At 69.7% G+C, this 461373-nt stretch carries 421 protein-coding genes, 5 tRNA genes, 2 pseudogenes and 2 riboswitches (2 of these 430 only partly in view); of the genes and pseudogenes, 259 read left to right on the top strand and 169 right to left on the bottom strand.

The genetic code is table 11. The annotated features are described in order from the left end of the window. Positions 1–948, top strand: the final stretch of a protein-coding gene (locus tag PP359_RS07650; RefSeq protein ID WP_499250253.1) for a right-handed parallel beta-helix repeat-containing protein. Its footprint begins 1662 nt before the window's first position; the window shows 948 of its 2610 coding nt (coding positions 1663–2610); the start codon falls outside the window, past its left edge; its stop codon occupies positions 946–948. Between the two features lie 22 nt (positions 949–970). Here PP359_RS07650 and PP359_RS07645 read toward each other — a convergent pair whose 3' ends face one another. The 7 genes from PP359_RS07645 to PP359_RS07615 are packed head-to-tail and all read right to left on the bottom strand — an operon-like array spanning position 971 to position 12328. Beyond that, the gene (locus PP359_RS07645; RefSeq protein WP_499250252.1) at positions 971–5683 is read right to left on the bottom strand and encodes a PKD domain-containing protein; all 4713 of its coding nucleotides are present in this window, start codon (positions 5681–5683) and stop codon (positions 971–973) included. A gap of 51 nt (positions 5684–5734) precedes the next feature. Further along, complete coding sequence (locus PP359_RS07640) at positions 5735–6403, bottom strand: hypothetical protein (RefSeq protein WP_499250251.1); 669 nt, start codon at positions 6401–6403, stop codon at positions 5735–5737. Next, entirely contained in the window at positions 6400–7638 is a 1239-nt protein-coding gene (locus PP359_RS07635) for a glycosyltransferase (RefSeq protein WP_499250250.1), read from the bottom strand. Before PP359_RS07635 ends, PP359_RS07640 begins: the two co-directional genes overlap by 4 nt. Position 7639: 1 nt before the next feature. Beyond that, a complete protein-coding gene (locus PP359_RS07630; RefSeq protein ID WP_499250249.1) occupies positions 7640–8536 on the bottom strand; it encodes a hypothetical protein in 897 nt (298 codons plus the stop codon). Beyond that, positions 8533–9657, bottom strand: a complete 1125-nt coding sequence (locus PP359_RS07625; protein ID WP_051039568.1) for a Gfo/Idh/MocA family protein — start codon at positions 9655–9657, stop codon at positions 8533–8535. Before PP359_RS07625 ends, PP359_RS07630 begins: the two co-directional genes overlap by 4 nt. Continuing rightward, positions 9654–10802, bottom strand: coding sequence for a DUF1972 domain-containing protein (locus PP359_RS07620; RefSeq protein WP_294979148.1), 1149 nt, complete (start codon positions 10800–10802; stop codon positions 9654–9656). Before PP359_RS07620 ends, PP359_RS07625 begins: the two co-directional genes overlap by 4 nt. After that, on the bottom strand, positions 10802–12328 hold the full coding sequence (locus tag PP359_RS07615) for a sugar transferase (protein WP_499250248.1): 1527 nt from the start codon (positions 12326–12328) through the stop codon (positions 10802–10804). The genes PP359_RS07620 and PP359_RS07615 overlap by 1 nt, the downstream gene beginning before the upstream one ends. Positions 12329–12674: 346 nt before the next feature. On the opposite strand from PP359_RS07615, the gene PP359_RS07610 reads away from it, so the two are divergent. Continuing rightward, on the top strand, positions 12675–13958 hold the full coding sequence (locus tag PP359_RS07610) for an MFS transporter (protein ID WP_499250247.1): 1284 nt from the start codon (positions 12675–12677) through the stop codon (positions 13956–13958). Then, positions 13955–16819 carry an alpha-L-rhamnosidase gene (locus PP359_RS07605; RefSeq protein WP_499250246.1) on the top strand — a complete coding sequence of 955 codons (2865 nt, stop codon included), beginning with the start codon at positions 13955–13957 and terminating at the stop codon, positions 16817–16819. Before PP359_RS07610 ends, PP359_RS07605 begins: the two co-directional genes overlap by 4 nt. Here PP359_RS07605 and PP359_RS07600 read toward each other — a convergent pair. From PP359_RS07600 to PP359_RS07580, 5 genes are all read right to left on the bottom strand, one after another. Further along, entirely contained in the window at positions 16816–18237 is a 1422-nt protein-coding gene (locus PP359_RS07600) for a carboxylesterase/lipase family protein (RefSeq protein ID WP_499250245.1), read from the bottom strand. The genes PP359_RS07605 and PP359_RS07600 overlap by 4 nt on opposite strands. A 67-nt stretch (positions 18238–18304) precedes the next feature. Further along, complete coding sequence (locus PP359_RS07595) at positions 18305–18892, bottom strand: MarR family winged helix-turn-helix transcriptional regulator (protein ID WP_499250244.1); 588 nt, start codon at positions 18890–18892, stop codon at positions 18305–18307. A gap of 19 nt (positions 18893–18911) precedes the next feature. Beyond that, positions 18912–19466, bottom strand: coding sequence for a hypothetical protein (locus PP359_RS07590; protein ID WP_499250243.1), 555 nt, complete (start codon positions 19464–19466; stop codon positions 18912–18914). Beyond that, positions 19463–20035 carry a hypothetical protein gene (locus PP359_RS07585; protein ID WP_499250242.1) on the bottom strand — a complete coding sequence of 191 codons (573 nt, stop codon included), beginning with the start codon at positions 20033–20035 and terminating at the stop codon, positions 19463–19465. Before PP359_RS07585 ends, PP359_RS07590 begins: the two co-directional genes overlap by 4 nt. 80 nt (positions 20036–20115) lie before the next feature. Continuing rightward, a complete protein-coding gene (locus PP359_RS07580; protein WP_499250241.1) occupies positions 20116–20910 on the bottom strand; it encodes a CPBP family intramembrane glutamic endopeptidase in 795 nt (264 codons plus the stop codon). Between the two features lie 201 nt (positions 20911–21111). On the opposite strand from PP359_RS07580, the gene PP359_RS07575 reads away from it, so the two are divergent. Then, positions 21112–21906: a MarR family winged helix-turn-helix transcriptional regulator gene (locus PP359_RS07575; RefSeq protein WP_499250240.1), complete on the top strand. Its 795-nt coding sequence runs from the start codon at positions 21112–21114 to the stop codon at positions 21904–21906. 31 nt (positions 21907–21937) lie between these two features. Here PP359_RS07575 and PP359_RS07570 read toward each other — a convergent pair whose 3' ends face one another. Then, complete coding sequence (locus PP359_RS07570; protein ID WP_499250239.1) at positions 21938–22534, bottom strand: class I SAM-dependent methyltransferase; 597 nt, start codon at positions 22532–22534, stop codon at positions 21938–21940. A 54-nt stretch (positions 22535–22588) separates the two neighbouring features. On the opposite strand from PP359_RS07570, the gene PP359_RS07565 reads away from it, so the two are divergent. The 8 genes from PP359_RS07565 to PP359_RS07530 all read left to right on the top strand — a co-directional run bounded on the left by PP359_RS07565 (position 22589) and on the right by PP359_RS07530 (position 28623). Further along, the gene (locus PP359_RS07565) at positions 22589–23029 is read left to right on the top strand and encodes a hypothetical protein (protein ID WP_499250238.1); all 441 of its coding nucleotides are present in this window, start codon (positions 22589–22591) and stop codon (positions 23027–23029) included. Positions 23030–23056: 27 nt separating this feature from the next. Beyond that, positions 23057–23476 (top strand): DUF4279 domain-containing protein, encoded by a 420-nt coding sequence (locus PP359_RS07560; protein WP_499250237.1) that lies wholly within the window; start codon positions 23057–23059, stop codon positions 23474–23476. A gap of 793 nt (positions 23477–24269) precedes the next feature. Then, positions 24270–24677: a MarR family winged helix-turn-helix transcriptional regulator gene (locus tag PP359_RS07555; RefSeq protein WP_499250236.1), complete on the top strand. Its 408-nt coding sequence runs from the start codon at positions 24270–24272 to the stop codon at positions 24675–24677. Positions 24678–24715: 38 nt separating this feature from the next. Further along, positions 24716–25108: a tautomerase family protein gene (locus PP359_RS07550; RefSeq protein WP_499250235.1), complete on the top strand. Its 393-nt coding sequence runs from the start codon at positions 24716–24718 to the stop codon at positions 25106–25108. 24 nt (positions 25109–25132) lie between these two features. Next, positions 25133–25990, top strand: coding sequence for a fumarylacetoacetate hydrolase family protein (locus PP359_RS07545; protein WP_499250234.1), 858 nt, complete (start codon positions 25133–25135; stop codon positions 25988–25990). Next, positions 25987–26376, top strand: coding sequence for a RidA family protein (locus tag PP359_RS07540; RefSeq protein WP_499250233.1), 390 nt, complete (start codon positions 25987–25989; stop codon positions 26374–26376). The genes PP359_RS07545 and PP359_RS07540 overlap by 4 nt, the downstream gene beginning before the upstream one ends. Then, positions 26366–27331 carry a serine/threonine dehydratase gene (locus tag PP359_RS07535; RefSeq protein WP_499250232.1) on the top strand — a complete coding sequence of 322 codons (966 nt, stop codon included), beginning with the start codon at positions 26366–26368 and terminating at the stop codon, positions 27329–27331. The genes PP359_RS07540 and PP359_RS07535 overlap by 11 nt, the downstream gene beginning before the upstream one ends. Before the next feature lie 68 nt (positions 27332–27399). Next, positions 27400–28623 (top strand): MFS transporter, encoded by a 1224-nt coding sequence (locus PP359_RS07530; RefSeq protein ID WP_499250231.1) that lies wholly within the window; start codon positions 27400–27402, stop codon positions 28621–28623. Between the two features lie 539 nt (positions 28624–29162). Here PP359_RS07530 and PP359_RS07525 read toward each other — a convergent pair. From PP359_RS07525 to PP359_RS07515, 3 genes are all read right to left on the bottom strand, one after another. Next, positions 29163–29235: transfer RNA gene (locus PP359_RS07525), tRNA-Phe, on the bottom strand. 82 nt (positions 29236–29317) lie between these two features. Then, positions 29318–29391 (bottom strand) — tRNA-Asp (locus PP359_RS07520). 27 nt (positions 29392–29418) lie between these two features. After that, a tRNA-Glu gene (locus PP359_RS07515) sits at positions 29419–29491 on the bottom strand. Between the two features lie 352 nt (positions 29492–29843). Here PP359_RS07515 and PP359_RS07510 point away from each other — a divergent pair. After that, entirely contained in the window at positions 29844–31160 is a 1317-nt protein-coding gene (locus tag PP359_RS07510) for a peptidoglycan DD-metalloendopeptidase family protein (protein WP_499250230.1), read from the top strand. A gap of 66 nt (positions 31161–31226) precedes the next feature. Here the strand turns inward: PP359_RS07510 and PP359_RS07505 are convergent, their stop codons facing one another. Then, positions 31227–31760, bottom strand: a complete 534-nt coding sequence (locus PP359_RS07505; RefSeq protein WP_121189797.1) for an inorganic diphosphatase — start codon at positions 31758–31760, stop codon at positions 31227–31229. A 181-nt stretch (positions 31761–31941) separates the two neighbouring features. On the opposite strand from PP359_RS07505, the gene tilS reads away from it, so the two are divergent. From tilS to lysS, 12 genes are all read left to right on the top strand, one after another. Then, a complete protein-coding gene (gene tilS / locus PP359_RS07500) occupies positions 31942–32931 on the top strand; it encodes a tRNA lysidine(34) synthetase TilS (RefSeq protein ID WP_499250229.1) in 990 nt (329 codons plus the stop codon). Between the two features lie 32 nt (positions 32932–32963). Beyond that, positions 32964–33515: a hypoxanthine phosphoribosyltransferase gene (gene hpt, locus PP359_RS07495; protein ID WP_112932321.1), complete on the top strand. Its 552-nt coding sequence runs from the start codon at positions 32964–32966 to the stop codon at positions 33513–33515. Between the two features lie 125 nt (positions 33516–33640). Next, a complete protein-coding gene (gene ftsH, locus PP359_RS07490) occupies positions 33641–35650 on the top strand; it encodes an ATP-dependent zinc metalloprotease FtsH (RefSeq protein ID WP_036319004.1) in 2010 nt (669 codons plus the stop codon). 9 nt (positions 35651–35659) lie between these two features. Beyond that, positions 35660–36250 (top strand): GTP cyclohydrolase I, encoded by a 591-nt coding sequence (gene folE / locus PP359_RS07485; RefSeq protein ID WP_499250228.1) that lies wholly within the window; start codon positions 35660–35662, stop codon positions 36248–36250. Continuing rightward, complete coding sequence (folP, locus tag PP359_RS07480) at positions 36247–37071, top strand: dihydropteroate synthase (protein WP_499250227.1); 825 nt, start codon at positions 36247–36249, stop codon at positions 37069–37071. The genes folE and folP overlap by 4 nt, the downstream gene beginning before the upstream one ends. Then, positions 37068–37442, top strand: coding sequence for a dihydroneopterin aldolase (gene folB, locus PP359_RS07475; RefSeq protein WP_499250226.1), 375 nt, complete (start codon positions 37068–37070; stop codon positions 37440–37442). Before folP ends, folB begins: the two co-directional genes overlap by 4 nt. Then, the gene (gene folK, locus PP359_RS07470; protein ID WP_499250225.1) at positions 37439–38032 is read left to right on the top strand and encodes a 2-amino-4-hydroxy-6-hydroxymethyldihydropteridine diphosphokinase; all 594 of its coding nucleotides are present in this window, start codon (positions 37439–37441) and stop codon (positions 38030–38032) included. Before folB ends, folK begins: the two co-directional genes overlap by 4 nt. Continuing rightward, positions 38029–38523, top strand: coding sequence for a DUF3180 domain-containing protein (locus tag PP359_RS07465; protein WP_499250224.1), 495 nt, complete (start codon positions 38029–38031; stop codon positions 38521–38523). Before folK ends, PP359_RS07465 begins: the two co-directional genes overlap by 4 nt. A gap of 64 nt (positions 38524–38587) precedes the next feature. Continuing rightward, complete coding sequence (locus tag PP359_RS07460; RefSeq protein WP_499250223.1) at positions 38588–39115, top strand: PH domain-containing protein; 528 nt, start codon at positions 38588–38590, stop codon at positions 39113–39115. After that, positions 39112–40719 (top strand): PH domain-containing protein, encoded by a 1608-nt coding sequence (locus PP359_RS07455; protein WP_294943322.1) that lies wholly within the window; start codon positions 39112–39114, stop codon positions 40717–40719. The genes PP359_RS07460 and PP359_RS07455 overlap by 4 nt, the downstream gene beginning before the upstream one ends. Further along, entirely contained in the window at positions 40716–41417 is a 702-nt protein-coding gene (locus PP359_RS07450; protein WP_499250222.1) for a DUF2520 domain-containing protein, read from the top strand. Before PP359_RS07455 ends, PP359_RS07450 begins: the two co-directional genes overlap by 4 nt. 80 nt (positions 41418–41497) lie before the next feature. After that, positions 41498–43048: a lysine--tRNA ligase gene (gene lysS, locus PP359_RS07445; RefSeq protein WP_499250221.1), complete on the top strand. Its 1551-nt coding sequence runs from the start codon at positions 41498–41500 to the stop codon at positions 43046–43048. Positions 43049–43099: 51 nt separating this feature from the next. Here the strand turns inward: lysS and PP359_RS07440 are convergent, their stop codons facing one another. Next, the gene (locus tag PP359_RS07440; RefSeq protein ID WP_499250220.1) at positions 43100–43864 is read right to left on the bottom strand and encodes an IclR family transcriptional regulator; all 765 of its coding nucleotides are present in this window, start codon (positions 43862–43864) and stop codon (positions 43100–43102) included. A gap of 184 nt (positions 43865–44048) precedes the next feature. Here PP359_RS07440 and dhaK point away from each other — a divergent pair, with 184 nt between their 5' ends. Genes dhaK through PP359_RS07425 form a run of 3 tightly spaced genes read left to right on the top strand, consistent with a single transcriptional unit; the run spans position 44049 to position 46451 of the window. After that, complete coding sequence (gene dhaK, locus PP359_RS07435) at positions 44049–45041, top strand: dihydroxyacetone kinase subunit DhaK (protein ID WP_112932330.1); 993 nt, start codon at positions 44049–44051, stop codon at positions 45039–45041. Between the two features lies 1 nt (position 45042). Further along, positions 45043–45705, top strand: coding sequence for a dihydroxyacetone kinase subunit DhaL (dhaL, locus tag PP359_RS07430; RefSeq protein WP_112932331.1), 663 nt, complete (start codon positions 45043–45045; stop codon positions 45703–45705). After that, positions 45702–46451, top strand: coding sequence for an HPr family phosphocarrier protein (locus tag PP359_RS07425; protein WP_499250219.1), 750 nt, complete (start codon positions 45702–45704; stop codon positions 46449–46451). The genes dhaL and PP359_RS07425 overlap by 4 nt, the downstream gene beginning before the upstream one ends. Before the next feature lie 3 nt (positions 46452–46454). Here PP359_RS07425 and PP359_RS07420 read toward each other — a convergent pair whose 3' ends face one another. Beyond that, a complete protein-coding gene (locus PP359_RS07420; RefSeq protein WP_112932333.1) occupies positions 46455–47588 on the bottom strand; it encodes a DUF4192 family protein in 1134 nt (377 codons plus the stop codon). 135 nt (positions 47589–47723) lie between these two features. Here PP359_RS07420 and PP359_RS07415 point away from each other — a divergent pair, with 135 nt between their 5' ends. The 4 genes from PP359_RS07415 to PP359_RS07400 all read left to right on the top strand — a co-directional run bounded on the left by PP359_RS07415 (position 47724) and on the right by PP359_RS07400 (position 52979). Then, entirely contained in the window at positions 47724–47936 is a 213-nt protein-coding gene (locus PP359_RS07415) for a hypothetical protein (protein ID WP_036286013.1), read from the top strand. Positions 47937–47986: 50 nt separating this feature from the next. Next, on the top strand, positions 47987–49447 hold the full coding sequence (gene cls, locus PP359_RS07410; RefSeq protein ID WP_036286015.1) for a cardiolipin synthase: 1461 nt from the start codon (positions 47987–47989) through the stop codon (positions 49445–49447). A gap of 85 nt (positions 49448–49532) precedes the next feature. Beyond that, the gene (locus tag PP359_RS07405; RefSeq protein WP_499250218.1) at positions 49533–50240 is read left to right on the top strand and encodes a hypothetical protein; all 708 of its coding nucleotides are present in this window, start codon (positions 49533–49535) and stop codon (positions 50238–50240) included. 213 nt (positions 50241–50453) lie between these two features. After that, complete coding sequence (locus tag PP359_RS07400; protein ID WP_112932336.1) at positions 50454–52979, top strand: ATP-dependent Clp protease ATP-binding subunit; 2526 nt, start codon at positions 50454–50456, stop codon at positions 52977–52979. Between the two features lie 87 nt (positions 52980–53066). Here the strand turns inward: PP359_RS07400 and PP359_RS07395 are convergent, their stop codons facing one another. From PP359_RS07395 to PP359_RS07385, 3 genes are read right to left on the bottom strand one after another with little or no spacing between them, the layout of a single operon-like run. Then, positions 53067–53810 carry a gamma-glutamyl-gamma-aminobutyrate hydrolase family protein gene (locus tag PP359_RS07395; protein ID WP_499250217.1) on the bottom strand — a complete coding sequence of 248 codons (744 nt, stop codon included), beginning with the start codon at positions 53808–53810 and terminating at the stop codon, positions 53067–53069. Next, the gene (locus tag PP359_RS07390) at positions 53807–54733 is read right to left on the bottom strand and encodes a transglutaminase family protein (RefSeq protein WP_244295565.1); all 927 of its coding nucleotides are present in this window, start codon (positions 54731–54733) and stop codon (positions 53807–53809) included. Before PP359_RS07390 ends, PP359_RS07395 begins: the two co-directional genes overlap by 4 nt. Further along, the gene (locus PP359_RS07385) at positions 54733–57261 is read right to left on the bottom strand and encodes a circularly permuted type 2 ATP-grasp protein (protein WP_499250216.1); all 2529 of its coding nucleotides are present in this window, start codon (positions 57259–57261) and stop codon (positions 54733–54735) included. The genes PP359_RS07390 and PP359_RS07385 overlap by 1 nt, the downstream gene beginning before the upstream one ends. Before the next feature lie 47 nt (positions 57262–57308). Here PP359_RS07385 and PP359_RS07380 point away from each other — a divergent pair, with 47 nt between their 5' ends. The 3 genes from PP359_RS07380 to PP359_RS07370 all read left to right on the top strand — a co-directional run bounded on the left by PP359_RS07380 (position 57309) and on the right by PP359_RS07370 (position 59313). After that, entirely contained in the window at positions 57309–57842 is a 534-nt protein-coding gene (locus PP359_RS07380; RefSeq protein ID WP_005050645.1) for an amino-acid N-acetyltransferase, read from the top strand. 51 nt (positions 57843–57893) lie between these two features. Further along, positions 57894–58577, top strand: coding sequence for a hypothetical protein (locus PP359_RS07375; RefSeq protein WP_499250215.1), 684 nt, complete (start codon positions 57894–57896; stop codon positions 58575–58577). 328 nt (positions 58578–58905) lie between these two features. Continuing rightward, a complete protein-coding gene (locus PP359_RS07370) occupies positions 58906–59313 on the top strand; it encodes a hypothetical protein (RefSeq protein ID WP_039412839.1) in 408 nt (135 codons plus the stop codon). Between the two features lie 12 nt (positions 59314–59325). Here PP359_RS07370 and radA read toward each other — a convergent pair whose 3' ends face one another. Then, complete coding sequence (radA, locus tag PP359_RS07365) at positions 59326–60681, bottom strand: DNA repair protein RadA (protein WP_112932342.1); 1356 nt, start codon at positions 60679–60681, stop codon at positions 59326–59328. Positions 60682–60741: 60 nt separating this feature from the next. Beyond that, positions 60742–61695 (bottom strand): L-lactate dehydrogenase, encoded by a 954-nt coding sequence (locus PP359_RS07360; RefSeq protein WP_016463670.1) that lies wholly within the window; start codon positions 61693–61695, stop codon positions 60742–60744. Positions 61696–61809: 114 nt separating this feature from the next. Here PP359_RS07360 and PP359_RS07355 point away from each other — a divergent pair, with 114 nt between their 5' ends. Continuing rightward, positions 61810–62514, top strand: coding sequence for a DUF899 domain-containing protein (locus tag PP359_RS07355; protein ID WP_499250214.1), 705 nt, complete (start codon positions 61810–61812; stop codon positions 62512–62514). Here PP359_RS07355 and PP359_RS07350 read toward each other — a convergent pair. Further along, on the bottom strand, positions 62484–63911 hold the full coding sequence (locus tag PP359_RS07350; protein ID WP_499250213.1) for an MFS transporter: 1428 nt from the start codon (positions 63909–63911) through the stop codon (positions 62484–62486). The two genes, PP359_RS07355 and PP359_RS07350, sit on opposite strands and share 31 nt — an antisense overlap. A gap of 122 nt (positions 63912–64033) precedes the next feature. On the opposite strand from PP359_RS07350, the gene PP359_RS07345 reads away from it, so the two are divergent. The 10 genes from PP359_RS07345 (at position 64034) to PP359_RS07300 (ending at position 76477) form a co-directional block, all read left to right on the top strand. Next, positions 64034–64124: transfer RNA gene (locus PP359_RS07345), tRNA-Ser, on the top strand. A gap of 154 nt (positions 64125–64278) precedes the next feature. Continuing rightward, the gene (locus PP359_RS07340; protein WP_499250212.1) at positions 64279–64890 is read left to right on the top strand and encodes a DNA methyltransferase family protein; all 612 of its coding nucleotides are present in this window, start codon (positions 64279–64281) and stop codon (positions 64888–64890) included. Beyond that, positions 64887–66575 (top strand): Eco57I restriction-modification methylase domain-containing protein, encoded by a 1689-nt coding sequence (locus tag PP359_RS07335; protein ID WP_499250211.1) that lies wholly within the window; start codon positions 64887–64889, stop codon positions 66573–66575. The genes PP359_RS07340 and PP359_RS07335 overlap by 4 nt, the downstream gene beginning before the upstream one ends. After that, positions 66572–68770 carry a DUF4357 domain-containing protein gene (locus PP359_RS07330; RefSeq protein WP_499250210.1) on the top strand — a complete coding sequence of 733 codons (2199 nt, stop codon included), beginning with the start codon at positions 66572–66574 and terminating at the stop codon, positions 68768–68770. The genes PP359_RS07335 and PP359_RS07330 overlap by 4 nt, the downstream gene beginning before the upstream one ends. Next, the gene (locus PP359_RS07325; protein ID WP_499250209.1) at positions 68767–71199 is read left to right on the top strand and encodes a restriction endonuclease; all 2433 of its coding nucleotides are present in this window, start codon (positions 68767–68769) and stop codon (positions 71197–71199) included. Before PP359_RS07330 ends, PP359_RS07325 begins: the two co-directional genes overlap by 4 nt. A 165-nt stretch (positions 71200–71364) precedes the next feature. Further along, positions 71365–72645, top strand: coding sequence for a hypothetical protein (locus PP359_RS07320; RefSeq protein WP_499250208.1), 1281 nt, complete (start codon positions 71365–71367; stop codon positions 72643–72645). A gap of 322 nt (positions 72646–72967) precedes the next feature. Next, on the top strand, positions 72968–74083 hold the full coding sequence (locus tag PP359_RS07315; protein WP_499250207.1) for a helix-turn-helix domain-containing protein: 1116 nt from the start codon (positions 72968–72970) through the stop codon (positions 74081–74083). Further along, entirely contained in the window at positions 74080–74619 is a 540-nt protein-coding gene (locus PP359_RS07310; protein WP_499250206.1) for a PIN domain-containing protein, read from the top strand. The genes PP359_RS07315 and PP359_RS07310 overlap by 4 nt, the downstream gene beginning before the upstream one ends. A 50-nt stretch (positions 74620–74669) precedes the next feature. After that, the gene (locus PP359_RS07305) at positions 74670–75269 is read left to right on the top strand and encodes a hypothetical protein (RefSeq protein ID WP_499250205.1); all 600 of its coding nucleotides are present in this window, start codon (positions 74670–74672) and stop codon (positions 75267–75269) included. 8 nt (positions 75270–75277) lie between these two features. After that, the gene (locus PP359_RS07300; RefSeq protein ID WP_499250204.1) at positions 75278–76477 is read left to right on the top strand and encodes a helix-turn-helix domain-containing protein; all 1200 of its coding nucleotides are present in this window, start codon (positions 75278–75280) and stop codon (positions 76475–76477) included. Positions 76478–76706: 229 nt separating this feature from the next. Here PP359_RS07300 and PP359_RS07295 read toward each other — a convergent pair whose 3' ends face one another. Next, positions 76707–77072 (bottom strand): hypothetical protein, encoded by a 366-nt coding sequence (locus PP359_RS07295; protein ID WP_433720219.1) that lies wholly within the window; start codon positions 77070–77072, stop codon positions 76707–76709. 102 nt (positions 77073–77174) lie between these two features. Between PP359_RS07295 and PP359_RS07290 the strand changes: the two genes are divergently transcribed. The 4 genes from PP359_RS07290 (at position 77175) to PP359_RS07275 (ending at position 82027) form a co-directional block, all read left to right on the top strand. Further along, positions 77175–77594, top strand: coding sequence for an SRPBCC family protein (locus PP359_RS07290; RefSeq protein ID WP_036287065.1), 420 nt, complete (start codon positions 77175–77177; stop codon positions 77592–77594). Positions 77595–77637: 43 nt separating this feature from the next. Next, positions 77638–78081, top strand: coding sequence for a MarR family winged helix-turn-helix transcriptional regulator (locus PP359_RS07285; RefSeq protein ID WP_112932345.1), 444 nt, complete (start codon positions 77638–77640; stop codon positions 78079–78081). 173 nt (positions 78082–78254) lie between these two features. Next, positions 78255–80483, top strand: coding sequence for a glycosyltransferase family 2 protein (locus PP359_RS07280; protein ID WP_433720221.1), 2229 nt, complete (start codon positions 78255–78257; stop codon positions 80481–80483). Next, positions 80480–82027, top strand: a complete 1548-nt coding sequence (locus tag PP359_RS07275) for a carbohydrate-binding protein (RefSeq protein ID WP_499250203.1) — start codon at positions 80480–80482, stop codon at positions 82025–82027. The genes PP359_RS07280 and PP359_RS07275 overlap by 4 nt, the downstream gene beginning before the upstream one ends. On the opposite strand, the gene PP359_RS07270 is transcribed toward PP359_RS07275, so the two are convergent. The 8 genes from PP359_RS07270 to PP359_RS07235 form a co-directional block, all read right to left on the bottom strand. Further along, positions 81994–84138 carry a sensor histidine kinase gene (locus tag PP359_RS07270; protein WP_433720225.1) on the bottom strand — a complete coding sequence of 715 codons (2145 nt, stop codon included), beginning with the start codon at positions 84136–84138 and terminating at the stop codon, positions 81994–81996. The genes PP359_RS07275 and PP359_RS07270 overlap by 34 nt on opposite strands. Next, positions 84131–84919: a LuxR C-terminal-related transcriptional regulator gene (locus tag PP359_RS07265; RefSeq protein WP_378793775.1), complete on the bottom strand. Its 789-nt coding sequence runs from the start codon at positions 84917–84919 to the stop codon at positions 84131–84133. The genes PP359_RS07270 and PP359_RS07265 overlap by 8 nt, the downstream gene beginning before the upstream one ends. After that, a complete protein-coding gene (locus tag PP359_RS07260) occupies positions 84916–86145 on the bottom strand; it encodes a Dyp-type peroxidase (protein WP_433720229.1) in 1230 nt (409 codons plus the stop codon). The genes PP359_RS07265 and PP359_RS07260 overlap by 4 nt, the downstream gene beginning before the upstream one ends. Continuing rightward, positions 86145–86738 carry a copper chaperone PCu(A)C domain-containing protein gene (locus tag PP359_RS07255; RefSeq protein WP_433720231.1) on the bottom strand — a complete coding sequence of 198 codons (594 nt, stop codon included), beginning with the start codon at positions 86736–86738 and terminating at the stop codon, positions 86145–86147. Before PP359_RS07255 ends, PP359_RS07260 begins: the two co-directional genes overlap by 1 nt. Next, positions 86735–87331, bottom strand: a complete 597-nt coding sequence (locus PP359_RS07250; RefSeq protein ID WP_433720233.1) for a copper resistance CopC family protein — start codon at positions 87329–87331, stop codon at positions 86735–86737. The genes PP359_RS07255 and PP359_RS07250 overlap by 4 nt, the downstream gene beginning before the upstream one ends. 108 nt (positions 87332–87439) lie before the next feature. Continuing rightward, positions 87440–88072 (bottom strand): hypothetical protein, encoded by a 633-nt coding sequence (locus tag PP359_RS07245; protein ID WP_433720235.1) that lies wholly within the window; start codon positions 88070–88072, stop codon positions 87440–87442. Between the two features lie 41 nt (positions 88073–88113). Beyond that, the gene (locus PP359_RS07240; RefSeq protein WP_433720237.1) at positions 88114–89685 is read right to left on the bottom strand and encodes an amino acid permease; all 1572 of its coding nucleotides are present in this window, start codon (positions 89683–89685) and stop codon (positions 88114–88116) included. Positions 89686–89748: 63 nt separating this feature from the next. Continuing rightward, positions 89749–90684, bottom strand: coding sequence for a LysR family transcriptional regulator (locus tag PP359_RS07235; RefSeq protein ID WP_499250202.1), 936 nt, complete (start codon positions 90682–90684; stop codon positions 89749–89751). Between the two features lie 119 nt (positions 90685–90803). Here PP359_RS07235 and PP359_RS07230 point away from each other — a divergent pair, with 119 nt between their 5' ends. From PP359_RS07230 to PP359_RS07195, 8 genes are all read left to right on the top strand, one after another. Further along, positions 90804–91523 carry an SDR family NAD(P)-dependent oxidoreductase gene (locus PP359_RS07230; RefSeq protein WP_433720239.1) on the top strand — a complete coding sequence of 240 codons (720 nt, stop codon included), beginning with the start codon at positions 90804–90806 and terminating at the stop codon, positions 91521–91523. Further along, the gene (locus tag PP359_RS07225; protein WP_112932353.1) at positions 91520–92233 is read left to right on the top strand and encodes an SDR family NAD(P)-dependent oxidoreductase; all 714 of its coding nucleotides are present in this window, start codon (positions 91520–91522) and stop codon (positions 92231–92233) included. Before PP359_RS07230 ends, PP359_RS07225 begins: the two co-directional genes overlap by 4 nt. A gap of 51 nt (positions 92234–92284) precedes the next feature. Beyond that, positions 92285–93157 carry a substrate-binding periplasmic protein gene (locus tag PP359_RS07220; protein WP_295014911.1) on the top strand — a complete coding sequence of 291 codons (873 nt, stop codon included), beginning with the start codon at positions 92285–92287 and terminating at the stop codon, positions 93155–93157. Between the two features lie 90 nt (positions 93158–93247). Further along, positions 93248–94033: an amino acid ABC transporter ATP-binding protein gene (locus tag PP359_RS07215; RefSeq protein WP_433720242.1), complete on the top strand. Its 786-nt coding sequence runs from the start codon at positions 93248–93250 to the stop codon at positions 94031–94033. 1 nt (position 94034) lies between these two features. Beyond that, complete coding sequence (locus PP359_RS07210; RefSeq protein ID WP_295777792.1) at positions 94035–94697, top strand: amino acid ABC transporter permease; 663 nt, start codon at positions 94035–94037, stop codon at positions 94695–94697. Then, entirely contained in the window at positions 94694–95341 is a 648-nt protein-coding gene (locus PP359_RS07205) for an amino acid ABC transporter permease (protein ID WP_499250201.1), read from the top strand. Before PP359_RS07210 ends, PP359_RS07205 begins: the two co-directional genes overlap by 4 nt. Further along, the gene (locus tag PP359_RS07200) at positions 95338–96171 is read left to right on the top strand and encodes an aspartate/glutamate racemase family protein (protein WP_499250200.1); all 834 of its coding nucleotides are present in this window, start codon (positions 95338–95340) and stop codon (positions 96169–96171) included. Before PP359_RS07205 ends, PP359_RS07200 begins: the two co-directional genes overlap by 4 nt. Beyond that, a complete protein-coding gene (locus PP359_RS07195; protein WP_112932357.1) occupies positions 96168–97463 on the top strand; it encodes a flavin-containing monooxygenase in 1296 nt (431 codons plus the stop codon). Before PP359_RS07200 ends, PP359_RS07195 begins: the two co-directional genes overlap by 4 nt. Before the next feature lie 18 nt (positions 97464–97481). Here PP359_RS07195 and PP359_RS07190 read toward each other — a convergent pair whose 3' ends face one another. Both PP359_RS07190 and PP359_RS07185 read right to left on the bottom strand, forming a co-directional pair. Further along, positions 97482–98372 (bottom strand): aldo/keto reductase, encoded by an 891-nt coding sequence (locus PP359_RS07190; RefSeq protein WP_036318417.1) that lies wholly within the window; start codon positions 98370–98372, stop codon positions 97482–97484. Positions 98373–98473: 101 nt separating this feature from the next. Next, the gene (locus PP359_RS07185; RefSeq protein ID WP_499250199.1) at positions 98474–99652 is read right to left on the bottom strand and encodes a GAF domain-containing sensor histidine kinase; all 1179 of its coding nucleotides are present in this window, start codon (positions 99650–99652) and stop codon (positions 98474–98476) included. A 74-nt stretch (positions 99653–99726) separates the two neighbouring features. Between PP359_RS07185 and PP359_RS07180 the strand changes: the two genes are divergently transcribed. Together PP359_RS07180 and PP359_RS07175 are read left to right on the top strand one after the other, a co-directional pair. Next, positions 99727–100266 (top strand): YaeQ family protein, encoded by a 540-nt coding sequence (locus tag PP359_RS07180; protein ID WP_499250198.1) that lies wholly within the window; start codon positions 99727–99729, stop codon positions 100264–100266. A 217-nt stretch (positions 100267–100483) separates the two neighbouring features. Next, entirely contained in the window at positions 100484–101203 is a 720-nt protein-coding gene (locus PP359_RS07175) for a VIT1/CCC1 transporter family protein (protein ID WP_036318420.1), read from the top strand. Between the two features lie 270 nt (positions 101204–101473). On the opposite strand, the gene PP359_RS07170 is transcribed toward PP359_RS07175, so the two are convergent. After that, positions 101474–101677 carry a hypothetical protein gene (locus PP359_RS07170; protein ID WP_295777808.1) on the bottom strand — a complete coding sequence of 68 codons (204 nt, stop codon included), beginning with the start codon at positions 101675–101677 and terminating at the stop codon, positions 101474–101476. On the opposite strand from PP359_RS07170, the pseudogene PP359_RS07165 reads away from it, so the two are divergent. After that, positions 101649–101939 (top strand): annotated as a pseudogene (locus PP359_RS07165) (tocopherol cyclase family protein); the annotation flags it as partial. The gene PP359_RS07170 and the pseudogene PP359_RS07165 sit on opposite strands and share 29 nt — an antisense overlap. A 187-nt stretch (positions 101940–102126) precedes the next feature. Next, positions 102127–102261, top strand: a complete 135-nt coding sequence (locus tag PP359_RS07160; protein WP_499250197.1) for a hypothetical protein — start codon at positions 102127–102129, stop codon at positions 102259–102261. Positions 102262–102407: 146 nt separating this feature from the next. On the opposite strand, the gene PP359_RS07155 is transcribed toward PP359_RS07160, so the two are convergent. Both PP359_RS07155 and PP359_RS07150 read right to left on the bottom strand, forming a co-directional pair. Further along, positions 102408–103418, bottom strand: coding sequence for an NADP-dependent oxidoreductase (locus PP359_RS07155; protein ID WP_499250196.1), 1011 nt, complete (start codon positions 103416–103418; stop codon positions 102408–102410). 62 nt (positions 103419–103480) lie between these two features. Continuing rightward, positions 103481–103867, bottom strand: a complete 387-nt coding sequence (locus PP359_RS07150) for a DUF1304 domain-containing protein (RefSeq protein WP_036318423.1) — start codon at positions 103865–103867, stop codon at positions 103481–103483. 75 nt (positions 103868–103942) lie between these two features. On the opposite strand from PP359_RS07150, the gene PP359_RS07145 reads away from it, so the two are divergent. The 6 genes from PP359_RS07145 (at position 103943) to PP359_RS07120 (ending at position 110460) form a co-directional block, all read left to right on the top strand. Then, positions 103943–104536, top strand: coding sequence for a TetR/AcrR family transcriptional regulator (locus PP359_RS07145; protein WP_036318424.1), 594 nt, complete (start codon positions 103943–103945; stop codon positions 104534–104536). 218 nt (positions 104537–104754) lie between these two features. Further along, positions 104755–106305 carry an APC family permease gene (locus PP359_RS07140; protein ID WP_036318425.1) on the top strand — a complete coding sequence of 517 codons (1551 nt, stop codon included), beginning with the start codon at positions 104755–104757 and terminating at the stop codon, positions 106303–106305. Between the two features lie 47 nt (positions 106306–106352). Then, entirely contained in the window at positions 106353–107579 is a 1227-nt protein-coding gene (locus tag PP359_RS07135) for a saccharopine dehydrogenase family protein (protein WP_295777824.1), read from the top strand. Between the two features lie 25 nt (positions 107580–107604). Beyond that, positions 107605–108300, top strand: a complete 696-nt coding sequence (locus PP359_RS07130; protein ID WP_295777827.1) for an SDR family oxidoreductase — start codon at positions 107605–107607, stop codon at positions 108298–108300. Beyond that, entirely contained in the window at positions 108297–108788 is a 492-nt protein-coding gene (locus tag PP359_RS07125) for a hypothetical protein (RefSeq protein ID WP_499250195.1), read from the top strand. Before PP359_RS07130 ends, PP359_RS07125 begins: the two co-directional genes overlap by 4 nt. Positions 108789–108945: 157 nt before the next feature. Then, entirely contained in the window at positions 108946–110460 is a 1515-nt protein-coding gene (locus tag PP359_RS07120; protein WP_499250194.1) for an alpha-N-arabinofuranosidase, read from the top strand. Between the two features lie 73 nt (positions 110461–110533). Here PP359_RS07120 and PP359_RS07115 read toward each other — a convergent pair whose 3' ends face one another. The 4 genes from PP359_RS07115 to PP359_RS07100 are packed head-to-tail and all read right to left on the bottom strand — an operon-like array spanning position 110534 to position 116097. Continuing rightward, a complete protein-coding gene (locus tag PP359_RS07115; protein ID WP_499250193.1) occupies positions 110534–112867 on the bottom strand; it encodes a beta-xylosidase/alpha-l-arabinosidase in 2334 nt (777 codons plus the stop codon). Positions 112868–112872: 5 nt separating this feature from the next. Further along, the gene (locus PP359_RS07110; RefSeq protein WP_135948617.1) at positions 112873–113781 is read right to left on the bottom strand and encodes a carbohydrate ABC transporter permease; all 909 of its coding nucleotides are present in this window, start codon (positions 113779–113781) and stop codon (positions 112873–112875) included. Then, the gene (locus PP359_RS07105; RefSeq protein WP_499250192.1) at positions 113778–114800 is read right to left on the bottom strand and encodes a carbohydrate ABC transporter permease; all 1023 of its coding nucleotides are present in this window, start codon (positions 114798–114800) and stop codon (positions 113778–113780) included. Before PP359_RS07105 ends, PP359_RS07110 begins: the two co-directional genes overlap by 4 nt. A 7-nt stretch (positions 114801–114807) precedes the next feature. Beyond that, positions 114808–116097, bottom strand: coding sequence for an ABC transporter substrate-binding protein (locus tag PP359_RS07100; protein WP_036318432.1), 1290 nt, complete (start codon positions 116095–116097; stop codon positions 114808–114810). Positions 116098–116266: 169 nt separating this feature from the next. Here PP359_RS07100 and PP359_RS07095 point away from each other — a divergent pair, with 169 nt between their 5' ends. Continuing rightward, a complete protein-coding gene (locus PP359_RS07095) occupies positions 116267–117265 on the top strand; it encodes a LacI family DNA-binding transcriptional regulator (RefSeq protein ID WP_036318433.1) in 999 nt (332 codons plus the stop codon). Positions 117266–117283: 18 nt separating this feature from the next. Here the strand turns inward: PP359_RS07095 and PP359_RS07090 are convergent, their stop codons facing one another. Continuing rightward, complete coding sequence (locus PP359_RS07090; protein WP_433720267.1) at positions 117284–118480, bottom strand: ROK family transcriptional regulator; 1197 nt, start codon at positions 118478–118480, stop codon at positions 117284–117286. Between the two features lie 112 nt (positions 118481–118592). Between PP359_RS07090 and xylA the strand changes: the two genes are divergently transcribed. From xylA to PP359_RS07015, 15 genes are all read left to right on the top strand, one after another. Next, a complete protein-coding gene (gene xylA / locus PP359_RS07085) occupies positions 118593–119780 on the top strand; it encodes a xylose isomerase (RefSeq protein ID WP_347418307.1) in 1188 nt (395 codons plus the stop codon). Positions 119781–119912: 132 nt separating this feature from the next. Next, entirely contained in the window at positions 119913–121211 is a 1299-nt protein-coding gene (gene xylB, locus PP359_RS07080; RefSeq protein ID WP_347418308.1) for a xylulokinase, read from the top strand. Positions 121212–121482: 271 nt separating this feature from the next. Then, positions 121483–123693, top strand: coding sequence for a glycogen debranching protein GlgX (glgX, locus tag PP359_RS07075; protein WP_295777858.1), 2211 nt, complete (start codon positions 121483–121485; stop codon positions 123691–123693). 2 nt (positions 123694–123695) lie between these two features. Further along, positions 123696–126092, top strand: coding sequence for a malto-oligosyltrehalose synthase (treY, locus tag PP359_RS07070; protein WP_499250191.1), 2397 nt, complete (start codon positions 123696–123698; stop codon positions 126090–126092). 251 nt (positions 126093–126343) lie between these two features. After that, on the top strand, positions 126344–127996 hold the full coding sequence (locus PP359_RS07065; protein WP_499250190.1) for a TIGR04028 family ABC transporter substrate-binding protein: 1653 nt from the start codon (positions 126344–126346) through the stop codon (positions 127994–127996). Positions 127997–128016: 20 nt separating this feature from the next. After that, positions 128017–129069, top strand: a complete 1053-nt coding sequence (locus tag PP359_RS07060; RefSeq protein ID WP_039416744.1) for an ABC transporter permease — start codon at positions 128017–128019, stop codon at positions 129067–129069. Continuing rightward, on the top strand, positions 129066–129956 hold the full coding sequence (locus PP359_RS07055) for an ABC transporter permease (protein ID WP_499250189.1): 891 nt from the start codon (positions 129066–129068) through the stop codon (positions 129954–129956). The genes PP359_RS07060 and PP359_RS07055 overlap by 4 nt, the downstream gene beginning before the upstream one ends. Further along, positions 129953–131650: a dipeptide ABC transporter ATP-binding protein gene (locus tag PP359_RS07050; protein ID WP_499250188.1), complete on the top strand. Its 1698-nt coding sequence runs from the start codon at positions 129953–129955 to the stop codon at positions 131648–131650. The genes PP359_RS07055 and PP359_RS07050 overlap by 4 nt, the downstream gene beginning before the upstream one ends. Beyond that, positions 131647–132720, top strand: a complete 1074-nt coding sequence (locus PP359_RS07045; RefSeq protein ID WP_036317391.1) for a putative FMN-dependent luciferase-like monooxygenase — start codon at positions 131647–131649, stop codon at positions 132718–132720. The genes PP359_RS07050 and PP359_RS07045 overlap by 4 nt, the downstream gene beginning before the upstream one ends. Then, on the top strand, positions 132717–133361 hold the full coding sequence (locus PP359_RS07040) for a CMD domain protein (RefSeq protein WP_499250187.1): 645 nt from the start codon (positions 132717–132719) through the stop codon (positions 133359–133361). The genes PP359_RS07045 and PP359_RS07040 overlap by 4 nt, the downstream gene beginning before the upstream one ends. A gap of 1 nt (position 133362) precedes the next feature. Next, on the top strand, positions 133363–133986 hold the full coding sequence (locus PP359_RS07035; protein ID WP_295817298.1) for an alkylhydroperoxidase domain protein: 624 nt from the start codon (positions 133363–133365) through the stop codon (positions 133984–133986). Positions 133987–134006: 20 nt separating this feature from the next. Beyond that, positions 134007–134654 carry a VOC family protein gene (locus tag PP359_RS07030; RefSeq protein WP_036317384.1) on the top strand — a complete coding sequence of 216 codons (648 nt, stop codon included), beginning with the start codon at positions 134007–134009 and terminating at the stop codon, positions 134652–134654. Further along, positions 134651–135868 carry an amidohydrolase gene (locus tag PP359_RS07025; protein ID WP_499250186.1) on the top strand — a complete coding sequence of 406 codons (1218 nt, stop codon included), beginning with the start codon at positions 134651–134653 and terminating at the stop codon, positions 135866–135868. The genes PP359_RS07030 and PP359_RS07025 overlap by 4 nt, the downstream gene beginning before the upstream one ends. 63 nt (positions 135869–135931) lie before the next feature. Continuing rightward, positions 135932–137674, top strand: a complete 1743-nt coding sequence (gene treZ / locus PP359_RS07020) for a malto-oligosyltrehalose trehalohydrolase (protein ID WP_433720284.1) — start codon at positions 135932–135934, stop codon at positions 137672–137674. 65 nt (positions 137675–137739) lie between these two features. Then, positions 137740–138555: a TspO-related membrane protein gene (locus PP359_RS07015; RefSeq protein ID WP_499250185.1), complete on the top strand. Its 816-nt coding sequence runs from the start codon at positions 137740–137742 to the stop codon at positions 138553–138555. A gap of 20 nt (positions 138556–138575) precedes the next feature. Here the strand turns inward: PP359_RS07015 and PP359_RS07010 are convergent, their stop codons facing one another. Genes PP359_RS07010 through PP359_RS07000 form a run of 3 tightly spaced genes read right to left on the bottom strand, consistent with a single transcriptional unit; the run spans position 138576 to position 140582 of the window. Further along, complete coding sequence (locus PP359_RS07010) at positions 138576–139301, bottom strand: glutamine amidotransferase-related protein (protein ID WP_499250184.1); 726 nt, start codon at positions 139299–139301, stop codon at positions 138576–138578. A 50-nt stretch (positions 139302–139351) separates the two neighbouring features. Beyond that, positions 139352–140140 (bottom strand): substrate-binding domain-containing protein, encoded by a 789-nt coding sequence (locus tag PP359_RS07005; protein ID WP_499250183.1) that lies wholly within the window; start codon positions 140138–140140, stop codon positions 139352–139354. Between the two features lie 34 nt (positions 140141–140174). Continuing rightward, entirely contained in the window at positions 140175–140582 is a 408-nt protein-coding gene (locus PP359_RS07000; RefSeq protein WP_005050582.1) for a UDP-3-O-(3-hydroxymyristoyl)glucosamine N-acyltransferase, read from the bottom strand. Positions 140583–140680: 98 nt separating this feature from the next. Here PP359_RS07000 and PP359_RS06995 point away from each other — a divergent pair, with 98 nt between their 5' ends. Further along, positions 140681–141334 carry a YitT family protein gene (locus tag PP359_RS06995; protein ID WP_499250182.1) on the top strand — a complete coding sequence of 218 codons (654 nt, stop codon included), beginning with the start codon at positions 140681–140683 and terminating at the stop codon, positions 141332–141334. Positions 141335–141547: 213 nt separating this feature from the next. Here the strand turns inward: PP359_RS06995 and PP359_RS06990 are convergent, their stop codons facing one another. From PP359_RS06990 to PP359_RS06975, 4 genes are all read right to left on the bottom strand, one after another. Then, positions 141548–142321 (bottom strand): DNA-formamidopyrimidine glycosylase family protein, encoded by a 774-nt coding sequence (locus PP359_RS06990; RefSeq protein WP_112932384.1) that lies wholly within the window; start codon positions 142319–142321, stop codon positions 141548–141550. Between the two features lie 33 nt (positions 142322–142354). After that, positions 142355–147196, bottom strand: a complete 4842-nt coding sequence (locus PP359_RS06985) for an ATP-dependent helicase (protein ID WP_499250181.1) — start codon at positions 147194–147196, stop codon at positions 142355–142357. A gap of 104 nt (positions 147197–147300) precedes the next feature. Further along, positions 147301–148974, bottom strand: coding sequence for an ABC-F family ATP-binding cassette domain-containing protein (locus PP359_RS06980; protein WP_499250180.1), 1674 nt, complete (start codon positions 148972–148974; stop codon positions 147301–147303). A 265-nt stretch (positions 148975–149239) separates the two neighbouring features. Further along, positions 149240–149893, bottom strand: coding sequence for an alpha/beta hydrolase (locus tag PP359_RS06975; RefSeq protein ID WP_039416722.1), 654 nt, complete (start codon positions 149891–149893; stop codon positions 149240–149242). A gap of 94 nt (positions 149894–149987) precedes the next feature. On the opposite strand from PP359_RS06975, the gene PP359_RS06970 reads away from it, so the two are divergent. From PP359_RS06970 to PP359_RS06955, 4 genes are all read left to right on the top strand, one after another. Beyond that, on the top strand, positions 149988–150656 hold the full coding sequence (locus PP359_RS06970) for an NUDIX hydrolase family protein (protein WP_378793833.1): 669 nt from the start codon (positions 149988–149990) through the stop codon (positions 150654–150656). A gap of 33 nt (positions 150657–150689) precedes the next feature. Then, a complete protein-coding gene (locus PP359_RS06965) occupies positions 150690–151511 on the top strand; it encodes an AlbA family DNA-binding domain-containing protein (protein ID WP_378793835.1) in 822 nt (273 codons plus the stop codon). A gap of 110 nt (positions 151512–151621) precedes the next feature. Further along, positions 151622–152884 carry a hypothetical protein gene (locus PP359_RS06960; RefSeq protein WP_499250179.1) on the top strand — a complete coding sequence of 421 codons (1263 nt, stop codon included), beginning with the start codon at positions 151622–151624 and terminating at the stop codon, positions 152882–152884. A 42-nt stretch (positions 152885–152926) separates the two neighbouring features. After that, entirely contained in the window at positions 152927–154864 is a 1938-nt protein-coding gene (locus tag PP359_RS06955; RefSeq protein WP_499250178.1) for a M3 family metallopeptidase, read from the top strand. 21 nt (positions 154865–154885) lie between these two features. Here PP359_RS06955 and PP359_RS06950 read toward each other — a convergent pair whose 3' ends face one another. From PP359_RS06950 to PP359_RS06940, 3 genes are read right to left on the bottom strand one after another with little or no spacing between them, the layout of a single operon-like run. Then, positions 154886–155947 carry a threonine aldolase family protein gene (locus tag PP359_RS06950; RefSeq protein WP_499250177.1) on the bottom strand — a complete coding sequence of 354 codons (1062 nt, stop codon included), beginning with the start codon at positions 155945–155947 and terminating at the stop codon, positions 154886–154888. Positions 155948–155958: 11 nt separating this feature from the next. After that, on the bottom strand, positions 155959–156621 hold the full coding sequence (locus PP359_RS06945) for an SDR family NAD(P)-dependent oxidoreductase (RefSeq protein ID WP_499250176.1): 663 nt from the start codon (positions 156619–156621) through the stop codon (positions 155959–155961). A 4-nt stretch (positions 156622–156625) separates the two neighbouring features. Next, positions 156626–158080, bottom strand: coding sequence for a DUF6421 family protein (locus PP359_RS06940; RefSeq protein ID WP_499250175.1), 1455 nt, complete (start codon positions 158078–158080; stop codon positions 156626–156628). Between the two features lie 71 nt (positions 158081–158151). Here PP359_RS06940 and PP359_RS06935 point away from each other — a divergent pair, with 71 nt between their 5' ends. The 5 genes from PP359_RS06935 (at position 158152) to PP359_RS06915 (ending at position 162936) form a co-directional block, all read left to right on the top strand. Continuing rightward, entirely contained in the window at positions 158152–158607 is a 456-nt protein-coding gene (locus tag PP359_RS06935; protein WP_081767941.1) for an Lrp/AsnC family transcriptional regulator, read from the top strand. A 75-nt stretch (positions 158608–158682) separates the two neighbouring features. Then, entirely contained in the window at positions 158683–159966 is a 1284-nt protein-coding gene (locus tag PP359_RS06930; RefSeq protein WP_499250174.1) for a sensor histidine kinase, read from the top strand. After that, on the top strand, positions 159963–160619 hold the full coding sequence (locus PP359_RS06925) for a response regulator (protein ID WP_036316733.1): 657 nt from the start codon (positions 159963–159965) through the stop codon (positions 160617–160619). The genes PP359_RS06930 and PP359_RS06925 overlap by 4 nt, the downstream gene beginning before the upstream one ends. 92 nt (positions 160620–160711) lie before the next feature. Further along, complete coding sequence (locus tag PP359_RS06920; RefSeq protein ID WP_036316731.1) at positions 160712–161473, top strand: ABC transporter ATP-binding protein; 762 nt, start codon at positions 160712–160714, stop codon at positions 161471–161473. Beyond that, positions 161470–162936 carry an FtsX-like permease family protein gene (locus PP359_RS06915; RefSeq protein WP_499250173.1) on the top strand — a complete coding sequence of 489 codons (1467 nt, stop codon included), beginning with the start codon at positions 161470–161472 and terminating at the stop codon, positions 162934–162936. Before PP359_RS06920 ends, PP359_RS06915 begins: the two co-directional genes overlap by 4 nt. A gap of 87 nt (positions 162937–163023) precedes the next feature. Here the strand turns inward: PP359_RS06915 and PP359_RS06910 are convergent, their stop codons facing one another. Continuing rightward, the gene (locus tag PP359_RS06910; RefSeq protein ID WP_499250172.1) at positions 163024–163554 is read right to left on the bottom strand and encodes a hypothetical protein; all 531 of its coding nucleotides are present in this window, start codon (positions 163552–163554) and stop codon (positions 163024–163026) included. Between the two features lie 39 nt (positions 163555–163593). On the opposite strand from PP359_RS06910, the gene PP359_RS06905 reads away from it, so the two are divergent. Then, a complete protein-coding gene (locus tag PP359_RS06905; RefSeq protein ID WP_499250171.1) occupies positions 163594–164235 on the top strand; it encodes a 2-phosphosulfolactate phosphatase in 642 nt (213 codons plus the stop codon). 28 nt (positions 164236–164263) lie between these two features. On the opposite strand, the gene PP359_RS06900 is transcribed toward PP359_RS06905, so the two are convergent. From PP359_RS06900 to PP359_RS06890, 3 genes are all read right to left on the bottom strand, one after another. Further along, positions 164264–164773 (bottom strand): SprT-like domain-containing protein, encoded by a 510-nt coding sequence (locus tag PP359_RS06900; RefSeq protein WP_499250170.1) that lies wholly within the window; start codon positions 164771–164773, stop codon positions 164264–164266. Between the two features lie 29 nt (positions 164774–164802). Further along, on the bottom strand, positions 164803–165327 hold the full coding sequence (locus tag PP359_RS06895) for a tetratricopeptide repeat protein (RefSeq protein WP_036316723.1): 525 nt from the start codon (positions 165325–165327) through the stop codon (positions 164803–164805). A gap of 106 nt (positions 165328–165433) precedes the next feature. Next, complete coding sequence (locus PP359_RS06890) at positions 165434–166297, bottom strand: spermidine synthase (protein WP_499250169.1); 864 nt, start codon at positions 166295–166297, stop codon at positions 165434–165436. 187 nt (positions 166298–166484) lie between these two features. On the opposite strand from PP359_RS06890, the gene PP359_RS06885 reads away from it, so the two are divergent. The 5 genes from PP359_RS06885 to PP359_RS06865 all read left to right on the top strand — a co-directional run bounded on the left by PP359_RS06885 (position 166485) and on the right by PP359_RS06865 (position 177316). Further along, a complete protein-coding gene (locus tag PP359_RS06885; RefSeq protein WP_499250168.1) occupies positions 166485–167240 on the top strand; it encodes a 5-oxoprolinase subunit PxpA in 756 nt (251 codons plus the stop codon). Next, positions 167234–168856, top strand: a complete 1623-nt coding sequence (locus PP359_RS06880) for a 5-oxoprolinase subunit B/C family protein (RefSeq protein ID WP_499250167.1) — start codon at positions 167234–167236, stop codon at positions 168854–168856. Before PP359_RS06885 ends, PP359_RS06880 begins: the two co-directional genes overlap by 7 nt. A gap of 245 nt (positions 168857–169101) precedes the next feature. Next, positions 169102–172602: a DNA-directed RNA polymerase subunit beta gene (rpoB, locus tag PP359_RS06875; RefSeq protein ID WP_039413142.1), complete on the top strand. Its 3501-nt coding sequence runs from the start codon at positions 169102–169104 to the stop codon at positions 172600–172602. A gap of 44 nt (positions 172603–172646) precedes the next feature. Continuing rightward, positions 172647–176522 (top strand): DNA-directed RNA polymerase subunit beta', encoded by a 3876-nt coding sequence (gene rpoC / locus PP359_RS06870; RefSeq protein WP_036320759.1) that lies wholly within the window; start codon positions 172647–172649, stop codon positions 176520–176522. A gap of 179 nt (positions 176523–176701) precedes the next feature. After that, entirely contained in the window at positions 176702–177316 is a 615-nt protein-coding gene (locus PP359_RS06865; RefSeq protein WP_499250166.1) for a hypothetical protein, read from the top strand. Positions 177317–177322: 6 nt separating this feature from the next. Here PP359_RS06865 and PP359_RS06860 read toward each other — a convergent pair whose 3' ends face one another. After that, on the bottom strand, positions 177323–177940 hold the full coding sequence (locus PP359_RS06860) for a TetR/AcrR family transcriptional regulator (RefSeq protein ID WP_051039635.1): 618 nt from the start codon (positions 177938–177940) through the stop codon (positions 177323–177325). A gap of 146 nt (positions 177941–178086) precedes the next feature. On the opposite strand from PP359_RS06860, the gene PP359_RS06855 reads away from it, so the two are divergent. Continuing rightward, positions 178087–179169: a zinc-binding dehydrogenase gene (locus PP359_RS06855; protein WP_499250165.1), complete on the top strand. Its 1083-nt coding sequence runs from the start codon at positions 178087–178089 to the stop codon at positions 179167–179169. Between the two features lie 36 nt (positions 179170–179205). Here PP359_RS06855 and PP359_RS06850 read toward each other — a convergent pair whose 3' ends face one another. Then, entirely contained in the window at positions 179206–179859 is a 654-nt protein-coding gene (locus PP359_RS06850; RefSeq protein ID WP_499250164.1) for a hypothetical protein, read from the bottom strand. 127 nt (positions 179860–179986) lie between these two features. On the opposite strand from PP359_RS06850, the gene PP359_RS06845 reads away from it, so the two are divergent. The 46 genes from PP359_RS06845 to PP359_RS06620 all read left to right on the top strand — a co-directional run bounded on the left by PP359_RS06845 (position 179987) and on the right by PP359_RS06620 (position 221017). Then, positions 179987–180955 carry a hypothetical protein gene (locus tag PP359_RS06845; protein WP_499250163.1) on the top strand — a complete coding sequence of 323 codons (969 nt, stop codon included), beginning with the start codon at positions 179987–179989 and terminating at the stop codon, positions 180953–180955. Next, a complete protein-coding gene (locus tag PP359_RS06840) occupies positions 180955–181440 on the top strand; it encodes a DUF6121 family protein (RefSeq protein WP_036320747.1) in 486 nt (161 codons plus the stop codon). The genes PP359_RS06845 and PP359_RS06840 overlap by 1 nt, the downstream gene beginning before the upstream one ends. A gap of 52 nt (positions 181441–181492) precedes the next feature. Then, a complete protein-coding gene (locus PP359_RS06835) occupies positions 181493–182158 on the top strand; it encodes a hypothetical protein (protein WP_036320745.1) in 666 nt (221 codons plus the stop codon). Positions 182159–182286: 128 nt separating this feature from the next. Then, a complete protein-coding gene (locus PP359_RS06830; protein ID WP_499250162.1) occupies positions 182287–183432 on the top strand; it encodes a serine/threonine-protein kinase in 1146 nt (381 codons plus the stop codon). After that, positions 183432–189377 (top strand): Ig-like domain-containing protein, encoded by a 5946-nt coding sequence (locus tag PP359_RS06825; RefSeq protein WP_499250161.1) that lies wholly within the window; start codon positions 183432–183434, stop codon positions 189375–189377. Before PP359_RS06830 ends, PP359_RS06825 begins: the two co-directional genes overlap by 1 nt. A 15-nt stretch (positions 189378–189392) precedes the next feature. Continuing rightward, a complete protein-coding gene (locus PP359_RS06820; RefSeq protein ID WP_039413168.1) occupies positions 189393–190358 on the top strand; it encodes an AAA family ATPase in 966 nt (321 codons plus the stop codon). 23 nt (positions 190359–190381) lie between these two features. After that, on the top strand, positions 190382–191731 hold the full coding sequence (locus PP359_RS06815) for a DUF58 domain-containing protein (protein WP_294945205.1): 1350 nt from the start codon (positions 190382–190384) through the stop codon (positions 191729–191731). After that, the gene (locus tag PP359_RS06810) at positions 191728–194169 is read left to right on the top strand and encodes a transglutaminase-like domain-containing protein (RefSeq protein ID WP_294945208.1); all 2442 of its coding nucleotides are present in this window, start codon (positions 191728–191730) and stop codon (positions 194167–194169) included. The genes PP359_RS06815 and PP359_RS06810 overlap by 4 nt, the downstream gene beginning before the upstream one ends. After that, on the top strand, positions 194166–195917 hold the full coding sequence (locus PP359_RS06805) for an FHA domain-containing protein (RefSeq protein ID WP_294945211.1): 1752 nt from the start codon (positions 194166–194168) through the stop codon (positions 195915–195917). Before PP359_RS06810 ends, PP359_RS06805 begins: the two co-directional genes overlap by 4 nt. Positions 195918–196208: 291 nt before the next feature. Further along, a complete protein-coding gene (gene rpsL, locus PP359_RS06800) occupies positions 196209–196577 on the top strand; it encodes a 30S ribosomal protein S12 (protein WP_036318318.1) in 369 nt (122 codons plus the stop codon). Between the two features lie 5 nt (positions 196578–196582). Next, positions 196583–197053 (top strand): 30S ribosomal protein S7, encoded by a 471-nt coding sequence (rpsG, locus tag PP359_RS06795; RefSeq protein WP_005050524.1) that lies wholly within the window; start codon positions 196583–196585, stop codon positions 197051–197053. A 117-nt stretch (positions 197054–197170) separates the two neighbouring features. Continuing rightward, on the top strand, positions 197171–199285 hold the full coding sequence (gene fusA / locus PP359_RS06790) for an elongation factor G (protein ID WP_005050523.1): 2115 nt from the start codon (positions 197171–197173) through the stop codon (positions 199283–199285). Positions 199286–199451: 166 nt separating this feature from the next. Continuing rightward, positions 199452–200645: an elongation factor Tu gene (gene tuf, locus PP359_RS06785; RefSeq protein ID WP_005050522.1), complete on the top strand. Its 1194-nt coding sequence runs from the start codon at positions 199452–199454 to the stop codon at positions 200643–200645. Between the two features lie 152 nt (positions 200646–200797). Next, on the top strand, positions 200798–201010 hold the full coding sequence (locus PP359_RS06780) for an Rv0909 family putative TA system antitoxin (protein ID WP_036318327.1): 213 nt from the start codon (positions 200798–200800) through the stop codon (positions 201008–201010). Between the two features lie 936 nt (positions 201011–201946). Beyond that, entirely contained in the window at positions 201947–202255 is a 309-nt protein-coding gene (gene rpsJ / locus PP359_RS06775) for a 30S ribosomal protein S10 (RefSeq protein ID WP_005050520.1), read from the top strand. 10 nt (positions 202256–202265) lie between these two features. Beyond that, a complete protein-coding gene (gene rplC, locus PP359_RS06770; RefSeq protein ID WP_005050519.1) occupies positions 202266–202925 on the top strand; it encodes a 50S ribosomal protein L3 in 660 nt (219 codons plus the stop codon). Between the two features lie 2 nt (positions 202926–202927). Next, a complete protein-coding gene (gene rplD, locus PP359_RS06765; protein WP_036318319.1) occupies positions 202928–203590 on the top strand; it encodes a 50S ribosomal protein L4 in 663 nt (220 codons plus the stop codon). After that, a complete protein-coding gene (gene rplW, locus PP359_RS06760; protein WP_036318320.1) occupies positions 203587–203889 on the top strand; it encodes a 50S ribosomal protein L23 in 303 nt (100 codons plus the stop codon). Before rplD ends, rplW begins: the two co-directional genes overlap by 4 nt. Before the next feature lie 24 nt (positions 203890–203913). Continuing rightward, positions 203914–204753 (top strand): 50S ribosomal protein L2, encoded by an 840-nt coding sequence (gene rplB / locus PP359_RS06755; protein WP_036318321.1) that lies wholly within the window; start codon positions 203914–203916, stop codon positions 204751–204753. Positions 204754–204765: 12 nt separating this feature from the next. Further along, on the top strand, positions 204766–205047 hold the full coding sequence (rpsS, locus tag PP359_RS06750; protein ID WP_005050512.1) for a 30S ribosomal protein S19: 282 nt from the start codon (positions 204766–204768) through the stop codon (positions 205045–205047). A gap of 39 nt (positions 205048–205086) precedes the next feature. Then, positions 205087–205485 carry a 50S ribosomal protein L22 gene (gene rplV / locus PP359_RS06745; RefSeq protein WP_016463574.1) on the top strand — a complete coding sequence of 133 codons (399 nt, stop codon included), beginning with the start codon at positions 205087–205089 and terminating at the stop codon, positions 205483–205485. Continuing rightward, on the top strand, positions 205485–206246 hold the full coding sequence (gene rpsC / locus PP359_RS06740; RefSeq protein WP_016463573.1) for a 30S ribosomal protein S3: 762 nt from the start codon (positions 205485–205487) through the stop codon (positions 206244–206246). The genes rplV and rpsC overlap by 1 nt, the downstream gene beginning before the upstream one ends. Next, complete coding sequence (gene rplP / locus PP359_RS06735; protein ID WP_016463572.1) at positions 206246–206665, top strand: 50S ribosomal protein L16; 420 nt, start codon at positions 206246–206248, stop codon at positions 206663–206665. The genes rpsC and rplP overlap by 1 nt, the downstream gene beginning before the upstream one ends. After that, the gene (rpmC, locus tag PP359_RS06730) at positions 206665–206979 is read left to right on the top strand and encodes a 50S ribosomal protein L29 (RefSeq protein WP_005050508.1); all 315 of its coding nucleotides are present in this window, start codon (positions 206665–206667) and stop codon (positions 206977–206979) included. Before rplP ends, rpmC begins: the two co-directional genes overlap by 1 nt. After that, positions 206979–207344, top strand: coding sequence for a 30S ribosomal protein S17 (rpsQ, locus tag PP359_RS06725; protein ID WP_036284607.1), 366 nt, complete (start codon positions 206979–206981; stop codon positions 207342–207344). Before rpmC ends, rpsQ begins: the two co-directional genes overlap by 1 nt. Before the next feature lie 3 nt (positions 207345–207347). Further along, positions 207348–207716: a 50S ribosomal protein L14 gene (gene rplN, locus PP359_RS06720; RefSeq protein ID WP_005050506.1), complete on the top strand. Its 369-nt coding sequence runs from the start codon at positions 207348–207350 to the stop codon at positions 207714–207716. A gap of 5 nt (positions 207717–207721) precedes the next feature. After that, the gene (rplX, locus tag PP359_RS06715; protein ID WP_005050505.1) at positions 207722–208081 is read left to right on the top strand and encodes a 50S ribosomal protein L24; all 360 of its coding nucleotides are present in this window, start codon (positions 207722–207724) and stop codon (positions 208079–208081) included. Positions 208082–208083: 2 nt separating this feature from the next. Next, positions 208084–208674, top strand: a complete 591-nt coding sequence (gene rplE / locus PP359_RS06710; RefSeq protein WP_016463569.1) for a 50S ribosomal protein L5 — start codon at positions 208084–208086, stop codon at positions 208672–208674. 87 nt (positions 208675–208761) lie between these two features. Next, positions 208762–209160 (top strand): 30S ribosomal protein S8, encoded by a 399-nt coding sequence (gene rpsH / locus PP359_RS06705; RefSeq protein ID WP_005050503.1) that lies wholly within the window; start codon positions 208762–208764, stop codon positions 209158–209160. Between the two features lie 6 nt (positions 209161–209166). Then, positions 209167–209703, top strand: a complete 537-nt coding sequence (rplF, locus tag PP359_RS06700) for a 50S ribosomal protein L6 (protein WP_036318323.1) — start codon at positions 209167–209169, stop codon at positions 209701–209703. Between the two features lie 2 nt (positions 209704–209705). Then, positions 209706–210065, top strand: a complete 360-nt coding sequence (rplR, locus tag PP359_RS06695) for a 50S ribosomal protein L18 (protein WP_005050501.1) — start codon at positions 209706–209708, stop codon at positions 210063–210065. Between the two features lie 32 nt (positions 210066–210097). Next, positions 210098–210742 carry a 30S ribosomal protein S5 gene (gene rpsE / locus PP359_RS06690; protein ID WP_269429743.1) on the top strand — a complete coding sequence of 215 codons (645 nt, stop codon included), beginning with the start codon at positions 210098–210100 and terminating at the stop codon, positions 210740–210742. Then, positions 210742–210927 carry a 50S ribosomal protein L30 gene (gene rpmD, locus PP359_RS06685; protein ID WP_023954062.1) on the top strand — a complete coding sequence of 62 codons (186 nt, stop codon included), beginning with the start codon at positions 210742–210744 and terminating at the stop codon, positions 210925–210927. The genes rpsE and rpmD overlap by 1 nt, the downstream gene beginning before the upstream one ends. Beyond that, positions 210927–211514, top strand: a complete 588-nt coding sequence (rplO, locus tag PP359_RS06680) for a 50S ribosomal protein L15 (RefSeq protein ID WP_005050498.1) — start codon at positions 210927–210929, stop codon at positions 211512–211514. The genes rpmD and rplO overlap by 1 nt, the downstream gene beginning before the upstream one ends. 109 nt (positions 211515–211623) lie before the next feature. Beyond that, positions 211624–212961, top strand: a complete 1338-nt coding sequence (gene secY, locus PP359_RS06675; RefSeq protein ID WP_036284611.1) for a preprotein translocase subunit SecY — start codon at positions 211624–211626, stop codon at positions 212959–212961. Further along, on the top strand, positions 212958–213548 hold the full coding sequence (locus PP359_RS06670; RefSeq protein WP_112932412.1) for an adenylate kinase: 591 nt from the start codon (positions 212958–212960) through the stop codon (positions 213546–213548). The genes secY and PP359_RS06670 overlap by 4 nt, the downstream gene beginning before the upstream one ends. After that, positions 213548–214378, top strand: a complete 831-nt coding sequence (gene map / locus PP359_RS06665; protein ID WP_039413202.1) for a type I methionyl aminopeptidase — start codon at positions 213548–213550, stop codon at positions 214376–214378. Before PP359_RS06670 ends, map begins: the two co-directional genes overlap by 1 nt. 289 nt (positions 214379–214667) lie before the next feature. Beyond that, positions 214668–215465, top strand: a complete 798-nt coding sequence (locus PP359_RS06660; RefSeq protein ID WP_499250160.1) for a hypothetical protein — start codon at positions 214668–214670, stop codon at positions 215463–215465. A gap of 198 nt (positions 215466–215663) precedes the next feature. Next, entirely contained in the window at positions 215664–216350 is a 687-nt protein-coding gene (locus PP359_RS06655) for a DsbA family protein (protein WP_112932415.1), read from the top strand. Between the two features lie 159 nt (positions 216351–216509). Further along, positions 216510–216731: a translation initiation factor IF-1 gene (gene infA, locus PP359_RS06650; RefSeq protein WP_005050493.1), complete on the top strand. Its 222-nt coding sequence runs from the start codon at positions 216510–216512 to the stop codon at positions 216729–216731. 73 nt (positions 216732–216804) lie between these two features. Further along, the gene (gene rpmJ / locus PP359_RS06645; RefSeq protein WP_005050492.1) at positions 216805–216921 is read left to right on the top strand and encodes a 50S ribosomal protein L36; all 117 of its coding nucleotides are present in this window, start codon (positions 216805–216807) and stop codon (positions 216919–216921) included. A 299-nt stretch (positions 216922–217220) separates the two neighbouring features. Beyond that, on the top strand, positions 217221–217601 hold the full coding sequence (gene rpsM / locus PP359_RS06640) for a 30S ribosomal protein S13 (RefSeq protein ID WP_036320304.1): 381 nt from the start codon (positions 217221–217223) through the stop codon (positions 217599–217601). A 36-nt stretch (positions 217602–217637) separates the two neighbouring features. Beyond that, complete coding sequence (gene rpsK / locus PP359_RS06635) at positions 217638–218036, top strand: 30S ribosomal protein S11 (RefSeq protein WP_005050490.1); 399 nt, start codon at positions 217638–217640, stop codon at positions 218034–218036. Between the two features lie 120 nt (positions 218037–218156). Then, on the top strand, positions 218157–219146 hold the full coding sequence (locus PP359_RS06630; RefSeq protein ID WP_005050489.1) for a DNA-directed RNA polymerase subunit alpha: 990 nt from the start codon (positions 218157–218159) through the stop codon (positions 219144–219146). A gap of 83 nt (positions 219147–219229) precedes the next feature. After that, positions 219230–219817 carry a 50S ribosomal protein L17 gene (rplQ, locus tag PP359_RS06625; RefSeq protein WP_499250159.1) on the top strand — a complete coding sequence of 196 codons (588 nt, stop codon included), beginning with the start codon at positions 219230–219232 and terminating at the stop codon, positions 219815–219817. Between the two features lie 114 nt (positions 219818–219931). Further along, positions 219932–221017, top strand: a complete 1086-nt coding sequence (locus PP359_RS06620) for a GNAT family N-acetyltransferase (RefSeq protein ID WP_499250158.1) — start codon at positions 219932–219934, stop codon at positions 221015–221017. A gap of 37 nt (positions 221018–221054) precedes the next feature. Here the strand turns inward: PP359_RS06620 and PP359_RS06615 are convergent, their stop codons facing one another. Further along, on the bottom strand, positions 221055–223007 hold the full coding sequence (locus tag PP359_RS06615; protein WP_499250157.1) for an acyltransferase family protein: 1953 nt from the start codon (positions 223005–223007) through the stop codon (positions 221055–221057). A 197-nt stretch (positions 223008–223204) separates the two neighbouring features. On the opposite strand from PP359_RS06615, the gene PP359_RS06610 reads away from it, so the two are divergent. The 5 genes from PP359_RS06610 to PP359_RS06590 all read left to right on the top strand — a co-directional run bounded on the left by PP359_RS06610 (position 223205) and on the right by PP359_RS06590 (position 227031). Then, entirely contained in the window at positions 223205–224101 is an 897-nt protein-coding gene (locus tag PP359_RS06610; RefSeq protein WP_061683047.1) for a carbohydrate kinase family protein, read from the top strand. A 42-nt stretch (positions 224102–224143) separates the two neighbouring features. Beyond that, positions 224144–224455, top strand: coding sequence for a putative quinol monooxygenase (locus PP359_RS06605; protein WP_039413227.1), 312 nt, complete (start codon positions 224144–224146; stop codon positions 224453–224455). Next, positions 224452–225327, top strand: a complete 876-nt coding sequence (gene truA, locus PP359_RS06600) for a tRNA pseudouridine(38-40) synthase TruA (protein ID WP_499250156.1) — start codon at positions 224452–224454, stop codon at positions 225325–225327. Before PP359_RS06605 ends, truA begins: the two co-directional genes overlap by 4 nt. A 77-nt stretch (positions 225328–225404) precedes the next feature. Further along, a complete protein-coding gene (locus PP359_RS06595; protein WP_036320341.1) occupies positions 225405–226094 on the top strand; it encodes an endonuclease/exonuclease/phosphatase family protein in 690 nt (229 codons plus the stop codon). Positions 226095–226179: 85 nt separating this feature from the next. Further along, a complete protein-coding gene (locus PP359_RS06590; RefSeq protein WP_061683048.1) occupies positions 226180–227031 on the top strand; it encodes a universal stress protein in 852 nt (283 codons plus the stop codon). Between the two features lie 79 nt (positions 227032–227110). Here PP359_RS06590 and PP359_RS06585 read toward each other — a convergent pair whose 3' ends face one another. After that, the gene (locus PP359_RS06585) at positions 227111–227623 is read right to left on the bottom strand and encodes an LPXTG cell wall anchor domain-containing protein (RefSeq protein WP_135948573.1); all 513 of its coding nucleotides are present in this window, start codon (positions 227621–227623) and stop codon (positions 227111–227113) included. Positions 227624–227828: 205 nt separating this feature from the next. Between PP359_RS06585 and PP359_RS06580 the strand changes: the two genes are divergently transcribed. The 3 genes from PP359_RS06580 to PP359_RS06570 all read left to right on the top strand — a co-directional run bounded on the left by PP359_RS06580 (position 227829) and on the right by PP359_RS06570 (position 230836). Next, complete coding sequence (locus PP359_RS06580; RefSeq protein ID WP_135948572.1) at positions 227829–228449, top strand: hypothetical protein; 621 nt, start codon at positions 227829–227831, stop codon at positions 228447–228449. 89 nt (positions 228450–228538) lie between these two features. Next, positions 228539–229270: a fructose 1,6-bisphosphatase gene (locus tag PP359_RS06575; protein ID WP_112932423.1), complete on the top strand. Its 732-nt coding sequence runs from the start codon at positions 228539–228541 to the stop codon at positions 229268–229270. 30 nt (positions 229271–229300) lie between these two features. Beyond that, positions 229301–230836, top strand: a complete 1536-nt coding sequence (locus PP359_RS06570) for a glycosyltransferase family 2 protein (protein ID WP_036318668.1) — start codon at positions 229301–229303, stop codon at positions 230834–230836. Positions 230837–230888: 52 nt separating this feature from the next. On the opposite strand, the gene PP359_RS06565 is transcribed toward PP359_RS06570, so the two are convergent. From PP359_RS06565 to PP359_RS06535, 7 genes are all read right to left on the bottom strand, one after another. Continuing rightward, complete coding sequence (locus tag PP359_RS06565; protein WP_476151242.1) at positions 230889–232019, bottom strand: response regulator transcription factor; 1131 nt, start codon at positions 232017–232019, stop codon at positions 230889–230891. Positions 232020–232128: 109 nt separating this feature from the next. After that, positions 232129–233160, bottom strand: a complete 1032-nt coding sequence (locus PP359_RS06560) for a glycoside hydrolase family 6 protein (protein WP_499250155.1) — start codon at positions 233158–233160, stop codon at positions 232129–232131. 38 nt (positions 233161–233198) lie between these two features. Beyond that, positions 233199–233768, bottom strand: coding sequence for a cell wall protein (locus PP359_RS06555; RefSeq protein WP_208656979.1), 570 nt, complete (start codon positions 233766–233768; stop codon positions 233199–233201). Positions 233769–233833: 65 nt separating this feature from the next. After that, positions 233834–235624 carry a DUF4012 domain-containing protein gene (locus tag PP359_RS06550; protein WP_499250154.1) on the bottom strand — a complete coding sequence of 597 codons (1791 nt, stop codon included), beginning with the start codon at positions 235622–235624 and terminating at the stop codon, positions 233834–233836. A gap of 23 nt (positions 235625–235647) precedes the next feature. Beyond that, positions 235648–236757 carry a diguanylate cyclase gene (locus tag PP359_RS06545; RefSeq protein WP_112932427.1) on the bottom strand — a complete coding sequence of 370 codons (1110 nt, stop codon included), beginning with the start codon at positions 236755–236757 and terminating at the stop codon, positions 235648–235650. Continuing rightward, complete coding sequence (locus tag PP359_RS06540; RefSeq protein WP_499250153.1) at positions 236754–238409, bottom strand: sensor histidine kinase; 1656 nt, start codon at positions 238407–238409, stop codon at positions 236754–236756. Before PP359_RS06540 ends, PP359_RS06545 begins: the two co-directional genes overlap by 4 nt. A 19-nt stretch (positions 238410–238428) precedes the next feature. Continuing rightward, entirely contained in the window at positions 238429–240099 is a 1671-nt protein-coding gene (locus PP359_RS06535) for a sensor histidine kinase (protein WP_433720370.1), read from the bottom strand. A gap of 62 nt (positions 240100–240161) precedes the next feature. Here PP359_RS06535 and PP359_RS06530 point away from each other — a divergent pair, with 62 nt between their 5' ends. After that, positions 240162–240542: a response regulator transcription factor gene (locus tag PP359_RS06530; RefSeq protein WP_347418350.1), complete on the top strand. Its 381-nt coding sequence runs from the start codon at positions 240162–240164 to the stop codon at positions 240540–240542. Positions 240543–240553: 11 nt separating this feature from the next. Here PP359_RS06530 and PP359_RS06525 read toward each other — a convergent pair whose 3' ends face one another. The 4 genes from PP359_RS06525 to PP359_RS06510 form a co-directional block, all read right to left on the bottom strand. Then, a complete protein-coding gene (locus PP359_RS06525; RefSeq protein WP_112932430.1) occupies positions 240554–241489 on the bottom strand; it encodes a hypothetical protein in 936 nt (311 codons plus the stop codon). 3 nt (positions 241490–241492) lie between these two features. After that, on the bottom strand, positions 241493–243010 hold the full coding sequence (locus PP359_RS06520) for a tyrosine-protein kinase domain-containing protein (protein ID WP_036289527.1): 1518 nt from the start codon (positions 243008–243010) through the stop codon (positions 241493–241495). Between the two features lie 225 nt (positions 243011–243235). Continuing rightward, positions 243236–244621, bottom strand: a complete 1386-nt coding sequence (locus PP359_RS06515; protein ID WP_499250152.1) for an HNH endonuclease — start codon at positions 244619–244621, stop codon at positions 243236–243238. Between the two features lie 162 nt (positions 244622–244783). Beyond that, positions 244784–245383, bottom strand: coding sequence for an arsenate reductase/protein-tyrosine-phosphatase family protein (locus PP359_RS06510; protein WP_499250151.1), 600 nt, complete (start codon positions 245381–245383; stop codon positions 244784–244786). Between the two features lie 70 nt (positions 245384–245453). Here PP359_RS06510 and PP359_RS06505 point away from each other — a divergent pair, with 70 nt between their 5' ends. The 6 genes from PP359_RS06505 to PP359_RS06480 all read left to right on the top strand — a co-directional run bounded on the left by PP359_RS06505 (position 245454) and on the right by PP359_RS06480 (position 253087). After that, positions 245454–246311 (top strand): CPBP family intramembrane glutamic endopeptidase, encoded by an 858-nt coding sequence (locus PP359_RS06505; RefSeq protein ID WP_499250150.1) that lies wholly within the window; start codon positions 245454–245456, stop codon positions 246309–246311. A gap of 179 nt (positions 246312–246490) precedes the next feature. After that, entirely contained in the window at positions 246491–248068 is a 1578-nt protein-coding gene (locus PP359_RS06500; protein WP_499250149.1) for a sugar transferase, read from the top strand. A 49-nt stretch (positions 248069–248117) separates the two neighbouring features. Then, positions 248118–248978, top strand: coding sequence for a hypothetical protein (locus PP359_RS06495; RefSeq protein WP_499250148.1), 861 nt, complete (start codon positions 248118–248120; stop codon positions 248976–248978). Continuing rightward, positions 248978–250270: an O-antigen ligase family protein gene (locus tag PP359_RS06490; protein WP_499250147.1), complete on the top strand. Its 1293-nt coding sequence runs from the start codon at positions 248978–248980 to the stop codon at positions 250268–250270. The genes PP359_RS06495 and PP359_RS06490 overlap by 1 nt, the downstream gene beginning before the upstream one ends. Then, positions 250164–251030, top strand: a complete 867-nt coding sequence (locus PP359_RS06485; RefSeq protein WP_499250146.1) for an alpha-1,2-fucosyltransferase — start codon at positions 250164–250166, stop codon at positions 251028–251030. The genes PP359_RS06490 and PP359_RS06485 overlap by 107 nt, the downstream gene beginning before the upstream one ends. 1331 nt (positions 251031–252361) lie before the next feature. Then, positions 252362–253087 carry an SGNH/GDSL hydrolase family protein gene (locus PP359_RS06480; protein ID WP_499250145.1) on the top strand — a complete coding sequence of 242 codons (726 nt, stop codon included), beginning with the start codon at positions 252362–252364 and terminating at the stop codon, positions 253085–253087. A gap of 59 nt (positions 253088–253146) precedes the next feature. Here PP359_RS06480 and PP359_RS06475 read toward each other — a convergent pair. The 4 genes and pseudogenes from PP359_RS06475 to PP359_RS06460 form a co-directional block, all read right to left on the bottom strand. Beyond that, positions 253147–253314: pseudogene (locus tag PP359_RS06475) on the bottom strand (DapH/DapD/GlmU-related protein); the annotation flags it as partial. Positions 253315–253694: 380 nt separating this feature from the next. Next, positions 253695–254285, bottom strand: a complete 591-nt coding sequence (locus PP359_RS06470; protein ID WP_499250144.1) for a glycosyltransferase — start codon at positions 254283–254285, stop codon at positions 253695–253697. A 512-nt stretch (positions 254286–254797) separates the two neighbouring features. Next, positions 254798–254989, bottom strand: a complete 192-nt coding sequence (locus tag PP359_RS06465; protein WP_499250814.1) for an LbetaH domain-containing protein — start codon at positions 254987–254989, stop codon at positions 254798–254800. A gap of 453 nt (positions 254990–255442) precedes the next feature. Continuing rightward, positions 255443–256708 (bottom strand): glycosyltransferase family 4 protein, encoded by a 1266-nt coding sequence (locus tag PP359_RS06460; protein ID WP_488249360.1) that lies wholly within the window; start codon positions 256706–256708, stop codon positions 255443–255445. Positions 256709–256902: 194 nt separating this feature from the next. Here PP359_RS06460 and gmd point away from each other — a divergent pair, with 194 nt between their 5' ends. From gmd to PP359_RS06445, 3 genes are read left to right on the top strand one after another with little or no spacing between them, the layout of a single operon-like run. Then, on the top strand, positions 256903–257931 hold the full coding sequence (gene gmd, locus PP359_RS06455) for a GDP-mannose 4,6-dehydratase (RefSeq protein ID WP_295820590.1): 1029 nt from the start codon (positions 256903–256905) through the stop codon (positions 257929–257931). 58 nt (positions 257932–257989) lie between these two features. Continuing rightward, positions 257990–258970 carry a GDP-L-fucose synthase family protein gene (locus PP359_RS06450; protein WP_204948153.1) on the top strand — a complete coding sequence of 327 codons (981 nt, stop codon included), beginning with the start codon at positions 257990–257992 and terminating at the stop codon, positions 258968–258970. A gap of 4 nt (positions 258971–258974) precedes the next feature. Continuing rightward, complete coding sequence (locus PP359_RS06445) at positions 258975–259256, top strand: Dabb family protein (protein WP_499250143.1); 282 nt, start codon at positions 258975–258977, stop codon at positions 259254–259256. A gap of 8 nt (positions 259257–259264) precedes the next feature. Here PP359_RS06445 and PP359_RS06440 read toward each other — a convergent pair whose 3' ends face one another. Beyond that, positions 259265–259759: a DUF4916 domain-containing protein gene (locus tag PP359_RS06440; RefSeq protein WP_499250142.1), complete on the bottom strand. Its 495-nt coding sequence runs from the start codon at positions 259757–259759 to the stop codon at positions 259265–259267. 109 nt (positions 259760–259868) lie between these two features. Between PP359_RS06440 and PP359_RS06435 the strand changes: the two genes are divergently transcribed. The 3 genes from PP359_RS06435 to PP359_RS06425 all read left to right on the top strand — a co-directional run bounded on the left by PP359_RS06435 (position 259869) and on the right by PP359_RS06425 (position 262642). Continuing rightward, positions 259869–261179 carry a UDP-glucose dehydrogenase family protein gene (locus PP359_RS06435; RefSeq protein WP_499250141.1) on the top strand — a complete coding sequence of 437 codons (1311 nt, stop codon included), beginning with the start codon at positions 259869–259871 and terminating at the stop codon, positions 261177–261179. Between the two features lie 23 nt (positions 261180–261202). Continuing rightward, complete coding sequence (locus PP359_RS06430) at positions 261203–261721, top strand: hypothetical protein (protein ID WP_499250140.1); 519 nt, start codon at positions 261203–261205, stop codon at positions 261719–261721. 111 nt (positions 261722–261832) lie between these two features. After that, entirely contained in the window at positions 261833–262642 is an 810-nt protein-coding gene (locus PP359_RS06425; protein ID WP_499250139.1) for a G5 domain-containing protein, read from the top strand. Here PP359_RS06425 and PP359_RS06420 read toward each other — a convergent pair. Beyond that, the gene (locus tag PP359_RS06420; RefSeq protein WP_499250138.1) at positions 262597–263646 is read right to left on the bottom strand and encodes a nuclease-related domain-containing protein; all 1050 of its coding nucleotides are present in this window, start codon (positions 263644–263646) and stop codon (positions 262597–262599) included. The genes PP359_RS06425 and PP359_RS06420 overlap by 46 nt on opposite strands. A gap of 151 nt (positions 263647–263797) precedes the next feature. Here PP359_RS06420 and PP359_RS06415 point away from each other — a divergent pair, with 151 nt between their 5' ends. Next, positions 263798–265108, top strand: a complete 1311-nt coding sequence (locus tag PP359_RS06415; protein ID WP_499250137.1) for an HNH endonuclease signature motif containing protein — start codon at positions 263798–263800, stop codon at positions 265106–265108. A gap of 89 nt (positions 265109–265197) precedes the next feature. Here the strand turns inward: PP359_RS06415 and PP359_RS06410 are convergent, their stop codons facing one another. After that, on the bottom strand, positions 265198–265602 hold the full coding sequence (locus tag PP359_RS06410) for a DUF4406 domain-containing protein (RefSeq protein ID WP_239498529.1): 405 nt from the start codon (positions 265600–265602) through the stop codon (positions 265198–265200). Between the two features lie 46 nt (positions 265603–265648). Here PP359_RS06410 and PP359_RS06405 point away from each other — a divergent pair, with 46 nt between their 5' ends. After that, on the top strand, positions 265649–266404 hold the full coding sequence (locus tag PP359_RS06405) for a DeoR/GlpR family DNA-binding transcription regulator (protein ID WP_112932447.1): 756 nt from the start codon (positions 265649–265651) through the stop codon (positions 266402–266404). Position 266405: 1 nt separating this feature from the next. Here the strand turns inward: PP359_RS06405 and PP359_RS06400 are convergent, their stop codons facing one another. After that, positions 266406–267506, bottom strand: a complete 1101-nt coding sequence (locus PP359_RS06400; protein ID WP_499250136.1) for a sensor histidine kinase — start codon at positions 267504–267506, stop codon at positions 266406–266408. 272 nt (positions 267507–267778) lie between these two features. On the opposite strand from PP359_RS06400, the gene PP359_RS06395 reads away from it, so the two are divergent. Continuing rightward, positions 267779–268456: a response regulator transcription factor gene (locus tag PP359_RS06395; RefSeq protein ID WP_204359830.1), complete on the top strand. Its 678-nt coding sequence runs from the start codon at positions 267779–267781 to the stop codon at positions 268454–268456. Then, positions 268453–269661 (top strand): sensor histidine kinase, encoded by a 1209-nt coding sequence (locus PP359_RS06390; protein ID WP_499250135.1) that lies wholly within the window; start codon positions 268453–268455, stop codon positions 269659–269661. The genes PP359_RS06395 and PP359_RS06390 overlap by 4 nt, the downstream gene beginning before the upstream one ends. Here the strand turns inward: PP359_RS06390 and PP359_RS06385 are convergent. Beyond that, on the bottom strand, positions 269570–270436 hold the full coding sequence (locus PP359_RS06385) for a CPBP family intramembrane glutamic endopeptidase (RefSeq protein ID WP_499250134.1): 867 nt from the start codon (positions 270434–270436) through the stop codon (positions 269570–269572). The two genes, PP359_RS06390 and PP359_RS06385, sit on opposite strands and share 92 nt — an antisense overlap. Before the next feature lie 324 nt (positions 270437–270760). Here PP359_RS06385 and PP359_RS06380 point away from each other — a divergent pair, with 324 nt between their 5' ends. After that, positions 270761–271018 carry a hypothetical protein gene (locus PP359_RS06380; protein WP_112932452.1) on the top strand — a complete coding sequence of 86 codons (258 nt, stop codon included), beginning with the start codon at positions 270761–270763 and terminating at the stop codon, positions 271016–271018. Beyond that, positions 271015–271710 (top strand): response regulator transcription factor, encoded by a 696-nt coding sequence (locus PP359_RS06375; RefSeq protein ID WP_036318294.1) that lies wholly within the window; start codon positions 271015–271017, stop codon positions 271708–271710. Before PP359_RS06380 ends, PP359_RS06375 begins: the two co-directional genes overlap by 4 nt. Positions 271711–271859: 149 nt before the next feature. Here PP359_RS06375 and PP359_RS06370 read toward each other — a convergent pair whose 3' ends face one another. Next, positions 271860–272231 (bottom strand): VanZ family protein, encoded by a 372-nt coding sequence (locus PP359_RS06370; RefSeq protein ID WP_499250133.1) that lies wholly within the window; start codon positions 272229–272231, stop codon positions 271860–271862. A gap of 242 nt (positions 272232–272473) precedes the next feature. Here PP359_RS06370 and PP359_RS06365 point away from each other — a divergent pair, with 242 nt between their 5' ends. From PP359_RS06365 to glmM, 5 genes are all read left to right on the top strand, one after another. Next, entirely contained in the window at positions 272474–274171 is a 1698-nt protein-coding gene (locus PP359_RS06365) for a sensor histidine kinase (RefSeq protein ID WP_499250132.1), read from the top strand. Positions 274172–274298: 127 nt separating this feature from the next. Beyond that, positions 274299–275228 carry a UTP--glucose-1-phosphate uridylyltransferase gene (locus tag PP359_RS06360; protein ID WP_294946201.1) on the top strand — a complete coding sequence of 310 codons (930 nt, stop codon included), beginning with the start codon at positions 274299–274301 and terminating at the stop codon, positions 275226–275228. 400 nt (positions 275229–275628) lie between these two features. Beyond that, entirely contained in the window at positions 275629–276075 is a 447-nt protein-coding gene (gene rplM / locus PP359_RS06355) for a 50S ribosomal protein L13 (RefSeq protein ID WP_005050409.1), read from the top strand. A 27-nt stretch (positions 276076–276102) separates the two neighbouring features. Then, positions 276103–276600 carry a 30S ribosomal protein S9 gene (rpsI, locus tag PP359_RS06350; protein WP_005050408.1) on the top strand — a complete coding sequence of 166 codons (498 nt, stop codon included), beginning with the start codon at positions 276103–276105 and terminating at the stop codon, positions 276598–276600. 6 nt (positions 276601–276606) lie between these two features. Beyond that, complete coding sequence (gene glmM, locus PP359_RS06345) at positions 276607–277950, top strand: phosphoglucosamine mutase (protein ID WP_036318298.1); 1344 nt, start codon at positions 276607–276609, stop codon at positions 277948–277950. Positions 277951–278185: 235 nt separating this feature from the next. Here the strand turns inward: glmM and PP359_RS06340 are convergent, their stop codons facing one another. Next, positions 278186–279127, bottom strand: coding sequence for a Ppx/GppA phosphatase family protein (locus tag PP359_RS06340; RefSeq protein WP_135948544.1), 942 nt, complete (start codon positions 279125–279127; stop codon positions 278186–278188). A gap of 33 nt (positions 279128–279160) precedes the next feature. On the opposite strand from PP359_RS06340, the gene coaA reads away from it, so the two are divergent. The 9 genes from coaA (at position 279161) to PP359_RS06295 (ending at position 286940) form a co-directional block, all read left to right on the top strand. After that, complete coding sequence (gene coaA / locus PP359_RS06335) at positions 279161–280105, top strand: type I pantothenate kinase (RefSeq protein ID WP_005050402.1); 945 nt, start codon at positions 279161–279163, stop codon at positions 280103–280105. 70 nt (positions 280106–280175) lie between these two features. Beyond that, entirely contained in the window at positions 280176–282026 is a 1851-nt protein-coding gene (glmS, locus tag PP359_RS06330) for a glutamine--fructose-6-phosphate transaminase (isomerizing) (RefSeq protein ID WP_499250131.1), read from the top strand. 52 nt (positions 282027–282078) lie between these two features. Beyond that, positions 282079–282441: a holo-ACP synthase gene (locus tag PP359_RS06325; RefSeq protein ID WP_036318303.1), complete on the top strand. Its 363-nt coding sequence runs from the start codon at positions 282079–282081 to the stop codon at positions 282439–282441. Beyond that, on the top strand, positions 282438–283562 hold the full coding sequence (gene alr, locus PP359_RS06320; RefSeq protein ID WP_294979621.1) for an alanine racemase: 1125 nt from the start codon (positions 282438–282440) through the stop codon (positions 283560–283562). The genes PP359_RS06325 and alr overlap by 4 nt, the downstream gene beginning before the upstream one ends. Positions 283563–283656: 94 nt before the next feature. Continuing rightward, positions 283657–284160 (top strand): tRNA (adenosine(37)-N6)-threonylcarbamoyltransferase complex ATPase subunit type 1 TsaE, encoded by a 504-nt coding sequence (gene tsaE / locus PP359_RS06315; protein WP_039413335.1) that lies wholly within the window; start codon positions 283657–283659, stop codon positions 284158–284160. 38 nt (positions 284161–284198) lie between these two features. Further along, the gene (tsaB, locus tag PP359_RS06310) at positions 284199–284891 is read left to right on the top strand and encodes a tRNA (adenosine(37)-N6)-threonylcarbamoyltransferase complex dimerization subunit type 1 TsaB (protein ID WP_294981699.1); all 693 of its coding nucleotides are present in this window, start codon (positions 284199–284201) and stop codon (positions 284889–284891) included. After that, positions 284888–285385, top strand: a complete 498-nt coding sequence (rimI, locus tag PP359_RS06305; RefSeq protein WP_294981697.1) for a ribosomal protein S18-alanine N-acetyltransferase — start codon at positions 284888–284890, stop codon at positions 285383–285385. The genes tsaB and rimI overlap by 4 nt, the downstream gene beginning before the upstream one ends. Continuing rightward, on the top strand, positions 285382–286449 hold the full coding sequence (tsaD, locus tag PP359_RS06300) for a tRNA (adenosine(37)-N6)-threonylcarbamoyltransferase complex transferase subunit TsaD (RefSeq protein WP_039413420.1): 1068 nt from the start codon (positions 285382–285384) through the stop codon (positions 286447–286449). Before rimI ends, tsaD begins: the two co-directional genes overlap by 4 nt. Further along, positions 286446–286940 (top strand): hypothetical protein, encoded by a 495-nt coding sequence (locus PP359_RS06295; RefSeq protein ID WP_112932462.1) that lies wholly within the window; start codon positions 286446–286448, stop codon positions 286938–286940. The genes tsaD and PP359_RS06295 overlap by 4 nt, the downstream gene beginning before the upstream one ends. Before the next feature lie 25 nt (positions 286941–286965). Here the strand turns inward: PP359_RS06295 and PP359_RS06290 are convergent, their stop codons facing one another. After that, complete coding sequence (locus PP359_RS06290; protein WP_112932463.1) at positions 286966–288159, bottom strand: class I SAM-dependent methyltransferase; 1194 nt, start codon at positions 288157–288159, stop codon at positions 286966–286968. 23 nt (positions 288160–288182) lie between these two features. Further along, a complete protein-coding gene (locus tag PP359_RS06285; protein WP_294981693.1) occupies positions 288183–289475 on the bottom strand; it encodes an extracellular catalytic domain type 1 short-chain-length polyhydroxyalkanoate depolymerase in 1293 nt (430 codons plus the stop codon). A 242-nt stretch (positions 289476–289717) separates the two neighbouring features. Between PP359_RS06285 and groES the strand changes: the two genes are divergently transcribed. From groES to PP359_RS06270, 3 genes are all read left to right on the top strand, one after another. Beyond that, complete coding sequence (groES, locus tag PP359_RS06280) at positions 289718–290014, top strand: co-chaperone GroES (protein WP_005050391.1); 297 nt, start codon at positions 289718–289720, stop codon at positions 290012–290014. 141 nt (positions 290015–290155) lie between these two features. Continuing rightward, on the top strand, positions 290156–291088 hold the full coding sequence (gene rarD / locus PP359_RS06275) for an EamA family transporter RarD (protein ID WP_499250130.1): 933 nt from the start codon (positions 290156–290158) through the stop codon (positions 291086–291088). Positions 291089–291258: 170 nt separating this feature from the next. After that, positions 291259–292593 carry an ABC transporter substrate-binding protein gene (locus tag PP359_RS06270; protein ID WP_499250129.1) on the top strand — a complete coding sequence of 445 codons (1335 nt, stop codon included), beginning with the start codon at positions 291259–291261 and terminating at the stop codon, positions 292591–292593. Positions 292594–292864: 271 nt separating this feature from the next. Here PP359_RS06270 and PP359_RS06265 read toward each other — a convergent pair whose 3' ends face one another. The 4 genes from PP359_RS06265 to PP359_RS06250 are packed head-to-tail and all read right to left on the bottom strand — an operon-like array spanning position 292865 to position 296999. Continuing rightward, entirely contained in the window at positions 292865–293650 is a 786-nt protein-coding gene (locus tag PP359_RS06265) for an ABC transporter ATP-binding protein (RefSeq protein WP_005050387.1), read from the bottom strand. Further along, a complete protein-coding gene (locus PP359_RS06260) occupies positions 293647–294660 on the bottom strand; it encodes an ABC transporter ATP-binding protein (RefSeq protein WP_112932467.1) in 1014 nt (337 codons plus the stop codon). Before PP359_RS06260 ends, PP359_RS06265 begins: the two co-directional genes overlap by 4 nt. Beyond that, complete coding sequence (locus PP359_RS06255) at positions 294653–295648, bottom strand: branched-chain amino acid ABC transporter permease (RefSeq protein WP_036322111.1); 996 nt, start codon at positions 295646–295648, stop codon at positions 294653–294655. The genes PP359_RS06260 and PP359_RS06255 overlap by 8 nt, the downstream gene beginning before the upstream one ends. A gap of 10 nt (positions 295649–295658) precedes the next feature. Continuing rightward, the gene (locus tag PP359_RS06250; RefSeq protein WP_112932468.1) at positions 295659–296999 is read right to left on the bottom strand and encodes a branched-chain amino acid ABC transporter permease; all 1341 of its coding nucleotides are present in this window, start codon (positions 296997–296999) and stop codon (positions 295659–295661) included. A 361-nt stretch (positions 297000–297360) separates the two neighbouring features. On the opposite strand from PP359_RS06250, the gene guaB reads away from it, so the two are divergent. Further along, positions 297361–298863 (top strand): IMP dehydrogenase, encoded by a 1503-nt coding sequence (gene guaB, locus PP359_RS06245; RefSeq protein ID WP_039413362.1) that lies wholly within the window; start codon positions 297361–297363, stop codon positions 298861–298863. Between the two features lie 223 nt (positions 298864–299086). Then, positions 299087–300775 carry an ABC-F family ATP-binding cassette domain-containing protein gene (locus PP359_RS06240; RefSeq protein ID WP_295820660.1) on the top strand — a complete coding sequence of 563 codons (1689 nt, stop codon included), beginning with the start codon at positions 299087–299089 and terminating at the stop codon, positions 300773–300775. Between the two features lie 21 nt (positions 300776–300796). Here PP359_RS06240 and PP359_RS06235 read toward each other — a convergent pair whose 3' ends face one another. Then, a complete protein-coding gene (locus PP359_RS06235) occupies positions 300797–301909 on the bottom strand; it encodes an FAD-dependent oxidoreductase (RefSeq protein WP_499250128.1) in 1113 nt (370 codons plus the stop codon). An 86-nt stretch (positions 301910–301995) separates the two neighbouring features. On the opposite strand from PP359_RS06235, the gene PP359_RS06230 reads away from it, so the two are divergent. Genes PP359_RS06230 through guaA form a run of 4 tightly spaced genes read left to right on the top strand, consistent with a single transcriptional unit; the run spans position 301996 to position 305999 of the window. Further along, positions 301996–303117, top strand: a complete 1122-nt coding sequence (locus PP359_RS06230) for a GuaB3 family IMP dehydrogenase-related protein (RefSeq protein ID WP_016463524.1) — start codon at positions 301996–301998, stop codon at positions 303115–303117. After that, entirely contained in the window at positions 303114–303938 is an 825-nt protein-coding gene (locus tag PP359_RS06225) for an SURF1 family protein (protein WP_112932471.1), read from the top strand. The genes PP359_RS06230 and PP359_RS06225 overlap by 4 nt, the downstream gene beginning before the upstream one ends. Positions 303939–303948: 10 nt before the next feature. Then, positions 303949–304419 carry a DUF3817 domain-containing protein gene (locus PP359_RS06220; protein ID WP_036318291.1) on the top strand — a complete coding sequence of 157 codons (471 nt, stop codon included), beginning with the start codon at positions 303949–303951 and terminating at the stop codon, positions 304417–304419. Next, positions 304416–305999: a glutamine-hydrolyzing GMP synthase gene (gene guaA, locus PP359_RS06215; protein WP_112932472.1), complete on the top strand. Its 1584-nt coding sequence runs from the start codon at positions 304416–304418 to the stop codon at positions 305997–305999. Before PP359_RS06220 ends, guaA begins: the two co-directional genes overlap by 4 nt. Before the next feature lie 66 nt (positions 306000–306065). Here the strand turns inward: guaA and PP359_RS06210 are convergent, their stop codons facing one another. Continuing rightward, a complete protein-coding gene (locus PP359_RS06210; RefSeq protein ID WP_036318290.1) occupies positions 306066–306983 on the bottom strand; it encodes a Bax inhibitor-1/YccA family protein in 918 nt (305 codons plus the stop codon). Between the two features lie 152 nt (positions 306984–307135). Here PP359_RS06210 and PP359_RS06205 point away from each other — a divergent pair, with 152 nt between their 5' ends. The 4 genes from PP359_RS06205 (at position 307136) to PP359_RS06190 (ending at position 313470) form a co-directional block, all read left to right on the top strand. After that, on the top strand, positions 307136–308128 hold the full coding sequence (locus PP359_RS06205) for a glycerophosphodiester phosphodiesterase family protein (protein ID WP_499250127.1): 993 nt from the start codon (positions 307136–307138) through the stop codon (positions 308126–308128). Between the two features lie 76 nt (positions 308129–308204). Further along, complete coding sequence (locus PP359_RS06200) at positions 308205–309137, top strand: ABC transporter ATP-binding protein (RefSeq protein ID WP_499250126.1); 933 nt, start codon at positions 308205–308207, stop codon at positions 309135–309137. After that, entirely contained in the window at positions 309134–310219 is a 1086-nt protein-coding gene (locus PP359_RS06195) for an ABC transporter permease (protein WP_499250125.1), read from the top strand. The genes PP359_RS06200 and PP359_RS06195 overlap by 4 nt, the downstream gene beginning before the upstream one ends. A gap of 128 nt (positions 310220–310347) precedes the next feature. Then, entirely contained in the window at positions 310348–313470 is a 3123-nt protein-coding gene (locus PP359_RS06190; RefSeq protein ID WP_499250124.1) for a S8 family peptidase, read from the top strand. Between the two features lie 93 nt (positions 313471–313563). On the opposite strand, the gene PP359_RS06185 is transcribed toward PP359_RS06190, so the two are convergent. The 5 genes from PP359_RS06185 to PP359_RS06165 all read right to left on the bottom strand — a co-directional run bounded on the left by PP359_RS06185 (position 313564) and on the right by PP359_RS06165 (position 316659). Continuing rightward, positions 313564–313977, bottom strand: a complete 414-nt coding sequence (locus tag PP359_RS06185; protein ID WP_499250123.1) for a DUF8738 domain-containing protein — start codon at positions 313975–313977, stop codon at positions 313564–313566. 98 nt (positions 313978–314075) lie between these two features. Beyond that, positions 314076–314148: transfer RNA gene (locus PP359_RS06180), tRNA-Met, on the bottom strand. Between the two features lie 110 nt (positions 314149–314258). Further along, on the bottom strand, positions 314259–314657 hold the full coding sequence (locus PP359_RS06175; protein WP_016463491.1) for a YccF domain-containing protein: 399 nt from the start codon (positions 314655–314657) through the stop codon (positions 314259–314261). 26 nt (positions 314658–314683) lie between these two features. Then, entirely contained in the window at positions 314684–315010 is a 327-nt protein-coding gene (locus PP359_RS06170; protein WP_162722453.1) for a hypothetical protein, read from the bottom strand. Further along, on the bottom strand, positions 315007–316659 hold the full coding sequence (locus PP359_RS06165) for a PspC domain-containing protein (protein ID WP_499250122.1): 1653 nt from the start codon (positions 316657–316659) through the stop codon (positions 315007–315009). Before PP359_RS06165 ends, PP359_RS06170 begins: the two co-directional genes overlap by 4 nt. Before the next feature lie 115 nt (positions 316660–316774). On the opposite strand from PP359_RS06165, the gene PP359_RS06160 reads away from it, so the two are divergent. The 7 genes from PP359_RS06160 (at position 316775) to PP359_RS06130 (ending at position 323915) form a co-directional block, all read left to right on the top strand. Continuing rightward, positions 316775–317734: a PspC domain-containing protein gene (locus PP359_RS06160; RefSeq protein WP_499250121.1), complete on the top strand. Its 960-nt coding sequence runs from the start codon at positions 316775–316777 to the stop codon at positions 317732–317734. Continuing rightward, entirely contained in the window at positions 317728–317985 is a 258-nt protein-coding gene (locus PP359_RS06155; protein ID WP_499250120.1) for a hypothetical protein, read from the top strand. Before PP359_RS06160 ends, PP359_RS06155 begins: the two co-directional genes overlap by 7 nt. Then, positions 317978–318637: a LuxR C-terminal-related transcriptional regulator gene (locus PP359_RS06150; RefSeq protein WP_112932481.1), complete on the top strand. Its 660-nt coding sequence runs from the start codon at positions 317978–317980 to the stop codon at positions 318635–318637. Before PP359_RS06155 ends, PP359_RS06150 begins: the two co-directional genes overlap by 8 nt. A gap of 59 nt (positions 318638–318696) precedes the next feature. Next, on the top strand, positions 318697–321120 hold the full coding sequence (locus tag PP359_RS06145; RefSeq protein WP_499250119.1) for an ATP-dependent helicase: 2424 nt from the start codon (positions 318697–318699) through the stop codon (positions 321118–321120). Positions 321121–321248: 128 nt separating this feature from the next. Further along, the gene (locus PP359_RS06140; RefSeq protein WP_295774319.1) at positions 321249–322259 is read left to right on the top strand and encodes an SseB family protein; all 1011 of its coding nucleotides are present in this window, start codon (positions 321249–321251) and stop codon (positions 322257–322259) included. Between the two features lie 185 nt (positions 322260–322444). Next, positions 322445–323455 (top strand): non-homologous end-joining DNA ligase, encoded by a 1011-nt coding sequence (ligD, locus tag PP359_RS06135; RefSeq protein ID WP_499250118.1) that lies wholly within the window; start codon positions 322445–322447, stop codon positions 323453–323455. A 115-nt stretch (positions 323456–323570) separates the two neighbouring features. Next, entirely contained in the window at positions 323571–323915 is a 345-nt protein-coding gene (locus PP359_RS06130) for a hypothetical protein (protein WP_499250117.1), read from the top strand. 23 nt (positions 323916–323938) lie between these two features. On the opposite strand, the gene PP359_RS06125 is transcribed toward PP359_RS06130, so the two are convergent. The 3 genes from PP359_RS06125 to PP359_RS06115 form a co-directional block, all read right to left on the bottom strand. Then, positions 323939–325102, bottom strand: coding sequence for a hypothetical protein (locus PP359_RS06125; RefSeq protein WP_499250116.1), 1164 nt, complete (start codon positions 325100–325102; stop codon positions 323939–323941). Between the two features lie 121 nt (positions 325103–325223). Beyond that, entirely contained in the window at positions 325224–327209 is a 1986-nt protein-coding gene (locus PP359_RS06120) for a purple acid phosphatase family protein (RefSeq protein WP_499250115.1), read from the bottom strand. A gap of 162 nt (positions 327210–327371) precedes the next feature. Further along, complete coding sequence (locus PP359_RS06115) at positions 327372–328598, bottom strand: HupE/UreJ family protein (RefSeq protein WP_294979363.1); 1227 nt, start codon at positions 328596–328598, stop codon at positions 327372–327374. A 111-nt stretch (positions 328599–328709) separates the two neighbouring features. On the opposite strand from PP359_RS06115, the gene PP359_RS06110 reads away from it, so the two are divergent. Beyond that, complete coding sequence (locus tag PP359_RS06110; protein WP_294979366.1) at positions 328710–329378, top strand: hypothetical protein; 669 nt, start codon at positions 328710–328712, stop codon at positions 329376–329378. A gap of 9 nt (positions 329379–329387) precedes the next feature. On the opposite strand, the gene PP359_RS06105 is transcribed toward PP359_RS06110, so the two are convergent. The 3 genes from PP359_RS06105 to PP359_RS06095 form a co-directional block, all read right to left on the bottom strand. Beyond that, positions 329388–330551 (bottom strand): AI-2E family transporter, encoded by a 1164-nt coding sequence (locus tag PP359_RS06105; RefSeq protein ID WP_039414235.1) that lies wholly within the window; start codon positions 330549–330551, stop codon positions 329388–329390. Positions 330552–330587: 36 nt separating this feature from the next. Further along, positions 330588–331910 (bottom strand): threonine/serine exporter family protein, encoded by a 1323-nt coding sequence (locus PP359_RS06100; protein ID WP_135948516.1) that lies wholly within the window; start codon positions 331908–331910, stop codon positions 330588–330590. 264 nt (positions 331911–332174) lie between these two features. Further along, positions 332175–333221, bottom strand: a complete 1047-nt coding sequence (locus tag PP359_RS06095) for an ATP-dependent DNA ligase (RefSeq protein ID WP_499250114.1) — start codon at positions 333219–333221, stop codon at positions 332175–332177. A gap of 153 nt (positions 333222–333374) precedes the next feature. Between PP359_RS06095 and PP359_RS06090 the strand changes: the two genes are divergently transcribed. Further along, a complete protein-coding gene (locus tag PP359_RS06090) occupies positions 333375–335102 on the top strand; it encodes an acyl-CoA dehydrogenase family protein (protein ID WP_499250113.1) in 1728 nt (575 codons plus the stop codon). A gap of 64 nt (positions 335103–335166) precedes the next feature. Here the strand turns inward: PP359_RS06090 and PP359_RS06085 are convergent, their stop codons facing one another. After that, positions 335167–335841 (bottom strand): TetR/AcrR family transcriptional regulator, encoded by a 675-nt coding sequence (locus tag PP359_RS06085; protein WP_036316337.1) that lies wholly within the window; start codon positions 335839–335841, stop codon positions 335167–335169. Between the two features lie 185 nt (positions 335842–336026). Between PP359_RS06085 and sucC the strand changes: the two genes are divergently transcribed. After that, positions 336027–337193: an ADP-forming succinate--CoA ligase subunit beta gene (gene sucC / locus PP359_RS06080; RefSeq protein WP_036316339.1), complete on the top strand. Its 1167-nt coding sequence runs from the start codon at positions 336027–336029 to the stop codon at positions 337191–337193. A gap of 26 nt (positions 337194–337219) precedes the next feature. After that, positions 337220–338122 carry a succinate--CoA ligase subunit alpha gene (gene sucD / locus PP359_RS06075; protein ID WP_039414217.1) on the top strand — a complete coding sequence of 301 codons (903 nt, stop codon included), beginning with the start codon at positions 337220–337222 and terminating at the stop codon, positions 338120–338122. Positions 338123–338275: 153 nt separating this feature from the next. Here sucD and PP359_RS06070 read toward each other — a convergent pair whose 3' ends face one another. Further along, positions 338276–339730 (bottom strand): NCS2 family permease, encoded by a 1455-nt coding sequence (locus tag PP359_RS06070; protein ID WP_112932494.1) that lies wholly within the window; start codon positions 339728–339730, stop codon positions 338276–338278. 95 nt (positions 339731–339825) lie between these two features. On the opposite strand from PP359_RS06070, the gene PP359_RS06065 reads away from it, so the two are divergent. The 9 genes from PP359_RS06065 to PP359_RS06025 all read left to right on the top strand — a co-directional run bounded on the left by PP359_RS06065 (position 339826) and on the right by PP359_RS06025 (position 353125). Then, entirely contained in the window at positions 339826–341082 is a 1257-nt protein-coding gene (locus PP359_RS06065; protein WP_499250112.1) for a cell division protein PerM, read from the top strand. 4 nt (positions 341083–341086) lie between these two features. Further along, complete coding sequence (purN, locus tag PP359_RS06060) at positions 341087–341692, top strand: phosphoribosylglycinamide formyltransferase (protein ID WP_036316345.1); 606 nt, start codon at positions 341087–341089, stop codon at positions 341690–341692. 33 nt (positions 341693–341725) lie between these two features. Next, complete coding sequence (gene purH / locus PP359_RS06055; protein WP_294980489.1) at positions 341726–343336, top strand: bifunctional phosphoribosylaminoimidazolecarboxamide formyltransferase/IMP cyclohydrolase; 1611 nt, start codon at positions 341726–341728, stop codon at positions 343334–343336. Between the two features lie 67 nt (positions 343337–343403). After that, complete coding sequence (locus PP359_RS06050; protein ID WP_112932497.1) at positions 343404–345542, top strand: adenylate/guanylate cyclase domain-containing protein; 2139 nt, start codon at positions 343404–343406, stop codon at positions 345540–345542. Then, the gene (locus tag PP359_RS06045) at positions 345539–346954 is read left to right on the top strand and encodes a mechanosensitive ion channel domain-containing protein (RefSeq protein ID WP_499250111.1); all 1416 of its coding nucleotides are present in this window, start codon (positions 345539–345541) and stop codon (positions 346952–346954) included. The genes PP359_RS06050 and PP359_RS06045 overlap by 4 nt, the downstream gene beginning before the upstream one ends. A 101-nt stretch (positions 346955–347055) precedes the next feature. Continuing rightward, positions 347056–348588: a DNA-3-methyladenine glycosylase 2 family protein gene (locus PP359_RS06040; protein ID WP_499250110.1), complete on the top strand. Its 1533-nt coding sequence runs from the start codon at positions 347056–347058 to the stop codon at positions 348586–348588. After that, a complete protein-coding gene (locus tag PP359_RS06035; protein WP_499250109.1) occupies positions 348585–349079 on the top strand; it encodes a methylated-DNA--[protein]-cysteine S-methyltransferase in 495 nt (164 codons plus the stop codon). Before PP359_RS06040 ends, PP359_RS06035 begins: the two co-directional genes overlap by 4 nt. 366 nt (positions 349080–349445) lie before the next feature. Continuing rightward, the gene (locus PP359_RS06030) at positions 349446–351311 is read left to right on the top strand and encodes an ABC transporter ATP-binding protein (protein ID WP_499250108.1); all 1866 of its coding nucleotides are present in this window, start codon (positions 349446–349448) and stop codon (positions 351309–351311) included. Further along, entirely contained in the window at positions 351308–353125 is a 1818-nt protein-coding gene (locus tag PP359_RS06025) for an ABC transporter ATP-binding protein (RefSeq protein ID WP_499250107.1), read from the top strand. The genes PP359_RS06030 and PP359_RS06025 overlap by 4 nt, the downstream gene beginning before the upstream one ends. A gap of 142 nt (positions 353126–353267) precedes the next feature. On the opposite strand, the gene PP359_RS06020 is transcribed toward PP359_RS06025, so the two are convergent. From PP359_RS06020 to PP359_RS05990, 7 genes are all read right to left on the bottom strand, one after another. Next, a complete protein-coding gene (locus PP359_RS06020; RefSeq protein ID WP_499250106.1) occupies positions 353268–354119 on the bottom strand; it encodes an endonuclease domain-containing protein in 852 nt (283 codons plus the stop codon). A 212-nt stretch (positions 354120–354331) separates the two neighbouring features. Then, on the bottom strand, positions 354332–356566 hold the full coding sequence (gene yicI, locus PP359_RS06015) for an alpha-xylosidase (protein ID WP_499250105.1): 2235 nt from the start codon (positions 356564–356566) through the stop codon (positions 354332–354334). Beyond that, positions 356566–357468 carry a carbohydrate ABC transporter permease gene (locus tag PP359_RS06010; RefSeq protein ID WP_476151164.1) on the bottom strand — a complete coding sequence of 301 codons (903 nt, stop codon included), beginning with the start codon at positions 357466–357468 and terminating at the stop codon, positions 356566–356568. Before PP359_RS06010 ends, yicI begins: the two co-directional genes overlap by 1 nt. Continuing rightward, complete coding sequence (locus PP359_RS06005; RefSeq protein WP_135948503.1) at positions 357468–358430, bottom strand: carbohydrate ABC transporter permease; 963 nt, start codon at positions 358428–358430, stop codon at positions 357468–357470. The genes PP359_RS06010 and PP359_RS06005 overlap by 1 nt, the downstream gene beginning before the upstream one ends. A gap of 65 nt (positions 358431–358495) precedes the next feature. Beyond that, positions 358496–359815 carry an ABC transporter substrate-binding protein gene (locus tag PP359_RS06000; RefSeq protein WP_499250104.1) on the bottom strand — a complete coding sequence of 440 codons (1320 nt, stop codon included), beginning with the start codon at positions 359813–359815 and terminating at the stop codon, positions 358496–358498. Positions 359816–359960: 145 nt separating this feature from the next. Continuing rightward, the gene (locus PP359_RS05995; RefSeq protein ID WP_294980515.1) at positions 359961–360977 is read right to left on the bottom strand and encodes a LacI family DNA-binding transcriptional regulator; all 1017 of its coding nucleotides are present in this window, start codon (positions 360975–360977) and stop codon (positions 359961–359963) included. A gap of 144 nt (positions 360978–361121) precedes the next feature. Further along, entirely contained in the window at positions 361122–361574 is a 453-nt protein-coding gene (locus PP359_RS05990; protein ID WP_036318311.1) for a GNAT family N-acetyltransferase, read from the bottom strand. Between the two features lie 209 nt (positions 361575–361783). Here PP359_RS05990 and PP359_RS05985 point away from each other — a divergent pair, with 209 nt between their 5' ends. Further along, positions 361784–364000 carry an NADP-dependent isocitrate dehydrogenase gene (locus PP359_RS05985; RefSeq protein WP_499250103.1) on the top strand — a complete coding sequence of 739 codons (2217 nt, stop codon included), beginning with the start codon at positions 361784–361786 and terminating at the stop codon, positions 363998–364000. Between the two features lie 88 nt (positions 364001–364088). Here the strand turns inward: PP359_RS05985 and PP359_RS05980 are convergent, their stop codons facing one another. Both PP359_RS05980 and PP359_RS05975 read right to left on the bottom strand, forming a co-directional pair. Then, the gene (locus tag PP359_RS05980; RefSeq protein ID WP_499250102.1) at positions 364089–365597 is read right to left on the bottom strand and encodes a L,D-transpeptidase family protein; all 1509 of its coding nucleotides are present in this window, start codon (positions 365595–365597) and stop codon (positions 364089–364091) included. A 106-nt stretch (positions 365598–365703) separates the two neighbouring features. Next, positions 365704–366153, bottom strand: coding sequence for a hypothetical protein (locus PP359_RS05975; protein WP_499250101.1), 450 nt, complete (start codon positions 366151–366153; stop codon positions 365704–365706). A gap of 111 nt (positions 366154–366264) precedes the next feature. Between PP359_RS05975 and PP359_RS05970 the strand changes: the two genes are divergently transcribed. The 7 genes from PP359_RS05970 to PP359_RS05940 all read left to right on the top strand — a co-directional run bounded on the left by PP359_RS05970 (position 366265) and on the right by PP359_RS05940 (position 373123). Then, positions 366265–367440 (top strand): ROK family transcriptional regulator, encoded by a 1176-nt coding sequence (locus tag PP359_RS05970; protein ID WP_499250100.1) that lies wholly within the window; start codon positions 366265–366267, stop codon positions 367438–367440. 58 nt (positions 367441–367498) lie between these two features. Beyond that, entirely contained in the window at positions 367499–368776 is a 1278-nt protein-coding gene (locus PP359_RS05965) for an extracellular solute-binding protein (protein ID WP_036317935.1), read from the top strand. A gap of 135 nt (positions 368777–368911) precedes the next feature. Beyond that, complete coding sequence (locus tag PP359_RS05960; protein ID WP_499250099.1) at positions 368912–369838, top strand: carbohydrate ABC transporter permease; 927 nt, start codon at positions 368912–368914, stop codon at positions 369836–369838. Further along, positions 369838–370677: a carbohydrate ABC transporter permease gene (locus PP359_RS05955; RefSeq protein ID WP_036317939.1), complete on the top strand. Its 840-nt coding sequence runs from the start codon at positions 369838–369840 to the stop codon at positions 370675–370677. The genes PP359_RS05960 and PP359_RS05955 overlap by 1 nt, the downstream gene beginning before the upstream one ends. Continuing rightward, complete coding sequence (locus PP359_RS05950) at positions 370677–371633, top strand: ROK family protein (RefSeq protein ID WP_499250098.1); 957 nt, start codon at positions 370677–370679, stop codon at positions 371631–371633. The genes PP359_RS05955 and PP359_RS05950 overlap by 1 nt, the downstream gene beginning before the upstream one ends. Then, the gene (locus PP359_RS05945; protein ID WP_499250097.1) at positions 371626–372405 is read left to right on the top strand and encodes a glucosamine-6-phosphate deaminase; all 780 of its coding nucleotides are present in this window, start codon (positions 371626–371628) and stop codon (positions 372403–372405) included. Before PP359_RS05950 ends, PP359_RS05945 begins: the two co-directional genes overlap by 8 nt. 82 nt (positions 372406–372487) lie before the next feature. Beyond that, complete coding sequence (locus PP359_RS05940; RefSeq protein ID WP_499250096.1) at positions 372488–373123, top strand: hypothetical protein; 636 nt, start codon at positions 372488–372490, stop codon at positions 373121–373123. Between the two features lie 10 nt (positions 373124–373133). Here PP359_RS05940 and PP359_RS05935 read toward each other — a convergent pair whose 3' ends face one another. The 5 genes from PP359_RS05935 to PP359_RS05915 form a co-directional block, all read right to left on the bottom strand. Beyond that, a complete protein-coding gene (locus PP359_RS05935; protein ID WP_499250095.1) occupies positions 373134–374495 on the bottom strand; it encodes an FAD-binding oxidoreductase in 1362 nt (453 codons plus the stop codon). Positions 374496–374508: 13 nt separating this feature from the next. Continuing rightward, on the bottom strand, positions 374509–374931 hold the full coding sequence (locus PP359_RS05930; RefSeq protein WP_499250094.1) for a YrdB family protein: 423 nt from the start codon (positions 374929–374931) through the stop codon (positions 374509–374511). 41 nt (positions 374932–374972) lie between these two features. Beyond that, positions 374973–376715, bottom strand: a complete 1743-nt coding sequence (locus tag PP359_RS05925) for a sigma-70 family RNA polymerase sigma factor (protein ID WP_499250093.1) — start codon at positions 376713–376715, stop codon at positions 374973–374975. Positions 376716–377135: 420 nt separating this feature from the next. Further along, complete coding sequence (nagA, locus tag PP359_RS05920) at positions 377136–378272, bottom strand: N-acetylglucosamine-6-phosphate deacetylase (protein WP_499250092.1); 1137 nt, start codon at positions 378270–378272, stop codon at positions 377136–377138. Next, on the bottom strand, positions 378269–379843 hold the full coding sequence (locus PP359_RS05915; RefSeq protein WP_499250091.1) for a beta-N-acetylhexosaminidase: 1575 nt from the start codon (positions 379841–379843) through the stop codon (positions 378269–378271). Before PP359_RS05915 ends, nagA begins: the two co-directional genes overlap by 4 nt. Positions 379844–379966: 123 nt before the next feature. Further along, positions 379967–380050, top strand: a riboswitch (ZMP/ZTP riboswitch). 66 nt (positions 380051–380116) lie between these two features. On the opposite strand from PP359_RS05915, the gene glyA reads away from it, so the two are divergent. Together glyA and PP359_RS05905 are read left to right on the top strand one after the other, a co-directional pair. Continuing rightward, positions 380117–381391 (top strand): serine hydroxymethyltransferase, encoded by a 1275-nt coding sequence (gene glyA / locus PP359_RS05910; RefSeq protein WP_499250090.1) that lies wholly within the window; start codon positions 380117–380119, stop codon positions 381389–381391. A 120-nt stretch (positions 381392–381511) separates the two neighbouring features. Then, positions 381512–382396 carry a bifunctional methylenetetrahydrofolate dehydrogenase/methenyltetrahydrofolate cyclohydrolase gene (locus PP359_RS05905; protein ID WP_112932522.1) on the top strand — a complete coding sequence of 295 codons (885 nt, stop codon included), beginning with the start codon at positions 381512–381514 and terminating at the stop codon, positions 382394–382396. Between the two features lie 51 nt (positions 382397–382447). Here the strand turns inward: PP359_RS05905 and PP359_RS05900 are convergent, their stop codons facing one another. After that, a complete protein-coding gene (locus PP359_RS05900) occupies positions 382448–383281 on the bottom strand; it encodes a cytochrome c oxidase assembly protein (RefSeq protein ID WP_499250089.1) in 834 nt (277 codons plus the stop codon). A gap of 123 nt (positions 383282–383404) precedes the next feature. Here PP359_RS05900 and PP359_RS05895 point away from each other — a divergent pair, with 123 nt between their 5' ends. Beyond that, a complete protein-coding gene (locus PP359_RS05895) occupies positions 383405–384340 on the top strand; it encodes a DMT family transporter (RefSeq protein ID WP_499250088.1) in 936 nt (311 codons plus the stop codon). Continuing rightward, positions 384321–384977, top strand: a complete 657-nt coding sequence (locus PP359_RS05890; RefSeq protein WP_499250087.1) for a GntR family transcriptional regulator — start codon at positions 384321–384323, stop codon at positions 384975–384977. Before PP359_RS05895 ends, PP359_RS05890 begins: the two co-directional genes overlap by 20 nt. 126 nt (positions 384978–385103) lie before the next feature. Here the strand turns inward: PP359_RS05890 and PP359_RS05885 are convergent, their stop codons facing one another. From PP359_RS05885 to PP359_RS05830, 12 genes are all read right to left on the bottom strand, one after another. Then, entirely contained in the window at positions 385104–385862 is a 759-nt protein-coding gene (locus tag PP359_RS05885; protein ID WP_112932525.1) for an amino acid ABC transporter ATP-binding protein, read from the bottom strand. After that, on the bottom strand, positions 385859–386704 hold the full coding sequence (locus PP359_RS05880) for an amino acid ABC transporter permease (RefSeq protein WP_294947636.1): 846 nt from the start codon (positions 386702–386704) through the stop codon (positions 385859–385861). Before PP359_RS05880 ends, PP359_RS05885 begins: the two co-directional genes overlap by 4 nt. A 22-nt stretch (positions 386705–386726) precedes the next feature. Further along, entirely contained in the window at positions 386727–387590 is an 864-nt protein-coding gene (locus tag PP359_RS05875) for an ABC transporter substrate-binding protein (RefSeq protein ID WP_499250086.1), read from the bottom strand. A 106-nt stretch (positions 387591–387696) separates the two neighbouring features. Next, positions 387697–388383: an NAD(P)H-dependent oxidoreductase gene (locus tag PP359_RS05870; protein ID WP_499250085.1), complete on the bottom strand. Its 687-nt coding sequence runs from the start codon at positions 388381–388383 to the stop codon at positions 387697–387699. Further along, entirely contained in the window at positions 388380–388832 is a 453-nt protein-coding gene (locus PP359_RS05865) for a MarR family transcriptional regulator (protein WP_036316844.1), read from the bottom strand. Before PP359_RS05865 ends, PP359_RS05870 begins: the two co-directional genes overlap by 4 nt. 52 nt (positions 388833–388884) lie before the next feature. Further along, positions 388885–389682, bottom strand: coding sequence for a transglutaminase-like domain-containing protein (locus tag PP359_RS05860; RefSeq protein ID WP_295820766.1), 798 nt, complete (start codon positions 389680–389682; stop codon positions 388885–388887). A gap of 81 nt (positions 389683–389763) precedes the next feature. Next, positions 389764–390567: an HpcH/HpaI aldolase family protein gene (locus tag PP359_RS05855; RefSeq protein WP_499250084.1), complete on the bottom strand. Its 804-nt coding sequence runs from the start codon at positions 390565–390567 to the stop codon at positions 389764–389766. After that, positions 390552–391337, bottom strand: coding sequence for a 2-keto-4-pentenoate hydratase (locus PP359_RS05850; RefSeq protein ID WP_499250083.1), 786 nt, complete (start codon positions 391335–391337; stop codon positions 390552–390554). The genes PP359_RS05855 and PP359_RS05850 overlap by 16 nt, the downstream gene beginning before the upstream one ends. A 178-nt stretch (positions 391338–391515) precedes the next feature. Further along, positions 391516–392664 carry a 3,4-dihydroxyphenylacetate 2,3-dioxygenase gene (gene hpaD, locus PP359_RS05845; protein ID WP_499250082.1) on the bottom strand — a complete coding sequence of 383 codons (1149 nt, stop codon included), beginning with the start codon at positions 392662–392664 and terminating at the stop codon, positions 391516–391518. 1 nt (position 392665) lies between these two features. After that, the gene (hpaE, locus tag PP359_RS05840) at positions 392666–394180 is read right to left on the bottom strand and encodes a 5-carboxymethyl-2-hydroxymuconate semialdehyde dehydrogenase (protein WP_499250081.1); all 1515 of its coding nucleotides are present in this window, start codon (positions 394178–394180) and stop codon (positions 392666–392668) included. Positions 394181–394224: 44 nt separating this feature from the next. Then, the gene (locus PP359_RS05835) at positions 394225–394917 is read right to left on the bottom strand and encodes a GntR family transcriptional regulator (RefSeq protein WP_499250080.1); all 693 of its coding nucleotides are present in this window, start codon (positions 394915–394917) and stop codon (positions 394225–394227) included. After that, complete coding sequence (locus tag PP359_RS05830) at positions 394914–396368, bottom strand: fumarylacetoacetate hydrolase family protein (protein ID WP_499250079.1); 1455 nt, start codon at positions 396366–396368, stop codon at positions 394914–394916. The genes PP359_RS05835 and PP359_RS05830 overlap by 4 nt, the downstream gene beginning before the upstream one ends. A 106-nt stretch (positions 396369–396474) precedes the next feature. On the opposite strand from PP359_RS05830, the gene PP359_RS05825 reads away from it, so the two are divergent. Beyond that, the gene (locus PP359_RS05825) at positions 396475–397863 is read left to right on the top strand and encodes an MFS transporter (protein ID WP_295820782.1); all 1389 of its coding nucleotides are present in this window, start codon (positions 396475–396477) and stop codon (positions 397861–397863) included. 18 nt (positions 397864–397881) lie between these two features. Then, positions 397882–399777 (top strand): FAD-dependent monooxygenase, encoded by a 1896-nt coding sequence (locus tag PP359_RS05820; RefSeq protein ID WP_499250078.1) that lies wholly within the window; start codon positions 397882–397884, stop codon positions 399775–399777. 23 nt (positions 399778–399800) lie between these two features. Here the strand turns inward: PP359_RS05820 and PP359_RS05815 are convergent, their stop codons facing one another. Together PP359_RS05815 and PP359_RS05810 are read right to left on the bottom strand one after the other, a co-directional pair. Then, entirely contained in the window at positions 399801–401579 is a 1779-nt protein-coding gene (locus tag PP359_RS05815; protein WP_499250077.1) for a Na+/H+ antiporter, read from the bottom strand. Between the two features lie 137 nt (positions 401580–401716). Beyond that, the gene (locus PP359_RS05810; protein WP_499250076.1) at positions 401717–403381 is read right to left on the bottom strand and encodes a thiamine pyrophosphate-binding protein; all 1665 of its coding nucleotides are present in this window, start codon (positions 403379–403381) and stop codon (positions 401717–401719) included. A gap of 140 nt (positions 403382–403521) precedes the next feature. Here PP359_RS05810 and PP359_RS05805 point away from each other — a divergent pair, with 140 nt between their 5' ends. Then, positions 403522–404592: a winged helix DNA-binding domain-containing protein gene (locus tag PP359_RS05805; RefSeq protein WP_499250075.1), complete on the top strand. Its 1071-nt coding sequence runs from the start codon at positions 403522–403524 to the stop codon at positions 404590–404592. Positions 404593–404604: 12 nt separating this feature from the next. Here the strand turns inward: PP359_RS05805 and efeB are convergent, their stop codons facing one another. Genes efeB through efeU form a run of 3 tightly spaced genes read right to left on the bottom strand, consistent with a single transcriptional unit; the run spans position 404605 to position 408088 of the window. Further along, positions 404605–405921: an iron uptake transporter deferrochelatase/peroxidase subunit gene (gene efeB / locus PP359_RS05800; RefSeq protein WP_499250074.1), complete on the bottom strand. Its 1317-nt coding sequence runs from the start codon at positions 405919–405921 to the stop codon at positions 404605–404607. Next, positions 405918–407147 (bottom strand): iron uptake system protein EfeO, encoded by a 1230-nt coding sequence (gene efeO, locus PP359_RS05795; RefSeq protein ID WP_036321206.1) that lies wholly within the window; start codon positions 407145–407147, stop codon positions 405918–405920. The genes efeB and efeO overlap by 4 nt, the downstream gene beginning before the upstream one ends. After that, positions 407144–408088, bottom strand: a complete 945-nt coding sequence (efeU, locus tag PP359_RS05790; RefSeq protein ID WP_294980275.1) for an iron uptake transporter permease EfeU — start codon at positions 408086–408088, stop codon at positions 407144–407146. Before efeU ends, efeO begins: the two co-directional genes overlap by 4 nt. Positions 408089–408194: 106 nt before the next feature. Between efeU and PP359_RS05785 the strand changes: the two genes are divergently transcribed. After that, positions 408195–408542, top strand: a complete 348-nt coding sequence (locus tag PP359_RS05785) for a response regulator (RefSeq protein WP_499250073.1) — start codon at positions 408195–408197, stop codon at positions 408540–408542. 12 nt (positions 408543–408554) lie between these two features. Further along, a complete protein-coding gene (locus tag PP359_RS05780) occupies positions 408555–409409 on the top strand; it encodes a sensor histidine kinase (protein WP_499250072.1) in 855 nt (284 codons plus the stop codon). 16 nt (positions 409410–409425) lie between these two features. Here PP359_RS05780 and PP359_RS05775 read toward each other — a convergent pair whose 3' ends face one another. After that, complete coding sequence (locus PP359_RS05775) at positions 409426–410868, bottom strand: XRE family transcriptional regulator (RefSeq protein ID WP_112932544.1); 1443 nt, start codon at positions 410866–410868, stop codon at positions 409426–409428. A gap of 127 nt (positions 410869–410995) precedes the next feature. Here PP359_RS05775 and PP359_RS05770 point away from each other — a divergent pair, with 127 nt between their 5' ends. Further along, positions 410996–412900 (top strand): phosphoenolpyruvate carboxykinase (GTP), encoded by a 1905-nt coding sequence (locus tag PP359_RS05770; RefSeq protein WP_499250071.1) that lies wholly within the window; start codon positions 410996–410998, stop codon positions 412898–412900. Here the strand turns inward: PP359_RS05770 and PP359_RS05765 are convergent. Genes PP359_RS05765 through PP359_RS05755 form a run of 3 tightly spaced genes read right to left on the bottom strand, consistent with a single transcriptional unit; the run spans position 412878 to position 414339 of the window. Then, on the bottom strand, positions 412878–413219 hold the full coding sequence (locus PP359_RS05765) for a hypothetical protein (protein ID WP_039414060.1): 342 nt from the start codon (positions 413217–413219) through the stop codon (positions 412878–412880). The genes PP359_RS05770 and PP359_RS05765 overlap by 23 nt on opposite strands. Then, on the bottom strand, positions 413216–413797 hold the full coding sequence (locus PP359_RS05760) for an Asp23/Gls24 family envelope stress response protein (protein ID WP_148285484.1): 582 nt from the start codon (positions 413795–413797) through the stop codon (positions 413216–413218). Before PP359_RS05760 ends, PP359_RS05765 begins: the two co-directional genes overlap by 4 nt. Further along, positions 413794–414339, bottom strand: a complete 546-nt coding sequence (locus PP359_RS05755; protein WP_476151123.1) for an RNA polymerase sigma factor — start codon at positions 414337–414339, stop codon at positions 413794–413796. The genes PP359_RS05760 and PP359_RS05755 overlap by 4 nt, the downstream gene beginning before the upstream one ends. A 245-nt stretch (positions 414340–414584) precedes the next feature. Here PP359_RS05755 and PP359_RS05750 point away from each other — a divergent pair, with 245 nt between their 5' ends. From PP359_RS05750 to PP359_RS05725, 6 genes are all read left to right on the top strand, one after another. Next, positions 414585–415004, top strand: coding sequence for an Asp23/Gls24 family envelope stress response protein (locus PP359_RS05750; protein ID WP_036317153.1), 420 nt, complete (start codon positions 414585–414587; stop codon positions 415002–415004). Beyond that, the gene (locus tag PP359_RS05745) at positions 415001–415198 is read left to right on the top strand and encodes a DUF2273 domain-containing protein (RefSeq protein ID WP_039414055.1); all 198 of its coding nucleotides are present in this window, start codon (positions 415001–415003) and stop codon (positions 415196–415198) included. The genes PP359_RS05750 and PP359_RS05745 overlap by 4 nt, the downstream gene beginning before the upstream one ends. Before the next feature lie 2 nt (positions 415199–415200). After that, on the top strand, positions 415201–415512 hold the full coding sequence (locus PP359_RS05740) for a hypothetical protein (RefSeq protein ID WP_112932546.1): 312 nt from the start codon (positions 415201–415203) through the stop codon (positions 415510–415512). Next, positions 415509–416111 (top strand): hypothetical protein, encoded by a 603-nt coding sequence (locus PP359_RS05735; RefSeq protein ID WP_112932547.1) that lies wholly within the window; start codon positions 415509–415511, stop codon positions 416109–416111. Before PP359_RS05740 ends, PP359_RS05735 begins: the two co-directional genes overlap by 4 nt. After that, positions 416108–416668, top strand: coding sequence for a hypothetical protein (locus PP359_RS05730; RefSeq protein WP_112932548.1), 561 nt, complete (start codon positions 416108–416110; stop codon positions 416666–416668). The genes PP359_RS05735 and PP359_RS05730 overlap by 4 nt, the downstream gene beginning before the upstream one ends. A gap of 80 nt (positions 416669–416748) precedes the next feature. After that, the gene (locus PP359_RS05725; RefSeq protein ID WP_036314858.1) at positions 416749–416946 is read left to right on the top strand and encodes a CsbD family protein; all 198 of its coding nucleotides are present in this window, start codon (positions 416749–416751) and stop codon (positions 416944–416946) included. 66 nt (positions 416947–417012) lie between these two features. Here the strand turns inward: PP359_RS05725 and PP359_RS05720 are convergent, their stop codons facing one another. Beyond that, positions 417013–418929 (bottom strand): ABC transporter ATP-binding protein, encoded by a 1917-nt coding sequence (locus tag PP359_RS05720; RefSeq protein ID WP_294980265.1) that lies wholly within the window; start codon positions 418927–418929, stop codon positions 417013–417015. 97 nt (positions 418930–419026) lie between these two features. Between PP359_RS05720 and PP359_RS05715 the strand changes: the two genes are divergently transcribed. From PP359_RS05715 to PP359_RS05705, 3 genes are read left to right on the top strand one after another with little or no spacing between them, the layout of a single operon-like run. Further along, the gene (locus PP359_RS05715) at positions 419027–419968 is read left to right on the top strand and encodes an ABC transporter ATP-binding protein (RefSeq protein ID WP_039414039.1); all 942 of its coding nucleotides are present in this window, start codon (positions 419027–419029) and stop codon (positions 419966–419968) included. After that, on the top strand, positions 419965–420837 hold the full coding sequence (locus tag PP359_RS05710; protein WP_036314844.1) for an ABC transporter permease: 873 nt from the start codon (positions 419965–419967) through the stop codon (positions 420835–420837). Before PP359_RS05715 ends, PP359_RS05710 begins: the two co-directional genes overlap by 4 nt. Continuing rightward, positions 420834–421661 carry an ABC transporter permease gene (locus PP359_RS05705; RefSeq protein ID WP_499250070.1) on the top strand — a complete coding sequence of 276 codons (828 nt, stop codon included), beginning with the start codon at positions 420834–420836 and terminating at the stop codon, positions 421659–421661. Before PP359_RS05710 ends, PP359_RS05705 begins: the two co-directional genes overlap by 4 nt. A 7-nt stretch (positions 421662–421668) precedes the next feature. On the opposite strand, the gene PP359_RS05700 is transcribed toward PP359_RS05705, so the two are convergent. The 8 genes from PP359_RS05700 to PP359_RS05665 all read right to left on the bottom strand — a co-directional run bounded on the left by PP359_RS05700 (position 421669) and on the right by PP359_RS05665 (position 428988). Further along, positions 421669–423063, bottom strand: coding sequence for an MFS transporter (locus PP359_RS05700; RefSeq protein WP_499250069.1), 1395 nt, complete (start codon positions 423061–423063; stop codon positions 421669–421671). 204 nt (positions 423064–423267) lie between these two features. Further along, complete coding sequence (locus PP359_RS05695) at positions 423268–423618, bottom strand: Fe-S protein (RefSeq protein ID WP_294945348.1); 351 nt, start codon at positions 423616–423618, stop codon at positions 423268–423270. A gap of 131 nt (positions 423619–423749) precedes the next feature. Continuing rightward, entirely contained in the window at positions 423750–424223 is a 474-nt protein-coding gene (gene ribH / locus PP359_RS05690; protein WP_294980256.1) for a 6,7-dimethyl-8-ribityllumazine synthase, read from the bottom strand. Further along, positions 424220–425500, bottom strand: coding sequence for a GTP cyclohydrolase II (ribA, locus tag PP359_RS05685; RefSeq protein WP_112932555.1), 1281 nt, complete (start codon positions 425498–425500; stop codon positions 424220–424222). Before ribA ends, ribH begins: the two co-directional genes overlap by 4 nt. Next, a complete protein-coding gene (locus PP359_RS05680; protein WP_294980253.1) occupies positions 425497–426150 on the bottom strand; it encodes a riboflavin synthase in 654 nt (217 codons plus the stop codon). Before PP359_RS05680 ends, ribA begins: the two co-directional genes overlap by 4 nt. Beyond that, the gene (gene ribD, locus PP359_RS05675; protein ID WP_294980250.1) at positions 426150–427229 is read right to left on the bottom strand and encodes a bifunctional diaminohydroxyphosphoribosylaminopyrimidine deaminase/5-amino-6-(5-phosphoribosylamino)uracil reductase RibD; all 1080 of its coding nucleotides are present in this window, start codon (positions 427227–427229) and stop codon (positions 426150–426152) included. The genes PP359_RS05680 and ribD overlap by 1 nt, the downstream gene beginning before the upstream one ends. A 69-nt stretch (positions 427230–427298) precedes the next feature. Then, positions 427299–427454: riboswitch (FMN riboswitch) on the bottom strand. 67 nt (positions 427455–427521) lie between these two features. Beyond that, positions 427522–428385 carry an Fpg/Nei family DNA glycosylase gene (locus PP359_RS05670; RefSeq protein WP_294980247.1) on the bottom strand — a complete coding sequence of 288 codons (864 nt, stop codon included), beginning with the start codon at positions 428383–428385 and terminating at the stop codon, positions 427522–427524. 39 nt (positions 428386–428424) lie between these two features. Next, positions 428425–428988, bottom strand: a complete 564-nt coding sequence (locus PP359_RS05665) for a GNAT family N-acetyltransferase (RefSeq protein WP_039414015.1) — start codon at positions 428986–428988, stop codon at positions 428425–428427. Positions 428989–429232: 244 nt separating this feature from the next. On the opposite strand from PP359_RS05665, the gene PP359_RS05660 reads away from it, so the two are divergent. After that, a complete protein-coding gene (locus PP359_RS05660) occupies positions 429233–430117 on the top strand; it encodes a type IV toxin-antitoxin system AbiEi family antitoxin domain-containing protein (protein ID WP_112932559.1) in 885 nt (294 codons plus the stop codon). 119 nt (positions 430118–430236) lie between these two features. Here the strand turns inward: PP359_RS05660 and trpS are convergent, their stop codons facing one another. The 7 genes from trpS to sdhC form a co-directional block, all read right to left on the bottom strand. After that, positions 430237–431241, bottom strand: a complete 1005-nt coding sequence (trpS, locus tag PP359_RS05655) for a tryptophan--tRNA ligase (protein WP_499250068.1) — start codon at positions 431239–431241, stop codon at positions 430237–430239. A 67-nt stretch (positions 431242–431308) separates the two neighbouring features. Continuing rightward, on the bottom strand, positions 431309–432142 hold the full coding sequence (locus PP359_RS05650; RefSeq protein WP_499250067.1) for an exodeoxyribonuclease III: 834 nt from the start codon (positions 432140–432142) through the stop codon (positions 431309–431311). 50 nt (positions 432143–432192) lie between these two features. Then, on the bottom strand, positions 432193–433380 hold the full coding sequence (locus PP359_RS05645; RefSeq protein WP_294980243.1) for a YihY/virulence factor BrkB family protein: 1188 nt from the start codon (positions 433378–433380) through the stop codon (positions 432193–432195). 77 nt (positions 433381–433457) lie between these two features. Then, positions 433458–434231: a succinate dehydrogenase iron-sulfur subunit gene (locus PP359_RS05640; protein WP_005048113.1), complete on the bottom strand. Its 774-nt coding sequence runs from the start codon at positions 434229–434231 to the stop codon at positions 433458–433460. Further along, positions 434231–436060: a succinate dehydrogenase flavoprotein subunit gene (gene sdhA, locus PP359_RS05635; protein ID WP_294982432.1), complete on the bottom strand. Its 1830-nt coding sequence runs from the start codon at positions 436058–436060 to the stop codon at positions 434231–434233. Before sdhA ends, PP359_RS05640 begins: the two co-directional genes overlap by 1 nt. Before the next feature lie 51 nt (positions 436061–436111). Then, positions 436112–436582 carry a succinate dehydrogenase hydrophobic membrane anchor subunit gene (locus tag PP359_RS05630; protein WP_039412770.1) on the bottom strand — a complete coding sequence of 157 codons (471 nt, stop codon included), beginning with the start codon at positions 436580–436582 and terminating at the stop codon, positions 436112–436114. Continuing rightward, entirely contained in the window at positions 436582–437016 is a 435-nt protein-coding gene (gene sdhC / locus PP359_RS05625) for a succinate dehydrogenase, cytochrome b556 subunit (protein ID WP_005048122.1), read from the bottom strand. Before sdhC ends, PP359_RS05630 begins: the two co-directional genes overlap by 1 nt. 238 nt (positions 437017–437254) lie before the next feature. On the opposite strand from sdhC, the gene PP359_RS05620 reads away from it, so the two are divergent. The 8 genes from PP359_RS05620 (at position 437255) to PP359_RS05585 (ending at position 446727) form a co-directional block, all read left to right on the top strand. Next, positions 437255–438370 carry a mannose-1-phosphate guanylyltransferase gene (locus PP359_RS05620; protein ID WP_039412764.1) on the top strand — a complete coding sequence of 372 codons (1116 nt, stop codon included), beginning with the start codon at positions 437255–437257 and terminating at the stop codon, positions 438368–438370. 162 nt (positions 438371–438532) lie between these two features. After that, on the top strand, positions 438533–439657 hold the full coding sequence (locus tag PP359_RS05615) for a BMP family lipoprotein (RefSeq protein ID WP_036284482.1): 1125 nt from the start codon (positions 438533–438535) through the stop codon (positions 439655–439657). 89 nt (positions 439658–439746) lie between these two features. Beyond that, positions 439747–441261 (top strand): ABC transporter ATP-binding protein, encoded by a 1515-nt coding sequence (locus tag PP359_RS05610; RefSeq protein WP_499250066.1) that lies wholly within the window; start codon positions 439747–439749, stop codon positions 441259–441261. After that, positions 441258–442568: an ABC transporter permease gene (locus tag PP359_RS05605; RefSeq protein ID WP_051498707.1), complete on the top strand. Its 1311-nt coding sequence runs from the start codon at positions 441258–441260 to the stop codon at positions 442566–442568. Before PP359_RS05610 ends, PP359_RS05605 begins: the two co-directional genes overlap by 4 nt. Then, positions 442565–443848 (top strand): ABC transporter permease, encoded by a 1284-nt coding sequence (locus PP359_RS05600; protein ID WP_294945311.1) that lies wholly within the window; start codon positions 442565–442567, stop codon positions 443846–443848. The genes PP359_RS05605 and PP359_RS05600 overlap by 4 nt, the downstream gene beginning before the upstream one ends. Before the next feature lie 8 nt (positions 443849–443856). Continuing rightward, positions 443857–444258, top strand: a complete 402-nt coding sequence (locus PP359_RS05595; RefSeq protein WP_036315842.1) for a cytidine deaminase — start codon at positions 443857–443859, stop codon at positions 444256–444258. Beyond that, complete coding sequence (locus PP359_RS05590; protein ID WP_294945307.1) at positions 444255–445571, top strand: thymidine phosphorylase; 1317 nt, start codon at positions 444255–444257, stop codon at positions 445569–445571. Before PP359_RS05595 ends, PP359_RS05590 begins: the two co-directional genes overlap by 4 nt. A 40-nt stretch (positions 445572–445611) precedes the next feature. Then, positions 445612–446727, top strand: a complete 1116-nt coding sequence (locus PP359_RS05585) for an adenosine deaminase (RefSeq protein WP_112932567.1) — start codon at positions 445612–445614, stop codon at positions 446725–446727. Positions 446728–446839: 112 nt separating this feature from the next. Here the strand turns inward: PP359_RS05585 and PP359_RS05580 are convergent, their stop codons facing one another. The 7 genes from PP359_RS05580 to PP359_RS05550 all read right to left on the bottom strand — a co-directional run bounded on the left by PP359_RS05580 (position 446840) and on the right by PP359_RS05550 (position 453673). Next, a complete protein-coding gene (locus PP359_RS05580; RefSeq protein WP_135948457.1) occupies positions 446840–447736 on the bottom strand; it encodes an endonuclease domain-containing protein in 897 nt (298 codons plus the stop codon). A 219-nt stretch (positions 447737–447955) separates the two neighbouring features. Next, the gene (locus tag PP359_RS05575; RefSeq protein ID WP_499250065.1) at positions 447956–449104 is read right to left on the bottom strand and encodes a mannitol-1-phosphate 5-dehydrogenase; all 1149 of its coding nucleotides are present in this window, start codon (positions 449102–449104) and stop codon (positions 447956–447958) included. Further along, positions 449104–449541 carry a PTS mannitol transporter subunit IIA gene (locus PP359_RS05570; RefSeq protein WP_036315826.1) on the bottom strand — a complete coding sequence of 146 codons (438 nt, stop codon included), beginning with the start codon at positions 449539–449541 and terminating at the stop codon, positions 449104–449106. Before PP359_RS05570 ends, PP359_RS05575 begins: the two co-directional genes overlap by 1 nt. Positions 449542–449668: 127 nt before the next feature. Continuing rightward, positions 449669–451339 (bottom strand): PTS mannitol transporter subunit IIBC, encoded by a 1671-nt coding sequence (locus PP359_RS05565; protein WP_135948455.1) that lies wholly within the window; start codon positions 451337–451339, stop codon positions 449669–449671. Positions 451340–451371: 32 nt separating this feature from the next. Beyond that, entirely contained in the window at positions 451372–453036 is a 1665-nt protein-coding gene (ptsP, locus tag PP359_RS05560) for a phosphoenolpyruvate--protein phosphotransferase (protein ID WP_135948454.1), read from the bottom strand. Positions 453037–453056: 20 nt separating this feature from the next. After that, positions 453057–453332 carry an HPr family phosphocarrier protein gene (locus PP359_RS05555; RefSeq protein ID WP_135948453.1) on the bottom strand — a complete coding sequence of 92 codons (276 nt, stop codon included), beginning with the start codon at positions 453330–453332 and terminating at the stop codon, positions 453057–453059. Further along, positions 453329–453673, bottom strand: a complete 345-nt coding sequence (locus PP359_RS05550) for a PTS sugar transporter subunit IIB (protein ID WP_036315812.1) — start codon at positions 453671–453673, stop codon at positions 453329–453331. The genes PP359_RS05555 and PP359_RS05550 overlap by 4 nt, the downstream gene beginning before the upstream one ends. Before the next feature lie 109 nt (positions 453674–453782). Here PP359_RS05550 and PP359_RS05545 point away from each other — a divergent pair, with 109 nt between their 5' ends. Beyond that, positions 453783–455708, top strand: a complete 1926-nt coding sequence (locus PP359_RS05545; RefSeq protein WP_135948452.1) for a BglG family transcription antiterminator — start codon at positions 453783–453785, stop codon at positions 455706–455708. Between the two features lie 34 nt (positions 455709–455742). Here PP359_RS05545 and PP359_RS05540 read toward each other — a convergent pair whose 3' ends face one another. The 3 genes from PP359_RS05540 to PP359_RS05530 are packed head-to-tail and all read right to left on the bottom strand — an operon-like array spanning position 455743 to position 458869. Then, the gene (locus PP359_RS05540; RefSeq protein ID WP_499250064.1) at positions 455743–456309 is read right to left on the bottom strand and encodes a GNAT family N-acetyltransferase; all 567 of its coding nucleotides are present in this window, start codon (positions 456307–456309) and stop codon (positions 455743–455745) included. 35 nt (positions 456310–456344) lie between these two features. Beyond that, a complete protein-coding gene (locus PP359_RS05535; RefSeq protein WP_135948451.1) occupies positions 456345–458039 on the bottom strand; it encodes a phospho-sugar mutase in 1695 nt (564 codons plus the stop codon). Further along, the gene (locus tag PP359_RS05530; protein ID WP_036284458.1) at positions 458036–458869 is read right to left on the bottom strand and encodes a purine-nucleoside phosphorylase; all 834 of its coding nucleotides are present in this window, start codon (positions 458867–458869) and stop codon (positions 458036–458038) included. Before PP359_RS05530 ends, PP359_RS05535 begins: the two co-directional genes overlap by 4 nt. 106 nt (positions 458870–458975) lie before the next feature. Between PP359_RS05530 and PP359_RS05525 the strand changes: the two genes are divergently transcribed. Beyond that, positions 458976–460427: an NAD(P)H-quinone dehydrogenase gene (locus PP359_RS05525; RefSeq protein ID WP_112932573.1), complete on the top strand. Its 1452-nt coding sequence runs from the start codon at positions 458976–458978 to the stop codon at positions 460425–460427. A 6-nt stretch (positions 460428–460433) separates the two neighbouring features. Here the strand turns inward: PP359_RS05525 and PP359_RS05520 are convergent, their stop codons facing one another. Both PP359_RS05520 and PP359_RS05515 read right to left on the bottom strand, forming a co-directional pair. Continuing rightward, positions 460434–460883, bottom strand: a complete 450-nt coding sequence (locus PP359_RS05520; protein WP_135948450.1) for a hypothetical protein — start codon at positions 460881–460883, stop codon at positions 460434–460436. 2 nt (positions 460884–460885) lie between these two features. Continuing rightward, positions 460886–461373, bottom strand: partial view of an acetyl/propionyl/methylcrotonyl-CoA carboxylase subunit alpha gene (locus tag PP359_RS05515; protein ID WP_052241192.1) — the end only. 1309 nt of this gene lie beyond the right edge of the window; the window shows 488 of its 1797 coding nt (coding positions 1310–1797); its start codon lies beyond the right edge, outside the window — the gene reads right to left on this strand; it ends in the stop codon at positions 460886–460888.

Genomic DNA, 461373 nt, shown 5'->3' with positions numbered 1-461373 from the left:
GCGACGACGGGAGTGTTCGTGGGGGCCGCGCGCGCGACTCTGCGCGACGTGACCCTCGCTCGCAACGGTCTGCTGGGCATCGGGGCGAACCTGGCGGACGATCTGCGTCTCGAGAACGTCCTGGCCCTCGAGAACAACGCGGAGCACTTCAACCAGGCTCCGGTGTCGGGGGGCGTGAAGATCGCCAAGTCGCGCGGTGTTCGCGTCGTCGATTCCGCCTTCCTCCGCAACGACGGCCCGGGGATCTGGACGGACCAGTCCGTCTTCGATCTCACGATCGCCAGGAGCGACCTGATCGGCAATCTCGGGCACGGCGCCTTCATCGAGCTGACTCAGAAGGTCGACATCGTCGACGATCTCATCGTCGGGAACGGCGGCAATGCGCTGAAGATCAACAACACCGGCGACGTGCAGATCTGGAACAACACGATCGTCGGCGGAAACCGGACGATCAACATCGTCCAAGACTCTCGCAGCCAGGCGGACGCGTCCGTCCCTGGCCACGATCCGCGGCGTCCGTTCCCCGACCCCGACATGCCGTGGACGATCCGAGACATCGCCCTCGGCAACAATGTGGTGGGAGGCAGCAGCGGCGCGTGCACCCTGTGTGTCGAGGACTACTCGCACCGCTTCGCCGCGAGTGAGCTGAACATCCGATCGGACGGCAACATCTTCCAGCGCACGGGAGCATCGCAGCCCGCGTGGCTCGTCGTATGGTCCCGGGGCGCCGCGAACGTGAATCCCTTCGTCTTCACGACGCTCGACAGCTACCGTGCGATCACGGGCCAGGACCTGCACTCGATCTCCATCGACGGTCGCCCGGTGACCACCCCCACCGGTTCTCTGCTGGGCGATGTGTCGCACCCAGGTGTCGCGCAACCCCGCCCTCCGCGCGCAGCGGCGTGGTGGACGGGATCGGTCGACGGGGTCGGGGCGCGGATGCCGTGATCGGCGCCCGACCCCGTCGGAACTACTTCGCGGGTCCGGCCCAGAAGCCGTCGTAGGAGTACTGCACGGGAACGGCGGTGGCGCTGGCGGACAGGTAGCTGTTGATGCCGACGACGCCGGGCACTTGGAGGGCCGGAGTGGCGTCGGACGATGTCAGGGTCCACGATGCGGGCTCCGCCGTCGCGGTGCGCCACACCTTGGCCTTGAGGCTCGTCGCGTTGGCCCCGCTCACCTGGAAGCGGATGCTGAGTGCATCGCCGGCGGTCACCGTCGTGTTCGGGATGGTCAGGCTCGTCAGCACGGTCTCGGTGCCTGCCACCGTGCGGGTGAGCCACACGGCCACGGCTCCCGTCGAGGCCACACGCACCTTCGCCCGATAGTCGTTCGCGGCATCGACCTGTCGACCGATCGCGGAGAAGTAGTACCCGCCCCCGGTCGACGGCTGGCTGAACGTCACGGTGAACCGCTCCTCGGTGTCGGTCGACGCGGTCGCCGCGGGCAGCGACGCCGTGTACGAGTTGCCCGCCGACAGCGTGACCTTCCCTGTTCCGCCGGAGACGGAGAACTTGCCGACCGCCGTCGCCGTGTTCGGCGTGATCGCCCAGGCTCCGCCCACATCGGAAGCGCCCCAACCGCTGGCGACGGTGCGCTCGAAGTCGTCGCGCGCCCACACCCGCGGGGCCGTGACCGTCACGGGAGCGGTCTGTGCGGATGTCGCACCGTGATCGTCGGCCACGGTCAGCGAGATCGTGTAGGACCCGGCCGCCGCGTAGTCATGCACGGCGGTGGCGCCTGTCGCGCTCGTCCCGTCTCCGAAATCCCAGGTATACGAGGCGATGCTGCCGTCCGGGTCCGTCGAGCCGGTGGCATCGACGGCAACACGAAGGTCGGTCACCCCTGTGACGAACGCGGCTACCGGCGGCTGATCGGCCACCACCGTGATCGCGTGGGACGCGGTGGTGGTGGCCCCCTTGTCGTCTGTCGTCACCAGCGAGACGGTGTAGGTGCCGGCCGATGTGTAGACGTGCGAGGCCGTCGCTCCCGCGCCCGTGGATCCGTCGCCGAAGTCCCACGCGAACGAAGCGATGGAGCCATCGGGGTCGGTGGAGGCGCTGGCGTCCACGCTCACGGAGAGGAAGTCCGTCGTCTCCGTGAAGGCCGCTGTCGGCGGTTGGTTCGGAACGGCGCTCGCCGTCACCACGCGCGTCACCGTGCCCGTCATCTCGTCGTTGTCGGTCACCGTGAGCCGCACCGTGTAGTCGCCTGGAGCGGCGTAGGTGTGCGCGGCGTTCGTCCCGGAGGCTGAGGTTCCGTCGCCGAAGTCCCACGCAAAGGCGGCGATGGAGCCGTCGCTGTCGTGCGATGCGCTGCCGTCCACGCTGAGGGCGAGATGGTCGATGGTGGGGGAGAAGGCCGCGGTGGGCGCTTGGTTCGGCGCCACGGTCACGGTCTTCGACAGTGCGCCGGTGAGAAGCGTCGCGTCCGTGGCGGTGAGCGTGATCGTGTACGTGCCGGCGGCGGCGTAGGTGTGCGTCGCCGTCGGTCCTGACGCGCTCGTGCCGTCGCCGAAGTTCCATGCGTAGGTGGCGAGGTTGCCGTCGGCATCCGTCGTCGCGGAGCCGTCGACCGTCGTCGTGAGATAGGTCGAAGCGACCGTGAACGAAGGCACCGGTGCGCGTTCGCTCGGTACGCGGCCCGCCGCGGCGAAGTGCGCGCGCACACGACTCTCGCTGAGGACGCTCGGATATACGGCGACCTCGTCGAGGGTGCCGGCGATGTAGTTGCTCGACGTGTTGCCCCAGGTCTTGTCACCGCCGATCCGCCAGAAGCCGCGGTAGACCTGTGCGGTGGTCACCGGAGAACTCGCCACGAGCTGGGTGTCGATCCACAGTTTCATCCCGTCGGCTCCCTGCGAGGCGACGATGTGGTGCCACTGGCCGTCGTTGTAGGCGTTCGTGCTCGTGATGGTGTTCTGCGTGCCGTTGTACGTGCCGAAGTTCACGCGCCCATTGCTCTGCATCACGACGTGCCGGTCGTAGCTGCTGCTCAGCCCGGAGGACGTGTTGCCGAACCCGATGAGCTTGCCACCCTTCGTGCTCGTGGTCTTGACCCACAGTTCGGCGCTGAACGCCTGCGGCGCGTCCCACGCTTCTTGAGCAACTCCGAGCGCCGTGCTGCCGTTGAAGGTGGTGGCGCTACTGCCGGGGGTGATCCCGCTGACGGCGCGTGTGACGGTACCCGACAGTGCTCCGACCGGACCGCCGCCGGCGGCGTCGGTGAGTGCGGTGCCCGTGGCTTCGTCGAGACGCCAGTAGAGATCGGGTCGATCGGCCGACACCGTTGTGCCGTACGCGTCCGAACCGGCGGTGCCCCATGCGCCCGTGCGACCGCTCACGGTGTAGTGCGACTGCACATCCGTCTGCGAGAGCGCCTTCGGGTAGACGGCGACATCGTCGATGCTGCCGGCGAGCCCGGCGTCGGTGGGACGATTCGTGAAGCCCGACGTCTGGTCGGCCCCGATACGCCAGTAGCCCGTGTAGGTCTTCGGAGTCGTCGCCGCCTGGGACCGTCCGACGCGTACGCCGTCGACGAAGAGCTGCATCCCCGTGCCGTCGACCGTGCCGACGAGGTGGTGCCATTGACCGTCGTTCACGCTGCCGCGGCTGTACACCGTGCGATAGGCCCCGTCGTTGATCGCGAAGTTCACGCGCCCCGCGGTGTCGAGATACAGCACGCGGTCGGTGCCGCCGGAAGACGAGGTTCCGGTGGCGGAGTCCCCGAAGCCGACGATGCGGCCTCCCCGTGTGCTCGTGGTGTTCACCCACGCCTCGACCGACACCGCCGTGTCGCTCGGCAGCGGATCCACCGTGGTCATGCGTGGTGTGCTCCCGCCGGCGGAGGTGATCGCGGCATCCGTGTCGCCCTGCAGGGCGCCGGGCGCTCCGAGCAAGAGTCCGGTGGGGATGCCGGGAGCGTCGCCCACGTCATCGAACAGTCGCGTGGCCCCGCTCGGCTCTCCGAGTCGCCAGTAGTGCGAGGCTCCGCCGGCGCGGACGGCGGCGCGGTACGCGGAGGTGGCCGCGTCGGAGACGGTGATCCAGGGTGACCACGCGCTCCACTGGATGTTGCCGTCGGCATCCTTTGCTCTCACCTGGTAGCGCACTTGGCTGCCGGGAGTCTGTCCGCTGTCGACGATGCTGAGACTCGGCAGCGACCAGAAGCGACCGTCGGTGCGGCTGAACGTGGCGATCTTGGTCGCAGGGCTGCGGAAGACGTCATAGGTGACGGTCGCCCCGTCGCGGTCCCACGCGCTGCTGAACGGCACACGCACCAGCCCGCGCTCGTTCGAGTACGGTGTGGGCGTCATCGCGGCGGTGTAGATCGGACCGCTCAGATGCGGTGACACGGTGCGCTTGCCGAATCGGGCCAGACCTTGCTGGGCGATGCCGTTCACCTTGGGGAACTCACCGCCGAGGACGACGTAGTTGTTGTTGCCGGTGACGCTCCACGCGGCCTGGCGTGCGGAGGTATAGGACCCGAAGTCGAGGTCGGGGTACCAGTTCAGCAGGCCCGCGTACGGCAGGCCGGTGAAGTCCCACCCGTAGGCGTCCTTGCGCGTGATCGTGCCCACGGGGGTCGTCGGCTCCGCCGTCGCCTTCATCCACCGCGAGCGCGGGTTCGTGTCGGGGAACCCGCCGACGACGCTGCAGTCGTGGTGGTGGCTCGCCACGTAGAGCACGCCGTTCTGCGGGAAGGTCGAGTACGTGTCGCCGAGGCAGTCGTTGACCCAGTTCAGTGCTCCGGTGTACGGATCGGCGGCGAACGTGCCCTCGAACGAGGCGCCCGCGCCGAACGCGTAGCCCGAGCCGTAGACCTGCGTGCCGTCGGTACTCAGGCTGGAGATGGCGCCGTTGAGGCCGGCGCTGCGGATGCGGTCGACGGCGGCCCAGGGCAGGCTGGCGCCGGTCGCGGCATCCAGAGCTCCCATTCCGTACGCGGTCGCGCCGTTGAGCACGGTGAAGGATCCGGCCACGATCAGCCGCGATGCGTCGGGGCTGGTGACCATGTCCCAGACGAGCCCGTCGCCCGATGCCGTCGGTGCCCACGACGTCAGCGCGCCGGTCGTCGCGCTCCACGCCGCCAGTTCGGTGCGCGGCTGGCCGTTGCTGGAGCGGAAGTTCCCGCCCGCGTATACGGTGTCGCCGATGAACGAGAAGGCGCGCACCTGTCCATCGGTGCGCGGTGCCCACGGCGTCAGCGCACCCGTCGCGACGTCGAAGGCGGCCACGTGTGCACGCGCCTGGCCGTCGACGGTGGTGAAGTCGCCGCCGAAGTAGACGGTTCTCCCGTCGGGAGCGGCGCGGACGACGAGTCCCTGGGCGTCGAACGAGTGCGAGAATCCCGCGACGGGGTTGCCGGTGGTGATGTCGAAGGCGAACACGTTGTTCGCGTCGATCTCACCGGCTCCGCCCGCCGCGACCCCCGGCGGCCGCGCTTTCGTGAAGCTGCCGGTCACGTAGACCGTGGTGCCGACGACGGCCTGACTCCAGACGACGCCGTTGATCTGCCAGGTCGGCAGGAGATCCACGGTCACCGTCTCCGGCGCCGCCGGCGTAGGATCGGCCGCCGCGGCGGGTGCGGCGGCAACGAGACCGCCGGCGATGACCGTCGCGGCTACGAGGACGGGCGCGAGCAGGCGGGTGAGACGCGACGACTGCGCGGCGAGTCGGGTCATGATGCTCCTCGGGCGGAGTGGGCAACGGATGCCGGGCGGAACACGGCGGGGTCAGGTCAGCGCGCCGCGGAACACCGCGGACGTGTGGAGCGCGTCGAAGTCGACGACGATCGTGAGCGGGGCGGAGTGGTCGGTCGGCGCCGCGACCGCGTAGACCGCGGTCGTCATCTGCCGCGGGTCGACGGTGCCGCTGAAGTCACGCGCCCCGGACTCCGGGGTGTAGACGGGGGTGAGTCGGTTGCCCTCGGCATCCAGCACCGTCACGACCGACGTCGAGACGTCGATCGGTGCGGTCGACCCGTTGGTGAGTTCGACGGTGAGTCGGGCGAACTCGCGTCCGGTCGCGGCGCCGGGGCCCTGGGACGTCTCGGTGGCGTACGAGACATCCGTGATCCGCAGCGTGACACCGTCCGCATACACCACCGGTGCATCGGGAGCTGATGCCGCCGCGCTCACGGTGGCGGTGCCGTCGCCTCGTCCGACTTTCGCGACGGGAGCGGGTGACGCTGTGGGGGCTTCGCTGACAGCCTCTCCCGTGGACACTGGTGCGCTGGAGGCCGGAGCCGCCGGTGTCGCTGCCGGGGCGGATGCCCCCTCCGGGAGCGGGGCGGAGCAGGCCGTGGTGGTCAGAACGAGGGTCAGGCTGAGCGCTGCCGCTGCCGCACCGATCGTGGCGGCGCGGGGGCGGGGACGTGCGGACGTCGCGACCGTGCGCCTCATCGCCCTCTCCCCTCGAGCACGAGGGGTTCCGACTCGCTCATCACCGTCGACGCCGCCGTCCGACCGGGCGCTCGCGCGCCGAGATCTCCGATGCGCTCGGCGAGTGCGTCGGACAGAGCGCGATGGTAGGCGTCCGGCGAGTGGCGCCGTCGCACCGTCTCGGCGTCTCGCCACGCCCGGTCGCGCATTGCGGCCCAGTCGTCTCGCACTCCGGTGAGACCTCTCGCGAGGCCATCGGCGCTGTCGGTCGGAACGAGGACGGCTGCTTCGAGCCCCCCGGAGGCCTCGCGCAGCCCCGAATGATCGGCGGCGACCACCGGGCGTGCGCACATCAAGGCCTCGATCAGGACGTTGCCGAACGATTCGTCCCCGCGGGAGGGAACGACCGCCACGTCGGCAGCGGACACGATGTCCCACACCATCCGTTGGAAGCCGACGATGCGAACACGGTCCTCGAGTGCAAGGCGCGAGATCTGTTCTCGGAGCTGTCGCTCGTACCACTCGTAACCGCGGAAGACGTCGCCCACGATGTCGAGTTCCGCGTCGATCCCCGCGGCCCGGAGACGATCGATCGCATCGATGGCGAGATCCACTCCCTTTCTCGGCGACAGACGTCCGACGTACACGACCCGCAGGGGTCCATCGAGGTGGATGCGGGCCGGCGACGGTCGGTCGGGGCCGGCGATACCGTTCAGGACGACCCGGGCACGATCGCGCCGCTCGAGCCATGCAGACCCTGACACGCGACGACTGGTCTGGGAGTTGAAGACGACGCCGCTCGCCCACCGCAAGGGTCGGGTCAGAAGTGCGCGCGCGGGCGCCGACAGCGTGGATTCGGCTTCGTGCACGTGCACGACGCTGGCGGCTCCCGCCCGCCGTGCGGCGCGCAGCCAGAACGGGATGGTCACCGTGTTCACCATCACCACGTCGGCTTCGAGATCGGCGACCAAGCGACGCATGCGCGGCGTCTGCGTGGCGATCTCGCGGATGAGTCGCACGAGTCCGCCGGGCCGCAGGGCGCTCTTGCGGATCACCGGCGCGTCCAGGAACACGACGTCGGCGCCGGCGGCTCGCAGCAGCGGAATGAGGGGTCCGTCATCCGAACTGGTCACGACCACATGCCACCCCAGTTCGACGAGGCCGCGAACGCCTTCGAGCATCATCCGGTCCGATCCGTAGAGGTCGGCGGAAGGGTTCGCGATCAGGACGGTGCGACCGTGGGCGGTGGAGGCCATGTCAGTGCTCGGGCCAGTACTCGTCGACGAGACTCACCGTCGAGGCGATGTTGGCTCGGCTCGACGCGCCGAACACGATCGATTCGAGGTTCGGCAGCGCGGTGACCCATTCGATCGCTTCGCGCGGCGAGATCGCGCCGCTGGCGAACACCGACATCGCGACAGTGCGGAACGGTCGCTTCTGCATCGCGTCGAGGTAGCTGTCCACGCCGCCGGACATGCGGAAGCCGAGCTTGTTGATGTTGGAGCACACGATCGGGTTCTCCACGCCGGCGCGGTCGAGATCGTCGAGCAGTCGCGGCAGGTTCATGGTGATGAAGCCCGGCTCGGCGTTGTAGCGCTTTCGGACATGGTCCGCGAAGATGCGGAAGGCATCGGTGAAGCCCAGGCCCGACAGCAGATCGACGATCACGTTCTGCAGCCAGATCACGGGCGTCGACAGGCCCGAGAACATCTTGAGCTCGGCGTCGATCAGCAGCGTGGCGACGCCCTCGATGTCCTTGCGCGCGAACGACGACGCGCCCCGCGCGATGGAATCGAGCAGGCCCTCTTCCGGGAGGAAGCGGCGCACCGCGCCGAGGAACCCGTCGTCGGTGACCGCATTGGCGTACTTGTGTGCGTACGGCATGCAGGGGAAGAACGTCATCTGGTCGTACCGGTCAGGATCTGCGCGCACCCGGTCGGCGATCTCACCGATGCGGTCGTGGGTCGTGCACATGAACGTGTGGACGCCCTCGTCGTAGGCGGCATCCAGCACCGACATGATCGCGTCGGTGTCCTGGAAGCGCATCTGCTGGGCGCGCGCCTTCTCCTCGGACATGTGGTTGACGCCGAAGAACTGGTTGTCGCCGAACAGCAGGCGGTCCATCGTCCGGGTGGACGGGGTGATGAGAGTCATCGTGCTCCTCCTCGCAGGGCGCGCAGTGCCGTGCCGAATCGGCTCGCGCGGCGCGGCGCGAGCGGGGTGATGGTCGCGGTGTGGCCGGATGCCGCGAGTCGCGCATCGACGCGGGTGGCGTCTTCGCTGATCATCGCGATGACGCGGTCGGTCGCCGCGGCGGAACCGAAGTCGTTCTGGCCGTGGACGGCACGAGAGCGCACACGCCAGACGAAGGCGTCAAGTTGCGCACTGTACTCCTCGCCGCGCAGGTAGAACCACGGCGCTTCGGTGAGGTCGGTGGTGTAGCGGACGTTCCAGCCCGCGCGATAGCCCTCCGGGATCTCCGCGGTGTCGCGCAGGTACACCTGGATCTCCTGCCGGTCCGCGTGGATGCGCCCGTGCTCACCCCACAGGGTGATCTTGGTCGTCATCTTGCGCTGCGACTCGTCCGACCAGTTCGCGATGATCTGCGCGGTGCCCTGCGGGTAGTGCAGCGTCGCCGCGACGGCATCGTCGATCTGCGCCGAGAAGATGCTCGTCAGCTGGCTGCCGCTGACCGACTCCGGCTCGCCCAGGTACCACGTGAGCAGGTTGAGCGGGTGCGCCGCGTAATCGTAGAGGCAGCCCCCGCCGGTGGCACGCTGGCTGCGCCAGGTGCGTCCGGCCGGCTTCAGCACCACCGGCCCGTACGCTTCGGCGAGCGCGGTCTCGACCGTGCCGATCGCACCGAGTTCGAGCAGCCGCTGCACTTCGCGGAACGCGCCGACGAAGCGGTTGTGGTAGCCGACCTGCGTGACGATGCCTCTCTCCTCGGCGAGGGCGGCGAGTTCGACGCTCTCGGCGGGATCGATGACCAACGGCTTCTCGCAGAACACGTGGATGCCGCGGCGGAACGCCTCCCGGATCATTCCCGCATGCAGGTGGGTGGGCGTCGCCACGATGATCGCTTCGGGCCTGGCCTCGTCGAGCATCTTGCCGAGGTCTTTGTAGGTCGCTACTCCGGTGTACTTCGACAGGATGTCGAGAAGATAGCCGGTGGCGTCGCACACACCGACGAGATTGACCTCCGGGTGCGCCTTGATCATGGACAGGTGAGAGAGCCCCATTTTGCCGAGGCCCACGACGGCGACATCGATCACACCAGCACCTCCGTTCGTTGTGAAACATGGCCGTGGCGCGCGAGCGCCGTGAGCAGTGCGTGCTCGTACTGGGCGCCGATGTGCTCCCAGGTGAACTCTTCGCGGTACCGGGTTCGACTGGCTTCGCCCATCCGATGCAGCCGCCCGGCGTTCGGCAGGAGCTCGTCGAGCAGGACTGCGAGATCGTCGGCGTCGCGGAAGTACGCGTTGTCGGATCCGGCGACCCAGCTGTTGTAGCGGTTGTCGTGGGCGATGACCGCGTTGCCCGCGCCCATCGCCTCCACCAGTGACGGGTTCGTCCCGCCGACGGTGTGTCCGTGCACGTACACGGCCGCGTGCAGGCGCAACGCGGCGAGCCGATCCGCGTCGAAGATCGCACCGGGGAAGCGCACCTCGTCCGAGGCGGCGGAGCGGACGGCGAGGTGGTACGGGTCGGTGTCGGTGTACGGCCCGACCACGACGAGCGGCATCCCGCGGTGGCGTGCCGACCAGGCGGTCACGATCTCGAGCACGGAGTTCTCCGGAATCGGCCGGCAGACGACGATGCCGTACGCGTCGGGGGCGAGAGCGAGGTCGGAGACCGGTGCGACGGGTGCGCTGATGACCTCCGGTGCGCCGTAGGTGATGGTCTGCACGCGCCGTGCGCCGAAGTGACGCCGCAGATACGCGGAGATGACGGGGTGATCGCCGATGAGCACGTCACCGACGAGACCGGCGAGACGCTCGTTGCCCAGGAGGATGGCCTGTTTGGCGAGCCCCCAGCGCCGGCGGGTCCACTCCATCCCGTCCATGTTGATCACGTTCGGGATGCCGCGAAGGCGCGGCATGACATCGAGGACGCCGGTGTTGTATCCGAAGGTCAACCACACATCACCCTCGCGGTGGTGTGCGGTGGCGTGGCGGATCGAGACGAGGTCGAAGTGGGACGTGCCCTTCCAGCCTTCGCGCGGTTCCGGAACGAGCACCCGCTCGATCCCGTTCCAGCGATCCGAGGTGATGTCGCCGTCGCCGTCGAGCTGGCAGTACACCACGACGTTCCAGCCCCGATCGCGCAGGTACATCGCGACATGCTGTGCGGCAGTCTCGAACCCGCCGTAGGCGGCGGGGACGCCGTGCGTGCCGAGAATGCGGACCGTGCGTGTCATCAGTACGCTCCGTCCGGTCGCAGCATGACGCGCACCGTCCGCCACATGAGGACGATGTCCGTCATCACCGTCCAGTTCTCCACGTACCGCAGGTCGAGCCGCACGCTCTCCTCCCAGCTGAGGTCGCTGCGTCCTCCGACCTGCCAGGGGCCGGTGATGCCCGGCTTGATGTAGAGGCGACGGAAGACGTCGTCGTCGTAGGTGGCGACTTCGCTCGGAAGGGGAGGGCGCGGGCCAACGACACTCATGTCGCCGACCAGCACGTTCCAGAACTGGGGAACCTCGTCGAGCGAGTACTTCCGCAGGATCCGGCCCACGCGGGTGACCCGAGGGTCGTCGTGCATCTTGAACAGCGGGCCCGCGCCCTCATTGGCCGCGAGCAGCGCGGCGCGCCGCTCCTCGGCATCCACGGCCATCGAGCGGAATTTGATCATCCGGAACTCGTGGCCGTCACGCCCGACCCGTGCTTGGGGAAAGAACAGCGGACCGGGCGAGTCGAGCTTGATCGCGATGGCGATGACCGCCGCGATCGGCGCGAAGAAGAGGAGTGCGATCGAAGCGACCGCGATGTCGAGTGCGCGCTTGGCGAGGTAGGCGCGGCCGGTGAACGAGGCGATCTCGACGTGGATGAGTGGCAGCCCCTCGACGGGCCGCAGCGACATGCGCGGCCCGGCGACATCGGAGACGCGGCTGGAGATCACCAGTTCTGCGGCCGTGTTCTCCAGCTGCCAGGCGAGGTGCTTGATCTCGTCGGCGCCTTCGTCTCCGCGGCTGGCGATGATGATCGTGTCGGCGTCGAGCGCTGCGGCGGCTTCGGCCACGCTGTGCGTGCGCATCGCCGGGTAGATGGCGTCGCCGACGCGCAGGCTGTCGAGGTCGTCCCCGCGCAGCGAGGCGCCGACCACCTGGTAGCCCAGGCCGGGGTCGGCGATCGAGCGGATCACGTACTCGACGTCTGCGCGCTCGCCGACCACGATCGCGCGCGTCGTGTACGCGCCCGCGAGTCGACGGCGGATGAGCCAACGGCGCCAGAGCCAGCGCTCGAACAGCAGGACGCCGATGCCCAGCGGCAGCGCGACGAAGAGCTGCGCGCGGATGCCGTCGACGTCGATGGCCACATCGATCATCGCGAGAAGACCGAACGCGAACCCGGTCGCGTGGATCATGCGGGTGTACTCGGCGGCGCCCGAGCCGATGAGCTTGACGTCTCGCGTTGCGAAGGCGGAGAGCATCAGGAGCCAGATCACGGCCGTCGCGGTGGCGATCTGGAAGACGAGGCCAGGATCGGCGACGGCGAGCGGACCGCTCACCGCGCCGATCGAGACCACCGAGGCCACTGCACACGTGAAGGCGACCGCGGCGGCGTCGCTCGTGCGCAGGATCCAGCGGTAGCGGCGTTCCCACGACTGCCGGCGCTCGAGAGCGCGCGACGGTGGTGCGGCCGCGGACGCCCGGGACGCGATGGTCGGGAACGGGGAAACGAACCCGGTCGTCGCGATGCCCGTGGCGTCGTGAAGCGCGCTCATCGTGTGATCCCCAGCACGGACGAACGCAGCAATGCAGTCGGCATTTTGCCCCCCAGCAAACCGACGGACGAATCGAAATCCGTCCACCCCCAGTAAGACGACGCGAAGACCCCCGTCTCCTGCGGACCAACCCCCCGGCTGTCACGCGTGCGTCGTGAGCGACTCTACCCCGCGAATCGCGTCGAGCGCCACCGCGAGTATTCAGTCTGTGGACAGATGCCGTTCTTCCGGTGTTCTCCGGCCGCCGCGCGGGCATCCCGCAGACGGACTCTTAACCATGATTGTCTAAGCGACAATCATGGTCTACTGTGGGCTGCGCCCCGTCGTCAGCTTCGAAGGAGAAGCAATGCCCGCACGTCCGCTTCGTGAGCGCCCCTGGTGGGTCGCCGTCGTCTCCGGCATGGCGTCGTACATCGACTCCGCCGCCATCACCGGCTTCAGCACCTCGCTCGTGATCCTCCAGAAGGACCTCACCCTCGCGCCGTGGGAAGTCGGCGTCGCCGCCGGTGCTCTCACGCTCTCCATCGCGATCGGAGCACTGATCGGCGGCCGTCTCGGCGATCGATTCGGGCGCCGTCCCGTGTTCACTGCGACGATGGTGTTGGTGATCGTCGCGGTCGCGTCTCTGATCGCGGCGCCGTCGTTCACGATCGTCACGATCGGTGCCGTGCTTCTCGGGCTCGGCACGGGTGCCGACCTGCCCGTCTCGCTCGCGACGATCGCCGAGGCGGCGACCGACCGCAATCGGGGGCGGCTGCTGGGGCTGTCCAACCTCCTGTGGATCGTCGGGATCGTCGTCAACACCGTCCTTGCGAGCATCGTCGGCGACCTGGGACGCCCGGGTGCGCAGGTCATCTTCGCGCACATCGGCATCGTGGCCGCTCTCGTGCTCGTGGGGCGTCTGACCATTCCCGAGTCGGCGGCGTGGACGGTGGCGCGCGACGAGCGGCGCGCCGGCGTCGCCACGGTGCGCGCCGACCGGGCGCGTGTACGCGACCTGCTGCGCCCGCCGTACGCCGTGCCGTTCCTGGCGTTGATGGCCTTCTATGCCCTGACGAACCTCGTTGCGAACACGAGCGGCCAGTTCGGCACCTACATCGTCGTGACCTACGGCGGTGCGACGGTCGGTCAAGCCGCGCTCATCGCGCTGCCGATGGTGCCGGTCGCGGTGCTCGGCTACCTGTGGTTCATGAAGATCGCAGACGGTCCGCGGCGGTTCCTCTACTTTCAGGTCGGGGCCGCGCTCATGATCGTCTCCAAGCTGGTGATCGTGGTGGCCGGACTCTCTCTCGTCACCTACGCCGTCAGTGCTCTGCTGGCGGCAGTGGGCGGGGCATTCGCCTTCGAGGGGATCATGAAGGTCTGGACGCAGGAATCGTTCCCCACCCTGCTGCGCTCGACGGCGCAAGGCGCGATCATCTCGGTCGGGCGCTTCGCCGCCGCCGGACTCGCGGTGGTCACCCCCCTCATCCTGGACGCCGGGGTGACAACGCTGTACGTGCTCCTCACGGTCTTCAACGTCCTCGGGCTCGCGTGCGCGTGGGCGGTATTCCGGCGAGCGGTACCGCACGTCTTCGACGAGGAGGCGGCGCCCGATCCCGAGGCCGCCTCTACGACGGGTGCGGCATGACCGATCGGTCGGCCGTGCGCGTGGTTCGTGTCGACATTGAGGCCCCAGCGCCCGGTCTCCCGGTCGCATCGCCTCGTCCGCGGATGGGCTGGCGCGTCGAGGCGCGCGAGCCTGCGTGGCGGCAGGAGCACGCCGACGTACGCTGGGTCGTCGCCGGTCGAACGCAATACGCGCGAATCGCGGGGGAGAGTCGGTTCCGCACCGCCTGGCCGTTCGCCGCGCTGGAGCCGCGCGAGACGGGCGCGCTGTCGGTGCGGGTCGTGGGTGTCGACGGGAGCATCAGCGCGTGGAGCGACCCGGTGCGTGTCGTCGCCGGATTCCTCGCCGATGACGAATGGGATGCCGAGTGGATCGGCCACCCCGCGCCGCAGGCTCACGCCCAGCCGGCGCTGTTGCGGTGCGAGTTCGACCTCCCGGACCTCGGAAGCGACGCCCCCGCGGTGGTGCGCGCAAGGCTCTACGCGAGCGCCGTGGGCGGGTACCGGGCCGCCCTCAACGGGCGCGACGTCGACGATCACCTGCTCGCGCCGGGGTGGACGCCCTACTCGTCGCGCACGGTGCATGACACCGTCGAGGTCACCTCCCTCGTCCGTGCCGGCCGCAACTGTCTGAGCCTGCGCGCGGCCGGGCTGTGGGCGACCGAGCACTTCGGCTTCCGTCAGAACGCCCGCCCCCGTTACGGAGACCAGCCGCGGGTCGCCGCGCAGTTGCTTCTCGAATTCGCCGATGGATCTCTTCGGTGGGTGCGCACGGATGCGTCGTGGACGGCATCCACCGGCGCCCTCCTTGCCAGCGGGCTCTACGCCGGCGAGACCTACGACGCCCGAGCGCAGCCCGTCGACGCGGCCGGCAGGGCATGGGACGAACCGGGGTTCGACGACGGCTCGTGGGCGCCGGCGCGCGTGTATCCACGTGAGACGATGCCCGGTCCGCGGGTGTCGCCCCCCGTGCGGCGGATCGAGCAGCGGTACCCGGTCGCGCGGATCGCGACCGACGACGGCGCGACGATCCTCGACTTCGGTCAGAATCTCGTGGGCCGGCTGCGCCTGCGCGTCGTGGGCCCCCGGGGTACGCGGATCACGCTCCGTCACGCCGAAGTGCTCGAGCAGGGTCGCCTCGGTACGCGTCCGCTTCGCCGTGCCGCGGCCACCGACCGCTACACGCTCGCGGGCACCGGCACGGAGGTGTGGGAGCCGGAGTTCACGTTCCACGGCTTCCGGTACGCGGAGGTCTCCGGGTGGCCGGGTGAGATTCCGGAGGGCGCCGTCACCGCGATCGTCGTTCACAGCGATCTCGAACGCACCGGTTCATTCCGCACATCGCATCCGCTGCTGCAGCGCCTGCACGACAACGTCGTGTGGAGTCTTCGCGGCAACTTCGTCTCGATTCCGACGGACTGCCCGCAACGGGACGAGCGTTTGGGCTGGACCGGCGACATCCAGGTCTTCGCGCCGACGGCGGCCTTCCTGTACGACGTCCGAGGGTTCCTCGACTCGTGGCTGCGCGATCTCGCGCTCGAGCAGGCCGCTGACGGGACGGTGCCGTTCGTGGTGCCCGACGTCATCGGCATCGCACGGCCGGCGGCAGCGTGGGGCGACGCCGCCGTGATCGTCCCCGACGTCCTCGAGCATCTCCTCGGCGACACCGACACCCTGAGCCGGCAGTACCCGAGCGCGAAGGCGTGGGTCGATCGCTGCCTGGAGCTGGCCGGACCGACACGCGTCTGGGAGGGGGGCTTCCAGTTCGGCGATTGGCTCGACCCCACCGCGCCGCCGGATCGACCGGCGCAGGCGATGACCTCCACGGGGCTCGTGGCCACCGCTCAGCTCGCGCGCTCGGCCCGCCTGCTCGCCCGCGCGGCCGCTCTGTGCGGCGAGTCCGCGGATGCCGTGGCCTATGCGGCCGTGGCGGAGGAGGTGACCGCGGCGTTCGTCCGCGAGTTCGTGACCCCCGCCGGGCGGCTGATGTCGGATACCCCGACCGCGTACGCGCTCGCTCTCGTCTTCGAGCTGCTGCCGGAGAAGCTTCGAAAGGCCGCCGGTGACCGCCTCGCCGATCTCGTCCGCGAGAACGGCTACCGCATCGCCACCGGCTTCGTGGGCACTCCGCTCGTGCTCGATGCGCTCACCATGACCGGTCACGACGCCCAGGCCGCGCGGCTGCTGCTGCAGACGCGGTGCCCGTCGTGGCTGTACCCCGTCACCATGGGCGCGACGACGATCTGGGAGCGCTGGGATTCCATGCTCCCCGACGGGTCGATCAACCCCGGCGACATGACGAGCTTCAACCATTACGCGCTCGGAGCGGTCGCCGACTGGATGCATCGCGTCCTCGCCGGGATGACGGCGCTCGAGCCCGGATACCGCCGCATCCGGATCGCGCCGCACCCGCTGGTCGGCATCGACGATGCGGCGGTGACGTACGCGTCGCCGTTCGGGCAGATCGAGGTCGGTTGGCGCCGTGACGGCGCGCGTGTCGTCGTGGAGGCGGTGCTGCCGACCGGCGTCGAGGCGTTGGTTCGTCTGCCGGGGGCGAGCGCGGACGTCGTGGTCGGTACCGGAACGTATCGCTGGGAGGTCGTCGTGGCGGAGCCTCCGGTTCCGGCTTCGGTGAGCCTGGACAGCGCGCTGGCGGAGATCATCGATGATGCGGACGCCCTGGCGGTGGTTGTCGACGCGCTCGATGCGCATCGACCGGGAGCGGCCGACGCCATGTTCGCGGCGACGCGGTGGACGCGGCAGCAGACGCTCGCCGAGGTGGTGTTCCAGTATGCGTCGCCCGCCGTGCAGGCTCAGATCGGCGCGCGTCTGGTCTCCCTCTCGGCGAGTCGGCAGAGCGTCGCCCCGACGAGTGGCGGTTAGGCCAGCGCGTCGACCACCGCGGCTCGGCGAAGGGGCGCGATGCGCGGGGCGTCGTCCCAGATCTGCGTGAGTCGTCTCGCGTCGAAGGCGGGCCAACCCGGGTCGCCCGTGGCGATGAACGACACCCAGGCGGCGTGCATCGCGTGTGCGAGCTCGGCGGGTGCAGCGGGGCCCGCCATGCGGATCGCCTCCTCCTCGTCGAGTCGGTCGAACGTGAAGCCCAGCTCCAGCGCGTGGGCGGCGCGGAGACCCCGCACCGGGCTCTCCCAGGCGAACTCGTACACATAGGTCGGTGCCGGGCGCGCCGTCGCCGCCCGCACCAGCGGGGCGCGCAGCATGCGATCGGTCAGCAGCTGTCCCAGCACCTCACCGGGGGAAGCGTCCGGCAGGGCGCCCCGCACCGCGCGGGCGGCGCGTTCGGGCGTACGCGTCGCGCGGCGCGCGAGCCAGGACTTCACCGGTCCGATGCTCGCGAGCGCGTCCGGGGTCAGCCAGAGCCGATACTCGTCGGTGTTGGTTCCGATCAGCAGCGGGAACTCGGCATCCGCGAGCACGTCGAGGGGTGAGGCCGGAAGAGTCTCCGGATCGATCGCGGGCTGGAAGCCGGGGGCGCCGCGCACCGGTGAAGATCCAGCGGAGATCTCCGCGCGGGCCTGCAGGAGCTCGGCGGTGGTGCGGGCGGCGAACGCGTCGCGAGTCGCGGGGATTCCGAGGTGGCGCGCGATCGCGTCGGAGGCACGGCGGGCGTGCTCTTCCGGCTGCGCTTCGAGCGGTCCGGACTGAATGATCGCGCCGGCCACGAGGCTGCGGGAAGCCGGCCGGGCGATCAGTGCGGCCACGAGTGCGCCCCCGGCGGACTCGCCCATCAGCGTGATCCGCGCAGGATCACCCCCGAAGGCGGCGATCTCGGAGTGCACCCATTCCAGGGCCAGGGCCACGTCGAGGATGCCGATGTTGCGCGGCGCGCCCTCGAGCACGCTGAACCCTTCGGCGCCCAGTCGGTAGTTCGCCGAGACGAAGACGATCCCGTCGCGGGCGAACGCGGTGCCGTCGTAGACGGGTTGAGCCGAGGCGCCCCGCTCGAGCGCGCCGCCGTGCAGCCACAGGACGACGGGCCGGGGGCCGCCGGCGCGGGTCGCGGGCGTCCAGACGTTCACGGTCAGGATGTTCTCGCCCTCGATCACGGGGCAGCTGAGCAGTTCGCCGATGTCGCCGGGGTAGGGCGACTGTGGCGCCGTGGCGCCGAAGCTGTCGGCGGCGCGCTCGTGCGTCCAGGCCCGGGCGGGGACGGGGGCCGCGAAGCGGTGCGCGCCGACCGGAGGCTCGGCGTACGGGATGCCGAGGTAGCGGTCGATCCCGCTCTCCCGAGGCCCGCGGAGTGCGCCGGTCGACACATCGATTCGCACGGTCTCCGTCATGGCATCTCCGCTCTCGACGTGGTGATCACGTCGTCAATCATTGTCGCTTGGACAATGATATCGGATCTCACGGCGCATCGCCGGGGCGCCACGGTGTCGCGGCATCCTCCCAGGTGCCGCCGGCGATGCGGTGTACGTCACCATCGACCTGGCGGTCCAGGTCGCGCACGAGCCGCACGAGCAGCGCTTCGAAGCGCACGCGATCGTCCTCGCTCCAGTCCGCCAGAGCGCCGGCGAGGTCCATATCGCTGGCCGCCACGATGCGGCGCGCGACCTCACGTCCCTCGGACGTCATGCCGATCATGGTCTCGCGGCCATCGGCGGGGTTGGCCATGCGGCCCACGAGACCGGCCGCTTCGAGGCGCCGGACCACCTTGCTGAGGTTCGAGCGCCCCGTGTGGGCGACGTCCGCGAGCTCGGTCGGCCTCGCCACACCGCGGTAGGCCAGCTGATTCATGACGAGGAACGCGAGCATGTCGCCGGCAAGGGGGAACTCGCTGCGGTCGAGGAGGTCTTCGCGCCTCGTCGCCGACGAGGCCCACGTCACGACGGCCTGCATCGCCGCTCGGGCGTTCAGACCCCCATCGCCGACGACCGCGCGCATCGTTGCGGGCGTCGCATCGAGCTGGACGGGCGTGACGGCGGGGCGGGGCACGCTCTCATTGTCGCCATTGTCACGTGATGGTGCCAGCCGGGTGGGGCGAGCTGGTGCCGCGCTGGAGCCTTTCGAGCTCGGCGATCTGCGCGTCGATCTCCGCGGATAGTAGCGGGTGGTGGATGTGCGTGGTGGGATCACGGGTGTCGAGCCCGAGGTCGTCGGTCATCACCACGTCGATGACGTCTATCGGGCACTGCGCGCATGCCACGGCGAACGCGGTGCCACCGTTCTCGCTCAGCACGAGCGCGTCCTCGAGGCACTCCAGCAGCTTCAGCGCGCCGGTACCGGCGCTGGTGACCGTGTCGATCTCGTCGACGTCGATCGTCTCCAGGCGCAGCAGGACGGCGTCGATGGATGCCGCTTCGTCCCTGTTCGCGGCGGCGCGACGCTCGACGAAGGTCAGCGCCTCCGCGGCCGCGGCGCGTGCTGCGGCATCCGGCAGATCATCCGTGTGCGCCGCGAACAGCCGTCGCGCGCACCAGGCGCCGAACGCGAGGCGCGCCGAGGGCGTGAGGCGCTCGATCGCGCTCTCCAGCGCGGCGAGGTATGCGGGGAACGAGTCGATCGTCATGACCGGTGGATGCGGCGGTCGGCGCTGGTCAGCGCTGCTTGCGCCTCGAGGTCGGCGATGACGGCGGCTTGCGCGGCGAGCTCGTCGGCGAAGAACGCGTCGTCGAGCGGGTCGGTCTCGGGGCGCAGCGCCCCGCCGTGCTTGATCGTGTTCAGCACATCCACCGGCGCCCAGAGCGCGGTGAGCACGTCGTCGGGATCGGGGTCTGATGTCACGGCGATGCTGAGCGCAGCCTCGGTCGCTTCCATCAGCTTGAGAACGCCGCTGCCGGAAGGCCTTGCGAAGTCGAGGTCGTCGATGTCGATGTCGCGCACGGCGGTGAGGTGGACAGACAGCTCGTCGCGGAAGCGGGCGTCGAGGGTGCCGGTGTCGACCGCCGCCCATGCGGCGTCGATCGCGTCGCGCAGCACGCGGCGTGCGTCGCCGTGCTCGAGCTCGTCGAGATAGGCGCCGTAGGTGTCGTCGAGGTGGGTGGCGCTCCACGCCGCGAGAAAGAGGAACTCGGCGGCGCCGAGCGGCTTCAGCTTCGCGCGCGTGCGTCTGCTGAAGGAGGCGTAGGTCACGGCCATCGGCTCTCGCCTTTCGTCGCGTCAGTGCTGTCCGACGTTCAGGCTACCCGTCGTCATGCCGTCGCTGCGGGCGCGACGGACTATCCGATCTGCGCCTTCGCCGGGTTGAGCCTCTCATCGGCGCCGCGGACCACGAAGGCGACGCTGATCAGGGCGATCACGATCGCGACGATCTCGAGAATGCCGGAGAAGACATAGAAGGGACCCGGTGTTCCGTGACCGACGGCGAAGGTGGAGAAGTCCCAGAAGCCGTGCAGCACCATGGCCCAGATGAGGCTGCCCGTCACACGGCGAAGGACGTAGAAGATGGTCCCCGCCCCGAACGCCAGTGCGACCTGCTGCAGCGTCGGTGCAAGAGGCTGGCCGGTGAGCGCATTGACGAGGTGCATCAGTCCGAACAGTGCAGAAGTGAGGAACCAGACCCAGACCTCGGAGAGTCGGCTGCGCAGCGCCACAAGAAGCACACCGCGGGTCGTGAGCTCCTCCGTGAACCCCACGAGGAGGAGGACGATGGATGCCGCGAAGAACGCACCATCGTACGAACCCCAATCCGTCGAGGCCAGATTGAGCACCAGTGCGAGCACCATGATCGCGGGGGCGATGATGGGCCACGTGTGGGCGGCGCGGTGCCGGTCGAGCAGCGCCGGGCGCCACCAGCCGAGCAGCGTGGTCGTGATGGCGAGGAGGATCGCGCCGACGATCAGGGACAGACCGGCACCGAGGAAGAGGTTGCTGCCGCTCTTGCCGAAGTCGGTGTAGGCGATTCCGGTGATCTGCTGGACGCCGAACACCACGGCGACGTAGGCGAGGTAGATGACGAGGCCGATCCATACGCGGGGACGCACGCGGAGGGAAGAGGGCGGTGCACTGCTCACGGATGGTCTCCTTGAAATCTCGCCGAGGAAGGTCTTCGGGTTCCAGACTGTCGACGTTCTGATGAACCTGGGCCTGACGCTAGCGGAAATTGGGACAAAACTGAACAACCCGCGGTGGCCTTGACATCGGGCGCGCGGGCCATTCCTGATTGGATAGCGAGGGGGTGCATAGGGGTGGATCCGACGGAGCAGGGGCGAGCGATGGAGCTCTTGGGGAGCTTCAACGACGCCCTCACCCGCATGTTCGACGCCGTCTTCGAGACGCAGTGGGCGGAGATCGAGGAGATCCTCGTGGTGTCAGCGATCGCGTGCCGGCCCGCCGTGACGACGCGTGACCTCACGGGCATGGCGCAGATGAATCGGCGTGCGATGTCGCGCCTGGTCGCCCGCCTCGCCTCACGGGGACTCGTGGAGACACGACGAGCGCCGTCCGACGGGCGAGCGACGATGGTCGTGTTCACCCGCGCGGGGCACAAGGCGGCGCGGAGGTTCCGTGTCGCCGCCGACGACTTCCTCCGCATCAGCTCGGACACCGCGCGTGAGATCTGCGAGGGGTTGGGGAGCGGCGTGCAGACCTCGCCCGAGCCTTCACTCGACGTGATGGATCTGCTCGTCCGTGTGTGCCAAGCGGGCATTGCGCTCGTCCGCGCCATGCCGGCGGCTGCGTCGGAGGGGCGGCTCGCCGCGCGGCAACGCGCGGCGCTCGTCCTCGTCGCCAGCCACGGTGCTTCCCGCCCGCGCGAGCTCCCGGCCGCCCTCGGGGTTTCTCGCGCCGGCGCCGCGTACATCGTCGACCAGCTCTGCGAGAAGGGGTTCGTGGTGCGGCGGCGCGGCTCGGTCCCCGAGGATCGTCGGGCGGTGGTGCTTGAGGTGACGGCTGACGGCGCGGGAGCGGTTCACGATGTGATGGCGGCCATCGACGCCCAGCGGGATCGGGTTGCAGCCGTCTTCGGCGAGATCGCGGTACGGCAACACGCGACTCGGTCCACGGCCTAGCGGATGCCGGAGTGAGCCCGTCGGCTTATCGTCACCCGCGCCGTTCGCCGAGGATGGCGCCGACCGGCCGGCGACCCCGCTCCGAGCGTCGATGGGTTTCGATGACGTCGAAGCCGGCCTCGTCGAGCCGCGCCTGCAGCTCCGATGTCGGCCAGCGGTAGGCGCGCGTGACCGCGTGGTCGAAGGGCTCGACCTCTTCGCCGTCGAAGTAGCCGATCAGCAGCGTGCCCCCGGGCCGGAGCACGCGGGCGAACTCGATCAGCGGCACGGCGATGCGCTCGGGCTCGTGGTGGATCGTCGAGAACCACGACAGGATGCCGCCCACAGCACCGTCGTTCTCGTCGATCGCATCGATGCTGCCGAGGTCGAACCCGACACCAGGGTAGGTCGTGCGAGCGCCCTCGATGAACGCGGGCACGAGATCGAAGCCGCGAATGTCGACGCCTCGCCGGTGGAGGTGGTGGGTCCAGTGCCCCGGTCCGCATCCCGCATCCAGAACGGGGCCGGATGCCCCGGCTGCCCAGGTCTCGACGAGCTGTCTGTCGCTGGGGTGCACGGCGGTCATCGATCCGACGGCCTCGACATACTCGGCCGCTCGTGCAGCGTAGGCGGCGGCGACATCGGTCACACCACGAGGGTAGAACGGATGCCGGGGGTGGGGCCGTTCTCCTAGAGTGAGCCCGTGAGGCCGACAATGCGTTTCGTGGGGGTCGCGGCTCTTCTTGCCGCGGGGGTCACGCTGGCCGGATGCTCCTACGTCAACCGCGTCGCCGCGCGGATCAACGCGGATGGCTCGCTCGATTTCGCGACGTGCGATGCGCGCAATGCGGACTACTTCGAGGTGACGTGGTCGGTCGGTGAATCAGTGGAGCAATCCGCGAGGTCGGTGACCCGGATCATCGGAGACGTCCAGACGGGTGACGTGTTCCACCTGGATGCCGTCGCCCCGAGCGGCTGGACGAGCGTGACGGTGGCAAGCCTCGGCGGACCCAGACCCGGCATCTCCGCCTCCTTCCCGGCGGAGGATTTCGAGTCGGGCTCGTGGGCGTGGAATCAGACCGGCGTCTTCATCGGCAAGGTTGATGTCGAGCACTGCGACCTCGACGAGGCGAACATCCGCTGACCGGCGACGTCGCTCTATGCTCGGCTCATGATTCGCGCCGGTCGAGCGTCGCTGGTGGTGACGTCCGTCGAGACGGATCCCGATCTGGTGACGCAGCATCTCGGGCTTTCGCCGATGACCGTCATTCGTAAAGGGCAGGCGAGCCGTTCGGGTCGCGTCCGTCAGCACCACACCTGGGCGGTGGATGCCGGGCCCCTCTTGAGTGACGAGGAAGACCGGACCGGCACCGCGGCATTGACGGCTCTTCTGGGGCAGTGCCGCGCCGCCTGCGGACGCGTGGGGAGTCTGCCAGCGGACTGTCACGCCCGGATCGTGTGGTCCGCGGATTCGGACTCTGCACACGGCGGGTTCGTCCTGACTGCCGAGCTCGCCGCGCAGATCGCCGCGCTGGGTGTCGACCTCTACGGGACGGTGTACCTCGGCGACGGCGCGGAGCGAGACCAGTAGTCGGACTAATCATCGAGGCCCGTAGCCGGGGCAAAGCAAAACCCCCGCCATGGAGAAGCTAGGCGAGGGTTTCTGGAACCGTTGTAACGACGGTTCGTGTGGCTCCGACGGGCGTCGATCCCGTGACCTCACGATTTTCAGTCGTGTGACACGGGTTCGTGGGTGCCAGTTGGTGCTCGATCGCCGCGTGATTCCGCGGAGGTTGTTCTGGTTGGTGGTGGCCGATTCTCAATGGTGTCAATTGAGTTCCCGGCCCGGGACCGGGCCGGACTCGCATCTGCGGGCGAGGCGCCGAAAATGTCGGTGGGCTCGGGCCAATCTGGCTGCGTGGAGGCTGTCGATCAGGGGGGGTAGTTGCGCTCGCGCGGCCGCTCTGCGCGCGTGGATCTCGATCCGTCGTCGGTTCTGCTGACCCTTCAGCCGAACTTACTCCCGTCGCCGCCGCAGTCTTGACGGAGACCGGCGTGGTGGTCCGCTCGGGCTTCTCGTGCTGGCCTCGTTGGTCGCTGGCTTGATGTTCACTCCGCCCTGGAAGCCACTCCGCCTCTGGTGCTGTCAGATGCACCGCCGCTTGAGCGTGACTGGGGGTCGTTGGCCGCAGAAGAGGTGGGTGCGGCGTACGTCGAAGCGCTCTCGCCGTCGACCCGCGCGCGTCACGGACGGCACTACACATTGCGCGGAACCGGGCTGAGTCCACGCTCGTTTGCATCGATCGCGGGCTCAGTGACCGAGGCACTTTGCAGATTCCTACACCGGCCACGCTAAATCGCAATACGTGTATATACTCGTAAATATGAAGACGGACTGCTATTGCACGAGCCTTCGCGTGGCGGCGCGTCGCGCGTCGGCGATCTACGACCGCGCGCTGGAACCGGTAGGTATCAATGTGGCGCAGTGGGGGTTGCTGCGCCGACTGCCGTTCCCGGGCTCGGAGCCGATCACGATCCAGGACCTGGCCGACCGTGCGGAGTTGGAGCGTTCGACGGTGGCGCGCAACCTCCGGGTGCTGGTGAAGCTCGGTCTCGTCGAGATGACCGCCTCGCCGGCTGATCGGCGAGCGACTGCGCTTGTGCTCACTGAGAAGGCGGTCGCGGTCACGGTCGAAGCGTTACCGCTGTGGGAGAGTGCGCAGACCGAGATCGAGCAGATGCTCACCGCGGATTCCGCCGCGCAGCTGCGCCAACTGGCGCTCTCCATCTGAACGACATTCCCTACCGCGCTGAACTCTGAAGGAGCGTCATGCCTCTCGTCAAAGTCAACCTGCTCGAAGGCCGCAGCACGTCGGAGAAATACGCGATCGCGGCGGCCGTGCAAGCCGCTCTCGTCACGAACCTCGGCGTTCCCGACGCGGACCGCTACCAGATCTTCAACGAGTTTCCGGCGGACAACTTCCGTCACACCGATAGCTATCTCGGTCTGAACTACACGGAGCAGTTGCTGATCATCGAGATCACCGTCCTGGTCGGCCGTACGGATGAGATCAAGAAGGCCTTGCTGGCCGACATCAACCGAAACCTGGTCGCGGCGGGTGTCGTCAGTTCCGACGACGTGTTCGTCACGATCACCGAGATCGGACTGGCGAACATCTCGTTCGGCGGTGGCCTCGCCCAGCGCGCGCCGGCTGACGCCTGACAAACGGGCCGGAGGAGCAGCAACATGAGACTTGCCGTGATCGCAGCCCGGACCAGCATCGTGCGCGATGGGTTGGCGTTCGACGTCGCGACCAACAGCGACGGCCGGTTCGGCCCGAGCCCGGGCGCGGTCTACGAGGACTGGTCCGCGTTCCGGTCGTGGGCCGATTCCGCGCCGCTTGCTGGCGGGGTCCCGTTCGTCGCTGCGGAGGCGGATGCGCCGTCTCCCGCCCCACGTCAGCTGTTCGCGATCGGTTTGAATTACCGTCCGCACCAGATCGAGTCCGGGTTCGAGGAACCACCAGAGCCGATGGTGTTCACCAAGTTTGCGTCCTCCATTACGGGACCTGTCGCGGATCTAACGTTGTTCACCGATCAGGTCGACTGGGAGGCTGAAGCGGCCGTCGTCATCGGCGTCACCACCTATCAGGTTGCTGCGGAGGATGCGTGGGCGCATGTTGCCGGCGTCACGGCTGCGCAGGACTTCTCGGCGAGGGACGTGCAGATGCGGCCCGCGGGGACCCCGCAGTTCAGCCTCGGCAAATCGTTCCCCGGCTTCACTCCGATGGGCCCGGCCCTGGTCACTCCCGACGAGTTCGACGACTGTGACGACATCGCGGTGCGGTGTGTGATCAACGGCGTCACCGTGCAGGAGAGCAGCACCGCTGACCTGATCTTCCCTGTCCCGGAGCTGGTCGCATACCTGTCCGCGGTCCTGCCATTGCTGCCCGGCGACGTCATTCTCACCGGCACCCCGGCCGGCGTCGGACTCGGCCGCAACCCGCCGAGCTACCTCGTACCCGGAGACGACGTCGTGACGATCGTCGGCGACCAGACCCTGCAGCACACCGCCATCGCGAACCCCACCCAGGAGCCATCATGAGCATCACCCGCACCCTCTCCGGCCCCGGTCGGCCCTCGGGGTTCCCGTTTAGCCTGGCCGCCACCGCGAATGACACCTGTTTCATCAGCGGGATGCCGGCGCTCGGCGAGGACGGGAAGTATCAGCCCGGCACCTTCGAGGACGAAGTGACCCTCGCGTGGCACAACATCACCCAGATCGCCTCCGCCGCCGGGTTCACCCAGGACGAGATCGTGTACGTGCAGTGCGTGGTCGCTGATATCGACGACTACGCCACCCTCAACGAGTGGTGGCGACGCCAGTTCCCCGACGTCCAGGTGGCACCGGCACGGTTCACGTTCCAGGCCGGGGCGCTGCCGTTCGGCTGCAAGATCGAAGTGCAGGCCGTCGCCGCTCATGGCCGCTGACACGCCCCGTCGCATCCACCTCACCCGAGACGACATCGACGCGGCTGCCCACCGGCTCGAGGGCCGTATCCGCCGCACTCCCGTCATCTGGGTGGGAGAGAATCAGCTCAGCCCGTCGCATCCCAGCTTCTGGCTGAAGCTCGAATCGCTCCAGATCACCGGGGCGTTCAAAGCACGCGGCGCGCTGAACAGCCTCCTCGCGACACCCATCCCTAACGCGGGCGTGTGCGCTGCCAGCGGGGGAAACCATGGCCAGGCGGTCGCGTGGGCTGCCCGATTGCTCGGCGTGCCCGCCGCAGTGTTCGTGCCGACGACCTGCCCGGAGGTGAAACTGCGGCGACTCGCCGGGTACGGCGCTCAGGTCACGGTCATCGGCGACGTGTACGACGAGAGCCTGGTCAGCGCGCAGGCGTACGCGAACGAGACCGGTGCCCGGCTCATCCACCCTTTCGACCAGCCCTTGACCGTCGCCGGCGCCGGCACCGTCGCCACAGAGTTCCTCAAGCAAGTGCCCGAACTGGACAACGTCCTGATGTCGGTCGGTGGCGGCGGACTGTTCGCGGGCGCCCTCACGGCACTGGAGGACAGCCCGACGACTGCTGTCGGCGTCGAGCCGACCACTGCCCGCTGCCTCGGCGCCGCGCTCGACGCCGGCGCACCCGTCGATGTGACCGTATCGGGCGCGGCCGTCGACAGCCTCGGACCTGTTCGCGTCGGGCAGATCGCCTTCGATACCGTCACCGCCCACCGCGCCGGTCGTGTTGAAATCACCGACGACGCGATCCGCGCCGCGCAACGCGCAGCCTGGAACGAGCTCCGGATCGGTCTGGAAGGCGGTGGAGCGGCCGCCCTCGCCGCGATCCTCAACGGCGCCTACCAACCCGCCCCCGGCGAGATCGTGGGCATCATCGTAAGCGGCGGCAACGTCGACCTCACCACCCTGAGTCAGCTATGACGCGCACCGAATCGACCCCGGACCACACGGAGCAGCCACGACGGCCGCGGATTCACCCAGCCTGGTGGGTGGCCGCGGTCGCGTTCATCGCCCTCTTGGCCGCGGCCGGCTTCCGTGCCGCACCGGGCGCGCTGATGGTGCCGCTGAACGAGGAGTTCGGCTGGTCCACGAGCGTCATGTCGCTCGCGGTCAGCGTGAATATGCTCCTCTACGGACTGACCGCACCGTTCGCCGCGGCCCTCATGGACCGGTTCGGGGTGCGACAGGTCGTCGCGACCGCCCTCACCCTCGTCGCGCTCGGCGCCGGCGGAAGCGTCCTGATGACCGCGTCCTGGCAGCTGCTCATTTTCTGGGGACTGCTCATCGGACTGGGCACCGGATCGATGGCGCTGGTATTCGCCGCCACCATCTCCAACCGCTGGTTTGTGCACCGCCGCGGGCTCGTGATGGGCATCCTGACCGCCGGATCCGCCACCGGGCAGCTCATCTTCCTGCCCCCGGTCGCCCTGCTGGCCGAGACCACCGGCTGGCGTTCAGCATCGCTCGTCGTCGCGGCTGCGGCGCTGCTGGCGGTACCGCTGGTGTGGTTCGTGATGCGCGACTACCCCGCGGACCGCGATGTCCTTCCCTACGGCGCCGACCCCGACAGCTTCGTAGCGCAAACCCCGGCAACCGGCGGCGCCGCCCGGCGCGCATTTGAGGGGCTCGCGTTCGCGGCGAAGACCCGCGCATTCTGGGCACTGGCGATCGCGTTCGCCATCTGCGGAGCGACCACCAACGGCCTCATCGGCATCCACTTCATCCCCTCCGCACACGACCACGGCATGGCGACCACGACCGCCGCGGGCCTGCTCGCCGTCGTCGGTGTCTTCGACATCGTCGGAACCGTCGCCTCGGGTTGGCTCACCGACAAGTTCGACCCCCGCAAACTCCTCATCATCTACTACGTGTTCCGTGGCGTCGGCCTGTTGCTCCTGCCTTGGCTGCTCGCCGAGACGATCCACCCCAGCATCGTGCTATTCGTCGTCATTTACGGCCTGGACTGGGTCGCCACCGTCCCGCCGACGGCAGCGCTTTGCCGCGAGATCTTCGGCGACCGCGGCACCATCGTCTTCGGATGGGTCTTCGCCGCCCACCAGACCGGCGCCGCCGTCGCCGCGCTCGGCGCAGGCATCATCCGAGACACGTTCGGCGAATACACCTACGCCTGGTGGGGAGGCGCCGCCCTCTGCACCATCGCGGCCATCCTCTCGCTCGCGGTCAAGCGATCAAGGGTCGGGAGTGCCCGCTGAGGGCCGACAGTTCGACCGATCCCTCCGAGCCGCTCTGAACGCGAACACGCTACTTTGAGGATTTGCAAAGTAGCGTCGCTTACGCAGTAGTCAACGGGATCCGACACCCGACTCACTCGATCCCACGGTGCGTCGCGTCAGGGGCTCCGCCGGCACGTTCGGTTTCGAGACCCTGACTGCGATCGCCAGTTTGGAGCCACCAGCCTCACTTCACGGGTTGCAGCAGAGCGCAAGATCGAGAGCGCGCGTGCGGCCGGCTTCGACATCGGCGAGGTCGGCGAGCGGCACTACTGAGCGAGGCAGGACTGTACGGATGGGCCCGGGTGCGCGTGCATTCTTCGGCCTTACCGGCCCAAGCTCCGTGCCGGGGTGTCTCGTCTCGCCGCGCTCGGTCAATGGGTGGGAGCTTACTCGCTCAGTGATCGGCCGGAGCGGCCCCGGGGACGACGCCGAAACCGCCCCTCACCGGGGCAAAGCAAAACCCCCGCCATGTAGAAGCTAGGCGAGGGTTTCTGGAACCGTTGTAACGACGGTTCGTGTGGCTCCGACGGGCGTCGATCCCGTGACCTCACGATTTTCAGTCGTGCGCTCTACCAACTGAGCTACAGAGCCGCGCGGCATCCGCTCGAAAGAACCTGCCGCGTCCTACACGAAGGGCCCTCGATCTCGAAAGAAAAGGGCCCGTCGCTCGGAGCGACCCTGACGGGACTTGAACCCGCGACCTCCGCCGTGACAGGGCGGCACGCTAACCAACTGCGCTACAGGGCCATACGTATTCAGTTGTGTGTCGGAGAGTGACCCCAACGGGATTCGAACCCGTGCTACCGCCGTGAAAGGGCGGCGTCCTAGGCCGCTAAACGATGGGGCCGAGCGAACCCGGAGGCTCATTCTTACCGACGCTCAAGCATAAGAGATCATCCAGCAAATCGGAAATCGAGCGCGTGGGATGCCGTGCCCCGCGGTCTCCGCAGGGGAGGATGGCCGCGGGCGCGGCACGTGCTGGCCTCCGAATTGCCCCGGTCTCCCAGCGGTTTCATCACCAGAAACCCCTGGGCGAATGTGACGAATGTTGTTAGTGTGACGTGTGTTGCCATCGTCGGATGGCGGGGGTCGACGCGCGTGAAAGACGGAGGTTCGAGGTGAAGACCGAGAAGGCCGCTTCGGCGGAAGACTGCGGCTGCGCGCCGACCGCCACAGAAATCGCGGGACTGCGTGGCCCGATGAGTCGCCGATCCGCCCTGGGACTCGCCGGGCTCGGCGTGCTCAGCCTCGGCGCCGTCAGCGCCTTCGGCCTGCGGTTCAGCCCGTCCGCGTTCGCCGCCGACTATCCCTCGTGGGACGACGTGCAGAACGCCAAGAGCAACGAAGCGGCCAAGGCCAACGAAGTCACCCGCATCCAGGGCCTCATCGCCGCCCTGCAGGCCGACGTCGCCGCGAAGCAGGCCGACGCCGAGCGCCTCGCCAACGAATACGTGCAGGCGCAGATCGACTTCGAGACCGCGTCCGACAACGCGGACGCTCTGCAGAAGCAGGCCGACGACGAGTCGGCGCGCGCGACCGCGTCGGCCAAGAAGCTCGGCCGTCTCGCCGCCCAGCAGTACCGTGCCGGCGGCAGCGACCCGTCCATGGAGCTCTTCTTCTCCGGCTCCGCCGCCAGCGCCGACGACCTGCTCGCCAAGCTCGGCACGATGGACCGCCTCGTCGAGGCCAACCGTGGCGTCTACGCCGACGCCGTCAGCGCCCGCAACAACGCCCAGAGCCTGAGCGACAAGGCGAAGGTGGCTCGCGACGAACGCGACCGCCTGCAGCAGGAAGCCCAGCAGAAGATGCAGGCCGCGCAGGATGCCGCCGCCGCAGCCCAGGCCGCCCTCGCCGAGCAGGACAAGAACCTCGGCACCCTGCAGGCGCAGCTCGCCGCCCTCCAGGACCAGACCGCGAAGACCGTCGCCGACTACCAGGCCGGCGTCGAAGCCGCGCGCAAGGCCGAAGAAGCCCGCCAGGCTGCGGCCGCCGAGGCCGCCCGGAAAGCTGCCGAAGAGGCCGCCGCCAATGCCGGAAACGGCGGCGGTGGCGGTGGCGGCGGCGGAGGAGGCGGCGGCGGCGGAACGCCCGGCACCGACGGGTGGGTACGCCCGGCATCCGGCTACATCAGCTCGTGGTTCGGAAACCGCGGCTCGGTCTGCGGCAACGGCGTGTGCACCAGCGGCGGTCACCGCGGCATCGACTTCGCCACCTCCTGCTGGTCGCCCATCTACGCCGCAGCCTCCGGCCGCGTCGTCTGGGCCCAGTACACCGGCGACTGGGGAAACTACGTCAAGGTCGACCACGGCGGCGGCGTCGTCACCGGCTACGCCCACATCGTCACCGGCGGCTACAACGTCGACGTCGGTCAGTGGGTCAACGCGGGCGACCTCATCGCCCACGTCGGCAACACCGGCGCCTCCACCGGCTGCCACCTGCACTTCGAGGTGTACTGGCAGGGCGTGCGCATCGACCCGGCACCCGTGCTCTACGACCACGGCATCAACGTCTACTGACGAGTGCTGCAACGCAGAAGAGCGGATGCCGACCGGCATCCGCTCTTCTGCGTGTGAGACCAGGTCTCAGATGGTCTTGGGGGCGTGACCCTCACCCTGGGTGGCGGTCTGCGCGTCCTCGTCCTGGAAGCGCTGGAACGCCTCGGCGACCAGACGCTCGGCCTCTTCGGCGCCGGCCCACTGGTCGACCTTGACCCACTTGCCGGGCTCGAGGTCCTTGTAGTGCTCGAAGAAGTGGCCGATCTCGCCCTTGGTCCACTCGTCGAGGTCGTCGACGTCCTGGATGTGCGCCCAGCGCGGGTCCTTCGCGAGCACCGCCACGACCTTGTCGTCGCCGCCGGCCTCGTCGAGCATCTTCAGCACGGCGACCGGGCGCACCTTGGCCATGACGCCCGGGTACAGGTCACGGTCGAGCAGCAGCAGCACGTCGAGCGGGTCGCCGTCCTCGCCGAGGGTGTCCTCGAAGAAGCCGTAGTTCGCGGGGTAGCCCATCGGCGTGAACAGCACGCGGTCCAGGAACACGCGGCCGGTGCCGTGGTCGACCTCGTACTTCACGCGGCTGCCGCGCGGAATCTCGATGACGGCGTCGTATGCGCCCATGCTGGTTCTCCTTCGGAGGGTCTGGTGGATGCCGGCATCCAGCCTAGTCGGCAGGCCCGGTGGCCGTTCCGCCGTCGTCGCGTGCACAACTCCGCCTCAGAGGCCCCGATCCGCCCTCCGGGGGGCCTCTACCCCCATTGAGGCGGAGTCGTGAACGCGGCCAGTCGCTAGCGTGGATGCCGTGGACCACCGCCCCAGCCTCGACCCCGCCGTCGCCGAGATCCGCCGGGCTGTGCGCGCGGCCCTCGCCACGGTCACCGGCCCCGTGCTGGTGGGTCTGTCCGGCGGCGCGGACTCGCTCGCGCTCGCCGACGCGGTCGCGTTCGAAGCGCCGAAAGCCGGGGTCGCGGCATCCGCGGCGATCATCGACCACGGACTGCAGCCCGGATCCGACCGCGTCGCCGCCCGCGCGGCCGCCGTCGCCGAAGAGCGGGGGCTGGCCGCCCGGGTGATCCGCGTCGAGGTCGGCGCCGAGGGCGGGCCCGAAGCCGCTGCCCGCGATGCCCGCCGCGCCGCCCTGCTCGCCGCCGCGAAGGATGCCGGGGCCGAAGCCATCCTGCTCGCCCACACCCTCGACGACCAGGCCGAGACCGTCCTCATCGGCCTCGCTCGCGGCTCCGGTGCCGCGAGCCTCGGAGGCATGTCGCCCGACCGGGTCGAAGACGGCATCCGCATCCTCCGCCCCCTGCTCGACGTGCGCCGCACCACCACCCGCGCCGCGTGCAACGCCGCAGGCCTGCCGCCGTGGGAGGACCCGCACAACCTCGACCGCCGGTTCCTCCGCGTGCGGGTACGACAGGACGTCATGCCGGTGCTCGAAGCGGAGCTCGGCCCGGGCGTCGCCGAGGCGCTCGCCCGCACGAGCGATCAGCTGCGCGAGGATGCCGCGGCCTTCGCCGAGATGATCGACGAGACGATCGAAGACATCGTCGAGCACGCCGAAGCCGGCATCGCCGTGTCGGTGCCGGCTCTCGCGGCCAACCCGCCCGCGCTGCGCCACCGCATCATCCGCCACGTCGTCGCGAGCGAGTTCGGCGTGAGCCTCACCCGCGTGCAGACGCTCGAGGTCGCCCGGCTCGTCACCGATTGGCGCGGCCAGGGCCCGATCGACCTGCCCGGATGCCGCGCCCAGCGCAGCGGCACCCGTCTGGTCTTCACGGCGTCCGACTGAGGTGCCGCGGCATCCGTGCCTAAGATCGAGGAATGCGCGCAGCCGACATCGCTGACCAGCTGTCCACCGTCCTCGTCACCGAGGAGCAGATCCACGACAAGCTCGGTGAGCTCGCCGCGCGCGTCGAGGCCGATTACGAGGGCAAGGACCTGCTGCTGATCGGTGTGCTGAAGGGCGCCGTCATGGTGATGGCCGACTTCTCGCGGAAGCTTCGCCGCGACGTCGTCATCGACTGGATGGCCGTGTCGTCCTACGGCGCCGGCACGAAGTCCAGCGGTGTCGTGCAGATCCGCAAGGACCTCGACACCGACCTCACCGGCAAGCACGTGCTGATCGTCGAGGACATCATCGACTCGGGCCTGACCCTCAGCTGGCTGCTGGAGAACTTCGCGTCGCGCGGCGCCGCCTCGATCGAGATCCTCGCCCTGCTGCGCAAGCCCGAGGCGGCCAAGGTCGAGATCGACTGCCGCTACGTCGGCTTCGACATCCCCACCGACTTCGTCGTCGGCTACGGCCTCGACTACGACGAGCGCTTCCGCAACCTCCGTGACGTCGCGGTGCTCGCGCCGCACGTCTACAGCTGAACGCAGCGCGGGGAGTTTCGACTCGCTGCGCTCGCTCAACGACCGGGGGTGCGCGGCCGCTCCCGGTTCGCCTGTGGCGAATGCACAGACGCCCCATAGTCGCCGCGCGGTAGCCTGAGCGGATCATGGACTTCAAGAAGCTCAGCCGCAACCCGTTCGTCTACGTGTTGCTCATCGGCGCCCTGTTGCTGATCGGCATGTCGCTGATCTCGACGCTCACGGGCGCGAAGCAGATCACGACGCAGGAGGGCCTGACGCTCCTGAAGGGCGGCACCGTCACCCAGGTGACGAACACCGACGGCGACCAGCGCGTCGACATGACCCTGTCCGCGCCGTTCCAAGGCGCCACGCAGGTGCAGTTCTACTACGTCGGCGCGCGCGCCAACGAGGTCGTCTCGGCCGTGGATGCCGCGACCCCGAAGGACGGCTACAACGACGTCGTCCCGCGCACCACCTTCTTCGAGAGCCTGCTGTCGCTGCTCATCCCCATCCTGTTGCTGGGTCTGCTCTTCTGGTTCTTCTTCTCCGCGGCCCAGGGCGGCAACAGCAAGGTCATGCAGTTCGGCAAGTCGCGCGCGAAACTCGTGACGAAGGAGACCCCGACGGTCACCTTCGCCGATGTCGCCGGTGCCGACGAGGCCATCGAGGAGATGCAGGAGATCAAGGACTTCCTGAAGGACCCGGCGAAGTTCCAGGCGGTCGGCGCCCGCATCCCGAAGGGCGTGCTGCTGTACGGCCCTCCCGGAACCGGTAAGACCCTGCTCGCGCGCGCCGTCGCCGGCGAGGCCGGCGTACCGTTCTACTCCATCTCCGGCTCCGACTTCGTCGAGATGTTCGTGGGCGTCGGCGCGAGCCGCGTGCGCGACCTGTTCAACCAGGCCAAGGAGAACGCGCCGGCGATCATCTTCATCGACGAGATCGACGCCGTCGGCCGCCACCGCGGTGCCGGCATGGGCGGCGGTCACGACGAGCGCGAGCAGACGCTCAACCAGATGCTCGTCGAGATGGACGGCTTCGACCCGAAGGCCTCGGTGCTGGTCATCGCCGCCACGAACCGTCCCGACATCCTCGACCCGGCGCTGCTGCGCCCGGGCCGCTTCGACCGTCAGATCGGTGTGGATGCCCCCGACCTCAAGGGTCGCCAGCGCATCCTCGAGGTGCACGGCCGCGGCAAGCCGCTCTCGCCCTCGGTCGACCTCGCCGTCATCGCGCGCAAGACGCCCGGCTTCACCGGTGCCGACCTCGCGAACGTGCTGAACGAGGCCGCGCTGCTCACGGCGCGCTCCAACGCGCAGCTCATCGACATGCGCGCACTCGACGAGGCCATCGACCGCGTCATCGCCGGTCCGCAGCGTCGCACGCGCATCATGAAGGACAAGGAGAAGCTCATCACCGCGTACCACGAGGGTGGTCACGCCCTCGCGGCGGCGGCGATGAACAACACCGACCCGGTCACGAAGGTCACCATCCTCCCGCGAGGCAAGGCCCTCGGCTACACGATGGTGCTGCCGCTGGAGGACAAGTACTCGGTCACCCGCAACGAGCTGCAGGACCAGCTCACCTACGCCATGGGCGGCCGTGTCGCGGAGGAGATCGTCTTCCACGACCCGACCACCGGTGCGAGCAACGACATCGAGAAGGCCACCGGCATCGCCCGCAAGATGGTCACCGAGTACGGCATGACCACCGATGTCGGACCCGTCAAGCTCGGCTCGTCGTCCGGCGAGGTCTTCATGGGCCGCGACATGGGTCACGGCCGCGACTTCTCCGAGCGCATCGCCGAGCGCGTCGACAAGCAGGTGCGCGATCTCATCGAGCAGGCCCACAACGAGGCCTACGAGGTGATCAACGCCAACCGCGACATCCTCGACAAGCTCGCCCTCGCCCTCTTGGAGAAGGAGACGCTCGACCACCTCGAGCTCGCCGAGATCTTCCGCGACGTCAAGAAGCTGCCGCCGCGCCCGCAGTGGCTCTCCAGCGACGACCGCCCCGTCTCGATGCTGCCGCCGGTGGACGTGCCCCGTCGTCAGGACGAGGCCGGGCTGGCTGCGGCATCCGTCGCGGAGGAGCAGCCCGCGGCGCAGACCGCGGCGCAGCGGCGTCCGAGCGGGCAGGCGCGCCCCGCCACCGCCTAGGCTCGTGACGTGCCCGTCGATCGAGACCGCGTCGCCGCCGCCGTGCGCGACATCCTCGTCGCGATCGGGGAGGACCCCGATCGCCCGGGGCTGAAGGCGACCCCGCAGCGAGTCGCCGACGCCTACGCCGACTTCTTCTCCGGGGTGGGGCAGGATGCCGCCGAGCCGCTGGCCCACACCATCAGCGTCTCGCGCGGGCCGGCGCCCGACACGCTGCCCTCCGGTGCGGTGCTGCTGCGCGACATCCGCTTCCGCTCCGTCTGCGAGCATCACCTGCTGCCCTTCGCGGGGCGCGCGCACATCGCGTACCTGCCGGGCGAGCAGGTGGTGGGCCTCGGTGCGCTCCCCAAGGTCGTCGACGTGCTCGCGGCCCGCCCGCAGGTGCAGGAACGGCTGGGAGAGCAGATCGCCGACACCATCGCCGCGGCCCTCGATGCGCGCGGCGTGCTCGTCGTGCTCGCCGCGCGCCACGAGTGCGTCACGATGCGCGGAGGACGCCAGCCGGATGCCGCGACCGTCACCATCGCCGCGCGTGGCGAGCTGGCCGAGCCGTCTGCACGCGCCGAGATCATGATGCTCGTGACGGGGACGCCCGCATGACCGCGATCATGGGCATCGTCAACGTCACGCCCGACTCGTTCAGCGACGGCGGGCGCTTCCTCGCGGCCGACGCCGCCATCGCACACGGCGTGGCGCTGCGCATCGACGGCGCCCACATCCTCGACGTCGGCGGAGAGTCGACGCGGCCGGGCGCCGAGCGGGTGGCCCCGGCCGAGGAGCAGGCGCGCGTGCTGCCCGTGGTGGCGGCGCTCGCGGCGGAGGGCGCCCTCGTCAGCATCGACACGATGAACGCGAGCACCGCGCAGGCGGCGATCGATGCCGGCGCGCGCATCGTCAACGACGTCTCGGGCGGGCTGGCAGATGCCGACATGCTCGGGGTGGTCGCGGCATCCGACGTCGACGTCGTCCTGCAGCACTGGCGCGGCCACTCCGCCGACATGTACGCCCATGCGGCCTACGCCGACCTCGCCCGTGACCTCGTCGCCGAGCTCGAGGGACGCCTCGCCGCGGCTGTCGCGGCGGGGATCTCGCCCGAGCGGGTCATCCTCGATCCGGGAATCGGCTTCGGCAAGCGCGGCCCGCAGAACTGGGAGGCGCTGCGCGCCCTCGAGCGCATCGTCGCGATCGGGCCGCGGGTGCTCGTCGGCACCAGCCGCAAGCGCTTCCTCGCGGAGGCGCTGGCGCCTGCCGACGGCGCAGAGGTCTCGACCCCGCGACGCGACCTCGCGACCGCTGTCACGAGCGTGCTCGCGGCGCAGACCGGCGTGTGGGCGGTGCGCGTGCACGACGCCGCAGCCACCCGCGACGCGCTGACGGTGTGGGCGCACTGGAGCGGCGAGAACGACGGAGGAGGCGCATGAGCGACCGGATCACCCTCACCGGCATCCGGGCGACCGGCTACCACGGGGTCTATGAGCACGAGCGTCGCGAGGGCCAGGTCTTCATCGCCGACGTCGTGCTGGAGCTCTCGCTCGCCGACGCCGCCCGCAGCGACGACGTGGCCGACACCGTGCACTACGGCGAGTTCGCCGACCAGGTCGCTGCGGTGCTCGCCGGCGACCCGGCCGACCTCCTCGAGACCGTCGCGCAGCGCATCGCCGATCGGGCCCTCGCGTACCCCCGAGTGGATGTCGTCGAGGTCACGATCCACAAACCGCAGGCGCCCATCGCGGTGCCGTTCGACGACGTGAGCGTGACGATCCGTCGCGCCCGTGAAGGAGTGCCCGCATGAACCGCCGCCTCGCGCAGGGCTTCTCCGACGACATGCCTGCCCCGAGCTCCGCCGAGACGGTCGCGGTGATCGCGATCGGCGCCAACCTGGGCGACCGGCAGGCCACCATGACGGCGGCCCTCGAAGAGCTCGCGCGTCTGCCACTGACGACGCGTGTCGTCGCCTCGGCGCCCATCGAGACCGTGGCGCTGACGCTGGACGGTCCAGATGAGGACGCGCCCGCCTACCTCAACGCCGTCGCGCTCGTGACGACCCGCCTCGCCCCCTCCGTGCTGCTCGGGTACCTCCACGCGATCGAAGAGGCGCACGGGCGGCCGCCGCGCCGCGTCGACGACCTCCGCTGGCAGAGCCGCACCCTCGATCTCGACCTCATCGCCTACGGCGACGTGCGCTCCGCCGACCCGACGCTCACCCTCCCGCACCCGCGCGCGGGGGAGCGGACCTTCGTGCTCGAGCCGTGGCTGCAGGTCGACCCCGAGGCCGTGCTGCCCGGCGTCGGGCGCGTGCGCGATCTGCTCGCAGCGCTGCGGGAGGCCGAAGCGGAGGCGGATGCAGACGGCACCTCGGCAACGGAGGGGGGCGCGGCGTGAAGCGCACCAAAGCGGGCACGATCGTCGCCGCCATCGCCATCGGCGTGTTCCTGGGTTTCGCGGTCGACCAGGTGCTGACGGTGACAGGGCGCCCCACTTTCACACCGTCGTTCCTGCTGCCCATCCTGCTCGTCCTGCTCGGCATCGCCCTCGTGCTGTTCGCGTTGCCGATTCGGCGAGCGACCGCCGGCGCCCAGACCGCCCCGGTCGATCCCTTCCGCGCCGTCCGCATCGCGATGCTGGCGAAGGCGTCGACGCTCGTCGGTGCCGGTGTCGCCGGTGTCGCGGCGGGACTTCTGGCCTTCCTGCTCACCCGACCCGTCGCGCCCTCGTTAGGCTCGACAGGACCGGTGATCGCCGCGATCGTCGGCGGCCTCGTGCTGGTCGCGGCGGGACTCGTCGCCGAGCACCTCTGCACCATCCGGAAGGACGACGATGACGAACACCCCGGACCTCCCGAACCCGGACTCGGACTCTCCCACCACGACTGACGTCGTTTCGCTGGCGGACGGCGTTTCGACTCCCGTCGCTCGCTCAACGACCGGGGGTGAAGGCGTGCTCGACGAGGGCACCTACGACCGCATCCTCGAGCCGCGCAGCACGAAGCGGCTGCCGCTGGGCGACGGCACCTGGCATCAGCTCTCGCGCAACTACGTCTGGGTGCGGCTGATCTCGACGATCGCCTTCCTCGCGCTCGTCATCGCCGCGGCGCTCGTCGGTGCGCTCCTGCTGCGGCTCGGCTGGGTGTGGATTCCGGCGGGCGTCGTCACCGTCGTGACGGTCTGGACGCTCGTGATCCTCCCGCGCCAGGCCCGCGCCTACGGCTACCAGCTGCGCGAGGACGACCTCGTGTTCCGCCGCGGCATCCTCTGGCAGCGCATGGTCGCCGTCCCCTACGGGCGCATGCAGCTCGTCGACATCACCCACGGGCCGCTCGACCGCGTGTTCGGCATCGCTCAGCTCAAGCTCGTGACCGCCGCGGCGACCACGGGCGTCGTGATCCCGGGTCTTCGGCAGTCCGCCGCCGAGTTGCTGCGCGACACCCTGATCGCGGTGGCAGAGACACGGCGGACCGGCCTGTGACCGATCCCGCCGCCGTCGCCGACGTGCGCTCGCCGCTCAGCGACGGCGAGTGGCATCGACTGCACCCCCTCACCCCCGTGCTGCGCGGCGGGCTGTTCCTCGTGGTCGTGCTCGGCATCGTCATCACGAACCTGCGCGACCGCATCATCGGCTGGCTCTTCCCCGCCGTCGCCGACCTGGAACGCTACGAGGCCGACCCCGTCGACTACGTCGTCAGCAACAACCTCATCCTGCTCGCGCTGCTGGCGGTGCTGGCCGTGCTGCTGCTCCTGCTGGGCGGCTTCTGGCTGTCGTGGCGTTTCCACACGTTCCGCATCACCGGCGACGACGTGGAGGTGCGCAGCGGCATCTTCTTCCGCACCCATCGGCGTGCGCCGCTCGATCGGGTGCAGGGCGTCAACCTGACCCGTCCGATGGTCGCGCGCCTCCTGGGCGCGGCCAAGCTCGAGGTCGTCGGCGCGGGACTCGACAGCAACGTCAAGCTCGAATACCTCTCGACCACCAACGCCGAGGCCGTGCGCGCCGACATCCTTCGCCTCGCCTCCGGCCGCCAACTCGCGCGGGCATCGGATGCCGCGGGATCCATACCCCGCGGGCGGGCGGCCGTCGCCACCGTCAGCGCGGCGCTCACCGGGCTGATCGACGGAGCCGAACAGCCCGTCGCCGAACCGGCATCCGTCGTGCACATCCCGCCGGGGAGGCTCATCGGCTCACGGCTGCTGTCGGGGTCGACGCTGTGGCTGCTGGTGCTGGCCGCCGCCATCATCGTCGGCGCCGTCGTGGGCACGCCCTGGGTGCTGTTCACCCTGGTACCGGCCGTGCTGGGTTTCGCGGCCTACTGGTTTCGCACCATCACCCGCGCCCTGCGCTACTCGATCGCTCCCATGCCCTCCGGGGTGCGCATCACCTTCGGACTGTTCACGACCATCACCGAGACGCTGCCGCCGGGCCGCGTGCACGCGTTCGAGATCCGCCAGCCGCTGCTCTGGCGCGGGTGCGGCTGGTGGTCGATTCGGGTCAACCGACTCTCGGGGCGTTCGGCCAGCGACGCGCAGTCGCAGCAGTTCGCGGATGTGCTGCCGGTCGGCACCCGCGACGACGTCGAGCGGGTGATGCGCCTGTTCCTTCCCGGGATCTCGGCCGCGCAGTGGCAGGAGCTGGTCGTGCACGGTCTGCTCGGCCCGCACGACGCGAGCGACCCGTACGTGACGACGCCGCGGCGCGCGTGGTGGTTGCGCCCGCTGTCGTGGCGGCGCAACGGGGTGCTGCTCACCGAGGACGCGATTCTGCTTCGTCACGGTCTCATCTGGCGCTCGCTGGTGATCCTGCCGCTCGCGCGCCTGCAGTCGGTGGCGTTGTCGCAGGGGCCGCTCGGGCGTTCGCAGAAGGCGGCGACACTCACCGGGCACACCGTCGCCGGGCAGGTGTCGGGCGCCGTCGGGGCACTCGACCGCGACGACGCCGTCGCGGTGTGGCAGCGGGCCGCGAGAGCGGTGATCACGGCCGCCGCGAGCGACCGTTCGCACCGGTGGGATGCCGCGCCCCCGGCGTCGCCGGCGCCGATCGCGATCGCGACCACCGACCAAGAGGAAGGACGCGCATGAGCGGCGCGAGCAGACTGGGAGTGGGGATCATCGGCGCCGGACGCGTCGGTCCCGTCATCGGGGCGGCCCTGGCCGGCGCCGGACACGCCCTCGTCGGCATCACGGCCGGCTCCGACCGCGACCGCGTCGAAGCGATTCTGCCCGGGGTTCCCGTGCTCGATGCCGACGAGATCGTGCGTCGCAGCGAGCTCGTGGTGATCGCCGTTCCGCACGACGAGCTGCCGAGCCTGGTCGCCGGTCTGGCCGAACTCGATCGCTGGCAGATTGGGCAACTCGTCCTGCACACCGATCCCGCGTGGGGGACCGATGTGCTCGCCCCGGCGGCACACCGCGGGGCGATTCCGCTCGCGGTGCACCCGGCGGTCACCTTCACCGGCAGCTCGATGGATCTGCGCCAGCTGCAGGACGCGTTCGCGGCGGTGACGGCGCCGGCCGCGGTGCTGCCGATCGCGCAGGCGCTCGCCGTCGAGCTGGGCTGCGAGCCCGTCGTCGTCGCCGAAGCCGACCGCGCCGCCTACGGCGAGGCCATCGCGACAGCGACGGCGTTCTCGGCATCCGTCGTCCGCCAATCGACGTCGCTGCTGCGCTCGGCGGGCATCGAGGAACCCGGACGCTACCTGTCGGCGCTCGTGCATTCCGCCGTCGACCGGGCGCTGCAGGACGGGTCGCCGCTGATCGACGACGTCCTCGGCGGCTGACCGCGCGGGTCGCGGTGCGCCGGAAGGCGCGCGGGCGCGCCTCGATAGACTGGAACGTCGATTCCGAGGAGCCCCGCACCATGACTCAGACGCCGAACGCCGCGTCCACGCCCGTCCCGGCCGCCCCTGACGCCGAGGGAGCGGACCTCGCCGACGTGCACGAGCAGAAGGCGGTACGCCTCGCCAAGCGCGAGCGGCTGCTTGCCGAGCGGACGGATGCCGCGGGCGGCGCCTACCCGGTGACCGTCCCGGTCTCCGACACCATCGCCGCTCTGCGTGCGCGCTACGCCGATCTCGAGGCCGGCGCGGAGACCGGTGTGACCGCGTCGGTCGCCGGACGCGTCGTGTTCAGTCGCAATACGGGCAAACTGTGCTTCGCGTCGCTGCAGGCCGGCGACGGCAGCCGCATCCAGGCGATGGTGTCGCTCGCCGAGGTGGGCGAGGAGTCGCTGCAGGCCTGGAAGGACCTCGTCGACCTCGGCGACCACGTCTCGGTGACCGGTCAGGTCATCTCCAGCCGCCGCGGCGAGCTGTCGATCATGGTCACCGACTGGGTGATCGCGGCGAAGGCGCTGCTGCCGCTGCCGAACCTGTACAGCGAGCTGAGCGAGGAGAGCCGGGTGCGCTCGCGCTTCCTCGATCTCATCGCCCGCGATCAGGCGCGGGAGACGGTCATCGCGCGCGCCAAGGTGAATGCGTCGCTGCGCCAGACCTTCACCGATCACGGGTTCCTCGAGGTGGAGACTCCCATGCTGCAGGTGCAGCACGGCGGGGCGGCGGCGCGGCCCTTCGTGACGCACTCGAACGCGTTCGACGCCGAGCTGTACCTTCGCATCGCTCCCGAGCTCTTCCTCAAGCGCGCCGTCGTCGGCGGCATCGACCGGGTGTTCGAGATCAACCGCAACTTCCGCAACGAGGGTGCCGATTCGACCCACAGCCCCGAGTTCGCGATGCTCGAGGCCTATCAGTCCTACACCGACTACAACGGCATCGCCGACCTCACGCAGGAGCTCATCCAGAACGCGGCGATCGCCGTGGCCGGCTCGACGACGGTCACGTGGGCCGATGGGACGGAGTTCGATCTCGGCGGACAGTGGGATCGCATTTCGATGTACGCGTCCCTCTCGGATGCCGCGGGCACTCCGATCACGCCCGAGACCCCGCTGGACGAGCTGAAGGCGCTCGCCGCGTCGGTGGGCGTGGAGGTGCCCGAGAAGGTCGCGACCCACGGCAAGTACGTCGAAGAGCTGTGGGAGCATTTCGTGAAGGGCGGCCTGGAGCGGCCGACCTTCGTCATGGACTTTCCCCTGGACACCTCGCCGCTCGTCCGCGAGCACCGCACCGTCGCGGGAGTCGTCGAGAAGTGGGACCTGTACGTGCGCGGCTTCGAGCTGGCGACGGGGTACTCCGAGCTCGTCGACCCCGTCATCCAGCGTGAGCGCTTCGTCGAGCAGGCGAAGCTCGCGGCCCGTGGTGACGATGAGGCGATGCGCGTCGACGAGGAGTTCCTGCGCGCGCTCGAGCACGGCATGCCCCCGACGGGTGGCATGGGAATGGGCATCGACCGTCTGCTCATGGCGATCACCGGACTCGGCATCCGCGAGACGATCCTCTTCCCGCTGGTGAAGTAGCCCGCGGGGCGCGTCGACGCGCTGCGCGCGCTCAACGGCCCGTGGCGCTGATCAGACCGCCGCGCCCGCTCGGGGCGGCCAGCTCGGAGCTCCCAGGTCGCGGGAGATCGCCTGTGCCGCGTCGCGCAGTTCCTTGAGGACTGCGGCATCCAGCTCCGATGCCGGCGCGGGGAAGACGACCCCGAGCGCAGCGATCACCGTGCCGTCCTCGCCCGCGACCGGAACGGCGACGGAGGCGTCGCCGATGACGGCCTCTTCGTTCTCGGTCGCCAGCGCACCGTCCCGCACGACGATCAGCTGCTCCTGCAGCGCAGCCGCGTCGGTGACCGTGTCGCCGGTCAGGTCGGCCAGGGGGTGGGCGAGCACCTCCGTGCGGAAGTCGTCGTCGTAGGCGAGCAGCACCTTTCCGAGGGCGGAGGCGTGGGCCGGGAGGGTGATCCCCGTCTCGGGCATCTGCTCCGTGCCGTCTGGTCGGCGATCGTGGTGGATGACGAGGACGTCCGTGTTGTGCGCGACACCCAGCCGACAGGCGAGTCCGGTGCGATGCGACAGGTCGTGCATGCGCCGCAGCGACCGTGCGCGCACGTCGAGGGTGTCGAGGTACACGCTCGAGAGGGTGAGCAGCGCCGGGCCGAGGGCGTAGCGACTGCCGCGCGCCTCCTGAATCACCAGACCGTGTTCCTGCAGCGACTTCACGAGGCCGTGCACCGTCGACGGCGGCAGGTCGAGGGCGGCGGCGAGCTCGCTGATGCCGAGGCGCCGCGCACCCTGCAGCAGGGAGAGGATGCGCGCGGCGCGGTCGATGGACTGGATCATCCCGAGACCTTTCGCGCGCGGACGGTTGACGTCACACTACCTCTTGACACCGGTGCAAATGGGGCAGATATTCGACATAGACGAATCGCAGTCGATGATGTCGAAAAGCCACCCCCGCGACGAGGCCGTCGAAGAACGCCGGCGAGAACCACCTGCGACAACTCAGTGAAGAGGAGATCCGCGCATGAAGAAGCTCATCAACTCGGCCGAATCGGTGCTCGCCGATGCCCTGCGCGGCGTCGCGGCCGCCCACCCCGAGCTCACCGTCGACCATGAGAACCGCGTGGTCATCAGCAACGCCCCCCGCGAGGGTCGCGTCGCGCTGATCTCGGGCGGCGGTTCGGGCCACGAACCCCTGCACAGCGGCTTCGTCGGCGCGGGCATGCTCGATGCCGCGTGCGCGGGCGAGGTGTTCACCTCGCCGACGCCCGATCAGATGCTGGCCGCGGCCCAGGCCGTCGATTCCGGTGCGGGCGTGCTCTTCATCGTCAAGAACTACACGGGTGACGTGCTCAACTTCGAGATGGCGGCCGAACTGGCCGCCGACGAGGGCATCGCCTCGGAGTCGGTGATCGTCGCCGACGACGTCGCGGTGAAGGACTCGACGTGGACGGCCGGGCGTCGCGGTGTCGGCACGACCCTGCTCGTCGAGAAGATCGCCGGGGCGGCGGCAGCCGAGGGCAAGAGCCTGGCGGAGGTCAAGGCCGTCGCCGAGCACGTCGCCGCGCACGGGCGCTCGATGGGCGTCGCGCTCACTAGCTGCACCGTGCCCGCGGTCGGTCACCCGAGCTTCGATCTGCCGGATGACGAGATGGAGATGGGTGTCGGCATCCACGGCGAGCCAGGGCGCACGCGCGTGCCCCTGGCCCCTGCGCACGACATCGCCGCCGAGCTCGTCGAAGCGATCACCGCCGACCTGGACTTCACCGGCGCTCCGGTGATCGCTCTGCTGACCGGGCTTGGTGGCACGCCGCTCATCGAGCTGTACGTGATGTACGCCGACATCGCCGACGCCCTCGCGGCGAAGGGCGTCACGGTCGCCCGCAGCCTCGTCGGCGACTACGTCACGAGCCTCGACATGGCGGGCTGCTCCCTCACCCTTCTGCGCGCCGACGACGAGCTGCTGCGCCTGTGGGATGCTCCCGTCGAGACGAGCGCCCTGCGGTGGGGACGTTGAGATGACGGATGCCGCGACGACGGACACCGTGACCCTCGATGTTCTCGACCGGTGGGTGCGGCTCAGCGACGCCCGCCTGACGACGGAGGCCGACCATCTGACCGCGCTCGACTCTGCGATCGGCGACGCCGATCACGGCACCAACATGCTCCGCGGCTTCACCGCGATCGTCGCAAAGCTGGATGCCACGCCGCCGCAGAGCGTTCCGGAGTTCTTCAAAGCCGTCGGCATGACCCTCGTCAGCAAGGTCGGTGGAGCGAGCGGCTCGCTCTACGGCACCCTCTTCCTCGACATGGGCAAGAACGCGCCCGCCGGAGCATCGATGTCGGCCGTGGAGTGGGCGCACGCGCTGTCGGCCGGCGTCGCTGCGGTCGTCGCGAGAGGTCACGCGCAGCCGGGCGACAAGACGATGATCGACGCGTTCGGTCCGGCGCTGACCGCACTCGAGGCCGCCCTGTCGGGAGGAGCGACACTCGCCGCTGCCGCGGCGGCCGCAGCCGACGCGGCCGAGCAGGGCAGCGCCGACACCGAGCCGCTCGTTGCCCGGAAGGGCCGCGCCTCGTACCTGGGTGAACGCAGTGCCGGTCACGTCGATCCGGGGTCGGCGTCGACAGCCCTGCTGCTGAGAGCATTCGCGGACGCCGCCGCGGGGGAAGCCGCGTGATCGGCTTCGTCATCGTCTCGCACAGTGAAGCTCTGGCCCGGGCCGCCGTCGATCTCGGGATGCAGATGATCCACGGCGAGGCCCCGGCGGTGCGGATCGCCTCGGGAGCAGACGGGGGCTTCGGCACGGACGCGGCGGCCATCGCAGACGCCATCGATGCGCTCGCCGACGCCGACGGTGTGCTGATCATCACCGATCTCGGCTCAGCGGTGCTCAGCTCGGAGCTCGCTCTGGATCTGCGGACGAGCACCGTTGCGGTGCGTATCAGCGACGGGCCGTTCGTGGAGGGGATCACCGCGGGGCTCGTGCGAGCGGCGGCGGGCGGAGGCCTCGACGACGTTGCGAACGAGGTGTCGACAGCGCTCGCGGCGAAGCAGGCGCACGCCCCTGCGGCATCCGCGGACGCGCCGATGCCCCCCGCGTCCTCCGACGCGCCCGTCGGCGCCGTCGGATCCGACGCGTCCGCCGAGGCGGTGCTGCGCAATCCGATGGGCTTGCACTCGCGGCCGGCGGCCCTCGTCGTCAAGGCCGTCGGCGCCTTCGATGCGGACGTCTCGATCGCGAACCTCACGACCGGTGCCGGCCCGGCATCCGCCCTCAGCATGATCGGGCTGCTCGCGCTGGGAGCCGGGGGCGGCGCCACCGTGCGCATCAGCGCGAGCGGACCGGACGCCGCTGCCGCCGTCGAAACGGTGCGTCGGCTCGTCGACGACGGTTTCGGTGAGCTCGACCAGGCGCCGGCCTGATCTCTACCGCGCACGGAACGCCCAGTCGGGCAGGTGTCCGGCGGCGACGAACGACCCGACGATCTCGGCCAGGCCGTGCCGGGGGTCGGCGTGGAGTGCCTGGCGGACGTAGGCGTCGGCGTGGGTGGAGCGCCCACGCGCCCAGGCAATCCAACCGCACACCGCCAGAGCGCCCGCCCGGCGCTTCTTCGGCATGAGGGCGGCGACGTTGCGCGCCAGGCGCAGCGCCGCGTCGAGACGCTCGGCATCGGGTCGCGGGCCGTCTCCCCACATCACCTCGGCGAGATCGCTCGGATACAGCTCGCCGTCCTCCCACCGCCGCTGGGCCTCCATGGCCGCATCTCCGCCGTCGACGTCACTGGCCCACTGCACGAGCGCGACGTCGCGCAGTCCTGCGCGGGCGAGGCACCAGCCGATCGACGCGGCATCCATCGGAGCCAGATCATCCGGGTTCCACGACAGAGCGCGCTCGAACAGCGCCGGGAGGTCGTCGAGCGCGCACGCGGCCTCGAGTGCCGCCGGGTCGATGCGAGCGGGCGTGGCCCCACTCACCCGCGGGATGCCGCAGATGGTCTCGAGTGCCGCGTCCAGCGACCGCAGCGCCTGTCCGACGGCCCGCCGACGCGCAGCGCCGGGTATCGGCAACTGTGCGCCGGCCGCCTGGTCCACCGCGGGTGGGCCGTCCACGGCTTCGGGCGGCAGATCGTCGCGCGGGGCGATGCGTGCGCGGTCGTGGCCGCCGGGCGGCAGCCGATTCGACAGTGCCGATCCCCAGCCGTTCGCCGCGACGACGAAGACCTCCGCGACCGGTAGCCCGCACTCGTCGGCGCGCGTCCGGAGGGCGGCGATGACCGCGGGGTGGGGGAGACGTGGCGACGGATCGTCGCTGATCTCGGCATCCGTGTAGACGACCAGTACCACCGCCTCGACGTCGACGATTCGGCAGGCCATGCCGATGATGCTGGCGGCGGCGCCGGCCGCCGCGGTCTCGGACGGAAGGTCGACCCGCATCACGCCGAGCGTGCGTCCCTGCGACAAGGGCACGACCACGACGCTGTCGCGCGGCGTGCAGCCGAGCAGGTGCGGAAGAACGGAGAGGAACTGTGCCGCATCGGCGGCGCGGACGATCGTGGACATGCCGAGAGTCTGGGCGTGCGGGCGCGGGAGCTGCGCGTCGGCGGCGCCGTCGTGGACAACCCGCGACCCACTCGCTTCTGGGGAGGAGCCCGCACGCTGGGGAGGAGCCCGCACGCAGCGGCGTAGCATGGAGCCATGGACTCGTACTGGACCGCCGTCGCCTGGTCGCTCCTGCCGACCGTCGTCGTGCTGGGACTGTTCGTGTTCGTGCTGCGCGCCATCATCCGGATGGATCGCTCGGAGCGTCGGGTCTACGCGCGCATCGAGAACGAAGAACGCGCCAAGCGCGGCTTGCCGCCCGTGGGCGCTGCCGACACGGCGGGCCCCGACGCGCCTCGCGCGACCTGAGTCGCCCGTTGTCGATACGCTGAGCGGAGTCCGACAGCGGGGAGAGCGACGTGGATCAGACCGGATGGGCGCTCGCCTGGGTGATCCTGGTCTTCGTCACCGACGTCACCGTGCGCATCCTGGCGATCATCATCGTGCCTCGCAACCGCCGCCCGACGGCCGCGATGGCCTGGCTGCTGGCGATCTACTTCATCCCGATCATCGGTGTGCTGCTGTTCCTGCTGATCGGCAATCCTCGGCTGCCTCGCAAGCGCCGCAAGAAGCAGCAGCAGATCAACGATTACATCCGCACGACGAGTCACGGGCTCGACCTGGGCACCCTGCGCCCCGATCCACCGCAGTGGTTCGCACAGCTCGTCCGCCTCAACCGCAACCTCGGGGCGATGCCGCTGTCGGGCGAGAACGCCGCGACCATCATCTCCGGCTATCAAGACAGCATCGACGAGATGGCGGCGGCGATCCGTCAGGCGACCACGTACGTGCACGCCGAGTTCTACATCCTGCAGTGCGATGACACCACGGCCGGATTCTTCGATGCCCTAGAGGATGCCGTGAAGCGCGGCGTCGTCGTGCGGGTGCTGCTGGATCACTGGGCCAACCGCGGCAAGCCGTTCTACGCGCAGACCTGCCGGCGACTCGATGCGATGGGAGCGACGTGGCAGCTGATGCTGCCGGTGCAGCCGCTGCGCGGGAAGTACCAGCGTCCCGATCTGCGCAACCACCGCAAGCTGCTCGTCGTCGACGGCCACACCGCGTTCATGGGTTCGCAGAACGTGACCGACTCCACGTACAACCTGCGCAAGAACATCAAGCGGGGACTTCATTGGGTGGACATGATGGCGCGTCTGGAGGGGCCGGTCGTGGCGTCGGTCAACGCCGTCTTCCTCAGCGACTGGTACAGCGAGACCGACGAGATCGTCGAGGGCATCGAGCTGTTCCAGGTGCACACCGGCAGCGGTGACCTCGACTGCCAGGTGATCCCCTCCGGCCCCGGGTTCGAGTTCCAGAACAACCTGAAGCTGTTCATGACGCTGCTGTTCTCCGCGCGCGAGAAGATCATCATCGTCTCGCCGTACTTCGTCCCCGACGAGGGGCTGCTGCTCGCCATCCAGACCGCCTGCCAGCGCGGCGTGCACGTCGAACTGTTCGTGTCCGAAGAGGGCGATCAGGCGATGGTGTACCACGCGCAGCGCAGCTACTACGAGGCGCTGCTGCGCGGCGGGGTGAAGATCTGGATGTACAAGAAGCCGTTCATCCTGCACTCCAAGTCGATGTCGATCGACGACGAGGTCGCGGTGGTCGGCTCGAGCAACATGGACATGCGCAGTTTCGGTCTGAACCTCGAGATCTCCCTCCTCGTGCGGGGCGAGGACTTCGTCTCGCAGCTGCGCGCCGTCGAAGACGAGTATCGGGCGCTGAGCCGCGAGCTGACGCTCGAAGAGTGGCAGCAGCAACCGCTGCGCTCCACGGTGCTCGACAACCTCGCCCGACTCACCTCCGCACTGCAGTAAGCGGCACCACGCTGGCGCCCCGGTCGTTACCGGGACGTGATCGCGTTCACGGGACGGCTTCAGAGGTCTCGGTCATGATGGGCGCATGACGATCCGCCGTACGCTCTCCCTGTCCGCCCTCGTCACAGCGACTACCCTCGTTCTGGTGGGATGCGCCGCGGGCAGCGCCTCCCCGGCGGGATCTCCGTCCGCGACGGGCGGCACCCAGGTCGTGGACGTCAGCGCCGGCTGGCTCGACGGGGGCCGCGCGGTGGCCGTGGTCACGCACGGCTCCTCGAGCTGCGTCCCCTCGGCATCCGAGGTCTCTGTACAAGCCGACGGGAGCGTCGCCGTCACGCTGGTCGACCCGACGGGCGAAGCGGTGTGCACCGCAGACCTGGCTCCGCGTGCCAGCCTCGTGAGCCTGCCGAACGGTGTGGATGCCGCCGCGAAGCTCTCCCTCACGGTCTCTCTGGGCACCGCGCGCGGTCAGGTCACGCTGGAGCCTTACGCGGGACCGGCGGTGGCGGAGTACGCGCCGTCCGCGGGCTGGATCGACGGCAATGTCCTCGCGATCCTCACGTGGGGCTCGTCATCGTGCGCGCTGCGTGTGCAGAGCGCCGTCAGCACCGGCACCGATGTCGCGGTCACGTTCGTCGACCCGCCCGCCGATCGGGCCTGCACGATGGACATGGCTCCGCGCATCGCCCTCGCCGTCGTGGATGGCGGCGGCGCGGCATCCGGGGCGACCGCGACGCTCTCCGGCGGCGACGCGCAGTTCGCCACTCCCGTCACGATCCCCATCGCGGGCTGAGTCCCGCCGGGCGCGCCTCGGACGCCGCCACGCGAAGTCCGCAGAAAGCGACGTCCTCCGCATCCGTTTCGGCGGATGCGTGCGGAGTGCGCGAGATTCTGCGGAGTTCGTGAGCCGGTGCGCCGACGGCGAACACGGGCATACCGGCATCCGCTGGTCGTTACCCTCGACGTAAGCGCACCAGAGAACCGTGCGCCTGAGGAGTGTCGACGAATGTTCGAGAGATTCACGGACCGTGCCCGTCGTGTGGTCGTCCTCGCCCAAGAAGAGGCGAAGATGCTCAACCACAACTACATCGGCACCGAGCACATCCTGCTCGGTCTCATCCACGAGGGCGAGGGCGTCGCCGCCAAGGCGCTCGAGAGCCTGGGGATCTCGCTGGACGCCGTCCGCGAGCAGGTCCAGGACATCATCGGCCAGGGCCAGCAGCAGCCGACCGGCCACATCCCCTTCACGCCGCGCGCGAAGAAGGTGCTGGAGCTGAGCCTGCGCGAGGCGCTGCAGCTCGGCCACAACTACATCGGCACCGAGCACATCCTGCTCGGCCTCATCCGCGAGGGCGAGGGCGTCGCCGCACAGGTGCTGGTCAAGCTCGGCGCCGACCTCAACAAGGTGCGCCAGCAGGTCATCCAGCTGCTCAGCGGCTACCAGGGCAAGGAGCCCGCGGGTGTCGCCGCCGGCGCGGGCGAGCAGAACCAGCAGGCCGCCCAGGGCGGTTCGGCCGTGCTCGACCAGTTCGGTCGCAACCTCACGCAGGCCGCGCGCGACAACAAGCTCGACCCCGTCATCGGGCGCGAGAAGGAGATCGAGCGCGTCATGCAGATCCTGTCGCGCCGCTCGAAGAACAACCCGGTGCTCATCGGCGAGCCCGGCGTCGGCAAGACCGCCGTCGTCGAGGGTCTCGCCCAGGCGATCGTGAAGAACGACGTCCCCGAGACGCTGAAGGACAAGCAGGTCTACTCGCTCGACCTCGGCTCGCTCATCGCCGGGTCCCGCTACCGCGGTGACTTCGAGGAGCGCCTGAAGAAGGTCACCAAGGAGATCCGCACGCGCGGCGACATCATCGTCTTCATCGACGAGATCCACACCCTCGTGGGTGCGGGCGCCGCCGAGGGCGCGATCGACGCGGCATCCATCTTGAAGCCGCTCCTCGCCCGCGGCGAGCTGCAGACGATCGGCGCCACGACCCTCGACGAGTACCGCAAGCACTTCGAGAAGGACGCCGCGCTCGAGCGCCGCTTCCAGCCGATTCAGGTCGCCGAGCCGAGCCTGCCCCACGCGATCAACATCCTGAAGGGGCTGCGCGACCGCTACGAGGCGCACCACAAGGTGCAGATCACCGACGGCGCCATCGTCGCGGCGGCGAACCTCGCCGACCGCTACATCAGCGACCGTTTCCTGCCCGACAAGGCGATCGACCTGATCGACGAGGCCGGCGCGCGCCTGCGTCTGTCGATCCTGTCGAGCCCGCCCGAGCTGCGCGAGTTCGACGAGAAGATCGCCAAGGTCCGTGAGGACAAGGAGGCCGCCAGCGAGGAGCAGGACTTCGAGAAGGCCGCCGCTCTCCGCGACGAGGAGAAGTCGCTGCTCGCCGAGCGCCTGCGCCTCGAGAAGCAGTGGCGCAGCGGTGACGTCGCCAGCCACGCGGTGGTCGACGAGGGTCTGATCGCCGAGGTGCTCGCACAGGCCACCGGCATCCCGGTCTTCAAGCTCACGGAGGAGGAGACCAGCCGTCTCGTCTTCATGGAGAAGGCGCTGCACCAGCGGGTCATCGGCCAGGAGGAGGCGATCGCCGCGCTCAGCCGCACGATCCGTCGTCAGCGCGCTGGCCTCAAGGACCCGAAGCGTCCCAGCGGCTCGTTCATCTTCGCCGGCCCCACGGGCGTCGGAAAGACGGAGCTGGCCAAGGCGCTCGCCGAGTTCCTGTTCGACGACGAGGGTGCGCTGATCTCGCTCGACATGAGCGAGTTCGGCGAGAAGCACACCGTCTCGCGGCTGTTCGGTGCCCCTCCGGGGTTCGTCGGCTTCGAAGAGGGCGGCCAGCTCACCGAGAAGGTGCGGCGCAAGCCGTTCTCTGTGGTGCTCTTCGACGAGATCGAGAAGGCTCACCCGGACATCTTCAACTCGCTGCTGCAGATCCTCGAAGAGGGTCGCCTGACCGACGGTCAGGGCCGCGTCGTCGACTTCAAGAACACGGTCATCATCATGACCACCAACCTCGGATCCTCCGCCATCGCCGGTGGCCCGGTCGGGTTCCAGGTCGAGGGCAACTCGCAGACGACCTACGAGCGGATGAAGGGCAAGGTCGACGAGGAGCTGAAGCGTCACTTCAAGCCGGAGTTCCTCAACCGCGTCGATGACGTCATCGTCTTCCCGCAGCTCAACAAGGCCGAGCTCCGCCAGATCGTCGGACTGTTCACGAAGCGACTGAGCGAGCGTCTGCTCGATCGCGACATGACGGTCGAGCTGACGGACGCCGCCAAGGACCGGCTCATCGAGATCGGGTTCGACCCGACCCTCGGTGCCCGCCCCCTGCGCCGCGCCATGCAGCGCGAGGTCGAGGACCAGCTGTCCGAGCGGATCCTGCACGGCGAGCTCAACCCCGGTGACCACGTCAAGGTGGATGCCGAGAACGGCACCTTCCTGTTCGAGCACGGTCCTCGCGGCGAGAAGGTCGCGGTCGGTGTCGGCGCAGTCGGCGCGATCGAGGCCACGCCGGACATCGTCGCCGGAAGCTGACCCGGTTCGATCACTGTACGACGGGGCGGATGCTGCGGCATCCGCCCCTTCGGCGTGTGAACGCGGCGGGGGCGTGAGTCGAAACGTCTAGCGGGCGGCGCGGAAGCGTCGGGCCGCGGCGACGAGCGCGGCGAACAGGCGCCGGTCGGCGGCATCCTCTTCGGGGTGCCATTGCACCGCGACGAACCACGGACCTTCGATCGTCTCGATCGCCTGCGGGAGACCGTCGTCGCTGCGGGCGCTGACGACGAGACCGCCGCCGACCCGGTCGATGCCCTGATGATGGTAGCTGCGCACCGAGAGGTCGCCGACGCCGACGATGTCCGCCAGTCGTGTGCCGTCTTCGACCGTCGCCGTGTTCGTCGCGAACACGCCGCCGCCGAGCTGATAGCGGCCCGTGCCGAGCGCCTCCGGCAGATGTTGGTGCAGTGTGCCACCCGCGGCGACGTTGGCCAGCTGCAGACCTCGGCAGATGCCGAGAACGGGCATCCCGCGACGACGTGCGCCGGCCAGCAGCGCCAACTCCCACGCATCGCGATCGGTGCGGGGCTCGTCGGTCTCGGGGTGGGGCGCGGCGCCGTAGAGAGCGGGATCGACGTCGAGGCCGCCGGTGAGGACCAGCCCGTCCAGACCGTCGAGCACCGCGTCGGCGGCAGCATCCGGGTCGGGCTGCGGTGGCAGCAGCACCCCTGCGCCGCCGACCGCGGTGGTCGCGTCGAGGTAGACCTGGGGCAGAAAGGCCGCGCGCACGTCCCACACACCTTGCTGGGCGCGCTCGAGGTAGGTCGTGAGGCCGATGACGGGTCGTAGGTCTCTGGCGGGGGCGCTCATGCGGTTCCTGTCGCCGCGGGAGGAAGTGACGCAGCGGTCGCCGCCGCATCGAGCGGAGCCACGTCGACCGAGACGCGCAGCGTCGAGTTCTTCGCCTTGGTGAAGATGATGCCGCGCACCGGCGCGACGTCTCCGTAGTCGCGACCCCACGCCACCGTCACGTAGCGGTCGTTCGCCCACTGGTCGTTCGTCGGGTCGATCGCCAGCCACTGGTCGGTGCCGGGCAGCCACACGGCGAGCCACGCATGCGACGCGTCGGCGCCGAACACCCGCTCCTTGCCGGGCGGCGGCTGCGTCGCCAGGTAGCCCGAGACGTAGCGGGCGGCGACCCCGTGCGAGCGCAGGCACGCGAGCGCCACGTGCGCGAAGTCCTGACAGACCCCCGCCCGCGCGCGCATCGCATCGCCCACGGTGCTGGTGACGGTGGTCGCCGTCTTGTCGTAGTCGAAGTCGCGGTAGATCCGCTGCATGAGATCCGTCGCGGCCTCACCGATGGGTCGACCGGGCGTGAGCGACACGGCACCGTACGCCGCGGCCTCCGGCTCGTGGCGCACCCGCGGCGACTCCAGGGCGTACTCGACGGCCCGCCACGCCTCGGGTAGATGAGTGTTCAGCAACGGCCGAGCCTGCTCCCACGGGAGTGCGAGCGCGTCGGCGTCGTATGTGGGCGTCTCGACGGCGACGACACTCGAGGCGGTGATCGTCAGCGCCTCGTGCGGGTCGGTGAGGTGGAAGTAGGTGGCCGAGTTGCCGAACGCGTCGGTGTCGGGCGCGATGTCGCCCGGAGCCGGGTCGACCTGGACGCTCGCCTCGGTGACCTCCTGCCAGGGCAGGTCGCGGGGTACGAGATGGAACTGGCCGACGCTGTCCTGCACGGGCTTGCCGTACGTGTAGGCGGTGCGGTGCCAGACGCGGTAACGCATCACGCGCGGGCCTCCATCAACTCGACGAGGGACAGGTCGGTCATCGCGACGGCGGGCGGCCCGCTCTCGAAGTGGAGATGGGTGACGGCATCTGAGAGCTGTTCGAGCTGCGCCGTCACATCGGCCATGAAGGCGACGAGCGTGGCGCGTCGACCGTTATCGACGACGTCCAGCGCGGCGACGTCGATGGCGGCGAGTTCCGTTTCGAGATGATCGAGCAGGCGCTCCGCCCGGGTCGACCCCGTGGATGCCGGCATGGCGGCCAGATGCTCGCGCAGACGCGCGAGCGCGAACGCGAGCGAGCGCGGGTTGCTGTGATCGAGCAGCAGCAGATCGAGCACGTCGGCGGCCCGCATCGATCCGCGGTAGCGACGGCGGTGGGTCACGACGCTCTCGGCCGCCAGGAGGACGGCCTCCAAGACGCTGCGCTCGGCGCGGGGCGCGTGGCGTTCAGCCAGACCCGTCGACAGCAGTTCGGACAGCTGCAGTCCGCGCTCCAGGAAGCGGCCGGCTTCGATCATGTGCCAGCCGGTGTCGCGGATCATGTTCGCCGTGATGCCGTACAGCGACAGCATCGCCGAGAGCATGCGCCCTCCCGACTCCGCCGTGCGGTGCGGGTGGGACGAGCCGCGCAGCGCGCGGGTGGCGCGATCGATCGTCGCGAAGACCCGCCACGTGTCACCGGAGAGCTGGTCGCGGACGCCTTCCATCGCCTCGCGAAGCCGCGCGATCGAATGCGCGGCGGAGCCGGGACGGCGAACGTCCAGCAGCAGCGAGCGGAACTCCGCCTCGGGATCGAGCGAGCGCATTCCGGCCAGACGCCCGAGCACATCCAGCAGGACGCGGGGGCTCTCGGCCAGCCGGCCCGCCACGTAGGCACGAGGCTGGTCGAGCTCGGTCTGCGCCGTCAGCAGCAGCCGCAGAAGGTCTTCCGCGCGCTCCGCGTAGCGGCCGGTCCAGAACATGTCGGCGTGCGCGCGGGGAGCCAGCGGCGGGACGCTGCGCGCCGTCGGTGCAGGCGCGATCTCGGTCAGGTTCTGGTCGGGGTCGTCCTCCGAGGCTTTCAGCACCCACACGTCTTTCGTCCGCGGGAGCGCATCGGGGCTCTCTCGCACGGTCGCCAGACCTCCGACGAGCGGACGGTACGCCGACCCGTAGCGCAACGCGAACGCGCGGAGCGTCAACGGCAGCGCGTCGATACGCGCACCGAGATCGTCGGTGTTCGACCAGACCGGGGTTTGCGAGAGCGGCAGCAGGTCCTGCCCGACGAACCGGTGCGGAGCCGACTGGATTCGCGCGATCAGGTCGTCGGCCGACATCTCGCTGAACGCCTTGCGCGGTTCGTCGATCGTGCGCACGATCAGGCCCCGATCTCCCGCGCGCACGCGCGACAGTACCCGGTCCCTCGCCTCCGGATCGCCGCACCACACCGTCGGCACCGACGGAATGCGCAACTGCTCGCCGAGGAGGTATTCGCACGCCGCGGGCAGATAGGGGAGCAGCCCCGGGTTCTCCAGCACGCCGGCTCCGAGGCCGTTCACCAGGCGCACATGGCCGCGGCGTACGGCCTCACTCAGCCCGGCGACGCCCAGCCGTGAGTCGCCGCGAAGTTCCAAGGGGTCGCACCATGCGGCATCCACCCTGCGGATGATCACGTCGATGCGGTCGGTGGGGCGCGTGCGGGGCCAGCCGGCGGGCTTCATCCAGACGAACCCGTCGCGCACGACCAGATCGCTGCCCTGCACGAGCGGGAAACCGAGCGCGCTCGCCAGGAACGCCTGGTCGAACGCCGTCTCGCTCAGTGTGCCGGGAGAGAGGATGACGACCCGCGGGTCATCGATCTCGGCGGCCACCGACGACAGCAGCGCGGCGCGCAGCGCCGAGAAATACGGGTCGATGCGGTGGAGGTTCTCCTCCTGGAACAGGTCGGGCAGCACCTGCGAGATCACCCGGCGATTCTCCGCGGCGAAGCCCAGACCCGACGGTGCCTGCACGCGATCGGCGAGGACGTGCCATTCGCCCTCGGCGTCGCGCCCGAGATCGGTCGCCGCCAGCAGCAGCGGGTGAGGGTCGACGGCGCTCGCGCGGGCCAACGGGCGAGTGAAACCGGAGTGGCCGAAGACGACGGCCGACGGCACAATCCCTTCGCGCATCAGATTCTGCGGTCCGTACAGGTCGACGAGCAGCGCGTTCAGCAGCTCGGCCCGCTGCGCGAGCCCGACCTCCAACGGCGACCAGCCGGCCGCGTCGAACACGAACGGCACCGGGTCGAGCTGCCATGGCTGCGGTCCGGAGTCGCCGCGCAGGTACGAGACGCCGTCGTCCGCGAGAAAACGCGCGATCTCGCCGTCGACGCGCTGCAGATCCTCGCCCGTGAGGCTCAAGGCGTGCGCCGCCAGCGCCTTCCATCCGGGGCGGAGCGCCCCGTCTGCATCCACGAACTCGTCGTAGCGAACCGCCTCGGCCGACGGCGACAAGGGCAGCGCCGGCTGCGACACCGTCGCGGCATAGTCGCGCAACACACTCACGGCGAAGTCCTTCCCGGCTCCAGCGTAGGGGGCAATACAGTGGGTCGGTGACCCTTGCCGACCCCACCGAAGGCACCAGCCCGGCCCGCCCCGTCGTCCGGCCCGCGCGGACCTCGGATGTCCGCGGCATCCTCGCCCTTCTCGAGCCGTGGGTGCAGCGGCGGATCCTGCTCGGCAAGGAGATCGTCACCCTGTACGAATCGGTGCAGGAGTTCGTCGTCGCCGAGCAGGACGGCGAGCTCATCGGCTGCGGCGCCCTGCACGTGATGTGGGAGGACCTGGGCGAGATCCGCACGCTCATCGTCGCGGAGGACTGGCTGCATCACGGTGTCGGCGGGGCGATCGTGACGCAGCTGGAGGACCGCGCGATCGACCTCGGTCTGTCGCGGCTGTTCTGTCTCACCTTCGAGGTCGACTTCTTCCGTCGTCGCGGTTTCGCGCCCATCGGGGAACAGGTCGTCGACCCCGACGTGTACTCGCAGCTGCTGCGCAGCCCCGACGAGGGTGTCGCGGAGTTCCTCGACCTCGCGCACGTCAAACCGAACACGCTCGGCAATACGCGCATGCTGAAGAACCTCTGAGCCCCGCGCGCCCCGGCAGGTGACGGGGATGCCGCGGCCTAGCCTGGAGGAGTGAGCACCCCGACGCGCCGTTCGCGACGCCCCAGCCCCGCCGTCTACCGGCGGCGCCGGCTCGTCGCCGTGCTGATCGTCCTCGTCATCATCGCGGCGATCGTCCTCGCGATCTGGCAGCCGTGGCGTGCGTCTCAGCCCGCCGTGCCCGCATCGAGCCCGTCGGCCACGACGCCCCTCGCCTCGGCATCCACTCCGACCGCATCCGTCGCCCCCGCCGATGCCTCAGCGCCGCCGGCAGCGCCCGAGCCCACCCCCGACACCTCGGGGACGACGCCCGCGGTCGCGGCCTGCTCGACGGCAGCCATCTCGGTGCAGGCGGTCACGGATCAGGACGTGTACAGCGCGGGCGAGCTGCCCAAGCTGTCGATCACGCTCTCGAACACGTCGGGCGCGGCGTGCCTGATCAACGTGGGGACCGCGACGCAGTCATTCGTGATCACCAGCGGCACCGACACGTGGTGGCGTTCGACCGATTGCCAGTCGGAGTCCAGCGATCAGGTCGTTCAACTGGCAGCGGGTCAGACCGTCTCCAGCGTGACGCCGCTGCAGTGGGACCGTACGCGATCATCGGTCGACACGTGCGGGTCGTCGCGGCCGCAGGCCTCGCCGGGCTACTACCACCTCTCGGTGTCGATCGGCGGCATCCAGGCGGCGGATACGAAGGTGTTCGAACTGCGCTGAGCCCGCGATCATCGCCATTCGGGATATCTAGGCAGTGATATATCTCTAACTCTGAGAGATTTCTCATCTGAGAACCAGCCGCCGCCTCACGGGCACGGTTAGCCTTGTTCGTAGCTCTCGTGGCGAGCCACCGTCGCCCCCAACGGCGGTCGTCGTGTCACCCCCAAGACCGGCATTCGGCAGATCGCCCGATGAGCCCAGGCCCTCTCGATTCTCCCAGCCCCCAATGTGGGGATCGAGAGGGCCCCCCTTTTCTGCGCGGGGTCCGTCACGCCGGGTGCGGTCAGCGCGTCGACGCGGTGCGGGAGGCGCCTCGTATGCTGGAGGGATGGCCGGAAAGAAGCGCGCGAAGCCCCCGCTCGAGTTCCGCAACACGCAGCTCGCCGACGCCCTGCAGACGCAGGACATGGCAGCTCTGGCCTTCGCCCTGCGTCACGGCCCGACGGTGGTGCCGCTCATGCGCCCCGGTCAGCGCGACGACCCTCGTGACACCGGCGAGGTCTGGACGTACCGCGACCCGAACACCGGCGATGTCGCGCTGCTGCTGTTCAGCGATGCGGCGAACAAGCCCGCCGCTCTTCCCCCCGCGGTGGCGCTGCACTCGCCCGCGTGGCTACGCAGCTTCCTCACCGCTCACGAATCCGAGATCACCACCGTCTTCTTCGACATCGCCGGACCGCACGCGATGCAGGCCTCGCCGGCGGATCTGCTGGCCGCGCTCGCTCTCGAAGCCTGACCGGCGGCGTGCTCAGAAGTCGGGGCGGTCGCTCGGCTCGCTCGGATGGTGTCGTGCGAGGTCGCGCAGGGCGCCGCGCAGGTCGCGGGATGCCGTGTCGATGACGGACCGATAGCCGACCCGGTTCGCCTCGTTGCGGCGCTGCTCGTGAGCAGTGACGGCTCGCACTTCGCCGGCCAGACTCAGCTCACCGATGGCGACCAGACCCTTCGGGGTGGCCCGCCCCGTGACCGCGCTCGCGACGGCGAGGGCGATGGCGAGGTCGGCGGCCGGCTCGATGAGACGCACGCCGCCCACGGTGGAGACGTAGACGTCCTGGTCGGATACCCGGATTCCGGCGCGCTTCTCGAGCACCGCAAGCACCATCGCCACGCGTGCGCCGTCGACGCCGCTGACGATGCGCCGTGGGTTGGGGCCCGAACCGGGCAGCGTGAGCGCCTGCACCTCGACCGGAAGTGCACGTCGTCCCTCCATCGCGATGGTCACGCAGGTGCCCGGTTCGCGTGATCCGTGGCCGAGGAAGAGGGCGCTGGGGTCGGGCACCTCGGCGATGCCGCGACTCGTCTGCTCGAAGCAGCCGACCTCATCGGTGGCACCGAACCGGTTCTTGAGGGCGCGGACGAAGCGCAGCGCGGTCTGCCGGTCACCCTCGAAGTGGCAGACGACGTCGACCAGGTGCTCCAGCACGCGCGGCCCCGCGACCTGCCCGTCCTTCGTGACATGGCCGACGATGATGACCGGAAGATCACGCTCCTTCGCCACGCGGATGAGCGTCGACGCGACCTCGCGCACCTGGCTGGGATGCCCCGGCGCTCCGTCGACGAGGCTGGAGCCGACCGTCTGGACGGAGTCGACGATCAGCAGCTCGGGACGAGTGTCGTCGACATGGCCCAGGATCGTGGCGAGGTCGGTTTCGCTCGCGAGGTAGAGCTCGTCGTGGAGGGCGCTGGTGCGCTCGGCGCGCAGGCGCACCTGTCCGAGCGACTCCTCGGCGCTCACGTACAGCACGCGCCGACCGGCGCGGGCGGTCTGTGCGGCGACCTCGAGCAACAATGTCGACTTCCCGACGCCGGGCTCGCCGGACAGCAGGATGGCCGCACCGGGCACGAGGCCCCCGCCCAGCACGCGGTCGAACTCGCCGACGCCGGTGGTCCGCCGCGGCGTCTCACGCGTGTCGATCGAGGTGATGGGGCGCGCCGCACGCGTCGGCGCGAGCGGCGTCACCGCATGCATCGGTGTCGACGACACGGCCTCGACCACCGTTCCCCACTGCTGGCACTCCCCGCATCGCCCGACCCACTTCGCGCTCGTCCAGCCGCACTCGGTGCAGCGGTACGCGCTCGTGGTCGCGGTGCGCTTTGATGCCATGCGTTCAGGCTAGTCGCGGCATCCGACAGTAGCGCCGGCCACCGCGTGGACGGCGAGAGATCAGCGCAGCGAGTCGGCGACCTCGCGGAGGGCGTCGGCCGAGCGACGGAACAGACCGAGCTCGTGGTCGGAGAACGACGTCTCGCGGATCGGCACTGCGCCGGCCGCCGAGACGACCGCCGGGACGGACAGGGCGACACCGCTCACGCCGTGGAAGTCGTCGAGCACGGCCGAGACCGGCATGACGGCGTGTTCATCGTCGAGGATCGCCTCGACGATGCGGGCGCTGGACAGGCCGATCGCGTAGTTCGTCGCACCCTTGCCCTGGATGACCTTGTAGGCGGCGTCGCGCACGTCGACGGCGATCTGGTCGAGCTCCTCGACCGTGAACGGCGGCTGACCGTCGAGGGGCTGCCACTCCAGGATCGGGACGGTGCCGATGGTCGCGTGCGACCACAGCGGGAACTCGGTGTCGCCGTGCTCGCCCACGATGTAGGCGTGCACGCTGGAGATGGAGACGCCCGCACGCTGCGCGATCTTCCAGCGCAGTCGCGAGGTGTCGAGCACGGTGCCCGACGCGAAGATGCGCTCATAGGGCAGGCCGGTGGTCTCCTGCGCGAGCACCGTCAGCACATCGCACGGATTGGTGACGATGACGAACGTCGCGTCGGGAGCGACGTCGAGCAGCTGCGGCATCATCGACTTCAGGATGTTGGCGTTGACGCCGGCCAGCTCGATACGGGTCTGCCCCGGTCGCTGCTTGGCGCCCGCCGTGATCACCACGACGTGCGAGCCCTTCGCGACCGAGATGTCGGCACCGCCGATGATGTCGCTCGACCCGGTGAACTGGGCGCCGTGTGCCAGATCGAGAACCTCGGCCTCGGTCTTCTCCGCGGCGATGTCGTAGAGGGCGACGTGGCGGGCCGAGCCGCGGATGAGGGCCGCGTAGGCCACGGAGGATCCGACCGCTCCCGCGCCGACGACGGTCAGTTTCGAGTTCTCGATCACGCTCATGGCCCCAGTCTGACAGGCCGGGGGATGCCGCGGCCACCGCGGGCCGCAGCCGTGCGAAACGGCGGCGTGCAGGGGGGTCTTGCGGACGGCGTCCGAGGGGCGAAGGATGCCGGCATGACGGACGATGCCCCTACCCTGCCTCCGGTGGTCGACCTCGACACCTGGCGGCGCGAGTTGGCCGCTCTGCGCGTGCGCGAGAAGGCGGCGACCCGAGAGCTCGACGCGATCGCCGCGCAGCGGCGACGTCTGCCGATGGTCGAGCTGCCCGACTATGTGCTTGAGGGTCCCGACGGTCCCGTGCGCCTCGTCGACATCTTCGGCGACAGGCGACAGTTGATCGTCTACAGCCACATGTGGACGGACGGGAAGCCGTGGCAGTGCCCGGGCTGCACGAGCTGGACGGCCCAATTCACACGGCTGGAGTTCCTCGACGACTACGACGCACGGTTCGTCATCGTGACGCAGGGTCCGATCGACGAGGCGCTCGCCTACCGGGAGCGTGTGGGCAACCGCATGGACTGGTATTCGACGGCGCACAGTCCGTTCGGTGCCGACATGGGGGCGCCGCCGGACGCGGGGTTCGCGGTCAACGTGTTCCTGCGCGACGGCGAGAAGGTGTACCGCACGTGGCACACCGACGGGCGCGGCACCGAGCAGCTCGGACACCTTCACGGCCTGATCGACGTGCTGCCGTTCGGGCGGCAGGAGGCGTGGGAGGATTCGCCGCCCGGGTGGCCGCAGCATCCGACCTACGAGGGCGGCATCGGGTCGCCCGGCATCGCGGCGCTCTACGGACCCGGAGGCTCCGCCGCCGGGTGAGCGACTCCCTCGGCGTCTCCTCCCGACGCATCCGAGCTGGATCGGCGTGGGTTGCGGATGCCGAGAAGCGAGACCAGTCCGCCGACGATGAGAAGCGCGGCCGTGGTGACCGCCGCCCGGTGGAAGCCGGCCAGATCGAGTGCGCCACCGGTGATCGCGGCAAGGGCTGCGATCGGCAGCAGCCCCGCCACGCGGGCGACGGCGTTGTTGACCGCGGAGGCGATGCCGGATCGCTCCGGGTCGGCGGCCCCGAGGATCGTCGAGGTGAGCGGAGACACGGTGAGGGCGAGTCCGAGCCCGAACACGACCATGCCCGGGAGCACCTGCCACCAGTAGTCGAAGTCGTCGGCGACGAGCAGCAGCAACAGCGCGCCGACCGACATGATGAGCGGCCCGGCGGTCATGAACAGACGCGGTCCCCATCGTCCGACCAGGGTGCCGATGCGTGAGCTGAGCGCGATCATGAGCAGGGTCGAGGGCAGACTGGCGAGGCCCGCGAGGGTCGCGCTGAGGCCGGCCCCCTGCTGCAGGTAGACGGCCAGGACGAACCCGTTGAGGGCGAGGGCCGCGTAGATGAACAGCGTCGACAGGTTGCCGGCGGAGAAGTTGCGGCTGCGGAAGAGATCGAGCGGCAGGATCGGGTCGGCGACCTGGCGTTGTCGCCAGACGAATCCGGCGAGCAGCACGAGGCCGGCGAGCCCCGGCATCCAGATCGCCGGGGACCCCCAGCCGAGGTTCGGCTGCTCGATGAGGGCGAAGACGGCCGCGCCGAGGCCGAGGGTGCACATGATCGCCCCGAGCACGTCGACCCGGGCGCCCGCGCGGCGTTCGTCACGGTGCTCGAGCCGTGTCAGCAGCCACAGCGCGATGCCGATCGGCAGCAGGTTGATCCCGAACGCCCATCGCCACGAAGAGTTGTCGACGATGAGTCCGCCCACCAGGGGGCCGATGATCATGGCGCCCGTCGTGGATGCCGTCCAGATGCCGATGGCGCGAGAGCGCAGCGGTTCGTGCATCGTCGCGGTGATGAGGGCGAGAGAGCTCGGCACGAGGAAAGCCCCGGCGGCACCCTGGACCGCACGTGCGGCGACGAGGAGTTCAGGGGTGGGGGAGAGGGCGACGCCCACCGAGGCGATGCCGAAGCCGATGAGGCCGATGCGCAGCACGAGAACCCGGCCGAACGCATCGCTCACCGCGCCGGCCACCAGGATGAGGGCACCCAGTGTCACGAGGTAGGCGTCGACCGTCCACTGCTGGGTGGACAGGCCGCCGCCGAGGTCGCGGGCGATGGCGGGGAGGGCGACGTTGACGATGGTGCCGTCGAGGAAAGCGACGAACGACCCCAGGATGGCGATCACGAGGACGAGTCGCTGCTGTGGTGTCATCTGCCGCGTCATCGCCCGAGCTCTCCCATGCCCTCACGCTAGGGCGCCCCGGCGACATCGTGAAGGGGGTGGGCAGGGCCACCCTCGCTGCAGCCGGTTCGCGGCATCCCGCGGAGTGTCGTAAGCTAGTCGGCGGTGACGTGTCCGAGCGGCCGAAGGTGCAACTCTCGAAAAGTTGTGTAGGGTAACCCCCTACCGTGGGTTCAAATCCCACCGTCACCGCCAGATCAAAGCCCCGCGATCCCTTGAAAACACTGGGATCGCGGGGCTTATGCTTTGCATGCGTGAGGAGCTGCGGTAACGCAGCGGTAACGGAATTCTGCCGACGCACCAGCGATGCCGATCAGCTCGATGTCGCTGCCTCGGACATACTGAGAACATGGCTGGGACGGCGAGCGGGAGCACGATGACGGAACCGCGGCATATCAAGTCTCGCGAGCGCGTACGCGACCTCGGCGAGGTGTATACCCAGCCGCGGGAGGTGAACGCGATGCTCGACCTCATCTCGGATGCTTTCACCGACATCGACTCACGCTTCCTCGAGCCGGCCGCCGGCGACGGAAACTTTCTTGTCGCGATTCTGGAGCGCAAGATCAGCGCGATCGACGAGTCGAGGCACGGCGGAAGCGAACACTGGTACGAGTTCGCACTGCTGCGCTGCCTCGCCTCGACCTACGGCATCGACATCAGTGAAGAGAATGTCGAAGAGGCGCGCGAGCGAATGATGGCGGTGATCGACGCGGCTCATGTGTTCCGGGGTGAGCCAGCGACTGAGGAGTTCGCGCGCGCAGCCGAAGCGATCATCGCAACCAACGTTGTCGTCGGTGATTCGCTGAACGCGGCGGATCAGATCGTGTTCGTCGAGTACACGCCGCTGGAGGGAGAACGGTTCCAGCGCGTGCCTTCGGAGCTGGAAGCTCCGACGATGGATTTGTTCTACGAGCCTCCAGCGGCGCTACGGACGGTGCACTATTCGGAGATCGGGAGTTGACCGCTGAAGCGGTCGCCGCAGTGGCGAAGCAACTGCCCGCCGAGCATGTTCCGGATGTACTCGAAACGCTCGCCCAGCTGCCGAACGACGACGTCTATACGCCGCCGAAGGTCGTCGCGGCAATGCTCGACATTCTCCCCGAGCATGTCTGGTCGGAGCCGAATTACACATGGCTCGACCCCGCGACGAAGTCGGGCGTCTACCTGCGTGAGGTCTTAAAACGACTCATGGTCGGCCTCGCCGAGTGGGAGCCGGACGGTCAGAAACGCCGCGAGCACATCCTCACCAACATGCTGTTCGGTGCCGCAACGACTCAGATCAACGGCGAGGTTGCCCGTCGATCGCTCTACCAGACGAAGAATGCGACTGGCGTGGAGGTGAAGGACCCGGGGCTTGCTGGTCTGGTCGTGCCCCTCGACTCGCCTCAAGGCAATATCCCGTTTGTCGAGACCGAGCACACCCTGACACGAAAGGGCGACAAATGTGCTCTCTGTAGGGCGTCGTCGAAACTCATTCGGGAGCAACGAGAGTCATACGCCTATTCGTTCATACACAACACCTATCCGACGAAGGAGATGGGCAAGATGAAGTTTGACGTGATCATCGGCAACCCGCCCTACCAGATGGGTACGGAGGGACACGGCAAGACCGCTTCGAGCATCTATCACCTCTTCGTTGAGCGCGCGATCGCCATGGATCCCAAGTACGTCGTGATGATCACGCCGTCACGCTGGTTCGCAGGCGGGAAGGGCCTTGATGGATTTCGTGACAGCATGATCCGAGACCGGCGTCTCCGCGTCCTTGTGGACAACCCGAAGATCTTCGACGTGTTCCCCCAGGTGAAGATCCGAGGCGGAGTCTCCTACTTTCTATGGGACCGCGAGTACGACGGCGATTGCGAGTTCTCGACGCGGATCAATGGCCAGGTCAAGTCCACACTCGTTCGCGATCTCCGCGAGGGCGACGGAGTGTTGATCCGGGATAACCGAGCGATGAACATCGTGCGGAAGGTCAAGGCGGCCCGCGACCCCCAACGCGTCGAGGACGTGTCCAGCGTCACAAAGCCGTTCGGTCTGACGATGCGGTCAAACTATCCGGGCAGTGTTCCGGAACGATTCCCCGGCGCTGTGCCACTGATCTATGCTACGCGCATCGGCTACAGCAGACTCGATCAGATCGAACGGAATCACGAGTGGATTGATCGCTGGAAGGTGCTGTTGCCTATGGTGTCGTCGGGCGACACGCCTAGCGACGACGAGGGAAACATCATTGATGTAGTTCTTGGTGAGCCGATCGCACTGGCGCCTGGCTCCGCGTGCACACAGACCTACTTCATCCCAGGCTTGTTCGAGACCCGTGAAGAGACTGAGAACTTTGCCTACTACCTCTCCACAAAGTTCGTTCGATTCCTGGTCCTGCAGCGCAAGATCACACAGCACGTAACACCTGATCGATTCCGCTTTGTGCCGATGCTGGACATGACGCGACGGTGGACGGACGAGGACCTCTACGAACGATATGGGTTCTCGCAGCAAGAGGTCGCCTACATTGAGGCATCCATCAAGCCGCGCTCTGTGAATCTCTCCCTCGACTCCCCGATTCCCGAAACGCACCTGCCAGGTGGGCGAAAATACCGGGCTGGTGACGTCGCTATCGAGTCCGACGATGAAGAAGACGACGAATGAAGACCGATGTCGTCAAGCCGAAGGATGTCTTCTACAACCCGACGCGCCTTGTTGTCCCGCTGTTCCAACGCCCCTACGTGTGGTCGAAAGAGACCCAGTGGGCCCCGCTATGGCAAGACATCGTTCGCCTCATCGAAGTCATCTCGCAGCACAATCAGACCGCGACGCACTTCCTCGGCGCCATCGTGATCCAACAGGTGCCGACCACCCTCGGCGCGTTGCCTACGTGGAACGTGATCGACGGTCAGCAGCGGCTCACGACCCTGCAGCTTCTGCTCGATTCGTTGCACGCTGAGCTCGAGCGGCGAGGGTGGGCGCAACTTGCCGGTCAGATTCTGCCGCTGGTGGAGAACCCGTCCGACTATCGCGGCGATGAGAACGATCGCTACAAGCTTTGGCCGACCAATCGCGACCGTGACGGTTTCGCCTCGGTAATGTCAGCACCGACGCCCGTCGACTATTCGACGGTCGTGAAGTCACGGTTGGGCGATGCACACGAGTACTTCGCCGGGTCGATCGCCGCCTGGCTCGGTGACGACGAATCTGCTGAGCGTCGTGCTCGGATGCTCGTGGCCACTGTTATGGATCGGCTGGAGATCGCCAGCATCCGCCTCGATGCGAATGAAGACGCGCAGGCGATCTTCGAGACGCTCAACGCACGCGGCACGCCCTTGTCTGCGGCCGACCTCATCAAGAATTTCGTCTTTCAGAACCTCGCGGGCACACCGCAGGATGCCGAGAAGGCGTACCTGAACTATTGGGCCGAGTTCGAGACGCCATGGTGGGAGAAGGAGATCACCACAGGTCGCATCAAGAACTCCCGGGCCTCGCTGTTCCTGTGGCAATGGCTTACCGCCAGAACAGTCGTCGACTTCCCGATTCGCGAGGTATTCACGCAGTTCAAGCACTATGTGAACACCGTCGCGAAGGACATCGGTGTGCTGCTTCCGAAGATCAAGGTAGCTGCCGATCGTTACCGGTCGATCATCGAAGGGTCTGAGAACGCGAACGGCCCACTCAGCAGGGTCGAGCTCTTCAGCTACCGTGTCGGCACACTCGACTCCGAAATCGCGCGCCCCCTGCTGATCTGGCTTGAGGAGCCGGAACAGTCGGCGGTCCCGGACGCGGACCGGGCACGAGTACTGCAGGTCCTCGAGAGCTGGTTTGTGCGCCGGGCTTTGGTGAAGGCCCCGTCGCAGGGCTCGAACCGATTCATCATTGACCTGATGCAGCACCTCAGCACACAGCCGAAGGACATGCTCGCCGACCGGACCCAGACCTTCCTCGTCGCCAACCATACGGCCGTCGGGTATCTCCCTGGCGACAAAGAGGTCAGAGAAGTGCTGACTGGCGCCACCGCGTACTGGAAGTACCTGCGCGGTCGCCTGCGGATGGTGCTGGAAGCGTTGGAAGATGCGAAGCGTGGCTACCCGGATGGCAAGCAGCTCGCGATGGGCCCGGTCGTTCGAGGCAAGGGCACGATCGAGCACCTGATGCCTCAGGGCTGGCGAAAGCACTGGCCTGCTGAACTGACGGATGAGCAGGAGGCGCTGCGGGACCGCACCGTGCAGCAGCTCGGAAATCTCACGCTGGTCACGCAGAAACTCAACAGCAAGGTCAACAACGGACCTTGGTCGACCAAGCGAGAGCACTTCCTCAACCACGACGACGTGCTGATCACCAAGGATGCGATGAACCTCGCCCCCGAGCGCTGGGGTGAGTCGGCAATCGAACAGCGCACGGCGCTCCTGATCGATCAGATTCTCGCGATCTGGCAGGCGCCCGCCGGTCACATCGGACTGACCGGAGCCGCGGCCACGCCGTCGGCCGCCGTCAGCGTTGATGTCGCGCAACTCGTTTCGTCGGGTTGGCTCGAGGTCGGGACTGAGCTCACGACCCGGCACCCGACTTCGAAGCACGCGGGGGTGCGCGCATCCGTCGCGCAGGACGGACGCATCTTCATCGGTGACGCCCCGTACGACAGCCCGTCAGCGGCCGCCATGGCCGTCACGGGCACGGACACCAACGGATGGTGGTGGTGGGTCATCGCCGGCTCGGGAAAGTCTCTGCAGGATCTTCGAGCGGATTACCTCGCAAGTCTTGGCGAAGCCGATGCGAACGTCGTTGACGAAGTCTCCAATGGTATCGATGAGCCAGAGGTGGATGATCCTGGGTCGGAGGACGACGCCGCGTGACGAACCACATCTACGCCTACACGCACGCTGGGCACGCGAAGCCGTGGCGGCGTGCGAGCGGGCAGAAGGGCGAGTCCTGGATCAAGGTCGGTCAGACCGTCAATCCGGGAATCGATCGAGTAAGACAACAGGTCGGTACGGCCTTCCCTGGACTGCACGGCGTCGACATCCTTTTCCACTCCGAGCCCGCGGTCGGGCCAAACGGCGCCGACTTCAGCGACCACGACGTCCACCGTGTCCTGCGAAACGCGGGAATCGTCAACCCGGGCGGCGAATGGTTCGAAGCGACCGAGGCCGAAGTATGGGCCGCGTTGCGATCGTTGCAGCGCGGGCTTCCGTTTGACCCGACACGCATCCAGGATTTCGAGCCGCGCCCGGAGCAGAAGCGGGCCGTCAAGCAAACTGCCAAGTTCTTCCGCACCCACGCTGCGTCGGGGCCCGACACGGCCGTGAAGTTCCTTTGGAACGCGAAGATGCGCTTCGGGAAGACCTTCACTACATACCAGCTCGCGAAGGAGATGGGCTGGACCAAGCTCCTCATCCTCACGTACAAGCCAGCCGTGCGGAGCGCGTGGCGCGACGACCTGCTGAGCCACGTCGACTTCATCGACTGGCAGTACGTCGACCGCGACACGCCACCGCGCGACGCGGACGCCCTGATGGACAGCGGACGACCGACCGCCTGGTTCGCCTCGTTTCAGGACGTGATCGGCCGTGACCCGGAGGGCAGGCCGAAGGAGCGCAACGAGACTCTGCACCTCGTCGACTGGGATTGCATCGTGATCGATGAGTTCCACTTCGGAGCGTCGACCAGTGCCGCTCGCGAGGTCTACGACCCGCAGGACAAGGCCGAGGCGGCGTTGGCGCAGCTGTTCCTGAAGGCCGCGGACGAGTCGAGCGACACCGACGCAGAGGTCGTTCCGGAGCTCGACTACGGGTTGAAGACCAAGTATCACTTGCACCTCTCGGGCACCCCTTTCAAGGCGATCACGAACGGCGACTACGCTGAGTCCGAGGTATTCAACTGGACCTATATCGACGAGCAGCGCGAGAAGGCCGAGTGGGACATTGCGAAGGGACGCAATCCCTACGAAGAGCTCCCGCAGATGCGCATGTACACGTACGCGATGGGCGCGCCCGGCGGTGAGTGGGCAGAGGACGGGGAGTTCGACGGATTCGACCTGAACACCTACTTCAAGGCGAAGAAGGCCGACGCGGGCTACGTCTTCGAGAAGCCGGACTACGTCGCATCATTCCTTGACCTCATTCGCGGGAAGAAGGCTCTGCCGGAGAAGATCGTTGAAACCGGCGAGGCCAACGCTCAATTCCCGTACGAGGCCGCTGAGTTCAAGGAGGCGGTGCGGCATTCCGTCTGGTATCTCCAGGACGTTGCCGCCTGCGAGGCGATGGGCGATCTGTTGCGAAGCGACCCGTTCTTCTCCACCTACGAGATCTACGTCGCGGCGGGCACGAAGGCGAAGATCGGCGCGCAAGCGCTCCCGCCGCTCCAGGCAGCGATTCGTCGCGCGGAGGAACAGGGTAAGTCAGGGTCCATCACTCTGTCGTGCGGAAAGTTGATGACCGGGGTGACCGTCCCTGAGTGGTCGTCGATCTTCATGCTCCGCTCTTTGAAAGCTCCGGAGTCGTACTTCCAGGCAGCGTTCCGTGTGCAGTCGCCGTGGAAGATCGACGGTGAGATTCAGAAGCACACGGCCTACGTGTTCGAGTTCGATCCGAACCGTGCTCTCTCGCTCATGGCCCTGTATGGCACAGAGCTGGCCAACAACTCCGCCGATCGGAACGCCACGCAGGCGTCGGTTCTGGGTGAGCTGATCAATTTTCTTCCGATCTTCGCGATCGACGGCGGCCGCATGGAGCAGCTCGACGTCAACGCTATCCTCCAATGGGCACACGGGGGTATCAGCGCGAACGCGCTCGCACGTCGATGGCGCTCCGTGGACCTGTACAACCTCAACGGCGTCACGATGGACCGGTTGCTCCAAGACGCTGACCTCATCGCCGAGCTCGAGCAGATCGAAGACTTCCGCACGATCCGCGAGGAGGCCGAGAAGATCGTCACTGCTTCGAGGAAGCTCTCGGCTGTGAAGCGCTCCGGCGGTGGAGCGAGCGAACAGCGCAAACCGAAGAAGGAGATTGCTGAGAAGCGGAAGAACATCCGCGAGAAGCTCAAGAAAGTATCCGCCAAGGTGCTGATCTTCATGTACCTGACAGACTTCCGCGAAGAGCGGCTGGCGCACGTCATCGAGTCGCTTGACACCGAGCTCTTCTTGCGCTCGACGGGTCTCTCGCTGGGTTCGTACGCGAAGCTGACCGAGATCGGCGTGATCGACGTCGGCAACATGACCGACGCGATTCAGAAGTTCCGCTACTTCGAGAAGAAGAGCATCGAAGCCCTGGTCGGCTCGTGACCCCATAACGGACGCGACCTCATCGAGACCGACGTTCGCGTATACGACGACGCCCGGCGAACAGGAACCGGTGTGTTGGTCGCCTCCGGGAAGCGATCCCCGGCACGATAGCTATGTCAGTGCCCGGGTATACCGTTCCTGACGCTGATCTGGAGAGGAGGGCCCATGGCGCTGAAGACGTCGTTGGCAGGTCGGGTGCGGAACACGACGCTGCCGAAGACCCATGCGCTCCTCCCGCTTCACGAGGCGGTCGTCAATGGCATACAGGCAATCGATGCTCGGTTCCCCAACGATGTCGCGGGTCGAGGTCGCCTCACCGTTCGGATCCTTCGCGAGGCTCAGGCAGAACTCGACCTCGACGCTGGCGCTCCCGGTCGCGCACCGCTCAAGGTCATCACCGGCTTCAGCGTCGAAGATAACGGCATCGGGTTCACTTCGGACAACATGACTTCCTTCGAGACGCTGGATAGCGACTTCAAGGCGAGTATTGGCTGTCGAGGGGTGGGGCGCCTCCTCTGGCTGGTTGCATTCGACAACGTCCAGGTCAGCAGCGCCTACTATGACGGCGAGTCGCTCTCCGGCCGCCAGTTCAGGTTCTCGATTAGCCAAGACGTCGTACAGGAGGCCGTTCCTGGCGGACTGAGTGATGCCGGCACTATCGTGCATCTCCACGGCTTCAAGAAGCCATTCCAACAGAGCGCGGCGAAGACGGCCGAGGCGATCGCACGCGAGATCTTCGAGCACTGCATCTGGTACTTCCTCCGCGACGGTGGCGCGCCCGATGTCTTCGTGTCAGATGACGACGAGACGCTTTCATTGAAGGACTACGTCGAGGAGCTCGGGCACACGGAGACCACGGCGTCGTTCGAGGTCAAGGGCCAAGCGTTCGAAATGCTCAACCTTCGGCTGAAGACCTCAGCTCGCAACGCGACGCCTCGGCTGCACTGGTGCGCCGCAAACCGCGTCGTCAAGGGCGAGAGCATTGCGGGGAAGCTTCCGGGGCTCTATGCCCGCATGAAGGAGGACAACTCTGCCGAGTTCACGTATGTCTGCTACTTGTCCGCTCCCTTCCTCGATGACCACGTAAGGGCCGACCGCACGGACTTCGATCTGCCGGAGCGTCTGCCGGGCGACGCCCTGATTGACGAGCCGACGCTCGACGACAATCCGTGGAGGTGTCCTGACGGAGGTTTCGAAGTCGCTGGCCGAGCCACTGGCCTCGGCGCAGGTCGTGAGCAAAGAGCGGATCAACCAATATGTGCGCACGAAGGCGCAGAAGTTCCGTCCACTCATGAAGCGAATCGAGTCTGTGGGGATCGTCGTGGACCCGTCGATACAGGACGCCGAGCTCGAGCTGGAGCTGCACAAACACGCCCAGAAGATCGAGACCGAGCTGCTGGCCGAGGGTCATGCCGTCTTCGCGGCATCGAGCGGCACGAAGCCTGAAGACTACGATGAGCGCCTCGCGGAGTATCTCGAGACGGTGAAGGACTTCAACCAGTCGGACCTGGCAAACTACGTTGCCCGGCGCCGCACGACCCTCGACATCCTCGCAAAACTCATCGAGTCGGACGGCGATGGCAAGTATGCTCGCGAAGACCGCGTCCACGAGTACGTACGCGGAGCTCTTCGAGGACGATCTCGACGGCGTTGCCAGCGCCCTTGAGGCGCACCGAGCAGCCGCGCTCTCTGATCTCGAGTTGGATAGCGGGCATATCACGCGACGTATCGTGGCGAGCCCTCAGTCATGTGTGCGAGAATCGCACACATGACTGAGATGACATCGGCTGAGCTTGGCGTGCGTATTCGCGAGGCTAGGGAGCGTCGGGGGCTGAACCAGGCCGATCTCGGTGAGCGTCTTCAGTTGGATCGAACGATGGTGAACAAGATCGAGAACGGCACCCGCAAGGTGTCGGCTCTAGAGCTGTCGCAGATCGCCGATGCGCTCCGGGTCCGGATGGCATCGTTCTTCGCCACCCCAGTTCCCGCGATTGTCTCGCATCGATCCCCGCAGGGGCTGGAAGTCGTGGATTCCCAAATCGACGCGACGCTGGAAGAACTCGTCACGGACGTGGAACTTGTCCAGGATTTGGGTGCACTGAACCGCCGCGAAGCCCAGGAAGCTCAAATCGAGGTGCCGCAGAATCGGTCGGACGCCGAGGCGATGGCAGAGCGGGCCCGGACTTCTGTTGGCCTCGACGGGAACTCGCCGGCGTACGAACTGCAACGGCTTTTCGGCGATGCGGGGCTGTTCGTGTTTACCCGCGATCTCGGCACGGATACTGCCGATGCGGGAACGGTCCTGTTGCGCGACGCAACAGGCGTATCACTTGTCAACAGCTCGCAGAAGGTAGGGCGTCGCCGGCTCGCCGCTGCGCATGAGTTCGGGCATTTCCTCGTCTGCGACGACTACTCGGTCGATTGGGACGTCACCGCAGGTGGTCAGCAGACGGAAACGCTGCTGGATCATTTCGCCCGCGCCTTTCTCCTGCCAGGCCAGGGACTACGTGATCTGTGGTCGCGCGCGATCACAGATGGTCTGCGTGGCGCCGCGGTCGTCGTCGCCAGCACCTTCCGAGTGGACATGGCAACGCTGGCGCGCCGGCTTACCGATCTCGATCTGGTGACCGGTGCTGAGGCCGGTCAGATCCGCCAGTTCCGGACGACCAGCGCGGACATGATCGAGCACGATCTCTATTCGCACGACGAGATGGCGGGCACGACGCAGCCTCGGCTCTACCAACAGGCCGTACTCCGGCTGGTACGGGATGAGCTGATCTCAGGCGCCCGCGCACTCGACCTGCTGTGGGGAACCGTCGACGAGAACGACCTGCCCGCGCCGCACATCTCAACCGACGCCGACATCTGGCAGTTTGTCTCGTGACCGATCTCCGGCCGGGGCTCGTGTTCGACACCGGCCCCCTGCGGCACTTCGCGTTACAGGGGTGGCTCGGTGTGCTGAAGTACCTGGGCCGGGACTGTCAAGTGATAATTCCCGAAAGCGTAGAGGCCGAGCTCAAGGCCCAGAGCCAGACCGGCCCAGAGCTGCGACAGGTGCTCGAAGCCGATTGGATCACCGTCGACCGCAGCACCGACCTGACCTACGTGCAGGCGTTCGCCGGCTTCGAGCGTCTGCTCGCCGCAGGTGGCAGGAACCTGGGTGAGTGTGGTGTCCTGGCTCTGGGGCAGGCTCGCGGGCACCAGCTCATCATCGACGACAGGGTGGCGAGCAATATTGCTCGACGGGCGGGGCTCGACTCCCGCGGCACACTCGCTTTGCTCTGCGACGCGATCCGTGAGCAAAAGCTCACCGTGGCCATGGTCTCTGACCTTGCCGACGACCTTCTCATCGGCGAGTACCGCCTGCCGTTCGCGAAGGGCAGATTCGCGCAGTGGGCCGACGAGAACGGCCTCATCTAGGGCGAGAGCCCCGCTTGCGCTGTGACATTTGATGGAATATCCTCAGAGTCATGGTCGCACTTTCTTCGGATCTCGTTGATCTCCTCGGTGGCGTTGCGCTGGACATCCGGGAGGAGTTCGAGGCGAGCGCAGGCCTTGTCACTGCAGCGCTTGAGCTTCATCCTGCGTTCACCGACAATAACGTCCCGCGATCTGCGTTGGTGCGGTCGATCATCGCGCGAGAGTTCCGTGCCGCTGCCGGGCGGCGAGGACTTAATCCCCGTTCGGGCCTGGGCGGCGCCGTCGAGCTGCACGAGCTCAACGGCGACGAGTACGCCATCATCCGGTTGCGTGGCGCTGAGCTTGTAGGCGAAGAACTGCGCGTCATCGCCAACAGCGGATCCACGTGGGGAGGCCAGTCAGATGATGGCTTCTGGCGGGAGGTGCCCTACGTGTTCGGGTGCACGTTCGGGGAAAACGACTCGATGAGCTTCTTCGTCGCGGAAGTCATCGGTCAGTCCGAGGGTGCCGTCGCCTATCTTGAGTTCGGCTGGACTCATCGCTTCGATGAGCCCGCTCCGCGCGGAGAGGCGTCGTTCACTCCAGATAGCGGTGACTCGCTTGACGGCTGGGACTTGCCGGATGCCGGTGACGTCGACAAGCAGGCCTAAGGAGCATTGTGATTGACTCCATGCCGCTCGGCGCGGCTGTCGTCGGCGCGCGTGTTCGTCAGCTTCGACTTGCGTTGGGCCTGACTCAGACTGAACTGGCGATGCGAACCGGAATCGCGTCTGGATCGATCTCGATGATCGAGAACGGTCACCAAGAAGCGGATGACGAGATGCTGAGCGCGCTCGCGGAGGTTCTCGATTGCCAACCGAGCTATCTGACTGCTTCAGCGAACGCTGAGTTCGACCGTCCGAAACTGCGAGCCTACGCGGACGCCCCCCAGCGAGCAGTCGATCGCACCATGTTCGACTCGATCAGCGCCATTGAGGCAATTCGCTCGGCAGGGCTGCGTGCGCTCGCGGTCAAACTCCCCATCTACGACGGTGACCTGAACGATGACGACGAAATTGACCGCATCGCAGCGGATGTCCGAACAGCCGCGGGTCTCAACGCTGAGGAAGTCATCCCCAACGTCATCCGGGCTGTGGAGCGACTCGGATGTGTCGTTCTGCCCCTCGACCGTGAGCTAGGCCGCCACTGGGGAATGTCACTTACTGTCGACGGGATACCGGTCATCCGTGTGGCTCGCCCCTCATACGACGCGGACCATGACATCCCTGGCGATCGGCAACGGTTCACCGTCGCGCACGAATTGGGGCATCTCGTCCTTCACGCAGGATCTGCGCAACCGGCGGCGCCGTCGGAAGCAGCCCGGATGGAACAGCAGGCGAACAGATTCGCGGCTTCATTCCTCGTGCCAGGCGATTCGGCCCTAGAGGATCTCGAGGCATTGGGCGGGCGAGTCACTCTGCGCACCTTGGCGTCGCTCAAGCAGAAGTGGGGATACTCGATCAAGGCCTTTGTGTTCAGGTTCCGCGAGCTGGGCGTGATCGACGACGCACAAGCTCGGTCTCTCTACAAGCAGATCTCGGCCCGCAGATGGAACAAGGAGGAGCCCCATCGTCCCGGAACCGAGTCCGCTGTCTGGCTCGGCAAAGCGCTCCGGGAGGCCTTCCCTGCAGGAGACGTTGTGGACGGCGCCTCGCGTGCGTCGGGGCTTGGGGCGAACTACATTGCGCGCTGGCTGGACTGGAGTCCCTCGGGGGTATCTAGGCCGCCGGCCGACGTGACGGTGCTTCAGCCGCGTGAACGTCCAGATGCCTCCTCGCGTTCCACGGGGCGGATCTCGCGGCTGCCCAGCAGGCCATGATCCCTCCAGCGGTAACGCAGCGGTAACGGAATTTCTGCGGGACACCGTTTTCGACCGTGCGCACATGTGCCCAACTTCCGCGGAATCACGCGGATCTCGCCGGTCGGCCCTGCATCCGCTGACCTGCGATAGGGGTTCAAATCCCACCGTCACCGCCATCACGAAGGCCCCGACTCCCGCAAAATCGCGCGGATGTCGGGGCCTTCGTCATCGGTGCTTTCGCTGTCGGTCAACCGCCATAGCGGACGGAGAAGGAGCCGGGGCCGCAGGTGTAGGTCGCGGGTCCCGCGGTGAGCACGCCTTCTCCGAGGCGAGCACAGGTCTGCCCGGCATCCACCAGGGTGGCGCCGAGCACGAACACGATCACCAGTGTCACGGCGACGCCGGCGCCTGCGATGACGACGCCCGCGAGCGCGAGTCCGTTGCGGTGCCCCTGCCGACGAGAGCCGACCAACGCGATGATGCTGATCGCGAGTCCGGCGAGATTGAGGATGACGAAGAACGACAGCACGAATCCGACGATTCCGAACGTTCGGTAGGCATCGGGTGTCGGCGAAGGTGCCGTGGCGAGGGGGCTGTCAGCGGGGATCGACATGAGGTGACCATATCGGTGCCGGCGCTCGTTGATCACGAGCACCGGGCAGGCCCGAATGTCACGGCACTTGACATCCGCATAGTAAGCGCGCATATTAAATCCATGATCGAACTCGCTGCCGCCGTCCGCACCTCCTCCGCCGCGCCCGCAGACTACTTCGCGCGATGGATCGACCACGCGTCATGGCCGGAGTGGTCGCCCGACACCGAGTGGGTGCGTGTGGAGGGCCCCGTGCGCGCCGGCACACGGGGCGTATTGAAGCCGGTGGGCGGCCCGAAGACCCGGTTCACGATCTCCGAGTGCGAGCAGGACCGCGTGTACACCGACGTCAGCAGCGTGCCGGGGGCACGCCTCACGTTCCGACACACGGTCGAGTCCGCGCCCAATGGGTCCACGCTCACCGTCCGCGTGTGGATGACCGGTCCCCTCGCGCGGGTGTGGGCGCGGACGGCCTTCAAGGGGTTCTCGGTCTCGGTCCCGGAGGATCTCGATCGTCTCATCGCACTCGTCGAGACCCCGTGACAGAGTGGCTCTCGGTGCCGATCGAGGAGGCGAAGAACGACTCATGACAGCGGGGTTGCACACGCGATTCGAGTCCGATGACGCCAGCCCGGGATTCATGCTCTGGCGTGTCACCAATCGGTGGCAGGCGGTGATGCGCCGCACGCTCGCACCGTTCGACCTGACGCACGTGCAGTTCGTGCTGCTCGCCGCCCTCACCTGGCGAGCCGATCCTGAAGGAACCACCCAGGTCGACCTCGCCCACACCGTGCGCACGGACCCCATGATGGTCTCGCAGGTGCTCCGCGCGCTGGAAGCAAAGGGGCTCGTCGAACGGCGCGTCGACCCCGCTGACGCCAGGGCGCGGCGCGTGCTGGCCACCGCTGCAGGGGAGCGCCTGGCGAGGGCGGCCAACAGTGCGGTCGAAGCCGCAGACGACGACTTCTTCGGTGCGGATTCCGGCCTGCCGATGCGGCTCATCGAGCACCTCTCGCGCCTGGATCGGTAAGGCGGCTTTCGTCGAGTGCCGCGGGAAACCACCGATTCCGGTGGTCGAAACGGCCGCGCCGAGGCGGCCGCTGCGGGCACGATGGCGCTTAACGTGACCGACCTGGGACTTGTCGGCCGCGTCGCCGCGGCGACTCCCCGACGCCTCGGCCCCCCGTCGAAGGAACGTCGACCATGACCTCAGACACTGCCGTCACCCGCGCCCGTCGCCGACAGCGCGGCACCGATCGCGACGCGACCCCGCAGCCCGCCACGCACGCGCGCCCTTCCACAGCCCGCATCGCGCGGTCTCGGGTCGCACTGATCTCCTGCGTGGTGCTGTGGATGCTCTACCTCGCCACGGTGATCGTCGCCCTCTCGCGCGGCGGTGCGCTCGTCGACGCCACCCAGCTGCTGGCCACAACCGTGTTCCTCGTCTCGGTGACCGCACTCACTTTCTCGGCCTGCATGTACCTGCTCGCGCGGGCGGGCGCGCTCCCGCGTCTCGCGGCGCATCGCCACCCCCGCCGCATCGCGATCGATGAGCACTACTCCGACCACGAGCCCCTGCTGACGGCGTTGTTGCCGTCGCGGCGCGAGGATCCCGACCTCGTGCGGATGGCGCTCTGGTCCGTGGCGCTGCAGGAGTTCCCGCGGCTGAACGTCGTGTTGCTGCTCGACGACGACCCCGAGCCGATCGACGATGCGGCGCGCGCGGGGTTGGAGGGATGCCGCGCCCTGACGACGGAGCTGGATGCCGCGCTGCGCCCGGTCTTCGAGCGCGTGGATGCCGCCGCCGCCCGCATTCGCTCGGGCGCGCTCTCCCCCGCCGAGGCGACGGAGGTCGTGATGCGCGAGCACGCAGCGTGCGCGCGGTGGCTGCACGCACGTGCCGACGAGGCGCCGACGCGGACGCACGTGGAGGTCTTCTTCGTCGAGCAGGTGCTGCGACGGCTGGCATCCGATCTCGACGCGACCGCCGCGGCGCTGCTCGAGGCCGCGGAAAGCGGTGCAGCGCCCCTGACGCTCGCCCGTGCTCATCAACTCGCCAGCCGTCTCGTGCGGATCTTCGGAGCCGAGACCTCCACGTTCGAGCGCCGGCGCTATGCGTCGTTCTCGCACGTGCCCAACAAGGCCATGAACCTGAACTCCTACCTCGGCCTCATCGGCGGTTGCTACCGGGAACGGGTGGTGGATGGGCACCGTGTGCTCGAGGATGCCGGGACAGGACGCGGCACGCTCGAGGTGGCCGAGCCCGACTTCGTGCTGACGCTGGACGCCGACTCGATGCTGCTGCCGGGATACTGCGCGACACTGGTGCACGCCCTCGAGCAGCCGGAGAACGCGCGCGTGGCGGTGGCTCAGACCCCCTACTCGGCCTACCGCGGGGCTCCGACGCGGCTCGAACGCATCGCCGGGGCGACCACCGACCTGCAGCACATCGTGCACCAGGGCCTCACGGCATTCGGGGCCACATTCTGGGTGGGCGCGAACGCCGTGCTGCGCTGGCAGGCTCTGGCATCGCTGCGGCGTGAGACGGTGGAAGACGGCACGCGCATCGTGCGATACATCTCCGACCGGACGGCCATCGAGGACACCGAGTCGAGCATCGAGATCGCCGAACACGGCTGGACGCTCATGAACTACCCGGAGCGCCTCAGCTACAGCGCCACACCGCCCGACTTCGGCTCCCTCGTCATCCAGCGCCGCCGCTGGGCGGACGGCGGACTGCTGATCATCCCTGCCCTGCGCGCCCTCGCGGCTCGCCGCCGCCGGGACGGCGAGCCGATGCGCGTCGCCGAGCGGCTGCTCCGGTTGAACTACCTCGGTTCGATCTCGTGGGTCACCCTGGGCCTGCTCGCCGTGCTCACGCTCTACCCGATGGACGGGCAACTGGTCACCCTCCTGCTCATGCTCATCGCACTGCCGTATTTCGTCGAGATGGCCTCGGATCTGCGCCTCCTCGGCTACCACCGGCGGGACATCGTCGCCATCTACGGACTCAATCTCCTTCTGCTGCCCGTCAACCTCGCCGGCAGTGCGGCGTCGGTGCTGCAGATCCTCACCGGGCGCAAGGCACGGTTCGCGCGGACGCCGAAAGTGTCGTCGCGCACCCGCGTGCCGGCGTTCTTCGTCCTGGCGCCCATGGCGATGGTGCTCGTCGCCGGCGCCGTCGGCGTGCGCGCGGGCACGGCCGGGGCATGGGGGACCGCGGTGTTCGCGGGCTTCACCGCGGTCGCGACCCTGTGGGCGATCGTGCGCCTCATCGGGGTGCGTGCCGCGGCATCCGATCTCTGGTTCGCGTGGATGGACTGGATCTGGGTGGAGAAGAAGGATGCCGCCGTGCCCGCCCTCGTCACCTCGCCGCGGTGGGCCGTGGTGCTCGACGACGGTCCGCGCGAGGCGATCGGGGCGCTCTCATGAGCCCGGTGCACGCGCCCCGGCGCTCGCGATTCGCCGGACGAGAGCTGTCGTTCGGGCGGCTCGCTCTCAGCGTGGCCGTCGTCGTCGCGCTCGGGCTCGGCGCGACCGCGGCCGCCGTCGTGCCGACGCTGCCCCCGACGGTGACGGGCGCCGATGCCGCCCACCGCTGGTTCGCGCCGTACTACGACGTCACGCTCGAAGCCGGTGATGAGCTGTCGCGCAGCACAATGGATGCCGCACCCGGCGGACTGGTGCTCGCCTTCGTCGTCGCGGCGAGCGACGACGACTGCACGCCCACGTGGGGGCGGACGTACACCCTCGACGACGCCGCCCAGCGCTTCCAGCTCGATCGTCGCATCGAGCGGATGCACCGAGAGGGGCGCCCGCTCGCGGTGTCGTTCGGCGGCGCCCTGAACACCGAGCTGGCCTCCGCGTGCACGACGGTCGACGCCCTGGCAACGGCGTACGGCACCGTGCTCGACCGGTACGGCATCGACACGGTCGACCTCGATATCGAACGCGACGCCCTCGACGACGCGGCGGCGACGACCCGCCGCGCCGCTGCGATCGCGCTGCTGCAGAAGCAGCGCAGTGCCGAAGGCAGGGCGTTGCGGGTGTGGCTCACCCTGCCGGTCGCCCCCGACGGTCTCACCCCCCAGGGATCCGCCCAGGTCTCGTCGATGCTCGACGGCGGCGTCGAGGTCGCCGGCGTCAACGCCATGACGATGGACTTCAACGCCGACGATCGCACAGCCTCGACCTCCGCGCTCGCGATCAGCGCGCTGAACGCCACCGCGCGCCAGATCACCGACCTGTGGGGCGCCCACGGGCGTGCGCTGCCGCCGGGCGGGGCCTGGGCGCTGCTGGGTGCGACCCCGATGATCGGCCAGAGCGACATCGAGCGCGAGGTCTTCACCCTCGATGACGCCCGGGCGCTCGCCGCCTTCGCCTCCGCGCAGGGCGTCGCGCGGATGTCGATGTGGTCGCTCAACCGCGACCGCACCTGCGGATCGAACTACCCGCTCGTGCATCGGGTCTCGCCCCTGTGCAGCGGCATCGATCAGGCCGGCGTGAGCTTCGCCGGCATCCTCGCCGACGGGCACACCGGCACGCCGTCGGGGGAGCCCGTCACCCCGCACGACGGCCCGGTCGTCCCCGACGACGCCGCTACCAGTCCCTTCCCGTTGTGGACGTCGCAGTCGTTCTACTCGGCGGGGGTGTTCGTGGTCTGGCGCGGCTCGGTCTACGTGTCGAAGTGGTGGAACGAAGACGGCCCCCAGCCCGACGACCCCTCCCTGGATGCCGCGGCCTCGGCCTGGACCTACGTGGGCCCCGTGCTCTCGTCCGACCGCCCGTTCACCCTTCCTCAGCTGCCGGAGGGCACCTACCCGGAATGGTCCGCCGCCGCCTTGTACAACCAGGGCGACCGCGTCATGTACGACGGCAGCGGATACGAGGCACGGTGGTGGTCGCGCGGACAGCGCCCGGATCGATCGGTGCTCGACCACGACTACTCGCCGTGGAAGCTCCTCGACGGGTCGTGACCGCTGACGGCGTCGAACACGTGTGGGCGGCCGTCGACGGCGATGGTCGCCCGCACCGCTCTTCCGTCCGGATGCAGGCGCCCGACGACGTGCCGGCGCGCCTCGGCGACGCTCTCGGCCATCCAGCCCACGGCCGCTTCGATACCGTCGTCCGCGCCCCCGCCGCTGTCATCGAGCAGAACGACGTCGACTCCGCGCGCACGCGCCGCGGCGACGGCGCTGCGCAGAGGTTCACGTGCCAGCCCGCCGGCTCGGAGGTCATCACGCAGCCGGCCCTCCTGCGCCGCGTACGCGCGGCGCTCTTCGGGTGAGGGAGGGCGCCCTTCGGCGATGCGGTTCAACAGCGGGACCACGGAGGCGGCGAGATCGTCGGCGCGTTCGCGCAGTTCGGCACGAGCCGACATCGACCAGCTCTGCCTCTCCGCCGCGGCGACGGCCTCGTGATGCAGCACGACGATGCGGCGCTGCATGCGCGCGATGACGTACAGCATCAGCGCGGCGACCCCGACGACGAGCCCCGGGCGGGTGACCAGCTGGAGGATCTGACCGGCGGCGACGCCCTGCGCGGCTCCCGCCGCGATCAGGACGCCGACGACGAGCGCGGCGCCGACCAGTGCCGTGCCGGTGCGTCCTCGCAGGGCCAGCGGCACGAGCAGGAACGACAGCGCCATCACCGGCCACAGGGTGCCGTAGGTGAGCGGGGCGACGACGACCGTCGCGATCGTCGTGCCGACCACCAGGGCGATGACGCCGAACGACCGCGGCCATGACGGCGCCGCGGGCAGCGACCGGCGCAGCAGCTCGGCGGTCGTCAGGATCAGCACCAAGGCCGCCAGCTGCAGGGCCCACGTGTGCGGTGCCATGACCGTCGCGGCGGCTGCGCACAGCCCCTGCAGAACGACGTAGCCCACGCCGATACGGGTCACGCCGCGCCGCAGCGCCGCGGAGTCGGTGACCGCCGCCATCTCGACGCCGACGGCGGGTTTCGCGTACCGCAGTGTGACGCGGGTGCCGACGCCGGGCGCGGAGACGATCTCGGCGGCGCCGCCCGAGAGGCGTTCGATGCGCCCGACGATGCTCTGGCGGATGCCGAGCCGATCATCGCCGATCCGGGCCATCTCGAAGCCGGGACCATCGTCGACGATGTCGATGCGCACGTCGTTCTCCCGTGCGCGCAGATGCACCTGTCGCCGCGCGAGCGGGGCATGCCGGGCGGCGTTGGTCAGCGCCTGTCGTGTCGCCCCCAGCATCGCCGTGGTCACCCCGTCATCGAGCAGGAGGGGGCCGTCGATGTCGCAGGTCAGCTCTGCACCGTGCCGACGGGCTTCCATGACGAGCTCGGCATCCAGGGGGAGAGGCTCGCGTGCGCCGTCGTCGACGAGAGATGTGACCATCGCCGCCGCGCGCCGCGCCTGGACGGCGAGCCGATCCAGCGGAACGGGCAGCTCGGAGGCGGCCAGCACGAGCGTCGCCAGCACCTCGTCGTGGACGAGGGCGGCCGCGTGCGTCCGCGCCGCCAGGCGGCCCCGCTCGGACGACTCGCGGGCGGCGGCGGCACGCCGCTCGGCCGCGGCGGCGTCCAGCCCGGCGCCCACCGACAGCACATGCCCGCCCAGCACGCAGACCACGGCCGCGGTCAGCAGGGCGTGCGAGTCGTTGACGATTCCATCCAGATCGAAGCCTCCGAACGTGAGACGGTAGGCGACTCCCGCGAGGGTCCCGATCGCCAGGGTGGCCCACGCCGCACGCGGACCGAAGGCGACGAGAGCGCAGGCCGTCGCGGCGCTGGAGGCGGTCAGCACCCATGGCATGCGCTCCACCTCCGACATCGCCGCCGCCGGGGCGAACAGGATGACCGTCGCCCAGAACAGCACCGTCGCCGCCCCCGCCGTACGGCGCAGCATCCGGGTGCTCAGCAGGGGAGAGGCCGCCCCGCCCACGATGGTGGTGGCCGCCGCGGCGATCACGACGATCAGATACCAGAGGGGGAGGACGGGGTGTTCGCGGGCCACGACGGTGACGTTGAACGTGCCGACGGCGGCGACCATCGCCCCGCTGGTGGCCAGCAGCACCCGCCGAGCCGCCCGCTCCGCGGCATCCGTGTCACTCACGCCGTGGCACCGGCACGTAGCCGTCTTCGAGGCCCCGCTGATACAGCTCGACCTTCGTCGCGGCCGGGCGCCCCAGCTGGTGGTAGACCGAGCGGATGCGACGGAGGTGATCGTTGACCGTGTTCTCGGAGATGAACAGCCGCGTCGCGACGTCCCGCGCCCCCAGCCCCGAGGCGTACAACGCCAGGACCTCGCGTTCGCGTGCGGTGAGGGGGGCGCCCTCCAGCAGGGGATCGGTGTCGAGCGCCGAGGCCCATTCCGCCGTCGAGACGTGTTCGCCGCGCGACGCTGACACGATCGCGGTCAACAGGCCCGCCGACGGCGCCGACTTCCTCACGACGCCGCGGATGTCGGCGCGTGAGGCGGCGCGCACGAGGTAGGGGTCCTCGCCCGAGGTCAGCACGAGGACCTGGGCGCCCCACCGGCGCAGCGCCGCGACGTTGTCCGCGGGATGAGTTCCGTCGCGCAGGCTCAGATCGAGCAGCACCAGACCGGCGCGCGGCGAACGACGCACCAGCTCGTCGACCGTGCGGGCGTGACCGACGAAGACGACCTCGGATGTCGCGGCGAGGAGGTTCTGCACCGCCATCGCGACGAGCTCGTGGTCGTCGACGACGGCGACGGATGCCGCATCCACCATCCCCAGGACACCTCTCTTCGAGCCGACCCCCCGGCGGTGGATGTGCCGCACCTCGCGCCGCTCCAGAATAGGGGCACGACGCGAGGCGCGCGCCGTCGATTCCGCATTATTACCGGTGGGCTCGCGGCGGCGTCCCCTCACGCCAGCAGCGTCTCGCCGATGTACCCGCCCGGCTGGCATCCCGGAGGGATGGCGAACACCGCCGACCCGATCGGCGTCGTCCACTCGTTGAGCAGGTCGAGCTCGTCGAGCCGCCGCTGGATGGGCACGAACTGAGCGTCGACGTCGGCCTGGAACGACACGAAGATCAGTCCGGAATCGGAGACGTCTCCCCCTGCCGGTCGCTCGTCGTAGTTGTAGCCACGACGGAAGATCCGCTGTCTCGCATCATCGGGCCGCGAGCGACGCATGTGAGAGAACTCGGGGATCACGGGGAAGCCGATCGGGTTCTTCGCGTCGAAGTCGGGCTCGTCGTGCTCGGCCGTGCCGGTGAGCGGCGCGCCGTTGGACAGGGTGCGGCCGACGGAGTCCTCTCGACCCGGGCGGTCCAGCTTGTCCCACTTGTCGAGGTCCATGTGGATGCGGCGGACGACCGCGCCGGTGCCGCCGGCCAGCCAGCCGGCATCCGACCAGACGACCTCGTCGAAGTGCGTCGTGCCGGGTTGCGGGTTGGCGGTGCCGTCGACCTGACCGAACAGGTTGCGCATGGTGGTGCCGGGAGCGACCGTGCCGTACGCGCGACGGAACCCCTGCTGCGTCCAGCGGACCTGGGCGAAGCTGCGCGCGTCCTTCAGCAGCATGCGCGTCGCATGGGCGACGGTCAGCGGGTCGTCGCCGGCGATCTGCAGCAGCAGGTCACCGTGGCTGAACTCGTCGCGCAGGCGGTCGATCCCGAACAGCGGCAGCGGCCTCAGCCATGCGGGCCCCGTGCCCTGGGCGCGAGCGACGAGGCCCGGCCCGAAGCCGAAGGTCACGGTGAGGCGCGCCGGTGCTGCGGCGAGTTCCGGTTCGGAGTCGGCGAGGGCGGGTGAGCCCTGGGTGAGCCGCCCGGCGTCGTCGGACAGGACGCGCAACAGGCGCCGCAGCCCCTCGCGGTCGACGTCGGCACGAAGATCGAGCGCGACGAAGCTGGCGTGCGCCTGGGCGTCGGTGTCGATCCCGGCCTGATGCACGCCGTGGAACGGCACGACATCCGCGCCGTTGAGCGGGACGGATGCCGCCGCCGGCGGGCCCGCGGGTGCCGTGGAGGTGAGGGCGAGGTCGACGCCGATCGCAGCGGCGGCGCCGACACCGGCGACAGCCCCTCCGAGGAGGAACTGCCGCCGGGTCGACGACGGTCGACGCGCGCCCTGTTCGGGCGCCGCCATCAGTGGCTCGGCGTCGTCGAGGGGGTGGGGCTCATCTGCATGTCCCCGCCCTGATAGTTCTCGTTCGCGCCGGAGTAGTCCTTCACCGGCGCCGAGAACTCCGTGGTCGAGCCGTCGGAGAACGTCAGAGTGAAGGTGGTGTCCTCCCCGGCTTTCAGAGGAGCGGTCAGGTCCATCAGCATGATGTGATTGCCGCCCGGCTGGAGCACGAAATCGCCCCCGGCCGGAATGACGAACCCGCCGCTCTTCTCCTTCATGACCATGGCGCCCGACGCATCGGCGACGGTCTCGTGCAGCTGCAGCATGGACGATGCCGGCGAGGTCGCCGACACGAGAGTGATGTCCGTCTTCGAGTCGTTGTGGAGAGTGCCGAAGGCGGCGGACATGCCGGAGTCGGCCGCCTTGACCCACGCGTCGGAGATCGTCACGGCGGCGCCGCTGACGTCGGCGGCGCTCGCCGACGTCGAGGGGGTCGATCCCGCCGACGGGGTCGTGGTGGCGCACCCGGCGAGCGCCAGCAGGCCGACGCTCAGCAGAGCGCCGGCGCGCGCGGCGACGGTCAGGCGGGTGCGGGTGGTGGTGTGGATGCTCACTGTGAAGTGCCTTTCTTACGGCGGAGGAGATGGAAGGCGGCGTAGGCGGCGACGGCGATGATCGCCCCGCCCGCGCCGACCAGGAGGATGCGGATGATCCCCTGGTCCTCTCGTGCGCTCTGGTTCTGTGGGGTGGTGTCCGCGGTGGAGGCGGCGTCCGATGCTGTGCGCGTCGCCGGCGTGGCGACGGGTGTCCGCGTCAGCGGCGCCGCGCCTCCGATCGTGAACGGGATGACCCCGCTGATCGGATGCCCGTCCTGCGAGACGACGCGCCAGCGGATCTCGTATCCGCCGGCGGGAAGCGCCGGAACGAGCGGCACCGACACCACGCCGTTGTCGACGGCGGGTGCGGCCGCTGCCCAGTCCTTCCCCGCGCCGTCGGCGACGATGACGGCCGCACCGATCGTCAGCACGTCGGCCGAGAAAGTGAGCGTCACCTCCGTCGGCGCGCTGTCGAGTGCCGCGCCGGGGCTCGGACTACTCGCCAGCAGCTCGTCGTGAGCCGCGGCCGGCGCAGCGGGCACGAGCACTGCCGCGGCCGTCAGGGCCGCGGCGAGAAGGGCAGCTCGCAGATGAAAACGGGACGACGACACAGCACACCACCGATCGATCGCACGCCGATGTAGAGACGTCCGGGTGGACGACGCGTCGGCGCGCACGCGGATCCCCGCCCGGACTTCGCGTCACGGGCGGGACAGGGATCAGAGCGCGAGAGTCAGGGGCGGGCCGCGGCGCCGATCATCCCCGACATGCGCCGCGGGGCGGACGATCCAGCCGATCGTCTCGGCCAGGAGGGGGACCGGAAGAGCGGTCGGGGGCAGCGCGGCGGCGCGCGCAGCGATGCGTCGCGCCCAGGCGCGGATGTCGGCCGCGAGCGTCAGCAGCGCCCGGGCGGCACGTTCGCCGCGGTAGAGCAGCGCCACGGTGACGATCGCAGCGATCGCGTGCAGCGCCCACATGGCCGGGTCGGCGCACAAGGCGGAGAGGAACCCCGCGGCCGGCGCGGTGGTCGCGGCATCCATCCCGAGGCTCATCGCGCCGTGATCGTGATGCGACATCGCGGGCATCGCTGCCGTGGGCGCGACCGCGCCCATGACGAACAGCGTGTGGAACAGCGTCTGGCTCAGCACCACACTCGCGCCGAGCCGCGCGAAGGAGAGGGAGCGGCCGGCGAGCAGCGTCGATGCCATGAGTGCGAGCAGCCACGGGGCGAGGATGCCGAGCGGCCCCGGAACCGCGCCGCCCGCGACGACGTGCGACAGCAGCGCCGTGAACGTCGCGACGGAGGAGACGATCGCACCCCGCGCGACGCGCGGAGTCCGGGAGCGACGCATGCGCCCAGTCTGCCAGGTCGGCGCCGCGTGCCCCTCCTCGATCAACGGCGCCGCTTGGCCGCCTCTGTCGCCGGGCGCTCGGCGATCACCGGGTAGGTGCCCGTGTAGCCCTCCCGTGCCGCGACGGCGGCCTGGATCTTGCCGCGCGCGGCGAACCAGCCGACGATGAGCGCGGGGATCAGCACGATGAGCGAGGCGAGCACCCATCGGCCGGTCTCCGAGAAGCCCATCGTGACGAGCACGAACGCGAGGAACGCGAGCGTCAGGTATGAGGTGAACGGGGCGCCGAAGAGGCGGAACGAGGGCCGTTGCAGCGTGCCCTGCTTCGCCCACTTCACGAGCTTGAGCTGGCAGAGGATGATGGTCGCCCAGCCGCCGATGATGCCGAGAGCCGATACCTCGAGCACGATCTCGAACGCCTGCGACGGCCACAGCGCGTTGATGCCGACGCCCGCGAGGGTGATGGCGGCCGTCAGCAGGATGCCGCCGTAGGGGACGCCGTTCTTGCTCATCTTCGCGGTGAAGGCGGGCGCCGAGCCGTTCACCGACATCGAGCGGAGGATGCGACCGGTGGAGTACAGGCCCGCGTTGAGGCTCGACAGGGCTGCGGTCAGCACGACGAAGTTCATGACCGAACCTGCGATCGCGCCGGTCTCGGGCGAGCCGATGTGCGAGAAGAACGTCACGAAGGGCGACTGCCCGGCCTCGTAGGTGCTGAACGGCAGCAGCAGGGACAGCAGCAGGATCGAGCCGACGTAGAAGATCGCGATGCGGAAGACCACCGTGTTGATCGCCTTCGGCATGACCTTCTCCGGGTTGGCGGTCTCACCGGCGGCGGTGCCGACGAGCTCGATCGCGGCGTAGGCGAACACGACGCCGGAGATCGCGAGGAGCGGCGCGACGAAGCCCATAGGGAAGAGGCCGCCGTTCTCGGCGATGACGCTGAAGCCCGTGGCGCCGACATCGGTCGCGCCGTTGAAGATCAGGAAGCAGGTGCCGACGATCAAGAAGATGACGAGCGCGGCGACCTTGATGAGCGCGAACCAGAACTCCATCTCGCCGAACAGCTTGACGCTCACGAGGTTGAGTGAGAGCACGACCACCAGGGCGATCAAGGCGATCGTCCACTGCGGCACCTGCTGCAACGGCTGCCAGTACTGCGCCCAGAACTTCACGTACAGGGCCGCGGCGGTGACGTCCACGATGGAGGTCATGGCCCAGTTGAGGAAGTACATCCACCCCGCGCCGTACGCGAGCTTCTCGCCGTAGAACTCGCGGGCGTACGAGACGAAGGAGCCCGACGAGGGGCGGTGCAGCACCAGCTCGCCGAGCGCGCGCAGGATGAGGAAGGCGAAGAAGCCGCACACGGCGTAGACGAGGATCAGCGAGGGGCCGCTGGAGGCGAGGCGGCCGCCGGCGCCCATGAACAGACCCGTTCCGATGGCGCCGCCGATGGCGATCATCTGAATCTGTCGTGGGCGCAGCGTCTTGTGGTACCCGGCGTCCTCGCTGGAGAAGTCCTGCGCGGCCTCGGTGCGATCTCCCGTCAGCTCGCGCGCGTTCTCGCGGGCATCCTCGAGATCCATGCGCGAGAGCGCCTCGTTGTCCGTCATCCCGCAATCATGGAGGCGGCGTGTTTCGCTCCCGTGGCACGCGCGCACGCGTGTCGTGAAAAATCAGCCGATGGTCGGGGCCGGTGCCGGCCCCTGGAGGCCCGCGAGGATCTGGCGCGCGAGCTCCATGAACGCCGCGGTGGCCGGCGAGATCGATCCCGCGCGCCGGGTGACGAACGCGTAGTGCTCCTCCACCGCGGGCGTCAGCGGGGCCATGTACAGCCCGCGCTCCGCGATCACCGATCGCCCCACGTGATACGACACGAGGGAGTCGCCGACCCCTTGGGCCGCGAGCTCGAGGGCGTGCGTCTGGAACTCGACTTCGATGATCGGGTCGAGTCGAACTCCCGCCGCTTGCGCCCGCTCGAGCAGTGAGACCCGGAGGGGATCGTCGAGCGACCATCGGGCCTCGGAGAGGATGAGGGGCCGCGTCGACAGGGTCGCGATGTCGATCGGAGCGCGGGTGTGCTCCGGACTGCGCGACACGTACACCACGTGGTCGACGAAGATTCCGGGGATCAGACGCAGTTGCCGGTCATCGATCGGCAACTGGACGATGCCGGCTTCGAGGTCGCCGTTTCGCACCGACTCGGCGACCTCGGAGGAGTTGAGCCCGGTCACCTTCACCTTGACCGCCGGATGCCGGGAATGGAACTCGCGGATGAGGTCGGTGAGCAGATACAGGTGCGCGCTGTTGAAGGTGCCGAAGAGCACCGTGCCCTCTTCGAGTGAGCCGACACGCCTGCCGAAGTCGGCGATCTCGTCCACATCGGCCAGGGTCTTCTCGGCGAGGGGCACGAGCTGCTTGCCCACATCGGTGAGCAGCAGTCGTCGCGTGGTGCGGGTGAACAGACGCACGCCCAGGCTCGCTTCGAGCACCGAGATCTGCTCCGACAGGCTGGGCTGCGCGATGTGGTGCTCGGCGGCCGCCGCCGAGAACGTTCCCAACCGAGCGGCGGTGAGGAAGTACTGCAGCTGGCGCACGGTGGGAGTGGCCACGGAGCCTCCTTTTCATAGGTTTCTCCTCTGCTGACTATAAAGGTTTGAGGATTGTCCTTGGTAGTGCGTCGATGGTCCACTGGTTTTACACGGCCCGACCGACCCGAGGAGACCACCCCATGCAGACCACGACACCGCCGGTCGCCCTTGTCACCGGGGCAGCGAGCGGAATGGGCGCGAGCACGGTCACGCTGTTCCTGGAGCGCGGCTACACCGTGGTCGCCCTCGACGTCGCGTGGCCCGACACCGACGTCGAGCCCGGCGGAGCCCTCCGGCGCATCGTGGCCGACGTCCGCTCCCGCGACGCGGTCGTTGCGGCCATCGATGGGGTGCTGACGGGCGGCGAGGGCATCGATGTGGTCGCCAACATCGCGGGCGTCTACCCGCCGACCACCCTCGCGACGTACGACGAGGAGACCTACCGGCGCATCTTCGACATCAACGTGCTCGGCGTGCTCAACGTCATCGCCGCGGCCCGGCCACGCCTGCGTCGCGGCGCCTCCGTCGTGAACTTCGCGTCGGTCGATGCGTTCACGGTTTCACGCGGCCAACTGCTCTACGGTGCGTCGAAGGCTGCCGTCGTCATGCTCACGAAGGCTCTCGCGCTCGAACTGGCGCCCGACGGCATCCGCGTCAACGGCATCGCGCCGGGCTGGGTCGCGACCCCCGGCAACGCGGCGACCGGACGCATGGAGGCCGCCGCGGCGTCGATTCCGCTCGGTCGCGTCGCGACGCCGGAGGAGATCGCCGCCTGGGTCTGGCTCGTGTCCCAGCCCGAATACGGCGCCTTCCTCGACGGGGAGACGATCGTGCTCTCAGGCGCGGACGTGATGCGGTGAGCACCGTCGTCATCACCGGGGCCGCGCGTGGTCAGGGCGCCGCCCACGCCGCCGCCCTCGCCGACGCGGGCTACGCGCTGGTGCTGGCCGACCGCATGGACGACGCCGGGCAGAGGGTCGCCGCGGGCCTGCGCGAGCGCGGAGCCGACGCGCGGTACTACTCGCTGGACGTCGGCGACGAGGGCGGGTGGTCCGCGCTGGCCGCTCAGCTCGAGGACGAGGCGCAACCCGTCGTCGGTCTTGTGAACAACGCCGGCATCCTCCGCTACGGCAGGATCGCCGACACCGACTCCGCGACCTGGCTGCTGCACGACAGGGTGAACGCGCTCGGCGCCTTTCTCGGCATCCGCGCACTGGCACCCCTCATGCGCGAGGGAGGCTCCATCGTCAACGTCTCCTCCACCGCGGCGCTGGTCGGGACCGCGGGCTACGCGGCCTACTCCGCATCGAAGGCCGCCGTCATCGCGCTCACTCGCGTCGCGGCCATCGAATACGCGCCGCGCGTCCGCGTCAACGCGATCTGCCCCGGCGGCGTCGACACGCCGATGAACGACGACGAGCCCGTCGGAGGCAGTTCGACCGGTGCCCCCCTGGGACGACGGGCTCGACCGGAGGAGATCTCGCCCCTCGTGCGCTACCTCGTCTCCGATGCCTCGTCGTTCGTCACCGGATCCGTCCTCACGATCGACGGCGGCCTGACCGCCGTCTGACCACAGCCCACCCGAAAACCCACCCAGCACCACTCCAGAAAGCAGGAAGCCATGCCCCGCATCACCCGCGCTCGCGCCGCCACGGCGCTCGTGTCCATCGCCTCCGTCGCCGTGCTGCTCACCGGCTGCGCCGGCGCCGCCGCACCCGCCTCCACCGTCGCCTCGGACTGCACACCGAAGCACGCGGGACTGAAGACCTTCACCGCCGGAACGCTCACGGTGGGCGTTCCCGAGAACCTGCCCTACACCCAGACGAAGGGCACCGACGCGTCGGGCCTCGAGATCGACGTCGTCCGCAAGCTCGCGGATGCCGAGTGCCTCGCGCTCGCCTTCGTGCCGATCACCTACGCCAACGGCATCCCGATGATCAGCGAGCAGCACAAGACCGACATGATCACCGGCGGATGGTACGTCACCGCTGCCAGGGCCGAGAAGGTGGGCTTCACCAGCCCGACCTTCTACGACTCGATGGGCATCATCTCCAAGGACGGCATCGACACGGTCACGGGACTGGAGAGCGTCGGCGCCGTCGGCTCGGGCGCCGGCTTCTCGTGGGAGGGCGACATGTCCGGCATCCTCGGCGACAAGTTCAAGACCTACCCCGGTACGGCGGAGATGAAGCAGGATCTGCTCAACGGTCGCATCCAGGCGGCCCTCGACGGCTACGCGGTCGCGACGGTGGCCTACAAGGACACCGGCTTCCAGGTGAAGCCGGCGAAGGAGGACGACCGCGTCGCGATCACCACGTCGCAGCCGATGATCGCCTTCCCCATCGACAAGGACAACAAGGCGCTCTCCGATGCGTTCAGCGAGCTCATCGACGGCTTCCGCGCCGACGGCACGCTCGCGAAGCTCAACGCGAGCTACGACCTGCCCGACTCGCTCATCGTCCCCGCCGACAAGGCGGCGGGCTCCATCCGCTGATCACCGCGGCGGCGGGGGCGCGACCCCGGACGCCCCCGCCGCCCCGATCGACCCCGCCCGCCCGTCCTCCCTCGGACCTGAGGAGACCCCGTGTCCCGACCCCTGATCACGCAGGCCAACGAGCTCGCGATCGCCGGCGTGAGCATCGCCCACCTGTCCAAGAGCTTCGGTGATCACCTCGTGCTCGACGACATCTCGATGACGGTGAGCCCGGGCAGTGTGACCGCGCTCATCGGTCCGTCCGGCTCGGGAAAGAGCACGCTGCTGCGCTGTGTGAACCTCCTCGAGACCCCGGATGCCGGCACCATCACCGTCGGCACGCAGACCGTGACCGCGGGCCGCCGCGTGCCGGATCGTGACCTGCTGGCACTTCGTCGCCAGGTCGGGATGGTGTTCCAGTCGTTCAATCTCTTCCCGCACATGAGTGTGCTGCGCAACGTCGCCTTTCCCCAGGAGAAGATCCTCGGGCGCTCCCGCGATGAGGCCGAGGCCCGCGCGCTGACACTGCTCGATCGGGTCGGCCTCAAGGACAAGGCACACCAGCACCCCGGGCGTTGCTCCGGCGGTCAGCAGCAGCGCATCGCGATCGTGCGCGCCCTCGCGCTGAACCCCCGCGCCATGCTGTTCGACGAGCCGACGAGCGCCCTCGACCCCGAGGTCGGCGTCGAGGTGCTCGCGGTGATGCGCGAACTCGCCGAGTCGGGCATGACGATGATCGTCGTCACCCACGAGATGCAGTTCGCCCGCGACGTCGGCGACCACCTGGTCGTCATGGCCGACGGGCGCATCATCGAGGAGGGCGTGCCGAACGAGGTGATGGCCGATCCGCGCGAAGAGCGCACCCGGCGCTTCCTGAGCGCCGTGCTGGAGCGTTGAGATGGGCGGCGTCGACATCTCGGCGGCGATGCTCCTCGTGCTCGCCGGCCTCCCGATGACCCTTCTCGTCACGGCGCTCGCGTATGCGGTCGGGCTCGTCCTCGGCATCCCGCTCATGCTCGGCCTGCGTTCGCGTGTCGCGCCGCTGCGTCTGGCGCTGCGACTGGTCGTGGACATCGTCCGTGGAGTCCCTCCGATCGTGTGGCTCTTTCTCATCTACTTCGGCGTGCAGCTGGGCACGATCCGCTTCGACTCGCTGTCGGCCGCCGTCGTCGGCCTCGGCGTCATCTCCAGCGCCTACCTCGCGGAGATCTACCGCGGCGCATTCGCCACGGTCGCCCGCGGGCAGGGCGAGGCGGCCGCCGCGCTCGGCCTCGGGCGCACGACGACCTTCGTCCGGGTGCTCGCACCCCAGGCGTTCCGCACGGCGCTGCCCTCGATGGCGACCTTCCTGCTGTCGCTGCTGAAGGACTCGTCGATCGCCTCGACGATCGGTGTCGCCGACATGGTCTTCCAGGCCACGATGTTCGCCCGCCAGAATCCCGCCGTCGCGGGCATCGTTCCCTTCTTCCTGGCCGCGGCCGTGTACCTGGTGGTCTCGATCCCGATCGCGATCAGTGCACGTCGCCTCGACACGCGCCTGCGCGCGGGGGTCGTCGCATGATCGATCTCGCCGTCTACCTGCCACGGCTGGGCCAGGGCCTCATCGTCAGCCTGCAGTTGACCGCGCTGTCGGTCGTGCTCGGCTACTTCATCGGGCTGCTCTTCGCGCTCGGCGTCTCGGCCCGACGCGGGTGGGTGCGCTGGCCGTGTCTCGTGCTCGTCGAGGTGGGCCGCGGCATCCCCGCACTGGTGGTCCTCTACATCGTCTACTTCGGCCTGCCCGCCCTCGGAGTGCTCTTCGAGAACTTCTGGGCCGCGGTCATCGGTCTCACGTTCACCGCCGCCGCCTACTCGTCGGAGATGATCCGCTCGGGCATCCAGTCGGTGCCGACCGGCCAGCGCGAGGCGTCGGCAGCGCTCGGACTGTCGCGCACGACGACCTTCGTGCGGGTCGTGCTTCCGCAGGGCATGCGCGCGTCCATCCCGGCACTGATGGGACTGGCCATCATGTCGTTCCAGGGCACGTCGCTCGCGTACTCGATCTCGGTCAACGAGTTGATGAGCCAGGCCTACCAGGTGAGCACCATCACCTTCCAGTACCTGTGGGTGTATGCCCTCACCGGTCTCATCTACGCGGCGATCGCCGTGCCCGCGACCTGGCTGTCGGTCTGGGTCGAGCGCCGCCTGAACCGGGGGTACGCGTGAAGACGCTGGTCTGGCTCGAAGCCACTGTCGGCGACGGCGCGCTGGACGAGTTGTGGAGCTTTCTCGCCGACTACGTCGACGCCCTCGCGGCCGGGCGAGTGCGCACCCGCCTCGTGCACGCCGGTGTGGACGCCGGCGGCATCCGCACCGCGCCCAATCGTCTGCTCAGCGACGCCGTCGTGCTCGCTCGCGCCGTGGAGGAGGAGAGCGCCGGCGACATGGACGCGATCGTCATCGGATGCTGGGGTGCGCCGACGCCGTCGGTTCGCGCGGCCGTGTCGGTGCCGGTCACCGGCCTCGCCGAGGCGAGCGTGCGGGCGCTCTCCACCCTCAGTCGCCGCGCGGCCGTCGTCACCGTCGCCGAGAGCCTGACCCCGGTGTTCGCCGACGAGATCCGCGAGCTCGGGGGCGCTCCCGCTTTCCTTGCGCGCCCGGTGCGCGCTTACGCGCCGGATTCCACGCACCGTGACGTGGTGCGCGCCGTCACCGACCCCACCGATCTCATCGGACGCTTCGACGCCGTCGCGCGCCGCGCCGTCGATGACGGCGCGGACGCCGTCGTGGTCGGCTGCGGATACCTCGGCGCGATCTTCGCCGCGCACGGCTACACCTGCGTGGGCGGTGCGAGCGATGTCCCCGTCATCGACCCGAACCGGCTCGCTCTCGAACACGTGCTGCAGCTGCGGCGGCTCGCCGATGCCGGCGTCACCCCCACCGCGCGCGGCTATGTGCGTCCGACCGGACCCCGGAACCACGCCCTTCGAACGGTGGCACGGAGCCTGCTCGGCGCCGATGCGACATCCCCCTCCCAGGAAGGAACACCCGAATGACCCGATACTGCGTGATCGGCGCCGGAGCGGCCGGCATGTCGGCCGTCGTCCAGCTCACCCGTGCCGGATACGACGTCGACTGCTTCGAGAAGTCCGAGCGTGTCGGTGGACATTGGAACACCGACTACGACGCGCTCCACCTCATCACCTCGCGCGACATGACCGGGTTCGAGGGCTTCCCCATGCCGGCGGACTATCCCCACTTCCCACGGCGTGATCAGGTGCGCGACTACCTCGGCGCCTATGCGAGCGCGCACGGCCTGTACGAGAAGGTGGTCTTCGGCGTCGCCGTCGTGGCGGTCGAGCCCCGCCCGGCGGACGGACCCGTGGGATCGGCGGGGTGGCGCGTCACGCTCTCCACCGGAGAGAGCCGCGACTACGACGGCGTCTTCGTCGCGAACGGGCATCTGTGGGACCAGAAGGTGCCCGCGATCAGCCGTGACTTCTCCGGCACGCAGGTGCACTCGGGGTCGTACCGCAACACCTCCGACATCACCGGCACCCGCGTTCTCGTCGTCGGTGCCGGCAACTCCGGGTGCGATCTCGCGGTCGACGCCGCCCAGCACCGGCTCGAGGTCGACATCGTCATGCGAGAGGGCATGTTCTTCCAGCCCAAGTCGTACTTCGGCGTGCCCCGGCAGGAAGTCGCGTGGATGGCGCAGTTCTCCCCGACCGAGCAGGACTTCATCGCCCGCATGCTCGCCCGGATCTCGATCGGCGAGGCCAAGGACTACCCCGGTATGCCCGCCCCCGCCGCGACCACGCTCGCCGAGGGCCGGGCCGTCGTCAACGACCTGCTGCTGTACTGGGTGCAGCACGGCCGGGTGCACATCCGACCCGGCATCGAGCGCATCGAGGACACCACGGTGCACTTCGCGGATGGCACGCAGGGGGAGTACGACACGATCCTCTGGGCAACCGGTTTCCACGTCTCCCTGCCGTTCCTCGACGAGGCGCTGCTGGAACGGCGCTCCGCGGTACCGCTGCGCTACGCCGGCGGCATCGTGCCGAAGGGTCTCGAGAAGCTCTACTTCATCGGACTGACGGCACCGCGCGGGCCGCAGCTTCCGATCTACGGCGAGCAGACGAAGCTGGCGATGAAGATGCTGGAGCTGCACGAGAGCGCCCCTGCGGGCTTCGCCCCGGTGGCGGAGTACCTCGGCCGCCTGCAGGAAGCCGACGACCGCGTCGACATCGTGCGGGTCACGTGGTTGGAGCAGCTCGCCGACACGGAGCGGCTGCTTGACGCGTTCGCGTTCTCGCGGAGCGAGTCCGTGGCCGCGGCGGGCTGAGGCGCTCCGGCGCGGGCGTCAGACCTCCAGCCCGACCGCGGCGGTGCAGCGCGCCAGCTCGTCCGCGTCGAGCACGAGGTCGGCGGCCCGCGCGGAGTCGGTGATGGATGCCGCGCGTCGCGCCCCCGGAATCGGCACGACGCGCGGGCTCAGGGAGAGCTCCCACGCGAGCACGACCTGCTGCGCGCTCACGGAGTGGGCCTCGCCGATCTCACGGAAGACGCCGAACCGGTCGCCGACCGAGCGCCCGCCCCCGCCGGTGCCGCCGAGCGGGCTCCACGGCAGGAAGGCGATGCCGTGCGCGTCGCAGTACTGCAGCTCGCCGAAACTGCCCGGATACCGCGGCGAGAACTGGTTCTGCACACTCACGAGGTTGCCCGCGCCGAGCACCTGCTCGGCGATCGCGATCTCTTCGACGCTCGCATTGGAGATGCCCAGTGCCCGCACGAGGCCTTCGTCCTGCAAGGTCTTCAGGTTCTGCATGATCTCGCCGTACACCATCCACCGGTCGGGGCGGTGGTACTGGTAGAAGTCGATGACCTCGACACCGAGGTTCTCCATCGAGCGCTGCACCGCCGAGCGCAGGTAGCCGAGCGATCCGTCGCGGCCGAAGTCCTTCTCGGCGGTGCGCGTGATGCCGCCCTTCGTTCCGACCAGGATGCCGCTCGTGTCGCCGTCCCACGAGGCCAGCGCGTCACGCACGATGCGCTCGTTGTGACCCATCTGATCCCACGAGGGCGCGTAGATGTCGGCGGTGTCGATGAAGGTGACCCCGGCGTCCAGCGCGGCGTGCACCGTCGCGATCGCATCGGCGCGATCGGGCAGCTCGTTGTCGTTGTTCATCGAGACGGGCATGGCGCCCAGCCCGATCGCGGAGACGGTGAACGGTCCGATCGTGCGCTGCTGCATGGGGTTCCTTCCGGTCGGTCGTACGACGACGTACGTGCTCCACTCTGCCGCATGCCTGCGCCCCCGGGGCCGCCCGGACGGTCCGGACGGTCCGCAGGTGGTCAGTCCGAGGGGAGGCTCACCCGCAGGCGTGCGCCCCCGAGTGCCGCGTCCTCGATGCCGATGCGCCCGCCGTGCGCCTGCACGATGCGCCGGGAGGTGGCAAGGCCCAGCCCGAGTCCGGGCACGTCGGCGGCGTCGCCGCGCTCCATGATGTCGAACACGCGGTCGCGCAGCTGCGCCGCCACACCCGGCCCGTTGTCGTCGACGGTGATCGCCCACCCCGTCGGCCCGCGCTGCGCGTCCAGCTCGACGACGGGCGCGACGCCGGCGGCTGCCGCGAACTTGAGGGCGTTGGCGAGGAGGTTCTGCAGCAGCACCGCGATCAGCGCCGGGTCGCAGACGATGGCGTCGTCCGGATCGATGCGCACGGTGATGCGGGCATCGAACGCGGCGACGGCTCGTTCGAGGTCGGCGATCACGCCCTCCACGAGCGGTTCCAGCGCGACGCGTTCGCGGTGGGCCTCCGCGCCGCCCACCCGCGCATAGGCGAGCAGCTCGGTGATCATGACGTTCATCCGCGCCGCCGCGGCATCCGCCCGACGCAGCGCGTGGGTCGCGCGCGACCCGTCGCCGTCGTCCACGCCGTCCAGGGCGAGATCGATCTGGCCCATGAGAGCCGTGAGCGGGTTGCGCAGATCGTGGCTGATCTGACCGGCGAAGTGCGCGAGTTGATCGTTGGAGCGCTCCAGCTCGTGCGTCAGCCGGCGCAGCTCCAGCACCTCCACGGCCTGCCCGGCCAGCAGATCCAGGGCGGAGCTCTGCTCCGCGGTGAGAGTGCCGGCATTGTCGTCGAAGACGCAGAGTGTTCCGATCGCGACGCCCGCCGGAGTGATGAGCGGGCTGGAGGCGTAGAAGCGGACACGGCCGCGCGCGCCGGTCACAAAGGGGTTCTCGGCGAAGCGGTCGTCGACGCTGGCGTCGGCGACCCAGACGTGGCGGGCGTCGGGCAGCACGACGGCGCACATCGAGTCGTCGCGGTCGCAGATCGCCGCCTCCACCCCCGCCGTCGCCACCTGGTACTGGTATCGGTCGTCGATGATGTTGACCGCGGCGCCGCTGACGTGGCAGAGCGTCGTCGCCAGCGCGGCCAGGCCTTCGAGGTTGGGCTCCGCCGGGGCGCCGACGATGCGGTAATCGGCGATCGCCTCGCGACGGGCAGCGGCGTCGGTGATCGGCATGCGCGTTCTTCTCCTGTCGGCTGCGACCAGGATAATGGGCGGGTCCGCCCCGGCGGGCGCCGTAGGCTGGAGCCATGGCGACGGGCGCGGTGATGCACACCTTCGACGTGCAGGTGGCCGACGTCGATCGTGGCGTCTACGAGAGCCTGTCGCTGCGGATGGCGCAGCATCCGTCCGAGACCAGCGCCTTCATGCTCACGCGCCTGCTCGCCTACTGCCTCGAGTACGCGGAGGGCATCGTCTTCACCGAGGGGGTATCGGCCACCGACGAACCCGCGGTGCTGGTGCGGGATGCGACCGGGGCGATCACGACATGGATCGAAGTCGGGGCTCCCGACGCCGAGCGACTGCACCGTGGAAGCAAGCTCGCCGACCGCACCGTCGTCTACAGCCACCGAGACGCGGCCAAGCTGCTGCCGCTCTGGGCGGGCAAGAAGATCCATCGCGCAGACGACATCGTGCTGCGGACGTTCGATGCGGGATTCGTGGATGCCGCCGCAGACGCCGTCGAGCGGCGCAACGCCGTCACCCTGTCGGTGACGGAGGCCCAGCTCTACCTCGACGTCAACGGACCGAGTTTGTCGTCGGCGCTGCACGAGCACCGGCTCAGCTGACGGGCGCGCCGCCCCGCCCAAGTCCGCAGAATCGTGCGTACTCCGCATCCATCGCCGCTGCGCGGTGCGGAGTCCGTCGCTTTCTGCGGAGTTCGTGACCGCGGTGTCGGCGTTCCGGCTCGCTGCGCGCGCGATGACCGGCGGGCGCGCGGGGATGCGGGGTTCGCTTGGGCTTGCCTTGCTGGCGCGGCCGCGGTGGGCGGCATACGGTGACGGGATGACCGACACGGAATCCTCGCATCCTGATGAGCCGCACCGCGGCGGCGTGGCGCAGCGACTGAACTGGTTGCGCGCCGGCGTGCTCGGAGCGAACGACGGCATCGTCTCCACGGCGGCGGTCGTCGTCGGCGTGGCCGGCGCGACGGCCGAGGTCATGCCGGTTCTGCTCGCCGGGTCCGCCGCTCTCGTCGGCGGGGCGATCTCCATGGCGCTGGGGGAGTACGTGTCGGTCTCCAGCCAGCGCGACAGCGAGCACGCCCTCATCGAGAAGGAGCGCAGGGAGCTCGCCGACGATCCGGAGGCCGAGTTCGTCGAACTGGTCGGTCTCTACCGCGAGCAGGGGCTCAGCGAGGAGACGGCCACGCGCGTCGCGACCGAGCTGACCGAGCGCGACGCGCTCGCCGCGCACCTGTCGGCCGAGCTGAACATCGACCAGGACGACGTGGTCAGCCCGTGGCACGCCGCGTTCGCCTCGGCGGTCGCCTTCTTCGTCGGTGCTCTTCTGCCGATGGCGACGATCCTCCTCCTGCCGCATCCTGCGCGCCTCGTCTGGACGTTCGTGTCCGTGCTGCTCGCCCTCGCCGTCACCGGCTACCTCGCCGCCTGGCTGGGCGGCGCCAACCGCGGCCGCGCCATCATGCGGACGGTCATCGGCGGCGCGCTCGCGTTGGGTGCCACCTTCCTCGTCGGCACCCTCTTCGGCACCGCCGTCGGCTGAGTCCCGCCGTGCGCTCCGCGCGCGGCGTAGGGTGAGCCGCATGCGGACTCCGATGGCGTATCTGCGCGGGGCGCGGCATCCCGAGGCCTTCCACGGCCGCGGCGCCGGACGGCCGTTCTTCGAGGGCTGGTACGTCAAGCTCGTCTCGGCCGACCGCGCGCACCGGTGGGCGGTGATCCCGGGAGTGTTCCGTGGCGACGGGCGTGGCGACATGCCGGCCGACGAGGCGTTCGTCCAGGTGCTCGACGGTGTCGCGGGGCGTTCGTGGTATCACCGCTTCGACCCCGAGGAGTTCGCGGCATCCGACCGGCGTTTCGAGGTGCGCGTCGGCGGCAACATCTTCGACTCCGACGGGGCGACGCTCGATCTGCCGCAGCTGCGGGGACGGATCTCGTACGCCACTGCTCTGCAACCGTGGCCGGTGACGTTGCGCGAGCCGGGGATCATGGGCTGGTACGGGCTCGTGCCGTTCATGGAGTGCTTCCACGGTGTCGTCTCGTTCGGGCACGACCTCGGCGGCGCCCTGCAGGTCGAGGGCCGAGAAGTCGAGTTCGGCGGCGGCCGCGGCTACATCGAGAAGGACTGGGGTCAGGCCTTTCCCGCGGGATACGTCTGGCTCGCGTCGAACCACATCGATGCCGTCGGCGTCGGCGGTGGCGAGACGGACGCGTCGCTCGTGGCATCGGTCGCCATCATCCCGTGGCTGCGCGGCTCGTTCCGCGGGTCGATCGTGGGACTTCGCCACGGCGGACGTCTGTACCGCTGGACCACCTACAACCGCTCTCGCGAGCGCCGCCTCACCATCGACGACGACCGGGTGCGGTGGAGCATGGCGGGTCCCGACGGCAGGCTCGACCTCGAAGCCGAGCGCGTGCGCGGGGGGGCTGCTGCACGCCCCGTTGCGCACCGCGATGCACCAACGCGTGGAAGAGACGCTCGATGCCCGCGTGGTGATCCGGCACACGGATGCCGCGGGGCGCGTGCTGTGGGAAGGCGTCGGCACGTGCGCGGGCCTGGAGGTCTTCGGCGACACGACGCGTCTGCTCGCACTGCGCTGACCCGGTCCGCTCATCCGCGCCGCCCGGACACGCGAATCGGGGTCGCGTCCGGTCGGACCGGCCCCAGCCGGCGACCACACGCGACCCCGATCATCGTGCGGGTGTGCGGGTGTGCGGGTGTGCGGGTGTGCGGGTGTGCAGCGCGATCAGACGCGCACGAGCATCTTCCCCGTGTTGGCGCCGCGCATCATCGACAGGAAGGCGTCGACGGTGTTCTCGATGCCGTCAACGATCGTCTCGTCGTAGACGATGCCGCCCTCGGCGAACCAGCCCGACATCTTCTGCTGGAACTCGGGGGCCAGGTGCAGGTAGGCGGCGAGGGTGAAGCCCTGCATCGTGAGGGCACGCGTGATCATGTTCGACATGTTGTCGGGACCGGGCGTGCGCTCCGTGGTGTTGTAGCCGGTGATGGCGCCGCAGAGGGCGGCGCGGCCGCCGTCGTTGAAGGCGTCCAGCGCCGCTTCCAGGTGGTCGCCGCCGACGTTGTCGAAGAAGACGTCGATGCCCTCGGGTGCCGCCTCGGCCAGCAGGGTGCGGACGTCTCCGGACTTGTAGTTGAACGCCGCGTCGTAACCGTACTTCTCGGTCAGGAGGGCGACCTTCTCCGGCGTTCCGGCCGAGCCGATGACCCGTCCTGCGCCCAGGCGCTTGGCGATCTGGCCCACGGCGGTGCCGACGGCGCCGGCCGCGCCGGAGACGAAGACGGTGTCGCCGGGCGTGAGGTGCGCGATGGCGGTGAGTCCGACGTACGCGGTGAGCCCCGTCATACCGAGGATGTGCAGGTTCAGCGAGAGCGGCACCCCGGGAATCTCCGGGATGGCGCGGAAGGTCGCGGCATCGGCCTGGACGACGTCCGACCAGCCGTGCTGATGCAGCACGACCGTGCCGACCGGCAGGTCGTCGGATGCCGAGGCCACCACGCGCCCGACCGCGCCGCCGGAGATGGTCTCGCCGAGCGCGTAGGGGGCGACATAGCTGCGGGTGTCGTTCATGCGACCGCGCATGTAGGGGTCGACGGAGACGAACTCGTTGCGTACGCGCACTTCGCCGGCCTGCGGGGCACCGTAGGTGACCGTCGCGACGCGGAAGTCGTCGTGCGTGGGCCACCCGACGGGGCGGGCGGCGAGCTGGATCTGAGTGCTGGTGGCGTCTGTCATTCGTTCTCCTTGTGGGATGCGGATGGGGATGGGGATGGGGTCGGGTGTGCGACGGGGGCGGGTCAGATCAGCAGGCCGATGGCGAGAGCCACCACCCCCAGGGTGGGGATGACGCCCTGCTTCAGAGCGGCGGAGGCCTTGTCGGGACTGGACAGCAGCAGCACCAACGAGGCCGCGGTCATCGAGCCGGCGCCCGCGAAGACGAGAGCCGCACCCGCCGCGGTGGCGCCGGTGGCGAAGAGGACGACGCCGATGGCGACCAGCACGGCGAGGAACAGGTTGTAGAAGCCCTGGTTGAAGGCCATCTCGCGCGTGGCCTGAGCTTCTTCGGCGCTGGTGCCGAACGTGGCGCGGGCGCGCGGCGTGGTCCAGGCGATGGACTCGAGCCAGAAGATGAAGACGTGGATGAGCGCCGCGACGGAGGCGAGCACGAGACCGACGATGACCATGGGGATCCTCCTGTTTCTGAACTGACTGTTTCAATATATACTGAAACGACCGGTTTAGAAAGTGGGGCGGATGCCGTGGCGAGGAGTCGAGAGTTCGATCGCGTCGCCGTCGTGCGATCCGCCCGGCAGTTCTTCTGGGAGCACGGCTACGAGGACGCCTCGATCGCGGGCCTCGAGAGCGCGACCGGCCTGAACCGTTCGAGCATCTACAACGCGTTCGATTCGAAGCGCGGCTTGTTCGACGCCGCCGTGCAGAGCTACCTCGACGAGGTCGTGCGACCCCGCCTGGCGCCGCTGCAAGGCGACGAGGTCGCGCCCGGCGCGCTCGCCGACTACCTCGACGGCCTCGCGGCGGCGTTCGCCCGCGTCGGATCGATGCCGGCCGCGCACGGCTGCCTTCTCATCAATGCCGCCGGTGCGCCGGTCGCCCGCGACGCCGACGTCGCCCGCGTGATCGACGACTACCGCGCCGAACTGCACGACGCGATCGCGCGCGGGATCGCGGCGGCGGTGCCTTCGGCATCCGTCGACCGGCGCGCGCGCCTCGCCGATGCCGTCACCGGCCTCGTGGTCGCGGCCTTCGCGCTCGTGCGCCCGTCGCCGCACGAGGCGGTGCGCGCGCTCGAGACGGCGGCGGCACTCGTGGATGCCGAGGCCGTGCGCCCCTGACGGCGGCGTTTCGACTCGCTGCGCTCTGCGTTTCGACTCGCTGCGCTCGCTCAACGACCGGGAAGGGCGAGGGAGGGGGATAGACGCGGCGGCGAGAGGTCGCAGCGAGATTCGCCATCATGTCGCATCCGCTGGTGCGCCCGCGCGTTCTAGTCTTCCCTCACCGCGTCACTGGGGACGACGGTGCACCCATGACCTTGCGAGGGCGGAGAAGAGCGATGAGCGACTTCGGCAGCACCACACCGATTCATCTGGAACGCGGCGACGGCAAGGGCCTCGCCGCCGGCACCCTGGGGCTGTGGGGGTCGACCGTCATCGGCTTGGCCTCGACGGCTCCCGTCTACTCCCTGGTCGCGACGCTCGGTTTCGTCGTCCTCGCCGTGGGGGCGCAGGCGCCGATCGCCTTCATCATCGCGTTCGTCCCGATGCTGTTCACGGCGTTCGCGTATCGCGAGCTGAACAACAAGATCCCCGACTGCGGCACGACCTTCACGTGGGGGACGAAGGCCTTCGGGCCGTGGGTGGGCTGGATGGGCGGCTGGGGCGTCGCGATCGCGGGCATGGTCGTGCTCGCCAACCTCGCGCAGATCGGCTCGATCTACTTCTGGGCGCTGTTCGGCATGGAACTCGAGAACAACGACTGGCGCATCATCCTCGTGGCCGTGCTGTTCATCGCATCGATGACGTGGGTGAGTTGGCGCGGTGTCGAGATCGGCGAGCGCATCCAGAACGTGCTGCTCGGCGTGCAGTACCTGGCCCTCGCGATCTTCGTCGTCGCGGCGCTCTGGGAGTTCTTCGCGGGCAACGCCCCCGCTCCCACCCCCTTCGACTGGAACTGGCTGAATCCGTTCGCGTTCACCGACTACCACGGTTTCACCGAGGCCGTGCTGCTCGCCCTGTTCATCTACTGGGGCTGGGACTCGTGCCTCGCCCTCAACGAGGAGACCAAGGACCCCAAGCGCATCCCGGGGCGCGCGGCGCTGCTGACCACCGTCATCCTGCTGTTCACCTACGTTTCGGTCACGATCGCCGCCATGATGTACGCCGGGCTCGGCGAGGACGGGCCGGGTCTGGCCAACCCCGACAACGCCGACGACTTCTTCCTCGCGATCAAGGACGGCCTGCTCGGCCCGTGGGGCTGGCTGCTCGTGGTCGCCGTGCTGATCTCGGCCGTGTCCTCGACGCAGACGACCATCCTGCCCACCGCGCGCGGCACGCTCGCGATGGGCGTCTACCGCGCACTGCCCGCACGGTTCAAGAACGTGCACCCGGTGTACAAGACGCCGTCGTTCTCGACGATCGTCGGTGGCACCGTGGCCATCTGCTACTACCTCGGCATGACGCTGATCAGCGACAACATCCTGCAGGACTCGATCTCCTCGCTCGGCCTCGCGATCGCGTTCTACTACGCCATCACCGGCTACGCCTGCGTCTGGTACTTCCGCCGCGACCTGCGCAACTCGACGCGTGAGCTGTGGGTGAAGGGCATCTTCCCTCTGCTCGGGGCGCTGATGCTGACCTTCGCCTTCGTGCAGTCCGCCATCGACATGTTCGACGTGAACTACGGCAACACGGTGCTGCTCGGCATCGGCGGCACCTTCGTCGTGGGCATCGGAGCGCTGCTCGTCGGCGTCGTGCTGATGTTCGTCTGGTACCTCTTCCCGCGCTCGAAGCCGTTCTTCCAGGGGCGCTCTCTGAACCGCGAGACCCCGGTGCTCGTTCCCGAGGAGCCCGGCGACATCATCCGCTCCATCGACGGCGGCATCTGACGACCGCGCCTGTCGGCATCCCCTTCCTCTCAACGACAAGGAATCTCATGCGTATCCTCATCGTCGGCGCCGGAGGCGTCGGCTCGGCCGCCGTCCGCATCGCCGTCCGCCGCGACTTCTTCGAGAAGCTCGTCGTCGCCGACTACGACCCGGCGCGCCCGCAGGCGCTCGTCGACGAGGTCGCCGACCCGCGCGTCGAGGCGGCCCAGGTCGACGCCTCGCGTGCCGATGCGGTGGCGGGGCTCATCGAGGCGCACGGCATCACCCACGTGCTCAACGCCGTCGACCCGCGCTTCGTCATGCCGATCTTCGACGGCGCGCTCGCCGCCGGCGCGATCTACCTCGACATGGCGATGAGCCTGTCGACGCCGCATCCCGAGCAGCCGCACGCGCTGCCGGGCGTCAAGCTCGGCGACGAGCAGTTCGCCAAGGACGGCCAGTGGAAGGATGCCGGTCGGCTCGCCCTGGTCGGCATCGGGGTCGAGCCGGGGCTGTCGGACGTCTTCGCCCGCTATGCCGAAGACCATCTGTTCAGCGAGATCGACGAGCTCGGCGTGCGCGACGGAGCGAACCTCGTGGTGGCCGGCTACGACTTCGCACCGTCGTTCTCGATCTGGACGACGATCGAGGAGTGTCTCAATCCGCCGGTCATCTACGAGAAGGACCGCGGCTGGTACACGACGGAGCCGTTCAGCGAGCCCGAGGTGTTCGACTTTCCCGACGGCATCGGTCCGGTGGAATGCGTCAACGTCGAGCACGAGGAGGTGCTGCTGATGCCGCGCTGGACGAAGGCGAAGCGCGTCACCTTCAAGTACGGCCTGGGCGACGAGTTCATCGGCGTGCTGAAGACCCTCCACAAGCTCGGCCTGGACAGCACCGCGAAGGTCAACGTCAAGGGCGTGGAGGTTTCGCCGCGCGACGTGGTCGCCGCGTGCCTTCCCGACCCGGCGACCATCGGCGACAAGATGAGCGGCAAGACCTGCGCCGGCGTGTGGGTCACGGGAACCGGCGTCGACGGCCGCCCGCGCTCGACGTACCTGTACCACGTGGCCGACAACGAGGAGACGATGCGCGAGTACGGTTCGCAGGCGGTCGTCTGGCAGACCGCCATCAACCCGGTCATCGCGCTCGAGCTGCTCGCCACGGGGGTGTGGACCGGTACCGGCGTGCTCGGCCCCGAGGCGTTCGACGCGAAGCCGTTCCTCGACCTGCTCGCCGCGCCCGCGCCGACCGGTTACGGCTCGCCGTGGGGCATGGAGGACAGGGCGGTCTGAACCACCGCGGTGCGAGGATGGTCAGATGACCACCCACGTGATCACCGGAGCGGGCTCCGGCATCGGAAACCTCATCGCCGAGCGGCTCGCGGCGCGCGGCGATCGCCTCGTGCTCATCGTCCGCGACGCCGCCCGGGCCGACGATCTGTCGCGCGCGTTCCCGGGCAGCGTCACCATCGTCGCCGACCTTGCGCACCCGGCTGCGATCGCCGACGCGATGCAGCACGCCGATGCCGTCCCGGAGCGGATCGACAGCGTCATCCACGCCGCGGGCATCGTCGAACTCGGCCGCGTGGGCGATCTGCCGGTATCGGCGTGGGAGAGCCAGCTGGCCGTGAACCTGACCGCGCCCGCCGAGCTGACCCGGCTGCTGCTGCCGCGGGTGCGCGCTGCCCGTGGCCAGGTGGTGTTCGTCAACTCGGGCGCGGGTCTCACCGCGCATCCGCAGTGGGCGGCGTACGCGGCATCCAAGCACGGGCTCAAGGCCCTCGCCGATGCCCTCCGAGGCGAAGAGGCCGAGCACGGCGTGCGTGTCACGACCGTGTACCCCGGTCGCACCGCCACGCCCATGCAGGCGGAGGTCCACGCGCAGGAGGGGGCCGCGTACGACCCCGATCGGTGGATCGACCCGGCGTCGGTGGTCACCGCCGTGCTCACGGCCCTCGATCTTCCGCGGGACGCGGTCATCAGCGACCTGACCGTGCGCCCCGGTCCGCGATGAGCGACGAGCCCGCCGCCGGCGCCGACCTGCTCGGCGCCGTGCTCTCCGACGCCCGCCGGCGTCTGGCGGGATCCTCACGCGAGCGCCTGGGTGACTGGGCCCATACGCGGCGCCTGCTCGGCTTCGGCCGCGCTCCCCGGATCGTGCCGGTCGGCGAGGCATGGCACGTCGGCGTGCTCCTCATCGCGGATGCCGAGGTCTATGCCACCGGTGAGATCCTCCGCGCCCGCGCCGAGGCCGTCCGCGGGTACACGGCGGAGGCGCAGCGTGCCCGCTCCGAGCGTGCAGCCGCGGCGGCGCGGGGCGGGTTCGCCGACGGCGAGGTGCTGCACCTGGGTGCGACGCAGATCGACCTCGACGCCGTGCGCCGGGGTGAGCGCTCCGGGCCGTTGGCGCTCGTCGACGGCATCCCGCTCGTGACGTGGACGGCGGCCGGCGCGCGTCGGCCCCTGGCCGACTACCTCGACGACCAGCTCTCGCTGCGCTGACGCGGCCACGCTGACGCGGCTGTGCTGCCGCACGGTGCGCCGCTGGTTCTCGCCCGTCGCGGCGCGATCGGTGCCGCGGGTCCATATTTGTTGTCATGTGAAACATATTGGTGCGAGGATGGGAGGGCGGCGGAGCAGCCGCAGAACGGGAGCCGTCATGACCATCGCTCGCGCCGCCGTCGACCTCGACGTCACGGGTCCGCAGATCAGCCGTCACCTCTATGGACACTTCGCCGAACACCTCGGACGATGCATCTACGGGGGCTTCTGGGTGGGGGAGGACTCGCCGATCCCGAACGAGCGCGGCATCCGACTCGACGTGGTCGAGGCCCTCCGCCGACTGCACGTTCCGAACCTCCGCTGGCCCGGCGGGTGCTTCGCCGACGAGTACCACTGGCGCGACGGCGTCGGTCCGCGCGAGACCCGACCGACGATGGTCAACACCAACTGGGGGGATGTCGTCGAGAACAACGCCTTCGGCACGCACGAGTTCATGGACCTCTGCGACATGCTCGGCGCCGAGCCCTACGTCAACGGCAACGTCGGCAGCGGCACCGTGCAGGAGATGAGCGAGTGGGTCGAATATCTCACCCGTTCCGGCGACAGCCCCATGGCGCGCCTGCGCCGTGCGAACGGTCGCGACGAGCCGTGGCGGGTGCCGTTCTGGGGTCTCGGCAACGAGGCCTGGGGATGCGGGGGCCACATGACGCCGGAGTACTACACCTCGCTCGCCCGGCGCTACGCGACCTTCTGCAGGGAACACGACGGCAACACCCTCACCCGCATCGCGGCCGGCGCCGCCGACGACGACGTGCGCTGGACGCACGCGCTCATGGCGTCGGCGATGTCGACGAACGCCCCCGACCCGCAGCGCTCGCCGTTTCAGGCGATCTCGTTCCACTACTACACGCACGCCGGCACCGGCATCCAGAAGGAGTCGGCGACGGCGTTCTCGCGCGACGAATACGTACGCACGATCGGCAAGGCCTACGAGATCGAGCGCGTGATCCGCGCGCACGAAGCCGTCATGGACGCCTACGACCCCGAGCGCACCATCGACCTCGTCTGCGATGAATGGGGCACCTGGTGGAGCGTGGAGCCGGGGACCAACCCCGGCTTCCTCTTCCAGCAGAACACGGTGCGCGATGCGCTGGTCGCCGGCATCCACTTCGACGTGTTCCACCGCCACGCCGCGCGCCTGCGCATGGCGAACATCGCGCAGACGCTCAATGTGCTGCAGGCGATGATCCTGACCGACGACGATGGCGGCCTCGTGCTGACTCCGACCTACCACGTGTACGAGATGAACGTGGGGCACCATGACGCGATGGCGCTGCCGGCGCACGTCGTGAGCACGCCCGCCGTCGGTGTCGACGATGCGCAGCTGCCGGCGCTGTCGCTCTCGGCATCCACGAAGGACGGCGCCGTGCTCGTCTCGCTCACGCACGTCGGCGTCGACGACGCGCTTCCCGTCGAGATCGACCTCCGCGGTCGCAACGCCAGGGTCGTGCGCGCCCGCGTGCTGACCGGACCGGATGCCGCGGCGCACAACACCCCGCAGGCGCCCGACACGGTGCGCCCGGTGCCGTTGGAGGCCACGGTGGAGGCGGGTGTCCTGCGCGTCGATCTGCCGTCGCACGCCTTCGCGACCGTCGAGCTCGCTCTCGACTGACCGCACGGAAGAACGGCCCGCCCCGGGAAAGGGGCGGGCCGTCTGATCGAGTGGCGGAAGAGGCGAAAGACCGCTACTCGACGTGTGTCCCCACGATGCGGGCATCGGCGGCCGTGACCGGGTGCACGTCTCCGGTGAGGGTGACGGTTGCGACGCTCTCGCGGTCGGCCACCGACTCCCCGATCCAGAGATCGACGCGGCCGGGCTCGACGATGCGGATGCCGCGCCGGTCGGTGAACGCCAGGCGTGCGGTCGGAACCTCGAAGTGCACGCGCGCGCTCGCTCCCGCCGCGAGCGTGACCCGGGCGTATCCGAGCAGCTGGGCGACCGGTCGGACGACGCTGGCGTGCACGTCGTGCGCGTACAGCTGCACGATCTCGGTGCCGGGGCGGGAGCCGGTGTTGGTCACCGTGACGCTCACCGGCAGAACGCCGCCGGCATCGACCTCGGCCGGCGCCGACAGGTCGGTACGGGTGAACGTCGTGTAGCCGAGCCCGAACCCGAACGGACGCACCGGCGCGCTGTCGGCGCTGGTCACATCGCTGTTGCCGCCCAGGATCGGATGCAGGTAGGAGAACGGCTGTGCGCCGGCCGAACGCGGCAGCGAGACGGGCAGTCGGCCCGAGGGTGAGACCGCTCCGGACAGCATCCGCGCGATCGCCACTCCGCCCTCCTCGCCCGGGAAGAACGCCTGCACCACCGCTCGTGGCCGCGCGTCGGCGTCTGCATCCAGAGCCCACGCGAGAGCGTAGGGCCGCCCGGTCACGACGACCAGGACGACCGGCGTGCCCGTGGCGACCACGGCGTCGACGAGCTCTCGCTGCACGCCCGGCAGCTCCAGGCTCTCTGCGTCGTTGCCCTCGCCCACGGTGCCGCGTCCGAACAGCCCGGCGCGATCGCCGACGACGACGATCGCCGCGTCGGCGGATGCCGCGGCATCCACCGCCGCGCCGAAGCCCGAGCGGTCGTCGCCCTCGACCTCGCAGCCCGCGACAGAGACGATCGCGGCGTCGGGCAGCTCTGCGCGCAGCGCCTCGGCGACCGTCGGGATCGCGAAGCCGTACGGTGTTCCCGGGTGATGGGCCAGCACGTGGTTGGCGAACGAGTAGCAGCCCATCAACGCCGAGGCGTCGTGGCCGTTCGGGCCGATCACCGCGATGCGTGCCGGACCGGCCGTGCCGGTGGCCAGCGGCAGCGTGCCGTCGTTCGACAGCAGCACGAGCGAGCGCTCCGCGAGCTCGCGCGCGACCTCACGGTGCGCCGGCGAGTCGAGGTCGATCGCGGTCGGAGGTTCGCTCTCGTCGGGATCGAGCAGACCCAGCTCCTCCTTCTGCGCGAGCACGCGGGCAAGCGCGCGATCGACGAGCGCCTCGTCGATGCGGCCGTCGCGCAGCCCGGCGAGCAAGGGAGCGGCGTAGGCGTCGCCGCTGGGCAGCTCGACGTCGATGCCGGCGGTCAGCGCCAGGCGTGCCGCCTCGGTGCGGTCGGCGGCGACGGCGTGCATCGTCTCGAGGAAGGCGATCGCGAAGTAGTCCGAGACGACCACGCCGTCGAAGCCCCACGTTCCGCGCAGCAGGTCGGTCAGCAGCCGCGGGTCCGAGGCCACCGGAACGCCGTCGATGTCGGTGTAGGAGTTCATCACCGAGCGTGCGCCGCCGTCGCGCACCGCCATCTCGAACGGCGGCAGGAACACGTCGGCCAGCTCTCGCGGACCGGCGTGGACGGGCGCGTGGTTGCGGCCCGCCTGCGAGGCCGAGTAGCCGACGAAGTGCTTCAGGGTCGCGTGCACCCCGGCATCCTGGATGCCGCGCACGTAGGCCGTGGCGATCGTCGCCACCGCGTAGGGATCCTCCGAGATGCACTCGTCGACACGCCCCCAGCGGGGATCGCGGATGACATCGAGCACGGGGGCGAGGGTCTGGTGCGCGCCGAGTTCTCGCATCGATTCGCCGATGAGACGTCCCATCCTCTCGACGATCTCGGGGTCGAACGCCGCGCCCCACGCCAGGGGCGTCGGAAACGTCGCCGCTCTCCAGGCCGCGAGCCCCGTCAGCGACTCCTCGTGAACGATCGCGCGAATGCCGTGACCGGATGCCGCGGCGAGACGGCGCTGCTCGTTCCACAGCCAGGCCGCGCGTTCCGCGGCATCCACGGGTCTCGTGCCGTAGACGCGCGTGAGGTGGCCGAGGCCGTGTGCCGACGCCTGCTCGTAGCGGTCGGAGGGCGTCGCTTCGCCGGCCAGCATCTCGCCGGCCATCGGCGCGACCACCTCGTCGCCCTGGTCGACCCAGAAACCGGTCAGCTGCGCCACCTTCTGCTCGACGGTCATCGCGGCCATGAGCGCGGCAACCCGGGGGGAGACCGGCTCGGCGAGCGGCTGGTGGAGGGGGGAATCGGAGATCGTCATACGGATCAGCCCTTCACGGCGCCCGTGAGGCCGCCGACGATGCGACGCTCGAACAGGCTGAAGAACAGCAGTGCCGGGAGCATCGACAGTGAGGTGAAAGCCAGCACCTTGGCGGTGTCGACCGAGTACTGGGAGGAGAAGGCCTGCACGCCCAGAGGCAGCGTGAAGCTCGCCTCGTTGTTGAGGATGAACAGGGGGAGCAGGTAGCTGTTCCAGCTGCCGATGAAAGCGAGGATGCCGACCGTGATGACGCCGGGCACCGACAAGGGCAGCACCATCCGCCAGAAGAAGCCCAATCGACTGCAGCCGTCGATGAACGCGGCTTCCTGGATCTCGTCCGGGATCGCCCGCAGGAACGGCACGAGGATGATGATCGTCGTCGGCAGCGCGAACGCGATCTGCGGAAGGATGATCCCGGCGAGCGAGTTCATCAGGCCGAGGTCACGGATGACGATGTACAACGGCGTGATGGCGACCGTGATCGGGAACATGAGACCCGCCGCGAACAGCGCATAGAGCGCGCCGCGCCCGCGGAACGGATACCGCGCGATGACGTAGCTGGCCATGAGCCCGAGTGCGACCACTCCGGCGGTGGTCGCACCGGCCGCGATGATCGAGTTGATCACCTGACGCCAGAACTGCGGCCCGGTGAGGACGTTCAGGTAGTTCTGGGCGTTCCACGGATCGGGCCAGCCGGCGGGGTCGACCGTGATCTGCGAGTTGCTGCGGAACCCGCCGATGATGATGTACAGCACCGGCGCCAGCATGAGGGCGATCACGACGAGAGCGATGAAGTACACGAGCGGACTGCCCCAGGGCAGCCGCTCCTTCGTGCGGCGCGGACCCCGTCCGCGGTGTCCTGCGGTGGCCACCGTGGCGGTGGAGACGGGGGTGTCGACGGTGAGCGCGCTCATCGGGTCTTCTTCCCTTCGGTGATGGCGCCGGCCGTGTCGCGACGCAGCACGAAGCGCTGGTAGATGAGGGCGACGACGAGCGAGATGACGAAGATGACGACGGCGACGGCGTTGCCGAAGCCGAAGTTGCCGGCGTTGCGGCCGTTGACCACCATGTAGGTGGCCATCGTGGATGTGCCTGCCGTCGAGGCGACGTACTGGCCCCAGATGATGTAGACGAGGTCGAACAGCTGCAGGGCCCCGATGATCGAGAGGAACGCCCAGATGCGCAGCGTGGGGGCCAGCAGCGGCAGCGTGATGCGCCAGTGGGTCTGCCAGTAGCCGGCACCGTCGAGCGCCGCCGCCTCGTAGAGCTCCTCGGGGATGCCCTGCAGTCCCGCGAGGAAGAGGATGACGGCGAAGCCGACGTACTTCCACGTGAGGATGGCCATCAGCGTCCAGATGGCGATCGCCGGGTCCGAGATCCAATCGTGGGCGAGGGCGCCCAGCCCCCAGTTCTCCAACAGGCCGTTCACGGCGCCCTGCGTCTGCAGCATGAGGCCGAAGCCGGTGCCGACGACGACCTCTGCGATGACGTAGGGCACGAAGATCAGCACGCGGATGAGGGACTGCCCCCGCATCCGACGGTTGAGCAGCAGAGCCAGCAGCACCGCGACCGGACCCTGCAGCACGATCGAGGCGATCACGATGAAGCCGTTGTGCCCGAGCGCCTCGAGGAAGGTCGGGTCGGTGAGGATCGTGACGTAGTTCTGCAGGCCGACGAAGTCGGTGGGCGTGCCGTAGCCCTGCCAGCGGAAGAAGCCGTAGTAGGCCGCCATCGCCACCGGGAAGATGACGAAGCCGAGGAACATGATCAGCGCCGGCCCGACCAGCAGCGCGATCTCGAATCTCCCGGCCCAGCCCAGTCCACGGGGACGGCGGCGCGGCGTGGGCGGGGGCGGCGTCACGCCGCCCCCGCCGTGCTGCGCGAGATCCGTCTCCGGGTCGGTGACGGCCACGGAGGTCTCGCGAAGGGACACGATCCGATCAGCCCTTCTTGGCCGCGTCGGTGACCGACTGGATCATCTGCTGCGGGTTGCTCTTGCCCGCCAGCAGATCGACCACGGCGACGTTCAGCGCGTTGCCGACGTTCTGGCCGAGGACGGTGTCGAGCCACTGCGACACGAAGGGAGCCTTGTTGTAGGCGGCGAGGACCTCCTGCAGGTAGGGCTCCTTGACCGCCGCCTGCGCCGTCTTGTTGACGGGCGGGGCGCTGAAGGCCGCGTAGTAGGCCTTCTGCTGGTCGGCCGACGCGATGAAGTTGAGGAAGTCGGCGCACTCCTTCGGAGCCTTGACCGAGCACGAGTACCCGTCGACGCCGCCCATCATCGAGCCCGGCTCGCCCTGGCCGCCGGACAGCTCGGGGAACGGGAACCAGGCCAGGTCGGGCAGCGGCTTCTCGTCGGGGGTGAGGGAGGCGATCACGCCCGGGTCCCACGCGCCCATGAGCTCCATCGCGGCCTGGTGGTTGGCGACGAGACCGGCGGAGCTGCCGGCGCCCTGCTGGGCGCTCGTGGTCAGGAAGCCGTCGTTGAACGGCTGGGTCGCGGCGAAGTCGTTCAGGTCTTCCGCGGCCTTCAGCCAGCAGCCGTCGCTGAAGTCCTTGGTGTCGCCGGTCTTCTCGATGGTCTGGGCGCTGCACTCGCGGAGGGCGAAGTTGTAGTACCAGTGGGCGGCCGGCCAGGCGTCCTTCGCGCCGAGTGCGATGGGTGCGACGCCCGCGGACTTGAGCTTGCCGACGGCAGACTCCAGGTCGGTGATGGTGGTCGGCGGCGTCGTGATGCCCGCCTTGGTGAACAGGTCGGAGCTGTACCAGAAGCCGCTCGGCAGCACCGCCAGCGGCATGGCCCACACCTTGTCCTGGTAGGTCTCGGCCTTGAAGGAGCCCTCGGAGATCTCCGACTTGGCGGTGTCGCCGATCTTGTCGGTGAGGTCCATCAGCTGGCCCGCCTGCACCATCGCCGCGAGCTTGCCGCCGCCGCGCTGCAGGAAGATGTCGGGAGCGTCGCCCGCGTTCAGCGCGGTCTGCAGCTTGCCGTCCATGTCTTCGTTCTGCACGGACTGCATCGTGATGGTGACGTTCGGGTTCTCCTTCTCGAAGGCCGCGATGGCGTCCTTCCAGAACTGCTGTCCGGGACCGGTGGTCGAGTTCTGCCAGAGCGTCATCTCGACCTTGCCGTCGGCGTTGGTTCCGCCCGATCCGCCGCTGCAGGCGCTCAGACCGAGCGTGCCCGCGACCAGGAGCGCCGCTCCGGTCAGGATCTTGTTCGCCTTCATGTGATTCCTGTCCTCCTCATTGAGCCTCACCCCGGTCATTCGGGGCACGGAGCATTCCGGTGAACGGGTTCGGGCCGGAATGTGCACCAGTGTGTCCATTTGTTGTCAACAACGTCAAACGTTTTCAAAAACCTTTTCAATAACGTTTCCGTCCCCATAGGATCGCCCCGTGAGTCGCAGAGCCACCATCCATGACGTCGCCGCCGCCGCCGGAGTGTCGGTCGCCACGGTGTCCAAAGCGGTCAACGGGCGGTATGGCGTCGCCAGTGCGACGGTGTCGCGCGTACTGGATGCCGTGGCCGAGCTCGGCTACGAGTCGAGCCTCGTCGCGAGCAGCATGCGCTCCCGCCGAACGGGGGTCGTCGGCGTGCTCGTCTCGGACTTCGAGCCGTTCAGCGCGGAGGTGCTGAAGGGCGTCGGTGCGGCGCTCAGCAGCCACCGCTACGATCTGCTCGCGTACGCGGGTGCGCGCGACAGCGATCCGCAGGGGTGGGAACGTCGCTCGCTCAGTCGGCTCAGCGGCACACTCATCGATGCCGCCATCATGGTCACCCCCACGGTCGTCGGCGTCAACGCCGACGTGCCGATCGTCGCGGTCGACCCGCACGCCGGTCGCGTCGACATTCCCTCGGTCGAGTCCGACAGCCTCGCCGGAGGCTTCGAGGCGACGACGCACCTCCTCGAACTCGGGCATCGGCGCATCGGGTTCCTCGCGGGGCGTCCCGAGCTGCGCTCGTCGGAGATGCGCGAGGCGGGCTACCGCCGCGCGCTGCGCCATGCCGGCATCCGCTTCGACCCCGCCCTCGTGGCCGTGGGGATGTACGACCCCGACACGGTCCGGGTCGTCGGGCGTGCGCTGTTGCAGCAGTCTGACCGGCCCACGGCCGTCTTCGCCGCGAACGACCGCACGGCGCTCGGGCTCATCGAAGTGGCGGGGGAGCTGGGACTGGACGTGCCGGGCGATCTGTCGGTCATCGGCTTCGACGACATCCCCGAGGCCTTCCTCACGGCGCGTCCGCTCAGCACGGTGCGCCAGCCCATCCAGCGCCTCGGCGCCGAAGCCGCGCGGATGCTGGTCACGATGCTCGGCGGGGGCGCGCCCGAGGCCACACACCTCGTTCTTCCCACGCGGCTCATCCCGCGCGCCACCACCGCGCCGCTGCGCTGAGCGCGCGGATGCCGGGGGTCAGCCCGCGTCGGGCAGTGCGCCGGGCAGTGCGTCGAGGGGGTCGGTGAGCAGCGCGTCGAAGGCGATCTCGGCCGCGCCCACGAGCAGGCGGTCGGGGCCCAGGTCGGCCGCACGCAGGTGCAGGTCTTCGACGTTCATGGCCATGGCCTGCTCGCGGACGGCGCTCTGGAGGGCCTCGGCATCCTGGTCGAGGATCGTCGCCAGGAAGCCGCCGAGGATGACGGTCGACGGGTTGAGCACGTTCACGGCGTTCGCCAACGCCGTCGCGAGAATGCGGCGCTGGCGTTCGACCTCCGCCGCGACCTCCACGCTCCCCGAGGTGCGGATCGCCTCCTCGAGTGTGGGTTCGTCCGCGCTGTGCAGCCCCACGACGGCGAGCAGGCGCGAGCGACTCACCTCGTCTTCCAGGGTGCCCTGCGCGCCCGAGCGACGATCCGCCGGCTGTGCGATGCCCGGCCTGTTCTGGCCGAGCTCGCCGGCGTAGCCGCCCGCGCCGCGCACGAGGTGGCCGCCGATCACCAGGCCGCCGCCGATGCCGCTCGCGCCGCCGTTGACGTAGATCAGATCGGCGACGCCGCGACCGGCTCCGTAGCGGCTCTCGGCGAGGGCGCCGAGCGTCGCGTCGTTGTCGATCGCCGTCGGCAGGCCTGTGGCCTGCGCGAGCTCGTCGCGCAGCGGGGCGTCGGTCCAGTCGAGGTGCGGGGCGCGGCGCACGAGCCCATCGGCGGAGCGCACCAGCCCGGGCACCGCGATGCCGATGCCGACGATGCGGTGCGAGGCGAGCACCCCCGTGCGCCAGCGTTCGACCACCTCGGCGGTGAGCGCGGTGGCCTCGTGGGGGGTGAGCAGTCCGGCGAGCTCGATGCGCTCGCGGCACACGATCGCGCGATCGAGTCCGATGGCGGCCACGGTGAGGGCGTCGACCTCGGGATTGACCGCGATGGCGACCACGTCCGCGGCGGCCGCGACCGACGGTGAGGGCCGTCCCACCCGCCGGTGCATCTCGGGGGCGCCCTCGGTGGCGAGGCCCGCGCTGACGAGGTCGGCGACCAGCGCGCCGACCGTGGACCGGTTCAGACCCGTCGTCTCGGTGAGTGCCGCGCGCGAGAGGGGGCCGTCTTCGTGAACGAGCCGCAGCACGCGGGAGAGGTTGGCGCGCCGAACGCCCTCGACGGTTCCTTCTGCGCGTGCCACGCGTCCACCCTAGAGGCGCGGGTGCCGGGCGTCGCGGTAGACGACGGGTGCGTCGTGGTATAGGTTGCTGTCAACAACAAACCTCCCACCCGGGAGACCGCGAAGGAGCGTCATGACCACCCCGACCCCCGCCGACAAGTTCACCTTCGGTCTCTGGACCATCGGCTACAACGGCACCGACCCGTTCGGAGGCCCGACCCGTCCGCCGCTCGACGTCGTGCACGCGGTCGAGAAGCTCGCCGAGCTGGGGGCGTATGGGCTGACCTTCCACGACGACGATCTCTTCCCCTTCGGCTCCAGCGACGCCGACCGTCAGCACCAGATCGACCGTCTCAAGGGCGCGCTGGACGCGACGGGACTGAAGGTGCCGATGGTCACGACCAACCTCTTCAGCGCCCCCGTCTTCAAGGACGGCGGCTTCACCTCGAACGACCGCGACGTACGCCGCTTCGCCATCCGCAAGGTGCTGCGCCAGATCGACCTCGGAGCCGAGCTCGGCGCGCAGACGTTCGTCATGTGGGGCGGTCGCGAAGGCGCCGAGTACGACTCCGCGAAGGACATCCGCCAGGCGCTGGAGCGCTACCGCGAAGCCGTCAACTTCCTCGGCGATTACGTCGTCAGCAAGGGCTATGACATCCGCTTCGCGATCGAGCCCAAGCCGAACGAGCCGCGCGGCGACATCCTCCTGCCGACGGTCGGGCACGCCCTCGCCTTCATCGACTCGCTCGAGCGTCCCGAGCTCGTGGGCCTGAACCCCGAGGTCGGTCATGAGCAGATGGCGGGGCTGAACTTCGCGGCCGGCATCGCCCAGGCGCTGTACCACGGCAAGCTCTTCCACATCGACCTCAACGGCCAGCGCGGCATCAAGTACGACCAGGACCTCGTGTTCGGCCACGGCGACCTGCACAATGCGTTCGCGCTGGTCGACCTGCTCGAAAACGGGGGTCCGAACGGCGGCCCGGCCTACGAGGGACCGCGCCACTTCGATTACAAGCCCTCGCGCACCGAGGACGAGACCGGCGTCTGGGACTCGGCAGCCGCAAACATGCGCACGTACCTGCTGCTGAAGGAGCGGGCGGCCGCTTTCCGCGCCGATCCGGAGGTGCAGGAGGCACTCGCCGCTGCGCGCGTGGCCGAGCTCGCTCAGCCGACGTTCGCCGAGGGCGAGAGCTACGACGACTTCGTGGCCGACCGCTCCGCCTACGAGGACTTCGACACCGACGCCTACCTCGGTGGCAAGGGCTTCGGTTTCGTCCGCCTGCAGCAGCTGGCCACCGAGCACCTGCTCGGCGCCCGCTGACCCCGGCATCCGCCCGACCGCCCCGCCCGCGAGACACCACGTCCGCACCGAGACACCCGCCGCACGCCGGTGTCTCGGTGCGGATCCGGTGTCTCGGCGGGTGGTGGCGGTCCACCGAGAGAGGATGCCGAGATGGCACTCGTGATGGGCGTCGACAGCTCGACGCAGTCCTGCAAGGTCGTCATCGTCGATGCGGAGACGGGAGCCGTGGTCCGTTCGGGGCGCGCGTCGCATCCCGACGGGACGAGCGTCGACCCCGAGGCGTGGTGGAGCGCGCTCCAGGCCGCGATCGCGGATGCCGGCGGCATGACGGACGTCGAGGCATGGGCGATCGGCGGCCAGCAGCACGGCATGGTCGCGCTCGATGCGACCGGTGCGGTCGTCCGCGACGCGCTGCTGTGGAACGACACCCGGTCGGCGCCGGCCGCCGCCGACCTCGTCGCCGAGTTCGGCGGCGAGGCGCTGGCCACGCGCACGGGTCTCGTGCCCGTGGCCTCCTTCACGATCACGAAGCTGCGATGGCTGCGTGACGTCGAGCCCGACAACGCCGCCGCCGTCGCCGCCGTCGCGCTGCCGCACGACTGGCTGACCTGGCGTCTGCGCGGCTTCGGTCCGGTGGTCGAGGGTGCGGTGGCATTCGACGAGCTGACCACCGACCGGTCGGACGCCTCGGGGACGGGCTACTGGAACCCCGCGACAGGTGCCTACGATCGCGATCTGCTCGTCGCCGCGCTCGGTCACGACGCCGCCCTGCCGCGGGTGCTCGGCCCGGACGAGTGGGTGTTGGATGCCGCGGGCCGTCGGGTCGGCCCCGGCGCGGGCGACAACGCGGCCGCCGCCCTGGGCGTCGGTGCCGACGTCGGCGACGTCGTCGTGTCGATCGGCACGAGCGGCACGGTGTTCGCGGTCAGTGCGCAGCGCACGATCGACCCGACCGGCACCGTCGCCGGCTTCGCCGACGCCGCCGGTCACTTCCTTCCGCTCGTCGCCACGCTCAACGCGGCGCGGGTGCTCGATGTGACGGCACGGCTCCTCGCTGTCGATCACGATGAGCTGAGCGCGCTCGCTCTCGCCGCTCCCGCCGGAGCCGCCGGTCTGCGGTTGCTGCCGTACTTCGAGGGGGAGCGCACGCCCAACCTGCCGGACGCCACAGCGGAGCTGACGGGCATGACGCTCGCCTCCACGACGCGCGAGAACCTCGCCCGCGCGGCGGTGGAGGGCATGCTGCGAGGACTCGCGGCCGGCCTGGATGCCATCCGCGGGCTCGGTGTGCCGATCGAACGGGCGCTGCTGGTCGGCGGCGGCGCGCAGTCCGAGGCGGTGCGGCGCATCGCCCCCGACGTGCTCGGCGTGCCGGTGGACGTGCCCGCGGCGGGCGAGTACGTCGCGCTCGGGGCCGCTCGTCAGGCCGCCCGCATCCTCGCCGCCTGACGGCATCCCGCACCGCCGGCGTCCTGCAGCCAGCGAGAAACCATCCCCGCTGCGAGACATCACGTCTGCACGTGTTTCTCGCTCCGAGGCTGGTTTCTCGCGGGATGCCGCGGCGCATAGCAACTCCGCGCGCCCGCGTCCAGACCCACCGTCCCACACCCCGACGAGAGGGTCCGAGGCCTAGGCTGAACTCGTCACGGGATGGTCTCGTCACGGTTCGAGCGTGTGGCAACGGTGTCACCGAACGATGTCATCGCACAGGGAGTCGCACATGCAGGCATGGCCAGGATCCGCGTACCCGCTCGGGGCGACGTTCGACGGCAGTGGAACGAACTTCGCGCTGTTCAGTGAGGGTGCCGAGCGTGTCGAGCTGTGTCTGTTCGGCGACCGCGGCAAAGAGACGCGCATCGAGATGCGCGACGTCGATGCGTTCGTGTGGCACGTGTATCTGCCCACGGTGCAGCCGGGCCAGCGATATGGCTATCGCGTGCACGGGCCGAATGATCCCGCCAACGGGCATCGGTTCAACCCCAACAAGCTGCTGCTCGACCCCTACGCCAAGGCGGTCGAAGGGCAGGTCCACTGGGGGCAGTCGGTGTTCGGCTACGACTTCGGCGACCCCGACTCCCGCAACGACGAGGACTCGGCCGCCGCCATGATGAAGGGCGTCGTCGTCAACCCCTTCTTCGACTGGGCGGGCGACCGGCTGCCGAAGACCCCGTATGCCGAGACCGTCATCTATGAGGCCCACGTCAAGGGGCTGACGCAGCTGCATCCCGAGATCCCCGAGGAGATCCGCGGCACGTACAGCGCGATCGCGCATCCCGCCGTCATCGAGCACCTCAAGCACATCGGCGTGACCGCGATCGAGCTCATGCCGGTGCACCAGTTCGTCAACGACTCCACCCTGCAGGAGAAGGGTCTCAGCAACTACTGGGGCTACAACACGATCGCCTTCCTCGCGCCGCAGAACACCTACTCCTCGACCGGTCAGCGCGGTCAGCAGGTGCAGGAGTTCAAGAGCATGGTGAAAGCCCTGCACGCCGCGGGCATCGAGGTCATCCTCGACGTGGTCTACAACCACACCGCGGAGGGCAACCACATGGGCCCGACGTTGTCGATGCGCGGCATCGACAACGAGGCGTACTACCGGCTCGAAGCCGACGACAAGCGGTACTACACCGACTACACCGGCACCGGCAACAGCATGAACGTCGGCAACCCGCACACCCTCCAGCTGATCATGGACTCCCTCCGCTACTGGGTGCTGGAGATGCACGTCGACGGCTTCCGGTTCGATCTGGCGGCGACCCTCGCCCGCGAGTTCTATGAGGTCGATCGACTCGCGGCCTTCTTCGAGATCGTGCAGCAGGATCCGGTGATCTCGCAGGTCAAGCTCATCGCCGAACCCTGGGACATCGGCCCCGGCGGCTACCAAGTGGGCAACTTCCCGCCGCAGTGGACGGAGTGGAACGGCAAGTACCGCGACACCGTCCGCGACCTGTGGCGCGGCGAGCCGGCGACACTGGGCGAGTTCGCGTCGCGGCTGACGGGCTCGGCAGACCTGTACGAGAACTCGGGGCGTCGACCGGTCGCCTCCATCAACTTCGTCACCGCGCACGACGGCTTCACGCTCCGCGACCTCGTCTCGTACAACGAGAAGCACAACGAGGCCAACGGCGAGGACAACAACGACGGCGAATCGCACAACCGATCGTGGAACTGCGGTGTGGAAGGCCCCACCGACGACCAGGGCGTCCTGATGCTGCGCGCGCGCCAGCAGCGCAACTTCCTTGCCACGCTGCTGCTCAGCCAGGGCGTGCCGATGATCTCGCACGGCGATGAGCTGGGCCGCACGCAGGGCGGCAACAACAACGGGTACGCGCAGGACAACGACATCACCTGGATCGACTGGAATCACGTCGATCAGCCGCTCGTGGAGTTCACGGCCGCCCTCGCCCGGTTGCGCCGCGAGCATCCGACGTTCCGGCGCAGCCGCTTCTTCGACGGCCGGCCCGTCCGCCGCGAGGAGGGTGCGCCGCTGCCCGACATCGCGTGGCTGCGCCCCGACGGCACCGAGATGCAGCCCGAGGACTGGGAGTCCGGCTTCGGCCGGGCGGTCGGGGTGTTCCTCAACGGCGACGGCATCCGTGAGCGCGATCGGCGCGGCGAGCAGATCGAGGATCGCCACTTCTTCATCCTGTTCAACGCGGGCGACGAAGGGCTCTCGTTCACGATCCCGCGCGCCGAGTTCAGTCCGCAGTGGGAGATCGTCGTCGACACCACGGGACAGCTCACCGACACCGAGCCGCGCCGCGGGGGAGAGGCCGTGGAGCTCGCGGGCCGCTCGCTCATCGTCCTGCGCGACTATCAGGAGGACAAGCCCGACGTCGACCACTCCGTCGCCGCGTCGCTGGCGGCGCTGACGGTGCCGATCGACATCGTCCGCTCCCCGGCCCCGCAGACCGAGCTGCCGCACTGACCGTGATCGCCGACAGCCGCGGTCTTCCCGCGTCCACCTACCGTCTGCAGGTGCGTGCGTCGTTTGATCTGGATGCCGCCGCCGCCGTCACCGACTACCTGCGCGATCTCGGCGTCGACTGGGCCTACCTGTCGCCGATCCTGCAGGCGGCCTCCGGCTCCGATCACGGCTACGACGTCGTCGACCCGACGAGAGTGGACGACGATCGGGGCGGCCGGGCTGGCCTCGAGCGCTTCGTCTGCGCCGCGCGGGCGGCCGGTCTCGGCATCCTCGTCGACATCGTGCCGAACCATCAGGGCGTTGCCGATCCGACCGAGAACCCGTGGTGGTGGGACGTCCTGACCCACGGGCGCGCTTCCCGATTCGCGCAGGGCTTCGACATCGATTGGGCGCACGGTGCCGAACGCGTCGTGCTGCCGGTGCTGGGCGGCGACCTCGACGAGGTGCTCGGCGCCGGCGAGATCGAGGTACGGCCTGCGACCACCGACGACGAGACCGGGACGGCCCGCTACTACGACCTCGTCCTCCCCCTCGCACCCGGCACGGCGCCGCTGCACGCGACGACCGACCGCACGGCCGTTCGCGACGTGCTCGAACGCCAGCACTGGCGGCTCACGTCGTGGCGGCGGGATGCCGCGGAGCTCAACTACCGCCGCTTCTTCACGGTGACCTCGCTCGCGGGGGTGCGCGTGGAGCTGCCCGACGTGTTCGCGGCGTCGCACGTCGAGATCCTCCGATGGGTGCGAGAGGGGCTCGTCGACGGCCTGCGCATCGACCACCCCGACGGCCTCGCCGATCCAGGCGGCTATCTCGACGCGCTCGCCGCGGCGGTCGCACAGGCGCGCGGCCCCGCGTCGACTCGCAGCTTCCCCGTCTACGTGGAGAAGATCCTCGAGCCCGGCGAGCAGCTGCCGGGCTGGTGGGCGACGACGGGCACCACCGGCTACGACGCGCTCGGGGAGATCGACCGCGTGCTCGTCGACCCGGCCGGTGAGGCGGCTCTCACCGCAGAGGACGAGCGGCTGCGCGGCGCCCGGCTGAGTTGGGCCGACATGATCGCCGGGACCAAGCGGGAGATCGCCGACACGTCTCAGGCGGCGGAGGTGGGGCGGCTCATCCGCTGCCTGCCGCCGTCCCTGCGGGCCGGTCTGGGCGACGATCGCGCGCGCGACGCATTCGCGGAGCTGCTGGCAGCCTTCCCCGTCTACCGCGCGTATCTTCCCGCCGGCGCCGACGTGCTCGCGGATGCCGTGGCTGCGGCATCCCTTCGGCGTCCTGACCTGGCGGATGCGCTCGCCCAGGTCGCCGATGCCGTCGCGGACGCCTCGTCCGAGCTGTCGCGTCGTTTCATGCAGACGACCGGGCCGGTGATGGCCAAAGGTGTCGAAGATCGCGCCTTCTACCGATACACGCGCCTCACCTCGCTCACCGAGGTGGGCGGCGATCCGTCGCAGTTCGCTCTGCCGGTCGAGGGTCTGCACGCCGCCTTCGCGCGTCGGCAGGCGTCGTGGCCGGCTGCGCTGACGACCCTGACGACGCACGACACGAAACGCTCCGCCGATGTCCGCGCACGCCTGTCGGTGCTCGCGGAGATGCCCGATCGCTGGGCGACGGCGCTCGACGCGCTGCGTGCGGAGGGCTCCACCGGCGATGGTCCGCTCGACGCGCTGCTGTGGCAGGCGGTCGTGGGCGCATGGTCGGACGATCCCGCCCTCCCCGAGCGGCTGCACGCATACGCCGAGAAGGCGGCGCGCGAGGGCGACGTCGGCACCAGCTGGACCGATCCCGATGAGGCGTTCGAGGCGCGCGTGCACGCGCTGATCGACGCCGCTTTCGGTGCGGCGCGCCCGATCGTGGAGAGCGTCGTGCGCGACCTCGTCGCGCCGGGCCGATCCAACGCGCTCGCCGCCGCGCTGCTGCACCTGGCCGGTCCCGGCGTGCCGGACGTGTACCAGGGCACCGAGCTGTGGGACCTCTCGCTGGTCGACCCCGACAACCGGCGCCCGGTGGACATCGAGCGCCGCCGCGAACTGCTCGCCCGCCTGGACGGCGGATGGATGCCGGGTATCGACGATTCCGGCGCGGCCAAGCTGCTGGTGGTCTCGCGGACGCTGCGCCTGCGGCGCGAGCGCCCCGAACTGTTCTCCCGTTACGTCGCGCTCCCGGTCGTGGGCGCGGCCGACGCGCACGCCCTGGCGTTCGATCGCGGAGGCGCGGTCGCCGTCGCGACGAGGCTGCCGGTCGGTCTCGCTGACCGCGGCGGCTGGGGCGGGACGGCCGTGATGCTTCCGGCGGGTCGGTGGCGCGACGCATTCACCGGGCGTGAGATCGACGGCGGGGCCGCGAGCCTCGGCATCCTGCTCGCCGACCTGCCGGTCGCCCTGCTGACGCGGGCCTGAGCGTCGGCGCGGCGCGTTTCGACTCGTCGCTGCGCTCCTCGCTCAACGACCGGGGGTGCCCCCACTCCGGTCGTTGAGCGAGCGCAGCGAGCCGAAACGCAGAGCGCAGCGAGCCGAAACGCCTCGCGTGTGACGTTTCGTGACGTTCGCTTACGTCACGTGACCGGCGGCTGGTCGCGATGGCCAGCGCCGTGGTGGGGTGGATCATCCCGCACACCGCAGCGCCGCCCGGCGCACACCAGGAGACCACCATGTCCCGACTCACCCGTACGACTCTCGCGGCGGCATCCACCCTCGCCGCCGTCGCCCTGCTCGCCGGCTGCGCGTCCGGCGCCGCCGCCCCGTCCGCCTCGGCCGGGGGCGAGCCCCAGACGGGCGGCACCCTCACCTATCTCGAGCCGCAGACCTGGACGACGCTGTATCCGCCGTCCGCGGGCTTCTACCCCAACGGCGGCATCGTCAACAACGTGACCGACCGCCTCCTCTACCAGAACCCCGAGACGCTCGAGCTCGAGCCGTGGATCGCCACCGACTACAAGGTCAACGACGACGCCACCGAGTACACGTTCGACCTGCGCACCGATGTCACCTACTCCGACGGCACGCCGCTGACCGCCGCGAACGTCGTGAAGAACATCGACCTCTACGGCAAGGGTGACAAGGCTCGGGCGCTTCCGGTGTCGGAGGCGATCAACAACTACGACCACGGCGAGGTGACCGGCGACCACACGGTCGTGTTCCACTTCACCGCGCCGTCGCCCGGCTTCGCGCAGGCCGTCTCGACCATCAACTCGGGTCTGCTGTCGGATGCGACGCTCGACCGCACCAGCGAGCAGTTCGGCCCGGGTAACGCCACCAAGATCATCGGCAGCGGTCCGTTCGTCATCTCCGACGAGCAGATCGGCACGCAGACCAGTGTCACCGCGCGCAAGGATTACAACTGGGCGCCGCCGTCCCTGAAGCACCAGGGCGCCGCCTACCTCGCGGGCGTCAATTACGTCGTCGCGGCGGAGAACAGTGTGCGCGTCGGCACCGTCGTCGCCGGCCAGGCCGACATCGCCCGCAACATCCCGGCCCCCGACGAGGCGCAGTTCGCCGCCGGCGGCCTGTCACTGCACGCCGCTGCCACCAACGGCGTGAACAACGGCCTGAGCTTCCGCTTCCGCGAGCCGCGTCTGGCCGACGTGCGCGTGCGTCAGGCGATCATCGCCGGCATCGATCGTCAGAAGATCGTCGACACCCTGTTCACGAAGAACTATCCGCTGGCCACCGGGGCGCTCGCCAAGACGGCGCTCGGCTACGTCGACACGTCCTCTTACTACACGTACGACCCCGCCAAGGCCGCGTCGCTGCTGGATGCCGCGGGCTGGACCCTCGGATCCGACGGCATCCGTGCCAAGGACGGCCAGAAGCTGACGCTGAGCTTCAACGAGGCGCTGCCGCAGCCGCGCTCGAAGGAGGTCGTGACCCTCATCCAGGAGCAGCTGGGCAAGCTCGGCATCCAGGTGAACCTGTTCGCCGGCGACATGGCCGCGCAGACCAAGGCGTCGACCGACCAGAGCGTCATCCAGGTGTACCACTCCATGGTCGGCCGCGCGGACTTCGATGTGCTGAAGTCGCAGTACTTCTCGAAGAACCGCAACACGCTGCTCAACCTGAACCCGGCTGACGGCAGCATCGGCGACCCGCAGCTCGACACGCTTCTGCAGGCCATCGCCTCCGAGCCGACCACGGCCCAGCGTCAGGCGGCATCCGAGGCGGCGCAGACCTACCTCGCCGAGAACGCGTACATCCTGCCGATCTTCGAGGAACCGCAGGTCTTCGGCCTGACGGCCAAGGTCCAGGGCTTCGAGACCGAGTCGGTCGGACGCCCGACCTTCTACTCGACCTGGCTCGCGGGCTGAGTCGGGAGATCCGGGAATCCATGACGTACGTCCTTCGTCGTGTGGGCCAGGCGGTGCTCGTGCTCGCTCTGGCCTACACGGCGGCCTACCTGCTGCTGGCCGCGCTCCCCGGTGACGCCGTCATCGCCCGGTACGGGAGCCCCGAGCTGGGGCTCACCCCCGAGCAGATCGAGGCGATCCGCCAGTCGCTGGGTGCCGATCAGCCGCTCGTCGTCCAGTACGTCCGCTCGATCGCGGGCTTCTTGACGGGAGACTTCGGCTACTCGGTGGCCAGCGGTGCCGCCGTCTCCGATCTCATCGCGACGGCGCTGCCGCCCACGCTGACCCTCGCGGTGCTCGGACTCGCGCTGGCGGTGTTCCTCGCGGTGACGATCGCCTTCACCGCGACCTACGGTGGGGGTCGCCTGCTGCGCCGGGTGTTTCGCGGCATCCCGCCGCTGTTCGTGTCGCTGCCGGTGTTCTGGATCGGCATCATCCTGATCCAGGTGTTCTCCTTCCGCCTGGGTCTGGTCCCGGTGATCGGGGCGAACCCGGTGCAGGCACTGATCCTGCCCGTGATCACGCTGGCGATCCCGATCGCGGCCCCCCTCTCCCAGGTGCTGATGCGTTCGATCGACGAGGTCCGCGAGCAGCCGTTCGTGGCGGTGGTCCGTGCGCGCGGGGCCAGCACGCCGTGGCTGCTGTGGCGAAACGTCGCCCGCAACGCGCTGCTGCCGACCCTCACGATGGCCGGCCTGCTGTTCGGCGAGCTGGTGGGCGGCGCGGTCGTGACCGAGACGGTCTTCGCCCGCGCCGGCATCGGTCAGCTGACGGCGCAGGCCGTCGCCAACCGCGACACCCCGGTGCTGCTCGCCGTCGTCGTGATCTCCACGGTCGCCTTCGTCGTCATCAACCTGATCGTCGACCTGCTGTATCCCGTGCTCGACGCGCGACTGCGCACCGCCGGCCGTGTCCGCGGGTCGGCCGCGGCACCGCGCGAGGAGGCCGCCGACCGTGCCGTCGACGAGCTCGTGGATGCCGAGGTCGGCACCCCCATCGCGGCCACCACTTCCTCCCGAGGAGAAAACCGATGACCGCTCTGGCCACCACCGCCGGACTCGACGGCGCCGCCGCCACGGGTCCGGGCGCGGGTCCGTCCGCCGACCGGGGCATTCGATGGGCGGCGCTCCTCGCGCGCGTCGGGTTCGTCCTGCCCGCGCTCGTCATCCTCGTCGCGCTGCTCTGGGCGCTGTTTCCGGGACTGTTCACGGGGCAGAACCCCACCGAGACCGTCGCGCCCGCGCTGCAGGCGCCCAGCCCCGAGCACTGGTTCGGCACCGACGCGACCGGCCGCGATCTCTACACCCGCGTCGTCTACGGGGCGTCGCAGTCGATCATCGGCGCTCTCATCGCGGTGCTCGTCGGTCTCGTCGTCGGCACCGCCGTCGGCCTCGCCGCCGGCGCGCTCGGCGGCGCCGTCGACGAAACGCTCATGCGTCTCGTCGACGTGCTGCTCGCGATCCCCGGTCTGCTGCTGTCGCTCAGCGTCGTCATCCTGCTCGGCTTCGGCACCACGAGCGCGGCCGTCGCGGTCGGAGTCACCTCGATCGCCGTGTTCGCCCGGCTGGCGCGCTCGCGAGTCGTCAGTGTGCGCGTGTCGGACTTCGTCGAGGCGGCCTACGGCTCGGGCGGCACGTTCCTCGGCGTGCTGTGGCGCCACATCCTGCCCAACTCGTTGACTCCGGTGATCGCGCTGGCGGCGCTGCAGTTCGGCTCGGCGATCCTGCAGATCTCGATCCTCGGCTTCCTCGGCTACGGCGCGCCGCCGCCCACGCCCGAGTGGGGCCTGCTGATCGCCGAGGGGCGCAACTACGTCGCCACCGCCTGGTGGCTCACGGTCTTGCCCGGGCTGATCGTCGTCGTCGTCGTGCTGGCGACCAACCGCCTCAGCCAGGCCCTTCGAGGAGGGGATGCCGCATGAGCGCGCAGCCGCTGCTGTCCATCCGCGACCTCGCCGTCGAGTACCGCACGCGGCGCGGAACGGTCGACGCCGTCCGCGGGGTCTCGTTCGACGTCGAGGCGGGGGCGGTCACGGCTCTGGTCGGCGAGTCCGGTTCGGGCAAGACGACCGTCGCCCAGTCGGTCATCGGCCTGCTCGCCGCCAACGGCCGCGTGTCGGGCGGAAGCATCCGCCTCTCCGAGCGCACCGACGGCCTGACCGATCTCGTCGGGTTGTCCGAGCGGCGGTGGCGCCACCTGCGCGGTCGGTGCATCGCCCTGATCCCGCAAGACCCCGGCAACTCGCTCAACCCGGTCGCAACCATCGAGTGGAGCGTCGCCGAGGCGCTGCGCATCCACGGGTGGAAGGATCGCGTCAAGATCCGCGCGCGCGTCATCGATCTGCTGGAACGCGTCGGCATCGACGACCCCGAATCCCGCGCGCGCCAGTACCCGCACGAGCTGTCGGGCGGTATGCGCCAGCGCGTGCTCATCGCCGCCGCGCTCGCGCTCGAGCCCGAGCTGATCATCGCCGACGAGCCGACGAGCGCGCTCGATGTCACCGTGCAGCGCACGGTCCTCGACCTGCTCGACGAGCTGCGGACCGAGACCGGCACCGGCATCCTCTTCATCACGCACGACCTCGCCGTCGCCGCCGACCGCTCCGACGCGCTCGTCGTCATGCAGGCAGGTCGGGTGCAGGAGGCCGGACCGACCGCTCAGGTGCTCGCCGCGCCGACGTCGCCCTACACCCGCACGCTTCTGGCCGACGCCCCCTCGCTCGCGCGCGTCGTCGAGCGGGCGGCGCCGCCGGCCGCGGCATCCGCACCCCTGGTCGAGGTCACCGGGCTCACGCAGGAGTTCCGCCGCGCCGGGCGTTCACCGTTGGTCGCCGTCGACGACGTGTCGTTCACGGTGGCGCGCGGGACGACGCACGCGCTGGTCGGCGAGTCGGGCTCGGGCAAGACCACGACGGGACGCTCGATCGCGGGCTTCAACGACCCGACGCGCGGCACCATCCGCGTCGGCGGCACCGAGGTCACCGCGCTCGCCGGCGGACGTGCTCGCCGCGCGTTCCACCGCACCACCCAGCTGGTCTACCAGAACCCCTACGCCTCACTCGATCCGCGTCAGAGCATCGGCGACATCCTCGCCGAGCCGCTGCGCAACTTCGGCATCGGCAGCGGCGGCGAGCGGGCCGAGCGGGTGGCCCATCACCTCGAGCTGGTCGCTCTCGCGCCCGAGATCGCGTCGCGGCATCCGCGGGAGCTTTCCGGCGGGCAGCGTCAGCGTGTCGCCATCGCGCGCGCCCTGATCGTCGAACCCGAGCTGGTCGTGCTCGACGAGGCCGTCTCGGCGCTGGACGTCACCGTGCAGGCCCAGATCCTGCGGCTGCTCGCCCGGCTGCAGAGCGACCTGGGCCTCACCTACGTGTTCATCTCCCACGACCTCGCCGTCGTGCGTCAGATCGCCGACACGGTCTCGGTACTGCGTCGGGGGCGTCAGGTCGAGCATGGCCCGGCCGCCGAGGTCTTCGCCGGTCCTCAGCACGCCTACACGCGCGAGCTCCTCGCGGCGATCCCCGGGGCATCGCTGCGCTCAGAGTCCGCATCCACGCCGGCGGCCCTGACCGCCCCCGACTCCGCCGCCCCTCATCAGGAAGAGGTATCCGCATGAGCGGTCCCCGTCTCGGCTTCTTCAGCCGCGTGCTCGAAGAGGCCTCCGCCGCCGATCGTTACCGGTTCGCGATCGAACAGATCGCCCACGCGGAACAGGCCGGCTTCGCTTCGGCCTGGCTCGCGCAGCACCATTTCGGCGAGCACGAGGGCGGCCTGCCGTCGCCGTTCGTGCTGCTGGCCGCCGCCGCGGAGCGCACGAGCCGCATCGCGCTGGCCACCGGCGTCGTCACTCTTCCGCTGGATGACCCGCTGCGCGTCGCCGAGGATGCGACGGTGCTCGATCAGATCAGCGGCGGACGCGTGCAGCTGGGGCTGGCCACCGGGGGGACGCCCTCCTCGTTCGCGGCGTTCGGCCGCGAGTCCGACCGTCGCCGCGAGATCTTCGCCGATCACCTCGACGTGCTCCTCGACGCCCTCGAAGGGCGCGGCGTGCGCGGCACCGACTCGCGCATCTATCCCGCCGCGGGCGATCTGTCGGCGCGCATCTGGCAGGCGACGTTCTCGATCGACGGCGGCCGCCGGGCAGGGGAGCGCGGTGACGGCCTGCTGCTCTCGCGCACGCAGCCGCGCACGCCCGACGCACCCGACGCGCCGCTGCACGAGCTGCAGCTGCCGATCATCGAGGCCTACCGGGCCGCTCTTCCCGACGGCGCCCCCGTCCGCGTCCTCGCCTCCCGGACGGCGCTCGTCGTCGACCCGGAGAACCGTACGCGCGCGCTCGAGTTGGCCGGTGACGGCCTGCGTCACCTCGCGCGCACCATGTTCGGCCTCGACACCGACGGCGTCTCCCTCGACGAGCTCGTCCGCCTCACCGATACCCACGTCGGCACCGTCGACGAGGTGGTCGCATCGCTGTCGGCCGATCGCACACTGCCCGAGGCCAGCGACGTCTCGTTCCAGGTGCACTCGATCGCGGCGACCCACGAGCTGACCCTCCGCTCCCTCGAGCTGCTGGCCGGCGAGGTCGCCCCGCGCCTCGGCTTCGCCGTCGGAGCGGACGCCGCCGCCGCGCTCCACCACGCCCATCGTCCGCTCGCCCTCGTCGCCTCCTCGGAAGGACTCGCATGACCACCCCCAGCGCCGACATCATCGACCTGCTCGCCGGCATCGCGCCGAGCGATCCGCTCGCCGCGGTGCGCGAGAAGCGCGCGCAGGCCCGCGAGAACGCCCAGCGCAGCTTCGAGGCGCTGCTCGAGCCTGCCGAGCCGGGCACGTTCGCACTGGCGGAGCGGTACGCGGTCGCCTCGTTCGTCTCGCAGCTGCACGGTTTCGACGCGGCGACCGCGTTCTACGGCGACCTCCTGGGCGACGAGACCCCCGCGTTGACCTCCGTCGTCGCGTCCGCCGCGGCCTCCGCCGCCGCGACCGGGCCGTTCGGCGCCTATCGCGAGCCGCGCCTGCAGGCGGAGTCCACCGACGGCGTGCGCTGGACTCCGGATGCCGCGACCGCCTCCGACCTGGGCCCGCGACTGTCCGGCGCGTTCGCGCACGCACATCTGCTCGTCTTCCGTCCGCGCGAGGCGCGCGCCGAGGCGCTTCAGGACCTCGTGGATGCCGGGTGGAGCCCCGACGACATCGTCTCGCTGTCGCAGCTCATCGCCTTCCTGAGCTTCCAGCTGCGTGTGGCCTGGGGGCTGCGCGCGCTGGCCGCGGCATCCGCACCGGTCGCCGCCTCCGCCGCCTCCGCCACCGTTTCCGAAGGAGCCTGAGATGACCGACGTCGTCACCACCTACGCCGACCTGGCTCGACCCGACGCGTTCACCCAGGAAGGACTCGGCTGGGTCCCGTGGCTGCTTCCCGTGGCCGAGGACGAGCTCACCGACGCCCAACGCGATGCGCTCATCGAACCGGCTCGCGCCAAGATGCCGTACTTCCGACTGCTCGCCCGCGACCCCGAGGCGCTCCGCGCCCGCACGCTGACCGACCTCGACATCTTCTACAACGTCACCGGCGGCATCGGTCGTGCCGAGCGAGAGCTCGCCGCCGCCGCGACCTCGCGCCACAACGGCTGCGTCTTCTGCGCGTCGGTGCACGCCGCCGCCGCGACCCGCGAGTCCGGCCGCGAGGCCGACGTGCAGCGGCTGCTCGACGAGGGCGTGGACGCCGACCTCGGCGACGAGACGTGGAACGCGGTGGTCGCGGCATCCGTCGCCCTCGCCGACACCCCGTTGGCGTTCGGTGAACCAGACATCGCGCGCCTGCGGGCAGCGGGGCTCGACGATGCCGAGATCGTCGACGTCATCGGCGGCGCCGCGTTCTTCAACTGGGCGAACCGGCTCATGCTGTCGCTCGGCGAGCCCGAGGTTCCCGCCCGCCGCGCCTCCACCCGATAACCCGACACCACGAGGACATCATGAGCATCCCCACCCTTCTCGACCACGTCGTCATCGCCGGTCCCGACCTCGCCGCGCTGGTCGACTGGTTCGCCGAGCGCACCGGCGTCGTCGCCGCACCCGGCGGCGCCCACCCGACCGGCACCGCCAACGCCCTCGTCGCGCTCACCGTCGACGGCCGCCGCGGACCGCAGTACATCGAGCTGATCGGTCCCAACCCAGCCCGCCCCGAGCCGGAGCTGCCGGAGACCTTCGGCATCTCGACGCTCACCGCGCCGAGCGTGCAGGCGTACGCGGTGCATCCCGCCGACATCGAGGCCACCGTGGCCACGGCGCGCGCGGGCGGCTACGACCCGGGAGACGTCAGCGACCTCTCCCGCCGCACGCCCGACGGCACCCTGCTGGAGTGGCGGCTCACGCGCGGCGAGAACCGTCGTATCGACGTCCCCTTCCTCATCGACTGGGGCACCACCGCGCAGCCCGGACTCAGCGACATCCCCACGATCGAGCTGATCTCGCTCGTTCGCACCGAGCCCGACCCCGCGCCGCTGCAGGCGATCCTGGCCGCCTACGGGCTGGGCGACGGCGTCGCGGAGGTCGTGGCGGGTGCGGAGTCGGGCTTCCGGCTGACGCTCCGCCGCGCCGACGGCGAGCTCGTCGAGCTGTGAGCGTCGACGCCGAGATCGCGGCGGCGGTCGAGCAGCTGCGCCCCGAGCTGGAGCGGCTCGCGCGCGAGCTGTACGACCAGCCCGAGATCGGCTTCGAGGAGCACGCGTCGGTCGCCCGCATCGCGGCGCTGCTGGCGGCGCACGGGGTGGATGCCGAGGTCGGAGCCTTCGGACTCGACACCGCCCTGCGGGCGAGCACGGCCGCGGCGGGCGCGGCATCCGGCCCGCACTTCGCGATCATCGCCGAGTACGACGCCCTGCCCGGCATCGGCCACGCCTGCGGGCACAACGTGATCGCGGCCGTCGCCGTGGGCGCATACCTCGCGGCCGCGCCGGTGGTCGCCGGCCTCGGTGGGCGGTTGTCGCTCATCGGCACCCCCGCTGAGGAGAACGGCGGCGGCAAGGAGCTCATCATCCGCGCCGGCGGCTTCGACGACGTGGATGCCGCGGGCATGGTGCACCCCTCGAGCGGATCGGGCACGAGCTCCGTGCTCGGCCAGCGCACGACGGGTGTGCGCCGCATTGCGGTGACCTACCACGGGCGGGCCGCGCACGCCGCGGGGGCGCCGTGGCTCGGCCGCAACGCGCTCGACGCCGTCGTGACGGCGTACCAGAGCATCGCGCAACTTCGCCAGCACATCCTGCCGACCGATCGCCTCCACGGCATCATCACCGACGGTGGCGCCGCGCCCAACATCGTGCCCGAGCGCGCCTCGGCGCTGTTCTACGTGCGCTCCGCCGACGTCGATCAGCTGCGGGAGCTCACCGATCGCGTCCTCGCCGTGCTCGAAGGCGCCGCTCTCGCCACCGGCACGCGTGCCGAGATCGACGTCGATCCCGTGCCTCCCTACCTGCCGCTGCAGACGAACACCGCGCTGACCTCGCGCTGGGTGGATGCGTTCGCCGCACGCGGGCACGAGGTTCCGCCGCCGGCCGCCCCGCCGCAGGGCGGGCCGTCGACCGACATGGGAAACGTCAGCCGGCTCGTTCCCTCGATCCATCCCTCGCTGGGGCTCGGCGGCCCCGACGACGTCTTCCCCCACAACGCGGCGTTCGCCGAGCTCACGGTGCTGCCCGCCGCCACGGACGCGCTCGTGGATGCCGCCGTCGCCCTCGCCGCCACGGCCGTGGCCTACGCGGCAGACCCCGAGCTGCGTGCCGCAGCGGCGGCGGAGTTCGCGGCATCCGGCGGCCCCTCCCGCTGGGAGGACTGAGCGTCGTAGCTCCATCGCGTCAAGGGGTCCGACGCGCGAGCCCGTGACGGGCAGGATGGTCGCATGACGATCGAGGTGTGGGCGCCGCGTGCGGCGCGGGTACGACTGCGGCGGCCGGGGCTCGACGACGTCGAGCTGACCGCGGGGGATGCCGGGTGGTGGGCGACTCCGCTCGCGCTGGCGCCCGGCGACGAGTACGGGTTCGTGCTCGACGACGGCGACGTGCGACCCGACCCGCGCTCCCGCCGCCAGCCGCGGGGCGTGCACGATCTGTCGGCGTGGGACGACCCGGCATCCTTCGCGTGGAGCGATCACGCCTGGACCGGACGTCAGCTCGCCGGGGGCGTGATCTACGAACTCCACGTCGGCACGTTCACGCCCGAGGGCACTTTGGATGCCGCGATCGGCCGCCTGCCGCACCTGGTCGAGTTGGGGGTCACGCACGTCGAGCTGCTGCCGGTCAACGGCTTCAACGGCACCCACAACTGGGGCTACGACGGCGTGCTCTGGTACACCGTGCAGGAGGACTACGGCGGCCCGGAGGCGTATCGTCGCTTCGTCGATGCGGCGCACGCCGCGGGGCTCGCGGTCGTGCAGGACGTGGTCTACAACCACCTCGGGCCCTCCGGCAACTACCTGCCCGAGTTCGGGCCCTACCTCCGCGACGGGCAGAGCAACGCGTGGGGCTCGAGCATCGACCTCGACCAGCGGGCGGTGCGCGACTACATCATCGACAATGCGCTGATGTGGCTCGGTGAGATGCACGTCGACGGTCTGCGCCTCGATGCCGTGCACGCGCTGCACGAGTCCGCATCGAGCCCGGTGCACATCCTGCAGGAGATCGCCGAGCGCGTCGACGCGCTGTCGGCGCACGTGGGGCGCCCGCTGAGCCTCATCGCGGAGAGCGATCTGAACGATCCGATCATGATCCTGCCGCGCGAGGCCGGAGGCTACGGACTGACCGCGCAGTGGGTGGACGATTGGCACCACGCCGTGCACGTCGCCCTCACCGGTGAGACGGAGGGCTACTACGCCGACTTCGCGGATCCGCAGGCGCTGCCCAAGACGTGGACGGGCGGCTTCTACCACGACGGCACGTTCTCCTCGTTCCGCGACCGCGACTGGGGCGCGCCGATTCCCGCGGCCGTGCCGTCGTGGCGCCTCGTCACCTTCGCCCAGGACCACGACCAGATCGGCAACCGGGCAGCCGGGGACCGCCTGAGCCAGTCGCTGACGTCGGCACGTCTGGACGTCGCGGCTGTGCTGACGATGACGGCGCCCGGCACCCCCATGCTGTTCATGGGCGAGGAGTGGGGGGCGTCCACGCCGTGGCAGTTCTTCACCTCGCACCCCGAGCCCGAGCTCGCCGCCGCGACCCGTGAGGGACGCAAAGCCGAGTTCGCCCGGATGGGGTGGGACGAGGCGCTCGTGCCCGACCCGAACGATCCGGCGACGTTCGAGCGGTCGAAGCTCGACTGGTCCGAACTCGACCAGCCGGCGCACGCGCGCCTGCTGTCGCTGTACCGCGCGCTGGCGCGACTGCGGGCGCGTCGGCCGGAGCTGACCGATCCCGACCACCGGGGCCATGCGGCCGAGAGCGTCGGCGACGGACGATGGATCCTTCACCGCGACACCGCGTCGGTGTACGTGAACCTCTCGCCCGAGCCGTGGACCGTCGAGCTCGCGGGCCGCGAGATCTGGCTCGCGACGACGGCCCACGAACAGCGCACGGATGCCGGACCCCTCGTGCTCTCGGCCGATTCCGCCGCCGTCGTCGGTGCGCGGGAGCAGGCGCCGTCGCTCTGATCCCGACGGCGCCGCACGTGTCAAGGGTCTGGCGCGCGACGGCATCCGTGCATACCTTCGATGGCATGGACGACTCGCGCCCGACCGGAACCGATCTTCTGCGCCAGATCGTGGTCATCTCCACGGTGGTCTTCATGATCATCGCCGCGATGGTGGGCACGGGGCTGTTCGGCGGCACCAATGTGCGTGAGCTGCAGGGCGGGGCGTTGGATGCCGATGCCACCGTGCTCGCGCCCGCGACGCCCGCCTTCTCGATCTGGTCGCTCGTCTACGTGCTGATCATCGCGTACACGATCTGGCAGGCGCTGCCGGGCCAGCGCGCGCGAGAGCGCCAGCGCCGGGCCGGCTGGTGGATCGCCGTCACCGCCGTGCTGAACGGCGCGTGGCTGTTGACGGCACAGTTCCTCACCCTTCCGCTGACCGTGCTCGCGATCGTGCTGCTCCTGGTGGCCTTGGGGGCGACGCTGCGCGTCCTCGTCCACACGCCGGCCGAGACGTGGAGCGATCGCCTGTTCATGGACGCGACCGTCGGCATCCATCTCGGGTGGGTGAGCCTGGCCACCGTCGCGAACATCACGGCGTGGCTGGCCGCTGAGGTCGTCGCGCCGATGGACGCCGACGCTCAGCAGCTCTGGGGGGTGATCGTGCTCGTGGTGGTCGCCCTCGTCGGCATCGCGATCGCGTTCGGCACCGGCGGGCGCATCACTCCGGCGCTCGCGATGTCGTGGGGGCTCGCGTGGATCGGTGTGGCGCGCAGCAGCGGTGAGCCGCACGCGCCGGCGGTCGCCACGGCCGCCTTCATCGTGGCCGCCGTCATCCTGATCGCCGCCGTCGCCGCTGCCCTGCGGCGTCGGGCGGTGGCCGCGACGATCGGCGACTGAACGGTGCGGGCGCGGCCCGCTCAGAACGTCTGTGAGAAGGCGCGGAGGATCCGCACCGGCTCGGTGAGAGACGCGGCGAGCACCCGCGCGGCGACGCGATCGAAGTCGTTCGCTGCGAAGTAGCCGTCGTCGCGGTAGACGGCCATGCGCTCGGTGAACGCCCGGCCGGTGGGTTCGGGGTGGAACTGGGTCGCGTAGAGCGTTTCGCCGAGCCGATAGGCCTGAACGGGGCAGGCGTCGTTGGTCGCCAGCAGCACGGCGCCCTCGGGGAGGCGCCCGATGCCTTCCTTGTGCGCCGTCAGTGCCGCGAACGTCGACGCGAGACCCCCGAAGAGGCGATCCTGCTGGGCGTCCGCGGTCAGTGTGACCGTGGTCGTTCCGGTGTCCTCCGGGTACGCCCGGGTCACCTCGCCGCCGAGCGCGCGCGTCGCGACGCCGATGCCGTAGCACGTGAACAGTGCGGCGGTCTCGCCGGATGCCGCGGCCTGCGCCAGGTGGGCGAGGTCGCCCTCCAGGCGCCGCTGCGCATCGGTCTTGGCCGACTCGGGATCGGTCACGTTGAAGGGACTGCCGCCCACGACGGCACCGCGCCAGCGTCGGGCCGCGTCGGCGGGCCACGGGTCGCGCACGAGATCCCAGCGTTCCAACTCGTTCTCGTCCAGGCGCATCGCCTGACGGAATGATTCGTACTCGGCCGCTGCCGCACCCTGCTGCGGGCGGGCGCACACGTAGACGAGGGGAGACATGTCGAGAGTCTAGGCGGGCGTGCTTCGAGGGGGCAGGTGTGTGACGTCGCTCACCGCGACGAGTTGGCGGTCCGCCCGCGGACGATGCCGATGAAGGTCTCGACGAACGCAGCGGCCGTGGCGTCCGGTCCCGTCGCCGGAGCGGCCGCCCACGCCAGAGCGATGTTCGAGGTCGGTCCGTCGGTGAGCGGGCGGTGCGCGGCATCCTTCCGGTGGTGCAGCCGCGCCAGCGACATGGGGACGATCACGATTCCCGCGCCGGATGCTGCGATCGCGATGGCGTCGGCGACGGTGTCCGGCGCAGCGAAGCGAGGGGTCTCGCCGCCTGGCACCTCGAGCTCCAGGGGCGGATGCTGCGGAACGATGATCACCTCTCCGCTCAGATCGGCGAGGGTCAGCTCGTCCGCGGCGGTGAGATGGGAGTCGGCCGCGCAGACGACGACGGGCACTTCGTCGTACAGACGGATGACGTGCAGGTCGGTGCGATCGATCGGCAGACGCACGAGAGCCGCGTCGACCGTGGCCGTCGTCAGTGCCTGCCGTTGGTCGGCGATGCTCAACGGCGCGAGCTCGAGGGCTACGTGCGGCATCCGCTCACGCCAGGTGCCGATCCATTTTCCCGGAGTGGCGCCTTCGATCGCGCCGAGGCGGAAGCGGCCGCGCGTAGGTTCGGGCGCCGTCGACGTTGCCGGTTTCGGGCTCGCGCCCTTCGGCGCCTCACCGGTGCCGGCAGCGCCCTTCTTCGTCCCATTCTTCTGCGGCGAGCGGCGAGCGGATGCCGAGGGGCGCGCGGGCCTGCCGGGTCGCCCGCCCGTTCCTCCCGTTCCGCGTCCGGCCATGCAGGCCAGCGTATCCCGACGAGGGTGAGAGAGCTCAGGCGGCCAGGCGAAGGCCTCGGCGATCCGTGGCGACGCGCTCGCCGTCGGCGATCTGCTCATCGTCGCCGATGAGCGATCCGCCCGCCACGCGCGCGTGCGCGCCGACCACGGTGCGAACGCCGATCTTGGCGCGAGGGCCGATCGCGGCGCCCGATCCGATGTGCGCGTGCGGGGCGATCTCCACGTCCGGCCCGATCACGGCATCCGGTTCGATCCACGCGCCGCGGCCGATGTGAGCACCCGCGGCGATCTGCGCGCCCGGTTCGACATACGCGCCCGCTTCGACCAGCGCCGAGGCGTGCACCTTCGCGCCGTTGGCGATCAGGCCGCGGCCGTTGACGTGCTTGCGATAGCGCAGCGTCTGCCCACGCTCGTCTTCGATGTCGATGTAGTTCTTACCCACGAATCCCTCCTGGTATCCGCAACGGTGGCGACCGTCGGATCATTCCCACGGCCGGTCCGATGACGCCGAGTCGCACGCGGCTTGCGAAGATGGATGCCGTGACCATCCCCGCGGACCCCGACCCGACGACCGGTCCCACCCTTGTCTTCGAAGCCAAGACCCAAGATCACTCGGTCGCGGAGGACATTCTCGGCATCCTCACAGGAACGTTCCTGGTCTCCCTGGGGCTGCACCTGCTGCACGCGGCCGGGGCGGTCACGGGCGGCACCGCCGGTCTCTCGCTGCTACTGGGGTATGCCACGGGGTGGCCCTTCTGGATCCTGTTCGCCGCCGTCAACCTGCCGTTCGCGCTGCTCGCCGTGTGGCGGCGCGGCTGGGACTTCACGATCCGCACGATCGTCTGCATCGCACTGGTCTCCGGGCTCGCCCCGCTGCACGACGCGCTCTTCCCGATCAGCGGTCTCCAGCCGCTGTACGGCACCCTCGCGGGCAACCTGCTCGCCGGTGTCGGGGTACTGATCCTCTTCCGTCACCGCGGCAGCGTCGGCGGCATCAACATCGTCGGCCTCGAGATCCAGGACCGCACCGGTTTCCGCGCGGGGTGGACCATGATGATCTTCGACGTGCTGATCGTGGCGCTGGCGCTGCTGGTGGTCCCCTGGCCGAACGTGGTGATGAGCGCCGTCGGCGCGATCCTCCTCAACCTCGTGCTCGCCCTCAACCACCGTCCGGGCCGCTACCTCGGCCGCTGACACCGCGACATCTTCCGTCGCCGCCGGGCCGGCGTGCGCCGCGTGGCTGGTGGCCCGCGCCGCACCGGATGCGGAGTCTGGCAACGGATGCGGAGGAGCGGATGCCGCGGCATCCGATTCTGTTGCGCTGATCCGATTCTGTTGCGGCGCGCTGGCAGGCGCCGACGTGGTGGCCGTGCCGCCGGGCTGGCGGCGCGAGGCGAGTGGTCGCGGTCAGCTCTGGCAGCGGGGGCACCAGAACACGATGCGCTCGCTGGTCTGCGTGGCACCCAGCTCGGTGCGGCGGATCGGCGTGCCGCAGCGCAGGCACGGCTTGCGCTCTCGGCGGTAGACCCAGTTCTGCCGACCGGGACGGGTGTCACCGGTGAACGTCCGCGACGCGCGATCGCGGTTGGCGCGGATCATCCGCGCGGCCGTCTCGACGAGCCCGGCTGCATCCACGGCGGCGGCCGGCGTGGTGGGAAGGATGCCGCGGACGAACAGCAGCTCGTTGGCGTACTCGTTTCCCAATCCGGCAAGGTTGCGCTGATCGAGGATCGCGACGTGAACGGCCCGCTCGTCGGCGAGGATGCGCCGTGCCGCCTCCTCGGCGTCCCAATCCGGGCCGAGCAGATCGGGACCGAGGTGGCCGACCAGCTGGTCCTCGTCGGCGGTGGCGACGAGGTCGACCATCGCGATCTCGAAGCCCACGGCATCGACGGCCGCGGTGCCGACGATCGCGCGGGCCTGGTAGGCCGGAGCCCGCCAGCGTTCGCCGCGCCCGAACACCATCCAGCGCCCTTCCATCTTCAGATGCGAGTGCAGGGTGAACCCGCCGATGCGCATCAGCAGATGCTTGCCCCGCGGCACGACCTCGTGCACCACCTCGCCGGTCAGATCGGCCGTGGCGTGGCGTGGCACGCGCAGGTCGAACCGGACGACCTCGGCACCGGCGAGCGCCTCGTGCAACCGTCGCGCCGTGCGGAAGACGGTGTCGCCCTCAGGCATGAGCGGCTCCCGACGAGCGCGCGGGCAGCCGCCTCATCGCTGCCGTCGCAGGGTGAGGCCACGGCTGGACTCGACGAAGCCTGCGCTCTGCAGGGCGCGCCCGGACGCGGTGCCGTAGACGAACGCTCCGGACACCTGCTCGACCGTGAGCGTGTCGAGGCGATGGGTGCGCGCCGTGGCCACCAGGCTCGCGGCAGCGGCGGCCAGCACCTCGTCGCCGTCGCTGAACACGAGCGCCGACCGGCCGCCGCGTTCGAGGTAGAACACCAGCTCGCCGTCGACCAGCGTGACGAGTCCGCCGGCTTTGCGCCCGGGACGATGCGAGACGCCGTCGAGCGCCGGCCAGGCCAGTGCGGCGCCGTACGGGTTCGCCGGGTCGGTCGCCGCGAGCGTGACGGCGCGACGCGGCGGCGGGTCGGCGAGAGCGGCGTACTCACGGAGGCGATCGACGGTGGCGGATGCCGCGAACTGCGCAGCCCCGAGCTTCTCGATGAAGTAGCCGCGGCGGCAGTGCCCGGCATCCTCGAATCCGGCGAGCACGCGGTAGGCCTGCGCAAACCCTCCGGGGACGCCCTCGGCCTGCACGCTGCCGCGCGTCACGACGCCGTAGCGCTCCAGGAGCAGGCTCGCCGAGGCCGTCGCCCGCAGCGCACCATCGGCAGACGGCTCGGGCAGCAGCGACCATCGTCCGCCGGCCATCGGCGCGCGCGGTGCGGTGGTGCGCGTGGCGGCCAGGGTCGTGGGGATGGAGGTCCCCCGGAACATGCGGGCGCGGGGAGCACGTCTCGCGGTGCGATGCGCCTGCGAGCCTCCGGCGAGCAGACCGCGAACGGGCGCGAAGGTGTCGTTGGTCACCCGTCCCGTCCAGGCGAGGTTCCAGAGCGCATCGATGACCGCCTGCTCGCTGGTCGCCTGCGTCATCGCTGCCAGCTGGCTGGCGAAGAACGCGCCGCCGGCGCGGAGGGCGTCGATGATGCGCTGCTCCGTGTCGGAGGGTGCCTCCGGGTCTTCCGCCGGGGTGAGGGTGAGGGCCACGGTGTCGGCGGGGTGAAGGGCGATCCACCCGTCGCGGCCGGGCAACGAGCCGTGACCCGACCAGACGACGTCGCCGGTCGAGGTGAGCTCGTCGAGCATCGCCGGTGTGTAGTCGCTCACCCGCAGCGGCAGGATCAACGACTCCCACGCGCTGCCGGGAAGCGGTACGCCCGCGAGCTGCTCGATGACGGCGAGGACGCCGTCGACACCCTCGAGCGGGCGTCCGCCGGCCGCGCCGGCGATGTGCTGCCAGGCGGGGAGGAAGCGGGCGTACGAGGCCGGCGTCACGGGTTCGACGGTGCCGCGGATCGCGGCGAGCGAGCGCAGGCGCAGACGTCGCAGCACCTCGCTGTCGCACCATTCCAGGTCGTCGATGCCGGCGCGGGAACCGCCCTCGTCGTCGGTCATCGATCGCGGGGCGGCCCCCTCGGGCAGGAAGAAGCCGCTCGCCACGCGCCCTTGCGACTCCAGTCGTTGCAGCGTCTGGCGGGCGACGGCGCCGCCGACGCCGAGCCGCCGTGCGACATCGGCCGTGCGGAACGGGCCGTGGGTGCGCGCGTAGCGCGCGACGAGGTCGGCGAGGGGGTCGGCGACGGGCTCGAGGAAGGCGAGCGGAATGCCGACGGGCAGCGCGGCGCCCAGAGCATCGCGGAGCCGCCCGGCGTCCTCGATGGCCGCGACCCGCTCGACACCGCCGACACTCACACGGATCGCCCGACGTGCCGCGACGAGCTGATCGAGGAAAGCGGATGCCGCGCCGTGCGCGCCCGCGTCGCTCTCGGCATCCGTCGGGGACGGTGCCACACCCGCAGACGCGTCCTGCGACTGCGCAGCCGGTGGGGCCAGTCGCGCCGCGACCTCGATCGCGTCGAGCGGTCCGAGAAGGCGCAGCAGGTCGGCGACGCCCTCCAGCCCGCGCACGCGCCGCGACGGGTCCAGCCGCTGTGCCTCGCGTTCGAACTGCGCGATCACGGCCGGGTCGAGCAACTCGCGCATCTCGACCTTGCCGAGCAGCTCGCCGAGCAGGGCGGGGTCGACCGACAGAGCGGCCGCGCGACGCTCGGCGAGGGGCGAGTCGCCCTCGTACATGAAGGCGCCGACGTAGCCGAACAGCAGATCGCGGGCGAACGGCGAGGGGGTGCTCGTGGTGGTCTCGACCAGCCGGATCCGGCGGTCGCCGATGGAGCGGGCGATGCGCAGCAGCGCAGGGAGGTCGTAGACGTCCTGGAGGACTTCGCGCAGCGTCTCGAGGATGATCGGGAACGTCGGGTGGTTCTTGGCCACCTCCAGCAGCTGGGCCGACTTCTGGCGCTGCTGCCACAGCGGCGACCTCTTGTTCGGGTTCAGACGGGGCAGCAGCAGCGCGCGTGCGGCGCACTCGCGGAACCGGGAGGCGAACAGCGCCGAGCCGCCGACCTCGTCGGTGACGAGTTGTTCGAGCTCGTCCGGCTCGAAGACGAACAGCTCTGCGCCGGGCGGCTCGCTCTCGGCATCCGGCACCCGCGCGATGATGCCGTCGTCGCTGGCGACCGCCGAGCCCTCGACGCCCAGCCGCTCCCGGATGCGCGCATTGACGGCCAGCGCCCACGGGGCGTGGACATGCATGCCGTACGGGGAATGCAAGATGATCCGCCAGTCGCCGACCTCGTCGCGCGAGCGCTCGACGGTCAGCGTGCGGTCGGTCGGGAGGCTTCCGGTGGCCTCCTTCTGCTCGTCGAGATAGGCCAGCAGGTTGCCGATCGCGTTGTCGTCGAGGCCCGATTCCCGCAGACGCGCCGTCGCCTTCTCGGCATCCGCTCCCGCCACCTCACGCGAGAAACGGCCGAGGGCTTCGCCCAGCTCGGCGGGCCGGCCGAGCCCGTCGCCGTGCCAGAACGGCAGCTTTCCCGACTGACCGAACGCGGGCAGGACGTTGACGCGGTCGTGCGTGATCTCCACGATGCGCCAGCTCGTCGTGCCGAGCGTGAACACGTCGTTCACGCGCGACTCGTAGACCATCTCCTCGTCGAGCTCGCCCACCCGGGCGTTTCGCGTCTCGCCGGCGACGAAGACGCCGAACAGGCCGCGGTCGGGGATCGTGCCGCCACTCGTCACGGCCACGCGCTGGGCACCGGGGCGAGCCGTGAGCGTGCCGTGATCGCGGTCCCAGACGACGCGGGGACGCAGTTCGGCGAACTCGTCGGACGGGTACTTGCCGGCCAGCAGGTCGAGCGTCGCTTCGTAGGCCGAGCGGGGCAGCGTGCGAAAGGGCGCCGAGCGCCGCACCGTCTCGAACCAGCCCTCGACGTCCACCGGCCCGACGGCGCACGCGGCGATCGTCTGCTGCGCGAGGATGTCGAGCGGATTCTGCGGCACGCTGATCGCCTCGATCTGGCCCGCGAGCATGCGTTCGGTCACCACCGCGGTGTGGAGGACATCGCCGCGGTGCTTGGGGAACAGTGCGGCCCGGCTCACCTCGCCCACCTGATGGCCCGCCCGTCCGACACGCTGGAGTCCCGAGGCGGCGGACGGCGGAGCCTCGACCTGGATCACCAGATCGACGTCGCCCATGTCGATGCCGAGCTCCAGCGAACTCGTCGCGACGACGCAGCGCAGGATGCCGCGCTTCAGTTCGTCTTCGACCTGGGCGCGCTGCTCCTTCGACACCGAGCCGTGGTGGGCCTTCGCCAGCTCCGGCGGGGCTCCGGCGCTCGCTCCCGCCTGGGCCATCGTGGCGGCCGGAACCGTCTGCCCGGGCAGATCGAGCCCGAGCCGCTCCGCGTAGATCTCGTTGAGGCGCCCCGTGAGGCGCTCGGCGAGACGCCGCGAGTTCGCGAACACGATCGTCGAGCGATGCGCCAGGACGCGGTCGACGATGGCCTCCTCCACGTGCGGCCAGACCGAGCCGGTGACCTCGGACGGCTGCGACGGCGTGAACCAGTCGCCGTCGCCCTCGGCATCCGCCGCCGCCTCCGCGTCGGGATCGGTCCGCTCCGGCGGTGGGGGAGGGTTGAGCATGTCGCTCATCGGCACCACGACGCGCAGATCGAACGCCTTCGTCGCACGCGGGGCGACGATCTCGACCGGCGCGGAGCCACCGAGGAAGCGCGCCACCTCGTCAATGGGGCGCACGGTGGCCGAGAGCCCCACGCGTTGCGCGGGCGCGCGCTCGGGGTCGTCGCCGCGACGCAGCGCGTCGAGTCGTTCGAGGCTGACGGCCAAGTGAGCGCCGCGCTTGGTCGCCGCGACCGCGTGCACTTCGTCGACGATCACCGTGTGCACGTCGCGCAAGGTCGCCGCCGCCTGCGACGTGAGCATCAGATACAGCGACTCGGGCGTGGTGATGAGGATGTCGGGCGGGTCAGTGACGAGTCGGCGGCGATCGGCGGCCGGAGTGTCTCCCGAGCGCACGCCGACGGTGACCTCGGGGAGCGGGATGCCGAGGCGCCTCGCCGCCTGCCCGATTCCCACCAACGGCGAGCGGAGGTTGCGCTCGACGTCGACGCCGAGCGCCTTGAGCGGAGAGATGTAGAGGATGCGCGTGCCGGCGGCATCCTTCTTCCTCGCCGCCTTCTTCCGGGAGCCAGGGGGCTGCTGTGCGGCAGCGGGCTTCTTGGGCGCAGCGGGGTCTTCCGCCGCCTCGGACGCTCGCGGCGCCGGAGCCTTCTCACGGAAGACGCGGTCGATGGCCCAGAGGAACGCCGAGAGGGTCTTGCCCGAGCCGGTGGGAGCCACGACGAGGGCGTGCTTGCCGGCGGAGATCGCCTCCCACGCCCCCGCCTGAGCGCTCGTGGGCTGGGCGAAGGCGCCGCGGAACCAGTCCTGGGTCGCAGGACCGAACCGCTCGAGCACATCGGCCATCGCTCCATCATCGCGCGGACCTCCGACACGCGGGGTCGCGCTCGCGCGCGGCGAACACCGACGCGTCGGGGCGGCGGAGCGCGCCCGCCGCCCCGAGGGCCGGATCAGCCGGACGCGACCTCGGTCAGCACCCCATCTCGCAGCTCGAGCACGAGGTCGGGATCGATCCTCCCGAGGAAGCCGTCGTCGTGGCTGACCACGACGACGGCGCCGCGGAACGCCGACAGCGCGGCGACGAGCTGGTCGACCGTGTCGAGATCGAGGTTGTTCGTCGGCTCGTCGAGCACCAGCAGCTGCGGTGCCGGCTCGGCCATCACGAGGCATGCCAGCGCGAGGCGGAAGCGCTCACCGCCCGACAGCGCCGACACCGGGCGCAGCACCGTGGCCCCGCGGAGCAGGAACCGTGCGAGACGGTTGCGCAGCTCGACGTCGCCGACGCCGGGTGCGGCGCGGCGCAGGTTCTCCAGCGGCGTCGCCTCCTCATCCAGTCGGTCGATCCGCTGCGACAGGTATCCGACGCGGTCGGTGTGGGCGGTCGCGTGTGCAGGACTCCGCCTGGGCGGGCCCTCCGGGCCGCCGACACCGCCGCCGGCAGCATTTGAGGCGGAGTTGTGCACGTCGTCGGGCTCCGACGACACCGAGCCACTCGAGACGAGCCGTTCGAGGAGGGTCGTCTTGCCTGCTCCGTTCGGACCGATCAGCGCGACCCGCTCCGGGCCCTGGATGACCCACGACCGCTCGCCGTCACCGATCGTCGCGATCCGCCGGCCCGCGGCGACGCCGGGGTCGGGGAGGTCGATGTGCACCGACTCGTCGTCGCGCACGCGACGTTCGGCGGCGTCGAGCACGGCTCTCGCCTCCATCTCCTTGTCGCGCGCCTCGATGCGAAGCCGCCCGGCGGACACCTGTGCCGAGCGCTTGCGGGCTCCCATGATGATCTTCGGCACGCGCTTCTCTGCGTACGCCTTGTTGCCCACCGCCGTCCGGGTGGCCAGCACCTGGTCCTGGTGGATGCGGTCGCGCTTCTCGCGTCGTACCTGTTGGCGAGCGGCGGACTCGGCCTGCCGTGCGGCGGCCTGTTCCTCCTCATGGGCTGCGCGCCACGCGGAGTACGGACCGCCGAACGTCGTCAGCGCACTGCCGTAGAGCTCGGTCGTCTCGTCCATCTGCTCGAGCAGTGCCGTGTCGTGGCTCACGACGATGAGCGTGCCCCGCCAGCTCCGTACGAGCTCGTGTACCCGCGCCCGCGCATCGCGGTCGAGATTGTTGGTGGGCTCGTCCAGCAGCGCGATGGGCGCACCGCGTAGCCGCACTCCGACCAGCGCCGCGAGCACGGCTTCGCCGCCGGAGAGGGCGTGGACGCGTCTGTCGAGCGCGTCGGCGGGCAGGCCCGCTTCGGCGAGCGCGGCCTGGGCCCGCGCTTCCACGTCCCAGTCGTCGCCGACGGCATCGAAGTGACGCTGGTCGACGTCGCCGGAGGCGATGGCGCGCACGGCATCCAGGGACGTGTCGACGCCCAGCAGAGCGGCGACGCGGGTGTCTTCGGGGACTCGCTGGGGCATCACATCGACGGTGCCGCTGCGAAAGACGGTGCCGGATGCCGGGACGCGGGTGCCCGCGATGAGGCCGAGCAGCGTGGACTTGCCGGCGCCGTTGCGTCCGATGAGTCCGGTGCGCACATCGGAGAAGGCTCCGGAGACGCTGTCGAGAGCGACGGTGCCGTCCGGCCAGGTGAAGGTGACGCGGTCGAGCACGACCGCGGGAGAAGCGTGGGGCATGGGTGCCTCCTGTCGGTGACGGGAACAGTGTCGGAGCGCGGGCGCGCACGACACCGTTCCCGGGACGGCGGGAGGGGGTCGACGGCCGGCGCGGATAAGGATGCGCCGACGCGTCGAAGAACCCGGGTTCCGAAGAGGGACGGAGGGATCGACGGCTCAGCGCGCAATCACAGCGCGGCGTCGAAACCCTTCAACGGTCTTCCTCACGGTCGGGACAGGAACGCCGACAGCCTAACGCACCCGCCCTCCGAAGGCCACAGCCGGCTCAGCCCTCGGCGGCGGCGAGCTGCTTCTCGAGGAAGACGCGGACGTCGTCGAGCTCCTCCTGCGACACGCTGTGGGTCAGCCCGGCATAGACGCGACCGCTCAAGGTCGCGTGCTCCGGCAGCCACTGCACCGTGTGGGCCACCGCGGCCGGCGGAATGACCTCGTCGCGGGCGCCCCGTCCCCAGAAGACCGGCGGGCGGCGTTCGGCGAGCGTCCCGTCGCCCGGAAGGGGGGTCGGGTCCGCATAGCCGGCGAGGTTCACGACGAACGCGAACCGTTCGGGGCGCAGGCGCAGGGCCTGCAGAGCGACCGCGGCGCCCTGGGAGAAACCGAGGATGCCGATCGTCTCGGCATCCGTCGTCCGATCGAGCCACGCGATCAGGGCGTCGGCGGCGTCCGTCACTGCGGTGCTCGAGCGTCCGTCGAGTCCCTCGATCGGGTACCACGACCAGCCGGGGGCGGGAAACGGCGGAGCCAACGGCGCGCGGACGGCGGCCAGCACGAACGCGTCGGGCAGGAACGGAGCGAGCCCGAACAGGTCGCGCTCGTCCGAGCCGTAGCCGTGCAGGAGCAGCAGCACGGGTCTGCCGCTGCGCGCCTCGGGGCCTTCGGACCAGAGGACGGCCCCGTCGTCGATCGCGATCGCGCTCATCACCCCATCCTCGCAGGATGTGTCGACGCTCGCGTCGTCGCCCGGCCGACGCCGCGGACGCGCCATGGGCGGCGGTGCGGGTATACATGGAGGCATGGCCGTTCGCACCCCCGACCCCGATCCGAACGAACGCGACGACGACGGGACCCCTCGCGACCCGCTGCGCGGCTTCGGGGCAGGGGGCGGTCGTCCCGGGCACCCCCTCGGCGACGGCACGTTCGGCTCGCCGGCTCCGGAAAGCGCCGGAAACCCCGGCTGGTTGAGCGACGTCGAGCTCGCCGAGGCCCGTCGACGGCTGCCGATCCTCTACGTCGAGGCGGTGCCGGTGCGCACGGACGGCGTGGGTGCGGTGACGCAGGTCGGCGTGCTGCTGAGGGCGACGCCGCTGGGGGAGATCACCCGGTCGATCGTGTCGGGGCGGGTGCGCTATGGCGAGACGGTGCGCGACGCCCTCTTCCGTCATCTCGAGAACGACCTCGGTCCGATGGCGTTCCCGCAGCTCCCGCCGCAACCGGTGCCGTTCACGGTGGCCGAGTACTTCCCCCTGCCCGGGGTCAGCGCCTTCCACGACGACCGTCAGCATGCGGTGTCGCTGGCGTTCGTCATCCCGGTCACCGGGACGTGCGAGCCGCGCCAGGATGCCCTGGAGGTCACGTGGATGACCCCCGAGGAGGCGTCGTCCGACGCCCTGGCCGCCGAGATGGAGGGCGGGCGCTCGACGCTCATCCGTCTGGCTCTCGCCAGCGTCGGCGCGCTGCGCTGACCGCCCCGCCGCCGAACCGACTCTCGAACCCAGGTGATCACCGTGCCCCGCAGTGAGATGCTCGTCGAGGTCGCCGGCGCGCTGCCGCTGGCGCTGCTGCTGTCGTTCGTGATCGCCTGGGTGCTGCGTCGCCTGTTCGGTGCCCGGCTCTCCCTGCCGCTGTCGGTCATGACGATCGTGTCGCTGCTGGGAGTGAGCCTGGGGCTCTTCCTGGCGGGGTGGTTCTTCGTCGGGCTGAGGCTGTGGATGCCGACCGCACTGCTGCTGGCGGTCGGCAGCAGCCTCGGGCTGTCGTTCCTCGTCGCCGGCGTGGCGGCGCTGCTGCGCCGCGACGGGGCCATCGACGTCGCCGCGCTCCTGGAGAAGGGCGAGAGCGACCGTGTCGAGTTCAAGGAGACCGCGCGCTGGAACGTCCGTGACGACAAGAAGGACGCGCGGATGGAGCAGGTGGTCGCGAAGACCGTCGCCGCCTTCCTCAACAGTTCCGGGGGAACACTGCTCATCGGCGTCGACGACGACGGCCGCGTGCATGGTCTCGATCGCGACTTCGCGACCCTCCGCACCCCCGACGCCGACCGGTTCGAGCTCTGGCTGCGCGACATGCTGACGGCGAGTCTCGGAAAGAACGCCGCCGCCATGCCTCGTATCCGTTTCGCCGAGGTCGACGGCGCCACGGTCTGCGCCGTACGCTGCCCGCGAGCGCCCGAGCCCGTCTTCGTCGCCCAGGGCGGCGGCACCGAGTTGTGGGTGCGGGTCGGCAACTCGACCCGCGCGTTCGGCGTCGACGAAGCCGTGACCTACGTCGCCCGGCACTTCCGGCCCACCCTCACCGATCTTCTCCTCGGACGTCGCTGACGACGACACCGTGACGATCGGCTTCTCCGATATCATTCGCGTGCCGGCACGCCCGAGTCGGTGACATGCCGCCGCGCCCGCCGGGGCGGGCGCCGCTTCGGAGTGTTGCCATGACCGACCGCCACGAATCCGACCAGTCCGCCTTCGACGACCTCATGTCGGGGTCGCACGAGTCCCGATCCGACGGGGACGCGGCGTCGTTTCCCACCGTCTTCCGCGGCTACGACCGCGCCGCCGTGGATGCCGCGCTCGTGGCGTTGATGGCCGACGCCGACGCCCGCCGCGCCGACGCCGACGCGCTCACCCGTCAGCTCGAGACCGCGCAGCAGCAGGAGCACGAGCGCACCGACGAGCTCGCGCGGCTCCAGGCGCGCGTCGCGCAGCTGGAGAGCGACCTCGCGGTGCAGTCCGCGCGTGCCGACAACGCAGAGGACAAGGTGCAGACCCTCTCGGCGGAGTTCGTGAGCTCCGCCGCGGAGTCCTCCCACGAACGCGAGCGGTTCGAGGACGTGCTGCGGGTCGCGGAGGACCAGGCATCCGTCATCATCAAGAACGCGAGCGTGCAGGCGGAGCGTCTTCTCCAGGCCGCCCGCGAGGAGATCGCCGCGCAGCGCGCAGCGGCTCACGCCGATATCGAGACGGTGCGCGCCCAGGCGGCGACGGATGCCGCACAGGCGAGACTGACGATCGATACCGAGCTGACGGCGCACACCGCCCAGCTCGAGCGCGAAGCGGCGCACGCCGCCGAAAAGGTCGCCCAGGCGGAACAGGAGGCCGCCGCCATCCGCACCGAAGCCGAGAAGGGCGCCGCGGCCCTGCGTGCTCTCGTCTCGCGCGAGACGGAGCAGCTCCGCGCGGAGGCGGAGGACGCGGTGCGCGAGCAGCGCCTGCGCGCACTCGAGTTCGAGGAGGCCCTGAGCCGCCGGCAGGACGATGCCCAGCAGGAGTTCCTGATGCTGCACAACCAGGCCGTCGCGCACGCCGAGCGCATCACGCAGGACGCCAACGACCAGGTCGCCGCATCGCTGGAGCACGCGCAGCGCATCACGGCGAAGGCCGACGACTTCGACAAGCTCATGCGCGCTCAGGCTCAGCAGCACGAGGCCGACGCCCGGCTGCGGTCGCGCGAGATCCTGGATCGCGCGAGCGTCAAGGCGCAGAAGATCATCGACACCGTCACCGGGCATTCGCAGAGCGTGCTGCGCGACGCCGAAGACCGCGCGCGGGCGCTGCGCTGGCAGCAGCAGCAGTTGACGAGCTTCATGTCCGAGGTCAAGGAGCTGCTGCGCACCGAGGTGGCGGCGGCCGACGGCGCCGAGGCCGCGTCGGTACCCGGTGCCGAGGAGATCGACGACGATCACGCGCCGCAGTGATCGCCGATCGGTGACGTCGCGGGTCCGACGTAGGCTCGGAGCATGACCTCGATCGAGCCCCTCGTCTTCCCGACCGACGCCGACGGTTGGGCGGCATTCGCGTCCGGACGCCCCGCCGCCGCTGTCGCCCTCGTCGCCGATGTCGACGCCCGCCTCGTCGGCGCGGCGGACGAGATGGATGCCGCGACGCGCCTGGATCTGTGGAGCGACGCCGACCTGGCGCTGCGTCAGGCCACGTGCGAGGCCTATCTTCTGAGTGAGGCGCACCCGGATGCCGAGGTGCGCCGCGTCGCGGAAGCCCAGGTGCAGGCGCTCGAGGCGCTCTCGGCATCCCGGCTTCTCGACGCGAAGCTCTTCGCTGCGTTCGAGGCGCTGACCGATGAGGATCTCGACGCCGACCAGGTGCGCCTGCTCGCCGAGGTGCGCCGCGACTTCCTCCGCGGGGGCGTCGCCCTTCCTCCGGACGACCGCGATCGCGTGCGCGTGCTCACCGACCGCGACACGGAGCTGAGCCTCGAGTTCTCGCGCAACATCCGCGACGGGCGGCGGGAGGTCCGTGTCGCGCCCGAGGCGCTGGCGGGTCTGCCGCAGGACTTCATCGACGCGCATCCCGTGGACGACGACGGACTGATCGTGCTCACCACCGAGTACACCGACCTCATGCCGGTGCGGGAGTACGCGACCGACCGTGCGACCCGCGCGGCGCTCGTCGCGGCCTACAACGACCTCGCGTGGCCGGCGAACGACGCGGTGCTCGCCGAACTGCTGGCGGTCCGCGCCGAGCGGGCGCAGCTGCTCGGCTACCGAGACTGGGCCGACTACGAAACCGAGACCCGCATGATCGGCGCCGGACGCCCCGACGGCGGCAGCGCGGCGATCGCGGAGTTCCTCGCGCGTCTCGACGATGCGTCGGCCGCCGCCGCCGCGGGTGAGTACCCCGTGCTGCTCGAACGGCTGCGACAGGATGACCCGTCGGCCACCGAGGTCACCATCGCCGACTTCTTCTACCTTCTCAGCACGCTGCGCCGTGAGCGTCACGACGTCGACGCCCAGCTGGTGCGCTCGTATTTCTCGTTCGACCGCGTGCTGCCGGGCGTGCTCGACACGACCGCGCGACTGCTGGACGTCGAGTACGTTCCCGTCGAGATTTCCGCCTGGCATGACGACGTGCGCTCCTACGACGTGATCCGCCGCGGCGAGCGGCTCGGACGCATCCACCTCGACCTGCATCCGCGCGACGGCAAGTACAACCACGCCGCGTGCTTCCCCCTCGCGCCCGGCGTGACGGGACGCGTGCTGCCCGAGGCGGTGCTGCTGTGCAACTTCGCGCGCGGGCTGATGACCCACGACGAGGTCGTCACGTTCTTCCACGAGTTCGGTCACCTCGTGCACGACATCCTCGGCGGCGCCCAGCGCTTCGTGCGCTTCTCGGGGGTCGCCACGGAGTGGGACTTCGTCGAGGCACCGAGTCAGCTGTTGGAGGAGTGGGCGTGGGATGCCGAGGTCCTCGCATCCTTCACGGCGAACGCCGACGGCGAGCCGATCCCGGCCGACCTCGTCGCCAAGATGCGCGTCGCCGACGGGTTCGGCCGGGCACTGGAGGTGCGCCGTCAGCTCGGTCACGCCAACGTCTCCTACCACCTGCACGTCGACCGTCCGGCCGACCTGCAGGCGGCCACCGAGCACTGGTACGCCTCGACGAGCCCCGTGCAGCCGCTGCGCGGGCTGCACTCGTACGCCGGATTCGGGCATCTCACGGGGTACGGCGCCTGCTACTACACGTACCAGTGGAGCCTCGTGATCGCGCGCGACCTGCTCTCGGGCTTCGGCGGCGACCTCATGGATGCCGAGGCGGCGACCCGCTACCGTCGTGAGATCCTCGAGCCCGGCGGCAGCCGGGACGCGACCGCGCTCGTCGAGGCTTTCCTGGGGCGGCCCTCCTCGTTCGACGCCTACCGCGAATGGCTCGCGGGCGCCTGACCGGCGGCAAGAGCGCGGGTCTCAGGTGAGGCGGGCGAGCTCCGCGATGAACGCGTCGACGTCGTCCTCGGACGTGTCGAAGGAGCACATCCAGCGGACTTCGTTCTTCGCCGCGTCCCAGTCGTAGAAGCGGAAGCTCTCACGGAGGGTGTCGGCGACACCGTCCGGCAGCACCGCGAACACGCCGTTGGCCTGCGTCGGCTGGCTGAACGACACCCCCGTGATCGACCCGTCGGCGATGCCCGCCTCGACGCCGGCACGAAGCCGCTGGGCCATCGCGTTGGCGTGGCGGGCATTGCGCAGGTACAGGTCTCCCTCGAGCAGTGCCACCAGCTGCGCGGAGATGAAGCGCATCTTCGACGCCAGCTGCATGTTGAGCTTGCGCAGGAACAGAAGTCCTTCCGCGGCATCCGGGTTCAGGACAACGACGGCCTCCCCGCCGAGCGCGCCGTTCTTCGTCCCACCGAAGCTCAGCACGTCGACGCCGACATCGGTCGTGAAGGCCCGCAGCGGCAGGTCGAGCGCCGCAGCCGCGTTGGAGATCCGGGCGCCGTCGAGGTGCAGGCGCATACCGCGCGCGTGCGCGTGGTCGGCGAGGGCTGCGATCTCGTCGGGGTTGTAGAGGGTTCCGAGTTCGGACGACTGTGTGATTGAGACGACGAGCGGCTGCGCGCGGTGCTCGTCACCCCACCCCCAGGCCTCGCGATCGACGAGCTCGGGGGTGAGCTTGCCGTCGTCGGTGGGGACGTTCAGGATCTTGATCCCCGCCACGCGCTCCGGAGCACCGCCTTCGTCGACGTTGATGTGCGCGGTGGATGCCGCGATCACCGCACCCCAGCGCGGGAGCATCGACTGCAGCCCGACGACGTTCGCGCCCGTTCCGTTGAAGACGGGGAACGCCTCGACGCCCGCACCGAAGTGGTGACGGAACACCTCCTGCAGTCGGGCCGTGTACGCGTCCTCGCCGTACGCGATCTGGTGTCCGTGATTGGCGGCGGCGATGGCCTGGAGGATCTCGGGGTGGACGCCCGAGTAGTTGTCGCTGGCGAAGCCGCGCACGGCGGTGTCGTGGAGAGTCGTCACGGACATCCAATCTAGTTCGACGCGCCGAGAGCGACGATCGTGTCGTTGACGGTGGCGGCGTCGAGGTCCCACAGACCGACGAACGCACGGGCCAGCTCGTCCTCGAGACCCTCGAGCGCGCGGACGCGGAAGATGACGGATGCCGCGCTCTGCGGCATCGAGCGATCGCGCGCGTCCTTGGCGAACCCCTGCGCCATCGCCCGCGCCCACGTCTCCTCGGCCGCTTTGACGGCCGCGTAGTTCGCGCCGCCGGCCAGGGGACGCGCGACCGCCGTGGACGACACGATCGCCGTGCGTGCAGCGGCGGAGGCACGCAGATCGTCCCACCATGCTCTCGTGACGTGCCGCAGGGCGCTCAGTCCGCTCTCGAGATCTCGGTAATCGGCCTCGGTCTGGCCGCGCAGCCCTCCACCGCCGCGCCAGCCGCCGACGAGGTGCAGCAGTCCATCGAGGCGCACGCCGTCCGCCGCGAGCGTCGCCGCGAAGCGCGCGACCTCCGCTTCGTCGGCGAGGTCGCACACGACGGTTCGGGCGCCCAGTTCTCGGAGGGGGATCAGAGCGTCCGCCCGTCGCCCCACCGCGATGACGTTCGCCCCCGCTGCCACGAGCGCGCGTGCGGCGGCGTGCCCGCTCGCGCTCGTCGCACCCGCGATCATGACCGAGCGCCCGCGCACGCCGTCACCCATCGCGGCCCGTGATGCCCGTGGTCGAGGAGATGACGCTCTGCATCTTCTTGTCGAGCGCCTCGAAGAACATCGACAGCGGGAACTCGTCGTCCAGCACGGCGTCGGTGTAGCCCTTCGGGGCTCCGGCCAGCACGTCGTCGGGCAGACCGCGCGCCCAGAGCGACGCCGGGTGAGGGGTCACGACGCTGCTCACGAGCTCGTAGGCGGCGAGCCAGTGCGCGACCTTCGGTCGGTCGATTGACTCCCAGTACAGCCGGTCGATCGCATCGCTGAGGGCGATGACCGCCGCCGGCACCTCGTCCCAGTCAAGGGCGAGAGCGGTGTCGGTCCAGTGCAGCACGCCGCGCTGGTGCAGCCAGGCGAAGAGCAGCTGCCCGCCGAGACCGTCGTAGTTGCGCACCCGCGACCCGGTGATGGCGAATCGGAAGATCCGGTCGAAGAGCACCGCGTACGGGACGAGTCGCGCGTGATCGAGCATCTCCCGCTCGGCATCCGTCAGTTCGTCGCCCTCATCGACGCGCGCGCTCAGCCGCGCGGCGATGCCGACGCACTCCCGGTACGCCGTCAGATCGCATCGCAGTTCCTCCAGCGTGTACAAGAAGTACGGCATGCGCTGCTTGATCATGAACGGGTCGAACGGCAGATCCCCGCGCATATGGCTGCGGTCGTGGATCAGGTCCCACATCACGAAGGTCTGCTCGGTCAAGCGCTGGTCGGCGAGCAGGCGCGTGACGCCCTCCGGCACATCGAGCTTCGTGATCTCGGATGCCGCGGCGACCACGCGTCGGAAACGCGCCGCTTCACGGTCCTGGAAGATCGCGCCCCAGGTGAACGCCGGGATCTCGCGCATGGCGACCGTCTCCGGGAACAGCACCGCCGAGTTCGTGTCGTAGCCGGACGTGAAGTCCAGCAGGCGGAGGGAGACGAACAGGCCGTTGGTGTAGGTCTGTTCGAGCTCGGCGATGAACCCCGGCCAGATCACCTCGCAGAGCACCGCCTCCAGGTGGCGGTCGCGGGAGCCGTTCTGCGTGTACATCGGAAAGACGACGAGATGGCGCAGGCCATCGACCCGATCGCGCTGCGGCTGGAAGGCGACCAAGGAGTCGAGGAAGTCGGGTGCGCCGAAACCGGAGTCCGCCCAGCGGTGCAGGTCGATCACGCACGCCGACAGATAATCGGCGTCGTGCGGGAACAGGGGCGCGAGAGTCTCGATCGCCTTCGCAACGACGGCGACCAGCGACGTCGCATGATCACGGTGAGCGGGGTCGGGCACCGCGCCGTCGGGTGCTTGCAGCGGCTGCAGTCGTGAGACGGCGTCCTTCAGGGCCAGCCAGGCCGGCTGCTGGGTGATCGGCCGGTCGTCTTCGACGATCTGGGTGATCGGTCGGTCGTCTTCGACGACCTCGGGCTCTCCGATGACGGACTTCGCGGGAGTGAGAAGGGACATGGTGGGCACCTCCGATCGTTTGGCAGGAATATTTACGGCCTGAGTGGCTCGCATCGGATATTCTTCCATGTGTGGAAGATGATGTCGACCGTCGAATCGTTGCCGAGGTCTCCCGTGACGGGCGGATGACCCTGGCTGACCTGTCCGCCGCCGTCGGATTGTCGGTCTCGGCGGTGCAGGCGCGGCTCAAGCGCCTCGAGTCCCGCGAGGTCATCACCGGCTACCGCGCCCTCGTCGATGCCGATGCGGCCGGACGCCCCCTGGCCGCGTTCATCGAGATCACCCCGCTCGATCCCGCCCAGCCCGACAACGCGCCCGAGCTGCTCGAGCACCTCGACGCCATCGAGGCCTGCCACTCGATCGCCGGCGACGCCAGCTACATGCTCTTCGCCCGCGTCGCCTCGCCGCGCGCACTCGAAGAGCTCGTGCGCGACATCCGCCTCGCGGCCTCCGTCCGCACTCGCACCACCGTCGTCCTCCAGACGTTCTACGAGCACCGGCCCATCGTCCCGCTCGGCGCGTCCTAGCGCCGCCGGGCGCCGCCGACTGCAATACATCCCGCGATGGATGCCGCGACACGCGCCGTCGCGTAGCGTCGAAGCGTGTTCCGCACGCTCACCCGCACGCAGCTGACGGTCGACATCGTCGCCGCCGGCGTCTTCGCGATGTTCGCCGTGCTGGCCACCCTCGTCCCCTGGGACTCGGTGAGCTCGGGCGTGCTGCCGCCGCGCGTGGCGCTCGCCGTCGCGCTGGTTCTCACCGTGGTCTTCTCGGCCGCCGGCGCGATCCGCCGCCTCGCGCCGGAGCTGGCGCTCGCGGTCTGCTGGGTGGCCGCGATCATGCAGATGGCCAGCGGCCTGCCGCCCCTGCCGGCGAACGTCGTGATCTTCGGTGTGCTCTACACCACCGCGGCATACGGCGCCCGACGCACGTTCTGGTTCGGGCTCGCCTCATCCCTGGTCGGTGCGTTCGCGATCGCCGCGTACATCGTCGTGGTGCCGCTCCTGCTCGGAGCGGGCACGCCGAACGGCATCGGCACGTACGTGTTCGCCAGCGTCGCCACCTTCGCCTCCGCCGCGTTCGCTCTGCTGCTGTCGTGGACGACCGGCGCGCTGGTGCGCACCACGCTGCGTGCGCGCGAGAACCGCCGCGCGCAAGAACTCGCCGAGGCGACGGCGGTCGCCGAGGCCGAGCGCACCCGCATCGCCCGCGACATGCACGACGTCGTCGCCCACTCGCTCGCGGTCGTGATCGCTCAGGCCGACGGCGCGCGCTACGCGGCGGCATCCGACCCGGCCGTCGCCGCAGCGACGCTCGGCACCATCTCGGCCACGGCCCGCGCCGCACTGTCCGACGTCCGGATGCTGCTGACGCAGCTGCGGCACACGCAGGCCGAAGGACCACAGCCGACGCTCGCCGACCTGGAACAGCTCTACGCGCAGGTGCGCGCGGCGGGGGTCGCACTGCGCGTCGATGTCGACCCGATGCCGGCCGCCGAGGTGCCCTCGGCCGTTCAGCTCGCCGTCTTCCGCATCCTGCAGGAGGCGCTCACCAATGCGCTGCGCCACGGCGCACGCTCCGAGGTGAGCGTGCGGCTGGCGTGGCACCCTGGACGAGTGGAGCTGACCGTGAGCAATCCCATCGATCCGCCGTCGCCGCTTGCCGGCGCGCACGGCGACCGCGCAGACGGCGAGGCGCGCGGGCACGGGCTCATCGGCATGCGTGAGCGTGCACAACTCGTCGGCGGGAACCTCGAGGCGGCTCCCCGCGGGCGGGACTTCGTGGTGAGTGCCTCGCTGCCGATCGCCGCCGAAGCGATGACGCCGGGATCCCGCGTGCCCGGGCCGACGCTGCCGGGTTCGCACGTCCCGGAGGCGGCGCGGTGAGCGCGCCGATCCGTGTCGTCCTCGTCGACGACCAGGCCCTCTTTCGCGCCGGCATCCGCATGGTCATCGATTCGCAGCCGGACCTGACCGTCGTCGGTGAAGCCGGAGACGGGGCGGAAGGCGTGCGGGTCGTCCGACAGACGCGCCCCGACGTCGTGCTCATGGACATCCGGATGCCGGTGATGGACGGCCTCGCTGCGACCGCGGAGCTGCTGTCCGATACGACGCTGGCGAGCGCACCCCCGCGGATCGTCATGCTCACGACCTTCGATCTCGACGAGGCGGCCGCGCGAGCCATTCGTCAGGGGGCGAGCGGCTTTCTCCTGAAGGACGCCGATCCGGAGTTCCTCCTCGCGGCCATCCGCACGGTGCAGTCGGGCTCGGCGGTCATCGCTGCCGCGGCCACGCGTGAGCTGTTCGCCCAGTTCTCGGCCCCTCTGCGTGCCGCACCGCCGGCGTTCGCCGAGCTCACCGACCGGGAGCGGGAGATCTTCGCCCTCGCCGCCCGCGGCCTCTCCAACGCCGAGATCGCCCAGCGCGAGTTCCTGTCCGAGGCCACGGTGAAGACACACATCAGCCGCGTGCTGGGAAAGCTCGGACTCCGTGACCGCGTGCAGCTGGTCGTCTTCGCGTTCGAGCACGGCTTGGCCTGAGAGCGCGTCGTCGCCGCATCATCCTTGCGATGTACGTCTCCGCGACGCGAGGCCGACGCGGGGCTGCAGACGCCTTCCGTAGCGTCGAGATCATGCAGATCACCACGACCGAACTCGGGCTCGCCGCTCGCGTGCAGAGCCTCACCAAGACCTACGGCGGCGGGGAGAGCGCGGTGCGCGCCCTCGACGGCGTCACCGTCGGCATCCGCCGCGGAGAGTTCACCGCCATCATGGGCCCCTCGGGCTCGGGCAAGTCGACGCTCATGCACATCATGGCCGGGCTGGACAGCGCCACCAGCGGTCGGGCGTGGATCGGCGACACCGAGATCACGGGTCTGTCCGACCTCGAGCTGACGATTCTTCGCCGGCGTCGGATCGGCTTCGTCTTCCAGGCGTTCAACCTCGTGCCGACCCTCGACGCGATCGGCAACATCATGCTGCCCTTCGACCTCGACGGACGGCGCCCGACGGCGCTGGAACGGGCTCGCATCGATGCCCTCATCGACACCCTGGGGCTGCGGGCACGCCTGCAGCACCGGCCGCACGAGCTGTCCGGCGGCCAACAGCAGCGCGTCGCCATCGCCCGCGCCCTCGCGACGGCGCCCGACCTCGTCTTCGCCGACGAACCGACCGGCAACCTCGACTCGCGCTCGAGCCGTGAGGTGCTCTCCCTTCTCGCCGCCGCCAGCCGGGATCACGGACAGTCCATCGCGATGGTGACGCACGACCCCGTGGCCGCCGCGCATGCCGATCGCGTGCTGTTCCTCGGTGACGGCCGTGTCGTCGCCGACAAGCCCGCTCAGACCGCTGAGCAGGTCGCGGCGTTCATGCTGGCCGCGGAGGTGAGGGCGTGAGCGCCCTGGTCGCCGATCGCGCCGCGCCGCCGACGATCTCCTCCCGACGTGACGCGGCCAGAGGCGGGTGGCTGCGCGAGCGCGGCATGGGGGCGAGCATTCTCGTCGCCGCCATCTCCTCCGCGTTCGGTGTGCTGCTGCTGACCGCCACCGGCTACATCGCGACCTGGGCGCGCAGCGACCCGTACCTGGGCGACAGTGAGACGGTCGCGATCGTCCTCGGCATCCTGAGCGTCCTGCTGGTCGGCGTCGCCGTGTACGTCGCTGCGATCGTGACGGCCAACACCTTCGCGACCATCGTCGCCGGTCGCACCCGTCAGATCGCCCTGATGCGGCTGATCGGTGCGTCAGCGCGGGCGCAGCGCCGCGCGGTCGGCCGTCAGGGCTGGGGCGTCGGCGTCATCGGAGCCACCACGGGACTCGTCCTGGGAGCCGCCGTCGCTGCGGTTCTCGTCCGCGCCGCCGATGCCGTGCTGCACGTCACCGTCGGCTACGCCGTGCTGCAGCCGGTGCTGCTGGTCCCCGCCGCCGTCGTGGCGATCACCACCTGGGCCGGCGCCTGGAGCGGGTCGCGCCGCGTGCTGGCCGTGACGCCGCTGCAGGCGCTCGGGGGAGCCACACCGCGCACGCGCGACGAGACCCGTTCGCGCGGGCGTACGGCGGTCGCGGCCGCCCTCGGGGCCTTCGGCGCAGCCCTGCTCGCCACCGGCGTGGTCGTCGGGACCGCATCGCCGCTGGGCGTCATCGTCGCCTTCTTCGGGGGCGTGCTGTCCTTCACCGCTCTCGCGCTGGGCGCCGTGCTCGTCATGCCGCCGCTGCTGCGTCTCAGCGGCCGTGCCTTCGGGCGGTCCGCGCCCGCGCGCTTGGCGGCCGAGAATGCGCTGCGCTACCCCGAGCGCGCCAGCCGGATGGCCATCGGCGTCGTGATGGGGGTGACGCTCGTCGTGATGTTCGCGGTCGCGAGCGCGTCGGTGAAGTCCCTGCTGACCGCGGCCGCCGACGGCGTTCCGCCTGCTGAGCTGAGCCGCGTGCTCGACACCTTCGCGGCGATCATGATGGGTCTCGTGGCGGTATCCGCGGTGATCGCCGCCGTCGGGCTCGTCAATCTTCTGACGATCGGCGTCGTCCAGCGCCGACGCGAGCTCGGTCTGCTGCGTGCGCTGGGGTTGTCGTCGGCGCAGGTGCGCACCGTGGTACTGCTGGAGGCCGTGCACGTGACGGTCACGGCACTCGCGTTCGGTCTGGTGCTCGGCGTCGCCTACGGCTGGGTGGCGGCGCAGTCGCTGCTCGGATCGGTCGCGCTGCCACCGTCGTTCTCGTCGCCGACGATCGTGGCTCCCGCCGTGCCGTGGATGCCGGTGCTCATCGTCGTGGCGGCGACGGCACTGCTGACTGCCGTCGCGACGGTCGTACCGACGCGGCTGGCGACACGGGTGAGCGCCGTGGAGGCCCTCGCCGAATGAGTCTCCGGGCGCATCGGGAGCGCCCGGACACCGGCCGCCGCGGTCATGGCTTCGACCGTGGCGGCCGGCTTTTCCGAAGGGTGGCGGTCAGCGCGTCGACGCGTCGACGGGGACGTTCTGCACGGTGTCGGGGTCGTACGCCCAGGTCGGCGCCAGCGCCTTCAGCCGCGCGCCGCGCCACTGCCACGTCGCCCACAGCACGGGCCAGAGCGCGGCCGCCGCCGCACCGCCGATGACGAGTCGGTCGCGCCAAAGGGTTCGCGACGGATCGCCCGGTGCGGGGGAGACGGCCATCTGGTGGTCCCAGACATCGAGGGCCGCGAGAGGGCCGGTGAGCGGGATGCCGCTGTCGCGGAAGATGCGGACGGGACCGTTCGCATCGTCCACGTGACGCTCACTCACGTGGATCAGCTGCTGTCCGAGCGTGATCTGCCCGGCGACGCTCATGCGAACGGGAACGTCGGCGCCCGCCTCCAACCGCGACGGCAGCCCCTCTGCCGCCATCGGCACCAGCTGCACGAAGGGGCCGTACAGATCGGCCACCGCCCGCGGCGAGTGCAGCGCTCGCCACGCGGCATCCGCATCGCAGTCGAGGACGAGCTTCAGCATGATCCGCATGTGCCCAGTCTCGCATCCGCCTGCCCGTAGCCTGGAGACATGTCCTCCCCGTTCGATCAGTCCCGCTATCAGGTGCGCATGGAATGGGGAGTGTCGGGGCTCGAGCGCGCTGCGGCATCCGACATCGTGGTCGTCGTCGACGTGCTCCGATTCTCGAGTACGGTCGCGCGGCGTATCGCGGCGGGCGACCCCGTCGCCCTGGATGCCGACGCCCACGCCGTGTCGCTGAACGGCGCGGCCGTCGCAGCCCGTGCCGCCGACAGCGCAGCGGTGGTGTTTCTGGGGGCGCTCGTCAGCGCACGTGCGGTGGCCGCCGCCGTCATGGCCGAGCAGCAGCGCCGCGCCGCGAGGACGAGCATTCTCGTCATCGCCGCCGGCGAGCTCTCATCCCGTGAGCCCGGCGCCGCTCTCCGCGTCGCGGTGGAAGACTTTCTCGGCGCCGGCGCGATCGTCGACGCCCTCGGAGCGCTCGGCATCGACCACACCTCTCCCGAAGCCGCGGCCGCCGGCGAAGCGTTCCGAGGCCTTCGTCCCGCGCTGCGGCACCTGCTCACCGCCAGCGGTTCGGGGCAGGAGCTCATCGACCGGGGCCTTCGCGACGACGTGCTCGCCGCCGCCCAGGTCGATACCGTGTCGTCGGCGCCGGTGCTGCGCGACGGCGTCTTCGTGCCGTACGCCTGAGGGTTCTCGCTGCACGCACGAGCCGGGCTCAGAGCGACGCGCCCACGGTCTCCCGCGGCGTCATCGCCGCCCGACGTGTGGCCGGCGAGATCTCGCGTCTCGTCCAGACGAAGAGGTAGCGGTCGTCGAAGGACGCCGAGCAGCGCGCGCACGAGGTCGGCCGGGTGGCGCGGCGATGGCGATAGGCGATGTGGCCGCGGGGGCAGACGCCGACCCAGGGCGCCAGCTCGGTGGCCGTCTCGCCGTGGTGGGTCGTGCCGCCGGTGTAGCCCAGCAGGCGCGCCGTGCGCTTCCACGCGCTGCCGTGCCCGGCTCGCGGACCGGCGAGCGCGTGCGCGACCTCGTGCAACAGCGTCTGCCGGTTGGTCTCGTCGTCGTAGCGGGCGGCGAGATACCGCGAGACGGTGATGCGCTGGCGCGTGTAGTCGCAGGCCCCCGCGCGCCGCTTCGCGTTGTCGAACGCGAACGTCCACGACGCGTCGAGATGCGTGCGGATGAGAGCCTCGGCCTCGCGCCGGACGACGTCCAGATCGGTCATGCGCACACGCTAGAAGGGATGTCCGACACTCAGCTCGCGACGGCCGTGCTGCGACGACGGTCGGCGGCTTCGATCGCCAGCAGCGTCGATTCGAGCTGCTCCTCGGGGGCACCCGCCTGCTGGCGCAGGAACAGCGCGCGCTTGAAGTCGGCGCGGGCGTCGGCGAACTCCTCGGCGTCGTAGCTCACCTTGCCGCGATGCTGGAAAGCGAACGCCGCCAGGGCGGCCCAGCCCTGGCCTTCGGCCTCTTCGGCGCACGTGGTGAGCTCCTGATGGGCCGCGGCGTAGGCTCCCCGCACCTGCAGCACGCTCGCGTGCAGGATGCGTGCGCGCAGGAGATCCTTGCGGGTTCCGCCCATCCGCGCCACCCGCACCGATTGCTCCGACACGACGAGGGACTCGTCCCACCGGCCGAGCACCTTCAGCAGCCACACCCGCTCGAGCAGAGCCGGAAGGCTGCGCTGGTCGCCCAGCTCGTCGAGGCGCTCCTGGCATTCGCGCGGGTCCACGATCTCGCGCAGCGTCTGCGGGTCGTATCCCTTGATGTAGCTCACGGGCAGGCCCCCTTCGTCGTGCGAACGCGCCCGGGTGAGGCGCACCCCTCCAGTGTGACCCGCGGCCGTCGGAGGGACGGCCTGTACACGCCGCCGGTGCCGATTCTCAGCGTTCGAACACGGATGCCGCGGGCTTCGGCGAGGCCGTCGCGTCGGCATCCGTCGCCACGCGGGCGCCGCGCACGAACTCGTCGAGCTCTGCGCCCTGTGCGACCTTCGCCGGGTACGGGCCCGCGGCCATGAGTCGCGGCAGCCACGCGACCGGCAGGGGAGAGGGGGATGCCGCGATGACGAGGTTGCCGAAGCGGCGCCCCTTCAGTGTCTGCACCTCCGCGAGCACGATGACCTCGGGCAGCACCTCCCGGACCGTGGCCACCTCGCGGCGGGCGAAGGCGAGTCCCGCCCCGTCGGCGACGTTGACGAGGAGCACGCCGTCGGGAGCGAGGAGCCCGGCGAGGATGCGGAAGTACTCGACGGTGGTGAGGTGGGCGGGAGTCTGTGCCCCGGCGAACACGTCGGAGACCACGAGGTCGGCGGCGCCCTGCAGCCCCGCGGGAAGGCGACCGGCGACCTCGCGGGCGTCGCCGATGCGCACGCGCACCTGCGCGCCGCGCGGCAGCGGCAGCTGGGAGCGCACGAGGTCCACGAGTGGCTGTTCGAGCTCGATCACCTGCTGTCGCGAGCCGGGGCGCGTGTGCTCGACGTACCGGGGAAGGGTGAGCGCTCCCGCGCCGAGGTGGATCGCGGTGAGCGGCTGCCCCGGCATCCGGAGCCGGTCGATGACCGCGCCCATCCGCGCCACGTACTCGAAGTGCAGGTGCGCCGGGTCGTCGAGATCGACGTGCGACTGGGGTGTGCCGTCGACATCCAGTTCGAAGCCGCCCGCGTAGCGGCTCGGCACGACCCGTGCGATCGTGCCGTCCGACAGGCGCGCCTGCGGTTCGTCGTCCTCCACGTGCGCGCGAGCCATGCCTCCCACGGTACCCGCGCGCCCGCACCCGGCTCGTGGCGTGCGTAACTCCGCCTGGATCGGCGTTGCCGGGTATGGGGGCCGCGATCGGCGCGTGTGAGGCGGAGTTGTGCACGCCGCAGTCAGGTGACCGCAGGGTGACCGGCCGACCCCACCGACGGAGGCCGGCCGCCGGTACGCTCGGATCGTGGCGGTCATCGATATCAACGCCGATCTCGGCGAGACGGTCGGCGGGCTGCCCACGGCGGACGACGACGCCATGTTCGCGCTGATCTCGAGCGCGTCGATCGCGTGCGGGGGCCACGCCGGCGACATGGCCTCGATGCACGCCGCGGTCGAGCGCGCCGCCCGCACCGGCGTCGCGATCGGAGCGCACCCTTCCTACCCCGATCGCGCCGGCTTCGGACGGACGCCCCTCGCGATGAGCGCAGCCGATCTCCGCCGGAGCCTGGACGACCAGCTCGGCACCCTCGCCGCCGTCGGCGCCGACATCCGCTACGTCAAGCCCCACGGGGCGCTCTATCACGCCGTCCGCGCCGACGCCGCGCACGCCCGCGCGGTGGTGGATGCCGTGGCGGCGCTGGCCGCGGCGCTCGGCCGTGCCCTTCCGATCCTGGGTCTGGACGGCGTCATCGCCGACGAGGCCTCGCGGGCCGGTGTCCCGTTCGTGCGCGAGGCGTTCCTCGATCGCGGCTACCTGCCCGACGGTGGGCTCGTGCCGCGGAGCGACCCCGGGGCGCTCCTGCACGACCCCGACGAGGTGGCTGCACGCGCGCTGCGACTGGCGCGCGACGGGGTCGTCGAAGCCGTCGACGGCAGCCTCGTCGCCACCGGTGCGGCATCGCTGTGCGTCCACGGCGACTCACCGGGCGCCGTCGCCATGGCCCGTGCCGTGCGCGCGGCGCTGGATGCCGCGGGTGTCGACGTCGCCGCGCCATGGTGACGCACGGCGACGCGGTGATCGGCGGCGGCATCCGGGTGCGGCCCTTCGGCGAGCGCGCGCTGCTCGCGGAGGTGGACGACCTCGAGGCGGTTCTCGCGCTGCACGCCCGACTCGTGGCGACGCGGCGGCCCGGGATCGTCGATCTCGTGCCGGCGGCGCAGACGGTGCTCGTCGTCATCGACCCGACGGTGATGCCGCTCGCGTCGGCGCGGACGTGGGTGCTCTCGGCCCGCACGGCCGTCGCGCAGGGCGCACTCCCGCCGGCTCGCACCGTCGAGGTCCCCGTCGTCTACGACGGCGAGGACCTCCATGCGCTCGCCGCCGAGCTCGGCATCGGCGTCGCGAAGCTGACCGCGCGCCACGCGGCGGCCGACTGGACGGTCGCCTTCACGGGGTTCGCGCCCGGTTTCGGCTACCTCGTGAGCGCCGACTGGCCTTTCGACGTGCCGCGGAGGGCGCGTCCGCGGCCACGGGTGCCGGCCGGCGCCGTCGCGCTCGCGGGACGTTTCTCGGGGGCGTATCCGCGCTCGACGCCCGGCGGTTGGCAGCTGATCGGCACGACACCCGCGGTGCTGTTCGACCCCGATGCCGCATCCCCCGCGCTCCTTCGGCCCGGCGACCATGTGCGCTTCGTTCCGACGGCGCCGTCGGCGGCGGGGCGCCCGGTCGCCGTCGACATCCCGGCCGGTGCCGCCTCTCGCGCCGTGTCGCCGTCGTCGCGCGCCCGCGACGGCATCGTGGTGCGCGCGCCGGGGCCTGCGGCGACGGTACAGGACCAGGGCCGGCGCGGCGTGCTCGCCGACGGCGTCGCGCTGTCCGGGGCGGCCGACCGGGCGGCGCTGCGGGTCGCCAACCGGCTCGTCGGCACCGCGGCCACCGCGGCCGGCGTCGAGATCACGATGGGCGGGTTCCGTGCGGTGCGGGATGCCGCGGCATCCGCGGAGGACCTCTGGTTCGCCCTCGCGGGTGCGTGGGGCACGATGCGTCTCGACGGCCGGCCGCTCGACCCCTACGTCGCCCACCCCTGGCCGGCGGGCGCGGAGCTGGAGATCGACACCTTCACGCACGGTGTGCGCGCCTACCTCGCGGTCCGCGGCGGCGTGGCCGCGCGCTCACTTCTCGGCTCGAGGGCGACGGACACCCTCGCGGGGCTCGGCCCGGCGCCGCTCGCGGCGGGCGATGTGCTCGGCGTGGGAGGCGACGTCGCCGGGCCGGTTCCCGCCGTCGATCTGCGGCCCTGGAGTCCGCCCGCCGCCGAACTCGACATCGCGCTGGCGCCGGGCCCGCGCGCCGACCGGTTCGCCACGGTGGAGCCGTTGTTCGCGGAGGTCTGGACGGTGTCCACACAGGCCGATCGGGTGGGCATCCGCCTGGAGGGCCCGCCGCTGGAGCGCGCCGATGTCTCGGAGCTGGCGAGCGAGGGCATGCTGCCCGGTGCGATCCAGGTGCCGCCGGACGGACATCCCGTCATCCTCGGCCCGGACGGCCCGGTCACCGGCGGCTACCCGGTCGTCGCCGTGGTCACGGATGCCGATCGCGATCTCCTCGGTCAGGCGCGGCCGGGCACGCGCCTGCGCTTCCGCCGCGTCGGCGCGGCGTCGTCCGGTCCTTCCTGAGAGCGCGTCCGCGCGTTTATACCGCAGCCGGGGAAGCTCGTCAAGAATCGACTGGACATGGCGCGTCGTGCGGACTATAGTGGGTAGTTGCGCTCCCTTCCCCCATGCCCTCATATGGTGGTCGGCTTGTGCCTGCGTTGACAATGTGCCCCGGATCATGGGGGCGCTCGCGCAGGAGTGGAACGGAGCACTCCACCTGACGACAAGGAAACCAGCCCCTGCCCGGGCTCATGGAGGTAATCCCCTTGGCTGCTGCGCGCAACGCAACCAATTCCACCACCACCCCCAAGAACGGCCGCGGCGCTTCGCGCCTGTCGTTCGCCAAGATCTCCGACACGCTGACGGTCCCCGACCTTCTCGCGCTGCAGACGGAGTCCTTCGACTGGCTCGTCGGCAACGACGCCTGGAAGGCCCGTGTCGCAGAGGCGAAGGCCGCCGGTCGCACCGATGTGCCCGAGACCAGCGGCCTCGAGGAGATCTTCGAGGAGATCTCGCCCATCGAGGACCTCGGCGAGACGATGCAGCTGAGCTTCACGAACCCCTACCTCGAGCCGGAGAAGTACTCGATCGAGGAGTGCAAGGAGCGCGGCAAGACCTACGCCGCCCCGCTGTACGTCGAGGCCGAGTTCATGAACCACCTCACGGGTGAGATCAAGACGCAGACGGTCTTCATGGGCGACTTCCCCCTGCAGACCGGCAAGGGCACGTTCATCATCAACGGCACCGAGCGCGTCGTCGTCTCGCAGCTGGTGCGCAGCCCTGGTGTCTACTTCGACAAGACGCCCGACAAGACCAGCGACAAGGACATCGTCTCGGCCCGCGTCATCCCCAGCCGCGGCGCCTGGCTCGAGTTCGAGATCGACAAGCGCGACCAGGTCGGCGTGCGCATCGACCGCAAGCGCAAGCAGTCCGTCACCGTGTTTCTGAAGGCGCTCGGTCTGTCCAGCGAGGACATCCTCGCCGAGTTCGCCGGCTACGAGTCGATCGCCGACACGCTGAGCAAGGACACGATCCTCACCAAGGAGGACGCGCTCCGCGACATCTACCGCAAGCTCCGTCCGGGCGAGCAGGTCGCCGCCGAGGCCGCCCGCGCGCTGCTGGACAACTTCTACTTCAACCCGAAGCGCTACGACCTCGCGAAGGTCGGCCGGTACAAGATCAACCAGAAGCTGGGCCTCGACAAGCCGCTGAGCGACTCGGTGCTCACCGTCGACGACATCGTGGCCACGATCAAGTACCTGGTCGCCCTGCACAACGGCGACGCGACCATCCCGGGCGTGCGAGCAGGCCAGCCCGCGGAGATCCGCCTGGACGTCGACGACATCGACAACTTCGGCAACCGCCGCATCCGCGCCGTCGGCGAGCTCATCCAGAACCAGGTCCGCACCGGTCTGTCGCGCATGGAGCGCGTCGTCCGTGAGCGCATGACCACGCAGGACATCGAGGCGATCACGCCGCAGACCCTGATCAACGTCCGTCCCGTCGTGGCGGCGATCAAGGAGTTCTTCGGCACGTCGCAGCTGTCGCAGTTCATGGACCAGAACAACCCGCTCGCGGGCCTGACCCACAAGCGCCGCCTGTCGGCCCTGGGCCCCGGCGGTCTGTCGCGTGAGCGCGCGGGCGTCGAGGTCCGCGACGTCCACCCGTCGCACTACGGCCGCATGTGCCCGATCGAGACGCCGGAAGGCCCGAACATCGGTCTGATCGGCTCGCTCGCCTCCTTCGCCCGCATCAACGCGTTCGGCTTCATCGAGACGCCGTACCGCCGCGTGGTCGACGGCAAGGTCACCGACGAGATCGACTACCTCACGGCATCCGAGGAGAACGACTACATCGTCGCTCAGGCCGGTGTCGAGCTGACCGCCGACGGCAAGTTCGCCAACGAGCGCGTGCTCGCCCGCCGCGGCCAGGGCGGCGAGGTCGACCTGTTCCACGCCGACGAGATCGGCTACATGGACGTCTCGCCGCGCCAGATGGTGTCGGTCGGCACCTCCCTCATCCCGTTCCTCGAGCACGACGACGCCAACCGCGCCCTCATGGGTGCGAACATGCAGCGTCAGGCCGTGCCGCTGCTGCGCAGCGACTCGCCGTTCGTCGGAACCGGCATGGAGGGCTACGCCGCCATCGACGCCGGTGACGTCATCACCGCCGACAAGGCCGGTGTCGTCATGGAGGTCTCCGCCGACGTCGTCACCGTGCAGCTGGACGAAGGCGGCACGAAGGACTACTTCCTGCGCAAGTTCGACCGCTCCAACCAGGGCAACTCCTACAACCAGCGCGTCATCGTCTCGGCGGGCGACCGGGTCGAGGTCGGCGAGGTCATCGCCGACGGCCCCGCCACCGAGAACGGCGAGCTGGCGATCGGAAAGAACCTGCTCGTCGCGTTCATGACGTGGGAGGGCCACAACTTCGAGGACGCCATCATCCTCAGCCAGGACCTCGTCAAGAACGACACCCTCTCCTCGATCCACATCGAGGAGTACGAGGTGGATGCCCGCGACACGAAGCTCGGCAAGGAGGAGATCACCCGCGACCTCCCCAACGTCAGCCCCGACCTGCTGAAGGACCTCGACGAGCGCGGCATCGTCCGCATCGGCGCCGAGGTGCGCCCCGGCGACATCCTCGTCGGCAAGGTCACGCCCAAGGGTGAGACCGAGCTGAGCGCCGAGGAGCGCCTGCTGCGCGCGATCTTCAACGAGAAGAGCCGCGAAGTCCGTGACACCTCGCTGAAGGTGCCCCACGGCGAGCAGGGCACGATCATCGCCGTCAAGGAGTTCAACGCCGAGGACGGCGACGACGAGCTCGGCTCGGGCGTCAACCGCCGCGTCGTGGTCTACATCGCCCAGAAGCGCAAGATCACCGAGGGTGACAAGCTCGCCGGCCGCCACGGCAACAAGGGCGTCATCGCGAAGATCCTCCCCGTCGAGGACATGCCGTTCCTCGCGGACGGCACGCCGGTCGACGTCGTGCTCAACCCGCTCGGCATCCCGGGTCGAATGAACTTCGGCCAGGTGCTGGAGACCCACCTCGGGTGGATCGCCAAGCAGGGCTGGAAGGTCGAGGGCACCCCGGAGTGGGCCGTGCACCTGCCGGAGGAGGCCCGCGAGGCCGCTCCCGGCACGAAGGTCGCGACTCCGGTGTTCGACGGTGCGCACGAGGCGGAGATCGCAGGTCTGCTCGACTCGACGCTGCCCAACCGCGACGGCGAGCGTCTCATCGACAGCTCGGGCAAGACGACGCTGTTCGACGGTCGCTCCGGCGAGCCGTTCCCGGCGCCCATCTCGGTCGGCTACATGTACATCCTGAAGCTGCACCACCTCGTGGACGACAAGATCCACGCGCGTTCGACCGGCCCCTACTCGATGATCACCCAGCAGCCGCTCGGTGGTAAGGCGCAGTTCGGCGGCCAGCGCTTCGGTGAGATGGAGGTGTGGGCCCTCGAGGCCTACGGTGCCGCGTACGCGCTCCAGGAGCTCCTGACGATCAAGTCCGACGACATCGTCGGCCGCGTGAAGGTCTACGAGGCCATCGTCAAGGGCGAGAACATCCAGGAGCCCGGCATCCCCGAGTCGTTCAAGGTGCTCATGAAGGAGATGCAGTCGCTCTGCCTGAACGTCGAGGTGCTCTCGGCCGATGGCACGCCCGTCAACCTCCGAGACACGGATGACGAGGCCTTCCGCGCAGCGGAGGAGCTCGGCATCAACATCTCCAGCCGCTTCGAGTCCTCGTCGATCGACGAGATCTGACCCGCGGCCTGATTTCGAAACTTTTCTGAGACACAGGAGAACCAGTGCTCGAGTCCACCACTTTCGATCAGCTTCGTATCGGCCTGGCCACCGCTGACGACATCCGTCGTTGGTCGTTCGGCGAGGTCAAGAAGCCCGAGACCATCAACTACCGCACGCTCAAGCCCGAGAAGGACGGTCTGTTCGGCGAGCAGATCTTCGGCCCCTCGCGCGACTGGGAGTGCGCCTGCGGCAAGTACAAGCGCGTCCGCTTCAAGGGCATCGTCTGCGAGCGCTGCGGCGTCGAGGTCACCAAGAGCTCGGTGCGCCGTGAGCGCATGGGCCACATCGAGCTCGCCGCCCCCGTCACCCACATCTGGTACTTCAAGGGCGTGCCCTCGCGCCTCGGCTACCTGCTCGACATGGCGCCGAAGGACCTCGAGAAGGTCATCTACTTCGCCGCGTACATGGTGATCTCGGTCGACGAGGACGCCCGCCACCGCGACATGCCGACCCACGAGGCGAACCTGCGCCTGGAGATCAAGAACCTCGGCGACCGCCGCGACGCCCGTGTGGCGGCGCGTCTGGCCAAGCTGGAGGAGGAGCTCGCGGCCCTCGAGGCCGAGGGTGCCAAGGCCGACCAGAAGAAGAAGGTCAAGGACGCCGCCGAGAAGGAGATGGCGTCCATCCGCAAGAACGCGGACGACCAGGTCGCCAAGCTCGAGCGCATGTGGGACGAGTTCCGCGGTCTCGAGGTCGGTCAGCTCAAGCAGGAGGACGACGTCTTCCACGAGCTGCAGGACCGCTTCGGTCAGTACTTCGAGGCCTACATGGGCGCGGAGTCGATCCAGCGTCGTCTGCAGGCCTTCGACCTGGCCGCCGAGGCCGAGTCGCTGCACCTGCAGATCTCCGAGGGCAAGGGCCAGCGCAAGATCCGCGCGATCAAGCGCCTCAAGGTCGTCAACTCGTTCCTGCAGACGGGCATGAGCCCGGCATCCATGGTCCTCGACGTCGTCCCGGTGATCCCGCCGGAGCTGCGCCCGATGGTCCAGCTCGACGGTGGCCGTTTCGCCACCAGCGACCTGAACGACCTCTACCGTCGCGTGATCAACCGCAACAACCGTCTTCGTCGCCTGATCGACCTCGGCGCCCCCGAGATCATCGTCAACAACGAGAAGCGGATGCTGCAGGAGGCCGTCGACGCGCTGTTCGACAACGGTCGCCGCGGTCGTCCCGTCACCGGTACCGGCAACCGTGCTCTGAAGTCGCTGTCCGACATGCTCAAGGGCAAGCAGGGCCGCTTCCGTCAGAACCTGCTCGGTAAGCGCGTGGACTACTCGGGCCGTTCGGTCATCATCGTCGGACCGCAGCTCAAGCTCCACCAGTGCGGTCTGCCCAAGCAGATGGCCCTCGAGCTGTTCAAGCCGTTCGTGATCAAGCGCCTGATCGACCTCGGTCACTCGCAGAACATCAAGGCCGCCAAGCGCGCCGTCGAGCGCACCCGTCCCGAGGTCTGGGACGTGCTCGAGGAGATCATCCGCGAGCGTCCGGTGCTGCTCAACCGCGCCCCCACGCTGCACCGCCTCGGCATCCAGGCCTTCGAGCCTCAGCTCGTCGAGGGCAAGGCCATCCAGCTGCACCCGCTCGTGTGCGCGGCGTTCAACGCCGACTTCGACGGTGACCAGATGGCCGTGCACCTGCCGCTGTCGGTCGAGGCTCAGGCCGAGGCCCGCGTGCTCATGCTCGCGTCGAACAACATCCTCAAGCCCTCCGACGGCCGTCCGGTCACCCTGCCTTCGCAGGACATGATCATCGGCCTGCACCACCTGACCACGGTCATCGAGGGCGCCAAGGGCGAGGGCCGGGTGTTCGGCTCGGTCGGCGAGGCCATCCTGGCCAAGGACGAGGGGACCCTCGACCTGCAGGCGAAGGTGCGCATCCGCATCCCCGGTCTGACCTTCCTCGAGGGCGAAGCGCCCGAGGGCTACGAGCGCCACGGTCTCGTGGACGCCTCGCTCGGCCAGGCGATCTTCAACGACACGCTCCCTAAGGGCTACCCGTTCGTTCGCGAGCAGGCCGACAAGGGCAAGCTGTCGCAGATCGTCAACAAGCTGGCCGAGGAGTACCCCAAGGTCGAGGTCGCGGCGTCGCTGGACCGCATCAAGGATGCCGGCTTCTACTGGGCCACGCGTTCGGGTGTCACGGTCGCGCTCAGCGACATCCTGACCCCGCCGAACAAGGGCGAGATCATCGCCAAGTACGAGAAGCAGGCGCAGAAGGTCCAGGGCCAGTTCGAGAAGGGTCTCGTGACCGACGCCGAGCGTCGTCAGGAGCAGATCAAGATCTGGACCGAGGCCACCGACGAGGTGCAGGCCGCGATGAAGGCCAACTTCCCGGCCGACAACACCATCAACCGCATGGTGAGCTCGGGCGCCCGTGGTAACTGGCTGCAGATCCGTAACATCGCCGGTATCCGAGGCCTGGTCAACAACACCAAGGGTGAGATCATGCCCCGCCCGATCATCTCCTCGTACCGCGAGGGGCTGTCGGTCGCGGAGTACTTCACCGCGACGCACGGTGCCCGTAAGGGTCTGGCCGACACGGCTCTGCGTACCGCAGACTCGGGTTACCTGACGCGCCGCCTCGTGGACGTCTCGCAGGACGTCATCATCCGTGAGGACGACTGCGGCACCTCCAAGGGCCTCGAGTTCACGATCGCCGCTCCCGGTGCCGACGGCACCCTCGTGCGCGACGCGAACGTGGAGAACTCCGTGTTCGCCCGCACGCTCGCGGCCGAGGTGGTCGCACCGTCCGGCGAGATCGTCGCCGAGGCCGGAGACGACGTGGGTGACGTGCTCATCGACAAGCTCGTGGCCGCCGGTGTCGAGACCATCAAGGTGCGCTCCGTGCTCACGTGTGACTCGGCCGTCGGTGTCTGCGCAAAGTGCTACGGCCGTTCGCTCGCGACCGGCAAGCTGGTCGACATCGGTGAGGCCGTCGGCATCATCGCCGCCCAGTCGATCGGTGAGCCCGGCACGCAGCTGACGATGCGTACCTTCCACACCGGTGGTTCCGCGTCGGCCGACGACATCACGCAGGGTCTGCCCCGCGTGCAGGAGCTGTTCGAGGCGCGTACCCCCAAGGGTGCGTCCCCGATCGCCGAAGCCGACGGTGTCATCAAGATCGACGAGACCGACAAGGCCAAGAAGGTCATCCTGACGCCCGACAACGGCGACGAGCCGCACGTCTACCCCGTCCTGAAGCGCGCGACGCTCCTGGTCGAGGACGGCCAGCGCGTCACGGTCGGCCAGCCGATCCTGGTGGGCACGCTCGACCCCAAGGAGGTCATGCGCGTCATGGGCGCCCGTGAGGTGCAGAAGTACCTCGTCAACGGCGTGCAGGGCGTCTACCGCTCGCAGGGTGTGCCGATCCACGACAAGCACATCGAGGTCATCGTGCGCCAGATGCTGCGGAAGGTCACCGTGGTCGACCACGCCGACACGACGCTGCTTCCGGGTGAGCTGGTCGACTTCAAGCGCTACCAGCAGATCAACCGCGAGGCCGTCGCCGAGGGCAAGCGCCCGGCGTCGGGTCGTCCGGAGCTGATGGGTATCACGAAGGCGTCGCTCGCGACGGAGTCGTGGCTGTCGGCGGCATCGTTCCAGGAGACCACCCGCGTCCTGACGCAGGCGGCCATGGAGGGTAAGAGCGACCCGCTCGTCGGCCTCAAGGAGAACGTCATCATCGGAAAGCTCATCCCCGCCGGCACCGGCCTTGCGAAGTACCGCAACGTCGTGGTCGAGGCGACGGAGGAGGCCAAGAGCGAGCGGTACCCCAACCGCATCTTCGCCTCGGACGGCGCGTACAGCGACGCCGACCTGAGCTACGTCGACTTCGACAGCTTCTCGACGGACGACTTCACGCCCGGCACCTACAACTGATCGAGGCCAAAGGGCCCCGGGGACACGCGTCCCCGGGGCCCTTTCCCATTCCCGCGGGCCGCTACGTTCCGCGCGAGCCGCCATGATCTGGCGCGCCGGAACATGGCGGCTCGGGCAGATCTTGGCGGCTCGCGGGAGGGCGCGGCGGGTGCGTGGGGGCGCGGAGATAGCCTGAGCGCATGGCTCGGGTCGGAGGAAGAAACGCGGCGTTCGCGTGGGTCGTCGGTGTCGCGTGTGCGGCGACCGTCGGCGTGCTGGCGTTCCTCGCGATTCCGATGATCCCGGCATCCGTGTCGTGGCTCGGCGACGCGGTCGGACGCCCGTCGACCTCGACACCGGCCGCGGACGCGACGGGCGAGGCGGGGCAGGGTGGGGGCGCGGCGCCGACCCGCTGCGCCGATCTGTACGACGCGGCTCTCGACGCGACGCTGACCTTCGCCCCCGGGGCGGCCGGGCTGACCGCCTCCGCCGACGCTCCCATGACCACCGCGACGCAGCTGGTCGACGCCCTGCGGCCGCAGGTCGTGTTCACCTGTGCATGGCGCGCCGACGCCGGCACCGTCACCACGACGCTCGCGAACGTCCCCGCGGATGCCGGGCCCATCGCCGCGGCGGCGCTGCCGGCGGCCGGGTTCACGTGCTCCTCGCAGGCCGAGCGCACGCGGTGTACCCGCACCGACGGCGAACTCACGGAGACGATCGAGGCCGGTGGGGGCCGGTGGCTGTCGACGAGCGAGACGGGCTGGCACCCGACGGACTACGTCACCCGCATCGCCAAGCGCGTCTGGGGCTGAGCGCGACTATCGCGAGGTCTGCGGCCTCGCGAGCCAGGTCGGCAGCAGGTCCACCATGAGTCGCACGATGCGCTCGTCGTCGACGTCGCCGTGAACCACGATGTCGACGAGGAGCGCGACGAGGCCGCCGGCGATGAAACTGCTGGCCGTGCGTATCGTCGCGTCGTCGTCGGCGGGGCGTTCCGCGCGCACCGCGTCGCGCACCGACGTCGCGAGCGCGGCGAACACATGTTCGCGCAGCCGGAGTGTCGAGGGGCCGGCCAGGACGTAGAGGAAGAACTCGCGTTTCTCGCGGAGCGCGGCCAACAGGTCACGCGTCGCCAGCTCTGCGATGACGTCGCCGGGAAGCTCGTGTTCGTGGCGGCGACGGGCGTCACGGGGGCCCAGCTCCGCGAAGACCTCGTCGACCACGAGCTCGGCGACGTCGTCGACCGATCCGAAGTGCGCATAGAACGTCGAGCGGCCGACGCCGCCCCGCGTGCAGATCGCGGCGACCGACACGCTCTCACCGCTGCGAAGCAACTCTCCGAGCGCCTGCACGATGCGGCCGCGCGTGCGCGCTGGGCGCGGATCCTTGGAAGCCTTCGGCGTCGAGCGGGGGGTGTGCGATTCGAGCGCAGCCACCGCCCCATCATGACAGATGAGTTTCGAGACAGATGTTCAGAATCGCGAGTAGTCTGACGGAGTCCGCACTGACGCGGACGACCTACCGCGACGCTGATGTCACGGGTGACGGGCCGCGGGGCTGCGGCAGAAGAAGGAGAACAGAGATGAAGGCATCGGTCGTGCGCGAGTTCGGCGGAGGATTCCACACAGAAGAGGTGGCGATCGCCGAGCCACGAGGTCGCGAGGTACTGGTCCAGGTCAAGGCCTCGGGGCTGTGCCATAGCGATGAACTCGCGGCCAACACCCCGCTCGGCTACGAAGTGCCGATGGTCCTCGGGCACGAGGTATCCGGCGTCGTCACAGCGGTGGGCCCCGACGTCGTCGACCTCGCGGTGGGTGACCACGTCGTCGCCTGCCTGGTCCAGTACTGCGGATCGTGCGCGAAATGCCTCATCGGACGCGTTCATCTCTGCGAGCACCCGGAGTTCACGGTGCGCGCCGGGCGTCTGGCCGATGCGGACGGCAAAGAGCTCGCGCAAGGCATGGGACTCGGGGGCTTTGCGGAGTTCGCACTCATCCACGAGAACCAGCTCGCCAAGATTCCGGATGCCGTTCCGTTTCCGCAGGCGGCGCTGCTCGGCTGCGGGGTTGTGACGGGGGCCGGCGCGGTGATGAACACCGCCGACGTCCAACCCGGTGAGACCGTCGCGATCATCGGCACCGGCGGGGTCGGCACCAACGCCATCAGCGGCGCAGTGATCGCCGGAGCAGGTCGTATCATCGCCATCGATGTCGCCGACGACAAGCTCGACAATGCGCGGCATTTCGGCGCGACCGACGTCATCAACTCCCGCGAGGTCGACGCCGTCGCCGCGGTCAAGGAGCTCACCGGCGGTCTCGGGGCGGACTACGTCTTCGACTTCGTGGGGATTCCCGCAGTGACGCAGTCGGGGCTCTCGATGCTGGCGCCCGGTGGCGGGCTCTACCTCATCGGAATTCTCGACCCGGCCAACCATATCGACGTGTCCGCGCTCCAGCTGCTCGGCGCACGTAACCGGGTCGAGGGCGTCTACATGGGCTCGACAAATCCGAAGCGTGACATCCCGATGATCGCCGAACTCTATCTGCAGGGCCGGTACAAGCTCGACGAGCTCGTGTCGAGGGAGATCTCGATCGACGAGGTGCAGCAGGGCTACGAGTCTCTTCGTGACCCGAAGATCAACCGCGTCGTCGTGACCTCGTTCTGACGTCTCGGAAAGGCCCCAGACCCGGCCCGTCCGCCGCTATCGCGTCGCGGACGGGCTGGGTGTCGGCGCCGGCGTTCTCGGCACCGACCCGGCGGGCGGCCAGAGCGCGTCGATGATGGCGTCGGTGTAGCCGGCGGGGGCGAGATTCGAGTACTGGGTGTCGACGATGACACCGTCGCGGTAGAAGAGGGTGCGCCCCTCCTGCACCGGGAGGGTCGCGGACTGCCAGGTCTTCTCGCAGCGGATGCCGCCGTGCGGCTCGTAGCACGTGTAGCCGTCGTTGCCGAGGGCGTAGAGCGCGTCGCGGGCCGGCTGGTCGGGGGCGTACCCGATGAGGGTCACCAGTCGGGTGCCGACCGCGCCCGGCTCGCCCCAGACGCACACGCGCGTGCTGTCGCTGCGGATGCCGCCGCCCATCCCCTCGGCGTTCAGCGGCACACCGTCGAGCTCCTGCAGGACGCTCGCCGTCAGGATGTCGCGGCACCCCTGCGGCAGGTTCGAGGGCAGCGGCGTCGTCGAGGTGGCCGGGCCCATCGGGAACGGCGCGAGCGTCATCACCGGTGTCGGCGCCGCAGACGACGCCCCCGACATCGCGCTCGTCGTGTCACCGTCGGGAGTGCCGGCGCAGGCGCTCAGCGCGAGAACCGCGAGCAGGCTGATGCCGAGGGCGGCGAGTCGGCGTGAGGTCATGGCCTCACGATAAGCGGCGCGCGCGGCACGGGCGTCGAGACACGTCGGCATGGCTCCCCGTCGGCGCGCCGGCCCGGCGTTACGCTCGCTGTGCGGCGGCACACGTCCCGCGTGAGGAGCACACGCCATGAGCGACCCCAAGTACGGCGAACCGATCGAGGAGCACCCTCCGGTCGAGACCACGTCGGTCGACGAGGCCGTCGCGAGTGCCCATGCGGGGCTCGCCGACGCCGAAGCCGCCTCTCGCGAGGCCGCCGTCGATGCGCCCTCGACGGCGGATGCCGAGGCCGCCGACGCTGTCCACACGTCCGCGTCGGCCGCGTCCGAGCAGGCGCCGCAGCCCGTGGTCGCCGAGCCGGCCCGCGCGGAGTCGACGCCCGCCACGCACACGGAACCGGTCTACGGATCCTCCTTCGCCGACGATCCGGTCGACGAGACGTACGTTCCGGGCGCCTATTCGTCTTCTGCGGAGACCGTCGTCGTCGCGGAGCCGGTCGTGCCGGTCGTCCCGGCCGCGGCCCCCGCCCCGCAGCCGATCTTCGTGCAGGCTCCCGAGCCGCCGCGTCTGCGCGGCAACCGCGGCGCCGCGGGCGCGATCGGCCTGCTGGCGACGCTGGCCTTCAGCATCCTGTACCTGGGCGCCGCGCTCGGCCTGCAGGCCATCCGGGGCGAGGTGACGGGTGCCAACGTGGGCACCGCCGCGCTGGCTGCGGTGCAGTCGTGGTGGCTGTGGGTGCCGGTCGTCGTCTTCTTCATCGGCTTCTGGCTGCTCGGCGCCATCATCAACCGCGGACGCTGGGGACACTGGGTCATCTTCGGCCTGCTCGTCGGCGTCGTCGCCTACGCGGGTCACCTCCTCGGCCAGCTCTTCCAGGCGCCGTTCTGGACGCTCACCGCGCGGCAGGGTGCCGACCTCGTTCAGGGGCAGCTGCTCGCCCCGCTCGCGATCGTGGCCTTCGTGCTCGGCCGTGAGCTCACGATCTGGTTCGGCGCGTGGGTGGCGGCACGCGGCAAGCGCGTCACCGAGCTGAACGACGAGGCGCAGCGCGAGTACGAGCGCACGCTCGAGGCGGGCCCGAGGCTGCACCAGAGCTGATGACCGATCCGCGCGGACGCGGTGGCGCAGGCGGACTCGCTCCGCCGGTGGCCACCGCGTTCGCCGTTGCGGGATTCTTCGCCCTGGTCATCGCGGGATTCGGCATGCTCAGCCTGTTCACGGGGGCGGAGGTGCTGGCGGTCTCCGGGCTCGGGCAGCTTCCCGGCATCGTCGGGGGCGCATTCGCCGTCGGCGCGTTCGGGGTGTCGACGTGGTTCGCCCTGCGAGCCGAGCGCACACGCTACGGCAGTGCGCTGATCGTGACGGTCGCGACGTTCCTCGCCTACCTCGTCGGTGTACCGGTCGGCGGCGTGCTCTCGGGAGTGGACGCCGCGCGCGTCGTGGCCGCGGCGGGTGGCTTCGCGACCTCGTGGTTCGCCGTCGTGCTGGCCGCCGCAGCTCTGGTGGCGGGATGGGCCGCGATCGCGCTCGTGCGGACCGCCGCCGAGCGGCCGCGCTGGCCGTGGGAGCGCGACGAGGACTGAGCCGTGCGCGCAAATCCGCGCCGATCGGCGCGGATGCCGCCACAATGGAGCCGTGGAGCGGTCGATCGAGACCCAGGTCAGCCAGGCGGTGGACGCCTGGCTGCGCTGGCTGCCGCGCTGGGAGCCCGCCACCCATCGCGGGCGCGTCGCTCCGTGCCGCCGTTGTTTCGGCTCGCCGGTGCTGTCGGCCGCGGGCCTGGGAGCGGATGTTCCGCACGGTGTGCAGCACGGACTCTCCACCCGCATCAAGACGATCGTCGATCACGCGGTGGCCGAGTACACGTCGCGCAATCTCCCCATGCTGCAGGCCGAACTCGAGCAGCAGGCCGCCCGCAACCGGGCGCGCAGCTATCGGCCCGCCGAGGGCCTCGATCCCGAGTTCGAGGGGCTTCCGCTCGACCCGGATCCGGTGCCGGGGGCGCCGTTCCTCTTCACGATCGGCGGGCTCGCGGAGCAGGAGGATGCCGACATCCCCGCGCTGCCACCGCTCAGCGACGATGCGAAGGCGGCCCTGCGCCAAGAGGTCGGCCTCGCCGATGACTACGCGAACATGGTGGGCCGCGAGGTCTGCGCCGTGCTGCTGCACCATCGCCTCCGCATCCAGGCCGCCATCGCGCAGTACGTCGAGCCGCAGATCGCCGCCATGCTCGAGGAGCTCACCCGTTCGCTGGATGCGCCGTTCGAGCCGAACGGCGACCCCGGACTTCCCGAGCTCTGACCCGCCCCGGCTCGCCCCGAGGCGAAGCGGGGCGGAGCGGGCGCCGCGGTGCGGCGAGGTGGCTTTGTTAGCATGGCCGGGTTCCCGACGTCGTCGGGAATGGGGTCGCGAGATGACTGAGGGGTGCCATGACGCGCAGGCTCCCGTCTGCGCCGCCGCAGCTGCCGGGGCTCGATTACGTGCGTCCGCTGGGATCCGGCGGCTTCGCCGACGTGTTCCTGTATCAACAGGACATGCCGCGACGCGCGGTCGCCGTGAAGGTGCTGCCGGCCGGCGAGCGTGACCCCGACCTGCTGCGCATGTTCAACGCCGAGGCGGACGTGCTGGCGCATCTGTCGGCGCACCCGGCGATCGTCACGGTCTACCAGGCCGGAATCTCCGCCGACGGACGGCCGTACATCGTGATGGAGTACTGTCCGGGCTCGCTCGCGCAGCGCTACCGGATCGAGCGGATGCCGGTGGACGAGGTGATGGCCGTCGCCGTGCGTCTGGCCGGTGCGCTCGAGTCGGCGCACCGCGCCGGTCTCATCCACCGCGACATCAAGCCGAGCAACATCCTGGTGACCACTTTCGGGTCGGCGGTGCTGGCCGACTTCGGCATCTCCGCGTCGTTGCAGCGCAGCGCGGCATCCGACGTCCTGGCGATGTCGATTCCGTGGAGCGCGCCGGAAGTCGTCGCCGAGCACAGTGGCGGCACCATCGCGAGCGAGGTGTGGAGCCTGGGCGCGACCGTGTACTCGCTGCTGGCCGGGCACAGCCCGTTCGAGCGGCGCGAGAAGGATCAGAACACCCGCGAGCTGATGCGTCGCCGCATCGCGCGGGCGACGTTCGTGCCGATCACCCGCCCGGATGTTCCCGACGCGCTGCAGCAGGTTCTCGCGACGGCGATGACCCGAGACCCCGACCGTCGCTACGCCTCGGCGCGGGAGTTCGGCGAGGCCGTCCGCGAGGTGCAGCGCGCGGCCGGGATCGCGCCCACGGCGCTGGAGGTGCCGACGGAGGAGTGGATGCCGGCATCCGACGCGATCGACTTCACCGACGTGTCGGCACGAGGACCGGCGCGCAGCCGCGTCGCGGAGGGGCGTCGGCGCGCCACGGCGGATCCCACGGCCCGACGCACCCCCAGCGGGGATGAGGACGCGACGGGGCTGAGCGCCTCCGCGCCGCGTGCGCTGTGGTCACCGCGGGTCATCGCGCTCTCGATCGTCGGCGCCCTCGTCGTGGGCGGCGGACTGCTGGCCGCGGCCGCGGCGCTGTGGACGGTGATGCGCTGATGAGGCGGGGCAGCATCGTCGGTCTCGCCGCCGCGGGCGCGATGGCGGCGCTGATCGCCGGTGTCAGCGTGGTGTGGCCGGGCCTGGACGCGCAGCGCACCCCGCCGTCGCAGAGCTCCGCGTGGGTTCTGCAGGCCGACACGCTGCGCTACGCGCGCGTGAACACCGCGATCGGAGAGATCGACACGGTGCGCGCCGTCAGCAATCCGAGTCGAATCGTGACCTCCGCCGACGGTGCGTACATGTTCACCGACAACGACGCCAAGGTCGAGCGCATCGACGACGCCGCACCGGTCGATCTCGACGCCGAGGGGCTGCGCACCGCGACGCCCGCGCCCGCCGGGACGGCCGACATCGACGCCTCCGGTGACGTCGTGGCCTACCGCACCGATGCGGGGGCGGTCTTCGCGGGGCGGCTCTCGGCCGGACCCGCCGCGCCGATCGATGTTCCGGCCGCCGCCGCCGTCGCGGCCGCATCGTCGGGCGTGGTCTTCAGCTATTCGGCGTCGGCCGGCACGGTTTCGCGGATCGACCTCGCCTCGGGAAGGGTCGCCGCCGCCGACAAGGTGGCGGCCACGGTGGAGCGCCCCGTCCTCACTGCCGCCGGCGATGACTGGGTGCTCCTGGACACTGCCGGCAGCGGTGCGGGACGGTTCTGGACAAGCCGTGGGACGGGCACGATCTCGCTGACGGGCACCATCGCGGTCAGCCGACCGGCGGTGGACGGCGATGCCGTCTACGTCGCCGACGACACGGGTCTGGTGCGCATTCCCGTCTCCGCGGTCGCGGCCGAGCGCATCTTCGGTGACAGCACGACCTCGCGAGGCACCCCCGCCCGTCCGGTCAGTCGTGGCGGCGTCATCAGCGCCGCGTGGCTCGCCGAGGGCACGCGCGGGGGCACCCTGTGGACCTCCACCGGAGGGGATGTGCCACTGGACTACGGCGGGCAGGGTCTGGGCTCCCAGCGTCGCCCCGTCTTCGTGGATGCCGGCGACAGCGTGATCCTCAACGATGCGCGATCAGGGTGGGTCTGGTCCGTCCCGGAAGGGCGCCTGCTGCCCTCCAGCCAGAACTGGGACATCGAGGACGAGGTGAAGACGGCGCCGAAGACGTCGGACCAGAAGCCGCCGCCCATCATCGACCCGCGCCCTCCGGTCGCCGAGAACGATGCGTTCGGCGTGCGGCCGGGTGCCCTCGTGAGCCTTCCGGTCCTGCTGAACGACCACGATCCCAACGATGACGTCCTCGCCGTCGACCCGGCATCGGTCACCGGCCTCGACCCCGCCTTCGGCACCGTGACCACCACCGACGACCGCCAGCGCCTTGCGGTGCGGGTCGCCCCCGGAGCGACGGGATCGGCGACGTTCAGCTATGCGGTCACCGACGGCACGACGGCGGACGGGCTCGTTTCGCCGCCGGCGACGGTGACGCTGCGCGTCGCAGTGGAGGACGAGAACTCCGCCCCGGTGTGGTGCGGCGTCGAGGGGTGCCGCCAGGACTGGCCGAGCCCCGAGGTGGCTCCCGGGGGCACGGTGACCGTTCCCGTGCTCGGCGACTGGGTGGACCCGGAAGGCGACCCCGTTCTGCTCCTGTCGGCGAGCGACGACTCCGGTCTCGGCGAGGTCGCCACCACCCCGGAGGGCGACGTCGTGTTCCAGCACCGCGACGCCGGGGTGGCCGGCGAGCAGGCCGAGTCGATCACGGTGACCGTCGCCGACGTCCGCGGCGCGACCGCGACCCGGCAGCTCGTCGTGCGGATCCGGGGCGACGCGCAGCCGGCCCTGCAGTCGTTCGCGGTGGTCGATGTGGCGGGCTCGCGCGTGTCGGTCGACGTCGCCCCGCACGTCACGGGGACCGCCGGCGACCTGACGCTCACCGCGGCGCGCGTGCTCGACGATGCGGCGGCCACCGCGACCGTCGTCGGCGGCTCGACCACGTTCGACGTCGTCGCGGCGTCGCCGGGCGCCTACCGCGTCGCCGTCACGGTGTCTTCGGGAGGGCACGAGGCCACCGGCACCGTCCGACTCACGCTGCTCGACCCCGGCGGGCCCGCCGACCTGTCCACCTCGCCGGTCGTCGCCTTCGTGCGTCCGCAGGCCGATGCCACCGTCGACGTCCTGGCCGCGGTCACCAACCCCACCCGGCGGGTGCTGCTGCTGAGCGATCTGGTCATCCGCCCGGTCACCGGTGCGTCCCTGTCGGCCGACGTCGTGGCCCAGAGCCAGCTGCGGGTGTCGGGCTCGACGGCATCCGGCGCGTCGGGTCTGCTGGGAACCGTCTCGTACCGGGTCGGCGACGGCACGACCGACGAGGGTTCGGCCATCACCGGTGAAGCGACGGTGTACCTGCTGCCGCCCGCCGCCGAGCAGGCGCCGATCGCCGTCGACGATCGTGCCGTCGTGCGCGCGGGCGCGCAGATCGACATCCCGGTGCTGGACAACGACGTCGCGGCGGTCGGCACCCGCCCTCGCCTGGACCCGGAGTCGATCGTCGCCTCGCGCCCCGACGTCCTCGCCTTCGCCGCCGGCGATGTGCTGCGGGTGCTGGCTCCCAGGACGCCGGGGGACGTCACGATCTCCTATCGGGCGTTCACGACCGGCGCACCGGCGCTCGGCGACACCGCCACGGTGCACCTGAGCGTGGTCGGCGACGGAGCGAACCGCGACCCCCTGCCGCGGACGCTCTCGGGGCGGGTGCTCAGCGGACTGTCCACGGTCATCGCGTTCGACGGCTTCGGGATGGATCCGGACGGCGACGTCGTGCGTCTGGATCGCATCGTCGATCAGCCCGCGCACGGCTCGGCCGTCATCTCCGCCGACGGTGCGTCCATCGTCTACTCCAGCGATGCCGGGAGTTCGGGGCAGGACACGTTCACCTACCGGGTGGTGGACCCGTCCGGCGCCGCGGGCGTCGGAACCGTCCGCGTCGGGGTGCTGAGCGGCGATGCCAGTCCTGCCCCCATCACCTACACCGATTACGTGCAGGTGCAAGCCGGTGACGGCAACGTGCTGCGCGTGCATCCCCTCGCCAATGACATCGACCCCCTGCAGGGCACGCTGACCCTGCAGCGGGTGCGCCCCGACGTGCCTCAGTTCGCGTTGGACGGGTCGCCGACGGCGGAGTTCACCCGTCTGCAACAGCGACTCGTGTCGCAGAGCGACGACACGGTCACGATCGCGGCGGGACCGACACCCGGGACGATGTCGTTCCTCTACGACGTGGTCTCCTCGGCCGGAAACACCGCCCGCGGCCTCATCGTCGTGCGGGTGGTCGCCCAGCGCGTCGCCGACTTCCCGGTCGTCTCCGACACCGTGCTCGACGCCGACGGACGCGCCGATCTCGCGCGAGGCATCGACGTGCTCTCCGGCAAGGTGCTGTGGTCCGGAGGCGACACGGGCGACCTGTCGGTCGGGCTCTGGGCACCGGTGGACGGCATCACCGTCGAGGGGACGCGCCTGGTGGGCACCGTCGACGACCGCGCCCACGTGATCCCCTTCTCGGTCACGGGGCAGCCGTCCGCCGGACCCGTGACGACGTACGCGTTCCTGAGGATCCCGGCCGCCGCCGATACGCCGTTGGCGCTGCGTGCCGGGGCGCCTCCGCTCACCGTCGGCGAGAACGCGCAGGCCGATGTCGACCTCGCCGCGCTCATCACAGTGCCACGCGGTCGCGCCCTGGAGCTGTCCGGCGAGACCCGCGCCTCGGGCGCGCGGCCCGGGGCATCGTGCACCGCCGTCGGCGGAACCACCCTGCGTTACGCGGCCGGCGCGGACGCGCCGTGGACGGACACCTGCCGGGTGCTCGTACGCCTGGCCGGTCAGCCGGCCTGGACCGTCCTGGCCATCCCGGTCGTGGTGACCCCGATCGCCCCGCAGCCGCGGCTGTCACCGGCCGCGCTCGAGGTCGCTCCGGGCGACACCCAGGTCTTCGACCTCGGCGCGATGACCACCTGGCAAGGGCGCCCCGAGGCGATCGTCTACCGGGTCGACGGGACCCCGGCATCCTTCGACCTCGCGCTGCAGGGCGCGCAGCTGAGCGTTCGAGGCCGCGATGCGGCCGCGCCCGGCACGATCGAGAGCGTCATCGTCCAGGTGACGTCGCACCCGGGTGTCGCTCCGGCGCGGATCTCCCTGCGGGTCGGCGCCGCCCCGTCCACGTTGCCCCAGGGCGGTTCGGTGCAGCAGCAGTGCAGCCAGGCATCGGGCTCGTCGTGCACGATCGACGTCATCGGTGCGGCCGGCGAGGTCAACCCGCTGCCGGGTACGCCGCTGCAGGTCGTCTCGGTCGCCCCGGCCGGCGTCTGCACCGGAGTGAGCTTCGCGGTGGTCTCGCCCAGCCGCGTCTCGGCATCGTGGACCTCGGATGCGCCGGGTGCGACGTGCGCGGCGAGCTTCACCGTCCGCGACGCCCAGGGCCGCCAGAGCGCGAGCGCCCGGGACGGGCGGATCCTCCTCGACCTGCAGGGCTATCCGAAGGCGCCGGCGAGCGTGGCCCAGTCCGCCTACGCCGACGGCTCTCTCACGCTCCGCGTCGATCCCGGACCGGCGCAGGCCGCCTACCCGGTGCTCACCGGGTTCGAGGTCCGTCAGGGCGGCCAGCGCGTGGCGGTGTGCACCCCGCAGGGCATCTGCCCGCCGATCAGCGCCCCGAACGGCGAGCAGCGCTCCTACGAGGCCGTCGCGGTGAATGCGGTGGGGTCATCGCTCACCGCGGTGCGCACGACCGCGTGGGCCTACGACCCGCCGTCCGCTCCCACGGGTGCGACCGCGGCTCCCGTCGTCGCGGGCGCCGACGGCGGCGTCGCGTCGCTGGCGATCTCCGGCGTGGATGCCGCGAACACCGGATCTCTGCAGATCACCAGTCCGGTCGGCGAGACGCAGACGATCGCCGTCGGCTCGTCGCAGACCACCGTCACGGTGCCCGCGTTCCGCGTGGGCGCGAACACGGCGACCGACGTGACGATCACACCGCTGTCGCGGTACACGGCCCCACCGGGCCTGCCCGGCCCCGCCATCGGCTCCACGACGGTGTCGGCGCACGGCATCGGTGCGCCGACGCAGGGCACCCTGACCCTCACGGCCGTCAACGTCGGCGGCGGCCGCGTCGACATCACGGCGGTGGGAACGGCGACGCCGGGCGGCGACGGCGCCCGCGTGCGTTATGGCATCGTGCGTCTCGACGGCCCCGTCGCCCAGGACGGCGCCCCGGTCTCCGTCGACAGCTGTCGCACGAGCGACGACGGCGGACAACGCGTCTTCCGCGGTCTCCCGGACGGGCGCCTGTACACCTTCGCCCTCTGCGCGGAGTCGTGGTTCGATTCCCGCTCCTTCGGTCGGGCCACCGTCACCAACACGGTGCGCGCGGTGCAGAGCGGAGCCGCGCCGACCGGGTACACCTTCGTCGTCGGCCCCACCGCCCACGTCGCCGGCGACGGCACCCCATCGGGCCGCGCCACGTGGACGATCGATCAGACGCCCACGTCGCCCGAGACGCCGCCGAACGACAACAACGTCGTCTTCCGAGCACTGCCGAGCAGCGTGTTCGACAAAGACCCCGGGATCGAGGTGCGCTACGAGCACAAGGACGGGTGGTGGCAGTCGGACTGGGGCGATGTCGTCCCCGCCGCCGGCAGCGCTCCCTACCAGGTGCAGGCGTCCTGGTCGCTCGGCACGTGCACCGGCGGCACGACCCTCACGCGCACCGCCGGATCGAGCGGCTCGGATGCCGCGGTGACATTCGATGCCGCCGGCATCCGCTACTACGACAAGAACGATGCGGTGCTGGTTCCCGGCACGGACCCGTGGACGGTGCCCGCGGAGGCCGTGCGCGTCACCGGCATCCGTGTCGTCGTCGACTGGTCCGGGCAAGGCTGGAACCTCGCCCCCGCGAGCGCAGAACTCGCGACACGCTGTACGCCCTCCACCGCGCCGAACCCGGCCGGCTGACCCGACGGAGTCCTCATGACGATCACCACCGAGCAGGCGACCTGGTTCGCCCAGACCTTCGCGCAACTGGCCGACAACGTCGAGCGCGCCGTGCTCGGCAAGCGTCACGTCGTCGAGCTCATCCTGACCGCCATGCTCAGCGAAGGACACGTGCTCATCGAGGACGTGCCGGGCACGGGCAAGACGTCCCTCGCTCGCGCCGTGGCCCAGTCGGTGCAGGGGACGACGACCCGCATCCAGTTCACCCCCGACCTGCTTCCGGGCGACATCACCGGAATCACCGTCTACGACCAGAAGACCGGCGCGTTCGAGTTCCACCCCGGCCCCATCTTCGCCAACATCGTCCTCGCCGACGAGATCAACCGCGCGAGTCCGAAGACGCAGGCAGCGCTGCTCGAAGTGATGGAGGAGGGGAGCGTGACCATCGACGGCGTCACGCGCGCCGTCGGCGCCCCCTTCCTCGTGCTCGCCACGCAGAACCCGGTCGAGCAAGCCGGCACCTACCGACTGCCCGAGGCCCAGCTCGACCGCTTCCTGCTGCGCACGGCGCTCGGCTACCCCGATCATGCGGCCACCGTCCGCATCCTCGACCGCGCCGCGGTCGCGACCGCGGACCTGGCGCCCGTGCTCACTCCGGGCGCGCTGGTCGGTATGAGCGAACTGGCCGCTGACGTCTACGTGGACGCGCTCGTGCTCGACTACATCGCGCGGCTCGTCGATGCGACACGAGCCGCTGACGAGGTGCGCCTCGGCGTCAGCATCCGCGGGGCTCTCGCCCTGACGCGTGCCGCACGTACCACCGCCGCCGCCCACGGTCGCACCTACGTCACTCCCGACGACGTCAAGCGTCTCGCCGTCCCGGTTCTCGCCCACCGCCTGATCCTGCATGCGGAGGCCGAGTTCGACGGTGTGGCCCCCGAGGCGGTCATCGGCCAGGTCCTTCTCGACGTGCCGCCGCCCACCCGCCGGGACAGCGCGTGAGCAGCGTCGAGAGCCGCTCGTCCGTGACCGACACCCGGCTCACGCGCACCTCGGCCACCGGGCTCACCGGCGAGCGGACCGAGGTGACGGCTCGCCGTGGACGTCGCCTCGTGGGAGCGGCCGTCCGCGCCTCGCGAGCCTGGGCGAGCGGACGTTCGGCCGTGCGCGCCGCCATCGCCTGGTGTCGTGCCACGATCCGGCCCGCCGGGGCCCTGGTCGTGCTCACGTCGACCGTGGGCCTCGCCGCCGGTCTCGTGTTCGGATGGGTCGAGGCGCTCGTCGCCGGGGCGGCGGCCGGGGCACTGCTCGTGATGGCCCTGCCCTTCTTGCTCGGAGCCCGCGCGTACGAGGTGCGGCTGGTGCTCGAGCGGGAGCGCGTCGTCGCCGGGGCGGCGGCGCGGGCGAGCATCGCCGTGCGCAACATCGGGCGCACCACGGCGCTGCCGGGCCGCATCGACATCCCGATCGGACCCGGTCTGGTCGAGGTCGGCGTCCCGCTCCTCGCCGCCGACGAGGTCTCCCGGCACGCGGTGGATCTGCCGCCGCAGCGGCGCGGCATCGTGCGCATCGGCCCCGCGACGACGATCCGCTCCGACCCGCTCGGTCTGCTGCGGCGCGAGCACGCCTTCGACGAGGTGCAGGAGCTGTTCGTCCACCCGCGTACGGTCACCGTGCCGTCCACGAGCGCGGGACTCATCCGCGATCTCGACGGCAGCGCGACCCGGCGACTGGTCGATGCGGACATGTCCTTCCACGCGATCCGCGAGTACGCGCCCGGTGATGCGCGCCGACAGATCCACTGGAAGTCGACCGCGAAGACGGGCCGGCTGATGGTCCGGCAGTACGAGGAGTCGCGCCGCTCGCGGATGGCGGTCGTGCTGGGACTCTCGAGCGCGGAATACGCGTCCGACGACGAGTTCGAACTCGCCGTCAGTGCGGCGTCCTCCCTGGCGCTGCGGGCTGTGCACGACGCGCGCGACCTCGACATCGTCGTCGGTGCCGAGATCCCGCGCGTCGTGCGGGGTCGCTTGCGCGCCATCCGACACATCGCCGCGAGCGCTCCGCGCGCCGTGCTCGACGGCTTCAGCGGTGTCGATCGTCTCGTCGAGACGATGCCGTTCCCCGAGGTGTGCCGGCTGACGGCCGAGGCGAACGAGCGGCTCTCGGTCGCCGTTCTGGTCGCCGGCTCGGGCGTGCCTCTCACGTCTCTGCGCCTGGCGGCGCTGGCCTTTCCGGCGGATGCCGCGATCATCGCCGTCCGCTGCGACGAGCGCGCGCATCCGCGCGCCCAGACCGTCGGTCCCCTCACCGTCGTCACGATCGGTGCGCTCGAGGACCTCGCCGGACTCCTCCTGCGCGGAGCACGCTCGTGAGGGTCGCGGCCGGGGCGCTGTACGCTCTCGCAGCCGTGGGGCTGGCGGCCGTGGCGGCGTGGCCGGTCTACCGCTCCGTGTCGTTTGTGCTGCTGGTGGCCGCGGCATCCGTTCTCGCGGGAGCCATCGCCGCCCTCGTCGCCTGGCGGCGATGGAACGGCTGGGCTGCCGCCGGGCTGCTCGCCGGTGCACTCCTCGTGGTCGGCGTGCCCGTGGCCGTCCCCTCGCGCGCCGGAGCACCGGCGCCGTTCCTCCAGGGACTGGGTGAGCTCGTCGCGGGGCTGCTGTGGGGCTGGAAGGACCTGCTCACCGTCGACCTGCCGGTCGGGTCGTATCGCAACCTGCTGGTGCCGGCGCTCGTCGTGTTCCTCGTCGGTACCGCCAGCGTCCTGCTGCTGAGCTGGCGCACAGACGCGCTCGCCGTGCTCGCTGTGCCCGTGGCGATCGCGATGGCCGGCTTCGGGCTGCTGTTCGGCAGCACGGAGCTCAGCGCACCGCTGGTCGTCGGACCCGTCGTGCTTCCCGCTCCGGTCGAAACGGCTGTCGGCGCCGGGGTGCTGCTCAGTGGGGTGCTGTGGTTGTCGTGGCGCACCCGCGCCGCGCGGGTGCAGGCACTTCGTCGGGCGTCGGGCGCGGCCAGCGTGCGGGTGGCCGGCGCCGCCGCGCGGGGAGCGGGTGCGCGACTGCGCCGGCTCGGGCTCGGCGTCGGCATGGTCGCCGTCGCCGCGGCCGTCGCCGTCTCGGTGCCGGCGGTGGCGGTGCCGTCGCAGCGCGACGTCCTGCGCGAGGCGACGGGACCGCGTCAGGAGATCTCCCGCGCGGTCAGCCCGTTGAGTGCGTATCGGACGCTGTTCGCCGATGCGCGCGTCGACGAGGAGCTGTTCCGGGTCACCGGCGATGCACTGCCCGATCGCGTGCGACTGGCCGTCCTGGACGATTACGACGGCGCGATCTTCCGCACCGATCCGGCGGGCGAGCCGTTCGTGCGGCTCGCGGCGGCGCGCGTCCTCGGCGCGGGTGCTCCCATCGACGCCGAGGTGACGATCGGTGCGCTGGACGGCATCTGGATGCCGACGGCCGGAGCCGTGGCCTCCATCGACTTCGCCGGGCCGCGCGCCGCCGCGCTCGCCGACGGGTTCTACGTGAGCGGTGCCCGGGAGGCGGCGGTCGAGACGACACCGTGGAGCGCCGGTGACACCTATCGCCTCCGCGCCGCGGCACCGGCGGTGAGCGCCCTCACCTCGGCGGCTGCTCCCGGGGGGCAGGCGGGGGTGTCGGTGACCGCGGCCGACGGCGGCGAACTCGTCGCGCCGGCGAGCCTGCGCACCTGGGTGCAGCAGCATGCCGTCGGCACGGGCGGTGCAGCCCTGGACGGACTCGTCGCTCTGCTGCGCTCGCGCGGCTACCTGAGCCACGCGCTGCGCGCTCCGGCTGGCGGCGCCGCCTGGATGCAGCAGCTCGGGACGGGCTACACCTTCGCGCCGAGCGCATCGGGACACTCGCTGGCACGCATCGACAGCATGTTCACGGCATTGCTCGCCCGCGAGGCCGACCCCGCCGCCGTGGCTGCGGACGACCTCGTGGCCGCCGTCGGCGACGACGAGCAGTTCTCGACCGCCGTCGCCCTCATCGCCCGCGAGCTGGGCTTTCCGGCGCGGATCGTCGTCGGCACGCGGCTCGTGTCGAGCGACCCGGACGCGGCGACGTGCGTCGACGGAGTGTGCCGCGCCGGCGACGTCTCGGCCTGGGTGGAGGTGCGCTCGGCATCCGGGGAGTGGATCCCGGTCGACGTCACCCCCCAGCACACGCGCCCGCCGCGCACCGAGCGCACCGAGCAGCCCGACCCGCAGATCGCCACGTCGGTGCGCCCCGACGGGGTCGACGAGGTCCAGCCCCAGCGTCCCGCGCAGGAGGACAGTGCCGCGCCGACCGACCGACCCGACCCTCTCGACCTGCGCTGGCTGTGGACGACGCTGGGTATCACCGGCGGCGTCCTCGCGGTTCTGCTCGTGCTCGCCGGCCCGTTCGCGGCGATCATGATCGCCAAGGCCCTGCGCCGCCGACGGCGACGGCGCCAGGACCGACCCGCCGACGCGATCGCCGGGGGGTGGGACGAGTACCTCGACGCCGCCGCCGACGCCGGCCGTCGCGCACCGCCCGCGGCCACGCGCTCCGAGATCGCACGGGCGCTGGCTCGTCCTGCGGCGGGAACCCTCGCGCGGACGGCCGATGAAGCGGTCTTCTCCGCCCGCCCGATGTCCTCCGACGAGGCCGAGGAATTCTGGCGGATCGTCGAGGACGAGCGGGCCGCGCTCGCGACGAACAGGTGGCGCCGGCTGCGTGCAGCCGTATCGTTGAGATCGTTCGTCCCGCGATCGTTCCGGTCACACTTCGAGAGGGGGAGCCGTGCGGCCTCGCGCCCGCGGCGCACCGCATGAACGCACCCATCGGCGACTCCGTCGGCGCTCTGCTGGGCCTCGTCGCCCTGGCGGTGGGCCTCGCTCTCTATGTCTGGACCGCGCTGGCGCTGGCCGCGATGTTCCGCAAGATGGGAGAGGCCCCCTACAAGGGGTGGGTTCCCGTGTGGAACGTCGCCACCGTCCTCCGGTGGGGAGGCTTCAGCCCGTGGCTCGTTCTGATCGCGCTCTTCCCGGTGCTGGGGCCGATCGTGCTGTGGGTGCTGGTCGTCGTCGCGGCGCACCGGATCAATCCGGGCTTCGGCTACGGGGGCGGCATGACCGCCCTCGCGGCGGTGCTGTTCGTCGTGTGGGCGAGCATTCTCGGTTTCGGGCCCGCGCGATGGCTCGGCGCGCGCGCGGGCGGCATGTCGGCGCACCGCCGCGAACAGCCTCGCGCGAGCCTCGGCGGTGTGTTCGCCGAACCCGCCCCGATGACGCCGGAAGCCGCGGTCGTCTCTGCATTGCCGCCGGCCGTGGCGGCGGAGCCGGCAGCACCGACCGACGACGTGCGCGAGGACGACGACGACCTGGCGCGGCTCTTCGCTCCTCCCGCTCCCGCCGCCGCACCGGCCTGGACCCCGCCGGAGACGACGGTGCCGCCCGCCTCGCCGTCGACGGCCGCCCCGGCGCCCGCGGAACCTGCCCCCGCGGAACCTGCCCCCGCACGGCCCGAGGCGGGAACCGTCGCCGTCGAGGCGCTCGACGAGCCCGTCGCGACGTCGTCGCCGTCCCCGGCCGCCGTGGTCCGTCCGCCCGCTCCGGCGCCCGTATCGGCATCCGCCGCGGTCCGCGCCGGGGAAGCCGCCGCTGACGACGACGCGGCGTGGCCGTCGGAGATCGATGATGTCTCGGCGATCGCGCCCTCCCCGTTCCCGCCCAGCTCCGGTGCCGGATGGCGCCACGCGATGCCGCCGGTCACCGATGATGCCCCCATCGACTTCGTGCCGGGCCGTCGCAGCACCGCGCTGCCGTCGCCGCACGACGTCGGCGAGGCGGCGGATGCACCGGCACCGGCGCCCCGGGTCTCCGCTGCCGCGGCAGCCGCCCGAGCCGCCCACGGCGTACCGGCCGAACCCGCCGCGGATGCGTCCGACTCCGCGGTCGACGGCTCCCAGGCGGGCTCCTCGGACGCGCCAGCCGCGGGGGAGCGTGGGCTCGCGCCGGAGGCGGCGGAGCCGCCGCTGCGTCGCGCACGACCGTGGCCGGCGTTCGCGGTCGCCCCGAACGAACCCGATGGCTTCCCGGAGCTGTCGGGCGAGGTCTCGGCGGTCATCGGATCGCCCGCCGCCGGGTCGCCCCGCTCCGCCGCGGGCGCCGTCGCTGCCCAGCATCGCCGCGACCAGAGCGTCGACGACGACATCGACCAGACGGTGATCACGCGGCGGGTCCGCGCGGCCGTGTGGCAGTTGGTCCCCGCCGCCGGCGCACCGGTGGCGATCACGGCGGACGTCGTCATCCTCGGGCGTCGCCCGGCAGCCGACACGGCCTTCCCGAAAGCGCAGCTCATCGCCGTTGCGGGCGAGGCTCTCACCGTGTCCAAGACCCACGCCCGCCTCGAACGGCACGACGACGTCTGGACGATCACCGATCTGGCCTCGACGAACGGGGTGCTCGTTCGCACCTTCATGGGCGAGGAGATCGAGGTGGAGCCGGGCTCGAAGATCGACGCGGGGGAGCGGTTCTTCCTCGGCGACGAGGAGTTCCACCTCGCGCGCATCGAACGCTGAGGCGAGCGCGGCGGGAGCAGGGCGCGACTCACCGGGCGCGTTTGCCCGCGTTCGTCATACGGCGTAGTATTGACCGGGTGTGCGTATACGCGCGCCGTCCGCCGTGCCACGGCATCCGGACGGGGTTCGGCACACGATCGGGACTGGTCTGCGAACAGGCCGCCCCCACGGCATATCCACCACCCATGCTCGGCATCCGCCGTGTCGGTGGATCTGTGGTGAAACCACCATCGCTGTCACCGTGCAGCACCTGTGCAGGCGAGAGCCCGCACAGCTTTACAAGGAGAGAACGTGCCAACCATTCAGCAGTTGGTTCGCAAGGGACGTACGCCCAAGGTCACCAAGACCAAGGCGCCCGCCCTGAAGTCGAACCCGCAGCAGGCGGGTGTCTGCACCCGCGTGTACACGACCACGCCCAAGAAGCCGAACTCGGCGATGCGCAAGGTCGCCCGTGTCAAGCTTCGCAACGGCACCGAGGTCACGGCCTACATCCCGGGTGAGGGCCACAACCTGCAGGAGCACTCGCTCGTGCTTGTCCGTGGAGGCCGTGTCAAGGACCTCCCCGGTGTCCGCTACAAGATCGTTCGCGGCGCCCTGGACACCCAGGCCGTCAAGAACCGCAAGCAGGCCCGTAGCCGCTACGGCGCCAAGAAGGGCTGAGTCCGATGCCTCGCAAGGGACCCGCACCTCGCCGCGTCGTCGTCAACGACCCGGTCTACGGTGCTCCGATCGTCACCCAGCTGGTGAACAAGATCCTCGTCGACGGCAAGAAGTCGCTCGCCGAGTCGATCGTCTACAACGCCCTGAAGGGCGTCGAGGCGAAGAACGGCCAGGATGCCGTCGCGACCCTCAAGAAGGCGCTCGACAACGTCCGCCCCACCCTCGAGGTCAAGAGCCGCCGCGTCGGTGGCTCGACCTACCAGGTGCCGGTCGAGGTCAAGCCGCACCGCGCGAACACGCTCGCGCTGCGCTGGCTCGTCAGCTACGCGAAGGGTCGTCGTGAGAAGACGATGACCGAGCGTCTGCAGAACGAGATCCTCGACGCCTCGAACGGCCTGGGTGCCGCGGTCAAGCGCCGCGAAGACACCCACAAGATGGCCGAGTCGAACCGCGCCTTCGCTCACTACCGCTGGTAACGCGTTTCGACGCGCTGCGCTCGCTCAACGACCGGCGGTCACTCCCCGGTCGTTGAGCGAGGCCCGCAGGGCCGCGTCGAAGCGTCCGCAACCCGAACACACACGTAAGGACACCCCGTGGCACAAGAAGTGCTCACCGACCTCAACAAGGTCCGCAACATCGGCATCATGGCGCACATCGATGCCGGCAAGACGACGACGACCGAGCGCATCCTGTTCTACACGGGTGTCAACCACAAGCTGGGCGAGACCCACGACGGCGCCTCGACCACCGACTGGATGGAGCAGGAGAAGGAGCGCGGCATCACGATCACGTCCGCCGCCGTGACCTGCTTCTGGAACAAGCACCAGATCAACATCATCGACACCCCCGGACACGTGGACTTCACGGTCGAGGTCGAGCGGTCGCTGCGCGTCCTCGACGGTGCGGTCGCCGTCTTCGATGGCAAGGAGGGCGTCGAGCCCCAGTCCGAGACGGTCTGGCGCCAGGCCGACAAGTACGACGTGCCCCGCATCTGCTTCGTCAACAAGATGGACAAGCTGGGCGCCGACTTCTACTTCACCGTCGACACGATCGTGAACCGTCTGGGCGCCAAGCCCCTCGTGCTGCAGCTGCCGATCGGTGCCGAGAACGACTTCGTGGGCGTCGTCGACCTCGTCGAGATGCGCGCACTGGTCTGGCCCGGCGACGCCAAGGGTGATGTCACCATGGGCGCCAAGTACGAGGTCCAGGAGATTCCGGCCGACCTCGCCGACCGTGCGGCCGAGTACCGCGAGAAGCTGCTCGAGACGGTCGCCGAGTCCGACGAGGCGCTGCTGGAGAAGTACTTCGGCGGCGAAGAGCTCACGCTCGCCGAGATCAAGGGCGCCATCCGCAAGCTCACCGTCGCCGGTGACCTGTACCCGGTGCTCTGTGGTTCGGCCTTCAAGAACCGCGGCGTGCAGCCGATGCTCGACGCGGTCGTGGACTACCTGCCCTCGCCCCTGGACGTGCCCGCCATCGAGGCGCACGACCCGAAGGACGAGGAGAAGGTCATCGAGCGTCACCCCGACGCCAATGACCCCTTCGCCGCGCTCGCGTTCAAGGTCGCGGTGCACCCCTTCTTCGGCCGTCTGACCTACATCCGCGTCTACTCGGGTCACCTCGACTCGGGTGCGCAGGTCATCAACTCGACCAAGGGCAAGAAGGAGCGCATCGGGAAGATCTTCCAGATGCACGCCAACAAGGAGAACCCCGTCGACGCGGTCACCGCGGGCAACATCTACGCCGTGATCGGCCTGAAGGACACCACCACCGGTGACACCCTCGCCGACCCGAACGAGCCCGTCGTCCTCGAGTCGATGACCTTCCCCGAGCCCGTCATCGAGGTCGCCATCGAGCCGAAGACCAAGGCCGACCAGGAGAAGCTGGGCACCGCGATCCAGAAGCTCGCCGAAGAGGACCCGACCTTCCGCACCGAGCTCAACCCCGAGACCGGCCAGACGGTCATCAAGGGAATGGGCGAGCTGCACCTCGACATCCTCGTCGACCGCATGAAGCGCGAGTTCAAGGTCGAGGCCAACGTCGGAAAGCCGCAGGTGGCGTACCGCGAGACGATCAAGAAGGCCGTCGAGCGTCACGACTACACCCACAAGAAGCAGACCGGTGGTTCGGGTCAGTTCGCGAAGATCCAGTTCGCGATCGAGCCGCTCGAGGTCACGGCCGACAAGACGTACGAGTTCGAGAACAAGGTCACCGGTGGCCGCATCCCGCGCGAGTACATCGAGCCGACCAACCAGGGCTTCCAGGACGCGATGAACGTCGGTGTCCTCGCCGGCTACCCCGTCGTGGGCGTCAAGGCGATCCTGCTCGACGGCGCGTCGCACGACGTCGACTCGTCCGAGATGGCGTTCAAGATCGCCGGCTCCATGGGCTTCAAGGAGGCCATCCGCAAGGCGAACCCCGCCATCCTCGAGCCGCTCATGGCGGTCGAGGTGCGCACGCCCGAGGAGTACATGGGCGACGTCATCGGCGACCTGAACTCGCGTCGTGGCCAGATCCAGTCGATGGAGGACGGGTCGGGCATCAAGATCGTGCGCGCCCTCGTCCCGCTGTCGGAGATGTTCGGCTACATCGGCGACCTGCGCTCGAAGACCTCGGGCCGGGCCGTGTACTCGATGGAGTTCGACTCGTACGCGGAGGTCCCCAAGGCCGTCGCCGACGAGATCGTCCAGAAGAACAAGGGCGAGTAACCCTCTGGGATGCTGTGCGCCGAGCCTTCTGCGTAGACCGCTTCGCGCACAGCATCCGCACAAACTGAATACAGACCCAGTCGTCTAGACTGACACCCATCCCCGTAGAGCACCGGTCGCAATCCAGCGCCCGGAACCTCTACATGAATGTCCTGAGGAGGACCCAGTGGCCAAGGCCAAGTTCGAGCGGACCAAGCCGCACGTCAACATCGGAACGATCGGTCACGTCGACCACGGCAAGACCACGCTCACCGCTGCGATCTCGAAGGTGCTCGCCGACAAGTACCCGTCGGCGACCAACGTGCAGCGTGACTTCGCGTCGATCGACTCGGCTCCCGAAGAGCGTCAGCGTGGTATCACGATCAACATCTCGCACGTCGAGTACGAGACCCCGAAGCGCCACTACGCGCACGTCGACGCGCCCGGCCACGCCGACTACATCAAGAACATGATCACCGGTGCCGCTCAGATGGACGGCGCGATCCTGGTGGTCGCCGCCACCGACGGTCCGATGGCTCAGACGCGTGAGCACGTTCTGCTCGCCAAGCAGGTCGGCGTTCCCTACCTGCTGGTCGCGCTCAACAAGAGCGACATGGTCGACGACGAGGAGATCCTGGAGCTCGTCGAGCTCGAGGTTCGTGAGCTGCTCAGCTCGCAGGACTTCGACGGCGACAACGCTCCCGTCGTCCGCGTCTCGGGCCTGAAGGCTCTCGAGGGCGACGAGAAGTGGGTCGAGTCGATCGTCGAGCTCATGAACGCCGTCGACGAGTCCATCCCGGACCCGGTGCGCGACAAGGACAAGCCGTTCCTCATGCCCATCGAGGACGTCTTCACGATCACCGGTCGTGGCACCGTCGTCACGGGCCGCGCCGAGCGTGGCACGCTGGCCATCAACTCCGAGGTCGAGATCGTCGGCATCCGCCCGACGCAGAAGACGATCGTCACCGGTATCGAGATGTTCCACAAGCAGCTCGACGAGGCCTGGGCCGGCGAGAACTGTGGTCTGCTCCTGCGCGGCACCAAGCGTGACGACGTCGAGCGTGGTCAGGTCGTCGTCAAGCCGGGTTCGGTCACGCCGCACACAGACTTCGAGGGCACCGCGTACATCCTCTCCAAGGAGGAGGGTGGCCGTCACAACCCGTTCTTCACGAACTACCGCCCGCAGTTCTACTTCCGCACCACCGACGTCACCGGCGTCATCACGCTGCCCGAGGGCACCGAGATGGTCATGCCCGGCGACACCACGGAGATGACGGTCGAGCTGATCCAGCCGATCGCCATGGAAGAGGGCCTCGGCTTCGCGATCCGTGAGGGTGGCCGCACCGTCGGTGCCGGTACCGTCACCAAGATCCTGAAGTAAGCACTTCACACCGACGATGCCCCCGGGAGCCACCTGCTCCCGGGGGCATCGTCGTCTCTGCGCGACCATCCCCCTAGGCAGCCGGCTCCCGCGACGCCAGAATGTCCTCAGCGCGCTCCCGCGCGGTATCGATCGACCAGGAGGGGATGGCCATGGGGCTGGACGACATCGTGAATCAGGGTAAGCAGTTCCTCGAGCAGAACAAGGACAAGATCGACGAGGTGATCCACTCCGACAAGGCGGAGGAGGTCAGCGACGGCGTGCTGGACGCTGCGGCCGACTTCGTCAAGAAGATCGCCCCCGATCAGTTCGACGGCAAGGTCGACGAGGTGCGCGATCAGGTGGACGGCGCCATCGGCAACTGACCGGCGATCAGCGCCGACGTGGTCGGACGAGGGGGTGGATGCCGCGGCATCCACCCCCTCATCGCACCGTGTCGAAAACGAGATCAAACCCGACTTGACGCGGGGTCGCGCACCATCTAGCGTCAGCAGTGGTCAGTACGACGCCGGGGGGCTGAAAACCGACTGAACGAACTGTGGGGGTTCGTTCCGCCGCATCGCGCAGAAGCTGCGTGTGTGCACGGTGACAGGTTGTGGGGGCATGAGCGCTGCTCGTGGATGTATGGGGGATGCTGTTCGGGGGACCCGAGCGCACTCGTCGCGGTTCGGCGTTTCCGACCGCGTGTCCCTGGCTCCTGCCGGCGATGGACTCTTCGCCGTCGATGTGGATGCCGGGGGGCGTCCTCATCGCGGTCGTCCGCGTCTGCACGTCGTTCTGGACGCCGCGCCATCGCGTCGGGGGGACGCGGCGCGCTGAGACCCGGGACGCGCGGTCGGGGGGTCGCGCGTCCCGCGGAGACCGGGAGGGGTGGGCTTTCCCCAAGGGCCCGCCCCTCCCCTTTTTCTGTCTCGCGTGCGCGACGAGATCCCGCGCACGCGTCACTCATGCGGCGGCGACACGCCCGGGTTTGCGACACGCCCGGCGGACACGTAGACTAGTCCAGTTCCACATTCCTGCGTGCGCGCGACTGACAAGACGCGCGGCGTGCGGGATCACTGCCAGGGCAGTGCATAGGCGGCGCATCCTCTTCGGAATCGCGCACTGACCTAGGCCGCGGGCAGCAGAACAACACAATCCGATCTCTCCTGGTCACAGGATTCGTGCGCGTGCGCGCGAACGATCGGAACTGACATCAGAACAGCGGTGCGCAAGTGCCCGGCACAATCCTGTGCCATGTGCGTCCAATGCCCCCTGAGCGATCAGGGCAGGTACGACGCGAGAAAGAGAGTGAGCAGACAATGGCGGGACAGAAGATCCGCATTCGCCTGAAGTCGTATGACCACGAGGTCATCGACACGTCGGCGCGCAAGATCGTCGACACGGTGACCCGCGCAGGCGCCACCGTCGTGGGCCCCGTGCCCCTTCCGACCGAGAAGAACGTCGTGTGCGTCATCCGGTCGCCCCACAAGTACAAGGACAGCCGCGAGCACTTCGAGATGCGCACCCACAAGCGCCTCATCGACATCATCGACCCGACGCCCAAGGCCGTCGACTCGCTGATGCGCCTCGACCTCCCGGCCGACGTCAACATCGAGATCAAGCTCTGAGGTCCCGGTCATGGCACACATCAACGAAAAGGTTTCCAAGGGCCTGCTCGGCACGAAGCTCGGCATGACCCAGGTCTGGGACGAGAACGGCAAGCTCGTTCCCGTCACCGTCATCGAGGTGGCCCCCAACGTGGTCACCCAGGTGCGCACGCCGGAGCGCGATGGCTACAACGCCGTCCAGATCGCCTACGGCCAGATCGACCCCCGCAAGGTCAACAAGCCCCAGACGGCCCACTTCGAGGCCGCGGGCGTGACCCCCCGCCGCCACCTCACCGAGGTGCGCACCGCGGATGCCGCTGACTACTCACTCGGTCAGGAGCTCACCGTGGACGCCACCTTCGAGGCCGGCCAGCTGGTCGACGTCGTCGGCACCAGCAAGGGCAAGGGCACCGCGGGTGTCATGAAGCGCCACAACTTCAAGGGTGTCTCCGCCTCGCACGGTGCGCACCGCAACCACCGCAAGCCCGGCTCGATCGGCGCCTCGTCGACGCCGAGCCGCGTCTTCAAGGGCATGCGCATGGCCGGCCGTATGGGTGGCGAGCGCGTGACCGTCCTCAACCTCACGGTGCACGCCGTCGACGCCGAGAAGGGTCTGCTGCTCGTCAAGGGCGCCGTCCCCGGTGCGCGCGGCCGCATCGTCTACGTCCGCAACGCAGTGAAGGGTGCCTGATCATGGCTGACTCGACTCTCGCGCTCGACGTCCACAGCCCCAGCGGCAAGAAGGCCGGCTCGGTCGCTCTTCCCGCTGCGCTGTTCGACGTCAAGACGAACATCCCGCTGATCCACCAGGTCGTCGTCGCGCAGCTCGCGGCGGCTCGCCAGGGAACGCACTCGACCAAGCGTCGTGGCGAGGTCTCCGGTGCCGGCCGCAAGCCCTTCAAGCAGAAGGGCACGGGTAACGCCCGTCAGGGCTCCATCCGCGCGCCGCACATGACCGGTGGTGGCATCGTCCACGGCCCGAAGCCGCGCGACTACTCGCAGCGCACCCCCAAGAAGATGATCGCCGCCGCCCTTCTGGGCGCGCTGAGCGACCGTGCTCGCGGTGGCCGTCTGCACGTCGTCGACTCCTTCGGCATCGAGGGCGCCCCGTCGACCAAGGCCGCTGCGGCCGTCCTCGCCGAGCTCGCTCCGACCAAGAACGTCCTGGTCGTCATCGAGCGTGGCGACGAGCTGTCGGTCAAGAGCGTTCGCAACCTCGCGTACGTCCACGTCCTCAGCTTCGACCAGCTGAACGCCTACGACGTGCTCGTCTCCGACGACATCGTCTTCACCAAGGCCGCCTACGACGCGTTCGTCGCGTCCAAGAGCGCCACCACCGAGGAGGTCTCGGCATGAACGTCTCCCTCAACAAGGACCCGCGCGACATCATCCTGAAGCCGGTCGTCTCGGAGAAGAGCTACGGGCTCATCGACGAGGGCAAGTACACCTTCCTGGTGGACCCGCGCTCCTCGAAGACCGAGATCAAGCTCGCGATCGAGAAGATCTTCGGCGTCAAGGTCGCCGCGGTCAACACGCTCAACCGCGCGGGCAAGTCCCGCCGCACCCGCTTCGGCACCGGTAAGCGCAAGGACACCAAGCGCGCCATCGTCACGCTCAAGTCGGGCACCATCGACATCTTCACGGCCGTCGGCTGACAGCTGGGATAGAGGACAACCAACATGGCTATTCGCAAGTACAAGCCCACGACCCCGGGTCGCCGCGGTTCGTCGGTGGCCGACTTCGCCGAGATCACGCGATCGACGCCCGAGAAGTCGCTGCTCCGTCCGCTGTCGAAGACCGGTGGTCGCAACAACCAGGGGCGCATCACCACGCGTCACATCGGTGGCGGTCACAAGCGTCAGTACCGCGTCATCGACTTCCGTCGCAATGACAAGGACGGCGTCAACGCCAAGGTCGCACACATCGAGTACGACCCCAACCGCACCGCGCGCATCGCGCTGCTGCACTACGTGGACGGCGAGAAGCGCTACATCCTCGCGCCGAACAAGCTGCAGCAGGGCGACATCGTCGAGTCCGGTCCGGGCGCCGACATCAAGCCGGGCAACAACCTGCCGCTGAAGAACATCCCCACCGGTACCGTCATCCACGCGATCGAGCTCCGCCCCGGCGGCGGCGCGAAGATGGCGCGTTCGGCCGGTGCGTCGGTTCGCCTGGTCGCCAAGGACGGCCCCTACGCGCAGCTTCGTCTGCCGTCGGGCGAGATCCGCAACGTCGACGCGCGCTGCCGCGCCACGATCGGCGAGGTCGGCAACGCCGAGCAGTCGAACATCAACTGGGGCAAGGCCGGCCGTAACCGCTGGAAGGGCATCCGCCCGACCGTCCGCGGTGTCGCGATGAACCCGGTCGACCACCCGCACGGTGGTGGTGAGGGCAAGACGTCCGGTGGACGTCACCCCGTCTCTCCTTGGGGCCAGGCTGAGGGTCGCACCCGCCACGCCAACAAGGAAAGCGACAAGTACATCGTCCGTCGTCGCAACGCCGGCAAGAAGCGCAAGTAGGAGTAGAGGAAGATGCCTCGCAGCCTGAAGAAGGGCCCCTTCGTCGACGAGCACCTGCTTCGCAAGGTCGTCTCGCAGAACGATGCCGGCACCAAGAACGTCATCAAGACCTGGTCGCGCCGTTCGATGATCATCCCCGCCATGCTGGGACACACCATCGCCGTGCACGACGGACGCAAGCACATCCCCGTGTTCGTGTCCGAGACCATGGTCGGTCACAAGCTGGGCGAGTTCGCGCCCACCCGCACCTTCCGCGGCCACGAGAAGGACGACAAGAAGGGTCGCCGCCGCTGACGCGGTGGCGTTCCTAGAGAGGACTAGAGGAGGAGAGAAATGGTGGATTCCATCGCACGCGTGAAGCACATCCGCGTGACCCCTCAGAAGGCTCGTCGTGTCGTCGCGCTGATCAAGGGCAAGCAGGCTCAGGAGGCCCTGGCCATCCTGAAGTTCGCGCCCCAGAGTGCCAGCGAGCCGATCTACAAGCTCGTCGCCGCTGCGGTCGCCAACGCCCGTGTGAAGGCTGACAAGGACGGCGAGTTCCTGGACGAGCAGGACCTGTACGTGCGCAACGCGTACGTCGACGAGGGCACGACGCTCAAGCGTTTCCAGCCCCGCGCACAGGGCCGCGCCTTCCAGATCAAGAAGCGCACGAGCCACATCACCGTCGAGCTCGCGACCCCCGAGGTCGATGAGGCCGCGGCCGGCTCCACGAACAAGAAGGCGAGCAAGTAATGGGACAGAAGGTCAACCCGTACGGCTTCCGCCTCGGCATCACCACGGACCACGTGTCGCGTTGGTTCTCCGACTCCACGAAGCCGGGACAGCGTTACGCCGACTACGTGGCCGAGGACGTCAAGATCCGCAAGCTCCTGCAGACGCAGCTGGACCGCGCCGGCGTGAGCGGCATCGAGATCGAGCGCACGCGTGACCGCGTCCGCGTCGACATCCACACCGCCCGCCCCGGCATCGTCATCGGTCGCCGCGGCGCCGAGGCCGAGCGCATCCGCGCCGACCTCGAGAAGCTCACCGGCAAGCAGATCCAGCTGAACATCCTCGAGGTCAAGAACCCCGAGGCCGACGCTCAGCTGGTCGCCCAGGGCATCGCCGAGCAGCTCTCCGCCCGCGTGGCCTTCCGCCGCGCGATGCGCAAGGGTCTGCAGGGCGCACAGCGCGCCGGCGCCAAGGGCATCCGCATCCAGGTCTCGGGTCGTCTCGGCGGCGCCGAGATGAGCCGTTCGGAGTTCTACCGCGAGGGTCGTGTGCCGCTGCACACGCTGCGCGCGAACATCGACTACGGCTTCTACGAGGCCAAGACCACCTTCGGCCGCATCGGTGTGAAGGTCTGGATCTACAAGGGCGACCTCACCAACAAGGAGCTCGCTCGCGAGCAGGCCAACGCGCCGAAGGCACCCCGCGGTCGTGACGACCGTGGTGGCGACCGTCGTCGCGCGCCCCGCAACGAGGCGCCCGTCGCAGAAGGAGCATCGGCATAATGCTTATTCCCCGTAAGGTCAAGTACCGCAAGCAGCACCACCCGGGTCGCGCGGGCCAGGCCACCGGCGGCACGAAGGTCTCCTTCGGCGAGTTCGGCATCCAGGCCCTCACCCCCGCGTATGTGACCAACCGTCAGATCGAGTCCGCTCGTATCGCGATGACGCGTCACATCAAGCGTGGCGGCAAGGTGTGGATCAACATCTACCCCGACCGTCCCCTCACCAAGAAGCCGGCCGAGACCCGCATGGGTTCCGGTAAGGGTTCGCCGGAGTGGTGGGTCGCCAACGTCAAGCCGGGTCGCGTCCTGTTCGAGGTCGCGGGCGTCAACGAGCAGCTCGCTCGCGAGGCGCTCACCCGTGCAATTCACAAGCTGCCCCTGAAGGCACGCATCATCAAGCGCGAGGAGGGCGACGCGTAATGGCTGTCGGAACCAAGACGCTCGCTCCGAGCGAGCTGGACACGTTCGAGGACCAGCGCCTCGTCGAAGAGCTGCGCAAGGCCAAGGAAGAGCTGTTCAACCTGCGCTTCCAGTCGGCCACCGGCCAGCTCGAGAGCCACGGCCGCATTCGCGCCGTCAAGCGCGACATCGCGCGGCTCTACACCGTGATCCGCGAGCGCGAGCTCGGCATCCGTGCCACGCCCGCCCCCGTCGAGGTCGCGTCCAAGGCGAAGAAGACCAAGGCCAAGAAGGCGGATGACGCTGCCGAGGCCACGAAGGAAGAGGCCGAGTGATGGCTGAGACCACCGAGAAGAAGGCCGCCAAGAAGGCGCCGGCCGCCGAGGCCGTCGTCGAGGCGCCCGCTGCCGGTCACGAGTCGGCTGCCCACGACGTGCGCGATGCGGACGCCCGTGGCTACCGCAAGTCGCGTCGTGGCTACGTCGTCAGCGACAAGATGGACAAGACGATCGTCGTCGAGGTCGAGGACCGCGTGAAGCACCCGCTCTACGGCAAGGTCATCCGTCGCACGTCGAAGGTCAAGGCCCACGACGAGCAGAACAGCGCCGGCATCGGCGACCTCGTGCTGATCAACGAGACCCGGCCGCTCAGCGCCACCAAGCGGTGGCGCCTGGTCGAGATCCTCGAGAAGGCGAAGTAAGAAATGATCCAGACTGAGTCCCGCCTCAAGGTCGCCGACAACACCGGCGCCAAGGAGCTGCTCACGATCCGTGTGCTCGGCGGCTCCAACCGCCGTTACGCCGGTCTCGGCGACATCATCGTCGCGACCGTCAAGGACGCGATCCCCGGCGGCAACGTCAAGAAGGGCGATGTGGTCAAGGCCGTCATCGTCCGCACCAAGAAGGAGGTCCGTCGTCCCGACGGCTCCTACATCAAGTTCGACGAGAACGCCGCCGTCATCCTGAAGAACGACGGGGAGCCCCGCGGCACCCGCATCTTCGGACCGGTCGGTCGTGAGCTTCGTGACAAGAAGTTCATGAAGATCGTGTCGCTCGCACCGGAGGTGATCTGACCCTCATGGCCAAGATCAAGAAGGGTGACCTCGTTCAGGTCATCACTGGCAAGAAGCAGGACAAGGGCGGCGACCGCGGCAAGCAGGGCAAGGTCCTCGACGTTCTCGTCGAGCAGAACCGCGTCATCGTCGAGGGCGTCAACTACGTCACGAAGCACAACCGCGTGGGCCAGTCCCAGCGCGGCACCAAGACGGGCGGCATCGAGACGATGGAAGCCCCGATCCACATCTCCAACGTCGCCCTCGTCGACCCCTCGACCAAGAAGCCGACCAAGGTCGGTCACCGTGTCGAGGAGCAGACGAAGGATGGCGTGAAGCGCACCGTTCGCGTGCGCTACGCGAAGAAGAGCGGCAAGGACCTCTGAACATGAGCAGCACCACTGCCGCGGCGGCTGGCAAGATCCAGCCCCGCCTGAAGCAGAAGTACCAGGACGAGATCAAGAAGGCCCTGCAGGACGAGTTCGGCTACGCCAACGTCATGCAGATCCCCGGGATCGTCAAGGTCGTCGTGAACACCGGCGTCGGCGAGGCGGCTCGCGACTCCAAGGTGATCGATGGTGCGGTCGACGACCTCACCAAGATCACGGGTCAGAAGCCCGTCGTCACCAAGGCTCGCAAGTCCATCGCGCAGTTCAAGCTGCGTGAGGGCCAGGCCATCGGTGCGCACGTCACCCTTCGCGGTGACCGCGCATGGGAGTTCCTGGACCGCCTCGTGAACCTCGCTCTGCCGCGCATCCGCGACTTCCGCGGCCTGTCGCCCAAGCAGTTCGACGGTCACGGCAACTACACGTTCGGTCTGCAGGAGCAGTCGGTCTTCCACGAGATCAACCAGGACAAGATCGACCGCGTCCGCGGCTTCGACATCACGATCGTCACCACGGCGAAGACGGATGACGAGGGCCGGTCGCTGCTGCGCCAGCTGGGCTTCCCGTTCAAGACGGACGAGAACCAGGCCTGACACCCTCCGACCTCTCCGGTCGGTCCATCAAGAAGGTCGGCTGTCGTGTAACGGCATCCGAAACCGCTGAACAAAGGAAACCAAGAAATGACGATGACAGACCCGGTCGCTGACATGCTGACCCGTCTGCGCAACGCGAACTCGGCGCACCACGACTCCGTGTCGCTGCCGAGCTCGAAGCTCAAGACCCACATCGCCGAGATCCTCCAGCAGGAGGGCTACATCTCCGGCTGGGAGGTCTCCGACGCTCGTGTCGGCCAGACCCTCACGCTCACGCTGAAGTACGGCCCGAACCGCGAGCGGTCGATCGCCGGCATCAAGCGCGTCTCGAAGCCCGGCCTGCGCGTGTACGCACGCTCGACCGAGATCCCCAAGGTCCTCGGCGGCCTGGGCGTCGCGATCCTGTCCACCTCCTCCGGTCTTCTCACCGACCGCCAGGCAGAGCAGAAGGGCGTGGGTGGGGAAGTCCTCGCCTACGTGTGGTGATCTGACATGTCGCGTATTGGACGTCTTCCCATCGACATCCCCGCCGGCGTGACCGTTTCGGTCGACGGCCAGGATGTCACGGTCAAGGGCCCGAAGGGCGAGCTCGCGCTCTCCGTCTCCAAGCCCATCGAGGTCAAGGTCGAGGAGAACCAGGTTCTGGTCTCCCGTCCCGACGACGAGCGCGAGTCGCGTTCGCTGCACGGACTGACCCGCACCCTGATCAACAACAACATCATCGGCGTCACCCAGGGCTACACCAAGGGCCTCGAGGTCGTCGGCACCGGTTACCGCGTCGCGCAGAAGGGGACGGCGGTCGAGTTCGCGCTCGGCTTCTCGCACCCCGTGCTGGTCGAAGCGCCGGCCGGCATCACGCTGACCGTCGAGGGCAACAACAAGCTCACCGTCAGCGGCATCTCGAAGCAGGCCGTCGGTGAGGCCGCCGCGAACATCCGCAAGATCCGCAAGCCCGAGCCCTACAAGGGCAAGGGTGTGCGTTACGCGGGCGAGGTCGTTCGCCGCAAGGCCGGAAAGGCTGGTAAGTAATCATGGCTGTCAAGTCGAAGAGCGACGCGCGTTCGCGTCGTCACCTGCGCCTTCGCAAGAAGGTCGTGGGCACCGAGGCCCGTCCGCGCCTTGTCGTCACCCGTTCGGCCCGCCACGTCTTCGTCCAGCTCGTGGACGACAGCAAGGGCGTGACCGTCGCGTCGGCCTCGACTCTCGAGTCGGACCTGCGCACGTTCGACGGTGACAAGACCGCCAAGGCCCGCAAGGTCGGCGAGCTCGTCGCCGAGCGCGCCAAGGCGGCCGGCTTCTCGGACGTCGTGTTCGACCGCGGTGGCAACCGCTACGCGGGCCGTGTCGCAGCGATCGCCGAGGGCGCCCGCGAGGGAGGTCTGAACCTGTGAGCGATGCAACTACTCAGAATGTGGAGAACGAAGTGACCGAGCAGGCTGCGGCCACCGCTCCCGTCGAGCGCGAGGCCCGCGAGCCCCGTCGTGGCGGTCGCGAGCGCAACCCCAACCGCGACCGTGGTTCGCGCGACGCCGAGAAGAGCCAGTTCCTCGAGCGCGTCGTGACGATCAACCGCGTGTCGAAGGTCGTCAAGGGCGGTCGCCGCTTCAGCTTCACGGCGCTCGTCGTCGTGGGCGATGGCAACGGTCTCGTCGGCGTCGGCTACGGCAAGGCGCGTGAGGTTCCCCTCGCCATCTCCAAGGGTGTCGAAGAGGCCAAGCGCAACTTCTTCCGTGTGCCGCGCACCGGCTCGTCCATCCCGCACCCGGTGCAGGGTGAGGCCGCTGCCGGTGTCGTGCTCCTGCGTCCGGCTGCCGCCGGTACCGGTGTTATCGCCGGTGGTCCGGTGCGCGCCGTGCTCGAGTGCGCCGGCATCCACGACGTGCTCTCCAAGTCGCTCGGTTCGTCGAACACGATCAACATCGTGCACGCGACCGTCGAGGCGCTGAAGCAGCTCGAGGAGCCCCGCGCGGTCGCCGCTCGTCGCGGTCTCGACTTCGACCAGGTGGCTCCCGCCCGTCTGATCCGTGCCGAGGCCGACGCCGCGGCCGCTGCGAAGGTAGGTGCCTGATGGCCGCGCGTCTCAAGGTGACCCAGGTCAAGTCCAAGGTGAGCGAGAAGCAGAACCAGCGCGACACGCTGCGTTCGCTCGGTCTGAAGCGGATCGGCGACTCGGTCGTCCGTCCCGACGACGCGCAGACGCGCGGCTACGTCAAGACTGTCGCCCACCTCGTCAAGGTTGAGGAGATCGACTGATGGCCGAGAAGGCTGAGAAGGCGACCGAAGAGGTCGCTGTCAAGAACACCGAGAAGAAGGCTGCCGCCAAGCCGGCTGCCAAGAAGACCGCCGAGAAGCCGGCCGCGAAGAAGGCTCCCGCCAAGAAGGCGGATGCCGAGGTGTCGCGCCCCGGTGTGCTCAAGGTCCACCACCTGCGTCCGGTTCCCGGCTCCAACACCGCGAAGACCCGTGTCGGTCGCGGTGAGGGCTCGAAGGGTAAGACCGCCGGTCGTGGCACCAAGGGCACGAAGGCCCGCTACCAGGTGAAGGTCGGCTTCGAGGGCGGTCAGATGCCGCTGCACATGCGTACGCCGAAGCTGCGCGGGTTCAAGAACCCGTTCCGCGTCGAGTACCAGGTGGTCAACCTCGACAAGCTGGCCGAGCTGTACCCGGCCGGTGGCGACGTCACCGTCAGCGACCTCGTCGCCAAGGGTGCGGTGCGCAAGAACGAGAAGGTCAAGGTGCTCGGCACCGGCGACATCTCGGTCAAGCTCACCGTCGCCGTCGACAAGGTCTCGGGTTCGGCCGAGCAGAAGATCGTCGCCGCGGGCGGTTCGGTCAAGTAATTCCACGGCAGGGGCCGGAGGCGAGCCTCCGGCCCCTGTTGCCGTACTCTGGAAGCGGTGTCCTCGGACCCGCATCGAGACACCGGTCAGCTCTCTGGAGGAAATCCCCTTGTTCAGCGCCGTCAGCGCCATCGCGCGGGTCTTCCGCACCCCGGATCTCCGGCGGAAGATCTTCTTCACCCTCGCGATCATCGCCATCTATCGCCTTGGTGCGCACGTTCCGGCGCCCTTCGTGAGCTTCCCGAACGTGCAGTCCTGCCTCCAGCAGACCGGTTCTGCGAGTGAGGGTCTGCTCTCGCTCGTCAACCTGTTCTCCGGCGGCGCGCTCCTGCAGCTGTCGATCTTCGCGCTCGGCGTCATGCCCTACATCACCGCGACGATCATCGTGCAGCTGCTGCGTGTCGTGATTCCGCACTTCGAGGCGCTGTACAAGGAGGGGCAGGCCGGTCAGGCCAAGCTCACGCAGTACACCCGCTACCTGACGATCGCGCTGGCGCTCCTGCAGTCCACCACCCTGGTGACGGTGGCACGCTCGGGTCAGCTCTTCGGCACGACCGGCATCGCCGAGTGCAACGCGCTGCTCACCAACGACGTGTGGTGGGCCCAGCTGCTGATGATCATCACGCTGACCGCCGGCACCGGCCTCATCATGTGGTTCGCCGAGCTCGTCACCGAGCGTGGCGTGGGCAACGGCATGTCCATCCTCATCTTCACCTCGATCGCGGCGCAGTTCCCGGCGGCCATGTGGGCCATCGCCACGTCGCGCGGTTTCGAGGTCTTCCTCCTCGTGCTGGCCGTCGGCATCGTCGTCGTCGCCCTCGTCGTCTTCGTCGAGCAGTCGCAGCGGCGCATCCCCGTGCAGTACGCGAAGCGCATGGTCGGGCGTCGCACCCTCGGCGGCACGAACACGTACATCCCGATCAAGGTGAACATGGCGGGCGTCGTGCCGGTCATCTTCGCCTCGTCGCTGCTGTACATCCCGGCACTGATCGCCCAGTTCAATCAGACGCCGGACGCCAACGGCAACATCCCCGGCTGGGTGACGTGGATCCAGCAGTATCTGACGAAGGGTGATCACCCGCTCTACATGCTGCTGTACTTCCTGCTCATCGTCGGGTTCACCTACTTCTACGTCGCGATCACGTTCAACCCCGTCGAGGTCGCCGACAACATGAAGAAGTACGGCGGATTCATCCCCGGCATCCGTGCCGGTCGGCCCACGGCGGAGTACCTCGACTACGTGCTGACCCGCATCACGCTGCCGGGCTCGATCTACCTCGGGCTCATCGCGCTGCTGCCGTTGGTGGCGCTCGCGACGGTCAGCGCCAACCAGAACTTCCCGTTCGGTGGCGCCTCGATCCTCATCATCGTCGGTGTCGGTCTGGAGACGGTCAAGCAGATCGACGCGCAGCTGCAGCAGCGTCACTACGAAGGGCTGCTGCGATGACCGCCGCGCGCCTTCTCATCATCGGACCGCAGGGTTCCGGCAAGGGCACGCAGGGCGTGCGCATCGCCGACGCCCTCGGCATCCCCGCCGTGTCGACGGGGGACGTGTTCCGCGCCAACGTGAAAGAGGGCACGGAGCTCGGTCTGAAGGTCAAGGCGATCATCGACGCGGGCGACCTCGTCCCCGACGCGCTCACCGGGGAGATCGTGCGCGATCGCCTGGCCCAGCCGGATGCCGCCGGTGGTTTTCTCCTGGACGGCTACCCGCGCAACCTCGGACAGGTGGGCGACCTCGACGGTTTCCTGGACGAGAGGGGCGAGCCCCTCACCGCGGTCATCGAGTTGGTGGTGCCGCGCGACGAGTCCATCCAGCGGCTGTCGCTGCGGGCGGCCGAGCAGGGTCGCGCCGATGACAACGCCGAGTCGATCGCGAAGCGTCTGGCCATCTACGAATCCGAGACGGCGCCCATTCTGGACGTCTACCGCGAGCGCGGCATCGTCGACCAGATCGACGGTGTCGGCTCCCTGGACGAGGTGTACGCGCGCATCCAGGACGCCCTGGCAGCTCGCGGCATCGCCGCTTCCTGATGGGACTTCGGCGCTCCCTGTACAAGACCCCGGCGCAGCTGCGTGCGATGGTCGAGCCGGGGCTGATCACGGCGGCCGCGCTGGATGCGGTGCGCGCACTGATCGCCCCGGGCGTGACCACGGCTGAGCTGGATGCCGCGGCATCCGAGGTTATCCTCGCCCGCGGGGCCGAGTCGAACTTCCAGCTCGTGCGCGGCTACCGCCACACGACCTGCATCTCGGTGAACGACCAGGTCGTCCACGGCATCCCCGGGGAGCGCGTGCTCGAGCCGGGCGATATCGTGTCGATCGATGCCGGTGCGCAGTTCAAGGGCTGGAACGGCGACTCGGCCATCACGGTGGTCGTCCCCGGCGGGGATCCGGCTGTGCAGGCGTCGCGCGAGCGGCTTTCGCAGGTGACCGAGGGCTCGCTCTGGGCGGGCGTGGCCGCGCTCGCGTCGGCGTCGCGCGTCGGAGAGATCGGTGACGCGGTGCAGGGCTACATCGAGCGCTCGGGGGAGAGCTACGGCATCCTTCGCGACTACGTCGGCCACGGCATCGGCCGCCGGATGCACGAGGGTCCGACGATCTTCAACTACCGGGTGTCCGACCTGGGCCCCGCGGTGCGTCCCGGCCTGTGTGTCGCGATCGAACCGATGATCACCGCCGGCTCCGAGGAGACCTTCGTCGAGGACGACGACTGGACGGTCACGACCGTCGACGGCAGCGACGGAAGTCACTGGGAGCACAGCGTCGCCGTTCACGAGAACGGCGTATGGGTGCTGACCGCCGCCGACGGCGGCGCCGCCGGTCTCGCCCCCTTCGGCGTCACCCCCACGCCCATCGCCTGACCCGCGCTGCGCGCACTCTGCTCCCCGCGAGCCGCCATCCTCGGCGCGAGCCGACATCATCGGCCGCGCCGCAGGATGTCGGCTCGGCGCCGCAAGAGCGGCTCGCGTGGTGCACGGAGGTTCCTCCCCCGGGCACCCCGCGGGCGGCTGTTGTCCACCGCGGGCGAGGAGGGAGATCCGGACGTCGCTGCGGCGGTGCGGCACGGATCCCTCATCCGTGTGGATCCCGGGTGCTACGCCGACGCGGAACGGTGGCGCCGTGCCCACAGTGAAGGGCGTCATCTGATGCGTGTCGTCGCCGCTGAACGTCGTCGCACGGGGAACTGAGCTCGTCTACTCCCATGCCTCGGCGGCCGTCCTCTGGGAGTTGCCGCTGTTTCGCATCGAACCCCGCCGCGTGCACCTCAGTGGACGCGCAGCGAGCGGGCACGTACGCGCATCCGAGCCGTTGGTCGCACGTCACCAGGTTGCCGTCGCCTCGAGCGACATGACGATGCGCCAGGGCGTGCTCTGCACCGGACTGGCCCGCACGGTCGCGGACGTGCTGCGCTCGGCATCCTTCGAGACAGGACTCTCCCTCGCCGACGCCGCGCTTCGCCGTGCCGCCTGGTCGTGGAACGGGTACGACGTGGAGGCGGCGGAGAGTCTGCGCCGGCAGGTTGCGCAGCGGCTGCCTTCGGGCGGCCGCGGAGTTCGCGCGGCCCGGCGGATGCTGGAACTCGCCGATGGTCGTGCCGCTTCGCCGGGGGAGAGCGTGAGCCGGCTCTACATCGGCGACCTCGGCTTCGCCACGCCGCGTCTGCAGGTCCCGGTCGCCGGTCCGGGCTCGCGCCTGTTCCATGTCGACTTCGCGCTGGATGACGTCGGAGTCTGGGGCGAGTACGACGGCGAGGGAAAGTACCTCGATCCTGCGATGCGGGGCGAGGGCGTCGGGGTGGAGCGGGTGGTCATGGAAGAGAAGCAGCGCGAGGACTGGATCCGCGGGACCACGGGACGGCGACTCGTGCGCTGGGGAACGGCCGACATCGCCACGGCAGCCCACCTGGGTGCACGCCTGCGCGCGTTCGGCATCCATCCGCAACGCTGACCCGTCACGCCGAGCCGCCACGAAGGTGCCGAACCGACGCGAAAGGGCGCGCGAGAACATGGCGGGTCGGGGGAGACGTAGCGGCTCGGCGGGATGGGGGCGGGTGAAGTCACGGCTTTCACGGGCAACGCATAAGAGTGCGTGAGCCACAATGGTAGGACGGCGGCGACAGCCGCACATCGGAGAGGCATCGAGGTTATGGCGCAGGCAGCAGCGGGTAAGAGGAACTGGTTCGCGATCTGGGTGAGCGTGGCGGTCGTCGTCGTGGTCGCGCTGGTCATCGCGCTCGTGGTGTGGATGAACCGGGCAGCCACGGACCCCGGTACGGCACCGGCGGGTGCGGGCATCAACCAGGAGACGGGCGCGATCGCCGTCGGCTCGGGAGAGCAGACCCTCGACACCTACATCGACTTCATGTGCCCCATTTGCAACCAGTTCGAGACCACGTATGGCCCCGAGATCCTCGATCTGGCGAACAAGGGCACGATCACGCTCAACATCCACCCGATCGCGATCCTGGACCGCTACTCGCAGGGAACCAACTACTCGACGCGGTCCGCCAACGCCATGTACTGCGTCGCGCAGGCCGACCCCGACAAGGTCGTCGCGTTCATGCAGGCGATGTACAAGAACCAGCCCCAGGAGAACTCGACGGGCCTGACCGATCAGCAGATCATCGACATCGCGAAGGGCGTCGGCGTCACGGGTATCGACTCGTGCGTGACGGACGGCACCTATTCGAAGTTCGTCACCTCGATGACGCAGAAGACGCCGGTCCAGCCGGGCTCGAGCGGCATCGGCACGCCCACTCTCGCGATCAACGGAACGGTCATCTCGAACCAGACCATTCCGGCGAAGGGCCAGTTCGCCTCCCTCTTCAAGTGACGCGCGTCTGAGACGAGCGAGAGGGCCGTACGGCAGTTTGCCGTGCGGCCCTCTATCACGTACACTGAATCTTTGGTGCCTTGCGCCTTCATTGGCGTGTCGCCGCACCACATCCCACTCACCGCAGACCGACCGGTCTGCACAAGCGTCAGCGAGGCTATGGCTAAGAAAGACGGTGTCATCGAAATCGAGGGCGTCGTGTCTGAAGCGCTGCCCAACGCGATGTTCCGCGTTGAGCTCACCAACGGACACAAGGTACTCGCCACGATCTCCGGCAAGATGCGGCAGAACTACATCCGCATCATCCCCGAAGACCGCGTCGTCGTGGAGCTCTCGCCCTACGACCTCACGCGCGGTCGCATCGTCTACCGCTACCGCTAGACCGGTCGAGAAGTAACGAGCGGGCGGATGCCGCGGCATCCCGTCCGACTCGAAGACAGCGAACAGGAAAATCATGAAGGTCAACCCCTCCGTCAAGCCCATCTGCGACCACTGCAAGGTCATCCGTCGCCACGGTCGCGTCATGGTGATCTGCAAGTCGAACCCGCGTCACAAGCAGCGCCAGGGTTGAGTCGGAGCGCATCACCGCGGCGAAGCCGCGCTGATCCGCTCACGACTCAAGGTTGAGCAAGGCCGCGCAGCGGCCGAGCCGAAACCTCAGCACGAAGACACAACTCCATACCGCGAACGGCGCGTTTCGACTCGCTGCGCTCGCTCAACGACCAGTGGTCCGAGAACGGCGCAACGTTCGCACCGACTGGAAACAGTCAGCACACAGGCAGGATCAGATCCTCTTCGGAGGGGACACCTCGGGGCGGAGGCCCGGGCACCGATCCTGCTCCACACCTCCACTACTCCTAGGAGAACCGCATGGCACGTCTTGCCGGCGTTGACATCCCGCGCGACAAGCGCGTGGTGATCGCCCTCACGTACATCTACGGCATCGGCCGTACCCGTTCGGTCGAGATCCTCAAGGCCACCGAGATCGACGAGTCGATCCGCGTCAAGGACCTCACCGACGACCAGCTGGTCGCGCTGCGCGACCACATCGAAGGCAACTACAAGGTGGAGGGTGACCTGCGCCGTGAGGTCGCCGCCGACATCCGCCGCAAGGTCGAGATCGGCTCGTACGAGGGTCTGCGTCACCGCCGCGGCCTTCCGGTGCGCGGTCAGCGCACCAAGACCAACGCGCGTACCCGCAAGGGCCCGAAGCGCACCGTCGCCGGCAAGAAGAAGGCCGGCCGCAAGTAAGCGCGGCCCCCGGTACAGGTTTAGGAGAACAGACACATGGCACAGGCCAAGACCGCTGCGCGCAAGCCGCGCCGCAAGGAGAAGAAGAACATCGCGCTGGGCCAGGCCCACATCAAGTCGACGTTCAACAACACGATCGTTTCGATCACCGACCCCTCGGGCGCTGTCATCAGCTGGGCGTCCTCGGGTGGAGTGGGCTTCAAGGGCTCGCGTAAGTCGACCCCGTACGCCGCCGGCATGGCCGCCGAGTCGGCCGCCCGCCAGGCCGCCGAGCACGGCGTCAAGAAGGTCGACGTCTTCGTGAAGGGCCCGGGTTCGGGTCGCGAGACCGCGATCCGTTCGCTGCAGGCCGCCGGCCTCGAGGTGGGGTCGATCTCCGACGTCACCCCGCAGGCGCACAACGGCTGCCGCCCGCCGAAGCGTCGCCGCGTCTGACTTCCGGGCCGGGTGCCCCCGCATCGCGGGCGGCACCCGGCATCCGTCGTCTTTGAAAACTCAACACCTCTTGCAATCGCACGTGTCATATAGCGGGCACGTGACGGAAAGGAACACATAGTGCTCATTGCACAGCGTCCCACTCTGACCGAGGAGAAGATCGGCGAGTTCCGCAGCCGCTTCGTCATCGAGCCGCTGGAGCCCGGCTTCGGCTACACGATCGGCAACGCGCTGCGCCGCAGCCTGCTGTCCTCGATCCCCGGCGCGGCTGTCACCAGCATCCGCATCGACGGCGTGCTGCACGAGTTCAGCACCATCCCGGGCGTGAAGGAGGATGTCACCGAGATCATCCTCAACATCAAGCAGCTGGTCGTCTCCTCGGAGCGCGACGAGCCGATCACCGCCTACCTGCGCAAGACCGGCGCCGGCGAGGTCACCGCCGCCGACATCTCCGCTCCGGCGGGTGTCGAGGTGCACAACCCCGAGCTGGTCATCGCGACGCTCAACGACTCGGCGAAGTTCGAGCTCGAGCTCACGATCGAGCGCGGCCGTGGCTACGTGTCGGCCACCCAGAACCGCAACGAGTACGCCGAGGCGGGCCAGATCCCGATCGACTCGATCTACTCGCCCGTTCTGAAGGTCTCGTACCGCGTCGACGCCACGCGTGCCGGTGAGCGCACCGACTTCGACAAGCTCGTCCTGGACGTCGAGGCCAAGCCGTCGATCTCCCCGCGCGACGCCGTCGCGTCGGCCGGGCGCACGCTCACCGAGCTGTTCGGTCTCGCTCGCGAGTTGAACGTCGAAGCCGAGGGCATCGAGATCGGTCCCGCGCCGGTCGCCGAGGTTCTCACCAACGAGCTGTCGATGCCGATCGAGGACCTCGATCTGTCGGTGCGTTCGTACAACTGCCTCAAGCGCGAGGGCATCAACACGGTGTCGGAGCTGGTCGCCCTCTCCGAGACGCAGCTGATGAACATCCGCAACTTCGGTCAGAAGTCGGTCGACGAGGTGCGCGACAAGCTCGTCTCCCTCGGCCTGTCGCTGAAGGACTCGGTCCCCGGGTTCGACGGTGCGCACTTCTACGGCGGCTACGACGACGAGGCCCTCTGAGCCTCCGCGCTCGCAACGGCAAGACCTTCTGCGCGCACCGGCCCCGACCGGTTCGCTGACCTTTTCCCTCTGGAGTAACTGACATGCCCAAGCCCACCAAGGGTCCCCGCCTCGGAGGCGGCCCCGCCCACGAGCGTCTGCTGCTGGCCAACCTGGCCTCGGCGCTGTTCACCCACAAGTCGATCACGACGACCGAGACCAAGGCCAAGCGCCTGCGCCCGCTCGCCGAGCGCATGGTCACGTTCGCCAAGCGTGGCGACCTGCACGCGCGCCGTCGTGTGCTGTCCGTCCTCGGCAACAAGGACGCCGTCCACGAGCTGTTCGCCGAGATCGCGCCGCTGGTCGCCGAGCGTGAGGGCGGCTACACCCGCATCACGAAGATCGGCAACCGCAAGGGCGACAACGCGCCGATGGCCGTGATCGAGCTCGTCCTCGAGCCGGTCAACCCGAAGCCGAAGTCGACCAAGAAGGCGGCCGCTGCCGCTCCGGCCGCCACCCCGGCCAAGGATGAGGATGCCGCCGAGGAGACCGCCACCGACGCGGTCGCCGAGGCCGACGAGGCTCAGGATGCCGCGGACGAGGTCGTCGCCGACGACGCCGCCGCCGCAGGTGCCGAGTCGCCCGAGGAGGGCGCCGCGGCCGAGGCTGCTGCCAAGGACGCCGCGAAGTAAGCACGGCTGTCGTTCGAGAAGGCCCGCACCCATCAGGGGTGCGGGCCTTCTCGTTTCGCGCCTCGGCCGGCTCCGCGCGTGCGCGCCACGCGCGTCCCAACTACAGTGGCCCGAGTGAGTGAGCCATCGCTGAGTGCACGCATCGACCAGTCCCGCCGCCGGTCCGGATCCGAGCTCGGACCGGTGCTGCCACGGCATCCGGAGGTCGCGTCGTGGCGCACCGCGACGGCCGACGACATCGACGCCATCCACGCCGTGATGGTGGCGGCGGAGCGTGTCGACCACCCGACCTGGACCACTCCGCGCGAGGACGTCGCCGACACCTTCGATCTTGCGCACATCGACCACTCCCGCGACACCGTGCTGGCGCTGGATGCCGAGGGTACGGTGATCGCGTTCGGAAGCTCCTTCCTCCACCCTTCGCGCGAGGGCGCCCTGAACGTGCACCTGTCGGGTGCGGTGCTGCCGACGCTGTGGCGCCGCGGGATCGGCAGCGCGGTGTTCGGCTGGCAGTACGCGCGCGGCCTCGAGCAGCTGGCGGAGGCCGCGGGCGCGCTGCCCGACGTGCCGGGCGAAGACTGGAGCGCTCAGCTGCGGGTGTACGCCGAGGAGTCGAACCGCGGCAACCAGAGGCTCGCCGAGTCGGCGGGTCTGGCCGCCGAACGCTGGTTCGCCACGATGCTGCGGGATCTGACCGACGGTGCGCCGGAGGTGTCGCTGCCGGCCGCGGCGCGGGAGGGCGGGCTGCGCATCGTGGCGTACACGCACGATCGTGATGACGACGCCCGTCTGGCGCGCAACGATGCGTTCCGCGATCACTGGGGAAGCCTGCCGAGCCAGCCCGAGTCGTGGGCCAAGTTCGTCGGCGGCGAGTTCTTCCGCCCCGATCTGTCCCGGCTGGTCGTCGAGGCCGACGGCACCATCGCCGCTTTCTGTCTCGCGTCGGTGAACGAGGAGGACTGGGCGAGTCTGGGCGCCTCGAACTCGTACATCGACCTCATCGGTGTCGTGCGGGCGCGCCGTCGGCAGGGACTGGCTCCCGCGGTCGTCGCGGCGACGTTGCGCGCGATCGCCGATGCCGGTCTGCAGAAGGCGGTGCTCGACGTCGACACCGCGAGCCCGACGGGCGCCGACGCCCTCTACGAGGGGCTGGGCTTCGTGGCGGACGAACGGTCGGTCGCCCTGGTCGCGCACATCTGAGGCGCCCGCCGCGCACGCCCGCGGCGCCGCGGGCGGCTCAGGACGACGGTGCGGGGGCGAACGTCCGACTCGTCGCCCAGCGGATCAGCTGCACCTGGTAGCGCGTCTGCGCGCGCTGATTCGCCACGGCATCGACGGCGCGGGTGACGGTGTCGGCGTAGATGCGCCCGCCGGTCTCGCCCGGATGGATGCCGTCGCCGGCGAGCACATCGGCGTGCGGCGCGATCGCGCCGGACCAGTCGGCGATGACGACGCCGGGATGGCTCGCCGCGAACGCGGTCAGCTCGGCATTGACGCCCGGGATCCAATCGCGGGGAGCGAACGCCGTGACCAGAACGAGCGTGCGGTCGCGACCGACGCGGTCGTAGATGTCCTGGAGGGCGTCCGAATCGACGGGGCCGTTGGTGCCGAGGCCCACGACGACGTAGTCACGCAGGGCGCCCTGGTCGGAGAGCCGGTCGATGATCTTGCTGCCCGCCCACATCGAGCGCGAGACTTCGGCGTCGATCTGCACGCCGGGCAGCTCGTCGAGCAGACCGCCGGCCGAGGCCAGCATCACCGAGTCGCCGACGGCCGTCACCCGGTCGCCGCTCACGGTGACCGGTGCAGGGGGCAGCGGCTCGCCGTCGGGGCCCTGCGTCGCCGTGGCGATGGGTGTCGCCGTCGGTGAGGCGGCGCGGCCGCCCGACGGAGTGGGGGCGGCGGATGCCGCGTCGAGCGCACGCTGGCCCGCCTCGACCACCGCCTGGCTGGAGCTGACCGGCGGGGCGGCGGCGACGGCGGCCGTCGTGCCGCCGAGCACGAGCGCCCCGACACCGACGGTCGCGATCGCGCCGAACCGCCGCGACGGCGTGGAGTGCAGGCGCGCCCACAGTGCTCGCCCCGCGCCCCGGAAGCCGAGCCGGCGCACGGGCTGTTCGAGCAGGCGGTACGAGGCCGCGGAGACGCCGAGCGTGAGGGCGGCGGCGCCGAGCCCGACGCTGACCGGCACGGATTCCTCGAGGAAGCCGCCCGTGGTCGCGAGGGCGAGCAGGACGACGATGGGCCAGTGCCACAGGTAGATGCCGTAGGAGCGCTCGCCGATCCAGCGCAGCGGCGCGACGTCGAGGGCGTGCCCGAACCAGGAGCCGGCGTGTGTCGCCGCCGCGATCGCGACCGCGGTCAGTGCACTCGCGATCGCCGGCACGAGCGGATAGCGCTCCGCCCCGGCCGGCAGCGCACCGACGATGATGATGCCGATCACACTCGCCGTGCCGATGACCGCGGTCCAGGCGGGCACGACGCCGCCGATGGACGGGCGCGCGGACGCGCTCCACGCGGTGCGCCCGGCGAGCGCGAAGGCCAGTGCGACGCCGAGCAGCAGGCCGAAGGCGTGCGTATCGGTGCCGTAATACGCGCGCGTCAGGTCGACCGAGCCCGCGCCGATGTCTACGAGCTGCGCTGCCCAGGCCAGGGATACCGCGGCCAGGACCATCGCGACGGCGGCGCGCAGGCCGCGGCGTGGCAGCAGGAGGAACACGGGCAGAAGCAGCGGCCAGAGCACGTAGAACTGCTCCTCCACCGCGAGCGACCACAGGTTTCGCAGCAGCTCGGGCTGCGTCCCGGCGAAGTAGGACGCGCCGGCCGAGATCGACGCCCAGTTGGAGGAGAACGTGATCGCGCCGAGCACCTGTCGACCGAGCCCCAGCAGAACGTCCCCACCGATGAGCCAGGCGACGCTGGCGCTCACGGTGACCACCACGGCGAGGGCCGGCAGCAGCCGGCGGGCGCGGCGCGCCCAGAACGCGCCGAGGGCGATGCGGCCGGTGCGGTCGTGTTCGCGCAGCAGCAGCGACGTGATGAGAAAGCCCGAGATGACGAAGAAGACGTCGACGCCGACGAAGCCGCTCTGCAGGAGCCAGCCGGGGAACAGGTGGTACACGACCACGAGCAGCACGGCGAGCGCGCGCAGGCCGTCGAGGCCGGCGAAACGAGGGGAGGGGGAGGTCATGGCGGGCACTGGGGTTCCGAGGGGGTTCCGGGGCGGTTCCGTGGTGATTCGGAGCGAGTTCCGTGGGCCGTCTCGCCGGCCACGTCGGGTCGGTGCGAGCGGATCATCCAGTGTACGTACCCTCCCTGAACGTCGGGCGTCGTCTACACCGACTGCCGATGACGCGCGCGCCGCGTGCGGTGCGCCAGACTGGTCGTATGGATACGGATGTGCTGGTCATCGGTGAGGCGCTCATCGACATCGTCGAGAGCGCCGAGGGCGACCGCGAGCTCGTCGGCGGCAGTCCTGCCAACGTCGCCGTGGGCCTTGCCCGGCAGGGACACGCGGTGCGTCTGCTGACCCGACTGGGGCGCGACGAGCGCGGCGCGCGGATCGCTGCCCAGATCGCCGAATCCGGCGCCGTCGTCGACGAGGAGTCGTGGACGGATGCCGCGACCTCCACCGCCCGCGCGCGACTGCGTCCGGACGGTTCCGCCGAGTACGAGTTCGCGATCGACTGGGCGGTTCCCGCGGCATCCCTGGACGGAACCCGTGTCGTCCACACCGGTTCGATCGCGCTCTTCCTGGAGCCGGGCGGCAGCGCCGTGCTGGAGGTTCTGCGTCGCGCCGCCGACACGGGTGCGGCGCTGGTGACGCTCGACCCGAACATCCGCCCGGCGCTCGTCGGCGCGCACGAGGTCGCGCTCGCACGCTTCGCCCAGGCCGCGGCATCGGCCGATCTGGTCAAGCTGAGCGACGAGGACGCCGCGTGGCTGTACCCGGGGTTGGACGCCGACGCCGTGCTGCACCAGGTCGCCGCCTACGGGCCGCGCGTGATCGTCATGACCCGAGGCGGCGAGGGCGCCGTCGGGCTGGGGCCCGGTGGTGTGAGCGCCGTCGACGCGCTGGCTGTCACGGTCGTCGACACGATCGGTGCCGGCGACGCGTACATGGCGAGCCTCATCTCCAGCGCGCTGGACGATCCTGCGATCTTCGAGGACGCCGCCTCGTTCGCCGCGGCGCTGCGCCGTGCCGCCGTCACCGCCGGGATCACCGTCTCGCGGGCCGGTGCGAACCCGCCGACCCGTGCCGACGTGGACGAGCGTCTCCGCTGAGCCGGCTGCGCGCGTCCCCACCCACAAGAAAGGTCTCCTGTCATGACTGTTGTCGTCACCGCCGTCTTCCAGCCCGTCGAGGGCCAGCGCCCCGCACTCATCGAGGCGCTCAGCGCCGCCATGCCCGCCGTCCACGCCGAGGAGGGGTGTCTGCTCTATGCCATCCACGCCGCCTCCGACGGGACGGTCGTGATGATCGAGAAATGGGCGGAGCCCGCCGCCCTCGCCGCGCACGCGCAGGGCGACGCCGTGAAGGCCCTGCAAGCCGCCGTCACCGGCCTGGTGACCGGGCCTGCCGAGGTCGTGACGATGACTCCTGTGCCGGCCGGGACGCCGTCCCAAGGCGCTCTGTGACGACAGGCGAGGTCGTTTCCGACTCCGCGGGAGGGGTGCGGCTGCGCCTCGATCTCGCCTACGACGGCACGGACTTCCGCGGGTGGGCCCGTCAACCGGGTCTGCGCACCGTTCAGGGCACGCTGGAGACAGCACTGGCCCGCGTGCTCGGCGGCGATCCGCAGCTGGTTGTGGCGGGGCGAACCGACGCCGGGGTGCACGCGGCCGGGCAGGTCGCCCACCTCGATCTCACCGATCGGCAGCAGCAGCGGCTGTCGTCCAGCCGCGCCGGCACCGCCGAGGCGCTGGCTGCCCGCATCAACGGCGTGCTCGGTGCCTATCCCGACGTCGTGGTGCACCGCACCGCCGTCGCACCGGACGGTTTCGATGCGCGGTTCTCGGCCGTCTGGCGACGCTACGAGTACCGCATCGCCGATCGCATCGCCGGCTACGACCCCCTCGAGCGCGTGCGCACGACCAGCGTGAAGGCCGCGCTGGACGTGGACGCGATGGATGCCGCGGCACGGTCGCTCATCGGTCTGCACGATTTCGCGGCGTACTGCAAATGGCGGGAGGGGGCGACCACGATCCGCACCCTGCTGGAGTTCGGCTGGGGTCGAGACGATCACGGCATCCTGATCGCGCGCGTGAAAGCCGACGCGTTCTGCCACAGCATGGTGCGCGCCCTCGTCGGTGCCTGCGCGGCGGTCGGCGAAGGACGGCTGAAGATCGCCGACGTCGCCGCGATCCGCGACGGCGGGGTGCGCACGAGCGACGTGAAGGTGCTCGCGGCCCGCGGTCTCACCCTCACCGAGGTCGGCTACCCCGCCGATGACCTGCTGGGTTCCCGCGCCGCGCAGACGCGCGCACGCCGCAGCCTCGACGCCGACTGAGCCGGCCGGGTCCCGTTGTCAAGACGGAGCAGATTCCTAGGACCGCCGCTTAGGCTGAGAGCGACGGAAGGCGGGGGATGAAGGTCATCTCGTACAACCTCAACAAGCACAAGGCGATCGGCGAGCTCGGCGAGCTGGTCGAGAGCACGGGGGCCGACGTCCTCTGCCTGCAGGAGGCGGTCTCCAGCGACCTGCCGTCGCAGATCGGCGATCTGCACCTGGCCGAGGCGACGGCACGCAACCGGCTGGGACTTGCGCTGTACTACCGGCGAAGCATCTTCGATGCGCGCGAGGTGCGCGCGCTCGCGCTGAAGAAGTCGCTGCACGACCGTGTGCTCAAGCCCGCGGAGGAGCGCATGCTGGCGGTGCGCCTGCACGACATCGACCTCGGCCGCGAGGTGATCGTCGCGAGCTTCCACGCCGCCCCGCTGACCGCGCTCAATTCGCTGCGGCGCAAGCAGATCCAGGCCGCGCTGGAAGAGCTTTCCAGCCTCGGCCCCGACCTGCCGATCCTCATGGTCGGCGACTACAACTATCCGGTGTTCAAAGAGAACCTCGGCCAGCACGTGCGTGAGTCCGGATATGAGCTCACCCTGAGCGATGCCCGCACGTACACGCGCTACAAGTTCTTCCGCGGCCACTACGACTTCGCGACGAGCGTGGGGTTCGACATCGCGACGATCACGACGCTGCCGCAGGGGCGCAGCGACCACCTGCCCATTCTGATCACTGCCGAGCCGCGCGCCCTGGCCCCGCGCACCCCCTGACCTTCTTTGTCACGGCCCACGATCCTGTGGCCGTGCGGTGCCGCGGCGTAGCGTGGAGGCACCGATCCCAACGGAGGGATGAATCATGGTCGAGAAGATCGTCGTGGCTGTGACGGGGGCACCCGTCTCCGAACGTGCGGTGCGATGGGCGCTGCAGCGGGCGCAGGCCGCTCCGCCCGGCACGCAGGGCATCGAGCTGATGTCGGTGATCGGGGGAGCGCTCGGCGCCGTCGGCGAGGCGGAGCTGATCGCGCAGGCCGTCGCCGACACCGAGACCGTGCTGGAGCGCCTGGCGGCGCCGGTGCGGGATGCCGGCATCACGGTGATGACCCGGGTGGAGACCGGCAACCCCGTGTCCCGCCTCATCGACGCCAGCGTCAACGCCTCACTCCTCGTGCTGGGCAGCGATTACCGCGGACCGGGCGATGGACCGGCGCGCGGCGCCCACGGCATCCGTATCGTCGCCGGGGCCGCCTGCCCGGTCGTGGTGGTGCCCGACACGGCGCTCGTCGGTCGGCGCGGGGTCGTCGTCGGCGTCGACGGGTCGCCGGTGTCCGAGCATGCGCTGCGTTTCGCGGCGCGCGAGGCCGACCGCCTGGGCGAGCCGCTCACCGCGGTCAGTGTCTGGACTCCCATCGAGGCGCCCCGCAACGGACTGGCCGTCTACCCCGAGATGTACCTGTCGAACATGCAGGCCGCCACGGAGGAGATGCAGGCGGTGGCCCTCGCCGGGCTCGCCGTCGACTTCCCGGATCTGGTCGTCGAGCGCGTCGTCGAGCGCGGCTACCCCTCGCGAGCGATCGCCTCGCGGGGTCTGACCGCTCGCCTCGTCGTCGTGGGTACGCACGGTCGCGGGGCCCTCGCCCGCTTCCTGCTCGGCTCGATCAGCCAGGAGGTGCTGTCGCATCTTCCCGCGGTGACCGCGGTGGTGCGCTGACGCCGCGCAGCCCGCGCACAACGAGAGAGCCTTCCCGGCCGTGACCGGGAAGGCTCTCTCGTTGTCGTTCTGGTGTGCGTCAGGCGTTGGTCTCCTGGCGGTTGCGACGCACCGTGGCGGCCACGGCGACGGTCGCACCGGCGAGGACGAGAGCGCCACCGCCGACCCAGATGCCGAGCAGCGACTCGCTGTCGCCACCCGTCGAGGGCAGGGTGCCGCTGCCGCCGCCGGCCTCGGACGAGGCGCGAGCGCCGGTCGCGGCGAGCGTCCACGAGGAGCCCGCCGGCGGGGTGCCGACGACCGTCGCCGTGGCGACGCCCGACGAGTCGGCGGTCTTGGTGACCGTCGTGGAGCTGACCGCGAACTTGACCGCGGCGAGGTTGGCGCCGGTGACGCCTTCGCCCACGAGCGTGAAGGTCACGCTCGCGCCCGGCTGGAAGCCGGTCACGGGGACGGGACCGGGAGCCGTGACCGTCACGGTGACGGTGTCGGGGCCGGTCGGGGTGTAAGCCTGTGCCATTGCCGGGGCGGCGAAAACCAACCCTGCGGCGATCGCGACGGAGGCCGCGACCTTGGTGAAACGGTGCTTCATGAGTGCCTGCTTTCGAATCCGGTCTGGGGGTACCTGATGATCCGCTCGTTCCGTATATCCGGTCTTGATGCAGATGGGGGGATGGAGAGTGAAGCGGTATGGTGGTGCTGATGCTCTCCCGAGTATTCCCTAGGGGTCTGCCGGATTGCAAACTCTTGCGGTTTCCGATATGTAAATGTTTCGCGACGTGAAGGAGACCTGCCGGATGGAACGCCCCGGGAGCCGCCGCCGTGCTCTCAGCGCCGCGCTCGCCGCGCTGGTCGTCGTGATCCCGCTGGTCGGTTGCGGGCCCGCGCCGTGGGCCGCGCAGGCGACGACACCCGCGCCCGCTCCCACGACCGCCGTCCCGGTTCCGACGCCGGTCTCCAACGACCTGTCGGGCGGCTCGACCCAGCGCACGCTCACGGCGGGCGCGGTCTCGGCAGCCGTGAACTACTGGTCGACGTTGCGGATGGACCGCTGGACGCCGGCGGCGATCAAGCCGATCAGTCTGTCGATGGTGACGACGATCACGCCCAATGACGGGCAGAAGGTCTATCTCCAGCGCGCCACGATGACCGCGATCCCCGCGAACGCGTCGCAGACGTTCGCACCGCTGGATGCCCAGGTGGATCAGGCCACGGTCTCTCCCGGATACCTGGTGCTGTCGCCTTACAGCTACTCCAACACCTTCAATGTCGGCACGGTCCCCGCCGAGGCCACTTACGTCACGGTGCAGTTCGAGTACGACTTCCTCGTGCAGACGACGCCCACCTCGACCGAGTTCGCCAAGCAGACCGCGAGTGACACGCTGACGATCGCGATCGCCGCCCAGAACGGCGGCTGAACGCGCCTTCCTCAAGATCGGGTAAAGACCGTGTCGAGGTTTCCCTGATTCGCACGTCCCGCCGGTGGTCCATAGATAACGTGGGGATCATGCTTCCCGCCCCCTCGCGTCCTCCCCGCCTCCGCGCCCTCGGCGCCGCCGCCGCGGGCCTCGTGGTGCTGACGTCCCTGACCGGCTGCACCCAGATCGCCAGCGCCTTCAACGGTCTGCAGCAGAACGCGGTGTCCACGCCTGCCCCGCGCCCGGCGGTCACCCAGGCCGTCAGCATGCCCTACGACTCGAAGTTCACCTACGACGGCTCGGTGTCGCTGTCCACCGACGTCGCCGACGGGCTCGAGGTGCGCCTGGACGTCTGGGCCGCCGATCCGAAGCGCACTCAGGAGTGGGCACCCGACAACGACAAGACCTTCGGTTTCGCGGTCAACGTGGTCGATCACCGCGTCGATGAGAAGGCGGTGCTCACGCAGAAGCGACGTGTGTACCTGTCGATGGTCAGCATCACCTCGCAGGTGTCGCAGTCCACGATCGGTCAGCAGCAGATGATGTCGCCGTTCCAGTTCTCGGCCGACCCGCGCACCCTGGTGCCGTCCGACACGATGCGCTCCGACCGCGGCCTCCTGCTGAACACCTTCCAGGGCGGGCTGCTCGTGCCGACGACGACGATCCACCAGCTGCCGGGCGACACCTACGGGATCACCCTCCAGTTCGCCCTGCAGGTGTGGGTGGAGGGCACGGCCAACACGGATACGAGCTTCCAGCAGCAGACCGTTTATCAGGTTCTTCCGATCGCCATCTTCTCCCCGACCGCCCCCACTCAATAGTCTGTTGTCCACACCGACACGAGGTATACCGTGAGCACGCCCTTCGACACCGGCCGGCAGGCCGCCGAACCGCAGTTCCGTGCGGCACCCTTCGGGGCGCCGCCGGCACCGCCGGCGCAGCCGTACGGGTTCCCCGTGCCGCAGGAGTCCTTCCACCCCGCGGAGCTCGCCATCCCCGAGCTCGACGACTTCTCCTCGGTGCTCGAGCACACGACCGTGCACCGCTCGACCATCGGGTGTGTCGTGCCTGCGTACAACGAGGAGGAGTCGATCGCCGACGTGCTGCGCTCGCTGCTCGGGCAGAGCCGGGTGCCCGACGTGATCCACGTCGTCGTCAACAACACGTCCGACGCGACGGTCAAGATCGCGTCGGAGTTCAGCGGTCCGCACGAGATCACCACCGAGCTGGGCGAGCAGTTCACCGAGGTGTTCGTCCACGACATCGGCAAGAACCCCGACAAGAAGGTCGGAGCGCTCAACTACGGCTACGCGCTGGTCGAGGGGTACGACTACCTGCTCGGTGTGGACGGTGACACGATCGCCGACCGCCGGGCCGTCGAGTTCCTCGAGGGCGAAGCCGTCGGCGACTCCCGCATCGGCGGGATCTCTGCGATCTACTCGATCGATGACCGCCCGATCAAGGGCGTCATCGCGAAGTTCCTCATCGCCGGCCAGCGCACCCAGTTCGCGGCCTTCAACCTGCAGAACCTGTTGCGCGGGCGCAACATGGCGGTGCTCGGCGGGCAGTTCTCGATCTTCTCGACGACGGCGCTGCGCGATGTCATGAAGGCGAACCACCAGAACTCGCCCTGGGTCAAGGACAGCGAGGTCGAGGACTCGCTGCTGTCGCTGCAGATCAAGAGCGCCGGCTACCTCACCAAGATCAGCCCCTTCGCCCGCGCCGACGTGGGCGGAATGACCACGCTCAAGGGTTACGACGCCCAGCAGGTGAAGTGGACCTACGGCGCGATCGAGCTCATGTGGCCGGGTCAGCGCGGCGACACCAAGGGGCAGCCGTTCCACCCGAACCTGCGCCTGCGGTGGTTCGAGAACTTCTCGATGCTCACCAACCTCTTCGTGCGCGTCGCCTTCCTCACCCTGCTGATCGCCTCGCTCTCGATCAACGCGTTCGTCTTCTCACCGTGGTGGCTCATCCCGCCGGTGGTCGCGATGATGCTGAACCTGCGGGTCGCACGGGCGATGGAGACCTGCAACAGTCGCGATCTTCTCTTCGCCGGCCTGATGTTCCCCGCGGAGATCTTCATGTGGGTGCGCATCAGCCACTTCCTGCGGTCGTGGACGCGGTTCCTGTCGCGCAAGAAGGTCGACAACTGGGCGATGCAGGCCAAGGCCGAACGCGGCGGCGGCAGCATCGGCCACTGGGTGCCGTTCATCATGCTCGCCATCGTCGCGATCGCGGTCGCGGTGATCTGGAACATGCTCGACCCGGTGGCGCAGTCGGCGATCCTCTGGGTGGGCTGGCCCATCGTCGGGGTGGTCACGGTCATCCAGACCGTGCTCATGTCGTTCCGGCTGTTCCGTCGCCACCAGGGCTTCAAGGTCTGACGCCCCGCGACGAAGACCCGCGGTGCCCCTCGGCGACGCTCGTCGGCGACGCTCAGGCGGCGTGCTCTGCCGTCAGCCGGTAGCCCACGCCGCGCACGGTCTCGATGTAGCGCGGGTTGGCGGGGTTGTCGCCGAGCTTTCGGCGGAGGTTGGTCATGTGTGCCTCGATCGCGCGCTTGTCGGCCTCGCCCACGAAGTAGCTCGTCACGTACGACTCCCCGCGCAACACCAGGGTCAGATCGGCCTTGCTGCGCACCCGCCGCTTGGACTCCATGAGGGTCGCCAGCAGATCGAACTCGGTGCGAGTGAGCACTAGCTCCTGACCGGCGATCGCGGCAACGCGCTGCTCCGGGTTCACGGTGAGATCGCGGTGCGCGACCCAGCCGGGCCCGGTGTAGGCGACCACCTCACCGGCGGCCCCCGCCGTGGCGAGGGCGCTGCCGGGCGACTGGGGCCCGACGCTCGAGGGCACGACGATCGGCTGCGCCGGCGGCGCCGGTGCGGCGGGTGCCGCCGCGGACGGAACGGGTGCGGCGGATGCCGGGGCCGTCTGCTCCTGCGGCTGCGCAGGCGCTGCGGAGGGCTGCGCGCCGTCGAAGCTGTAGGGCGGGTCGGCCGGCGCGGCGGGCGGCCAGCCGGCGGGCTGGGCCTCGACCGGTGTCGGCCAGCCGGGGGCCTGCGGCGGATACCCGTACCCGGCGGCGGGAGCCTGCGGCATCCCGTAGTCGGGCACGCGCGGCGCGCCCGGACGTGCTCCGGGGAAGGACGGGCCGCCGACCTCCTGGCGCGGCGCGGCCACCTGCGGCGCGCCGCCGGCCGTGGCGCGCGGGCGGCGCAGGAGCGAGTCGATGCGAGCGCGCAGCTCGCGCGGGCGGAACGGCTTCACGATGTAGTCGTCGGCGCCGGAGCCGAGCCCGACGACGACGTCGGCCTCTTCCTCGAGGCCGGTGATCATGATGATGAACGTGTCGCTCTGCGCGCGGATGCGCCGCGCTGCCTCGAATCCGTCGATGCCGGGCATGTTCACGTCGAGAGTGGTGACGAGAGGCTGGTAGGAGAGCACCGCCCGCACGCCGTCGATGCCGTTGCCGACCGACACCGTCGAGAAGCCCGCGGCTTCGAGCACCTCGACGATGAGGTGACGGATGTCGGGATCATCCTCGATGATCACGGCGGTTTTCATCGGTAACGAAGGATCGGTCATGGTCCCGGGACTCTCCAGTAGGGGGGTGTGGAGCACGGTGCTGAGCCACAGTCTAGCCACGCGCCGCCGCGGCGGGATCGAGGCGGCGTCAGCGCACGCCGCTGGTGAGTTCCGCGGCCGCGGCGGGCCACCACAACCCGGCCGCCGGACCGCCGTTGCAGACGCCGTCGCTCTCGCCCGGAGGCTTGATCCAGATGTTGGTGTCCACGACGTCGTCGCCGAAGGTCCCGGTGGCATCGCCGACGCGCTGCCCGGACGGGTTGCACCAGGTCGCACCGGCGGTCGCGACGCCGTTGCGGGAGGTGTCGATGATGGCGTGGGTGCCCCCCAGGCGGTCCGACAGGGCGTGCGCGTAGGCGAACTCGTCGTACGTCGACTGGTAGTTGGAGACGTTGGTGGCCACACCGCGCACCCGGTCGATGATGCCCATCTGGCGAATGAGCTGGGCCATCTCGTCGGGGCTGTGCCAGGCGCTGTGTCCACCGTCGATGTAGATCCACGTCGCCGTCGACGAGAGGGCGTCGACCGCGCCCGAGAGGAAGCCGGCACGCGTCGCGACATCCCCGCACTCGCTGGTCAGGGCGATGCTGTCGGGCTCGAGGATGATGATCTTCTGCTGGTCGGGCGCCGTCTTCAGCGCCTTTCCGATCTCCGCGACCCAGCGGGGGTAGTCGGCGGGCGACAGGCCGCCGGCGGAGTGATTGCCGCAATCGCGATCGGGCAGGCCGTAGACGACCATCGCCGTGGCGCGATTCTGATCGCGGGCCTGGGCGATGAGGTCCAGAACCGTTCCGCCGACGGTTCCGATGGGATCCTGCTCAGGGGTCAGCCAGTAGGCGGTGGGCTGCGCGGCGAGGTAGGTCGTGCCGGCGGTGGCATCGGCATCCATCGGCAGGTTCTCGAGCGCGATCCGTGCCTTCGACTGCTGCGGCGCGATGACGGTCGTTCCGACGGCGGGCGGCTGGGCGAGCATGGCATGCACCCCCTGGGTGACGGCGATCCCCACCGCGGCGATCGCGCCCACCACGATCACGGCGGCGAGGACGATGACGGCGATGACGATTCCGCGTCTTGGCACGCGCCGAGGGGACAGGATGCGCCTGCGGGGGGAGGAGGACACGTCTGAACTGTACCGGTGCGGGGAGCGCGGGCGGCCGTTCAGAGGTCGTTGCGGTCGCGACGACGGCGAACGGCGAGGGCGACGAGCACGACCGCGCCGGCGAGGACGAGCGCTCCGCCGCCCACCCAGACGCCGACGAGCTGACCGCTGTCGCCACCCGTGCGCGGAAGGCCGTCGGCGCCGGTGATCGACGCGCTGGCCGTACCGCCGGCCGAGCTGCGCGAGATCGCAGCGATGTTGTAGACGCCGCTCGCGGTCGCGGGCAGGACGATGCGGACCTCGCCGAGGGCGCCGTTCGCGTCGGAGGTGCGTGTGGTGCTGCCCGTGCTGATGCCGAGGTGCACCATGGCGAACGACGTGTTCGCGCCGTCGTGCCCGGTGACGGTGATGGTGACCGGCTCATCGGCGCCGAACGTGCGCTCTGCGCAGGAGAACGACAGGGTGCCGCCGGCGGTGATGCTGGCCGGAGAGGTCGTGCACGAGTCGACCGGCGGGTAGATCGTGGAGGCGTGGGCCGCGTTCGGGGCGAGCGCGAGAACGACTCCCACCAGGGCCGCCCCCGCGGCGCGCGCCAGACGGTCGGCGGTACGGCGGCGCGAGCGGGTCATGGAGCTTCTCCCTGCGGTGTGCACCAGACCGGGGACGAACCGGCCGAGCGTGCGATGCAGGGAGTCTACCCCGCACCGCAGGTCGCCACGACGACGGGAGCGCGCGCGGCATCCGCCGTCGGCGTGACGACGGCCTGGGCATCGCCGGCGGCGGTGTTCGCCCGGACGGTGACCGTCACGCCCGTGGATGCTCCCGGGGTGAGGTCGATGCCGAAGGTGAGCACCCGGCGTCCCTCGTGCACGCCGCCCGCGAAGCCGGCGCCGTTCGTGGCCGTCGCCGAGACGAGCTCGAAGCCTTGCGGCAGGTAGATGTTGCCGACGACCTCGGCGGCGCCCGGCGCCGTGCCGTAGACGCCGCCGCCGGTGATGTACTCCGGCAGCGTCGTCGCGGCGTCGGCGGGCGCGCGGCTGGTCAGGGTGAGCTGCAGGGTGAGCTGGCGGGGCGCGCTCTGCCCGCCCGGCCGGCACGACGCCCAGGCGAGAGAGACGTCGGGGTCGATGTAGTAGCTCATCTTCGATCCGGTGCCGTCGTTGAGAAACACGCCGAACCGAGCCGTGTGCGCGTCGGTGACCGGAAGCTGACCGGCCACGACGGTGCCGTCGATGATCGCCTGCTCGTCGGCGTGCGCGCTCCACGCGAGCAGGCGATGCTCTTCGCCGGCCCGGGTGAGGGCGGAGATGAGGCCGGATGCCGAGCCCCGCCCGTCGGCGAGGGCCTGGAAGACCGCGCCGGCCGCACCGGCGAAGAACGCGTCCTGATCGGCGGGCTTGGCGTACCGCAGGTACACCTCGTTGAGCAGCAGCGGGATCGCGTTGTCGGCGCTGAGGGCGTCGCCGCTCGGGAGGGCGACCGGACCGGTGGTCTGCAGCAGGTACGACAGCACGACCGGGTCTATGGCGAGCACGCCGTCGACGTCGGTGCCTGTCTTCAGCCGGTACATCTCCCGCGCGATCGGAGCGTCGACCGTGAAGTCGGGGATCTGCGTGAGGTTCTGGAAGTATCGCGCCGGCTTGGTGTCGTAGATCTTCGTGACCTCGTCGGGCAGGGCGACGACCGGGTTCGTGAAGCCGCGCGGCAGATCGCCTGACGAGAGCGCGCCGATCAGTGACAGGCGTCCGTCATCGGCACGCAGCACCACCGCGGCGCCGGCGATGCCGCCCAGCGAGCGCCACTCGGCGTTGTTCTGGACGAGCACCAGGTAGGTCCGCGGTCCGTTCCGACCGAGCATGTCGGGCAGCAGCCGCGACGTGCGCGACAGGGTGTCCACGGCGGTCGACACGCTCGAGAAGAGATCGTCGGCACGGTCGACGGCCGTGCCGACGACGCCGATCAGCGGGGTGCGGTCGATGTCCTGCACGGCGACGGCGGCGTCGGCTGCGCGCGTCGCGGCATCCTGGGCGGGTGTCACGAGACCCGCGAGGACACTCGTGTCGAGGCGTCCGCCGACGGGGCGCAGGCCGTCGATCGACACGTTCTGAGCGGCTGTGGCGAGGGGCAGCAGGCTCTCCCGAAGGAGTTCGTCGGATGCCGCGGCGACGGTGCCGAACGCCGCCAGCTGCGGGCCGATCCACGGCGTGTGGCTGGCGAGCGCCCAGACGGGGTCGGAGGTGAGCTGGTGCGCCTCGGACGCGTCGGCGGCCAGCCGGGCCAGCGTCGGCGCGGCGGATGACGGGTCGGCGGCCAGCGCCGCGGTGCTCTGCGCTGCTCCGGTCTGTATCCGCTGCAGGTGCTGGTAGGCGAGTGCCCCGCGTACACCCACCCACACGGCGATCGCGACCGCCAGCAGCAGCAGACCTGCGACGGTCCACGCGAAGATGCGGCCCGCGGTGCGCGCCGGGCGGGGGAGTGCGCTCACGCCACGATCCTACGGGGAGGCGCTCAGGCGATCACGCTCGCGCGTTCCCAGCGGTCGCCGCCGGCCAGCTGCGCCTCGTCGGCGGCGGCGGCGGCCGCCGTGATGAGGTCGTCGAGGTCGTAGCCGATCCGCGACACGCTCGCCCAGCCGATGCTGGCCGACAGGCGGACGGCGATCGATTGGTCGGTCGAGACGGTCGCCACACGCTCCAGCAATGCGCGCAGGAGGGGGCGGACGGCGGCCTCATGGCGCGGCAGCAGAACGAGCATGCGCGAGGGTTCGAGCCGATCGAGATCGGCCTCGGCGGGAAAGACGGCGGCGACGTCCGACGCGAAGCGCTCGAGGACACGGCTGTACGCCAGCGCGCTGGAGGCTTCGCGCAGCGCGATCGGGTCGTCGAGGCGAACGTCCAGCAGCGACCACCACGCGTCGTCGAATCGCTCCGCGCGGGCGAGTCGGTCACGTGCGATGACTCGGAAGCCGGCGACCGTCGCCGTCACCGAGGTCGGGTTCTCGGCCCGGGCGAGCAGCAGCAGCGTGGTCAAGGCGGTCACGAGCGTGATGGCCATGACCACCGGGGTGAAGTCCTCCGTCGGAGGGAGGTTGTCGACCAGGCGCAGGCGGTCGCCCACGAGGTCGGTGCAGAGCCACACCAGGGAGAACACCGCCACCAGACCCGACGACAGGGCGAGCGGGACGATCACGCCGCGTGCTGCCGTGCGCACACCGACGAGTTCGATCGCCGTGGCTGCGGAGATCGCCGCGAACACGACGAGCTCGACGTTGCCGACCGCGTCTTCGGCGGCGGTGCCCGAGGTGAGCGCGACGGTCACGATGACCACGAGCGTCACACCGATCACCGCCGACAGCAGGATCGGTCGGCGCCCGCGGCGCGCGCGCAGGCCTACCCACACGAGGCCCAGAGCGAGGAGCATGAGTCCGTCGCTGAGGGCGTCGAGCCAGGCATTGTCGAGCAGATTGGCGCTGGTCTGCAGGTAGCTCGCGGCCATGGCGGCGATGAATCCGCTGGACCAGATCGCGGCCTCCCGCGACGGCCGCTGCAAGAACCCCAGCCCGATCATGATCGCGGTGCACAGCGTCGTCAAGGCGACCATGACGGTCGAGATGCTCATGCGCTGACCTCCGTCGTGCTCGGACGGTGAGAGCCCCGCAACGGCAGGCGGACGGTCGCGGTCGTGCCGGTGCCGAGCGTGCTCTCCAGAGCGATCGTGCCCGCGTTCTCCTCGATGATCTGGCGGGCGATCGACATTCCCAGTCCGGTGCCCGCGATGCCGCTCGCGGTGGCGCTGCGCGCGCGGAAGTAGGGGACGAAGACCCGCTCCAGATCGTCGGCCGCGATCCCGATGCCGGTGTCGGACACCCGCAGCACCGCGTCGTCGCCCTCTGCGGTGGTCATGACCTCGACGCTACCGCCGCGCGGGGTGTACTTGATCGCGTTGCTGATGAGGTTGTCGACGACCTGGCGCAGTCGGAAGCCGTCCCCGGTGATCGGCAGGGGGCGGTCGATGTTCGTCTGCAGGTCGATGTCGGAGGCGGCCGCGGCCGGGGCGAATGCGTCGGCCGTGGCCGCGGCGATGACCGACAGGTCGAATTGGTCGCTCATCTCCGGGGCGCGGTGGGAGTCGAGCAGCGATTTCGTGAGGGCCAGCATCCGTTCGGCGGCCCCCTCGATGACCGTCGCGTGCTCGCGCTGGGCCGGCGTGAGGTCTTCGGCGTCGAGCATGAGGTCGGCGTGACCGAGGATGACCGTGAGCGGGTTTCGCAGCTCGTGGGAGACGGCGCTGGTTGTCGCCCGCTGCTCTCGGCGTTCGCGCTCGGTGTCGGTGACGTCGTCGAGCTGGATGATGGAGACCTCCGTGTCGTCGTCGGTCTCGGTGCGCACCGTACGTCCGCGGATCGACATCGACAATGCGCGCCACTCTCCGCTGGCGTCGTACAGCCAGATCAGCTCGTTCTCGACCCGCTCGCCGCGGGCGGCGCGGGCGATGGAGCTCGCGTCGCGGGGAAGGGCGGTGCCGCGGTAGGCGTCGTACTCGACGGCGCGCGGCGGATGCCGGTAGTCGTCGTTGTCGTAGGCGTAGAGATGCCGGTAGGCGGCGTTGGCCAGGTCGATGTTCCCACGGTCGTCCACGCGGGCCAGTGCGGTGCTCACGGTGTCGAACAGTCCGTTGGCGCGGTCTTCGTGCACGCTCATCCGCGCGACGGCACGGTCGAGCTGGCGGGACTGGCGCTGGATGAGCAGGCGGAACGCTCGGGTGCGACGGGCGCCCTGGTTCATGGCGATGCCGAGGAAGCCGAGTCCCAGCAGGACGATCATGATCTCCAGGGGCGACGTGAGCGGTGCCCCGGGAATCCACCAGCGCACGATCTGCAGCGCGAAGATGAGCCCGAGCGCGGCGACCACGGCAGCCATCGAGTAGTAGGTGGCCACCCACGCCATCGGGACGACCCAGAGATATCCGAGCGTGTGGTCCGAGATGGCGAGCAGCCCGATCGCGACGGCATCGGCGAAGGGCAGTGCGAGGACGAGCTCGCGATGGCGGGCCCACGGCATCACCATCGCCCACGACGTGATCGCGCAGATCAGGGCGAGCCCCGTCAGCAGCGAGATGTCGCCGAAGAGCCGCGGATTGAGCAGCGTCACGCCCAGTGCGACCGCGACGGTGCTGAAGCCGACGATGAGCTGCCACTGCCACACGGACCTCACGACGGTGCCGATCAGCTGGCTGTCGGCCCATCGACTCTCGACGCGGGGGGTGGTCATCGGTTCCTCATTCGGCAGTCTATTGATCCGCGTCGGCGGCAGCTGTGCCGCTGCGGGGAAGCAGCAGGGTCGCCTTCGTACCGTGTCCGGGCAGCGACACGATCATGACCTCCCCGCCGTTTCGTCGTGCGAGCATCCGGGCGATGGGCAGGCCCAGACCCGTCCCCGGGGTCGCACGGACCTCGGCCTGCTCGCCGCGGTAGAACGGGTCGAAGACCTGGGCGAGGGCGTCGGGCCCGATGCCCGGACCGGTGTCGCTGACGGTGAACATCACGTCGGCGGCGACACCCGAGATCTCGACACGGACGGCGCCGCCGGCCGGTGTGAACTTGACGGCGTTGGACAGCAGGTTGCCCAGTGCGCGCGCGGCGTCGTCGCGGTCGGCGAAGACCGCCATCTCCTCGGCGGTGTCGATGTCGACCTCGATGGAGCGCGCAGTGGCACTGCCGGTGTGGTGCGCGACGACCTCGTGCACCAGGTCGGATGCCGCGATCTCGAGCGGTCGCGGTCGTTCGGCCTGGGTGCGGCTGAAGGCGAGGAGGTCGTCGAGCATGCCGGCCAACCGTCCGGTGTTGCGATGGATCGCGTCGACCCACGCACCGGCCTCGGCAGGCAGTTCGGCGTCGGAGAGCAGTTCGCTGTAACCGGCGATGATCGTGATGGGCGTGCGCAGCTCATGGCTGGTCGTGGAGAGGAAGTCCTGCCGCTGCCGTTCGAGGTCGTAGCGCACCTGGACGGTGGCGGCGGTGGCACGCGCGGCTTCGGCGCTCTGCTCCGCGGAGTCGACCGCCGTGCGGGCGTTGCGCAGCGACTCGTTGCGTTCGGTGGTCGTCAGAACCGTGAAGATCGCGAGCGCGGCGACGAAGGCCGCGACCGTGATGGCGCGCTCGGTGGGGTCGATGCGGGCCGGGTCGAACACGCCCATGCTCAGCCGGCTGAACAGCATCGTCGTCAGTGCGACGACGAGGGCCTGGATCTGGGCGAACAACGGCGGAAAACGCAGGGATGCCCACGCCAACGGCACGAAGACGAGGAATGCGAGCGGCAGCGGGCTGAGCGGCCCGATGCCCGCCGCGATGACGATGAGCATCACGAGGATCTGCGCCGCCGACTCGCCCGGACGAGAAGGCGGCTGTGGCTGCCCCTCGAAGAGCGCGAGAGGAACGATCAGCAGTACGGCCGACAGGTGGGACGCGCAGGTGATGATCGCCGAAGCGAGGGGTTCGCCCTCGACGAGGGTGATGTTGATGAGCGCGATGAGCAGGGCGAAGACCACGGCGGAGACCGCGGACAGGGCGACGAACTGCACCGCGTCGGTGGTTGTGCGCAGGCGTGCGTCTCGGCCCCCGCGCAGCAGCAGCCAGCCCAGCATCGCCGCTTCGATCGCGTTCGCCAGTCCGTACAGACCGCTGAGCTCGGCGGGTCGCCCCGCCACGAAGTTGCCGGCGGTCGTCGCGACGAGCACGACGCACACCGACACCGCGCGGCGATGCGGCGGCGCGCGCAGGACGAGCACGGCCGAGACGCCGGCCGCGGGCCACCACAGGGCTACCGGCACGCCGGGAACGGCGAAGCCGACCGCCACGATCGACAGCACGAAGATGAGCACTGCTCCGCCCAGCCAGAAGCCCAGGGTGCGCCACGCAGCTGTGGGGCGATCGACGGGGCGATCCACCCCGGAGGCTGTCATACGAGTACGCTAATGGCATTCGGGGGAAATCTAGACAGGCTAGTTATCGAGGGGCTGAGTCGGTGGAGGACGCACCCATGGCGAACGTGCTCGTTGTCGATGACGACGCCGACGTCGCTGAACTGGTGCGCACGGTCTTGAGCATCGCCGGTCATGAGGTCACCGTCGCCACCGACGGCGAGCACGGAATCGCCGCGGCATCGGCAGCGCACCCCGATCTCATCGTTCTCGACTGGATGATGCCGGGGATGACGGGCATCGAGGTCTGTCGCACGCTGCGGCAGGATTCGTCGTTCGATGCCACCCGCATCATCATGCTCACGGCCAAATCGGCGCCGTCCGACATCGATGCGGCGCGCGGAGCGGGTGCCGACGACTACGTCGTGAAGCCCTTCGCGCCGCGCGAGCTGCGTCGCCGCGTCGCCGAGCTGCTCGCCTCGTGACTGCGGCCGGCTCAGCCGGCGATGTCGATGAGGCGTGAGCCCGCCCAGAGGGTGAGCACGGTGCCCGATGCGCTGCTGCTCGCGTCCAGTGCGAGTGGCCCGGCGGCATCGGCGGCGTCGAGCGTCGTGCATCCGAGATCGCTCGCTCCGGTCGCGTCGCTCGAGTGGGCGGTGATGCGGATGCCGCTGCACGCGGCATCCGTCTGCGCGATGTAGACGGTGTCTGCGCTGACGGCGACGGCACGTGCGGTCTGAGCGAGACGCGTCCAGTTCTGCCCGTCCAGGCGGTAGGCGGCGTCGTCGCAGACGATCGCGGTGGTGCTGCCGGCCGAGCGCAGGCCCCAGGGTGTCGCGCAGGGGGCGGCGATGCGTGTGCCGTCGACGATGACGGCGCGCTCGCCGGGAAGTACGTAGGTGTCGACGGCGAAGATGTCGGGATAGGGCTCCCAGAACCGGCCGTCGGTGTAGGTGCGCAGCGTATTCAGGGTGCAGTTCGCGCCGAGCGCGGCGACGGCGGTGGCGTTGCGCCCACCGAACGAGGTGAGGCTGAGCACCTGGACGGCGCCCTTCGCCGTGGGGGTGACGCTCTGCCACGTGGCGCCGTTATCGCCGGAGCGTTCGACGACGGGGGCCGCGCCGCCGCACGCTCCCGCGGTGGCGCGCCACATCGCGTCGGCGCCGACGGACAGGAACCGCTCGGCCGCACCGGGCGCGCCGGCAGGGGTGGGGGAAGCGGATGCCGTGGGTGTCGCCGTCGCTGTCGGGGTGCGGACGGCGTAGGTGAAGGTGGGCGCCGGTCCGACGGTGGCGTCGACGTCGCCGGGGCCGCGGCCCTGCCGGAGCGCGGCGACGCTGAGCCCGACGGCCGCGACGGTGAGCGCGATCAGTCCGATCGCGATGAGCGTCGCGCCGCCGCGGCTCTTGGCGAAGCTGCGCGGGCGGGGCACGACTCAGCTCTCCCTGTCGGCCTCACGCGCGTCGCGGCGGGAGTCGAACCCGAGCTCGTCGAGCGTGGGGGCGGCGGGCACGCTGGCCAGCGGCGTGGTGCGTCCGCGGCGCTTGGCCCCCTTGCGCTCGGCCTTGGAGGTCTTGGCCGGGGTCTCGCGGTAGCCGTACCCGTATCCGTATCCGTACCCGTAGGCGGAGTAGTAGGAGTCGGGCCCGCGGGTGGGGACCATCGACATCACGAAGCCGGCGAGCTTGGCGCCGACGGTGTTGAGGGCTTCGGTGGCCCCCTGGAGCTGGTGCTTGGTTGTGCGGCCGGCCGAGATGATCAGCAGCGCGCCGCTGGTGACGCGCGCGAGGATGGCGGCGTCGGTGACGGGCAGCAGGGGCGGTGCGTCGCAGAGCACGACGTCGAAGTCCTTCTCGAGCATCTCGAGCAGCGTGTTCATCTGGCGGGAGCCGAGCAGCTCGCTGGGGTTCGGCGGGATCTTGCCGGCGGGGAGCACGTAGAGGCTGCGCCCGCCCCAGGGGAGCATGACCTCCCCGACCTTCGCGCGACCGATGAGCACGTCGGTGAGACCGGCCCCGCCTTCCATGCCGAGGTACTCGGCGACCTTGGGCTTGCGAAGGTCGGTGTCGAGCAGGGCGACGCGCTTGCCGGCGTCGGCGAGGGCGATGGCGAGGTTGATCGTGGTGGTCGACTTGCCCTCGCTGGGGATCGAGCTGGTGATGACGAAGCTGGATCGGCCGCCCATGTCGAGGAACTGCAGGTTGGTGCGCAGCGCCCGGAACGACTCGGCCCGGGGGCTGAGCGGATCGGCGTGGACGATGAGCGGGCGCTCCTTGGCCTTCGTGTCGTAGGCGATCGCGCCGATGCCGGGCGAGCCGGTGATCTGCTCGGCCTCGCGGGGCGTGCGCACCCGGTTGTCGAGGGTGGTGCGCAGCACCGCGACGCCGATGCCGAGGGCCAGGCCGACGAGAACACCGAGGGCGAGGTTCAGCGGCACGTTGGGACTCGACGGCTTCAGCGCGGGCTGCGCGTCGCTGACGCGGCTGAGGCGGATGGCGCTGGCCCCGCTGTTGCTCTCGGGCTCGAGCTGCGGCACCGCGGAGGCGAGGCTCGCCGCGATCGCGTTGGCGATCTTGGCCGCCTGCACGGCGTCGGGGTCGGAGACCGTGATGGTGATGAGCGTGGAGTTGAGAGCGGCCGACGCCTTGACGTCTTTCGCGAGATCTTCGGCGGTGCGGGCGAGGCCGAGGTCGGCGATCACCGGGTTCAGCACGACGGGCGTCGTGGTGAGTCCCACGTAGGTGTTGATGCGCGCCTGGGCGAACGACGATCCCTGCTGCAGCTCCTGGGCCGTGTTGCCCGACTGCGTGGAGACGAAGACCGTGCTCGCGGACTCGTAGATCGGGGTCCTCGTGAGGGAGTAGCCCGCTGCCGCGCCGAGTCCCAGCAGGGTCAGCACAACGATCACGAGCCAGTTCTTGCGGAGGATGCGGATGTAGTCGCTGAGCTCCATGGTGCCTCTCGAAGACGCGCTGCCAGCCAGGAGGGGGGTTGCAAGGCCGGGACGATCGGACTCAGTCTGCCATAGCGGATGTTTCGGGCCGGTGTCCGGGCGGCAACACGTGCGTGTGCAGCCTGCACAGGTCGTCGTCGCCGTCGGTGCCGCCGTGTGGATCGGTCATCATCACCCCACATCGCTCAGCGGCTCAGCAGCTCAGCAGCTCAGCAGCTCAGCGGCTCAGCAGCTCAGCGCGTAGCGGGCACCCCCACCGATGCGGGGCGTGCGATCGGCGTCGATCCACGGCGGCGGGATGAACCACACCCGCGCGGCCACTCCGACGCCGTCAACGCTGAGCTCCCACCCGTCGCTGTGGATGCGATGGTGGCAGCCGGTGCACAGCAGCACGCCGTTGTCGAGGTCGGTGGGCCCGGCATCCCGGTTCCACCAGGCGATGTGGTGCCCGTGAGTCCACGCCGGCGGAGCCCCGCAGAACGCGCAGCCGCCGTCGCGTTCGGCGAGGGCGAGCTTCTGTGCGGGTGAGAACAGGCGACGCGTGCGACCCCAGTCGAGAATCTCGCTGTCGCCGCCGAGAACGCACGGAATGACCTGCAGGTCGGCGGCGAGCCGGCGCACTTCCACGGCGGGCAGCGATGCGTCGAACCCGTCGATGCGCGCGACGCCGCACCCCGACTCGAGCTGGTCGAGCGTCATCCGCACGACGACGGTGGTCGTCGCGACCGTGGGGACCTGCTCGCAGCCGAGGGCGTGCGCGCACAGTTCGTGCAGGGCGTCGGCTCTCATCTGCGGCACCGTGCGCTCGTCGCGAAGAGCGCCTGCCTCGGGGTCGTCGCCGCCCCCGCCCCCGTGCCCATGCCCGTGCTCGTGCCGCGGGGCGTGCTCGTTGTTCTGCAGCACGCGGGTGACCATCGCGTCGAGCACCGTCTTGATCGGCGCGGCGGTGGCCACGTCGAATACCCCGGTGAGGTGGAGCATGCCGTCTCGCTCCTGCATCCGCAGCGCGCGGGCCGACCGATGCTCCTCGTGCGCGGCGGCGAGCCCGTCGGGGTCGAGTTCGGCCTCCGCGTGCGCCAGCAGCCGGGTCAGCTCGTCGGCCCGCAGTCCGGGTGCCCGCTGGCAGAGGTCACGCTCGGCGGCATCCCTGCGCGCGGAATCGACGCGGAGCGACAGCTTGTCGAGCAGAGTGATGATCGCCGACGCCGCCGTCATCGACAGAGCGCCCGCCGCCACAGCCGCCGCCACGTGCGGGTGCGCGGCGGGTCGCGACTCGCCGCTGATACTGGTGCGCGGCGCCGTGCTCTCGCCCACCTGCACGAGTCTGATCGCTTCGCCCACGCTCGCGCCGGTGGTGGCTTGGATCAGCGCGACGGGGGAGCGGAAGCCCTGCTTCTTGGCGAGGGAGTCGCCCCCGAGCTGCGGCCGCGACTGACGGGAGATCTCGGCTGCGACGGGCGCGAACGCGGCGTCGACCTGGCGCATGAGCACGCCGAAAGCGCGATTCACCTCGACGAGCGCGCTCGGTGACAGCGCGGCCGGCGCCTGTGCACCGCCCGCCGCCGCGAGCGCGTCGAGCGCTTCGGCGATGCCATCGAGCCTGTTCTCCATGACTTCGACATTAGAACATACCTACGACACTCGTCGGAGTTGTCGACAGAGGTCGCGGCGTTTCGACTCGCTGCGCTCGCTCAACGACCGGCAGCACCCTCCCACCACTCCCGGTCGTTGAGTGAGCGCGAAGCGCGAGTCGAAACGCCGACCGCGTCGAGGTCAGCCGAAGGCGATCCGTACGACGCGTTCGACGGCGACGAGCCCCGGCTCGAGCTCGACTGCGGAGCGTTCGTACGTGGCCGCCGAGCGTCCGTAGGGGTCGATGACGTCGTCGTCCTCGGGGGATGCCGGGGGCAGCGTGATCCCGCGCCGCCCGGCGATCGCGCCCAGCGCGGCGGCGAAGCGCTCCCGCGGGGGTGCGCCCTGCCCGGCGGTCGCTGCGGCCGTCCGCAGGTCGTCGTCGCTCAGATCGGCGGCGAGGCGGGCGAACTCGCGCGCCGTGAAGGCCTGTCGCATGCGCGAGGGGTCGAGCTCGACGACTTCGCGGCGGTGGTCGCGAGCCATGGCGAGCACGAGATCGGCGGTGCGCACGTGCACCGGGGTGAGGTAGCGGGCGCCGTGGGCGGCCACGAGCGCCGGGTCGACGCCGCGGGCGAGGGCGAGGTCTGCGGCTTCGGGAGTCATCGGCATCCCGTCGCGCGCGCGAGCGCCGGCGCTGGAGACGCGCACCGGAAGATCGACGAGGCGGGTGGCCAGCAGCTGCGCGGCCAGGGGGGAGCGGCAGATGTTGCCGGTGCACACGGTGAGGATCTCGAGCACGCTGACTTCCGGTGTCGATAGAGCGGGGGAGGGAGTGTGTGGCTCGCCACGCGACCGGTAGTTTGGCCACGTGCCCGATCAGCTTAGCGACCCCGGTTCGTCCGCCCTCGAGGCGTCGACGCCTGCACGCCGGTCGCCGAGCGAGCGCGGCGCGTCGGAACTGCCCCGCGACACCTCCGCACCCGGGCGCCGTCGTCGCAAGCGCACCGACTGGCGTCTGGGCGGCACGGCGGTGCGCAGGTGGGACCTCTCCGTGCTGTCGGCTGCGCTCATCGGGGTGGGTCTCGGCGTGGTCGGCGGCGGCGCGGTGAGCCGTATCGCCGCGCCGTGGGCGGCGACCGCCTCGACCGTGGTGCTGTGGATCGGTCTCGGTGCCGCCGTCGCGTTCGCGTTCGCGCGGTCACGGCCGGCCGGGCTGCTGCGGTTTCGGCCGATCGATGTGCTGTGGGGCGTCGGGCTAGGGCTCGGCCTGCGTCTGCTGCAGGGTTGGGTGAGCGGTGCGGATGCCGCGGCCTTCCCCTCCGCGATGGCGCTCGACGGCGGCCTGCCCGCGGGGTGGTGGCTGACGGAGGCGATTCCGGCAGGGCTGGTCGCGCCGCTGGTCGAGGAGTTCTTCTTCCGCACGGTCGTTCTGATCGCGGTGTATCAGTTGCTGCGGCGGAGCGTCGGTGGGGTGGCGGCCGGGGTGACGGCGGCGCTGGTGTCGGCGGGCGGGTTCGTGCTGCTGCACGCGACGGCCGGGGCGTTGACGCTGGTCGACGGCATCCAACTCTTCGCGGTCGGGGGCACGTGCGCGCTCGTGGTTCTGCTCACGGGCCGCATCTGGGGGGCCGTGCTGACGCACGTGGTCTACAACGTGTCGTATCTGGTGCTCGTCGTCGTCGGAACGTGGGGTGCCGTCGCGCCCGCGGCGCCGTCGCTCGGATGACGATTGCGCACGCGACACCAAGTTTTCACCAAAAGGATGATGAGAGCCCTCTCATCGTGCTCATAGGCTCGGGTGTCACCGGGAGTCATCAGACCGTCACGCGTCACACACCTGACACATTCGGCTGATAATCTCCCGACAGCCGGGGGGCCGAAACCGAGATCTAGGAGGAAGCCGAAGTGTCGACCGATATTCAGGTCGATGCGACGACGGAGTCGCCTCACGACTCGACAGCACCCCGCGCGGACAGCGGCTCCATCACTGCTCCGGCCGGTGCGTCGACTCAGGCCACCAGCACCATGCGTCCCGCTGCCCCACCCTTCAACGATTGGCGTCGCCGCTTTCAGCGCCGGCTCATCGTCAGCGATTTCCTCGTGCTGACGTGGGCAGTCTTCGGCGCCCAGATCGCGTGGTTCGGGTTCGGCAATGCGCAGATCGCCATGCGCGACGACTCCCGCATCACCGACTTCTCTTATTGGGCGTTCTCCGTGATCCTCGTTGTGTTGTGGATGGGCGCGCTGTCGTGGAGTGACTCACGCAGCTACCGCGTCATCGGCATCGGCACGAGCGAATACGTGCGCATCGCCGTCTCGAGCTTCCGCCTCTTCGGTGTGATCGCGATCGTCGCGTTCCTGACGCGCATCGATGTCGCCCGAGGTTTCCTGCTGCTCAGCCTGCCGGTCGGTGTCGCCGTGCTCCTCTGGACGCGGTGGCTCTGGCGACAGTGGCTGCTGTCGAAGCGCCGTCACGGGCAGTGGTCGGCACGGTTGCTTCTCGTCGGGTCGGAGTCTTCCGTGGCTCAGATCGCACGAGAACTGCAGCGCTCGCCGCGGTCGGGGTACGTCGTCGTCGGGGCCTGCGTGCCGCACGGCAAGATCGCCGACGTCATCGAGGGCACCAACGTGCCGGTGATGGGAAGCGTCAACGCGGTGCCGTCGGCGATGCAGGCGGTCAACGCCGACACCGTCGCCATCACGAGCACCGATGAGCTTCCGGCCGACAAGGTCAAGGAGATATCCTGGGGTCTAGAGGCGGGGCGCCAGCATCTGGTGCTCGCGCCGAGCATCATCGACATCGCGGGTCCGCGTCTGCACACCCGTCCTGTCGCCGGTCTCCCGCTCATCCACGTAGAGACCCCGCGGTTCACGCGCGGCCAGCTCTTCGTCAAGCGGACCTTCGACATCATCGCGGCCGCGATCTTCATCGTGCTGCTCTCGCCGGTGCTGCTGATCGTGACGATCGCGGTGTCGTGGACGAGCATCGGTCCTCTTCTTTATAAGCAGGAACGCATCGGTCGCAATGGCGAGCCATTCAAGATGCTCAAGTTCCGTTCGATGCGCGTGGGCGCCGATAAGGAACTGAAGGCGCTTCTCGAAGCGCAGGGCACGAGCGAGAAGCCGCTGTTCAAGATCAAGGACGACCCGCGCATCACTCCGGTGGGCAAGTTCATCCGCAAGTACTCACTCGACGAGCTGCCGCAACTGTTCAATGTGCTGGGCGGCTCGATGAGCCTAGTCGGCCCTCGTCCGCAGATCGCAGCGGAGGTCGCTCTCTACACGGATGCCGCGCGCCGGCGTCTGCTGGCCCGCCCGGGCCTCACCGGTCTCTGGCAGGTGAGCGGCCGTTCGAGCCTCGATTGGGAGGATGCCGTGCGCCTCGACCTCTACTACGTGGAGAACTGGTCGCTGGTCGGTGACTTGGCCATTCTCATGAAGACTGCGAAGGCTGTTGTTGCACCCGGGGAGTCGGCCCATTGACACGTCCGCTCACTCGTCTTCCCCAAGATTCAGAAACCGGGCATCCTCGGTGACACAGCTATTCATCGTCGTGCCGACTCGTGGTGAGCGCGCGACTCTCGCGCCACTCGTGGATACCCTAAGGACTGCGGTCCCTTCCGCGACTATCCTGCTCGCCGTAAACGGCGGTGCGGCGTCAACCTCGATACCGGGCGACGTTGAGGTCGTGAGTGTACCGGAGGGCTACTCTTCCAGCCGGAATGCAGCCGGAGAAATCGCCTTGCGCCGCGGTGCAGAGGCGATACTCTTCGTAGACGACGATGTCGTCACGAGCGTCCGCGACGTCGAGCGGTTCATTTCTTTCGCCCAGCACGGAGTTCGGTCCGTCTCAGGAATGAAGGTGGAGAAGAGGTTCGATACTGCATACTCGGACCTCGCGAGCCTGGTACTTCTTCCGATGAGGAGGGAGGACGAGGTCAATTCTTTGCCTGCAACATTCCTATATGTGCCCGCGGAGCTTTTCGAACGCACTCGCTTCGCAGTCGCGCTCGATCACACTGGTGCTGAAGACACAGTCTTCACTCGAGATGCGCTCGCCGATGGATACAAGTTACGACTCTGGACTGACGGCGATAGTTTCGAGTATCATCCGGCAGATCGAACGACAGCCGTTAGCCTAATCGGCAGGATGTTGGCGGCAAAGTCCGCCCAATTTGCCCACAAAAGCTCCCGGATTCGTGCCTCTGATTGGCAAGTTCGAGAAACGTGGCTAAGTATCGGTCCAACAATCTCAATGCTGGCCATCCTTTCCAGATTGAACCCGCGGGCCGCGGTGCTGGCTGTGTCCGCTTTGTCCAGAGTTATGGGTCGCTTTGGCTTCACTATTGCGAGAAAAGAGGGAAAATGGTCCTCGGTGATTCGCGTCAGGTAGTGTCTGCTGTGGCTCCCCGCAAAAGAGCCTCCTTCTTCCTCAAGATTGCTGTCCTCGCCTGGGTTGCGGAATCCTTAGCGTCGTTCCTTTTCGGCGGCACGAATGCCATCTCGCAAGCCGCTGTATGGCTCAACATCGGCGGGCTAATTCTTTCTCTCCTTTCGGGGCTGGCAGCGGCGACCCGTCGTTGGAATCTCGCTCCGCTATGGGTTGGTGCGATCCTTGGAATCACGCTGCTGCTCGTCATTGCGAATCTCGATGCGAACTCCCTGACGCTTAGGAGTATGGTGGTGACCGCGCTCACGGTTTCTGTGGCGACGACGGTCGACGCCGACTCGCTCGCCGTGTCTCACTCCGCGTCCAGATTTCTGCTACTCCTTCAATTACTCCTGTTGTGCACGCCGATGTCTTCCTTAATGTATTCAACGGTCGGAGTTCGAGACGGACAGATCGCAATCCTCTCTCTTTCTCGATTTCAGGGCATTCTTGTGAGTCCTAACACGCAGGGCTTCTTCCTAGGTGCGCTCATCGTCGTCGAATTAATTCGATGGCGGAGATCAAAGACGGCAATCTCGAGAGCGCTGCAGACTTCAGTTATAGCAGCATCCACGGTATTGCTCCTGCAAACGGGGTCAACCACCGCAATGGCGGCCACGGTCGCCGCGCTCATTTGCGTTAAAATTCGAAGAATTTGGCTCCAGTGGTCGGTGGTGGTCGCTGCAATTGTTTATGCTGCCAGTCCATACCTGATTATCTTCGCTGCGCAGGCTTCCGGCCAGCTAACGGCGGCCTTTGATCCGCAGTACGCAACTAATCGTGGCGCAGTGTGGCAAAGGGCGTCAGAACTCCTCGAGGCGTGGCAATTGTGGGGTGTGTCGGCAAGGTACTCATTCCCAGGCGAAGTTGAGAATCAGCTGGTCGAATACGGGGGCGGCCATGCGCATAATGTCATAATCCAGGTATGGCTCTGGGGGGGGCTGCCATTGGTTCTCTTTGTTCTCGGCGCAGCAGTCGTGGGCGGCGCCCGTCAAATAGGAACCAAGAATGCATCGATTGCAGTCATTGTCTTTCTTGCTCTTTCGTCGTTTGCTGAAGTGCCGATCGTTGTGTTGCCAGGTAGTGTAAATGGCCTTATAGTCGTCTTGCTCTTCTATGCAGCAAGATCTGGCGGAATGGAATTGACCGATGATAGAAGTAGTGGAACTCCGCGGCGGGTTCGCCAATCAACTTTTCCAGTGGGCCACATTTCTGAGCACCGCTCAGCATTCCAACATTCGTCTGCTTTGGGATGAGAGGTTCGTCACGCGACCGGGAATGCCTGGAAATAGGATCCTTGAGGTGGGTCTAATTCAGCCTGGCGAAGTGATCAGGCATTCCAGGTCCGCGTCACTGGGCTGGACCTTAGCTAGTCGATCCCCACGAAGGATCCGAACCTACCTCGCGGCAACTGTTCCGCCGCCGAGAGTTCCGAAGGTGTCTGGCTTGACCGAGGCGAATGTGGCTGTCAGGCGGGGTTACTTTCAAGATCCCGAAGTGTTTTTCGAATACAGAGACATTTACCGGGAGCAGATCGAACGGTCGCACATTGGCGCGACAAGGAGGGTTGTCCAAAGCAGGCTTCCACACAGATTCTCTGCGATTCATGTTCGGCGTGGTGACTATGTGGCGGTACCTCGAAACTCGATGAGATTGGGTGTTTGCTCCACGGAGTACTTTGCGTCAGCCGCTCGTCACTTGAGTTCCGAACTCCCGATTGTGGTCGTCACAGACGATCCCGAGTGGTGCCGGTCCTACCTGCTCCCCCGGCTCCCGAGAGACGCCCGGATTTTTGACGGCAGTACGGACATTGACGATTTCGCTGCACTGAGTTCAGCGAGCGAGATCGTTACATCCAATAGCACCTTCTCTTGGTGGGCGGCGTTCGGTGGGAACCCCTCCACCGTCGTAGTGCCTGAGCCATGGTTCGACGCGCCGGATGCTGGTGGTGATCGACTCAAGATGCTTGGGACCGTGGTACTCGACAAGGGAACCGGTGTTGAAGCGCGCGTATAGATCGGTTCAAGATTGAGACGCCTTCTCGAATTGGGTCTTTACGCCAGTCCGGCTGTTGTTGCGCTCGTCTCTGCGCCTGTGCTTGCGCGCTCATTGGGCGTCGACGGCCGTGGATACTACGCCGTGGCCATGGCGGTTGCCGCGTTGGCGACCACCTTCGGCGCGCTGGGACAGGCAGAGCTTCACGCCGCCGACTTCCGAGAAGGTTCTGCCAACCGATCCCTCCGAGTCATGACGGCGATCGGAGGGGCATTAGTTACGTCGGTGATCGCCTACTTCCTTCTAGTGGGATGGCTCGCCGTTCCCACCGGTGCCGCGATTGCCGCGGTCGCTCTAGTGCCGGCGGGCGTCACGGTGGGCCTGTGGCGCGCGGAATACATCGCATCCGGCCGTTTGCTGATCCCGAGCGCTGTCAATGCCGGGACGGCGTTCTTGCGCCTAGGCGTTTTGATCTTGCTTTCGTTGCTTAGTCTACTTTCGCTCTCTTCCGCGCTGTGGGCCACTCAAGGTGCGGTCGCAGCCGGCGCGCTAGTTCTCTGGTGTCTCGCAAAGCCTCTGCCTGTTCCTCCATCAATTCCTGGGTCCGCACCGTCTGAAGCGGCAGGTTGGAAAAGGCCCGCACAGATTCTGACATTCGCGGCGTTCACAGCGATACTGTTGCGCAGTGATGTGCTCGTCCTTCAGCTGACCAGTTCACCAGGACAGGTCGGCCTGTACGCTGCTGCTGTAGGTCTGTCTGAAGCCTTCTTGGCTCTCTCCGCAGGATTTAAGGCGCGGCTTCAAGCCTCGATTTACGGGGAAGGGAGCCGGAAGCGGCTAGTGCGGGAAGTGGCCATCCTTCACGCGATATTGTTGCCAATGCTGCTCGGAATCGCGGCGCTCGCCAGTCCGATAGTGGTCGTTCTTTTCGGTAGTGCCTTTGCCCCAGCCGCAGACATTCTTCGCATTCTCATGGTGGCTGCATATTTTCAAGTGCTGATGGATTGCGGTACAGGTGTTCTCGTGGTTCTTGGGAAGCGAAGAGCCCTCGTCCTAGCGAGTCTCACGGGAGCGATTGTGGCTCTGGCGACCTTGCTTCCTCTTACTACCTGGTTCGGGGCCGGCGGAGCGGCATGGTCGAGCGCAGTGGCTTACGCTAGTGTCGCGGCTGTAGCCTGGTGCACAGTCTTCAGAAGCCAGGGATCTGGCGCTAGCAGGTCCATTTGACACTTCGTTGGAGTGCTGTCATAAGGCAGCGGCGCCTCCGCCCGGCAAATCCTAGAACTGGAGCGAAGAGAATGGCGCGTTCGATCAGCGGAAACGGTAGCAGTGGCCGCTTAGCCGTCTTGCTCGTGGCCGTCTTGTTTGTTTCGGTATCGGCGCTTGGCGGCCTCGCTATCTTTGGGCAGCCGTCGACGCCGTCGGCCACGATAGCGGCTTACACGGCTGCGCCTCACCCAGAGCCCCCGCCGGTCGCCTACTTCACTGGGGATTCCGTTGTGCAAGGCTATGGCGCGGAACGCCGTTCGGACGGTTCCTTCCACGGCTTCGATAGTCAGTTGGCCACGTACTTTAACTGGAGACGCATAAATGACGGCCGTGGTGGGACTGGCTATGTCGTCGCTGGCAATGCCGAGCAAGTTGCCGGAGGAAATATGGCACTCTCGGACGTTAGGCGAATCGACCAGATTGTTAGAGCGAGACCATCAATCGTAATTGTCGCTTCCGGGCGCAACGACTACGGCGTCGACCGAGACATCCTTCGGCAGGCCGTCCAGTTCACGCTTGACTCATTAAAGAACCGGCTCCCGACTGCCGAAATATACGTTGTTGGACCATGGTTGTGGACGGCTGTGGGTTCGGAAGCAAAGTACGCAAAACAAGTGCATGAAGTTGACAACCTTATACGCCAAGAAGCAGCGGCGCGAGGGTTGGTTTTTGTGAATGGGATCGATGCGCTTGGCTCCGATGCGAACTCTATGGTCGTAGAGGATGGCTTCCACCCGACGCAGGATGGATACGATGAGATCGCTTCCGTGCTTCGGGCAGAACTCATTGATGCCGGGGTTGCCCGTTAGAGGCCCCTTGTGATCTATGGCTTCATGCGCCGAAGAGCGTCCATGTGGGCGCGAGCCTCATCTGCGTCAAACCGTTGGCGCACATGACGGGCTGGATTACCGGCGACGATCGAGAACTCCCCTACGTCGCGTGTTACCACCGAACCTGCCGCCACGATGGCGCCGTCACCGATCCGAACGCCGCCAAGGATGATCGCCCCAGCGCCTATCCACACGTCGTCGCCGATGAATACCTCGTCGGTGGGTTTCCCCTCTCGGTCTCCCACCCACGTCGAAAGTGCCATCGGGCGGCCCACTTCATCCGTCGCGTGATCATTCCTGCCAATGATTTGAACGTGTCGAGCAATCAAGCAGTAGTCCCCGATGTGGCCGTCTACTTCGATTAGCGACCGCTGGCCGACGGACACGTGCCTTCCCAGAACCAGGCCGTGAGGGCTGGATACGAGGCTCCCCGCACCGAGTCGTAATCCCTTGCCGTAACTTACACGACCTCTCACCTGGCGGAATGCTAGGAGTGCTCGAATGAAAGCCTCGATAGGCGCAGGGATTCGGCTGCGGTTTCGGGGGACGCCATCTGAGTCGGTTCGTCTCTGTGACTTCCTTCTAGTCATTTCGGCCATCCATCGTCTCCAAGGTTCTGGCTTCGGTCTTGTAGTGCCGCAAGAAGCCCTGCGGCCATTGCTTCCGCGGAATATGAGGCCTTTACACTCCTCGACAACTCAACTCGATGCTGATGGAGCCTGTTCGCTACTTCCTCAGCCATCGCTTCTGCGAGGCTGGCCGCACTGTTCGCGGTGAAAAACCTGACTCCACCCAGTCTCACGAGCTCGATCTCCGGGGCGTGCGGTTCATCGTCCGCGACAAGAATGGGAACGCCGAAGCCTACGCTTTGGGTGAGGCTTAGGCCAGCGTAGCCCGGAGACACCGCGGCTACAGAGGACTCGTAAAGCTCGAATAGCCTCCCACTATCAGTTATGCTGCCGTGGAAGTGCACTCGGTCCGAGACGTTTAGGGTGTTTGCGAGCCTCTCGAGAGAATCGCGCTCGGCTCCCTCCCCCACGATATCCAAGCGCGCGTCGACTGCCCGGGCCTGCGGATGTGCGATGGCGCGCACGAGCAGATCGACCTTCTTCTCAGGAACGAGCCGGCCGACATATAGGAACGCGGTTGAGTGTCCTGTGGGAATTGCGGGTCGCATCTCCGATGCTGAATACAAGGAGTTTGGTGCCACCCAAACGGGTTGCGTGGGTAGAGCCTTCCGGGCTGGCTGTACACTCCCGTATCCATAGAGGATCGTGCCAGATGCAACGGATCGCATGAAAGTTCGTAGGCCGCGCGTCCGTGATGCGCTGCCTGCTCGTGGGTCGAGGTGGCCCCATGCCAGTGTGCGCCGCCCGAGCGCCCGACGTACGAGGAGTTGCACCCAGGCGTTCAGTGAACGCGGGTTGAGATCGACGACCAAGTGCTCGGCCGCCATAGCCGTCCGCCAACCTCCAAGTTGCACAAGGCCTCGGCTTGCTAACCGGACGTTCCGCACCTTCGTATATAGCTCTGGCGCGATGCCTGTAGTCACCGTTGCGTCTATGTGCCTAGATCCTGCGAATATTGCCGCCTCCTCGCCCAACTCTTGCTTGACCAAGCGTATGCATTCCTGGCGATAGAACGGGAGGACGGCCAGGTACAAGACATATTTAGGTTTCATCGCGTGCTTCATGCCGTTATATCGCGTTCCTTAACGGTTCCACTGTCGTCCCAAATAACGTCAGCTGAGACATCTACATCTACTCTGGATCCAGCCTTGACGATTGCGTTTCTGCCGACCGTGACCCCGCCGAGCACTATGCATCTGCTTGTTATCCATGCTCCGTCTTCAATGACTATTGGACGAGTAATTAGACCCATATCTGTACGATGTCGGTGACTACCCGTCGTCAGGAAGCTCTCCTGGCTGATTACAACATCATGGCCGACACGAATGGTGTTCTGATTGTGGAACCAAACTCCTTCGCCAATCCACGAATCGTCTCCGATTGATAGCTTCCAAGGAAAGCTCACTCGTGTGCGGGGCCTAATTATGACGCCTTGGCCGATACTTGCTCCGAAAAAGCGCAAGACAGCCACCCGTAGCCTGGAACTGATTTGCCATGAGTTTGTGACTATCAAACGCTCGACAATCGCCCACGCATAAACTACGAAAGGTGAGCGGCCCCAGGCGGCCCTTTCCCCTGGCGCGTCTCGAAGAGGGATAATCCTCGTCGTCACTGAAACCTCCTGGCGATGTTCGTGTTTGTGCGGTCGTTTATCGGTGGATGTGAGGTTGCATGGCACGGACTGCGATGAGCACATCACCGTTCTTTAACGACGTGAGCCTTTACGCCGTCTACTATTGGCAGCGTCTTGCAGTTCAACGATCATTCGTGACCATTCATCTATTGCTTCGTCGGCGTTGAATGCCCGCTCGCGAAATGCTCGTGCATTGTCCCCGAGTCTAGAGAGCTCCCCATTGTTAGAGAGAAGTGCGACGAGGGTATCCAGCAGGGCGCTCGGGCTTCCGGCAGGGACCACGACCCCAGCGTCTGCGAGGTGAACCTCGCTCGCGGTTATTCCGTCCACGTCCGTCGCCGCGACAACCGGGCGTCCTGCATCAAAGTAGGAGGTTAGCTTGCTCGGGACGGCCATGGCAGAAACCCCGACCTTTTCGTTGACCAGAAGCACATCGGCGGCTGCTAGCGCAAAACGAAACTCGTCCTCATCGAGCGGAGGCACAAAATTGAGGCGCTCGACGTCGGCCGCTGCTTCGACCAAGGCTCGACGTTGGTTCCCGTCGCCGACGAGAATGAAGGTTATGTCCTCGTCTCTTTCGACCGCGAGCCGAGCGGCTTCCACAACATTCTCCAGGCCCTGTTTGGCGCCCATATTCCCGGCGTGCAGGACAATGCGTGCGTTCTCGTCCCAGCCCAGCGCGGCCCTCGCGGCCCGCTTGGAGGTTGCGCTTCGTGGTGTGAGGTGGGTCCAGTTTCGTACGACGCGAACCTGCTCGCGGTCGACGCCGAGTTGATCCACTAAGTAGTCTGCGAACCGTGGGTGAATCGCGACAACGCGATCCGCCGTACGGAGCGTCCAGGCCTCGACCTGCCTTACGATCCGGGCTGCCAGGTGACTTCCTTGCCCAGTCTCCGCCAGCCCAAGCGTGTATATGTCTTGCACCCAGACAATGACAGGTGGCCGGTTGGGAGTCAGGAACAGACGCAACGCGGCCACTGCCGTGGCGAACATGGACGGTGATAGCGCAATCACCGTTGAATCCCGGGGAATCCGCGCGGTCAGCAACCGCAGCCCGAACGAGAACTCGGAGATCAAACGGCGAACGCCGCGTGGAGGGTCCGGAATGTAGTGGCGTCTCCGGACGAGGTCGACGCCGTCCGTGCTCTCTCTGGCGGTCCACTGCCCGTAGCCATCCCAAACCTCCCACCCGGGGTAGTGAGGATGCCCCACGTGCGCCTGGACAGTGTGCCCCAGCTTCGCGAGTCCCACAGCCAGGGATCCAGCATAGGGCGCGTTGCCAGTCGGCTCCGGGGGGTAGTGGAGGCTCAGCAGGGTCACCTTCGCGCTGGGGGTCATGGGTCCGAACATACCGATCGAATGTGGCGACAGTGTTAAGGGAAGTGCACGCGTTGGCGTGTTCGCGCAAGGTCAAGCCCGTAACACATCCGATTCATTGATTCGCTATCCTGCAGACGGATCTGATCGCCACCGCCGCTGAGAAGCATCCTGCGTGACCTCCCCCCACCCACGATCAAGATAGGCAGAATCTCTTGACCAAGCGCGCACTCATCACCGGCATCACGGGCCAGGACGGCTCTTACCTCGCGGAGCTGCTGCTCGCGAAGGGCTACGAGGTGCACGGCCTCATTCGCCGAGCCTCGACGTTCAACACGCACCGCATCGACCACCTGTACGTCGACCCGCACGACACCGAAGCGAAGCTCTTCCTTCACTACGGCGATCTTTCCGACGGGGCGCGCATGGTCACCCTGATGTCGGAGATCAACCCCGACGAGGTCTACAACCTGGCCGCGCAGTCACACGTTCGTGTCTCGTTCGACGAGCCTGAGCACACGGCTGACACCACCGGCACGGGAACGATCCGTCTGCTTGAGGCGGTTCGACTCTCCGGCATCACGACCCGCTTCTACCAGGCGTCCACCTCCGAGCTCTACGGCGCGACCCCGCCACCGCAGAACGAGGAGACGCCCTTCTACCCGCGCTCGCCGTATGGGGTCGCGAAGCTCTACTCGTACTGGATCACCAAGAACTACCGCGAGGCATACGACATGTTCGCGGTGAACGGCATCCTCTTCAACCACGAGTCGCCCCGCCGCGGTGAGACGTTCGTGACCCGCAAGATCACGCGCGCCGTCGCCCGCATCAAGGCCGGCGTGCAGAAGGACATCTACCTCGGCAACCTCGAGTCGATTCGTGACTGGGGCTACGCCGCCGAATACGTCGAAGGCATGTGGCGCATGCTGCAGGCCGACGAACCGGAAGATTTCGTGCTGGCGACGGGCGTCGGCTACACGATCAAGGACTTCCTCGAGACGGCGTTCGGACACGTGGGCCTCGACTGGCAGGAGTTCGTCAAGTTCGACGAGCGCTACTTGCGCCCCACCGAGGTCGACGCGCTCATCGGCGACCCGGCCAAGGCCGCCGACAAGCTCGGCTGGGTTCCCACGATCGATGGGAAGGAACTGGCCAAGCTCATGGTTGACGCCGACGTGGAAGCACTGGAAAAGGGCGCCGACTGGATCGACACCGTGAAGCTGGCCTCGTGGGGGACTCTGTGAGCGGGGGGCGTTTCGACTCGCTGCGCTCGCACAACGACCGGGGGAGTGGGCTGACGTGGTGACGGCCGTTGACGGCGTCGAGTACACGCCGGGTGAGCTCGACCGCGACGCGACGTTCTACGTCGCCGGTCACCGCGGGCTCGTCGGGTCAGCGATCGTCCGCAGGCTCGAGTCGGCCGGTTTCGAGAACATCGTCGGCAAGACGTCGGCCGAGCTCGATCTCAAGGACCGTGACGCGGTGTTCGCCTACATGGGCGAAGCCAAGCCGAAGTACGTCGTGCTCGCGGCGGCGAAGGTCGGCGGCATCCTCGCCAACTCCACGTACCCAGTCGACTTCCTGAGCGACAACATGCGCATCCAGGTCAACGTCTTGGACGCTGCACTCGCGAACGACGTCGAGCGCGTTCTTTTCCTCGGGTCGTCGTGCATCTACCCGAAGTTCGCCGAGCAGCCGATCCGTGAGGACTCCCTGCTCACCGGGCACCTGGAGCCGACGAACGACGCCTACGCGATCGCGAAGATCGCCGGCATTCTCCAGACGCAGGCCGTGCGCCGCCAGTACGGTCTGCCCTGGATCAGCGCGATGCCGACGAACCTCTACGGCCCCAACGACAACTTCTCGCCGAAGGGTTCGCACGTGCTGCCTGCGCTCATCCGTCGCTACGACGATGCGGCGAAGTCGGGTGCGCCGTCGGTCACCAACTGGGGAACCGGAACGCCGCGCCGCGAGTTCCTGCACGCCGACGACATGGCCGACGCCTGCCTGCACCTGCTGGAGCATTACGACGGCCCTGACCAGGTGAACGTCGGCACCGGCTCAGACGTCACCATCCGCGAGATCGCTGAGACTATCGCGGGTGTGACGGGGTTCACCGGACAGACCGACTGGGATACCTCGAAGCCCGACGGCACGCCGCAGAAGCTGCTCGACGTTTCCAAGCTCGCCGAGGCCGGGTGGACGGCGAAGATCACTCTCGAAGAGGGCATGGAGCGCACAGTCGCGTGGTATCGCGACCACGTCGACAGCATTCGCGAGTAGTCCTGTGTTCCGTCACATCGTGCTCTTTCGTGTGCACGACGATGTCAGCCACGACCGGGTGGAAGAGGCGATCGAGCGTTTGCGATCGCTCGCCTCACTGCCCGGCGTGGTCGACTGGCGCGTGGAGCTCTCGCTCGACGCGCGAAAAGGGCGAGTGATCGTAGAAGATGCCACCTTCGTGGATCAGGGCAGCTTCGAGCGGTTCCGCTTCGATCCACGCCACGTCCACGCAGCAGAAGCGATGTCCCACATCGCCGACTGGTGGAACGGCGATTACGTGATGTGAGCCAGGGGTCACGAATCCGGAGCAATGAGTTTCATCAGCGCGAACAACTCCCGGCATCCGGGCCAGAGGTTTGCGGGCAGTTCGCTGGGCGCGAAGTAGTCGAAGTCGAGACCCTCGTTGCGTGCCTGCGGCGCCCCCTCCGCGACGAGGACGAAGGAGAGACCGATCGCGTGCTTGCGGGGGTCGTCGCCTGACACAGTTCCGTCGGTCGGCGTCAGGTCGGGCGGGAACCACTCGTAGACATAGTCGGGCTGCGGGTTAAGGGGAAGAGTCGGCTCGATGCCGATCGTCTCGCGGCTGTGTCTGCGGATGGCGTCGGCGATCGTCTCCCCGCGCTGGACGCGACCTCCGAGGTGACACCACACCTGGCCGTGAGGCGAGTCGCGGAGGATCAGGCCGAGCTCTCGGCGTCCGCTCTGTTCACGCACCAGCACGAAGTCGACGCAGGCGATCGGCATCGACTCCTCGATGAGGCGATAGGTGTCGGCCGGTAGGAACGTCACGTGACCTCTTTTACGTCCGCCGGTTTACAAGCCGGATACGCATCTCTGATAGGAACAGTCTTGCGTGTTCACCTCCGCTCGCGCACCGTCCCCCCAACTTGGAGCTCCTATGAAGCTGTCCGTCATCGGTTGTGGTTACCTCGGCGCGGTGCATGCTGCGGCGATGGCGTCGATCGGTCATGAGGTCGTCGGCATCGACGTCGACCAGCGCAAGATCGATGCGCTTTCCAAGGGTGAGGCGCCGTTCTTCGAACCAGGACTGCAGGAGATCCTGACGGCGGGTATCGCGGCCGGCAACCTCCGCTTCACGACTGACATGGCCGAGGCCGCGGGCGCCAAGGTGCACTTCGTCGGTGTGGGAACGCCGCAGCAGAAGGACAGCTACGCCGCCGACCTCACGTACGTCAACGGCGCATTCGACGGGCTGTTGCCGTACCTCGCTTCCGGTGACATCGTCGCCGGAAAGTCGACCGTCCCTGTCGGCACCGCGGCAAGCCTTGCTCCCCGGGTGTCGGAGACGGGCGCCACGCTCGTGTGGAACCCCGAGTTCCTCCGCGAGGGCTATGCGGTGCAAGACACCGTGGACCCCGACCGCCTCGTCGCGGGCGTGCCGGCCGGCGAAGAGGGCGAGATCGCGGCATCCGTCCTGCGTGAGGTCTACCACCCCTCCGTCGCTAAGGGCACGCCGTTCATCGTGACCGACTACGCTACCGCCGAACTCGTCAAGGTGTCGGCGAACGCCTTTCTCGCGACCAAGATCAGCTTCATCAACGCCATGGCAGAGATCGCCGAGGTCACCGGCGCCGACGTCACCCAGCTGGCCGACGCCATCGGCCACGACGCCCGCATCGGGCGTCGCTTCCTCGGCGCCGGCATCGGATTCGGCGGCGGATGTCTGCCGAAGGACATCCGCGCGTTCTCCGCCCGTGCGGAGGAGCTCGGACGCGGTGAGTCCGTCGCGTTCCTGCGTCAGGTCGACGAGATCAACCTGCGCCGCCGCGACCGCGCCGTGCAGCTCGTGGTCGACGGTCTCGGCGGCTCGGTCTATGAGAAGAAGGTGACGGTGCTCGGCGCGGCGTTCAAGCCGCACTCCGACGACATCCGCGACTCACCCGCTCTCGACGTCGCCGTGCGTCTGCACGGACTCGGAGCTAACGTCACAGTCACCGACCCGGCGGCGATTGAGAACGCGCGCCGCGTCCACCCCCAGCTCACCTACGTCGAAGACCGTGACGAGGCCATTCGCGATGCCGATGCGCTCGTGCTCGTCACCGAATGGGATGAGTACCGTCGTCAGCTGCCTCCCGAGCACGCGTCGTCGCTCACCGACGGCCGCGTGGTCGTGGACGGGCGTAATGGGCTCGACGCTGCCGCGTGGCGCGCCGCGGGGTGGGCGTATTACGGGATGGGGCGGCCGTAGGGGGTGACCCGGCAGAGGCCGACGTGACTGAGCACACACACGACGACGCCGACCGCGCTGCGACGATCTCTCGCGGGATCGACGCGCGTACGTTCACCTTCTTCGCGGCGGGCGCTGTCGTCATCGCAGTTCTTGCCACCCTCGCCACACGGTTCATTCCGGCCTTTCCAGAGATGTCGGACGTGGTGGCGGCGAGCCCTTCTTCGCGCGCCGATTATGAGCGACTTCGAAGCCTGTACGAGTGGCTCGAGGCTGCGATGACCGGTCTGTTGGCCGGTGCATCTGTGCTTCTGGCGGCGACGATCTGGGCGAAACCGGCCCCGGGCGAAGCGGACGCCTCTTGGCGAAGAAAGCTCACTGCCCTCACGGTTGTATCGCTGATACTCGCCGCGTTTCCGCTCGTCTACTGGGCTATTCGGAGTACGCCATTTGCGGCGTCGGCGGATGTCCTCTGGTGGCTGCTGATCGCTGGGGGAGCGGTTCTCGTTATCGCAGTGTGCGTCGTTGTTCCGTACGCTTTGCTTCGCCCGATCGTTCCTTGAGCGGATGTCGCTTTCTCCGGCCTAGATTGCCTTCTTGATTATTCACGGTACCGCTCCCATTGCCGTGATTACGCGGGTGGGAGTACGTTCTGATCGAGCTGGGGAGAGTCGATGACGAACGCGCAACCGGGGTGGTATCCCGACCCGAACAAGGCGGACACGGTCCGGTGGTGGGACGGCACGGCGTGGACCGCGCACGTCGCCGAGAAGACCGGGGCCGCGGCATCCGCAGACACCGCGGTGTCGACGGCGGCGACACCGAAGGGTCCACGGCGGGGGCTCTCGCGCCGCACGAGCATCATCGTCGGCGCGGCGGCGGTGCTGGGCATCGCGCTCGTCGGGGGAGCGGTCAACGCGGCCACGGTCGCCGCACGCTCGGCGGCCGAACAGAACGCTCCGGTCGCGTTCGTCGCGGCGACCGGCACGGCAGCGGCATCCACCCCCACCGCCACCCGCACGCCCACGCCGACGCACACGCCGGTCGTCACCACCCGCGACGAGGCCGTCACCGAAGCCGTGCCGTTCGAGCGCACGTCGGTGGACGACTCCACGATGGCGCAGGGACAGAGCGCGGTCACGACCGCGGGACAGAACGGTGAACGCACGCGCACCTACCGCGTCACCCTCACCGACGGAAAGGAGACGAAGCGTGAACTCGTCTCCGACACCGTCACCGTGCCGCCCGTCACCGAGGTGACGTCCGTCGGCACCTATGTCGAGCCGGCCGCTCCTCCGCCCGCCGCCGCGCCCGGAGGCTGCGACCCGAACTATGCCGACGCCTGCGTGCCCATCGCCAGCGACGTCGACTGCGCGGGCGGAAAGGGCAACGGTCCCGCCTACTTCGACGGCGTCGCGCGCGTCGTCGGCCGCGACATCTACAAGCTCGACGGCGACGGAGACGGCTGGGCCTGCAACGGCTGAGGCGTAACGGCGGGGGAGACGGCGCTGCGGAAGAAGTCGGGCCACTCGCCACTCATCTCACCCAGGCCCACAACATCGGCCGCATGCGGCTCGAGAGACCGCGCGATCGACCGGACGTCGTTCGGAGTATCGGTCGATCGGCGCAACGCTCCACGGAGAAATGCGCCAAACGACGCGCTGTCGAGCGCGGGCGTCTGCACGTGGCCGCGTGAGTCGCCCGCGGGGCGCGTGCCACTGAACAGTCGCACCTCGGGGTGGCTGTACAGCACGGCGGTCTGAATCCACGACACCTGATCGTGTTCCGCCTTCAGCATCCGCGACAGGTGCGCGGCCTGCGCGCGAGCCTGCGCGCGCGGTGACGGGCGCAGATCGACGCTCAGCGGCGTGTTCCTGCCGCCGCGCAGCTGAATCGCGAACGACGACGGAAGCTCCAGGGATGCCGAGACCGGCGCGAGCGCGGGATGAAGCGTCGCCGGATCGACATCGTCGAAAATCACACCCCGCCAGTGCTTCGCCTCGACCACCACGATCGTCTGCGCCGTCACGAGCAGATGATCGATCTGCGTGACGAACGGCGCACCTCCTTCGTCGGCGGTGAGGAGAAAGATGTTCGTCACCAGCGCCCCATCCACCTGAAGGACCGCCGCCTCGCGGCGGATGAACTCCCGTGATGTCTGCTCCCACTTCATCCCGTGGCTGAGCTGAGCCAGCAGCGCATCGACCTGCTCGCCGCGGAGGATGCGCTCCGCCTCGAGCGCGTTCACGCTCATCGCCTCCTGCTGCTGGAGACGCGCACGAACGGCCGCCGCGGACGCCTCGTGAGCGGCGAGCTCTGCCCGGTGAGCGCGCTCGGCATCGTCCAGCCGGCGCCGCAGACGCGACCGAACGGCGACGGCCGCGCCGGTTGCGGCTGCCACAGCGGTGAGGGCGACGATGAGCAGGATGACGTGCAGCGGCGTCTCTGCGGGCGTGGCGACGGCGGATGTGGCGAGTACGGTGTTCATTCTCTCCCTGACGGATCGTGCGGTGGTGCGCGCGGGCGCCCCGTTCACACAGAGAGATGTCGCGCGCGTCGGTTCATGACGCGACATCGGTGGCGTCGATGTCATTCTCATCATTCGAACAAATGTCCGAGGGTGTCGCTACCCTTGAGGCATGGAAGAGACCACGCCGATGAGCGCAGACAGCGACCAGCTGTCCGCGCTCGCGGCTCTGGTCGCCGAGACCGAGACGGTGCTGGCAGAGGTCTCGGCGGCCCAGGCGGCTGAGGTGCGGCTGCTCGCGCGCGCCGGCCAACTCGCCGAGCGTCAAGCCGCCACCCAGCGGGGCTCCGTGCGCGTGCATGACATGGCCCTGCGTTCGATCGCCGCCGAGCTCGGCGGTGTCATGCGGGTGACTGACCGCACGGTGCAGCAGCGCATCGGAGAGGCGCGCGAACTCGTCGAGAGCTACCCCGCCACCCTTGAGGCGTGGGAGACCGGGCGCCTCACCCGCGCCCACGTGCGGGTGATCCTGGATGCCGGGGCGTGCGTGCCTGCCGATCGCAAGGCTCCGTTCGAGGCGGAGGCGATTCGGCTGTGCGCCGGCGACACCCCCAACCGGGTACGTTCCGCGGTCGAGATCCTCGCCGAGCGTTGCGCCGAACGCTCATTCACCGAACGGCACGCGGAGGCGAGCCGCGGCCGACGGGTACGGGTGGTGCCGGGCGCCCAGGGCATGTCCGACCTCATCGCGACGGTTCCGACCGTCATCGCGGAAGGGGTCATGGACCGCCTCACGCAGCAGGCGACGGTCATCATCGATGCGCGCACTCCCGACGACGACGACCCGCGCACGACCGATCAGGTGCGTGCCGACGTGCTCAGCGACCTGCTGCTGACGGGCGCGCCGGCGCTCGATCCGACCGCCTACGGCGACGGGCCGGGAACGCTCGGTGCGATCCGCGCCCAGGTGCAGGTCATCGTGCCCGCCCTCACCCTCCTCGGCGCCGACGAGGGACCCGTCGACCTGGTCGGGCGCGCACCCATCGACGCCGCCACCGCGCGGTGCCTCGCGGCCGAGACCCACTCGCTCGCGCGCGTGCTCACGGATCCCGTCGACGGCACCGTCATCGCGGTCGACCGGTACCGCACCGCCGTACCGCAGCGGCGATTCCTGCGCGCCCGCGACCAGCACTGCCGTTTTCCCGGATGCCGCCGCGCGGCCATCCGCTGCGAGATCGACCACACCATCGACCATGCCCGGGGTGGACCTACCGCGCTGTGGAACCTCGCCCACCTGTGCCAGCGGCACCATTCGATGAAGCAGTTCACCGCGTGGAGGGTGCGACAACATCCCGGCGGCGTTCTGGAATGGACATCTCCGACCGGCCGCCTCTACCGCGAAGACGCACCCGTGCCGCCGGTCGCGTTCATCATGAGTCCTGCGCCACCGCCGGTACCCACCGACACCGCACCGCCGTTCTGATTCGCACGCTGGCCGTCCGGCATGCCGTGCACCGGCGCGCGGTCGTCAGAACCGCGGCGCGGCGCCGTCACGACAGCGGTGCGGCGGCGTTACGACAGCGGTGCGGCGCCCTCCGACAGGGTCGACGCCGTCACGCCCGGAACGTCCTCGAGGGCGTAGTACACCGGCAGGCCGCGCGCCTCGGCGATCGCGACGTCCTGATCCGCACCGCGCGACGCTCCCGGCAGGCGCAGCACCGCATCGCAGCGCTGCAGCAGGCGCTCCGCCGTCGGGTACATCACCTCCGCGGCCAGCGGGTCGGTCGGGCCCGTCGCCCCCGCGCTGTCGAGCACCGGCAGCGCCACCCATTCGCCGATCATCGGCAGATGACCGGCTCGAAACAGCGGCCACGCCGCAGTCTCGAGCCGTTTCAGGTTCTTCGCCATCAGCGCGGGGTCACCATCGGTGCCGGACGCGTAGGGGCCGGCGATCAAGATCATCAACGACGTACTCATGTCGGCTACACTAAGACACAACGTGCAAAAACAAGAAAGAACGTGAATGCTCGCCGCTGCCCGCAAAGACCTCCTGCTCGACCGCCTCCGCCGCGATGGGCGCATCGTCGCGAAAGAGATCGCCGCCGAACTCGGCCTCTCCGAAGACAGCATCCGTCGCGATCTGCGCGACCTCGATGCCGCCGGCCTCGCCGTGCGCGTCTACGGCGGCGCCCTGCCCGCCTCGCCCGCCGTCGTCGACTACGCCTCCCGCACCGCCGTCGCCCCCGACAGCAAGCGCCGCGTCGCCGCCGTCGCGGCATCCCTCATCGAACCCGGCGCCACCGTCATCCTCGACGGCGGCACGACCAGCCTCGCCCTCGTCGACGCGCTCCCGCGCACCCAGCCCGGCACGGTCATCACCCACAGCCCCACCATCGCCGCCGCCCTCCTCGACCACGTCGTCGACGTCTTCCTCATCGGCGGCCAGCTGTTCAAGCACTCCGCCGTGGCCTGCGGAGCCGCCGCCGTCGAAGCGGCCAGCCGCATCAGCGCCGACCTCTTCTTCGTGGGCGTCACCGGCATCCATCCCACCGCCGGACTCACCACCGGCGATGCCGACGAAGCTGCCATGAAACGCGCGCTCGCCGCCCGCGCCGCCGACACCTATGTCCTCGGCAGCGACGAGAAGATCGGCACCGCCTCTCGGTACGAGGTGCTCGCTCTCGACGCCGTCACCGCGATCATCGCCGACGTCGCCGAAGCCGACCCGACCGCACGCGCACTCGCCGCGCGCGGCGTGACCCTGCTGCACGCACGCTGACTCAGACGGCGATCATCACCAGACTCGCGATCGTGCCGACCGGGTGGTCGGGCCGCACCGACAGCGTTGCCTGATTCGCCCGCACGGCATGGCGCGGCGCGAACGCCGGATCTCGCGTCGCCGTGCGGTGATCGGCAGCGCCCATGAGGTGCGCCAGCTGTCGCCGTCGCTCCTCGTCCGTCGTGTGCCGCCCGTCGTCGGCCACCGTCACCGTCGTGCGGTGATGATCGCGATGTGCGCGCACCACGATCCGGCCCGCCGTGCGGCAGTGCCCGATCGCATACGACAACAGGTCGGCGAGCACCTGACGCAGCTGCGTCTGCTCGAACCGCACGCTGCCGCAGCCCTCATCGATCACCTGCAGCGTCACCCCTCGGGCCCCTGCAACGCCGAGGAACACGGCGCACACGTCCGAAAGGGCCGCCGACACCTCGGTGGCGGGTATCGACCGCGCGACGTCCTCACGAGCCGTGCGGAACAGATCGTCCACCACGTCGACCAGCTGCTCCGTCGCCCGACTCAGCCGCCCGCCGATCTCACCGGCCGGGGAGTGCGATTCGAGCAGCTCGGCATAGCCGGCCACCGTCGTCAGGTGACCACGCAGGCGGTGGGCGGCATCGCGCAGGAAGTCGTCACGGATCCGCGACGCCTCGAACACCGTCGTCATATCGCGCGCCACGATCACCGCGCCCCGCCTGGCGCCGCGCTGATCTCGGAACGGGCGGGCGGTGATCGACATCGCGCGCTGCTCGGCCCCTTCGCCCACCCACGTCGTATACGGAATCGCGTTGCCCGTCGACGCCACGTGGTGCAGGAGCTGCGGCCCCACCGCGATCGGCGTGGTCCGGTCGGCGTGGAAGAGGCGCAGGTCGCGGTACTCCGCGCCGGCGCTCAGGATCTCGGGCAGCCCGGCCCGTGCGAACGCGTCGCGTGCCGGGCCGTTCAGGCGCAGGGGGATGCCGCGCTCATCGGTCACGATCACCGCTTCGCCGACGATCTCGTTCAGGGCCGACAGCACGAGCAGCCCGTCATCGCAGGCGCGGCGCGAGAGGCGGCCGCGTCCGCGCGCCGTCGATCCCGTGCTCCTCCTCGCCATGCTCATGGGTCCTCTTCCGTGCTCGCCACGGTGTGCATCCCCCTCGACGGTTCTAGCAGAGGGCTTCGCCCGGCTCCGAGCGCAGCGGCGGCAGTTGTAGGTGGAATCACCGACGCGTTCTGCGCTGCCGTGCGCGAACTCGCCGTCTTCTTCGTCATTTTCGACGGCGAGCCGCACGAGTGCGTGAAGATGGTCGTCGGCGGGGGGCCACTCGACAGGAGAATGCACATGTCACGCCCGTGCCCCCGATCGCTCCGCCTCCACGTGATCCCGCGATCGTGACGGGGCAGCTCCGCATCCTCGACGTCATGGTCGTCGAGGATCAACCGCTCTTCCGCGAGATGCTCGCCGTGCTGTTGGCCGATCAGAACGGCCTGCGCGTCTCCGCCGTCGCCTCCTCGGCGCAGAGCGCCCGCAACACCGACGTCCGTACGCTCGATGTCGCCCTCATCGACCTGCGCCTGCCCGACGGCGACGGCATCCGGCTGGGCCGGGAACTGCGGCTTCGCCGCCCCGGTCTCGGCATCCTCGTGCTCTCCGCGTCCGACTCGATCAGCACCCTCCTGGAGGTTCCGGGCAGCGAGGCCGCCGGGTGGGGCTTTCTCTCCAAGAACTCCTCGCTGTCGGCATCCGCGCTCGTCTACGCCATCCGCGCCGTCGCCGCCGGGCGCACCGTGCTCGACCCCGCGATCCGCGCTCAACGCGAGATCCGCCGCAACAGCCCGCTCACCCGGCTCAGCCGGCGCCAGCGCGAAGTGGTCGCCCTCGTCGCCGAGGGCTTGACCAACGCGGCGATCGCCGACCGGTTGGGCATCTCGCCCCGCTCCGTCGACGCGCACCTCAACGCGGCCTACGGCCTGCTCGGCATTCCGGCCAGTCGCGAGCGCAACCCGCGTGTCGAGGCGGTGCGCAGTTACCTGCAGCACACGACGTCGCCCTGGACCTCGGCGGGATGACCCGGTCGCGCCCCTCGCGCGACGTGCGTGCGGATGCCGTGACCGACCATCGGATCGTCCTGGTCGCGACGGCGGCGGCCACCCTCGCTGTCACGATCTACACCAGCCTGCAGGGCTGCCTGCTCAGCGGCTGCCCCGCCGTCGCCGGCGGAGGCGTCGCAGTGTGGGCGACGGTGGGCGCGGCCGTGGTCGCACCGGTCGTCATGCTGTCGGCCGTGCACCTTCTGCGGCCCGAGCGCTACGGCTACCTCGCCCGGTGCCTGTCGGTCGTCGCGATCGCGGTCGGAGCGGCCCTCACGCTCGCAGCCGCTCGAGCGGTTCTCGCGGCGACTCTCGCGCCGGATGCCGTCGCGCCGACCAGCATCGGCGAGTACGTCAGCGCCGCGGTGGCGGCGGCATGCGCGGTCGGTCTCGGACTCGTGCAGGTGGACGTCGCCCGCCGCATCCGCCACGCCGAGCGGGAGCAGTCGATCGCGCAGGCACGCGCCGCGGGCCTGGTCGCCGAACTGCAGGAGGAGGAACTGCGCCTGCGTTACGAGCTCGCCGAGACGATCCACGGCAGCGTGCAGGGCACCTTCGTCGTCATGGAGGCGCGGCTGCGGCACCTGGCACTGTCGACCGCACACGCCGATGCGGGAGTGGCCGGCGAGCTGCACGCGGTCGCCGACCAGCTCCAACGGCTGCGCGAGAGAGAACTGCGCGCGCTCAGCGGACGGCTCTACCCCGTCGACCTCGAGCGCGGGCTCGCACCGGCCGTGCGTGCGCTCGTCGTGCGCCTGCCGCCGTCGGTGGCCGTCACAGCGCCCGACGACGCCGTCTTCTCGGCTTTCGAGAGCCGTCTCTCGCACGAAGCCCGCGTTCTGGTGGTGCGGGTCATCGAGGACGCCCTCTCCAACGCGCTTCGCCACGGCTCGGCCGACCACGTCGTCATCTCGGCGCGCGAGAGCGGCGGCATCCTGCTCGTCGTGGTCGGCAACAACGGGTCCGCGCCCCCGGCGACACCGACACTGTCGGGGCTGGCGCGCCTTCGGAGACGAGCGCAGGTGCTCGGCGGAGAGCTCGTGCTCGAAACGCTCCACGGCGGGCGCTCCCGCACCGGCGCCCGCCTGAAGCTCACGCTGCCACTGAGTGCGGAGAGTGCCGGGGATGCCGCGGCATCCGCCTCCGCCACAGCAGCACCGCACACACCGCCCCCTGCACCATGACGACCGCGCTGATCGTCGACGCGATCACCCCCGCAGACTGATCCGCCGCGGTCAGCAGATCGAAGCCGGCGTGCCAGAGCACCACGGGAACGATGCTCCACCGTGCGCCGGCCGTCATCCACGACAGGACGAACGATCCGAGCACCAGAGCCAGCATCCAGCCGACGATGCCGGCGCCCATCGCCTGATACGTCGGGTTGAAGAAGAACGCCGGAGCGTGCCAGACGATCCAGACCACGGCGACCAGCACCGACGCCCAGAACACCGTGACGCGCTCCGCGAGCGCGGGAAGCAGCCATCCGCGCCACCCTGCCTCCTCGCCCAGGCCGAACGTCGCCGCCCACACCAGTGCGACCAGAGGCCAGGGCAGGCCCGGCAGCTTTGCGGTGGTGCCGAAGGCGGCCGGGTCGGGCCAGCCGCCCACGGCGAACGCAGCGGTGAAGAAGCCGATCAGGTAGTACAGCGCCGGCATCCCCAGCGCGGCGAACCACCAGAACCCGCCGAACCGCAGGCGCAGGATGCGTCGCGCCCACCGCGCCACAGCCGCCGGCCCCGCCGCGAACCAGGTCGCCGCCACCGCTCCGACCGCCGGTCCCACCGACGCGATGAAGAACGTGGCCGGTACGGCGTCGAGCGTGCCCGACGGCGCGGTGCGCGCGTCGACGAGAAGCGGCAGCCACAGCCCCCAGGTGACGGCGAAGGTGACGCCCAGGAACACCGCCACGGTGCCGTGCCGCGCGGGCGCCGCGATCCCCGCCGCTGGGTACGCGCTCATGCGTCGAGTCAACTCCGCCCCTTGCGGCGCAGCCAGCGGTCGCGGCCGTGTCAATCCGTCGTCGCGGGAACGCTCCCAGTCCGACCGCGCGATCGCCGGTGTCTGCGCCCCTACGTGCTTCCACGTAAAACTCTCGTGAAATCGCGGATTTCCGTCGATGGGCAGTTTCGCGCTGAGACACAATGATGCTGCGCCTGGTCTTGGGGCCCGGCGCGACCCTTCCGTTTCTGGGAACGGAGCACTTTCTGCAGCGCTGCGCCTCCCTTGCCGGATGCGCCGGGCCTGCGGTCGGCGGGTCGCATCTTGGGGAAATGAGGAGTGACGATGAGTCGAGCCGGCGACGCTCGCATTGTGGAGATCTACGTCAACGCGCACTGGCAGCCCGCGCCCTCGCGCCGTTACCTCGATCCGCCCACGGCTCGCCAGCTGCGCGCCGAGGGCATCACGATGGTGCGGGTCGCCCCCAGCCTCTGGAGTCGCATCACCGGCCGCGCCGCCGGTCTCGCCGGTCGCGACATCTCCGTCGCCCGCTACCTCGCGACCACCACGCACCGCGGCGGCGACGCCACCAGCCGGGCGTGACCGACCGGCCGCGCTCGGTGCGCGTGCTCGTCGTGGAGGGGCAACCCCTCCTTCGCGATCTGCTCGCGCGTCTCATCGATCAGCAACCGGGCATGCGTGCCGTCGCGCTGTGCGACTCGGCCCGCGCGGCGATCGAGGCGACCGAACGCGCGATCGACGTGGCCCTCATCGGCCCGCACGTTCCCGACGGCGGCGGGGTGCCGCTCGGCGAAGCTCTGCGTGCCCGATCGAGCCGCCTCGGCATCGTCGTGCTGGCGGCGCCCGAGACGCGGGATCTTCTGCGCCGCGTGCCGGCGGAAGACGCGGCCGGCTGGGCCGTGCTCTCCAAGAACCTCTCGCTCACGTCCCCGGCTCTCGTGTACGCCCTCACGTCGGTCGCCGCCGGACGCCGCGTGCTCGATCCCGCCATCCGGGCGGAGAGCGTCGAATGGCGCGAGAGCCCGCTGTGCCGCCTCAGCGCCCGCCAGCGCGAGGTGCTCTCCCTCGTCGCCGAGGGTCTCAGCAACACGGCGATCGCCCGGCGACTCGCCCTTTCGCCCCGCTCGGTCGAAGCGCACCTGCGGGCGGCGTACGCCGTGCTCGGCGTGGGGTCCGACCCCGCACGCAATGCCAGAGTCGATGCCGTGCGCGCCTATCTCGCGCACGGGGGAGCCGAGCGCGAGACCGCGATGGGTGAGATTCCTCTCATCTAGCCCCACGAGCCGCCTCGGGTGGTCGATGATGGGCGTGCCCCATCCCCATGCGGTGACGAACCCCAGATGTCACCAATGGAAGGCGGTCGCCCTGCCCCTGCCGGGGGGCTGGCGCAGGGCGACCGCATCCCTCCGCGCTGGGCCGGTGCTCAGGTCGTCGGAGGTTCGGTCCGCGCTCGGGCGAGCGTCTCCGCGAAGACGGCGAGCACGATGCCGAGGCAGGCCCCCGCCGTGTTGGCGACGATGTCGAGCACGCTCGGCGTGCGCGCGGCCAGCGCGATGGCCTGGCCGGTCTCGATCGTGACGGTCGTGAGGAACGCGATCGGCATCACCAGCCACCGATCGCGCGCGAGAATCAGCGTCAGAAGGAAACCCAGCGGCACGAACAGCAGGATGTTCGCGCCGAACTCGATCCGCGCGTAGGTCAGCAGCGGGAAGAGCCGCGTCACCGCTCGCAGCAGTGGCCCGGCCCCGGAGTCGACGGGAACGGGCCAGAATGCGATCAGCGCGAGCGCGATCACGTACGCTGACAACCACGCCCGGGCATTTCGACCCCACCCCGTCAGTCGCGTCTGCCAGGTCGTCGCGAGACGCCCACCGAGTGGGGGAGAACCGGCCTCTTTCGTCATCGGGCTTCCCTTCTACCGGGTCGCCCCGTCGCGACGAGAATACGGGCGAATTATAAGGAATTCCCTCTCCCCTCCATGTAGACGAATGGTTACACTGACTACTACTTGGGGGTAGGAATGGTGGGGTTGAGCTAATGGCCCGGCGGGAGCCGCGCGCGATCAACGTGGTGTCAGCGTACTGGGACACCGCCGGAAGTGGCCGCTTCTTCACGCGCTGGAGCGCGGTCGTGTCGCTGCCCGTTTCGGCGCTTCTGCTCGTCGCCATCGTCGAGGGCACCCGTGACGGCTATGTGCAAGGCATTGCCGCGGCTGTGCTCAGCTGGGTCGTCCTCGCCCTTCCCGTTCTCGCCGTGGCTGCCGCCGAACGCCGAATGCGCGATCACCGCTCTCGTGCGCTCCTGGTCACCGTCACGCTGCTGCTCGTCGCGACCGCGCGTCCGATCCTCAACGAGACGTTCATCCACCTCCTCTACAACGGCCGCTCCGGCGGCGTGTGGGCGGCGCGCATCGGCACCAACGTCATCGTGGCTTTCGGCCTGTTCACCCTCGTCGCGATCATCACCACCCAGTACCAGCAGACCCGTGCGACCGCCGACCGTCTTGCCCACGCTCTGGGCCGCTTGGATGCCGCAACCGAGCAGGTCGTCACCGACGATCGTGACGCACGTCTGGTCATCCGCGGCCTCGTCGCGGAGCTTCGGGCCGAGCGCGACGCCATGCTGGCGCGGGTGATCGACTTCGACGCCGTGCGCGACTTCTCCGAACGCGTGCGCGCCGCGAGCCACCGCCTGGAGGAGATGGCCGCCGCCAGTGCGCCGGTTCCCGCGCTGTGGGCGCCGCGGTCTCGCGCCGCTCGGCACCGTCACGGGCTCGAGCGGCTTCAGCCGACGCCGCTGCTGTGGGTCGGGGCGCTCTACCTGCTCATGGCTGCGCCGTATCTGCTCACGGTGGGAGACGTCTCCGATGTCGTCATCGCCGGCGTCGCCGTCTTCCTGCTCGATCTGGCTGCCGGCGCCGTGCTGCGCGCGGCGCCGATCCACAGCCGACGTGGCCGAGGCGTGATCTTCCTCCTCGTGTGGACGTTGGCGGGAATGACGTCCGCCGTCGTGGGACGTCTCCTGCTCCCGGCGACCGGGGCGCTGATGATCATCCCGGCGTTCGCCATGCCGCTCGCGGCGATCGTGCTCTCCCTCGCGATCGACACGTATCGCTGGGCGCGCACCGACGAGGCCGATGCCACCCGAGAGCTCGCCCGTGCGGCGGGTGACTTCGCCGACCGCGTGCGGCGAGCGCAGGCTCCGTTGCTGCACGCGGCATCCACCCTCCACGGGCGCGTGCAGGGGCGCTGCGTGATCTTCGCCGCTCGCGTCGACGAGAATCCGCCGACGGCCGACGACATCGCCCAGTTCCGTGTCGAGACCGACCGGGCGCTCGACGAGGTGCTCGTGCCCGTGCCGATGTCGGAGATCGAGACGGTGGGCGCCTTGCGGCGGATGCTGGCGGGGTGGGAGCCGATCATGGTGCTGGAGACCCGCATCGACGACGCCGCGGCGTCGGCCGTGGACGGTGCCGAGGCCGCCCCCATCGTCTCGGAAGTCGTCAACGAGGCCCTCGTCAACGCGGTCAAGCACTCCGGTGCGCGCGCGGCGCGGATCGACATCTCCACGGATGCCGGGGGAGACCTCCACGTGCGCGTCGCATCGGCCGGTGAGCTGCCTCGCGCGGTCATGCCCGTGCGGCCCTTCGCGGGACGAACGCTTCTCTATCAGGACGGGCGCGACGTCGTGCTCGAGTCGACCCTGCCGGCGACCCTGATCGCGGCCCCCGCCTGACTCCGCACGTCATCTGGCCGTCGCCCGGCCGACACAGAGCGATCCTCTGCGGGCGCTATGCTCGCCCTACGCGCGCGTCCTCGGACGCCTCGGAGCAGACCCCCCTTCACGCCCCGCAGGAGATCGCATGTCCATTCGTTACAAGGCCGTCATCCCCGCAGCGGGTCTCGGCACGAGGTTCCTTCCCGCCACCAAGGCGATGCCCAAAGAGATGCTGCCCGTCGTCGACAAGCCGGCCATTCAGTACGTCGTCGAAGAGGCGGTGGCCGCCGGCATCCGCGACGTGCTCATCATCGTCGGCCGCAACAAGAACAACATCGCCAACCATTTCGACTCGGTCCCCGAGCTCGAGACGGCGCTGACGACGAAGGGCGACACCGCCAAGCTCGGCAAGGTCGCCCACTCGTCGCAGCTCGCCGACATCCACATCACCCGCCAGGGCGAACCGCGGGGGCTCGGGCACGCCGTGTCGCGAGCGGCCTCGTACGTCGGCGACTCCTCGTTCGTCGTCATGCTCGGCGACGACCTCATCGATGAGCGCGACCCGCTCCTTCCGACCATGCTCGCGGTCCATGAGCGCACCGGCGGTGCCGTCGTCGCGCTCATGGAGGTCGATCCCGAACAGGTCCATCTCTACGGTGTCGCCACCGTCGGAGCTCGCGGCGACGACGGATCGGTCCGCATCCTCGACCTCGTCGAGAAGCCCACCCGCGAGGATGCCCCCTCAAACCTCGCTGTCATCGGCCGCTACGTCCTGGGGCCGGAGGTGTTCGGAGTGCTCGCGCACACCGAGCCCGGCAAGGGCGGCGAGATCCAGCTGACCGATGCCCTCCGTGAACTCGCGGCCGATCCGGACGGGCCCGGCGTGTACGGCGTCGTCTTCAGCGGACGCCGCTACGACACCGGCGACCGGGTCGACTACATCAAGGCGATCCTGCAGCTCGCCTGCGACCGCGACGACCTCGGGCCCGAGCTGCGTCCGTGGATCAAACAGTTCGCCGCCGGCCTCGACGAGACGGCCGTTTCTCCGGCTCCGCCTGCGGTGGAGACGGCCTGATCCCGGTAGTCTGGTACCGACAACACAGGAACGGTGAGCTTCGCCTGCAGAGCCTGTCCCCCCAACCCCCGGTAGTGTCCCCACACGACCGGTTGGCGGTCGCCGACCCCCCGCGTGCGGCCGCCGCGACCGAGGAGCCGGAGTATCCCTTCGGCTCCTCGGTCGCCCTTTTTTCACGGCACGTATCGCGTCGCCGTGCCCGCGTCGTCTCGACGGGTTTGGCGGTGATGACCGCGTAGCGTAGACTTTCCCTTTGGTGCTCGTGCTGCCTGCGGCCGACGCCACGAACGTGAGCCCTCCACTGGCGTGTTCACCTCCGCGGATCTCGTACCCGCGCAGCGAACCACCCCGGAGCGGGATTCACGAACCTCTCCGTTCGAATCAAGAAAGCAGCACTACTGTGACGCGCACCTACACCCCCAAGGCCGGTGAAGTGACCCGCGAGTGGGTCGTCATCGACGCGACCGACGTCGTTCTCGGACGCCTCGCCTCGCACGCCGCCGCCATCCTCCGCGGCAAGCACAAGCCCACCTTCGCGAACCACATGGACACCGGTGACTTCGTCATCGTCGTCAACGCCGAGAAGGTCGCCCTCACGGGTCAGAAGCTCCAGAAGAAGATGGCCTACCGCCACTCGGGCTACCCGGGCGGGCTCACGGCCACCTCGTACGCCGAGCTCCTCGAGAAGAACCCGGTCCGCGCCGTCGAGAAGGCGATCCGCGGCATGCTCCCCAAGAACAGCCTGGGTCGCCAGCAGCTGTCGAAGCTGAAGGTCTACGTGGGCGCCGAGCACCCGCACGCGGCCCAGCAGCCCACCCCGTACACCTTCGGCCAGGTCGCTCAGTAAGCGCGCCGAGAGACATAAGGACAACTCATGGCGAAGATCGCTGACTCCATCGAAGAGAACACCCTCGACAACGCGGAGAGCTACACCACCGAGAGCGCTCCGGTCGAGGCCGCTGCCGCGCCCCGCCCGGTGCTGTCGGTTCCCGGTGCCGCCGTCGGCCGCCGCAAGCAGGCCATCGCGCGCGTCCGCCTCATCCCCGGCTCCGGCACCATCACGGTGAACGGCCGCACGCTCGAGGACTACTTCCCCAACAAGCTGCACCAGCAGCTCATCAACGACCCGTTCACGGTGCTCGACCTCGCGGGTGGCTACGACGTCATCGCGCGCATCTCCGGCGGCGGCCCCTCGGGTCAGGCCGGCGCGCTGCGCCTGGGCATCGCCCGCGCGCTGAACGAGATCGACGCCGAGAACAACCGCCCGACCCTCAAGAAGGCCGGCTTCCTCTCGCGCGACGCCCGCGTCAAGGAGCGCAAGAAGGCCGGTCTCAAGAAGGCCCGCAAGGCTCCGCAGTACTCGAAGCGCTAAAGCTTCATGGCGCTGTTCGGGACGGACGGTGTGCGGGGCCTGGCCAACGGCCCCCTCACCGCCGACCTCGCGCTCACCCTGGCCCAGGCGACTGCCGTCGTCCTGGGCCAGGGCCGTATCGCCGAGGCGCGAAAGGCCGCGGGCAAGCGGCTCACCGCCGTGATCGCGCGCGATCCTCGCGTGTCCGGTCAGTTCCTGTCGGCGGCCGTCGAAGCGGGGCTCGCCTCGTCGGGCGTCGACGTCCTCGACGCGGGAACGCTGCCCACGCCGGCGGCTGCCTACCTCATCGGTGACATCGACGCCGACTTCGGCGTCATGATCTCGGCATCCCACAATCCTGCCCCCGACAACGGCATCAAGATCTTCGCCCGCGGCGGCGTCAAGCTCCCCGACGAGGTCGAGCGACGCATCGAAGAGGCGATGGCGGGGGAGAAGCTGCGTCCCACCGGTGGCGACGTCGGGCGCGTGGTGCGCTTCTCGGATGCCGAAGACCGCTACGCGATCCACCTGCTCGCGTCCCTGCCGCACCGCCTGGATGGGCTGCACGTCGTGCTGGACTGCGCGCACGGCGCGGCATCCGGTGTCTCTCCCGAGACGTTCCGCAACGCCGGGGCGAAGGTGACGGTCATCGGCGCCGATCCCGACGGCGTCAACATCAACGACGGCTACGGATCGACGCACCTCGAGAAGCTGTCGGCCGAGGTCGTGCGCACCGGCGCCGACGTCGGCATCGCGCACGACGGCGACGCCGACCGGTGCCTGGCGGTCGACGCCGACGGGCGCGTGATCGACGGCGACCAGATCATGGCGATCCTCGCCGTCGCGATGAAGCGCGACGGGCGGCTCAAGAACGACACGCTGGTGGCGACCGTCATGAGCAACCTCGGCCTGCACCGCGCGATGGCCGCTCAGGGCATCACCGTCGAGCAGACCGCGGTCGGTGACCGGTACGTGCTCGAGCGGATGAACGAGGGCGGCTTCTCCCTCGGCGGCGAGCAGAGCGGTCACGTCATCATGAGCCGCTACGCCACGACCGGCGACGGCGTGCTCACCGGGCTGCACCTGTGCGCCGAGATGGCGCGGACGGGGCGTTCGCTGGCCGATCTGGCGTCGGTCATGACCGTCTTCCCCCAGGTGCTGATCAACGTGCGCGGGGTCGAGCGTTCCCGCGCGACCGACGCCGACGTCCTCGCCGGCGTGCAGGTCGCCGAAGCGGCGCTCGGCGACAGCGGGCGGGTGCTGCTGCGCCCCTCGGGAACCGAGCCGATGGTGCGCGTCATGGTCGAGGCCGCCTCGCAGGGCGATGCGCAGCGCATCGCCGAAGAGCTCGCCGACATCGTCCGCGGCTGAGGCGGCGATCGGCGCAGATTACGCGCCGGTAAAACGTTGTCGGCGCTCTGGCGCTGTGCTCGCGCGGCGCCCTAGCCTGAGCCTGCACTCACTACCCATCCCCGAGCCCTGACCCGACAGGATCGGGGCTCTGCGGGCATGACGACTGGGGTGCGCGGCCCCTCCGTCAGCGTTCCCCCCGACGCACCCCCCGACGGAGGGGCTGCTCCCCTCGATCCGCCGGCGACGGCGACGCTCAGGCCGGTTCCTGCCAGCTCAGCGACTCGATGTACCGCAGCAGCACGCCTTCGCGCAGCGCCCAGGGGCTCACCTCGAGTTCGTCGACGTCGAGCGCCGTCATGGCCGTGTGCAGCACCACGGCGGCCGCGACGATCTGGAAGGTGCGGTCGGCGGTGATGCCGGGCAGCTCCTGACGGGCGGATGCCGGGATGCGTGCCAGCCGCGGAATCCACGAGCCCAGCGCTCCCCGGGGAAGCAGCATCCGCTCGCTGCCGCTCCACCCCGGAACGGGATAGCCGGCGAGCTTGGCCAGCGACCGGATGGCCTTCGAGGAGCCGACGACGTGGTTCGGTCGCGGCTGACCGGACATGCGCGCGGCGACGGGCGCGAGCACACCCCGCGCGTGCTCGCGCAGCACCTCCACGGCGTCTTCGCCGGGCGGGTCGTGGGGGAGGAACTCCACCGTCGTCCTTCCCGCGCCGAGAGGGACCGATGCGGCCACGTCGGGCAGCTCGTCCGCGCCGGCGGCGATCTCCAGCGATCCGCCGCCGATGTCGAAGAGCAGGATCTGCCCCGCCGACCAGCCGAACCAGCGGCGCACCGCGAGAAACGTGAACCGCGCCTCCGACTCGCCGCCCAGCACCTGCAGTTCCTGGCCGAGGGCCGCCTCGATCCGCGCGATCACGTCGGCGCCGTTCGTGGCCTCGCGCACCGCGCTGGTCGCGGTCGCCAGCAGCTCGACGACGTTCTCCGCCTGGGCGACGGCGCGGGCCTGCGCGACGGCATCCACGAGCGCCTCCACACCCGCCTCGCTGATCGCGCCGTCGGGCTCGAGATAGCGCATGAGACGCAGCACCGTGCGCTGGCTCGTCGTGGCCTGCGGACGCCCGCCGGGATGGACATCGGCGACGAGCAGGTGGACGGTGTTCGAGCCGATATCGAGGACTCCGAGACGCATGGGTTCAGCGTATCCACAGATAGAGTGGGCCCGATGTCCACCGAAGACGAGACGACGATCGACTCGCTGTACCGCGAGATCGGGCGCGCAGACTGGGCACGCCTGGCCGCCGGCATCCCCGCTCCGCTCACCGAGACCGAGGTCGTTCAGCTGCGCGGTATCGGCGATCGGCTGGATCTCACCGAGGTGCGCGAGGTCTATCTGCCGCTGAGCCGGCTGCTGAGCACCTACGCCGAGAACACCCAGCGCCTCGGCGCCGAGACCGCCGCCTTCCTCGGCGAAGCCGACTCGACCACGCCGTTCGTGGTCGCCGTCGCCGGGTCGGTCGCGGTCGGAAAGTCCACCATCGCACGGCTGCTGCGCGAGCTGATGAGCCGGTGGCCGGGAACGCCCCGGGTGGAACTGGTCACCACCGACGGCTTCCTCTACTCGAACGCGGAGCTCGAGCGCCGCGGCCTCATGGAGCGCAAGGGCTTTCCGGAGTCGTACGACCGCCGCGCACTGGTCAGCTTTCTCACCGAGGTCAAATCCGGCGCCGCGGAGGTGCGCGCCCCGTTCTACTCGCACGTCCGCTACGACATCGTCCCCGATGCGCATGTCACGGTCCGTCGCCCCGACGTCGTCATCGTCGAGGGCCTGAACGTGCTCTCGCCCCCGCCGTCGCCCCACGACGTCGCCGTCAGCGACCTCTTCGACTTCTCGATCTACGTGGATGCCGACGAAGCCGACATCGCCCAGTGGTACGTCGACCGCTTCCTCGCCCTGCGCCGCGGGGCGTTCAGCAACCCGAGCTCGTTCTTCAACGTGTTCGCCGACCTCTCCGACGAGGAGGCCGTCACGACGGCCCTCGGCTACTGGAACGAGATCAACCTGCCCAACCTCCGCGAGAACGTGGCGCCCACGCGTCACCGCGCCACCCTCGTGCTGAAGAAGGCGGCGGCGCACGCGGTGGAGTCGGTGCGCCTGCGCAAGCTCTGACGGCGACATCCGCCGAATTCACGGCGTTTGTCAGGGCTCCGAGCAAATGCCCGCACCTAGCATTGAGCCTATGTGTGGAATCGTCGGTTACGTAGGTCCTCGCGACAGCCAGGCCATCCTGCTGTCCGGGCTCGCCCGCCTCGAGTACCGCGGCTACGACTCGGCCGGCATCGCCGTGATCGACGGCGGCGGTGACCTCGATATGCGCAAGCGCGCGGGCAAGCTGCAGGTGCTGCGCGACGATCTCGCCGCCCACCCGATGCCCGACGGCACGACCGGGATCGGTCACACCCGGTGGGCCACCCACGGGGGGCCGACCGACGCCAACGCGCACCCCCACCTCGCCGACGACGACAAGCTCGCTGTCATCCACAACGGCATCATCGAGAACTTCTCGGAGCTGAAGGCCGAGCTGCTCAGCGACGGGTACACGTTCCGCTCCGAGACCGACACGGAGGTCGCCGCGGTCCTCCTCGGCCGCGAGTATCAGGCCTCCGGCGATCTCGTCGCCGCCTTCCGCACCGTCGTCGCACGTTTGGAAGGCGCTTTCACCCTCCTGGCGATGCACCGCGACCAGCCCGGGCTGGTCGTCGGCGCCCGCCGCAACTCCCCCCTCGTCATCGGTCTCGGTGAGGGAGAGAACTTCCTCGGCTCCGACGTCGCCGCCTTCGTCGAGCACACCCGCCACGCCCTCGCGATCGGTCAGGACGAGATCGTCGCGATCACACCCGCCGGCGTCGAGGTGACCGACTTCACCGGCGCCCCCGTCGAGGTCGAGCCGTTCGAGGTCGTCTGGGACGCGTCGGCGGCCGAGAAGGGCGGCTGGTCCTCGTTCATGGCCAAGGAGGTCTCCGAGGAGCCCGACGCGGTCGCCAACACCATCCGTGGACGCCTGCATGACGGCACCGTGACCATTCCCGAGCTCGAGGGGCTGGACGAGCTGTTCACCGGCATCCGTCGCATCGTCGTGATCGCGTGCGGCACCGCCGCCTACGCCGGGCAGACCGGCAAGTACGCACTCGAGCAGTGGACCCGCATCCCCGTCGATGTGGAGCTCGCGCACGAGTTCCGCTACCGCGACCCGGTCATCGGCGAGGACACGCTGGTCGTCTCGATCAGTCAGTCGGGTGAGACGATGGACACCCTGATGGCCGTCAAGTACGCCCGCGAGCAGGGCGCCAAGACGCTGTCGATCTGCAACACGCAGGGAGCGACCATCCCCCGCGAGTCGGATGCCGTGATCTACACGCACGCCGGGCCCGAGGTGGCCGTCGCCTCCACGAAGGCCTTCGTCGCCCAGATCACCGCGCTGTACCTGCTGGCCCTGCACGTCGCGCGTCTTCGCGGCACGATCTCCGTGGCCGAGCAAGCGACGCACGTGCGCGAGCTCGAGGCGATCCCCGCCAAGATCCAGCGGGTGCTCGCGGAGGAGCAGACGCACATCGAGCAGTTCTCCCACTGGATGGCCGACACCCAGTCGGTGCTGTTCCTGGGGCGCCACGTGGGCTACCCGATCGCTCTGGAGGGTGCGCTCAAGCTCAAGGAGATCAGCTACATCCACGCGGAGGGCTTCGCCGCCGGCGAGCTCAAGCACGGCCCGATCGCCCTGATCGAACCCGGTCAGCCGGTCTTCGTCATCGTGCCCTCTCCGCGCGAATCGGCGGAGCTGCACAAGAAGGTCGTCTCCAACATCCAGGAGATCCGCGCCCGAGGCGCCCGCGTCATCGCCGTCGCCGAAGAGGGCGACGCCGCCGTGCTGCCGTTCGCCGACGAGGTGCTGCGCATCCCGCTGGCCGGCCCCCTGTTCGAGCCGCTCCTGGCCGTCGTGCCGCTGCACATCTTCGCCATGGGCCTCGCCACCGCGAAGGGCCTGGACGTCGACCAGCCGCGCAACCTCGCGAAGTCCGTCACCGTCGAGTAATCGCCGCCGCAGGTAGGCTGGCGGGGGCGCGCGTGCGGAGGGGGTGGATGCCGTGATCATCGGAATCGGCGTCGACCTCGTCGACATCCCGCGCTTCGAGCGGTCGCTGCAGCGCACGCCTCGGCTGCTCGAGCGGCTCTTCGCGCCGACGGAGCGGGCCCTCAGACCGCACTCGCTGGCCGCCCGCTACGCCGCCAAAGAAGCGCTGATCAAGGCTCTCGGCGGCTCGGACGGCGTGCACTGGACCGACATCGAGGTCGCGAGCGAGCCGTCCGGTCGGCCCGTCTTCGCCCTCACCGGCGAGACGGCGGCGACCGTCGCCGCGCGCGGCATCGGCGCCCTCCATCTGTCCCTCAGTCACGACGCGGGCCTGGCGACCGCGTACGTCATCGCCGAGTCGCAGGAGAGCGCATGAGCAGACTCCCCGCGGGCGTGCTGCGCGAAGCCGTCATCGACACCTCCGCGATCACCGCGAACGTGCGGCATCTGCGACAGCTCACGGCATCCGAGATCATCGCCGTCGTCAAGGCAGACGGGTACGGGCACGGCGCCGTGCGGGCGGCCCGCGCGGCACTGGAGGGCGGTGCGCGCCGCATCGGCGTCTCCGACATCGACGAGGCGCTGGCCCTGCGCCGTGCCGGCATCGATGCCCCCCTCGTCGCCTGGCTGCACGCACCCGGAGCCCGTTTCGCCGAAGCCGCCTCCCGCGGCATCGAGCTCGGCGTCTCCAGCCTCGACCAGCTGCAGGCCGCCGCCGCGGCGGCGACGGGGGATCGCCCCGTGGGCGTGCACCTGAAGATCGAGACGGGTCTCGGCCGCAACGGGCTCGCCCCCGCCGACTACGCGGTCGCCTTCGCCGAAGCGGCCCGCCTCGAGCGCATCGGGCGTCTGCGGGTCGTGGGCATCTTCAGTCATCTCTCCAACACGTCCTCCGCCGACGACCGCGCCGCGATCGAACGCTTCACGGACGGGCTCGCGCTCGCGGCATCCCACGGTCTCGCTCCGCAGCTGCGGCACATCGCCGCCTCGCACGCGGCCATCGCCCTGCCCGAGTCGCGCTTCGGGTGCGTGCGGCTCGGCATCGCGATCTACGGGCTGTCGCCGTTCGCCGACCGCACGTCCGCCGAACTGGGCCTGCGGCCGGCGATGACCCTGCGCGCTGCGGTCGCGGCGGTGCGCCGCGTGCCCGCCGGCCAGGGTGTCTCGTACGGCTACGCCTACCGCACGACGCAGCCGACCACGCTCGCGCTGATCCCCGCCGGGTATGCCGACGGTGTGCCGCGCGCGGCCTCCGGCGGCGGCGCCATCCGCATCGGCGGGGAGGTCTTCCCCGTCGCCGGCCGCATCGCGATGGACCAGTTCGTCGTCGACGTCGGCGACCACCCGGTCGCCGTGGGCGAGGAGGCGGTGCTGTTCGGCGACCCGACGCTCGGGGCGCCGCCGGTGGAGGTGTGGGCGGATGCCGCCGGCACCATCAACTACGAGATCGTCACCCGCATCGGTCCGCGCGTGCCGCGGCGCGAGGGGTCGGCGTGAGCTCACCGATGCGCGCGGGGCCCGCGTCCTGCGGGAATCCGCGACCCGTCCGCGGTGTTGCACGCCAGCGGAGAGAAGACGAAACGGTGATCGCATGAGCGGATTGGATGAGTTCGTCGGGCAGCGCGAGATCGCCTCGCCCGCAGAGATGGAAGAACTGGGTCGGGCTTTCGGCCGCGCGCTGGGCGCCGGTGATCTGGTCGTGCTCACGGGGCCGCTGGGCGCGGGTAAGACGACGTTGACGCGCGGTATCGCCGCCGAGCTGGGGGTGCGCGGCCGCGTGCAGAGCCCGACCTTCGTCATCGCCCGCACCCACCCCTCGCTCGCCGACGGTCCCGCGCTCGTGCACGTCGACGCCTACCGGCTCGGCACCGACGGCGAGCTCGACGATCTGGACATCGACTTCGCCCACGCGGTCGTCGTCGCCGAGTGGGCGGCGCCGTTCGCGGACGCCGTGGCCGACCGCTGGTGGGAGGTCGAGATCGACCGGGGCTGGAGCGGCACCGGCGTCGACAACGCCTGCGGCACCGCCGGTCCCCACATGGCCGCGATGGAGGACGCCGCACCACGGCTCGTCCGCATCACCCGCCACGGGTGAGCGCTCCGGCGCGCGCTCACCCCGATTACCCTGGAGGGGTGATCCTCGGCATCGACACCTCGCTCGGCACCGCCGTCGGCGTCGTCGATCCCGACGGCGCGGTCCGCGCCGACCGCACCAGCGACAACCCACTCGGCCACGCCGAAGTCATCGGCGACCTCCTGCGCGACGCGCTCGCCGACGCGGCCCGGGGCCCGATCGGACAGACCGGGGCGGTAGAGCCGGTCAGCCTCACACACGTCGCCGCCGGTATGGGGCCGGGCCCCTTCACGGGGCTGCGGGTGGGTATCGCAGCCGCGCGCGCCTTCGCTCTCGCGCGGAACCTTCCGGTCGTCGCCGTGCCCAGTCACGACGCGGCGGCCCTGGCGATCCTCCTCGACGATGCCCTCGCCGATCCGTACGCCGAGGCGCGCCGGTTCGCCGTCGTCACCGACGCCCGCCGGCGTGAGGTCGCGTACTCGGTCTACGAGGGCATGGATGCCGACGGTCTTCCGATCCGCGCGACGGGACCGGCCCTGGCCCTGCGCGCCGAGATCGACGCGGTGCTGGCGGCGCAGCGGGCGCAGCGTGTCGATGTGACCGCGGTCAGCGCGGCCATGCTCGCCGTCGTCGCGGCGCGCGCCGTCGCCGCGGGACGCGAGCTCGCCGGTGCCGAGCCGTTGTACCTGCGTGCTCCCGACGTGACGCTGCCGAAGAGCGTCATCCGCCCGGGCGTCGAGGGGCGCGCATGACGCTGCGCGACGCCACCGTCGACGACCTCGCGGAGATCATGGACCTCGAACGCGCGTCGTTTCCGACTGACGCGTGGAGCGAGCCGATGATGCGCGAAGAGCTGCTCTCACCCCACGCGCACTACCTGGTCGACGTCGAGGCGGGACGGTTGCTCGCATACGGCGGGGTGCGCGCCGTCGCGCGCGCCGCCGATGCCGACATCCAGACGATCACCGTCGCCGCGTCCGCGCGGGGCCGCGGGCGGGGGCGGACCTTGCTGCGGGCGCTGCTGAAGGCAGCGCGGCAGCGCGGGGCGCGCGAGGTGTTCCTCGAGGTGCGTGCCGACAACCCGACCGCCGCCGCACTGTACGTCTCAGAGGGGTTCCTCGAGATCGCGCGTCGCCCCCGCTACTACCAGCCCGACGACGTGGATGCCGTCGTCATGAAGCTCGATCTCGTCGCCTGGGCCGCCGAGCGGCACGCGCAGACGCAGATCGGGGGAGTGTGCTCATGACCGTTCGTGAACCGCTTGTGCTCGGCATCGAGACCAGTTGCGACGAGACCGGCATCGGCATCGTCCGGGGCCGCACCCTGCTCAGCAACACCATCTCGAGCTCGATGGACGAGCACGCCCGCTTCGGTGGGGTGGTGCCCGAGGTCGCCGCCCGGGCGCACCTCGAAGCTCTGCAGCCGGCGATCGATGCCGCCGTCGCCGAGGCCGGCATCGCCCTCACCGACGTGGATGCCGTCGCCGTCACGAGCGGGCCCGGTCTCGCCGGAGCGCTCATGGTCGGCATCGGCGCCGCCAAAGCGCTCGCCGTCGGCCTCGACAAGCCGCTGTACGCCGTCAACCACCTCGTCGGGCACATCGCCGCCGATCTGCTCACCGGCGAGGACGTCGACTACCCCACCGTCGCGCTGCTGGTCAGCGGCGGACACACCTCGCTGCTGCTCGTCCGCGATCTCGTGAGCGATGTGGAGCTTCTCGGCGAGACCCTCGACGACGCCGCCGGTGAGGCCTTCGACAAGATCGCCCGGATTCTCGGACTGCCCTACCCCGGCGGACCGGAGATCGACCGCGCCGCGGCGGGCGGCGACCCGGCCGCCATCCACTTCCCGCGCGGGCTGTCGCGCGCCTCCGACATGGCGGCGCACCGCTACGACTTCTCCTTCTCCGGTCTGAAGACGGCCGTGGCGCGCTGGGTCGAGCAGGCCGAGGCCTCGGGGCAGCAGGTCGCGGTGGGAGATGTCGCGGCATCCTTCCGCGAAGCCGTCGTCGATGTGCTCGTCACCAAAGCACTCGATGCGTGCGCGCAGCACGGCGTGCCGCGCCTGCTGCTCGGGGGCGGCGTCATCGCCAACCGGCGCCTGCGCGAGGTCGCGCTGGCGCGCGCGGCCGAAGCGGGAGTCGCCGTGCGCATCCCGCCGCTGAGCCTGTGCACCGACAACGGGGCCATGATCGCCGCGCTCGCGTCGGAGCTGATCGCGAGTGGACGCGCTCCCTCGAGCCTCGCCTTCGGTGCCGACTCGACGTTGCCGGTGACCGAGATCCAGGTCGCCGGGGAGGCCACGGGATGAGCGACGACCGCCCCGACACGGCGCCCGACGACGTTCCGCCGCCGCGCATCGACGCCCGTCTGGAGGCGCCATCGGCCGACGTCGCGCCCGCGGGCACGGCGGCCCTGCCCGGAGCGCATCGCGGCGGCTTCCAGCGCGAACTCACCGAGCCGGTGCCGGTTGCGGTCGGCGCGCCGGTGGAGCCGGATGCCGCGACCACGGGGTCGTGGACACCCGAACCTGACGTGCGCTGGGCGCCGACGCCGCCGGTGCTGCCTCGCAGCGCCTCGTGGGCTCTCGCCCTCGCCGTCGTGGCACTGATCGTCTCGCTGGTCGTCGGCTGGGGCGTGCTCATCGGCATCCTGGCCGCGGTGCTCGCCGTGGTCGCGCTGCGCCGTCCCTGGGAGAGTCGGGCCGTCGCGGTCTGGGCGCTGTGCCTGAGCCTGCTGTCGCTCGCCTACAGCGCGGGCTGGCTGTGGTGGGCGTCGACCCAGGGGCCGCTGTTCGGCTGACGGCGCCGCGCCGGCGCGATCGGCGTCAGCGGGTGACGCGCTCGGCGAGCAGCGCGACGCGTGAGGTCCCCGCACGCGTGAGGATGAGCGTCGCGGCGCGCGGACCGGTCAGCTTCAGCTGGGTGCGAAGGATGGCGGGGTCGACGTCGACGCCGCGCTTCTTGATCTCCAGCGTTCCGATCTCCCGCTCGCGCAGGGCGCGCCGGAGCGCCTTCACATCCGAGGGCAGCTCCTCCAGGATGCGGAAGGACTGCACGAAGGGGCTCGTGATCTCGGCATCGGAGGTCAGGTAGGCGATGCCGGGGGCGAGCATTCCGGCGTCGAGGCGGCGAGCCACCTCGCCGATGAGGCGCGCACGGATGACAGCGCCCTCCGGCTCGTGGACGAAGGCGCCGAGCGGCCGTGTCTCGGCATCCTCGGCATCGGACGCAGCGGTCAGCTCGGCGGCGCTGTCGGAGCGGACGACGAGGGCCGAGCGGCGAACACCGTCGCGAGCGAGCGTTCCGGTCCAGACCACGAGCTCGATCGTCGACCCGTCGACGCTGATCCACTGCGCCTCCGCATCCGCGGGGATCTGTGCCCGGTCGAAGGCCGGTCCGAGTTTGATGCCCGCGGGCATCCGCTGCGCCAGCGCGAAGACCCATTCCAGCGGCGGCGACCAGTCGCCCGCGGCGACCCGCACCGTTTCGGTATGGCCGGCCGTGCGTCGGGCCGGATCGAGCCACACCGCCTCGACGCCGTCGAGGGCGACCTCCTCGGCGCGGGCATGGCGCACGGTCGCGGACTCGCCGAACGGGGCGAGGTTGTACGCGGCCAGGGCGGCCGTGGTCTCGTCGGCGTCGACCGCGAGCACGTCGAGGCCGATCCCGGCGAACGCGAGCGCATCCCCGCCGATGCCGCAGCCGAGGTCGGCGACGCGGTGCACTCCGGCGTCGCGGAACCGGCCCGCGTGGCGGGCGCCCACCGACAGCCGTGTGGCCTGTTCGAGACCCGCCCGCGTGAACAGCATGCGGTCGGCGAACGCCCCGAACTTCGCGCGCGCCCGCGTCCGCAGCCGCGCCTGGCCGACGGCGGCCGAGACGAGCTCGGGCGACAGCCCCTGCGCCCGCAGCCGTGACACGGTGCGCGCCACCTCGTCGGCGGAGTCGATGGCACCGAGCTCATCGGCCAGCCGCAGCCCCTCGGGGGTGAGCAGGGCGGTGAGCTCGGCGCGTTCCATCCCGCCAGCCTATGCGGGGCGGCTCAGCACCCGCTCACCTTCGTCCAGCGCGATGCCGACGTCTGCTGCAGACTCGTCACGGTCGCATCCCCCTGCCCCAGGTAGTCCAGGCTGCCCACCGCGTAATACGGGTTGTAGGGATTGACGCCGTAGCTGGTCGCCCGGCCCGCGGCCTTGTGGGCGGCATTGGTCGCGCTCACGCACGTCGCGCCCGGTGCGGTCGGCGTCGGGCTGGGGCTCGCGGTCGGCGTGGCCGTCGGCGTCGGCGTGGGCGTCGGCGTCGGACTCGGTGTCGCCGCGCGGTCGACCCGCCGGTTGTGCGCGAAGAAGAAGCCGGTCACGTACGCGGGGTAGTCGATGCTGTTGGTCGAGACGTACGAGCCGCCCGGCCCGCCGCCGGCCGGCCAGTTGTGACCGAGGCCGGTGTTCTGGATGAGCGAGACGCGCGGACCCGCGGCATCCGCGTACATCGTGCCCGACCCCGCCGTGTTGGTGCCGGCCAGCCCCGCCAGCGAGAACGTCGACGACGACCCGGCGCCGTAGATGCCGGCCATGATCTGCGCGTTGAGAGTGTTGTAGCCCGTCGCGACCGTGGTGTCATTCGATCCGTAGATCACCGAGGTGAGCTGGCTCGAGAACGATGCGGATGCCGAGCCGGCGAAGGTGCGGCACGTGGCCGTGCCCTGAGCCTGCGAGACGGCGACGCTGCCGATCTGTCCCGACGTCGTGCCGACGGTCGGTCCGGCATTGATGCCGATGCCGGCGAACACGTCGGGGGCGAGGCACCCCATCACCATGGTCTCGCCGCCGCCGGAGGACAGGCCCGAGAGGTACACCTGCGCCGGGTCGATGCCGAGCGCCGCGCGGCCGGTGAGCGCCGACACCAGCGCCAACAGGTTGTCGTCATGGCGGGCGGGTGCGGTGCGCGAATGGTTGCCGTCGTAGTAGTCCCAGCATCCGAGCACCACACCCCCGCCCGGGGCGTCGGGAAGGGCGACGACCATGCCGTACTGCTCCGCCGTCGCGACCCAGTTGCCGGCGGTCTGCAGGGTCGACGCCGTCTGCACGCACCCGTGCAGGCTGATCATCAGCGCGCGGCCGTTGCCCAGGGTCGCGGCGCTCGCCGGCGTGTAGAGCCGCACGCTCATGCCCGCGATCGACTCGGTCGTCCACGACCCCGTCGCCGCCGCAGCGGGGCTCGCGGCCGGTGCGGCCAGGAGGGCGCCGACAGCCAGGGCCGCCGCCGTCAGGGCCGCGGCCAGCGCGCGTCGCCGCCGATGAGCGGGGTGATCCGTCGTGAGGTCGGGGGTGGTCATCGGTCGACTCCGATCCCGCTCCCGCCATCGTCCGGGCACCGTTGCCCGGTCGTCCCGGTCGTGGGAGCGCAGGTCCGATGGTAAGTGAAACATGATTCATGTAACAGGGGGGGTGGCGGTCTCGCAGAGTTGGCACTCGCGTTGCACGAGTGCCAGCCGCGCTCTAGACTTCTGTTAGCACTCCACCCCTGTGGGTGCTAACGAGTCTTGAAGCATCACGCCCAGCAAGAAAGAGGTAGACCGTGTCGGTTTCCATCAAGCCGCTCGAGGACCGCATCGTCATCAAGCAGGTCGAGGCTGAGCAGGTCACGTCCAGTGGCCTCGTCATCCCTGACACCGCCAAGGAGAAGCCCCAGGAGGGCGAGGTCGTGGCCGTGGGCCCCGGCCGCATCGACGACAACGGCAACCGCGTGCCGCTCGACGTCGCCGTCGGTGACCGCGTCATCTACAGCAAGTACGGCGGCACCGAGGTGAAGTTCGGCGGCGACGAGTTCCTCGTCCTGTCGGCCCGCGACGTTCTGGCGGTCGTCGTCCGCTGACGATCGCACACGACGATGGCCCCCGGGGTAGCCCGGGGGCCATCGTCGTTAACGCGGATTGGCGGAGGAACGACGACCAACGGCAGGATGCCTCGGCATCCGTCGGTCCGAACATGTCACGACCGTCGTAGGCTTTCTCTCATGACACCCGCCGAGACCGCACGTGAAGAGCGGCGCGGGGAGATCTCCGCCTTCGCGGCGTACTTCCTCTGGGGATTCATGCCCCTCTACTTCCTGCTGCTGGCGCCCATCAGGCCGTGGGAGATCGTCGTCTGGCGCATTCTCTTCTCCCTCGCGTTCTGCGCGATCCTGCTGACGCTCACCCGCACGTGGGGCAAGCTCATCGCGATCCTGCGTGATCGACGGCTCGTGTTCTGGACGATCATCGCGGGCCTGCTGATCTACGTGAACTGGCAGGTGTTCCTGATCGGCATCCTCACCGGGCACGTCATCGAGGGGAGCCTCGGGTACTTCATCAACCCGATCGTGACCGTGCTGCTGGGCGTGATCGTGCTGAAGGAGCGTCTGCGGCTGGCGCAGTGGATCGCGATCGGGTTCGCGGGCCTGGCCGTGATCGTCATCATCGTCGCCTACGGATCCTTCCCCTGGATCGCGCTGACCCTGGCGGCGAGCTTCGGCACCTACGGTCTCGTGAAGAAGCAGATCGGTCCTCGGGTCGATGCGATCAGCGGCCTCACCCTGGAATCTCTCTGGCTCACCCCGATCGCCCTCATCCAGCTGGTCGTGGTCGCCGCCACCACCGGCCTCGTCTTCGGCACCCAGGGCGCCGGGCACACCGTTCTCGTCACCCTTGCCGGCGTCGTCACCGCTGTTCCGCTGCTGCTGTTCGCCGCGGGTGCGCGACGGGCACCGCTCACCGTGATCGGCTTGCTGCAGTTCGTCGCCCCCATCCTGCAGTTCATCACCGGCGCGTGGATCCTGCACGAGCCGATGCCGCTCGAACGCTGGATCGGGTTCGCGCTGGTGTGGGTCGCGCTGGTCGTGCTGAGCGTCGATTCCGTGGTGTCGTCGCGGCGGGCCCGAAACGTCTCGGACGTCGCCGATCTGGTCTGAGAACGTCTCGACGACGTGAGCGGCGCCCGCGCGACGTTCATAACGATTGCGTCGCGGTGCTTCTCTTCGATGCGTGCGCGAAACATCCTGGTGACACAGCAGGTTTAGCGTTCAAGCCAGACCGCGGAGCCCGTGCGCCGCGCGATGTCATCGAAGAAAGGGAAGAACCCATGGTTCATCGCAACAAGGCGCTCATCGCCGCGTTTGCGCTCGCGGGCGCCGCGTCGCTCGCCCTCGCAGGGTGCTCCAGCTCGGGCGGAGGCGGCACCACGTCGGCTCCCACGGCAACCTCGACGGGGTCGGCGGACCCTGCCGCCGCCTGCACGCCCGGCACGCCCTCGACCGGACCGTTCACTCTCGCGACGATCCTGCCGCAGACCGGTTCGCTGGCCTACCTCAACCCGCCCGCCGAGGCCGGCTACGGCCTCGCCGTCGAAGACATCGACGCCGCCGGCGGCGTGCTCGGTCAGCCGATCAAGGTCGGCCCGATCACCGACTCCGGCGCCTCGTCCGACCTGTCGGTCTCCACCGCCTCGGCTGCGCAGATCGCCTCCTCCGACGCGCAGGTCGTGCTCGGTGCCGAGTCCTCGAGCGTCAGCCTCAACTTCGTCGACACCATCGTCTCGAAGTGCAAGGTGCAGATCTCGCCCGCGAACACCGCGACCGAGCTCTCCGGCTACTCCAGCTACTACTTCCGCACCGCCCCGCCGGACACGGTGCAGGGCTCGGCGCTGGGCAACCTCGTCATCGGTGACGGCGTGCAGAAGGTCGCCTTCATCGTCTTCAACGACGCCTACGGCACCGGCCTGCGCGATGTCGTCGAAGAGACCGTCACGAAGGCGGGCGGCGAAGTCGTCTACGGCGCCAAGGGCAAGGGTCAGGAGTTCGCTCCCGGTCAGAAGACGTTCTCGTCCGAGGTGTCGGCGGCTCTGGCGGCCAAGCCCGACGCGATCGTGATCCTCGCCTTCGACGAGACCAAGCAGATCGTCCCCGAGCTCAAGGCTCAGGGCTTCGACCTGTCGAAGACCTACCTCGTCGACGGCAACACGGCCGACTACAGCAAGGACTTCGAGGCGGGCACGCTCACCGGCGCCCAGGGCACCATCCCCGGCGCCCAGCCCGACCCCGAGTTCAAGCAGCGCCTCGTGGACTTCTACAAGAAGACCGCGAACGCCGACCTGAAGGACTTCTCGTACGCTCCCGAGTCCTACGACGCCATCGTGCTCGCGGCACTGGCCGCCGAGAAGGGCAAGGGCACCGACGGTCCGACGATCCAGGCGAACCTCGCCGCGGTCTCGGGCACCACCAACGGTGAGAAGTGCTCCGACTACGCCTCGTGCCTCGCGCTCATCAAGAGCGGCAAGGACATCACCTACACGGGTAAGGCGGGCATCGGTCCGTTCAACTCCCAGAACGACCCGTCGAGCGCCTACATCGGCATCTACAAGTTCGACGCGAACAACACTCCCGTCTTCCAGAAGTCCATCCAGGGCTCCGTGAACTGACACCTGCGCACGACGGAAGGGGCGGATGCCGCGGCATCCGCCCCTTCTTCGTGTCTCGGCGCGCAGCCGGCGGGTGAATACGCTCGCCGCGGCATCCGTTCTCCCGTCGCCAGCGCCGTCAACAGATGCGGATGCGGTCAACGGATGCGGATGCCGCGCCGTTCGGCGTCCGCATCCGTTGCGCATCTCCGTATCCAGCACCGCGCCGCGCGCGCCGCGCACGCAGAAGGGGCCTCGCCGACACGGCGAGGCCCCTTCTGTCCCTGAGCGGTCAGTCCGAGTGCGACGCCTCGACATCCGCGGCGAGCGTGCCGAGGTACAGCTCGATGACCTTCGGGTCTTTCGCGAGTTCGCGTCCCGCGCCCTCGTAGGCGTTGCGGCCCTGGTCGAGGACGTACGCGCGGTCGCAGATCTGCAGGCAGCGACGGGCGTTCTGCTCCACCATGATGATGGTCACACCGGTCTTGTTGATCTCCCGCGTGCGGATGAACGTCTCGTCCTGGCGAACGGGGGACAGGCCCGCGCTGGGCTCGTCCAGCAGCAGCACCTTCGGCTTCATCATGAGGGCGCGCGCCATGGCGACCGACTGGCGCTCGCCGCCGGAGAGCGATCCGGCGCGCTGCTTGCGACGCTCGCCCAGCACGGGAAAGAGCTCCCAGATCTCGGCGACGCGGCTCTGGAACTCCTTGGGTCGCAAGAACATGCCCATCTGCATGTTCTCCTCGATCGTCAGGGAGGGAAAGACGTTGTTCGTCTGGGGAACGAAGCCGATCCCTGCCTGCACCAGCTGGTTGGCCTTCTGGTTGGTGATGTCCTCGCCCTCCAGCGTCACGGCGCCGGAGCGGACGTTGACGAGGCCGAAGAGGGCCTTCAGCAGCGTCGACTTGCCGGCGCCGTTGGGGCCGATGATTCCGACGAGCTCGCCAGGAAACGCCTCCAGGGTGCAGTCGTTGAGGATGTTGACGCCCGGCAGGTAGCCGGCGACGAGGCTGTCGGCCTTGACGACCGGCGTCGCCGTCGGTGCCTCGGGCGCAGCCGCGGCGGATGGCATGCTCATTTGTGGTCGTCCTCCTGCTCGGCCTCGGCTTCGACCTCGGCCTCGATCTGGGTGATGAGGCCCGTGTTCACGGCGGCATCGTCGCCGAGATCGGTGTCGTGATACGCGCCCAAGTAGGCGTCGATCACGGCCGGGTTCTTCATGACGCGCTCCGGATCGCCCTCGGCGACGACCTCGCCCTGGGCCATGACGACCACCCAGTCGGAGATGTGGCGCACCATGTGCATGTCGTGCTCGACGAACAGCACGGTCGTCCCGTCGTTGCGCAGCGCCTGGATGTGCTCGAGCAGGCTCTGCGTCAGCGCGGGGTTGACCCCGGCCATGGGCTCGTCGAGCATGATCATCTTCGGATCGCTCATCAAGGCCCGAGCCATCTCGAGAAGCTTCTTCTGCCCGCCGGAGAGGCTTCCGGCCATGTCGTCGCGCTTGGTGTCGAGCTTGAAGCGCTGCAGCAGCTCCTCGGCTTTGGCGATGTTCGCCTTCTCGGCGCCGCCCCACAGCGGCTTGACGAGGCCGACCGCCAGGTTCTCACCGGGGTTGTCCTTCGCGCCGATCAGCATGTTGTCGAGCACCGTCATGCGCGACAGTGCCTTCGTCAGCTGGAACGTGCGCACCATGCCGGCACGGGCCACCTTGGATGCCGCGGTGTTGCCGAGCGTGCGTCCGTCGAACGACCACTTGGCAGCCTCGGCCGGCGAAGGCCCCCCGAAGAGCTTCTTCGCCGACGACGGCTTGTCGAAGCCGGTGATGAGGTTGAAGAACGTGGTCTTGCCGGCGCCGTTCGGGCCGATCAGCGCCGTGATCGCGCCGCGCTGCACCTCGAGGTGGTCGACGTCGACGGCCGTCATCCCGCCGAAGCGTCGCACGATGTTGTCGACCACGAGGATGGGATCGGGCTTGGCCGAGCCGGGCGTCTCCGCGACGTTCAGCAGCGTGGAGCGGATGGCCTGTGTGATTGCGCCGGGCTCCTGCGAGACCGGAACGGCGCGGTCGGCGGTCTGGTCAGGCATTGAAGCTCAACTCCTTCTTATTGCCGAGGATGCCCTGTGGTCGGAAGATCACCAGCAGCATGAGAGCGATGCCGATCAGCACCCACGACAGCCACTGCGTCTGCTGCGTGTTGAGGATCGACGCCGGGATGTACTCGCCGGCGATCTGCACGATCGCGATGCGCACGACGAAGAAGATGATCGATCCGAGCAGCGGGCCGAAGATCGTGGCGGCGCCGCCCAGCAGCATGATCGTCCACAGGTTGAACGTGAGCGGGCGGCCGAAGCCGTCGGGCTGCACGGAGGCCGGCAGCACCACCAGGATGCCGGCGATGCCGCCGAGCACCCCGCCGATGATGAGCGCCTGCATCTTGTAGGAGTACGAGCTCTTGCCGAGGCTGCGTACGGCGTCCTCGTCCTCGCGGATGCCCTTGAGCACGCGACCCCACGGGCTGCGCATGGCCAGCCAGGTGAACAGCAGGGCGATGGCGACGAGGGTCCACGCGACCAGGCGCGTCCACCAGTCGTTGCCCGACCCCGGGTCGGTGTTGGGGTAGGAGAACCACAGGATCTGCGTGGTGCCCGGAGGCAGGATCGACAGGCTCGTGAACGCCCCGCGGTATTCGGGTCCGACGAGGCCCGTCGACCCGCCGGTCACGTCGGCGAGAGCGGACAGGCGTCCGACCATGCGCACGATCTCGGCCGCACAGATCGTGACGATCGCGAGGTAGTCGCCGCGCAGTCGCAGGGTCGGGATGCCGAGCACGAAGGCGAAGACGACACACGCCACGATCGCGACGAGAACCCCCAACCAGAAGCCGCCGCCGTTGATGACGGTGATCGCGAACCCGTAGGCGCCGAGGAGCATGAAGCCCGCCTGCCCCATGTTCATGAGCCCCGTGTATCCGAAGTGGATGTTGAGGCCGATCGCCGCGATGACGTACGCGGCGGTGATCGGCGCGATCGCGGTCTCGGTGAGCTGCTGCAGCAGCGTGATCCAGAAGTCCATGGCCCTCTCCTTAGCCGACTCGCTCGGCGCGGCCGAAGATGCCCTGCGGCCGGAACAGCAGGATGACGATGAGCAGTGCGAGCGCCGTGGCGTACTTCAGATCGCCCGGCAGCCAGATGTTCGTGAGTTCGACGATGAGGCCGATGACCATCGCACCGGCGAACGCGCCGAACGCGGTGCCGAGCCCGCCGAGGGTGACGGCTGCGAACAGCAGCAGCAGCAGTTGTCCGCCGGTCTCCCAGCCGATGCCGTTGAGGACGAGGCCGAGCAGCACGCCGGCCAAGCCCGCGAGGCCCGAGGCGAGGATCCACACGCCACGGATCACCTTGTCGACGTCGATGCCGGATGCCGAGGCCAGCGCCGGGTTGTCGGAGACCGCGCGCGTGGCGCGACCGAAGCGCGTGTACATCAGGCCGAGCCCGACCGCCGCGATGGCGACGATCGCGATTCCCATCGCGACGTACGACTGGATGGTCAGGGTGACGCCGAGGATCGTCACCGTCGCCGGGTTCGACTTGTCGATGCGCACCGTTCCCGCGCCGATCCACAGCTGCACGACGTACTGCAGGGCGATCGACAGGCCGATCGACACGATCATCATCTGGGTCAGGCTCAGCCGGCGCCGCCGCAACGGCTTCCACAGCGCGGCATCCTGCACCCATCCCAGCGCCGCCATCACGACGACGGCGAGGCCGCCGCCGAGCCAGAGGTTGCCGGTGAGGGAGGTGAGGAACCAGGCGAGCACACCGCCGATGGTGACGAGCTCGCCGTGGGCGAAGTTGCTGAGGCCGGTGGTGCCGAAGATGAGCGACAGCCCCAGCGAGGCGAGTGCCAGAAGCAGGCCCAGGCGGATGCCCTGCACCGCTTGCTGCCAGAACCGCGGCCAGTCGAACGCGCTCGCGCTGGCGGCGGCGCCGTCCGGGCTGTCGGAGAGCTTGAAGATCGCCGAGACGTCGGAGTGCAGCGTCACGCTGACCTCGCGCGAGTCGGCGCCGTCGAGGTACTGGCCCTGGACAAGAGTCGCGGCATCCACCTTCACCGTGTAGGTGCCGTCCTTCGTGACGGCGAACACCCACCGTCCGGCGCTGTCGGTCGTCGTGGTCGGGCTGGCGCCGACGCCGGGGCCGGAGATCGTCAGTCCCACACCCACCGCGGGTGAGCCGTCGCTCTGGCGGATCGTGCCCTGCACGCACGCCGTGGACGCATCGGCGGAGCACGATGCCGCAGCGGCTGCAGCGGGCTGTGCCGGCAGCAGCACCGCCAGCAGCGTGATCGCGGCGAACAGAAGGGAGACGAGGAGGGCGACTCGTCGTCGCGGATGGACCCCGAGTCTCGCTGAGGACACGAGCATGGCACTCCACTCTGAAATCGACGGCGGCCATCCGGACGGTCGCTCGTTGGTGGGTCGAGGCTACGACCCGGATGTGTCGCGCGTGTTTCGCACAAGAACGTCGTCGCTCCGTCGTTGGAGCTTCGTCGGGGTGCGCATCGTCGCGTGGAGAAACGCTCCCTCAGATGCCGCCCCGCGTCAAGAGGCGAAACGTTCACGTGAACGTATCGAGATGTCCGGGGCGAGCCGCGCGCCGGACGGGCCGGGAGTATCCGCGGAATGCGCGGAGGTCGCCGCGACTTACAATCGGTATACCCGCCTTTCGCGCGCGCGATACACACGCGACCCGCGCGCGCCGCACATGCCAGACACAGGAGAGCACGTGGAGCACAACGACCCGTTCGGTTTCGTCGGATTGACCTATGACGACGTGCTCCTGCTGCCGGGGCACACCGACGTCATCCCCTCCGAGGCCGACACGTCGTCGCGGGTCACCCGCCGCATCACGGTCGCCACCCCGCTGCTGTCGGCGGCGATGGACACCGTCAGCGAGGCGCGGATGGCCATCGCCATGGCTCGCGAGGGTGGACTCGGCATCCTGCATCGCAACCTCGCCATCGCCGAGCAGGCCGCGATGGTCGACCAGGTCAAGCGCAGCGAGTCGGGCATGATCACCGACCCGATCACGACCACTCCGGACGCGACGATCGAAGAGGTCGACACGCTCTGCGGCCAGTACCGCATCTCGGGTCTTCCCGTCGTCGACGACGAGGGGCGACTGCTGGGCATCATCACCAACCGCGACATGCGCTTCGTCTCGGGCTTCGAGCGCCAGACGACGAAGGTTCGCGACGTCATGACCAGCGAGGGCCTCGTGACCGGTCGCGTCGGCATCGGCGCCAACGAGGTCATCGCCCTGTTCGCGCAGCACCGCGTCGAGAAGCTGCCGCTCATCGACGATGACGGCAAGCTGGCGGGCCTCATCACGATCAAGGACTTCGACAAGAGCGAGAAGTACCCGCTGGCGACGAAGGACGACCAGGGGCGCCTGCGCGTCGGTGCGGCGATCGGCTTCTTCGGCGACGCGTGGGAGCGCGCCGAGGCCCTGCGCGACGCGGGTGTCGACGTCATCGTCGTCGACACCGCCAACGGGCAGTCTCAGGGTGTCATCGACATGGTCCGTCGCCTCAAGGCGGATGAGTCGTTCGCGCACATCGACGTCATCGGCGGCAACGTCGCGACCCGGGAGGGCGCACAGGCGCTCATCGAGGCGGGCGTGGATGCCGTCAAGGTCGGCGTCGGCCCGGGTTCGATCTGCACCACCCGCATCGTCGCGGGCGTCGGCGTGCCCCAGGTCACCGCGATCTGGGAGGCCTACCAGGCGGCGCGCGAGGCCGACATCCCGGTCATCGCCGACGGCGGTCTGCAGTACTCGGGCGACATCGCGAAGGCGCTCGTCGCCGGTGCCGACACCGTCATGCTGGGATCGCTCCTGGCCGGCACGGACGAGTCGCCGGGTGAGATCGTCTTCCAGGGCGGCAAGCAGTTCAAGCTCTACCGCGGCATGGGATCGCTCGGGGCGATGCAGACCCGCGGCAAGAAGACGTCGTACTCGAAGGACCGCTACTTCCAAGCGGACATCCCCAGCGACGACAAGCTGATCCCCGAGGGCATCGAGGGTCAGGTGGCCTATCGCGGCCCGGTGTCGGCCGTGGCCTACCAGCTCGTCGGCGGCCTGCGGCAGTCGATGTTCTACGTCGGCGCCCGCACCATCGAGGAGCTGAAGGCGCGCGGCAAGTTCGTCCGCATCACCGCGGCCGGGCTCAAGGAGAGCCACCCGCACGACGTGCAGATCGTCGTCGAGGCGCCCAACTACAAGCGCTGAGCGCGGTCCGCGGCATCCGCGGCATCCATGGTGTCACGAACTCCGCAGATTCGCACGAACTCCGCATCCATTCGCGTTATCGGGTGCGGAGTTCGTCACATTCTGCGGGGTTCGTGAACGAGGCTCGCGCCGGACCGGCGTGCCCGGTTCGCGCGGGCGGGCCGCGACCGGTTAGGCTGGTCGGCTCTGCGCCCGCACCGCGGCGAGGGCGGAAGGACCCGCTGTGGGCTACATCGACATCGCCGCCGTCTCCTTCGTGCTGCCGGACGGCCGCCCGCTTCTCGACGAGGTGACGTTCCGGGTGGCCGACGGCAAGACGACGGCCCTCATCGGCCCCAACGGGGCCGGCAAGACCACGCTCCTGCGCCTCATCCGCGGTGAGCTCGCCCCGCAGTCCGGCGTCGTCACGATCGACGGCGGACTGGGCGTCATGGACCAGTTCGTCGGTCACGGCACGGCGGAGCAGTCCATCCACGATCTGCTCGTCTCGGTCGCCCCGGCGCGCGTCGGTGCCGCCGCACGCGAGCTCGAGGATGCCGAGGCCGCCATCATCGACCGCGACGATCTCGACACGCAGATGCGCTACGCGAGCGCTCTGGCGGACTACGCCGAAGCGGGCGGCTACGAGTACGAGACCGTCTGGGACACCTGCACGATCGCGGCTCTCGGCATCCCGTTCGCCCGCGCCCGGTTCCGAGCGCTGACCAGCCTCTCGGGCGGCGAGCAGAAACGTCTCGCACTCGAAGCGCTGCTGCGCGGACCCGACGAGGTGCTGCTGCTCGACGAGCCCGACAACTACCTCGATGTGCCCGGCAAGCGCTGGCTCGAAGAGCGTCTGCGCGAGACCCCGAAGACCGTGCTGCTCGTGTCCCACGACCGCGAGCTGCTGGCGCGTGCCGCCGACCGCATCGTGACGTTGGAGCCGGGCGGCGCGGGCAGCAGTGCCTGGGTGCACGGCGGCGGCTTCGACGGCTACCACGCCGCGCGCGAAGACCGGATGGCTCGACTCGACGAGCTGCGCCGCCGGTGGGATGAGCAGCACCTCAAACTGCAGCGGTTCGTCGCCGACATGAAGGCGAAGGCGGCCGCCAGTGACGAGTTCGCCTCCCGTTACCGTGCCGCCCAGACTCGGCTTCGTCGTTTCGAAGACGCGGGCCCGCCCGAAGAGCGTCCGCCCGCGCAGAACCTCGATCTGCGCCTGCGCGGAGCGCGCACCGGCAAGCGCGCGGTCGTCGCCGAGCAGCTGGAGTTGACGGGCTTGATGAAGCCGTTCGACCTGGAGGTGTGGTTCGGCGATCGCATCGCCGTGCTCGGCTCGAACGGGTCGGGCAAGTCCCACTTCCTGCGGCTGCTGGCTCGCGGCGGCACCGATCCCGACGCTCTCCTCGGCCACGTCACCGAGGTCGGCGTCGCGCTCGAGCCGGTCGCCCACAGCGGGCGCGCCGTGCTCGGCGCCCGTGTGCGGCCCGGGTGGTTCGCCCAGACGCACCGCCATCCCGAGTACGTCGGGCGCTCGCTCCTCGACATCCTCCACCGCGGCGACGACCGCAGATCCGGGATGCCGCGGGATGCCGCAAGCTCGGCGCTCGACCGCTACGGCCTGGTCCGTCAGGCGGAGCAGAGCTTCGACAGCCTGTCGGGCGGGCAGCAGGCGCGCTTCCAGGTGCTGCTGCTGGAGCTGTCGGGCGCGACGCTGCTGCTGCTGGACGAGCCCACCGACAACCTCGACCTCGTGTCGGCGGAGGCGCTCGAAGAGGCGCTCGGCCGGTTCGAGGGCACGGTGCTGGCGGTCACGCACGATCGCTGGTTCGCGCGTTCCTTCGATCGCTTCCTGGTCTTCGGCGCGGACGGTCGGGTCGTCGAGTCCGATGAGCCGGTCTGGGACGAGACCCGGGTGGCGCGGGCGCGATAGGGGCGCGCCCGCGGTCGTCGGTCAGGCGCCCGGCAGACGGAACGGCTCGGCCGCGCGCGCGTCGGCATCGAGCACGAGATCCGCGAGGGTGGCCCCCACCCCCGGCGCGAACTTGAAGCCCTGCCCCGAGAATCCGGCGCCCACCACCACCGGTCCGACCCGGTCGAGCACGAACGCCTCGGTCGGTGTCGTCGTATAGGTGCAGGAGATCGGCACGGCGGTGTCGGCGTCGAGGCCGGGGAACCACTCGCGGACGTAGTCGCGCAGCTCGCGCTGGAGCACCGGCCGGTGCGGGCGCCGGTCGGGATCGACCTCGTCGCCGATGCCGTGGAAGCCGACCTTCACGCCCTCGCCGGGCGTCGGCATGCCGTAGACGTTCGCCGGCTGCGAGCCCGGAGCGACGAAATGGTTGAACGAGGGCCAGGGGCCCGTGGAGGTCGTCGTGAAATGCGCCGGCGTCTCCTCCGTCACCCGCAGCGGCGGGAGGGGGATGCCGAGGTCGGCGAGAAGCCTCGAGGTCCAGGCGCCCACGGTCACGACGAGCACGTCGGCGCGCAGCGTCTCGGCGTCCGTCACCACGGTCGCGCCGTCGGCATCGGCCGCGACCGCGCGCACGCGCGTGTTCCACCGCACCTCGCCGCCGCCGGCGACGATGCGGCGCTCGAGCTCTCGCAGGGTCGCCGCCGCCCGGGCGACGCCGGCGTCGGGCGAGAACAGCACCGTGTCCTCGAAGCGCATCCCCGGCCAGCGCCGGCCGGCCGTCGCGCCGTCGAGGATCTCCGCCGGGATGCCGCGGGAAGCCAGCTCGCTCGCGATCGCCGGCAGATCGCGCGCCGTCGCGCTGCCGAGCGCGAGTCCCGACCCGTGCGAGACGAGCCCGTGCAGTCGTAGCAGCGGTTCGCCCTCCACCGTGCCGAGCGCGTCCCAGCCCTCGCGCGCGCGGACGAGCAGGTCGAGGTAGTGGGCGTCGCCGTACGCATTGTTGAAGTTGCGGGTCTCGCCGTGCGAGGCGCCCTCGTGGTGGCCGCGGGCGAACCGCTCCAGCACGATCGGGCGCTCGCCGCGGCGCACCAGCTGCCACGCGGTCGCCAACCCCATGACTCCGCCGCCCACGACGATGATGCGTTCCGACATGGCATCCCTTCTCCCGGTGCTCCCATCCTGCCGCGCCGACGCCGGAGGGTGAGGGCGGGCTCCGCGAGTAGGCTGAGGGGGTGACCATGGAGATCGAGCTCGGCCGCGCCAAGCGCGCCCGCCGTGCCTACGCGTTCGACGACATCGCGGTCGTGCCTTCGCGGCGCACCCGCAACCCCGAAGACGTCTCGACCGCCTGGTCGATCGATGCCTTCGGCTTCGAGATCCCGGTGCTGGGGGCGCCGATGGACTCCGTCATGAGTCCGCGTACCGCCGTCATGCTCGGCCAGCTCGGCGGACTCGGCGTGCTCGACCTCGAGGGCGTGTGGACCCGCTATGACGACCCCGAACCGCTGCTCGCCGAGATCGCCTCTCTGCCGGCATCGGAGGCGACCCGTCGGATGCAGGAGCTGTACGCCGAGCCCATCAAGCCCGAGCTCGTGCGCGACCGCCTCGCCGAGATCCGCGAGGCGGGGGTCACGGTCGCCGGATCCCTCACGCCTCAGCGCACGCAGGAGCTGTACGAGACCGTCGTCGCCGCCGGTGTCGACCTCTTCGTCATCCGCGGGACCACGGTGTCGGCCGAGCACGTCTCGAGCGTCGACGCGCCGCTGAACCTCAAGAAGTTCATCTACGACCTCGACGTGCCCGTCATCGTCGGCGGCGCCTCCACCTACACCGCGGCGCTGCATCTCATGCGCACCGGCGCGGCCGGCGTGCTCGTCGGCTTCGGCGGCGGGGCGGCCTCGACGACCCGTGCGACCCTCGGCATCCATGCACCGATGGCGACGGCCGTCGCCGACGTCGCCGGCGCACGCCGCGACTACCTCGACGAGTCGGGCGGCCGCTACGTGCACGTCATCGCCGACGGTGGCGTCGGCACGTCGGGCGACATCGTCAAGGCGCTGGCAATGGGCGCGGATGCCGTCATGCTGGGCGTCGCGCTCGCGCGCGCGACCGACGCGCCCGGCCGCGGCTACCACTGGGGCCCCGAGGCGCACCACCCGAAGCTGCCGCGCGGCAAGCGCGTGGAGGTCGGGCAGGTCGCGCCGCTGGAGGAGATCCTCTACGGCCCGGCGCCCGTCGCCGACGGCACCGCGAACCTCATCGGCGCGCTGAAGAAGTCGATGGCCACCACCGGGTACTCCGACCTCAAGGAGTTCCAGCGCGTCGAGGTCGTCGTCGCGCCCTACATGGCAGGTCGATGACCGCGGAGCCGTTCCCGCCGACGCTGCGCGAGGTCATGCTGCGCCCCTGGTGGCTCGGCATGCTCGTGTTCGCCCTCGTCGTCGCGGCGGTGTTCGCCTGGCTCGGCCAGTGGCAGCTGGGCCGCGCCATCGACACCTCGCCGCCGGCGCCCGGCGCCACCGAACAGGTGCGCCCGATCGCCGACGTGACCGCGCCCGGCGCCTACCTGCCCGAGCCGCTGGTCGGTCAGCGTGTCGAGGTCGCCGGATCGTTCGTCCCCGGCGATTTCCTCGTGGTCTCCTCGCGCTTCAACGACGGTCAGCAGGGGTACTGGGTCACCGGGCAGCTGCGCACCGACGCGGCGACGCCGACCTCCCTGGCCGTCGCCGTCGGCTGGAGCGCCGACCGTGCGGTCGCGGATGCCGCGGCATCCACTCTCAACGCCGACCCCGGCGGCGCGCTCACGCTCACCGGTCGGCTGATCGCCGACGAGGGTCCCGTCGCGCCCCCGCGCGGGGCCGCGGACACCGAGATGACGCGGATGTCGCCGGCCGCGCTGCTGAGCTGGTGGCATGACACCGAGGAGCTGTCGGTGTACCGCTCGTACCTCGTCGCCGACGCCGGCGAACCGCTCGTGGGCGGGCTCGTCGCGATCGACTCGCCGGCACCGGCGGAGGGCTCCAGCGTCAACTGGCTGAACATCTTCTACGCCGTCGAATGGGCCATCTTCGCGGGCTTCGCGTTCTACATGTGGTACCGGCTCGCACGCGACGCGTGGGAGAAGGAGGTCGAGGCGCTGGAGGAGGCGCAGGCCGCCGGAGCGGCCGCGCACGCCGACTAGACTTGACGGCATGCCTCAGCCCAAACTCGCCAGTTTTCCGGCGATCCGCGGGGCGCTCAGGTTCTACCAGATCGCCTCGGTGATCACGGGTGTGATGCTCCTGTCGCTGTGCGCCGAGATGATCGTGAAGTACGCGTTCGGCTACGAGCTGTTCGCGGGCGGGTCCGGGGGAGCGCTGTGGCTGCACCCCGTGGCCCTCGACGGCGGCGCCGACCTCACCGGGGGAGCGATCAACCTCTCCACCGGCATCCTCATCGCGCACGGCTGGTTCTACGTCGTCTACCTCTTCGCGTGCTTCCGCGTCTGGAGCCTCATGCGCTGGGGCTTCGTGCGCTTCATCGTGCTCGCGCTCGGCGGCATCGTGCCGCTGCTGTCGTTCTTCATGGAGGCGCGCGTCGCGCGCGAGGTGCGGGCCTACCTCGCCCAGCGCGAAGCCGACGAATCCTCCGCCTCGATCCCCGCCACGGAAGGCAGCCGGTGACCACCCAGACCGAGACCGCTCAGCGTCCCGTCCTCGTCGTCGATTTCGGAGCCCAGTACGCGCAGCTCATCGCGCGTCGGGTGCGTGAGGCCGGTGTGTACAGCGAGCTCGTGCCGCACACCGTCACCGCCGCCGAGGTCGAGGCCAAGAACCCCGTCGCGATCATCCTGTCCGGTGGGCCGTCGTCGGTCTACGAGCCCGGGGCGCCCTCGCTCGATCCCGGCGTGCTGCAGCTCGGCGTGCCGACGCTCGGCATCTGCTACGGCTTCCAGGTGATGGCCCAGCAACTCGGCGGCGAGGTCGCCAACACGGGCCTGCGCGAGTACGGCGCGACGGATGCCGTCGTCGTGAACGACGGCGGAGTGCTCCTCGGCGGTCAGCCGGCCGAGCAGAACGTCTGGATGAGCCACGGCGACCAGGTCGCCACGGCACCGGCCGGCTTCGAGGTGCTCGCCTCGACCGCCGCGACACCGGTGGCTGCCTTCGGCAACGCCGAGAAGTGCTTCTACGGCGTGCAGTGGCACCCCGAGGTCAAGCACTCCGACTACGGCCAGGACGTGTTGGTCAACTTCCTCCACAAGGCGGCTGGTCTCGCGGCCGACTGGAACAGCGGCAACGTCATCGCCGAGCAGGTCGATCGCATCCGCGCACAGGTCGGCACCGGTCGCGTGCTGTCCGCGCTGTCGGGCGGGGTGGACTCGGCCGTGTCGACGGCGCTCGTGCACAAGGCCGTCGGAGACCAGCTCGTTGCCGTGTTCGTCGACCACGGGCTGCTGCGCAAGGGCGAGCGCGAGCAGGTCGAGAACGACTACGTCGCCTCCACCGGCGTGCGCCTGATCACCGTCGACGCGCGCGACACGTTCCTGAACGCGCTGGCCGGTGTCAGCGACCCCGAGCAGAAGCGCAAGATCATCGGCCGCGAGTTCATCCGCGCCTTCGAGAAGGTGCAGGCCGACCTGGTGGCCGAGGCAGCCGCCGAGGGCGAGCCGATCCGCTTCCTCGTGCAGGGCACGCTCTACCCCGACGTGGTCGAATCCGGTGGCGGAGCCGGCACGGCCAACATCAAGAGCCACCACAACGTCGGCGGGCTTCCGGAGGATCTGCAGTTCGAGCTCGTCGAGCCGCTGCGCACCCTCTTCAAGGACGAGGTGCGCGCCATCGGCCGGGAGCTCGGCCTTCCCGAAGCGATCGTCGGGCGTCAGCCCTTTCCGGGGCCCGGCCTCGGCATCCGCATCGTGGGCGAGGTCACCGCTGACCGTCTCGAGATTCTGCGTGACGCCGACGCCATCGCCCGCGAGGAGCTGACGAAGGCGGGCCTCGACGGCGAGATCTGGCAGTGCCCCGTCGTGCTGCTGGCCGATGTGCGCTCCGTCGGTGTGCAGGGCGACGGCCGCACGTACGGGCATCCGATCGTGCTGCGCCCGGTCTCCAGCGAAGACGCCATGACCGCCGACTGGACGCGCCTGCCCTACGACGTGCTGTCCAAGATCAGCAACCGCATCACCAATGAGGTCCGCGAGGTCAACCGGGTCGTGCTCGACGTCACGTCGAAGCCTCCGGGGACCATCGAGTGGGAGTGATCCCCGCATGACGAAGGGCCCGTCCGGCGATCCGGACGGGCCCTTCGTGCGCGGGTGCGCTGTGTGTCAGTTGTTGCCGCGGAGGATCGCGATCATGCGGAGGATCTCGATGTAAAGCCAGACGACCGTCACCATGATGCCGAAGCCGCCGAGCCAGCCGAACTCGCGGGGCGCGCCGTTGCGGACGCCCTGCTGGATCTGGTCGAAGTCCTGCACGAGCGAGTAGGCGGCCATGATGACCACGAGCACACCGATGATCAGGCCGATCGGGATGCCGGCGATCTTGGCGCTGTACAGGCCGAAGGCGCCGGGCGCGATTCCCGTCCACATCAGCACGAGGTTGATGAGACCGAACACCAGGTAGCCGACCATCGCGATCAGGAAGATCTTGTTGGCGCGCGCGCTCGCGCGCACCTTGCCGCTCGCGAACAGGGCGAGAGTCACACCGACGACGGCGAAGGTGGCGATCGTGGCCTGCATGACGATGCCGGGCCAGATGAACTCGAAGTAGGCCGAGATGCCGCCGACGAACAGGCCCTCGAAGGCCGCGTAGCCGAAGATCAGCGCCGGGCGGACCTTCTTGCGGGAGGTGAAGGAGACGACCATCGCGAGGACGAAGCCGCCGAGCATGCCGAGGATCCACGGCACGATCGTGATCTGCGATGTGCGCGCCACGTCGGTGGGCGAGAAGGCGCCGCCGAGTGTCCACACCCAGCCGATGACGGCCGTGACGAGGAGGATCGCGAACAGGCCCACCGTCTTGGCGACGGTGTCCTCGACGGTCATGCGGCCGGTCTGGTGCGACGCGGCGGCAGGGGCGGCGAACGCGCCCTCGAGCTGGGCGTTCACCGCGGCATCCGTCACCTGGTGCGACGTCGCGGCGTAGGCGGTCGGGGCGCCGGGCTGCGGTGCGGCAGGCGGCGTGAGGCCGGGGCGTTGCTCTTGGAACGCCGGGTTGTTGAATGCGAAGTTGCCGGAGGCCATGGTCTCTTTCCACTCCCTAGGGTGCACCGGTCGGGTGCACAGCGAGGTGCTGTGGATAACAGGCTATCGGACGGCTGCGCCGTATCGTCAGGCGCCGGCTGTGCTGCTGCTGTGAAGGCGCTCAGACGGGCCTCGATCGGTAGCCTGGGCCCATGGCTCGTGCCCGTCCCCTGGTGATCGGTCATCGCGGCGCCCCCGGATACCGCCCCGAGCACACCCGCTCGTCGTATGAGCTGGCGCTGGCGATGGGAGTGGATGCCGTCGAGCCCGATGTCGTCTTCACGAAGGATGCGGTGGCCGTCGTCCGGCACGAGAACGAGATCTCGGGGACGACCGATGTCGCCGATCGCCCGGAGTTCGCGGACCGTCGCACGACGAAGCCGGTCGATGGCGTCCCGCAGACGGGCTGGTTCACGGAGGACTTCACCTGGGCGGAGCTGTCGACGCTGCGCTGTCGCGAGCGACTGCCGCACCTGCGCCCCGGCAGTGCGGCCGTCGATGACATGGAACCGCCGCTGCGGTTGCGCGACCTGCTCGATCTCGTCGCGACAGCCTCACGTGAACAGGGGCGCGACATCGGCATCGTGCTGGAGATCAAGCACGCCACCTTCTTCGGGGCGCGGGGCTTCGATGTCGCGGCGCTGGTCGCCGCCGAGCTGCGAGACGCGGGGTGGGTCGAGGGAGCGCACCCGCTGTTCGTGGAGTCGTTCGAATTGACCGTCCTGCGACAGCTGCGTGCGCGCGGCATCCCCGCGACGTACGTCTACCTCGTCGAGGCCGACGGTGCGCCGTTCGATCTCGTCGCGGCCCACGGTGAGGCGGCGACACCGTATCGCGACCAGGTCAGCGCCGCCGGGCTGGCACGGCTGGCGCCGGAGGTGGACGGCATCAGCGTCGACAAGGCGATGCTGCTGAGCGCGTCCCCGCGGGGAGCCGAGCTGGTCGCCGAGGCGCACGCGGCGGGGCTTGCCGTGTTCACCTGGACGTGTCGTCCCGAGAACACCTTCCTGACGCCCGCGTTCCGCCGCGGAGATGACGACGCCGCCTTCGGCGACTACCGTGCGGAGTGGGCTGTCCTCCGGGATGCCGGGATCGACGGCGTCTTCGTCGACCATGCCGACCTCGGGGTGGCGTCCTTCGGCTGACCGGCCCTCCGTTCGGCCGCTGAGTGTTCACCGTGCGCTTCGCAGCTGCGACACAGCTCTCGCATAGGGTGAGGACATGACCCTCCCCGGCATCGTCGTCACCGGAGTGCGCCGCTCGTTCGGACACGTGCAGGCCGTGCGCGATGTCTCGTTGGAGGCGCGGGCGGGTGCCGTCACCGGGCTCGTCGGCCCGAACGGCTCGGGCAAGACCACGCTCATGCTCATGCTGGCCTCGCTGCTCGCGCCGGATGCCGGTTCGATCCGCATCGGCGGCGTCGACCCGCTCGCCGAGCCCGCCGCCGCCCGCGCGCTGCTCGGCTGGATGCCCGACGCCCTCGGCGCGTGGCCGACCCTCACCGCCCGCGAGACGCTCGTCATGACCGGCCGCCTCTACGGTCTGGACGCCGCGGCGGCCCAGGCGGGCGCCGCGCGGCTGCTCGACGAGGTGGGACTCGGGACGCTGTCCGATGCGCCGGCACGCGTGCTGTCGCGCGGACAGAAGCAGCGCCTCGGCCTCGCGCGCGCCCTCGTGCACGATCCCCGCGTGCTGCTGCTGGACGAACCGGCCTCGGGCCTGGACCCGCAAGCACGCATCGACCTGCGCGTGCTGCTGCGCCGCCTCGCCGCCGAGGGGCGCACGATCCTCATCTCCAGCCACATCCTCTCCGAGCTCGAGGAGGTCGTGGACGAGGCGGTGTTCCTCGTCGACGGCGCGACGGTGAGCAGCGAGCGGGTCGCGGCGGCGGCGACGCGTCTGCGCACGTGGCGCATCCGCCTCGCCGACCGTGATGCGACGGCGGCAGTGCTGCCGGTCGCCCAGACGCTGGGCCTGGACGCCGCGCTCGTCCCGATCGACCGCCGCGACCTGCTGGTCTCGTTCGCAAGCGACGACGACGCGGCATCCGCCCTCGCCGCCCTCATCGGGGCGGGTCTGCCGGTCGCGGAGTTCGCGGCGGCGACAGGACTTCTGGAACACACGTTCCTCGACCTCGAGGGGGAGCGCTCATGAACGCCGCGCGGCTGTGGACGATCGCCCGCCTGGAGCTGCTCCAGCGGGTGCGCACCGTGTCGTGGTACGTGCTGCTCGGCGTGTTCGCGCTCCTGCTCATCGGCGTGACCGCGCTGGCCTACCTCGCCTATGGCGGCTGGGGTCAGAGCGGCCCCGGGATCTATTCCGTCGTCGTCTGCGTCACCCTGCTGCTCGTGCTGCTCGTCTCGCCCACCCTCAGCGGCAACAGCATCAACGGCGACCGGGATGCCGCGACGCTCGCTCCCGTGCAGGTGACGCTCGTCACGACGGGGGAGATCCTTCTCGGCAAGTTCATCGCCGGCTGGATCACCGGGCTGGCCTTCGCCGCCGTGGCGGCACCGTTCCTGGTGATCGCCACCTTCACGGGCGGCGTCGACCCGCTCACCGTGGTCGTCTCGCTCGTCGTGCTCGTGGTCGAAACCGGCGTCGTCGCCGCGATCGGCGTGGCACTGTCGGGTCTGCTCGCGCGTCCGCTGTTCTCGGTCGCCACGACCTACCTCGTCGTCGCCGCGCTGACCGTCGGAACGCCGCTCGGGTTCGGGCTGATCGGCGCCGCGGTCTCCAGCGAAGGCACCTCGATCACCCGCTCCTACGAGACCGGTCCCGACGGAGCGCCGCTGTGTCAGGACGGTACCCGCTTCTGCGGCGACACCCCGGAGAAGTTCGTCTGCGGCCCGTGGCAGACCGGCACCTACCGTGTGCCGCGCTTCGACTACGTGTGGTGGCTGCTGTCGGCCAACCCCTTCGTGATCCTCGGCGACGCCACGCCCACACGGTTCACCGAGTACGGCTACCCCGACGACCTCTTCGGCTCGCTGAAGCTGTCGGTGCGGTCGGCGCAGCTGCCCCCGTCGCTCGAACAGCGCTGGGACGATTGTGCGCCGGGCACGTACCTGGACTCGACGCAGCCCACCCCGCGCCAGATCATCGACGAGACCGTGCCGAGCTGGTTCGTGGGCCTCGCCGTCCAGGTGGTGCTGGCGGGCCTGCTGCTGTGGGGTGCCTGGGCTCGTACGCGCACACCGGCGCGTTCGCTGCCGCCGGGAACGCGCATCGCCTAGACCTTCGGATGAACTCGGATGAGGATCCTCTCATCCGTCTTTCGCCTCGTGCAGGGGATGCATAGCCTCCATACAGCCGCGTCCTACCCCGATGTGGCACACCCCCCTGCACGAAAGGCGGTCTTCCCTTGCAACGACCACGGCAACGACGCATCCTCGCCACGGCAGGTGCGATAGCACTGCTGCTCCCCTCCACGGCCGCATTCGCCGCGACCGCCGACGACGCCGACCCGTCGTCGCGGTTTCTGACCGCGGCATCCGCCGGAAAGATCTCGACGTCGTTCACGTCGGCGGCCATCGACGCCAACGGACTCGTGAGCGTCGTCGTCGAGATGACGGGCGATCCCGTCGCCGTGGTGGAAGCCGAGCAGGGCCGCGAGCTCAGCGACGGTGAGCGCGGCGACGTGAAGAACCGCCTCAAGGATGCGCAGGAGCCGGTGAGCTCGGCCATCGAGGACAAGGGCGGCTCGGTGCAGGCCGAGATGCAGTCGGCGTACAACGGCGTGCAGGCGAAGGTGCCGGCGGCCGAACTCGACGCGATCGCGTCTCTGCCGAACGTCGTCGCCATCCATCCCGTGCGCAAGTACACCGTCGACAACGCCGTCTCGGTTCCCTTCCTCGGTGTCCCCCAGGTGTGGGAGAGCACCGGCTACACGGGACAGAACGTCAAGGTCGCCATCATCGACACCGGCATCGACTACACCCACGCGACCTTCGGCGGTCCCGGCACGGTGGCGGCCTTCGACGCCGCGAAGGCGAACTCGGCCCAGCCCGCCGACCCGACGATGTACGGTCCCGACGCCCCGCGCATCAAGGGCGGAATCGACCTCGTCGGCGACGATTACAACGCCGACCCGAACAGCGCCTCCTACCAGCCGGTGCCCCACCCCGACGACAACCCGCTCGACTGCAACGGCCACGGCTCGCACGTCGCCGGCACCGCGGGCGGCTCGGGCGTGCTCGCCGACGGCACCACTTACCGCGGCCCGTACGACTCCACGACCCCCTCGAACCAGTTCCGCGTCGGACCGGGTGTCGCCCCGCAGGTCGACCTGTACGCCGTGCGCGTCTTCGGGTGCGAGGGTTCGACCGATGTGGTCGTGCCCGCCCTCGACTGGGCCGTCGATCACGGCATGGATGTCGTGAACATGTCGCTCGGCTCGTCGTTCGGACGTGCCGACGACCCGGATGCCGTGGCCGCCGCCAACGCGGTCGGTGCCGGTGTCGTCGTGGTCGCCTCCTCCGGTAACGCGGGTCACAACCCGTACCTGACCGGCTCGCCGGGCACCGGTGACGGTGTGATCTCGGTATCGGCCGTCGACAGCGCCGAGGGTTTCCCGGGCGCGACGATCACGGTCGGCGGCACCCCCGTCGAGGCGATCAACGCCAACGGTGCCTCGCTCGACGGCATCGGCGATCTGACGGTCGTGCGCCTCACCGGCGACAACGCGCTCGGATGCTCGCCGGCGGCATTCACCGCCGCGGGAGTCGTCCCGGGTGGAAAGCAGATCGCGGTCGTCGACCGCGGGTCGTGCGCCCGTGTCGCCAAGGCCATCTACGGCCAGCAGGCCGGAGCGGCGGCCGTGGTCATGGTGAACAACACCGACGACCTGCCGCCGTTCGAAGGCGTCGTGACGGCCAATGCCGACACCGGGGAGCCGTTCGACCTGACGATTCCGTTCTTCGGCGTGCGCTCCTCGAGCGGTCCCGCCTTCGTCGCCGGCGCCACGGCGAGCCTCGTCGCCACGCAGATCGCCAACCCCGGCTTCCGCGGCTACGCGTCGTTCAGCTCGTCGGGTCCGCGCTCGGGCGACAGCGCCATCAGCCCGGACGTGGCCGCCCCCGGCGTCTCGATCTCGTCGGCCGCGGTCGGCTCGGGCAACGGTGCGGCGATCCTGTCGGGCACCTCGATGGCCGCCCCGCACGTGGCGGGTGTGGCGGCGCTGTCCGCCGAAGCGCACCCGTCGTGGACGGCTCCGCAGATCGCGGCATCCGTGGTGTCCACCGCCGATCCCGACAAGGTCGCCGGCCAGAGCCTGACGCTCGGCGGGGTGGGTCTCGTCGATGCCGCGCAGGCCGTGGCGACGACGGTGACGGCGACGGGTGACGCGTTCCGGACGGAGAGCGGTTGGGCGCGCGAGTCGGCGCTCAGCTTCGGCTTCCAGGAGTCGCCGCTGGGCTTCGGTGGCGTGAAGACCGTGACGGTGCGCAACGACGGGCCGACCGCGGTGCGCTACGACGTCTCGACGACCCCGTCGGCGCAGTCGAAGAAGGCACGCATCCTGCTCTCGAACCGCTCGATCACCGTCCCGGCGCATGGCTCGGCGAAGGTGCTGCTGATCGTCGCCGCCGCCGCGAAGGACGTGCCCAGCTCGGTCGGCGCCGACGACCAGTTCGCGTTCTCCGAGATCTCCGGTGACATCGTGCTCACGTCGTCCGACTCCACGCTGCGCGTGCCCTACCTGCTCGTGCCCCGAGCCGACAGCACGGTGCGCGCGACGACGAACAGCCCGTGGTTCAGCGGCAAGCAGAAGGTCGCCGACGGCACCAAGAAGCTGACGCTGCGCAACCTCGCCGGCGCCCTGCCGGCCGGTGCCGACGTGTACACGTGGGGCCTGTCCGACCCGCAGGACGCCAGCAAGACCCTGGCCGACACCGGGTACGACATCCGCGCGGTCGGGGTGCAGTCCTTCCCCGATGGCGACGACACGCTCATGGTGTTCGCGATGAACATGCACCACCGCTGGTCGAACGCGGCCGCGAACGAGTACGACATCGTGATCGACAGCGACCGCGACGGCACCCCCGACTGGATCGTCCTGTCCGCCGACTCGGGCGGGGTGCGCAACGGCGACACCAACGGTCTGTCCGAGGTCTTCATCGTCAACGCCAAGACGAAGGAGACGGCCGCCGCGGGCTTCCTCACGCAGGCGCCGACCGACAGCAGCACCCTGCTGATGCCGGTGCGGGCGAGCGATCTGGGCATCACGGGGGCGTTCTCGTACACGGCCCAGACCTTCGCGTCCAACGACGCGTCGGACGCCGTGGACGGGTGGGCGACGTATGACCCGACGGCGCCGGCGATCAGCAACGGCCAGTTCGTCACGGTGCCGAAGCGCGGTTCGGTCAGCGTCGACGTCACCTTCAACGCGAAGCAGATCGACGCGCAGAAGCCGCTGGGCTCGATGGTGGTCGTGATGGACAACCAGTCGGGCGCCGATGAGGCGCTGCTGCTGCCGCTGAAGAAGTAGCCCCGGCGAGAAAGAAGAAGGGGTGGATGCCGCGGCATCCACCCCTTCTTCTTTCGTGTGCGCTGTCGCGTCGTCGCGTGTGCTGTCGCGAGGTCAGGCGCAGAGCTTGGGCTCGGCGCCCTGACCGAACCGGTAGTCGTAGGTCTTGCCATCGACCGAGACGACCACGCGCAGGCCGTCGATCTGCGCTTGCGTGTAGGACTGACCCGGAGACGGGCAGCCGAGCGAGCCGTCGTTGAACGTCACCGCTTCGGAGGACACGAGCGCGGGGGTGCCCGTCACGCCCCGCTTCGTGAGGTCGGCGACGAGGGCGTCCCAGCGGCTCTGGGGTACGGCGATCGCCGGCCCGCTCGGGCCGATCGGTCCCGGTGTCGTCGTCTGCAGCGGCGGGCGCGTCGACGGGGAGACGCCCGGCAGCTCCGCAGCGGGATCGGTGCCGCCGGAGCTGCACGAGGTGAGGGCGAGCGCCGCCAGGGCGATCACGGTCAGGATCGGGGTTCTGCGCATGGGGGCCTCCTCGCGCCGACGGATGCGGTGTGCCGGATGAAGTGAGGGTAGGCCCTGCGCCTGCGAATGCGCGGAGAGAACGGGGAAGTCCTGCGTCGACGCGACGGCGGGAGTCGAACCCGCAACGCACCCGGTTATGAGCCGGTGCCCGGGTCCGCCCGGATCGCCGCGATGCCCCGGTGAGGGGACGCCCCCACGCTAACCCGCCGCGACCGCCGGGAACAGGTGTGTGACCTGTGGTTGCGATATGTGTCCGCGCGTGACGCGGGCGATCGTCGGGGTCACAGCGTCCGATCGAACGCGCCCTGGCGCGTGGAGACGATGTCTTTGCCGAGGGGCATGAGAGAGATCGGGATCATCTTGAAGTCCGCGATCGCCATCGGAATACCGATGATCGTGATGCACAGCGCGATGCCGCTGACCAGGTGTCCGAGCGCGAGCCACCACCCGGCGAGGATCACCCAGACGACGTTGCCGAGGAACGAGCCCACGCCCGCCGTCGGCTTCGGCACGATCGTGCGCCCGAACGGCCAGATGACGTAGCCCGCGGTGCGGAACGAGGCGATCGCCCAGGGGATCGTGATGATCGGAATGCACAGCACCACACCGGCGACCACGTAGCCGACGAACAACCAGAATCCGGCGAAGATGATCCAGACGATGTTGAGGATCGTGCGCATGCGTCCATTCTCCCGTCCGCGCGGGGCTACGCGCGACGCCGGGTCGCCGCGCGCTGCGCATGACGCAGCAGTCCTACGAGCCCGGAGATCAGCGCCAGTGCGCCGAGCGCCATGAGCGTGGCGGCCACCAGCGTCGTTCCGGTCAGCTGGGGGACGATCATCGACAGGTTCTCGAGCGCCCGAGGCGTCCAGGTCAGAGCGGCACCGACGGTGGCGAGGGCGGCGAAGACGAGCCCCCAGACGATCCCTGCCCAGCGGATGCGCGGGCGCGGCAGGGCCTCGGGCGCGTCGGGCGCGAGAGCGTCGGCAGCGGATGCCGGGAACACGTCAGAGTCTGGTGTGGAGTCGCTCATCGGGATCCTCCTGTCGTGGTTGCGGGTGATGACTGCATGACGGAGATGAAGCCGCTGTCCTGCGCGATGACGATGCGGTGGTGAGTGCGGGCATCGGCGGCGCCGACGGTCGTGGTGAGGCGGATGCGCCCGTCAGCGAGACGGGTGCTCGTGACGGCGGGGTCGTCGGCGAGGCGCGCGGAGGATCTGCCGTCGGCATCCGCGAGGCGGACCCGATCGACCGCGGCGTCCCGCGTGGTGATCTCGATCTCCATTCGGACGGATCCCTCGAGCGGCTCAGCCATGATCTGCGTGTTACCCGAGGTCTTCTCCACGTAGACCGAACCGTCCACACCGTTGTCTGGAGCGACGATGACGAGGTCGCCCCACGTCTGCACGAACGGGGCTGATGCGGAGGCGCCCGGCTGGGAGCCGTTGCCCACCGAAAGCCAGTAGCTCCCGATGTGGAGGCTCTGTGCGACCGGCGCCACGGTCGCCGCGCCCGCGCCGAGCAGCGTCACGACGGTCGCGAACGCGAGGAAGCCGCTGCGGCGGCGCAGCACACCGGCGACCACCATCGACACGCCGAGCGCGACCGCCGCGACGAACAGTCCGCGTGCGGGGCCGAGAGCATCGCGCTGGGCGATGGCCGTGGCGGTGCCCGCGATCACGGCGATGCCGAGCGCGACCCCGACGAACGCGAGCGGCGTGCGCGGCGAACTCAGGCGCCGCAGTCTCCGGCGCTCGGCGGCTTCGGCGGCGAACGCGGTGGCGCGCTCCTGCCGCTCACGGCGAGCCTGCTCGCGGACGGCGCGATCGACATCCTGCTGCTGCCGGCGCCAGGCGTCGTCCTGCATCTTCCACGCGGCGTGCTGCTCGCGCCACGCGGCGTACGCGTCGTCGTCGGGTGCAGGGCGTGTCGACGCGGCCGTGCCGGCATCGGTCGAGGAGTCGGCGGCGGTGGCCGGGGAGGGGAGGGCAGGGGAGGATGCCGCGAAGCCGGCGGCATCCGTCCCCCGCGGGTCCGCGGGGGCGACCGGACCCGAACCGGTCGCCGCGGCGGACGCATCCGGCGACGCATCCGCAGCGGAAGCCCTCTGCTGCGGGGGTGCCGGGGGCGCGGAGCGCGCGGAGTGACGCGCGGCGCGCACGATGATGAACAGGAGCGCGACGGCGAGAATCAGACCGACGGTCACCAGCAGCGCAGACAGAGCAGACCATCCGCCGAGCCCGGGACTCAGCATCCATCCCGGGATCCTGCCGACGAAGACCACTCCCGGTCCGAGCGGGATGAGACCGAGGATCAGCAGACCGAGGATCCCGACCTGGGCCGGCTCGAACCGGCGACGCAGAGCGTCTCGCAGCACGATCCGGCCGTCGAGGTCGGGCAGCAGTGCCCAGGCGAGCGCGTAGAGGAAGATCACCGGAAAGCCGAACAGGCCGACCACGACGAGGATGCCGCGGACGATCAGCGGATCGATCCGGAGGCGCGCGGCGATGCCCGCGGCCACCCCGCCGATCCAGCCGTCACCGCGGACCATGCCGAGTCCCGAGGTCCACGAGAAGAAGCGGTCGCCGGTGTTGCGGCTTTCGGCGGCGGTGTGGCTTCCGGCGGGAGGGGGCGGCGTCGACGATGTGGTCTGCGGCGGGTCCACGGGTGGAGTGGTCATGCAACGATCTTCGCGGCGCGGCACTCGCGCCGACCATCGGGGGAATCCCTGAGACGGCCCTGATCTCGGCGGCCGCAGCGGTGACGGCCGAGGTCGCGGATGGTTGGATGGCCGTATGACGCCCGCCGCCGCCTCGGACGCCGCGCGCGCCGCGCCCGCGCCGCGCCCGGTGCCGCCGGCCCGGCCCCCGCTCGTGCGCCCTCGCGAGGGCGTCGTCGCCGGCGTCGCCGAAGGACTCGCCCAGCACCTCGGTGCCCCCGTGAGCGCCGTGCGCGCGCTGTTCGTCGTCCTGGCGCTGTGCGCAGGCGCCGGCATCCTGTTCTACGCCTGGTGCTGGGCCTTCGCGCCCCGCGCCGCGGGAGACGCGCCGACCACGAGTTCGGCGCCGGTCGCCTGGATTCTCACGTGCGGCGCCGCGATCGTGCTGCTGCCGCTGACCGCGCTCGCCGTCGTCGGCGCGAGGGCGAGCTCAGACCTCGCCCTCGTCGTCGGCGCGGCATCGGCGACAGCCGCAGCCGCCGGCGCATGGGCGACCCTGGTCGACCGCCGCGACCCCCTCCGCGGACCGGGGCACGCGGTGATCGTGCGCACCGCGGTCGTGATCATCCTGCTCGCCGTGTTCGCACTGACCATCCTCGCCCTCCGCGAGGGTGCGGCGGCGGACGCCCTGCTGATCGTGGTGCCCCTGGCCGCACTCGCCGCGATGCTGTCGTCCACCTTCGTCGGGAAGTGGCGCGAACTCACGGGTGAGCGCGATCGACGCATCCGCGAGGAGCAGCGCGCTGAGATGGCCGCGCACCTGCACGACTCCGTTTTGCAGACCCTCGCCCTCATCCAGAACCGGGGCGGCGCTTCGAGCGACGTGGCGCGGCTCGCCCGCGCACAGGAGCGGGAGCTGCGCGCGTGGCTCTACGACGGCGACCAGCCGGCCGACAGCGACCTCGCAACCGACCTCCGTGATTACGCCGCGGCGCTCGAGCTCGACTACCCGGTGCGCATCGACGTCGTCGTCGCCGGGGTCTCGAGCGAGGGGCCAGCGGCGAGATCGCGGCCGCCGCTCGAGAGGCCATGCTGAATGCGGCACGTCACGCCGGCGGCGACGTCTCGGTGTACATCGAAGGACGCTCCGACGGCGTCGACGTCTTCGTCCGCGACCGAGGGTCGGGGTTCGCCCTCGACGACGTCGCCGCCGACCGGCTCGGTGTGCGGCAGTCGATCATCGGGAGGATGCGGCGTCTCGGGGGCACCGCGACGGTCACCTCGGGACCGGGGGGCACCGACGTGCACCTGCGGTCGGTCGGCGCCGAGGGGAACGGCCGTGGCTGACGGCATCCGCGTGGTCATCGTCGACGACCACTCCATCTTCCGCTCGGGTCTGCGCAGCGACCTCGACGACACCGTCGAGGTCGTGGGAGAGGCCGCCGACGTGCCGACCGCGATCGGCGTCATCGCCCAGACGCGGCCTGACGTGGTTCTGCTCGACGTGCATCTGCCCGGCGGGCACGGCGACGAGGCCACAGGCGGCGAAGAGGTGATCCGCGCTTGCGCCGGAGTGCCGACCCGGTTCCTCGCGCTGAGTGTGTCGGACGCGGCGGAGGACGTCGTGCGCGTGATCCGCGCGGGCGCCCGCGGCTACATCACGAAAGGGTCGTCGGGCGCCGAAGTGAGCCGCGCCGCTCACGCCGTCGCCGGGGGCGATGCCGTGTTCTCGCCTCGTCTGGCGGGGTTCGTGCTCGACGCGTTCGGCGCCGTCGCGGGCGAGACCGCCGCCGTCGACGACGAGCTCGATCGCCTCTCGGCCCGCGAACAGGAGGTGATGCGCCTCATCGCCCGCGGCTACGCGTACAAGGAGGTCGCGAGCGCGCTGTTCATCTCGATCAAGACGGTCGAGACGCACGTCTCGGCGGTGCTGCGAAAGCTCCAGCTCTCGTCGCGCCACGAGCTGACGGCCTGGGCTTCGCAGCGGCGCCTGCTCTGAGACGGTCGCCGCGGCATCCCGTCGGCGGTGTCAGAGCCGCGACCTAGACTTGACGGGTTATGAGCGACCCGATCAAGCCCGTCATCGTCGGCATGCCCACGGACGCCGCGCGCGGCTCGGGAGGCCGGGCCGACGAGGACCTCCTGGTCGGTCTCAACCCGCAGCAGCGAGAAGCCGTCACCTATCGCGGACAGGCGCTGCTGATCGTCGCCGGTGCGGGTTCGGGAAAGACGAGCGTGCTCACGCGCCGCATCGCATCGCTGCTGCGCGCACGCGAGGCATGGCCGAGTCAGATCCTCGCGATCACCTTCACCAACAAGGCCGCCGGCGAGATGCGCGAACGCGTGCAGCAGCTCATCGGCGACACCGCGCAGGGCATGTGGATCTCGACGTTCCACTCGGCGTGCGTGCGCATCCTGCGCCGTGAGGCCGACCAGTTCGGCTTCACCAAGAGCTTCACGATCTACGACTCCGGCGATTCGCGCGCTCTCATCAAACGACTCGTCAAGCAGTACGAGGCCGACGCGTTCGGGTTGACCCCGGCATCCGTCCAGGGGCGCATCTCGAAGCTGAAGAACGAGCTCGCGGATGCCGAGTCGTTCGCGCGCACGGCCAACATGAGCGACCCCGCCGAGCGCCTGTTCGCAGAGATCTTCGCCGACTATCAGCGTTCGCTTCAGCGCGCCAACGCGTTCGACTTCGACGACCTCATCGCGCAGACCGTCTACCTCTTCCGTGCGTTCCCGCACGTCGCCGACACCTACCGCCGACGCTTCCGCCACATCCTCGTCGACGAGTACCAGGACACCAACCACGCCCAGTACGCGCTGATCCACGAACTCACGCGGCCCATCGAAGACGTCGGTGCCCTGCTCGACGAGACCGACGGCGCGTCGCTGACCGTCGTCGGCGACTCCGACCAGTCGATCTACGCCTTCCGCGGCGCGGACATCCGCAACATCACCGAGTTCGAGCGCGACTACCCCGGCGCCAAGGTCGTGCTGCTCGAGCAGAACTACCGCTCGACGCAGAACATCCTGACCGCGGCCAACGCCGTCATCAGCAATAACTTCGACCGCAAGGACAAGAAGCTCTGGACCGACGTCGGCGCCGGAGACAAGATCGTCGGCTTCACCGGGTATTCGCAGCACGACGAAGCCCAGTTCGTCGCCGACGAGGTCGAGGCGCTCCACCGCGCCGGTCTGCCGTACGGCGAGATGGCGGTCTTCTACCGGACCAACTCGCAGTCCCGCGCGCTGGAGGAGATCTTCATCCGCGCCGCCGTGCCGTACAAGATCATGGGCGGCACGAAGTTCTATGAGCGCGCCGAGATCAAGGATGCGATCGCGTATCTCATCGCGGTGGCCAACCCTGCCGACGAACTGAGCGTGCGCCGCATCCTGAACAAGCCCCGCCGCGGCATCGGCGACGTCACCGAGACGTCCATCGCGCGCTACGCCGCCGACCAGGACATCACGTTCCGCGACGCGCTCGCCAACGCGTCGGCGCTGGGCGTGGGACCCAAGATCCAGGCCGCGATCGCCCAGCTCGACGCCGTGCTGGTCGAGGCGACGGCGATCATGCTGCCGGCCTCGGGCGAGGCGCCGCCGTCGACCGCCGTCGCCGAGGGTCTGACGCTGCTGCTGAACAAGAGCGGCTACCTCGATGCCCTCCGCATGTCGAAGGATCCGCAGGACGAGGCGCGCGTCGAGAACCTCGACGAGCTCGTCGCCGTCACCCGCGAGTTCGCCCGGAACAACCCCGACGGCACGATCCTCGACTTCCTCACGGAGGTGGCCCTCGTCTCGGATGCCGATGACCTCGCCGACGCCTCGGGCTCGGTATCTCTGATGACGATGCACACCGCGAAGGGCCTCGAGTACGACGCCGTATTCGTCACCGGTGTCGAAGAGGACCTCATCCCGCATCGCATCTCCGCGGGAGAGCCGGGCGGCCCGCAAGAGGAACGCCGCCTGTTCTACGTCGCGCTCACGCGCGCCCGCAAGCGCCTACACCTCTCGCTCGCCATGACCCGCGCCCAGTTCGGCGAGGTGTCGGTCGCGATGCCGTCGCGGTTCCTGCAGGAGATCCCCCACGAGCTCATCGACTGGCGCCAGTCGCCCGGCGACATCAACTCGCGAGGTCAGGGAGGATCGCGAGCACTGAACGGACGGAGGCCTGGCGGCTTCGGCGGTGGGGGCGCATCGGGCGGCTCGCGTTACGGCGACGACCTCGTTCCCCTGCCGCGGCGGGAGAAGCCCGCGGGTGACCTCGCGAAGTTCGCCAACCGCATCCCCGCGAAGGTGCGCGACAACGGCGACATGGAGCTGGTTCCCGGCGATCGCATCCGCCACGAGGACTTCGGAGAAGGCCGCGTCGATCAGGTGACGGGCGAAGGCGCCAAGCGCGTGGCCCACGTGCGCTTCGACCGCGCCGGGCAGAAGAAGCTGCTCATCAAGATCGCCCCGATCGAGAAGCTGTAGTCCGGCGGTTCGCGCTGTCGAATCCGGCACGCGCGATGCGTGTTTCGGTAGCGCGAGACGGAGGGGAGCGCGCGAGGCGGATGCCGCCCCGCCGCGGGCCGGTGGCGGTCCCAGCTAGGCTCGGACCCATGGCACTCTTCTCGCGTCGCGACCGTTCCGACAAGGGCGACGGCGCCCCGGCATCCGAGGTCGAGTCCGTCGACACCGTTGCGGAGACGGACGAATCCGCCGAAGCGGCATCCGTTGCGGCCGAGGGGGTGCCGCAGGTCGGCATCTCGGTCTCCACCTTCGGCGCCGACCCGACGGCTCCGGCGCCCGCAGCGCCGACGCGCCCCGCGGCGACCGCACCGGCTCCGCGCGAGATCGTGCCCGGTCTGGTCGACAACGCCCTGCTGCAGGCGGCGCTGTCGGCCCTGTCGGCGGAGCCGCAGAACACCGAGATCATGAACGTGATGCGCCAGGCGCTGCAGGGGCAGCTGTTCCTGCGGGCGCAGGGCGACGTTCAGGCGCTGATCGCTGCGGGCCAGCAGATCAACCTCGCGATCGCCTCCGTGGAGGGAAAGCGCTTCCTCCTCGCCTTCAGCGGCGGCGCCGCACTACAGGCCAGCGTCGACTCCGAAGGCGGGGCGGCCACCTCGGTCATCGGGCAGCCCGCCATCGAGGTGCTGCGCAACGCGGTGGCCGGGGGATACGACGGCATCTACCTCGACCACGCCACCGCCGGCGCCCGCGTCATCCTGCCGAAGGAGCTCATCGCCCGCGCCGTCGAGGAGAGCGAGCCCACGTTCGAGATCAAGACGCTGCTGTCGGCGCCGCGCGATGAGAGCACGGCCGCACGCGTCGCCGACGCCCTCTCGCGCCTTCCCGTCTGGGTGGCCGGCAACAGCGACGCCGAGGGGCGCATGGGCCTCGCCGAGGCGCGCACCCCCGACGGTCAGCGCCGCATGGAGGTGTTCTCGCACCCGTTGGAGGTCGTGGCTCTCGGCCGTGGCGACAGCCCCCTGCCGGTGCAGCCCGAGCAGCTCGGCCGCGCCCTGGCATCCGAGCCGGGCCTCACCGGCATCGTCGTCGACCCGGGCGGCCCGTGGATCGAGCTCGACCGAGACGCGCTGGCCGGTGTCATGGCGCTCGCCGGCTGACGCGCGGACCGATACTCGCGGACGGACACGCGCCGCAGGCCCCGCAGATTCGGATGAATGCAGCGGATTCGGATGCCGCGCGGCATCCGGTCCGCATCCGTTGCCGGCCACGGAATCTGTAGCGACCCGCGCGAGCGCGGGATCGCCCCCTGTCGCGACCGGCGCCCGGCCCGTAGGGTCGGGGCATGGCCTCGGAGCGCATCACCCTCGACGTCGACGGGCGGGACGTCTCGCTCTCCAGCCCGCACCGCGTGATCTGGCCGGAGCTCGGCATCACGAAGCAGGAGCTCGCCGAGTACGTGATCGCCGTGTCCGAGCCGTTCCTGCGGGCCAACGGCCACCGCCCCGTCTCGCTCGAGCGCTTCCCCGACACCGTCGACGGCGAGCGCTTCTTCTCCAAGAACCCGCCACGCGGTGCCCCCGACTACGTCCATGAGGTGATGTGCACCTACAACAGCGGGCGCCGTCACCCTCAGGTGGTGCTCGACGAGGCCGCGGCCATCGTCTGGGCAGTGCAGATGAACACCGTCGTGTTCCACCCGTGGGCCTCGCTCGCCGCCGACACCGACAATCCCGTCGAACTGCGCATCGACCTCGACCCGCAGCCCGGCACCGATTTCGCGGATGCCGCCGCCGTCGCTCCGGTGCTGCGCGACGTGTTACGCGAGGCCGGGCTCGAACCGTGGCTGAAGACCAGCGGCAATCGCGGCATCCACGTGTTCTGCCCCATCGAGCCGACGCACGAGTTCCTCGACGTCCGCCATGCCGTGATCGCGGCGGGGCGAGAGCTCGCACGACGGCTGCCGGATGCCGTGACGGTCGAGTGGTGGAAGGAGGAGCGCGGTCGGCGCATCTTCGTCGACTTCAACCAGGCCAACCGCGATCGCACGATGGCCGGCGCCTACAGCCCGCGCGCTCTGCCGTCGGCGACGGTCGCGACGCCCATCACCTGGGCGGAGCTGGCCGAAGGCGTGGATCCGGCCGCGTTCACCGTGCGGACCGTGCCGCAGCGGCTCGCGGCGGTCGGGGATCCCTGGGAGGGACTGCAGGAGAACCCCGGACGCATCGATCTGCTGCTCGAGTGGTGGCAGCGCGACCTCGAAGCGGGTCTGGGCGAGCTGCCATTTCCCCCCGAGTTTCCCAAGATGCCGGGCGAGCCGCCGCGCGTCCAGCCCAGTCGCGCAAAGAAGGACTGATCGGGTTCACCGACCGGTCGCTCGGCGGCATCCCCTCCGTCACCGGCGACGGCTAGCGTCACCCGTGATCGCCGTTCGGGTGGCGGGACAGGAGAGCGCCGGCATGCGAACGAGGATGATCGCACGCGTCGTCGTCGGTGCGTGCCTCGTCGTTGCCGCAGGCCTCGGCCCTATCGACATCGCGCGCGCGGACGACGACTCGTCGGGCACGTCGCCGTCGAACGCGCAGATGGTGATCGCCGTCGTCGTTCCGCCGCATGAGCGCGGGCCTGCGACGCCTGCGCCCACCCCCTCCACCGTTGCGGGCGGCCCGGACGACGGCGCCGTCGACGGGCGTGCGCCCGATGGCCGGCTCGCGCCGACGGGCGACCAGCTCGCCGGAGCGCTCGTGTTCGCCGCCGCCGCTGCCGCGCTGATCGGCGGCGGCGCTCTTCTTCGCCGCCGCGCCGCGCGCGACTGAAGCGCGTACGACGCGCTCCCGCCTCAGGCGCGCTCGTCGGAGACCGTGCGCAGCGTGGTCGTGCTCGGCGTCGCGCCGACGACCACGTCGCCGGCCGTGTCGTCGGGTGCGGGGGGCGGCTGGGCGCTCGCGAGGGCGTCGGCGACGGCGCGGGCGACCCGCTCGTCCTCACGCCGGCGGCGCACCGCGCCCGCGCGACGCCGCCACCACAGCGCGGCCGCGACGAGCGCGATCGCGATCATCGCGATGATCAGCAGCAGCCACGGCACGGCGAAGCCGATCGCCTGCGTCGTGACCGGGGTGAGCCCCGTGGTGGATCCCGACGCATCGACCACGATGGGGGTGATCGTCGCCGAGCCGATCAGGGCGAGCATGCCGGCGACGCCGGGCACCGTGATCTGCACGTCGCGCGTCTCACCGGGAAGGATCTGCACCTCGGGGGCGACGTCGCCGGCATCGGTGGGGAACCAGCCGAAGGGCCCTGCGATCGTCGCGCTCTGCTGCGCGCCCATCGTCGTGTTGCCGGTGTTGTGCAGCGTGTAGCTGAGCGTGGCGGCGCCCGTGCCGAGCGACCACGTGCCACCCCAGGTCACCTGCGGGTTCTCGATCGCGAGCGAGGGGGCGAGTGCGCCCGAGACGCGCAGGGCGATGCGGATGCCGAGGCGGCGGTCGACCGAGATGCCCTGGTCGGCCGAGGAGCCCAGCGAGGTCACGATGCCCCCGACGTAGTCGCCGGGGGTCGCCGTCGTGGGAACGGACACCACGAAGGGCACCGTCGTGGACTCGTTCGGCGCGACGGTGACGGTGGCCGCCGCCGCACGCGTCCAGGCGCCGATGCCGGTGGAGCTCTCCGCGGGCGTCAGCAGGTCGAGCTGCCCGCCCGCTCCGGTGTAGCCGTCGGCGGCGTACACCGCCAGCTGCAGCGCGGCGGCGCCGTGGTTGGCGATCACGAGGGCATCGCTGACGCTCTGACCCGGGTCCACCGCATACGTGTAGGACGTGCGCTCCGCGCCGAATCCGTTCGACTCCGTGCGCACCGACCACGTCACGTCGTCCGCGCTTCCGGCGTCGTCGGCGGCGGCGCGGGCGGATGCCGCGGGAAGCGCGAGGGGCCACAGCAGCGCCACCGCGGCGAGGGCCACGGCGGTCAGCGCGGAGCCGCGACGGAGTCGGAGAGAACGGAGCATCGGATTCCTTCGGAGGACGGGAGACGGGTGAGGCGCGAAAGGGGTGCGTCCCGGGACGCGCCGACCGGGTGGGTCGACGCGTCCCGGGTCGCGGGACGAGCTGTTCAGTTGTCGGTGATCATCAGTTGCTGATCGCGGTGAGGGTGAGGGTGCCGCGGTAGCTGCCCTTGTCGACCTCGACCGGGATCTTCAGATCCAGGTCGGAGCCGAGCACGGCGGTGCCGCGGTCGTGGCCCTGGGCCGCCGAGCCCAGCGCCCGCGAGTCGGACAGGCCGGTGCCGCCGTCGTAGCCCGAGCCGACCGGCGCACCCGCGACCGCGCCGCCGCCGGCGGCGACGATCTTTGGGGTCCAGCCGAGGTACTTTCCGGAGAACGACTTGCTGCCGTCGGTGAAGTCGCCGACCTTCGCTGCGATCGACCAGGGGGCCACGGCGCGGCGGGTGTCGGTCACCGTGATCGGGTTGATCTGACCGGTCGCCTCGAAGTAGCTGTTGTTCTTCTCGGTGGCCGTGCCGAGGTCGACGAGGCCGTTGTGGCCGTTGATGGTCCAGCCGAACTCACCGGGAGCGGCGTCGGGCACGTCGACCTGGATGTCCTGGCCGTCGCCGTGGTTGGGGTGGATGGTCACCTCGTCCTGTACCGATCCGACCGGCAGAGCGGCCTGGGTGCCGTTGGCGGGGCCGCACCACACGACCTTGCGCAGCTCGACGGCGGCGTTCGGCGCGTCGCACGTGCCGGAGCGCACGTTCTGCACGACGAGAGCGTCCTTCTGCACCTGCACCTTGACGAAGGTGCGCACGTGCTCCTGGTTCTGCACCGAGTTGTACCAGTAGTTCGACGGGTTCAGCGGGTCGGCGCCGTTGCCCCGGCCAGAGGTGGCGTCGCCGGGGACGGGCGTGGTGAGGTCGTAATACTTCGAGCCGGATGCCGAGTTCGCCGTGACGTAGACGACGCCCCCGGGGCCTTCGAAGACCTCGTTCTGGCCGGGCTTCTCGTCGGCCTTGGCCTTCTCGCCGTTCTTGATCTCGTACGAGCGCGAGTAGCTGTGGTCGTGGCCCTGGAGCACGAGGTCGACGCCGAGCTTGGAGAACGTGGTCGGGAAGTCGACGCGACGCGTCTTGTTGTCCTCATCCTGCGCGTGGTCGGCGGGGGAGTAGATGGCGTGGTGGTAGACGAGCACCGTGTACTTGGCCTGGGCGCCGTGCGCGTTGATGACGTCGGTCACGTACTGGATGTGCGCCGCGTCGCCGCCGCCTCCCGTGGAGGTCTTGTAGCTGTTCGAGTTGAGGTCGATGAACAGCACGTCCTTGTGGATGAACCAGTAGTCGCCGCCCGACGAGTTGGACGTCGGGTCGCCGTTGACGTAGTACTGACCGGAGCGGTCGGTGTTGGGCGTGAAGAAGTGCTGCTCGTAGGCCTTGCCGCCCACGTCGTGGTTGCCGATCGTCGCGACCCACGGGTAGCTGCGCAGCTGCGCGGGCGCGAGGAAGCCGTCCCACTGCGCCTCGGTGTTGGCCTTGTCGACCTGGTCGCCGCCCGACACGAGCAGCTCGGCGTTCGGGTTGGACTGCAGCGAGACGTTGACGGTGTCCACCCAGCCGGCGGTGTCCTTCGCGACGTCGCCCGACGAACCGATCTGCGGGTCGCCGTAGAACAGGAAGTCGAAGTCGCCCTCGAAGGAGTGCGTCTGGAACGTGGTGGTCGTCGACCACGCGCCCTCGGCGCCGACGCGGTAGGAGTACTGCGTGTTCTCCTGCAGGCCGGTGATCGTCGCGTGGCGGTTGTAGCCGCCGCTGGTCGCGATGTTGGCGGTACCCGTGGCGGCGAAGGTGACGGCGGATGCCGGGAAGGCGTCACCCACGAGCGAGGCGGTGGGCGCGACCTGGACGACCTGGGCGGTGTCGGCGGAGGAGTACCAGCTCACGATGCGCTGGGTCTCGTCGGCGCCGACGCCGAGGATCACGCCGGTGAGCGTGGTCGGCGTGTCGGCGAGAGCGGGAGTCGCGACGACTCCCGCGAAAGCCGTCGCGCACAGCGTGGCGGCGGTGATCCAGGCGATCGTCCGGCGCGCAGGGCGGGGCGCTCGCGGTTCGGCGGAGTGCGGCATGGTCTGTCCGTTCGTGAAGGAGGGATGCGCGGCGAAGGCCGGTCGCAGGCGCCGCGGAGGGCGTCACCTGGACGATCCGCCTTCGCGGTGACAAGGCGGTGAACATCCCGCCCAGAAGCGGTGACGTCCCGGCGAAACTCTGAGGGTTCGCCCAGAGCCGGATCAGTCCCAGCCGAACACGCGCTGGACGAACCAGATGAGGCCGGCGAGGGTCACCGCCACGGCGAGTGCGCCGCTGGCCCACATCGCGACCCGGGGCGCGCGGCGGCGCAGCAGCACCAAGACGGGGAACACGATCGCGATCAGGCCGATCTGCACGGCCTCGATGCCGAGGTTGAACACGAGCAGCGACCACAGCAGCGTCCACGACCAGGGCTCGTCGATCCCGAGGGCGGAGGCGAAGCCGAGGCCGTGGATCAGGCCGAAGCAGAATACGACGAGCAGGCGCAGCCAGCCCGCCCGGTCGAGGCCGAGCGGACCGGAGTCACGGGTCAGCTCCGTGGCTGCCTCGCCCCTGCGCCACAACCGGAACAGGTACCAGGCCGCGACGACCGAGATCGACAGGGCGATCGCCGGCTCGATGATGATGCTCGGAAGGCTCACCAGCTTCGTGGCGGCCAGGATGAAGGTCACCGAATGAGCGAGCGTGAACACGGTCGCCGCGAGGACGATCTCGCGGAGCTTTCGCGAGCCGGCGATGAGGGCGAGGAGGAACAGGATGTGGTCGATGCCGGTCAGGAGATGCTCCGCGCCCAGACGGAAGAACTCCACGAACCGGTCCCAGGTGCTCTGCGCCGTGGAGAACTCGGGCGCGGAGGCGTCGAGCGCGGCGGAGCCCGAGTGCAGGTCGATGTCGTAGGTCAGGATCGTCTTGGTTCCCGTGACGTAGCCCTCCTCGTCGGCGAACAGGGTGCTGCGCACGATGTGCGCCTCTCCGGCCGGGCAGGTGAGGGTGCGGGGGATGACGACGTAGGGAACACCCTCCTGCACCGTCATCGATACGGCATCCAGTGGGCTGAGCGTGCAGCCGGCGGCATCGCCGCCGCTGGTGCGGATCGTGAACCGCTCGTCGAGGTAGCGGGAGACCGTGTCGCGATGATCCGTGACCGCCTGCGCCATCGCGGTGTCGTCCCGGGCGTCGAAGGCGGCGGTGCCCGAACGGAAGAACGCGTCGTCGTGCTGCGTGTCGGCTGCCGAGACCACGAGGAGGTCGTACTCCAGCTGCAGGGTCGCGACGGTTCGTCCCTGCTCGTCGCGGGAGAGGTCGGCGAACACGACCGAGCTGAAGCCGTGCGCGAGGGCGGCGGATGCCGAGGCCAAGGGGGAGAGGGCGGCGATCGCGACGGCGAGCAGGAGCACGGCGCGGAGGGAACGACGGTGAAGGGTCACGGCGTGAGCGTGCGCGTCGTCGGTGAACGGGGATTGACTCGCGCGTCAATCTTCGAGGAACGACGGTCGCCGCGTACCGCCGCCGCGGACCCGCGACGCGATGCTGGAGGAGTGCGTGTCGCCCGTTCCCGTCTCACCGTGGCCGTCGCGGTGTCCGCGGCGGTGATCGCTGCGGCGTCCCTCGCCGGATGCGCTGCCGACTGGACCGCGCCACACCCCGCGCCCAGCCTGATCGCGGCCGCCGATGCCGGCTTCCTTCCGCCGACCCCCCTGGCCCCGGCGGCGACGATGACCCCGAGTCCGGGATCGTGGGTCGGGGCGCGCCCGACGGCGGGACTGCGCGTGGTCCTGCTCACGATGGGGGACGAGGCAGCGACCGTCACGATGACCGACGCGGTGCGCACGTGGGCGCGTGAGGTGGGCGCCGACCTGCGCGAGGTACGGGCCGGGAACGATCCGATTCCCGCGATCACGCAGGCCATCGACATGCACGCCGATGTCGTCATGTCGGCGGGTGACGCCCTCGTGGACCCCCTCGCGATCGTCACCGCGAGCCACCTCGACCAACCGTTTCTCGTCTTGGGCGGCGAACTGGCCGAGCCGACCCAGAACGTGCTGGCCGTCGACTGGGCCGGTGCCGGCTTCCGCGGTGAGGATCTCGGTCAGGCCGCCCACCACGATCCGGCGAGCTTCACGCCCGAGCGCTGCAGCAACGCCGTCGCCGCCGGGGTCGCCGCGCTGCTCAGCGGGCAGAACGGCGTCGTCGTCTGGATTCCCTGACGCCGTCCCTCAGACGCTGGCGATCGCCTCGCGGCGATGCGGGCGGGCCCACCTCGCCGGGGTGTGCGGTCCGTCCCACACCTGAACGATCCCCCACGCGACCGCGGTGATCGGCACGGCGAGCACGGCCCCGACGATGCCGCCCAGCACGGTGCCGGCGGTCAGGGCGATGAGGATGACGAAGGCGTGCAGCTGCATGGAGCGTCCCATGAGCACCGGCTGCAGCAGGTTGCCCTCGAGCTGGTTGACGAGCACGACCACGCCCACCACGAGCAGGGCCACGACCCACCCGTTGGCCACGAGGGCGACCAGAGCGGCGAGGATGCCGGCGAGGGTCGCCCCGACGATCGGGATGAACGCGAGCAGGAACACCAGCACCGCCAGCGGCAGGGCCAGCGGCACCTGCAGGATCAGCAGGCCGATCAGGATGCCGACGGCATCCACGGCGGCCACGGTCGCCGTGCCGCGCACGTACGAGCCGAGCACCGTCACCGTCTTGTCGCCGACGCGCAGGGCCCGCTCGTAGGGCTCACCGCGGAACGGCCGCAGCAGGAACGCCCACATCTGCGGGCCGTCCTTGAGGAAGAAGAAGAGCATCACGATCATCAGCACCAGGCCGGTGATGAAGTTGGCCACGGCGCTGACGCCGGCGAGAGCGCCGCTGCCGAACTGCGCGCTCGTCACGAAATCGGTGAGGGCTTTCAGCCACTCGTCGATCTGGGCGTGATCGATCTGGAAGGGCAGGGTGCCCGCCCAGGCCATCAGATCGGTGAAACCGCCCTGTGCCTGCGTCGCCAGCTCGTCCCACTGGTCGCGCACCGCCCAGACGATCAGCCAGCCCACCGCGGTGAGCACGAGGGCGATGGCGAACAGGGTGATCAGCGTCGCCACGAGGGAGGGGATGCCGCGCCCGCGCAGCCAGGCCATGAGCGGCGCGAACGCCGAGGCCAGGATCAGCGCGATCACGAGCGGGATCGTCACGACGGTCAGCTGGCGGATGCCCCAGATGATCCCCGCGGCGAGGGCCACGACGACGATGATCTGCACCGCCCGGATCGCGAGGGCGCCGAAGGCGTCGGCCCAGAGGCTCCACGGTCTGCCCACGGCGCGCACGTGGACGCCGTCCGTGCCGTGCTGGTCGATGCGGACGGTGCGGTCGCGGAACAGTCCCATGCCTCGACCGTAGACGACGCGTCGCCTCCGCGTCGGTCACCGGGCCGGACGCGACCACTCCCGCTCGGTGAGCACGCGCGCCACGGTCAGGCCGATCGCGAGCGCCACGACGACGAACAGCGCGGTCGTCGCATTCTGGATCGCCGCCACCGTGTCGCCGCCGATGACACCGGCGATCGAGCGGTACGCGGCCGCCCCCGGAACCATGATGAGAACGGCCGGTACGGTCAGGGTCACGCGCGCGGCGCGCAGCCGATCGCCGAACAGGTAGGCGCCCAGGCCCACGGCGAGGGCAGCGGCAGCGGCGGCGACGGCGGGATTGACGTGGGCGTCGACGAGCGCCAGGCGCCCGACGTTCGCCACGGCGCCCAGGCTCGATGCGGTCAGCGCGATCGCCCACGGCGTGCCGAACAGCAGGGCGAAGCCGAGCACGCCGACGAAGCCCGCGGCGAGTCGGACGAGCGACAGGAGAGGCTCGGCGAACTCGGGCGCGGCGACCTGGGTCACGGTCGCGTCGAAGACGGTCGCGACTCCCCAGACGGCGGTGCCCGTCGCCAGCAGCACCAGGACGGCATAGGTGACCCGGGCGATGCCGGCGTTCAGATCGAGGCGGGCGAGGTCGAGGGCGCCGGTCACGAGCGGGAAGCCGGGAACGAGGTAGAGCACGGCGCTGGTCAGTGCCGCGTCGTGCTGCCCGCCGGGCACGCCGAAGGCGACGAACACCTGCGCGGCGGCGAGGTAGACGAGCAGCGCCGTCATCGCCGAGGCGAACACCAGCAGGAACTCGTTCGTCCGGAGGCGATGGATGAGCATCCGCACCCACTGACCGGCCGCGGCGGCGATCCCGACGGCGACGAACTCCTGCCACCCGCCGTTGTTCAGCAGCGCGAAGGCTGCACACGCCAGCGCCGCCGCGAGCACGCGCGTCAGATCCGAGTAGCGCCGCGGCATGCGCTCGATCTCACGCAGCGCCCCCTGCAGCTGTACCGGGGTCGTCCCCGGTTGCAGACGCGCCGTCAGCCGTTTGAGCGCCGTCATGCGGTCGGCGTCGACGGTCGGACGGGGAACCTCCGCCACGCGCGTGCGAAACATCTGACCGCGCCCGGCCGTGAGCACGATGTCGGTCATGCCCACCCGGCAGTGCACGTCGTCGATGCCGACCGCCTCGGCGGCACGCACCATGCTGTCGCGTACCCGCGCGGACGACGCGCCCGCGCCGAGCATGAGCGAGCCCAGCCGCAGCACCGCGTCGGTACGCGCGATGAACTGCACCGGTTCGAGTGCGAGCTCCTGCGTCACCGTGGGTTCCGAGGGCTCGGACGGCGCAGCGGACGGCTCGTCGGGCGGGGCGGGGACCATGGTCCGATCCTCGCACCGGCGCCGCCGCAGGGCGAGGATCGCGAGCCGGAACAACGGATGCCGATATTCACGGTCGCCGACCGATCAGCGGTCCTTCGCGCGCCCGTAGGCTCGGCATCACGGAGGAGGGGAGAGCGCCCCTCACCATCCGCACCAACGGATCGCATGTCCGGCCGCCGGGACCCGGCGCCGATGCGAGCGTGGGCGGGAGAGCCGGATCCGGCCCGTGCGGTGCTGCGCGGGCCGGATCCGTGCGCCGCGGTTTCAGTCCAGGACCTCCGCCAGGTCGTACGCGCGCACCTGTTCCAGCTGGGCGAAGGTGCACGAGCGTGGGTCGCGGTCGGGCCGCCACCGCTCGAACTGCACCGTGTGGCGAAAGCGCGCGCCTTCGAGCTGGTCGTAGCGCACCTCGAGCACGCGCTCCGGCCGCAGCCGGACGAACGAGGTGTCCTTCGTCGCCGAGAAGCGCGAACGGTCGGTCTGCCCGGTCACCGCGGTGCCGTCGGCATCCGTGACGACGAGAGATGCCAGCTCATCGACGAGCTCACGTCTGCGCACATCGCTGAAGGCCGACGCCCCGCCGACGTTGCGGAGTTCGCCGTTTTCGTCGTACAGCCCCAGCAGCAGCGAGCCGACACCGTGGCCGCTCTTGTGCACGCGGTAGCCGAGCAGCACGACGTCGGCCGTGCGGGCGTGTTTGGTCTTGAACATCGTCCGCTTTCCGGGCGCGTAGGGCAGGGCGAGCGGTTTGGCGATCACCCCGTCCAGCCCGGCGCCTTCGAAGCGGGCGAGCCACTGCGTCGCCAGGTCGTGGTCACCCGTCGTGCGCGTCACGTGCACCGGGGCGGGGACCGTCCGCAGGAGGTCTTCGAGTTCTGCGCGGCGCGTCGAGAACGGCTCCTGCTGGAGATCGCGCTCGCCGCGGGCGAGGAGGTCGAAGGCGATGAACATCGCGGGCGTCTCCCTGCTCAGCAGGGCGATGCGGGAGGCGGCGGGGTGGATGCGCTGTGACAGCGCCTCCCATGACAGCCGCCGACGCCCGTCGGATCCGGCGAGCGCCACGACGATCTCCCCGTCGAGCAGGCACGGCTCGGGCAGCAGGGCGGTGCACGCGGCGACGAGTTCGGGGAAGTAGCGGGTGAGCGGCTTCGCGCCGCGCGAGCCGATCTCGACGTCGGTGCCGTCCCACGACAGCAGGGCGCGAAAGCCGTCCCATTTCGGCTCGTACGCGAGGCCCCCAGGAGTGCGGACCGGGTCGGGAACGGCGCTGACGGCCTTCGCCAGCATCGGTGCGGGGATCTCGTACGGCATGGCTCTCATCATGACGGCGGGCGCGCGCGGGCGACAGGGGGGCGTCCGTAGACTCGCGATGAGACTGAGTATCACTTATGATGGTCCGCAGTCTCATTCGCGATCTCCATCGGGATCGATCACCGAGACGCCGCGAGCATCCGAGGAGTTCCCATGGCCGCTGAGTACCAGGCCCCCACCGCCGACTACGCCTTCCTGTTCGGCGAGGCGTTCGGTCTCGACATCGTCGCCCGGGCGACCGGCGGCGAGCTCACCGCCGCCGACGGCGCCGACGTGATCGCCGGAGCCGGTGAGTTCGCGGCATCCGTCCTCGCGCCGCTGCAGAGCATCGGCGATCGCGAGGGCGCTCGCCTCGTCGACGGCCAGGTGCGTCTGCCCGACGGGTTCGCCGAGGCGTACGCCGCGTTCGTGGAGGCGGGGTGGATCAGCGCCGAAGCGCCGGTCTCGGCCGGCGGCGACGGACTTCCCGGGGCGATTCGGGCCGGCCTCGGCGAGATCTGGAACGCCTCGAACGCCGCGTTCGCGCTGTGCTGGCTGCTCACCGCGGGGCAGATCCACGCGCTGGATGCCGCGGCATCCGATGAGATCCGTGAGACCTACCTGACGAAGCTGGTCTCGGGCCAGTGGACGGGCACGATGAACCTCACCGAACCGGCGGCGGGCACCGACCTCGGCGCCATCCGCACGATCGCCACGCCCCGCGGCGACGGCACCTACGCCATCCGCGGTCAGAAGATCTTCATCACGTGGGGAGACCACGACGTCGCCGAGAACATCGTCCACCTCGTCCTCGCCCGCACTCCCGGTGCACCCGAGGGAGCCAAGGGGCTGTCGCTGTTCGTCGCTCCGAAACACCTCGTCAACGCCGACGGCTCGCTCGGCGAGCGCAACGCCGTCACGACCGTCGCGGTCGAGCACAAGCTCGGCATCCACGGCAGCCCCACCTGCGTGCTCTCCTACGAGGACGCCACCGGGTACCTCGTCGGCGAGGTCGGCGGGGGACTGGCCGGGATGTTCGTGATGATGAACTCCGCCCGCATCGCGATGGGGTTCCAGGCGACCGGAATCGCCGACAGGGCCCTGCAGCAGGCCTCGGCCTATGCCGCCGATCGAGTGCAGGGACGCGTCCTCGGCCGCGAGGGCACCGCGCCGATCGCGGAGCACCCCGACGTGCGCCGGCTGCTGCTGTCGATGCGCAGCGAGGTGTACGCGATGCGGGCGCTGGGCGTCTACGTCGCCGACCTCTTCGACCGTGCCGAGCAGACCGACGATGCCGCGGTGCTCGCGATGGCCGAGTTCTTCGTGCCGATCCTGAAGGGCTGGTCGACGGAGGATGCCGTGGCGTTGACGAGCGACGCCATCCAGGTGCACGGGGGCATGGGCTTCATCGAGGAGACCGGTGCGGCTCAGCACTATCGCGACGCCCGCATCATGCCGATCTACGAAGGCACCACCGCGATCCAGTCCAACGACCTCATCGGTCGCAAGGTCATCCGCAACCAGGGGGCCACCGCCGAGGCGCTCTTCGCCGACATCGAACGCACCGTCGAGGCCCTGCGCTCCGCCGGCGGCGAGGTCGCCGCGCGCACCGCCGACCGTCTCGAGCGAGCCCTGGCCGCCGCCCGCCGCGCCACCGCGGCGATGGTCGCGTTCGGCTCTTCGCCGCGCGACGCCCACGCCGTGAGCGTGCCCTACCTCATGCTCCTCGGCGTCCTGGCCGGTGGCTGGATGCACGCGCTCGCGGTGGTCGCCGTCGCGGCGCACGAGAGTGCGCACGAGGCGGATGCCGCGCGTCTCACGGCCGCCGACTTCTACGGAGCCCACCACCTGCCGCGCGTGCACGCGCTCGCCGAGACGGTGGCCTCCGGCGAGACCGTCTGAGCCGCCACCCGGCGCTTCGCCCTCCGGGCGTCGAGCGATCGCGGCGAGTCAAAACGCCGCGCGCTCAGAGCTCGTCGCGCAGGCGCCGCACGACCTCGGCCATCGGCATCCGACGGGGGAAGGTCGCCACGACGACATCGTCGTTCTGCGCCTGCTCGCCGTCGGGGTGCACACCGAAGCGGTGCATGAGCTCGTCGTAGGCGTCGGTCAGCACCGACTCGGGGATGTCCTCGGTGCCCCGCAGCAGACGGCGCAGCACGTGGTTGTGCACCGCCGTCACGGCGGCAGAGAACGCCACGGCGTCGATCGGATCGAGACCCGGGAGGGCCGAGCGCAGGTAGTCGTCGAACAGCCGCTCGTACTGGAAGACCGTGACGATCTCGCGGTCGCGCAGCGCCGGGACCTGGCGCACCACGGCGTAGCGTCGACGGGCGAGTTCGGGCTCGGCGGCGAAGTGGCGGAACACGTCGACCGAGGCCGCACACGCCGCCGCCCACGGGTTTCGGCCCAGGCCATCGCCGCTCGTCAGCTTCTGGCGCAGGTGCGCGAGCAGCACGTCGTGATCGCTGAAGACGACGTCGTCCTTACCGCCGAACTGACGGAAGAAGGTCGATCGCGACACTCCCGCCGCCTGCGCGATCTGCTCCACCGACGTCGCTTCGAAGCCCTGAGCGGCGAAGAGATCCAGCGCAGCGGCGACGACGGCGTTGCGGGCGGAGGTGGGTGCGGCGTCGGTCATGCCCGTGAGCCTAACGCCCCGCCGAGCGCACGGCACCTCGCCGGCGCGCGGTCGGATCCGCACGGAGGGTCGACTAAGCTGGGGGATCGGTCGATCTCTCGATATCGAGATTGTTTCGGCACTTTTGTTCCGATACCGAGAACCCTTCGGCACGACACCCACTGACGCCCAGCGAAGGATTGCACGTGGATCTGTACGAGTACCAGGCACGAGACCTGTTCGAGAAGTACGAGGTGCCGGTGCTCCCCGGCATCATCGCCGACACTCCTGAGGAGGCGAAGGCGGCGGCCGAGAAGCTCGGCGGCGTCGTGGTCGTCAAGGCTCAGGTCAAGACCGGGGGCCGCGGCAAGGCCGGCGGCGTCAAGGTCGCCAAGACTCCCGAAGACGCGTACGAGGCCGCGAAGGCCATCCTGGGCCTGGACATCAAGGGCCACGTCGTCAAGCGCGTCATGATCGCCGGCGGCGCCCAGATCGAGAAGGAGTTCTACTTCTCGGTGCTGCTGGACCGCGCCAACCGTTCGTACCTGAGCCTGTGCTCGGTCGAGGGCGGCATGGAGATCGAGCAGCTCGCCGTCGAGAAGCCCGAGGCGCTGGCCAAGGTCGAGGTCGACCCGCTGACCGGCATCGACACGGCCAAGGCGCTCGAGATCGCCAAGGCCGGTGGCTTCGACGACGAGCTGGCCCCCAAGGTCGCCGATGTGTTCGTCAAGCTCTACAACGTCTACACCGGTGAGGGCGCGACCCTCGTCGAGGTCAACCCCCTCATCCTGGATGCCGCGGGCAGCATCATCGCCCTCGACGGCAAGGTGTCGCTCGACGACAACGCCACCGAAGTGCGCCACCCCGAGCACGAGGAGCTCGAGGACAAGGACGCGGCCGACCCGCTCGAGGCGAAGGCGAAGGCGTCGGGCCTGAACTACGTCAAGCTCGACGGCCAGGTCGGCATCATCGGCAACGGCGCGGGCCTGGTCATGTCGACCCTCGACGTCGTCGCCTACGCCGGCGAGAACCACGGCGGTGTGAAGCCCGCCAACTTCCTCGACATCGGCGGCGGCGCCTCGGCCACCGTCATGGCGGCGGGCCTGGACGTCATCCTCGGTGACCCGCAGGTGAAGTCGGTGTTCGTCAACGTCTTCGGCGGCATCACCTCGTGCGTCGCCGTGGCGGAGGGCATCGTCAAGGCGCTCGAGATCCTGGGCGACACCGCCACCAAGCCGCTGGTCGTCCGCCTCGACGGCAACCAGGTCGAGGAGGGCCGCGCCATCCTCGCCGCCGCGAACAATCCGCTCGTGACCCTCGCCGCCGGTATGGACGAGGGCGCCGACAAGGCCGCCGAGCTGGCCAACGCCTGAGCCGACGAGAACAGGACTGCAGAGAAATGTCTATCTACCTCAACAAGGACTCCAAGGTCATCGTCCAGGGCATCACCGGCGGTGAGGGCACCAAGCACACCGCGCTGATGCTGAAGGCGGGCACCAACGTCGTCGGCGGCGTCAACGCGCGCAAGGCCGGCACGACGGTCTCTCACGTCGACAAGGACGGCAACCCGGTCGAGCTGCCGGTCTTCGCCTCGGTCGCCGAGGCCATCGCCGCGACCGGCGCGGACGTCTCGATCGCCTTCGTGCCGCCGGCGTTCACGAAGGACGCGATGGTCGAGGCCATCGACACCGAGATCCCGCTCCTGGTCGTCATCACCGAGGGCGTGCCCGTCGGCGACACCGCCGAGGCGTGGGCGTACGCGAAGAGCAAGGGCAACAAGACGCGCATCATCGGTCCGAACTGCCCCGGCATCATCACGCCCGGAGAGGCGCTCGTCGGCATCACGCCCGCGAACATCACCGGCAAGGGCCCCATCGGTCTCGTCTCGAAGTCGGGCACCCTGACGTACCAGATGATGTTCGAGCTGCGCGACCTCGGCTTCTCCACGGCCATCGGCATCGGCGGCGACCCCATCATCGGCACGACGCACATCGACGCGCTCGCCGCCTTCGAAGCCGACCCCGAGACCAAGGCGATCGTCATGATCGGCGAGATCGGCGGCGACGCCGAGGAGCGCGCGGCGGAGTTCATCAAGGCGAACGTCACCAAGCCGGTCGTCGGCTACGTGGCCGGCTTCACCGCCCCCGAGGGCAAGACGATGGGCCACGCCGGCGCGATCGTCTCCGGCTCGGCGGGCACCGCACAGGCCAAGAAGGAGGCCCTCGAGGCCGCCGGCGTCAAGGTCGGCAAGACCCCGTCCGAGACCGCCGCTCTCATGCGGGAGATCATCGAGACGCTCTGACGTCCGACGAGAGAGGGGGTGGATGCCGCGGCATCCACCCCCTCTCTCTGTCTCCGCCCCGTGCCGAGCCGCTACGAATCCACCGAGCCGCCACGAACGGGCGTGACGGCTCGCGCGGAACGTAGCGGCTCGCGGGAGCGGGAGGGGAGGGGGTCAGCCTCCCAGGAGCATCTCGATCGGGCCGCGGGCGAAGTAGATGAGGAAGCCGGCGGCGACCACCCACAGCAGCGGGCTGATCTCCCTCGCCTTGCCGGAGAGCGAACGCACGACCACCCAGCTGATGAAGCCGGCGCCGATGCCGTTGGCGATCGAGTACGTCATCGGCATGACCGACACCGTCAGGAACACCGGCAGCAGCACGCTGAAGTCGCTGAGGTCGATGTGCTTGACCTGCGCCATCATCATGGCGCCGACGATCACGAGCGCCGCCGCGGCGACTTCGGTGGGAACGATCGAGGTGAGCGGTGTGAAGAACATCGCGAGCAGGAAGACCACGCCGGTCACGATGTTGGCCAGGCCCGTGCGGGCGCCCTCACCGATGCCGGAGCCCGATTCGATGAACACGGTCGCCGACGATGAGGACGTCGCGCCTCCCACGACGGCGCCGACGCCCTCCACCACGAGGGCGGATTTGATGCGGGGGAAGTCGCCCTTCTCGTCGGCCAGACCCGCCTCCTTCGCGAGGCCGGTCATCGTGCCCATCGCGTCGAAGAAGTTGGAGAACACGAGCGTGAACACGAGCATGATCAGCGCGACGATGCCGACTTTGCCGATGTCGAAGCCGAAGTCGACGGCGCCGAGCAGGCTCAGGTCGGGGATGCTGACCGGAGAGCCGGTGAGCGCGGGGATCGTGAGCCCCCATCCGCCCGGGTGATCGGTCGCCGAGCCGAGGTGCCAGATGGCCTCCACGATCACCGACACGACGGTGCCGCCGACGAGGCCGATCAGCATGCCGCCTTTCACCTTGCGGGCGACGAGCACTCCGGTCACCAGCAGCGTCAGGACGAACATGAGCGTCGGGATCGACGCGACCGAGCCGCCGATGCCGAGGCCGACCGGCGGTGAGTTCGATCCGGTCGCGGTCACGAAGCCGGAGTTGACGAACCCGATGAAGGCGATGAAGAGGCCGATCGCGACGGTGATGGCGAGCTTCAGCTGCACCGGCACGGCGTCGAAGATGAGCTTGCGCAGCCCGGTCGCCGCCAGCAGCACGATGATGATGCCGTTGATCATCACCAGGGCCATCGCCTCGGGCCAGGTGACCTCGTGGATGACGCTGAAGGCGAGGAACGCGTTGATGCCGAGTCCCGCCGCGAAGGCGAACGGCAGCCGGGTCACCAGGCCGAACAGGATCGTCATGACCCCGGCGGTCAGCGCCGTCGCCGCCCCCACGGCGGAGAACGCCAGCTCGTTGCCGGCGATGTCCGCCTTGCCCGACAGGATGATCGGGTTCAGGATCACGATGTACGCCATCGTGACGAAGGTGACCAATCCGCCGCGGATCTCGCCCCCGATCGTCGAGCCGCGACGGCTGATCTCGAAGAAGCGGTCGAGCGCCCCGAGCGGGGCGTCGGCGGAACGGGTGGCGGACGTGGGTGTAGCGGGCATGGATCCTCCATCCAGAACCGTAGTGGATGCCGCGGCGTCGGCGCCCCGCGCGCCCCGCGCCCGCTCATCATCCGGGTAGGTAGGGTCGAACCCGCATGAACCGCCTGCTCGTCCTCCTCCTCGCCGCCGTCGATGCCCTCATCGCGGCGGCCGTCGGCGTCGCCGTGGTCTTCGCGCCGCTCACCCTCTTCTGGGTGATGGCGCTGGGAGGCACCGCCGACTGGGCCGCGCTGTGGCCCGCGGCCGTGCGCATCTGGCAGCTCGGCCAGTTCGTCCCCCTGCACATCACGCTCGGGGACGACTACCTCGTCGCCGCCGGCATCGCGCCGCAGGCGGCGTCGTTCGTCGTCTCGCTGGCTCCGCTGGCACTCGCCGTCTTCACGGCCCTGTTCGCGGCACGTTCGGGCGCCCGCGCGGCCCGCTCCGGGGCCTGGGCCGTGGGCGTGGCGGCCGGCACGCTCGTGACGCTGCTCATCGCCGCCGCGCTCTGGGCGACCTCGCGCACTCCCGTCGCCGCCGTCTACGGGTGGCAGGCTCTGCTGCTGCCCACCGCGGTCTTCGCGCTCCCCGCCCTGGTGGGCGCCGTCGTCGAGGCGTGGCGCAGCGGAGACGGCGGTCTCATCGACGCTCTTCGCGACCGGATCGACGGCGCAGATCCTCGGCGCGGCCACCCGTGGGTGGGCGCCGTCTCTGCCGCCGCCCGGGGAATCGCCGCCGCCGTCGCCGGCCTGGTCGGCGTCGGCGCGCTCGTCGTCGCGGCGGCCGCTGTGCTGCGCGGCGGGCAGATCGTCGCACTCTTCGAGGCGGCGCACGTCGATGTGCTCGGCGGTGCCGTGCTCTCCCTCGGACAGCTGGTGTACCTGCCGACCCTCATCGCCTGGGGCGCTTCCTTCGCCGCCGGGCCGGGTTTCGCGATCGGCGCCGGCACCGCGGTGTCGCCGGCCGGCACGACTCTCGGGGTCCTTCCCGGCATCCCCGCTCTCGGCCTCATCCCCGATAACCCCTCACCGTGGCTGTTCGCACTCGTACTGGCGATCGTCGCGGTGGGTTTCCTCGCCGGCGCGATCGCCCGCACCCGCCTCGCGTCCGCCGGTGAGATGGATGCCGCGGCGACGTCGACCACGGCGGTGCGCCTCGTCGTCTTCGGCGCGATCGTCGTGCTCGCCGCCGCGGCCGCGGCGCTGCTCGCGGTCTGCGCGTCGGGCGCGGTCGGGCCGGGCCGCCTGGGCGCGGTCGGTCCGGCGCCCGGTCCGTTCGCGTTCTGCGTCGGCGTCGAACTGGCCGTCGGCGCCGCGATCGCGCTGTTCTCTCCGGCGCGCACCAGAGAGCCCGCCGCTGCGCCGGTAGACTGACCGGGTGCTGACGGTCGCCGTTCTCATCTCGGGCACCGGCTCCAATCTCCGAGCCCTCCTCGAGGCCGCCGCCGACCCCGATTTCCCTGCCCGCATCGTCGTCGTCGGCGCGGACCGCCAGGCAGACGGCTTCGCCCATGCCGAAGCGTTCGGCATCCCGACCTTCCTCGTGCCGTTCCGCGAGTTCGAGACCCGCGAGCAGTGGGGCGAGGAGCTCGACCGTCAGCTGCGGGTGTGGAATCCCGACCTCGTGGTGCTGAGCGGTCTCATGCGCCTGCTCCCGGCATCGGTCGTCGACGCCTGGGCGCCCCGCATCATCAACACCCACCCCGCCTATCTGCCCGAGTTCCCCGGCGCGCACGGCGTTCGCGACGCGCTCGCCGCCGGTGCGACCCAGACCGGGGCGAGTGTCATCGTCGTCGACAACGGTGTGGACTCCGGGCCGATCCTGGCCCAGGAGCGCGTCGCCGTGCTGTCCGACGACACCGAGCAGAGCCTGCACGAGCGCATCAAGCCGGTCGAACGGCGCCTGCTCATCGATGTCGTGCGCGCGGTGGCGTCCGGAGAGCTCGAGCTGTCCGCCGCCGCTTCCGACGCACCCGCGTCCTGAAGACCCGATCCACCTCGAACACTGGAGCCCCGCATGGCCGGTCCTGCCGTCGATCCCGCCCTCTACCGATCCCGTGACCTCGTGCCCGTGCGCCGGGCCCTCATCTCCGTGAGCGACAAGACCGACCTACTGCCGCTCGCTCAGGCCCTGGATGCCGCGGGCGTCGAGATCGTGTCGACCGGCGGGTCCGCGGCGCTGTTGCGCGACGCCGGCCTCGCCGTCAAGGACGTCGCCGAGATCACCGGCTTTCCGGAGTCGCTGGGCGGGCGCGTGAAGACGCTGCATCCCAGCGTGCACGCGGGACTGCTGGCCGACCTCCGGCTCGAAGACCACGAGACCCAGCTCGATGCCCTCGGCATCCTGCCCTTCGAGCTCGTGGTGGTGAACCTCTATCCGTTCGTCGAGACCGTGGCCTCCGGCGCGGTGGGAGACGCGGTCGTGGAACAGATCGACATCGGCGGGCCGGCCATGGTGCGCGCCTCGGCCAAGAACTTCGCGAACGTCGCAATCGCCGTCTCGCCCGAGTCCTACCCCGCGATCATCGAGGCGCTCGGTGCCGGGGGCACCTCTCTGGCCCAGCGCCGCGAGCTCGCCGCCCGCGCCTTCGCGCACACGGCCGCCTACGACCGCGCCGTCGCCACCTGGTTCGCGGAGGAGACCCTCGAGGCGGAGGGCGATCTGCCCCAGCACCTGACGATCAAGGCCGAGCGGCTGAGCACGCTGCGCTACGGCGAGAACTCGCACCAGCGCGCCGCGATCTACACGCGCGCCGGCGCGCACGGCATCGCGCAGGCCGAGCAGATCCAGGGCAAGGAGATGTCGTACAACAACTACGTCGACGCCGACGCGGCCCTGCGTGCAGCCTTCGACATGGTCAAGCCGGCGGTGGCGATCATCAAGCACGCCAACCCGTGCGGCATCGCGGTCGCAGCGCCCAACGCGCTCGACCCCATCGCCTCGGCGCACCTGCGCGCGCACGAGTGCGACCCCGTTTCGGCGTTCGGCGGCGTGATCGCGGCCAACCGCACGGTCACCTTGAAGATGGCGGAGAACCTCCGCGACATCTTCACCGAGGTCATCGTCGCCCCCGACTTCGAGCCGGAGGCGCTGGAAGTCTTCGCCCTGAAGAAGAACCTGCGTGTGCTCCGCCTTCCCGCCGACTGGCGGCAGGAGCCGATGGACGTGCGTCTGCTGTCCGGCGGGCTGCTGCTGCAGGACGCCGACCGCTTCCCCGACGACATCGAGTCGGTCGCCAAGAACTGGGAGCTCGTCTCCGGTGAGCGTCCGGACAGCCCCGAGGAGATGGAGAACCTCATCTTCGCGTGGAAGGCCTGCCGCGCCGTCAAGTCCAACGCGATCGTGCTCGCCCAGGGGCTTGCGACCGTCGGCATCGGCATGGGACAGGTCAACCGTGTCGACTCGTGCCGCCTGGCCGTCGAGCGCGCGGCCGAGCGCGCCGCCGGTTCAGTGGCCGCGTCCGACGCGTTCTTCCCCTTCGCCGACGGTCCGCAGGTGTTGATCGACGCCGGCATCCGCACGATCGTCCAGCCCGGAGGATCGGTGCGCGATCAGGAGGTCATCGACGCGGCACGCGCCGCCGGAGTGACGATGTTCTTCACCGGAGAGCGCCACTTCTTCCACTGAGAGGGTCTGCGGCATCCGGCGGACGACCGGCCCCGATAGAGTGAGCGCACTTGGGGAAGGGAAGCGGATGTCGGGTGCGAATGAGGGCACGGCGGGCAGCGTCCAGACGAGGCCGCGCTGGCGGTTGAGCATCCAATCGCGGCTGCTCGTGATGCTCTTGGCCGTCGGCATCGTCTCGGCGGGTGTGGTCGGCACGATCGGCTACGTCAGCGGACAGGAGTCGCTGCGCGACGCGATCGTCGACAAACTGACCGCCGCGCGCGAGCTGCGCACGGGCGAGGTGTCCGCGCTGGTCGGCGAGATCCAGCGCGAAGCCTCGCTCGCCACCGACAACTCCAGCGCACGCGAGGCCTCGGTCGCCTTGAACGCGGGGTGGGACGCGCTCGCCGGCGCGACGCTGTCTCCCGCTCAGAACTCCGCGCTGGAGGGGTTCTACCGCGACGAGTTCCTGCCGAAGCTCGAGAAGCAGACCGGGGAACGGTACGCCGACCGTGCGTTCGTGCCCGACAGCGCGGCGGGCGCGTACCTGCAGTACTGGTACACCCGGCAGAACGGGGGCAGCCCGGCATCCCTCACCCTGACCGATCCGGGTGATGGCAGCGCGTACAGCGCGGCTCACGCTGCGGCCCAGGGCTACTTCGCGAACCTGGTCGAGACCGTCGGCTACCAGGACGTGCTCGTCATGGACCTCGACGCCAACGTCGTCTTCAGCGCCTACAACACCCCGGCGCTCGGCACCAACCTCGACGACGGTCCCTTCCGCGACAGCAAGCTCGCCGACGGCTTCCGCTCGGCGATGACGACCAACTCGATCGACACCGTCGTGACGACCGACATGGAGACCTGGGCACCCTCGGCAGGGGCGGCGACCATGTGGGTCGTGTCGCCCATCGGCGACGCGGGCGGCATCACCGGGGCGATGGCGCTGCAGGTGCCGGTGTCGTGGATCAACGATGTGACGACCGGGTACGGGCAGTGGCAGGCGCAGGGTCTCGGCGACACCGGCGAGATCTACCTCGCCGGCACGGACGGGCTCATGCGGTCGAACTCGCGGCAGCTCATCGAAGACCCCGGCACCTACGCGCAGAGCGTCATCGACAACGGCACGACGGCGGCGGACGCCGACCGGATCGTGGCGGTGGGCGACAGTGCGATTCTGCAGAACGTCGACCAGGAGCCGGTCCGCCGCGCGCTGGCCGGCCAGTCCGGCACGATGACCTCGTCCCAGTACATCGGCAGCGAGAGCATCACGGCGTACGGCCCGGCCAACATCGAGGGCCTGGACTGGGTCGTGGTCGCGCGCATGGAGACGTCGGAGGCTTTCGCGCCGATCACCGATTTCACCCGCACGCTGCTGCTGTCGACCCTGGGGCTGGTGCTCGCGATCAGCGTGCTCTCGCTGCTGCTGTCGCAGGCGTTCACCGGGCCGATCCGCCGGCTGGCCGTGGCCGTGCGGCGGATCGCCGGGGGCGACTACAGCGTGCGCGTCGCAGCGGGCGGCTCCGACGAGATGGGCGAGCTGTCGCGTGATTTCAACGAGATGGCCGCCGGCCTGCAGATCAAGCAGGATCTCATCGACCGCCAGCGGGCCGAGAACGACCGGCTGCTGCGGACGCTCATGCCCGACAGTCTCGCCGCCCGCTATCGCGAGGGCGAGCAGACGATCGCGGAGCAGCACGAGGACGTGGCCGTCGTCTACGCCGAGCTGCTCGGCTTCGACGACTTCAGCCGCGCTCTCGACGGACAGCAGGAGACCCTCGCGCTCAACGAGCTCATGCGCGGCTTCGACGAGGCGGCGGAGCGCGCCGGGGTCGAGTCGGTGCGCACCCTGCGCGGCGGATACCTCGCCAGCTGCGGCCTCACGGTGCCACGCGTGGACAACGCCCGGCGTGCCGTCGACTTCGCACTGGGGATGCGCGCGCACGTGCAGCGCTTCAACGAGCGCACCGGCGCCGCGTTGGATCTGCGCGCGGGCGTGGACACGGGCGCGGTCACGAGCGGGCTGGTCGCCCGCGCGAGTCTCGCCTACGACCTGTGGGGCGACGCGGTCGATCTGGCCAGTCGCGTGCGACGGGCGGCGGATGCCGGGGGCGTCTACGTGAGCGATGCCGTGCACGATCGGGTGCACGGGCTCTGGGAGTTCACCGAGGTCGGCACCGTCGACGCTTCCGGCCACACGAGCACCGTCTGGCGGATCGACGCATGATGTCGGTGCTCGCAGAGGGGTGGGTCTGGTGGGTGGGGGCGCTCGCCATCGGCGTTCCCCTCGTCCTGGTGGTGCTCACGGAGATCATCGGCGCGCTCCGCCGCCGCCGCAGCCCGGCCGTCCGCCCTCTGCTGCTGCTGCGCAACGCGGTGGTTCCCGTTGCGGCACTGGTCGTGCTGCTCGCCTTCGCGACGCGGTCGGACCAGGACCTCGTCTGGGTGCGCATCGTCGGCACGGTGCTCGGGTTCCTGCTCATCCTGCTGGTGCTGAGCGGCGTCAACGTCGCCTTGTTCTCGACGGCGCGTGAGGGCACGTGGCGCGAGCGCGTGCCCACGATCTTCGTGGAGATCGTGCGGTTGCTGCTGGTCGTGGTGGGACTCGCCGTGCTGTTCCAGGTGGTCTGGAACGCCGACATCGAGGGGTTGGTCGCCACCCTCGGTGTGACGTCGATCATCATCGGTCTCGCCCTGCAGAACGCGGCCGGCGGCATCGTCTCGGGCCTGCTGGTGCTGTTCGAGCAGCCCTTCAAGCTCGGTGACTGGCTCGACACGGGCGATGCCGAGGGACGCATCGTCGAGGTCAACTGGCGTGCCGTGCACATCGACACCGGCTCAGGGCTGCAGGTGATTCCCAACGCGACCCTGGCGGGCGCGTCGTTCAGAAACCTCAGCCGGCCGGCGGGCCCGTTCGTCGTCTCGCTGCCGGTGGTGTTCGCGCCCAGTGATCCGCCGCACGAGGTGGCGACGCTCCTTCGCCAGGTGGCCGACGATCTGCCCATGCGTCTTCCCGAGTGCGCCTCCAGCGTCGAGTACGGTGGTGCGGGCGCGTATCAGGTCGGCATCCCCGTCGCCGCCCCCAGCCAGTCGGGCGAGACGACGGCAGCCTTCCTCGGACGCCTCTGGTACGCCGCGCGGCGTCGAGGCCTGTCTCTGGACAAGATCGCGCCGGACGTCGCCGGCGATCGTGAGCAGCGCGAGGTCGTGCTCGATCGGGTGGCGCGGGCGCTCCATCTCGACGGCGAGCTGCGCGCCACCGCGCAGGAACTCTGCCGTGTCGAGCAGTACGCGGTCGGCGAGTACCTCGATCGCGCGGGTGTCGTCCCCTCCGCGGTCGGCTACCTGGTCGACGGCGCGGCCCGCCTCTCCGTGCCCACGGTGCGCGGCGACGTCGCCTGCGGCGACCTGCGTGACGGCGAGTTCGTCGGAAGCGCCGCCGTCACGCGTGAGCCGTCGCTGCTCACCGCCGTGGCCGCGGTGCCCTCGACGGTGCTCATGATTCCGGTCGCCGTGGTCGCGCAGATCATCCGCGCCCATCCGGTGTTCGCGACCGAGCTCGGCGCCGACCTCGAACTTCGACGGGGTCAAGCGGCGCGAGTGCTCGACACCCCCTCTCCGTCCCTCGCGCGCGACTGACCCCGAGGGCGCCGCGGCATCCACGGGCACGGTCGGATGCCGTGCGCTGCCGTGTCCGAATTCCGCGAGCGTGCGCCGCGCAGCCGTGTCAGGCTGGACACATGCCACACGTCGACGCCCCCGCCGCGATGACGTTCGACGAGCGCTACCGCGCCATCGGCGCGCGCGACGTGCGCTTCGACGGCCAGTTCGTCACGGCCGTCCGTTCGACCGGCATCTACTGCCGACCCAGCTGCCCCGCGCGCACCCCGAAGCCTTCCAACGTCACCTTCTACCCCACGTCGGCCGCGGCGCACGAGGCGGGCTACCGCGCCTGCAAGCGGTGCCTGCCCGAAGCCGCACCCGGCTCTCCCGCGTGGGACCTGCGCGGTGACATCGCCGGGCGCGCGATGCGGCTCATCGCGGACGGCATCGTCGAGCGCGAAGGCGTTCCCGGGCTCGCCCGTCGCCTCGGCTACTCCACCCGCCATCTGACGCGTCTGCTCACCGCCGAGCTCGGCGCGGGGCCCCTCGCCCTCGCCCGTGCCCAGCGGGCGCACACCGCGCGGATGCTCCTCGTCTCCACCGACCTGCCGGCCGCCGACGTCGCGTTCTCGGCCGGATTCGCCAGCGTCCGCCAGTTCAACGACACGGTCCGTGAGGTGTTCGGCCTCACGCCGGGCGAGCTGCGTGCCCGCCGGCCGGCGGCGGCGCGCGCGGTGAGCGCCCCGGCCGCCGGGACGATCGATCTCGTCCTGCCCTACCGTGCGCCCTTCGACGCCGCCGGGTTGTTCGCCTGGATGAGTGCGCGCGCCGTCGCGGGCGTCGAAGATGCCGGTGCCGACTCCTTCGCCCGCGTCCTGCGTCTGCCCGGTGGTCCGGTGTGGTTCGCGATCCGGCTCGACGGGGCGGGGAAGCTGCGGCTGAACGCGCGCCTGACCCATCTCGGCGATCTCCCCGTGCTCGTCAGCCGGGCGCGGCGCCTGTTCGACCTCGACGCCGACCCGACGGCGGTGGATGCCGCGTTGTCGGCGCACCCTGCCCTCGCGCCGCTGGTCACGGCGGTCGGCGGCATCCGCGTGCCCGGCGCCGCCGACCCGCACGAGATGCTCATCCGCGCGATGATCGGTCAGCAGATCACGGTCGCCGCAGCACGTACGGCCCTGACCGCCCTGACCGACGCGCTGGGGGAGCGCGTGGCGTCGCACGACGGCCTGGACCGCCTGTTCCCCACGATGGCCGCCATCGCCGCGCACGGCGCCGAGGTGCTGCGCGGCCCTGCCGCGCGCATCCGTGCGGTCACCGGCGCGGCCGCGGCGCTCGCCTCCGGCGAGCTCGACCTGGGGCCGGGTGATGACAGTCTCGCGCAGCGCGCGGCCCTGCTGGCGCTGCCGGGTATCGGCCCCTGGACCGCCGACTACGTGCGCATGCGCGTGCTGGGCGACCCCGACATCACGCTGCCCGGCGACGTCGCCGTCCGCGCGGGAGCGGCAGCCGCCGGCATCCCCGCCGATCCGCGCGGGTACGAGGCCTGGGCCGTCCGCACCGCGCCGTGGCGCAGCTACCTCACCGCTCACCTCTGGCGCGCCGCGCCGTCCACCGTGTCCCGCGCGCCCCGCGGGCACACCGCACCCCGCGAACGGAGCCCCCGATGACCGCGACGATCCAGACGATCCCCACTGCCGACGGCCCCTTCACGCTGCTCACCGATGACCGCGGACGCGTGCTCGCGAGCGGCTGGAGCGCCGACCCCGCCGCCATCCTCGGCCGGATCGCCCTCGCCCCCGCGGACGTCCGCGAGGGGGAGACGGATGCCGCGTCCGCCGTGCACGCCTACTACGCGGGTGACCTGACGGCGATCGACACGGTCGCCGTCGCCCAGACCGGCACCGCGATGCAGCTCGAGGGCTGGGCGACGCTGCGACGCATCGCTGCGGGACATCCCCTCACGTACGCCGAGTTCGCCACGGCGCTGGGCCGGCCCGCGGCCGTGCGGGCCGCGGCATCCATCTGCGCTCGAAACGCCCCGGCGCTGTTCGTGCCGTGCCATCGCGTGCTGCGCACCGGCGGCGCCCTCGGCGGATTCGCCTGGGGGCTCGAGGTCAAGCGCGCCCTGCTCGCGCGGGAGTCGGTCGCGCGCGCCTGACGCGCCACGGTGAAAAAACCGTTGCCCTGCGCGAAGTCAGCGGCATAGGCTGGAGGGCTGTCGCGCCCGTGTGAGAAACCGCGTGGGTCGCAGTCCCCGTTCACCGACTCCTTGGAGGAAGCCATGTCCACGGCCATCGTCATCACGAAGCCCGCCTTCCTCCGTCCGTCGAACGCCGCCCCGGCCGCGTTCGAGGCCGCCCGAATCGGTCGGGGATAACGCGCCGCGCGTCCTCCTTCGGCGGCATCGTCCCGCCGCGCGTTACCTCCGACAGGGCCTCTTCGTCCTGCCGCGCCTTCGTGCGCCCACCCGTCACCTCCGCCGGCCGCGTGACCCCGGCATCCGTTCCACCCCTCCGCAAGGATCATGACCTCCTCCTCAACGCCCTCCGAGCTCACCCCTCCCGTCGAGCGCCTGTCGACGGTGCGCGCGCTCGCGCGTCTCTACCCCTTCGCCCGATCCGTCCTGCCCCGGCTCGTGCTGGGCGCCGTCAGCGCGCTCGTGGCGAGCCTGCTCGCTCTGTCTATCCCGCTCGTGCTCGAAGTGCTCGTGCAGGGCCCGATCGCCGCGGGCGCCAGCGCCGCGGGCGATCGCAGCCAGCTCGTGTGGGGCGCCGCGCTCATCCTCGTGCTCGGGCTTCTCGAAGCCGTCATGGTGTGGCTGCGGCGCTGGTTCGTGCTCGCACCGTCGACCAAGGTCGAATACGACCTGCGCACGAGCTTCTACGAGCGCCTCCAGCGCCTGCCGGTCGCGTTCCACGACCGCTGGCAGTCGGGCCAGCTGCTCTCGCGCATGATGCAGGACATCAGCATGCTGCGACGCTGGATGGCCTTCGGCATCGTGCTGCTCGTCGTCAACCTGCTGACGATCCTCGTCGGCATGGCGCTGCTGTTCCGCTGGCACTGGGCGCTCGGCGTCACCTTCCTGATCGTCTGCGCACCGCTCTGGTACGCCGGCTATCGGTTCGAGAAGACGTACGGCACGCTCGCGCGCCAGAGCCAGGACCAGGCCGGCGACCTCGCGACCAGCGTGGAGGAGAGCGTCCACGGCATCCGTGTGCTGAAGGCGTTCGGGCGCGGAAAGCACGCCCTGCTCAAGTTCACCCGTCAAGCCGAGACGCTCCGCGAGACCGAGCTGAGCAAGGCGCGCGCCGTCGGCTGGATCTGGTTCTGGCTCGTGCTGCTGCCCGAGATCGCGTTCGCCCTGTGTCTCGGTGTCGGCATCGTGCTGCAGCAGCTCGGCCAGCTCGGCATCGCCGAGCTCGTCGCGTTCTTCGCGATGGCCACCGTGCTGCGCTGGCCGATGGAGTCCATCGGCTTCCTCTTCTCGTTCCTGCTGGATGCCCGCACCGCCAGCGACCGCATCTTCGAGGTGTTCGACGAGGAGAACACGATCACCGATCCCGCAGTGCCCGTCGCGCTGGGCAGCTCGCGCGGTGCACTCGCGTTCGAGGGTGTGCACTTCCGCTACCAGGATGCCGGGGACGGCGAACGGGATCTGCTCGACGGCATCGATCTGACGCTCGTCCCGGGCGAGACGATGGCGCTCGTCGGACTCACCGGATCGGGAAAGACGACCCTGACCACTCTGCCCGCACGTCTGTACGACGTCACCGCCGGGCGGGTGACGATCGATGGCGTGGACGTGCGCGATCTCACTCTGAAAGAGCTGCGCACCCACGTCGGCATGGCCTTCGAGGATTCGACGCTGTTCTCCCAGACGGTGCGCGAGAACGTGCTGCTCGGTCGCGAAGACCTGGTGCCGGGCAGCGCGCAGGCCGAGGGCGTGCTGCGTGAAGCGCTCGCCGTCGCACAGGCCGGCTTCGTCGACGACCTGCCCGACGGGGTCGATACGATCATCGGCGAAGAGGGGCTGTCGCTCTCGGGCGGTCAGCGCCAGCGTCTGGCGCTGGCGCGCGCGGTCGCGGCGCGCCCCGCCGTGCTCGTGCTCGACGACCCGCTGTCGGCGCTCGACGTCGACACCGAGGCGCTCGTGGAGGATGCCCTGCGCGAGGTGATGGCTGACACGACGACCCTCGTGATCGCGCACCGGCCCTCGACCGTCACGCTCGCCGACCGGGTGGCGCTGCTCGAAGAGGGGCGCATCACCGCCGTCGGCACCCACGCCGAGCTGCTGCGCACCAGCGAGCACTACCGGCACGTCATCTCGAGCCTCGAGGATGCCGAAGCAGAAGAGAACGCCCGCCTGCGGGAGACGGAGGTGAACCTGTGAGCACGGCATCCGTCGCCGGAACCACCGGTGAAGATCGCTCGGACTACACGCGCGACGAATCGCGCGCCATCCGCCAGCGTTCGCTGCGACTGCTGGGATCGCTCGTCGATCCGCTGCGGTGGCAGCTCGTGCTGGCCCTCGTCGTGCTCGTGGTCTCCACCGCGCTGCGCGTGGCCGGCCCTGCCCTGATCGCCTACGGACTGAACACCGCGTTGCCGCAGGCGATGCAGGACGCCGACTGGATGCCGACCATCGTGATCGTCGTCGTGTACCTCATCGCCGGCGTCGGCGGTGCCGCGCTCATCGGCTGGTACGCGGTGGTCGCCGCGCGCCTGACGCAGGCCGTCATGCTCGATCTGCGCACCCGGATCTTCCTGCACACGCAGCGACTCAGTCTCGAGTTCCACGAGTCGTACACCTCGGGGCGCATCATCTCGCGTCAGACGAGCGACCTCGACTCCATCCGCGAGCTGCTCGACGGGGGCCTGAACGAGCTCGTCTCCGGCGTGCTCTACGGGGCGTTCACCCTGATCGCGCTGCTGCTGCTGGACTGGCAGTCGGGCGTCATCCTCGCGATCGCCGGCATTCCGCTGTACCTGCTGATGCGCTGGTTCTATCGCAACTCGCAGCGCGCATACCGTGAGTCGCGGGTGGTCAGCGCCAAGGTCATCGTCAAGTTCGTCGAGACGATGACCGGCATCCGCGCCGTCAAGGCATTCCGCAAGGAGCCGCGCAACGATGAGGAGTTCGGTGATCTGTCGGGTCAATACCGCGACGTCAACATGCGCTCGCTGCGTCTGTTCGGCACCTTCGAGCCGGGGATGATGGCGGTCTCGGCCTTCGCCGTGGCCGGTGTGCTGCTGTGGGGCGGGCTGCGTGTGGTCGACGGTGCGCTGCTGGTGGGAACGCTCCTCGCCGCCGTGCTGTACGTCCGCAACTTCTTCTCGCCCCTCCAGGAAGTCGCGATGTTCCTGAACTCGTACCAGTCGGCGACCGCCGCGCTGGAGAAGGTCTCGGGTGTGCTCGAGGAGCGGCCCACCGTGCCCGACCCGGCACGCCCGGTCGATCTGTGGAAGGCCGCGGGGCACGTCGAGTTCCGGGACGTCGTCTTCGGCTACTCCGACGAGCGCACGATTCTGCCGCACTTCTCGCTCGACATCCCCGCCGGTCAGACCATCGCCCTGGTGGGAACGACCGGGGCCGGCAAGTCGACGCTCGCCAAGCTCGTGTCACGGTTCTACGACCCGTCGCGAGGCGCCGTGACACTCGATGGCGTCGATCTGCGGGAGCTGCACCCCAAGGACCTCCGCCGCGCCATCGTGATGGTCACGCAGGAGGCGTACCTGTTCAGCGGCACGGTCGCCGACAACATCGCGCTCGGAAAGCCCGACGCGACGTTCGAGGAGATCCGCGCGGCTGCCCGGGCCGTCGGCGCGGACGCCTTCATCGAGCGGCTGCCGGACGGGTACGACACCGACGTGAACAAGCGCGGCGGTCGCGTGTCGGCGGGACAGCGTCAGCTGATCTCCTTCGCCCGTGCCTTCCTCGCCGACCCCGCCGTTCTCATCCTCGATGAGGCGACGGCGTCGCTGGACATCCCCAGCGAGCGGCAGATCCAGGCGGCGCTGCAGACGCTGCTCGCCGACCGCACCGCGATCATCATCGCGCACCGGCTGTCGACCGTGTCGATCGCCGACCGCGTGCTGGTGATGGAGCACGGTCGCATCATCGAGGACGACACCCCCGCAAGCCTCATCGCCGGAACGGGCAAGTTCGCGCAGCTGCACAGTGCGTGGAAGCAGTCGCTCGTCTGACGCTGCCGCGGGCCTTCCCCGCTCGCAGATTCGGAGATGAGCACCAGAATCGGATGCCGCGGCGCGCGGCATCCGATTCTGGTGACGTGCTCCGATTCTGGTGCGGGCTGGTGCGGGCTGGGCTGGAAGGGGCGCGGCTGCGTCAGCGCGCGAGGTGGAGGCACTGCGCGATCGCGCGGAGGATTGCCGCCTCGACGCGCGGCCACTGGTGCACGACCTCGGCGTACGTGAACCGGAGCACCGTGTAGCCGTGGGCGATCAGTTCCCGATCGTGGTGCAGGTCGCTGCCGCGGTCGGCGGCAGCGGAGTGGAAGGCGTAGCCGTCGAGCTGCGTGACGAGACGGTCTCCGATGAGGCCGTCGACGCGGTGTCCGGGCAGCAGCACCTGTTGGCGCACGGGCAGCCCGAACGCGCGGATCCGCGAGACGAACAGCGTCTCGATGCCCGAGTCGCTGAGGCCCGCGAGGTCGCCGACCAGCCGCCGCGCGGCGGGCGTCTTCCAGCGGTAGCGCTGCAGCACCGCCAGCGGCAGCCGCTCGAGTCGCACCGCCGACTCCCACACGACCAGCGCGTCCTCGTACGACAGGCATCCGGCGATGTGCGCGAGGGCATCGGGGACCGACTCGACGAGGGCGTGCGGGTGCGCCGGCACCATCGGTGCATCCCAGTGGAAGACCGGCGGGGCGATGTCACCGCTCGGCGGCGGCCGATGCGCGTGAGCGCGGACGTGCAGATGCGGCCGACCGGTCGTGCCCGGCGGCATCCACCATCCCCGGTGCTGCGCCGCGGAGGCGCAGGCGAGCCGCGCGCTCACCTCGGCGGCGTGCACCAACGCGTCCGGGGCCGCGGACGTCGCGACCCAGTAGCGGCGCACGCGGCGGACCTCCCCGGCCGAGATCGCCGCCCGCAACGTGGCGGGGCGGATGCCGACATCGAGTACCGCCTGTCGATGCACGATGCCGCCACCCGCCTCCACCAACTCCCGGATCCCCACACGTCGAGTCTGCGTCCGCCCGCGCCGCCGAGGCCGGGCACCCCTCTGGAGTGAGGACAACTCGCCCGCACCCGCCACAGGGGAGGAGCCTGCGTCTCATGAACAGACGCGGAGGGTGTGAACGGATGCGGATGCCGCAGCGCGCGGCATCCGCATCCGTTGCTCATCTCCGCATCCGGTGAGGCGACGACGACCGCGGCCGCGCGCAGCGGTCAGTCGGACGGCGTGTCGAGATCGACCTCGAAGACCTCGCTGCGCCCGTCCGGCGTCGTCACGACCACCTCACGGGTGCCGGAGCCGCCGGGGAACACCCGCAGCTCGAGGCCCTCGAGGTAGTCGTAGTCGGGACGGTCGTGGCGGGCGCCCCACGGCAGCACCGCGCCGGGGCGCACGTACAGCGGAAGTGTGTCGAACCCGTGCGTCTCACGACGCCACCGTCCGCCCTCGACGTGCTCGCCGCTCAGCAGCGACGTCCACTCTCCGTCCGGCAGGTAGAACTCCGCCTCTCCGCTCGCGGACATCACCGGCGCGACCAGCAGCGACGGGCCGAGCATGTATTGCCGATCCAGGTAGGCGACGGCCGGGTCGTCCGGGAACTCCAGGGCCATCGGACGCAGCAAGGGGATGCCGGTGCGCGCGGCATCGACGCCGAGCTGATGCAGATAGGGCATGAGTCTCATCTTCAGGTGCGTGAAGCGGCGGGTCACCTCCACCGCCTCCTCGTCGAAGGCCCAGGGCACGCGGTAGGAGTCCGACCCGTGGAAGCGGGAGTGCGAACTGAGCAGCCCGAATGCCGTCCAGCGCTTGAACACCGCGGCATCCGGAGTCCCCTCGAAGCCGCCGATGTCGTGACTCCAGTAGGCGAACCCGCTCATGGCGAGGGACAGGCCGCCGCGCAGTGTCTCGGCCATCGAGGTGAAGGTCGAGGTCGAGTCGCCGCCCCAGTGCACCGGCATGCTCTGGCCGCCCGCGGTCGCCGACCGGGCGAACAGCACGGCGTCGCCCTCGCCGCGGTCCGTGACCAGAACGTCATGGACGGCGCGGTTGTACAGCTCCGTGTAGAGGTTGTGCATGCGCTGCGGGTCGCTGCCGTCGGCCCACACGACGTCGGTGGGGATGCGTTCGCCGAAGTCGGTCTTGAAGCAGTCGACGCCCTGGGCGGTCAGCCCGCGCAGCTTCTCCTGGTACCACGCCGTCGCGTCGGGATTCGTGAAGTCGACCAGACCCATCCCCGCCTGCCACAGATCCCATTGCCAGATGGAGCCGTCAGCGCGCCGCACGAGGTACCCGGCATCCGCCGCCTCGCGAAACAGCGGCGAGCGCTGTGCGATGTACGGGTTGATCCAGACGCACACGCGCAGGTCGCGCTCATGCAGTCTCGCGAGCATCCCGTCGGGATCGGGGAACACGCGCGGATCCCACTCGAAGTCGCACCAGTTGAACTCGCGCATCCAGAAGCAGTCGAAGTGGAACACCGACACCGGCAGCTCTCGGGCCGCCATCTCGTCGATGAACGAGGTGATCGTGGCTTCGTCGTAGGCGGTCGTGAAGCTCGTCGACAGCCACAGACCATACGACCAGGCGGGCACCACGGGCGGGCGTCCCGTCAGCGCCGTGTAGCGGCGCAGCACGTCGGCCGGGGTGGGGCCGGCGATGACGAAGTACTCCAGCACCTCGCCGGGAACGGAGAACTGCACGCGCTCCACGGCTTCCGAGCCGACCTCGAACGAGACATGTCCCGGATCGTTCACCAGCACGCCGTAGCCGCGGTTGGTCAGGTAGAACGGCACGTTCTTGTACGCCTGCTCGCTGGAGGTGCCGCCGTCGGCGTTCCAGATGTCGACGGTCTGGCCGTTCTTCACCAGCGGGCCGAAGCGCTCGCCGAGGCCGTAGACGAGCTCGCCGACACCGAGATCGAGCTGCTCGTGCACGTACGCGGGCGCTGCGCTGGCGCGCTGTCCGGCGCGGGCATTGCCGACGATGCCGGTGTCGACCTGCGCGTCGGCCGAGATGCGCAGGTAGCCCTGCGACTTGTGCCCGCTGCCGGTGACCCGGCGTCCGTCGACCTCGAAGGCGAGATCCCAGGGGGCACCCGCGGCGACCCGCGCCGTGAGCAGGCCGGCGCGAACCATGCCGCCGCTCGGGGTGATCTCGACGCCGTCGGCCGAGCCTCCCGCGCCGGGAAGCGCGAAGCCGCCGTGCCAGGGGGCGCCGGTGTGGTGCGCGATCCGTACGCGGATGACGCCGTCGGCGGGGGAGGAGAGGGTCGTGGTCAGCACGGGCCGGTTGAGCACGTCGCCGCGTCGTGCGATGACGGCCGTGGGGGCGGTGACCATCAGGCCGGGACCGTCGGCGGTGTCGGGGATCTGCCAGATGTCGTACGCCTCCTGTGCGTACAGGGCGGCGACACCGGGTCGCAGCTGCCAGAACCCGTCGGTGAACTTCATTACTTGACTGCTCCTGCCGTGATGCCCCGGGTGAGGGTGCGCTGGAAGATGAGGAAGAAGATGAGCGTCGGGATGATGCCCAGCAGCGCCGACGCGCTGGTCGTGGTGACATCCATGAGGCGGTCGCCCTGCAGGACGCTGATGGCCACCGGCACCGTCTGGTTCGCGTTCGACGCGAGGAACGTCAGCGGAATGAGGAACTCGTTCCACGTCCAGATGAAGAAGAAGATGAGCAGCACCGAGAGTGTCGGGCGGCTGATCGGGAAGACCACGCGCCAGAGGATCTTCCAGCGTCCGGCTCCGTCCAGGGATGCCGCCTCCAGCACTTCCTTGGGGAACGTGCCGTACACCGACGACAACAGGTAGGTGCCGAACGCGGCCTGCACGACGGTGAAGACGATGATCACCGACCACACGTTGTCGTAGAGGCCGACCGATTTGAACATGTAGTACAGCGGGTACAGCAGCGCCTCCTGCGGCAGCAGGTTCGCGAGCAGGAACAGCAGCACGATCCAGGTGCGTCCGCGTACGCGCCCGATGCCGATCGCGAAGGCGTTGAGCATCGAGATCAGCACGGCCAGCACGGCGACGATGCCCGAGATGAACACCGAGTTCCACATCTTCTGCGGAAAGTTGACGCGCTCCCAGAACGTGGTGATGCCGGTGAAGTCGAGGGCCTGCGGCAGAGCGAGTGGGCCGGAGGTGGCGTAGTCGGTGGGAGATTTGAACGAGTTCACCAGGACGAGGTAGAAGGGCGCGATCACGAGGAGCGCGCCGACGATGACGAGGGCGAGCAGGAGCCAGTCGACTCCGCGCTTGGTCACCATGCCGCCGCGCCCGCGTCGCCCGGAGGGCGCGCGGCGGGGGCGCGCCGTCGTGGTGAGTACGGTTCCGGCAGCCATCACAGGCCCGCCCTTTCTTTGCGTTCGAGAGAGTTCTGCACGCGGATGAACACGATCGACACGATGACGACGAGGATCGTGAGCACGGTGGCGATCGTCGCGCCGTAGCCGACGTCGCGCTTCGTGAAGAACTCCTGGTAGGCGTAGTACGAGGGAACGAGGGTCGCTCCGGCGGGTCCCCCGCGGGTGATGACGTAGACCGGGCCGAACACCTTGAGAGCGGCGATCGTGCAGGTGAGGGTCACGACGAAGATCTCCGGACGGATGATGCTGACCGTGATCGAGGCGAACCGCTGGAACCAGTTGGCTCCGTCGAGTTCCGCCGCCTCGTACAGCTCCGGATCGACGCGCTGCAGTGCCGCCATGAAGACCACCACCGGGTACCCGATCTGCACCCAGACCAGCACCACCATGAGCACGAGCAGGGCGGAGGGCATCTGTCCCAGCCAGTCGTAGGGGGCGATGCCGATGCCGCCGAGCAGCTGATTGAGGGCGCCGTCGCTGCCGGGGCGCACGATCCAGCCGATCACGATGCCGGCCACGGCGACCGGGAGGATCTGCGGGAGGTAGTAGGTCGCCCGCAGGAAGCTGCCGACGCGGCCGCCGAACTTGCGTCCGACGACGTCGAACAGGAGAGCGGCGATGAGAAGGCCCACGATCGTGGGCACGATCACCATCGCGATGACCATCCACACCGAGTTGAGGAACGACGTCCAGAAGGCCTCGTCGCCCACGAGCTTGATCCAGTTGGCGGCCCCGATGAACGTGGGTGCGCGCACCCCCTTCCAGCTGGTGAAGGTGAGATAGACGTTCCAGACGAGGGGGACGATGACGATGATCAGCAGCAGGAGGAAGCCCGGCAGCAGGTAGAGCCAGTAGGCTCCGCGCCCACGCCCGCGTTGCGGGATGGCGGGTTCATCGTCGATGACGCGGGTGCGGCGAGCACGTGCGGTGAGCGACATGGGGATGCTTTCCGTTCGGTGGTGGGGGCGGCTGTCAGCCGCCCCCACCGGATCTCACAGGGGCCTCAGCGGTAGTCCGCGGTGCCCTCGTCGTAGGCCTTGCCCAGGTTCGCGTTCGTCGTCGCGGCATCCTGCGTGCCCGTCACGAGGCCCTGCAGCTGCTGCACGATCACGTCGTAGAAGCCGGGCGCGGGCCAGTCCGGGTAGAAGGACAGTCCGTCCTGGCCGAGGATGCCGTTGAACGTCGAGATCAGGTCCTTGCTCTTGGCGTCGGTGATGTCTTTCGGATCGGCCGCAACGGGCAGACCGCCGTTGTTGCCGATGATGGCCTGGATCTCCGGTCGCATCGTGATGTCGATGAACTTGTAGGCGAGATCCTTGTTCTTCGCGTTCTGCGGCACCACCCAGAGGTTGCCCGAGGAGCCGAGCGAGAGCTTGGAGCCGGGGAAGGCCTGCATCGTCCAATCGAAGCCGGTTGCCTGCTCCGTGAAGCGCCCGTACCACCACGAGCCCGACACGAAGATGGGTGCGGTGCCGTTGATGAACGACACTCCCGCGTCCTCGGCCTTGATGGAGGAGACGTCCTTGGCGATGTAGCCCTTGGCGACGTAGTCCTTCAGGGTCTCGCTGGCGTAGCTCGTCTCGGCGCCCTGCCAGTCGACCGGGTTCTTGTAGAGCTGGTAGTCGTTGACCCAATCCCGGCTGCCCTTGGTCAGCGCCAGCTGGTACCAGAGCTGACCGAGCGGGTACTCCGCACCTGCTTCCGCGAGCGGCGTGATGCCCTTCGCCACGAACGCGTCGAGCACCTTGATGAACTCGTCGTAGGTGGTCGGAATCTGCAGGCCCGCCGCAGCGAACGCGTCCTTGTTGTAATAGACGCCGACGAACTCTCCGTAGTTCGGCACGCCGTACCAGGTGTCGCCGCCCATGACGCCCTTGTCGGTGTACTTCGCGGTGGTCTGCAGCGACGGTGCGAGCTTGTCGGCCCAGCCGTACTGTGCGACGGCGTCGGAGATATCGCTGATCAGCCCGGTCGAGGCGAGGAAGCCCGCGGTCGCGTTGCCCTTGTTGAACTCCATGACGTCAGGGGCGGCGTCGGTGTCGAGCACTTGGCTCGCCGTCTTCTGGATCTGTTCGAACGACTTCTCCTCGAACTCGACCTTCGCTCCGGTCTCCTTCTCGAAGACGTTGACGGCCTCGGCCCACGCCTTGCCCATCGCGCTGTCGGCGCCTTCGTAGTGCCAGAGCTTCAGGGTCTGGCCGGCCCCGTCGGTGCTGCCACCGCCGGTGTCGCCGGACGACGAGCAGGCGCTGACGCCCAGTGCGGCGGCGGTGAGAACGGCGGCGGCGGTCAGTACCCGCGCCCGCCCGGTGATTCGTGCCATCGTCGGCACTCCTTTCGGTGGGCCGTCATCGGCCCGGTCTGTGATTGCGGTGTTCAGTTGCGATCTTCAGTTGCGTGTGATGCGGTGAGGTGGCTATCGAAGCGCTTCGATGATGAGCGAACGGAAGGGCTTCCGGTCGGAGGGTTCACACCGAGGGAGGGGCGGTCACCGACCCTGCGTCGCGGTAGACGGGGGCGAGGAGATGAATGCCGGTCGGGCGGTGCGGATCGTCGATCCTCGCCAGAGCGAGGTCGACGGCGAGATCGCACGAGGCCTCGGGGATCAGGGGGATGGTGTCGACCTGGATCGGCAGCTTCGTGGTGTCGAAGGATGCCGCGATCGAGACGATCGAGATGTCGGACCCCACCCGGATCCCGCGCTCGGTCACGGCGTCCAGAACCGCCGCGTGCATGTCGTCGACACCGTGCAGCAGCAGGGCGCTGGCACCGGCGTCGAGAGCGTCGCCGACGGCGGTGCGCACGGCATCCGCCTCGGTCACGACCTCTCCGGTCGTGGCGAACGTGTACGCCAGCCCGCGCTCGTCGGCCCGGTCGGCGACGGCCCGGCGAACGCGCGGGGGGAAGTTGGAGAGCCGGTAGGTGCTCTCGGGCTGACCGATCAGGGCGATCCGGCGGTGCCCGGCATCGGCCACTCGATCGACCGCCAGGCGCGCGGCCGCCTCGAAGTCGAGGTCGACGCAGTCGATGCCCTCGTGATCGTCGGGGATGCCGATGAACACCGTCGGCGTCGTGATCGCCCGGGCGATCGCGACGCGCTCATCGTCGGGAGCGACGTCCAGGACGAGGATCGCGTCGACCAGTCCCGAAGCGGTGACCCGGTGCATTCCTTCAGAAGCCTGCTGATCGGTCAGCAGGAGGATGTCGTAGTCGTGCCGACGTGCGGCCACGGCGGCGGCCAGCACGAAGGACATGTGGGTGGGGGCGTGGGTCTCGCGGCGCAGCGGCTCGGTCAGGGCGAAGATGTGAGTGACGCGTCCGGCCAGCATGCGTGCCCCCGCGTTCGGCGCGTAGCCGAGGCGATGTGCCGCATCGACGACCCGACGGCGCGTGTCGGGAGAGATCGGGCGTTTGCCGCTCAGCGCATAGGAGACGGTGCTGATCGACACGCCGGCGGCCGCGGCCACCTCATCGATGCGTGCCATGCCGACTCCTCTGTCGTATCGAAGCGCTTCGAGCGAAGCTGGTGATCACGATAGAGCGCGCGGCGTCATCGACGCAAGAGTTTTGTGGAGATTGGCAACAAACAGGATCGTCGGGCGGTTCCGTGGCGCCCGGCTCGGCTGCTCCTACAGACGGACTTCGGCGACGACCTCGCCGAACTCGGTCTCCCCGACCGGCGTGAACCCGACCCTGCGGAAGAACGCATCGGGGCCGCCCTGCCCCTCCTCGTAGATCACGTGCACGTGGTCCATGCCGCGGCTGCGGGCCTCTTCCAGGAGCTGCTCGACGGCGAACCGGCCGACCCCGCGGCCCTGGTCGTCGGCGTCGACGTTGATGCGCCAGAGCACGGAGCGGAAGTGCTCGCTCGGCGCCTCGGGATCGAAGTTCGCGCTCACGAAACCGACGACCTCGTCACCGTCGAGCACCACGCGCTGCCACGCGGTGCTGGGGTTTGCCACCGTGCCGGCGACGGCATAGCTGGTGGGGGCGAGATACTGCTCCTGCCCCGGTTTGAGCGACATCGTGTTGACGGCGACGATCGTCGCGGCGGACAGTTCCTCGAGGCGCAGCTCGGTCATGCCCTCAGGCTACCCCGGGCGAAAGCGCGGGGGGCACCCTCCGAATGGTGAGAAAAACCCCAGCGCTGCGCGTGCGCAAGAGGATGCCGAGGAGCGGGGCGAGAATTATCTTGACGTCAAGATAGTTTCCGTCGATGCGATAGCCTGGAGGCGACCCCGCGACGCTCACCACGACGCCCACGACGACGCTCACGACGGAGAGATCACACGTGCCCGAGTCCACCATCATCTACACCCACACCGACGAAGCGCCGGCCCTGGCGACGGCATCGTTCCTGCCGATCGTGAAGGCCTTCGCCGGGCAGGCGGGCGTCGAGATCGACACCCGCGACATCTCGCTGGCCGGCCGCATCCTCGCCGCTTTCCCGCAGCGCCTCGCGCCCGAGCAGCAGGTCGGCGACGCCCTGGCCGAGCTCGGTGGACTCGCCACCCTTCCCGAGGCCAACATCATCAAGCTGCCGAACATCTCGGCATCCATCCCGCAGCTGAAGGCCGCGATCGCGGAACTGCAGTCGCAGGGCTACGACATCCCCGACTATCCGGACGACGCGTCCACGGTCGAGGAGAAGGACATCCGCGCCCGCTACGACCGCATCAAGGGCTCCGCGGTGAACCCCGTGCTGCGCGAGGGCAACAGCGACCGCCGCGCGCCGCTCGCGGTCAAGAACTACGCCAAGAAGCACCCGCACCGCAACAAGCCCTTCGCGGCCGGGTCCAAGACCCGCGTCGCCACCATGGGGCACGACGACTTCAAGAGCAACGAGAAGAGCTGGATCGCCGCGCACGACGACGTCCTGAGCATCCGTCACACCGCCTCGGACGGGACGGTCACGGTTCTCAAGGAAGGGCTGAAGGTACTGCCGCGCGAGGTCGTGGACGCCACGTTCCTCTCCGCGAAGGCTCTCGACGCCTTCCTCGCCGACACGATCGCGCAGGCCAAGGCCGAGAACGTCCTGTACTCCGTGCACCTGAAGGCCACGATGATGAAAGTCAGCGACCCGATCATCTTCGGCCACGTCGTCCGCGCGTTCTTCGCCGACGTCTTCGACGCGTACGGAGAGCAGCTCGCCGCGGCGGGCCTCAACGGCAACAACGGACTCGGCTCGATCCTCGCCGGTCTCGGCGAGCTCGCCGACGGTGAGGCGATCTCGGCCCGCATCGCGCAGGACCTCGAGACCGGCCCGCGGCTCAGCTACGTCAACAGCGACAAGGGCATCACCAACCTGCACGTGCCCTCCGACGTCATCGTCGATGCGTCGATGCCCGCTCTCGTGCGCAACGGCGGCAAGCTGTGGGGCGTCGACGGCGCCGAGGACGACACCATCGCGGTCATTCCCGACTCGTCGTACGCCGGCGTCTACCAGGCCGTGATCGACGACGTCATCGCCAACGGCCCCCTCGACCCGGCGACGATCGGTACCGTGCCGAACGTCGGCCTCATGGCGCAGGCCGCCGAAGAGTACGGCAGCCACGACAAGACCTTCGAGATCCCCGCCGACGGTGTCGTCGAGGTGCTGGACTCCGCCGGCACCGTGCTCATCGAGCACCACGTCGAGAAGGGCGACATCTGGCGCGCGACCCAGGCCAAGCACATCGCGATCATGGACTGGGTGCGCCTGGCCGTCACCCGCGCGCGGGCCACCGGCGTTCCCGCCGTCTTCTGGCTCGACGTCAACCGCGCCCACGACGCGCAGCTCATCGGCAAGGTGCACCAGGCGCTCGCGACGCTGGACACCGGCGACATCACCATCGTGATCCTGCCTCCGGAGGAAGCGACACGCTACACGCTCGCGCGCCTGCGCAAGGGCGAGGACACGATCTCGGTGACCGGCAACGTGCTGCGCGACTACCTCACCGACCTGTTCCCGATCCTCGAGGTCGGCACCTCGGCCAAGATGCTCTCGATCGTCCCGCTGCTGGCGGGCGGCGGCCTGTTCGAGACGGGCGCGGGCGGCTCGGCTCCCAAGCACGTGCAGCAGCTGCTGGAGGAGGACTACCTGCGGTGGGACTCGCTCGGTGAGTTCTTCGCGCTGGCGGCGTCCTTCGAGCATCTCGCCGAGTTCACCGGCAACGCGAAGGCGAAGACCCTCGCCGACACGCTGGATGCCGCCACCGGCACCTTCCTCGAGGAAGACCGTTCGCCGGGCCGTTCGCTGGGGACGATCGACAACCGCGGCAGCCACTTCTACCTCGGCCTGTACTGGGCTCAGGAGCTGGCCCGTCAGACCGCGGATGCGCAGCTCGCCGCGGCGTTCGCGCCCGTCGCCGAGAAGCTCGCCGCGGCGGAGCAGCAGATCGTTGCCGAGCTGAACGCGGTGCAGGGTCACCCGGTCGACATCGGCGGCTACTACCACCCCGACGAGGCGAAGGTCTCCGCGGTGATGCGCCCCTCCGAGACGCTCAACGCGGTCATCGACGCGCTCTGACCCGCAGGCGGATACGAGAACGGCCCGGGGTGATACCCGGGCCGTTCTCGTTGCGGCGTGCGCGGCGAGCCGAAACGCGTCGCGAGCGTCAGTCGTGGATCCAGACGTCGACTCCCGTCGGCGACCAGTCGTAGATCTGCTTTGCGCGGTAGTTCGGCATGCCCACGCAGCCGTGGCTCTGCGGCGTGCCGAAGTTGTTGTGCCAGTAGACCCCGTGGAACGCCTCATCGCCGTTGAAGTACATGACCCACTCGACGTTGGGCACGTCGTAGTTCCAGTACGGGTTGTTCGGATCGGTGCTCGTCATCGTCTGCGAGCGGATGTGGCTGTTGATGCGGAAATGGCCCGTGTACGTCGGAGACTGCGCGACGCCGCTGGAGATCGGCCACGAGTCGACGACGGCGCCGTTCTCCTTGAGATAGAGCATCTGTTCGCTGAGGTTGACCTCGAGAAGGCGCTGCAGCGTGACGGTGGATGCCGGAGTCAGCGTCACCGGCAGCGCGAAGGCGGCCTTGCCCGCGTCGAGCTGCGCGGCGAACTCCTTCGCCACCGCGCTCGTGTCCCCGAGCGTGCGGCCATCGGCTCCGGGAACGCTGGTTTCCAGCACCGTTCCATCGGAGTTGGTGATCACGGTGCCGTTGGCGGGAGCGCGGTTGACGGCCGCGGGCAGTGCATCGACGGCAGCCTGGATCTTCGCGGCATCCGCCGTGATCGAGAACGCCCCGGACGCGTCGGGAGTGACCGTCAGCCACGACGCCGCGGTTGCGGGGTCGATCGGTACGGTGCGCTCGTCGCCGACGTAGAAGCCGATCGTCTGCAGCATGCCGTTGAGCTGATCGGCTGCCGACTGGGCTCGTTCGCTCGTCGCGGGCGCGGCGACCGGCACGCTCGCGGCCGAGACCGTGACGGTGCTCTTTCCCGCGACGAAGGCGTCGTGCACCGCGGCGGCGATCGCGTCGAGGTCGAGTCCGGTGCCGGCCACCGCCGGCGTCACGGTGTACGCGGTGCCGGTGAACGACACCTGCGCGGGCACGGGGGCGGTGAAGGCCGAGGGCAATGCCGCACGCAGGGCGGCCTCTGCGCGGTCGGCGTCCAGCGTGACGGGGGCGTCGAGCCCGTCGCCGAACCACTGGGTCACGTTCCACATCGGCCGCGCAGCGAACGCGCGGTCCGCGAGGCCGTGGGCATCGACGGTGGCGCCCAGCTGTGCGGCCGTGACGGTCGGTCCTCCTTCGCCGAGAACCACGGTGGTCGCGCCCAGCCGCTGAGAGATCGCGTCGGTGGCCGCTCCCGCCGTGAGGAAGCCGACGGGAACGCCCGCGATCGCGGTGCCGGGGGCGATGAGGACGAGTGAGGCCGTGACGGCGCCTGCGGCGACGACGGCCGCGGGAACGCCGATCCACAGCCAGAGGCGCTTCTTCTTGCGCGGCGGTTCCGCGGGTGCCCACTGCAGCGGCGGGACCTGCGCGGGGGCAACGGCGGCGTCGTCGATCGTCTCGATCGGGCCGTCGAGCACGGCGGTCGCGGCGGTCGGGGGGCTCGCGGAGGAGGCGTCGGGCGAACCCTCTGCCTCTCGTCCCGTTGCAGGATCGGTCACCTAAACACCCCCGTGTTCTGCGCGGCCGCGCCCTCCCATGGTACGGGATGCACCTCGTTCGCCGTCAGAGGCCTCCATCGGGGTGCGCCCGCGCTCCTGTCGAGGATCAGGAAGCGGGACAGGCGGCGGCGAACGCGCTCAGTGCCGACTGTATCTGCGTGGCAGCGCTCTGCAGCGACTCGAGGCGCGAGAGGTCGCCGCCCGCGATGGCGGACAGGTCGGCGGATGCCGACGTGAACCCCGATCGCAGCGGCGGCAGCAGATCGGCGATGCTGCGGTTGCCCACCGCTCGCGCGGCGTCGTCGAGGCGGGCGGCGACCTCGGTGAACGCGCTGACTGCCGCCGACGGGTCGCCGGCGTCGAGGCGCTGCACCTGGTCGGCGGCGTCCTGGACGCTGGCGCGCACCGTCTCGCACGCCTGGCTCGTCGTCTGCGTATCGCCGCCCGAGGGAGTGGGGCCCGCCCCGCCGTCTGGTGCGCACCCGACGAGGCCGGCCATCGCGGTGACGGTCAGCAAGATCGCGGCGATGCGGCCGATCCGTGTCGTGGCGGTCAACAAGCTCTCTCCTCCGGTCGGGGCTCGCGCAATGTAACAGTTTTGTAAATCGTCCTTCCGAATTGGCCTCGGTGCTTGCGGACGACGCATTCGTAAGGTCTACTAACAAACATGTCCGGATCCGATCTCCCGCGTGGCGCCGTCGATGCGGCACCGCCGGCGCGCTCCGTCGTGCCGGGCCGCGCACTGCGCCATGCGGCGAAGGTGCTGCCGGAGCATGCACGGGCGCACAATCGCGCGCTCGTGCTGCAGACCCTCTTCCACCAGGGTGCCATGAGTCGTGCGGACCTTTCCCGTGAGACGGGTCTGACCCGGGTGACGATCTCCGACCTGGTCGCCGAACTCATCGACGACGGCTACGTGGCCGAGCGCGGGATGCGCGAGGTGACGGGGCCCGGAAAGCCCGCGATCCTCGTCGACCTCGATCGGGAGGGGCACCGCATCGTCGGGCTCGATCTCTCGGGCACCGACCGATTCCTCGGCGCGATCCTCACGCTCGACGGAGAGATCGTCGCGCGTCGGGACGTGACGGTACCGGCGGACCCCGCCGACATCCTCGGCGCCGTCATGGAGCTCGCGCGTCGCCTCGTCGCCGACGCTCATGCCCCGGTGCTCGGTGTCGGTGTCGGCAGCCCCGGCATCGTGGACGATCGCGGCGTCGTTCTCACGGCGCCGAACTTCGGATGGCAGGGCGTCGACCTGGAAGGCGCTCTGCGTGCCGACCTGGGGCTGCCGGTGCTCGTCGCCAACGACGCCAATGCGGCCGTGCTGGCGGAGTACACCTTCGGCGGAGCCGCCGACGACGTGCTGCTGGTCCGCGTGGGCCGCGGCGTCGGGTCGGGCCTGCTCGCGGGTGGTCAGCCCATGGCCGGCAGTCGGTTCGCCGCCGGAGAGATCGGTCACGTCACCGTCGGCACGGACGGCGGCCCGCGATGCGTGTGCGGAAAGGTCGGCTGCCTCGAGGCGTGGCTGTCGGTTCCGGCGCTGGAGGCGCGCGTGGCCGAGCCCGGCGCCGACCGCGACGCGGTGCTGCGCGATGCCGGGGCTCGTCTCGGCATCGCCCTCGCCCCGATCGTGGGCGTCCTCGATCTGTCGGAGATCGTCCTCTCCGGCCGGCCCGATCTTCTCGACGGAACTCTCGCGACCGCGACCGTCGAGACCCTGCGCGCCCGGACGCTCGCCTCGTTCCACGACGGCGTCCAGGTGCGGATGACGGCGCAGGGGGAGGACATCGTCCTCCGCGGCGCGGCCGTCATGGTCCTCTCCGGACAACTCGGGGTGTCCTGACCCCATCACCGCGGGGCACAGCGCCCCGACACCACCAAGAGAGACAAAGGAAGACACCATGAACAAGAAGCTCGGCGCCCTCGCGCTCCTCGGCGCTTCGGCTGTCGTTCTCGCCGGCTGCGCGGCCGGAGACACGGGCGGCAACGACGCCTCCGGCACTCCGGCGCCGGCCCAGCTGCGCGTGTGGCTGAACGGCACCGACACGCCGCAGGATGCCCGCGACTATCTCGTGAAGACCTTCGAAGCCCAGAACCCGGGCTCGACGCTCGTCATCGAGGAGCAGCAGTGGACGGGCCTGGTTGACAAGCTCACCACGAGCCTGTCGTCCAACGACACACCCGACATCGTCGAGATGGGCAACACCCAGTCGCCGGCGTTCACCTCGAGCGGGGCGCTGCTGGACATCTCCGACATCAAGGACGCCATCGGCGGTGACGACCTGCTGCCCGGCTTCGTGGAGGCGGGCTCGTGGGACGGCAAGCTCTACGCCGCGCCGTACTACTCCGGGGCCCGCATCGTGTTCTACAACACGGCCCAGTACGCCACCGCCGGCGTGCAGGTGCCCACGACCCTCGACGAGTACGTGGCCAACGGCGAGAAGCTCGCGCAGGCCCTTCCGGGGGTCTCGGGGGTCTACTTCCCGGGCAAGGACTGGTACAACGCGCTGCCCTTCATCTGGGAGAACGGCGGCGAGATCGCCGTGCAGAAGGACGGCAAGTGGGAGGCGCAGATGTCCAGCGATGCCTCGGTGAAGGGCATCGAGCAGGTGCAGCAGCTGATGACCAAGGCATCGCTCGCCCCGAAGGACGGCGATGAGACCGAGGCCTGGGTTCCGTTCCGCACCGAGAAGGCGGCCACCCTCTCGGCGCCCAGCTGGGCGTACTGGTCGATCGTCGCCGACGAGAACAAGGCCGACACGGCGCTCACCAAGACGGTCGGCTACTACGCGCTCCCGGGCAAGAGCGGCGGCGCCGCGCAGGTGTTCGCGGGCGGTTCCAACATCGGCATCTCGGCCAAGTCGGCGCACCCCGAGCTCGCCAAGAGCGCGTTGGAGATCATGCTCAGCGACGACTACCAGACGCTGCTGGCCAAGGCCGGCCTCGTGCCCGCCAAGAAGGCCCTCGGCAGCCAGGTCGCTGCGGCTACTCCGGAGCTCGCGAAGATCATCTCGGATGCCGCTGCGAATGCGAAGCTGACGCCGGCCTCGCCGAAGTGGGCGGACGTGGAGGCGAAGGGCCTGCTGCAGGACTTCTTCGTCCAGGTCGCGGCCGGCGGTGACGTCAAGACGCTCGCCACGGCTCTCGACGAGCAGATCGATTCCATCCTCAACGGCTGAGTCCGTTCGACTCGTCTGCGTTTCGACTCGTCGCTGCGCTCCTCGCTCAACGACCGGCGGTGGTATCGCCTCCCCGGTCGTTGAGCGGGCGCCGCGAGTCGAGATGCCCCCGACACCCACGAAAGGAGAGCCGGCATGACCACCGCTCACGCGCCCGCGGCATCTCCGCGTCGGCGGCGCCGCGACCGCACGCCGCTGGTCCTGTTGCTGCCCGCCCTGGCGATGCTGCTGGTCTTCATCGGCTGGCCTCTGGTGCAGCTGATCGTCATGTCGTTCGAGAAGTACGGGCGCGAGCAGATCTTCGGCAAGCCGCCCACCTTCGTCTGGTTCGACAACTACGTGCGTGTGCTGACCGACTCCGAGTTCTGGGTCGTCCTGGCCCGCAGCTTCGGGCTGATGGTGGTCTGCGCCGCCGCGACGATGGTGCTCGGGATCGCGATAGCCCTGATGATGAAGTCCCTCGGACGCGTGATGCGCACCGTCGTCTCGGTCGGGCTGCTGCTGGCGTGGGCGATGCCCGCGCTCACCGGCACCATCGTGTGGGGCTGGATCTTCGACACCTCCTACGGCCTCGTCAACTACGCGCTGACGCACATCACGGGGCAGAACTGGATCGGCCACAGCTGGCTGTCCGACCCCCTCAGCTTCTTCGGTGTCGCGGCGATCATCATCACCTGGGGTGCGATCCCGTTCGTCGCGTTCTCCACCTATGCCGGGCTCTCGCAGGTGCCTGACGAGGTGCTCGAGGCGGCATCCCTCGACGGCTCGGGCGCGTGGCAGCGGTTCCGCTTCATCGTCGTGCCCTACATCCGTTCGATCCTGGTCGTGCTGCTCATCCTGCAGGTGATCTGGGACCTCCGCGTTTTCGCCCAGATCTATGCGCTGCAGACCGTCGGCGGCATCCGCGCCGACACCAACACCATCGGCGTCTACATCTACAGCGTCTCGATGGCCACCGGCGACCTCGGTTCGGGAGGGGCGATCTCGGTGATCCTCGTCGTCGTGCTGCTCGCCATCTCCGCTTACTACATCCGCACCATGCTGACCTCGGAGGACGACTGATGAGCGCCCGCACGAGACGCGCCACCGGGCGTGTGCTTCTCAACCTCGCCGCCGTCGTCGTCTTCGTCTGCTCGGTCTTCCCGGTCTACTGGATGGTCAATACCTCCTTCCTGCCCGGCTCGGCCGTCAAGAGCGAGACGCCGCACTTCTGGCCCGACCAGTTCACGCTGCAGAGCTTCCGTGCGGCCTGGGACGGCGGGTTCATGCCGGCGCTGTGGATCTCGCTGGCCGTCACCGTGCTCACCGTCGCCGCGGCCCTGGTCTTCGCCTTCCTCGCCGCCATCGCCATCTCGCGGTACCGCTTCCGTTCCCGCAAGAGCTTCATCGTCGCGATCCTCGTGATCCAGATGATCCCGGCCGAGGCGATGATCATCTCGACCTTCCGCGTGCTCGACGGCTGGCACCTGCTGAACACCGTGATCGGACTGTCGGCGGTGTACATCGCCATGGTGCTGCCCTTCACGATCTGGACGCTGCGCGGTTTCGTCGGCGGCATCCCCGCCGATCTCGAGGAGGCGGCCATGATCGACGGGTGCAGCAGGGGACAGGCCTTCTGGCGTGTGACCTTCCCGCTGCTCGCGCCGGGACTGGTCTCCACCGGGATCTTCGCGTTCATCCAAGCGTGGAACGAGTTCATCTTCGCCCTCGTGATCATGACCCGTCCCGAGGCCCAGACGCTGCCCATCTGGCTGCGCAGCTTCGTCCAGGCGACGAAGGCGACCGACTGGGCCGTCGTCATGGCCGGCTCGACCCTCATGGCGATTCCGGTGATCGTCTTCTTCCTGATCGTGCAGGGCAAGATGACCAGCGGCCTCGTGTCGGGAGCGGTGAAGGGCTGATGCGTCTCGGATTCGACGTCGGGGGCACCAAGACCGACGCCGTGGTCGTCGCGCCCTCCGACCGGGGCGGCGCCGACGTGGCGCACCAGCAGATCCTCGCCCGCGTGCGCCGGGCGACCGGGTGGGGTCCGGATGCCGTGCTCACGACGATCCTCGACGCCGTGGACGAGCTGGCGGCCGCCGTCGGCGTGCACCCCTCGGCCTTCACCTCGCTCGGCGTCGGGATGCCGGGGCAGGTCGCTCCGGGAGGCGCGGTGGTCGCTCATGCGGTGAACCTCGGCATCGACGAGCTCGATCTGGCCCTCGCACTCGGGCCGCGCCTGGGCATTCCGGTGCGTGCTGAGAACGACGTGAAGGCTGCCGCCGTCGGTGCCGCCGCCCTGCGTGGCGCGGACGCGCTGCCGTCGATGGCGTATCTCAACCTCGGCACCGGCATCGCCGCCGGGTTCGTGCACCGCGGCCGACTCTGGCGGGGCGCCCGGGGCGCCGCGGGAGAGGTCGGACACATCTCGGTCGACCCGGCGGGACCCGTCTGCCGCTGCGGGCAGCGCGGTTGCATCGAAGCCTTCAGCGGCGGTGCGGCCGTCGCCGAGCGATGGGGCCGGAGCGCGGCGCTGCCCGTGCGCGACGTGTTCGACGCCGCCGACGCCGGCGATCCGCTCGCGGTGGAGCTGCGCCGCGGGCTCGCATACGGCGTCGCGTCGGCGGTCCGGGTGATCGTGCTGTCCACCGATGTCGATGTCGTCGTGCTGGGGGGAGGCGTCACGGCACTGGGCGACCGTATGCTGAGGCCCGTGCTCGCCGAACTGGACTCCAGCGCCGCGGCATCCCCGTTCCTGCGGTCGCTGCGGCTCAGCGAGCGCGTCGATCTGCTGCCGCCGGGATCGCCCGCGGCGGCACTGGGCGCCGCCATCCTCGGCGCCGAATCAGAGCAGGAGGCTGTTTTCCATGGCTGAAGTCGTCATCGTCCCCTCGGCCGCCGACGCCGGGGCGCTCGTCGCCGATGAGATCGTCCGTCTCATCGCGGCACGCCCGGACGCGGTGCTGGGGCTTGCGACCGGATCGACCCCGCTGCCCGTCTACGAGGCGCTGCGGCCCCGGCTCACCGGCGTCGACGTCTCGCGCGTGCGCGGGTTCGCCCTGGACGAGTACGTGGGCATCGACCCGCGGCATCCGCAGAGCTACCGCTCCGTCATCACGACGGAGGTGGTCGAGCCGCTCGGCCTCGATCCCCAGCGCATCCACACGCCGAACGGCGATCTGGCGACCATCGCGCACGCCGGCGACGACTACGAGCGGGCCATCGCCGACGCGGGCGGCATCGACCTGCAGATCCTCGGGATCGGCACCTCCGGTCACATCGGCTTCAACGAGCCCGGGTCCTCCTTCGCGTCGCGGACGCGCGTGAAGACGCTCATCGAGCAGACCCGACGCGACAACGCCCGCTTCTTCGACTCGATCGACGACGTGCCGATGCACTGCATCACGCAGGGGCTCGGAACGATCCTGTCGGCCCGTCACCTGTTCCTCCTCGCCTTCGGCGAAGGCAAGGCCGGGGCCGTCGCGGGCGCCGTCGAAGGCCCCGTGACGTCGTCGCTGCCGGGGTCGGCGATCCAGCTGCACCCCCACGTGACCGTGGTGGTCGACGAGGCCGCGGGGTCGCGCCTGGAGCATGCCGACTACTATCGCTACGCCTACGCCAACAAGCCGGCCTGGCAGGGCCTCTGACGCGTTCGTCCGTCCCCTCCTGTCGCTTCGCCGCGCCGACAGCGACCCGACGGGACGGACGAGCCGGGGTAGGGTCGGGGCCATGACGGATGCCGAGGTCCGAAAGCCCGTTCCCGCATGGATCTGGGGCGGTGCGCTGCTGGCCGCCAGTGCGGTGGTGCCGACGGGGGTGCGGGCCGTGGCGCCGGGCGGTCTCGGTTCGGGTGTCGCGATCGTGGCCATCGTGCTGTTCGCGGCATCCCTTGTCGTCTTCGCCTTCGGGCTGCGAGGGCGGGGGTCGATCGTCGCACGCCGCCCGTCGGGCGTGGCCGCGCTGCTGGTGCTCGCGATCCTCCCCCCGCTCGTGGGCCTCGCGATCCCCGCCCTCTCGAACGAGCAGGACATCCCGCGCCTGCAGATCCTCTCGGCCGTGCACCTCGCCGTCACCGCCGCCGCGGCTCTCGTCGCCGTCGTCGCGATCGGCCGCGCCGCCGTGATTCCTCGACCGTGGCACTGGGCTCCCGCGTGGGGATTCGCGGCCATGGCGGTCACGTTCGCGCTGCCTCAGATCGCGGCGGTCTCCGCGTCGGGCACGGGTCTCGACGATCTGATGGGACTCTTCGTGCTCGGATCGCTCGTGGCCCTGGCGATGCCGCTGGCACTCGGCATCCTCGCGATGGTGCTGGGTGCGCGGGGCCTGACGGTCGCGAGCGCGCAGATCTATCCTCCGGTCGCCTGATCGCGCGGGCTCAGTCGGTGAAGACCTTGCCCGGATTCAGGATGCCGAGGGGGTCGAACACCCGGGTGATCTGGCGCTGCAGCCGCCACTGGTCCTCGCCGAGCTCGTCGACGAGCCAGCGACGTTTGAGGACGCCGACCCCGTGCTCGCCGGTGAGGGTGCCACCGAGCCGCAGGGCCGAGCGGAACAGCTCATCGGCCGCGCGCCAGACGATCTCGGGCACCTCGTCGCCCTCGAAGACGAAGTTGGGGTGCAGGTTGCCGTCGCCCGCATGGCAGACGGTCGGGATCACGAGGCCGTAGGCGCGCTCGATGCGCGCGATCTCGTCGAACATCGCGGGCAGGGCGCTGCGGGGAACCGACACGTCCTCGATCAGCGTGGTTCCCATCGTCTCCATCGCGGGGTGCATCGAGCGGCGTATCGTCCACAGCAGCTCGGCCTCGGCGTCGTCCCGTGCGGCACGCACGGCGCCTCCGGCCGCCTCGAGGACGGCACCGATCGCCTCGGCGTCTCCGGATGCCGAGGGGCCGTCGGTCTGCACGGTGAGCTGCGCCGCGCCGACCGGAGGAGCGGGCAGCTCGAGCAGGCGGTGCACGGCCGCGAGGCACGCGGCATCCATCAGCTCCATGATCGCGGGCTGCGCGCCCGAGGCGGTCACGGCGGCCGCCGCGGCGGCGCCGGCGCGGACATCGGGGAAGAGGGCCGTGAGGGTGCGTGCCTGCCCCGGGACGAGGCGCCGCAGCTTCAGCGTCGCACCGACCACGACGCCCAGCGTGCCCTCCGAGCCGATGACCAGCGCCGTCAGATCGAGACCGGTCACGCCTTTGACGCTGCGGTGTCCGAGGTGCAGCAGCCGGCCGTCGGAGAGGACGAGGTCGATCCCGAGGACGGCGTCGCGGACGACACCGTACTTCGCGCACAGTAGGCCCCCGGCGCCGGTGGCGATGTTGCCGCCGACCGTCGAGATGGCGCGACTGGCGGGGTCGGGCGCCCACCACAGTCCGTGGGCGGCGAGGGCGTCGTTGAGGTCGGCGTTGAGGATGCCGGGCTCGACCACCGCCAGCAGGTCGTCGTCCCGCACCTCCAGGATCCGGTCCATTCCGCGCATCGACAGCACGATCTCGCCGGCACCGGCGTTCGCGCCGCCCGCGAGGCCCGTGCCCGCCCCGCGCACGACGACGGGCGTGCGCGTCGCCGTCGCGATGCGCATCGTCGCCTGGACGTCGGCGACGGATGCCGCGTGCACGATCGCCACTGGACGTCCCGCGGCCGCGTGGCCGGACTTGTCCGCGCGGGCGGCGTCGAGGGCGGCGGGATCCGTGTCGATGCGGTCGGCGAGCTCGGCGGTGAGCAGGTCGAGGACGGCGCTCATGATCGGGCGCGCCTCACGCGGCGAGTCGGCGTCGACCCGAGACCAGTCCGACGGTCACGGCGACCACCGCATACGCCAGGCCGATCCACGCGTTGCCGCTCGTCCACCAGACGATCGTCGCGGAGGCGTAGACGAGCAGTTCGACGAGCGCCCGCACGAACGGGTGCACGACGAACACGGCGCGCGGTGAGACGAACAGAGCCCAGAGCAGGATCGCGATCACCGGGGCACCGATGCCGGCCACGATGTTCCACGGGAACGGCCAGGCGGTGAAGCCCCAGACCGCCAGGGTGACGAAGGCGAACAGTTCGCAGAGGAAGGCGAGGACATCCACCGCATCCAGCGCAGGGCGCACGCCGGCCGGATGTGCGGCGGCACCGTCGGTCGATCGCGGGGCCTCGGGGGCGGCGGGACGGACGTGCGGCAGCTCGGACATTCCGCCAGTTTACGCGGCCGGGCTGTGGCTCACGTTGGCCGTCAGCCGACGAGGCGCCAGATGTCGGTAACGGTGGCCGGGCCTACGGCGGCGCCTGCCATGTACGCAATCGAGATCTTCGTGAACCAGAAGTCGAGGACGGTGCCCTCGATCGTGACCTCTGCGGTGCCTTCGGCGGACAGGGTGACCCGCGCTCGCTCAACGTCGCCGAACTTCACCGTCACCGTGCTGCCGGGTGCGCCGTTGATCGTCGTCGTTAGCGCGCCGAACAGGTCGTCGTCTGTCGAGATACTCGCCGGACCGAAGGCGGGTGAGCCCTCGGGAAGGACCGGTGTGGGTTCCGGAGTCGGTGTCGGCGTGGGCGTCGGTGTCGGTGTCGGGGTGGGCGTGGGAGTCGGCGTCGGAGTGGGAGTCGGCGTCGGAGTGGGAGTGGGTGTCGGCGTCGGGGTGGGAACGAGCGTCGGCTGCGGCGCCGTCGTCGGAGGCGTCACAGGCCGGCGGGTCGGCGCGGGTTGCGGCTTCGTGTCGGGCGTCGCCGTCGCCGACGGCACCGGCAGCGAGCTGGGGGTCGCAGAGGGGATCGTGCTGGGCGTGGGTGTGCTCGCCGGCAGCGCGGCGCCGGCATCGCCGCTCCCGCCCGCGGAGCCTGCTGCGTCGCCACCCGACCCGTCGCTCGGCGCGGATGCGCTGCTGGCGACCACCTGGGGCACGACGATCACTGCCGCCACCGCGGCCCCGGCCACGAGCACTCCGGCGGCGACGAGACCGACGACGGCGCCGGCTCCGGCGAGCGCGCCGCCGCCCGCAGCAGACCCGGCGGCGCCGGCGGCTCCGGCAGAGCCTCCCGTCCCCCCTGCGCCTCCCGCACCCGCGCCAGCGGCGCCGGCCGTGCCGACGACGGGTGCAGAGCCCGCACCGACGGTCACCGCGCCCGGCATCGTCCCGGACGCGCCCGCCGCGAGCGCGACCAGCGGTGCCGCGCCACCCTGGAGGGTGGCGAGATAGGCGGTGGCGGCACCGGCGCCGATCGTCAGCGGCAGCAGGACCAGGGCGAGGCGGTGCGAGACCTCGGTGGCTTCCGAGGCCACGATCGTGCACCGCGCGCAGTCGGCGAGGTGCGCTTCGAGCTTCTTGTGGTCGCGGGTGCCCAGGTTGTCACGGGCATAGGCGCCGAGCCGTTCGATCGTCCATTGACAGTCCGACCCGTCGGCGACGGTCTGCAGATGCGCCTGGATCCACGCCTCGCGCAGTCCCTCGCGCGCGCGGAAGGCCAGCTGGGCCACCGCCGTCGCCTTCATGCCCAGCAGCGGCGCGATCTCCGCCGGCTTCATCTGTTCGATCTCGGTGTACCAGAGCACCTCCTGCCAGCGGGTCGGCAGGCTCCGGAACGCGCGGTGCGTGAGACTCCGATCGAGCGCCTCGTCGGTTGCGTGCGCGTCGGCATCCGGGTCGGGAAGAGCCTCGAGCTCGTCGATCGCCGTCTCACGCCGGGCGCGGCCCCACCCGGCGGCCGTGTTGCGGATGCTGGTGAACAGGTAAGCGCGGAACGAGCCCGTCGGGCCCCCGCCCTTCGCGATCGCCTGATAGATGCGTGAGTACGCCTCTTGGACGAGGTCGTCGGCATCGAAGCTCGAGGTGATCGACGAGGCGACGGTCAGTCCCGACCGATAGTGGCGGCGCCACAGTTCGGCGAACGCCTGGCGGTCGCCGGCGCGCGTGCGCAGCACGAGGTCGGCGTCGGCGATATCGGCGGGATCGCGGCGCGGTTGATCGGGGGTGTCCATGACGAGAGAGTCCTGTCGGAGTGGGCGTCGTTCGTTCTCACCCAAGAGACGGCCACGGCGGCGGATTATGACGCGGGTCGCGTCAACACGTCTCATTTTCGCAGGTCCGGCTGGGGAACGGCCGATGGCGGCGGAGGGATCGCAACGTCATCGGAAAAAGTTCGAGAAAAATCTCAGAACTCGCGTAATGGATCGCGTGGTGCGCGCTCTCTTGGGGTGAAGGACTTCCCGTCGTGTGCTCTCCAGGGGGATTCAGGAGCAGCGCCGACGGGAACGGCCAGGGGAACGGAGCGATCCGTGGCCAGGACCGGAAGCGCGGGATCTCGGGGGAGGACCTGCGCGGTACCGGTGGAGGGGGTAGAGCGGGGCGGACGGCGCGGGGGCGCCCTCCGCCCCGCTTCTCTCGTCCGGTGCCCGCGGTCAGACGCGGACGCCGTCGACCCACACGGTCTGCACCTGCAGGTTCTCGTCGAGCAGCACGATGTCGGCGACACGACCGCTCTCGACGACGCCGAACCGGTCGTCGACGCCGACGGCGCGGGCAGGAATGCGGGTGAGCGCGTCGACGGCGCTCGTCAGCGCGATGCCGTGGCCGACGGCCAGGCGCAGGGCGGCGTCCTGGGTGAGCGTCGAGCCGGCGATGGCGCCCCCCTCATCGAGGCGGGCGGTGCCGTCGGTGACCGTCACGGCGAGCCCGCCGAGTTCGTAGTGCCCGTCGGCGGCACCGGCGGCGGCCATCGCGTCGGTGATGAGCGCGACCCGATCGGGGGCCTGCGCGAACGCGAGTGCCACGACATCCGGGTGCACATGCACGCCGTCGGCGATGATCTCCAACGTCACCCGCTCGTCACGCAGCGCTGCGACGACCGGCCCGGGTTCGCGGTGGTGGATGCCGGGCATGGCGTTGAACGCGTGCGTGAGGATGGTCGCTCCGGCGTCGAAGGCGGCGAAGGCTTCGTCCTCGGTGGCGTTCGTGTGGCCGACCGCCACCGCGACGCCCGCGGCCACCAACTGCGACACCGCCGCCAGCGCGCCCGGCAGCTCGGGAGCCAGGGTCACCTGTCGGACGGTGCCCCGCCCCGCCTCCAGCAGCCGGCCGACCGCGGCGGCATCCGGCGGCCGGAGGAGGCTGAGGGTGTGCGCCCCCTTGTGGCCCGGATCGAGGAAGGGGCCTTCGAGGTGCGAGCCGAGGATCGTCGCGTCGTCATCGACGAGATCGGCGATCACCGCCACGCGGGCGGCGAGATCGTCGAGCGCTGCCGTGACGAGCGAGAGCACCGCGCGGGTGGTTCCGTGCGCACGGTGCATCGCCCGCGCCGTGGCGATCGCCTCGGCGCCGTCGTCGAACGAGGCGCCCCCGCCTCCGTGACCGTGGATGTCGATGAACCCGGGCGTCACCACCCCTCCCGCGGCGTCGATCACGTGGGCCGCCGTCAGGGCGCGCCACGTCGTGCCCGTCCCGCGGCCGTCGATGACGCCATCGGTGAAGGCGATCCAGGCGTCGGGGGTGAGCATTCCCGCAGAGACGAGACGGGCCGAATGGATGACGGTGGTCATGTGGTGTCCCCTCGTGCGGTGATCGCCTCCATCGGCGTCCATTCGATCTCGGGCAGCGCGGTGAAGCGGATGCCGAGTGCCGTCCACAGAGGCCCGAGCCCGCCCACGCGGGACCGGAACGATTCCCATGTTCGCAGAGGGAGGCTTTCCCATGCCGGGGACCACGCCGCTTCCGCGGCGGCGGCGATGCGCGGGAATGCGAGCGCGTCGATGTCGGCAGGCGTCCGAGCGGTCTCGCTCCACAGCGGCGCCTCCACGCCGAGGATCTGCGTCTCGTCGATGCCGTCGATGACGGCGGTCGGCTCCCACTCGTAGGCGCGACGGGCACTCGTGACCCCGCGTGCCCACGTCAGCCCGAGCGGTGAGTCGGGGTCGAACTTCATATCGAGGTAGATCGCATCGGCGGGCGAGAGGATGACCCGCCCGCCGCGACGGACGAAGCCCCGGGTCTTCTCGTCCATGCCGTCCGTCGGCGACACGAAGCCCCAGTACTGACCGACGGTTCCTTCCGCGACCCTGCCCGAGACTCCGGCCTCATGCCAGGCGATGGCGGTCTTGCCGGTCTCGACCACGAGCCGTGAGACGCGCTCGATGTAGTGGTCGTAGTCATCGGCATCCGTCCCCAACGCCTCGTCGCCGCCGATGTGCAGGTACGGACCGGGTGTCAGCGCCGCCAGCTCGGTGAGGACGTCTGCGAGGAAGGTGTACGTCTGCTCGTCGCGGATGCGCAACGACGAGAAACCCACCCCGATGCCTTCATAGGCGACACCGCTGACCGGCAGGTCGGTGCCGTCCTGCTCCGCCTGCTGCTGCAGCTGCGCGCTGATCACCGGCGGCGCGCACAGCTCGGGGTAGGCGAGGGAGACGGCGTGGGTGTGGCTGGGGCCGTCGATCTCGGGCACGACGACCATGTGGCGGCGGCTGGCGTACGCGACGATGGCGCGGTAGTCGTCGTGGGTGTAGAAGCCACCGCCGTCGGCGCCGACCGAGCTCGTGGCTGCCCTCTCCGTGAGCCGGCGGCGGGAGTGCATCTCGATGCGCCATCCCTGGTCGTCGGTGAGGTGCAGATGCAGAACGTTGAACTTCAAGCCCGCAGCGCGGTCGATGTAGCCGCACACCGTCGCGACGTCGAGGAAGTGACGGGCGACGTCGAGCATGACGCCGCGGTACGCGAACCGGGGTGCGTCCTCGATCTCCATCGCCGGAACGCCCCAGCCCGAGGCGTCCGCCGTGATCGCCTGCGCGAGAGTCTGCACGCCGTAGAAGAGGCCCGCGGCATCCGCACCCGCCACGTGCACGGCGTCGACGTCGCTGCGCAGCCGATACGACTCGGCGGGGCCGTCGTGGTCGAGGCTCAGTCGGATCTGTCGCCGCCCGCCGTCCGCGGGTGTCGAGGGAGGCAGATGGATGCCGATGCGCGCAGCGATCAGCCGGCGCAGCTCGGCGGCGGCGTCGGAGAGGGCCTCGGCATCCGTCGCCATCACGAGCGCGACGTCGCCTGCCAGGGCGAACGCGCGGCCGTCGCCGACGGTCAGGTGCGCGGGTGCGGGGACGAGGGAGGGCTGCGACACGGTGGCTCCATTCTGCGTGGCGGCCGGGACCGGGACCAGGGGGTACTCCGGTTGTGTTAGGAGTCTTAACAAATATGGCAACGCCAGCCTAGCCGTGTGCCTGCGGCGTCGCATCCGATATGCTCGCACTGTCGCGACTGGCGTTGAGGTGGGTCACCATCGGGGAGCGGCGAACACGGCAATCGACCGCACGCCTGGGCCGGCCTTCGTTTGATTCATCGGCGTGCGCCCAGCGCACACCGGCATCCACCCGACGAATGGCAGGAGACCGTCATGACCGATCCGTACTTCAACGCCCCGCTCGCCGAGGTCGACCCCGAGATCGCCCAGGTGCTCGAGCGCGAGCTCGAGCGTCAGCGCGACTACCTCGAGATGATCGCCTCGGAGAACTTCGTTCCCGTCTCGGTGCTGCAGTCGCAGGGCTCGGTGCTGACGAACAAGTACGCCGAGGGGTACCCCGGCCGTCGTTACTACGGCGGGTGCGAAGAGGTGGACGTCGCCGAAGAGCTCGCCATCCAGCGCGCCAAGGCGCTGTTCGGCGCCGAGTTCGCGAACGTCCAGCCCCACTCGGGGGCCTCCGCCAACGCTGCCGTGCTGCACGCGATCGCTCGCCCGGGCGACACGCTGCTGGGTCTGTCGCTGGATCACGGCGGGCATCTGACGCACGGCATGAAGATCAACTTCTCCGGCCGGCTGTACAACATCGTCGCCTACGGTGTCGACCCGGAGACGTCGACGATCGACATGGACGAGGTCGAGCGCCTCGCCGTCGAGCACCAGCCGAAGGTCATCATCGCCGGCTGGTCGGCCTATCCGCGCCAGCTCGACTTCGCCCGCTTCCGCGCCATCGCCGACAAGGTCGGCGCGTTGCTGTGGGTCGACATGGCGCACTTCGCCGGTCTCGTCGCCGCGGGCCTGCACCCCTCCCCGGTGCCGCACGCGCACGTGGTGAGCTCCACCGTGCACAAGACCATCGGCGGACCGCGCTCGGGCTTCATCCTGACCAACGACGCCGACATCGCCAAGAAGATCAACTCGGCGGTCTTCCCCGGCCAGCAGGGCGGCCCGCTCATGCACGTGATCGCCGCGAAGGCCACGGCGTTCAAGCTCGCCGCGACCCCCGAGTTCCGCGAGCGTCAGGAGCGCGTCATCCGCGGCGCGGCGATCCTCGCCGACCGGCTCTCGCAGCAGGACGTGAAGGATGCCGGGATCTCCGTGCGTTCGGGCGGCACCGACGTGCACCTCGTGCTCGTCGACCTCCGCGACGCGGCGATCGACGGCAAGCAGGCCGAAGACCTGCTGCACGAGATCCACATCACGGTCAACCGCAACGCGGTGCCCAACGACCCGCGTCCGCCCATGGTGACGTCGGGCCTGCGCATCGGCACCCCGGCGCTCGCGACCCGTGGCTTCGGTGACGCGGAGTTCACCGAGGTCGCCGACATCATCGCGCTCGCGCTGCTGCCAGACGCGGATGTCGAGTCGCTGCGCACGCGCGTGGCCGCGCTGACCGCCGCCTTCCCGCTGTACCCCGGCCTCGCCCAGTAACGGCTCGCCATCCCGGCATCCCCTGTCTGCGAGACACCGCCTTCGCACCGAGAAACCGTCTGGCGACGTGTGTCTCGGGGCGGGAGTGGTGTCTCGCGGGACGATTTCTGAGGAGAGAACATGACGGCACAGAAGCTCGACGGCCGCGCGACGGCCGCGGCCATCAAGGCGGAGCTCGCCGAGCGCGTCGCGAAACTGAAGGCGCACGGCGTCACACCGGGCATCGCCACGGTGCTGGTGGGGGCCGACCCGGCATCGCAGCTGTACGTCGGGATGAAGCACCGTGAGTCCGAGGCGATCGGCATGAACTCGATTCAGGTCGAGCTGCCGGCCGACGCCACGCAAGCCGACGTCGAGGCCGAGATCGACCGCCTCAACGCCGACCCGACCTGCCACGGCTACATCGTGCAGCTGCCGCTGCCGCGTCACCTCGACACGGATCGCATCCTGGAGCGGATCGATCCGGCCAAGGATGCCGACGGCCTGCACCCGACCAACCTCGGCAAGCTCGTGCTGAACGTCAACGACGAGATCACCTCGCCGCTGCCGTGCACGCCGCGCGCCGTGATCGAGCTGCTGGAGCGCAACGGCTTCACCCTCGCGGGCACGCATGTCGTGGTCGTCGGCCGCGGGGTCACGATCGGCCGCTCGATCGGCCTGCTGCTGACCCGTCGCGCCGTCAACGCGACGGTCACCCTCACGCACACCGGCACGCGCGACCTGCCGTCGTACCTGCGCCAGGCCGACGTGATCGTCGGCGCCGCGGGCGTCAAGCACCTCGTGCGCCCGGAGGACGTGAAGCCCGGCGCCGCCGTGCTCGACGTCGGCGTGACCCGCGAGAGCGACCCCGAGACCGGCAAGGCGAAGGTCTACGGCGACATCGCGCCGGGCGTGGAGGAGGTCGCCGGGTGGCTGTCGCCGAACCCGGGCGGCGTCGGGCCGATGACCGTCGCCCTGCTCATGACCAACGTCGTCGAGGCGGCCGAGCGCAGCATTCGGGCCTGATCGCCGGCGGCGCGCGGCTGCCGCGCCATCCGTCCGCGCGGAGCGGGCGCGTCAGCCGCGCGCGCCGCGCAGGTGCTCCTGGACGAGCGCGTCGTGCTCTTCGTCGGTGAGGGCGTCGTAGCCGGCGGCTTCGACGCGGTCGCGGCGTCCCCACCGCACCAGCAGGATGATCAGGATCGGCACGTCGGCGACCTCGGCGATGAACCAGAGCAGATCGCCGGCGAGGTGCTGATCGTGCAGCGGATTCGGCCACCACGCCGCACCCGCGGCGGCTGCCACGCCGTCGACGACCGTGTCGTTCAGGCGCAGGAGGATGCCGGGGATGGAGTCGATGACGAGTTCCACGAAGGCCAGCAGGAACTCGACCGCGAGGAACGTGCTGGTGTGGATGCCGGTGAGTGCCATCAGGGGCACCACGAGCAGCAGCCCGACCACGAGCGAGACGAGCCCGAGCGCCTCGCCGATCACGGGCGAGGTGCGGAGAACTCCCGCGAGCGGCGTGAGGAACACGCAGAAGATCGCCGCGACGAAGATCGTGGCGAACATCGCGTTGCCGAGAACCCGGAACACGCGACCGTCGAGCACGGCGTCCAGGCGCTGGCGACCGGCATCCGACAGGCCCGCGCGCAGCAGATCGAGCGGACGGCCGAGGGAGATGAGACCCGGGACGGCCATGAGCAGCAGCGCGATGCGGGCGACGAACGCCCAGCGGAGCTCGGCCGACCAGGTGCCGAGGAAGCCGAGTTCCACCACGGCGTATGAGCCGAGCCCGAGGGTGAAGAAGAGCACCGTGCGATGGGGCGGCCACGGGGTGCCGCGCTGCCGAGCGCGTCGCAGCCCGAGGGCGTAGAGAAGCGCCGCGCCGGCCAGGGCCGCGAGCGTCACGGGGTCGGCGCGCCAGGTCGTCAGCAGAGCATCGATGGGAGGCGTGGCCTCAGCGTACGACCGGCGGCTATGCGTGCGCGGTGAACGCGTACCACGACAATCTGATTGTGTAACAATGTTCCTGTGAGTCGTCCCCTCTCCATCGCCGCCGTCCTCGTTGCGGCACTCTGCTTCGCCACGACGGGCACATCGCGGGCGCTCGCCGACGTGGACGCCGATGCCCTCTCGATCGGCGCGGCGCGCGTGCTCATCGGGGGTGGGCTGCTGGGCGCCATCGCCCTCGTGGCGCGGTCACGGCGCGCCGCTGCGCCGCACGTGGAGACCCGCCCCGCCCGCCAGACGGTCTCCACGTTCGTCATCGTGCTCGTCGGTGCCGCGGGGGTGCTCGCGTACCAACCGACGTTCTTCTCGGGAACCGGTCTCAACGGCGTCGCCGTCGGCACGGTCGTGGCGCTCGGCTCGGCGCCCATCGTCACCGGCGTTCTCGACAGCGTGCTGCGCCGACGACGGCCGAGCCTGCGGTGGAGCCTGGCGACGACCGTCGCGATCGTCGGTGTCGTGCTGGTGTCGGGCGTGGTCAGCGACGGCTCCGCCGCGCCGGCCAGCGCCCTGGGCGTTGTCGCCTCGGTGGGCGCCGGCGCGTCGTACGCGCTCTACGCGATCGCCAGCAAGATGCTGCTCGACCGCGGGTGGACGGCGCCGGCGTCGATGGGTGCCGTATTCGGAACCGCCGCGGTGCTGAGCCTGCCCGTGTTGCTGTCGACCTCGACCGCGTGGCTCGGGACGGCCAACGGCGCGGCGCTCGCCCTGTGGCTCGGCGTCGTCACGGTCACGATCGCCTATCTCCTGTTCGGCGCGGGGCTTCGCGGCCTGAGCCCGGCGACCGTCTCGACCCTCACGCTCGCCGAGCCGCTCGCGGCCACGGTGCTCGGCCTCGTGGTCTTGCACGAGCAGCTCTCCGCCGTCTCGGTGGCCGGGCTCATCGTCATCGCGGTGGGGCTCGCGCTGGTCGCCGCCCCGGTGCGCGCGCGGAGCGACGGTGTCTCCGCGCCGGCGTGACGGTTCGCCGCGGCCGACGGCGGACGTGCGCGTCGCCGACGCGCTGCGCGGCGAGATCCTGAGCGGAGCGCTGGCACCGGGCGCGCCGCTGCGCGAGGAGGAGATCGCCCGGGCGCACGATGTCTCGCGCCATACCGTGCGGGCGGCTCTGGCGGCGCTCGGCGCCGAGCGCCTCGTCCAGCTCGTCCCCTACGCCGGCGCCCGGGTCTCGGCGCTCGACGACGACGATCTGCGGGGACTCCAGCAGCTGCGGGCGGCGCTGGAGACCGAGGCCGTGCGCCTCATCGCCGAGGCGCAGGGCTCGGTGTGGTCGCCTGCGACGCGCGCGACGATCGAGGCCGCGATCGATGACCTCGCCGATGCCGAGGCCCGCGCCGACTGGCCCGCGACGATCCGCGCGCACGCCGCTGTCCATCGCGCGATCGTCGAGGTCGCCGACAGTCCTCGTATCGCGCAGGCACACGCGGCGCTCGAGTCGGAGGTGCTGCTCCTGCTGACGCATGTCCGTCCCCACTACGCGCCGGGTGCGCTCGCCGCCGAGCATCGCGCCTACCTCGACACGCTGCCCCGCGACGGGGGAGCGGCCGTCCGCGCGCATCTCGACCACTCGACGCAGCTCATCCGCGCCGCCCGCTGAGCGCACCGCCACCGTGCTCCGCAGAGAGTGACGAACTCCGCACGTTTTCTCGGCATCCGTGCGGAGTTCGTGCGATTCTGCGGAGTTCGTGCGCCGCGCTGAGGCGCGCGTGAGGCCCGCCGGCCGTCAGCCGGAGAAGCGTGACAGGAACGCCTGCGTCCGCGGGTGCTGCGGCGCGGCGAACACGGATGCCGCGGCGCCTTCCTCGACGATGACGCCGTCGTCGAGGAAGACGACCCGGTCGGCCACGTCACGGGCGAAGGCCATCTCGTGCGTCGCCATCAGGATCGTCGTTCCCTCCGCGGCCAGAGCGCGTACGAGTTCCAGCACCTCGCCCACGAGCTCGGGGTCGAGCGCGGAGGTGATCTCGTCCAGAAGCAGCACTTCGGGATCGGTCGCGATCGCCCGCACGATCGCCGCCCGCTGCTGCTGGCCGCCGGACAGACGGTCGGGGTGTGCCGCCGCGAACTCCGCGAGGCCCACGCGTGCGAGCAGATCGTGCGCGCGCTCTTCGGCCTGTGCCCGCGGCATCCGATGCACGACGCGCGAGGCGAGCGTGACGTTGTCGAGCACCGACAGGTGGGGGAACAGGTTGTAGCTCTGGAAGACGGCCCCCAGGCGTGCGCGCACGCGGTTGCCGTCGACGCGGGGGTCGGAGATGTCGAGGTCGCCGAGCCAGATGCGCCCGTCGTCGATGGGCTCCAGAAGTCCCAGGCAGCGCAGCAGCGTCGACTTGCCCGATCCGGACGAGCCGATGAGGGCCACCACCTCGTGCGCGGCCAACGAGACGGAGACGCCGCGCAGGACGTCGCGCTCGCCGAACGACTTCCAGAGCTCGTCGGCGCGCAGGACGGAAGTGCCGGATGCCGCGGCGTGCCCGCTCACAGGATCGACCCCTGCTGCTCGCGCTCGCGCAGTCGAGCGGTGTACCAGTCGGTCAGGCGGATCGTCGGGATGGCCAGCAGGATGAACAGGATGCCGGCGACGACGTACGGCGTGAAGTTGTAGCTCAACGACGCCGACGAGCGGGCGGCGGCGATGGCGTCGATCGCGCCGAGGATCGAGATGAGTCCCACGTCCTTCTGCATCGAGATGAAGTCGTTCATGAGGGGCGGCGTCACCTTGCGGACAGCCTGCGGCAGCACGACCCGCCGGAGGGTCTGCACGTAGCCGAGGCCCAGGGCACGGGCCGCCAGCCGCTGCGACGGGTGCACCGCCTCGATGCCCGCGCGCAGCACCTCGGCCACGTACGAGGAGTAGGTGAGCGTGACCGCCACGACGCCGAGCACCACGACGGGGATCCGCGTGTTCATGATCGTCGGCACGCCGAAGCCGATCAGGTAGAGCACGATGATGAACGGCAGTCCGCGGAAGAGATCGGTGTAGGCCGCCGCGAGGACGCGCAGCGGAAACAGCACCGGCCCGCGCGCGGTGCGCAGCACCGCGATCAGAAGGGCAACGGCCGACACGGTGACGAGCGAGAGGCCCAGCACCTGCAGATTGATGAGGAAGCCCTCCCAGATCTTCGGCAGTGACTGCAGTGCGATCTGCGGGTCGAAGAACGCCTGCTGCACGCTCGCCCATCCGGGCGTGTTGATGACGCTTGCCCAGACGATCGCGGCGAACACGAGGCTCGAGGCGATCGCGACGAGCACCGAGCGCCGCTGCCGCCCGCGGCGGAACGCGCGCCGCTCGAGCTCGAGTGCGCTGGGGGAGTGAATGGTCACGGACCGACGTTACCCGAGCGGGTCACTTCAGCTGCGGCACGCCCTCGGTCAGCACCGACAGCCACTGCTTCTTCAGCTCGTCGAGGGTGCCGTTCTGGCGCAGCGTGTCGACGGCGGCGCTGACCTTGGCCGTCAGCGGCGAGTCCTTCGCCAGTAGCAGTCCCCATTGGTCGGGGACGCCGGCGGCGGGCAGTTCACCGACCACGAACGAGTTGTCGATGTAGGGGGCGTTGACCGCGACGTATGCGGTGGGCGTGTCGAGCACGATCGCGTCGATCTGGCCGGCCTTGAGCGCGGCGACGGCGTCTTCGTTGGAGTTGTAGAGCGACGGCGCGGTGGTCGGGGCGATCGCCTTCTCGAGCGTGGCGGCGCTCGTCGAGCCGGTCATCGCTCCGATCGCGAGCCCCTTGAGCCCCGCGATGTCGGTGATGCCCTGGGCCTTTCCGCCCTTGATCGCGACGACCGACTGGCTCGCCTCGTAGTAGGGCGTCGAGAAGTCGACGGCCTGCTTGCGCTCGTCGGTGATCGTGTACTGCTGGATGTTGATGTCGAAGTTCTTCGGTCCGGGCGCGATCGCCGACTCGAACGACGTTCGCACCCAGACCACATCGTCCTTGGCGAAGCCGAGCTGATCGGCAACGGCGTACGCGACCGCTGCTTCGAAGCCCTTCCCGGATGCCGGGTCGTCGCCGTAGACGTACGGCTCGTACGCCGTCTCGCCCGTGGCGAACGTGAGCTTTCCGGGGGTGATGTAGCCGGCATCCGTGCCGGCGGAGTCGGACGCCCCACCCGCCGGAGTCGACGTCCCTCCGGTGCAGCCGGCGAGGACGAGGGCGAGAGCGGCCGCGGTGGCGGCAAGGGCGGTGCGCAGGATAGGGCGCGGCATGGAGACCTCCGGATGGGATGAGCGGCGCGCCGAATCGTGTGCGCGGATGCCGCGACATCCATCTTCCCCGCTGGCGCGGTGCCGGGCCTCGCCGGGCGACGCTTTGTTACAGGGTCTTCACCCGCGCCGCCCGAGCCGGGCGAGAGGTGTCGTCGGTCGAGGGGCGCCGCGCGCGGCGGGGTGATGCGGCGTCGGTGTTGCCGTGCCGCGCCACGCGCTCGATCCAGCCGCGGCGGGCAGTGTCATCGCTGAAGCGCACGGGCGTGAAGCGTGCGATGCCCACCGTGCGCACGCCGCAGTAGCCGAGAGTCGCCCGGGAGAGCGATGCTTCGGCGGCGCCGCGGTAGACGACGCGGTTCCAGAACCGAGGAGAGTCCATCGTCATGACGATGCGTGCCGTGCGACCGGCGAGGAGACGGTCGGACAGGGCAGAGCGTTCGCGATAGCGGAACGTCGCGTTCGAGAGGAAGACACGGTCGATGAACGCCTTCAGAGCTGCCGGTACGGTGCCCCACCACTGCGGATGGAAGATCGCGATGTGATCGGCCCAGAACAGGTCGTCCAGGTACCGGGCGACGTCCGGATCGAGCGGCAGATCGTCGGTGCGGCCGACGCGCGGCGCGCGCAGCTGGTCGCGCGTGCGGGGATGGTCGGGAATGGGGTCGTGGGCGAGATCGATCAGGCGCACCTCGGCGCCGGCGGCGCGGGCACTCGACACGTAGCTCTCCGCGAGCGCGTGGGTGAGGGTATCGGGCAGGGGAGTGCCGACGATGACGAGCAGGCGGCGGTTCATGGCGTGCGACCTTTCGCGAGGACGATGTCGGTGAGCGCCGACAGATGGGCGTTGAGCGCGGCGGGGGTGATGCCGGTGCCGGAGGAGACCGGGTCCAGGCGCGGATCGGCGAGCATCTGGGCGAACTCGGCCTCGAGCTCGCCGCCGGCCACGCGCACCAGCTCGACGCCCTTCGGGGTCAGCTCCAGAAGGATGCGGCGCCCCTCGCCCGCGGTGGTGCGCAGCCACCCGTCGGCGACCAGGGCCGGGACGCGCTTGCTGACCGCGGCCTTCGTCACGCGCAGGCAGCGTGCGAGCCCGGTGATGTCGATCGGCGCCCGCTCGGAGAGGGTCGCCAGGATCTCGAACAGGTTGAAGGTCACGCCGTGTCTGTCTCGCAACCAGGCGTCCGCGAACAGGTCCAGTTCGCCGACGAGCTCGTGGAGGGTGACGGTGAGACGGGCGGCCATAGCCAGAGTCAACCAGTTGACATCTCTGGTGTCAACTGGTTGACTCGCGCGGTCAGGAGATGCTGATCAGCCGATCCAGGTCGTCGTCGGGAAGGGTGTCGGCGGTCGCGGTCACTTGCAGGTCTACGAGGTCGGCACGTCCGCGAAGGATGTTGAGGAAGGCGGTGTCCGCGGCATCCCGGCCCGTCGCGATGCGAACGAGCGTGTCGCGGGGTGCCAGGGTGGTGGCGTCGACGACGCGCCAGGCGCCGTCGACCCATGCTTCGGCGACGGCGTGGAAGTCCATGGGGTCGAGTCCCGGCGCGTACACCGCCACCAGTCGTGCGGGTACGCCGCCCGCGCGCAGAAGGGCGACGCACAGGTGGGCGTAGTCGCGACAGACGCCGCGGCGGGCCAGGAGCGTGCGGACGGCGCCGTCGGTCGGCAGGCTCGAGCCGCTGACGTACGACAGCTCGGTGCCCACCCACGACGACACGCCCGTCAGCAGGTCGCTCGAATCCGTGATGCCGCCGAACTCGGCCGCGGCCGTCGGCGCGAGTGCGTCGGACTCCGCGTAGCGGCTGGGGCGGCCGTAGACGAGCAGTTCCGCCTCGTCCGCATCCAGCGGGGTGGCCGCGCCGTCGATGGTCGCCGCGTAGTCCAGTCGCAGGCGGCCGATCGGCGCGTCCACCCGGTGGAGGCGACCTCCGTGTGCGTCGGCGAGTTCGCGCACCGGCACGGGTGAGCCGTCGACGCGCACGTCGAGGGACTCGGATGCCGGGGCATACGCCCGGGATGCGGCCACGGCGAACACGAGGTCGGCGGGGTCGGTGACGTCGAGCTCGATGCGGGCGGTGACAATCCTCTGCATGCTCACAGGGTGGCATGGCGCCACGCCGGCCGCGCGGGGGTTGACAGCAGCTCGACGCGTTTCGACGCGCGGTGCCCCGTGTCAGTAGGAGTCGCGCTCGGTGTCGTCGTGCTCCGTCACCCATCGCGCCGCGAGGGCCTCCGACCCGCGGGCCAGCAGCGCCACGTCGGCGCCCACCAGAAGGAAGGCGGCGCCGTCGTCGAGGTAGGACTGCGCGACGTGCGGATCGAACGCGTTCACGCCGACGGGAAGACCCGCCGCGCGCACGGCCGCGAAGGTGCGTCGCACCGCGTCGACCACGTCGGGGTGCGTCTGCTGCCCCAGCAGTCCGAGCGAGGCAGCGAGGTCGCTCGGACCGACGAACACGCCGTCGATGCCCTCGACAGCGGCGATCTCGGCCGCCGCATCGACGCCCTCGGCGTTCTCGATCTGCACGAAGACCGACACGGAGGCGTCGGCGTTCGCCAGGTAGTCCTCGACCCGGTTCCATCGAGCCGAGCGCGCCAACGCCGAGCCCACGCCGCGCCGACCGCGCGGGGGATAACGCGTGGCGGCGACGACGGCGCGCGCCTCGTCGGCGGTGGAGACCATGGGCACGAGGATGTTCTGCGCGCCGAGGTCGAGCACCTGTTTGATCGTGACGGCATCGCCGATCGGCACGCGCACGACCGGGGTCGCGCCGGACCCGTCGATCGCCTGCAGCTGAGCGAGAACCGTGTCGAGCGTGTTGGGGCCGTGTTCCATGTCGACCAGAAGCCAGTCGAGCCCCGATCCCGCCATGATCTCCGCGACCAGCGGTGAGCCGGTGCAGACCCAGCCGCCGACGAGGGGGCGCGATGCCGCCCCCAGCCGGTCGCGAAGGGTCGCCCTCAGACGAAACGACACTCGATCACCCCCATCTGTCCGAAGTCGCAGCGCACCGTGTCGCCGCGCTGCACCCACACGGGCCGTGTGAACGATCCTGCCAGGATGATCTCGCCCACCTCCAGGCGCGCGCCGTGCTGGTGGAACTTGTTGGCGAGCCACGCGACGCCGGTCGCGGGGTGGCCGAGCACGCCGGCGGCGACGCCTGTCTCCTCGATCTCTCCGTTGCGGCTGAGCACGCCCGGCACCCAGCGCAGATCGATCTCTTCGGGGCTCATGTGCACGTCGCCCAGCACCATGGCGCCGTAGGCCGCGTTGTCGCTGATGGTGTCGACGATGGTCCGCCCCTCCAGCTCGATGTGCGAGTTCAGCACCTCGAGGGCGGCGACGGCGTAGTCGATCGCGGCGAGGGCGTCCTCCCGCGTGCAGTCGGGACCCTCCAACGGTGTTTTCAGCACGAAGGCCAGTTCGACCTCGATGCGCACGTTCGAGAAGTGATCCACAGGGATCTCCGCGCCCGAGCGGTAGACGGTGTCGTCGAACATGACCCCGTAGTCCGGCTCACTGATGCCCGTCGCCTGCTGCATCGCCTTCGAGGTGAGACCGATCTTGCGCCCCACGAGGGTGCGCCCCGCGGCGATCTGCGTGTCGCGCCAGCGGCCTTGGATCGCGTAGGAGTCCTCCACCCCGGCATCCGGATACCGCGCGGTGATGCGCGGGATCACGCTGTGGGTGCGGTCTGCCTCGGCGAGTTCCGCCGCGATGGCGTCGATCTGTGCGTCGCTGAGCATGTGTCTGGTCCTCTGAGCTTCTGGGTTCGCGGTCCGTGTCCCACTTCCGCCGGTGTGTGTCCCACTTCCTGCCGGCTGAGGGGTGCTGTGACAGCCGAAAGTGGGACACGGCGGGCGGGACGCAGGAGGGTGCGGGGGGGGGGGGGGGGGATAGGGGATGCCGGGGGCGGCCGGGTGGTCAGAGCTGGTTGCCGAGCTTGAACTCCCCGGCGCCCACCTCTTCGGGGGCACGGGTGTAGCTGAAACCGTCCGCGCCGATCGTGACCGCCATCTCGCTCGCGTCGGTACGGGCGCGCACGGGCTGCGGATTGCCGTCCAGATCGAGCACCACGGATCCGTCGGTGTACCAGGACGGGACGACGGGGTTTCCCCACCAGTCGCGTCGCTGGTTGTCGTGCACGTCCCAGGTGACCACCGGGTTGTCGGGGTCGCCGGTGTAGTAGTCCTGCGTGTAGATCTCGACGCGGTGACCGTCGGGGTCGCGCAGGTACAGGTAGAACGCGTTGGAGACGCCGTGCCGACCGGGGCCGCGCTCGATGGAATCCGAGCGGCGCAGGGCTCCGAGCTTGTCGCAGATGGCCAGGATGTTGTGCTTTTCGTGCGTCGCGAAGCACACGTGATGCATGCGGGGGCCGTCTCCGCCGGTCATGGCGGTGTCGTGCACCGTGGGCTTGCGGCGCATCCAGGCGGCGTAGACGATGCCCTCCTCGTCCTGGATGTCCTCGGTGACGCGGAAGCCGAGGGACTGCATGAAGCCGACCGCGCGCGGCACGTCGGGCGTGATCTGGTTGAAGTGGTCGAGGCGCACGAGCTCGCCGGGAGAGTAGAGGTCGTAGCGCCACGACAGGCGCTCCACGTGCTGGGTCTCGAAGAAGAACTCGTACGGGAAGCCCAGCGGATCCTCCACCCGCACCGAGTCGCCGATGCCCTTCGTGAACCCGTCGGGTCGGCGCTCGACGCGGCATCCGAGCTCCGAATAGAAGGCCACCGCCTTGTCGAGATCCTCCGCCGACCGCACGCGGTACGAGAAGGCGGCGACCGCGGCGATCGGGCCCGTACGCAGGACGAGGTTGTGGTGGATGAACTCCTCGGTCGAACGGAGATAGATCGCCGTGTCGTCCTCCTCGGTGACGTGCAGCCCGAGGATGTCGACGTAGAACTCGCGGGATGCCGCCAGGTCGGTGACGATCAGCTCCATGTAGGCGCAGCGCAGGATGTCGGGAGCCGGGACGGACGGCGTCGGAACCGGGTTGTCCGCGTGGATCGGCGCCTCCGCCGAGACGAAGAATCCCGAGGAGGTTCGGATCATCTGGCTGCGGTCTGTCATCTCAGGCTCCCTTGCCGAAGGTGGGGTTGTGGGCGGGGCCGAGCGTGATGTGCACGGCCTGCTGGTCGGTGTAGAAATCGATGGAGCGGTAGCCGCCCTCGTGGCCGAGGCCCGACGCCTTGACGCCGCCGAAGGGTGTGCGCAGGTCGCGGACGTTGTTGGAGTTCAGCCACACCATGCCGGCCTCGACGCTCTGGGCGAAGTTGTGTGCGCGCTTCAGATCGCTGGTCCACACGTAGGCGGCCAGGCCGTACTTCGTGTTGTTGGCGAGGGACAGGGCCTCCTCGTCGGTGTCGAAGGGGGTGATCGCGACGACGGGGCCGAAGATCTCCTCCTGGAAGATGCGCGCGTCGGGGGCGACGTCGGCGAACACGGTGGGACGCACGAAGTTGCCGTCCTCGAAGCCCGCCGGCCGGCCGCCGCCGGCGACGAGCCGGCCCTCGCTCTTGCCGAGCTCGACGTACGACATCACCTTGGCGAAGTGCTCCGGATGCACGAGCGCGCCCACCTCGGTCGCGGGGTCGTCGGGGTAGCCGACCGTCACGCGGTCGGCCTGCGCCGCATACCGCTCGACGAACTCGTCGTAGATCTCCCGCTGCACGAGGATGCGGCTGCCTGCGGTGCAGCGCTCGCCGTTCAGCGAGAACACGCCGAAGATGGTCGCATCGATCGCCGCCTCCAGGTCGGCGTCGGCGAAGACGATGGCCGGGCTCTTGCCGCCCAGCTCCATCGACAGACCCTTCAGGAACGGGGCCGCGTTCGCGAAGATGAGCTGGCCGGTGCTGCTCTCGCCGGTGAAGGAGATGAGCGGAACGTCCGGGTGCTTCACGAGCGCGTCGCCGGCGTCTTCGCCGAGGCCGTTGACGAGGTTGAACACGCCCTCGGGCAGGCCCGCCTCTTCGAAGATGCCCGCCCACAGCGATGCCGACAGCGGCGTGAACTCCGCGGGCTTGAGCACGACGGTGTTGCCGGTGGCCAGCGCGGGGCCGAGCTTCCACGACTCGAGCATGAACGGCGTGTTCCACGGCGTGATGAGACCGGCGACGCCGATGGGTTTGCGGTTCACGTAGTTGAGCTGACGGCCGGGCACCTTGAAGGCGTCGTCGGTCTGCGCGACGATCAGGTCGGCGAAGAAGCGGAAGTTCTCCGCCGCGCGACGCGCCTGGCCGAGCGCCTGGGTGATCGGCAGGCCCGAGTCGAAGCTCTCCAGCTCGGCGAGGCGCGCGTCACGCGATTCGACGATGTCCGCGATGCGGTGCAGCACGCGCGAGCGCTCGCGGGCCTGCATGCGCGGCCAGGGGCCGTCGGTGAACGCCGTGCGTGCGGCGGCGACCGCGAGGTCGATGTCGGCCTTCTTGCCCGCGGCGGCCTTGAGGTAGGTCTGGTTGGTCACCGGATCGAGCACGTCGAACGTGTCGCCGTCGACCGAGTCGACGAAGCGGCCGCCGATGTAGTGCTGGATGTGTTCCGGCAGATCGGCCGGAACGCGGCGGGCGGTGGTGGGTGCAATGGTCATGGGAGCTCCTTCGTGGGAGGGGGCGGATGCCGCAAGGCGACGAGTCAGAAGGCGGGGAGGCCGAGCGCTTCGTCGGGGTGCTCGTGGATCATGTAGGCGTCGAGGGTCGCCGAGCGGTGGCGGCGCGATGCCTTCTCGATCTCGGCGAGCGGGGCACCGGTCTCGATGAGTACGAGGATGTTCTCGTGCTCGCGCACCGATTCGGCGGCGCGACCGGGGACGAAGCTGAACGTCGAGTCGCGCAGATGCCCGAGTCGCGCCCACTCGGCCTGCACCAGTTCGAGCATTCGTGGGTTGGCGCACTTCTCGAACAGGATCGCGTGGAACTCCTGGTTCAGCGCGGTGAAGGCGCGGGGGTCGAAGTGCTCGAGTGTCTCGACCATCATCTCGTTGACCCGACGTGCACGGCGCACGTCTTCGGCGGTGAGCGCGCGCGCTGAGAGGGCCGTCGCCGCCCCCTCGAGGATGCTGAGCGACTGCATGCTGAAGCGGTAGGCCGTGTCGTCCACCATCGATACCCGCGCGCCGACGTTGCGCTCGAACATCACGAGACCCTCGGCTTCGAGTTGACGGATCGCCTCGCGTACCGGCACCACGCTCATCTCGAGTTCGCCCGCGATCGTGCCGAGCACGAGGCGGTAACCCGGGGTGAACTCCTGCGCCGCGATGCGCTCTTTGATCCAGTGGTAGGCCTGTTGCGACTTGCTCTGCGATGTCGCCGGCGTCGTCGCGGTCATCGGGAGGTCCTCTCGCTCTCATAGCGGGCACGCCACTGGGCGTTCATCGGGAACAGGCCGTCGACGGGGTGACCGGATGCCACCTGTCGGGCGATCCACGCATCCTCCTCCTCCTGGGCGAGGGCAGCGGTCGCAACCTCCTCGGCGAGGGCGGGCGGCAGCACGACGACGCCGTCACCGTCTCCGACGAGGATGTCTCCCGGCTCGACGGTCGTGCCGCCGCAGCCGATCGCGACGTCGGTCTCCCACGGGATGTGGCGACGACCGAGGACGGCGGGGTGGGCACCGGCGGTGAAGACCGGGATGCCGACGGCCGCGACGGCGTCGGCATCGCGCACGCCCCCGTCGGTGACGATGGCGGCGGCGCCGCGCGCGTGGGCGCGGATCGCCAGGATGTCGCCCAGTGTCCCCGATCCGGTTTCGCCGCGGGCCTCGATGACCAGGACCTCACCCTCTGCGACCGCGTCGAACGCGCGCTTCTGGGCGTTGTAGCCGCCGCCGCGTGCGGCGAAGAGGTCTTCGCGGTGGGGGAGGAAGCGCAAGGTCCGGGCGGTGCCGACGAAGCGGCTGCCCGCGGTGAGGGGGTGCACGCCGTCGATCGTGACGTCGTTGAGCCCGCGCTTGCGCAGCTGTCCGCTGAGTGCGGCGACGGGAACGCGGGAGAGTTTCTCGCGCAGCGCGGGCGTGAGAGCCGGGGGGATTCCTGCGGCCTCGGGGGAGCCCCACGCCTCGGCGCGCTGGCGGTCGTCGACGGCGGGGAGCGAGCCGATCGCACCGTCGAGGGTGCGCTCGCCCTGCACCACGGTGGTGCGCAGCCGTCCGCTCGAGAGCGACCCGGCATCCACCTGTACCTCGACGACGTCGCCGGGAACGACCACCGACGAGCCCGCGGGCGTGCCGGTGAGGATGACGTCGCCGGTCTCGAGGGTGAAGTGCTGGGAGAGGTCGGCGACGATCTGGGCGAGCGGGAAGAGAAGCCCGTCGGTGGTGTCGTCCTGCGCGAGCTCGCCGTTGACCCAGGTGCGCAGGCGCAGATTCGCCGGATCGATGCCGACCGCGTCGATCAGCGCCGGGCCGATCGGCGTGTAGCCGTCGCCGCCCTTCGAGCGGACGTTCGAGCCCTTGTCGTTCGCGCGCAGGTCGTAGAGGCCGAAATCGTTCGCCGCGGTGATCGCGGCCACGTGCGACCAGGCGGTCTCGGCCGTCGTCCATCGGGCGGGCGTGCCGATGATGAGTGCGATCTCGCCTTCGAACGCGAGCAACTCGGTGCCGGCGGGGCGCTCGATCGACGCGCCCGAGGCGGCCAGCGAGCTGGAGGGCTTGAAGAAGTACGACGGGGATGCCGGGCGGCGGCCGCGCTGGTCGGCGCGAGAGGCGTAGGCGAGGTGGACGGCGACGATCTTGCCCGGGCGCGCGCCGAGGACGGCGAACCGGCTGTCGGTGTCTGTCATGGATGCTCCCTTGCGTCGTATCCGAAATCGTATATGATCGTCGTCACCGCGGCAAGCACTGCTTCGCCGTCCGACAGAGACGTCACACCGACACTGGAGTCACCCCATGAGCGCTTCCACGAACCACCCCGTCGGGTTCACCCCGACCGGGACGATCGCGACGTCCACCGACCGCCGCCGCGTCGTCTTCGCCACGATCGTCGGCACGACGGTCGAGTGGTACGACTTCTTCATCTACGCATCCGCGGCCGGCCTGGTCTTCGGAAGCCTCTTCTTCGCTCCCGCCGGAGAGGGGTTCGCTCAGGTGCTGTCATTCATCACGGTGGGCATCAGCTTCCTGTTCCGACCGTTCGGCGCTTTCCTCGCGGGTCACTTCGGAGACAAGTACGGGCGCCGCCTGGTGCTCATGGTGACGCTGATCCTGATGGGCGTGGCCACGACGCTGGTCGGCCTCCTGCCGACGTATGCCGCGATCGGCATGGCAGCGCCGATCCTGCTCGTGCTGCTGCGCATCCTTCAGGGGATCTCGGCCGGTGGAGAGTGGGGCGGTGCCGTGCTGATGGCGGTGGAGCACGCCCCCAAGGCGCGCCGCGGCGTCTTCGGCGCGTCCCCTCAGATGGGCGTGCCGCTCGGCCTGCTCCTCGCGTCGGGCATGCTCGCGCTCATGGCCGTGATCGCTCCGGGCGACGCCTTCGTGCAGTGGGGCTGGCGGGTGCCCTTCCTGCTCTCGTTCGTGCTGATCGTGATCGGCTACTACATCCGCCGCCGGGTGGAGGAGAGCCCGGTGTTCGCCGAGCTCGCCGAGCGCAAGGAAGAGACGCGGATGCCGATCGTCGCCCTGTTCCGCAAGCACACGCTGCTTGTGGTGATCGCAGCGCTCGTGTTCGCCGGCAACAACGCCGTCGGATACATGACCACCGGGGGGTACATCCAGCGCTACGCCACCGACCCGAAGGGACCGATCGGACTCGCGACCGCCGATGTGCTGGGCGCGGTCACCCTGTCTGCGATCACCTGGCTGGTGTTCACCTTCCTCTCCGGCTGGATCTCGGATCGCATCGGACGGCGCACGACCTACATCATCGGCTGGCTGGCCCAGCTGGCCGGCGTCTTCCTGCTCTTTCCGCTCGTCAACACCGGCTCGATCGTCCTGCTGACGCTGGGCCTGGTGGTCCTCACGGTCGGGCTCGGTTTCACGTACGGTCCTCAAGCAGCCCTCTACGCCGAGCTGTTCCCCGCGTCCATCCGCTTCTCGGGCGTCTCCATCTCGTACGCGATCGGTGCGATCCTCGGCGGGGCCTTCGCTCCGACGATCGCGCAGGCGATCGTGCAGGCGACGGGTTCCACGACGGGCGTCACCTGGTACCTCGCCGGCATGACCTTGCTGGGACTGATCGCCACGCTGCTGCTGCGCGACCGCAGCGGCATCCCGCTCGGACCCGACCATGAGGCCGAGCAGACGGTCAGCCCCATCCGAGGGCTCTCGCGGGCCTGAGTCGGAAGGACGACGACGATGCAGTTCCATCACCACGGGTATGTCTCCGCCGACCCCCGCGTGCAACCGGCCGCGGGGACGGGAATCGACCGCCCGGCGGAGCTGCCCGACGAGGTCGACGTCCTGATCGTCGGCTCCGGGCCGGCCGGCATGCTCCTGGCCGCGCAGCTGTCGCAGTATCCCGGGGTCCTCACGCGCATCATCGAGCGTCGGGACGGGCGTCTCGCCCTCGGGCAAGCCGACGGCATCCAGCCGCGCAGCGTCGAGACCTTCCAGGCCTTCGGCTTCGCCGAGCGGATCATCGCCGAGGCGTACAACATCGGGTGGATGAACTTCTGGGGCCCCGATCCCGAGAACCCCGCGCGCATCGTGCGCCGCTCCCGCACTGCCGACTACGCGTACGACATCAGCGAGTTCCCGCACCTCATCGTCAACCAGGCGCGCGTGCTCGACTACTTCGCCGAAGCGGCCGCGCACGGCCCGGCGCGCATCGCACCCGACTACGGGATCGAGTTCGTCGGGCTCACCGTGCACGAGGGCGAGGACCGTCCGGTCGAGGTGCGCGTACGCCACGTCGGCGGAGAGCGCGCCGGCGAGGAGCGCGCCGTGCGTGCGGCGTACGTCGTCGGGTGCGACGGGGCGCGAAGCGGCGTACGGGCGGCGATCGGCCGGGTGCACGTCGGCGACATCTCGCAGCACGCCTGGGGCGTGATGGACGTGCTCGTCGAGACGGACTTCCCCGACTGGCGCATCAAGTGCGCGATCAACGCCGAGGCCGGCAACATCCTGCACATTCCGCGCGAAGGCGGATACCTCAGCCGCATCTACGTCGACCTGGGCGCCGTGGCGGACGACGACGACCACCGCGTGCGTCAGACGCCCGTCGAGGAGATCATTCGGCGGGCCAACGAGATCCTGCACCCGTACACGCTCGACGTGAAGAGCGTCGCCTGGCACAGCGTGTACGAGGTCGGCCACCGGGTCACCGACGGCTTCGACGACGCGCTCGACGGCGGACGGGAGCCGCGCGTGTTCCTCACCGGCGACGCCTGCCACACGCACAGCGCGAAGGCGGGGCAGGGCATGAACGTCTCGATGCAGGACGGCTTCAACCTGGGGTGGAAGCTCGGCTCCGTGCTGAGCGGTCTGAGCCCGGCCTCCCTTCTGTCGACCTACACCGCCGAGCGCCGACCGGTCGCTCAGCAGCTCATCGAGTTCGACAAGGAGTGGTCGACGCTGATGGCGCGAAAGCCCGAGGAGATCTCCGATCCTGCCGACCTCGCGACCTACTATCTCGCCACCGCCGAGTTCCCCTCGGGCTTCATGACCACCTACGCCGAGGGGGCGGGAGTCGTCGCCGGCACTGCCCACCAGCATCTGGCAACCGGCTTCCCGGTGGGCAAGCGCTTCAAGAGTGCGCCCGTCACTCTGGCGGCCGACGGCAACGTCGTGCATCTCGGTCATCACGCGAGCGCCGACGGGCGGTGGCGCCTGTACGCCTTCGCTGACCGCGACGGGCTCGCCGACGACTCGCCCCTCGCGCGCTTCGCGGCCTGGCTCGCCGACGACCCGGACTCTCCGGTGCGGCGCCATACCCCCGCGGATGCCGACATCGACGCGGTCTTCGACGCGAAGGTGGTCTACCAGCAGGGGTTCGACGACATCGATGTCACTCGTGCGCCGGCTGTCTTCCGCCCGCATTCGGGTGCGCTGGCGCTCACCGACTGGGAGAAGGTGTTCGCCGCGGCACCCCACAGGTGGAACGAGACCGACATCTTCGAGGCCCGCGGGCTATCGCGTGACGGTGTGGTCGTCGTGGTGCGTCCTGATCAGTACGTCGCGGCCGTGCTGCCGCTGGACGCGACCGATGAGCTGACGGACTTCTTCACCCGGTGGATGCTCCCCGTCGGGTGACGGGCTGAGACGCTGAGTGACGCTCAGTCGAGGTCGTCGTATCCGCTGAGGCGCAGCTCCTCGGCATCCAGGTGCGCTTCCAGTCGGCGGGCGAGAAGGTCGTCGACCGTACCCTCACGCCGAAGACGCAGAAGGACCTCGCGCTTGCGATCCAGCAGGGCCAGCTTCAGTCGCGTCATCTCCTCGAAGCGCACGAGCGGCGATCGCTGGGTGAGGTCGATTCCGGTCGATGCGGCGAGCATCGTCAGCGAGGTCGCGGCGTCGACGCCCGCCGCGGCCTGATTGAGCCCCACGACGGGCCCCGCGCCGTCCACGACTGTCTGCGCACCGGTGTCGGGGGCCGACGGCGCCGCCACCATGCCCTCGAGCTGTGCGATCTGGTCGGCATCCGCGGTGGCCTGGGCACGGGCGAAGGCACGCGCGTTGGCCAGCTCGAGCATGTCGTAGCCATCCTGACGAGCGCGCTCGCGCACCTCATCGCTGATACCGTGCTCGGCCGCGATGTCGTCGAGAGCGGCGATCGCCGCACCCGAGATGGTCCGCTGCGCCAGCTCGATCTCGTCGGCGGCCCAGTCGTCGCTGGGAAGCTTCGCCCACCGGACGATGGCGGGAAGGAGCGGTCCCTGCACGAGAAGACTCAGCACGATCACCCCGGCCGTCACGAAGACCACGGCGTCGCGGCCGACGAGCGGCTGACCGGACGACGTCGTCAGCGGAACCGAGAGCGCGATCGCGAGCGACACGGCACCGCGGAACCCAGCCATCGTGCTCACGATGCGCGCGCGGTTCAGCGATCCCGGGCCGGAACGTGCGGTCAGCGCCGGCGTACGCGGGCGCGAGAAGGGGGCCATCAACAGCTGGAACACATAGCGCACCACCAGCAGCGCCGCCCACGCGGCCACGGTCAGCAGCACGAGGCCCCACACCTCGCTTGGGGAGATCTCGTGCAGGACGAGCTGCACTTCCAACCCGATCAGCACGAACAGCGCTCCGTTGAGCAGGTAGACGCCGAACGGCCACGCCGCCATCGCGGTGCGGCGGGAGGCGGCGGTGGTGATGCGCGGCGAGGCCCAGGCGATGATCAGGCCCGCGAACACCACGGCGAGAACGCCCGAGGCGTTGACCAGTTCGGCGAGCAGGAACGCCGTGAACGGAACCAGCAGCAGCGTCACGTTGATCGACAGGGCATTGCGCATGCGCCGCAGCGCGAGGTACGCGAGAGCCGCGACGACGATGCCGGCGATCGCTCCGCCGAGGTAGGAGACGAGCACGGTGGCGGTGATCGACCAGCCCGTGACGGTGTCGCCGAGTGCGACGGAGATCGCGATGGCATAGAGCACCAATGCGGTGCCGTCGTTGGTCAGACTCTCCGCCTTCAATTTCATGAACGTGCGCTGCGGAAGCAGTCGTCCGAGCGCGGCGACAGCCGTGGCATCGGGGGGCGCGACGGCGGCACCGAGGATCATGGCTGCCGGCCAGGGCAGCCCGAAGAGCGTGGCCACCCACGCGACCGCGAACGCCGAGGCGACCACGAGCAGCGTGCTCATCGGGATGATGTAGCGCAGCGACCGGCGAACGCCCCGCAGCGACGTCGTCAGGCTCTCCCAGAACAGCATCACGGGCAGGAACAACAGCAGCACCGTCTCGGGCGGCAGCTCGATGCGGCGCAGCTCCGGCACGAAGCCGAGCAGCAGGCCGAGGATCAGCAGCACCAGCGGTGTCGCCAGGCGCAGGCGCGGCGCGAGGAGCGTTCCCGCCAGCACCGACAGCCCGAGCAGGACGGTGACTTCCAGACCTTCCATGGCACCCCGATTCCGCGCAGACCTCCCGACGGATTTCCGTCGCAGCCCAGTGTGCGCCACAGACACAGCGTTTCAACAGGTCTGCGCATTCCCGGCCGCGCAGACAGTTCTCTCCGTGCGGGGCTACCGGCCCCGCGTCAGGAGTTCACGCGAATGATCTCCTGCTGATACGGGGCGATGACGTCGCCGGAGATCCGGCAGTCCAGCAGCAGGAAGGGCCGGTCGGATGCCGGGACCTGCACCCACCGCGCGAGCTCGTCGAGGTCGGCGAGCGTGCGCACGACGACACCTCGAGCCCCGACCGCGGAGGCGAGACCCGCGAAGTCGACCTCGGGGATGAGCATGGGCTCCCGGGCGAGGCCCTGCAGGCCGTACAGGTTGATCTCGGCGCCGTACGCGGCGTCGTTCCACACGACGGCCAATCCGCGGCCCGCCGCCACGCGCACCGCGGATTCCAGATCCGACAGTGCCATCAGTCCGCCGCCGTCGCCGGTGGACAGCACGATGGTGGCCTCCGGCCGAGCCCGGGCGGCGCCCGCGACGGAGGGGAATCCCAGGCCGATCGACTGGTACGCGGTGCCGACCATCATCATGCGGTCGGGCGAGGCCACCGACCAGTACATGTTCGCCCAGCCGAGGAAGTGGCCGCCGTCGGTGACGACGACGCGGTCGCGGGTGGAGGGCGCGCTCTCGAGCAGCTCACCGATGCGCTCGGCGACCGACCGTGGGTCGAGACGGCCGTCGGGCGCCAGGGGGTCGCCGCCGTCGCGGGCGCGCAGCGCTGCGATGTCCACGCGCTCGCGCCAGCCGCTGGGCGCGGCATCCCTCGTCGCCAACTCGTCGCAGAGGGCCTCGGCGACGAGGCGTGCATCGCCGCGGATGAAGCCGCCGACGTGCGGGTGCGTCGCCGCGGGGGCGATGTCGACCTGCACGACGCGGGTGCCCGGGGCGAACAGGGCGCCGAAGCGCATCGTGAACTGGTTGAGTCCCGCGCCGAAGACCACCGCGACGTCCGCCGTCGAGATCAGCTCCATGGCGCCGTCGGCGCCGAACCCGCCGGTGACCCCGAGGTCGAACTCCGGCCGAGGGAACATCCCGCGACCCAGCGCCGTGGTCGCCGTGACGGCGCCCGTCGCGTCCGCCAAACGCCCGAGAGCATCCGCGGCGCCCGAGATCCACGCGCCGCGACCCGCGATCAGCACCGGACGCTCCGCGGCGGCCAGTGCGGAGGCCAGGTCGGCGATCGCCGCACGTGCGAACGGGGAGGGGGCGATCGGCGCGGGCAGTGTCGGCTGCGGCGCGGCCGGCACCGAACCCGCCTCGAGCTTGGCGACGTCGTAGGGGATGGCGAGCACCGTCGGCACGCGATAGGCCAGCGCGTGCTCGATCGCGATGACCGTGGTGGCCGCCGCATCGGCCCGTCCGACGGTGTACGTGCGCGCGCCCACCGCCGAGGCCAGGGCGATCTGGTCGACGTCCCACGGACGGGGGCCCGACGTCGGTTCGTCCCCGACGACGAGTACGAGCGGCACGTGGGCCTGCACCGACTCCGCCAGGGCGGTCAGCGTGTTGGTGAAGCCGGCACCGTAGGTGGCGGTCGCGGCGGCGAGGCGTCCGCTCGCCCGATGATAGGCATCCGCTGCGACGACCCCGCCCGCCTCGTGGCGCACGGCGGTGTAGTGCACGTCCGTGGAGCGCTCCAGGGCGTCGAGGAAGTGGGCGTTGCCGTTTCCCATCACGCCGAAGACGTGGTCGATGTGAGCGGCAAGGGTCTGGGCGACGTGCGCAGAGACGGTGGACATGGGGCCTCCGAGAGACGAAACGGTGAAGGGATGCCGTATGTGTCTCGCGTGCCCCTTTTTCGAGCACCGAACGCCGCGTCGCGTCCGGACCAGTCGAGTATAGAAGAACGGATGTCGGCGGCGGCGGGCAGGATGGGCGCATGGACTCCGTCCGTCTGCGCGCCGCGCGTCTGGTGCATCACGCCCTGGTCGTTCCCGAAGCCGGCCTGGGGGCCGCCGCGCGCCGGCTGACCGCCACGCAGGCGCAGGAGTTCTGGGCGGGGCGGTGGGCTCTCGGCATCCGCACGGCGGGGGAGGTCACGCTCACCGACGTCGACGACGCCTTCGCGCGCGGTGTGCTCGTGCGCTCGTGGACGCAGCGTGGAACCCCGCACATCGTCGCCGCCGAGGACCTCGCCTGGATCCTCGAGCTGACGCGCGACCGGCAGCAGCGCCAGGCGGCGGGGGTGCACCGTGCGTTCGGCATCGAGGCCGACGACATCGCGCGCGCCGAGCGGGCCGTCGGGGCCGCGCTCTCGGGCGGCAACCGCCTGACGCGAAACGAGGCGGCGACGGTCATGGCCGCCGCCGGTGCGGATGTCGCGGGCTCCCGCGGAGGTCACCTGATCTCGGCCGTCGCCGTTCGCGGGCGTGTCGTCTTCGGTCCGGTCGTGCCGCGCGACGGCGCGCCCACGCGGGAGCAGTACCTCGTCGCCGCCGACGACTGGCTGCCGGATGCCGCGGCTCCCACCGAGCCCTGGGGCGAGCTGTTCGTCCGGTATCTCGCCGGGCACGCACCGGCCACCCTCGACGACTTCCGCTGGTGGGCCGGCGTTCCCGTCGGTATCGCCCGGTCCGCGCGGGAAGCCGCCGGCGATCGGGTCACGGCGCTCGACGAGGGCCTTTTCCTCGGCGCCGACGCGCCAGCCGGAGACACTGCCGAGGCAGTCTCCGGAGTGCTCGCGCTGCCGCCCTTCGACGAGTACTACCTCTCGTACGCGGACCGCTCCCGAGTCTGTCCGCCGGAGCACCTCGCAACGATCGGTCCGACCCTCAACGGCCTGGTGCGTCCCGTGCTCATCGCCGGGGGAGAGGTGTTCGGCACCTGGCGCCACTCGACGGCCGTCGGCAGACACCATCTGCCACCGATGTCCGACCCCTTCGGTGCCGCGGTCGACGCGGCATCCGTGGAGGCCGCCCTCGGGCGCGTCGCCAGGTTCTTGCGCGTGTAGCGCTGCGCCGCCTCAGGCGAACAGCCCCGCCCCGACGTACGAGCCCTCCTCGGCTCCCGGGGGAATGGCCCACAACCCCGAGCCGATGTGGCGGATGTACTCGCTCAGCAGATCCCTCGACAGCGCACGCTGCAGGGCGATGAACTGCGCGGGAGAGCGTTGGTACGCGAGGAAGAACAGGCCGGCGTCGAGTCGTCCGAGATCGGTGTTGCCGTCGACGTAGTTGTAGCCGCGGCGGAGGATGCGGATGCCCTTGTTGAGGTCGGGATGGGCGAGGCGCACGTGGCTGCGGGCGTCGATCGCGGGCTGGCCCGTGGCGCCGACGGCGGAGAAGTCCGGCGCTGTCTGCTCCTGCCCGCCCGAGAGCGGCGCGCCGTGCGCCTTGTCACGGCCCGTGATGCGCTCCTGCTCGCTCAGACGCACGCGATCCCACGTCTCGATGAGCATCGCGATCTTGCGCGCCACGAGATAGGAGCCGCCCACGAGCCAGGCCGGTTCGTCGCCGTTGCCGACCCAGACGTGCTGATCCAGCGCCGCCTGGTCGTCGGCGAGGATGTTGGCCGTGCCGTCCTTGAACCCGAAGAGGTTGCGGGGCGTGGCCTGATCGGCGGTCGTCTTCGACGTCTTTCCGAAGCCGAGCTGCGACCAGCGCAGCCGTGCTCGGCCGAAGGCGATGCGGCTCAGATTGCGGATCGCGTGCACGGCGACCTGCGGGTCGTCGGCGCAGGCTTGGATGCACAGGTCGCCGCCGGTGTGATCGGGCTCCAGGTCGTCGCCGAGAAATGCCGGCAACGCGGTGAGCAGGGCGGGCCGTCGGTCGGCGAGTCCGTAGCGGTCGGTGCCGTCGACGGCCGTGAACAGGGTCGGTCCGACGCCGAACGTGATCGTCAGCCCGTTCGCGGCAAGGCCCAGCGCCTCACCGGTGTCGTCCGGCGGCGCCTCCGGCGAGCCTCCCACCGCGCCGCTGGCCGACACATCGAGGCCCTGGGTCATCCGCGCCGCCGCGTAGGACCAGTCCTGGAGAAGCTCGATCAGATCCTCGCGGGTGGTCCCCGCCATCATGTCGAACGACGCGAAATGCAGATGGTCCTGCACGGGCGTCGTGATCCCGGCCTGGTGCGCGCCGTAGAACGCGTAGGGCGACGCCGCGCCGGCGGCGCCGCGCGTGCGGCCGACGGCGACGCCGGCCGCCGCTCCGGCTCCGGCGCCGACGGCGAGCCCGGCCGCACCGACACCGGCCGCGAGGCCCAGCAGGCCCCGTCGGCTGAGACCGGCGCGCGGCGCGGGCTCGAGGCGGTCGCCGCCCGCGAGAGGTCCGTCGGTGCTCACTGCAGGATGGTGGACGTCAGCTTGGACAGCGGCTCGGCCAGCGCGTTGATCAGGTCGGTGAGCTCGCGCTTGTCGGCCTCGCTGAGCTGCCGGTAGTTCACGAAACCGGCGCTCAGCGAGCCGTGGCGCGCGAGAGCGGCCTCAAGGGCGGCGTAGCCGCTGTCGATCCGACCGGCGAGCTCCGTTCCGGTCGCGCCGGAGGAGACGGCGAAGTCCTTGACGAGCGAGAACGCCATCTTCGATCCCTCGACATTGGCCGCGAAATCGTACAGGTCGGTGCCGCTCCACCAGTCCTCTTCGCCGCTGATCTTGCCCGTGGCCACTTCGTCCAGCAGAGAGATCGCGCCGTTGGAGATGCCGCCGATGCCCTGCGCGTCGAGCGCCTTCTGGAACTCATCGCCGTGCACGTACGCGTTGAGCTCGCCCACGTCGGCGATCAGCTTCGCCCCGGAGGTCGCGCGCTCGGCGGGCGTCGAGGGCGCCCAGTCCTTCCACGCCGGGGTTGACCCGTCGGAGTTGAGGGCATCCTGCGCCGGAACCCAGAGGTCCTTCTCGATGCGGTGGAAGCCCGTCCAGTCGAGTCCCTCCGCGACGGCATCCACCTCGCGGTAATCGATGCGGGGGTCGAGATCGCCCAGCGACTCCGCCACGGGTTCGATGCGCTCGTAGAACGCACGCGTGGTGGGGAAGAGGCTCCGCGCCTTCTCATCGTCGCCGGCCTCGTAGGCGCTCACGAAGGCCGCCACGGCCGGGACGAGCTGTTCGACCTGATCCTTGACGAACGACGCGTACAGATCGACGGCCTTCTGCTTCTGCGCGGCGTCGTCGCCCGTGGCCGTGACGGCGTCGCCCGTGACCGTGAAGGCGGTGCGTCCGATGCCCTCACCGACCATGCCGGGCTTGCACAGGGTGACGTAGTCACCGGGCTGGGCGACGACGGTGAGGGTGCGTGAGGCGCCGGGGGCGATGTTCTCGACCTCGCCGACGATGCGCAGACCGTCGGAGGCGAGGAGATAGAACTCCGTCACCTGCGAGCTCGCGTTGGTCACCGCGAACGCGAGCGTGCCGCTGGTGGCGGTCGCGGTCGACACCGTGCACGCCGTGTCGGTGGAGGTGACGGTCAGGGCGTCGGACGCGGCGACGTCGGTCTTGGCGACGCAGCCGGCCAGCACGAGGGCGGTCGCGCCGAGCGCGGCGACGGCTCCCCAGGTGCGTGTGCGGGTCATGATGCTCCTTGGTGGTGGGAGAGGTCCGCGTGGTGCGGAACCGACGTGAGGGGTGCGGATGCCGAGGCCCGGGCGGGCCGGCGACCGAGTCCCCGGACGAAGAGGGTGCCGACGACGGCCATGTACAGGGCCCAGGCGATGACCTGCAGCCACGACATCTGCGGCATGAAGCCGACGGTGGCCTGCAGGATCGCGGCGAGGGGGCTTCCCGGCGGGATCGTCGCCGAGAGGTCGAACGCCCAGCCGAAGGGGAAGCCGGCCGCGCCGACGGCGACCGTGCCGCCGACGAGGGGCGCCAGGGCGGAGAACGGACCGGGAAGGGCGCCGGCCTCTTGCAGATCGTGGATCGCGTACGCCAGCACCCCGGCGGCGACGATCACGAGGAATCCGCCGGTCCAGCCGAAGAAGACGCGGAGGTCGAGTCGCACCATTCCCCGGGCGAGGAGCCAGCCGAGCACGACGGCGGTGGCGAGGCCGAGCAGTGCGCCCAGAAGAGCCGACGGCGTGTCGCCGAAGGACTGCACCATCGACCACAGCAGGAGGGTCGTCTCGATGCCTTCGCGGGCGACGGACACGAATCCGATGAGGACGATTCCCCAGAGACCCCCCGTCGCGAGCGCCCGATCGACGCCGCCCTCGAGCGTCTTCTTCATCGTGCGGGCGGTCTTCTGCATCCAGAAGATCATCCAGGTCACCATGCCGACGGCGACCAGCGAGAGAAGCCCCCCGATCAGCTCCTGTGCCTCGAAGGTGAGGGCGTAGGCGCCGAAGGTGAGGATCGCGCCGATGCCCACGGCCAGCGCGATGGCGAGGCCCACGCCGACCCACAGTCGCGGCAGGACGTCGCGACGATCGATACGGCGGAGATAGGCGACGAGGATGCCGACGACGAGAGCGGCTTCGAGGCCTTCGCGGAGGCCGATCAGGAAAGTGGCGAGCACGAGCGCTTCTTCGGAAGAGGGGAAAGTGAGGTTAGGCGAACCTCACAAACAGCGAGCGTACACCCAACCGCGCCACCCCACCACGCGCGTCCGCTGCTGCACGCGCGTGCACGCTCACCGGGCCAGGCGCGGATCGCTCGACGGGTCGGCGTACGTCGGCGGACACCCGTTCCTGCCGGCCTCCCGTCTGCTGGCCGACGCGATCCGCGACGGGCTGCGCCTGGAAGCGATCGCGGCCGACCTCGCGGGCGACGGCGACACCGCGCTGGAACTGCTGTCGTACACCGACTACGACGTGGCCGTGCTCGATCGCGATGTTCCGGGGACATCGGGAGATGCGGTCGCGGCTCCGCATCACGGTGTCCGGTCTGCGTCAACGGCTCGGTGGTCCCGCCGTGATCGCGACGGTCTCCGGCGTCGGCTATCGCGTCGAGGTGCCGGCGTCCGACGCTGAGGCGGAGGGGAGGTGAGTGCGACACCCTCGTCGTCTCCCGGTGCGCGCCGGCGTGCCGCGGGGCTGACCTTCCGGGTGAAGCTCATGCTCAGCTACGCCGGCACGGTTGCGCTCGCCGGCGCTCTGTTGCTGTCCGTCGTGTGGCTGTTCCTCCTGCGATACGTCCCCGACGAGGCGGCGCCGACGACCGGCGGGTTCATGCCGGGTCGCGGCGATCTGCTGCGGGCATTCGTGCCACCCGCGCTCGCCGCGTGGGTCCTGCTGATCGTCGTCGGACTGGTGGGTGGGTGGTTCCTTGCCGGGCACATGCTCGCGCCGCTGGGGCGGATCACCCGTGCGACGCGGCTGGCCGCCGCCGGATCGCTGTCGCATCGGATCGGCGCCCACGGCCCCGACGACGAGGTGCGCGAGCTGCCCGTCGATGTCTCACTCCTGGCCGATCAGGCCGCGGAGACCTTTCTGTCGCTCGCTGAATCGCGGGGAATTGCTCTGCAGCTCGAGACGCTGCCGGGCATCGCGCGGGGATCTCAGTCGCTGCTGCAGCAGCTCGTCGTCAACCTCGTGCACAACGCGATCGTGCACAATTGCGATGATCACGGCTGGGTGCGAATCGGTGTGCGCTCGGCGCAGGGCGGCGTCGGTCTGTGCGTGGAGAACTCCGGGCCCGTCGTCCCGTCGGAGATGCTCCCGACCCTGCTGGAGCCGTTCCAGCGTGGGGCGCAGCGCGCACATCGCGGCGAGCGCGAGGGAGCCGGTTTGGGGCTGGCGATCGTCGCGGCGATCGTTCGTGCGCACGACGGCAGTCTGACCCTGCGGCCGCGCGACGACGGCGGGCTGCTCGTGGAGGTCGTGCTGCCGGCCGCGTAGGCTCCGCTCGGCGCCGTCAGCCCTGGGCGTGCCGATCGAGGAAGGCGTACACCTCTCCGTCGTCGACGCCGGGGAAGGCGCCGCGCGGCAGCGGCGAGAACATCTGCATGTGCACGCGGGCACTCGGCCACGCGCGACCCTCCCAGCGCGCCGTGAGCTCGGCATCCGGACGCCGGCAGCACGACTCGTCGGGGCACGTCGAACTCGCCCGCTTCTGCGTCTCACGTCCGCGGAACCAGCGTGCGTCGTCGAAGGGCACCCCGACGGTGATCGAGAACTCGCCGTCCGAGGTGCGTCCGGTCTGGGACGAGCACCAGAAGGTGCCGGCGGGGGTGTCGGTGTACTGGTAGTGCTCGACCGTGCGGTTCTGCTCCGAGAAGGCGGAGCGGGCGGCGAAGTGGCGGCAGACGACCTGGCCTTCGACCGAACCGGTGACATCCATCGGCAGCGGCAGGTCGTCGTTCTCGTAGGCGCGGGTGATGGCGCCCGAGCCGTCGACCCGCAGGAAGTGCAGGCGGATGCCGATGTGCTGCGTCAGGAGGTTCGTCAGTCGCATGCCCGCGGCCTCGTGGGTCACGCCGAAGGCATCGCGGAAATCCTCGACGGCGAGGTTGCGGTCCTTCTTCGCCTGGGCCAGGAAGGCGACCGAGGCGGTCTCGGGCATGAGGCAGCAGGCGGCGAAGTAGTTGATCTCGAGCCGTTGCTGCAGGAAGTCGGCGTAGTCGCTGGGTGGTGTGTGCCCGAGCAGGCGGTGGGCCATGGCCTGCAGGGCCATCGAGCGCAGGCCGTGTCCGCCGGGGATGGATGCCGGCGGCAGGTAGATCCGGCCGTTCTCCAGGTCGGTGACCGAACGGGCCGAGTGGGGGAGGTCGTCCACGTAGATCAGCTCGAATCCCAATTGGGACGCCATGATGCTCACCGTGCGGTGGGTGAGGGCCCCCGAGACGTGGCCGGCGGCCTTCAGCTGCTTCTCCGCGAGCTTCTCGATGTCGGGGAGGTAGTTGTCCTTGGCGCGCATGCGCAGGCGCAACTCCGTGTTCGCCCGCCGGGCCTCTTCAGGGGTTGCGATGGCTGCGCGCTCGCGACGCTGCAGCTCACGGTGCAGCCCCAGCACCGACTCGATCGTCTCGTCGGAGGTCGCTTTGGTCACCCGCAGAGCCGGGATGCCGAGGCTGCGGAAGACGGGGGACTGCTGTGCACGTTCGAGTTCGAGCTCGAGGGCGGCTCGACGGTTCGGCGGCTCGGCCGACAGCAGATCGGTGACGTCCGTGCCGGTGGCGGCGGCGATGGCCTGCAGCAGCGACAGTTTGGGCTCGCGCTTGCCGTTCTCGATCAGGCTCAGCTGGCTGCCGGCGACACCGACGATCGCGCCGAGCTCGTCGAGCGTGAGTCCGTGCGACACGCGCTGGTGACGGATGCGATGTCCGAGCGTCGACAGCTCCAGGGAGGTGGGCGGCATTCCTTGAGCATAGCGAAAGAATCACGTTTTTTGACGGCATCCTTGTGTGCAAAACCCTCCTCACGCCTTCAATCTGGAAGAGACCCCTCCGGATCGCCCCACCGACGCCACGCTGAAGGAGCCCGACATGGCCATCGCCGACATGTTCACCCGTCCCACCGCCACGCGCACCCCCGCGGCGGTCGACGCGACGGCCGAGCCCCGGAGCGGCTTCGGCATGCGGCCGGTCCTCGCCGGCACGGGCCTGGAGGCCTTGCACGCCTGGGTCGATGAGATCGCTGCCCTGACGCAGCCCGCGCGCATCCACTGGGTCGACGGCTCTCGTGCGGAGAACGACGCCCTTCTTCGCCAGCAGGTCGAGGAGGGCAAGCTCATCAAGCTCAACCCCGAGTGGCGACCGGGCTCGTACCTCGCCCGCTCGCACCCGAGCGACGTCGCCCGCACCGAGGCGCGCACCTTCATCGCCTCGGCGCGAGAGGAGGATGCCGGCCCCACCAACAACTGGGCGCAGCCGGACGAGATCCGGGCGACCATCATGCCGCTGTTCGAGGGGTCGATGCGGGGGAGGACGATGTACGTCGTGCCCTTCTCGATGGGCGCGGTCGGCGGTCCGCTCTCGCACATCGGCGTCCAGATCACCGACAGTGCGTACGCCGTCACCTCCATCGGCATCATGACCCGGGTCGGCACCGCCGTCGTGGAGGAGATCGCCGCGGGCAAGCCGTGGGTCAAGACGGTGCACTCGGTCGGTGCGCCGCTGGCTCCCGGCCAGGCGGACGTGGCGTGGCCCTGCAACGACGAGAAGTACATCGTCCACTTTCCCGACACGCTCGAGGTGTGGTCGTTCGGATCCGGCTACGGCGGCAATGCGATCCTCGCGAAGAAGTGCTTCGCGCTGCGCATCGCCTCGGTCATCGGGCGTGAGGAGGGGTGGCTCGCCGAGCACATGCTGCTGATCCGCGTCATCAGCCCGGAGGGCAAGCGCTTCCACCTCGCCGCCGCCTTCCCCTCCGCGTGCGGCAAGACAAATCTGGCGATGCTGCGCCCCACGATTCCGGGGTGGCGCGTCGAGACCCTCGGCGACGACATCGCGTGGCTTCGCCCCGGCGACGACGGGCGGCTGTGGGCCATCAACCCCGAGGCCGGCTTCTTCGGGGTGGCGCCGGGAACGGGCGCGTCGACCAACGTGGCGGCCGTCGAAACGCTGTGGGGCAACACGATCTTCACGAATGTGGCCCTGCGTCCCGACGGAGACGTGTGGTGGGAGGGTCTCACCGATGACGTCCCGTCGGAGCTGATCGACTGGGAGGGCAAGCCCTGGACGCCGGCGATGGGGCGCCCGGCCGCACACCCCAACTCGCGCTTCACCGTCAGCGCGGGACAGTGCCCGCAGATCGCCCCCGACTGGGAGGCTCCGCAGGGCGTGCCGCTGGACGGCATCCTGTTCGGTGGGCGTCGGGCCACGAACGTCCCCCTCGTGCTGGAGGCCACCGATTGGACGCACGGGGTGTTCCTCGGCTCCAACATCTCCTCCGAGCGCACCGCCGCCGCCGAAGGGACCGTCGGTGAGCTGCGCCGCGACCCCTTCGCGATGCTCCCGTTCTGCGGCTACAACATGGCGGACTACTTCGGTCACTGGCTCAAGGTCGGCCAGCGTCTGCGCTTCGACCGCGCCCCGCGCATCTTCCAGGTCAATTGGTTCCGAAAGGGCGACGACGGCCGCTTCCTCTGGCCGGGTTTCGGTGACAACGCACGCGTGATCAACTGGATCATCCGCCGCATCGAAGGTGTCGTTCCGGCCATCGACAGCCCGATCGGACGACTGCCCCGCACGGAGGATCTGAACCTCGAGGGCATCGAGGTTCCGGACGCCGACCTCGAGGCCCTGTTCGCGATCGACCGCGACCTGTGGCTGCAGGAGGCCGGGCTCACGGAGGAGTTCTACCGCACGTTCGAGGGACGGGTGCCCCCGGCGCTGTACGCCGAGCTCGCGGCTCTTCGCTACCGCCTCAAGCTCGCCGCGTCGCGGTGATGCGGCTGACGCGCACGGTGACGTGTGCGTCAGGTGCGCCCAGCGCCTCGCGCACCCGCAGCGCGACCTCGCTCGCCACCGCGGCGACGCGACCGCCCGTGACGCCGATGCTCACCGTCACTTCCAGCGCCTGCGCGCGCCGCGTCACCACGCTGTACGCGCCGTCGCCGGCGAGCGTCGCCCGCCACAGGCGCGCCGGGAGGGCGGCGGCGTAGTACAGCTCGGCCACGCCGGTGACCGCCCTCGCGGCGGCATCCACGATCAGGGCGAGCTCCGTGGGCGCGTCGCCGCTCGCCGATCGGGTCGCGGTGTCGCTCATCGCTCCTCCTCCCGCAGCCGCAGCGAGTCGATCGTGACGTCGACGACGCCGACGGTCCATCCGCCGTACTCCTCGAGATCGGCGCGCACGCGCTCTCGCACCGAATCTGCGATGCGCGCAAGCCCGCGTCCCGCGCCGAGCACGCTGTCCAGGACGCTGATCGTCAGCCGCACGTCGACGCGTACATCCTCGTGGAGCGTGAGATGCACCCGTTCTACGAGCACGCCCTCCACCGCGTCGCCGGCGTCGCGGACGAGACCGCGCACGGCGCCCTCGGTCACCACGACGCGTACCGGGTCGTCGTCGACGAGAGGCAGGTCGCGCCCCGCGCGAGATTCGCGGGCGACTTCGCCGAGAATCTGTTGGAACCAGGTCTCGGAGACATCGTCACGGGCGTCGGTCTCGATGAGTTCGCGCGACAGTGCCCCGAGGCGGTCCATCGAATCCAGCACGGCTCGGCACTGCGCATCGCCGTCGATCGCGGGGATCGCCGGCGTCCGTCCGCGCTCGTGATAAGCCGCGAGCTCCTCGAGGGTGTGGCCCGAATCGCCGATCTCCTCGCGCGTCATCCCGCTCACCTCCACTCCTTCATCCGGTCGTAGATGGTCGCCCGCGCCCGCGCGAGCCTGCCGCGCACCGCCGTCGCGGACACGCCCAGTTCGCGGGCGATCTCGTCGTAGCCGTATCCGCTCACCTCGCGCAGCAGCCAGGTCGTGCGTTGCTCGACCGGCAGCTCGTCCAGCACGCGCCGCAGCATGTCCAGTTGAGAGGATGCCACGGCAGACTCGTCGGGTGTGGGCTGCAGAGCCTCGGGCTCCGTATCCTCGAGCGGTGCGGTGGGCGCCGCGCTGCGCAGACGGTCGGTGGCCTTGCGTGCCACGATCGTCGACAGCCAGGAACGGACGCGGTCGGGCTCGCGCAGTTCCGGGAGCCGTCGCCACGCGATGATCAGGGCCTCCTGCACGCAGTCGTCGGCGTCGGCGCGTGAGCGCAGCAGCCGGGTGGCGAAGCCGATCAGGTAACCGCTGTGCCGACGCACGAGCACTGCGAACGCGCGCTCGTCGCCGTCGGCGGCGCGTGCGGCCAGAACGCCGTCTTCGACGTGTGTCAGCGTGTCCACACCGCTTCCCCCCTCGCGCCGTCGTCACCCTGCGGGCCGCGCGATGCCCCCTGCATACCTCGACCGTGCCACGCGCAGCTGACGCCGCCAAGGGGTTGCGTCGCCGCCGCGCAGCCATTAGGCGCGCCGACAGCTCCCGCGGCGGCACTCAGCGAACTGCCAGGAAATCCACCGTGACGAAACCCCTGCGGCATCCGTCACACCTGTGAACGCCCTCACCGGAGGGCCGGAAAGGACAAGACATCATGGCTACCACGACCCCCACCACCTCCGCCGTCGCACCTGCTGCGGGCGCCGGCAAGACCGTCATCGTCGACCCGGTCATCGCCAAGATCGCCGGCATCGCCGCCTCTTCCGTGCCCGGCGTGCACGCCCTCGGCGGCGGAGCCGCGCGCGTCATCGGCAGCATCCGTGAGGCCGTGGGCGCCAAGGATCTGGGTCAGGGTGTGAACGTCGAGGTCGGCGAGACGCAGGTCGCCGCCGACATCACGATCGTGGCCGAGTACCCCGAGCAGCTGCAGCGCGTGGCGACCGACGTGCGCACGGCCGTCGCCGATGCCATCACCGAGCTCGCCGGCATGGAGGTCACCGAGGTCAATGTGACCGTCGTCGACGTTCACATCCCGGGTGACGACGAGGCTCCCGCCCCGGAGCGTGTCCAGTGACCGGCGGGGGTCCCACGGTGTGGGGAGCGGTCGCGGGCGCGGTGCTCGCCGTCGCCGCACTGGCGTTCGGCTTCTGGGGCATGGTGCTCGTGGCGGCTCTCGCCGCCATCGGCGGCCTCATCGGCGCCGCGGTGTCGGGTCGCATCGACCTGCGCGCCGCGATCGATGCCGCCCGCGGCCGGCGGGTGGGCTGACCATGGATGCCGCACGGATCCCCGGTCGGGTCACCATCTCCGCACGGGCCTACGAGCGCGTCGCGGCGGCGGTCCTCGCCGATGAGCTGGGCGTTCCCGCCCGCGCGTCCCGCGCCCACGTGCGCGACGCGGGCGGGGCCCTCGCCCTGGATCTCACCAGCGGCATCCGAGCCGACGGCGACCCCATCGCGGCCAGCGCCGCTGCCGCACGCACCCGCACCGGTGAGCGCGTGAGCGCACTCACCGGAGCACTGGTCGGAGACATCCGACTGCGCATCACTCACCTCGTCACGCAGAACAGGAGCAGCTCGTGAACACCACATCGGCACCCGTCGAGGTCGTTCCGGCGGGAGCGCCCGACCGGCTTCAGAGCGCGGCTGCGCGGCGTCTGCAACGACGTTCGCGTGCTGTCTGGGTGAGCTGCGCCCTGGTCGTGATCATCGTCGTCGCCGCGGCGCTGGCCACCGAGCTGGTGCTGTCGGCTCTCGGGCGCCCCGCGCTGCTCGTGGCCCCGGACGCCGTTCGCTCGGCGCTCGCCGAGGGGGGGACGACCGGCACGATCGTCGCTGCGGCGGCCGCACTGTTCGGCATCGTGTGTCTCTGGGGTGCATTGGCGCCCGGGCGCACTCATCGCCGGGCCCTGGCCGCCGGCCGGGTACCCCTGGTGGTCGACGACGCGATCGTGGCCGGCGCCCTCTCGCGCGCCGCCGCCACGGCCGCAGCCGTCACCAACTCCCACGTGTCCACGCAGCTCGACGCTCGTCGTGCGCGCATCTCCCTCACTCCCGCGACCGGCTTTCCGGTCGACCGTGAACAGGTGGAGCGCGCCGCCGATCGGCTGCTCACCGAACTCGGCGCGGCGCCTCGACTGACGGCTCGCGTCGAGGTGACCCCGGAAGGACGGCTGTCATGAGCCCGGCATCCCGCTTCGTCAACCGCACGATCCTCTTCGTGCTGGCCGTGGGCGCCCTCGCCGTCGCCGCGACCGCGGCCTGGCCGCTCTTCGCCGAGGGGCGACCGTCGCCGCTGCTGGCCATGGCCGCCGATGTCGTCCGCGGCACGGGGGTGGCACCGCAGACCCAGGCATGGATCGCTGCGGGCATCCTCGCGCTGGTCGTCGTGATTGCGCTCGTGGTCGTGCTCACCCGCGGTGAGCGGCACGTCCGGGCGGTCCTCGACGAGGGCGGCATCGCCATCGATGACGGCGTCGTCGCCGATCTGCTCCGGCAGTCGCTCGCGGACGTGCCCGACGTGCTGGCGGTCTCGGCGGTGACCTCTCGCCGTCGCCGTCGCCGGCTTCTGCGGGTGCGGGTGCAGGTGCGCCCGCGCGCCGACCTGGGACTCGTCCAGCGTCGCGTCGCCGGTGCGGTCGCCGATACCGACCGCCGGCTGGGGCTCGCGCTACCACTGGTCGTCCAGCTCACGGGCGGTCTGCGTTCCGCCGTCGCCCACGAGCGCCGCGTCGCCTGACGAACGACGCTCCCCGAACTTCCCGGGCCGCCCGGGATCCCGAAAGAAACCGGAACCATCACCAGAGAAAGGAGTCCCTCATGGGCCTCGCAGATGACATCAAGAACACCGCCGAGAACCTGACCGGCAAGGCCAAGGAGGCCATCGGCAACCTCACCGACAACGACAAGCTCGTCGCCGAGGGCAAGGCCGACCAGGTCAAGGCCCACGCGAAGGACGCCGCAGCCGACGTCAAGGATGCGGCGAAGGACGCGAAGGACGCTCTCGGCGGCAAGTGACCAGCGCTGACAGCAGAGGGGCCCGCCGGTGACGGCGGGCCCCTCGTCGTCTGTCGGGGTCGCGGGTCAGACGAGCAGCTGGTGCTTCGCGAGGTCGCGGTACAGCGGCACCGTCTCGACGAGTTCGGAGTGGGTGCCCTGCCCCACGACTCGACCGTGGTCCATCACGACGATGAGGTCGCTGTCGACGACCGTCGACAAGCGGTGCGCGATCACGACGAGCGTCCGCCCCGAGGCGACGGCGTCGATCGCTTCGCGCATGCGCTGTTCGTTGAGGCCGTCGAGCGATGACGTCGACTCATCCAGCAGCAGCACCGGGGGAGCGGCGAGAAGGGCGCGGGCGATCGCCAGTCGTTGCCGTTCGCCGCCCGACAGCATGACGCCGGCCTCGCCCACCGGCGCGTTCAGCCCCAGGCTCGAGCGTTCCAGGACGTCGCCGAGGTTCACGGCGCGCAGCACCCGGGCGCATTCCTCGTCGGATGCCGACGGCGACGCCAGCCGCAGGTTGTCCGCGATCGTCCCGGCGAGCGTCGGCGCGTCCTGCTCGACATAGCCGAGCTGGGCACGCAGCCGCGTGCGGTCGATCCCGCGCAGGTCGACACCGTCGAGCAGGATCGAGCCTGCCGTCGGATCGTAGAACCGCTCGATCAGGGCGAGAGCGGTGGACTTTCCCGCCCCCGACGGCCCGACGAGGGCGACGCGCGCCCCGCGGGGGACGCGGAACGACACCCCGCGCAGCACCTCTCCGGGCGCCTCCGAGACCGCCACCGTCGCGTCGGCGTGGGCTTCGGCGAGCAGAGCCGCCGCCTCGGTCTCCGAGCGGCGGCGCGCGCTGACCACGGCATCCGGGTAGGCGAAATGCACCTCGCGGAACTCGATCGCGGCGGCCGTCTCGTGGCTGTCGTGTGCGGCGGCCGTGGAGATCGGGGAGGTGCCGACGGCGACGGATGCCGCGACCTCCGCATCGCACGCGGTCTCGGTGCGCAGGTCCAGGACCTCCTGGATGCGCCCCAGTGCTCCCAACGCCTGGCCGACCGAGGTGATCGCGCCGAAGAACGAGCCGAGCGGCTGCACGAGGAAGAACAGGAACATCACGAATGTCACCAGCCCGGCGATCGTGATCGCGCCCGAGGCCACGCGGAAGCCGCCGACGCCGAGCACGACGAGCAGCGACAGCTGCAGGGCGACGCCGGCGACCGGAACCACGAACGCCGATGCCTTGGCGACCTGCACCCCGGCCTCGTACGCTCCCCGCGCGGTGTGTTCGATGCTCTCGCGTTCGCGTTCGGACGCGCCCGAGGCGCGGATCGTGCGGATCGATCCGACGGCGCGCTCCACGCCCGAGGCCAGCTCTCCCACCTTCTCCTGCTGAACGGCGGTCGCGCGGCGGATGCGGCCGCTGAGCGCCACCACGACGGCGACCGACGCGCCGACGACGAGCAGGATGAGCACGAGCAGCACCGGGTCGATGATGAACATCGCCACGATCGCGCCGACGAAGATGAGCGCGTTGCCGATCGAGTCCGCCAGACCCTGGGTGAGCACCGCATACAGCAGGGTCGTGTCGGTGCCGACGCGCGAGACGAGGTCGCCGGTGCGCCGCGCGTCGTACTCCTGGACGGGAAGATGCAGCAGCTGGGCGATGAGACGGCGCCGACTCGAGTAGACGACGGCCGTACCGGTGCGCTGCAGGAGGAAGTGCTGGATGCCGCTGATCACCGAGGAAGCGACGACGAGACCCACCAGCACCCACACCAGCAGACCGAGCGGGTCCTGCTTCTGCACCCGGTCGATGACCTGACCCACCACCAGAGGCTGGGCGAGGGTCGCGACGGCGGCGAGCACGCTCAGCACCGCGACGACGACGAGCACGCCCTTCTGCTCGAAGACGAAGGGGAGCAGCTGTCGCAGACTCGCGCGAGGGCCGTCATCGGGCGTGCGGCGTCGGGAGCGGGAAGGGCGGGTGGTGCTGGCAGAGGACATGAGGAGCTTTCCTGCGGTGTTCGGGTCGTTCTATCTTCCCTCTCGACGACGACGAGCGGCGCCGCACGGTGTCGGAGGCACTGGGTAGGGTGGGTCGGTGCCTGCTCCCGTCATCTCCGCGCATCAACTCGTGAAGTCCTACAAGATCAAGGGCAAGGCCGACTTCGTCGCCGTCGACGGCCTCAGCTTCGAGGTCGCGCCCGGCGAGTCGTTCGGTCTTCTCGGACCCAACGGTGCCGGCAAGTCGACGACGATGAAGATGATCGGCGCCGTCTCGACCCGCTCGGGCGGCGACCTGCAGATCCTCGGCCTCGACCCGGATCGCTACGGTCCCGAGATCCGGTCGCGGCTCGGCGTCGTGCCGCAGCAGGACAATCTCGACGGCGAGCTCAACGCCCGCGAGAATCTGTACATCTACGGCCGGTATTTCGGCCTCCCCAGCAAGGTGTGCCACGAGAAGGCCGATGAGCTGCTCGCCTTCGCGCAGCTCGAGGACAAGGCGAAGAACAAAGTCGACCAGCTCTCCGGCGGCATGAAACGGCGCCTCACCATCGCGCGAGGGCTCATCAACGATCCGCGCATCCTGCTGCTCGATGAGCCGACCACGGGCCTCGACCCGCAGGCGCGTCACGTCCTGTGGGACCGCCTGTTCCGCCTCAAGGAGCGCGGCACGACCCTGGTGCTGACCACGCACTACATGGACGAGGCCGAGCAGCTGTGCGATCGCCTCATCGTCGTCGACAAGGGGCGCATCATGGCCGAAGGCACCCCGGCATCCCTCATCCGGGAGCACTCCAGTCGTGAAGTGCTCGAAGTGCGCTTCGGTTCGGATCGCAACGCCCAGGTCGCCGGCCAGCTGGCCGGTATCGGCGACCGCGTCGAGGTGCTTCCCGACCGCATCCTGATCTACGCCGACAACGGTGAGGCCGCCCTCGAGCGCGTCACCTCGCTGGGACTCGAGCCGATCACCTCGCTCGTACGCCGCTCCTCGCTGGAGGACGTCTTCCTCCGCCTCACGGGAAGGTCGCTGATCGAATGAGCACCTCGTCGACGGATGCCGCGGCGCACCCGAGCCTGGAGGCGTTGCGGGCCGAGGCGATGCAGTGGGGTCGCAAGCCTCGCCGTCGTGGCACCTGGTACGTCACCGAGCACATGGTGCGCGCCATGCGCGCCTACGGCTGGACGATCATCGTCGGCGCCGTCGGTCAGCCCATCCTGTACCTGCTGGGGCTCGCCGTGGGCCTGGCGGCCCTCATCCGCGTGCCGATCGTCGATCACGGCCAGGAGGTGAGCTACCTCATGTTCGTCGCTCCGGCGCTGCTGGCGACCGCGACGATCTCGGTGGCCAGCGAGGAGCTCACCTACCCGGTCATGGCGGGCTTCAAGTGGCGCCGTTACTTCTACGGCTTCAACGCGTCGCCGCTGTCGAGCCCGCAGATCGCGAACGGCGTGGTCGCGGGAGCGACCGCGCGTATGGTCGTCGCCTCGGCGGCGTACTACCTGATCGTGTGGCTGCTGCCGTTCGGGGCGGTGCCGCACCCGGCGACCGGATGGCTCGCGGTGTTCGCCGGGGTGCTGGCGGGGCTCGCCTTCGGCATCCCGCTCATGGCCTACGCGGGCTCGATCGAAGACGACAAGGGACAGTTCGCTCTCGTGCAGCGCTTCCTCTTCATGCCGATGTTCCTCTTCTCCGGAACGTTCTATCCGCTGGACTCGCTGCCCCTGTGGCTGCAGTGGATCGGGTGGATTTCGCCGCTGTGGCACGGCGCGGAACTGGGCCGTGTCGCCACCTACGGCGCGGCGGTCGACCCCGTGATGGTCGCCGTCCACCTCGTCTATCTGCTCGCTCTCGCGGTGGTCGGCTATCTGTTCGCCCGCCGCGTCTTCACCGAGAGGCTCGCGAAATGAGCGCGGTCGTCGAGGCGCCGCTGGGGGCCGTCCGTCGCGGAGGCGTGCGCGCCCTGTGGGCGGGCAACCCCGGTGCCGTCGTCCAGCGCGGCCTGATCGCTGCGCGGTCTTCCAGCTGGGCGGTCGTGCTCTCCGGCTTCTTCGAGCCCGTGTTCTACCTCGCCTCGATGGGTATCGGCCTCGGCGCGCTCATCGGCGACGTCGAGACCGCACAGGGCGCCAGTGTCAGCTACGCCGCCTTCATCGCGCCGGCGCTGCTGGCGGTCTCGGCGATGAACGGCGCCATCTACGACTCCACCTGGAACGTCTTCTTCAAGCTCAACTACGGCAAGCTCTACGAGGGCATGCTCGCGACCTCGCTGGGCCCGCTCGATGTCGCGCTGGGTGAGATCCTCTACGCGCTGCTGCGCGGTCTCGCCTACGCGACCGGGTTCATGATCATCATGCAGATCCTCGGGCTCAACCTCGCGTGGACGGCGGTGCTCGCCCTGCCCGCGGTGGTCCTGATCGCGTTCGGCTTCGCGAGCCTCGGCATGGCCGTCACGAGCTACATGAAGACGTTCCAGCAGATGGACTGGATCAACTTCGTCCTCCTGCCGATGTTCCTCTTCTCCGCCACCTTCTACCCGATCACGGTCTACCCCGGCTGGGTTCAGCAGATCGTCATGGCCCTGCCGCTGTGGCACGGCGTGGAGCTGATCCGGGGGCTGACCACCGGCATCCTGAACATCGACATGCTGTGGCACGTCCTCTACTACGCCGTGATGATCGCGATCGGTCTCGTCTTCACGACGAAGCGGCTGCGCGCGCTGTTCCTCGACTGAGCGCTCGTCAGAGCGAGCCGGTCTCGCCGAGGCCGATGTTCGTCTCGTAGTCGATGTCCTTGGTCTCGCGGGAGAGGATCAGTGCGATGAGGGTGAGCACGGCAGAGCCCGACAGGTAGACGCCCACGAGCCACGGCTCGCCGCCGGCGGCGGCCCAGAGTCCCAGGGCGATCGACGGTGCGACAGCGGCGCCCAGGATCGACGAGACGTTGTAGGCGATCGCCGAACCCGTGTAGCGGACGTTGGTCGGGAAGAGCTCCGGCAGCACGGCGCCCATGGGGCCGAAGGTGGCTCCCATCAGCATGAAGCCGAAGACGAGGAAGGCCTGCACCAGTGCGCCTGTGAACTTCGGATCGACGGCGGGGAGCAGGAACACGTTGAACGTGAGGCCGAGCACACCGATCAACGCCGTGACCCAGATGAGCAGCTTCCGCCGGCCGACCGCGTCGGCGATGGGACCCGACAGCAGCGTGAAGACTCCGAAGAACACCACGCCGATGATCTGCATGATCACGAAGTCGGTGTAGCCGAATCCGAGGCCGGCGACCGGCGCATCGGTCGCCTTCGTGCCGTAGGCGAGGGTGAAGCTCGTCATCAGGTAGAAGAGCACATACGTGGCCAGCATGATGAACGTGCCGAGGACCAGGTTCTTCCAGTGTCCGCGGACGACCTCGCCCAGGGGGAAGCGGCGGATGGCGCCCTTCTTCTCGGCGGTCGTGAAGGTCTCGGACTCGACGAGCTTCAGGCGCACCCAGAGGCCGATGATCACCATGACGGCCGAGAAGAGGAAGGGCACACGCCAGCCCCAGGCGAGGAAGGCTTCGGAGCGCTGGGTCGGGCCGTCGGGGTGCGGCAGGGCGAAGTTGATCACGAGGAAGAGCGCGTTGGCGATGATGAAGCCGATCGGAGCGCCCAGCTGGGGAAAGGTGCCGTACCAGGCGCGCTTGCCCTTCGGGGCGTTCTCGGTGGCCACGAGCGCGGCGCCCGACCACTCGCCGCCGAGGGCGAAGCCCTGGAAGAGGCGGAGGATCAGCAGCAGGAGCGCTGCCCACCAGCCGATTGCGGCGAACGTCGGCAGACACCCGATCAGGAAGGTCGCGATGCCCATCGTGAGCAGCGACGCGACGAGCGTGGCCTTTCGACCGAAGCGGTCACCGAAGTGTCCGAAGACCACCGCGCCGATGGGGCGCGCGATCATCGCGGCCCCGAAGACGGCGAACGACGACAGGAGGGCGGTGGTCTCGTTGCCAGTCGGGAAGAAGAGGGCGGGGAAGACGAGCACGGCGGCGGTCGCGTAGACGTAGAAGTCGTAGAACTCGATCGTCGTTCCGACCAGGCTCGCAGTGATCACGCGAGCGCGGGAGTTGACGGGGGCGGCGGGGGCCGCGGTGGCGGTGGACATGCGCAGAGGCTACCTATCGATGAGAGATCGCAGGTCCTCGTGGGACGCACCGGTGGTGGACGTCCGGGGCAGGGGTGTGTGCAGCGGGCGCCGCGACAATGAGGTCACCGGGGCGCCGGCAGGTTCCCGGCGCACGGCTATCGAGTCTACGCCGCGTGGGGCGTCTCGGCCGTGCGCCGGGAATCTCCGCGTGGAGACGCGGGGTCAGCGCCAGAGCACGGCGAGGGCGGCGTTGAGGATGGTCAGGGTGCCGACCAGCCAGAACATCACGAGCGGCACCGCGCCCGTCTTGCGCTGGCGCGCGGTGCCGATCCCGAGCAGCGCGCCGATCGCGAGCAGCACGACGAGCTTGACGCCGAGCTTGGTGTAGTTCAGCGGGTAGTCGATGCCCCACGGGGCGGCCAGAGCGAGGCCGGCGACGGCCGCGATCAGCATGCCCCACGTCATGAGTCGGGTGACGCGGCGCTGGCCCACCGCCTCGACGACCCAGGCGCCGAAGAGGATGGCGAATCCGGTGAGATGGACGAGGACGACGACGTGACGCAGGATCTCCATGCCTTCAGCCTAACTGATAGTCGCCGATTCCGCGCGCCCGACCCCGGGCGCAGCGCAGCGACCGGAAGCGACGTTCCTCCGGTCGTTGAGCGCGCGCAGCGAGTCGAAACGCCGCCGGCGCTGGGGAGCTGTCAGCCGCGAAGGCGCTGGAGGAGCAGCGCGGTGCGCAGCGCGGCATCCGCGGCTTCTGCACCCTTGTCCTCCTTCGAACCGGGCAGGCCCGCCCGGTCGATGCCCTGCTGCTCGTCGTCCAGGGTCAGCACCCCGAAGCCGACCGGCTTGCCGGTGTCGAGGGCGACCCGGGTGAGGCCGTCCGTGGCGGCAGACGAGACGAAGTCGAAGTGCGGCGTGCCGCCGCGGATGATCACACCGAGCGCGACGACGGCATCCGCCCCGGCATCCAGAGCCGCCTTCGCCGAGACGGGCAGCTCGAACGAGCCGGGTACGCGCTCCAGGCTCCACTCGGCGCCGGATGCCGAGAGCACCCGCTCCGCACCGGCGATCAGGCCGTCGGTGATGACGTCGTGCCACAGACCGGCGATGACGACGACGCGCAGTCCGGTGGCGTCGATCGGGGCGGTCTCAGGGGCTCCGTGGCCGCTCATGCGTGCTCCTCCGTGCTGTGCGCGAGAGCCGCATCGAGCTCTTCGGCGGTGATGATGTGGCCCATGCGATCGCGCTTGGTCGCCAGATATTGGTGGTTGTTGGCGCCGACGCCGACCAGCAGCGGCACCTGCTCGACGATATCGAGTCCGAGCTCGCGCAGTTGCTTGACCTTGTCGGAGTTGTTGGTCAGCAGGCGGATGCGATCGACGCCGAGGTCGGCCAGGATGCCGCCGGCCGCCGCATAGTCGCGGGCATCGGCGGGCAGGCCCAGGGCGAGGTTCGCGTCGACGGTGTCCAGACCCCGCTCCTGCAGGCTGTAGGCGCGCAGCTTGTTGATGAGGCCGATGCCGCGGCCCTCGTGACCGCGCATGTAGATGACGACCCCGCCGTCCTTGTCGATACGGTCCAGAGCGGCATCCAGCTGCGGGCCGCACTCGCACTTCTGCGAGCCGAACGCTTCTCCGGTGAGGCACTCGGAGTGCACCCGCACGAGCGGCGCGTCCTCGGTGAGGTCACCCGAGACGACCGCGATGTGATCGGTGCCGGTCACCCGGTCCTTGTACGCGAGGAAGCGGAACGTGCCGTGGGACGTGGGCACGGTCGCTTCGGCGCGCAGGCTCACGCGGCGCTTCTGCGCCGCCGCGACACTCGCCGGAGCTCCCGTCGGCTCGATCTCGTCGAGGTAGGCGATGAGCTGCTCGATCGTGATCACCGGAACGCCCTCGCGCGCGCCGAGCTCTTCCAGGCCCGGCAGGCGCATCATCGATCCGTCCTCGGCGACGACCTCGCCGATCGCGGCGACCGGCTGCAGGCCCGCGAGGCGCATGAGCTCCACACCGGCCTCCGTGTGACCCGCACGCTCGCGCACTCCGCCGTCCACGGCGCGCAACGGCAGGATGTGACCCGGTCGGATCACCGACGACGGAACGGATGCCGGGTCGGCGAGCACGTTGAGCGTGTGCGAGCGGTCGGTCGCGCTGATGCCGGTCGAGACGCGGTCGGCGGCGTCCACGCTCACGGTGTAGGCGGTGCCGCGAGCGTCCTCGTTCACCGCCACCATCGGCGGCAGGTCGAGGCGGTCGGCCCACTCGGCGGGCATGGGCGCGCAGATGAAGCCGCTGGACCAGCGGATCGTCCAGGCGAGCCATTCGGGCGTGGCGAGCTGAGCCGACAGGATGATGTCGCCTTCGTTCTCGCGGCTCTCGTCGTCGGCGACGATGACGGGCCGTCCGGCGCGCAGCGCCTCGAGGGCCTCGGGGATGGTGGAAAGGCTCATCGTGAGCCTCCTTCGGTGAGGGAGTCGGTGGAATCGGACACAGGGGGAGCGAAGGCGAGCAGGCGCTGCACGTGACGCGCGAGGATGTCGGTCTCGAGGTTGACGCGGTCTCCGGCGACGCGGTCGCCGAGGGTCGTCGCCTCCAGGGTCTCGGGAATCAGCGACACCTCGAACCAGGCATCGGCGGCGGCGGCATCCGACGCATTCGAAACCGTGAGAGAGACCCCGTCGACGGCGATCGATCCCTTGTCGACGACGAGCGGAGCGAGGTCCGCGGGCAGTGAGATGCGGATGACCCGCCACTGCGCTCCGGGGCGAACCTCCCGAACCGTGCCGGTCCCGTCGACGTGTCCCTGAACGATGTGTCCGCCCAGGCGGCCGTGCGCGGCCATGGCGCGCTCGAGGTTCACGCGGGTGCCGGGACCGAACGCGCCGAGGGTCGCCATGTCCAGGCTCTGGCGCATCACGTCGGCGGTGAACCAGTCCTCGCCCTGGTCGACGACGGTCAAGCAGACGCCGCTGACCGAGATCGAGTCTCCATGGTGAGCGTCGGAGACGGCCAGCGGTGCACGGACGGTCATCCGCGCACCGTCGCCCGACGGTTCGACGGCGACGATCTCGCCGCGCTCTTCGATGATTCCGGTGAACATCAGTTCTCTTCCTTCGTGGGGGAGGTGGGGGAGGATGTCGCGTTCTCGAACCGCCCGACGACGAGCAGATCGTCGCCGAGGTGTTCGACGGATGCCGCGTGCAGGCGCCGCTGCTCGCCGATCGAGGTCACGCCGATGTCGCCGAGAGCGAGACGCGGGCCGCCGATCAGGGTCGGGGCGACGTAGACGAGCACCTCGTCGGCCAGTCCTTCGCGCAGGAACGACGAGGCCAGTGCCGGACCGCCCTCGACGAAGACACGGTGGGCGCCCAGTTCGCCCAGGCGCTCGAGGAGATCGGGGAGGTCGTCGCCCTCGTCCTGCATGAAGGGGCGCGGATGCCGCCGCACGGCGGCCTCCTGCGGCACGGCGCGAGTTCCCACGACCACGGGGCGCGGCTGGTCGTCGTAGAGCGAGCCGTCGGCACGGCGTGCGGTGAGGGCCGGATCATCGGCGAGCAGCGTGCCGGTGCCGACCACGATGGCGTCGGCGAGGCTGCGACGGCGGTGGACGTCGGCGCGGGCTTCGGGGCCCGTGATCCACTGACTGGTGCCGTCGGCGGCGGCACCGCGGCCGTCGAGTGACTGCGCCCACTTCACGGTGACGTGCGGGCGGCCGAGGCGCTGCACCTCCAGCCAGGACGCCAGCAGGGCGGTGCCCTCGTCTGCGCTCCAGCCGCCGATCACATCGACCCCGGCCTCTCGCAGACGCGCGGCGCCGCCCGACGACGCCTCCCCGGGGTCGGTGACGGCGAACACGACGCGGGCGACGCCGGCGGCGATCAGCGCTTCACTGCAGGGTCCGGTGCGGCCGGTGTGGTTGCACGGCTCGAGGGTGACGACGGCGGTCGCGCCGCGCGCGGCATCCGGCCCCGCCGCGGAGGCGAGGTTCGTCAGCGCGTCGACCTCCGCATGGGCCGTGCCGGCGCCCCGATGCCACCCCTCGGCGAGCACGTCGCCGTCGGGGGAGAGCAGCACGGCGCCGACCTGCGGGTTCACGCCGCGCGGGCCCCGGCGAGCGATCTCCAGGGCGCGCTGCATCGCACGGTCGATCGCCGTGTCGTCGCGGTCTGTCGCGGCCATCCGTCGTCCTTCTGTGAGGCTCCGGGGCACGGCCGACACCGCAGATCCCGCCGCGGCGTGCGCGACGGCATCCGTGCTGCCTCCCATCCGGACTAGCGATCGGGTTCTCGTCGAACCGTCACGCATCACCGTCGGTCCCGGAATTCCACCGGATCAACCCCTCCTGGGAGGAGCTCGCGGACTGTCACCGCCGGTTCGGATTCACACCGACCCCGGAGCACGTTTCTTGCACTTGATCCTAGTCAACGCCCTGCAGAGGATTTCATTCCGTGTCGGTGCAGAGCGCGCTGCCCTATTTCAGCAGTCGCGACAGTCGCCGGTCGGCGAGCAGCTTTCCGCCGGTCTGGCAGGTGGGACAGTACTCCAGCGAGTTGTCCGCGAAGAAGACGCTGCGTACCTCGTCGCCGCACACCGGGCACGCCTCACCCCGCCGGCCGTGCACCGACATTCCGCGACGTTTCGCATCCTTCAGATCTGCCGGGGGCCTGCCGGACGCCGATGCGACGGCATCCGTCAGTGTCGTGCGCATCGCGGAGTAGAGGCCGTCGACATCGGCATCGGTCAGGCTCGCCGCGAGCGCATACGGCGACATCCGCGCCGCGTGCAGGATCTCGTCGGAGTAGGCGTTACCGATACCCGCGATGATCGCCTGGTCGCGCAGCAGCCCCTTGATCTGCGTGCGGCGCCCGGCCAGCAGGGCGGCGAGAGCGTCGCGCGTGAAGTCAGCCGAGAGCGGATCGGGACCCAGTCGTGCGATGCCCGGCACATCCTGCGCAGCGCGAGCGGCGTACACGGCGAGCGACTTCTTGGTGCCGGCCTCGGTCAGGTCGAATCCGGCGCCGTCGTCGAGGCGCACGCGCAGCGCGATCGGCGTCTTGCCCGGTCGGATCACCGTGTCGGGAACCGTCTCGTACCAGCGCAGCCAACCGGCCTTGGCGAGATGGAAGATGAGATGGATGCCGGCATCCGTCGCCAGGTCGACGAACTTGCCGTGGCGCCGGGCTTCACCGATGCGGCCCCCGACGAGGCCGTCGATGGGCGGGTCGTAGGTCTTGAGCGCCGCGATGTTGGCGACCGTCACCTTCGTGATGGTGCGTCCCGTCGCGCGCTCGGCGAGGAAGTCGACGAGACCTTGCACCTCCGGCATCTCGGGCATGGCCTCATCCTGCCACTGCGCCCCGACACCGCGTCAGGGTCAGCCGGCGGCGGGCCATACCTGTGGGGCGCGCTCATCGTCGGCGAGCAAGCCCGCGATGAGGCCGTCGGCGCGCACGCCGGCTCCGTTGACGAGAGCGGAGCGTACCCGGCCCTCGTAGCGGAATCCGAGTCGCTGCGCGACGCGGTGCGATGCGGGATTGTCGACCACGGCGCGCCACTCGATCCGTTGCAATCCCAGTCCGTCCGGAGAAAAGCCCCAGTCGATCACCCTCTGCGCCGCCTCCACGACCAGTCCCCGACCGCGCGCGGCGGGCGTCATCCAGTAGCCCAGTTCGCCGGATCCCTGGCCGAGGCGATGCAGGCCCATCATGCCGGCGAGCATGCCGTCGTGGCGCAGCGCCCAGGTCGCCTCCGTCTCGGCATCCCACCAGCCCGCGACTTTGTCGACGAACCCCTCGGCGTGCGCGCGCTCGTACGGCGACGGCACCGTCGTGAAGCGCTGGATCAGCTCGTCCTGGCAGGCGGCGTAGATCGCGTCGACATCGTTCTCGGTCGGCAGCGAAAGTTCCAGTCGCGTCGTCCGCAGTGTCACCGGTTGCATGCCGCGAGCCTATCCCCGCCCGCCCGCCCGCCCGCCCGACCCGCCCGCCTGCCCGACCCGTCCCGACGGTGCATAACTCCGCCTGAACGGTGCCGCCGCCTCGTTTCGCGACAACCGCAACCTCTTCAGATGGAGTTGTGCACGGCATCCGCGAACCCCTCCCCAGCGCAGCATCCGAGCGTTCTGTCCGCAGATCGACTGACACGCCGGCCCTGCATCCCGGCGCCGGTCGAGCATCGTCGTCGTGGACCAGGTTGAATGCGTGAGTTCCCGAGAACTACGACAGGCGGGCATGAGCCGTCGCCAGATCACCGACGCCGTACGCGCGGGCGCGATCATCCGCGCCCGCCGCGACCACTACCTGGTGGCTGACGCACCCCGGTCGATCGTCGCGGCCGTGCGCGTCGGGGGCCGGTTGACCTGTCTCAGTCTGCTCGCCGCCGAGGGGGTGTTCGTGTTCGCCAACGATGCCCTCCACGTGCATCTTCAGCGCGGGTCGAGCAGACTGCGCGGCGCCGAAGGGGTTCGTACGCCGATTTCACCTCGGCATCGGCGAGACCGGCTGACGCTGCACTGGCTCCCGCTGATGCAGCCGGATCGGGCGAATTCGGTGCGTGTGGGCCTGCTCGATGCTCTCGCGCACTCCGTGCTCTGTCAGCCTCCCCGGCACGCTATCGCGACCCTCGACAGTGCACTGAACCGCGGCGCGATCGTGCGCTCCGATCTCGACCGGATCTTCGATGTGCTGCCGCGGAAGTATGGTGCGCTGAGGCCGCTGGTCGACGGTCGGTCGCAGGCCGGATCGGAGACCCTCGTGCGTCTGATGGTGCGCGCGACGGGGGCGCACGCGGAGCCGCAGGTGTTCTTCCCCGGCGTCGGCTGGGTCGACCTGCTGGTCGAGGGATGGCTGGTCATCGAGTGCGACAGCCGGCAGTTCCATTCGGACTGGAGGCAGCAGGTCAAGGACCGCGACCGGGACCTCGCGCTGGCCGCCCAGGGCTGCGTCGTGCTGCGGGTCACGGCCGCTCAGGTCTTCTTGCGCCCGCAAGACGTGCAGGCCGCGATCCGAGCCCTTCTCCGCGCACACGCCGTTGCCCGGCCTCGGCCGGCACGCTCGCGGCGTGCGTAACTCCGCCTGAGCTCGTCGCCGGGTGGCATTCCGGGGCGGGATGCCGCGATGAGGCGGAGTTGTGCGCGGCCGGCGCCCGCGGCAACAGCAGTTCCCGCGGCAACAGCGCCCCCGAGGGATCAGCCGCGGCGGAGCAGCCCGACCTTCGCGTACACGTCGGCGAGGGTCGCATCGGCGACCTCGGCGGCGCGGTCGGCGTTGGCGGCGAGCACCCGGTCGAGCTCGGCCGGGTCGGACAGCAGGTCGAGCGCCCGGGCACGCACCGGCCCGAACTCGTTCACGACCACCTCCGCGAGACCCTTCTTGAAGTCACCGTAGCCGCGGCCCGCGTACTCGTCCTCGATCGAGGGGATCTGACGTCCCGTCAGGGCCGCGTAGATCACCAGCAGGTTGGACACCCCGGGCTTGTTCTCCTTGTCGTAGCGGACCACGCCCTCGCTGTCGGTGACGGCGCGCATGATCTTCTTGGCCGACACGGCCGGGTCATTCAGCATCCACAGCACGCCGGCATCCGACTCGGCCGACTTGCTCATCTTGGCGGTGGGGTTCTGCAGGTCGTAGATGCGGGCCGTTTCCTGCTGGATCACCGGCATGGGCATGCGGAAGGTCTGGCCGTAGCGGGAGTTGAAGCGCTCTGCGAGGTCGCGGGTGAGTTCGACGTGCTGCTTCTGATCGTCGCCGACCGGGACGATGTCGGTCTGATAGAGCAGGATGTCAGCGGCCATCAGCACCGGGTACGTGAACAGACCGACGTTCGTCTGGTCGGCGCCGTACCGCGCAGACTTGTCCTTGAACTGCGTCATGCGGTTCGCCTCACCGAATCCGGTGATGGTCGAGAGCACCCAGGCGAGCTCGGCGTGGGCGCGCACGTGCGACTGCACGTACAGCGTCGACTTCGACGGTTCGATGCCGGCGGCGATGTACTGCGCCGCCGTGCGCCGGGTCTTCTCCCGCAGCTCCGCCGGATCGTTCGGCTGGGTCAGAGCGTGCAGATCGACGACGGAGAAGAAGGCCTCGTACTCCTCCTGCAGGTCACGCCACTGCAGCAGGGCCCCGATGTAGTTGCCGATCTGGAGGGAGTCGGCGGAGGGCTGCATTCCGGAGTAGAGGCGGGGCCTGGTCATTGTCCAAGTCTAGAGAACGGATGCCGGTGCCCTGCCGTCCGCCGGGGCGACAGCTCCGCCGGACAGTTCAGAACGCGTAGTCGGCCACCACGGGCGCGTGATCGCTCCACCGTGTGTCCCACGAGGGTGCGCGCACGACACGATAGTCGACGACGCGCGCGGCCAACGCCGGCGAGGCGAGGTGGTAGTCGATCCGCCAACCGGTGTCGGTGTCGAACGCCTTGCCGCGGTTCGACCACCACGAGTAGGGGCCGTCGACCTCGCCCGCCCACCGGCGTCCCACGTCGACCCAGCCGAGCCCCGTGCCGGTGGTGCCGTCCGTGCCGACGACCTGTTCGCCTTCGGGGCCCGTGAAGCGGTCGAAGTACGCGCGCTCGCGGGGCAGGAAGCCCGCCTTCTTGACGTTGCCCCGCCAATTGCGGATGTCGAGTTCGCGGTGACCCACGTTGAGGTCGCCCGTGATGAGGGCCAACTCGCCGAGCTTCGGCATCCGGGATTCCATCGCGTCGAGGAACGCGTATTTGGCCACCTGCTTCTCGGTGTCGGCTTCGCCGGTGTGGACATACGCGCTGACGATCGTCACCTTCTCGCCGGCGACGTCGATGTCGGCTTCGACCCAACGTCCGCGGGAATCGAGGGTGTCGTCGCCGAGTTCGATGCGCCAGATGTCGATCGGCTCGCGAGCCGCGATCGCGACACCGGCGCGACCCTTCGCCACCGCTTCGTCGTTGACGATGTGCCACCCGGGCAGAGCGTCGGCGAGGTGCGTCGCCTCGCCGCGCACCTCCTGCAGAGTCAGCACGTCGACGTCGGCCGTCTCGAGCCACGGGAGCATGCCCTTCCGGGCGGCGGCACGGATGCCGTTGACGTTGACGGAGGCGACGCGCAGGTTTCGGGGCACCCGTCAACCCTAACGAGCGCCGCCGACACGCGACGCGGGGTCCGCGGCCCTCAGCCGAGGAGGCCGCGCGGGGGCGGGGGAGCGTCGGCCTCGACCCGCGCGAGGTCGTCTTCGGCGCGCCGGAGCTCACGCGTCTCGTGCCAACGCCGCCACCAGGGTGCGTCGGCGCGCGCGAGGTGGGCGTCGCGCACGCGTACCCGCGCGGCGATCAGCAATGCGGCGTGCTCGCGACGCCGCTGCTCGTCCGCCGACAACTGCTCGATGGGCACGTCCGCGTCCTGCGCCGTGAGGGCGACCCATGACGCCGCGACGAGGATCACGATGCCGACCAAACGGAACCAGAGCAGGAATCCGACGAAGACCGAGAAGGTCGCCAGCAGCGGGTTGGAGGGGGAGTAGGAGAGGAGGATTCCAGCCCCGTACTGGAGGACCACCATCGCGGCGCCGCCGAGTGCGGCGCCGGGGAGGATCAGCCGCCACCGTAACGAGGTTCCGGTGAGGAAGCGGATCAGCGCCCCGATGGCAGCGGTGTTGATCGCGAAGGCGACCGCCCCCGAGGCGATGCGGCCCGTCACCCACACCCAGTTCGAGTAGCCGGGCCACTGGAACAGCTGGAACAGCAGCTCGATCGCACCCGCAGCGACGCTGGCGAGGATCGCGCCGATCACCAGCGCCAGTCCGAACAGGGCGGCCGCGAAGAAGTCCCTGGCCTTCAACAACACGTAACTGCGGGTGTCGAACGGCAACCCGAAGATGTCGCGCACGGCGCGCCGGGTGAACGTGACGAAGCCGATCGCCGTCCACAGCGCGGCGATGAACGCCACGGCACCCGTGACAGCGAGCACACTCGCCGACTCCTGCGCGATCTGCGCGACGTCGGCTTCGCTCACCAGCCCCTGGCCATCCTCGCGCCCGATGAGGCCCGGGATGTAGAGGTTGAGGATATGGATGAGTCCGGCGATGGCCTGAGCGCTGCCCCCGAGCCAGATACCGACGATCGCGAAGCCGAAGTAGATCACGGCGAAGATCGCGAACAGGGACTGGTAGCTGATCGCCGCGGCGAGCAGGAACCCGTTGGCGCGCAGGAAATGACGCCATACGCGGATCGGGAACCACCCGAGCGTCTTGCGCGTGATCTCCGTCGCGCGCTCGATCGGCTCGTCCAGGCGCTCCCGCAGGGGCGACTGCTCCCAGCGCGCACGCCACGCGGCATCCGCGCGTTCCGACGAATCCGTCACCAGATCAGCGTAGCGAGAGCGGATGCCGGGGCCGTTACGGTCCCGGCATCCGCTCTGCTGGTCGGTGGTCGGCGGACTCAGCGACCGCCGCGCATGACGGCCTGCTTGACCTCGGCGATCGCCTTGGTGACCTCGATGCCGCGGGGGCAGGCCTCGGTGCAGTTGAAGGTCGTGCGGCAACGCCACACGCCTTCCTTGTCGTTGAGGATGTCCAGGCGCGTGGTCGCCGCGTCATCGCGCGAGTCGAAGATGAACCGGTGCGCGTTGACGATCGCGGCGGGGCCGAAGTACTGGCCGTCGGTCCAGAACACCGGGCACGACGAGGTGCACGCGGCGCACAGGATGCACTTGGTGGTGTCGTCGAAGATCTCGCGGTCGACGATCGACTGGATGCGCTCCTTGCCGGCCTCGGGCTTGCTGTTGGCGATGAGGAACGGCTGCACCTCGCGGTACGACGCGAAGAACGGCTCCATGTCGACGACGAGGTCCTTCTCCAGCGGCAGACCCTTGATCGCCTCGACGTAGATCGGCTTCGAGATGTCGAGGTCCTTGATCAGCGTCTTGCAGGCCAGGCGGTTGCGGCCGTTGATGCGCATCGCGTCGGAGCCGCAGATGCCGTGGGCGCACGACCGACGGAAGGTCAGGGAGCCGTCGACCTCCCACTTGATCTTGTGCAGGGCGTCCAGCACGCGATCGGTGGGGTACATCTCGACGTCGTAGTCGACCCAGCGCGGCTCGCTGTCGGTCTCGGGGTCGAAACGACGGATGATGAAGGTGACGAGGTACGACTGGATCGGGGCCTCACCGGTCGTCTCGGCGACGACGTCCTGCTCGACGATGGCGGTCGACATCAGTACTTCCTCTCCATCGGTGGGTAGTTGAATTCGCCCTTGTCGTTCTTGGTGAACACGACGGGCTTCCAGTCCAGCTTGATGTGATCCTCGGGGTCGGGCGAGTGCGGGTCGCCGGTGAGGTAGGCCATCGTGTGCTGCATGTACTGCTCGTCGTCGCGGTCGGGGTAGTCCTCGCGCATGTGTCCGCCGCGGCTCTCGCGACGGTTGCGGGCGGCGTACGCGACGATCTCGGCAAGGTCGAGAAGGAAGCCGAGCTCGACGGCCTCGAGCAGATCGGTGTTGAAGCGCTTGCCCTTGTCGTCGATGTGCACGTTCTTGAAGCGCTGGCGCAGGTCGTGGATGGTGCCCATGACGTTGGTCAGGGTCTCCTCGGTGCGGAAGACCTGGGCGTTGGCGTCCATCTCCTCCTGCAGCGTCTTGCGGAGCACCGCGACGCGCTCGGTGCCGGTGTTGCTTCGCAGACCCTCGAGCATCTCGCGGACCTCCTTGGCGGGGTCCTCGGGCAGCGGCACGAAATCAGCGGTCTGCACGTACTGGACGGCGTTGCGACCGCTGCGCTTTCCGAAGACGTTGATGTCCAGCAGCGAGTTGGTGCCGAGGCGGTTCGCGCCGTGCACCGAGACGCACGCGCATTCACCGGCGGCGTAGAGGCCGGGCACGACGGTGTCGTTGTTCTGCAGCACCTCGCCGTTGTTGTTGGTCGGGATGCCGCCCATCGCGTAGTGAGCCGTCGGCATCACCGGCACCGGTTCGGTGACGGGGTCGACGCCGAGGTACGTCCGCGCGAACTCGGTGATGTCGGGGAGCTTGGTCTCCAGGACCTCGGCGCCCAGGTGGGTGCAGTCGAGGTAGACGTAGTCCTTGTGGGGGCCGGCGCCGCGACCTTCCAGCACCTCCTTGACCATGCAGCGGGCGACGATGTCGCGCGGAGCGAGGTCTTTGATGGTGGGGGCGTAGCGCTCCATGAACCGCTCGCCGGAGGCGTTGCGCAGGATTGCTCCCTCACCGCGGGCGCCCTCGGTGAGCAGGATGCCGAGGCCGGCAAGCCCTGTCGGGTGGAACTGGAAGAACTCGATGTCCTCGAGGGGCAGACCCTTGCGCCAGACGATGCCGACACCGTCGCCGGTGAGGGTGTGCGCGTTGGAGGTCGTCTTGTAGATCTTGCCGAAACCGCCCGTGGCGAAGATGACCGCCTTGGAGTGGAAGACGTGCAGATCGCCCGTCGCCAGTTCGTAGGCGACGACACCGGCGACCTGCGTGTTGCCGTCGGCGTCCTTCACGGTGATCAGATCGAGCGCGTAGTACTCGTTGAAGAAGTTGATGCCGAGCTTCACGCAGTTCTGGAACAGCGTCTGCAGGATCATGTGGCCGGTGCGGTCGGCCGCGTAGCACGCACGGCGCACCGGCGTCTTGCCGTGGTCGGCGGTGTGGCCGCCGAAACGGCGCTGATCGATCTTGCCCTCGGGGGTGCGGTTGAAGGGCAGGCCCATGTTCTCGAGGTCGATGACGGCGTCGATCGCCTCGCGGGCGAGGATCTCCGCGGCATCCTGGTCGACGAGGTAGTCGCCGCCCTTGACGGTGTCGAAGGTGTGCCACTCCCAGGAGTCCTCTTCGACGTTCGCGAGCGCCGCCGCCATTCCGCCCTGCGCCGCGCCGGTGTGCGACCGGGTCGGATAGAGCTTCGTGATCACGGCGGTGCGGGCGCCCGGACCCGCCTCGATCGCGGCGCGCATGCCGGCGCCGCCGGCGCCCACGATGACGATGTCGAACTCGTGGTAGTAGACGCCGTCCTTGAGTACGGCCTCGGGATGCTGCTGGGTAGTCACGTCAGGAATGCCTTGTCTTCTGCGTCGTCGTGAGCGTCGTGGTGCGCGCGCTCAGCGCGCGGCGCACATCTGGATGAGCCAGTCCGTCGTCGAGTTCTCCACGCCCAGGCACGGGTCGAAGGTGAAGACGACGAGGGTGCCGAGCACGATCAGGAAGCCTGCGGCGATCCACAGGGCCCACACGAGCACCTTGCGGGTGGTCGCGCCGACGACGTAGTCGTTGACGATCGTGCGCATGCCGTTCGCGCCGTGGATGAGGGCGAGCCAGAGCATCAGCACGTCCCAGACCTGCCAGAACGGGCTCGCGAACTTGCCGGCGACGAAGGCGAAGTCGATGCCGTGGATGCCCTCGCCGAGCATCAGGTTCACGAAGAGGTGCCCGAAGATCAGCACGACCAGCAGCACGCCGGAGGCGCGCATGTAGATCCAGCCGATCTTCTCGAGGTTGGCCCCCTTCTTGCGCACCTGCGGGGCGCGGGGCGCGGGGATGGTCTGGTCGTTGCTCGGGGTGAGGGTGGACATCAGTGACCGCCTCCGATGTTGGACAGCACGATGGGGATGTGGCGTGCGGCGAATCCGCCCACGGTCACGACCCACAGGCCCAGCACGCCCCACCACAGCTGACGCTGGTGGCGGGTCGCCCACGGCCACAGGTCGACCGCGATGATGCGCAGGCCGTTGAAGGCGTGGTAGACGATGGCCGCGACCAGAGCGACCTCGCCGAAGCCCATGATCGGGTTCTTGTACGTGCCGATGACCGCGTCGTACGCCTCGGGGGAGAGGCGGATCAGGGCAGTGTCGAGCACGTGCACGAGCAGGAAGAAGAAGATGGCGACGCCGGTGATGCGGTGCAGCACCCAGGACCACATGCCCTCGTTGCCGCGGTAGAGCGTTCCGCGCGGCGTCTTGGACGTGGTCTGAGCTACCGACGGTGTGACGCGTGCTGGTGCAGACACGGTCGTCCTCCCTTGGTGTGAACGGACACCTCGGTACGGCGGGGGCTGACATCGGCCCCGGGGTTCACAACGGCACTGGACCCTCGGCGTCGCACACGGGCGCAGTCATATCCTAAGTCGGCGTTCGAGAGCAGGGCGACGAAGGCGAGCCTAAGTTCTCTCGATATCGAGAGATTCGGAACGAAACGGCCTTCTTGACGAAATCGGTCCGTCACGTGCGGCCCGGTACCCTGGCGGCATGGCCGATCCGATCGACGACTTCTACGCCGTGATTCCCGCCGGGGGTGTCGGCAGCCGCCTGTGGCCGCTGTCGCGCGCCGACGCACCCAAGTTCCTTCACGACCTCACCGGATCGGGGCACTCCCTCCTGCGCGACACCTGGGACCGCCTCGCGCCGCTGTCCGGGCCCGACCGCATCGCCGTCGTCACAGGACGTGCCCACCGGGCCGCCGTGGAAGAGCAGCTTCCTGGCATCCCCGACCGCAACGTGTTCCTCGAATCCGAGCCGCGCGACTCGGCGGCCGCGATCGGCCTGGCCGCCGCGATCCTGCACCGCCGCGAGCCCGACGTCATCATCGGATCATTCGCGGCCGACCACGTGATCCGCGGCACGCGGGTGTTCGAGTTCGCCGTCCGAGATGCGGTGGAGGTGGCGCGCGAGGGCTACATCTGCACCGTCGGCATCTCGCCGTCTGAGCCCGCGGTCGGTTTCGGCTACATCAAACGCGGCGGCGAGCTCATCGTCGAGGGCGCGCGGGACGCCTCGCTGGTCGAGCGTTTCGTCGAGAAGCCCGACCTCGAGACGGCGAAGCAGTACCTCGCCGATCGCGACTATCTCTGGAACGCCGGCATGTTCATCTCTCGCGCCGACGTGCTGCTCGCGGAGATCGAGGCCAACAATCCTGAACTGCATGCGGGACTGATCGAACTCGCCGAGGCGTGGGACGACCGCGATCGCCGTGGTCCCGCGGTCGACCGTATCTGGCCCAAGCTGCCGAAGATCGCGATCGACTACGTGGTGGCCGAGCCGGCTGCCGAGAAGGGGCGCCTGGCCGTGGTGCCCGGCCACTTCGACTGGGACGACGTCGGTGATTTCGCCAGTCTCGCCAAGCTCAACAGCGGTGGGCGCAAGAACGACCTCGCCATTCTCGGCGAGAACGCCCGCATTCTCTCCGATGCAGCCAGCGGCATCGTCGTCAGCCACACGAAGAGGGTCATCAGCTTGATCGGCGTGAAGGACATCGTGGTCGTGGATACTCCCGACGCGCTTCTGGTCACCACGAGCGAACACGCCCAGCGCGTGAAGGGCGTCGTCGACGCGCTGAAGCTCACCGGCCGCGGCGACGTGCTCTGATCACGAGCCACCGGGCAGGATGCCGCGTTCGTGTCGGCTTGATTGCGTCTTTGTAACCTTTCGCCCGCACCTGGGTGTGCAGCGTGCAAATCCCACGTCACAGTAGGTAACTTCGATCCGTGCGCCCGCGAAATCCGCGGGTCTATCAATGTGGAGGCTGCATTGACCATCTCGACCACCAAGAAGCTCGCCGGCATCACAGCTGCCGCGGGGCTCATCATCGCCCTCGCCGGTTGTGGCTCGGCCCCGACCCCCGCAGGCTCCGGCTCGGCCGCTGCCGGCGGCACCGTCGTGGACGGCTTCAAGCCCTGCCTGGTCTCGGACAACGGCGGCTTCAACGACAAGTCGTTCAACGAGTCGGCTAAGAACGGCATGGACAAGGCTGCCGCAGAGCTGGGCGTGAAGCCCCTCGAGGTGGAGTCGAAGTCCGACAACGACTACAAGCCCAACATGGACGCCCTGCTGTCGGGTGGCTGCACGTTCATCGTGTCGGTCGGCTTCAAGCTCTCCGCCGCGACGGTGGAAGCCGCGAAGGCCAACCCCAACGTCAACTTCGCCATCATCGACGACTCCGCCGACACCGACCAGGACGGCAAGACCGACGCTCCGAACATCAAGCCGCTCCTCTTCGACACGGCTCAGGCTGCGTACCTCGGTGGCTACGCCGCCGCTGCGTGGTCGCAGGCATCCGGCGTGAACAAGGTCGGCACCTTCGGCGGCATGCAGATCCCGCCGGTGACCATCTTCATGGACGGCTTCGTCGAGGGCGTCAAGAAGTACGACGCCGACAAGGGCGCGAACGTCCAGTCGTTCGGCTGGGACGCGGCTGCGCAGAAGGGCTCGTTCACGGGTGACTTCAAGGCGAACGACACGGCCAAGCAGACCGCGCAGGGCATCCTCGACCAGGGTGTCGACGTGATCCTGCCCGTCGGTGGCCCGATCTACCTGTCTGCCAGCGCTGCCATCAAGGACAGCGGCAAGAACACCGTCATGCTCGGTGTCGACTCCGACCTCGCCGTCGCCGACCCCTCGGTCGCCGACCAGATCCTCGTCTCCGTCATGAAGCGCATCGACACCGCGGTGTACACCGCCGTGACGCAGGCGTCGCAGGGCAAGTTCGACGGCACGCCGTACGTCGGCACGCTGGAGAACGACGGCGTCGGCCTCTCGTCGTTCCACGACTACGAGAGCAAGCTGCCGGCCGGTCTGCAGGACGAGCTGAAGGCGCTGCAGGCGAAGATCGTCAGCGGCGAGATCAAGGTCACCTCGCCCAGCTCGCCCAAGTAATCCACGAGCACGAGAGCGGGGCGTTTCGCCGGCCGGCGAAGCGCCCCGCTCTCTTCTCGTGCCCGACCTCTCTGGATAGGGTCACACGTATGAAGCTTGAGTTGCGTGGCATCACGAAGCGGTTCGGATCGCTCGTCGCCAACGACCACATCGACATCGTCGTTGAACCGGGGCAGATCCATGCCCTGCTGGGTGAGAACGGTGCCGGAAAGTCCACCCTGATGAACGTTCTCTACGGTCTCTACCGGGCCGACGAGGGGCAGATCCTGCTCGACGACGTCGTCCAGGATTTCCGCGGTCCGGGAGACGCGATGGCCGCCGGCATCGGCATGGTGCACCAGCACTTCATGCTCATCCCGGTCTTCACGGTCGCCGAGAACGTCATGCTCGGTCATGAGCAGACCGGCGTCATGGGATCCCTCGACCTCGCCGCCGCGCGGGCGCACGTGCGCGCCGTCGCCGCGCGTTTCGGGTTCGATGTCGATCCCGATGCCCTCGTCGGCGATCTACCGGTCGGCGTGCAGCAGCGCGTCGAGATCATCAAGGCGCTCTCGCGCGATGCCAAGGTCCTCGTCTTCGACGAGCCCACTGCAGTGCTCACCCCGCAAGAGACCGATGAGCTCATGTCGATCATGAAGCAGCTGCGGGATGAGGGCACGGCGATCGTGTTCATCACGCACAAGCTGCGCGAGGTGCGCGCCGTCGCCGACCGCATCACCGTCATCCGTCTCGGCAAGGTGGTCGGCGAGGCCGAGCCCACCGCATCCAACACCGAACTCGCCTCGATGATGGTCGGTCGACCGGTCGAGCTGACCGTCCAGAAGAACCCTCCGCAGATCGGCTCGGGCGGCCTCGAGGTCAGGGACCTCCGCGTCATCGGCGCCGATGGCGTCGTCCTCGTCGACGACATCAGCTTCGACGTCCGTCCCGGCGAGGTCCTCGCCGTCGCCGGTGTGCAGGGCAACGGCCAGACCGAGCTCGCCGAGGCGATCATGGGTCTGAGCGCGCACACGACCGGATCGATCCGCCTGGACGGTGCCGAACTGCTCGGCCGCAGCGTCAACCAGGTCCTGGCCAGCGGCGTCGGCTTCGTGCCCGAGGACCGCGGTGAGGATGGCCTCGTCGGAGCCTTCTCGGTCGCCGAGAACCTCATCCTCGACCGCTCCGACGACCCGGACTTCTCCCGCTGGGGGACCATTCGGCGCGGCATCCTCGACGACTTCGCCAAGGAGCGCATCGCCGAGTTCGACATCCGCACGCAAGGCCCCGCCCAGGCGGCGGGTTCGCTCTCCGGCGGTAACCAGCAGAAGGTCGTGATCGCGCGCGAGCTCAGTCGCAGCCTCAAGCTCTTCCTCGCCTCCCAGCCGACGCGCGGTGTGGACGTGGGCTCGATCGAGTTCATCCACAAGCGCATCGTCGAGACGCGCGATGCGGGCATTCCCGTCGTCGTCGTCTCCACCGAGCTCGATGAGGTCGTTGCGCTCGCCGACCGCATCCTCGTGATGTACCGCGGGCGCATCGTGGGCATCGTGCCGGCGGACACGCCGCGTGATGTCCTCGGCCTGATGATGGCCGGCGAGAACCCGACGGAGGATGCCGCGTGAGCACCACGACCGAACCCGCCCCCCTGGCACCCGGCGCGGCGGTACCCCCTCCGCCGACGGCGAACCGCGTCATGACCGAGATCCTGCGCGGCAATGTCGTGACCACGATCCTGGCCGTCGTGCTGGCGCTGATCGTCGGCGGCGTGCTCATCGCCGTGACCAACCCGGAGGTGCAGGCGGCATCCGGATACTTCTTCGCGCGCCCCGGTGACACGCTCTCGGCCGCCTGGACCGCCGTCGCCGGCGCGTACGCCGCACTGTTCACGGGCTCGGTCATCAACCCCAACGCCCCCGACTTCCTGAGCGCGATCCGCCCGCTCGCGAACACCCTCGGGTTTGCGACACCGCTCATCGCGGCAGCTCTCGGCATCGCCGTCGCCTTCCGGGTGGGACTGTTCAACATCGGTGCCCGCGGCCAGATGCTCATCGCGTGTGCCGCCGCGGCGCTGGTGACCTTCCAGCTGGATCTGCCCGCGATCATCCAGGTGCCGCTCACGCTCGTGGTCGGCATCATCGGCGGTGCGCTGTGGGGCGGGCTGGTGGGTCTGCTCAAAGCGCGCACCGGCGCGCACGAGGTGATCCTGACGATCATGCTCAACTACATCGCGTTCTACCTGGTGTCGTGGATGGTGCGTGTGCCCGAGCTGCTCCAGAAGCCGGACAACATCCAGCCGATCAGCCGGCCCACGCCGGAGAGCGCGCGTTTCCCCCTGCTGTTCGGCGAACAGTTCAACCAGCTCAACTGGGGCTTCGTGATCGTCATCGTCGCGACGCTGTTCGTGTGGTGGCTCGTTGAGCGCTCCAGCCTCGGCTTCCGCATGCGCGCCGTCGGCGAGAACCCGCACGCGGCCCGCGCCGCGGGCATCAGCGTTCCCCGTGTCTACATCTACGCGATGCTGTTCGCCGGCGGCCTGGCCGGTATCGCGGGCATGTGCCAGATCCAGGGCACGGTCACGAGCGGCTTCGACGGCGGTATCGACGCCGGTATCGGCTTCAACGCCATCACCGTCGCCCTCCTCGGACGCAGCCGTGCGTGGGGCACGTTCTGGGCCGGCATCCTGTTCGGCGCGCTCAAGGCGGGCTCGTTCCCGATGCAGGCGCTGCAGCAGATCCCGGTCGACATCGTTCTCGTCGTCCAGTCGCTGATCGTGCTGTTCATCGCCGCTCCGCCTCTGATCCGCACGATCTTCTTCCTTCCCAAGACCGACGCCGAGCGCTCGCCGCGTTCGCGTGCCCGCCTCGCGCGGCGCCGCGCCCGCGGCAACGGATCGGATGCCGGCAACGACCAGAAGGCGGTGGCAGCATGACCGCGCCGGTGATCGCTCCCGAGATCGGTGAGCCGACCGTCGTCCAGGTGCGCGCGATGAAGGTGCCGATCACCCTCCTGGTGCTCGCCGGACTCCTCGGCATCCTGTTCCTTCTCGCTCCCCGCGACGGCGTCACCACGTATCGACTCGCCGAAGCCGGGGCGGCGATCGCTCTGGGCGACGTGAGCATTCCGGCGCTGCCCGTGGTCTGGGCGTCGTGGGCGATCGCGACGGCGCTCGCCGTCGTCTCCTTCGTCGCCGCCCGCCGGTATCGCCCGGTCGGGCTCTGGCTGCCGATCGTCTACGCCGTGCTCGCCATGGTCGCGTTCCTGACGTGGGCCGGTGCCGGCGCGTCCGGCGCCATCACTCTGGTCGGGCTGCTCGGCGGCTCGATCTCGCTCGCGGTGCCGTTGGTCTTCGGCGCCCTCGGCGGTGTCATCGGTGAACGGGTCGGCGTGGTCAACGTCGCGATCGAAGGGCAGTTCCTGCTCGGCGCGTTCACGGCGACCGTCCTTTCCAGCATCACGCAGAACCCGTTCGTCGGGCTCGTCGGTGCGATGCTCGGCGGTGTCGTCGTCGCCTTCGCCCTGGCCGCGTTCTCGATCAAGTACATCGTCGACCAGGTGATCGTCGGCGTCGTGCTGAACGTCTTCGTGTCAGGCCTCACCGGCTTCCTCTACGGCGTCATGCTCGCCCCCAACACGCAGACGCTCAACAGCCCGGCGCGGTTCGACCTCATCAAGATCCCGATCCTCGGCGACATCCCCGTCATCGGTCCGGCCCTGTTCAACCAGACCTTCCTCGTCTACTTCATGATCGTCGTCGTCATCGTCGTGACGTGGGGGCTCTACCGCACGCGCTGGGGCCTGCGTCTGCGGGCGGTCGGCGAGCACCCGCAGGCGGCGGACACCGTCGGCATCAAGGTCAACCCGACACGATTCTGGAACGTGCTGCTGGCCGGCGCGATCGCCGGCATGGGTGGCGCGTACTTCACCCTCGTCTCGGTGCCGCAGTTCACGAAGGACATGACGGCGGGGCTCGGCTATATCGCCCTCGCCGCCGTGATCTTCGGCCGTTGGGATCCGGTGCGGGCGACGCTCGCCGCGCTGCTGTTCGGATTCGCCACCAACCTGCAGAACCTGCTGACCGTGCTGAAGACGCCGATCCCCAGCGAGTTCATGCTCATGCTGCCGTACGTCGTCACGATCCTCGCGGTGGTCGGATTCGCCGGCCAGATCCGGGGACCCGCGGCATCCGGCAAGCCCTATATCAAGGAGTGACCTCTTTCATGACCGACATCGACTGGGACGAGCTGCGCGCCGTCGCCACCGAGGCCATGCAGCGCGCCTACGCGCCGTACTCCCGCTATCAGGTGGGGGCCGCGGCGCTGGTCAGCGATGGACGCATCGTGTCGGGCTGCAACGTCGAGAACGCCTCGTACGGCGTCGGGCTCTGCGCCGAATGCGCCCTCGTGGGCGATCTGCACATGTCCGGCGGTGGGCAGCTCGTCGCCTTCGTCTGCGTCAACAAGGACGGTGAGACGATCATGCCCTGCGGGCGCTGCCGCCAGCTGCTCAACGAGTTCGCTCTGCCGGGAATGCTGTTGGAGACCGTTTCCGGCATCCGCACGATCGATGAGGTGCTGCCGGATGCCTTCGGCCCGCGCGATCTCGAGGAGGTGTCGCGATGAGCGCGGCGCAGAGCGCGGCGGATGCCGCGGTCGAACCGTTCGACGCGGTCGACGTCATCCGTACCAAGCGTGACCGCGGTGCGGTGCCCGAGGACGCCCTGCGCTGGATGATCGACGCCTACACGCGCGAGTATGTCGCCGACTCGCAGATGGCGGCCTTCGCGATGGCCGTGCTCCTCAACGGCATGAACCGCGATGAGATCCGCGTCATGACCGATGCGATGATCGCCTCGGGCGAGCGCATGAGCTTCGCCGGCCTCGGCAAGCGCACCGTCGACAAGCACTCCACCGGCGGTGTGGGTGACAAGATCACGCTGCCGCTCGCGCCGCTCGTCGCGGCGTTCGGTGTCGCGGTGCCACAGCTGTCCGGCCGCGGCCTCGGCCACACCGGCGGCACGCTCGACAAGCTCGAGTCGATCCCCGGCTGGCGCGCCGCCCTGTCGAACGAGGAGATGTTCGCGCAGCTGCGCGACGTCGGACCGGTGATCTGTGCCGCAGGCTCCGGTCTCGCTCCCGCCGACAAGCGTCTGTACGCCCTGCGCGATGTGACCGGGACCGTCGAGGCGATCCCGCTGATCGCGTCCAGCATCATGTCGAAGAAGATCGCCGAGGGTACCGACGCGCTCGTGCTCGACGTGAAGTTCGGTTCCGGCGCGTTCATGCGCGACGTCGAGAAGGCACGTGAGCTGGCGCGCACGATGGTCGCACTCGGCACCGACTCGGGCGTGGCCACGACGGCGCTGCTGACCGACATGAACACGCCGCTCGGTCTCACCATCGGCAACGCCAACGAGGTGCGCGAGTCGGTCGAGGTGCTCGCCGGCGGTGGCCCCGCCGACATCGTCGAGCTGACCGTGGCTCTGGCCCGCGAGATGCTCGCCCTGGCCGGGCAGCCCGACGCCGACGTCGAGGCGGCCCTGCGCGACGGGCGCGCCATGGACGCGTGGCGAGAGATGATCCGCGCCCAGGACGGCGATCCCGACGCGGCGTTGCCGACACCGCGTGAGACGCATACCGTGGTCGCCGCTCGCGACGGCGTGCTGACGCGGATGGAGGCGCTTCCGTTCGGCATCGCCGCGTGGCGTCTGGGCGCGGGACGGGCGCGCGCCCAGGATCCCGTCATCCACGCCGCCGGCATCGACCTGCACGTCAAGCCCGGCGCATCCATCGTCGCCGGACAGCCGTTGTTCACCCTCCTGGCGGATGATGACAAGCGCTTCGAGCGCGCCCTCGACGCCCTCGAGGGTGCCTGGGAGATCGGAACGGATGCCCCGGCATCCACTCCGCTCGTCCTCGAGCGCATCACCGCCTGACCCTTCGCTCCACCCGCACTGCCCACCAGAAGGAAGCCCCATGGCCACCGACCCCTACGCCGACCCGAAGCTCGAGGGCGTCTCCATCCGCTCGCTTCCCAAGGTCTCGCTGCACGATCACCTCGACGGCGCGCTGCGGCCGCAGACGATCATCGAGCTCGCCGATGAGATCGGCCTCGACGTTCCGTCGACGGATGCCGAGGAGCTCGCCGACTGGTTCGAGGACCAGAGCGATTCGGGTTCACTCGTCGAGTACCTGAAGACGTTCGATCTGACGACCGCCGTGATGCAGAGCGCCGACGGCCTGCGCCGCGTCGCGAAGGAGTTCGTCGAGGACCTCGCCGCCGACGGCGTGATCTACGGGGAGGTGCGCTGGGCCCCCGAGCAGCACCTGGGCGGAGGGCTCTCCCTCGAAGAAGCCGTCGAGGCCGTGCAGGAGGGCATCGAGGAGGGCGAGGACGCCGTCGATCGCTCGGGTCGCGACATCCGGGTCGGCCAGCTCATCACGGCGATGCGTCATGCTGACCGCTCGCTGGAGATCGCCCGGCTCGCGGTCGCGTTCCGCGGCCGCGGTGCGGTCGGCTTCGACATCGCCGGAGCCGAGGACGGCTTCCCGCCGTCGCGTCATCGCGCCGCGTTCGACTATCTCGCCTCCGAGTTCTTCCCGGTGACGGTGCACGCGGGGGAGGCGGCGGGACTCGACTCGATCCGCTCCGCGATCCTCGACGGTCGCGCTCTCCGCCTCGGCCACGGTGTGCGCATCGCGGAGGACCTCGAGGTCGTGCAGCAGCAGGGCGACGAGGTGCTGGTGACCTTCGGCGACCTGGCGCGCTGGGTGCGCGATCGCGAGATTCCGCTCGAGCTGTCGCCCTCGTCGAACCTCCAGACCGGTGCGATCGCCGCGTGGGGCAAGAACCTCGAGGATCATCCGTTCGACCTGCTGTACCAGCTCGGCTTCGCCGTGACGGTCAACGTCGACAACCGCACGATGAGCCGCACCTCCCTCACGCGCGAGCTCGCGCTTCTGGCAGAGACGTTCGACTACCGCCTCGAAGATCTGGAGGCGTTCCAGCTGAACGCCGCCGCCGGCGCATTCCTGTCGGTGGAGGAGCGCGAAGAGCTCATCGAGCTCATCGGTGAGGGCTTCGACGCCTGACCGTCACCCCACGGCAGACCCGTCACGGGCGCGCCTCGAGTACGGCGACCGTTCACAACTCCGGAGTTTCCGAGCAGGTTCGGCCCGGTGGGCCACAGATCGGGCCGTCCGTTCACCGTTCTCCGGAGTCGTGAACTCGCACGGTCTGCGGCGTGGCGCGAGGGCCGCGGCTGACCGCCCGCCGGAGCACTTCGATCACCCGTTCCGGACGGAAGAGGATGTCCTCGGCGAGCAGCCGCAGTGTTGTGAAGCCGAGTCCGACCGCGGCGGCATCCCTGCGGCGGTCTCGTTTGTGGTCCTCCCACGTCCCGTGGTGCGAGAGACTGTCGCACTCGATGACAAGCCAGCCGTCGACGAGGAGATCCACCCGGCCGACGCCGTCGAGTCGCACCTGCAGTTCCACGTGGCGTCCCAGATTGCGCAGCATGAGGCGGACGAGGGTCTCGGTGCCCGCCTCCGCACGTCGGTCGAGAAGCGGCCGCAGTGATCGGTAGCGCCGGGGAAGGTGTGCGAAGACGTCAGCGAGACCGTCGTCATCCACTGCTCCGAGATGCCACGCACTGTCGAGCGTGGCGATCGCATCCCGCGGCCTCTGGCAGCGCACTGCTGCACAGAGCGCTTCACGGACAGGTACGAGGACATCATCGGCGGCGCCGGAGCTGGGACGCCAATGTCGCACGATTTGCGTCGACTCCCCCGGTCGCGGCGTGCGCGAGGCGTCCGGAGCGAGCTGGATGTGGAGCCCCGCATGCTCCCGTACGAACACGCCGAGAAGCCGCAACAGTGAGACGCAGTCCAGGCGCCCGCCCCAGTGCACCGCCGCGCACACCTGCGGATCGGTGTCGCGGGGCAGATAGCGATCCCTCCGCAGGCGCAGGAGCTGCCCGTCGCGCACCGCGTCGGTGATCTGTCGGCTGGTGACTCCCGCGGCGCGCAGGTGAGCACGTCGCAGGACAGTGGTCGGGACGTCGCGAGGCAGAACGAGACGGTCGGCAGAAGATCGGAGCATGTCCAGAACTCTGACCGCGACGCCCGTGGGGTGGGGCTCTGTGCGCCGCCTCGGTGGATGACCCGGTTCAGTCGGAGGCGGGGGAGGAGTCGCCGCCGTTCACAACTCCGGAGATGCGCTCGCGACCGTCGGCCACAGCCCTGGCTGGGGGTGGTGTACCGAGAGATCTCCGGAGTTGTGAACGGTGCGCGGCCGGCCGTTCCCGGGGCGCGAGTCGGGTCAGAGCTCGGACTGACGGAGGCGTACGACGGCTTCGACCGCGGCGAACAGCGGGTGGGACGGCTCGAGTCCGGTGACCGCGGCGGTGAAGGTCGCGGCATCCTCTTCGCGGAGGCGGCGCTGCATCTCGACCGACTGCTCGTCGTCGGGCTCGTCGAAATCGAGGGCGGCACCGATCGCATCGACGAGCGCGCCGGTCGCCAGTCCGCGCTCCGCGGCAGCCGCAGCGGGTCCGACGAAACGCTCGTGGCGTGACAGCTTGCGCAGCGGCTGGCGCCCGACGCGGCCCACGGTGTCGGGAAGAGCCGGGTTGGCGAAGCGGCGCAGGATCGTCGACCGGTACTCGGCGAGCTCAGCGGCAGCCCATCCGTGCACCGCGACCAGCAGTGCGGAGGTCTCCTCGAGCGCGGCGGCCACGCGGGCTGCGATGGACGGATCGGCCAGCGCGTCCGAGATCTTCTCGACACCCGCACGGGCACCGAAGTACGCCGTTGCGGCATGACCGGTGTTCACCGTGAAGAGCTTGCGCTCGATGTACGGGGCGAGGTCGTCGACGAAGTGGGCGCCCGGAATGTGCGGCGGAGCATCGCCGAAGGGCGGACGTTCGATGGCCCATTCGAAGAACGGTTCCACGGTGACGTCGATGCCCGCGCCCTCCGGCTGCGCGGGCACGATGCGGTCGACGGCGGTGTTGGCGAACACCGCCCGGTTGCTGATCGCATCCCAGGCATCGCCGGCCTGGGCGCGGATCTCGTCGCGCAGGGTGTCGGTCGCCCCGATCGCGTTCTCGCACGCCATGACCTGCAGCGCGGGTCGCGACGGGTCGCGAAGCGCCAGGCCCGCCAGGATGTGGGGCGCGACGAAGCGCAGGATCGTCGGGCCGACCGCCGTGGTCACCACGTCGGCGGTGGCGATCTCGTCGATCAGCGCCTGCGGATCGCTGGCACTGTTGATCGCGCGGAAGCCCGTGACGACGGTGTCGGTGCCGCCGTCGCCGACCTCGTGGACGGTGTACTCCGAGGCGGCGTTGATCGCGTCGACCAAGGATGCCGCGACATCCGAGAACACCAACTCGTACCCGCCCTGGTGCAGCAGCAGCCCGACGAAGCCGCGACCGATGTTGCCGGCGCCGAAGTGGACGGCCTTCATCAGCCGTTCACCGTCGACAGCAGCGCGAAGAGCTCTTGCGCGGTGGTCGCGGCCTTCAGCCGTGCGACCTCCTCGTCCTCGGAGAACAGCAGAGCGATCTGCGACAGGATGTCGAGGTGCTCGTCGCCCTTGCCGGCGATGCCGACGACGAAGCTCACCTTCTCGCCGTCCCAGTCGACGCCGCCGTCGTAGCGGACGAAGGAGAGTGCCGAGTCGAGAATCGCATCTTTGGTCTCGTTGGTGCCGTGGGGGATCGCGAGCTCGTTGCCCATGTAGGTCGAGACCGTCTGCTCGCGCTGCAGCATCGCGTCGAAGTACGCGGACGTGACCGCCCCCGCGGCTTCGAGGATGTCGGCGGCCTCCCGCATCGCCTCCTGCTTGCTCACCGTCCCCGGGTGGATGCGGACCTGGTCGATCTTCAGCACGTCGCGTGACATGTCATCCTCGTCTCTGTTCGAAGCTCGTCCCGGTCATGGTACGTCCGGGACGTCGGCGTCGGGCCGCGGCCGCGGGGACGGGGCATCGCGCCTCCCGTCCCCGCGGCGTTCGCGGTGGGGCTGGTCGTCAGCCCCGATCCTTGTGCTGGCGGACCACCAGATCCACGACCTCGTCGTACTTCGGCGAGTTCATGAAGTTGTCCACCGATACGTGCGTGGCGTTCGGTGTGCGCCCGCGCGCGCGGTCGGTGAGCTGCTGCTGGGTGATCACGAGGTCCTCGCTGCCGTCGAGGTTCGCGATCGCCTTGTTGGTGACCGAGACGTCGTCGACGCCGGCCTTCTTGATCTTGTTGCGCAGCACGCTCGCACCCATCGCGGACGAGCCCATGCCGGCGTCGCACGCGAACACGATGTTCGTCACGCGCCCGACAGGCGCCAGCGTTCCCGTCGCGACGGCATCGGCGGCGCGGTCGGCCGACAGCGACGACTGGTCGCCCTCCAGCCCGGCGTTCGCGGCGGCGCCGGCACGGAGGCCCGCGAGGGCCTCGGAGCTCTTGCCCTTGTTCGCCTCGGTCTGGGCGATCGCCGCTTCGAACGAGGCGCTGGACTCCGCCTCCGCTGCCAGATCGCGCTTACGAGATGCCCGCAGGATGACCGCGGTGATCAGGAACGTGACGGCGGCGGCGAGGATGACCGACAGGTAGACGACGAACAGGTTGCCGACGCCCGGGCCGATGGCGGCGGCCGTCACGGCGATGATGCTGCCGGGTGCCGCCGGGAAGGCGAGGCCGCCGCCCAGCAGCATGTTGGTCGTGACACCGGTCGCCCCGCCCGCGATGAGGGCGAGGATCGTCATCGGCTTGCTCAGCGCGTACGGGAAGTAGATCTCGTGGATGCCGCCGAAGAACTGGATGATGATCGCGCCCGGAGCGGAGGCGCGCGCGGCGCCCACGCCGAAGAAGGTGAACGCCAGCAGGAGACCCACACCGGGACCGGGGTTGGCCTCGATGAGGAAGAGGATCGACTTGCCGGCCTCGGTCGCCTGCTGGATGCCGAGCGGCGTGAATACGCCGTGGTTGATGGCGTTGTTGAGGAACAGCACCTTCGCCGGCTCGACGATGATCGACAGCAGCGGCAGCAGGTTGACGCTCACGAGCCAGCCGACGATGCCGCCGAGGAACGTCGAGATGCCGAGCATGATCGGACCGAAGGCGAAGAAGCCGACGATCGCGAGGATCATTCCGAGGATGCCGGCGGAGAAGTTGTTCACCAGCATCTCGAAGCCGGGCTTGATCTTGCCGTCCCAGAGCTTGTCCATCTGCTTCGTGATCCACGCGGCCAGCGGACCCATGATCATGGCTCCGAGGAACATCGGGATGTCGGTGCCGACGATGACACCCATCGTCGCGATGGTCGCGACCACGCCGCCTCGGGCGTCGTAGACCATGCGGCCGCCGGTGTTGGCGATCAGCAGCGGGAGCAGGTACGTGACCATCGGTCCGACCAAGCCCACGTAGACGGTGACATCGCCGCTTGCGAGCGCCGTCATCGCGCCGTTCCACCCGATGGTGGCTGCGTTTCCGCCGCCGCCGATGATCTCGGCGACGGGCGACCAGTGCCATCCGAAGGGGCTTTCCGCGCCGAAGAAGCCCTTCGTGATGAAGAGCATCGTGATAAAGCCCCAGGCGATGAAGGCCGCGATGTTCGGCATGATCATGCCGGAGAGGAAGGTGCCGAACCTCTGCACGCCGACGCGTGCGCGGTTCACCCCCGTCGATGTCGTGGACGCCGTTGTCATTGTCTTCCGTTCCCTTCGAATGTGCCGCGCCGTCAGCCGGCGAGGTTCTCAGCGGCGGCCTGAGCCGCCGATCGTGCGGATGCCGCGTCATCGGCGGCGAGGGCTGCCGCGGCGATGCGCTCGGCATCCTCGCGGGTGTACTGCAGAAGCGAGGCGCGCACGTCCGCGAGGGCGGTGGGGGCCATCGAGAGCGTCGTCGCGCCGAGCCCGACGAGCACGACCGCCAGCAGCGGGTCGGCGGCGGCCTCGCCGCAGATGCCGACGGGCTTGCCGTTGGTCTTGCCGCCGTCGGCGGTCATCTTGATCAGCTCGAGGACCGCGGGGTGCCACGGGTCCTGGTACGACGCCACCGAGCCGAGCAGGCGGTCGGCGGCGAGCGTGTACTGCGTGAGGTCGTTCGTGCCGATGGAGGCGAAGTCCGCGATCTGCAGGATGCGCTTCGCCTGGATCGCCGACGAGGGAACCTCGACCATGACACCCGCCGTCTTGATGCCGTACTCCTTCGCGAGCGCCACGAAGTAGTCGGCCTCCTCGACGGTGGCGACCATCGGCGCCATCACCCAGAGGTCGGCATCGGTGGCGGCATCCGCGTTGGCGAGCGCCGTCAGCTGCTCGCGCAGGATGTCCTCGCTGGCGCGCAGGGCCCGCAGGCCCCGCAGGCCCAGTGCGGGGTTGTCCTCGTGCGCGTCGTTGAGGAAGGCGAGGGGCTTGTCGGCGCCGGCGTCGAGCGCGCGGACGACGACCTTCTTGCCGGGGAACGCCTTCAGCAGCTCGGTGTACGACGCGGTCTGCTCGTCGACGGTCGGAGCCTGGGTGGCGGAGAGGAAGAGGAACTCGGTGCGGAACAGGCCGACGCCCTCGGCGCCGAGTTCGACCGCCTCGGCGGCGCCGCCCGGCTTGCCGAGGTTGGCCAGCAGCGGAACCGCCGAGCCGTCCTTGAGCGCGCCCGGGGTGAGCGGAGCGGATGCCGCGGCAGCGCGGGCATCGGCGCGGTTCTGCGCCTGCGCCAGCTCGTCCTCGGTGGGATCGACGGTGACGACGCCCTTCGCGGCGTCCACGATCACGGTCTGCCCGTCGACGAGGTCCTTGGCGGCAGCGGCGCCCACGATGGCGACGATCGACTTCTCGCGCGCGAGGATCGCGGTGTGCGAGGTCGGTCCGCCGTCGGTGGTGACCAGTGCGAGCACCTGGTCGAGGTCGAGCAGCGCGGTGTCGGCGGGCGCCAGGTCCTTGGCGACCAGCACGAAGGGGTGACCCGGGTCGGGAACGCCCGGCGCGGGCAGGCCGCGCAGGCGCGCGATGACGCGCTGGGCGACGTCGTCGAGGTCGGCGGCGCGCTCACCCAGGTAGCCGCCCATCGCGGCCAGGGTGTCGCGGAAGCTCGCGAACGCCTCGTGGACGGCGTACTCACCGGTCTTGCCAGCGTTCACCCGCGTGGAGACCTCGGTGTCGAGCGTCGGGTCCTCGGCCATCATCGCCTGCGCCTCGAGCACGTCGCGGGCGAGGCCTCCGGCCTTCGAACCCCGCTCCTCCAGCTCGCGGGCGACGGCGGCGACCGCCTCGCGGACACGTGCGAGCTCCTCGTCGGGGGTGAGGGTGCTGGGGACGTCCGAGGGGGCGGGCAGGGGATCGGCCATGCGGGCGACCGGGCCCTGTGCGACGCCCAGTCCGATACCCACTCCACGCAGTTCACTCATCTTCGGGTCTCTCCTTCGGTTCAGTTCTCGTCGTGATCGGTCGTCAGCAGCTCGGCGAGCACGTCGAGCACGGCGTTCGCGTTGTCACCCTCGGCGGTGAGGGTGACATAGTCGCCCTTCTCGGCTCCCAGTGAGATGACGCCCAGGATGCTGGCGGCGTTGACCGGTGCACCCGCGCCCTTGGAGATCGTGACCTCCAGGCCGGAGTCCTTCACGCCCTGGGCGAAGAGCTTCGCGGGTCGGGCGTGCAATCCGTTGGACGATCCGATGCGGATCGTGCGGGACACAGAGCTCATGCGGGGTTCCTCTCCGTCGAAGCGGGCATGTCGGGGTCTGCGCTCAGGGTCTCGTCGATCAGCGCGAGGGCGCGCGTACCGTGGAGATCGCTGAAGATGTCGGTCGGAAGGAGGATCACGCGTACCAGACGCGGCGCGGCTTCGCGACGGATGCGGTCCAGGCTGCCGTGCAGGTGGGGGCCCACGAGCACGACGTCTGCGGCGTCGATGTCGATCGGGAGCGACTGTTCGGTGCCGGCGACGGCACTGAGCTCACGCCCGGCCGCCTGCGCCGCGTGACGAACACGCTGCGCGACGAAAGTGCTCGACGCACCCGCGCCGCACACAACGAGGATCCTCATCGATCCGCCTCCTTCTCGGCCATTCTTGTGAAAGGGCTGGGAGGCGACAACCACACCTGTTTCCGCGGGGGCGGAAACACCCCGCGGACGGCGTGGTTGACTGGACGGTGTGAGCAGAGCGCGTCAGGACCGTGTCATCGCGCTGCTCGCGCGGGAGGGCGACTGGCTCACGGCCGCCGAACTCGCCGACATCGTCGGCGTGACCCCTCGCAGCATCCGCAGCTACGTCACCGCGCTCAATGCTCGCGTTCCCCGGGGCGTCGTCGTCGAGTCCGGTCCGCTCGGCTATCGTGCGGGCGCGGATGCGCCCGCTGCGCTGCGAGCCGGAGCGGATGCCGCGACTCCGCGGGAGCGCGTGCACCGGCTCGTGCGCCGGCTGCTGTCGGGACGGGAAGGCATCGACGTCTTCGAGACCGCCGACGATTTCCACGTCAGTCCGGCGACACTCGAAGCAGACCTGGGCCGGGTCCGCGCGCTGCTGGGCGACACGGAGCTCACGCTGGAGCGCAGCGGGTCGCGCGCGCGACTGAAAGGCACGGAGATGGCGCAGCGGCGCCTGCTGAGCCGGCTCGCGCACGACGAGACCGACGACGGCGCGTTCGACCTCGATGCCCTCCGGCGCAGTCTCGGCGCGGGATCGATCGGTGAAGCGGTCTTCGGCCCGTTCAAAGCCGATCTCGTTTCGGGTCTGCGCGAGCTCGGCTACTTCGTCAACGAGTTCGGCATCGGCGACGTGATGATGCACGTCGCCATCACCGCCGACCGCGTCGCGCACGACCGTGCGCTGGAGACGGCCGCGCTCGATGAGACGACGCCCGCTCAGGAGCAGGTCGGGGCTCTGCTCGACACGCTGTGCGAGCGGCATCTGGGGGTGCGGTTGGGCGCGGGCGACCGTCGACACCTCGCCGCCCTCGTCCTCGGCCGCGTCGTGGCGCCCGGTCCCGGTGAGGCGGCGTCGGTCACACGAGCGGGTCTGCAGCCCGAGGTCGAGGCGGCCGTGCGCGACATCGTGCACCGTGCGGCATCCGAGTTCCTCGTCGACATCGAGCACCAGGACTTCGTATTGCGCCTCGCCCTCCACGTGCAGAACCTGCGGCTGCGCGCACAGGAGCAGGCGTGGTCGCGCAACCCCCTCACCCGATCGCTGAAGGCCACCTACCCGATGATCTTCGAGGTCGCGGTCTTCATCGCGGACGGCCTGCGCGGGCTTCTCGGCATCCCCCTGCTCGACGACGAGATCGCCTACATCGCGATGCACGTCGGCGGCCAGCTGGAGCGCAGTCGGCACGCGGGCACCGTGTTGACCGCGACGATCGTGTGCCCTGGGTACTACGAACTGCACGAGTTGCTGCGCTCGAGCGTCGACCGCTCGCTCGGACAGGCGGTCGACGTCGTCGGCGTCGACACGAGGGCCGACCCCGACTGGCGGGCGATCGAGACCGATCTGATCCTCACGACGATCGACCCGCCTTTCACCGGTGACGGCATCGTGCGCATCCAGCCCTTCCTCACGGAGAGCGACATCGAGCGCGTGCAGGCGGCGGCCGGCCGCGTGCGCCGCGCGCGTCGCCTGGCGCGACTGCGGGACGAGCTCGGCCGCTACTTCTCCGCCGATGCCTTCATCGGACGCGTCTCTGCGGATGCCGATGAGGAAAGCGTCATCCGCGATCTGGGAGCCCGGCTCGTCGCGCAGGGCGTCATCGACGAGGGATACGTCGAGCGCACGCTCGAGCGCGAACGGCTGTCCTCGACCGCATTCACGGATGCGCTCGCGGTGCCGCACGCGATCGGGATGACGGCGACGCGCACGGCGATCGCCGTGGGCATCGCCGACCCGTCCATGGCCTGGGGTGAGGGCCGCGTGCAGGTGATCGCGATGGTGGCCTTCTCCGAGAGCGATCGCGAAGCGTTCCAGACGGTGTTCGAGCAGTTGGTCGAGGTTTTCAGCGAACGCGACAGCGTGCAGCGGATCGTCCGCCGCGGCACGTCGTTCGGGCCCTTCCTCGACGAGCTCGTGGCCGTCGTCGACGGTTGAGGCGCGCCCAAGCCGCGTCGCCCGTCGTCGACGCTCAGCGCAGGCGAGCCTGAAGGCCCCGCTTCACCGTCGGCCACTCGTGCGGGAGGATCGAGTAGATCACGGTGTCGCGCAGGGTGCCGTCGGGACCCACTCGATGATTGCGCAGCACGCCGTCCTGCTTCGCGCCGAGGCGCTCGATCGCGGCCCGCGACTGACGGTTGTGCCAGTGCGTGCACAACTGCACGGCGATCACGTGGCACGCCTCGAACGCGTGCTGCAGGAGCAGGAGCTTGGCGGCCGTGTTCACGCCGGTGCGCTGCACTGTCGGCGACAACCAGGTGTAGCCGATCTCCACCCGCGGACTGTCGAGATCGATGGTGCAGAACGTCGTCATCCCCACCGCCACGCAGTCGACCACCACCGCGAACGGGTTCATGCGTCCGCTGTCGCGTTCGGCGAGCCGGTGGGTGATGTCCGCGCTCGCGTCCGAGGGAACGGAGGTGTACCAGGCGTATTCCAGCCCCTCGCGGGCACGCTGGAGCTCGGCCGCGTGATCGGCCCGCAGCGGTTCGAGTCGGACACGCTCGTTCTCGAGGACGACCGGCTCGGTCAGCAGCATGCGCTGAACCTCCCCGGGTCGACCCACCGCCGCACTCACCCCTGCGCCGCGGCGATCAGCGCCCGCGTGCCGGCATCCAGAGCGGCGAGCCGCTCCTGTGCATCGTCCGCCGATGTGCCGCGCACATCCAGGTAGGCCTTCAGCTTGGGCTCGGTGCCGCTCGGTCGCACGATCAGGCGCGACCCGTCCTCCAGCCACAGCCGCAGCACGTCGCTGGCCGGCACGCCGCCGGTGCCCGTCAGCAGGTCGTCGATGCCGGTCACCGCGACATCGCCCACCCGAGCAGGCGGAGCCTGGCGAAGCGCCGACATGATGCGCCCGATCATCGACAGATCGTCGACGCGCAGCGACACCTGCCCCGACGCGAAGAAGCCGAAGGTCTCCTGGAAGCCCCGCAGCAGGTCGGCGAGGCTCTCGCCGCGCTCGCGGGCCTCGGCGATCATGCCGAGAATCGCCACCGCGGCGGAGATGCCGTCTTTGTCGCGTACCGTCTCGGGGTTGACCAGGTATCCGAGGGCCTCTTCGAAACCGTAGAGGATGCCGGGCGCGCGCGAGATCCACTTGAAGCCCGTCAGCGTCGCGTGGAAGTCGAGACCGTAGTGCTCCGCGACGCTCTGCAGGCCGGGGGACGACACCAGCGAGCAGGCCAGCGATCCCGTCTCACCCCGTTCGACGGCGCGGGCCGCGGCACGCCACCCGAGCAGCAGCCCGATCTCGTTCCCGGTCAGGCGGCGCCAGCCCCCAGGCGCGGTCTCGTCGGGCAGGGCGACGGCCAGGCGATCGGCATCGGGATCGTTGGCGATCACGAACTCGGCGCCGACGGCGCGAGCCGTCTCGAACGCGAGGTCCATGGCCCCCGGCTCCTCCGGATTGGGGAAGGCGACGGTCGGAAAGCGCCCGTCGGGCGCGATCTGCGCCTCCACGACGGTGGGTCGGGGATAGCCCGCGAGTTCGAGGATCGCGTGCAGGGTCTCGGAACCGACACCGTGCATGGCCGTGTACACCCAGTTCATGCCGGCCGCACCCGCGGTGGCGGGGGCGACGGCCGCGGTGGCGGCGACGTAGGCGGTGATGACGGACTCGTCCGCGACCTCGTACTCGGCGCGAGCCAGGTCGGGGACCGCCGAGGTCGCCGCGATCCGGTCGATGTGCGCCGCGATCTCGGCGTCGGCGGGGGAGACGATCTGTGAGCCGTGGTCGGCGCCGCCGAGGTACACCTTGTAGCCGTTGTCGTCCGGCGGGTTGTGCGACGCCGTCACCATGACGCCCGCGGCGGCGCCGAGGTGGCGCACCGCGAAGGCCAGCACCGGAGTGGGGAGCATCCGGGGAAGCAGCACCGCCCGCAGGCCGGCCCCCGCGAACAGTTCCGCCGAGTCGCGGGCGAACACGTCCGAATTGCGACGCCCGTCGTAGCCGATGACCACGAGTGGTGTCGTTCCCGGCGCCGCCTTCCCCCGCAGGTAGGCGGCGAATCCCGCGGCGGCCTGAGACACGAGCACCCGGTTCATGCGGTTGCTGCCCGCTCCCAGCCGTCCTCGCAGTCCCGCCGTGCCGAACTGCAGGCGGGAACCGAAACGATCGGCGAGGTCGGCGGATGCCGCCTCGTCGCCGGCCGCTGCGGCATCCACGATGGCACTCAGCTCCGCGCGGGTGACCTCGTCGGGATCCTGCGCGAGCCAGGCGCGCGCCGCATCGAGCACGGTCGTCCCCGCGGCATCCGCGCCGCTCACAGCTGCCCGATCACGCGAGCCAGCAGCGCGGAGATCACGGGCTCGGCGGCCTGGCCGGCCTCGATGACCTCGGCGTGGCTGAGCGGGGTCTTCTGGATGCCGGCGGCGAGGTTGGTGATGAGGGAGAAGCCCAGCACCTCCATCCCGGCCTGACGCGCGGCGATCGCCTCGAGCGCCGTCGACATGCCGACGATGTGGCCGCCGATCGTCTTGGCCATCTGCACCTCCGCGGGGGTCTCGTAGTGCGGGCCGCGGAACTGGCAGTACACGCCTTCGTCGAGGGTCGGATCGACCGTGCGGGCGAGCTCTCGCAGGCGCGACGAATACAGATCGGTGAGGTCGATGAACGTCGCCCCCTCCAGCGGCGAGTCGGCCGTCAGGTTGATGTGGTCGCTGATGAGCACGGGCGTCCCGGGCGTCCACGTCTCCTTGATGCCGCCGGCTCCGTTGGTGAGCACCATCGTCGTCGCTCCGGTCGCGGCGGCCGTGCGGACGCTGTGGACGACCCGGCGGACGCCGTGTCCCTCGTAGTAGTGCGTGCGGGCGCCGATCACGAGCACGCGCTTTCCCTCGGGGGTGACGATGCTGCGGATCGATCCGACATGGCCGGCCAGTGCGGGCGCGCTGAAGCCGGTGACATCGGTCGCGGGAATCGTCGCGGTCGTCTCGCCGACGAGGTCGGCCGCCTTGCCCCAACCGCTGCCGAGCGTGAGCGCGATGTCGTGCCGTTCGACGCCGGTGAGGCGTGCGATGTCGCCGGCGGCGCGCGCGGCCACCTCGAACGGGTCGGCAGAAGGGTCGTCGAGCGGGTTGGTGTTCATGTCGGACATGTTCCCACTCTAGGAACCGCGGCTCCGGCGGGCCACTCGCCTCGTGCGCCGATCGCCGTCATCGCAGCGGCACGGGACGACGCCGGGGGCCTGAGAGAATGGAGCAATGTCCTCGAGCTTCGTCAACACCCAGTCGGTCGCCGTCCTCGGGGGCGGTCCCGGTGGGTACGAGGCGGCGCTCGCCGCCGCGCAGCTCGGTGCGGACGTCACCCTCGTCGAGCGCGCGGGGGTGGGCGGGGCGGCCGTCATCACCGACGTCGTCCCCTCCAAGAGCCTCATCGCCACCGCCGACGCCGCTGTCGCCATCTCGGAGGCCTCCGACCTCGGCGTGCAGTTCTTCGCAAAGGGGGAGAGCGGCGTCGCGCTCAAGCCCGAGGTCGCGATCAACCTCGCCGCCGTCAACAAGCGCCTGCTCTCGCTGGCTCGGCAGCAGTCCGATGACATGCGCGCGCAGCTGGTCGATGCCGGGGTGCGCATCATCTCGGGGCACGGGCGTCTGGACGGCCATCACGCAATCGTCGTGGCCACCGGCCCCGGCGGCACCGATTTCGATCGTGTCGAGGCCGACACCCTGGTCGTCGCCGTCGGCGCGTCGCCGCGCGAGCTTCCCACCGCGCGCCCGGACGGAGAGCGGATCCTCACGTGGACGCAGCTGTACGACATGAAGGCGCTTCCCGAGCACCTCATCGTCGTGGGCTCCGGGGTCACCGGTGCCGAGTTCGCCTCCGCCTACATGAACCTGGGGGCGAAGGTCACGCTGATCTCCAGTCGCGACCAGGTGCTGCCGGGTGAGGACGCCGACGCCGCCGCGGTTCTCGAGAAGGTCTTCACCCGCGGCGGAATGACGGTGCTGTCCACCTCCCGTGCCGACGCGGTCGAACGCACCGCCGACGGCGTGGTCGTCTCGCTCTCCGACGGTCGCACCGTCGAAGGCAGCCACTGCCTGCTCGCCGTCGGCTCGATCCCGAACACCGCCGGCATCGGCCTCGAGGATGCCGGGGTGCAGCTGACGCCGTCCGGTCACATCCGCGTCAACCGTGTCGCGCGCACATCGGTGCCGAACATCTACGCGGCCGGCGACTGCACGACATTCGTTCCCTTGGCCTCGGTGGCCTCCATGCAGGGACGCACCGCGATCTTCCACGCGCTCGGCGACACCGTCATCCCGCTGGAGCGTCGCCGCATCACCGCGAACATCTTCACGGCGCCCGAGATCGCGACCGTCGGTCGTCAGGAGAAGGACCTCGAGACGGGGGCCATCAACGGCTACGTCTACAAGCTGCCGCTGGCGGCGAACGCCCGCGCGAAGATGATGGGCATCACCGACGGGTTCGTCAAGATCATCGCGCGCGAAGGCAGCGGCACCGTCATCGGCGGCGTCATCGTGGCCCCGCGGGCCTCCGAGCTCATCTACCCGATCGCCATCGCCGTCGAGCGGCGGCTGACGGTCGATCAGGTCTCGCGCGTGTTCGCCGTCTTCCCCTCGCTCAGCGCGTCGATCACGGACGCGACCCGCGCCATGCACCTCGTCAACCGCGACGACGACTTCTTCGGCTGAGCGGCGCTAGCGCTGCAGCTGCGCGGTCCAGACGCCCTCGCCGTCCGACGAGGTGGCCGTCACGGTGAACGACGTGAGGTTCTGCATCGCGGTGGGAATGGCGATGGGGGTGCGGAGCGCACCGCCCTGGCAGACGATGTCCTGCTGCGTTCCGACGGTCGAGCTTCCCGCGACGTAGCTGAGCGCGAACTCGGCGCGGGCGGCGCCGATGCAGCGCAGTTCCACCGCGCGGAATGCTGTCGCAGGGGAGAACTGGAGGGTCACGCCGCCCGCAGCCGCGGCCGTGATCGGGCCGGATGCGGCGGTGTCCGACGCCGCGCCGACGATCGAGGTCGACCATGCGCTCCACGCGGCGCGGTCGGCATCCGACGGACCGGTGCTGCAGCCGGCGAGGGCGAGGGCGACCAGACAGGCCGCTCCCGCCGCGCGGATCGGACGTGAGCGGGCCGGGCGCATGATCAGGAGATCGTGAGCAGCTGGTGGCCCGCGGACACGGTGGTGCCGGGGTCGGCGTTGATCGCGCCCACGACACCGTCCTTGTGCGCCGGGATCGGCTGCTCCATCTTCATGGCCTCCAGGACGACCACCAGATCGCCCTTGACGACCGACTGCCCTTCTTCGACCGCGACCTTGACGACCGTCGCCTGCATCGGAGACGTGACCGCGTCGCCGGACGCACCGCTGACCGAGGAGGCCGTGTGTGAGCGGCGCGAGGGCGGCGCCACGACCGGGCGACCGATCTTGGCCGGGGCCAGGGCGATGCGGTCCGGCAGGCTCACCTCGAGGCGCTTGCCGGACACCTCGACGACCACCGTGTGGCGCGGCTCCGCCTCGGCCGGGGCCTCGGCCTCGCCGTCCCACGGCGCGATGTCGTTGACGAACTCGGTCTCGATCCAGCGCGTGAAGACGCCGAAGTGGCCGTCCTCCGCCGTGAACGCGGGATCGC

It is taken from the genome of Sphingomonas sp. BLCC-B65, from assembly GCF_028550675.1.
Classification (GTDB): Bacteria; Actinomycetota; Actinomycetes; order Actinomycetales; family Microbacteriaceae; genus Microbacterium.
The sequence above is the reverse complement of the archived record's forward strand: the minus strand, read 5'-3'. Positions and strand labels throughout refer to the sequence as shown.

What these genes read in the sequence shown, in the direction of transcription:
- PP359_RS06780 (WP_036318327.1), top strand. Translation starts at nt 200,798, where the DNA reads ATGGGGCTGGACGACATCGTGAATCAGGGTAAGCAGTTCCTCGAGCAG.
- PP359_RS07605 (WP_499250246.1), top strand. Translation starts at nt 13,955, where the DNA reads ATGACCGATCGGTCGGCCGTGCGCGTGGTTCGTGTCGACATTGAGGCC.
- PP359_RS06405 (WP_112932447.1), top strand. Translation starts at nt 265,649, where the DNA reads ATGCTCGCCGCTGCCCGCAAAGACCTCCTGCTCGACCGCCTCCGCCGC.
- PP359_RS05590 (WP_294945307.1), top strand. Translation starts at nt 444,255, where the DNA reads ATGAGCGCGGCGCAGAGCGCGGCGGATGCCGCGGTCGAACCGTTCGAC.
- PP359_RS06910 (WP_499250172.1), bottom strand. Translation starts at nt 163,554, where the DNA reads ATGCGGATCATGCTGAAGCTCGTCCTCGACTGCGATGCGGATGCCGCG.
- infA (WP_005050493.1), top strand. Translation starts at nt 216,510, where the DNA reads ATGGCTAAGAAAGACGGTGTCATCGAAATCGAGGGCGTCGTGTCTGAA.
- PP359_RS06865 (WP_499250166.1), top strand. Translation starts at nt 176,702, where the DNA reads ATGGCTCGGGTCGGAGGAAGAAACGCGGCGTTCGCGTGGGTCGTCGGT.
- PP359_RS05730 (WP_112932548.1), top strand. Translation starts at nt 416,108, where the DNA reads ATGAGCCCGGCATCCCGCTTCGTCAACCGCACGATCCTCTTCGTGCTG.
- PP359_RS06920 (WP_036316731.1), top strand. Translation starts at nt 160,712, where the DNA reads ATGCAGATCACCACGACCGAACTCGGGCTCGCCGCTCGCGTGCAGAGC.
- map (WP_039413202.1), top strand. Translation starts at nt 213,548, where the DNA reads ATGGGACTTCGGCGCTCCCTGTACAAGACCCCGGCGCAGCTGCGTGCG.
- PP359_RS05870 (WP_499250085.1), bottom strand. Translation starts at nt 388,383, where the DNA reads ATGAACCGCCGCCTGCTCGTCATCGTCGGCACTCCCCTGCCCGATACC.
- PP359_RS06670 (WP_112932412.1), top strand. Translation starts at nt 212,958, where the DNA reads ATGACCGCCGCGCGCCTTCTCATCATCGGACCGCAGGGTTCCGGCAAG.
- glmS (WP_499250131.1), top strand. Translation starts at nt 280,176, where the DNA reads ATGTGTGGAATCGTCGGTTACGTAGGTCCTCGCGACAGCCAGGCCATC.
- PP359_RS07010 (WP_499250184.1), bottom strand. Translation starts at nt 139,301, where the DNA reads ATGTCTCCCCTCGTCTACGTGTGCGCCCGCCCGCAGCAGGGTGCGGCA.
- PP359_RS06045 (WP_499250111.1), top strand. Translation starts at nt 345,539, where the DNA reads ATGATGTCGGTGCTCGCAGAGGGGTGGGTCTGGTGGGTGGGGGCGCTC.
- PP359_RS06040 (WP_499250110.1), top strand. Translation starts at nt 347,056, where the DNA reads ATGCCACACGTCGACGCCCCCGCCGCGATGACGTTCGACGAGCGCTAC.
- PP359_RS07130 (WP_295777827.1), top strand. Translation starts at nt 107,605, where the DNA reads ATGACCACCCACGTGATCACCGGAGCGGGCTCCGGCATCGGAAACCTC.
- rplP (WP_016463572.1), top strand. Translation starts at nt 206,246, where the DNA reads ATGCTTATTCCCCGTAAGGTCAAGTACCGCAAGCAGCACCACCCGGGT.
- PP359_RS06205 (WP_499250127.1), top strand. Translation starts at nt 307,136, where the DNA reads ATGGCTCGTGCCCGTCCCCTGGTGATCGGTCATCGCGGCGCCCCCGGA.
- glmM (WP_036318298.1), top strand. Translation starts at nt 276,607, where the DNA reads ATGGCGCTGTTCGGGACGGACGGTGTGCGGGGCCTGGCCAACGGCCCC.
- rimI (WP_294981697.1), top strand. Translation starts at nt 284,888, where the DNA reads ATGACGCTGCGCGACGCCACCGTCGACGACCTCGCGGAGATCATGGAC.
- PP359_RS05710 (WP_036314844.1), top strand. Translation starts at nt 419,965, where the DNA reads ATGAGCACCTCGTCGACGGATGCCGCGGCGCACCCGAGCCTGGAGGCG.
- PP359_RS07535 (WP_499250232.1), top strand. Translation starts at nt 26,366, where the DNA reads ATGGCCGCTGACACGCCCCGTCGCATCCACCTCACCCGAGACGACATC.
- PP359_RS05565 (WP_135948455.1), bottom strand. Translation starts at nt 451,339, where the DNA reads ATGACAACGGCGTCCACGACATCGACGGGGGTGAACCGCGCACGCGTC.
- PP359_RS05820 (WP_499250078.1), top strand. Translation starts at nt 397,882, where the DNA reads ATGCAGTTCCATCACCACGGGTATGTCTCCGCCGACCCCCGCGTGCAA.
- PP359_RS06105 (WP_039414235.1), bottom strand. Translation starts at nt 330,551, where the DNA reads ATGGGACTGTTCCGCGACCGCACCGTCCGCATCGACCAGCACGGCACG.
- rplQ (WP_499250159.1), top strand. Translation starts at nt 219,230, where the DNA reads ATGCCCAAGCCCACCAAGGGTCCCCGCCTCGGAGGCGGCCCCGCCCAC.
- PP359_RS07290 (WP_036287065.1), top strand. Translation starts at nt 77,175, where the DNA reads ATGATCGAACTCGCTGCCGCCGTCCGCACCTCCTCCGCCGCGCCCGCA.
- PP359_RS07505 (WP_121189797.1), bottom strand. Translation starts at nt 31,760, where the DNA reads ATGGGCGCATACGACGCCGTCATCGAGATTCCGCGCGGCAGCCGCGTG.
- PP359_RS07590 (WP_499250243.1), bottom strand. Translation starts at nt 19,466, where the DNA reads ATGACGATCGACTCGTTCCCCGCATACCTCGCCGCGCTGGAGAGCGCG.
- xylA (WP_347418307.1), top strand. Translation starts at nt 118,593, where the DNA reads ATGACCACCCCGACCCCCGCCGACAAGTTCACCTTCGGTCTCTGGACC.
- PP359_RS06415 (WP_499250137.1), top strand. Translation starts at nt 263,798, where the DNA reads ATGGAAGAGACCACGCCGATGAGCGCAGACAGCGACCAGCTGTCCGCG.
- rplC (WP_005050519.1), top strand. Translation starts at nt 202,266, where the DNA reads ATGGCACACATCAACGAAAAGGTTTCCAAGGGCCTGCTCGGCACGAAG.
- PP359_RS05765 (WP_039414060.1), bottom strand. Translation starts at nt 413,219, where the DNA reads ATGAGCGACACCGCGACCCGATCGGCGAGCGGCGACGCGCCCACGGAG.
- PP359_RS06225 (WP_112932471.1), top strand. Translation starts at nt 303,114, where the DNA reads ATGACCGCGGAGCCGTTCCCGCCGACGCTGCGCGAGGTCATGCTGCGC.
- PP359_RS06565 (WP_476151242.1), bottom strand. Translation starts at nt 232,019, where the DNA reads ATGAAAACCGCCGTGATCATCGAGGATGATCCCGACATCCGTCACCTC.
- PP359_RS07405 (WP_499250218.1), top strand. Translation starts at nt 49,533, where the DNA reads ATGACGATCCGCCGTACGCTCTCCCTGTCCGCCCTCGTCACAGCGACT.
- rpsK (WP_005050490.1), top strand. Translation starts at nt 217,638, where the DNA reads ATGGCACAGGCCAAGACCGCTGCGCGCAAGCCGCGCCGCAAGGAGAAG.
- glyA (WP_499250090.1), top strand. Translation starts at nt 380,117, where the DNA reads ATGACCGATCCGTACTTCAACGCCCCGCTCGCCGAGGTCGACCCCGAG.
- PP359_RS07420 (WP_112932333.1), bottom strand. Translation starts at nt 47,588, where the DNA reads ATGTCCACGATCGTCCGCGCCGCCGATGCGGCACAGTTCCTCTCCGTT.
- PP359_RS06590 (WP_061683048.1), top strand. Translation starts at nt 226,180, where the DNA reads ATGGTCGAGAAGATCGTCGTGGCTGTGACGGGGGCACCCGTCTCCGAA.
- sucD (WP_039414217.1), top strand. Translation starts at nt 337,220, where the DNA reads ATGTCTATCTACCTCAACAAGGACTCCAAGGTCATCGTCCAGGGCATC.
- PP359_RS05825 (WP_295820782.1), top strand. Translation starts at nt 396,475, where the DNA reads ATGAGCGCTTCCACGAACCACCCCGTCGGGTTCACCCCGACCGGGACG.
- PP359_RS05705 (WP_499250070.1), top strand. Translation starts at nt 420,834, where the DNA reads ATGAGCGCGGTCGTCGAGGCGCCGCTGGGGGCCGTCCGTCGCGGAGGC.
- PP359_RS05995 (WP_294980515.1), bottom strand. Translation starts at nt 360,977, where the DNA reads ATGGCACGCATCGATGAGGTGGCCGCGGCCGCCGGCGTGTCGATCAGC.
- PP359_RS06175 (WP_016463491.1), bottom strand. Translation starts at nt 314,657, where the DNA reads ATGCGCACGATCCTCAACATCGTCTGGATCATCTTCGCCGGATTCTGG.
- lysS (WP_499250221.1), top strand. Translation starts at nt 41,498, where the DNA reads ATGACTCAGACGCCGAACGCCGCGTCCACGCCCGTCCCGGCCGCCCCT.
- PP359_RS06030 (WP_499250108.1), top strand. Translation starts at nt 349,446, where the DNA reads ATGACCTCCTCCTCAACGCCCTCCGAGCTCACCCCTCCCGTCGAGCGC.
- PP359_RS06845 (WP_499250163.1), top strand. Translation starts at nt 179,987, where the DNA reads ATGAGCGACCCCAAGTACGGCGAACCGATCGAGGAGCACCCTCCGGTC.
- PP359_RS06970 (WP_378793833.1), top strand. Translation starts at nt 149,988, where the DNA reads ATGGCCGTTCGCACCCCCGACCCCGATCCGAACGAACGCGACGACGAC.
- ligD (WP_499250118.1), top strand. Translation starts at nt 322,445, where the DNA reads ATGGCCTCGGAGCGCATCACCCTCGACGTCGACGGGCGGGACGTCTCG.
- PP359_RS05860 (WP_295820766.1), bottom strand. Translation starts at nt 389,682, where the DNA reads ATGCAGAGGATTGTCACCGCCCGCATCGAGCTCGACGTCACCGACCCC.
- PP359_RS06585 (WP_135948573.1), bottom strand. Translation starts at nt 227,623, where the DNA reads ATGAAGCACCGTTTCACCAAGGTCGCGGCCTCCGTCGCGATCGCCGCA.
- PP359_RS06855 (WP_499250165.1), top strand. Translation starts at nt 178,087, where the DNA reads ATGAAGGCATCGGTCGTGCGCGAGTTCGGCGGAGGATTCCACACAGAA.
- PP359_RS07050 (WP_499250188.1), top strand. Translation starts at nt 129,953, where the DNA reads ATGAGCGCGCAGCCGCTGCTGTCCATCCGCGACCTCGCCGTCGAGTAC.
- PP359_RS06185 (WP_499250123.1), bottom strand. Translation starts at nt 313,977, where the DNA reads ATGCGCAGAACCCCGATCCTGACCGTGATCGCCCTGGCGGCGCTCGCC.
- PP359_RS06400 (WP_499250136.1), bottom strand. Translation starts at nt 267,506, where the DNA reads ATGAGCATGGCGAGGAGGAGCACGGGATCGACGGCGCGCGGACGCGGC.
- PP359_RS05700 (WP_499250069.1), bottom strand. Translation starts at nt 423,063, where the DNA reads ATGTCCACCGCCACCGCGGCCCCCGCCGCCCCCGTCAACTCCCGCGCT.
- PP359_RS07350 (WP_499250213.1), bottom strand. Translation starts at nt 63,911, where the DNA reads ATGACGCGGCAGATGACACCACAGCAGCGACTCGTCCTCGTGATCGCC.
- PP359_RS06210 (WP_036318290.1), bottom strand. Translation starts at nt 306,983, where the DNA reads ATGGCCTCCGGCAACTTCGCATTCAACAACCCGGCGTTCCAAGAGCAA.
- PP359_RS06155 (WP_499250120.1), top strand. Translation starts at nt 317,728, where the DNA reads ATGCTGAATGCGGCACGTCACGCCGGCGGCGACGTCTCGGTGTACATC.
- PP359_RS06050 (WP_112932497.1), top strand. Translation starts at nt 343,404, where the DNA reads ATGTCGGGTGCGAATGAGGGCACGGCGGGCAGCGTCCAGACGAGGCCG.
- PP359_RS06655 (WP_112932415.1), top strand. Translation starts at nt 215,664, where the DNA reads ATGGCGCAGGCAGCAGCGGGTAAGAGGAACTGGTTCGCGATCTGGGTG.
- PP359_RS07205 (WP_499250201.1), top strand. Translation starts at nt 94,694, where the DNA reads ATGATCGATCTCGCCGTCTACCTGCCACGGCTGGGCCAGGGCCTCATC.
- PP359_RS07210 (WP_295777792.1), top strand. Translation starts at nt 94,035, where the DNA reads ATGGGCGGCGTCGACATCTCGGCGGCGATGCTCCTCGTGCTCGCCGGC.
- rpsI (WP_005050408.1), top strand. Translation starts at nt 276,103, where the DNA reads ATGGCGAAGATCGCTGACTCCATCGAAGAGAACACCCTCGACAACGCG.
- PP359_RS05940 (WP_499250096.1), top strand. Translation starts at nt 372,488, where the DNA reads ATGACGGATGCCGAGGTCCGAAAGCCCGTTCCCGCATGGATCTGGGGC.
- PP359_RS06140 (WP_295774319.1), top strand. Translation starts at nt 321,249, where the DNA reads ATGGCACTCTTCTCGCGTCGCGACCGTTCCGACAAGGGCGACGGCGCC.
- PP359_RS07150 (WP_036318423.1), bottom strand. Translation starts at nt 103,867, where the DNA reads ATGGTCATCGTCGGTCTCGTGCTCGCCTCCGTCGCGGCGCTCATCCAC.
- PP359_RS05630 (WP_039412770.1), bottom strand. Translation starts at nt 436,582, where the DNA reads ATGTCCACCCTCACCCCGAGCAACGACCAGACCATCCCCGCGCCCCGC.
- PP359_RS06285 (WP_294981693.1), bottom strand. Translation starts at nt 289,475, where the DNA reads ATGACCACCCCCGACCTCACGACGGATCACCCCGCTCATCGGCGGCGA.
- PP359_RS07450 (WP_499250222.1), top strand. Translation starts at nt 40,716, where the DNA reads ATGAGCGGCGCGAGCAGACTGGGAGTGGGGATCATCGGCGCCGGACGC.
- PP359_RS06460 (WP_488249360.1), bottom strand. Translation starts at nt 256,708, where the DNA reads ATGACCCCCAGCGCGAAGGTGACCCTGCTGAGCCTCCACTACCCCCCG.
- PP359_RS07390 (WP_244295565.1), bottom strand. Translation starts at nt 54,733, where the DNA reads ATGCGTTACCGCGTCTGGCACCGCACCGCCTACACGTACGGCAAGCCC.
- PP359_RS05990 (WP_036318311.1), bottom strand. Translation starts at nt 361,574, where the DNA reads ATGACCGAGCTGCGCCTCGAGGAACTGTCCGCCGCGACGATCGTCGCC.
- PP359_RS07540 (WP_499250233.1), top strand. Translation starts at nt 25,987, where the DNA reads ATGAGCATCACCCGCACCCTCTCCGGCCCCGGTCGGCCCTCGGGGTTC.
- rarD (WP_499250130.1), top strand. Translation starts at nt 290,156, where the DNA reads ATGACACCCGCCGAGACCGCACGTGAAGAGCGGCGCGGGGAGATCTCC.
- efeO (WP_036321206.1), bottom strand. Translation starts at nt 407,147, where the DNA reads ATGACCCGCACACGCACCTGGGGAGCCGTCGCCGCGCTCGGCGCGACC.
- glgX (WP_295777858.1), top strand. Translation starts at nt 121,483, where the DNA reads ATGCAGGCATGGCCAGGATCCGCGTACCCGCTCGGGGCGACGTTCGAC.
- PP359_RS06825 (WP_499250161.1), top strand. Translation starts at nt 183,432, where the DNA reads ATGAGGCGGGGCAGCATCGTCGGTCTCGCCGCCGCGGGCGCGATGGCG.
- PP359_RS05770 (WP_499250071.1), top strand. Translation starts at nt 410,996, where the DNA reads ATGGCCATCGCCGACATGTTCACCCGTCCCACCGCCACGCGCACCCCC.
- tsaD (WP_039413420.1), top strand. Translation starts at nt 285,382, where the DNA reads ATGACCGTTCGTGAACCGCTTGTGCTCGGCATCGAGACCAGTTGCGAC.
- rplO (WP_005050498.1), top strand. Translation starts at nt 210,927, where the DNA reads ATGGCCGAGAAGGCTGAGAAGGCGACCGAAGAGGTCGCTGTCAAGAAC.
- PP359_RS07440 (WP_499250220.1), bottom strand. Translation starts at nt 43,864, where the DNA reads ATGATCCAGTCCATCGACCGCGCCGCGCGCATCCTCTCCCTGCTGCAG.
- PP359_RS06595 (WP_036320341.1), top strand. Translation starts at nt 225,405, where the DNA reads ATGAAGGTCATCTCGTACAACCTCAACAAGCACAAGGCGATCGGCGAG.
- PP359_RS06605 (WP_039413227.1), top strand. Translation starts at nt 224,144, where the DNA reads ATGACTGTTGTCGTCACCGCCGTCTTCCAGCCCGTCGAGGGCCAGCGC.
- PP359_RS06220 (WP_036318291.1), top strand. Translation starts at nt 303,949, where the DNA reads ATGCCTCAGCCCAAACTCGCCAGTTTTCCGGCGATCCGCGGGGCGCTC.
- PP359_RS05695 (WP_294945348.1), bottom strand. Translation starts at nt 423,618, where the DNA reads ATGGAGATCCTGCGTCACGTCGTCGTCCTCGTCCATCTCACCGGATTC.
- PP359_RS06575 (WP_112932423.1), top strand. Translation starts at nt 228,539, where the DNA reads ATGCTTCCCGCCCCCTCGCGTCCTCCCCGCCTCCGCGCCCTCGGCGCC.
- rplX (WP_005050505.1), top strand. Translation starts at nt 207,722, where the DNA reads ATGGCCAAGATCAAGAAGGGTGACCTCGTTCAGGTCATCACTGGCAAG.
- PP359_RS07060 (WP_039416744.1), top strand. Translation starts at nt 128,017, where the DNA reads ATGACGTACGTCCTTCGTCGTGTGGGCCAGGCGGTGCTCGTGCTCGCT.
- PP359_RS06035 (WP_499250109.1), top strand. Translation starts at nt 348,585, where the DNA reads ATGACCGCGACGATCCAGACGATCCCCACTGCCGACGGCCCCTTCACG.
- PP359_RS07240 (WP_433720237.1), bottom strand. Translation starts at nt 89,685, where the DNA reads ATGACGGACAACGAGGCGCTCTCGCGCATGGATCTCGAGGATGCCCGC.
- ribA (WP_112932555.1), bottom strand. Translation starts at nt 425,500, where the DNA reads ATGAGCCTTTCCACCATCCCCGAGGCCCTCGAGGCGCTGCGCGCCGGA.
- PP359_RS05620 (WP_039412764.1), top strand. Translation starts at nt 437,255, where the DNA reads ATGGCCGATCCGATCGACGACTTCTACGCCGTGATTCCCGCCGGGGGT.
- PP359_RS07230 (WP_433720239.1), top strand. Translation starts at nt 90,804, where the DNA reads ATGCAGACCACGACACCGCCGGTCGCCCTTGTCACCGGGGCAGCGAGC.
- PP359_RS07015 (WP_499250185.1), top strand. Translation starts at nt 137,740, where the DNA reads ATGGACGACTCGCGCCCGACCGGAACCGATCTTCTGCGCCAGATCGTG.
- PP359_RS07575 (WP_499250240.1), top strand. Translation starts at nt 21,112, where the DNA reads ATGGAGCTCTTGGGGAGCTTCAACGACGCCCTCACCCGCATGTTCGAC.
- radA (WP_112932342.1), bottom strand. Translation starts at nt 60,681, where the DNA reads ATGGCATCAAAGCGCACCGCGACCACGAGCGCGTACCGCTGCACCGAG.
- PP359_RS05580 (WP_135948457.1), bottom strand. Translation starts at nt 447,736, where the DNA reads ATGCTCCGATCTTCTGCCGACCGTCTCGTTCTGCCTCGCGACGTCCCG.
- PP359_RS06290 (WP_112932463.1), bottom strand. Translation starts at nt 288,159, where the DNA reads ATGGAACGCGCCGAGCTCACCGCCCTGCTCACCCCCGAGGGGCTGCGG.
- rpsG (WP_005050524.1), top strand. Translation starts at nt 196,583, where the DNA reads ATGCCTCGCAAGGGACCCGCACCTCGCCGCGTCGTCGTCAACGACCCG.
- PP359_RS06960 (WP_499250179.1), top strand. Translation starts at nt 151,622, where the DNA reads ATGACCGACCGCCACGAATCCGACCAGTCCGCCTTCGACGACCTCATG.
- dhaL (WP_112932331.1), top strand. Translation starts at nt 45,043, where the DNA reads ATGACGGATGCCGCGACGACGGACACCGTGACCCTCGATGTTCTCGAC.
- PP359_RS06465 (WP_499250814.1), bottom strand. Translation starts at nt 254,989, where the DNA reads ATGGGTCTAATTACTCGTCCAATAGTCATTGAAGACGGAGCATGGATA.
- PP359_RS05935 (WP_499250095.1), bottom strand. Translation starts at nt 374,495, where the DNA reads ATGAGCGCCGTCCTCGACCTGCTCACCGCCGAGCTCGCCGACCGCATC.
- PP359_RS07315 (WP_499250207.1), top strand. Translation starts at nt 72,968, where the DNA reads ATGACTGAGATGACATCGGCTGAGCTTGGCGTGCGTATTCGCGAGGCT.
- PP359_RS06125 (WP_499250116.1), bottom strand. Translation starts at nt 325,102, where the DNA reads ATGCTCCGTTCTCTCCGACTCCGTCGCGGCTCCGCGCTGACCGCCGTG.
- dhaK (WP_112932330.1), top strand. Translation starts at nt 44,049, where the DNA reads ATGAAGAAGCTCATCAACTCGGCCGAATCGGTGCTCGCCGATGCCCTG.
- PP359_RS06980 (WP_499250180.1), bottom strand. Translation starts at nt 148,974, where the DNA reads ATGCCCCACGCTTCTCCCGCGGTCGTGCTCGACCGCGTCACCTTCACC.
- PP359_RS06295 (WP_112932462.1), top strand. Translation starts at nt 286,446, where the DNA reads ATGAGCGACGACCGCCCCGACACGGCGCCCGACGACGTTCCGCCGCCG.
- PP359_RS07645 (WP_499250252.1), bottom strand. Translation starts at nt 5,683, where the DNA reads ATGACCCGACTCGCCGCGCAGTCGTCGCGTCTCACCCGCCTGCTCGCG.
- PP359_RS05865 (WP_036316844.1), bottom strand. Translation starts at nt 388,832, where the DNA reads ATGGCCGCCCGTCTCACCGTCACCCTCCACGAGCTCGTCGGCGAACTG.
- PP359_RS07175 (WP_036318420.1), top strand. Translation starts at nt 100,484, where the DNA reads ATGACCGACACGGAATCCTCGCATCCTGATGAGCCGCACCGCGGCGGC.
- PP359_RS06160 (WP_499250121.1), top strand. Translation starts at nt 316,775, where the DNA reads ATGACGCCCGCCGCCGCCTCGGACGCCGCGCGCGCCGCGCCCGCGCCG.
- PP359_RS06990 (WP_112932384.1), bottom strand. Translation starts at nt 142,321, where the DNA reads ATGCCTGAGGGCGACACCGTCTTCCGCACGGCGCGACGGTTGCACGAG.
- PP359_RS05665 (WP_039414015.1), bottom strand. Translation starts at nt 428,988, where the DNA reads ATGCAACCGGTGACACTGCGGACGACGCGACTGGAACTTTCGCTGCCG.
- PP359_RS05850 (WP_499250083.1), bottom strand. Translation starts at nt 391,337, where the DNA reads ATGCTCAGCGACGCACAGATCGACGCCATCGCGGCGGAACTCGCCGAG.
- PP359_RS07295 (WP_433720219.1), bottom strand. Translation starts at nt 77,072, where the DNA reads ATGTCGATCCCCGCTGACAGCCCCCTCGCCACGGCACCTTCGCCGACA.
- PP359_RS07035 (WP_295817298.1), top strand. Translation starts at nt 133,363, where the DNA reads ATGACCGACGTCGTCACCACCTACGCCGACCTGGCTCGACCCGACGCG.
- PP359_RS07170 (WP_295777808.1), bottom strand. Translation starts at nt 101,677, where the DNA reads ATGAACGGCACGAGCCCGTACCAGCCCATGATCCCCGGCTCGCGCAAC.
- rpsJ (WP_005050520.1), top strand. Translation starts at nt 201,947, where the DNA reads ATGGCGGGACAGAAGATCCGCATTCGCCTGAAGTCGTATGACCACGAG.
- PP359_RS05595 (WP_036315842.1), top strand. Translation starts at nt 443,857, where the DNA reads ATGACCGACATCGACTGGGACGAGCTGCGCGCCGTCGCCACCGAGGCC.
- PP359_RS06840 (WP_036320747.1), top strand. Translation starts at nt 180,955, where the DNA reads ATGACCGATCCGCGCGGACGCGGTGGCGCAGGCGGACTCGCTCCGCCG.
- PP359_RS05815 (WP_499250077.1), bottom strand. Translation starts at nt 401,579, where the DNA reads ATGGAAGGTCTGGAAGTCACCGTCCTGCTCGGGCTGTCGGTGCTGGCG.
- PP359_RS07615 (WP_499250248.1), bottom strand. Translation starts at nt 12,328, where the DNA reads ATGAGCGCGCTTCACGACGCCACGGGCATCGCGACGACCGGGTTCGTT.
- PP359_RS06270 (WP_499250129.1), top strand. Translation starts at nt 291,259, where the DNA reads ATGGTTCATCGCAACAAGGCGCTCATCGCCGCGTTTGCGCTCGCGGGC.
- PP359_RS07305 (WP_499250205.1), top strand. Translation starts at nt 74,670, where the DNA reads ATGGTCGCACTTTCTTCGGATCTCGTTGATCTCCTCGGTGGCGTTGCG.
- PP359_RS06255 (WP_036322111.1), bottom strand. Translation starts at nt 295,648, where the DNA reads ATGGACTTCTGGATCACGCTGCTGCAGCAGCTCACCGAGACCGCGATC.
- PP359_RS07260 (WP_433720229.1), bottom strand. Translation starts at nt 86,145, where the DNA reads ATGGCGGCGCCCGAACAGGGCGCGCGTCGACCGTCGTCGACCCGGCGG.
- rpsM (WP_036320304.1), top strand. Translation starts at nt 217,221, where the DNA reads ATGGCACGTCTTGCCGGCGTTGACATCCCGCGCGACAAGCGCGTGGTG.
- hpt (WP_112932321.1), top strand. Translation starts at nt 32,964, where the DNA reads ATGCGCGCAGCCGACATCGCTGACCAGCTGTCCACCGTCCTCGTCACC.
- PP359_RS07510 (WP_499250230.1), top strand. Translation starts at nt 29,844, where the DNA reads ATGAGTCGCCGATCCGCCCTGGGACTCGCCGGGCTCGGCGTGCTCAGC.
- rpmD (WP_023954062.1), top strand. Translation starts at nt 210,742, where the DNA reads ATGGCCGCGCGTCTCAAGGTGACCCAGGTCAAGTCCAAGGTGAGCGAG.
- yicI (WP_499250105.1), bottom strand. Translation starts at nt 356,566, where the DNA reads ATGAAGTTCACCGACGGGTTCTGGCAGCTGCGACCCGGTGTCGCCGCC.
- PP359_RS05740 (WP_112932546.1), top strand. Translation starts at nt 415,201, where the DNA reads ATGGATGCCGCACGGATCCCCGGTCGGGTCACCATCTCCGCACGGGCC.
- PP359_RS07610 (WP_499250247.1), top strand. Translation starts at nt 12,675, where the DNA reads ATGCCCGCACGTCCGCTTCGTGAGCGCCCCTGGTGGGTCGCCGTCGTC.
- PP359_RS07045 (WP_036317391.1), top strand. Translation starts at nt 131,647, where the DNA reads ATGAGCGGTCCCCGTCTCGGCTTCTTCAGCCGCGTGCTCGAAGAGGCC.
- rpmJ (WP_005050492.1), top strand. Translation starts at nt 216,805, where the DNA reads ATGAAGGTCAACCCCTCCGTCAAGCCCATCTGCGACCACTGCAAGGTC.
- PP359_RS05550 (WP_036315812.1), bottom strand. Translation starts at nt 453,673, where the DNA reads ATGAGGATCCTCGTTGTGTGCGGCGCGGGTGCGTCGAGCACTTTCGTC.
- PP359_RS07120 (WP_499250194.1), top strand. Translation starts at nt 108,946, where the DNA reads ATGACCATCGCTCGCGCCGCCGTCGACCTCGACGTCACGGGTCCGCAG.
- PP359_RS07040 (WP_499250187.1), top strand. Translation starts at nt 132,717, where the DNA reads ATGACCACCCCCAGCGCCGACATCATCGACCTGCTCGCCGGCATCGCG.
- PP359_RS07005 (WP_499250183.1), bottom strand. Translation starts at nt 140,140, where the DNA reads ATGGCCGGACGCGGAACGGGAGGAACGGGCGGGCGACCCGGCAGGCCC.
- PP359_RS06880 (WP_499250167.1), top strand. Translation starts at nt 167,234, where the DNA reads ATGGTGACGCACGGCGACGCGGTGATCGGCGGCGGCATCCGGGTGCGG.
- PP359_RS06250 (WP_112932468.1), bottom strand. Translation starts at nt 296,999, where the DNA reads ATGCTCGTGTCCTCAGCGAGACTCGGGGTCCATCCGCGACGACGAGTC.
- folB (WP_499250226.1), top strand. Translation starts at nt 37,068, where the DNA reads ATGAGCGACCGGATCACCCTCACCGGCATCCGGGCGACCGGCTACCAC.
- PP359_RS06090 (WP_499250113.1), top strand. Translation starts at nt 333,375, where the DNA reads ATGGCCGCTGAGTACCAGGCCCCCACCGCCGACTACGCCTTCCTGTTC.
- PP359_RS07555 (WP_499250236.1), top strand. Translation starts at nt 24,270, where the DNA reads ATGAAGACGGACTGCTATTGCACGAGCCTTCGCGTGGCGGCGCGTCGC.
- PP359_RS06470 (WP_499250144.1), bottom strand. Translation starts at nt 254,285, where the DNA reads ATGCGACCCGCAATTCCCACAGGACACTCAACCGCGTTCCTATATGTC.
- PP359_RS05530 (WP_036284458.1), bottom strand. Translation starts at nt 458,869, where the DNA reads ATGTCCGACATGAACACCAACCCGCTCGACGACCCTTCTGCCGACCCG.
- rpsH (WP_005050503.1), top strand. Translation starts at nt 208,762, where the DNA reads ATGACGATGACAGACCCGGTCGCTGACATGCTGACCCGTCTGCGCAAC.
- PP359_RS06230 (WP_016463524.1), top strand. Translation starts at nt 301,996, where the DNA reads ATGGAGATCGAGCTCGGCCGCGCCAAGCGCGCCCGCCGTGCCTACGCG.
- PP359_RS07195 (WP_112932357.1), top strand. Translation starts at nt 96,168, where the DNA reads ATGACCCGATACTGCGTGATCGGCGCCGGAGCGGCCGGCATGTCGGCC.
- PP359_RS05835 (WP_499250080.1), bottom strand. Translation starts at nt 394,917, where the DNA reads ATGACCGCGACGACGCCGGCGACATCGCAGAGCAAGTCGCAACAGGCC.
- hpaE (WP_499250081.1), bottom strand. Translation starts at nt 394,180, where the DNA reads ATGACCATTGCACCCACCACCGCCCGCCGCGTTCCGGCCGATCTGCCG.
- PP359_RS07110 (WP_135948617.1), bottom strand. Translation starts at nt 113,781, where the DNA reads ATGAGCGCGCTCACCGTCGACACCCCCGTCTCCACCGCCACGGTGGCC.
- PP359_RS05725 (WP_036314858.1), top strand. Translation starts at nt 416,749, where the DNA reads ATGGGCCTCGCAGATGACATCAAGAACACCGCCGAGAACCTGACCGGC.
- rpsC (WP_016463573.1), top strand. Translation starts at nt 205,485, where the DNA reads ATGGGACAGAAGGTCAACCCGTACGGCTTCCGCCTCGGCATCACCACG.
- PP359_RS07585 (WP_499250242.1), bottom strand. Translation starts at nt 20,035, where the DNA reads ATGGCCGTGACCTACGCCTCCTTCAGCAGACGCACGCGCGCGAAGCTG.
- PP359_RS07320 (WP_499250208.1), top strand. Translation starts at nt 71,365, where the DNA reads ATGGCGCTGAAGACGTCGTTGGCAGGTCGGGTGCGGAACACGACGCTG.
- PP359_RS06820 (WP_039413168.1), top strand. Translation starts at nt 189,393, where the DNA reads ATGACGATCACCACCGAGCAGGCGACCTGGTTCGCCCAGACCTTCGCG.
- PP359_RS06615 (WP_499250157.1), bottom strand. Translation starts at nt 223,007, where the DNA reads ATGACCTCCCCCTCCCCTCGTTTCGCCGGCCTCGACGGCCTGCGCGCG.
- PP359_RS07155 (WP_499250196.1), bottom strand. Translation starts at nt 103,418, where the DNA reads ATGACAGACGCCACCAGCACTCAGATCCAGCTCGCCGCCCGCCCCGTC.
- PP359_RS06235 (WP_499250128.1), bottom strand. Translation starts at nt 301,909, where the DNA reads ATGTCGGAACGCATCATCGTCGTGGGCGGCGGAGTCATGGGGTTGGCG.
- PP359_RS07100 (WP_036318432.1), bottom strand. Translation starts at nt 116,097, where the DNA reads ATGAAGGCGAACAAGATCCTGACCGGAGCGGCGCTCCTGGTCGCGGGC.
- PP359_RS07190 (WP_036318417.1), bottom strand. Translation starts at nt 98,372, where the DNA reads ATGCAGCAGCGCACGATCGGACCGTTCACCGTCTCCGCGATCGGGCTG.
- PP359_RS05540 (WP_499250064.1), bottom strand. Translation starts at nt 456,309, where the DNA reads ATGCTGCTGACCGAGCCGGTCGTCCTCGAGAACGAGCGTGTCCGACTC.
- purH (WP_294980489.1), top strand. Translation starts at nt 341,726, where the DNA reads ATGGCCGGTCCTGCCGTCGATCCCGCCCTCTACCGATCCCGTGACCTC.
- PP359_RS05520 (WP_135948450.1), bottom strand. Translation starts at nt 460,883, where the DNA reads ATGCGCCCGGCCCGCTCACGTCCGATCCGCGCGGCGGGAGCGGCCTGT.
- PP359_RS07275 (WP_499250203.1), top strand. Translation starts at nt 80,480, where the DNA reads ATGAGCCCGGTGCACGCGCCCCGGCGCTCGCGATTCGCCGGACGAGAG.
- PP359_RS05575 (WP_499250065.1), bottom strand. Translation starts at nt 449,104, where the DNA reads ATGAAGGCCGTCCACTTCGGCGCCGGCAACATCGGTCGCGGCTTCGTC.
- ptsP (WP_135948454.1), bottom strand. Translation starts at nt 453,036, where the DNA reads ATGAGTGAACTGCGTGGAGTGGGTATCGGACTGGGCGTCGCACAGGGC.
- PP359_RS06555 (WP_208656979.1), bottom strand. Translation starts at nt 233,768, where the DNA reads ATGACCCGCTCGCGCCGCCGTACCGCCGACCGTCTGGCGCGCGCCGCG.
- rplN (WP_005050506.1), top strand. Translation starts at nt 207,348, where the DNA reads ATGATCCAGACTGAGTCCCGCCTCAAGGTCGCCGACAACACCGGCGCC.
- rplD (WP_036318319.1), top strand. Translation starts at nt 202,928, where the DNA reads ATGGCTGACTCGACTCTCGCGCTCGACGTCCACAGCCCCAGCGGCAAG.
- coaA (WP_005050402.1), top strand. Translation starts at nt 279,161, where the DNA reads ATGTCCACCGAAGACGAGACGACGATCGACTCGCTGTACCGCGAGATC.
- alr (WP_294979621.1), top strand. Translation starts at nt 282,438, where the DNA reads ATGAGCAGACTCCCCGCGGGCGTGCTGCGCGAAGCCGTCATCGACACC.
- PP359_RS06900 (WP_499250170.1), bottom strand. Translation starts at nt 164,773, where the DNA reads ATGACCGATCTGGACGTCGTCCGGCGCGAGGCCGAGGCTCTCATCCGC.
- PP359_RS05830 (WP_499250079.1), bottom strand. Translation starts at nt 396,368, where the DNA reads ATGACAGACACCGACAGCCGGTTCGCCGTCCTCGGCGCGCGCCCGGGC.
- PP359_RS07355 (WP_499250214.1), top strand. Translation starts at nt 61,810, where the DNA reads ATGACGGACGATGCCCCTACCCTGCCTCCGGTGGTCGACCTCGACACC.
- tsaE (WP_039413335.1), top strand. Translation starts at nt 283,657, where the DNA reads ATGAGCGGATTGGATGAGTTCGTCGGGCAGCGCGAGATCGCCTCGCCC.
- folK (WP_499250225.1), top strand. Translation starts at nt 37,439, where the DNA reads ATGAACCGCCGCCTCGCGCAGGGCTTCTCCGACGACATGCCTGCCCCG.
- rplB (WP_036318321.1), top strand. Translation starts at nt 203,914, where the DNA reads ATGGCTATTCGCAAGTACAAGCCCACGACCCCGGGTCGCCGCGGTTCG.
- PP359_RS05905 (WP_112932522.1), top strand. Translation starts at nt 381,512, where the DNA reads ATGACGGCACAGAAGCTCGACGGCCGCGCGACGGCCGCGGCCATCAAG.
- PP359_RS06830 (WP_499250162.1), top strand. Translation starts at nt 182,287, where the DNA reads ATGACGCGCAGGCTCCCGTCTGCGCCGCCGCAGCTGCCGGGGCTCGAT.
- PP359_RS05600 (WP_294945311.1), top strand. Translation starts at nt 442,565, where the DNA reads ATGACCGCGCCGGTGATCGCTCCCGAGATCGGTGAGCCGACCGTCGTC.
- PP359_RS07140 (WP_036318425.1), top strand. Translation starts at nt 104,755, where the DNA reads ATGAGCGACTTCGGCAGCACCACACCGATTCATCTGGAACGCGGCGAC.
- PP359_RS07245 (WP_433720235.1), bottom strand. Translation starts at nt 88,072, where the DNA reads ATGCGTCGCTCCCGGACTCCGCGCGTCGCGCGGGGTGCGATCGTCTCC.
- PP359_RS06000 (WP_499250104.1), bottom strand. Translation starts at nt 359,815, where the DNA reads ATGGCACGAATCACCGGGCGGGCGCGGGTACTGACCGCCGCCGCCGTT.
- PP359_RS06120 (WP_499250115.1), bottom strand. Translation starts at nt 327,209, where the DNA reads ATGCCGCACTCCGCCGAACCGCGAGCGCCCCGCCCTGCGCGCCGGACG.
- PP359_RS07640 (WP_499250251.1), bottom strand. Translation starts at nt 6,403, where the DNA reads ATGAGGCGCACGGTCGCGACGTCCGCACGTCCCCGCCCCCGCGCCGCC.
- ftsH (WP_036319004.1), top strand. Translation starts at nt 33,641, where the DNA reads ATGGACTTCAAGAAGCTCAGCCGCAACCCGTTCGTCTACGTGTTGCTC.
- PP359_RS07180 (WP_499250198.1), top strand. Translation starts at nt 99,727, where the DNA reads ATGGCGACGGGCGCGGTGATGCACACCTTCGACGTGCAGGTGGCCGAC.
- PP359_RS05805 (WP_499250075.1), top strand. Translation starts at nt 403,522, where the DNA reads ATGGACTCCGTCCGTCTGCGCGCCGCGCGTCTGGTGCATCACGCCCTG.
- PP359_RS06435 (WP_499250141.1), top strand. Translation starts at nt 259,869, where the DNA reads ATGAAGCTGTCCGTCATCGGTTGTGGTTACCTCGGCGCGGTGCATGCT.
- PP359_RS07600 (WP_499250245.1), bottom strand. Translation starts at nt 18,237, where the DNA reads ATGACGGAGACCGTGCGAATCGATGTGTCGACCGGCGCACTCCGCGGG.
- xylB (WP_347418308.1), top strand. Translation starts at nt 119,913, where the DNA reads ATGGCACTCGTGATGGGCGTCGACAGCTCGACGCAGTCCTGCAAGGTC.
- PP359_RS05670 (WP_294980247.1), bottom strand. Translation starts at nt 428,385, where the DNA reads ATGCCCGAGATGCCGGAGGTGCAAGGTCTCGTCGACTTCCTCGCCGAG.
- PP359_RS06380 (WP_112932452.1), top strand. Translation starts at nt 270,761, where the DNA reads ATGAGTCGAGCCGGCGACGCTCGCATTGTGGAGATCTACGTCAACGCG.
- PP359_RS06410 (WP_239498529.1), bottom strand. Translation starts at nt 265,602, where the DNA reads ATGAGTACGTCGTTGATGATCTTGATCGCCGGCCCCTACGCGTCCGGC.
- PP359_RS06165 (WP_499250122.1), bottom strand. Translation starts at nt 316,659, where the DNA reads ATGACCACTCCACCCGTGGACCCGCCGCAGACCACATCGTCGACGCCG.
- PP359_RS06260 (WP_112932467.1), bottom strand. Translation starts at nt 294,660, where the DNA reads ATGCCTGACCAGACCGCCGACCGCGCCGTTCCGGTCTCGCAGGAGCCC.
- PP359_RS06940 (WP_499250175.1), bottom strand. Translation starts at nt 158,080, where the DNA reads ATGTCCCTTCTCACTCCCGCGAAGTCCGTCATCGGAGAGCCCGAGGTC.
- PP359_RS06890 (WP_499250169.1), bottom strand. Translation starts at nt 166,297, where the DNA reads ATGGCTCGCGCGCACGTGGAGGACGACGAACCGCAGGCGCGCCTGTCG.
- PP359_RS07400 (WP_112932336.1), top strand. Translation starts at nt 50,454, where the DNA reads ATGTTCGAGAGATTCACGGACCGTGCCCGTCGTGTGGTCGTCCTCGCC.
- PP359_RS06425 (WP_499250139.1), top strand. Translation starts at nt 261,833, where the DNA reads ATGACGAACGCGCAACCGGGGTGGTATCCCGACCCGAACAAGGCGGAC.
- PP359_RS05750 (WP_036317153.1), top strand. Translation starts at nt 414,585, where the DNA reads ATGGCTACCACGACCCCCACCACCTCCGCCGTCGCACCTGCTGCGGGC.
- rplE (WP_016463569.1), top strand. Translation starts at nt 208,084, where the DNA reads ATGAGCAGCACCACTGCCGCGGCGGCTGGCAAGATCCAGCCCCGCCTG.
- PP359_RS06195 (WP_499250125.1), top strand. Translation starts at nt 309,134, where the DNA reads ATGAACGCCGCGCGGCTGTGGACGATCGCCCGCCTGGAGCTGCTCCAG.
- PP359_RS06070 (WP_112932494.1), bottom strand. Translation starts at nt 339,730, where the DNA reads ATGCCCGCTACACCCACGTCCGCCACCCGTTCCGCCGACGCCCCGCTC.
- PP359_RS07065 (WP_499250190.1), top strand. Translation starts at nt 126,344, where the DNA reads ATGTCCCGACTCACCCGTACGACTCTCGCGGCGGCATCCACCCTCGCC.
- PP359_RS05720 (WP_294980265.1), bottom strand. Translation starts at nt 418,929, where the DNA reads ATGTCCTCTGCCAGCACCACCCGCCCTTCCCGCTCCCGACGCCGCACG.
- PP359_RS07635 (WP_499250250.1), bottom strand. Translation starts at nt 7,638, where the DNA reads ATGGCCTCCACCGCCCACGGTCGCACCGTCCTGATCGCGAACCCTTCC.
- PP359_RS06265 (WP_005050387.1), bottom strand. Translation starts at nt 293,650, where the DNA reads ATGAGCATGCCATCCGCCGCGGCTGCGCCCGAGGCACCGACGGCGACG.
- PP359_RS07220 (WP_295014911.1), top strand. Translation starts at nt 92,285, where the DNA reads ATGCCCCGCATCACCCGCGCTCGCGCCGCCACGGCGCTCGTGTCCATC.
- PP359_RS06985 (WP_499250181.1), bottom strand. Translation starts at nt 147,196, where the DNA reads ATGGCCGATGTGCTCGAGCGGTTCGGTCCTGCGACCCAGGACTGGTTC.
- PP359_RS06520 (WP_036289527.1), bottom strand. Translation starts at nt 243,010, where the DNA reads ATGGAGCTCAGCGACTACATCCGCATCCTCCGCAAGAACTGGCTCGTG.
- PP359_RS05945 (WP_499250097.1), top strand. Translation starts at nt 371,626, where the DNA reads ATGGCTGAAGTCGTCATCGTCCCCTCGGCCGCCGACGCCGGGGCGCTC.
- PP359_RS07560 (WP_499250237.1), top strand. Translation starts at nt 23,057, where the DNA reads ATGATTCGCGCCGGTCGAGCGTCGCTGGTGGTGACGTCCGTCGAGACG.
- ribD (WP_294980250.1), bottom strand. Translation starts at nt 427,229, where the DNA reads ATGGCCGCGACAGACCGCGACGACACGGCGATCGACCGTGCGATGCAG.
- PP359_RS06340 (WP_135948544.1), bottom strand. Translation starts at nt 279,127, where the DNA reads ATGCGTCTCGGAGTCCTCGATATCGGCTCGAACACCGTCCACCTGCTC.
- PP359_RS06540 (WP_499250153.1), bottom strand. Translation starts at nt 238,409, where the DNA reads ATGACCACCCCCCGCGTCGAGAGTCGATGGGCCGACAGCCAGCTGATC.
- PP359_RS07280 (WP_433720221.1), top strand. Translation starts at nt 78,255, where the DNA reads ATGACCTCAGACACTGCCGTCACCCGCGCCCGTCGCCGACAGCGCGGC.
- PP359_RS07545 (WP_499250234.1), top strand. Translation starts at nt 25,133, where the DNA reads ATGAGACTTGCCGTGATCGCAGCCCGGACCAGCATCGTGCGCGATGGG.
- PP359_RS07330 (WP_499250210.1), top strand. Translation starts at nt 66,572, where the DNA reads ATGAAGACCGATGTCGTCAAGCCGAAGGATGTCTTCTACAACCCGACG.
- PP359_RS07415 (WP_036286013.1), top strand. Translation starts at nt 47,724, where the DNA reads ATGGACTCGTACTGGACCGCCGTCGCCTGGTCGCTCCTGCCGACCGTC.
- PP359_RS05970 (WP_499250100.1), top strand. Translation starts at nt 366,265, where the DNA reads ATGTCCGGATCCGATCTCCCGCGTGGCGCCGTCGATGCGGCACCGCCG.
- PP359_RS05525 (WP_112932573.1), top strand. Translation starts at nt 458,976, where the DNA reads ATGTCCTCGAGCTTCGTCAACACCCAGTCGGTCGCCGTCCTCGGGGGC.
- PP359_RS05585 (WP_112932567.1), top strand. Translation starts at nt 445,612, where the DNA reads ATGGCCACCGACCCCTACGCCGACCCGAAGCTCGAGGGCGTCTCCATC.
- PP359_RS07620 (WP_294979148.1), bottom strand. Translation starts at nt 10,802, where the DNA reads ATGACACGCACGGTCCGCATTCTCGGCACGCACGGCGTCCCCGCCGCC.
- PP359_RS07125 (WP_499250195.1), top strand. Translation starts at nt 108,297, where the DNA reads ATGAGCGACGAGCCCGCCGCCGGCGCCGACCTGCTCGGCGCCGTGCTC.
- PP359_RS06385 (WP_499250134.1), bottom strand. Translation starts at nt 270,436, where the DNA reads ATGAGCGCGTACCCAGCGGCGGGGATCGCGGCGCCCGCGCGGCACGGC.
- PP359_RS06085 (WP_036316337.1), bottom strand. Translation starts at nt 335,841, where the DNA reads ATGACCGACGCCGCACCCACCTCCGCCCGCAACGCCGTCGTCGCCGCT.
- treZ (WP_433720284.1), top strand. Translation starts at nt 135,932, where the DNA reads ATGACGATCGAGGTGTGGGCGCCGCGTGCGGCGCGGGTACGACTGCGG.
- PP359_RS07030 (WP_036317384.1), top strand. Translation starts at nt 134,007, where the DNA reads ATGAGCATCCCCACCCTTCTCGACCACGTCGTCATCGCCGGTCCCGAC.
- PP359_RS05610 (WP_499250066.1), top strand. Translation starts at nt 439,747, where the DNA reads ATGAAGCTTGAGTTGCGTGGCATCACGAAGCGGTTCGGATCGCTCGTC.
- PP359_RS06010 (WP_476151164.1), bottom strand. Translation starts at nt 357,468, where the DNA reads ATGGCTGCCGGAACCGTACTCACCACGACGGCGCGCCCCCGCCGCGCG.
- PP359_RS06100 (WP_135948516.1), bottom strand. Translation starts at nt 331,910, where the DNA reads ATGGTCCCCGCCCCGCCCGACGAGCCGTCCGCTGCGCCGTCCGAGCCC.
- PP359_RS07630 (WP_499250249.1), bottom strand. Translation starts at nt 8,536, where the DNA reads ATGACTCTCATCACCCCGTCCACCCGGACGATGGACCGCCTGCTGTTC.
- folP (WP_499250227.1), top strand. Translation starts at nt 36,247, where the DNA reads ATGACCGCGATCATGGGCATCGTCAACGTCACGCCCGACTCGTTCAGC.
- PP359_RS05640 (WP_005048113.1), bottom strand. Translation starts at nt 434,231, where the DNA reads ATGTCGACCGCCATCGTCGAGCAGGACGTCGTCGCCGAGACGACCGGT.
- PP359_RS06145 (WP_499250119.1), top strand. Translation starts at nt 318,697, where the DNA reads ATGAGCGACCCGATCAAGCCCGTCATCGTCGGCATGCCCACGGACGCC.
- PP359_RS06535 (WP_433720370.1), bottom strand. Translation starts at nt 240,099, where the DNA reads ATGACAGCCTCCGGGGTGGATCGCCCCGTCGATCGCCCCACAGCTGCG.
- PP359_RS05775 (WP_112932544.1), bottom strand. Translation starts at nt 410,868, where the DNA reads ATGCCGCCCACCTCCCTGGAGCTGTCGACGCTCGGACATCGCATCCGT.
- PP359_RS07340 (WP_499250212.1), top strand. Translation starts at nt 64,279, where the DNA reads ATGGCTGGGACGGCGAGCGGGAGCACGATGACGGAACCGCGGCATATC.
- PP359_RS05555 (WP_135948453.1), bottom strand. Translation starts at nt 453,332, where the DNA reads ATGAGCTCTGTGTCCCGCACGATCCGCATCGGATCGTCCAACGGATTG.
- PP359_RS06130 (WP_499250117.1), top strand. Translation starts at nt 323,571, where the DNA reads ATGATCGCACGCGTCGTCGTCGGTGCGTGCCTCGTCGTTGCCGCAGGC.
- PP359_RS06805 (WP_294945211.1), top strand. Translation starts at nt 194,166, where the DNA reads ATGAACGCACCCATCGGCGACTCCGTCGGCGCTCTGCTGGGCCTCGTC.
- PP359_RS06545 (WP_112932427.1), bottom strand. Translation starts at nt 236,757, where the DNA reads ATGAGCATCTCGACCGTCATGGTCGCCTTGACGACGCTGTGCACCGCG.
- PP359_RS06005 (WP_135948503.1), bottom strand. Translation starts at nt 358,430, where the DNA reads ATGTCGCTCACCGCACGTGCTCGCCGCACCCGCGTCATCGACGATGAA.
- PP359_RS05955 (WP_036317939.1), top strand. Translation starts at nt 369,838, where the DNA reads ATGAGCGCCCGCACGAGACGCGCCACCGGGCGTGTGCTTCTCAACCTC.
- PP359_RS06975 (WP_039416722.1), bottom strand. Translation starts at nt 149,893, where the DNA reads ATGAGCGCGATCGCGATCGACGACGGGGCCGTCCTCTGGTCCGAAGGC.
- PP359_RS05875 (WP_499250086.1), bottom strand. Translation starts at nt 387,590, where the DNA reads ATGCCGCGCCCTATCCTGCGCACCGCCCTTGCCGCCACCGCGGCCGCT.
- PP359_RS06515 (WP_499250152.1), bottom strand. Translation starts at nt 244,621, where the DNA reads ATGGAGAACAGGCTCGATGGCATCGCCGAAGCGCTCGACGCGCTCGCG.
- rplW (WP_036318320.1), top strand. Translation starts at nt 203,587, where the DNA reads ATGAACGTCTCCCTCAACAAGGACCCGCGCGACATCATCCTGAAGCCG.
- nagA (WP_499250092.1), bottom strand. Translation starts at nt 378,272, where the DNA reads ATGACCACCGTCATCCATTCGGCCCGTCTCGTCTCTGCGGGAATGCTC.
- PP359_RS06065 (WP_499250112.1), top strand. Translation starts at nt 339,826, where the DNA reads ATGAACCGCCTGCTCGTCCTCCTCCTCGCCGCCGTCGATGCCCTCATC.
- PP359_RS06420 (WP_499250138.1), bottom strand. Translation starts at nt 263,646, where the DNA reads ATGAACACCGTACTCGCCACATCCGCCGTCGCCACGCCCGCAGAGACG.
- PP359_RS05925 (WP_499250093.1), bottom strand. Translation starts at nt 376,715, where the DNA reads ATGGACACCCCCGATCAACCGCGCCGCGATCCCGCCGATATCGCCGAC.
- PP359_RS06360 (WP_294946201.1), top strand. Translation starts at nt 274,299, where the DNA reads ATGTCCATTCGTTACAAGGCCGTCATCCCCGCAGCGGGTCTCGGCACG.
- PP359_RS06390 (WP_499250135.1), top strand. Translation starts at nt 268,453, where the DNA reads ATGACCCGGTCGCGCCCCTCGCGCGACGTGCGTGCGGATGCCGTGACC.
- PP359_RS07055 (WP_499250189.1), top strand. Translation starts at nt 129,066, where the DNA reads ATGACCGCTCTGGCCACCACCGCCGGACTCGACGGCGCCGCCGCCACG.
- PP359_RS06580 (WP_135948572.1), top strand. Translation starts at nt 227,829, where the DNA reads ATGGAACGCCCCGGGAGCCGCCGCCGTGCTCTCAGCGCCGCGCTCGCC.
- PP359_RS06095 (WP_499250114.1), bottom strand. Translation starts at nt 333,221, where the DNA reads ATGCCGTACGAGATCCCCGCACCGATGCTGGCGAAGGCCGTCAGCGCC.
- PP359_RS07185 (WP_499250199.1), bottom strand. Translation starts at nt 99,652, where the DNA reads ATGCCGATCACCGACGCCGCTGCCCGTCGCGAGGCGATCGCCGATTAC.
- PP359_RS06905 (WP_499250171.1), top strand. Translation starts at nt 163,594, where the DNA reads ATGTCCTCCCCGTTCGATCAGTCCCGCTATCAGGTGCGCATGGAATGG.
- PP359_RS05950 (WP_499250098.1), top strand. Translation starts at nt 370,677, where the DNA reads ATGCGTCTCGGATTCGACGTCGGGGGCACCAAGACCGACGCCGTGGTC.
- PP359_RS07115 (WP_499250193.1), bottom strand. Translation starts at nt 112,867, where the DNA reads ATGACGATCTCCGATTCCCCCCTCCACCAGCCGCTCGCCGAGCCGGTC.
- PP359_RS06485 (WP_499250146.1), top strand. Translation starts at nt 250,164, where the DNA reads ATGATAGAAGTAGTGGAACTCCGCGGCGGGTTCGCCAATCAACTTTTC.
- rpsQ (WP_036284607.1), top strand. Translation starts at nt 206,979, where the DNA reads ATGGCTGAGACCACCGAGAAGAAGGCCGCCAAGAAGGCGCCGGCCGCC.
- PP359_RS06850 (WP_499250164.1), bottom strand. Translation starts at nt 179,859, where the DNA reads ATGACCTCACGCCGACTCGCCGCCCTCGGCATCAGCCTGCTCGCGGTT.
- PP359_RS06170 (WP_162722453.1), bottom strand. Translation starts at nt 315,010, where the DNA reads ATGAGCGACTCCACACCAGACTCTGACGTGTTCCCGGCATCCGCTGCC.
- rplR (WP_005050501.1), top strand. Translation starts at nt 209,706, where the DNA reads ATGGCTGTCAAGTCGAAGAGCGACGCGCGTTCGCGTCGTCACCTGCGC.
- PP359_RS06610 (WP_061683047.1), top strand. Translation starts at nt 223,205, where the DNA reads ATGGATACGGATGTGCTGGTCATCGGTGAGGCGCTCATCGACATCGTC.
- PP359_RS07550 (WP_499250235.1), top strand. Translation starts at nt 24,716, where the DNA reads ATGCCTCTCGTCAAAGTCAACCTGCTCGAAGGCCGCAGCACGTCGGAG.
- trpS (WP_499250068.1), bottom strand. Translation starts at nt 431,241, where the DNA reads ATGACCAGGCCCCGCCTCTACTCCGGAATGCAGCCCTCCGCCGACTCC.
- rpmC (WP_005050508.1), top strand. Translation starts at nt 206,665, where the DNA reads ATGGCTGTCGGAACCAAGACGCTCGCTCCGAGCGAGCTGGACACGTTC.
- PP359_RS07135 (WP_295777824.1), top strand. Translation starts at nt 106,353, where the DNA reads ATGCGTATCCTCATCGTCGGCGCCGGAGGCGTCGGCTCGGCCGCCGTC.
- PP359_RS05930 (WP_499250094.1), bottom strand. Translation starts at nt 374,931, where the DNA reads ATGTCCGAGCTGCCGCACGTCCGTCCCGCCGCCCCCGAGGCCCCGCGA.
- PP359_RS07395 (WP_499250217.1), bottom strand. Translation starts at nt 53,810, where the DNA reads ATGAGCGCCCCCGCCAGAGACCTACGACCCGTCATCGGCCTCACGACC.
- hpaD (WP_499250082.1), bottom strand. Translation starts at nt 392,664, where the DNA reads ATGACAGACCGCAGCCAGATGATCCGAACCTCCTCGGGATTCTTCGTC.
- PP359_RS06365 (WP_499250132.1), top strand. Translation starts at nt 272,474, where the DNA reads ATGGCCCGGCGGGAGCCGCGCGCGATCAACGTGGTGTCAGCGTACTGG.
- PP359_RS05680 (WP_294980253.1), bottom strand. Translation starts at nt 426,150, where the DNA reads ATGTTCACCGGAATCATCGAAGAGCGCGGCGAGATCGTCGCCGTCGAA.
- PP359_RS05810 (WP_499250076.1), bottom strand. Translation starts at nt 403,381, where the DNA reads ATGTCCACCGTCTCTGCGCACGTCGCCCAGACCCTTGCCGCTCACATC.
- PP359_RS05960 (WP_499250099.1), top strand. Translation starts at nt 368,912, where the DNA reads ATGACCACCGCTCACGCGCCCGCGGCATCTCCGCGTCGGCGGCGCCGC.
- PP359_RS06200 (WP_499250126.1), top strand. Translation starts at nt 308,205, where the DNA reads ATGACCCTCCCCGGCATCGTCGTCACCGGAGTGCGCCGCTCGTTCGGA.
- PP359_RS07370 (WP_039412839.1), top strand. Translation starts at nt 58,906, where the DNA reads ATGGCCGGAAAGAAGCGCGCGAAGCCCCCGCTCGAGTTCCGCAACACG.
- rplV (WP_016463574.1), top strand. Translation starts at nt 205,087, where the DNA reads ATGGTGGATTCCATCGCACGCGTGAAGCACATCCGCGTGACCCCTCAG.
- PP359_RS07360 (WP_016463670.1), bottom strand. Translation starts at nt 61,695, where the DNA reads ATGAGCGTGATCGAGAACTCGAAACTGACCGTCGTCGGCGCGGGAGCG.
- PP359_RS05570 (WP_036315826.1), bottom strand. Translation starts at nt 449,541, where the DNA reads ATGTCACGCGACGTGCTGAAGATCGACCAGGTCCGCATCCACCCGGGG.
- PP359_RS06955 (WP_499250178.1), top strand. Translation starts at nt 152,927, where the DNA reads ATGACCTCGATCGAGCCCCTCGTCTTCCCGACCGACGCCGACGGTTGG.
- rpsS (WP_005050512.1), top strand. Translation starts at nt 204,766, where the DNA reads ATGCCTCGCAGCCTGAAGAAGGGCCCCTTCGTCGACGAGCACCTGCTT.
- rplF (WP_036318323.1), top strand. Translation starts at nt 209,167, where the DNA reads ATGTCGCGTATTGGACGTCTTCCCATCGACATCCCCGCCGGCGTGACC.
- PP359_RS05965 (WP_036317935.1), top strand. Translation starts at nt 367,499, where the DNA reads ATGAACAAGAAGCTCGGCGCCCTCGCGCTCCTCGGCGCTTCGGCTGTC.
- PP359_RS07285 (WP_112932345.1), top strand. Translation starts at nt 77,638, where the DNA reads ATGACAGCGGGGTTGCACACGCGATTCGAGTCCGATGACGCCAGCCCG.
- ribH (WP_294980256.1), bottom strand. Translation starts at nt 424,223, where the DNA reads ATGAGCGGCCACGGAGCCCCTGAGACCGCCCCGATCGACGCCACCGGA.